Source organism: Pseudomonas sp. HLS-6 TE3448 (genome assembly GCF_053629555.1).
On sequence record NZ_JBRJIO010000001.1, the window covers coordinates 225436 to 567500 of the forward strand.

General features: G+C 59.6%; 312 protein-coding genes, 8 tRNA genes, 2 rRNA genes, 1 other RNA gene and 4 pseudogenes (2 of these 327 only partly in view). 145 read left to right on the top strand and 182 right to left on the bottom strand.

Going from position 1 to position 342065, the window contains the following annotated elements:
• Positions 1-14 carry the 3' portion of a PA3496 family putative envelope integrity protein gene (locus AB7M23_RS01060; protein ID WP_102053397.1) on the top strand. It extends 169 nt beyond the left edge of the window, so 14 of the gene's 183 nt are visible here — the last part of the coding sequence; its start codon lies beyond the left edge, outside the window; it ends in the stop codon at positions 12-14.
• A gap of 82 nt (positions 15-96) precedes the next feature.
• On the opposite strand, the gene AB7M23_RS01065 is transcribed toward AB7M23_RS01060, so the two are convergent.
• Positions 97-723, bottom strand: a complete 627-nt coding sequence (locus AB7M23_RS01065) for a response regulator transcription factor (RefSeq protein WP_065760458.1) — start codon at positions 721-723, stop codon at positions 97-99.
• Positions 724-1174: 451 nt separating this feature from the next.
• Here AB7M23_RS01065 and AB7M23_RS01070 point away from each other — a divergent pair.
• Positions 1175-1477: pseudogene (locus AB7M23_RS01070) on the top strand (hypothetical protein); the annotation flags it as partial.
• Between the two features lie 444 nt (positions 1478-1921).
• Here AB7M23_RS01070 and AB7M23_RS01075 read toward each other — a convergent pair.
• Together AB7M23_RS01075 and AB7M23_RS01080 are read right to left on the bottom strand one after the other, a co-directional pair.
• The gene (locus AB7M23_RS01075) at positions 1922-3139 is read right to left on the bottom strand and encodes an argininosuccinate synthase (RefSeq protein WP_065761933.1); all 1218 of its coding nucleotides are present in this window, start codon (positions 3137-3139) and stop codon (positions 1922-1924) included.
• Between the two features lie 135 nt (positions 3140-3274).
• The gene (locus AB7M23_RS01080) at positions 3275-4255 is read right to left on the bottom strand and encodes a flagellar protein MotY (RefSeq protein WP_102053777.1); all 981 of its coding nucleotides are present in this window, start codon (positions 4253-4255) and stop codon (positions 3275-3277) included.
• 131 nt (positions 4256-4386) lie between these two features.
• On the opposite strand from AB7M23_RS01080, the gene pyrC reads away from it, so the two are divergent.
• Positions 4387-5433 (top strand): dihydroorotase, encoded by a 1047-nt coding sequence (gene pyrC, locus AB7M23_RS01085; RefSeq protein ID WP_454240057.1) that lies wholly within the window; start codon positions 4387-4389, stop codon positions 5431-5433.
• Entirely contained in the window at positions 5430-6101 is a 672-nt protein-coding gene (rnt, locus tag AB7M23_RS01090; protein ID WP_099775617.1) for a ribonuclease T, read from the top strand. Before pyrC ends, rnt begins: the two co-directional genes overlap by 4 nt.
• 59 nt (positions 6102-6160) lie before the next feature.
• On the opposite strand, the gene AB7M23_RS01095 is transcribed toward rnt, so the two are convergent.
• Positions 6161-6763 (bottom strand): peroxiredoxin, encoded by a 603-nt coding sequence (locus AB7M23_RS01095; RefSeq protein WP_065759316.1) that lies wholly within the window; start codon positions 6761-6763, stop codon positions 6161-6163.
• A gap of 235 nt (positions 6764-6998) precedes the next feature.
• Between AB7M23_RS01095 and AB7M23_RS01100 the strand changes: the two genes are divergently transcribed.
• Together AB7M23_RS01100 and bfr are read left to right on the top strand one after the other, a co-directional pair.
• Complete coding sequence (locus AB7M23_RS01100; protein WP_065759317.1) at positions 6999-7217, top strand: bacterioferritin-associated ferredoxin; 219 nt, start codon at positions 6999-7001, stop codon at positions 7215-7217.
• A 198-nt stretch (positions 7218-7415) separates the two neighbouring features.
• Positions 7416-7886, top strand: coding sequence for a bacterioferritin (gene bfr, locus AB7M23_RS01105; protein WP_065759318.1), 471 nt, complete (start codon positions 7416-7418; stop codon positions 7884-7886).
• A gap of 64 nt (positions 7887-7950) precedes the next feature.
• Here the strand turns inward: bfr and grxD are convergent, their stop codons facing one another.
• Positions 7951-8286: a Grx4 family monothiol glutaredoxin gene (gene grxD / locus AB7M23_RS01110; RefSeq protein ID WP_065759319.1), complete on the bottom strand. Its 336-nt coding sequence runs from the start codon at positions 8284-8286 to the stop codon at positions 7951-7953.
• A gap of 481 nt (positions 8287-8767) precedes the next feature.
• Here grxD and argF point away from each other — a divergent pair, with 481 nt between their 5' ends.
• Together argF and AB7M23_RS01120 are read left to right on the top strand one after the other, a co-directional pair.
• Positions 8768-9688 (top strand): ornithine carbamoyltransferase, encoded by a 921-nt coding sequence (gene argF, locus AB7M23_RS01115; protein WP_065759320.1) that lies wholly within the window; start codon positions 8768-8770, stop codon positions 9686-9688.
• Positions 9685-10794 (top strand): ABC transporter ATP-binding protein, encoded by a 1110-nt coding sequence (locus AB7M23_RS01120; protein WP_099775618.1) that lies wholly within the window; start codon positions 9685-9687, stop codon positions 10792-10794. The genes argF and AB7M23_RS01120 overlap by 4 nt, the downstream gene beginning before the upstream one ends.
• Positions 10795-10849: 55 nt before the next feature.
• Here AB7M23_RS01120 and ybaK read toward each other — a convergent pair whose 3' ends face one another.
• Entirely contained in the window at positions 10850-11320 is a 471-nt protein-coding gene (ybaK, locus tag AB7M23_RS01125) for a Cys-tRNA(Pro) deacylase (RefSeq protein WP_065759322.1), read from the bottom strand.
• 314 nt (positions 11321-11634) lie between these two features.
• Here ybaK and AB7M23_RS01130 point away from each other — a divergent pair, with 314 nt between their 5' ends.
• From AB7M23_RS01130 to AB7M23_RS01180, 11 genes are all read left to right on the top strand, one after another.
• Positions 11635-12486 (top strand): MIP/aquaporin family protein, encoded by an 852-nt coding sequence (locus tag AB7M23_RS01130; RefSeq protein WP_102053775.1) that lies wholly within the window; start codon positions 11635-11637, stop codon positions 12484-12486.
• A 66-nt stretch (positions 12487-12552) separates the two neighbouring features.
• Positions 12553-14055: a glycerol kinase GlpK gene (glpK, locus tag AB7M23_RS01135; protein ID WP_065759324.1), complete on the top strand. Its 1503-nt coding sequence runs from the start codon at positions 12553-12555 to the stop codon at positions 14053-14055.
• Positions 14056-14221: 166 nt separating this feature from the next.
• On the top strand, positions 14222-14977 hold the full coding sequence (gene glpR / locus AB7M23_RS01140; protein ID WP_099775620.1) for a DNA-binding transcriptional repressor GlpR: 756 nt from the start codon (positions 14222-14224) through the stop codon (positions 14975-14977).
• A gap of 132 nt (positions 14978-15109) precedes the next feature.
• Positions 15110-16687, top strand: a complete 1578-nt coding sequence (gene glpD / locus AB7M23_RS01145; protein ID WP_102053774.1) for a glycerol-3-phosphate dehydrogenase — start codon at positions 15110-15112, stop codon at positions 16685-16687.
• 693 nt (positions 16688-17380) lie between these two features.
• On the top strand, positions 17381-18295 hold the full coding sequence (locus tag AB7M23_RS01150) for a glutamate/aspartate ABC transporter substrate-binding protein (protein WP_065759327.1): 915 nt from the start codon (positions 17381-17383) through the stop codon (positions 18293-18295).
• 96 nt (positions 18296-18391) lie between these two features.
• Complete coding sequence (locus AB7M23_RS01155) at positions 18392-19138, top strand: amino acid ABC transporter permease (RefSeq protein WP_102053773.1); 747 nt, start codon at positions 18392-18394, stop codon at positions 19136-19138.
• Positions 19135-19803, top strand: a complete 669-nt coding sequence (locus AB7M23_RS01160) for an amino acid ABC transporter permease (protein ID WP_102053772.1) — start codon at positions 19135-19137, stop codon at positions 19801-19803. The genes AB7M23_RS01155 and AB7M23_RS01160 overlap by 4 nt, the downstream gene beginning before the upstream one ends.
• A complete protein-coding gene (locus AB7M23_RS01165) occupies positions 19800-20534 on the top strand; it encodes an amino acid ABC transporter ATP-binding protein (RefSeq protein ID WP_102053771.1) in 735 nt (244 codons plus the stop codon). The genes AB7M23_RS01160 and AB7M23_RS01165 overlap by 4 nt, the downstream gene beginning before the upstream one ends.
• 65 nt (positions 20535-20599) lie before the next feature.
• Complete coding sequence (gene aauS / locus AB7M23_RS01170; protein WP_454240058.1) at positions 20600-22507, top strand: two-component sensor histidine kinase AauS; 1908 nt, start codon at positions 20600-20602, stop codon at positions 22505-22507.
• Positions 22504-23829: a two-component response regulator AauR gene (locus AB7M23_RS01175; RefSeq protein WP_102053770.1), complete on the top strand. Its 1326-nt coding sequence runs from the start codon at positions 22504-22506 to the stop codon at positions 23827-23829. Before aauS ends, AB7M23_RS01175 begins: the two co-directional genes overlap by 4 nt.
• 35 nt (positions 23830-23864) lie before the next feature.
• Positions 23865-24200 carry a GlpM family protein gene (locus AB7M23_RS01180; RefSeq protein WP_454240059.1) on the top strand — a complete coding sequence of 112 codons (336 nt, stop codon included), beginning with the start codon at positions 23865-23867 and terminating at the stop codon, positions 24198-24200.
• Here AB7M23_RS01180 and AB7M23_RS01185 read toward each other — a convergent pair.
• Both AB7M23_RS01185 and metE read right to left on the bottom strand, forming a co-directional pair.
• Entirely contained in the window at positions 24197-25189 is a 993-nt protein-coding gene (locus AB7M23_RS01185) for an alpha/beta fold hydrolase (protein ID WP_454240060.1), read from the bottom strand. The two genes, AB7M23_RS01180 and AB7M23_RS01185, sit on opposite strands and share 4 nt — an antisense overlap.
• A gap of 140 nt (positions 25190-25329) precedes the next feature.
• Positions 25330-27639 carry a 5-methyltetrahydropteroyltriglutamate--homocysteine S-methyltransferase gene (gene metE / locus AB7M23_RS01190; protein WP_102053767.1) on the bottom strand — a complete coding sequence of 770 codons (2310 nt, stop codon included), beginning with the start codon at positions 27637-27639 and terminating at the stop codon, positions 25330-25332.
• A 110-nt stretch (positions 27640-27749) separates the two neighbouring features.
• Between metE and metR the strand changes: the two genes are divergently transcribed.
• Positions 27750-28667, top strand: a complete 918-nt coding sequence (metR, locus tag AB7M23_RS01195) for a transcriptional regulator MetR (RefSeq protein WP_065759335.1) — start codon at positions 27750-27752, stop codon at positions 28665-28667.
• Between the two features lie 4 nt (positions 28668-28671).
• Here the strand turns inward: metR and AB7M23_RS01200 are convergent, their stop codons facing one another.
• Entirely contained in the window at positions 28672-29085 is a 414-nt protein-coding gene (locus AB7M23_RS01200) for an NUDIX hydrolase (protein ID WP_454240061.1), read from the bottom strand.
• Between the two features lie 156 nt (positions 29086-29241).
• Between AB7M23_RS01200 and AB7M23_RS01205 the strand changes: the two genes are divergently transcribed.
• Positions 29242-30858, top strand: a complete 1617-nt coding sequence (locus tag AB7M23_RS01205; RefSeq protein ID WP_102053765.1) for an FMN-binding glutamate synthase family protein — start codon at positions 29242-29244, stop codon at positions 30856-30858.
• Between the two features lie 226 nt (positions 30859-31084).
• On the opposite strand, the gene AB7M23_RS01210 is transcribed toward AB7M23_RS01205, so the two are convergent.
• Entirely contained in the window at positions 31085-32506 is a 1422-nt protein-coding gene (locus AB7M23_RS01210) for an amino acid permease (RefSeq protein ID WP_102052665.1), read from the bottom strand.
• Positions 32507-32945: 439 nt separating this feature from the next.
• Here AB7M23_RS01210 and AB7M23_RS01215 point away from each other — a divergent pair, with 439 nt between their 5' ends.
• Complete coding sequence (locus AB7M23_RS01215; protein ID WP_454240062.1) at positions 32946-36098, top strand: transglycosylase domain-containing protein; 3153 nt, start codon at positions 32946-32948, stop codon at positions 36096-36098.
• Here the strand turns inward: AB7M23_RS01215 and AB7M23_RS01220 are convergent.
• Positions 36092-36529: a C40 family peptidase gene (locus tag AB7M23_RS01220; protein WP_454240063.1), complete on the bottom strand. Its 438-nt coding sequence runs from the start codon at positions 36527-36529 to the stop codon at positions 36092-36094. The genes AB7M23_RS01215 and AB7M23_RS01220 overlap by 7 nt on opposite strands.
• Before the next feature lie 297 nt (positions 36530-36826).
• Here AB7M23_RS01220 and AB7M23_RS01225 point away from each other — a divergent pair, with 297 nt between their 5' ends.
• A complete protein-coding gene (locus AB7M23_RS01225) occupies positions 36827-37396 on the top strand; it encodes a PadR family transcriptional regulator (protein WP_454240064.1) in 570 nt (189 codons plus the stop codon).
• A complete protein-coding gene (locus tag AB7M23_RS01230; protein WP_102052662.1) occupies positions 37393-38169 on the top strand; it encodes a siderophore-interacting protein in 777 nt (258 codons plus the stop codon). Before AB7M23_RS01225 ends, AB7M23_RS01230 begins: the two co-directional genes overlap by 4 nt.
• A 9-nt stretch (positions 38170-38178) precedes the next feature.
• On the opposite strand, the gene AB7M23_RS01235 is transcribed toward AB7M23_RS01230, so the two are convergent.
• Together AB7M23_RS01235 and AB7M23_RS01240 are read right to left on the bottom strand one after the other, a co-directional pair.
• A complete protein-coding gene (locus tag AB7M23_RS01235) occupies positions 38179-38838 on the bottom strand; it encodes a Pr6Pr family membrane protein (protein ID WP_102052661.1) in 660 nt (219 codons plus the stop codon).
• 3 nt (positions 38839-38841) lie between these two features.
• Positions 38842-39063, bottom strand: a complete 222-nt coding sequence (locus tag AB7M23_RS01240; RefSeq protein WP_065759344.1) for a VF530 family protein — start codon at positions 39061-39063, stop codon at positions 38842-38844.
• Positions 39064-39453: 390 nt separating this feature from the next.
• Here AB7M23_RS01240 and AB7M23_RS01245 point away from each other — a divergent pair, with 390 nt between their 5' ends.
• From AB7M23_RS01245 to cmoB, 6 genes are all read left to right on the top strand, one after another.
• Positions 39454-40803, top strand: coding sequence for a carbohydrate porin (locus tag AB7M23_RS01245; RefSeq protein WP_454240065.1), 1350 nt, complete (start codon positions 39454-39456; stop codon positions 40801-40803).
• 67 nt (positions 40804-40870) lie between these two features.
• Positions 40871-43279 carry a glucose/quinate/shikimate family membrane-bound PQQ-dependent dehydrogenase gene (locus AB7M23_RS01250; protein ID WP_454240066.1) on the top strand — a complete coding sequence of 803 codons (2409 nt, stop codon included), beginning with the start codon at positions 40871-40873 and terminating at the stop codon, positions 43277-43279.
• Positions 43280-43441: 162 nt separating this feature from the next.
• A complete protein-coding gene (gene lon / locus AB7M23_RS01255) occupies positions 43442-45862 on the top strand; it encodes an endopeptidase La (RefSeq protein WP_454240067.1) in 2421 nt (806 codons plus the stop codon).
• A 151-nt stretch (positions 45863-46013) separates the two neighbouring features.
• Positions 46014-46406 carry a protease inhibitor I42 family protein gene (locus AB7M23_RS01260; protein WP_330523172.1) on the top strand — a complete coding sequence of 131 codons (393 nt, stop codon included), beginning with the start codon at positions 46014-46016 and terminating at the stop codon, positions 46404-46406.
• An 83-nt stretch (positions 46407-46489) separates the two neighbouring features.
• A complete protein-coding gene (gene cmoA / locus AB7M23_RS01265; RefSeq protein ID WP_065759349.1) occupies positions 46490-47233 on the top strand; it encodes a carboxy-S-adenosyl-L-methionine synthase CmoA in 744 nt (247 codons plus the stop codon).
• Positions 47230-48186, top strand: a complete 957-nt coding sequence (gene cmoB, locus AB7M23_RS01270; RefSeq protein ID WP_454240068.1) for a tRNA 5-methoxyuridine(34)/uridine 5-oxyacetic acid(34) synthase CmoB — start codon at positions 47230-47232, stop codon at positions 48184-48186. The genes cmoA and cmoB overlap by 4 nt, the downstream gene beginning before the upstream one ends.
• A gap of 65 nt (positions 48187-48251) precedes the next feature.
• On the opposite strand, the gene pdxJ is transcribed toward cmoB, so the two are convergent.
• From pdxJ to rpoE, 10 genes are all read right to left on the bottom strand, one after another.
• Positions 48252-48995 carry a pyridoxine 5'-phosphate synthase gene (gene pdxJ, locus AB7M23_RS01275; protein ID WP_065759351.1) on the bottom strand — a complete coding sequence of 248 codons (744 nt, stop codon included), beginning with the start codon at positions 48993-48995 and terminating at the stop codon, positions 48252-48254.
• Positions 48996-49039: 44 nt separating this feature from the next.
• Positions 49040-49723: a DNA repair protein RecO gene (gene recO / locus AB7M23_RS01280; RefSeq protein WP_454240069.1), complete on the bottom strand. Its 684-nt coding sequence runs from the start codon at positions 49721-49723 to the stop codon at positions 49040-49042.
• 56 nt (positions 49724-49779) lie between these two features.
• Entirely contained in the window at positions 49780-50682 is a 903-nt protein-coding gene (gene era, locus AB7M23_RS01285) for a GTPase Era (RefSeq protein WP_065759353.1), read from the bottom strand.
• Positions 50675-51364, bottom strand: coding sequence for a ribonuclease III (rnc, locus tag AB7M23_RS01290; RefSeq protein WP_065759354.1), 690 nt, complete (start codon positions 51362-51364; stop codon positions 50675-50677). Before rnc ends, era begins: the two co-directional genes overlap by 8 nt.
• 239 nt (positions 51365-51603) lie before the next feature.
• Positions 51604-52458: a signal peptidase I gene (gene lepB, locus AB7M23_RS01295; protein WP_102052657.1), complete on the bottom strand. Its 855-nt coding sequence runs from the start codon at positions 52456-52458 to the stop codon at positions 51604-51606.
• A gap of 5 nt (positions 52459-52463) precedes the next feature.
• Positions 52464-54263 carry a translation elongation factor 4 gene (gene lepA, locus AB7M23_RS01300; RefSeq protein ID WP_065759356.1) on the bottom strand — a complete coding sequence of 600 codons (1800 nt, stop codon included), beginning with the start codon at positions 54261-54263 and terminating at the stop codon, positions 52464-52466.
• A 222-nt stretch (positions 54264-54485) separates the two neighbouring features.
• The gene (locus AB7M23_RS01305) at positions 54486-55865 is read right to left on the bottom strand and encodes a DegQ family serine endoprotease (protein ID WP_454242138.1); all 1380 of its coding nucleotides are present in this window, start codon (positions 55863-55865) and stop codon (positions 54486-54488) included.
• Positions 55866-56165: 300 nt separating this feature from the next.
• Positions 56166-57131: a MucB/RseB C-terminal domain-containing protein gene (locus AB7M23_RS01310; protein WP_330523174.1), complete on the bottom strand. Its 966-nt coding sequence runs from the start codon at positions 57129-57131 to the stop codon at positions 56166-56168.
• A 12-nt stretch (positions 57132-57143) separates the two neighbouring features.
• Positions 57144-57731 carry an RseA family anti-sigma factor gene (locus AB7M23_RS01315; protein ID WP_065759359.1) on the bottom strand — a complete coding sequence of 196 codons (588 nt, stop codon included), beginning with the start codon at positions 57729-57731 and terminating at the stop codon, positions 57144-57146.
• Between the two features lie 31 nt (positions 57732-57762).
• Positions 57763-58344 carry an RNA polymerase sigma factor RpoE gene (gene rpoE / locus AB7M23_RS01320; protein WP_099775635.1) on the bottom strand — a complete coding sequence of 194 codons (582 nt, stop codon included), beginning with the start codon at positions 58342-58344 and terminating at the stop codon, positions 57763-57765.
• A 483-nt stretch (positions 58345-58827) separates the two neighbouring features.
• Between rpoE and nadB the strand changes: the two genes are divergently transcribed.
• Positions 58828-60444 (top strand): L-aspartate oxidase, encoded by a 1617-nt coding sequence (gene nadB, locus AB7M23_RS01325; protein ID WP_099775636.1) that lies wholly within the window; start codon positions 58828-58830, stop codon positions 60442-60444.
• Here the strand turns inward: nadB and AB7M23_RS01330 are convergent.
• Positions 60413-60865 carry a protein YgfX gene (locus AB7M23_RS01330; RefSeq protein ID WP_102052654.1) on the bottom strand — a complete coding sequence of 151 codons (453 nt, stop codon included), beginning with the start codon at positions 60863-60865 and terminating at the stop codon, positions 60413-60415. The genes nadB and AB7M23_RS01330 overlap by 32 nt on opposite strands.
• On the bottom strand, positions 60849-61103 hold the full coding sequence (locus AB7M23_RS01335; RefSeq protein ID WP_065761106.1) for an FAD assembly factor SdhE: 255 nt from the start codon (positions 61101-61103) through the stop codon (positions 60849-60851). Before AB7M23_RS01335 ends, AB7M23_RS01330 begins: the two co-directional genes overlap by 17 nt.
• A 134-nt stretch (positions 61104-61237) precedes the next feature.
• Between AB7M23_RS01335 and ygfZ the strand changes: the two genes are divergently transcribed.
• Complete coding sequence (gene ygfZ, locus AB7M23_RS01340) at positions 61238-62179, top strand: CAF17-like 4Fe-4S cluster assembly/insertion protein YgfZ (RefSeq protein ID WP_454240070.1); 942 nt, start codon at positions 61238-61240, stop codon at positions 62177-62179.
• Between the two features lie 61 nt (positions 62180-62240).
• Positions 62241-63050 carry an HDOD domain-containing protein gene (locus tag AB7M23_RS01345; RefSeq protein WP_454240071.1) on the top strand — a complete coding sequence of 270 codons (810 nt, stop codon included), beginning with the start codon at positions 62241-62243 and terminating at the stop codon, positions 63048-63050.
• Here AB7M23_RS01345 and AB7M23_RS01350 read toward each other — a convergent pair.
• Both AB7M23_RS01350 and AB7M23_RS01355 read right to left on the bottom strand, forming a co-directional pair.
• Positions 63047-64426, bottom strand: a complete 1380-nt coding sequence (locus AB7M23_RS01350) for a sensor histidine kinase (protein WP_454240072.1) — start codon at positions 64424-64426, stop codon at positions 63047-63049. The genes AB7M23_RS01345 and AB7M23_RS01350 overlap by 4 nt on opposite strands.
• The gene (locus AB7M23_RS01355; RefSeq protein WP_102052650.1) at positions 64419-65090 is read right to left on the bottom strand and encodes a response regulator; all 672 of its coding nucleotides are present in this window, start codon (positions 65088-65090) and stop codon (positions 64419-64421) included. Before AB7M23_RS01355 ends, AB7M23_RS01350 begins: the two co-directional genes overlap by 8 nt.
• A 201-nt stretch (positions 65091-65291) precedes the next feature.
• Here AB7M23_RS01355 and AB7M23_RS01360 point away from each other — a divergent pair, with 201 nt between their 5' ends.
• From AB7M23_RS01360 to AB7M23_RS01380, 5 genes are all read left to right on the top strand, one after another.
• On the top strand, positions 65292-66581 hold the full coding sequence (locus tag AB7M23_RS01360; RefSeq protein WP_065761111.1) for an OprD family porin: 1290 nt from the start codon (positions 65292-65294) through the stop codon (positions 66579-66581).
• Between the two features lie 33 nt (positions 66582-66614).
• Positions 66615-67595, top strand: a complete 981-nt coding sequence (locus AB7M23_RS01365; RefSeq protein ID WP_065761112.1) for a Bug family tripartite tricarboxylate transporter substrate binding protein — start codon at positions 66615-66617, stop codon at positions 67593-67595.
• 97 nt (positions 67596-67692) lie between these two features.
• Positions 67693-68151: a tripartite tricarboxylate transporter TctB family protein gene (locus AB7M23_RS01370; protein ID WP_102052649.1), complete on the top strand. Its 459-nt coding sequence runs from the start codon at positions 67693-67695 to the stop codon at positions 68149-68151.
• Between the two features lies 1 nt (position 68152).
• Positions 68153-69667 carry a tripartite tricarboxylate transporter permease gene (locus AB7M23_RS01375; protein ID WP_065761114.1) on the top strand — a complete coding sequence of 505 codons (1515 nt, stop codon included), beginning with the start codon at positions 68153-68155 and terminating at the stop codon, positions 69665-69667.
• Complete coding sequence (locus AB7M23_RS01380) at positions 69660-70691, top strand: AbrB family transcriptional regulator (protein ID WP_102052648.1); 1032 nt, start codon at positions 69660-69662, stop codon at positions 70689-70691. The genes AB7M23_RS01375 and AB7M23_RS01380 overlap by 8 nt, the downstream gene beginning before the upstream one ends.
• A 61-nt stretch (positions 70692-70752) precedes the next feature.
• On the opposite strand, the gene ung is transcribed toward AB7M23_RS01380, so the two are convergent.
• A complete protein-coding gene (gene ung, locus AB7M23_RS01385) occupies positions 70753-71445 on the bottom strand; it encodes a uracil-DNA glycosylase (protein ID WP_065761116.1) in 693 nt (230 codons plus the stop codon).
• A gap of 129 nt (positions 71446-71574) precedes the next feature.
• Here ung and AB7M23_RS01390 point away from each other — a divergent pair, with 129 nt between their 5' ends.
• The gene (locus tag AB7M23_RS01390; RefSeq protein WP_102052647.1) at positions 71575-72693 is read left to right on the top strand and encodes an enoyl-CoA hydratase/isomerase family protein; all 1119 of its coding nucleotides are present in this window, start codon (positions 71575-71577) and stop codon (positions 72691-72693) included.
• 55 nt (positions 72694-72748) lie between these two features.
• Here AB7M23_RS01390 and AB7M23_RS01395 read toward each other — a convergent pair whose 3' ends face one another.
• Positions 72749-73216, bottom strand: coding sequence for a hypothetical protein (locus AB7M23_RS01395; RefSeq protein ID WP_102052646.1), 468 nt, complete (start codon positions 73214-73216; stop codon positions 72749-72751).
• A 211-nt stretch (positions 73217-73427) separates the two neighbouring features.
• Between AB7M23_RS01395 and AB7M23_RS01400 the strand changes: the two genes are divergently transcribed.
• The 9 genes from AB7M23_RS01400 (at position 73428) to AB7M23_RS01440 (ending at position 80777) form a co-directional block, all read left to right on the top strand.
• The gene (locus tag AB7M23_RS01400; RefSeq protein ID WP_102052645.1) at positions 73428-74903 is read left to right on the top strand and encodes a sensor domain-containing diguanylate cyclase; all 1476 of its coding nucleotides are present in this window, start codon (positions 73428-73430) and stop codon (positions 74901-74903) included.
• Positions 74900-75121, top strand: a complete 222-nt coding sequence (locus AB7M23_RS01405; RefSeq protein ID WP_065761120.1) for a cysteine-rich CWC family protein — start codon at positions 74900-74902, stop codon at positions 75119-75121. The genes AB7M23_RS01400 and AB7M23_RS01405 overlap by 4 nt, the downstream gene beginning before the upstream one ends.
• A gap of 33 nt (positions 75122-75154) precedes the next feature.
• Positions 75155-75847 carry a pseudouridine synthase gene (locus tag AB7M23_RS01410; RefSeq protein WP_102052644.1) on the top strand — a complete coding sequence of 231 codons (693 nt, stop codon included), beginning with the start codon at positions 75155-75157 and terminating at the stop codon, positions 75845-75847.
• A gap of 321 nt (positions 75848-76168) precedes the next feature.
• On the top strand, positions 76169-77053 hold the full coding sequence (locus tag AB7M23_RS01415) for an alpha/beta fold hydrolase (RefSeq protein ID WP_102052643.1): 885 nt from the start codon (positions 76169-76171) through the stop codon (positions 77051-77053).
• Between the two features lie 150 nt (positions 77054-77203).
• Positions 77204-77277, top strand: a tRNA-Gly gene (locus AB7M23_RS01420).
• A 212-nt stretch (positions 77278-77489) separates the two neighbouring features.
• Positions 77490-77804, top strand: a complete 315-nt coding sequence (locus tag AB7M23_RS01425; protein ID WP_102052642.1) for a type II toxin-antitoxin system RelE/ParE family toxin — start codon at positions 77490-77492, stop codon at positions 77802-77804.
• Positions 77804-78097: a NadS family protein gene (gene nadS, locus AB7M23_RS01430; protein ID WP_102052641.1), complete on the top strand. Its 294-nt coding sequence runs from the start codon at positions 77804-77806 to the stop codon at positions 78095-78097. The genes AB7M23_RS01425 and nadS overlap by 1 nt, the downstream gene beginning before the upstream one ends.
• A gap of 365 nt (positions 78098-78462) precedes the next feature.
• Positions 78463-80163 (top strand): SulP family inorganic anion transporter, encoded by a 1701-nt coding sequence (locus AB7M23_RS01435; RefSeq protein ID WP_099775651.1) that lies wholly within the window; start codon positions 78463-78465, stop codon positions 80161-80163.
• A 308-nt stretch (positions 80164-80471) separates the two neighbouring features.
• Entirely contained in the window at positions 80472-80777 is a 306-nt protein-coding gene (locus AB7M23_RS01440; RefSeq protein WP_065758674.1) for a DUF3077 domain-containing protein, read from the top strand.
• Between the two features lie 174 nt (positions 80778-80951).
• Here the strand turns inward: AB7M23_RS01440 and AB7M23_RS01445 are convergent, their stop codons facing one another.
• The 4 genes from AB7M23_RS01445 to AB7M23_RS01460 form a co-directional block, all read right to left on the bottom strand.
• A complete protein-coding gene (locus AB7M23_RS01445) occupies positions 80952-81395 on the bottom strand; it encodes a hypothetical protein (RefSeq protein ID WP_454240073.1) in 444 nt (147 codons plus the stop codon).
• A gap of 332 nt (positions 81396-81727) precedes the next feature.
• Positions 81728-81949, bottom strand: coding sequence for a hypothetical protein (locus AB7M23_RS01450; RefSeq protein ID WP_454240074.1), 222 nt, complete (start codon positions 81947-81949; stop codon positions 81728-81730).
• Between the two features lie 234 nt (positions 81950-82183).
• Positions 82184-82816 carry a LysE family translocator gene (locus AB7M23_RS01455; RefSeq protein ID WP_099775654.1) on the bottom strand — a complete coding sequence of 211 codons (633 nt, stop codon included), beginning with the start codon at positions 82814-82816 and terminating at the stop codon, positions 82184-82186.
• Positions 82817-82884: 68 nt separating this feature from the next.
• Positions 82885-83955: a glycerophosphodiester phosphodiesterase family protein gene (locus AB7M23_RS01460; RefSeq protein WP_454240075.1), complete on the bottom strand. Its 1071-nt coding sequence runs from the start codon at positions 83953-83955 to the stop codon at positions 82885-82887.
• A 114-nt stretch (positions 83956-84069) separates the two neighbouring features.
• Here AB7M23_RS01460 and AB7M23_RS01465 point away from each other — a divergent pair, with 114 nt between their 5' ends.
• Together AB7M23_RS01465 and AB7M23_RS01470 are read left to right on the top strand one after the other, a co-directional pair.
• Positions 84070-85092: a DUF4917 family protein gene (locus AB7M23_RS01465; protein WP_454240076.1), complete on the top strand. Its 1023-nt coding sequence runs from the start codon at positions 84070-84072 to the stop codon at positions 85090-85092.
• A gap of 105 nt (positions 85093-85197) precedes the next feature.
• Positions 85198-86091, top strand: a complete 894-nt coding sequence (locus AB7M23_RS01470) for a DMT family transporter (protein WP_102052636.1) — start codon at positions 85198-85200, stop codon at positions 86089-86091.
• On the opposite strand, the gene AB7M23_RS01475 is transcribed toward AB7M23_RS01470, so the two are convergent.
• The 4 genes from AB7M23_RS01475 to AB7M23_RS01490 all read right to left on the bottom strand — a co-directional run bounded on the left by AB7M23_RS01475 (position 86088) and on the right by AB7M23_RS01490 (position 89395).
• Positions 86088-87305, bottom strand: coding sequence for a class I SAM-dependent methyltransferase (locus AB7M23_RS01475; protein ID WP_065758678.1), 1218 nt, complete (start codon positions 87303-87305; stop codon positions 86088-86090). The two genes, AB7M23_RS01470 and AB7M23_RS01475, sit on opposite strands and share 4 nt — an antisense overlap.
• Positions 87306-87413: 108 nt before the next feature.
• Entirely contained in the window at positions 87414-88031 is a 618-nt protein-coding gene (locus AB7M23_RS01480; RefSeq protein ID WP_330523185.1) for a TPM domain-containing protein, read from the bottom strand.
• Between the two features lie 27 nt (positions 88032-88058).
• Positions 88059-88793: a TPM domain-containing protein gene (locus AB7M23_RS01485; RefSeq protein ID WP_102052633.1), complete on the bottom strand. Its 735-nt coding sequence runs from the start codon at positions 88791-88793 to the stop codon at positions 88059-88061.
• On the bottom strand, positions 88793-89395 hold the full coding sequence (locus tag AB7M23_RS01490) for a LemA family protein (protein WP_099775660.1): 603 nt from the start codon (positions 89393-89395) through the stop codon (positions 88793-88795). The genes AB7M23_RS01485 and AB7M23_RS01490 overlap by 1 nt, the downstream gene beginning before the upstream one ends.
• Before the next feature lie 184 nt (positions 89396-89579).
• Between AB7M23_RS01490 and bglX the strand changes: the two genes are divergently transcribed.
• The 4 genes from bglX (at position 89580) to AB7M23_RS01510 (ending at position 96516) form a co-directional block, all read left to right on the top strand.
• Positions 89580-91874 carry a beta-glucosidase BglX gene (bglX, locus tag AB7M23_RS01495; RefSeq protein WP_454240077.1) on the top strand — a complete coding sequence of 765 codons (2295 nt, stop codon included), beginning with the start codon at positions 89580-89582 and terminating at the stop codon, positions 91872-91874.
• 66 nt (positions 91875-91940) lie between these two features.
• Positions 91941-93698, top strand: a complete 1758-nt coding sequence (locus AB7M23_RS01500; RefSeq protein WP_099775662.1) for a sensor histidine kinase — start codon at positions 91941-91943, stop codon at positions 93696-93698.
• On the top strand, positions 93692-95026 hold the full coding sequence (locus tag AB7M23_RS01505) for a sigma-54-dependent transcriptional regulator (protein WP_454240078.1): 1335 nt from the start codon (positions 93692-93694) through the stop codon (positions 95024-95026). The genes AB7M23_RS01500 and AB7M23_RS01505 overlap by 7 nt, the downstream gene beginning before the upstream one ends.
• Before the next feature lie 170 nt (positions 95027-95196).
• Positions 95197-96516 (top strand): MFS transporter, encoded by a 1320-nt coding sequence (locus AB7M23_RS01510; protein ID WP_065758685.1) that lies wholly within the window; start codon positions 95197-95199, stop codon positions 96514-96516.
• 111 nt (positions 96517-96627) lie between these two features.
• On the opposite strand, the gene AB7M23_RS01515 is transcribed toward AB7M23_RS01510, so the two are convergent.
• On the bottom strand, positions 96628-97383 hold the full coding sequence (locus AB7M23_RS01515) for a COG4705 family protein (RefSeq protein WP_102052630.1): 756 nt from the start codon (positions 97381-97383) through the stop codon (positions 96628-96630).
• Between the two features lie 218 nt (positions 97384-97601).
• On the opposite strand from AB7M23_RS01515, the gene AB7M23_RS01520 reads away from it, so the two are divergent.
• Positions 97602-97928, top strand: coding sequence for a hypothetical protein (locus AB7M23_RS01520; protein ID WP_454240079.1), 327 nt, complete (start codon positions 97602-97604; stop codon positions 97926-97928).
• Positions 97929-98037: 109 nt separating this feature from the next.
• On the top strand, positions 98038-98643 hold the full coding sequence (locus AB7M23_RS01525; RefSeq protein WP_099775666.1) for a flavin reductase family protein: 606 nt from the start codon (positions 98038-98040) through the stop codon (positions 98641-98643).
• Position 98644: 1 nt separating this feature from the next.
• On the opposite strand, the gene AB7M23_RS01530 is transcribed toward AB7M23_RS01525, so the two are convergent.
• Both AB7M23_RS01530 and AB7M23_RS01535 read right to left on the bottom strand, forming a co-directional pair.
• The gene (locus AB7M23_RS01530) at positions 98645-98875 is read right to left on the bottom strand and encodes a hypothetical protein (RefSeq protein WP_099775667.1); all 231 of its coding nucleotides are present in this window, start codon (positions 98873-98875) and stop codon (positions 98645-98647) included.
• 39 nt (positions 98876-98914) lie between these two features.
• On the bottom strand, positions 98915-99223 hold the full coding sequence (locus AB7M23_RS01535) for an antibiotic biosynthesis monooxygenase family protein (RefSeq protein ID WP_454240080.1): 309 nt from the start codon (positions 99221-99223) through the stop codon (positions 98915-98917).
• A gap of 307 nt (positions 99224-99530) precedes the next feature.
• On the opposite strand from AB7M23_RS01535, the gene AB7M23_RS01540 reads away from it, so the two are divergent.
• Complete coding sequence (locus AB7M23_RS01540; protein ID WP_454240081.1) at positions 99531-100460, top strand: AraC family transcriptional regulator N-terminal domain-containing protein; 930 nt, start codon at positions 99531-99533, stop codon at positions 100458-100460.
• On the opposite strand, the gene AB7M23_RS01545 is transcribed toward AB7M23_RS01540, so the two are convergent.
• On the bottom strand, positions 100455-101084 hold the full coding sequence (locus AB7M23_RS01545) for an NAD(P)-dependent oxidoreductase (RefSeq protein ID WP_454240082.1): 630 nt from the start codon (positions 101082-101084) through the stop codon (positions 100455-100457). The two genes, AB7M23_RS01540 and AB7M23_RS01545, sit on opposite strands and share 6 nt — an antisense overlap.
• A gap of 115 nt (positions 101085-101199) precedes the next feature.
• Here AB7M23_RS01545 and AB7M23_RS01550 point away from each other — a divergent pair, with 115 nt between their 5' ends.
• Positions 101200-102105 (top strand): LysR family transcriptional regulator, encoded by a 906-nt coding sequence (locus tag AB7M23_RS01550; protein WP_102052626.1) that lies wholly within the window; start codon positions 101200-101202, stop codon positions 102103-102105.
• A 129-nt stretch (positions 102106-102234) separates the two neighbouring features.
• Positions 102235-103668: an MDR family MFS transporter gene (locus AB7M23_RS01555; RefSeq protein ID WP_102052668.1), complete on the top strand. Its 1434-nt coding sequence runs from the start codon at positions 102235-102237 to the stop codon at positions 103666-103668.
• Here AB7M23_RS01555 and AB7M23_RS01560 read toward each other — a convergent pair.
• The gene (locus AB7M23_RS01560) at positions 103665-104552 is read right to left on the bottom strand and encodes a DMT family transporter (RefSeq protein ID WP_102052625.1); all 888 of its coding nucleotides are present in this window, start codon (positions 104550-104552) and stop codon (positions 103665-103667) included. The genes AB7M23_RS01555 and AB7M23_RS01560 overlap by 4 nt on opposite strands.
• Positions 104553-104708: 156 nt before the next feature.
• A complete protein-coding gene (locus tag AB7M23_RS01565) occupies positions 104709-105341 on the bottom strand; it encodes a TetR family transcriptional regulator (RefSeq protein WP_454240083.1) in 633 nt (210 codons plus the stop codon).
• Positions 105342-105600: 259 nt separating this feature from the next.
• Between AB7M23_RS01565 and AB7M23_RS01570 the strand changes: the two genes are divergently transcribed.
• From AB7M23_RS01570 to AB7M23_RS01590, 5 genes are all read left to right on the top strand, one after another.
• Entirely contained in the window at positions 105601-106761 is a 1161-nt protein-coding gene (locus tag AB7M23_RS01570; protein WP_065758696.1) for an efflux RND transporter periplasmic adaptor subunit, read from the top strand.
• 3 nt (positions 106762-106764) lie between these two features.
• Positions 106765-109917, top strand: coding sequence for an efflux RND transporter permease subunit (locus tag AB7M23_RS01575; RefSeq protein ID WP_454240084.1), 3153 nt, complete (start codon positions 106765-106767; stop codon positions 109915-109917).
• The gene (locus tag AB7M23_RS01580; RefSeq protein WP_454240085.1) at positions 109914-111365 is read left to right on the top strand and encodes an AdeC/AdeK/OprM family multidrug efflux complex outer membrane factor; all 1452 of its coding nucleotides are present in this window, start codon (positions 109914-109916) and stop codon (positions 111363-111365) included. The genes AB7M23_RS01575 and AB7M23_RS01580 overlap by 4 nt, the downstream gene beginning before the upstream one ends.
• 365 nt (positions 111366-111730) lie before the next feature.
• Positions 111731-112984, top strand: a complete 1254-nt coding sequence (locus tag AB7M23_RS01585) for an OprD family porin (RefSeq protein WP_454240086.1) — start codon at positions 111731-111733, stop codon at positions 112982-112984.
• Positions 112985-113210: 226 nt separating this feature from the next.
• Positions 113211-113717, top strand: a complete 507-nt coding sequence (locus AB7M23_RS01590; RefSeq protein ID WP_454240087.1) for an Mpo1 family 2-hydroxy fatty acid dioxygenase — start codon at positions 113211-113213, stop codon at positions 113715-113717.
• 83 nt (positions 113718-113800) lie between these two features.
• Here the strand turns inward: AB7M23_RS01590 and pcaC are convergent, their stop codons facing one another.
• From pcaC to pcaR, 8 genes are all read right to left on the bottom strand, one after another.
• Positions 113801-114193, bottom strand: coding sequence for a 4-carboxymuconolactone decarboxylase (gene pcaC / locus AB7M23_RS01595; protein WP_065758701.1), 393 nt, complete (start codon positions 114191-114193; stop codon positions 113801-113803).
• Positions 114194-114203: 10 nt separating this feature from the next.
• Positions 114204-114995 carry a 3-oxoadipate enol-lactonase gene (gene pcaD / locus AB7M23_RS01600; protein ID WP_454240088.1) on the bottom strand — a complete coding sequence of 264 codons (792 nt, stop codon included), beginning with the start codon at positions 114993-114995 and terminating at the stop codon, positions 114204-114206.
• An 11-nt stretch (positions 114996-115006) separates the two neighbouring features.
• Complete coding sequence (locus AB7M23_RS01605; RefSeq protein WP_454240089.1) at positions 115007-116371, bottom strand: 3-carboxy-cis,cis-muconate cycloisomerase; 1365 nt, start codon at positions 116369-116371, stop codon at positions 115007-115009.
• A gap of 252 nt (positions 116372-116623) precedes the next feature.
• Positions 116624-117829 carry a 3-oxoadipyl-CoA thiolase gene (gene pcaF / locus AB7M23_RS01610; protein WP_178081709.1) on the bottom strand — a complete coding sequence of 402 codons (1206 nt, stop codon included), beginning with the start codon at positions 117827-117829 and terminating at the stop codon, positions 116624-116626.
• Positions 117826-118608: a CoA-transferase subunit beta gene (locus tag AB7M23_RS01615; RefSeq protein WP_176717404.1), complete on the bottom strand. Its 783-nt coding sequence runs from the start codon at positions 118606-118608 to the stop codon at positions 117826-117828. Before AB7M23_RS01615 ends, pcaF begins: the two co-directional genes overlap by 4 nt.
• Positions 118605-119462 (bottom strand): CoA transferase subunit A, encoded by an 858-nt coding sequence (locus AB7M23_RS01620; protein WP_454240090.1) that lies wholly within the window; start codon positions 119460-119462, stop codon positions 118605-118607. Before AB7M23_RS01620 ends, AB7M23_RS01615 begins: the two co-directional genes overlap by 4 nt.
• Positions 119463-119686: 224 nt before the next feature.
• On the bottom strand, positions 119687-121033 hold the full coding sequence (locus AB7M23_RS01625) for an aromatic acid/H+ symport family MFS transporter (RefSeq protein ID WP_454240091.1): 1347 nt from the start codon (positions 121031-121033) through the stop codon (positions 119687-119689).
• 282 nt (positions 121034-121315) lie between these two features.
• Positions 121316-122191 (bottom strand): pca regulon transcriptional regulator PcaR, encoded by an 876-nt coding sequence (gene pcaR, locus AB7M23_RS01630; protein ID WP_454240092.1) that lies wholly within the window; start codon positions 122189-122191, stop codon positions 121316-121318.
• 561 nt (positions 122192-122752) lie between these two features.
• Here pcaR and AB7M23_RS01635 point away from each other — a divergent pair.
• Both AB7M23_RS01635 and AB7M23_RS01640 read left to right on the top strand, forming a co-directional pair.
• Positions 122753-122953 carry a hypothetical protein gene (locus tag AB7M23_RS01635; protein WP_065758709.1) on the top strand — a complete coding sequence of 67 codons (201 nt, stop codon included), beginning with the start codon at positions 122753-122755 and terminating at the stop codon, positions 122951-122953.
• A 340-nt stretch (positions 122954-123293) separates the two neighbouring features.
• Complete coding sequence (locus AB7M23_RS01640) at positions 123294-124766, top strand: inorganic phosphate transporter (RefSeq protein ID WP_454240093.1); 1473 nt, start codon at positions 123294-123296, stop codon at positions 124764-124766.
• 66 nt (positions 124767-124832) lie between these two features.
• Here AB7M23_RS01640 and AB7M23_RS01645 read toward each other — a convergent pair whose 3' ends face one another.
• Positions 124833-126308: a helicase HerA-like domain-containing protein gene (locus tag AB7M23_RS01645; RefSeq protein WP_454240094.1), complete on the bottom strand. Its 1476-nt coding sequence runs from the start codon at positions 126306-126308 to the stop codon at positions 124833-124835.
• A 229-nt stretch (positions 126309-126537) separates the two neighbouring features.
• On the opposite strand from AB7M23_RS01645, the pseudogene AB7M23_RS01650 reads away from it, so the two are divergent.
• Positions 126538-127503, top strand: a pseudogene (locus tag AB7M23_RS01650) (HAMP domain-containing protein); the annotation flags it as partial.
• Between the two features lie 93 nt (positions 127504-127596).
• The gene (locus AB7M23_RS01655; protein ID WP_371917216.1) at positions 127597-128361 is read left to right on the top strand and encodes a methyl-accepting chemotaxis protein; all 765 of its coding nucleotides are present in this window, start codon (positions 127597-127599) and stop codon (positions 128359-128361) included.
• 128 nt (positions 128362-128489) lie between these two features.
• Here the strand turns inward: AB7M23_RS01655 and purU are convergent, their stop codons facing one another.
• Positions 128490-129341, bottom strand: a complete 852-nt coding sequence (gene purU, locus AB7M23_RS01660) for a formyltetrahydrofolate deformylase (protein WP_065761852.1) — start codon at positions 129339-129341, stop codon at positions 128490-128492.
• Positions 129342-129642: 301 nt separating this feature from the next.
• Here purU and mvaT point away from each other — a divergent pair, with 301 nt between their 5' ends.
• Entirely contained in the window at positions 129643-130020 is a 378-nt protein-coding gene (gene mvaT / locus AB7M23_RS01665) for a histone-like nucleoid-structuring protein MvaT (RefSeq protein WP_065761853.1), read from the top strand.
• A 71-nt stretch (positions 130021-130091) separates the two neighbouring features.
• Here mvaT and sbcB read toward each other — a convergent pair whose 3' ends face one another.
• From sbcB to AB7M23_RS01680, 3 genes are all read right to left on the bottom strand, one after another.
• Positions 130092-131522, bottom strand: a complete 1431-nt coding sequence (gene sbcB / locus AB7M23_RS01670) for an exodeoxyribonuclease I (RefSeq protein ID WP_454240095.1) — start codon at positions 131520-131522, stop codon at positions 130092-130094.
• Positions 131523-131558: 36 nt separating this feature from the next.
• Positions 131559-131918: a PilZ domain-containing protein gene (locus tag AB7M23_RS01675; protein ID WP_065761855.1), complete on the bottom strand. Its 360-nt coding sequence runs from the start codon at positions 131916-131918 to the stop codon at positions 131559-131561.
• 127 nt (positions 131919-132045) lie between these two features.
• On the bottom strand, positions 132046-132432 hold the full coding sequence (locus AB7M23_RS01680; RefSeq protein WP_065761856.1) for a tetratricopeptide repeat protein: 387 nt from the start codon (positions 132430-132432) through the stop codon (positions 132046-132048).
• A 183-nt stretch (positions 132433-132615) separates the two neighbouring features.
• Here AB7M23_RS01680 and pyk point away from each other — a divergent pair, with 183 nt between their 5' ends.
• The 3 genes from pyk to AB7M23_RS01695 all read left to right on the top strand — a co-directional run bounded on the left by pyk (position 132616) and on the right by AB7M23_RS01695 (position 138588).
• The gene (pyk, locus tag AB7M23_RS01685) at positions 132616-134067 is read left to right on the top strand and encodes a pyruvate kinase (protein WP_454240096.1); all 1452 of its coding nucleotides are present in this window, start codon (positions 132616-132618) and stop codon (positions 134065-134067) included.
• A gap of 214 nt (positions 134068-134281) precedes the next feature.
• Positions 134282-137626 (top strand): toxin VasX, encoded by a 3345-nt coding sequence (locus tag AB7M23_RS01690; protein ID WP_454240097.1) that lies wholly within the window; start codon positions 134282-134284, stop codon positions 137624-137626.
• Positions 137623-138588 (top strand): DUF6708 domain-containing protein, encoded by a 966-nt coding sequence (locus tag AB7M23_RS01695; RefSeq protein WP_454240098.1) that lies wholly within the window; start codon positions 137623-137625, stop codon positions 138586-138588. Before AB7M23_RS01690 ends, AB7M23_RS01695 begins: the two co-directional genes overlap by 4 nt.
• A 27-nt stretch (positions 138589-138615) precedes the next feature.
• Here AB7M23_RS01695 and AB7M23_RS01700 read toward each other — a convergent pair whose 3' ends face one another.
• The gene (locus AB7M23_RS01700; RefSeq protein WP_454240099.1) at positions 138616-139554 is read right to left on the bottom strand and encodes an iron-sulfur-binding ferredoxin reductase; all 939 of its coding nucleotides are present in this window, start codon (positions 139552-139554) and stop codon (positions 138616-138618) included.
• Positions 139547-140659 (bottom strand): diguanylate cyclase domain-containing protein, encoded by a 1113-nt coding sequence (locus AB7M23_RS01705; RefSeq protein ID WP_454240100.1) that lies wholly within the window; start codon positions 140657-140659, stop codon positions 139547-139549. Before AB7M23_RS01705 ends, AB7M23_RS01700 begins: the two co-directional genes overlap by 8 nt.
• A gap of 297 nt (positions 140660-140956) precedes the next feature.
• Here AB7M23_RS01705 and AB7M23_RS01710 point away from each other — a divergent pair, with 297 nt between their 5' ends.
• Positions 140957-142480 (top strand): fumarate hydratase, encoded by a 1524-nt coding sequence (locus AB7M23_RS01710; protein ID WP_099775683.1) that lies wholly within the window; start codon positions 140957-140959, stop codon positions 142478-142480.
• Between the two features lie 45 nt (positions 142481-142525).
• Here the strand turns inward: AB7M23_RS01710 and AB7M23_RS01715 are convergent, their stop codons facing one another.
• From AB7M23_RS01715 to AB7M23_RS01745, 7 genes are all read right to left on the bottom strand, one after another.
• Positions 142526-142822, bottom strand: a complete 297-nt coding sequence (locus AB7M23_RS01715; protein ID WP_099775684.1) for a ribbon-helix-helix domain-containing protein — start codon at positions 142820-142822, stop codon at positions 142526-142528.
• A 10-nt stretch (positions 142823-142832) separates the two neighbouring features.
• The gene (locus AB7M23_RS01720; RefSeq protein WP_099775685.1) at positions 142833-143414 is read right to left on the bottom strand and encodes a DJ-1/PfpI family protein; all 582 of its coding nucleotides are present in this window, start codon (positions 143412-143414) and stop codon (positions 142833-142835) included.
• Between the two features lie 97 nt (positions 143415-143511).
• Positions 143512-144669 (bottom strand): phospholipase D-like domain-containing protein, encoded by a 1158-nt coding sequence (locus AB7M23_RS01725; protein ID WP_454240101.1) that lies wholly within the window; start codon positions 144667-144669, stop codon positions 143512-143514.
• Position 144670: 1 nt separating this feature from the next.
• Positions 144671-145252, bottom strand: coding sequence for a YceI family protein (locus AB7M23_RS01730; protein WP_454240102.1), 582 nt, complete (start codon positions 145250-145252; stop codon positions 144671-144673).
• A 45-nt stretch (positions 145253-145297) separates the two neighbouring features.
• Entirely contained in the window at positions 145298-145594 is a 297-nt protein-coding gene (locus tag AB7M23_RS01735) for an amidase (RefSeq protein WP_330523041.1), read from the bottom strand.
• Positions 145591-146679, bottom strand: a complete 1089-nt coding sequence (locus tag AB7M23_RS01740) for a serine hydrolase domain-containing protein (protein ID WP_454240103.1) — start codon at positions 146677-146679, stop codon at positions 145591-145593. Before AB7M23_RS01740 ends, AB7M23_RS01735 begins: the two co-directional genes overlap by 4 nt.
• Before the next feature lie 44 nt (positions 146680-146723).
• Complete coding sequence (locus tag AB7M23_RS01745) at positions 146724-147611, bottom strand: acyl-CoA dehydrogenase middle domain-containing protein (RefSeq protein WP_102052616.1); 888 nt, start codon at positions 147609-147611, stop codon at positions 146724-146726.
• A 134-nt stretch (positions 147612-147745) separates the two neighbouring features.
• Between AB7M23_RS01745 and olsB the strand changes: the two genes are divergently transcribed.
• On the top strand, positions 147746-148501 hold the full coding sequence (gene olsB / locus AB7M23_RS01750; RefSeq protein ID WP_065761059.1) for an L-ornithine N(alpha)-acyltransferase: 756 nt from the start codon (positions 147746-147748) through the stop codon (positions 148499-148501).
• On the top strand, positions 148501-149286 hold the full coding sequence (locus tag AB7M23_RS01755) for a lysophospholipid acyltransferase family protein (RefSeq protein ID WP_065761060.1): 786 nt from the start codon (positions 148501-148503) through the stop codon (positions 149284-149286). The genes olsB and AB7M23_RS01755 overlap by 1 nt, the downstream gene beginning before the upstream one ends.
• On the opposite strand, the gene AB7M23_RS01760 is transcribed toward AB7M23_RS01755, so the two are convergent.
• Entirely contained in the window at positions 149283-149858 is a 576-nt protein-coding gene (locus AB7M23_RS01760) for an acyl carrier protein phosphodiesterase (RefSeq protein ID WP_454240104.1), read from the bottom strand. The genes AB7M23_RS01755 and AB7M23_RS01760 overlap by 4 nt on opposite strands.
• Positions 149859-150011: 153 nt before the next feature.
• On the opposite strand from AB7M23_RS01760, the gene AB7M23_RS01765 reads away from it, so the two are divergent.
• The 3 genes from AB7M23_RS01765 to AB7M23_RS01775 are packed head-to-tail and all read left to right on the top strand — an operon-like array spanning position 150012 to position 152567.
• Positions 150012-150314, top strand: coding sequence for an ArsR/SmtB family transcription factor (locus AB7M23_RS01765; protein ID WP_065761062.1), 303 nt, complete (start codon positions 150012-150014; stop codon positions 150312-150314).
• A gap of 13 nt (positions 150315-150327) precedes the next feature.
• Positions 150328-151497, top strand: a complete 1170-nt coding sequence (locus tag AB7M23_RS01770) for an MFS transporter (protein ID WP_099775693.1) — start codon at positions 150328-150330, stop codon at positions 151495-151497.
• Between the two features lie 20 nt (positions 151498-151517).
• Positions 151518-152567 carry an alkene reductase gene (locus AB7M23_RS01775; protein ID WP_099775694.1) on the top strand — a complete coding sequence of 350 codons (1050 nt, stop codon included), beginning with the start codon at positions 151518-151520 and terminating at the stop codon, positions 152565-152567.
• Between the two features lie 107 nt (positions 152568-152674).
• On the opposite strand, the gene AB7M23_RS01780 is transcribed toward AB7M23_RS01775, so the two are convergent.
• The 3 genes from AB7M23_RS01780 to AB7M23_RS01790 form a co-directional block, all read right to left on the bottom strand.
• A complete protein-coding gene (locus tag AB7M23_RS01780) occupies positions 152675-153496 on the bottom strand; it encodes an ATPase (RefSeq protein WP_102052615.1) in 822 nt (273 codons plus the stop codon).
• An 88-nt stretch (positions 153497-153584) separates the two neighbouring features.
• Positions 153585-154580, bottom strand: coding sequence for an NAD-dependent epimerase/dehydratase family protein (locus tag AB7M23_RS01785; RefSeq protein ID WP_454240105.1), 996 nt, complete (start codon positions 154578-154580; stop codon positions 153585-153587).
• A gap of 49 nt (positions 154581-154629) precedes the next feature.
• Positions 154630-155520, bottom strand: coding sequence for a LysR family transcriptional regulator ArgP (locus AB7M23_RS01790; protein WP_454240106.1), 891 nt, complete (start codon positions 155518-155520; stop codon positions 154630-154632).
• Positions 155521-155654: 134 nt separating this feature from the next.
• Between AB7M23_RS01790 and AB7M23_RS01795 the strand changes: the two genes are divergently transcribed.
• The 11 genes from AB7M23_RS01795 (at position 155655) to AB7M23_RS01845 (ending at position 170186) form a co-directional block, all read left to right on the top strand.
• On the top strand, positions 155655-156254 hold the full coding sequence (locus AB7M23_RS01795; RefSeq protein ID WP_454240107.1) for a LysE/ArgO family amino acid transporter: 600 nt from the start codon (positions 155655-155657) through the stop codon (positions 156252-156254).
• A 190-nt stretch (positions 156255-156444) separates the two neighbouring features.
• Complete coding sequence (locus tag AB7M23_RS01800; RefSeq protein WP_065761069.1) at positions 156445-157041, top strand: superoxide dismutase; 597 nt, start codon at positions 156445-156447, stop codon at positions 157039-157041.
• A gap of 252 nt (positions 157042-157293) precedes the next feature.
• On the top strand, positions 157294-159375 hold the full coding sequence (locus AB7M23_RS01805) for a putative bifunctional diguanylate cyclase/phosphodiesterase (protein WP_454242139.1): 2082 nt from the start codon (positions 157294-157296) through the stop codon (positions 159373-159375).
• Positions 159376-159513: 138 nt separating this feature from the next.
• On the top strand, positions 159514-160845 hold the full coding sequence (locus tag AB7M23_RS01810) for an imelysin family protein (RefSeq protein WP_454240108.1): 1332 nt from the start codon (positions 159514-159516) through the stop codon (positions 160843-160845).
• Between the two features lie 303 nt (positions 160846-161148).
• The gene (locus AB7M23_RS01815; protein WP_454240109.1) at positions 161149-161631 is read left to right on the top strand and encodes a hypothetical protein; all 483 of its coding nucleotides are present in this window, start codon (positions 161149-161151) and stop codon (positions 161629-161631) included.
• 25 nt (positions 161632-161656) lie between these two features.
• On the top strand, positions 161657-162040 hold the full coding sequence (locus AB7M23_RS01820) for a hypothetical protein (RefSeq protein ID WP_330523037.1): 384 nt from the start codon (positions 161657-161659) through the stop codon (positions 162038-162040).
• Positions 162041-162233: 193 nt separating this feature from the next.
• The gene (locus AB7M23_RS01825; RefSeq protein WP_454240110.1) at positions 162234-163652 is read left to right on the top strand and encodes a di-heme oxidoreductase family protein; all 1419 of its coding nucleotides are present in this window, start codon (positions 162234-162236) and stop codon (positions 163650-163652) included.
• A gap of 15 nt (positions 163653-163667) precedes the next feature.
• A complete protein-coding gene (locus AB7M23_RS01830) occupies positions 163668-164732 on the top strand; it encodes an imelysin family protein (protein WP_065758946.1) in 1065 nt (354 codons plus the stop codon).
• A gap of 2 nt (positions 164733-164734) precedes the next feature.
• On the top strand, positions 164735-165832 hold the full coding sequence (locus AB7M23_RS01835; RefSeq protein ID WP_454240111.1) for a DUF1513 domain-containing protein: 1098 nt from the start codon (positions 164735-164737) through the stop codon (positions 165830-165832).
• A gap of 135 nt (positions 165833-165967) precedes the next feature.
• Positions 165968-167119 (top strand): efflux RND transporter periplasmic adaptor subunit, encoded by a 1152-nt coding sequence (locus AB7M23_RS01840; RefSeq protein WP_454240112.1) that lies wholly within the window; start codon positions 165968-165970, stop codon positions 167117-167119.
• A 13-nt stretch (positions 167120-167132) separates the two neighbouring features.
• Positions 167133-170186, top strand: a complete 3054-nt coding sequence (locus AB7M23_RS01845) for a multidrug efflux RND transporter permease subunit (protein ID WP_454240113.1) — start codon at positions 167133-167135, stop codon at positions 170184-170186.
• Positions 170187-170245: 59 nt separating this feature from the next.
• Here AB7M23_RS01845 and AB7M23_RS01850 read toward each other — a convergent pair whose 3' ends face one another.
• The 5 genes and pseudogenes from AB7M23_RS01850 to colR form a co-directional block, all read right to left on the bottom strand.
• Positions 170246-170464: a hypothetical protein gene (locus tag AB7M23_RS01850; protein WP_065758942.1), complete on the bottom strand. Its 219-nt coding sequence runs from the start codon at positions 170462-170464 to the stop codon at positions 170246-170248.
• Positions 170464-170559: pseudogene (locus AB7M23_RS01855) on the bottom strand (lipopolysaccharide kinase InaA family protein); the annotation flags it as partial. The pseudogene AB7M23_RS01855 and the gene AB7M23_RS01850, both read right to left, overlap by 1 nt.
• A gap of 58 nt (positions 170560-170617) precedes the next feature.
• A complete protein-coding gene (locus tag AB7M23_RS01860; protein ID WP_454240114.1) occupies positions 170618-171301 on the bottom strand; it encodes a class I SAM-dependent methyltransferase in 684 nt (227 codons plus the stop codon).
• 121 nt (positions 171302-171422) lie between these two features.
• Positions 171423-172733 carry a sensor histidine kinase gene (locus AB7M23_RS01865; RefSeq protein WP_065758940.1) on the bottom strand — a complete coding sequence of 437 codons (1311 nt, stop codon included), beginning with the start codon at positions 172731-172733 and terminating at the stop codon, positions 171423-171425.
• Entirely contained in the window at positions 172723-173406 is a 684-nt protein-coding gene (gene colR / locus AB7M23_RS01870; RefSeq protein ID WP_065758939.1) for a two-component system response regulator ColR, read from the bottom strand. The genes AB7M23_RS01865 and colR overlap by 11 nt, the downstream gene beginning before the upstream one ends.
• Positions 173407-173632: 226 nt before the next feature.
• On the opposite strand from colR, the gene AB7M23_RS01875 reads away from it, so the two are divergent.
• A complete protein-coding gene (locus tag AB7M23_RS01875; protein WP_454240115.1) occupies positions 173633-174376 on the top strand; it encodes a phosphatase PAP2 family protein in 744 nt (247 codons plus the stop codon).
• Positions 174377-174544: 168 nt separating this feature from the next.
• Here AB7M23_RS01875 and groL read toward each other — a convergent pair whose 3' ends face one another.
• The 4 genes from groL to AB7M23_RS01895 all read right to left on the bottom strand — a co-directional run bounded on the left by groL (position 174545) and on the right by AB7M23_RS01895 (position 178067).
• Positions 174545-176194 (bottom strand): chaperonin GroEL, encoded by a 1650-nt coding sequence (gene groL / locus AB7M23_RS01880; protein ID WP_065758937.1) that lies wholly within the window; start codon positions 176192-176194, stop codon positions 174545-174547.
• A gap of 49 nt (positions 176195-176243) precedes the next feature.
• Positions 176244-176537 carry a co-chaperone GroES gene (locus AB7M23_RS01885; protein ID WP_065758936.1) on the bottom strand — a complete coding sequence of 98 codons (294 nt, stop codon included), beginning with the start codon at positions 176535-176537 and terminating at the stop codon, positions 176244-176246.
• 263 nt (positions 176538-176800) lie between these two features.
• The gene (locus tag AB7M23_RS01890; protein ID WP_454240116.1) at positions 176801-177271 is read right to left on the bottom strand and encodes an FxsA family protein; all 471 of its coding nucleotides are present in this window, start codon (positions 177269-177271) and stop codon (positions 176801-176803) included.
• 64 nt (positions 177272-177335) lie between these two features.
• Positions 177336-178067 carry a HugZ family pyridoxamine 5'-phosphate oxidase gene (locus tag AB7M23_RS01895; RefSeq protein WP_065758934.1) on the bottom strand — a complete coding sequence of 244 codons (732 nt, stop codon included), beginning with the start codon at positions 178065-178067 and terminating at the stop codon, positions 177336-177338.
• A 76-nt stretch (positions 178068-178143) separates the two neighbouring features.
• Here AB7M23_RS01895 and AB7M23_RS01900 point away from each other — a divergent pair, with 76 nt between their 5' ends.
• From AB7M23_RS01900 to AB7M23_RS01910, 3 genes are all read left to right on the top strand, one after another.
• Entirely contained in the window at positions 178144-178902 is a 759-nt protein-coding gene (locus AB7M23_RS01900; RefSeq protein WP_454240117.1) for an SDR family oxidoreductase, read from the top strand.
• A 114-nt stretch (positions 178903-179016) separates the two neighbouring features.
• Positions 179017-179370, top strand: coding sequence for an MGMT family protein (locus tag AB7M23_RS01905; RefSeq protein WP_099775709.1), 354 nt, complete (start codon positions 179017-179019; stop codon positions 179368-179370).
• A 43-nt stretch (positions 179371-179413) separates the two neighbouring features.
• The gene (locus tag AB7M23_RS01910; protein ID WP_454240118.1) at positions 179414-180970 is read left to right on the top strand and encodes an AmpG family muropeptide MFS transporter; all 1557 of its coding nucleotides are present in this window, start codon (positions 179414-179416) and stop codon (positions 180968-180970) included.
• Here the strand turns inward: AB7M23_RS01910 and AB7M23_RS01915 are convergent.
• The 3 genes from AB7M23_RS01915 to AB7M23_RS01925 form a co-directional block, all read right to left on the bottom strand.
• Positions 180967-182205 carry an MFS transporter gene (locus tag AB7M23_RS01915; protein WP_454242140.1) on the bottom strand — a complete coding sequence of 413 codons (1239 nt, stop codon included), beginning with the start codon at positions 182203-182205 and terminating at the stop codon, positions 180967-180969. The genes AB7M23_RS01910 and AB7M23_RS01915 overlap by 4 nt on opposite strands.
• 132 nt (positions 182206-182337) lie before the next feature.
• Entirely contained in the window at positions 182338-183177 is an 840-nt protein-coding gene (locus AB7M23_RS01920; protein WP_099775710.1) for a mechanosensitive ion channel family protein, read from the bottom strand.
• Between the two features lie 113 nt (positions 183178-183290).
• On the bottom strand, positions 183291-183776 hold the full coding sequence (locus AB7M23_RS01925) for a YajQ family cyclic di-GMP-binding protein (protein ID WP_065758929.1): 486 nt from the start codon (positions 183774-183776) through the stop codon (positions 183291-183293).
• A gap of 114 nt (positions 183777-183890) precedes the next feature.
• On the opposite strand from AB7M23_RS01925, the gene AB7M23_RS01930 reads away from it, so the two are divergent.
• From AB7M23_RS01930 to AB7M23_RS01940, 3 genes are read left to right on the top strand one after another with little or no spacing between them, the layout of a single operon-like run.
• Positions 183891-184808, top strand: coding sequence for a putative 2-dehydropantoate 2-reductase (locus AB7M23_RS01930; protein ID WP_454240119.1), 918 nt, complete (start codon positions 183891-183893; stop codon positions 184806-184808).
• A gap of 51 nt (positions 184809-184859) precedes the next feature.
• Positions 184860-186884: an ATP-binding protein gene (locus AB7M23_RS01935; RefSeq protein WP_454240120.1), complete on the top strand. Its 2025-nt coding sequence runs from the start codon at positions 184860-184862 to the stop codon at positions 186882-186884.
• A 2-nt stretch (positions 186885-186886) separates the two neighbouring features.
• Positions 186887-187450, top strand: a complete 564-nt coding sequence (locus tag AB7M23_RS01940) for a cob(I)yrinic acid a,c-diamide adenosyltransferase (protein ID WP_454240121.1) — start codon at positions 186887-186889, stop codon at positions 187448-187450.
• A gap of 38 nt (positions 187451-187488) precedes the next feature.
• Here the strand turns inward: AB7M23_RS01940 and AB7M23_RS01945 are convergent, their stop codons facing one another.
• The 4 genes from AB7M23_RS01945 to secA form a co-directional block, all read right to left on the bottom strand.
• On the bottom strand, positions 187489-188433 hold the full coding sequence (locus tag AB7M23_RS01945) for a Nudix family hydrolase (RefSeq protein ID WP_099775713.1): 945 nt from the start codon (positions 188431-188433) through the stop codon (positions 187489-187491).
• Positions 188430-189062, bottom strand: coding sequence for a glutathione S-transferase family protein (locus AB7M23_RS01950; protein WP_330523024.1), 633 nt, complete (start codon positions 189060-189062; stop codon positions 188430-188432). The genes AB7M23_RS01945 and AB7M23_RS01950 overlap by 4 nt, the downstream gene beginning before the upstream one ends.
• An 88-nt stretch (positions 189063-189150) precedes the next feature.
• Complete coding sequence (gene argJ / locus AB7M23_RS01955; RefSeq protein ID WP_099775715.1) at positions 189151-190368, bottom strand: bifunctional glutamate N-acetyltransferase/amino-acid acetyltransferase ArgJ; 1218 nt, start codon at positions 190366-190368, stop codon at positions 189151-189153.
• Positions 190369-190495: 127 nt separating this feature from the next.
• Positions 190496-193231: a preprotein translocase subunit SecA gene (secA, locus tag AB7M23_RS01960; protein ID WP_454240122.1), complete on the bottom strand. Its 2736-nt coding sequence runs from the start codon at positions 193229-193231 to the stop codon at positions 190496-190498.
• A gap of 287 nt (positions 193232-193518) precedes the next feature.
• Between secA and AB7M23_RS01965 the strand changes: the two genes are divergently transcribed.
• Complete coding sequence (locus AB7M23_RS01965) at positions 193519-193986, top strand: DUF721 domain-containing protein (RefSeq protein ID WP_099775717.1); 468 nt, start codon at positions 193519-193521, stop codon at positions 193984-193986.
• Positions 193987-194050: 64 nt separating this feature from the next.
• Here AB7M23_RS01965 and lpxC read toward each other — a convergent pair whose 3' ends face one another.
• From lpxC to rsmI, 18 genes are all read right to left on the bottom strand, one after another.
• Complete coding sequence (gene lpxC, locus AB7M23_RS01970; protein WP_065758921.1) at positions 194051-194962, bottom strand: UDP-3-O-acyl-N-acetylglucosamine deacetylase; 912 nt, start codon at positions 194960-194962, stop codon at positions 194051-194053.
• A 112-nt stretch (positions 194963-195074) separates the two neighbouring features.
• Complete coding sequence (ftsZ, locus tag AB7M23_RS01975; protein WP_065758920.1) at positions 195075-196265, bottom strand: cell division protein FtsZ; 1191 nt, start codon at positions 196263-196265, stop codon at positions 195075-195077.
• A 57-nt stretch (positions 196266-196322) separates the two neighbouring features.
• Positions 196323-197576, bottom strand: a complete 1254-nt coding sequence (ftsA, locus tag AB7M23_RS01980) for a cell division protein FtsA (protein ID WP_065758919.1) — start codon at positions 197574-197576, stop codon at positions 196323-196325.
• A 14-nt stretch (positions 197577-197590) separates the two neighbouring features.
• Complete coding sequence (locus tag AB7M23_RS01985) at positions 197591-198457, bottom strand: cell division protein FtsQ/DivIB (protein WP_065758918.1); 867 nt, start codon at positions 198455-198457, stop codon at positions 197591-197593.
• Between the two features lie 4 nt (positions 198458-198461).
• A complete protein-coding gene (locus AB7M23_RS01990; RefSeq protein WP_099775718.1) occupies positions 198462-199421 on the bottom strand; it encodes a D-alanine--D-alanine ligase in 960 nt (319 codons plus the stop codon).
• Positions 199418-200872, bottom strand: a complete 1455-nt coding sequence (gene murC, locus AB7M23_RS01995) for a UDP-N-acetylmuramate--L-alanine ligase (RefSeq protein WP_099775719.1) — start codon at positions 200870-200872, stop codon at positions 199418-199420. The genes AB7M23_RS01990 and murC overlap by 4 nt, the downstream gene beginning before the upstream one ends.
• Positions 200865-201944 (bottom strand): undecaprenyldiphospho-muramoylpentapeptide beta-N-acetylglucosaminyltransferase, encoded by a 1080-nt coding sequence (murG, locus tag AB7M23_RS02000; RefSeq protein WP_454240123.1) that lies wholly within the window; start codon positions 201942-201944, stop codon positions 200865-200867. The genes murC and murG overlap by 8 nt, the downstream gene beginning before the upstream one ends.
• The gene (gene ftsW / locus AB7M23_RS02005) at positions 201934-203148 is read right to left on the bottom strand and encodes a putative lipid II flippase FtsW (protein ID WP_065758914.1); all 1215 of its coding nucleotides are present in this window, start codon (positions 203146-203148) and stop codon (positions 201934-201936) included. Before ftsW ends, murG begins: the two co-directional genes overlap by 11 nt.
• Positions 203145-204491, bottom strand: a complete 1347-nt coding sequence (gene murD, locus AB7M23_RS02010; protein WP_454240124.1) for a UDP-N-acetylmuramoyl-L-alanine--D-glutamate ligase — start codon at positions 204489-204491, stop codon at positions 203145-203147. Before murD ends, ftsW begins: the two co-directional genes overlap by 4 nt.
• Before the next feature lie 6 nt (positions 204492-204497).
• The gene (mraY, locus tag AB7M23_RS02015) at positions 204498-205580 is read right to left on the bottom strand and encodes a phospho-N-acetylmuramoyl-pentapeptide-transferase (RefSeq protein ID WP_065758912.1); all 1083 of its coding nucleotides are present in this window, start codon (positions 205578-205580) and stop codon (positions 204498-204500) included.
• Positions 205580-206947 carry a UDP-N-acetylmuramoyl-tripeptide--D-alanyl-D-alanine ligase gene (locus tag AB7M23_RS02020; protein WP_454240125.1) on the bottom strand — a complete coding sequence of 456 codons (1368 nt, stop codon included), beginning with the start codon at positions 206945-206947 and terminating at the stop codon, positions 205580-205582. The genes mraY and AB7M23_RS02020 overlap by 1 nt, the downstream gene beginning before the upstream one ends.
• Positions 206940-208403: a UDP-N-acetylmuramoyl-L-alanyl-D-glutamate--2,6-diaminopimelate ligase gene (locus AB7M23_RS02025; RefSeq protein ID WP_454240126.1), complete on the bottom strand. Its 1464-nt coding sequence runs from the start codon at positions 208401-208403 to the stop codon at positions 206940-206942. Before AB7M23_RS02025 ends, AB7M23_RS02020 begins: the two co-directional genes overlap by 8 nt.
• The gene (locus tag AB7M23_RS02030; protein WP_177442449.1) at positions 208403-210136 is read right to left on the bottom strand and encodes a peptidoglycan D,D-transpeptidase FtsI family protein; all 1734 of its coding nucleotides are present in this window, start codon (positions 210134-210136) and stop codon (positions 208403-208405) included. Before AB7M23_RS02030 ends, AB7M23_RS02025 begins: the two co-directional genes overlap by 1 nt.
• Positions 210136-210429 carry a cell division protein FtsL gene (gene ftsL / locus AB7M23_RS02035; RefSeq protein WP_099775725.1) on the bottom strand — a complete coding sequence of 98 codons (294 nt, stop codon included), beginning with the start codon at positions 210427-210429 and terminating at the stop codon, positions 210136-210138. The genes AB7M23_RS02030 and ftsL overlap by 1 nt, the downstream gene beginning before the upstream one ends.
• Positions 210426-211373, bottom strand: a complete 948-nt coding sequence (gene rsmH, locus AB7M23_RS02040) for a 16S rRNA (cytosine(1402)-N(4))-methyltransferase RsmH (protein WP_065758907.1) — start codon at positions 211371-211373, stop codon at positions 210426-210428. The genes ftsL and rsmH overlap by 4 nt, the downstream gene beginning before the upstream one ends.
• Positions 211370-211825, bottom strand: a complete 456-nt coding sequence (gene mraZ / locus AB7M23_RS02045) for a division/cell wall cluster transcriptional repressor MraZ (RefSeq protein ID WP_065758906.1) — start codon at positions 211823-211825, stop codon at positions 211370-211372. The genes rsmH and mraZ overlap by 4 nt, the downstream gene beginning before the upstream one ends.
• Positions 211826-212135: 310 nt before the next feature.
• Positions 212136-212495: RNase P RNA component class A (gene rnpB / locus AB7M23_RS02050), an RNA gene on the bottom strand.
• Between the two features lie 67 nt (positions 212496-212562).
• Positions 212563-213438, bottom strand: coding sequence for a 16S rRNA (cytidine(1402)-2'-O)-methyltransferase (gene rsmI / locus AB7M23_RS02055; protein WP_454240127.1), 876 nt, complete (start codon positions 213436-213438; stop codon positions 212563-212565).
• A gap of 187 nt (positions 213439-213625) precedes the next feature.
• Between rsmI and AB7M23_RS02060 the strand changes: the two genes are divergently transcribed.
• From AB7M23_RS02060 to AB7M23_RS02075, 4 genes are all read left to right on the top strand, one after another.
• Entirely contained in the window at positions 213626-215446 is a 1821-nt protein-coding gene (locus AB7M23_RS02060; RefSeq protein ID WP_454240128.1) for a penicillin-binding protein activator, read from the top strand.
• Positions 215446-215817, top strand: a complete 372-nt coding sequence (locus AB7M23_RS02065) for a YraN family protein (protein WP_065758903.1) — start codon at positions 215446-215448, stop codon at positions 215815-215817. The genes AB7M23_RS02060 and AB7M23_RS02065 overlap by 1 nt, the downstream gene beginning before the upstream one ends.
• A 132-nt stretch (positions 215818-215949) precedes the next feature.
• Complete coding sequence (locus tag AB7M23_RS02070; protein ID WP_065758902.1) at positions 215950-216543, top strand: phosphoheptose isomerase; 594 nt, start codon at positions 215950-215952, stop codon at positions 216541-216543.
• On the top strand, positions 216540-217121 hold the full coding sequence (locus AB7M23_RS02075) for a BON domain-containing protein (protein WP_065758901.1): 582 nt from the start codon (positions 216540-216542) through the stop codon (positions 217119-217121). The genes AB7M23_RS02070 and AB7M23_RS02075 overlap by 4 nt, the downstream gene beginning before the upstream one ends.
• A gap of 82 nt (positions 217122-217203) precedes the next feature.
• Here AB7M23_RS02075 and AB7M23_RS02080 read toward each other — a convergent pair whose 3' ends face one another.
• From AB7M23_RS02080 to rplM, 7 genes are all read right to left on the bottom strand, one after another.
• Positions 217204-217620 (bottom strand): ClpXP protease specificity-enhancing factor, encoded by a 417-nt coding sequence (locus AB7M23_RS02080; protein ID WP_454240129.1) that lies wholly within the window; start codon positions 217618-217620, stop codon positions 217204-217206.
• 17 nt (positions 217621-217637) lie between these two features.
• Positions 217638-218255, bottom strand: a complete 618-nt coding sequence (locus AB7M23_RS02085) for a glutathione S-transferase N-terminal domain-containing protein (protein ID WP_065761948.1) — start codon at positions 218253-218255, stop codon at positions 217638-217640.
• A gap of 117 nt (positions 218256-218372) precedes the next feature.
• Positions 218373-219155: a cytochrome c1 gene (locus AB7M23_RS02090; RefSeq protein ID WP_065761949.1), complete on the bottom strand. Its 783-nt coding sequence runs from the start codon at positions 219153-219155 to the stop codon at positions 218373-218375.
• Positions 219155-220366 (bottom strand): cytochrome b, encoded by a 1212-nt coding sequence (locus AB7M23_RS02095; RefSeq protein WP_065761950.1) that lies wholly within the window; start codon positions 220364-220366, stop codon positions 219155-219157. Before AB7M23_RS02095 ends, AB7M23_RS02090 begins: the two co-directional genes overlap by 1 nt.
• Positions 220366-220959, bottom strand: coding sequence for a ubiquinol-cytochrome c reductase iron-sulfur subunit (petA, locus tag AB7M23_RS02100; protein WP_065761951.1), 594 nt, complete (start codon positions 220957-220959; stop codon positions 220366-220368). The genes AB7M23_RS02095 and petA overlap by 1 nt, the downstream gene beginning before the upstream one ends.
• 263 nt (positions 220960-221222) lie before the next feature.
• Entirely contained in the window at positions 221223-221615 is a 393-nt protein-coding gene (gene rpsI, locus AB7M23_RS02105) for a 30S ribosomal protein S9 (RefSeq protein ID WP_065761287.1), read from the bottom strand.
• Between the two features lie 14 nt (positions 221616-221629).
• Positions 221630-222058 (bottom strand): 50S ribosomal protein L13, encoded by a 429-nt coding sequence (gene rplM, locus AB7M23_RS02110; protein ID WP_009404632.1) that lies wholly within the window; start codon positions 222056-222058, stop codon positions 221630-221632.
• A 250-nt stretch (positions 222059-222308) separates the two neighbouring features.
• Between rplM and AB7M23_RS02115 the strand changes: the two genes are divergently transcribed.
• Together AB7M23_RS02115 and AB7M23_RS02120 are read left to right on the top strand one after the other, a co-directional pair.
• A complete protein-coding gene (locus tag AB7M23_RS02115; RefSeq protein ID WP_099775728.1) occupies positions 222309-223349 on the top strand; it encodes an NADP(H)-dependent aldo-keto reductase in 1041 nt (346 codons plus the stop codon).
• A 212-nt stretch (positions 223350-223561) separates the two neighbouring features.
• Positions 223562-224458 (top strand): GlxA family transcriptional regulator, encoded by an 897-nt coding sequence (locus AB7M23_RS02120; protein WP_454242141.1) that lies wholly within the window; start codon positions 223562-223564, stop codon positions 224456-224458.
• Positions 224459-224545: 87 nt separating this feature from the next.
• On the opposite strand, the gene zapE is transcribed toward AB7M23_RS02120, so the two are convergent.
• The 3 genes from zapE to AB7M23_RS02135 form a co-directional block, all read right to left on the bottom strand.
• Positions 224546-225640, bottom strand: coding sequence for a cell division protein ZapE (zapE, locus tag AB7M23_RS02125; RefSeq protein WP_099775729.1), 1095 nt, complete (start codon positions 225638-225640; stop codon positions 224546-224548).
• Positions 225641-225722: 82 nt separating this feature from the next.
• Positions 225723-227072 carry a tryptophan--tRNA ligase gene (locus AB7M23_RS02130; RefSeq protein WP_454240130.1) on the bottom strand — a complete coding sequence of 450 codons (1350 nt, stop codon included), beginning with the start codon at positions 227070-227072 and terminating at the stop codon, positions 225723-225725.
• A gap of 24 nt (positions 227073-227096) precedes the next feature.
• Positions 227097-227732, bottom strand: coding sequence for an alpha/beta hydrolase (locus AB7M23_RS02135; RefSeq protein WP_409278690.1), 636 nt, complete (start codon positions 227730-227732; stop codon positions 227097-227099).
• 138 nt (positions 227733-227870) lie between these two features.
• Here AB7M23_RS02135 and AB7M23_RS02140 point away from each other — a divergent pair, with 138 nt between their 5' ends.
• Complete coding sequence (locus tag AB7M23_RS02140; protein WP_330523015.1) at positions 227871-228308, top strand: YhcB family protein; 438 nt, start codon at positions 227871-227873, stop codon at positions 228306-228308.
• A gap of 134 nt (positions 228309-228442) precedes the next feature.
• On the opposite strand, the gene mdeB is transcribed toward AB7M23_RS02140, so the two are convergent.
• Positions 228443-231109, bottom strand: coding sequence for an alpha-ketoglutarate dehydrogenase (gene mdeB, locus AB7M23_RS02145; protein WP_454242142.1), 2667 nt, complete (start codon positions 231107-231109; stop codon positions 228443-228445).
• 60 nt (positions 231110-231169) lie between these two features.
• Positions 231170-232366: a methionine gamma-lyase gene (locus AB7M23_RS02150; RefSeq protein WP_454240131.1), complete on the bottom strand. Its 1197-nt coding sequence runs from the start codon at positions 232364-232366 to the stop codon at positions 231170-231172.
• Between the two features lie 128 nt (positions 232367-232494).
• Here AB7M23_RS02150 and AB7M23_RS02155 point away from each other — a divergent pair, with 128 nt between their 5' ends.
• Positions 232495-232974, top strand: a complete 480-nt coding sequence (locus tag AB7M23_RS02155; RefSeq protein ID WP_454240132.1) for an Lrp/AsnC family transcriptional regulator — start codon at positions 232495-232497, stop codon at positions 232972-232974.
• 87 nt (positions 232975-233061) lie between these two features.
• On the opposite strand, the gene cysN is transcribed toward AB7M23_RS02155, so the two are convergent.
• The 3 genes from cysN to AB7M23_RS02170 form a co-directional block, all read right to left on the bottom strand.
• Positions 233062-234963: a sulfate adenylyltransferase subunit CysN gene (gene cysN, locus AB7M23_RS02160; protein ID WP_454240133.1), complete on the bottom strand. Its 1902-nt coding sequence runs from the start codon at positions 234961-234963 to the stop codon at positions 233062-233064.
• Positions 234964-234977: 14 nt separating this feature from the next.
• A complete protein-coding gene (gene cysD / locus AB7M23_RS02165) occupies positions 234978-235895 on the bottom strand; it encodes a sulfate adenylyltransferase subunit CysD (protein ID WP_099775736.1) in 918 nt (305 codons plus the stop codon).
• Between the two features lie 137 nt (positions 235896-236032).
• On the bottom strand, positions 236033-236791 hold the full coding sequence (locus tag AB7M23_RS02170) for a Nif3-like dinuclear metal center hexameric protein (protein ID WP_454240134.1): 759 nt from the start codon (positions 236789-236791) through the stop codon (positions 236033-236035).
• Positions 236792-237017: 226 nt separating this feature from the next.
• Between AB7M23_RS02170 and algW the strand changes: the two genes are divergently transcribed.
• On the top strand, positions 237018-238175 hold the full coding sequence (algW, locus tag AB7M23_RS02175; protein ID WP_099775737.1) for a Do family serine endopeptidase AlgW: 1158 nt from the start codon (positions 237018-237020) through the stop codon (positions 238173-238175).
• A 48-nt stretch (positions 238176-238223) separates the two neighbouring features.
• Here the strand turns inward: algW and AB7M23_RS02180 are convergent, their stop codons facing one another.
• The 4 genes from AB7M23_RS02180 to AB7M23_RS02195 form a co-directional block, all read right to left on the bottom strand.
• The gene (locus AB7M23_RS02180) at positions 238224-238988 is read right to left on the bottom strand and encodes an amino acid ABC transporter ATP-binding protein (protein ID WP_065761990.1); all 765 of its coding nucleotides are present in this window, start codon (positions 238986-238988) and stop codon (positions 238224-238226) included.
• 10 nt (positions 238989-238998) lie between these two features.
• Positions 238999-240096 (bottom strand): amino acid ABC transporter permease, encoded by a 1098-nt coding sequence (locus AB7M23_RS02185; RefSeq protein WP_454240135.1) that lies wholly within the window; start codon positions 240094-240096, stop codon positions 238999-239001.
• 10 nt (positions 240097-240106) lie between these two features.
• Positions 240107-241285 carry an amino acid ABC transporter permease gene (locus tag AB7M23_RS02190; RefSeq protein WP_099775739.1) on the bottom strand — a complete coding sequence of 393 codons (1179 nt, stop codon included), beginning with the start codon at positions 241283-241285 and terminating at the stop codon, positions 240107-240109.
• Positions 241286-241348: 63 nt separating this feature from the next.
• On the bottom strand, positions 241349-242377 hold the full coding sequence (locus AB7M23_RS02195) for an amino acid ABC transporter substrate-binding protein (RefSeq protein WP_454240136.1): 1029 nt from the start codon (positions 242375-242377) through the stop codon (positions 241349-241351).
• Positions 242378-242707: 330 nt separating this feature from the next.
• Between AB7M23_RS02195 and AB7M23_RS02200 the strand changes: the two genes are divergently transcribed.
• The 5 genes from AB7M23_RS02200 (at position 242708) to AB7M23_RS02220 (ending at position 247825) form a co-directional block, all read left to right on the top strand.
• Positions 242708-243382: an alpha/beta hydrolase gene (locus tag AB7M23_RS02200; RefSeq protein WP_330523010.1), complete on the top strand. Its 675-nt coding sequence runs from the start codon at positions 242708-242710 to the stop codon at positions 243380-243382.
• An 84-nt stretch (positions 243383-243466) separates the two neighbouring features.
• A complete protein-coding gene (gene rhlB, locus AB7M23_RS02205) occupies positions 243467-244894 on the top strand; it encodes an ATP-dependent RNA helicase RhlB (protein ID WP_102052807.1) in 1428 nt (475 codons plus the stop codon).
• Between the two features lie 121 nt (positions 244895-245015).
• Positions 245016-245966 (top strand): ornithine cyclodeaminase family protein, encoded by a 951-nt coding sequence (locus AB7M23_RS02210; protein WP_454240137.1) that lies wholly within the window; start codon positions 245016-245018, stop codon positions 245964-245966.
• 18 nt (positions 245967-245984) lie between these two features.
• Positions 245985-247124 (top strand): NAD(P)/FAD-dependent oxidoreductase, encoded by a 1140-nt coding sequence (locus tag AB7M23_RS02215; RefSeq protein WP_330523008.1) that lies wholly within the window; start codon positions 245985-245987, stop codon positions 247122-247124.
• Between the two features lie 74 nt (positions 247125-247198).
• Positions 247199-247825, top strand: a complete 627-nt coding sequence (locus tag AB7M23_RS02220) for a helix-turn-helix transcriptional regulator (RefSeq protein WP_065758769.1) — start codon at positions 247199-247201, stop codon at positions 247823-247825.
• A gap of 29 nt (positions 247826-247854) precedes the next feature.
• On the opposite strand, the gene AB7M23_RS02225 is transcribed toward AB7M23_RS02220, so the two are convergent.
• The 6 genes from AB7M23_RS02225 to AB7M23_RS02250 form a co-directional block, all read right to left on the bottom strand.
• Positions 247855-248634 (bottom strand): ABC transporter substrate-binding protein, encoded by a 780-nt coding sequence (locus AB7M23_RS02225; protein WP_099775743.1) that lies wholly within the window; start codon positions 248632-248634, stop codon positions 247855-247857.
• A 184-nt stretch (positions 248635-248818) separates the two neighbouring features.
• Positions 248819-249277 carry a molybdopterin synthase catalytic subunit MoaE gene (gene moaE / locus AB7M23_RS02230; RefSeq protein WP_065758771.1) on the bottom strand — a complete coding sequence of 153 codons (459 nt, stop codon included), beginning with the start codon at positions 249275-249277 and terminating at the stop codon, positions 248819-248821.
• A 2-nt stretch (positions 249278-249279) separates the two neighbouring features.
• Positions 249280-249525 carry a MoaD/ThiS family protein gene (locus tag AB7M23_RS02235; RefSeq protein WP_454240138.1) on the bottom strand — a complete coding sequence of 82 codons (246 nt, stop codon included), beginning with the start codon at positions 249523-249525 and terminating at the stop codon, positions 249280-249282.
• On the bottom strand, positions 249522-249995 hold the full coding sequence (gene moaC / locus AB7M23_RS02240) for a cyclic pyranopterin monophosphate synthase MoaC (protein WP_099776780.1): 474 nt from the start codon (positions 249993-249995) through the stop codon (positions 249522-249524). The genes AB7M23_RS02235 and moaC overlap by 4 nt, the downstream gene beginning before the upstream one ends.
• 105 nt (positions 249996-250100) lie before the next feature.
• Positions 250101-251495, bottom strand: coding sequence for a PhoH family protein (locus tag AB7M23_RS02245; protein ID WP_065758773.1), 1395 nt, complete (start codon positions 251493-251495; stop codon positions 250101-250103).
• A 328-nt stretch (positions 251496-251823) separates the two neighbouring features.
• Complete coding sequence (locus AB7M23_RS02250; protein WP_330523007.1) at positions 251824-252954, bottom strand: polysaccharide deacetylase family protein; 1131 nt, start codon at positions 252952-252954, stop codon at positions 251824-251826.
• 116 nt (positions 252955-253070) lie between these two features.
• Here AB7M23_RS02250 and yaaA point away from each other — a divergent pair, with 116 nt between their 5' ends.
• The 3 genes from yaaA (at position 253071) to AB7M23_RS02265 (ending at position 255298) form a co-directional block, all read left to right on the top strand.
• Positions 253071-253850, top strand: a complete 780-nt coding sequence (gene yaaA, locus AB7M23_RS02255; protein WP_065758775.1) for a peroxide stress protein YaaA — start codon at positions 253071-253073, stop codon at positions 253848-253850.
• A gap of 87 nt (positions 253851-253937) precedes the next feature.
• The gene (locus AB7M23_RS02260; protein ID WP_065758776.1) at positions 253938-254402 is read left to right on the top strand and encodes a multidrug transporter; all 465 of its coding nucleotides are present in this window, start codon (positions 253938-253940) and stop codon (positions 254400-254402) included.
• Between the two features lie 71 nt (positions 254403-254473).
• Positions 254474-255298, top strand: a complete 825-nt coding sequence (locus tag AB7M23_RS02265; RefSeq protein ID WP_454240139.1) for an SDR family oxidoreductase — start codon at positions 254474-254476, stop codon at positions 255296-255298.
• 35 nt (positions 255299-255333) lie between these two features.
• Here AB7M23_RS02265 and AB7M23_RS02270 read toward each other — a convergent pair whose 3' ends face one another.
• Genes AB7M23_RS02270 through AB7M23_RS02285 form a run of 4 tightly spaced genes read right to left on the bottom strand, consistent with a single transcriptional unit; the run spans position 255334 to position 260113 of the window.
• A complete protein-coding gene (locus tag AB7M23_RS02270) occupies positions 255334-256203 on the bottom strand; it encodes an efflux RND transporter periplasmic adaptor subunit (protein ID WP_102052787.1) in 870 nt (289 codons plus the stop codon).
• A gap of 10 nt (positions 256204-256213) precedes the next feature.
• Positions 256214-256414, bottom strand: coding sequence for a DUF1656 domain-containing protein (locus tag AB7M23_RS02275; protein ID WP_065758779.1), 201 nt, complete (start codon positions 256412-256414; stop codon positions 256214-256216).
• Positions 256404-258590 carry an FUSC family protein gene (locus tag AB7M23_RS02280; protein WP_409278705.1) on the bottom strand — a complete coding sequence of 729 codons (2187 nt, stop codon included), beginning with the start codon at positions 258588-258590 and terminating at the stop codon, positions 256404-256406. The genes AB7M23_RS02275 and AB7M23_RS02280 overlap by 11 nt, the downstream gene beginning before the upstream one ends.
• Entirely contained in the window at positions 258587-260113 is a 1527-nt protein-coding gene (locus AB7M23_RS02285) for an efflux transporter outer membrane subunit (RefSeq protein WP_099775748.1), read from the bottom strand. Before AB7M23_RS02285 ends, AB7M23_RS02280 begins: the two co-directional genes overlap by 4 nt.
• Positions 260114-260300: 187 nt before the next feature.
• On the opposite strand from AB7M23_RS02285, the gene AB7M23_RS02290 reads away from it, so the two are divergent.
• Together AB7M23_RS02290 and AB7M23_RS02295 are read left to right on the top strand one after the other, a co-directional pair.
• Positions 260301-261248 (top strand): LysR family transcriptional regulator, encoded by a 948-nt coding sequence (locus tag AB7M23_RS02290; RefSeq protein ID WP_099775749.1) that lies wholly within the window; start codon positions 260301-260303, stop codon positions 261246-261248.
• Between the two features lie 84 nt (positions 261249-261332).
• Positions 261333-262304, top strand: a complete 972-nt coding sequence (locus tag AB7M23_RS02295; protein WP_065758783.1) for a 2-hydroxyacid dehydrogenase — start codon at positions 261333-261335, stop codon at positions 262302-262304.
• 4 nt (positions 262305-262308) lie between these two features.
• Here the strand turns inward: AB7M23_RS02295 and AB7M23_RS02300 are convergent, their stop codons facing one another.
• Entirely contained in the window at positions 262309-263214 is a 906-nt protein-coding gene (locus AB7M23_RS02300) for a DMT family transporter (RefSeq protein ID WP_330523003.1), read from the bottom strand.
• Between the two features lie 135 nt (positions 263215-263349).
• Here AB7M23_RS02300 and AB7M23_RS02305 point away from each other — a divergent pair, with 135 nt between their 5' ends.
• The gene (locus AB7M23_RS02305; protein WP_065758834.1) at positions 263350-264225 is read left to right on the top strand and encodes a helix-turn-helix domain-containing protein; all 876 of its coding nucleotides are present in this window, start codon (positions 263350-263352) and stop codon (positions 264223-264225) included.
• A gap of 21 nt (positions 264226-264246) precedes the next feature.
• On the opposite strand, the gene AB7M23_RS02310 is transcribed toward AB7M23_RS02305, so the two are convergent.
• Entirely contained in the window at positions 264247-266214 is a 1968-nt protein-coding gene (locus tag AB7M23_RS02310) for a ligand-gated channel protein (RefSeq protein WP_454240140.1), read from the bottom strand.
• A gap of 325 nt (positions 266215-266539) precedes the next feature.
• Between AB7M23_RS02310 and AB7M23_RS02315 the strand changes: the two genes are divergently transcribed.
• Entirely contained in the window at positions 266540-266944 is a 405-nt protein-coding gene (locus tag AB7M23_RS02315) for an HPF/RaiA family ribosome-associated protein (protein ID WP_099775753.1), read from the top strand.
• A gap of 184 nt (positions 266945-267128) precedes the next feature.
• On the opposite strand, the gene AB7M23_RS02320 is transcribed toward AB7M23_RS02315, so the two are convergent.
• Complete coding sequence (locus tag AB7M23_RS02320; protein WP_330523001.1) at positions 267129-267599, bottom strand: phosphate-starvation-inducible protein PsiE; 471 nt, start codon at positions 267597-267599, stop codon at positions 267129-267131.
• A 276-nt stretch (positions 267600-267875) separates the two neighbouring features.
• On the opposite strand from AB7M23_RS02320, the gene AB7M23_RS02325 reads away from it, so the two are divergent.
• Positions 267876-268142, top strand: a complete 267-nt coding sequence (locus tag AB7M23_RS02325) for a YebG family protein (protein WP_065758788.1) — start codon at positions 267876-267878, stop codon at positions 268140-268142.
• 5 nt (positions 268143-268147) lie between these two features.
• Here AB7M23_RS02325 and AB7M23_RS02330 read toward each other — a convergent pair whose 3' ends face one another.
• A complete protein-coding gene (locus AB7M23_RS02330) occupies positions 268148-269167 on the bottom strand; it encodes a Leu/Phe/Val dehydrogenase (RefSeq protein ID WP_099775754.1) in 1020 nt (339 codons plus the stop codon).
• Positions 269168-269286: 119 nt separating this feature from the next.
• Here AB7M23_RS02330 and AB7M23_RS02335 point away from each other — a divergent pair, with 119 nt between their 5' ends.
• On the top strand, positions 269287-270093 hold the full coding sequence (locus tag AB7M23_RS02335) for a SirB1 family protein (protein ID WP_454240141.1): 807 nt from the start codon (positions 269287-269289) through the stop codon (positions 270091-270093).
• A gap of 18 nt (positions 270094-270111) precedes the next feature.
• Here the strand turns inward: AB7M23_RS02335 and maiA are convergent, their stop codons facing one another.
• Genes maiA through hmgA form a run of 3 tightly spaced genes read right to left on the bottom strand, consistent with a single transcriptional unit; the run spans position 270112 to position 273351 of the window.
• Positions 270112-270738: a maleylacetoacetate isomerase gene (gene maiA, locus AB7M23_RS02340; protein WP_102052777.1), complete on the bottom strand. Its 627-nt coding sequence runs from the start codon at positions 270736-270738 to the stop codon at positions 270112-270114.
• Positions 270739-270753: 15 nt separating this feature from the next.
• Positions 270754-272046, bottom strand: a complete 1293-nt coding sequence (fahA, locus tag AB7M23_RS02345) for a fumarylacetoacetase (RefSeq protein WP_102052776.1) — start codon at positions 272044-272046, stop codon at positions 270754-270756.
• 3 nt (positions 272047-272049) lie between these two features.
• Positions 272050-273351 carry a homogentisate 1,2-dioxygenase gene (hmgA, locus tag AB7M23_RS02350; RefSeq protein WP_065758793.1) on the bottom strand — a complete coding sequence of 434 codons (1302 nt, stop codon included), beginning with the start codon at positions 273349-273351 and terminating at the stop codon, positions 272050-272052.
• A gap of 172 nt (positions 273352-273523) precedes the next feature.
• Here hmgA and AB7M23_RS02355 point away from each other — a divergent pair, with 172 nt between their 5' ends.
• Entirely contained in the window at positions 273524-274303 is a 780-nt protein-coding gene (locus AB7M23_RS02355; RefSeq protein ID WP_065758794.1) for an IclR family transcriptional regulator, read from the top strand.
• Here the strand turns inward: AB7M23_RS02355 and AB7M23_RS02360 are convergent.
• Complete coding sequence (locus tag AB7M23_RS02360) at positions 274275-277046, bottom strand: hypothetical protein (RefSeq protein ID WP_454240142.1); 2772 nt, start codon at positions 277044-277046, stop codon at positions 274275-274277. The genes AB7M23_RS02355 and AB7M23_RS02360 overlap by 29 nt on opposite strands.
• Positions 277047-277379: 333 nt before the next feature.
• Between AB7M23_RS02360 and AB7M23_RS02365 the strand changes: the two genes are divergently transcribed.
• A complete protein-coding gene (locus AB7M23_RS02365) occupies positions 277380-277598 on the top strand; it encodes a hypothetical protein (RefSeq protein ID WP_125862918.1) in 219 nt (72 codons plus the stop codon).
• A 755-nt stretch (positions 277599-278353) separates the two neighbouring features.
• On the opposite strand, the gene AB7M23_RS02370 is transcribed toward AB7M23_RS02365, so the two are convergent.
• Positions 278354-279253, bottom strand: a complete 900-nt coding sequence (locus AB7M23_RS02370; protein WP_454240143.1) for an alpha/beta fold hydrolase — start codon at positions 279251-279253, stop codon at positions 278354-278356.
• Between the two features lie 204 nt (positions 279254-279457).
• The gene (locus AB7M23_RS02375) at positions 279458-279913 is read right to left on the bottom strand and encodes a flavodoxin (RefSeq protein WP_454240144.1); all 456 of its coding nucleotides are present in this window, start codon (positions 279911-279913) and stop codon (positions 279458-279460) included.
• Positions 279914-280059: 146 nt separating this feature from the next.
• On the opposite strand from AB7M23_RS02375, the gene AB7M23_RS02380 reads away from it, so the two are divergent.
• Together AB7M23_RS02380 and AB7M23_RS02385 are read left to right on the top strand one after the other, a co-directional pair.
• Entirely contained in the window at positions 280060-280518 is a 459-nt protein-coding gene (locus AB7M23_RS02380; RefSeq protein WP_065758799.1) for a PAS domain S-box protein, read from the top strand.
• A gap of 69 nt (positions 280519-280587) precedes the next feature.
• Positions 280588-281196: a hypothetical protein gene (locus AB7M23_RS02385; RefSeq protein WP_454240145.1), complete on the top strand. Its 609-nt coding sequence runs from the start codon at positions 280588-280590 to the stop codon at positions 281194-281196.
• A gap of 11 nt (positions 281197-281207) precedes the next feature.
• Here the strand turns inward: AB7M23_RS02385 and AB7M23_RS02390 are convergent, their stop codons facing one another.
• Positions 281208-282158 carry a MerR family transcriptional regulator gene (locus AB7M23_RS02390; protein WP_454240146.1) on the bottom strand — a complete coding sequence of 317 codons (951 nt, stop codon included), beginning with the start codon at positions 282156-282158 and terminating at the stop codon, positions 281208-281210.
• A 218-nt stretch (positions 282159-282376) separates the two neighbouring features.
• Here AB7M23_RS02390 and AB7M23_RS02395 point away from each other — a divergent pair, with 218 nt between their 5' ends.
• From AB7M23_RS02395 to AB7M23_RS02410, 4 genes are all read left to right on the top strand, one after another.
• Entirely contained in the window at positions 282377-282952 is a 576-nt protein-coding gene (locus tag AB7M23_RS02395) for an antibiotic biosynthesis monooxygenase (protein ID WP_454240147.1), read from the top strand.
• Between the two features lie 87 nt (positions 282953-283039).
• Positions 283040-283735, top strand: coding sequence for a dihydromonapterin reductase (gene folM / locus AB7M23_RS02400; protein ID WP_099775765.1), 696 nt, complete (start codon positions 283040-283042; stop codon positions 283733-283735).
• 36 nt (positions 283736-283771) lie between these two features.
• Positions 283772-284068, top strand: a complete 297-nt coding sequence (locus AB7M23_RS02405) for a DUF1244 domain-containing protein (RefSeq protein ID WP_065758804.1) — start codon at positions 283772-283774, stop codon at positions 284066-284068.
• A complete protein-coding gene (locus AB7M23_RS02410) occupies positions 284061-284402 on the top strand; it encodes a HopJ type III effector protein (RefSeq protein WP_102052769.1) in 342 nt (113 codons plus the stop codon). Before AB7M23_RS02405 ends, AB7M23_RS02410 begins: the two co-directional genes overlap by 8 nt.
• 597 nt (positions 284403-284999) lie before the next feature.
• On the opposite strand, the gene AB7M23_RS02415 is transcribed toward AB7M23_RS02410, so the two are convergent.
• From AB7M23_RS02415 to AB7M23_RS02425, 3 genes are all read right to left on the bottom strand, one after another.
• The gene (locus AB7M23_RS02415) at positions 285000-285944 is read right to left on the bottom strand and encodes an alpha/beta hydrolase family protein (RefSeq protein ID WP_454240148.1); all 945 of its coding nucleotides are present in this window, start codon (positions 285942-285944) and stop codon (positions 285000-285002) included.
• Positions 285945-285982: 38 nt separating this feature from the next.
• Positions 285983-286270, bottom strand: a complete 288-nt coding sequence (locus AB7M23_RS02420; RefSeq protein WP_409278726.1) for a DUF3077 domain-containing protein — start codon at positions 286268-286270, stop codon at positions 285983-285985.
• 318 nt (positions 286271-286588) lie between these two features.
• Positions 286589-286927, bottom strand: coding sequence for a hypothetical protein (locus AB7M23_RS02425; protein WP_065758808.1), 339 nt, complete (start codon positions 286925-286927; stop codon positions 286589-286591).
• Positions 286928-287137: 210 nt separating this feature from the next.
• Between AB7M23_RS02425 and AB7M23_RS02430 the strand changes: the two genes are divergently transcribed.
• A complete protein-coding gene (locus AB7M23_RS02430) occupies positions 287138-288733 on the top strand; it encodes a sensor domain-containing diguanylate cyclase (RefSeq protein ID WP_454240149.1) in 1596 nt (531 codons plus the stop codon).
• Here the strand turns inward: AB7M23_RS02430 and chrA are convergent.
• Positions 288716-290080, bottom strand: coding sequence for a chromate efflux transporter (gene chrA / locus AB7M23_RS02435; RefSeq protein ID WP_454240150.1), 1365 nt, complete (start codon positions 290078-290080; stop codon positions 288716-288718). The two genes, AB7M23_RS02430 and chrA, sit on opposite strands and share 18 nt — an antisense overlap.
• 104 nt (positions 290081-290184) lie before the next feature.
• Here chrA and AB7M23_RS02440 point away from each other — a divergent pair, with 104 nt between their 5' ends.
• The 4 genes from AB7M23_RS02440 (at position 290185) to AB7M23_RS02455 (ending at position 293502) form a co-directional block, all read left to right on the top strand.
• Positions 290185-291225, top strand: a complete 1041-nt coding sequence (locus tag AB7M23_RS02440) for a DMT family transporter (RefSeq protein ID WP_454240151.1) — start codon at positions 290185-290187, stop codon at positions 291223-291225.
• A gap of 126 nt (positions 291226-291351) precedes the next feature.
• A complete protein-coding gene (locus tag AB7M23_RS02445; RefSeq protein WP_256587522.1) occupies positions 291352-292056 on the top strand; it encodes a helix-turn-helix transcriptional regulator in 705 nt (234 codons plus the stop codon).
• Between the two features lie 65 nt (positions 292057-292121).
• Complete coding sequence (locus AB7M23_RS02450) at positions 292122-292424, top strand: hypothetical protein (RefSeq protein ID WP_102052767.1); 303 nt, start codon at positions 292122-292124, stop codon at positions 292422-292424.
• Positions 292425-292635: 211 nt separating this feature from the next.
• Complete coding sequence (locus tag AB7M23_RS02455) at positions 292636-293502, top strand: isocitrate lyase/PEP mutase family protein (protein ID WP_065758814.1); 867 nt, start codon at positions 292636-292638, stop codon at positions 293500-293502.
• A 106-nt stretch (positions 293503-293608) separates the two neighbouring features.
• Here AB7M23_RS02455 and AB7M23_RS02460 read toward each other — a convergent pair whose 3' ends face one another.
• The 3 genes from AB7M23_RS02460 to AB7M23_RS02470 form a co-directional block, all read right to left on the bottom strand.
• Positions 293609-294223 carry a hypothetical protein gene (locus tag AB7M23_RS02460; RefSeq protein WP_454242143.1) on the bottom strand — a complete coding sequence of 205 codons (615 nt, stop codon included), beginning with the start codon at positions 294221-294223 and terminating at the stop codon, positions 293609-293611.
• A gap of 495 nt (positions 294224-294718) precedes the next feature.
• Complete coding sequence (locus AB7M23_RS02465; RefSeq protein ID WP_454240152.1) at positions 294719-298534, bottom strand: hypothetical protein; 3816 nt, start codon at positions 298532-298534, stop codon at positions 294719-294721.
• A gap of 238 nt (positions 298535-298772) precedes the next feature.
• Positions 298773-302732, bottom strand: a complete 3960-nt coding sequence (locus AB7M23_RS02470; protein ID WP_454240153.1) for an NACHT domain-containing protein — start codon at positions 302730-302732, stop codon at positions 298773-298775.
• Positions 302733-303081: 349 nt separating this feature from the next.
• Between AB7M23_RS02470 and AB7M23_RS02475 the strand changes: the two genes are divergently transcribed.
• Positions 303082-303708: a hypothetical protein gene (locus tag AB7M23_RS02475; RefSeq protein ID WP_454240154.1), complete on the top strand. Its 627-nt coding sequence runs from the start codon at positions 303082-303084 to the stop codon at positions 303706-303708.
• Positions 303709-303877: 169 nt separating this feature from the next.
• Here AB7M23_RS02475 and AB7M23_RS02480 read toward each other — a convergent pair whose 3' ends face one another.
• From AB7M23_RS02480 to AB7M23_RS02505, 6 genes and pseudogenes are all read right to left on the bottom strand, one after another.
• Positions 303878-305500 carry a hypothetical protein gene (locus AB7M23_RS02480; RefSeq protein WP_454240155.1) on the bottom strand — a complete coding sequence of 541 codons (1623 nt, stop codon included), beginning with the start codon at positions 305498-305500 and terminating at the stop codon, positions 303878-303880.
• Positions 305501-305751: 251 nt separating this feature from the next.
• A complete protein-coding gene (locus tag AB7M23_RS02485) occupies positions 305752-306042 on the bottom strand; it encodes a hypothetical protein (protein WP_454240156.1) in 291 nt (96 codons plus the stop codon).
• Positions 306039-307019 carry an integrase domain-containing protein gene (locus AB7M23_RS02490; RefSeq protein ID WP_454240157.1) on the bottom strand — a complete coding sequence of 327 codons (981 nt, stop codon included), beginning with the start codon at positions 307017-307019 and terminating at the stop codon, positions 306039-306041. The genes AB7M23_RS02485 and AB7M23_RS02490 overlap by 4 nt, the downstream gene beginning before the upstream one ends.
• 895 nt (positions 307020-307914) lie before the next feature.
• Positions 307915-309237: pseudogene (locus AB7M23_RS02495) on the bottom strand (tyrosine-type recombinase/integrase).
• A gap of 161 nt (positions 309238-309398) precedes the next feature.
• Positions 309399-309474 (bottom strand) — tRNA-Thr (locus AB7M23_RS02500).
• A gap of 82 nt (positions 309475-309556) precedes the next feature.
• Positions 309557-309967 carry a pilin gene (locus AB7M23_RS02505; protein WP_065758820.1) on the bottom strand — a complete coding sequence of 137 codons (411 nt, stop codon included), beginning with the start codon at positions 309965-309967 and terminating at the stop codon, positions 309557-309559.
• Positions 309968-310179: 212 nt separating this feature from the next.
• Here AB7M23_RS02505 and AB7M23_RS02510 point away from each other — a divergent pair, with 212 nt between their 5' ends.
• Genes AB7M23_RS02510 through yacG form a run of 4 tightly spaced genes read left to right on the top strand, consistent with a single transcriptional unit; the run spans position 310180 to position 313035 of the window.
• Complete coding sequence (locus AB7M23_RS02510; protein ID WP_454240158.1) at positions 310180-311343, top strand: type II secretion system F family protein; 1164 nt, start codon at positions 310180-310182, stop codon at positions 311341-311343.
• Between the two features lie 2 nt (positions 311344-311345).
• Positions 311346-312215, top strand: coding sequence for a prepilin peptidase (locus AB7M23_RS02515; protein ID WP_454240159.1), 870 nt, complete (start codon positions 311346-311348; stop codon positions 312213-312215).
• A complete protein-coding gene (coaE, locus tag AB7M23_RS02520; protein ID WP_065758823.1) occupies positions 312212-312835 on the top strand; it encodes a dephospho-CoA kinase in 624 nt (207 codons plus the stop codon). Before AB7M23_RS02515 ends, coaE begins: the two co-directional genes overlap by 4 nt.
• Positions 312832-313035 (top strand): DNA gyrase inhibitor YacG, encoded by a 204-nt coding sequence (gene yacG / locus AB7M23_RS02525; protein ID WP_065758824.1) that lies wholly within the window; start codon positions 312832-312834, stop codon positions 313033-313035. The genes coaE and yacG overlap by 4 nt, the downstream gene beginning before the upstream one ends.
• Here yacG and AB7M23_RS02530 read toward each other — a convergent pair.
• Complete coding sequence (locus AB7M23_RS02530; protein WP_065758825.1) at positions 313032-313721, bottom strand: energy-coupling factor ABC transporter permease; 690 nt, start codon at positions 313719-313721, stop codon at positions 313032-313034. The genes yacG and AB7M23_RS02530 overlap by 4 nt on opposite strands.
• A 189-nt stretch (positions 313722-313910) precedes the next feature.
• On the opposite strand from AB7M23_RS02530, the gene AB7M23_RS02535 reads away from it, so the two are divergent.
• The 3 genes from AB7M23_RS02535 to AB7M23_RS02545 all read left to right on the top strand — a co-directional run bounded on the left by AB7M23_RS02535 (position 313911) and on the right by AB7M23_RS02545 (position 316262).
• Complete coding sequence (locus AB7M23_RS02535) at positions 313911-314540, top strand: DUF1780 domain-containing protein (RefSeq protein WP_065758826.1); 630 nt, start codon at positions 313911-313913, stop codon at positions 314538-314540.
• A gap of 168 nt (positions 314541-314708) precedes the next feature.
• Positions 314709-314882, top strand: coding sequence for a DUF3094 family protein (locus AB7M23_RS02540; protein WP_065758827.1), 174 nt, complete (start codon positions 314709-314711; stop codon positions 314880-314882).
• 84 nt (positions 314883-314966) lie between these two features.
• A complete protein-coding gene (locus AB7M23_RS02545; RefSeq protein WP_102052761.1) occupies positions 314967-316262 on the top strand; it encodes an NAD(P)/FAD-dependent oxidoreductase in 1296 nt (431 codons plus the stop codon).
• A 206-nt stretch (positions 316263-316468) separates the two neighbouring features.
• Here the strand turns inward: AB7M23_RS02545 and AB7M23_RS02550 are convergent.
• From AB7M23_RS02550 to rluD, 7 genes are all read right to left on the bottom strand, one after another.
• Positions 316469-316545, bottom strand: a tRNA-Pro gene (locus AB7M23_RS02550).
• 97 nt (positions 316546-316642) lie between these two features.
• Positions 316643-316718, bottom strand: a tRNA-Lys gene (locus AB7M23_RS02555).
• 6 nt (positions 316719-316724) lie between these two features.
• Positions 316725-316801 (bottom strand) — tRNA-Pro (locus AB7M23_RS02560).
• Positions 316802-316805: 4 nt separating this feature from the next.
• Positions 316806-316881: transfer RNA gene (locus tag AB7M23_RS02565), tRNA-Asn, on the bottom strand.
• A 295-nt stretch (positions 316882-317176) separates the two neighbouring features.
• Complete coding sequence (gene clpB, locus AB7M23_RS02570; protein WP_065758829.1) at positions 317177-319741, bottom strand: ATP-dependent chaperone ClpB; 2565 nt, start codon at positions 319739-319741, stop codon at positions 317177-317179.
• 125 nt (positions 319742-319866) lie between these two features.
• Positions 319867-320607, bottom strand: coding sequence for a peptidoglycan editing factor PgeF (gene pgeF / locus AB7M23_RS02575; protein WP_102053808.1), 741 nt, complete (start codon positions 320605-320607; stop codon positions 319867-319869).
• Positions 320604-321566 carry a 23S rRNA pseudouridine(1911/1915/1917) synthase RluD gene (gene rluD, locus AB7M23_RS02580; RefSeq protein ID WP_099776783.1) on the bottom strand — a complete coding sequence of 321 codons (963 nt, stop codon included), beginning with the start codon at positions 321564-321566 and terminating at the stop codon, positions 320604-320606. The genes pgeF and rluD overlap by 4 nt, the downstream gene beginning before the upstream one ends.
• Before the next feature lie 150 nt (positions 321567-321716).
• On the opposite strand from rluD, the gene AB7M23_RS02585 reads away from it, so the two are divergent.
• Together AB7M23_RS02585 and AB7M23_RS02590 are read left to right on the top strand one after the other, a co-directional pair.
• The gene (locus tag AB7M23_RS02585; protein WP_065758831.1) at positions 321717-322733 is read left to right on the top strand and encodes an outer membrane protein assembly factor BamD; all 1017 of its coding nucleotides are present in this window, start codon (positions 321717-321719) and stop codon (positions 322731-322733) included.
• Between the two features lie 91 nt (positions 322734-322824).
• Positions 322825-323055 (top strand): PP0621 family protein, encoded by a 231-nt coding sequence (locus AB7M23_RS02590; RefSeq protein ID WP_065758832.1) that lies wholly within the window; start codon positions 322825-322827, stop codon positions 323053-323055.
• Between the two features lie 54 nt (positions 323056-323109).
• Here AB7M23_RS02590 and thiO read toward each other — a convergent pair whose 3' ends face one another.
• The 5 genes from thiO to pilV all read right to left on the bottom strand — a co-directional run bounded on the left by thiO (position 323110) and on the right by pilV (position 326404).
• Complete coding sequence (thiO, locus tag AB7M23_RS02595) at positions 323110-324204, bottom strand: glycine oxidase ThiO (protein ID WP_102053809.1); 1095 nt, start codon at positions 324202-324204, stop codon at positions 323110-323112.
• 63 nt (positions 324205-324267) lie between these two features.
• Complete coding sequence (locus AB7M23_RS02600; protein WP_454240160.1) at positions 324268-324681, bottom strand: type IV pilin protein; 414 nt, start codon at positions 324679-324681, stop codon at positions 324268-324270.
• Positions 324682-324693: 12 nt separating this feature from the next.
• Positions 324694-325185 (bottom strand): pilus assembly PilX family protein, encoded by a 492-nt coding sequence (locus AB7M23_RS02605; protein WP_454240161.1) that lies wholly within the window; start codon positions 325183-325185, stop codon positions 324694-324696.
• A gap of 20 nt (positions 325186-325205) precedes the next feature.
• Positions 325206-325862, bottom strand: a complete 657-nt coding sequence (locus AB7M23_RS02610; RefSeq protein WP_454240162.1) for a PilW family protein — start codon at positions 325860-325862, stop codon at positions 325206-325208.
• Complete coding sequence (gene pilV, locus AB7M23_RS02615) at positions 325859-326404, bottom strand: type IV pilus modification protein PilV (RefSeq protein WP_102053816.1); 546 nt, start codon at positions 326402-326404, stop codon at positions 325859-325861. Before pilV ends, AB7M23_RS02610 begins: the two co-directional genes overlap by 4 nt.
• Here pilV and AB7M23_RS02620 point away from each other — a divergent pair.
• Positions 326336-326860, top strand: a complete 525-nt coding sequence (locus AB7M23_RS02620) for a GspH/FimT family pseudopilin (protein WP_454240163.1) — start codon at positions 326336-326338, stop codon at positions 326858-326860. The genes pilV and AB7M23_RS02620 overlap by 69 nt on opposite strands.
• On the opposite strand, the gene ispH is transcribed toward AB7M23_RS02620, so the two are convergent.
• The 6 genes from ispH to murJ all read right to left on the bottom strand — a co-directional run bounded on the left by ispH (position 326837) and on the right by murJ (position 334172).
• Entirely contained in the window at positions 326837-327784 is a 948-nt protein-coding gene (ispH, locus tag AB7M23_RS02625) for a 4-hydroxy-3-methylbut-2-enyl diphosphate reductase (RefSeq protein ID WP_454240164.1), read from the bottom strand. The two genes, AB7M23_RS02620 and ispH, sit on opposite strands and share 24 nt — an antisense overlap.
• Before the next feature lie 14 nt (positions 327785-327798).
• Positions 327799-328236, bottom strand: a complete 438-nt coding sequence (gene fkpB, locus AB7M23_RS02630) for an FKBP-type peptidyl-prolyl cis-trans isomerase (protein WP_065761571.1) — start codon at positions 328234-328236, stop codon at positions 327799-327801.
• Positions 328229-328744 carry a signal peptidase II gene (gene lspA, locus AB7M23_RS02635; protein ID WP_409279450.1) on the bottom strand — a complete coding sequence of 172 codons (516 nt, stop codon included), beginning with the start codon at positions 328742-328744 and terminating at the stop codon, positions 328229-328231. Before lspA ends, fkpB begins: the two co-directional genes overlap by 8 nt.
• Positions 328737-331568: an isoleucine--tRNA ligase gene (gene ileS, locus AB7M23_RS02640; protein WP_099775788.1), complete on the bottom strand. Its 2832-nt coding sequence runs from the start codon at positions 331566-331568 to the stop codon at positions 328737-328739. The genes lspA and ileS overlap by 8 nt, the downstream gene beginning before the upstream one ends.
• Positions 331565-332515, bottom strand: a complete 951-nt coding sequence (gene ribF / locus AB7M23_RS02645; RefSeq protein WP_099775789.1) for a bifunctional riboflavin kinase/FAD synthetase — start codon at positions 332513-332515, stop codon at positions 331565-331567. The genes ileS and ribF overlap by 4 nt, the downstream gene beginning before the upstream one ends.
• 118 nt (positions 332516-332633) lie before the next feature.
• Positions 332634-334172, bottom strand: a complete 1539-nt coding sequence (gene murJ, locus AB7M23_RS02650; protein ID WP_454240165.1) for a murein biosynthesis integral membrane protein MurJ — start codon at positions 334170-334172, stop codon at positions 332634-332636.
• 251 nt (positions 334173-334423) lie between these two features.
• On the opposite strand from murJ, the gene rpsT reads away from it, so the two are divergent.
• The gene (gene rpsT / locus AB7M23_RS02655; protein ID WP_065761566.1) at positions 334424-334696 is read left to right on the top strand and encodes a 30S ribosomal protein S20; all 273 of its coding nucleotides are present in this window, start codon (positions 334424-334426) and stop codon (positions 334694-334696) included.
• Between the two features lie 133 nt (positions 334697-334829).
• Here rpsT and AB7M23_RS02660 read toward each other — a convergent pair whose 3' ends face one another.
• The 7 genes from AB7M23_RS02660 to AB7M23_RS02690 form a co-directional block, all read right to left on the bottom strand.
• Positions 334830-337130: an MlaD family protein gene (locus AB7M23_RS02660; RefSeq protein ID WP_454240166.1), complete on the bottom strand. Its 2301-nt coding sequence runs from the start codon at positions 337128-337130 to the stop codon at positions 334830-334832.
• Positions 337123-337746, bottom strand: a complete 624-nt coding sequence (locus AB7M23_RS02665; RefSeq protein WP_454240167.1) for a paraquat-inducible protein A — start codon at positions 337744-337746, stop codon at positions 337123-337125. The genes AB7M23_RS02660 and AB7M23_RS02665 overlap by 8 nt, the downstream gene beginning before the upstream one ends.
• On the bottom strand, positions 337733-338392 hold the full coding sequence (locus AB7M23_RS02670; RefSeq protein ID WP_454240168.1) for a paraquat-inducible protein A: 660 nt from the start codon (positions 338390-338392) through the stop codon (positions 337733-337735). Before AB7M23_RS02670 ends, AB7M23_RS02665 begins: the two co-directional genes overlap by 14 nt.
• A gap of 178 nt (positions 338393-338570) precedes the next feature.
• Positions 338571-338686, bottom strand: a 5S ribosomal RNA gene (rrf, locus tag AB7M23_RS02675).
• A 136-nt stretch (positions 338687-338822) separates the two neighbouring features.
• Positions 338823-341712, bottom strand: a 23S ribosomal RNA gene (locus AB7M23_RS02680).
• 244 nt (positions 341713-341956) lie between these two features.
• Positions 341957-342032 (bottom strand) — tRNA-Ala (locus AB7M23_RS02685).
• A gap of 30 nt (positions 342033-342062) precedes the next feature.
• Positions 342063-342065, bottom strand: a tRNA-Ile gene (locus AB7M23_RS02690); it runs 74 nt beyond the window's last position.

Below are 342065 nucleotides of genomic sequence, written 5' to 3' on the forward strand. Positions count from 1 at the left end.
ACTTCGATCTTTAACGAACAGCCGCCCAATCAACAGGGCGGCGAGTAGTGGGTTATCAAAAAGCCTCCTGGTCGGGAAGCTATTTTGAACGTCATTTCATACCAGATCGTTACGTTGAGCGAGCTCAATCAGATCGACCAGGGAGCGGGCATTGAGTTTCAGCAGCAAACGCGTCTTGTAGGTACTGACCGTCTTGTTGCTGAGGAACATGCTATCGGCGATTTCCTTGTTGCTTTTGCCGCGCGCCAATTGTTGCAGCACCATCATTTCCCGACCTGAGAGGCGTTCGACCATCTCCGCTTCACTGGCCCCTCCCAGATTGGAACGAACCGAATGCAACGCCTGATTGGGAAAGTAGCTGTAGCCCGACAGCACAGCCTTGATTGCGCTGAGGAGCTCGGTCAAATCCTGTTGCTTGCAAACATAACCGGCAGCCCCCGCCTGCATGCAACGCATTGAAAAATGCCCCGGCGCCTGGGATGTCAGCACCAGCACCTTCAACGCCTCCCCTGTAGAGGCCAAGCGGGTAATGACCTCAAGCCCGTCGAGTTTAGGGATTCCAATATCCAGAATAACAATGTCGGGAAGATATTCCCGGGCAAGTTGCAGTGCATCTACACCATTATCCGTCTCCGCAATGACTTCGTAACCATGCCGTTCCATCAGCATGCGTACAGCCAAACGAATGACTGGATGATCATCCACGATCAGCACTTTATTCATGGGCAAATCCAAATTTTTGCTGTTCGGCTTTTAAGCTCGCACAATATCCCATTCATTCGAAATATTGCATTCTGCTCCCGCCAAGCACTTACACTCAAAGACACGGCCTACAAAATCATAGGACAATTCCTACAAATTTTATTAATGCCAAACTCAGAAAACAGCAGCACCCGCCAAAGAAAACGCAAGTAAAATCCGCTGTAAAACAACACTATCATCATTCAAAGTCACAACCTATGAAGCGACGCCACAATCGTTGAAGGAAATTTCCCATAGTGCCATTAGATTAATAGAAGTTCGTAGTCCTCTTTAAAAATCACCCCATACAGCCGCCTTACGTGCTGCCTGAAACAACACATAATTACCCACCTGTACGGACTATTCGAGCGATCCTTCTGAGCATGGCGGCCCGTCATGCATCTCCGCCAAAATGAGCAGAAGGTACTGAATCATGAGCAACGCCGAACCCAAAAGTCCGTTGACCATCATCGCCATCTTCGCCGGAATCATTGAGGCCTCTGCGCTGGCCTCCCTGCCATTTCTCGGTGAAGACAGCCAAGAAATTTACACGTGGTTTCTTGTAGGGTTTCCGCCCTTCTTGACACTGCTTTTCTTTCTTACATTAAATTTCAACACACGATCACTGTATGTCCCTGACAATGCTGAAATACCCACAGAGCACGCACAGGAGATAGCGGCATCGAACTATTTGACCCAAGAAAAAACCAGCGATGAAGCGCCCATAGCCGAGCCTCCTTCAAGTGCAGTTGAATATTCAACAACGAGCACGGTAAAACGTGAACAGTGTCGAGATGATCCCAATGACGCACTTCATGAGAAACTCAATGAACTGTGCGAAAAGCTCGCACAATTAGAACTCATGATAAACACGCCGAACAGCCCGGTGCTACCCGACAACACACCCCCATCCAGCATTTTTCTATCAGGCAGCGGCGCGAATCAATTTATTGAACATCATGTACTAAGCGCGTTGAAGCAATCACGACTTTCACCCAGTAACGGAAGTGGAGAGTCGTTGGTTTTTTACAATATGGATGCTGGTATTCAAACGACGATTACCAATAAACCCATGTCCTCCACACCCCATAAGGCATGGCCATGCACAGACCCACAGTAATAAAAACGATGAATAAAAAAACCCGGCCAAGGCCGGGTTTTTTTCAAACGAGGAGAATGCTTAAATCAGCGAACGCCCCTTGTTTGCGGCAATGCGCATGCGCAAGGCGTTCAGCTTGATGAAGCCCGCTGCATCGGCCTGGTTGTAAGCACCGCCATCTTCCTCGAAGGTAGCAATGTTGGCGTCGAACAGCGAGTCATCAGACTTGCGACCTGTCACGATCACGTTGCCCTTGTACAGCTTCAGACGTACAACACCGTTCACGTTCACCTGCGAAGCGTCGATCATTTGCTGCAGCATCAGACGCTCTGGGCTCCACCAGTAACCGGTGTAGATCAGGCTGGCGTACTTCGGCATCAGCTCATCTTTCAAGTGAGCGACTTCACGGTCGAGGGTGATCGACTCGATGGCGCGGTGTGCACGCAGCATGATGGTGCCGCCCGGGGTTTCGTAGCACCCACGAGACTTCATGCCGACATAGCGGTTTTCGACGATATCCAGACGCCCGATGCCGTTCTCGCCGCCGATGCGGTTGAGGGTTGCCAGCACGGTAGCGGGGGTCATTTCCACGCCGTCGATAGCAACGATGTCACCGTTGCGGTAGGTCAGTTCGATGTAGGTCGGTACGTCCGGCGCGTTTTCCGGCGACTTGGTCCAACGCCACATGTCTTCTTCGTGCTCGGTCCAGGTATCCTCAAGCACACCGCCCTCATAGGAGATATGCAGCAGGTTGGCGTCCATCGAGTACGGCGACTTCTTCTTGCCGTGACGCTCGATTGGAATCGCGTGCTTCTCGGCATAGTCCATCAGCTTTTCACGCGAGAGCAGGTCCCACTCGCGCCATGGCGCAATAACCTTCACGCCTGGCTTGAGCGCGTAGGCACCCAGCTCGAAACGTACCTGGTCGTTGCCCTTGCCGGTCGCGCCATGAGAAATGGCATCGGCGCCGGTTTCGTTGGCGATTTCGATCAGACGCTTGGCAATCAGCGGACGAGCGATGGAGGTACCCAGCAGGTACTCACCTTCGTAAACGGTGTTGGCGCGGAACATCGGGAACACGAAGTCACGCACAAACTCTTCGCGCAGGTCGTCGATGTAGATCTCTTTGACACCCATGGCCTGAGCCTTGGCGCGGGCCGGTTCGACCTCCTCGCCCTGCCCCAGGTCGGCGGTGAAGGTCACCACTTCGCAGTTATAGGTATCTTGCAGCCACTTGAGAATTACCGAAGTATCAAGGCCGCCGGAATACGCCAGTACGACCTTTTTTACGTCCGCCATGCCATCACTCCACGGGGTTGTACGGAAAACCGATGATTCTACCGGTCTTACCGCAACATTTACAGTGGGGCGACAGCTTGTGACGACAAAGCGACAGGAACGGTCGAGGGCGCGACGGACGGTCGCCCCTCAACCTCAGGACTTAACGGCCGGCTTGGCAACAGAGGTGTTGGCTGCAGGCACTTGGCCCGGTGCTGTCGACGCCGCATCAGGTGCCTTGCCAAGCGGCTTTTCGCTGGCGGCTTCTACCGGCTTTTCAACGGGCGCCACACGGTCCAACTGAATGTTCACGCGGCGATTGCGCGAGCGGTTGGCCGGGCTGTTGTTCGGTGCAAGTGGATACCGCTCACCATGGAAACGCAGCGTGATCTGCTCTTCTGCAATACCGTGGCTTTTAAGATAATCCATGACGGCCAGCGCACGCCGACGTGACAGGTCACGGTTGGTCAGGCGATTGCCACTGTTGTCCGAGTGGCCATCAAGCTCAATATGATTGACCGTAGGATCAGCCTTGAGGAAGTCGAGGATGATGTCCAGTCGCGCTTGGGCATTGGCATCCAGGTCGATACCGCCACCCGGGAAGTCGACCCGGGTCTGACGCACCTGGTCGTAGTTCATCGGCAACAACTTGGCCGCACAGACCTGGTAGTCACCGTAGGCCTGGCCAAACTTGACCGGCAACACGCGCACTTCCATCGCCCGCCCCGCCTCACCCGCATAATTGCGGACCACGGTACTGCGGCCGTCCAGCAAGCCATTGATCAAACGGCTGGCCTGGCCTTGCGTGCTGTTGAACAGCACACCGTTACGGGCCATGCGCACAGTGCCCAGGTTGATATCGCCACGCCCGGGCTGCCACGGCGCGGCGGCGGCCAGCAAGGTTGCCGAACCTGTCCCCAGTACATTGCTGTTCGAACGCAACTGGAAGGTCGGCTGTTCGCCCGCGCGACGCACGAACTCACCGGAGCCGAAATTGGCAATCGGCTGGATCAATCGGCACTCGAACTGATCACCCTCGACCTTCCACTCGACGCTTTCCAGACGCGTCTGGAAAGTAAGTGCCATGGCAGGCAGGCTGGCAAACATGCTGAGCAGGGCTAGATAATGCTGGCGCACGGGCGGCTCCACAAATTTTTCACGGCATACCTGCAAGGTATCGGTAGGCCCTGGCAAAACTTGATAGCGAGTGCTCGGCCCCGGCTTTTCCGGTAGCATTCACCTTGAGTTCGACCCGCCTGGAATCCCCAATGTCCGACCGCCTGACCCTCCTGCGTCCTGACGACTGGCATATCCATCTTCGTGATGGTGCCGTCCTGCCCCACACCGTTGGCGATGTGGCGCGCACCTTTGCCCGCGCGATCATCATGCCAAACCTGGTACCACCAGTGCGCAACGCCGCCGAAGCCGGCGCCTATCGCGAGCGTATCCTCGCGGCCCGTCCGGCTGGTAGCCGCTTCGAGCCGTTGATGGTCCTGTACCTCACCGACCGTACCCAACCCGAGGAAATCCGCGCGGCCAAAGCCAGCGGTTTCGTCCACGCCGCCAAGCTTTATCCAGCGGGTGCGACCACCAACTCGGACTCGGGTGTCACCAGCATCGACAACATCTTCCCGGTGCTCGAGGCCATGGCTGAAGTCGGCATGCCGCTACTGGTACACGGTGAAGTAACGCGTAGCGAGGTCGACGTCTTCGACCGCGAGAAGCAGTTCATCGACGAACACATGCGCCGCGTAGTCGAGCGTTTCCCGACGCTTAAAGTGGTCTTCGAACACATTACAACGGCCGATGCCGTGCAGTTCGTGACAGAAGCACCGGCCAACGTCGGGGCAACCATTACTGCTCAGCACCTGCTGTACAACCGCAACCACATGCTGGTCGGTGGCATTCGCCCGCACTACTACTGCCTGCCTATCCTCAAGCGCAATACGCACCAGGTCGCCCTGCTCGATGCCGCTACCAGCGGCAACAGCAAGTTCTTCCTGGGCACCGACTCGGCGCCGCATGCCCGTCACGCCAAGGAAGCCGCCTGCGGTTGTGCCGGCTGCTACACCGCCTACGCCGCTATCGAGCTGTATGCCGAAGCATTCGAGCAGCGCAATGCGCTGGACAAACTCGAAGGTTTCGCCAGCCTGCATGGCCCTGCGTTCTACGGCCTGCCGGCCAATACCGACACTATTACCCTGGTCCGCGAAAGCTGGACCGCCCCGGATAGCCTGCCATTCGGCGAGCACACCGTGGTACCGCTGCGCGCCGGTGAACAACTGCGCTGGCGCCTGCTGGAGACAAATGCGTGAGTGATGATCACTTCGACCTCGACCAGGAAGGTCATAGCGGCGGCCCGCGTCACCCGATGGCCGAACGCTTTCGTGGTTACCTGCCAGTAGTAGTGGATGTCGAGACGGGCGGTTTCAACTGCGCAACCGACGCCTTGCTGGAAATTGCCGCCGTGACCATCGGCATGGATGAGAAAGGTTTCCTGTTCCCCGAGCACACCTATTTCTTCCGTGTCGAACCGTTTGAAGGCGCCAATATTGAACAGGCCGCACTGGAGTTCACCGGCATCAAGCTGGACCATCCGCTACGCATGGCTGTTAGCGAGGAGGCCGCGCTAACCGACATTTTCCGTGGTGTGCGCAAGGCCTTGAAGGCCAATGGCTGCAAGCGGGCAATTCTGGTCGGCCACAACAGCAGTTTCGACCTGGGCTTCCTCAATGCCGCGGTAGCCCGGAACGATATGAAGCGCAACCCGTTTCATCCGTTCTCCAGCTTCGACACGGCTACCCTGGCGGGCCTGGCCTATGGCCAGACCGTACTGGCCAGGGCCTGTCAAAGTGCCGACATCGACTTTGACGGACGTGAAGCACATTCGGCTCGCTATGACACCGAAAAAACCGCCGAGCTGTTCTGCGGTATCGTCAACCGCTGGAAACAAATGGGCGGCTGGCAAGACTTCGACGACTGAAGTCGACAGCCACGCATAAAAAAACCGGCCACTGGGGCCGGTTTTTTTATGCGTGGTGCTTACAGCTTGCCAGCATTCTCGCTCAGGTAAGCAGCAACGCCTTCTGGCGAAGCGGTCATGCCCTTGTCGCCTTTTTTCCAGTTGGCAGGGCAGACTTCGCCGTGCTCTTCGTGGAATTGCAGGGCGTCGACCAGACGCAGCAGCTCGTCCATGTTACGGCCCAGCGGCAGGTCGTTGACGATTTGCGAACGGACCACACCGTTGGTGTCGATCAGGAACGCGCCACGGAAGGCTACGCCACCTTCGGACTCAACGTCATAGGCCTTGCAGATCTCGTGGGAGATGTCAGCGGCCAGGGTGTATTTGACCGGGCCGATACCGCCGTTGTTGACGGGGGTATTACGCCAGGCATTGTGGGTGAAATGCGAGTCGATCGAAACACCGATGACTTCGACGTTACGCGCCTGGAAGTCAGGAATACGGTGGTCCAGGGCGATCAGCTCGGACGGGCAGACGAAAGTGAAGTCCAGTGGGTAGAAGAACACCAGGCCGTACTTGCCCTTGATGGCCGAAGCCAGGTTGAAGCTGTCGACGATCTCGCCATTGCCGAGTACGGCTGGAACCGTGAAATCCGGGGCTTTTTTGCCTACGAGCACGCTCATTCGATATCTCCTGATGTAGTGGAATGGTATGCACAGCAGGGCACATGGCCCACCTGGCATCGCATGGACTGACCATCATACACCGCCCAACGTGTACCGCCGAATTTAAGGGCGGTCACTGACCAGGCTGCCGTCCGTCGCGGCGAACGGGATCACTCAACAAAGTGCTTTGACAAGCATTCTCATTAACATTAAGATCCTCCGCATTGAGCCTTTAGCCACGATGGTCTCCTCTATGTATGTGTGTCTTTGTGTTGGTGTTACCGACGGACAGATCCGCGATGCAATCTACGACGGCTGCTGTAGCTACCGTGACGTACGCGAAGCGACCAATGTGGGCACTCAGTGCGGCAAATGCGCCTGCCTGGCTAAACAAGTCGTACGCGAAACCCTGACCGAGCTGCAAGTGAGCCAGGCTGCACTGCCTTATCCGGTAGAATTTACTGCAGCATAATTCAGACTTTCCAAGAACCGGACCCAGCGTCCGGTTTTTTTATGCCTGCAATTCAAGTGCTTAGGACTAAGACGCGGAACAAAAACATTCTTATTCCTATTAGTTTCTATTTATTATTCAAGAACTTAGGTTTGACAGCAAAAGTTGCCCGGCTCACACTCAGGGCTATTGAGCTCACCTACAGGGCAGGACCCCATCATGAAAGGCGACGTTAGCGTCATCCAGCATCTCAACAAGATCCTCGGAAACGAGCTGGTCGCAATCAACCAATACTTCCTGCATGCCCGTATGTATGAAGACTGGGGCCTGGATAAGCTCGGCAAGCACGAGTACAAAGAATCCATCGATGAAATGAAACACGCTGACAAACTGATCAAGCGGATTCTGTTCCTCGAAGGCATCCCGAACGTGCAGGACCTTGGCAAACTGTTCATTGGTGAGCACACCAAGGAAATGCTCCAGTGCGACCTGAAAATCGAGCAGACAGGTCTAGCCGATCTCAAGGCCGCGATTGCCCACTGCGAAACGGTTGGCGACTTCGGTAGCCGCGAGCTGCTGGAAGACATCCTCGAAGCCGAGGAAGAGCACATCGACTGGCTGGAAACCCAACTGAGCCTGATCGACAAGGTCGGCCTGGAAAACTACCTGCAGTCGCAGATGGGCGAGTAAGCCCGTCTTTCTCGCAGCTAACAAAAAGCCCCGCAATGCGGGGCTTTTTGTTAGCTGACAAGAATCAGGCTTCGGCAGCCTTGGCCTTGGCAGCCGCTTCCTTGATCAGCGTCTGCAGTTCGCCGTTGGCAAACATCTCGGTCATGATGTCACTGCCGCCGACCAGCTCACCGGCCACCCACAATTGTGGGAAGGTTGGCCAGTTGGCGTACTTCGGCAGGTTGGCGCGAATTTCCGGGTTTTGCAGGATGTCCACGTAAGCGAACTTCTCGCCGCAACCCATTACAGCTTGCGCCGCTTTGGCGGAGAAGCCGCACTGCGGGGCATTGGGCGAGCCTTTCATGTAAAGCAGAATGGTGTTGTTGGCAATCTGCTCTTTGATTGTTTCGATGATATCCATGGAGCACCTCGGCTGAACTTTCCGACGCGGTTGTCGGCACGGTGACGCATTGTATCGGAAAGCCGAGCGTGGCGCTCGGCCTTGCCAACATCCCCCTTAGCCCACCGTCCAGGGGCAAATTTAGCGCAACTGGAGCCGTCCGGAGGGCCACGCTTGAGTGAGCAGATACCTTGCGCCGGATATGCGAATGAGCACGTAGCCGGTGCGGTGATGCACTCAACAGCGTGAGCAGCGTTTGCCAAGCCGCTGGCAGGCAGTGTAAAACCTTGTGGCGTACACAAAAAAGCTGTTCCCCATTGGGTTATCGCAGATTCGGCAGTGCCGATGTTGCAGCCCCTCTTGGTAAGACGCGACATTTAATTATAGTATTGCGTCTCCCCCTAATTTCGTCGCCACGTGCGGCTTTCGCCGCAGGTCTCACCCGTTTTTCCAAAAACCGGCTTTAGATGATCTGCGGTCTGTTGCAAAAAGGTAGTCAATGATGAACGCAAGGCACTTTCTCTCCCTGATGGACTGCACCCCCGACGAACTGCTCGGTGTGCTCCGTCGTGGCATCGAGCTGAAGGACCTGCGTAACCGAGGCGTGTTGTTCGAACCCCTGAAGAACCGCGTACTGGGGATGATCTTCGAGAAGTCTTCGACCCGCACCCGCCTGTCATTCGAGGCTGGCATGATCCAGCTCGGCGGCCAAGCCATCTTCCTCTCGCCGCGCGACACCCAGCTGGGTCGCGGTGAGCCGATCAGCGACTGCGCCATCGTCATGTCGCGCATGCTGGATGCGGTGATGATCCGTACCTTCGCCCACAGCACGCTGACCGAGTTCGCCGCCAACTCGCGGGTACCGGTGATCAACGGCCTGTCCGATGACCTGCACCCTTGCCAACTGCTGGCCGACATGCAGACATTCCTCGAACACCGCGGCTCGATCCAGGGCAAAACCGTGGCCTGGATCGGCGACGGCAACAACATGTGCAACAGCTATATAGAAGCCGCCATCCAGTTCGACTTCCAATTGCGCATCGCCTGCCCGGAAGACTACGAGCCGAATCCTCAATTCGTCGCCCAGGCCGGCGACCGCGTCACGATCGTCCGCGATCCGAAAGAGGCTGTGCGGGGCGCCCATCTGGTGAGCACCGATGTCTGGACTTCCATGGGGCAGGAGGAGGAAACTGCACGGCGTCTGAAGACGTTCGCACCTTACCAGGTAACGCGCGAGCTGCTCGACCTCGCTGCCCCCGATGTGTTGTTCATGCATTGCCTGCCTGCTCACCGCGGCGAGGAAATCAGCATGGACCTTCTCGACGACCCACGCTCGGTCGCTTGGGACCAGGCGGAAAACCGTCTGCACGCACAGAAGGCGCTTCTTGAATTCCTTGTTGAACCGGCTTACCACCACGCATGAGTCAACCTTTACTGCTCAACCTTCGCAACCTGGCCTGTGGGTACCAAGGCCAGCGCGTTGTCCAGAACCTCAACCTGCACCTGAACGCCGGCGATATCGGTTGTTTGCTCGGCTCTTCCGGGTGCGGAAAAACCACCACGCTACGCGCCATCGCCGGCTTTGAGCCCGTGCATGAGGGCGAGATACAGCTGGCAGGCGAAGTCATCTCCAAAGCAGGGTTCACCCTCGCACCAGAAAAGCGCCGAATCGGCATGGTGTTCCAGGACTATGCACTGTTCCCTCACCTCACCGTGGCGCAGAACATTGCATTCGGCATTGGCAAACACCCACAACAGCAACACGTGGTCGAGGAAATGCTCGAGCTGGTCAAGCTCGGTGGCCTTGGCCAACGCTACCCTCATGAGCTTTCTGGTGGCCAACAGCAACGGGTTGCACTGGCCCGCGCCTTGGCGCCCGAGCCACAACTGCTGCTGCTTGACGAGCCGTTTTCGAACCTTGATGTCGAACTGCGTCGACGCCTCAGCCATGAAGTGCGTGACATTCTAAAGAGCCGTGGTACCAGCGCGATCCTGGTTACCCACGATCAGGAAGAAGCCTTTGCGGTCAGCGACCATGTCGGTGTGTTCAAGGAAGGTCGACTGGAACAGTGGGATACGCCCTACAACCTGTACCATGAGCCCCTGACCCCCTTCGTGGCCAGCTTCATTGGCCAGGGCTACTTCATTCGCGGTCAACTGACCAGCCCGGAGTCCGTACAGACCGAACTCGGCGAGCTCTGCGGAAATCGCGCCTACACCATGGCCATTGGCAGCGCAGTGGATGTACTGCTGCGGCCAGACGATATCGTCTATGCACCTGACAGCGAGCTCAAGGCTCGCATTGTCGGCAAGAGCTTCCTCGGCGCGTCCACGCTGTATCGCCTGCAACTGGCAACCGGCAGCCAGCTCGAAGCGATATTCCCCAGCCACATCGACCATTTGCCTGGCAGCGAAGTCGGTATCGTGGTTGCGGCAGACCACTTGGTGCTGTTTCCGGCACCCGGCAGCGTTGCCGCACAACTCCAGCCAGGCGACAACGGCGTGCGTCGTTACAGCCCGGCCGCTTGATAGCCAGGGGCGGGCTTGCCCGCCCCACACGCCTTATCGATCCACACAGCAGCTATCAGTCGCGGGCGATCTCGGCAAAGCTTGCCTGCGTGTGGGTCGCCAATACGTCAGCCGCCAACTCAACCTCAAGGCCACGCCGCCCGGCACTGACAAAAATCGTCGGCAGCGGCTGTGCAGACTGATCAATGAACGTGCGCAAGCGCTTCTTCTGCCCCAGCGGGCTGATGCCCCCCAACAGATAACCCGTGGCACGCTGAGCGGCCGCGGGGTCGGCCATCTCGCACTTCTTCACCCCGGCAGCATGGGCCAGGGCCTTGAGGTCCAGGGAACCTGCCACCGGCACCACCGCCACCAGCAACTCGCCCTTTTCACTGCAGGCCAATAGCGTCTTGAACACCCGCGCGGGCTCCAGCCCCAACTTCTCCGCAGCCTCCAGCCCATAAGAAGCCGCTTTGGGGTCATGTTCGTAACTGTGTACGCGATGTTCGGCACGAACCTTTTTCAATAGATCGAGAGCGGGGGTCATGCGGACTCCTGGCAGGCCGTAAAGACAAATTTCGTCGGCTACTTTAGGACAAAACCCACAGAGCAGCTACACAGGGGGCTACATCACGTCCAAGCACAGCCCTTGCAGCGTCCAGCACCATCCTGCAAACCAATAGTCAGATTGTGAATTGCCGTTCACTTTCGACCTTTGACATAAGCGTTTCTTGTCTATATTTTTTCGATTTTGAATATAAGCCAACACCCCCAAAGCCCCTTCCAGCAGAAATTGGGGAATTTCTGCCGGAGCATGTCGAGCGCCAAAGCGCCTCACAACAACAAGAACCGAGGTAACGAATGACCATTGCCCAGCAACAACCGACACTTTCCAGCCAGTGCATGGCCGAGTTCCTGGGAACAGCCTTGTTCATATTTTTTGGCACGGGATGCGTTGCAGCGCTCAAGGTCGCCGGCGCCAGCTTCGGATTGTGGGAGATCAGCATCATCTGGGGCATTGGCGTGAGCATGGCGATCTACCTGACCGCCGGCATCTCCGGCGCTCACCTCAACCCTGCGGTCAGCATTGCCCTGTGCCTGTTCGCAGGTTTTGAAAAACACAAACTGGCGTTCTACATCGTCGCCCAGATCGCCGGTGCTTTCTGCGGCGCTGCGCTGGTGTACACGCTCTACAGCACGCTGTTCTTCGATTACGAACAAACCCATCAGATGCTGCGCGGCACCCAAGGCAGCCTTGAGCTGGCCGCCGTGTTCTCGACCTATCCGCACCCGGCGCTCTCTACCGGCCAGGCTTTCCTGGTTGAGGTGATCATTACCGCCATCCTGATGGCGGTGATCATGGCCCTTACTGACGACAACAACGGCTTGCCACGCGGCGCGCTGGCACCCGTACTGATCGGCCTGCTGATCGCAGTGATCGGCAGCGCGATGGGCCCGCTGACCGGTTTTGCGATGAACCCCGCACGCGATTTCGGGCCTAAACTGATGACCTACCTTACGGGCTGGGGACCAATCGCCTTCACCGGTGGCCGTGAGGTGCCCTATTTTCTGATCCCGGTAATTGCGCCGATCATAGGGGCAAGCCTTGGTGCCGCCCTGTACCGCGGCGTGTTCGCCCGCAACCTGCCCTCTGCAGCGAACATGACCGTCCAGACCGACGACAACCCTCAGGGCAAGACCCAGGCATCCTGATGCCGGGCCAGCGGGCCAACGCCCGCCCTACCCTGACTCCACCTTATTTAGTGCAAGGCCAACGACATGACAGACACCCATAACAAGAACTACATCATTGCCCTGGACCAGGGCACGACCAGTTCGCGGGCCATCATTTTCGACCGGGACGCCAACGTGGTCGGCACCTCGCAGCGCGAGTTCGCACAGCACTACCCTCAGGCTGGCTGGGTCGAGCACGACCCCATGGAGATCTTCGCCACCCAGAGCGCAACCATGGTCGAGGCGCTGGCCCAGGCAGGCCTGAGCCATGATCAAGTGGCGGCCATCGGCATCACCAACCAGCGCGAAACCACCGTGGTCTGGGACAAGGAAACCGGTCGGCCGATCTACAACGCCATCGTCTGGCAGTGCCGACGCAGCACCGAAATTTGCGAACAGCTCAAGCGCGATGGCCTGCAGGACTACATTCGCGAAACCACAGGCCTGGTGACCGACCCCTACTTTTCCGGCACCAAGCTCAAATGGATCCTCGACAACGTCGAGGGTGCCCGCGAGCGCGCTGAAAAAGGCGACCTGTTGTTCGGCACAATCGATACCTGGCTGATCTGGAAATTCTCTGGCGGCAAGGTTCACGTCACCGACTACACCAACGCCTCGCGTACCCTGCTCTTCAACATCCACACCCTGGCGTGGGACGAGAAGATGCTGCAAGTCCTGGGCATTCCTCGCCAAATGCTGCCTGAGGTTCGCGCCTCCTCCGAGGTGTACGGGCACACCAAAAGCGGCATCGCCATTGCAGGCATCGCCGGCGACCAGCAGGCCGCACTGTTCGGCCAGATGTGCGTGGACGCCGGGCAGGCAAAAAACACCTATGGCACCGGCTGCTTTCTGCTGATGAACACCGGAACAAAGGCCGTCACGTCGTCTCACGGCCTGCTCACCACCATCGCCTGCGGCCCTCGCGGCGAAGTGGCTTACGCCCTGGAAGGCGCCGTATTCAACGGTGGCTCCACCGTACAGTGGCTGCGTGACGAACTGAAAATCATCAATGACGCCCACGACACCGAGTACTTCGCCAGCAAGGTCAAGGACAGCAACGGGGTCTACCTGGTGCCAGCGTTCACCGGCCTTGGCGCCCCTTACTGGGACCCCTATGCCCGCGGTGCGCTGTTCGGCCTGACCCGAGGGGTCAAGGTTGACCACATTATCCGAGCGGCCCTGGAGTCGATTGCCTACCAGACCCGGGACGTACTCGACGCCATGCAACAGGATTGCGGCGAACGCCTGAGCGCCCTTCGCGTCGATGGCGGTGCAGTCGCCAACAACTTCCTGATGCAATTCCAGGCCGATATTCTCGGCACCTGCGTTGAGCGCCCACAGATGCGCGAAACCACCGCCCTCGGTGCTGCTTACCTCGCCGGCCTGGCATGCGGCTTCTGGAGTAGCCTGGACGAACTGCGCGGCAAAGCGATCATCGAACGCACGTTCACCCCGCAACTGGATGAAGTGCAGAAAGAAAAACTGTATGCCGGCTGGCTCAAAGCCGTAGACCGCACCCGTGACTGGGAACCGCACGACGAGAACTGAAACCACCGCAGTGCCCCTTGAAGGCAGCGCGAAAACGCTGGGCGTCGGCTTTGCCGGCGCCAAGGCCGCAGGTCAATGCAAGGCGTTGTGCCATCCTCCGGGCTGGTCGTAGGAGATTTCCTCCGGCATCATGGAGAAATTTGCCCGGCCGCCCAAAGGACAGCCCATGAACCTGCCTCCTCGTCAGCAGCAAATCCTCGAACTGGTCCGCGAACGCGGCTATGTCAGCATCGAGGAAATGGCCCAACTGTTCGTCGTGACGCCGCAAACCATTCGGCGGGACATCAATCAACTGGCCGAAGTCAACCTGCTGCGCCGTTACCATGGCGGCGCCGCCTACGACTCCAGCATCGAAAACACCGCCTACGCGATGCGCGCCGATCAGATGCGCGACGAAAAACAACGCATCGCCGAAGCTGTCGCAGCGCAAATTCCCGACCATGCGTCGCTGTTCATCAACATTGGTACCACCACCGAGTCCATTGCGCGCGCGCTGCTCAATCACAACCACCTGAAAATCATCACCAACAACCTTCACGTAGCCTCGATCCTGAGTGCAAAAGACGATTTCGAAGTACTGCTGGCCGGTGGCAACGTACGCCGCGATGGCGGTGTGGTCGGCCAAGCCAGTGTCGACTTCATCAACCAGTTCAAGGTCGACTTCGCCCTGGTCGGCATCAGCGGCATCGATGAAGATGGCAGCCTGTTGGACTTCGACTACCAGGAAGTGCGTGTATCCCAGGCCATCATTGCCAATGCACGGCAGGTCATCCTGGCCGCCGACTCCAGCAAGTTCGGGCGCAACGCGATGGTACGCCTGGGATCAATCAGCCTGGTGGACTGCCTGGTCACCGATCAGCAGCCCGTCGCCGCACTGACTCAGTTGCTCAACCAGCAGAAGATCCGCCTGGAAGTCGTCTAGCCCCTCCCCTCACGGCTGCCGCCAACGACAGCCGCCCATCATGTTCGTTATTTTTCATTTAGACCTGTAGATCAGCATTTTCTATCAAGTCCGGCTAGCGGCGGCTATGCCATTGCGCTAATATTTTCGAAAATGAACATCAATGTTCACATTCAAATTCAGGAGCCGCCCGTGTCCCTCTCCCGCCAAGCGCCCACTACCCTCGATGAAACCTATGACATCGCCGTGATCGGCGGCGGTATCAATGGCGCAGGGATTGCCGCAGATGCAGCAGGGCGCGGGCTGTCAGTGTTGCTTTGCGAAAAAGACGACTTGGCCAGCCATACCTCGTCTGCCAGCAGCAAGTTGATCCATGGTGGCCTGCGCTATCTGGAGCACTATGAGTTTCGCTTGGTACGCGAAGCATTGGCAGAACGCGAAGTACTGCTGGCCAAGGCCCCGCACATCGTCAAGCCGATGCGCTTCGTACTGCCTCACCGCCCTCACCTGCGCCCAGCCTGGATGATTCGCGCGGGCCTGTTCCTCTACGACCACCTGGGTAAACGCAAACGCCTCGGTGCATCGCGTAGCCTGCGCTTCGGTCCGAGCAGCCCGCTGAAGCCGGTGATCACCCGTGGTTTCGAGTATGCCGACTGTGCAGTAGATGACGCCCGCCTGGTGGTACTCAACGCCATGGCGGCCCGGGAAAACGGCGCGCACATCCTGACCCATACCCGCTGCCTCGGCGCTCATCGCGTCAACGGCCTGTGGCGTGTACAAATCGAGCGCGCCGACGGCACCCAACAGACGATCCAGGCCAAGGCACTGGTCAATGCCGCAGGCCCTTGGGTTGCAACGTTCATCAAGGATGACCTGAAGCTCGATACCTCCTACGGGATTCGCCTGATCCAGGGCAGCCACCTGATTGTGCCGAAGCTGTACGAAGGCGAGCACGCCTACATCCTGCAGAATGAAGACCAGCGCATTGTGTTTGCCATTCCGTATCTGGAGCGCTTCACCCTGATTGGCACGACAGACCGCGAGTACAATGGCGACCCCAACAAGGTGGTCATCACCGAGGCGGAAACCGACTACATGCTCAAGGTGGTCAATGACCACTTCAAACACCCGTTAAGCCGTGCCGATATCGTCAACAGTTACTCTGGTGTTCGTCCGCTGTGCAACGACGAGTCGGACAATCCATCGGCCATCACGCGCGATTACACCCTGTCCCTTTCAGCCGAGGCTGAACAAGCGCCTTTGTTGTCGGTGTTTGGCGGCAAACTGACCACTTACCGCAAGCTCGCCGAGTCGGCCATGCGTGAGCTGGCGCCATTCTTCACGCAAATGAAAGGCAGTTGGACTGCCACCGCCCCACTGCCGGGCGGCGAAGACATGAGCACACCCAAGGCGCTGAGCGAGAGCATCCAGGCCCGATACGGCTGGCTGCCAAGTGCCATCGCTCAACGCTGGGCATTGACCTACGGCAGCCGCGTCTGGCGCCTGCTCGAAGGCGTCCAGGGCCCCGAAGACCTCGGTGAAGCCATGGGTGGGGGATTGTTCGCCCGCGAGGTGGATTACCTGTGCAGCGAAGAGTGGGCTACCAGCGCCGAGGATATTCTCTGGCGGCGAACCAAGCTTGGGCTGTTCACCAGCCCAGCCGAGCAAGAGAAACTAAAGCAGTACCTGCTCCGCGTCGCACTGAACCGCAGCAAGTCCGAAGCGGCCTGAGCCGTTTGACTCACAGGTGACAGCGCATAAAAAATCCGACACCAGAATCTGGTATCGGATTTCCGAGAGGTCCGCTCACGCTCATGTGCCGAACCAAACGGCACTGAGCCTGAGCGGAACGTTTTGCCCGGGTTAGGCGAACCTAAACTGTTACGTTCGCCCGACTCAGGTCAAGCCTTGCGCCAGCCGTGTCCATGCTCGGCATCTTCGTCGTCATCATCACCGCCGTTGCTGGATTCAACGAAATACTGCTTCATTGCTGTACTCATGATGCTCTCCTTGTAAGTTCTCTGGCTCCGTTGCCAGCAAGGTCATACTGCTTTCTAGGCCGTACCTGGAGCAGCAGGCAATGTTTCCGGGCGCCCGCCGTTTGCGGGATCAACCGCTCTCAACAACCCCCGCCTCCCCTGGAAATCAACACCTGCACACGCACGTATGCCACCCTAAAAGCGTTCGGCCTTCCGAACGCGTCACATGACGATGTTCGGCAAGCCGTACGAATAAGCGCCATCAAAAACTGAAAAATCAAATTAATATTCAATAAAATCATAGCGTTACAATAGATTCCGGGGCTTGGCACGACTCATGCTCTACACTCAGTACCCGAATGCGCAAACCGCTTGATTGCAGTGTTCGCTGAACGAATGAGCCCAGCAAAGGCTCCATAAAAAAAACAACGTCGAGGAAATTTTGATGCGTATCGTTCCCCACCTGTTGGGCGCCGCTATCGCGGCCGCTTTGATCAGCACGCCAGTATTTGCCGCCGATCTGACCGGCACGCTGAAGAAAATCAAGGAATCGGGCACCATTACCCTGGGGCACCGCGACGCTTCCATTCCGTTCTCCTACATCGCTGACGCATCGGGCAAACCGGTCGGTTATGCACACGACATCCAGCTGGCAATCGTCGAGGCCCTCAAGAAGGACCTGGACGCACCAAACCTTCAGGTCAAATACAACCTGGTGACCTCGCAAACCCGTATTCCGCTGGTGCAGAACGGCACAGTGGACGTCGAGTGCGGTTCGACCACCAACAACGTCGAACGCCAGCAACAGGTCGACTTCTCGGTCGGCATCTTCGAGATCGGCACCCGCCTGCTGACGAAAAAGGATTCCAAGTACAAGGACTTCCCGGACCTGGCCGGCAAGAACGTGGTCACCACCGCCGGCACCACCTCCGAGCGCATCCTCAAGGCGATGAACGCCGACAAGCAGATGAAGATGAACGTCATCTCGGCCAAGGACCACGGTGAGTCCTTCCAGATGCTCGAGTCCGGTCGTGCCGTTGCCTTCATGATGGATGACGCCCTGCTCGCTGGCGAAATGGCCAAGGCCAAGAAGCCAACCGACTGGGAAGTGACCGGCACCCCGCAGTCCTATGAGATCTACGGTTGCATGGTGCGCAAAGGCGATGCGCCCTTCAAGAAAGCCGTCGATGACGCGATCGTTGCACTCTACAAATCAGGCGAGATCAACAAGATCTACGATAAATGGTTCCAGCAGCCAATTCCGCCAAAAGGCCTGAACCTGATGTTCCCGATGAGCGACGAGCTCAAGGCGCTCATCGCCAACCCCACTGACAAAGCTGCAGACGAAAAGAAGTCCTGATCCCAGGCAGTGACTAACCTTTCATCCGAGGGCGCCCTGTGCGCACTCGGATGCTCGAAGGTGCCCGTGAAACAACTGATCTGAGGGGAGACCCCGATGAATTACAACTGGGACTGGGGCGTTTTTTTCAAGTCCACCGGCGTGGGCAGCGAGATCTATCTCGACTGGTTCATCTCCGGGCTAGGCTGGACCGTCGGCATTGCCGCCGCCGCCTGGGTCATTGCGCTGTTGCTGGGTTCGGTACTCGGCGTCATGCGCACCGTCCCGAACCGTCTGGTATCGGGTATTGCCACGGCCTACGTGGAACTTTTTCGTAACGTACCGCTGCTGGTGCAGCTGTTCATCTGGTACTTCCTGATACCGGACATGCTGCCCGAAGGGCTGCAGGAGTGGTACAAGCAAGACCTCAATCCGACCACCTCGGCCTTCATCAGCGTGGTGATCTGCCTGGGTCTGTTTACGGCTGCACGAGTCTGCGAGCAAGTCCGTACCGGTATCCAGGCGCTGCCACGAGGCCAGGAGTCCGCCGCGCGCGCCATGGGCTTCAGCCTGCCGCAGATCTACTGGAACGTACTGCTGCCGCAAGCGTATCGGATCATCATTCCGCCGCTCACCTCGGAATTCCTGAACGTGTTCAAGAACTCCTCGGTGGCCTCGCTGATCGGCCTGATGGAATTGCTGGCACAGACCAAGCAGACCGCCGAGTTCTCCGCAAACCTGTTTGAAGCCTTCACCCTGGCCACCCTGATCTACTTCACCCTGAACATGAGCCTGATGCTGCTCATGCGTCTGATCGAGAAGAAAGTCGCCGTGCCTGGCCTGATCTCCGTGGGAGGTAAATGATGGACTTCAGTGGAATCATTCCCGCCCTGCCGGCCCTCTGGAACGGCATGCTGATGACCCTGCAACTCATGGTCCTGGGGGTCATTGGCGGTATTGCCCTGGGTACCGTGCTGGCGCTGATGCGCTTGTCCTCCAACAAGCTGCTGGCCAATCTCGCGGGTGCCTACGTCAACTATTTCCGCTCCATTCCGCTGCTGCTGGTCATCACCTGGTTCTACCTGGCGGTACCGTTCGTGCTGCGCTGGATTACCGGCGAAGACACCCCCGTCGGGGCGTTCACCTCGTGCCTGATCGCGTTCATGATGTTCGAGGCGGCGTACTTCTGTGAGATCGTTCGTGCCGGCGTGCAGTCGATCGCCAAAGGCCAGATGGGCGCGGCTCAGGCACTGGGCATGACCTACGGTCAAACCATGCGCTTGATCATCCTGCCCCAGGCCTTTCGCAAGATGACCCCACTGCTGCTGCAGCAGAGCATTATCCTGTTTCAAGACACCTCGCTGGTCTACACCGTCGGCCTGGTAGATTTCCTCAACTCCGCACGTGCCAGCGGCGACATCATCGGGCAATCCAACGAGTTTCTGTTGTTCGCCGGTGCCGTGTACTTCGTTATCAGCTTCTCCGCCTCCTTCCTGGTCAAGCGTCTGCAGAAAAGGTTAACCGTATGATCTCTATCAAGAACGTCAACAAGTGGTACGGCGACTTCCAGGTACTGACCGACTGCAGCACCGAAGTCAAAAAAGGCGAAGTGGTCGTGGTCTGCGGCCCGTCGGGCTCGGGTAAATCGACCCTGATCAAATGCGTCAACGCACTGGAGCCGTTCCAGAAAGGCGACATCATTGTCGACGGCACCTCGATTGCCGATCCGAAGACCAACCTGCCGAAACTGCGTTCGCGAGTGGGCATGGTGTTCCAGCATTTCGAGCTGTTCCCCCACTTGACCATCACCGAGAACCTGACTATTGCCCAGCGCAAGGTGCTGGGCCGCAGTGAAGCCGAAGCGACCAAGAAAGGCCTGGCCTTGCTGGACCGCGTTGGCCTCAGTGCCCATGCGAAAAAGCACCCGGGGCAACTCTCAGGTGGTCAACAGCAGCGTGTGGCAATTGCCCGCGCGCTGTCGATGGACCCGATCGTCATGCTGTTCGACGAACCGACTTCGGCACTGGACCCTGAGATGGTCAACGAAGTACTGGACGTCATGGTTGAGCTGGCACACGAAGGCATGACCATGATGTGCGTGACCCACGAAATGGGGTTCGCTCGCAAGGTCGCCAACCGGGTGATTTTCATGGACCAGGGCCGGATCATCGAGGACTGCCAGAAAGAGGAGTTCTTCGGTAATACCGATGCGCGCCATGAGCGCACACAGCACTTCCTCAGCAAGATCCTGCAACACTAATGCACCACTGCCGCCTGTCCGGTGTTCGCCGGGCAGGCGGCGCTGGTCGTACCAAGGCCACTGTGATGAAATGCGACCCTACGCTCTTTCGCCCAGCCAAGCCTGCACTTGCCGTGAAACCCCGTCTGATCCGTCACCTGTTTCTGCCACCACTGATCCTCCTACTGATGATCGGCCTGGGCGTGGCCGGCTTTCTGATCAGCGAACACAACGGCATACGCACCTTGAGCGAAACAGGCGAACGCCAGCTTGAGCTGCATGCGCGAGCGGTCGAGAGCGAAATCAGCAAGTACACCTACCTGCCAAGCTTGCTGGAGTTGGAGCAGAGTGTCTCAAGCCTGCTGAACGAAACGGATGGCGAACATCGCCAGGCCGTCAATGAATACCTCGAGGGCCTGAACCGACGCAGCCGCAGCCGGGCGATCTATGTCCTGGACACCAGCGGCCGGGTACAGGCCACGAGCAACTGGCGCGATGTCGACAGCTACCTGGGCGAAGACCTGTCCTTCCGTGCCTACTTCCAGGATGCCGTGCGCGGCCAGCCTGGGCGTTTCTATGGCATTGGCAGCACCACGGGCGAACCCGGCTATTACCTGGCACACGGCCTGGAAGAGCATGGCAAGATCATTGGCGTTGCGGTCATCAAGGTGCGCCTTGAAGCCCTCGAAGAACGCTGGCAACGGGCACGTCTGGAAGCCTTCGTCAGCGACGAGAACGGCATCATCATCCTCTCCAGCGACCCTGCGCGGCGTCTGAAGTCAGTACGACCACTGACACCGGAAACCAAGGAGCGCCTGGCACGCAGCCTGCAATACTACTGGTGGCCACTCAACGAACTGCAGCCGCTGTCGCGCGAGAAACTGGGCGACGGCGTGGAGAAGCTGAGTTTCCCGGCCAATGCCGAGCTCGGTGACAGCCACCATGAAGTCGCCTACCTGGCCCAGACTCGCCGCCTGAGTGATACCCCCTGGCACTTTACCCTGCTGACACCACTGCAGGACCTGCGCCGCGAGTCGATCGTTCAGGGGGTACTGGCGGCCGTGGCCTTCGCACTGCTGGCCATCCTCCTGATTGCCTGGAACGAGCGGCGTAAAGTGATCGCCACGCGCCTGGCCGCCCGGGAAGCCCTGGAAGAAGCCAATAGCCAACTGGAGCGCAAGATCGCCGAACGAACAGCCGATCTGCGCGCCAGTAATGAACGCCTAAAGGGCCAGATCCGTGAGCGGCGCCATGCCGAGCAGACACTGCGCCATGCTCAGGACGAACTGGTTCAGGCTGGCAAGCTGGCGGCCATCGGCCAGATGTCTACCAGCATCGCTCATGAACTCAACCAGCCGCTGGCGGCATTACGCACACTGTCCGGCAACACCGTTCGCTTCCTCGAACGCGGTGCGCTGGAAACGGCCAGCACCAACCTGCTGACCATGAACGACCTGATCGATCGCATGGGCCGCATCACCGCCAGCCTGCGCTCATTTGCACGACGTGGTGATGACGGCGGCCAAGCCTCCTTGAGCAAAGCGGTGGAGGCCAGCCTGCAGGTACTCGGCAACCGTATCGCGAGCAGCCAGTTGCAGGTGCACAACGCGTTCGACGACCAGCAACTGGCCATCGACCAGACGCGGCTGGAGCAAATTCTGGTCAACCTGATCGGCAACGCCCTCGATGCCATGGCCGCGCAGCCCCAACCACAGCTATGGCTGGAAGGCGAACTGCTGAACGACAAGTACCGTCTGCGTGTACGCGATAATGGTCATGGCATTGACGATGAAACACGTAAGCACCTGTTTGAACCTTTTTTCACCACCAAACCCGGAGAGCACGGCCTGGGCCTGGGCCTGACCTTGTCCGCCAGCCTTGCCGCCGCTGCCGGCGGCAGCCTGAGTGTCGAACATCCCGCCAGTGGCGGTACCGCGTTCATCCTCAGCCTGCCCCTGGTGTCCGCCGCCTCAGAACCTGCCGAGTCCTTATGAACCAAGCGCCACTTACCGTCCTGATCGTCGAAGATGACCCGCATGTGTTACTCGGCTGCCAGCAGGCATTGGCACTGGAGGACATCGCCAGTGAGGGTGTCGGCAGCGCTGAAGACGCGCTGCAGCGGATCGGCGATGACTTCGCTGGAATCGTCGTCAGTGACATTCGCCTGCCTGGCATCGACGGCCTGGAGTTGCTCAGTAGACTCAAAGCCCGCGACCCTAGCCTGCCGGTGGTACTGATCACAGGTCACGGCGACATCAATATGGCAGTGGGCGCCATGCGCAATGGCGCCTATGACTTCATGGAAAAGCCCTTCTCGCCAGAACGTTTGGTCGACGTGGTACGTCGCGCCCTCGAACAGCGGGGCCTGGCCCGCGAAGTGTTTGCCCTGCGTCGTCAGCTGGCCGAGCAAAGCACCCTGGAAGGCCGGATCATCGGCCGCTCGCCGGCCATGCAGGAGCTGCGTGAGCTGATTGCCAACGTGGCCGACACCTCGGCCAACGTGCTGATCGAAGGTGAAACAGGTACCGGCAAGGAATTGGTGGCGCGCTGCCTGCACGACTTCAGCCGACGCCAGGGTCAACCGTTCGTTGCACTCAATTGCGGTGGCCTGCCAGAGAACCTGTTTGAAAGCGAAATCTTCGGCCATGAGGCCAATGCCTTCACCGGGGCCGGCAAACGCAGGATCGGCAAGATCGAACACGCCAATGGCGGAACGCTATTCCTCGATGAAGTCGAAAGCATGCCGATCAACCTGCAGATCAAACTGCTGCGAGTCCTTCAGGAACGCACTCTGGAGCGCTTGGGCTCGAACCAGAGCATCGCGGTCGACTGCCGGGTAATTGCCGCCACCAAAGCCGACCTCGACGCCCTCGGCCAATCCGGCCAGTTCCGCAGCGACCTGTACTACCGCTTGAACGTGGTGACGCTGGAGCTCCCACCGCTGCGCGAGCGCCGTGAAGACATCCTGCAGTTGTTCGAACACTTCCTGCTGCAGGCATCATTGCGCTTTGATCGCGAAGTACCAGCGCTCGACAGTCAGACCCTGTCACGCCTGATGGCACACGATTGGCCGGGCAATGTCCGCGAACTGCGCAACGTTGCAGAGCGCTATGCCTTGGGCCTGCCGGCCTTCAAGAAAGCCGGTTCCAGCCCTGCACAGGGCCTGGGTTTTTCCGAAGCTGTCGAAGCCTTTGAACGCAACCTGCTCAGCGACGCCCTGCAACGCACCGGTGGCAACCTCAGCCAGGCCAGCCAGGAGTTGGGCATGGCCAAAACCACGCTGTTCGACAAGGTCAAGAAATACGGCCTGGGCTGATGCCCGGGCGCGATGCCACTGGATAGAGAGTCAACGTGGACCTGCTACTCAAAGCCTGCCTCGGCGCTGCTGTCGTGGTGATACTCGCGGCCCTGGCCAAAACCCGCAACTACTACATCGCCGGGCTCGTCCCGCTGTTCCCCACCTTCGCCCTGATCGCCCACTACATTGTCGGCAAGGGCCGCTCCGTGGACGACCTGAAGACCACCATCCTGTTTGGCATGTGGTCGATCATCCCCTACTTCGTCTACCTCGCCGCACTCTACCTGCTGGTAGACCGCCTGCGCCTTGAAGCCTCACTGGCCCTGGCCACTGTCGCCTGGCTGATCGCGGCAACGGTACTGGTAAGCGTCTGGGTACGCTTTCACTAAAGCTGAGCCCAGTGGCTGAGGTCTTCGCGATGCTGGCGCAGGTAAGGCAATACGGCCTCAAGCAAAGGCGCCTTGAACGGCTCCTGAAAGCGGTGCGCCAAGCCGGGAATCAAGCGTAACTGGCTGCCCTGAATATGCGCGGCCAGGTGCACACCATGCATCACCGGCAACAGCGGATCAGCCGTGCCATGCACCACCAGTGCCGGCAGCCGCAAACGGTTGAGCAGTTCGACACGGCTGGGTTCGGCGAGGATTGCCATGATCTGCCGCTTGACCCCATCAGGGTTGAACGCACGGTCGTAGGATGCCGCGGCCTGTTGCAACAACACCTGCCGGTCGTCCATCACCTGCGGGCTGCCCAAGGCGGCAAGCAGGTCGGCTTGCTGCTCAATGGCTGCCTCCCGGCTCGGTGCTCCACGCCGGGCCAGTTGCTCCACCAGTGCCGGGTTCGGCGCAGGCAACCCGGAAGCGCCGGAACTGGACATGATCAGCGTCAGGCTTTCTACCCGCTGCGGCGCGAGGTCAGCCAGGTGTTGAGCGATCATCCCGCCCATGCTCACACCCAGAACATGAAAGCGCCTGACCTGCAACGCGTCCATCAACCCCAGGCCATCCTCGGCCATGTCCGTCAGGGTATAAGGCGCCGACACCGGCAGCCCGAGTTTGTAGCGCAGTACTTCGTAGGTCAGGTTGGCGCCGACCGGTGGTTGACTCCAGGCCGACAACCCAACGTCGCGGTTGTCGTAGCGAATGACCCGAAAGCCTTGCTCGCACAGCGCAGCCACCACCTCATCCGGCCAATGGATAAGTTGCCCGCCCAGGCCCATGACCAACAACAGCGCAGGGTCGGAGCGACGCCCAATACTTTGATAAGCCAGGCTGACCTGCGCCAGTTCGACCCGCTCAGTTGGCACGTTGACGTCACAGCGTGACGCGGCGAACGCAGGTGCACCGCACAGCAGTGCGACAAAAAAGAAAAATGCCCGCATGACAGAAACACCAGAATGCAAATCCCCAGTAGAGCGCGAGTCTGATGACTTTCATTCGGGCGCGCTGCCACAAAACAGTGACCGTTTCATGACAATCGCCAAATGGTCAGACCTGCGGCTAACGCCGCAGGCCCATTGCCTTATGCAAGCTGGCTGCGTAACTGCCGTGCCGCCGCCACCATGTTAACCAAGGCTGCTTCGGTCTCCGGCCAGGCACGCGTCTTCAGGCCGCAATCCGGGTTCACCCAGAGGCGCTCGGCCGGAATACGCGTGGCGGCCTTGCTGATGAGCTTGACCATCTCGGCGGTGTCCGGCACCCGTGGTGAGTGAATGTCATAGACACCGGGGCCAATGTCATTGGGGTAGTCGAACGCTTCAAAGGCCTCCAACAGCTCCATGTCCGAGCGCGATGTCTCAATGGTGATGACATCGGCGTCCATTGCCGCAATCGCCTCAATCACATCATTGAACTCGCTGTAGCACATGTGGGTATGAATCTGGGTATCGTCACGCACCCCGCTGGAACACAGCCGGAAGGCCTCCACCGCCCAGTCCAGATAGCCCTGCCATTGAGCTTGGCGCAATGGCAAACCTTCACGGAAAGCCGCCTCGTCGATCTGAACGATCTTGATGCCGGCCTTTTCCAGATCCTGAACTTCATCACGAATCGCCAACGCCAGTTGCTGCGCCTGAACCTTGCGCGAGACATCTTCACGCGGGAAGGACCACATCAACATCGTGACCGGGCCTGTCAGCATGCCTTTCATGACCTTGTCGGTCTGACGCTGAGCGTACGCGATCCAGGCCACCGTCATGGCTTGCGGTCGGCTCAGGTCGCCATAAATGATCGCTGGTTTGACGCAACGCGAACCATAACTCTGCACCCAGCCGAAACGGGTGAATACATAGCCATCCAGTTGCTCGGCAAAATACTCGACCATGTCGTTACGTTCGGCTTCACCATGCACCAGCACATCCAGCCCCAGGCGCTCTTGCACCTTTACCGCATGACGAATTTCGCTGTGCATGGCATCGGTGTAGTCGCTGGCCGACAGCTTGCCTTGCTTATAGGCCTGACGTGCCAGACGAATCGCCGACGTCTGCGGGAACGAGCCAATGGTGGTGGTCGGGAAGGCTGGCAGCTTCAATCGCTGCCGCTGCGCTTCGATACGCTGGGCGAAAGGTGACTGACGCTGACTGTCGCGAGCACTCACCGCAGCAACCCGCGCCTGAACCTGCGGTTTGTGAATACGTGACGATTGCGCCCGGCTGTGTTTTACCGCGCGGCTGCTGCTCAAGGCGGCCTGCACGTCAGCGTCCTGCAGGTTGTTCAGCGCCTTTGCCAATACAGAAATCTCACTGCATTTCTGGACGGCAAACGCCAGCCAGCCTTTCAGTTCGGCATCGAGCTTATCCTCACGCGCCAGGTCCACCGGGCTGTGCAACAGTGAGCAGGAGCCGGCGACCCAGAGGTTGCTGCCAAAGCGCTGACGCGCCTGCTGCAGTTGCTCCAGCGCCTGGTCCAGGTCGCAACGCCAGACGTTACGGCCATTGACCACGCCCAACGACAGCACCTTGTAGCTCGGCAGACGATCAAGCACTGCCGGGAGTTGCTCCGGCGCACGTACCAGGTCGACATGCAGGCCATCCACCGGCAGGCTGACGGCCAGCCCCAGGTTGTCCTCCAGGGCCCCAAAGTACGTCGCAACCAGCTTTTTCAGAGGGGAATACTGAAGAATGTGATAAGCCCGCTCAAAGGCACTCTTCCACGCCTGCGGCAGATCCAGGCACAGGATTGGCTCATCGATCTGCACCCACTCCACGCCTTGCCGAGCCAGGCGGCTGAGAATCTCACCGTACACGGGCAGCAGTCGCTCAAGCAGGTCGAGCTTGTCGAAGCCCTCGCCCTTGGCCTTGCCAAGCCACAAGTAGGTCAGTGGGCCGATCAGCACCGGCTTGACCGCATGGCCCAGCGCTTGCGCTTCAGCGACCTCATCGAACAATTGTTCCCAACTGAGCAGGAAACGCTGATCGGCACTGAACTCTGGCACCAGGTAGTGATAATTGGTATCGAACCACTTGGTCAGTTCCTGAGCGTACTGGGCTTGCCCCTGCGAACTACCGCAGCAGGTCGTTGCACCACGCGCCATCGCAAACACGGTATCGAGGGTTGGCAGACCGTCATCGCCCCTGGTCGCGGCAAAGCGCTCAGGAATGGCGCCGAAGGCTACCGAGTGCGCCAGTACCTGGTCGTACCAGGCGAAGTCCCCGACCGGCAGCAGTTCGATACCCGCCTCTTTCTGAACCTGCCAATGGCGCGCGCGCAACTCACGGCCAACCGCCAACAGCCCTGCCTGATCCAGGTCGCCTTTCCAATAGGCCTCCAGGGCTTTTTTCAATTCACGGTCAGCGCCGATGCGCGGAAAACCAAGGTTGTGGGCCAGTGCCATGACAAAACGTGCTCCCTGTAAAAGATGACGCTATTGTCGACAGCCGAGGCAACTTGAGACAAACTCAATAAATTCGTGTTCATCTCAAAGTTTACTCATGGAGCCTTCCGGTGCTTGAAATTCGTCACCTGAAAACCCTGCACGCCTTGCGCGAGGCCGACAGCCTGGTAGAGGCAGCAGAACGCCTGCACCTGACCCAATCGGCGCTGTCGCATCAATTCAAGGAGCTGGAAGAGCGCCTGGGTATGCAACTGTTCATGCGCAAGACCAAACCCCTGCGCTTCACCAGTGCCGGCCTGCGCCTGCTGCAGTTGGCCGACGCCACCCTGCCCTTGCTGCGCAGCGCCGAACGCGATATTGCGCGTTTGGCCGGCGGTACTGCAGGGCGCCTGCATATGGCCATCGAATGCCATAGCTGCTTTCAGTGGCTGATGCCGACCATCGACCAGTTCCGCGATGCCTGGCCGGAGGTCGAACTTGACCTGGCCTCGGGTTTCGCCTTTGCACCGCTGCCCGCACTGGCACGTGGTGACCTGGACCTGGTGGTGACCTCCGACCCACTGGAGTTGGCCGGGATCACCTATGTTCCGCTGTTCACTTACGAGGCCATGCTGGCCGTCGCCAATCAGCACCCTCTGGCGGGCAAGAGCTATGTCGTACCCGAAGACCTGTCCAGCGAAACCCTGATTACCTACCCGGTGGAGCGCGACCGCCTGGATATCTTCACCCGTTTCCTGGAGCCGGCCGACATCGAGCCCGCACAGGTGCGTACCGCGGAGCTGACGGTGATGATGATGCAGTTGGTCGCGAGCGGCCGCGGCGTCTGCGGCATGCCACATTGGGCGCTGCACGAGTACAGCTCACGTGGTTATGTGAAGGGCAAGCGTCTGGGCGAGAAAGGCCTGTTCGCCACGCTGTACGCGGCGGTACGTACCGATATGCTCGACGCCCCGTACATGCGCGACTTCCTGCTGACCGCCAAGGACACCTCCTTCTCCACGCTCGACGGCGTCAGCGCGGTGCGTTGAAGGATCAGGCTGGAGCGTGCGTCAACGTTCTGTAGAGCGGCAGAATCCAGTCTCGGGTCAAGGGGGCCAGTTCAAGGTTCAGGGTCGCGTTTGCATCGACCCAGACGGCCTCCTCGATTTCTGCTGCGGGCTCGACACTGGCGTCGGTATGAACCTGGAACAGCTCCGCCTGCACCTCAAACCCAGGCTCGTTGACCGCTGGCGCGCTGAATACGCCAAGGTAGCCTGCTTTCAAGGGGTCGATCTGCAAGCCCAGTTCCTCGTGCAGCTCACGGGCCAGGGCATCGACAGGTTGCTCATGGGCTTCAATCTTGCCGCCTGGCTGCATGAACGCCTGCGTACCACGCTTGCGCACAAGAAGGGTTTGACCCTGCGGGTCGATCAACAGGGCAGCGGCAATGCGAATGATCTTGGTCATGGTCGGCTCTTCACGGAGAACGGGCAATGATACACGCAAGATTTCTGAACACAGACCTCACCGGGAGACCCTGGGCTGGCGTTTGAATCCTGAACCGGGCTATGGTCCAGCCTTGCCCAGGCCCTGAGCCTGACCGAGCCATCGCAAGGACCCTGTATGAGCCTGTCACTTCTCAGTCGCTACGCCTTTTTTGTCTGTTGTGTTCTGTTCACCCTCGCCAGCCTGCCGTTTCTTGAAAACGACTGGCTTTGGCCCTTCACCCTGACCACAGGCGTACTTAGCCTGATTGGCCTGGTTGATTTACTGCAGAGTCGCCACGCCGTCAGGCGCAATTACCCGATTTTGGGCAACATCCGCTATCTGGTCGAAGGTATTCGACCGGAAATCCGCCAGTACCTGCTGGAAGCTGACAGTGATGCCCTGCCCTTCTCGCGCGCGCAGCGCTCACTGGTTTATGCCCGAGCCAAGAACGAAGCCTCGGACAAGCCCTTTGGCACGCTGATCGATGTCTACCAATCGGGCTTTGAGTTCATTGGCCACTCCATGCGCCCGGCGCCACTGAGCGACCCGAACAGCTTTCGAGTCATGGTCGGCGGCCCGCAATGCACACAGCCGTATTCAGCCTCGGTCTTCAACATCTCGGCCATGAGCTTTGGCGCACTCAGCGCCAATGCCATTCGTGCGCTGAACCAGGGCGCCAAACTCGGCAACTTCGCCCACGATACTGGCGAGGGCAGCATCAGCCCTTACCACCGCGAGCATGGCGGCGACCTGACCTGGGAACTGGGCAGCGGCTACTTCGGTTGCCGAACGGCGGAGGGTCGCTTCGACCCTGAGCGCTTCGCCGAACAGGCGCGCAACCCGCAAATACGGATGATCGAAATCAAGATGAGCCAAGGGGCCAAGCCCGGTCACGGTGGCATCCTGCCCAAGCACAAGGTCACCCGTGAAATCGCCGAAACCCGTGGCGTAGCCATGGGCGAAGACTGCATCTCACCGTCACGACACAGCGCCTTCTCGACCCCAATCGAGCTGATGCAGTTCATTGCCCAATTGCGCGAACTCTCCGGCGGCAAGCCGGTAGGCTTCAAATTCTGCCTGGGCCACCCGTGGGAATTCATGAGTATTGCCAAGGCCATGCTCGAAACCGGCATTCTGCCGGACTTTATCGTCATCGACGGCAAAGAAGGCGGCACGGGTGCGGCGCCCGTGGAGTTCACCGACCATATCGGCGTGCCGATGCGTGAAGGCCTGCTGTTCGTACACAACACACTGGTCGGCCTGAACCTGCGCGACAAAATAAAACTGGGGGCCAGCGGCAAAATCGTCAGTGCCTTCGATATTGCCAGTGTCCTGGCCATTGGTGCCGACTGGGCCAACTCGGCGCGCGGCTTCATGTTCGCCATCGGCTGCATCCAGTCGCAAAGCTGCCACACCAACAAGTGTCCAACCGGTGTCGCAACCCAGGACCCACTGCGCCAGCGCGCCTTGGTGGTACCCGACAAAGCCCAGCGGGTGTTCCACTTCCACCGCAACACCCTCAAGGCCCTGGCCGAAATGCTCGCGGCGGCTGGCCTGGATCACCCTTCACAGCTGCAAGCCAAACACCTGGTACGACGCATGTCCGCGACCGAAATCAAACTGTTCTCGCAACTGCACGTGTTCCTCAAGCCTGGTGAACTGCTGACAGGCGCAGTCAGCGGCGAGTTCTACCAGCGTATGTGGCGCATGGCCCGGGCTGACAGTTTTGAGGCGCACACAGACGTAGCCTGATTCAACGGAAAACCGGCCGAGCTTGCTGTGGGATGCCGGGGCTTCGGCGCGGTGTCAGCGCCTTCGCGGCGCCTGCATCGCGGGCAAGACCCGCTCCCACAGGCTGCTCGGCCATTGTTGGAGCTGGCTTGCCTGCGATGGCGTCGTTGGCTTGGAAAAACAAACCCCCGCTAAAAAGCGGGGGTTCGTCAGCAGCCTGATCCATTCACTGGACCGGGTTTTCGTATCAGGACACAGAGCGCGCCACGGCCACACTGTCCTCTTTCGGGGACAGCTTGAACACGTAGTACAGTACCGTCAGCAGCACCAGGAAGGCTGGGCCGACGTACAGTGCGATACGGGTTTCCTCAAAGTACGCCATCAGGCCTACCACCAGGATCAGGAACGCCAGCGCCAGGTAGGAGCTCAACGGCCACAGCCACATGCGGAACTGCAGACGGTCACGTTCGGCCTTGGACAGGCCAGCACGGAACTTCAGTTGCGCCAGCAGGATCATGACCCAGGTCCAGATCGCACCGAAGGTAGCGATAGCGGTGACCCAGACGAACACTTTTTCCGGTACCAGGTAGTTGAGCAGTACACCCAGCAGCAATGCCGCGATCGACAGCAGCAGTGCGTTGCGCGGCACGCCATTGCTTGAGGTGCGGGCAAAGGAGGCAGGCGCCTGGCCATTCTGCGCAAGGCTGTAGAGCATACGACCGGTACTGAAGATACCGCCGTTGCAGGACGACAGTGCCGCAGTGATCACCACGAAGTTGATGATGCCGGCAGCGGTCTTGATGCCCAGACGTTCAAAGGTCATCACGAACGGGCTGCCCTGGCTGCCAATTTCGTTCCATGGGTAGATCGACAGGATCACGAACAGTGCGCCGACATAGAACAGCAGGATGCGCCAGAATACCGAGCCAATGGCATGCGGAATGGTCTTTTGCGGGTTACGCGCTTCGCCGGCAGTCAGGCCGATCATTTCTACGCCAAGGTAGGCGAACATCACCATTTGCAGCGACATCAGCACGCCGGTCACGCCGTTAGGCATGAAGCCGCCATTGCTCCAGAGGTTGGAGATGCCCAGCGCGACGCCATCGTTACCGAAGCCAAACGCGATCACGCCGATACCGCCCAGCACCATCGCGATGATGGTGACGATCTTGATCAGGGCGAACCAGAACTCGAACTCACCAAACGCCTTGACTGCGATCAGGTTGACCCCGCCCATGCTTGCCAGGGCCGCCAGGGCCCAGATCCAGCGAGGTACATCAGGGAACCAGATGCCCATGTAGATGGCCACCGCCGTGATTTCAGCAACACAGGTCACCAACCACAGGAACCAGTAGTTCCAGCCGGTCAGGAAGCCTGCCAATGGGCCGAGGTAGTCTTGCGCGTAACGGCTGAAGGAGCCGGCGACCGGGTTGTGAACGGCCATTTCACCAAGGGCACGCATGATCACCAGGATCGCCAGACCGCCAATGATGTACGACAGCATGATCGCAGGCCCGGCCATTTCAATGGCCTTGGCCGACCCCAGGAACAGGCCGACACCGATACAGGCACCCAGTGCCATCAGGCGGATGTGACGCTCTCCGAGTTCTCGCTTGAGCGGACCGCCTTGGGCGGTATCACCGTGAGAAGGGTGGTTGCCGACTGACATAGAAATACAACCTCATTTTGTTATTGGATATAAACCGATCGTGCAGACCTGGCACCGCCGATAGGCAGGTACGAAGCCTTGCCGGACCAACCTTTTGGGTGAGCCCGTCAGCCCGCAAAACACCACGCAGGCTGAGCAAAAGGGGCGAGCAGTATAAAAAGGCCATCGCAGGTCTTTTCACTATAAAAACCAGGATCTTTGGCGAGAAGTCTCGGCAAAATCCGCTTATACGGAGTGGCATTCCCCGCGCTTACACCGCCCTCAAAAACAGGGCGGGTAAAATAGCACCAAACCAGGGCATTACAACCACAACCAAAGGCGCATGCTCCGATTACGCTCCGAGAAATGCCTTACAAGCTTCTACAAATTTTTCACCTAAGCTGCTCAGCGTCTAAGCTTCAGGCAAGCAAGACGAATACACGTAGCCGGGCTAAAGACTATGGGCGCACTGTGGCAATCGGAACCAACAACGGCTGAAGCCCCTTCTGAACGTCTGGAAGACGTGCCTCCACCCAAAAGCCCTCGCAAGCGTCGCGTCTGGTGGCGGCTGCTGTGGCCCTTGTGGTTATTGCTACTGATCGCCCTCATCGCTGTGGGCTTCGCCATCGCCGAAGAAATGCAGACTTCACGTGTGCAGTCACGTGAATTCAGCCACTTTGCAGCAACCCTCAGTTACTCGATGCACAAAGGCCCGAGCGACGCGATCATGTATCCGGGCGATGGCCCGTTCGATAAGCGCCTGGGCTACAGCGCACTCGGTGACTTCCTGCCTCGCCTGCTCAAGCGCGACTATCTGGTCAGCGAGCAGACACGCTTTTCCCCCGAGCTGATGAACTATGCCAAGCATGGTTTCTTCGTGCCTTACACCGAAAAAATCCAGGCGGGTTTGTCGATTACTGACTGTAAAGGCGAGGCCCTGTATCAGTATCACTATCCGCAGCACCTCTACTCCGACTTTGCTTCGATCCCGCCGGTGATCGTTCACAGTTTGCTGTTCATCGAAAACCGCGACCTGCTTGACCCCAATGATCCCAATGCAAACCCGGCAGTCGACTGGCCACGCTTCGCCAAGGCAGCCTATACCCAGGTCGCCAAGTACCTGGCCCTTCCGGGCCAATCGGCAGGTGGCAGTACCCTGGCCACTCAACTGGAAAAATACCGGCACTCCCCTGACGGGCTGACCGTGTCTGGCAGCGAAAAAATCCGGCAGATGATTTCGGCCAGTGTCCGCGCCTATCAGAACGGCCCACAAACCCTGGAAGCCCGGCAACGTATCGTGCGCGACTACCTCAACAGTGTGCCGCTGTCGGCCGTCCCCGGTCACGGCGAAGTGCATGGTATGGCCGAAGGCTTGAGGGTCTGGTACGGCGCGGACTTCGCCCAGGTCAATCAGTCGTTGTTGTCCACCGACAACGACCCGGCCAGCCTTGCCGCACGAGGGTTGGCACTGCGTCAGGTGCTCTCGCTGATGATCGCACAGCGTCGGCCATCGTATTTCCTGTCCAAAGGCCGCAATGATCTGGCCGAACTGGCCGACAGTCACGTGCGCCTGCTCGCGGCCAACAACATCATCGATCGATCGCTGGCTGACGCCGCGCTGGCCAGCAAAGCGACCTACCGTGACTGGGTTGCCCAGCCGACCATTGTCCCCATCGTCACCAACAAGGGCATCAGCCTGGCACGTGCGCGGCTCTCGGCGATGCTCAACCGCCCCCTGTATGACCTGGATCGCCTTGATCTTTCAGTCACCAGTACGCTGCAGTCCAGCCTGCAAGACCAGATCAGCGAATACCTCAAAAATCTCGCGGACCCAGCCTTTGCAGAAAAAACCGGGCTGTTCGGCGAGCGCCTGCTGACCCCGACCACCACAACCCAGGTACGTTACAGCTTCACCCTCTTTGAACGCACCCCGGACGGTGCACGGGTACGGGTGCAAACCGACAGCACCGATCAACCCTTCGACATCAACGAAGGCAGCAAGCTGGAACTGGGTTCAACCGCCAAACTGCGGGTACTGACCACCTACCTGGAGATCATCGCCGAACTGCATGATCGCTATGCCGACAAAAGCCCGGCCGAGCTGAAAAAAGTCGAGGTGCCCGAGCTGGACCGCATTACCGGCTGGGCGGTGGATTACCTGATTCAGAACAAGGACCGCAACCTCAGCGCGATGCTGGATGCGGCACTGGAGCGCAAGTACTCGGCCAACCCCGGCGAAGCCTTCTTCACGGGTGGAGGCTTGCACGTCTTCAACAACTTCCGCCGCGAAGACAATGGGCGCCTGCCGACCCTGAAGGATGCCCTGCGCGAATCGATCAACCTCCCCTTCATTCGCCTGATGCGTGATCTGGTGCGCTACAGCACGTACCAATCACCGAACAACAGCGGCCAACTGCTCAAAGATGATGCAGACCCACGTCGCCAGGAGTATCTGGCACGTTTCGCCGACCGCGAAGGCACCGACTATCTCAAGCGATTCTGGAAAAAGTACCAACGCAAGACATCCCAAGAGCGCCTCGACACCTTTCTCGACAGCCTGAATGTCACACCGATCCGTTTGGCTGCCGTACACCGGTACCTGTTTCCCGAAGCCGACCAGGCAACCTTCAACGCCTTTGTGCAGGCCCACTTGAAAAAGGACACTTCAGCCGACAAGCGCAAGAAAGACGCGTTGACCGAAAAACGGCTCGAGGAGATGTACATAAACTACGGCCCGGGCCGCTACGACCTGCCCGACCAAGGCTATATCGCCCGGGTTCACCCACTGGACTTGTGGCTGCTGGGCTACTTGCTGAAAAACCCCGGAGCACAATTCAAGGATGCGGTTACAGCCAGCCATTTCGAACGCCAGGAAGTCTATAGCTGGCTGTTCAAGAGCCGGCACAAAGGCGCCCGCGACAGCCGTATTCGGACACTGGTGGAAATTGAGGCGTTTCTCGACATCCATCAACGCTGGAAGCGTGTCGGTTATCCCTTCGACCACCTGGTGCCATCGCTGGCCACTGCTATCGGCAGTTCTGGTGACCGCCCCGCCGCCCTGGCCGAACTCATGGGTATCATCTTGAACGACGGCGTACGCATGCCCACCCTGCGCATCGATACCCTGCACTTCGCGGCCGACACCCCTTATGAAACGCGCCTGATCAGTGACCCAGACCGCGGCGAACGGGTATTGCCGGCGGAGGTCGCCAAGGCCCTGCGCGGTGCGCTGTCACAAGTGGTAGATGCCGGTACGGCACGTCGGGTGTCGGGTAGCTTCAAACTGCCTGACGGTACAGCACTGGTCATGGGCGGCAAGACCGGCACCGGCGACAACCGCATCGAAAGCTTCGGGGCAGGCGGACGCATCCTCGGATCACGCTCACTGAACCGTACTGCGACATTCGTGTTCTACATCGGCGACAGCCATTTCGGCACCCTGACCGCCTTCGTTCCAGGGCGAGCCGCCGAATCGTTCAAGTTCACCTCAGCGTTGCCGGTACAAGTGCTCAAGGGCATGGCGCCACTTCTGATGCCCTACCTTGTGCCAGGCACCCATACGTTGTGCAACATACCCACGCTCACCGCTCAGCGAGGCGCAACGGTTCAATGACCGTGAAAGCGCTTGGCCGTGGTGAAGCTATTGCGCCAGTAACGATTGCTTAACGAATCGATACGAATCGCCTTGCCGCTACGCGGTGCATGAATGAATTGCCCCTCGCCGATGTACAACCCGACATGGCCAATACGACCTTGGCCGTTGCGGTTAAAGAACACCGCATCACCGCGCTTGAGTTGCGGCGGGCTTATGGTCTTGCCCTGCCCCTTGAGCATGGATGATGTGGTGCGAGGCAAGCTGATACCCACCTCACTACGGTACAGATAGACCAACAAGCCACTGCAATCAAAACCGCTCTTTTCCGACATTCCGCCCCAACGGTAAGGCACGCCGATGAGCTCATGGGCACGGTCGACCAGCCGGTCGAGGTTTGCCTCGAGTTCCTGGCGGGCCACGTAGTCGTGCCCACCCTTAGGGGTAACCAAATGAACATTCGCCTGGGCAAAAAATGAAAGGCCCCAGAGCAAGCCTACACGCAAGAAAAAACCAACCACGTCATATACCCCCTGAAGGGTGAAGGAAACGCGGCAGATCTTAGAGTTGACGGGGGCAAGCAGGAATAAAGGGAATCCGAGGGTTATGTAAGAAAAAACCTAGGGCAACGCCCACGACGCCTCTTGCCGTGAACCACACCCGCACACCGAGCGCTTGCTTTAAGATATATCTTGAGTAATATCTAAATAAGTATCTCAAGATATATCTCAGACCCAAAGGCAGCCCTAATGCGCGATCATCCTTCACACCACGAGCACAGCGACCGTCATGACGGCTTTGAACGTCGCAGTGGCCGCGAACGAGGCGAACGAGGCCCGCGAATCTTTGCCCCGGGCGACCTGAAGCTGCTGCTGCTGTCGATGCTCGCCGAACAGCCCTGTCACGGCTATGACCTGATTCGACGCATCGAAGCCCTGTTCGACGGGCGCTACAGCCCAAGCCCAGGCGTCATCTACCCCACCCTGACCTTTCTTGAAGAAAGCGAGTGGATCATCGGCCAGGCCGAAGGCAGCAAGAAGCGTTACAGCGCCACAGCAGCGGGCCTCAAGGCCTTGGCCGAACAGGCCATCGCCCTGGACGGCGTGCGCATGCGCCTTGAGGTCAGCAAACGCTCTATCGGCGTGCATGACCGCCCGCAGGAAATCCACGAAGCCGTACACAACCTGCGCCATGCGCTGCAAATGCACAGCGGGCGCTGGAACCCCGAAGAAATCGTACGGGTGCGCAACCTGCTCAATGACACCGCCAGAGCCATTGTTGCCGGCCCGGCAACGGCCCTTCAGGAGAAAACCGAATGACGGTTAACGACACCACCACGATTCACCGCGTCAACCATGAGATCAAACGCCGTTGCCTGCAGGTACTGCGCGTCACCGATCTGACCCCGCGTATGCGCCGGATCACCTTGGGCGGCCCTGAACTGCAGGGCTTTCTGAGCCTGGGCAGTGATGACCACATCAAACTGCTGTTTGCCTGCTCGCCGCAAGAACAGGCCGCACTGGACAACCCGGGACAGGATCAGGACGGCGTCAAACCGACCCTGCGCGAATACACGCCGCGCCGTATCGACGAAGTGGCAGGCGAGCTGGATATCGACTTCGTACTGCATGGCGACGGCCCGGCCTCTACCTGGGCGGCTCAGGCAACAGTGGGCCAGACGCTGAACATCGCGGGGCCACGCAGCTCAATGGTGGTGCCGGACATGTTCGACAGCTACCTGTTGATCGGTGACGAAACCGCCATTCCGGCGATTGCCCGACGCCTTGAAGAACTGCCGGCCACGCGTAACGCACTGGTGGTCATTGAAGTGGAAAATGCGCTGGAACAACAACCACTGGCAAGCCTGGCAAACGTGCAGATCATCTGGGTTCAGCGTCACCAGCAAGACCTGCTTGAGGTGCTGAAACACCTGCCCCTGCCCGCCGGTGAGCTGTACACCTGGGTTGCCCTGGAAAAGACACTGACCCGCCAGGCCAAACGCCTGCTGCTGGAAGACAAGGGCGTGCAGGAGGACCGGCTCAAAGCGGTCGCCTATTGGCGCCTGGGCGAAGACGACAACCACAACGCGTAAACCGTGGCATCAGGGCTGCGCTCTGGCGGCTGCCAGACGCCTGCCCTGCCATTGATCGAGGCTAATCAACAACAGCCCTAGTGCAACAAAACCCACCAGGATAGCCAGCGCATTGAGCATCACCTGCGCATACCCCAGAGTGGCGACATCAATGAACGGGTAGGGATAAACGCCAATTTCGTGCCCACGCAGCAGCACATAGCCAAAGTAACCCAGCGGGTAAAGCAACCACGGTAAAATCTGTATTGCCCGCAAACTGCCCTTGGGTACACACCACCACCAATACCCCAGGTACAACAGCGGCATGACATCATGCAGCAGTTCATCGACCAGCCATTGCCAGCCTTGCGGCTGCCACAGGTGGCGTAACAACAGGCTGTATGCCACCCCCACCAGCGAAATGCTGACTGCAACCGCAGAACTCACCGAGGGCCGCAGAAAAAACTGCCGCGCCGGGCCTTCTCGGCCAAACGCCGCCTGACTGAGCACTACGGCAACCAGGGTGTTACTGAGTACGGTGAAGTAGCTGAAGACATTCACCAGCCCGCCTATCAGGCTGGCCTGCGCCTGCCAGCGCGCCCACAACACCAGGTACATCTGAATGGCCAGTGCAGCCCACCCCAGGCAGGCCAGCAGCCCTACCCAAGGCACCCGCTGCTCCAGACGCATCAGTTAACGACCCCGTTGCATCTTGACGTACAACTGCTCGACCCTTTCCCGCGCCCACGGCGTACGTCGCAGGAATGTCAGGCTCGATTTGATACTCGGATCGCTCTTGAAACAGCGCAAATCAATACGCTGCGCCAGCCCTTCCCATTGGTAACGCGCAACAAGGGCATTGAGGATCTGTTCCAGGGTCACGCCATGCAGAGGATTTTGATTACCGGCAGTCATGCCTGTGCTCCAGCCAACGAAAGGTGCGCACCTTAGCCGAGCCTTGGCTCCACGTCTGCTTTTTCAGCAACGCCATGCACTCGGATCTCGACCTGTTTCCGACAGTCTAGTGTGCCCGAGCGTTCTGGCGCACGTCGCAACAGGCTCAGCCAGCGAGATGCAGCATCGAAGTCGGCCTGAACACCACCTTTGCCCCCTGCTGAAGGACTGTTACAGAAGCGGCAACAGTGCCTCACGTTGATTGGACTTTTTTTCTTACACATTCATCTATATCCTGCCCGCCGCACGCTGAAACGCTTCACTCTCCCTAATTAGCAGTTTTGTCTCCGGTGATAGAGCACATTCGGAGGCGTTGCCGTTTTTCCAACAATCAAAAGATAGCGCTATCTCATGCCTCAGTTTTCACCCTCCCGTCGTTCTTCCTCCGTACTGCTGACAGGTTTGACACTTGCCGCAATTGCCCCGCACACCTGCGCCGCGATGCTGGACAGTGACTCCCCCTGGATGCTTGGCGACTGGGGCGGCACCCGCGCAGAACTGGCCGAGCGCGGCTACGACTTCACCCTGGGTTACGTCGGCGAGATGGGCAGTAACTTGCACGGCGGCTACGACCACGACAAGACCGCACGCTACAGCGACCAGTTCACGCTCGGTACGCACCTGGATCTGCAGAAGATCCTCGGCTGGCATGCCACCGAGTTTCAACTGACCGTCACCGAACGCCACGGTGACAACATCAGCAACGACCGCATCAATGATCCTCGCGTAGGTGGTTTCACCTCTGCGCAGGAGGTCTGGGGTCGCGGCGAAACCTGGCGACTGACCCAGCTATGGATCAAGCAGCAGTATTTCGATGGCGCACTGGATGTGAAGATCGGCCGTTTCGGTGAAGGCGAAGACTTCAACAGCTTCCCCTGCGACTTCCAGAACCTGGCCTTCTGTGGCTCACAGGTCGGCAACTGGGTGGGCGGCATCTGGTACAACTGGCCCGTCAGCCAGTGGGCGATGCGGGTCAAGTACCGTCTCAGCCCTGAGCTCTATGCGCAGGTCGGCGCTTACGAGCAGAACCCCTCCAACCTTGAAAGTGGCAATGGTTTCAAGCTCAGCGGCAGCGGCACCCAAGGTGCAGTGCTGCCGATAGAACTGGTCTGGACCCCCACTTTCAGCGGCCTGAAAGGGGAATATCGCGCCGGTTACTACTACAGTAGTGCCAAGGCAACCGATGTTTATAAAGACAGCAACGATCAACCGGCAGCACTCAGCGGCCAGGCCTATCGCAGCAGTTCGAGCAAGCATGGCTTCTGGCTGGGTGCGCAGCAACAGGTGACGTCGCTGGCCAGCGACCACTCCCGCGGCCTGAGCGTTTTCGCCAACGCCACGCTGCATGACAAGAAGACCAATGCCATCGACAACTATGTTCAGGCAAGTGTGGTGTACAAGGGCCCGTTTGATGCCCGTGCCAAGGACGATATCGGTTTCGCCCTGGCACGCGTGCATGCCAACCCCGCCTACCGCAAGAACGCCCAGGCCAGCAACGCGGCCCAGGGCCTGGATGACTACGACAACCCCGCCTTCCTGCCGGTCCAGGACACCGAGTACAGCGCCGAACTGTACTACGGCATTCACTTGGCCAACTGGCTCACCGTGCGCCCGAACCTGCAGTACATCCGCCACCCAGGCGGTGTCGGGCAGGTCGACGATGCACTGATCGGCGGCCTGAAAATCCAGAGCAGCTTCTAAACATGAATCACCCCGAATTTTATCCGAGCTGCGGCTCGAACTGTTTCAACTGTACGGAGAACACACGATGAGCACTGACGGTGCCTTGAGTAGAACCCGCTGGCTGCCGAGACTGCTCGGCATTCTGCTGTTGCTGATGGGCCTGGCACTGCTGGCCGGTGGCATAAAGCTAAGCCAGCTTGGCGGCTCGCTGTATTACCTGATTGCCGGTATCGGTTTTGCCCTGTCTGGCATCCTGCTGCTGGCATTACGCCGCAATGCCCTCGGCCTGTACGGTCTGGTTCTTCTGGGCAGCACCCTCTGGGCACTGTGGGAAGTGGGCCTGGACTGGTGGCAACTGGTGCCCCGTCTGGCCCTGTGGTTCGCCCTTGGCGTTGTCCTGCTGCTGCCATGGGCACGCCGCCCACTGCGCGGCCAACCGAGCAAAGTGAACACCGGCCTGCTGAGCCTGGCCGTCGTGTTGTCGGGTGCTACAGCCATCGCCAGCCAGTTCACTCACCCTGGTGAAATCAATGGCAAGCTGGGCCGCGACAGCAGTGACATGGCCAGCACCGCGCCGCAAATGCCGGACGGTGAATGGCAGGCCTATGGCCGCACTGAGTATGGTGACCGTTACTCGCCCCTACGCCAGATCACGCCCTACAACATTCACAAGTTGCAAGAAGCCTGGCGCATCCGTACAGGCGATCTGCCAACTGACAACGATCCGGTGGAACTGACCAACCAGAACACCCCGCTGAAGGCCAACGGCATGCTCTATGCCTGCACCGCGCACAGCAAAGTACTGGCATTGGACCCGGACACCGGCGCGGAAATCTGGCGTTTCGATCCGCAGATCAAAAGCCCGGTCGGCTTCAAGGGCTTCGCCCACATGACCTGCCGGGGGGTGTCGTATTACGACGAGAACAACTACGTCAACATGGACGGCAGCCCGGCCCCCAAAATCTCCGAAGCCGGCATGGCGGTGGTCCGCGCCTGCCCTCGCCGCCTCTACCTGCCCACCGCTGATGCGCGCCTGATCGCACTGAACGCTGATAACGGCAAAATCTGTGAAGGCTTCGGCAAGCAGGGTGTCATCGACCTGACCACCGGTATCGGCCCATTCACCGCTGGCGGCTACTACTCGACCTCGCCTGCGGCCATTACCCGCCAACTGGTAATCATTGGTGGCCACGTCACCGACAACGAGTCGACCAACGAACCGTCCGGTGTCATCCGCGCTTACGACGTACACGATGGGCACCTGGTCTGGAACTGGGACGCCGGCAACCCTGAGGCCACGGCACCGCTGGCAGCGGGCAAGTTCTACACCCGCAACTCACCCAACATGTGGTCGTTGGCCAGCGTCGATGAAAAGCTCAACATGGTCTACCTGCCACTGGGCAACCAGACCCCAGACCAATGGGGCGCCGACCGTACCCCAGGCGCAGAGAAATTCAGCGCCGGCATCGTGGCGCTGGACCTGACCACCGGCAAGGTGCGCTGGAATTATCAGTTCACCCACCATGACCTGTGGGACATGGACGTCGGCAGCCAGCCGACCCTGCTCGACATGGCCACCGCCGATGGCGTGAAACCGGCCCTGATTGCACCGACCAAACAGGGCAGCCTGTATGTCCTCGATCGTCGTGACGGCACGCCGATCATTCCGATCCAGGAAGTCCCGGTACCTCAGGGCGCGGTCGAAGGCGATCACACTTCGCCGACCCAGGCACGCTCGGACCTCAACCTGCTGGGCCCGGACCTGACCGAACAAGCCATGTGGGGCGCCAGCCCGTTTGACCAGATGCTCTGCCGCATCCAGTTCCGCGAACTGCGCTACGAAGGCCAGTACACCCCGCCATCGCTGCAAGGCAGCCTGGTTTACCCAGGCAACGTCGGCGTATTCAACTGGGGCAGCGTCTCGGTTGATCCGGTTCGCCAACTGCTGTTCACCAGCCCGAACTACATGGCCTTCGTCTCCAAGCTGGTGCCGCGCGCCGATGTTGCCGCAGGCAGCAAGCGTGAAAGCGAAACCAGCGGCGTACAACCCAACAGCGGTGCGCCCTATGCCGTGACCATGCATCCGTTCATGTCGCCGCTCGGCATACCGTGCCAGGCCCCCGCCTGGGGTTACGTTGCCGGTATTGACCTGAACAAAGGCAAAGTGGTGTGGAAACACAAGAACGGCACCAGCCGCGACAGCTCACCGCTGCCGATTGGCCTGCCGATCGGTGTACCGAGCATGGGCGGTTCAATTGTGACGGCCTCCGGCCTGGGCTTCCTCAGCGGCACACTCGACCAGTACCTGCGCGCCTACGACGTAAACACCGGCAAAGAGTTGTGGAAGTCGCGCCTGCCGGCAGGTGGCCAAGCAACCCCGATGACCTACACCGGCAAGGACGGCAAACAGTACGTGCTGGTGACGGCTGGCGGCCATGGCTCGCTGGGCACCAAAATGGGTGACTACGTAATTGCTTACAAATTGGCTGACTGATGCCAACTGAGAGCGCCCCGCGCAAACCGGGCGCTTTCATGTGATTGAACGGCTACCCTTTAGGTGGCCGTTTTTTTTGCATGGCGTGGGCACAACCTTTGCCATTGAAACAGCCTTTCACCCGCCCCATCTAAGCACCATAGTCATTTACGCAGGTGCCCCATGAGCGACCAGCAGGATCTCCCGGAAACGCCAAAGGAACAGGCCGAAGTCGAACATATCGAAGCCAGCCACAGTGGCCGTACCCACCTGGCATTGCCCGGCCAGCAACTGCCGGACAAGGTCTATATCATCCCGATTCACAACCGGCCGTTCTTCCCGGCGCAAGTGTTGCCGGTCATCGTCAATGAAGAACCCTGGGCAGAAACCCTCGATCTGGTGGCCAAGACACCGCACCATGCCTTGGCGCTGTTCTTCATGGACACTCCGCCTGACGACCCTCGGCACTTTGATACATCGACGCTGCCAACCTACGGCACCCTGGTCAAGGTCCACCACGCCAGCCGCGAAAACGGCAAACTGCAATTCGTTGCCCAAGGCCTGAGCCGTGTGCGTATCCGCGGCTGGCTCAAGCACCATCGACCGCCCTATCTGGTCGAGGTTGATTATCCGCATCAGCCCAGCGAGCCCACCGACGAGGTGAAGGCCTACGGCATGGCGCTGATCAACGCGATCAAGGAGCTGCTGCCGCTCAACCCGCTGTACAGCGAAGAACTGAAAAACTACTTAAACCGGTTCAGCCCCAACGACCCGTCCCCCCTCACCGACTTCGCCGCCGCACTGACCTCTGCCACCGGTAGCCAACTGCAGGAAGTGCTCGACTGTGTGCCCATGCTCAAGCGCATGGAGAAGGTCCTGCCGATGTTGCGCAAGGAGGTCGAGGTCGCACGCCTGCAGAACGAGATTTCTGCCGAAGTGAACCGGCAGATCGGTGAGCATCAGCGTGAGTTTTTCCTCAAGGAACAACTCAAGGTCATCCAACAGGAACTGGGGCTGACCAAGGACGACCGCAGTGCCGACCTGGAACAGTTCAAGCAGCGCCTGGAAGGCAAAACCCTGCCAAGCGCCACGCAGAAACGTATCGATGAAGAGCTGGGCAAGCTGTCGATTCTTGAGACCGGCTCACCGGAGTATGCCGTCACCCGCAACTACCTGGACTGGGCAACCGCCCTGCCCTGGGGCGTTTACGGCAAAGACAAGCTTGACCTCAAGCATGCGCGCAAGGTGCTGGACCTTCACCATGCCGGCCTCGACGACATCAAGGAGCGAATCCTTGAGTTTCTTGCGGTGGGTGCCTACAAGGGCGAAATAAGCGGTTCGATTGTCCTGCTCGTAGGCCCGCCAGGCGTCGGCAAGACCAGCATCGGCAAATCCATTGCCGAATCCCTGGGACGGCCGTTCTACCGCTTCAGTGTTGGCGGCATGCGCGACGAAGCCGAGATCAAGGGGCACCGGCGCACCTACATCGGCGCCCAACCGGGCAAACTGGTGCAGGCCTTGAAGGACGTCGGCGTAATGAACCCGGTCATCATGCTCGACGAGATCGACAAGATGGGTCAGAGCTACCAGGGCGACCCCGCCTCGGCGCTGCTGGAGACCCTCGACCCGGAACAGAACGTCGACTTCCTCGACCATTACCTGGACCTGCGCCTGGACTTGTCCAAAGTGTTGTTCGTCTGCACCGCCAACACCCTCGACTCGATTCCCGGGCCATTGCTCGACCGCATGGAAGTGATCCGCCTTTCCGGCTACATCACCGAAGAGAAACTGGCTATCGCCAAGCGCCATTTGTGGCCCAAGCAACTGCAGAAAGCCGGGGTGGCCAAAACCAGCCTGAGTATCACCGACAGCGCCCTGCGCGCGGTCATCGAAGGCTATGCGCGCGAAGCTGGCGTACGTCAGCTTGAGAAGCAGTTGGGCAAGCTGGTGCGCAAAGCCGTGGTGCAGTTACTGGAGCACCCCGACACGACCATCAAGATTGGCACGAAGGACCTTGAAGCCTCCCTGGGCATGCCGGTGTTTCGCAGTGAACAGGTACTGGCAGGAAAAGGCGTCATCACCGGCCTGGCCTGGACCAGCATGGGGGGCGCGACCTTGCCAATCGAGGCGACCCTGATCCACACCCTGAACCGCGGCTTCAAACTGACCGGTCAGTTGGGCGATATCATGAAGGAATCTGCCGAGATCGCCTACAGCTATGTCAGCTCGCACCTGAAGCAGTTCGGTGGCGACCCGAGCTTCTTCAACGAGGCCTTTATCCACCTGCATGTGCCGGAAGGCGCAACGCCCAAGGACGGCCCGAGTGCCGGCGTGACCATGGCCAGTGCCTTGCTATCGCTGGCCCGCGACCAGGCGCCGAAGAAAGGCGTGGCCATGACTGGCGAGCTGACACTGACCGGGCATGTGCTGCCGATTGGCGGCGTACGCGAGAAAGTGATTGCCGCACGCCGACAGAAAATCTTCGAGCTGATCCTGCCTGAGGCCAACCGCGGCGATTTTGAAGAGCTGCCGGACTACCTCAAACAAGGCTTGAACGTGCACTTTGCCAAGCGTTTCAGCGACGTTGCCAACGTGTTGTTCTGACTACTGCGGCGTCTGTGAGAGCCAGCCTTGCGGGCGATGCGCGTGATGCCATGGCGCATCGCACGCAGTGCCTGCATCGCGGGTGAGGCCGACGCCTACATGTGCGGGCGCTTCGGTTATGCTGCGTCTTCGTTGTTCATTCGGAGCCATCATGACCCTTGCCCGCCTGCTCGTTCCCGTGAGCCTCGCCCTGCTCAGCGCCTGTGCCCAACAACCACGGCAGAACATCAATCTGGAAAAAACGGCAGACTGCCCCGTCCAGTTGCGAAATGATCAAACCCTCACCCTGACGCTGCCCAGCAACCCCACCACGGGCTACCGCTGGTTATTGCAAAACCCTGCCGCCAGTATCCTGCGCAGCCTTGGCCCGGAGGTCTACAGCAACCCCGAAGGTACAGGGCTGGTCGGTAGCGCCGGGCAATCGGTATGGCGCTTCCAGGCGAAGACCGCTGGCGAGGGTCACTTGATACTGGTCTATCAACAACCCTGGGCACCGGAAGTCCCCCCGGCACAGACCTTTGATTGTGCAATTACGGTGAAGTAAGACGCACTTGTCAGCCGGCCATGCATCCCGCTGCCAGTTTGGCTAAAATGCCGACCCTTTACCGCTGAACGCCTGGACTGCCCGTGAGCAAAGAACCCGACCGCCTATTCGCCCAGCCGCTTGGCCAGGTGCCCGACTTCGCCTTCAACGAAGACGTGGTCCGAGTGTTCCCGGACATGATCAAGCGTTCAGTACCCGGTTACCCGACCATTGTCGAGAACCTCGGCGTACTGGCTGCGCAGTTTGCTCAGCCGCACACCGCCCTGTACGACCTGGGCAGCTCGTTGGGTGCTGTCACCCAGGCACTGCGCCGGCATGTACGTCAGGACGGCTGCCGCGTTATCGCTGTGGACAACTCCGCCGCCATGGTCGAGCGTTGCCGCCAGTACCTCACGGCCCAAGACTCAATGTTCCAGGAGCTGCTGCCGGTCGAAGTGATCGAAGGCGACATCCTCGCCCTTGAGTTCCAGCCCGCCTCGGTGGTGGCGATGAACTTCACCCTGCAGTTCATTGCCCCAGAGCAGCGCCTGGCACTGCTGTCGCGTATTCGCCAGGCCCTGCTGCCCGGCGGCGCCCTGATCCTCTCGGAAAAACTGCGCTTCAACGACCCACAGGAACATGCCCTGCTCACCGACCTGCATGTCGCGTTCAAGCGCGCCAATGGCTACAGCGAACTGGAAATTGCCCAGAAACGCAGTGCCATCGAGAACGTGATGAAACCCGACAGCCTGGAAGAACACCGTGAGCGTCTACTCGCAGCGGGCTTCTCCAAGGTCGTGCCGTGGTTCCAGTGCCTTAATTTCGCCTCACTGATTGCCCTGCCATGATTGATCTTTCCCCTCTTGTTCGCCGCCTGGCGGGCACACCTCTGGCTGAATGGTCCCAGGGCCTGCAGGCACAACTCGATGCCAAGCTGGAAAAAGGCCATGGCGACCTGGAACGTTGGCAAGCGGCGCTCGATGCCCTGCCCGCGCTCACGCCCGAGCACGTCGACCTGCTCAACGGCCTGCGCCTGGACTGCGACTGCGCGCCTGCCACGCGTGAACAGATGCGCACGGCACTGATGGGCTTGTCGCCCTGGCGCAAGGGGCCTTTCGACCTGTTCGGTGTTCACGTCGACACCGAATGGCGTTCGGACTGGAAATGGGAGCGGGTCGCGCCGCACCTGGACTTGCGCGGCAAGCGTGTACTGGACGTCGGCTGCGGCAATGGCTACTACCAGTGGCGCATGCTCGGCGCCGGTGCCGACAGCGTCATTGGCGTAGACCCCAACTGGCTGTTCTTCTGCCAGTTCCAGGCCGTGCAACGTTACCTGCCAGAGCTGCCGGCCTGGCACTTGCCGTTCGCCCTGGAAGACCTGCCAGCGAACCTGGAAGGCTTCGACACCGTATTCTCCATGGGTGTGTTCTACCATCGGCGCTCGCCAATCGAGCACCTGCTGGCGCTCAAGGACTGCCTGGTCAAGGGTGGCGAGTTGGTGCTGGAAACCTTGGTCATCGAAGGCGATGAACAGCAGGTATTGGTACCTGAAGACCGCTACGCACAAATGCGCAACGTCTGGTTCCTGCCCTCGGTACCCGCGCTGGAGCGCTGGCTGCGTCGCGCCGGTTTCAGCGACGTGCGCTGCGTCGATGTCAGCGTCACCAGCATCGAGGAACAACGCAGCACCGAGTGGATGCGTTATCAGTCGCTCAGCGACTTCCTCGACCCCAACGATCACAGCCGCACCATCGAAGGTTTGCCAGCACCACGCCGTGCGGTGCTGGTCGCGCGCAAGTAACGCTCAATGCTAAGCCGCCGACCAGGTATCACCTCGTCTGGCGGCGTACATGAGTGACCTATTGCTCAGCCGCGGCTGGCCGCCAGAATCAGCGACTTCATCTCGGCCACTGCCGACTTGAAGCCGACGAACAGGGCATGGGCAACCAGTGCATGCCCGATGTTCAGCTCGTTGATGCCCTTGATTGCCGCGACCGCTTCCACGTTGTGATAGTGCAAGCCGTGCCCGGCATTTACGATCAGGCCCTGAGCGACGCCAAAGGCCACGCCGTCGGCGACGCGCTTGAGCTCTTCAGCCACGTCAGCGGGTGTTTCGGCATCGGCGTAACGACCGGTATGCAGCTCGATAGCCGGAGCCCCAACACGGCGAGAGGCTTCGATCTGGCGCTCGTCAGCATCGATGAACAAGGACACTTCCGAGCCGAGGCGCGACAGGCGCTCGACTGCCGCCTTGATCCGCGCTTCCTGGCCGGCCACATCCAGGCCGCCCTCGGTGGTCAGTTCCTGACGGGTTTCCGGTACCAGGCAGATATGTGCCGGGCGAATACGCTCGGCAAACGCCATCATTTCCTCGGTGACGCCCATCTCGAAGTTCATCCGCGTTTGCAGCACATCCTTGAGCAGCAGCACGTCGCGCTCCTGAATATGCCTGCGATCTTCACGCAGGTGGACGGTGATGCCATCGGCACCGGCTTCCTCGGCATCCAGCGCGGCCTTGACCGGGTCCGGGTAACGCGTGCCACGGGCCTGGCGCAGGGTCGCCACGTGGTCGATGTTCACGCCGAGAAGAATGCGGTTGCTGTGGGTCACGAAGAAGCTCTCCTGAAAATTGAGCCTCACAGCATACGACGAGCTTACGGCTTGCGAAACAGTTCGCGACTGACCAATGGCCTTCCGCCCAAATGAACAGCCAGCGCCTGACGCATCAAACGCTTGGCCGCGCTCAAGGCACCGGGCACACTCCAGTCGGCTTCGGCCATGGCTGTCAGCTCAACGCCATTGAACACACCTGGCTGAAGCAGGTAAACCCGCTCCAGGCCTGCATCCACCTGCAACCGATACAGGCCATCGGCGGCCAGCGGTTCCCCCGCAAGATCCCGATCCAACTCGAAGGCATACCCCAGCTCATCCAGCAGACGCCACTCGAACGAGCGCAGCAACGGCTCCAGTGCGCGCCCGGCGGCCAATGCCTGCAGGGTTGCGGTGTAATGCTCAAACAACCGGGGGTGCGGGTCCTCGATGGGCAGCAGTCGGGTCATCAACTCATTGAGGTAGAGGCCACTGAACAGTGCATCACCGTTCAGCCAGATACCGACGCCATTGCTTTCCATGCGCCCGACGTTTTTCAGTTCACCACGGCCACGGAACTCGACTTCCAGCGCAACGAAGGGACGCGCCAGCGTTCCGGCCTTACCGCGTGCACGACGTAACACCGCGCGCAGCCGGCCCTGAGGCGTGAGGAAGTCCACCAGTGCACTGGTTTCGCGGTAGGCCCGACTGTGCAGGACGTAAGCCGGTTGGCCGACGGGTAGTTCCATGAGTTGAACTTCAGAAAGGAGTCGGCCCGACACCGGACGGTATCGGGCCTGGAGGCTTACAGGTCGCCGTAACCCAAGGAGCGCAGGGCACGCTCATCATCAGACCAGCCGCCTTTGACCTTGACCCAGAGGTTGAGCATGATCTTGGCGTCGAACAGCAACTCCATGTCCTTGCGCGCCTCGGAACCAATGCGTTTGATCCGCTCGCCCTTGTCGCCAATGATGATCTTCTTCTGACCATCACGCTCGACCAGGATCAAGGCATGGATATGCAGGATCTTGCCCTGCTGCTTGAACTCTTCGATCTCCACGGTGATCTGGTACGGCAGCTCGGCACCGAGTTGACGCATGATCTTCTCGCGCACCAGTTCAGCGGCCAGGAAACGGCTGCTGCGGTCGGTGATCTGATCTTCCGGGAAAAAGTGTTCGTTTTCCGGCAGGTGCTTGGCGATCAGTGCTTCCAGTGCATCGAGGTTATGCCCCTGCTGCGCGGAAATCGGTACGATCTCGGCATTCGGCAGTTGCTCCTGCAACCATTGCAGGTGCGGGATCAACTCGGCCTTCTCTTCGATACGGTCGGTCTTGTTGATGGCCAGGATCACCGGGCCTTGCACGTACTGCACGCGCTCCAGCACCAGTTGGTCTTCATCGGTCCAGCGGGTGCGATCGACCACGAAGATGACCACGTCGACGTCTTTCAAGGCCGCCGAAGCGGTCTTGTTCATGTAGCGGTTGAGCGCCTTCTCGTTGCTCTTGTGCATACCGGGGGTATCGACGTAGATCGCCTGGATATCGCCCTCGGTCTTGATCCCGAGCATGTTGTGACGTGTGGTCTGCGGCTTGCGCGAGGTGATCGCCAGCTTCTGCCCGAGGATGTGGTTAAGCAACGTCGATTTGCCCACGTTGGGGCGGCCGACGATGGCGACATAGCCGCAACGGGTAGTATTCGTATCAGTCATTGCCATTCTCCACGCCCAGGGCGATCAGGGCTGCCGCCGCGGCGACCTGCTCGGCAATACGCCGGCTAACACCCTGCCCTCGGCTTTTTTCAGTCAACAGGGCCACTTCGCATTCGACGAAAAACGTCCGGCAATGCGGTTCACCCTGGATATCCACCACTTCATAGCGGGGCAGTTCGCAGGCCCGTGACTGCAGGAATTCCTGCAAACGGGTTTTCGGGTCCTTGTTGGTATCGACCAGCGTCAGGCTCTCGAACTCACCGGTCAGCCAGTCCAGCACGCGATCACGCGCGGTGTGCATGTCCGAGTCGAGGTAAATCGCACCGATAAGCGCTTCAAGGGCGTCGGCCAGAATCGACTCGCGACGGAAACCACCGCTTTTCAATTCGCCAGAGCCCAGACGCAGGTACTCGCCGAGGTCGAACCCACGCGCCAGTACGGCCAGGGTCTCGCCCTTGACCAGCCGCGCACGCAGGCGTGACAACTGACCCTCACGGGCTTGCGGAAAACGCTCGAACAGCGCCTCACCGGCAACAAAGTTGAGAATCGCATCGCCCAGAAACTCCAGGCGCTCGTTGTTACGCCCGGCGTAACTGCGATGCGTGAGGGCCAGCAGCATCAGCTCCTGGTTCTTGAAGGTGTAGCCGAGCTTGCGCTCGAGGCGGCTCAAGGAAACGCTCACAGTGTACCCACGCTCGGTTTATGGCCGATTTTTTGCGCCTGGGACTCAGCCCGGCGCCCACACTTATCGGATTGGCTCGTGGCCGTCAGGTTTAACGCGTTGTTCAAATCCGGATCCTGAAAGACTATTTGGCTTCATGCCCTTCCGACCCAGTGATTCGGGGACATCCACAGATACCCTGAACACAGCCTATGCCAGAAAAGCATTCGGCGCTGTCCCAAGACAGCGCCGTTTAGGTGTTACTTGATCAGCCCAACCCGCGAAAGGCTCGGCAGGTGACTCAATTTCGGCTCTGGCCAACTCATCCAGACAGCGAAGGCCTTACCGACGATGTTCTTGTCCGGAACCATGCCGTGCAGCTCTTTTGGAATGTTGGGGTCATCCCAGTATCGACTGTCGTTGGAGTTGTCGCGGTTGTCGCCCATCATGAAATAGTGCCCAGCCGGGACTACCCACTGTTGGTCCGGCGGCATCCGGTAGCGGCCCATTTCCTTGCGGATCAGGTGCTCCACCTCGCCCAGTTTTTCCTTGTACAGCTCGGCGCTACCCAGGGTGCCTGGCTCGGTACCCACCAGTTGCTCGGCAATCAGCTGACCGTTGACGAACAACTTCTTGTCGCTGGTGTAACGGATCTGGTCACCTGGCAGGCCAACCACCCGCTTGATGTAGTTCACGTTCGGATCGCTGGGGTAGCGGAACACCATTACATCACCCCGCTGAGGGTCACCAACCTCAATGACCTTCTTGTCGATCACCGGCAAACGAATGCCATAGGAGAACTTGTTCACCAGGATGAAATCGCCCACTTCAAGGGTCGGCTTCATCGACCCCGAAGGGATCTGGAACGGCTCTACCAGGAACGAGCGCAGCACCAGCACGATGAACAGCACCGGAAAGAACGACTTGCCGTATTCAACCAGCAGCGGTTCCTTGTTGAGCTGCTCAAGTACCGACATATCGGGCTGGCTGACGCTGCCCTGATAGTTGCTGATCGCTGCCCGCCGGCGTGGCGCCAGAAACAGCAGATCAAGCAAGGCCAGCAGACCGCAAACGGCAACGGCGATGACTAACAACAGCGGGAAATTTAGCGACATAGGACCTAGCTATCCAACCTGAGCACGGCCAGGAAGGCTTCTTGTGGAATTTCCACGTTGCCGACCTGCTTCATGCGTTTCTTACCGGCCTTCTGTTTTTCCAACAGCTTGCGCTTACGGCTCACGTCGCCACCGTAACATTTAGCCAGTACGTTCTTTCTGAGCGCCTTGACAGTGGTTCGCGCGACGATCTGCCCGCCAATGGCGGCCTGGATGGCCACATCGAACATCTGCCGAGGAATCAGTTCCTTCATCTTCTCGGTCAATGCGCGACCTTTATAGTGCGCATTGTCACGGTGCACGATCAGGGCCAGGGCATCGACCTTGTCGCCGTTGATCAGCACGTCGAGTTTTACCAGATTCGCCGACTGATAACGGTCGAAATGGTAGTCCAGCGACGCATAACCGCGGCTGGTGGACTTCAAGCGGTCGAAGAAGTCCAGAACCACTTCGTTCATCGGCAGATCGTAGCGCACTTGTACTTGCGAACCGAGGAACTGCATGTCGCGCTGTACGCCGCGCTTCTCGATGCACAGGGTGATGACGTTACCCAGGTGCTCTTGAGGCACGAGGATGGTCGCCTGCACGATCGGCTCACGGAAATCCTCGACTGCAGAGATATCCGGCAGCTTCGACGGGTTATCGACGTAGATCGTTTCGCCCGTCTTGAGTTTGACCTCGAAGATTACGCTTGGCGCGGTGGTGATCAGGTCCAGGTCGTATTCGCGCTCCAGGCGCTCCTGGATGATCTCCATGTGCAGCATGCCAAGGAAGCCGCAACGGAAGCCGAAGCCCAGTGCGTCGGAGCTTTCCGGCGAGTACTGCAACGACGAGTCGTTCAGGGTCAGCTTCTGCAATGCATCACGAAAATCTTCGAAATCATCGGAGCTGACCGGGAAAAGACCGGCATAAACCTGCGGCTGAACCCGTTTGAAACCTGGCAGCACCTCAACCTCAGGGGTTGAGCTCAGGGTCAGGGTGTCGCCCACTGGCGCACCATGAATGTCCTTGATGCTGGCAATGATGAAGCCCACTTCACCGGCCTTGAGGTCGACGGTCTGGGTATGTTTCGGGGTAAATACACCGACGCTGTCCACCAGGTGGACCTTGCCGGTGGACTTGACCAGAATCTTGTCGCCTTTCTTCACGCGACCGTGGCGTACACGCACCAGGGACACAACGCCCAGGTAGTTGTCGAACCAGGAGTCGATGATCAGGGCTTGCAGCGGCGCTTCGATATCACCGGTAGGTGCAGGAATGGTGTGCACCAGGCGCTCAAGCACCTCTTCCACACCCAAGCCGCTCTTGGCACTGCAGGCAACGGCATCGGTAGCGTCGATACCGATGATCTTCTCGATTTCTTCCTTGACCCGCTCCGGGTCGGCCTGGGGCAGGTCCATCTTGTTCAGGACCGGCATGACCTCAAGGCCTTGCTCGATGGCGGTGTAGCAGTTGGCAACCGACTGCGCCTCGACGCCCTGGCCAGCATCGACCACCAGCAAGGCACCTTCACAGGCGGCCAGCGAGCGGCTGACTTCATAGGTGAAGTCAACGTGACCTGGGGTATCAATGAAGTTCAACTGGTAGGTGACACCGTCCTTTGCCTTGTAGTGCAAGGTGACGCTGTGAGCCTTGATGGTGATCCCGCGCTCGCGCTCCAGGTCCATGGAATCGAGTACCTGGGCTTCCATCTCACGCGCGGACAGGCCGCCGCACATTTGAATGAAGCGGTCGGCCAGCGTCGACTTGCCATGGTCAATGTGGGCGATGATGGAGAAATTGCGGATATGACTCAAATCACTCACGGGTCAACACTCAAAAAGGCTGCGGAACGAGGCCCGCCGAAAAATAGCCGGGAATTGTACCTGATGCTCAGCGTGGGCGTCACGTGAACAACGATTTGGCGCCGTAGGAACATCCCCTGCCAACTGTACGATTCCCCCACAGCAGGCGCTTACAGAGCGCTCTGCGCTCATCAGAAGACACAAAAAAGGGCGGCCGTGGCCGCCCTCTTCAATCAACCCGGCTTATTCAGCCAGCTTGAAGGTGATGAAACTGGCACGGCCCTGACGCAGCACACGCATCGACACCGAACGGTTCTTCGGCAGGTCCTTGGCAATTTCAGTGAAGCTCTTGGCCGAAATGATCGCCTGGTTGTTCAAATGAGTAATCACATCACCTGGACGCAGGCCAATCATTGCAGCAGGGCCGTCCTGAACTTCCTTGATGACCACACCGCCCTTCAGCTCAAGCGCCTTCTTCTGCTCGGCATTCAAGTCCGCCACGGAAACGCCCAGGCGGTTGCTGCTACGCTCGATGCCACCGTTGGCACTGGCTACGATTTCCTGATCGTCATCCGGCAGTGCGCCGATGGTGACATCCAGCGTACGGCGCTTACCTTCCCGGACCACGTCCAGACTGGCTTTGGCGCCTTCTTTCAGGCCACCCACCAAATGAGGCAGATCAGCGGACATGATGATCGGCTGACCATTCATGCTCAGGATAACGTCTCCCACCTGCAGGCCACCCTTGGCCGCCGGGCCATCCTCAAGCACCTGGGCCACCAGCGCACCGGCCGGCTTGTCCAGGCCGAACGACTCTGCGAGGTCCTTGTTGACCTCCTGAATGACCACACCCAGCCAGCCACGGCTGACTTTGCCGTCTTTCTTCAGTTGGTTGGAGACATCCAGCGCCACATCGATCGGGATAGCGAACGACAGGCCCATGAAGCCACCGGAACGGGTGAAGATCTGCGAGTTGATCCCGACCACCTCACCGTTCATGTTGAACAGCGGGCCACCGGAGTTACCCGGATTGATGGCCACGTCCGTCTGAATGAACGGCACATAGGTGTCGTTAGGCAGTGTACGGCCCTTGGCACTGACGATACCTTTGGTCACCGAATGATCGAAGCCGAACGGCGAGCCGATAGCCAGCACCCATTCACCGACCTTGAGTTTCTCCGAATCGCCCAGCTTGACGGTTGGCAGGTTCTTGCCATCGATTTTCAAGAGCGCAACATCGGTGCGCGGGTCAGTGCCCACCACTTTGGCCTGGAACTCACTGCGATCCGACAGACGGACCATGATCTCGTCGGCATCGGCCACTACGTGATTGTTGGTCAGCACGTAGCCATCACTGGAGATGATAAACCCCGAGCCCAGCGACTGCGCCTCGCGCTGGCGATCGCCACGCGGCGAGCGGGGCGCTGGAGGCATGTTGCGCTCAAAAAATTCACGGAACATCGGCGGCAAGCCTTCCAGGTCTGGCATCTGCCCACCGGCAAGCTGACGATCCGGCATTTTTTGCCGGGTACTGATGTTCACCACTGCCGGCGAAGCTTGCTCGACCAGCGTAGTGAAGTCCGGCAAAGCTTCGGCCTGCGCGGTGACCACCTGACCGAGCATCAGCACGGCGGCGAACAACGTTAGATACGATTTCAAGCGTGGTATTGACATACGGCTCCCGTCACAACAAGCGTGGTTAAGCAGTAGGGACCTGCGAACGCAAGAAGCCCGGCGGCACCCGTGAAGGCGACAAACAGGCTGGATGCATAGGCATTCTTGATGCTGCAACAGCAGAAAAGGCCAGACCCCGAAAGGCCTGACCTATAGAAAATTCCATCAGATTTTGCAAACCGCAAAGCTTACCAATCATGTCAGTCCCTGGTCGGTGTACCAGTCATCCGTGCACCTCTAAAACGACAATCACTGCTTGGCCTGAGCATCTTGCGCACGCATCGACAGTGCAACACGCTCAGCAGTGCCGATAGGAATTTCACCGACAACGGTCACCGCCATATCCCCTTTGGGCGTCGTCAAGCGTCGCGAAACCGCAACGGTCGGCCCAAGCTGGGTACGCGTATCGACAGCGCCACCTTCGCCAGAAGGCTCGACAAACACAGAGAAGCGCGCCAACCCGTCGTCATACATGAGGCTACTGACAGTTCTTTTTCCGTCCTGGCTTTGGCGTATCGAGCTGTTGACCAGCTCAAACCCTGGCGGCAACCAGTCTGAACGCCAGCCCGTCACGCGCTGTGCAGCCTCTTCAGAAGCCTGGGCAACCGCCTTGCAGTTATCGCCAGGCTGCAACTGAGCGTCGCTCGGAACATTGGTCGTGTCCAGGCGCGTGAACTGGAAACGCTCCAGTAACTGCCCCTTGTCATTGATCATCAATGACTTGAGCGGCAAGCCGGTTTCGCGATCCAGGTGAAGTTCAAACGCATAACGATGCTGGTCACGCGGGCTGAGGGTAACGATAGTGACGTCGCGACCAGCGACACGCGAACGGCCGGCAATACCCAGGTCATACCAGTTCATCAGTTTCAGCGGATCAAGTACCCGACCGGGAACGGCCGGTACACTGCTCACCTCCGCCAACAAGGCTCCGCTCACGCAGCGGGTAATACCGTCAACCCGCACGACCTCCTGAGCCGCCCCATCGAGCTGCACCAAACGTTCGCTGATCTTGCCATCCTGAACGCGATGCCAAACTTCGTGAGTAGAGAAACTGCCGTTACGCTCGTAAACGAAAGTACCCTGATAGCTTTGCTGTTGCTCGGCTTTTGCCAGGCGACTGAGCCAGTCAGTAGCTTCAGTGGAGGAATTGGCGGCGAAGACCGGGCCCGTCAACCATACACCGAGCAGAAGCGGTATGAGAGGTAGCGTGCGCATGATCCTCCTTACTTAGCGATTTTCCAGGCTGGCCGCACGGGCATAAGGCAAAGCGCTTTCAGTGCCTTTCAGGGCTGCTTCCTGAGCATGCTGACGCAAGTATCCTGGCAAACGTTGATCCTGCCAGCCTGCTTGCCCCTGCAGTACACCATTGGCCATCGGCCCTGGCTGGTCGGCACTTTCACTATAGCCTGCCAAAACAGCAGGGCCCTGCACTTGTGGCACAGAAAGACCTTGCTGAGGCTGCTGGGCTGCCAGCTGAGCGCCAGTGATCTCATTTTGATTGTACAGCCGAACGCCTGCCAATACCGCAACCGTTACCGAGGCAGCAACCGCCAGACGCCCCAGGCTACGCCATGACCGAGGGGCAGCCTTCACCGGAGTCGCTTCATCGGCCAGCGCTGCCGACACGGCAGCAGCGATGTCCAGCTGCGGCACCAACAGCTCTTTGTGCATGGCTGCACGCGCAATCTGATAACGCGACCAGGTTGCACGGGCTTCAGAATCGTCGACGGCATTCAATACCCGACGCAATTCCAATTCGTCCGCTTCGTTATCCATTACCGCGGACAGCGATTCCTGCAAAGCTTCACGACTCATGGCGGTTCCTCTCTTGGCTGTCGCCGCTGTCTCAGGTTTCCTGCAACAAGGGCTGCAGGGCTTTATCTATGGCCTCCCGAGCGCGGAAGATTCGAGAGCGCACGGTACCCACCGGACACTGCATGACGCTTGCAATGTCCTCGTAACTCAGACCTTCGAATTCGCGCAAAGTTAACGCTGTACGCAAATCTTCTGGCAGTTGCTGAATGGTTCGATGAACAGTGTCTTCGATCTCATCACGCAACAACGAGCGTTCTGGGGACTCGAGATCCTTGAGACCATGATCGCCGTCGTAAAATTCCGCATCCTCGGAACTTACATCGCTGTCTGGTGGCCGCCGACCGCGCGACACCAGGTAATTCTTTGCCGTGTTGATGGCAATGCGGTAAAGCCAGGTGTAAAACGCACTGTCACCACGAAAATTGCCCAGAGCCCGGTAGGCCTTGATGAACGCTTCCTGGGCCACATCCTGGGCTTCATGGGTGTCGTGCACAAAACGCACGATCAACCCGAGAATCTTGTGCTGATACTTCAGCACCAACAGATCGAAGGCTCGCCTGTCGCCGCGCTGCACGCGCTCGACAAGTTGCTGATCCTCTTCCTGGGTTAGCATGAATACTCCTCGGTGAACCTGGAGGAGTGCTGCAACAGCCATCGCTCAGGCTTGCAAACATAGACTCGGGCTTTTCGCAAAAGTTCTCCCCCTCCAAGCAAGTTTCCTGCAGCCTGTCGTCAGCCCGCACGAAAAAACGCAGCACGGTCGTCGCCGGCTGCGTCGATAGTCTGGTCATCGAAGGCATGGGCAGAGCGGCTAACACAAGCCCTGCCTGCCATCGACGCGGCGTCCTGTGATGCAGGCAGCCTTCTATGGATATCCGAAATTCAAGGAAAGTTCCCGCTGCCGACAGGGATACCTCATACGCAAAATCGGCAGATAGCATGGAAAAACCGGGTATTGGGCTGTTATAAAGACTGCCCATTTCGATTCACGATAGTTTCACAATGCCATAAAAGCCTGACTATTGTGCCGATCCCCCCCTTTATATACTAGGGGGCACCTACGCCCTCTTGGTCGCCCCGCGCGGAAGTTCCAGACATGAGCCAACAGTTTCAACATGACGTCCTAGTGATTGGCAGCGGCGCTGCCGGCCTGAGCCTGGCCCTCACCTTGCCAGAGCACTTGCGCATTGCCGTTCTCAGTAAAGGCGAGCTCGCCAACGGTTCAACGTTCTGGGCTCAAGGTGGTGTAGCAGCCGTACTCGATGACACCGACACCGTGCAGTCTCATGTCGAGGACACGCTCAACGCAGGCGGCGGGCTGTGCCATGAAGATGCCGTGCGCTTCACGGTCGAACACAGCCGCGAAGCCATCCAGTGGTTGATCGACCAGGGCGTACCTTTTACGCGCGATGAACATGCCAGCGTCGACGACGGCAGTTTTGAGTTCCATTTGACCCGTGAGGGTGGCCACAGTCATCGACGCATCATTCATGCCGCCGACGCCACCGGCGCGGCGATCTTTACCACCCTGCTCGCCCAGGCTCGACAGCGCCCCAACATCGAACTGCTTGAGCAGCGGGTTGCGGTCGACCTGATCACCGAACGGCGCCTGGGCCAGGAGGGTGAGCGCTGCCTGGGCGCCTACGTTCTGAACCGCTCGACAGGCGAAGTCGACACCTACGGCGCACGCTTCACCGTACTGGCTACCGGAGGGGCCGCCAAGGTCTACCTCTACACCAGCAACCCCGATGGGGCCTGCGGCGACGGTATCGCCATGGCCTGGCGGGCAGGCTGCCGGGTCGCCAACCTGGAGTTCAACCAGTTTCACCCGACCTGCCTGTATCACCCGCAGGCCAAGAGCTTCCTGATTACCGAAGCACTGCGCGGCGAAGGCGCACTGCTCAAACTGCCGAACGGCGAGCGTTTCATGCCACGCTTCGATCCGCGCGCCGAACTGGCGCCACGGGACATCGTCGCCCGCGCCATCGACCACGAGATGAAGCGCCTCGGGGCAGACTGTGTCTACCTGGACATCAGCCACAAGCCCGCCGAGTTCGTCAAAAGCCACTTCCCGACCGTTTACGAACGCTGCCTGACCTTTGGCATCGACATCACCACCCAGGCAATCCCGGTAGTGCCGGCCGCCCACTACACCTGTGGCGGCGTAGTGGTCGACGAACAGGGCCATACCGATGTGCCCGGCCTCTATGCCATTGGCGAGACCAGCTTCACAGGCCTGCACGGCGCCAACCGCATGGCCAGCAACTCGCTGCTTGAGTGCTTCGTGTATGGGCGCTCCGCTGCTGCCGACATCATCAGCAAGCTGGACCAGGTAAGCATGCCCGCAACATTGCCATGCTGGGATGCCAGCCAGGTCACCGACTCGGACGAAGACGTGATCATTGCGCACAACTGGGACGAACTGCGGCGATTCATGTGGGACTATGTCGGCATCGTGCGCACCAACAAGCGCCTGCAGCGTGCTGAACACCGGGTACGCCTGCTGCTCGACGAAATCGACGAGTTCTACAGCAACTACAAGGTCAGCCGCGACCTGATCGAGCTGCGCAACCTGGCCCAGGTCGCGGAGCTGATGATACGTTCAGCCATGCAACGCAAGGAAAGTCGCGGGCTGCATTACACGCTGGACTACCCACAGATGCTGAAAGAAGCACGCGACACTATTCTGCTGCCGCCCACCTACGCCGACTGAACTTCAACCGCACGCGCAGGCGCCGGTGCTGCACCGGCTCCAGCGCGTCGAAGGGAATGCACAGGCTTTCCGTCCACCGTCGCCCAGCGCGCCTGAAGCGCAGCAATACCAGGCCAGGCAACGCCAGGCTGTCACGGCACAACTGCACCGACTGCCAGCCCTGTGCAGGGTTCCACAGATGCCAGCCCTGGGCGTCTCTACGCAAACGGCTGAACGCATGGGGATGAGTCAATACGACATGCCGCGGCAACACCCAGGCGCCATGCAACAGGCACAGGGCAGCCCCGAGTAAGCGCACGACAACGGGAAGGTCCAGCAGGGTCAGGGCAAGCAGCGCCGACAGCTGGCCGAACAGGTAGGCCGCCAGCAACCCCCGAGAGGCTTGCCAGCGACATTCGAAGCGGTCACTTGGGCTGGACACGGTCCAGGATCATGCGAACCATGCGCTGCAATTCAGGGTCTTCGGACTCGGTACGTTCCATGAACCAGCCGAACATGTCCTGATCTTCGCAAGCCAGCAGGTTGCGGTAGCACTCACGGTCCGCTTCGCTCAGGGTCGCATAGACTTCCTGGGTAAAAGGTACCAGCAGCACATCCAGCTCGAGCATGCCACGGCGGCTGTGCCAAAAGAGCCGGTTGAGTTCAGATTGTTCGACCATGGAGCCCTCCTCAAATAGGCCGCCAGTATACAAGGGTAGGCAAGGCCAGGCACAAGGCATTGGTCTAGTTCACCTACCTATTTTTCCGACGGCGCTCTATGATGAGCCCCAGTCTTATCACCCTGCGATGACCCATGGCCGATTCTGCTTTTTTCTGCACCTTGTCTCATGAGGGCGTCCTCGCCGTCCGCGGCTCGGACGCCGGCAAGTTCCTGCAAGGTCAACTGACCTGTAACATCAATTACCTCAATGAACACACGTCAAGCCTTGGAGCCCGCTGCATGCAGAAGGGCCGCATGCAGTCGAGCTTCCGCATCCTGCCGCAGGCTGACGGCTATGTGCTGGCCATGGCCAGCGAGCTGATCGAGCCACAACTGGCGGACCTCAAGAAGTACGCCGTGTTCTCCAAAGCCAAGCTCACCGACGAAAGCGCCGCCTGGGTTCGCTTCGGCCTGAGCCATGCTGAACAGGCGCTGCAAGAGCTTGGCATCACGGCGCCAGCCAAGCCCGACGAATTCGTTGTGCATGATGGGCTGATGGCAATTGCCGTCTCGGAAGGCCGCATTGAGCTCTGGTGCCCGGCGGCGAATGCCGACCAGGTGCGCAGCCACCTGGCCGCCCACTTGGCAGCAGGCGAGCTGAACGACTGGCTGCTCGGCCAGGTGCGCGCCGGTATTGGCCAGGTCATGGCGCAGACCCGCGAGTTGTTCATCCCGCAGATGATCAACCTGCAAGCGGTGGGCGGTGTCAGTTTCAAGAAGGGCTGCTACACCGGCCAGGAAATCGTCGCGCGCATGCAGTACCTGGGCAAGCTCAAGCGCCGACTGTACCGTCTGGCCCTGATCGACGGCCCACTTCCAGAGCCGGGCAGCGCACTGTTTTCTCCGGTACACGCCTCGTCCGTTGGCGAGGTGGTGCTGGCGGCCCGCAGCGAACACGGTTGCGAACTGCTGGCTGTGCTCCAGGCCGACGCAGCGGAAGACGGCAACCTGCACCTGGGTAGCCTGGAAGGCCCGAGCCTGCAATTGCTGTCGTTACCTTATGAGCTGGATCGCGACCGCGAAATCCAGCGTTGAGCCAGCCCCGCCCTGCCGTACAGAACGTCAGGGCCCTCATTGAATGCGGTAGAGAATCACAATGAACACGCTGGCAAAGATGGTCGAAGCACAATTGCTGACCGCCATCGACAACGACGACCTGGTGCTGCCGACCCTGCCGGAGGTGGCCCTGAGCATTCGCGAAGCAGCCGAAGACAGCGAGATCAGCGTCAGCACCCTGAGCAAAGTGATCCGCCGCGACGCCGCCCTTTCGGCGCGCCTGATCAAGGTGGTCAACAGCCCACTGCTGCGCGCAGCCTGCGAAGTCACCGACTTGCAAGCAGCCATCACGCGCCTGGGCATCAACTACAGCTGCAACCTTGCTATCGGCCTGGTGATCGAGCAGATCTTCCATGCGCGCTCAGAAGTCGTCGAGCAGAAAATGCGCGAAATCTGGGCAAAAAGCCTGGAGGTTGCAGGCATCAGCTATGAAATCTGCCTACGCTTCACCAACCTCAAGCCTGATCAGGGCGCCCTCGCCGGCCTGGTTCACCAAATCGGCGTGCTGCCCATCCTCACCTACGCCGAAGAACACAACGAACTGCTGTCCGATCCGGTATGCCTGAACCACATCATCGAGCAGATTCATCCCGCGCTGGGCGACAAGATCCTCAGTGTCTGGGAGTTCCCTGAGCAACTGGCAAAACTGCCAAGCCTGACCCAGGACCTCGACCGCCGGACCCAGCAGATCGATTACGTCGATATCGTCCAGATCGCTCGCGCCATCAGCGATACCAGCGGACGCGAGCGTTCCCTCGCCTCGCTGCCGGCCTACGCGCACCTGAAGTTACCGGCAAACACCCCCCTGCTGAGCAGCGACCTGCTCAGCGCTCGGCACATGTTCCACTAGCCCGGGGGGAAGCTGACGCGCACCCTCAGGCCGCCGCCTTCACCATCGTGCAGGCTGATCTGGGCAAGGTGCGCACGGCAAATTTCACCCACGATGGCCAGCCCCAGGCCGGTGCCCTGCGCGCCACGCCGGTAGAACCGCTCGAAGACCCGCTCGCGCTCGGCCGCCGGGATTCCCGGCCCATCATCCTCCACCTCAAGTACACCCGGGGCCATGACCCGCAGGATCACGTTGCCACCGGGCGGGGTATGGGCCAAGGCGTTGTCCAACAGGTTGCTCAGCAACTCGCTGAGCAAGGTTGGTTCGCCACGCAACTGCACCGGTTCCGGCGCCTCAAGCGCCAGCGCCACACCACGGGCATGAGCCAATGGCGCCATGGCCATCCCCAGCTCACGCGCCAACTGACTGAGATCAAGTAACTGCGCCCCGCCTTCGGCAATTGCCCGGGCACCGTTCTCCACCCGCGCCAGCGACAGCAACTGATTGGCCAGATGGGTCAGTTTGTCAGTGCTTTGCGCGGTGGCCTCCAGGGTGTCCCGCCACACCTTTGGCTCCTGCGTGCGCAACCCCAACTCGACCCTCGCTTTCAACGCTGCCAGCGGTGTGCGCAGTTCATGGGCCGCCTCGGCAATGAACTGCGCCTGACGCTCAAACTGCCCGCGCAGGCGCTCGGTGAAGTGGTTCAAGGCGCGCACCAGCGGCCCGAGCTCTCGTTGCACCTGCACCTGCGGCAGCGGTCGCAGGTCATCCGGCTGACGCTCTTCTACCGCTCGGCGCAAACGCTCCAGCGGACGCAGCGCGGCACTCACCGCAAACCACACCAGAAACAACGCACCAATCGCCAGCATCCCTAGCCGCAGCAAGGTGTCGGCCATCAGGCTGCGGGCCATGCGTACCCGCGCCTCTTCGGTTTCGGCAACACGAATTTCGGCCATGCCGTTCATGTTCGGCTCGCTCACTGCCTTGAGCAGGCTGACCACGCGTACGTCCTGCCCCAGGTACTGGGCATCGTAGAAACGCGCCAGCGCCGGGTAGTCGTCAGTGCGCGGCGTACCCGGTGGTGGCGGCGGCAGGTTTTCGTAGCCGGAGATCAAACGCTGATTAATATCGTTGACCTGGTAGTAAATACGTCCGGCGCTGTCATAAGCAAAGGTGTCCAACGCCACATAAGGCACATCGGCGCTCAAGGTACCGTCGCGCTGGGACAGCCCGGCCGCAATGGTTCGCGCCGAGGCAAGCAGCGTGCGGTCGTAGGCGGTGTCGGCAGCCTCTCGACCGTTCCAATAGGCGCTCAGGCCGCTGGCCACCATCAACACCACCAGCAGCAGCGCCAGGTTCCATAACAGCCGCCCGCGCAGGCTTCCTGAGTCACGCATCGCGGTGCTCAAGCAGGTAGCCGAGCCCCCGGAAAGTCACGATCGCCACCGGCTGACCATCGAGCTTCTTGCGCAGGCGATGCACGTAGATTTCGATGGCATCAGCGCTGGCTTCCTCATCCAGACCGAACACCTGCGCCGCCAACTGCTCCTTGCTCATCACCCGCCCAGGGCGGGCGATCAACGCTTCAAGCACTGCCTGCTCGCGGGAGGTCAGCGTCAGCAACTCATCACCCAATGTGAAGCGCCGGGTATCCAGGTCATAGACCAATGGCCCGCAGCGCTGCTGGCGCTCCCCCCCCAACACCGTACGGCGCAGCAACGCCTTCACCCGCGCCTCAAGCTCACTCAGCTCAAACGGCTTGGCCAGGTAATCGTCGGCGCCCAGGTTCAGGCCGTGCACCCGATCCTTGACGTCACTTCGCGCGGTCAGCATCAGCACGGGCACGTTCTTGCCGCGTGCGCGCAGACGCGCCAGTACTTCAAAGCCATCCATGCGCGGCAAGCCAACATCAAGCACGGCCACCGCATATTCCTCACTGGCCAGGGCCAGGTCGGCGGCAACGCCATCGTGCAGCATATCGACGGTCAAGCCGATGCCCTTGAGTGCCTGAGCCACGCTTTCGGCCAGTTGCAGATGGTCTTCGACGAGCAGAACACGCATCGATTTTTCCCCGGTTACGTCGCGGTCAATGCCGCGGAGTGTACAGCCGAGACAACCACTGTGAAGCCATCGTCGCAATGAAAGTGCATTGAAAGGTTAGTGAAAGCTTCACCTCATAGCATCCTTTCACGGCCCTCTCTAGAAGCCGATAAGCGAACCTCAAGGCTCGCGCTAATAAGAACAATAACGGAGTGATCCACCATGCTGTCGATGCAGCTGCAGGCGTTCGCGCCTACCCGTCATTTGCGTACCCGCCCTACCGCTATTGCCAGCGCACTCGCCCTTGCTGGCGTTGCACCGCTGAGCCAGGCCGCTTTCATCGAAGACAGCAGTGCCAGCTTTGAAACCCGCAACATGTACTTCAACCGTGACTTTCGCGACGGCACCAGCGCCCAGCAATCCAAACGCGACGAATGGGCCCAGGGCTTCATGCTCAACCTGGAGTCCGGTTACACCGAAGGGACCGTTGGCTTCGGCATCGACGCCCTGGGCATGCTGGGCATCAAGCTCGACTCAAGCCCTGACCGCACCGGCACCGGCCTGCTGCCGACCCACGACAATGGCTATGCCGCCGACGAGTACTCCAAGCTGGGCCTGACCGGCAAGGTGAAGATCTCCGCCACCGAACTGAAGCTCGGCACGCTGATCCCCGAGCTGCCGACCCTGCAGCCCAATGACGGGCGCATCCTGCCGCAAACATTCGAGGGCGGCCTGCTGACCTCCAAGGAAATCAAGAACCTGACCTTTACGGGCGGTCGCCTGGAAAAGGCCAAGGACCGCGACGACACCAACAAGGAAGACATCGCCCTCAACAACAAGAACGGTCGCTTTCTCGGCACCGTCGCCGGCAACCACTTCGACATGGCCGGCCTGGACTACCGGTTCACCGACCGGATCACCGGCAGCTACCACTACGCCCAACTCGACGATGTGTACCGCCAGCACTTCGTCGGCATGCTCGCCAGCCAGCCGATGGGCCCAGGCACCTTCGGCGCTGACCTGCGCATGGCCTTCAGCGATGACCAGGGCCAGGCCCGTGGCGGCAAGATCGACAACACCGCGCTCAATGGCCTGCTCAGCTACGCCCTGAACGGGCACAAACTCAGCGCCGCCTACCAGCATATGTCCGGTGACAGCGCCTTCCCGTATGTCGACGGCTCCGACCCGTACCTGGTGAACTTCGTCCAGATCAACGACTTCGCCGGTGCCGATGAGCGCTCATGGCAGGTGCGCTACGACTACGACTTCGCCAAGCTGGGGATACCTGGCCTGACCTTCATGAGTCGCTACATAAACGGCGACAATGTCAGCCTGGCCAACGGCGGCGAGGGCAAGGAGTGGGAACGCAACAGCGAGTTCAAGTACGTCGTCCAGAGCGGCACGTTCAAGAACGTCGCCGTACGCTTGCGCAACGCGACCTACCGCTCGTCGTTCGCCCGTGACGCCGACGAAGTGCGGCTGCTGGTGAGCTACAACGTGGCGCTGTGGTAAGCCCAATAACAATAATATCCGAGGAGAATGACCATGACCTTTTCCCTGCGCCGTATTGCCCTTGCCACTAGCTGCCTGTTACTGGCCGGCCATGTCCTGGCTGGCGAACCGAAACGCCCCGAATGCATCGCCCCGGCTTCGCCCGGTGGCGGTTTCGACCTGACCTGCAAGCTGGTACAGAGCGCACTGGTCAACGAAAAAATCCTCACCAAACCGATGCGCGTGACCTACATGCCCGGCGGTGTCGGCGCCGTGGCGTACAACGCCGTGGTTGCCCAGCGCCCCGCCGATGCGGGCACCCTGGTTGCCTGGTCGAGCGGCTCGCTGCTGAACCTGGCCCAGGGCAAGTTCGGTCGCTTCGATGAAAACGCGGTGCGCTGGCTGGCGGCGGTCGGCACCAGCTATGGCGCCATCGCAGTGAAGAGCGACTCCCCCTACAAGACCCTCGACGACCTGGTCGCGGCACTGAAGAAAGACCCGAGCAAAGTGGTTATCGGCTCGGGCGGTACCGTCGGCAGCCAGGACTGGATGCAGACCGCACTGATCGCCAAGGCTGCCGGGATCAACCCGCGGGACCTGCGTTATGTGGCGCTGGAAGGCGGCGGTGAAATCGCCACGGCACTGCTGGGTGGGCACATTCAAGTGGGCAGTACCGACATCTCCGACTCCATGCCGCATATCCAGAGCGGCAACATGCGCCTGCTGGCGGTGTTTGCCGAAAAGCGCCTGGATGAGCCGGAAATGAAAGACATCCCCACCGCCAGGGAACAGGGGTACGACATTGTCTGGCCAGTAGTGCGCGGCTTCTACTTGGGGCCGAAGGTCACAGACGAAGAATATGCCTGGTGGAAAGACGCCTTCGACAAACTGCTGGCCTCTGAAGATTTCGCCACATTGCGTGATCAGCGCGAACTCTTCCCCTTCGCCCTGACGGGCAATGAGCTGGACACCTACGTGAAGAAACAGGTGGCGGACTACAAGGCCCTGGCCAAGGAATTCGGCCTGGTTCAGTAACCCGCTTATCCAGAAAGCCTATCGCTGGCAAGGCACCTACACCGCCCCGGTAGGCGTCAACCTTGCCGGCGATCCCCTGCCCCAAAGAGGATTCACCATGATCCTGCAACGACTCTTCGCCTTCGTTTTGTTGGCGGCATGCGCCATCCTGGCCGTCATGGCCTGGCCCTACCAGGCCGCCTTTTCCTACGAACCGGTCGGCCCCCGCGCCTATCCCCTGCTGATGCTTGGCCTGATGAGCGCAGCACTGCTGTACCTGCTGTTTCGCCCCACCCCCATCGTGCACAGCGACGATGAACCGGCGCTGGACCGCGCCACGCTGAACAAGATCGGCGTCTGTGTACTGCTGTTACTGGTCTTCGCAGCCACCTTCGAGCCGCTGGGCTTCATCCTCAGCAGCATCCTGATCGGTGTACCGATGGCACGTCTGTACGGCGGTCGCTGGCTGCCCAGCGCCGCCATCATCGGCGTGATGAGCATTGCCCTGTACCTGTTGTTCGACCGGGTGATGGATGTGCCGCTGCCCCTTGGCCTGCTCGACATTCTGGAGAATTGACATGGATACCCTCAGCTATCTGGGCCAAGGCTTCGGCGTCGCCCTGAGCCCCTACAACCTGGTCACCGCCCTGGCGGGTACCCTGATCGGCACCGTGGTCGGCTTGCTACCGGGCCTGGGCCCGATCAACGGCGTCGCCCTGTTGATCCCCATTGCCTTTGCCCTGGGCCTGCCGCCAGAGTCGGCGCTGATCCTGCTGGCAGCGGTGTACCTGGGCTGCGAGTACGGTGGGCGGATCAGTTCGATCCTGCTCAACATCCCGGGCGAAGCCTCCACGGTCATGACCACCCTCGACGGTTACCCGATGGCGCGTCAGGGCTTGGCCGGCGTGGCCTTGTCGCTGTCGGCCTGGAGCTCGTTCATCGGCGCCCTGATCGCCACCTGCGGCATGGTGCTGTTCGCGCCGTTACTGGCCAAATGGGCGATAGCCTTCGGCCCTGCCGAGTACTTCGTGCTCATGGTCTTTGCCATCGTCTGCCTCGGTGGCATGGCCGGGGACAGGCCGCTGAAAACCTTTATCGCCGCCTTGATCGGCCTGTTCCTGTCCAGTGTCGGGATTGACGCCAACAGTGGTGTGTACCGTTTCACTGGCGACAGCGTGCACATGGCCGACGGTATCCAGTTCGTCGTCCTGGTATTGGGCCTGTTCTCCATCAGCGAGATTCTCCTGCTGCTGGAAAAAACCCACCACGGCCACGAAGCCGTAAAAGCCACCGGACGCATGCTGTTCAACCTCAAGGAAGCGGCATCAGTGTTCGTGGTGAACATTCGCTGCGGCCTGCTTGGTTTCATCATGGGCGTGCTGCCGGGTGCCGGCGCAACGCTGGCCAGCGCCGTGGCCTACATGACCGAAAAACGTATCGCGGGCGCCAGCGGCACGTTCGGCAAAGGCGACAAACGCGGCCTGGCTGCGCCAGAAACAGCGATTGGCGCATCCTGCTGCGGCGCTCTGGTACCGATGCTGACCCTCGGCGTGCCGGGCTCGGGCACTACCGCCGTGATGATCGGCGCCCTGACCCTGTACAACATCACCCCGGGGCCACTGCTGTTCGAACAACAACCCGATATCGTCTGGGGCCTGATCGCGTCGCTGTTCGTCGCCAACATCATGTTGGTGATTCTGAACATCCCGATGATTCGCCTGTTCACCCGTATTCTCGCAGTGCCGAACTGGGCGCTGGTGCCGGTGATCGCGATCATTACCGCCATTGGTGTCTATGCCGTCCACGCCACCACCTTCGACCTGTTCCTGATGATCGGCATCGGCATCTTCGGCTACATCCTGCGCAAGCTCGACTTCCCGCTGTCGCCAATCCTGCTCGGTTTCATCCTTGGTGGCTTGATGGAACAGAACCTGCGCCGGGCCCTGTCGATTTCCAACGGTGCGCTGGACATCCTCTGGGCCAGCCCGATCAGCCTGTCGGTATGGGTATTGACTGCGTTCATGCTGGTACTGCCACTGCTGCGTATCTGGCGTAAACGCAGCGTGCAGCGACGTGCCCTGGCAGATGCCTGATTCAGCACCACAAGGCTGGTGGGCAACCGCACTGGTCGGCCTGGCAGGCGGCTTTCTCGCCAGCCAGGTCGGCTGGCCATTGCCCTGGATGGTCGGCTCGCTGCTCGCCGTCATCCTGGTGCGCTGCCTGACACCCTGGCAACTGAAGGAAATACCCGGCGGCCGTAAAGGCGGACAATGGATCATCGGTGTCGGCATCGGCCTGCACTTCACCCCTGCGGTGGTCGAGCAGGTGGCGAGCCACTTTGGCCTGATCTTCTTCGGTGCATTGCTTACCAGCCTGTCCAGCGTGGTCGGGGTCTGGCTGTTGCGTAGAACCGGTGAGGATCGAGCCACGGCATTTTTCTCAAGCATGCCGGGTGGCTCAGGGGAGATGGTCAACCTGGGGGCGCGTAATGGCGCGTTCCTCGGCCACGTCGCAGCGGCGCAAAGCCTGCGGGTGCTGGTGGTCGTGCTGTGCGTACCTGCCGCCTTCAAGTTCCTGCTCGGCGACGGTGTATCGCTGCTGCATGCCGGCAACGTCGATTGGCGCTGGCTGGTCGTGGTGCTCCCGTTGGGCGGGCTAACGGCCTGGGCATGGCAACGGCTGCGCCAGCCCAACCCCTGGTTGTTCGGCCCATTGCTGGTCGCCGCCAGTGTCAGCATTGGCTGGAACCTGCAGATCGGCTTGCCAGACGGCGCCAGCCAGATCGGCCAATGGCTGATTGGCAGCGGCCTGGGCTGTCACTTCAACCGAGCGTTCTTCCGCCGCGCGCCGTCCTTTCTTGGGCGAACACTGATTGCCACCTCGTTGAGCATGCTGATCGCGGGGCTAGCCGCCTGGGCCTTGAGCCTCGCCACCCACCTCGATCTGCGCTCACTAACCTTGGGCATGATGCCGGGCGGCATCGCGGAAATGAGCCTGACCGCCGAAACCCTGCAACTGTCAGTACCGCTGGTAACAGCGTTGCAGGTCATGCGCCTGCTGTTTGTATTGTTTCTGGCCGAGCCCTTGTTCCACCACTGGACCCGGCACAGCGAATAACCTGCCGCTTGCACAAGCCGAAGAACCAAGCGGTTTGCGCAGCCCACAGAAGGTGCTTCATTTACGCAGGCGGCAGGCGCCAATCGATAGGCGCCAGGCCACGCTGCTCGAGGAAGCGATTGGTCTGGCTGAAATGGCCACATCCGAGAAAACCACGGTAAGCCGACAACGGCGATGGATGCACCGACGTCAGGACCAGATGCTTGGTGGCATCAATCAATTTGCGCTTGCTTTGCGCATGCGCGCCCCACAACAGGAAAACCAGGTTTGGCTGCTGCTCACTCACCACTTCAATAATCCGGTCGGTGAAGTGCTGCCAGCCCTTGTTGGCATGGGACGCCGCATTGCCTCGCTCGACAGTCATGGTGGTATTGAGCAGCAACACGCCTTGTTCAGCCCAGTGCTGCAGACAGCCATGGTTGGCAATGTCGATGTTCAGGTCGCGCTGCAGTTCTTTGTAAATGTTCAGCAACGACGGCGGTGTAGGCGTACCTGGCTGCACCGAAAAACACAGACCATGGGCCTGACCGGGGCCGTGGTATGGGTCTTGGCCAAGAATCACCACTTTGACCTTATCCAGCGGCGTGGAATTCAGCGCATTGAAAATCATCGGCCCTGGCGGGTAGATCTCTTTGCCTGCAGCATGTTCCTGGCGCAGAAAGTCTTTCAGCTCCTGCATGTAGGGCTGGTCGAACTCGCTGCGCAAGGCCTGCTTCCAGCTGGGTTCGAGTTTGATACGGTCGTCGTCGGTCATGGTGTCATCCAGAAAACAATGGGGCGGACACTAGGAAACCCGCTCGTGCTTGTCAATCGATCCGACCGACGACCGGCACGATCACCATCAGCGACCATACTTTCGGGATAAACCTGTCGAGGCCTCCCCATGAGCGTGGCGTTTGAAGTATTGACCGGTGTTGACGGTGCTGGCATTGGTATCGCCAGCCTGAACGCACCACAGTCACTCAATGCGTTGTCACTTCCGATGGTCCAGGCGCTGTACACGCACCTGCAGGCCTGGGCTGAAGACCCGCGCATTGCCTGCGTACTGCTGCGTGGTAACGGCGACAAGGCGTTCTGTGCTGGCGGCGAGGTACGCAGCCTGGCCCAGGCCTGCCTTGATCGGCCCGGTGAAGTACCGCCGACGGCCGCTCATTTCTTTGCCGCCGAATATCGCCTGGACTACTGCCTGCACACCTACCCCAAACCGCTATTGTGCTGGGGCCACGGCCATGTGTTGGGTGGAGGCATGGGCCTGCTGCAAGCGGCCGGCGTGCGCATCGTCACCCCAAACAGCCGCCTGGCCATGCCGGAAATCAGTATTGGCTTGTACCCGGACGTCGGCGGCAGTTGGTTCCTCTCGCGCCTGCCCGGCAAGTTGGGCCTTTTTCTGGGCCTGACCGGCGCACCGATCAACGCCCACGATGCACTTGACCTGGGCTTGGCCGACCGCTTCATGACCCCGGATCAGCAGGAAAGCCTGATAGAAGGCCTGCTGCAACTGAACTGGCAGGAACAGACGGCCCTGCAACTGAATAGCCTGTTAAAAGCCCTGCAACAGGAAGCCCTGCCTGCCCTGCCAGCCGCGCAGTGGTTGCCCCGCCGCCAGCATCTGGACAACCTGCTTGATGTCGGTGATCCGGTCTGCGCCTGGCGCGCCATCGCCCAGCTACGGCATCAACCCGACACCCTGCTCGACCGTGCCGCACAGACGATGCTTGAGGGCTGCCCACTCACCGCGCTGCTGGTCTGGCAGCAGATTGCTCGTGCACGGCACCTGTCATTGGCTCAAGTGTTCCAGATGGAATACGCCATCAGCCTGAACTGCTGTCGCCACCCGGAATTCGCCGAAGGGGTGCGCGCGCGCCTGATCGACAAAGACCAGAAGCCCCACTGGCATTGGCCAGACATCAGCCATGTACCCGCAGCAGTGGTCGAGGCGCATTTCAACAAGGCATGGGAAGGTCGCCATCCGCTGGCAGACCTCACACAGCCACTCACGTAGGTGCTGTAGCAGGCCAGCCCGCGCAAGGCGATGCCTTCCGGGGTGCTAGCAGGTGTCAGCGGTTCCAGTTGCGATCCGATCTGCCATCGCGGTCGTGTCCACGACCGTAATCCTGGCCACGACCGTGCTCCTGACCGCGACCATAAGCCCGACCACGGTCATGCTCATGACCACGGCCATAATTGCGGTCATAACCACGGCCGCCATCACGGTCCCGGCGAGGCGCATCCCGGTAGCCATGGTTGTCATGACGGTAACGGGCGTCATAACCACGCCCCTGATAACGGTTGTTGTAGTAAGGCTCGGGGGCGGCTCGGTAGTAACGTGGCGCAGGCGCGTAATAACGCTGCTGAGGCACCACATAGTAGCCTCGCCCATACGAGTAGGAAGGCCGGTCGTAGTCCCGATAGGAGTAACGATCTACGGTGTAAACGTCATTGCGGTAGTAGCCATGGTCTCCATAAGGTACGCACGCAGCCATTAATGAACCCAACACTACAATCAGCAAAAGTCGGCGATACATGGCGGCCTCCTGGACCGCTAAGCTGCCATCCAGCGGCGCTGGTCGGCGCCAATCGATGGTCATCGACCGGCACAACATCAGACACGCAAAAGCGCGCCCGGTGCCGCAGATGAAATAATTTGATACAAGGCTTATAACCTTAAAAATCATCCAGTTATTTTTCTTCAAGACCACTAGAATACAGGCCACTGGTACCAGCAACGGAAATGCCATGCCGTCTCGTTCTGCCTTGTTTTCACAACGTTCGCTGATCCTGGCGTTACTGCTCCTGCTGGGCTGCGGCTTTCTCGCGACGTCTCTGCTCAGCTACTTCGCCTCACGCAGTTCGATCCGTGACAACATCATCAACACCGAGCTGCCACTGACTGCCGACACCCTCTACTCGGAAATTCAGAAAGACCTGGTACGCCCCATCCTCATTTCATCGATGATGGCCAACGACACGTTCCTGCGCGACTGGGTGCTGGCCGGGGAACACGAGCCTGAGCGCATGACCCGCTACCTGAACGAGGTGATGGCTCGCAATCGCGCGTATACCGCCTTCTTCGTCTCCGACCTCACCCACACCTACTTCCAGGCCCAGGGTGTACTCAAGCAGATCGACCTGCAGGAAGCCCGTGATGCCTGGTACTTCCGCCTTCGCAACCTCGATGCGCCTTACGAAATCAACGTCGACCTGGACATGGCCAACCAGGACAACATGGCCATCTTCATCAACTACAAGGTCCTTGATTACCAGAACAACTTCATCGGTGCCGCCGGTGTCGGGCTAAGCCTCGAATCGGTCATCAAGTGCATCGACGACTACCAAAAACGCTACATGCGCAGTGTCTACTTCGCTGATCGCCAGGGCCGCATCGTGCTGACCGGCTCTGATGGAGGCCCTCAGGGCATGCGGGCCGGGCAACACTTGAGCGACATCAAAGGGCTGGGTGACCTGGCTCAGCAGATGCCCATCCCCGTCAGTGGTAGCCGCGAATACCGCAGTGCCGACGGCCACAACCAGTTCCTCAACGTGCGCTTCATCCCGGAACTGAACTGGTACCTGTTCGTCGAAAAACATGAAGACGGCCGGTTGGACAGCATCCTCCAATCGCTGTACATCAACCTGGCGATCTGCGCGATGATCACCCTGGTCGTACTCTCGCTGCTCAATGCCATGATCAACCGCCACCATGAGCGCATCCAGGCCCTGGCCACCCTCGACAGCCTGACCGGCTTACCGAACCGCCGGGCCTTCGACCTGCTTGCCGCACAAGCCTTGCTCGAAGCCCAGCGCGAGCCCAAGCCACTGGTGGCGCTGCTACTCGACCTGGACCACTTCAAAGCCCTCAACGACACCTACGGCCACCTGGGTGGCGACGAAGTGTTACGCCAGTTTGCCCGCGTACTGGAGAGCTGCCTGCGCGTCTCCGACATCATCTGCCGTTGGGGCGGCGAAGAGTTCGTCGTGCTACTCCAGGGCAGCGAGCATCAACAGGCACTCGGTGTTGCAGAAAAGATCCGCCAGAAAACCGAGCAACTGGCGTTCAGTTATGCCGACGCCGACATCAAGCTGACCGTCAGCATCGGCTTGAGCAGCCTGCGCCCGGACGATACGCTACACACCCTGATCGGTCGCGCCGACCACGCGCTTTACCGCGCCAAGCAAAGCGGGCGCAACCGCGTCTGCACGGATCACGCATGAACGAGCCCAACCTCTGCCCGGCCTGCGGTGCCAGCAACCACTGCAGCCTCGCCAACCCTCGCAGCGCTACGCACGATTGCTGGTGCTACGGCGTCAGCATCGACCCGCAGGTGCTTGAAGCACTGCCGGCCGAGCTGCGTGACAAAGCCTGCCTGTGCCCGCGCTGCGCCCAGGTAGAAGCCCAACTGCAGGCAGCCAAGGACGCCGCAAAGCGCTAAACTGCGCCCCCGATACTGGCCCCTTCTCGCCCCATGCGCCTCGACCGTTTTCTCAGCAACCTGCCCTGCTACAACCGCCAGCAAGTTCGCCTGCTGCTGGCAGAGCGCCGCGTACGCGTCGATGGCACACAGGTCGGCGACCCACGGCATGAGGTGCGCGAGTTCAGCCGAATCGAAGTCGATGATCAGCTTGTGCAAGCCGGTAGAGCACCGCGCTACTTCATGCTGCACAAACCAGCGGGGTGCGTCAGTGCCACGGTCGACCCACAGCACCGCACCGTCCTTGATCTGCTCGACGAGCCGGACAAACACGACCTGCACATCGCCGGTCGCCTGGACTACAACACCACCGGCCTGCTGCTGATCACCAACGACGGCCAATGGTCCAGGCGCCTGACCCAGCCACAGACCAAACTCCCCAAGGTCTACTACGTCGAAACCGAGCACGTCATCGACGAGCACTACATCGAAAAGTTTCGTGAAGGCTTCTACTTCGCCTTTGAAGACCTCACCACGCAACCGGCAGACCTGACGATACTCAGCCCACACAGCGCTCGCCTGAGCATCGTCGAAGGCCGCTATCACCAGGTCAAACGGATGTTCGGCTTCTTTGACAACAAGGTAATACGCCTGCACCGCGAACACATGGGCCCCCTGCAACTGGACCCGTCGCTGCTGCCCGGCGAGTACCGCGCCTTGCGCCCAGACGAAATCAGCGCGTTCTGACGTCACGACCGCCTGGCAGAAAAATATCGCCAATTACACCAACGGCACTTGCGGGTTCAGCACATGGCTGCTTGAATCCAAACGTCGGTCTGCATGTGACTCACCAGTCACAACCGCAGTCAAAGACACCTTTTTGCCGGCTACCAGCACCTCGAAGTGATGGGGTCCGGCAGATTGCCCGCCTAGAACAATACCCGTCGACCAGCCTGTAGCGGATCGACAAGGGCCCTCAGTTTCACTTCAAGGCGTATGCCTACCTGTCATAAAGAACGTGCAATCTTGCTTGCGCGATTACCCTTTCTTGCGCCAGGAGTCGATGACATGAGGCCAGAAATTGCTGTGCTGGATATACAAGGTCAGTACCGGGTTTACACGGAGTTCTATCGCGCAGACGCCGCCGAAAAGACGATCATCCTGATCAATGGATCGCTGGCAACCACTGCCTCGTTCGCCCAGACGGTGCGTAACCTGCACCCACAATTCAACGTTGTGCTGTACGACCAACCCTATTCGGGCAAGTCCAAGCCGCACAACCGCAACGACCATCTGCTGACCAAAGAGATCGAAGGCCAGATCCTTCTGGAACTGATCGACCATTTTGCTGCCGATCACATCATGTCCTTCTCCTGGGGCGGCGCCTGCACCCTGCTCGCCTTGGCCCACAAGCCACGGCGCATCGAAAAGGCGGTGATCAGCTCGTTCTCGCCGGTGATCAACGAACCGATGCGCGACTACCTCGAGCGCGGTTCACACTACCTGAACAAGTGCGACCGCTACGAAGTCGGCGCCTTGGTCAACGACACCATCGGCAAGCACCTGCCGTCGCTGTTCAAGCGCTTCAACTACCGGCATGTCAGCAGCCTGGACAACCACGAATACAAGCAGATGCACTTCCACATCAACCAAGTGCTCAAGCACGACCTGGACAACGCCCTGCGCTCGGCCCGCGTCATCGACATCCCGGTACTGTTCATGAACGGGGAATGGGACGAATACACCACCACCGAAGACGCACAGAAGTTCAGCAAACACGTGCGCAACAGCCACTTCAGCCGTATCCAGAGCGCCGGCCACTTCCTCGACATGGAACACAAGGCCGCTTGCCGCGACTCGCGCGATGCACTGCTGAGTTTCCTCACCCCCTCGCCTCGGGAACACCGCGTACGCACGCCGTTTACCCTGGGAGAACATGCCTTTGCCCTCTGAGCATCGGGGTCGCCGGTAACGCAGCAACCTGCATCACACGCCTTCGGGCACCCGCAAGATGCAGACCTTGCGTTACCGGCCGACCGCACAACACGCGTGAAGAAAGGCTTCAATTCCCGCCTCACTTCTGGTACAAAGTCGTCCTGCAGAGCGGGTGTCGTATAATGGCATTACTCCAGCTTCCCAAGCTGATAACGAGGGTTCGATTCCCTTCACCCGCTCCACTTTCCCCTCGCTGAAAATTCGTCTGATTCCATACGCTGCTGAAAATAAGGCATTTTTCCTTACCATCAGTCCAGCCTGATCTGCCCCCTCCCCGCCACTACGACGTTTTCAATCTTTCACTGCATCAATGCGATTGCGCCGGCTCCTGTTGCACCGCGCGAAGGTACGACATAGACTTCAACTACGCCAATGACGCATACCCAAGGACGGCATGATTTTCATCGAAACAACAATTTTCACAGAGGATGTGAAGACTCACCTCGAAGATGAAGAGTACCGGAAGCTCCAGCACTATCTTGCAGAGCATCCAGAAGCAGGTGATCTCATTGAGGAAACCGGGGGATTGAGAAAGGTCCGCTGGGCTGCAAAAGGAAAGGGAAAGAGTGGGGGTGTGCGTGTTATTTACTACCACGTTACCCACAAAGAACAGATACGAATGCTGCTGATTTACCGTAAAGGTATCCAGGATACGTTGACGAAAAAAGAAAAGGCAGTACTAAAAAGCATCAACCAAGGGTGGAAATGATGGACAAAAATCTCTTCGATCGTCTTGTTAACAGCATGACTGAGATGGATGAGATCGCCCGTGGTGAGCGCAAGCCATCCCGGGAATTCCGGGTCGACGCTGTACACGTGAAAGCAATCCGCGAAGCTACAGGTCTTACTCAAGAAAAATTTGCAAAACGAATCGATGTACCTGTTGGGACCCTCAGGAACTGGGAGCAGGGACGTCGTGTTCCAGAAGGGCCAGCACGTGCATTGCTGCGTGCGATTCATAATGACCCTACTCATGTGCTGGCCGCGTTGGCAGAAGCATGAAAGCCCCAGCCACATGGCGGGTTCAGGTTACAGACGCCCCCCGCTTTTAGCGGGGGGTTGTTTTTCCAAGCCAAATTCAAGCCTACACCCCATAGAAACCCTATAAGCCCGTGACATTGGCATTGCTCTTAAACAAAGAACCAAGGCCTTTCGCTTAGGGACGCTGTCTAGGCCTGCGCATTTGCCTCTCGCCTGACTCAAAACAACGCCAGTCGCTTTACTGTCGAAATTTCTTGCAACGTTTCTGCAATCGGGTACAAACAGTTCATCTCGCTGCACCCTGACCAGGCGCCCTGCCCGCCGCAGTGTTTCGGCGCTCGGGAATGAACGCGGCGTTGTTCTGAAACAGTCGAAAGGACCCGTTCATGTTTCTCTCCCGCTGGCTTCCGGGCCTGGCCAATTTGCTGCATTACCGCGCCGAGTGGTTTCGCCACGATCTTCAGGCCGGGCTGTCTGTGGCCGCGATTCAGATCCCTATCGCCATTGCCTATGCGCAAATTGTCGGCCTGCCGCCCCATGTGGGCTTGTATGCCTGCATCTTGCCAATGATTGTCTATGCCTTGGTCGGCAGTTCGCGGCAGTTGATGGTCGGGCCGGATGCCGCCACCTGTGCGATGGTTGCCGGAGCAATTGCGCCACTGGCGATGGGCGATCCGCAGCGGCTGGCGCAGTTGTCGGTGATTGTCACGGTACTGGTGGGGCTGATGCTGATCGCCGCCGGGGCGGCACGGGCCGGGTTTATCGCCAGCTTTTTCTCGCGACCTATTCTGATCGGCTACCTGAACGGGATCGGCCTGAGCCTGCTGGCCGGGCAGTTAGGCAAAGTGCTCGGCTTTCAGATCGAGGGCGATGGCTTCATTCTCAGCCTGATCAACATGCTGCAGCGCCTGAACGAAATCCATTGGCCGACGTTGGCCATTGGGGTTGCCGGGCTGATTGCACTGATCTGGTTGCCCCGGCACTTCCAACGCTTGCCGGCGGCACTGGTGACCGTGGCCATCGCCACGCTGGCGGTTGGCGTGCTGCGGCTGGACCGCTTCGGCGTTGCCATTCTGGGCGCGGTGCCCGCCGGGATGCCGGAACTGGCCTGGCCGCAAACCAACCTGGCAGAAATGAAAAGCCTGATGCGTGACGCCTTGGGTATCGCGACCGTGAGCTTCTGTAGTGCGATGCTCACCGCCCGCAGTTTCGCCGCGCGCCACGGTTACGCGATCAATGCCAACCACGAGTTTCTTGCACTGGGTGTGTCGAACCTCGCTGCCGGGGTTTCCCAGGGCTTTGCCATCAGCGGTGCCGACTCGCGTACGGCGGTCAACGATATGGTCGGCGGCAAGAGCCAACTGGTGGGCATTATTGCCGCGCTGGTGATCGCGGCGATCCTGATGTTCTTCACCGCACCACTGGCCTGGATTCCACAAGCCGCCTTGGGCGCGGTGTTGCTGATGGCCGGCTGGGGGCTGATTGATGTGCAGTCACTGCGCAAGATCCGTACACTCAGTCGCTTCGAGTTCTGGCTTTGCGTGTTCACCACCGTCGGCGTGCTCGGGGCGGGCGTGCTGCCGGGCATTATCATTGCCGTAACCCTGGCCATCCTGCGCCTGTTGTACAGCATCTACCAGCCAACCGATGCCGTACTCGGTTGGCTACCCGGCGTCGAAGGCCAGGTGGACATTCGTCACCACGAAGATGCCCGCACCGTACCGGGTTTAGTGGTGTACCGCTTCGATGATGCGATTCTGTTCTTCAACGCCGACTACTTCAAAATGCGCCTGCTCGATGCCGTACAACGTGAACACCAACCCCGTGCGGTGCTGTTCGACGCTGAAGCGGTGAGCACCATCGACGTCAGCGGTATCGCGGCTTTGCGTGAAGTGCGGGACACCCTCAAAGCGCAAGGCATTCTGTTCGGCATTGCCCGTGCCCGCGGCAAGTTCTTGCGCATGCTGGTGCGCTCGGGGATCGCGCGGGAACTGGAGGATCGCTTGCTGTTCGGCTCGGTACGGGCCGGCATTCGCGCCTACCGCGTATGGCGCAATCGGAACAAAGAGCTGTTTGCATCGGAGTAAGCGAAACTTCCTACATAACCTTGGGAAGTGCTGACCTTGTTGCACAACGGCATGCCCACTAGCCTTCGGGGGTCGCTGCATATTCAGCGACCAGATGTGGAAGTCTGGACCCTCTATAGGCGTGTATTCCCTGACAGGTGAATGCTGGCGTACTTTTATGCCTGTATGATTTGTTATGGCGGCTACGCGCAGGGCACCCTTTGGGGTGCGCCGGATTCCTATAGACCGGTCTTCCACCCTGCGTGTGGCTGCCACCCTCATGTGGAAGTGAGTCAGGGCAGCTCCTCTATGTCTATAGGAGCTTTACCATGATGAAAATTGTTCCCGACCCACCACGTTGTGCGCCGTATAAAACGGCATCGCTACCTTTTGGCTCCTGCGACGCAGGGCACCCGCCATTGTTTTCCGTTAACGAAGGCATTAGTGCCGAAGACGCGCTGGTGCATGCCTCCTTGCAACTGAAAGCGGGCATTGATGCCGTAAACCAGACCTGCTTCTGCCATGAGCGCACCCCGGAAGGCTTGCGCTGGGCCTCGCTGCACGCGATGGAGGCGGCCAAAGCGTTGATTGACGCCCTGCTCGACGGGTTCGAGGCGCAGGCCATGAAGCGCTAATACCTTCACTGACGCCATCGCAGGCAAGCCTGCTCCCACACGGTGGACTGCCCCCAAGGGTTGGATTTTTGTCCAACTTCCTGGGGGCAGTCTACGGTTTGATCGGGGCCCGGTGGGAGCAGGTCTTGCCTGCGATACAAGCGCCGCGAACTCGCGGATACCCCACCGAAGTCATCAATCAGCCACATGACGCGCGCCAAACTTCCGAAGGCTCCAGAACTTTATAACCTCAGACACAATAACCAAAACAACCATCAACAGCGGGCTATAATCTGGAAAAAACTGAACACCCACCAATAAAACTGAAACCGAAGGCACAATAAAAAACAGCCTCAAAGGCAACTGTGAGTACCCGACCCACCTCGCGGCATCTCGCCGGGCCAAAAATAAAAAACAGCTAACACATATCGACAACTGCAACACCCAACTCAGCACAACCATTACCACCTGAGCGGGACCTAGCTCACCCAGCAATACCACTGTACTTTCCAGATCCGTTAGGTAGGGTATTTTCTCATGACGGAGGCTACCCATTACATACCAGGCAAGATAAAGCGCATCTAGCCCGCCCCATATAAACCACACCACTGACTTGTAGTCACTGCTTTCTACTTTCATTTTTCGTCGCTTCTCCGCTCATACACGGTGTCTGCGGTAGCAGGAACCCAGTGCCAGGACTTACCGGTTTCTCGCCACTCATCCTCGGATTCCTGAAAGCGCTGCTTTATGCGGCGCAAGGCCCCGTAGGCATGCATTGCCGAGCCCGATTCATAGGAAAGCTCGTCATTGGCGAGCGGAACCCACTCTTGAACCAGAGTACGAGTGGTATTTGTAAAGTCCTTCCCATCAGAGAAAATTAATCGTCCCTCATCAGTTAACTAACCAGATCGATTGACCAGTACAGCGAGCGTGTTACTGATACCATCGTAGTCAATTTATTTTTTAACTCATTACCCGTTAGTTTGGCTGACGGCCTCAAGAATGCGAGCTTTATCCTGTTCATACAAACACTGTTCAATGGAAGACCCGGACTCACTAATAAGATCAACCAGCCCGTCCATTTCCATTGGATATAAAAGTGAACGTTCTACATCAGATAAAGCGAAAAAAGGACTTTCAATTCGAGCAAGGCTAAACGCGCTCATGTCGCGCCGGCGAATCAGTCGTTTCATTTCATCACCAAGAGTGAGGAGGTCGTCTTGTTTTGCAGTCGCAACGAGCTTGATACCACTGAAACCCGCACTCCAAACGCCAACCCTTTCCCAATGACGTGTATGAAATTTCCGAAAATTCACTCGTTGAGCCAAAAAGGAGCTCTCGCTTCACTAATGACGCGATGCAGGCACCGCATACTCGCGGATACCCCACCGAAGCCACCGCAGGCAAGCCTGCGTGGGGCCACGCGATTAACCCGCCAGCAACCCCGGCAAGGCATGCACCAGCGCATTGATTGCGAAACCAATGAACATCAACCCGCAGGCCCGGGTGATCCACAGTTCATAGCGCACATATAACGTACGGACCTGGCGCGCGCCCACCAGTGCCACCAGAATCGCATAGGCCAGCAAGCCACCCACAAAGCTGAGCACGATCAACAAGGGCAGCATCGACCAGGTCAGTGCCTCGGCGCGGCTGGATAACAATGCCGTAAAGGTGGCAACGGCCACCGGGTAGGCCTTGGGATTGGTCAGGCCGAACACTACGCCATGCCAGAACGGCTGACGCACCGGCCCCTGCTGCCCGTCTTCAGCAGACGGGCGACTGCGCAAGGCGCGCAGGCCCAGCCAGAACAGGTACACGCCGCTGATTACGCCCAGGCCATCAAACAACAGGCTGCCAACCTGGCGCGCGCCGACGATGGCCACCAACGCAGTGCCACACCAGAGCACATCACCCAGCAGGTGCCCACAAAGAAACCCCGCCCCCGCCTTACGCCCACGTGCCGCGCCAATACCGAGCACCGCCAGGACACCGGGGCCTGGGGTAATGCCATAGATAAAGCCGGAGGCGAGCACAGCAAACACAAGCGAAAACGTCATCGGAACACGGGGCCTGAACAGAGCAAGGCACGAGAGTCTACGCGCGCGTCCACGCGGCAGCCAGCCACTCAATAGCCCAGGGATTCAAGAATCGGCGCTTCATCTTGCGGCAGTGAGCGCCCGAGAAAACGCTGCAGCTCGCCGCTGCGGTTGGTGAAAATGCCATCAGCCCCCGCGGTCAGCACCTTTTGAAAATCCACCGGCAGGTCAACCGTATAGGCATGCACCAGCAGCCCTTTGTCATGGGCATTCCGGATCATCGAGGGCTGTACAAGGTTGGCGTAACTCTGATCGCCGCCCCCGGTCAGCGCCACCGAGGCGCCAACACCTATGGCGCCGCCTGCCTTGGCATAGTCGAGCCAGCGCTCGAACTCGGCGTTGTCTTTCGGGTGTTGTCGCGCGAGGAAGGCGGCTCGATCGGTTTCCCCTGACTCAGCGAATGTTTGCGCCTCGGCGGGTTCAACGTAACCTTTGCCCAGCCACAACAACAGCGTCTTGGGTACCTGCGGCATGATCGAATGGAGCAACGCCAGGCTGTCGCGGTCGAAGGTTTGCAGCACCACCCGGCCAGGCATGTCGAGCCAGCCGCGAGCCTTCAGCCGATCATGCAGGTCCTGCTCGATACCGGGGAACAGCTTGGGCGCTTTGGTTTCGATATAGAGGCCCGGCACCCGCTGCGGGTTGGCCTCGGCGATGTCCAGCACCTCGTCCAGGGTCAGTATTTGCAACCCGGCATATGCGAGGCGTGCACGAGCAGGGTAGGCCTGGTTGAACCAGGTGCCCATATCCAGTGTTTTCAGCTCCGCCAGGGTAAAGGCACTCACGGGACGGTCTTTGCGCTCGGGGAAACGCTGGGCCACATCGCTGGTGCGTAGCAGGTTGCTGTCATGCAGCGCGACCAGCGCACCGTCGCTACTGCGTTGAAGATCCAGCTCAAGGTAATCGGCCCCCAACTCACGCGCCAGCGCATAGGCCGCCGCAGTCGACTCCGGGGCATCGAAAGAGGAGCCGCGATGGGCGATCACCGCCGGGTAGGCAATATGCTGAGCGGCTGCCAAGCCTGGGCCGTCGATGGCCTGAGCTGTTGCCCAGGGCAGCAGCACGGCACTCATGATGGCAGCAATGCGGTGTATCGACATGGGCTTCTCTCAACCAGTGGACGCCTCCAGCATAGTCGCCCACGCTGATGACAAGCGGGACGTGCGTGATACAGTCGCGCCCATTCCTTTGCATTACCTGTCTGTGAGCCCTGCATGCCCTCTGCCAACTTCGACGCCACCCTCGCCGCTTGGCCTGAACTGGTCTCCCGCCGTCCTTGCAGCGGGTTGCTGCTGGGCAACGGCGCCAGCCGTATGGTGTGGCGCCCGTTCGCCTATTTCTCATTGTTCGAGCTGGCCCAGCGGGTACGCCACAAACCCTTGGGGCTTACCGATCAGGCCTTGTTCAAGTCCATGGGCACGGAGGTGTTCGAGCCGGTGCTCACGGCACTGAACACCACGGTACGGGTCAATGCCGCCCTGGCCATCAGTTCGTCGGCACCGCTGAACCGCTATTACGCAATCAAGGAAGCGCTGATTCATGCCGTGCGCAGCGTGCATATCCCGTGGAAGCTGCTGCCTGCCTCGACCCTGCACACCCTCAACCAGGAGCTGCGCAATTACCGCAGCATCTATTCGAGCAACTACGACCTGCTCACCCATTGGGCGGTGAGCTACGCGCCTGAAGGGTTTCAGGTGCTGTTCGATGAGGAGGGCGTGTTTGACGTACGCCGCAGCCGCGGTGAAGGCCATCGCCTGCTTTACCTGCACGGTGGCTTGCACCTGCTCAAGCAACAGGACGGCAGCACCCGCCAACGCAGTGCCCGCGAAAGCGCACTGCTCGACGGCTTTGCGGTGAACACCCCCGGCGATGTGCCGCTGTTCATCAATGAAAGCAGCAGCGACGACAAACTGCGCGCTATCCGTACCTCGGACTATCTGAGCTGGTGCCACGGCGAACTGGCCAGCCATGAGGGTGGCCTGTGTATTTTCGGGCACCGCCTGGACAGCTCCGACCGGCATCTGGTGGAGGCCATCAAACAGGCCAACCCCGGCCACCTCGCGATTGCGGTACACCCACTGAGCGAAGCAGCGATCATCGGCCAGAAGCAGCACTATGCGGCGTTGTTTGCCGAGCGCCCGGACATCGAACTGTGTTTCTTCGATGCCAGCAGCCACCCGTTGGGGCAGGCTGAATTGGCGGTGGCCGTTCCCCCTGCCAGCAAACGTCGCCGCTAAACGCTGTGCAGGGACTGTATCCGTTGTTTTGTATGCAACTGTTACAAGACCGCACCCAACGCCTGTGGCTCAATGGACGGACTTATCTGCCCAAGGCGTTCCCGCATGTCTACCCGCGAAAACACCGGCATGGCCCTCGGCCTGCTCGGCGTGGTCATTTTCAGCCTGACCCTGCCCATGACCCGTATCGTCGTGCAGGAACTGCACCCACTGCTCAATGGGCTGGGCCGGGCGCTGGTCGCCGCCATTCCCGCTGCCGCGCTGTTGCTCTGGCGTCGCGAAAAATGGCCGACCTGGCAGCAAATAAAAGGGCTGAGCCTGGTAGCGCTGGGGGTCATTCTGGGGTTCCCGGTGTTTTCCGCGTGGGCCATGCAAACCGTACCGGCATCCCACGGAGCACTGGTCAACGGCCTGCAGCCGCTGTGCGTAGCGGTGTACGCGGCCTGGTTGTCCCACGAGCGCCCGTCAAAAGCCTTCTGGGCCTGCGCCGCGCTGGGCAGCGTTTTGGTGCTGGCCTACGCCATGATCATGGGTGCCGGGCAGATCCAGGCCGGTGACCTGCTGATGCTCGCCGCCATTGCGGTGGGTGGCCTGGGGTATGCCGAAGGCGGGCGACTGGCGCGTGAAATGGGCGGCTGGCAGGTGATCTGCTGGGCGCTGGTTTTGGCCAGCCCGTTGCTGCTCGGGCCGGTGGTGTACCTGGCGCTGCAGCACCAGGGCGAGGTCAGCAGCAAAACCTGGTGGGCCTTCGGTTATGTTTCGCTGTTCTCGCAGTTCATCGGTTTCTTTGCCTGGTACGCTGGCCTGGCGCTGGGTGGCATCGCCCGGGTGAGTCAGGTGCAGTTGCTGCAGATCTTCTTCACTATCGCCTTTTCCGCCCTGTTCTTTGGCGAACAGGTCGAGCCGATTACCTGGGTGTTTGCCACCGGGGTGATTCTGACTGTGGTACTGGGCCGGCGCACACGGGTGCATCCGGCCCAGCGCCCAGCCAAGGTTTAGGCCGCGAGCAAACCGTCAGCCCGCAGCAGGGTTTCCAGGCAGTGCTCCTGAACCCCATAGAACGCTTTGAGCTCCTGGATTCTGGCCATCAACACGCTCGCATCGACCGGATCGCGACGCTTGATCGCCAGGATCATCTTGTTCTTGTTGGTGTGTTCAAGGGAAATGAACTCGAATACCTTGGTCTCATAGCCGCAGGCTTCCAGGTACAGCGCGCGCAGGCTGTCGGTCAGCATTTCAGCCTGCTGGCCCAAATGCAGGCCGTATTGCAGCATCGGCTTGAGCAGGCCCGGGGTGTGCATTTGCGGGCGAATCTGTTTGTGGCAGCACGGCGAGCACATGATGATGGCTGCACCACAGCGGATACCGGTGTGGATGGCATAGTCGGTGGCGATGTCGCAGGCATGCAGGGCAATCATCACGTCGATGGCGCTGGGCACGACGGTACGCACGTCGCCATGCTCGAAATGCAGGCCCGGGTGCTCCAACTGAGCCGCAGCCTTGTTGCACAGCTCGACCATGTCCTGGCGCAGCTCGACGCCGGTGACCTGGGCCTCACGCTGCAGGGTGTTGCGCAGGTAATCATGGATGGCGAAGGTCAGGTAACCCTTGCCCGAGCCGAAATCCGCGACACGCAGTGGCTGCTCTGCGCCCAGGGTCGAGCTGCCGAGGGCATGGGAAAACACCTCGATGAACTTGTTGATCTGTTTCCACTTGCGCGACATGGCCGGAATCAGCGCATGCTGCTTGTCGGTGACACCCAGGTCGACCAGGAACGGTCGGCTCAGTTCCAGGTAGCGTTTCTTCTCCCGGTCATGCTCGCCCGCCGGCGCCTGACGTGCCTGCTGTGCTGCGCTGTGGTGCAGCATCGGCTTGCCTTTCTTGCTGAACTCCAACTGGGCTTCATCGCTGAGGCTCTGCAGGTGGGCGTTGCGAAAACTGCCTGGCAGCAGTTCAGCCACCAGTGCCAGGGCTTCGTCGACCGGCAAATTGCGGGTGATGTCACGGGTTTGGTAGCGGTAGACAAACGACAGGCAAGCCTGGCCCTTGACGGTCAGCGGCTTGGCGATCACCCGTTGCAGGGCTTCTTCGGTGCCGACATGGCGCGCCAGCACCAGCTTGATCAGGGCATTCTGCTGCAGGCAGGTGGCGAGCAGGGCCAGAAACTGCGCACGCGCATCCGGCGCGGCCTGGGCGGTAGGGGTATCGGACATCAGGAGTGGGTGCCTCGGAGTGCGGGGACGCGCCAGTCGGCGCCAGTGCCGGGCATTTTACGTGGATGACCGGCGCAGGCACAGCTTTTGTCGATGATTGCCCTGCCCTTACGGCAATATCACCAGGCGATTGGGCAATTCATTACGGGCCTGCGTCAGTGGCACATGGGCACTCAACAGTTCGCCACACGCCTGAATACAGTCGAGAAAACCCTGCAAGGTCTGGCCTTGCCCGACCTGCCCGGTGAAGCGCTGCACAATGCGGTCCCAGACCTGATTGTCCAAATGCCGGGAAATGCCTTCGTCGACCAGAATTTCCACATAGCGCTCGGCTTCGCTGACAAAGATCAGCATGCCGGTGCTGCCCACCGTACGGTGCAGGTTTTGTTCAAGGAACTGCCGCCGGGCCAGGTTCGAGGCCCGCCAATGGCGCACAGCGCGCGGAATCAAGCGGGTGGTCAGGCGCGGTACACGAAACACCAGACTGAACACAATGAAGGTCAGCCATTGCGCGATCAACAGCCCATGCCCACCCGGCCAGCCGCTGAGGTAATAGATGATGCCCGGCAGCACCAGTGCCAGCAGGCTGGCCCAGAGCAGCGGGATATAGGTGTAGTCGTCAGCCCGGGCGGCCAACACCGTGACCAGTTCCGCGTCGGTGTTGCGCTCGACCTGGGCAATCGCCTCGGCGACCTGCCGTTGTTCAAATTCACTGAGCAATGCCATGCACTGTGGCTCTTGTTGATGAGTTATCTACCAGCCGCCCGATGAGCCGCCACCGCCAAAACTGCCGCCACCGCCACTGAAGCCGCCCCCACCCGAACCGCCGCCGAAGCCACCAAGGCCGCCACCAAAACCGCCGCCGCGCCCGCCTCGCCCACCGCTCAAGCCCAAGCCTTGCAAGGTGAAGGCGAGTACCACCAGCAAGATGAACAAGCCGATGGTCCAGCCGCGCGAGCCGCCTTCGGCCTCTGCGCCCGTCGCCTGGGCCGGTTCGGCCAAGGGGTTGCCCCCCAATACCTGAATAATCGCCGCCGTGCCCTGAACGATACCTTGGCTGAACTCGCCGCGCCGAAACGCCGGGGTAATGATGCTGTTGATGATGACGGAGGACTGGGCATCGGTCAGGCGCTCTTCCAGCCCGTAGCCGACCTCTATACGCAGCTTGCGCGCCTGTGGCGCGACGATCAGCAATGCGCCATTGTCCTTGCCGCGCTGGCCGATCCCCCAGTGCCGTCCTAGCTGGTAGCCGTAGTCTTCAATGCTCATGCCTTGCAGGTCAGGCAAGGTGACCACCACCACCTGCTCACCGCCGCTGGCCTGCTCATGGGCCGCCAACATCTGGCTGAGCTGGGCAATACTGGCCGCATCGAGCAAATGAGCCTCGTCCACCACGCGCCCGGTCAGGGCCGGGAAGCTGGGTTCAGCGCGCAGCGTCAAGGCTGCACAGAGCAGTGCCAGCAGCACAGCAGCCTTGAGCAGGCGCATCAGAATTTCACTTCAGGGGCTTTGTCGGCATCGGCACTGGTCGCCTCGAAGGTCTCACGCAGCGGCATGTCGCTGTACATCAAGCTGTGCCAGATACGCCCGGGAAAGGTGCGGATCTCGGTGTTGTAGCGTTGTACGGCGGCGATGAAATCCTTGCGCGCCACGGCAATCCGGTTTTCCGTGCCTTCGAGTTGCGACTGCAGGGCCAGAAAATTCTGGTTCGACTTCAGCTCCGGGTAACGCTCGGAAACCGCCATCAGCCGGCTCAAGGCCCCGCTGAGTTGAGCTTGTGCCGCCTGGAACTGGCGCAATTTTTCCGGGTCGTCCAAGGTACTGGCGTCGACCTGAATCGAGGTGGCCTTGGCCCGGGCCTCGACAACGGCGGTCAGGGTGGTCTGCTCTTGCTTGGCATAGCCTTTTACCGTCTCCACCAGGTTGGGAATCAGGTCGGCGCGCCGCTGGTACTGGTTCTGCACTTGCGCCCAGGCCGCCTTGACCTGTTCGTCATACTGAGGAATGTTGTTGATCCCACAACCGGCCAGCAGGCTGGACAGCATCAACACGACCCAGAGCCGTATCGCTTTGGCATGAAGTACCTGCATCGTCATCGTGCTCCTTGATTACCCGTAAAAGTCCGGACTTCAGGCATAATCCCCGGCCATCGCTGGAATGCAATGGCACAATCGGCTAAAAGATCCCAGCCCATTACAACAATAGCTGCTCCCCCAATTTCGGCTGTGCAGTCTCCCTGATGAATACTGCTCTGAGCCTTGAGAACGAATAGTCATGAACAAACTCTGTTTGCTGGGCCTGCTTGTCAGCCTGGCCAGCCATACCGCCTTTGCCGATACCACTACCGAGCCGCAGAAGAACAAGCAGGCGTTTATTGCCGACCTGATGCAGCAAATGACGCTCGAGGAAAAAATCGGCCAGTTGCGCCTGATCAGCATCGGCCCGGAAATGCCCCAGCCGCAGATCCTCAAGGAAATCGCCGCGGGCAACATCGGCGGTACGTTCAACTCCATCACCCGTAGCGAGAACCGCCCTCTGCAGGATGCGGCGGTGAAGAACAGCCGGCTGAAGATCCCGATGTTCTTCGCCTATGACGTGATCCACGGCCACCGCACCATTTTCCCGATCAGCCTGGCGCTGGCCTCCAGTTGGGACATGAAAGCCATCCACACGGTCGCCCGTACCTCGGCAATAGAGGCCAGTGCCGACGGTATCGACATGACCTTCGCGCCCATGGTCGATATCGCCCGTGACCCGCGCTGGGGCCGCAGCAGTGAAGGCTTCGGTGAAGACACCTACCTGGTTTCGCGGATCTCCAAAGTGATGGTCGAGGGCTTTCAGGACAACAACCCGGCATCGGCGACCAGCCTGATGGCGAGCGTGAAGCACTTCGCCTTGTATGGTGCAGTGGAAGGCGGGCGCGACTACAACACCGTCGATATGAGCCCGATCAAGATGTACAACGACTACCTCCCGCCTTACCGCGCCGCTGTCGATGCGGGTGCAGGCGGGGTGATGGTGGCGCTCAACTCGATCAACGGTGTACCGGCCACGGCCAACACCTGGTTGATGAATGACCTGCTGCGCAAGGAGTGGGGTTTCAAGGGCGTCACGGTCAGCGACCACGGTGCGATCTTTGAACTGATCAAGCACGGCATCGCCCGTGATGGTCGCGAAGCGGCGAAGCTGTCGATCAAGGCCGGCATCGACCTGAGCATGAACGACTCGCTGTACGGCCAGGAACTGCCGGGCCTGCTCAAGTCCGGCGAGATCAATCAGGCGGATATCGACAATGCCGTGCGTGAAGTGCTGGGCGCCAAGTACGACATGGGCCTTTTCGACAACCCGTACCGACGCATCGGTATCGCCAGCGAAGACCCGGCCGACACCTACGCCGAAGGACGCCTGCACCGCGATGCCGCCCGTGATGTAGCGCGCCGCAGCATGGTCTTGCTGGAAAACCGCAACCAGACCCTGCCCCTGAAGAAACAGGGCACCATTGCCCTGGTCGGGCCACTGGCCGATGCCCCTATCGACATGATGGGCAGTTGGGCCGCAGCAGGCCGCCCGCGTCACTCCGTGACCGTGCATGACGGTATGCGCCGTGTGCTGGGCGAACGCGCCCGCGTGATCTACGCCAAGGGTGCAAACATTACCCACGACAAGGCGATCCTCGATTACCTGAACTTCCTCAACTTCGCTGCGCCGGAAATCATCGACGACCCACGCCCTGCGGCAGTGATGATCGATGAAGCGGTCAAGGCCGCGCAGCAAGCAGATGTCGTGGTTGCCGTGGTAGGCGAGTCGCGGGGCATGTCCCATGAGTCGTCCAGCCGCACCACACTGGAAGTCCCCGCCAGCCAACGCGCCCTGATCACGGCCTTGAAAGCCACCGGCAAACCGCTGGTGCTGGTGCTGATGAACGGCCGACCATTGTCGCTGACCTGGGAACGCGAACAAGCCGATGCCATGCTCGAAACCTGGTTCAGCGGCACCGAAGGCGGCAACGCCATCGCGGACGTACTGTTCGGCGACTACAACCCGTCCGGCAAACTGCCTATGACCTTCCCGCGTTCGGTGGGGCAGGTGCCGATGTACTACAACCACCTGAGCATTGGTCGCCCATATACACCGGGCAAGCCGGGCAACTACACCTCGCAGTACTTCGAGGAACCCAACGGCCCGCTCTACCCGTTCGGCTATGGCCTGAGCTACAGCGAGTTCAGCCTGTCGGAGCTGACGCTGTCCAGCAAGACCCTGAAGCCTGGGCAAACCCTCGATGCCAGCATCCGCGTGAAAAACACCAGCAAGCGTGACGGTGAAACTGTGGTTCAGTTGTACGTTCGCGACGTCGCAGCGTCGATTAGCCGGCCCATCAAGGAGCTGAAGAACTTCCAGAAAATCAGCCTCAAGGCGGGCGAAGAACGCATCGTTCATTTCACCCTCAGCGAAGACGACCTGAAGTTCTACAACGCTCAATTGAAGTACGCTGCAGAACCTGGCGAGTTCAACGTGCAGGTCGGGCTGGACTCAGAGGCCGTGAAACAGCAGAGTTTCGAGCTGCTGTAAGCGGTCGCCGCGATGTCCAAGGGGAAGTGCCGGAATGCCTTCCCCGTTGCCGGGATTCTGTTTGCCATGCCTATTTCCTTTCGCGCCATGCGCTTGGGCCTGATGCTGTTCCTGATGCTCACAGGCATGCTCTTGAGCACGGCGTGGGCCTGGCAGCATGCCCAGCGCCAGGCCTTGCTGGAGGATGCCTCCAGGGCGAGCCAGCAACTGGGCCTGTACGCCAACTCGCTACACACCCTGATCGAACGCTACCGCGCCTTGCCCGCGGTGCTGGCCCTCGACCCGGAACTGATCGCAGCCCTCAGTGGCCCGGTCACAGCCCAGGTTCAGGAGGCGCTCAACCACAAGCTGGAGCGTATCAACGGCGCGGCCAATTCCTCGACCCTGGAACTGCTGGACCACACGGGCCTGGCCGTCGCCGCCAGCAACTGGCGTTTGCCCAGCACTTACGTTGGGCAGAACTATGCGTTCCGCCCCTACTTCAAACAGACCATGAACCAGGGCAGTGGGCGTTTCTATGCCGTAGGGGTCACCAGCGGCATCCCTGGCTACTTCCTCTCCAGTGCGGTCAAGGACAGTAACGGGCGCTTTCTCGGTGCAATGGTGGTCAAACTGGAGTTTCCGGAGCTGGAGCGGGAGTGGCGCCAGGGCAACGATATCCTGCTGGTCAGTGATGCCCGCGGCATTATTTTCATCGCTAACCAGGACGGCTGGCGCTACCGCGAACTGCAACCGCTTGGCGCCGAAGACCGCAAGGAGCTGGAGCAAACCCGGCAATACGACAAGCAGCCGCTGGTACCTCTGAAACATCATCCACTGAACCGCTTTGATGACAACAGCCAACTGGTCAGTGTCCAGGGGCCAGCAGGCACCAGGGACTACCTGTGGGAAAGCCTGCCGCTGGGCACTGAAGGCTGGACACTGCACCTGTTGCGCTCGCCCCAGGTGACTGAAGACGGGCGCAACGCAGCCCTGGCGGCTGCCGCGTTATGGCTAAGCCTGTTCTTTGCGCTGCTGTTCATCAGCCAGCGCCTGCGCATGGCACGCCTGCGCCAACGTAGCCGCCAGGAGCTGGAGCGTTTGGTCGAAGCCCGCACCCGCGACCTGCGTACCGCTCAGGAAGGCTTGGTGCAGTCCGCCAAACTGGCCGCCCTGGGGCAGATGTCAGCCGCCCTGGCCCATGAGATCAACCAGCCGCTGACCACCCAGCGCATGCAACTGGCCACCCTGCGCCTGCTCCTCGACAATGAACGCCTCGACGAAGCGCGTAAGGCACTGGAGCCACTGGAACAGATGCTGACCCGCATGGCGGCCCTGACCGGGCACTTGAAAACGTTCGCCCGCAACAGCCCCAGCGGCCTGCGCGAACGCCTGGACCTGGCCACGGTGGTGGATCAGGCCATGCAGTTGCTCGATCCGCGTATCCGCGCCGAGGGCGTCAGTACGGCGCTGTACCTGGCCCGACCAGCCTGGGTGCGTGGCGATGCGATCCGCCTTGAACAGGTGCTGATCAACCTGCTGCGCAATGCCCTCGACGCCATGCTCGACAAGCCCTACAAACGCCTGGAAGTGCGCATTGAGGTCGACCAGCACGATTGGAAGCTGAGCGTACTGGACAGCGGTGGCGGCATTGCCGACGAACACTTGGCCAACGTTTTCGACCCGTTCTTCACCACCAAACCTGTGGGTGAAGGGCTTGGCCTGGGTCTTGCTATCTCCTACGGTATCGTCCATGAAATCGGTGGTCGCCTGCAGGTTGAAAACCTGCCGGGTGGCGCCCGCTTCACCCTGACCTTGCCCAGCGATACGGAGCCAGCATGTTGAATTCGGTGATCGTCGTTGATGACGAAGCCAGCATCCTAACTGCGGTGGAGCAGTGGCTGACCCTGTCGGGCTTCAGCGTTCAGTTGCACAACCGTGCCGAGGCGTGCCTGGCACAATTGCCCGAGCACTTCCCCGGTGTGGTGGTGAGCGATGTGCGCATGCCCGGCATGGATGGCCTGCAACTGCTGGAACAGTTGCAAGCACGCGATGCCGACCTGCCGGTGATCCTGCTGACCGGCCATGGCGATGTGCCGATGGCCGTACAGGCCATGCGCAAGGGGGCCTACGACTTTCTGGAAAAGCCGTTCAGCCCCGAAGACCTGCTCAGCAGCCTGCGCCGCGCCCTGGAAAAACGCCAATTGGTGCTGGAAAACCGCTCGCTACATGAACAGGCCGACCTCAAGGCGCGGCTGGAATCCACGTTGCTTGGCATGTCCCAAGGCATGCAGCAGTTACGCCGTCAGGTACTGGAGCTCGCCGCGCTACCGGTCAATGTCCTGATACGTGGCGAAACCGGTAGCGGCAAGGAGCAGGTTGCCCGTTGCCTGCACGATTTCGGCCCGCGTGCGAACAAACCTTTTGTCGCGCTTAACTGCGCGGCGATCCCCGAGCAGTTGTTTGAAGCTGAGCTGTTCGGCCACGAAAGCGGTGCCTTCACCGGCGCTCAGGGCAAACGTATTGGCAAGCTGGAATACGCCAACGGCGGCACGGTGTTCCTCGACGAAATCGAGAGCATGCCCTTGGCTCAACAGGCCAAACTGCTGCGCGTCTTGCAGGAACAGAAGCTGGAACGCCTGGGGGCCAACCAGAGCATCGCCATCGACCTGCGGATCATTGCCGCGACCAAACCCGATCTGCTTGAAGAGGCCCGCGCCGGGCGCTTTCGTGAAGACCTTGCCTACCGTTTGAACGTCGCCGAACTGCACTTGGCGCCGTTACGCGAGCGCCGCGAAGACATCCCATTGCTGTTCCAGCATTTCGCCCGCACCGCCGCCGCACGACTGGCCCGTACCCCACCCGTTTTAAGCGGCGCACAACTGGGCAACCTGCTCAGCCACGATTGGCCAGGCAACGTACGCGAACTGGCTAACGCTGCTGAGCGCCACGTTCTGGGCCTGACACCCCCTCAAACGCTGGCGGTAGAAAGCGGGCAGTCGCTGACCGCCCAGACAGAGGCCTTTGAGGCCCAATGCCTGCGTGCGGCACTCACCCGCAACAAGGGCGATATCAAGGCAGTGCTCGAGGAGCTGCAACTGCCCCGGCGCACCCTCAACGAAAAGATGCAGCGCCACGGCCTGCAGCGTGAAGACTTTCTCGACCGGCCCTGAGCCAGTAAGCGGATTCTTGCCGACCTCCCCCTGAGCGATAAGCGAATTTCCGCTTACCAAAGAGGCTAAACCCTTCTAGAACGGGCCTCTGGCATCTGGCACAGCTCCTGCTATGGCACAGGCAAGCTGCGTTTCGGCGCGCTCCACAAAAACAACGAGAAGGATCCATCATGGATAATTCAAGCACCCTGTCTGTCGGGGCGGCCATAGCGCCTGCCGCAGAAAAAAACACTGCCAGCCGGCTCAAGTCGATCTTCAGTGGCTCCATCGGCAACATGGTCGAATGGTACGACTGGTACGTCTACGCCGCATTCTCGCTGTATTTCGCCAAGGCCTTCTTCCCTGCTGGTGACTCCACCGCACAACTGCTCAACACCGCCGCGATCTTCGCCGTGGGCTTCCTGATGCGCCCTATCGGCGGCTGGCTGATGGGCCTGTACGCCGACCGCAAGGGACGCAAGGCTGCGCTGATGGCCTCGGTGCTGTTGATGTGTGCCGGCTCGCTGCTCATCGCCCTGACTCCCGGTTATGAAACCATCGGCGTTGCGGCCCCCGTTTTGCTGGTGATCGCCCGCTTGATGCAAGGCCTGTCCGTGGGCGGGGAATACGGTACTTCGGCTACCTACCTCAGCGAGATGGCCAGCAAGGAGCGCCGTGGTTTCTTCTCCAGTTTCCAGTACGTGACGCTGATCTCCGGCCAGCTGATCGCCCTGGCTGTGTTGATCGTCCTGCAACAGACACTGACTACCGAAGAGCTCTACGCCTGGGGCTGGCGCGTACCGTTCGTGATCGGCGCGCTGTGTGCAGTGGTTGCGCTGTACCTGCGTCGTGGCATGGAAGAAACCAGCTCGTTCACCAAGAAGGAGAAGTCCAAGGAAAGCCTGATGCGCACACTGATACGTCATCCCAAGGAGCTGATGACGGTAGTTGGCCTGACCATGGGCGGTACCCTGGCCTTCTACACCTACACCACCTACATGCAGAAGTACCTGGTAAACACGGTGGGCATGACCATCAGCGACTCGACCACCATTTCAGCGGCCACAATGTTCCTGTTCATGTGCCTGCAGCCAGTGATCGGCGGCCTGTCCGACAAGATTGGCCGTCGTCCGATCCTGATTGCCTTCGGTGTATTGGGAACACTGTTCACCGTACCGATCCTCAGCACCCTGCACACCATCCAGACCTGGTGGGGCGCGTTCTTCCTGATCATGGCTGCACTGATCATCGTCAGTGGCTACACCTCGATCAACGCCGTGGTCAAAGCCGAGCTGTTCCCTACCGAGATCCGCGCCCTGGGCGTTGGCCTGCCCTATGCACTGACGGTATCGATTTTCGGCGGTACCGCCGAATACGTAGCACTGTGGTTCAAGAGCAATGGCATGGAAGCCGGCTTCTACTGGTACGTCACCGCCTGCATCGCCTGTTCGCTGCTGGTGTATGTATTCATGAAGGACACCCGCCAGCATTCACGAATCGTCACCGACTGATACAGCGGTCTTTGTGGGATGCAGGCTTGCCTGCGATGGCGTCGGCGCAGGGATCAGCGCCAGAACACAAAAAAGGGGCCGTTACTGGCCCCCTTTTTTGTGTTCAGTGCCTCACGAAAGTTCGGCGGAGACTTGGCGTTGCTCACGTCCTTGGTAGTACGAGGCTGCGACAATCAGCACCAACAGCACACCGCCCAGCACCAGCGATGAACCGACGGTGCCAAAATCCAGCCCGCCCTTTTCGTGCGGCTTGGTCAGGAAGTCGCCCAAGGTGGCGCCGAATGGCCGAGTCAGCACAAACGCTACCCAGAACAGCAACACACCCGACAACCGCGTCCAGTACCTCGCCAACACCACCACGCCAATGGCCGAACCGATCAGCAACGCACCACCGGCAAAGCCCAGGCCGGAGTCGTCGGCCAGGTAGTCGCCCAACGCGGTACCCAAGGTGTTGGAGAACAGAATCGCGGCCCAGTAGAACAGCTCGCCACGCCGCGTTTGAACATGGCTCACATCGAGCGAGTCACCGCTGAAGCGCCAGGCGACAAAAATCGCCGCCAGAATGCCGATCAGGATCATCGAACCACTGGCATAGCCCAAGCCCAGTGTGCGGTCCATGAAGTCGGACATCGTCGTACCGGCGGTACTGGTCGACAGAATCACCAACCAGTACAGCACCGGGCTGTAGGTACGGGAAAACAGCTGGGTAACCAGGGTCGCCAGGAAAATGCCGATCAGAATGACCGAACTGAGGGCATAGCCAACGTTCAGGGTCATCGAAAGCAAGTCACCGGCGGTTTCGCCCAAGGTGGTTGCACAGATCTTCATGACCCAGAACGCCAGGGTTATCTGAGGAAGTTTATTCACGCGTTCACCGCTCCAGGAAAAAGTGCGGCAAGGCTGCGTAAAGACGGATGAAAAACCAGTCGAGCAGAGATGAAAAATTCGTTGGTTTTTTTGTTTCGCCATATGTATCGAATTAACTGATTTATACGCGTTATTTTTTGCGCTTTTTAATCAATTTAACGAGCGTAACATTGAACCCATAGCAACACACAACCCCTCACTACCCCGGAGCAACCACCATGAAAAGCAAACTGATCCTGACCCTCGCCTTCTCGGTTCTGGCTGCAAACGCATTCGCTGAAGATGGCTTTGAACGCACCCATGCTCACAGCTTTACCAGCGAGCACAGCCAATCAGCCGGCTATGTCGAAGACGGTTTTGATCGGACGGGGGCTGGCAAATTTGCTGAAGACGGCTTTGACCGCACCGGCGCTGGCAAATTTGCCGAAGACGGTTTCGACCGCACCGGCGCTGCCAAGTTTGCCGAAGACGGTTTCGACCGCACCGGCGCTGCCAGGTTTGCCGCAGATGGTTTCGACCGCACCCAGGCCCACCGCTTCAGCTAATACAACGGCAACGACATGCTCAACGCCCGGCTTCGGCCGGGCTTGGTCGTTTTCAACGACGATGGACCTTGGCACACTAGCAGGCCGTAAAATTGCTAGCAGACCCTCGATGTACTACTACGAACCCGCAAAAGGCCATGGCCTGCCCCACGATCCTTTCAACGCCATCGTCGGCCCACGACCGATTGGCTGGATCTCTAGCCAGGACGCAGAAGGTCGCCTGAACCTCGCGCCGTACAGCTTTTTCAACGCGTTCAATTACATCCCACCGATCATCGGCTTCTGCAGCGTCGGGCGCAAAGACAGCCTGAACAACATCGAGCAGACCGGCGAGTTCGCCTGGAACCTGGCTACCCGTCCCTTGGCCGAAGCCATGAACCAGAGCTGCGCAGCAGTCGCGTCGCACGTCGATGAGTTCGCCTTGAGCGGGCTGACACCCGCCGCCTCGAAGGTGATCGCCGTACCGCGCGTGCAGGAAAGCCCGGTGTCGTTCGAATGCAAGGTGACGCAGATCGTCCAGCTGCAACGTGCCGACCAGGCACTGGTACCGAGCTGGCTGATTCTGGGTGAAGTGGTGGCCGTGCATATCGCCGAGCATCTGCTCAAAGAGGGTATCTACGACACGGCGGCCGCCGAGCCGATCCTTCGTGGTGGCGGCCCGGCGGACTACTTTGAACTGGGCAACCTGTTCAAGATGACCCGTCCGCAGGTGTGAGTTACCAGCGCAGTTCGGCGTCCTCGCTGACCCCGACCAAGCGCTCTAGTTCACCACACGCGGCGACGTCAGCTTCGTGAGCGGTCTTGAAGGTCTGGCCCGGCAGCACTTTGTGGAAGCGTGGTGCACCACCGGCGCCCAGACCTTTTACCGCGATGGCGGCACTGTAACCGCCCTCTCCCGGAACCACGGCCGAAACGGCCTCGTACTGTGCAAACTCTCTGCGTGCCATGGAGTTGAAACCTGCCTCGGTGACTGGAAAGCCAGCATTCTAACCTGTGTGCGCCTCGCCGAATGTCTGTACGTCGAGGCTGTCGAGTAACTGCGCCTGAAGCAAGTCGCCGAACAGCATCAAGGTTGGCGAGGCGAAATAGTCCGCCATCGCAGCCGAATTGCACCAGGAGCCACTGAGCAGCCAAAGCTGCGTATCGCTGGTAGAGCGTTGCAGGCTGAAGCTCAGGCAACCGGGCGCCTGTCGCGAAGGCTCAAGCAACTGCTGCAGGCGTTCGCCCAGCTCTGCCGAGCGCCCGGAACTGGCACGAACGAACGCAAGATGGCTGACCGGTTGAGGTGAAGTCATGGGCGGTTCTCCTGAAAGCGGCCAGAGGGGGAAATTGCCAGGTTGCACAGCGTAGAACCACGAACACGCGTGGCGATAGGCAATTCCTGCCGATGACTTGCCTGATTCTGCACAGGCTCATCGCCAGCGAAAGCCCAACCTGACGCGAGGCCTCGCCCATGCCGATGGGTTTCAGGCAAGCATCCGGCACAATCATGCCCCTAGAGAGACAGCTCACGCAGGATCAGGCAAGAACCCGGCAGCATCCGACTAGCGTCACCACTTGCACAAACCTATGCTTTGTCCGGTCACCTCAGGAAGCTGTCGCATGTCATCCGAAGCCCCCGCCGCGCCACAACTGGAACCTGCTTTCGAGCAGCAACGACTGGAACTGGCCGACCTGATCAAGCGACACACGGCCAGCCAGATTGGCGTTGCATCGGCCATCGACGACCTGTACCTGGTGCGCTATGAAGAGCGTGTGCGCTCGATGCCTACACTGGCGCAACCGGCACTGTGCATCATGGCCCATGGCAGCAAGGAAGTCCGATTGGGCGATGAGTGCTACACCTACGATCCACTGCACTACATGGTCGTGTCGGTAGCCCTGCCGATCAGTGGTGTACTGCTGGATGCGAGCCCTGAGAACCCTACACTTGGCGTGCGCCTGGATATCGACCCGGCTGAAATCCATAGCCTGATTGCCGAAGCCGGCCCGATGAGCGTGCCATCTCCACGCTCAGGGCGCGGTCTGTTTATAGAACGCATCGACAGCGAGCTACTCGATGCCTTGCTGCGCCTGGTCCGCCTGCTCGACACCCCCAGAGACATTGCCGTACTGGCACCGCTGGTACGCCGCGAGATTCTGTACCGGCTACTGCGCGGGCAGCAGGGTTACCGGCTTTACGAGATCGCCATGGCCAACAGCCAGACACACCGTGTCTGTCAGGCCGTTCAATGGCTGAACGAGCATTTCCACCACCCGTTGCGCATTGACGAACTGGCCCGGGAGGTGAACCTCAGCACGTCGACGCTGCACCACCGCTTCAAGGCCGTGACCTCGATGAGCCCCCTGCAGTACCAAAAACAACTGCGTCTGCAGGAGGCCAGGCGGTTGATGCTCAACGATGGGCTGGAGGCTTCGGTGGCGGCCTATCGCGTCGGCTATGAGAGCCCGTCACAGTTCAGCCGCGAGTACAGCCGCCTGTACGGGGCACCGCCGCTACGAGACCTGGCCCGGCTACGCAGCGCCTTATAGGTCGCCCTTGCCGGCGCCCACGGTGAAACGCTGGCGAGAATGGGCTGGTTTCTCTACCTCGTCGAGCATGGCAATGGCGTAGTCGGCAAAGGTGATCCAGCTCCTGCCGTCAGCACCAATCAGCAAGTGATCCTTGCCCAGCGTGTACACCCCGGTACGCGCGCCTTCAACAAACTCGGCCGAGGGTGAAAGGAAGGTCCAGTCCAGTTCGTGCTCCTGGCGCAAGGTGTCCAGGTAATGGCCGCCTGCTGTAGCCTCAGCCTTATAGGCTTCCGGGAAGTCCGGGCTGTCGATCACTTTGTGCCCGGATGGCAGCAGCAGGCTACCGGCGCCTCCGACGACCAGCAGACGCTTGACCCCGGCCCGCTTCACCGGCTCGATGATCGCCTGCGGCTTGATCCCGGAGAAATGTGCCGCACTGAGCACCACGTCATGGCCGATCAGGGCCTGCTCTAGCGCGGCAGCATCAGTGACATCCAGCTGACGTGTGGTCACGCCCGAGCGTCCGGACAGGGAGGCCGTATTGCGGGCAATGGCCGTGACGCTGTGACCACGGCGCAAGGCTTCTTCCAACAACTGGCTACCAGCACGGCCAGTAGCACCGATAATTGCGATCTTGCTCATGGAAACCTCCGATCTGAGTTGCGCTGAAGTCATCAATGAGGAACAGCTTAGTTGCATGATCCATCGCAAAAAATGCGATCCTTGGACATAGTTTGTTTCTGAAATCGGGCAAATCATGGACCGTCTGACTGCAATGCGGGTGTTTGTGACCGTGGTTGACCTCGGCAGCCAATCGGCTGCCGCCGACCACCTGGAGCTTTCACGCCCGGTCGTTTCGCGCTACCTGGCAGAGCTCGAGGACTGGGTCGGTGCCCGGCTGATGCAACGCACTACGCGCAAACTGAGCCTGACCGCAGCCGGCAACGAAACGCTGCCGCGCTGCCGACAAATGCTGGAAATGGCCGGCGACCTGCAAGCGGCGGTCAGGCGGCCGGATGATGCGCCACACGGCGAACTGCGCATCAGTGTCAGCACCTCGTTCGCTCATGCGCAGTTGGTCGAAGCTGTCGCCGACTATGTGAAGCGCTATCCAGACGTGAAGGTCGACCTGCAGATGCTCGACCGCACCGTCAACCTGGTGGACGAACGCATTGATCTGGCCATCCGGACCAGCAACGACCTTGATCCCAACCTGATTGCACGGCGCCTGACGGTCTGTCGTTCAGTGATCTGCGCATCACCCGCGTACCTGCGCGAGCACCCGGCACCACAACGGGTCGAGGACCTGGCCCGGCATAACTGCCTGACCCACTCCTACTTCGGCCACAGCCTCTGGCATTTCGAGGTTCACGGCGAGGCCGTCTCGGTTCCGGTGCAAGGCTCTATCAGCGCCAATGAGGCCCTGACGCTGCAACGGGCTACTTTGGCCGGGGCCGGTATTGCAATGCTGCCAACCTACCTGGTGGCCGAGTCGCTGCGCAGCAAAGCGCTGATCCGGTTGCTGCCGGATGCCAAGCCACGCGAGTTGAACCTGAATGCGGTGTACACATCACGCAAGCATATGCCCGCGACCTTGCGCAGCATGCTCGACTTTCTTGCGGAGCGCTTCAGCGCCGAACCGGCATGGGACATCGGCCTTTAGCACGTTACACCTCTGGCGGATTAGAAAAGTCGACGCACGCAGGTAAACTGGCCACTCACTTCTCTCCAAGGTTTGTCCGTGAACGCTCCTTTGCCCCCAACCGTCCTGCGTAGCGTGCTGATCGCCCTGATGCTGGCGATTTTCCTCGGCGCACTGGACCAGACCATCGTCGCCGTGTCGATGCCAGCCATCTCGACCCAGTTCAACAATGTCAGCCTGTTGGCCTGGGTGATATCCGGTTACATGGTGGCGATGACGGTGGCCGTGCCGATCTACGGCAAACTGGGCGATCTGTATGGGCGGCGGCGGATGATTCTGTTCGGAATCGGCCTGTTTACCCTGGCCTCGGTATTCTGTGCCCTGTCGCAAAGTATGGAGCAACTGGTAGTCGCCAGGGTGCTGCAGGGTATCGGTGCTGGCGGGATGATCTCGGTCAGTCAGGCAATCATTGGCGACATCATTGCACCGCGCGACCGTGGTCGCTATCAGGGCTACTTCAGCAGTATGTATGCCTTGGCCAGCGTCACTGGGCCCGTGTTTGGTGGTTACCTCACCGAATACCTGTCCTGGCATTGGGTGTTCTGGTTGAACCTGCCTCTGGGGCTGCTCGCCTGGTGGATCGCTCGACGCACCTTGCGCGTGCTGGTCATCCCTCAGCGGGCGGCGGTGATCGATTACCTGGGTAGCGTGCTGCTGGTGGCCGGGCTCGGCACCCTGCTGATGGCCATTACCCTGATCGGCCAAGGCTACGCCTGGAACAGCCAGGAAATGCTCGGTTTGCTGAGTACTGCCGTGGTCGGGCTGGTGCTGTTCGTGGCCCACCAGCGGCGAACACCCGAGCCCTTGTTGCCATTGAAGCTGTTCAGCAATCGCACAGCAGTACTGTGCTGGTGCACTATTTTCATGACCAGTTTCCAGGCCATTTCGCTGTCTATGCTGATGCCCCTGCGCTTTCAAAGCATCACGGGTGCGGGTGCCGATAGCGCAGCGCTTTACCTGATGCCGCTGGCCATCGGCCTGCCCATCGGGGCCTACACGGGCGGGCGGCTGACGGCCCGCAGCGGTCGCTTCAAGCCGCAGATCCTGACCGGTGCGCTGTGCATGCCGCTGGCAATCATCGGTATGGCGTTGACCCCGCCAGACGCATGGCTGACCAGTGCGACCTTCATGCTGCTGACCGGCATTGCCTCAGGCCTTCAGTTTCCAACCTCGCTGGTCGCCGCGCAGAGTTCTGTTGAACCACGTGATATTGGCGTCGCCACCAGCACCACCAACCTGTTCCGCGCACTCGGCGGCGCAATTGGTGTGGCCAGCATGTCAGCGCTACTGCTGGCAATGCTGGGGCATACAGGCCCGATTCAGCCTGGCATGAGTGAACACGGCCTTACCAGCAACATCCTGCTCGACAGCCTGAGCACCGTGGATGGCCCAGCATTGCAGGCCCTGCGCAGTGCATTGAGCCTGACCTTCCGCGACGTCCTGCTGGGCAGCGCCTTGATCTCGCTGCTCGGCCTGGGTGCCGCCCTCAGGCTGCCCAATCAACAACTGCGTGGGCGCACTTAGGCGCCCCGGCGTTGAGCCCAGGCTACCGCCAGCCCGCTGAGGCAGATGATGGTAATGCCAACCACACCGAACAGGTCCGGCGTGTGGTTGAAGACCAGGTAGCCAAACATCCCGGCAAACAGGATCTGCCCATAACTGAACGGCGCCAGCATCGCTGGAGCGGCATGCCGAAATGCCTGGGTCAGCAACATGTGGCCCAGCATGCCGCAGGTCCCAAGGCCAATCATGAACAGGCCGTGGGTCAGGGTAGGCACCGTCCAGAAAAACGGCACCAACGCGGTCATGATCAGGCTGTTGAGAATACCGGTGAGGAAGTTACTGGTGGTTGGGCTATCGAAGCCGCTGAGCTTGCGCGTCAGCAACTGGTAGCCACCGAAACAGAGCGCGGAACACAACGGCAGGATAATCGCCGGGGTGAACAGCGCGCCCCCCGGGCGTACCACAATCAACACCCCGACAAAACCACCGAGCACCGCCAGCCACTGGCTGCGACTGACCTTCTCGCCCAGCAGCGGCACCGACAGTGCCGTCACCAGCAAGGGGGCCAGGAAGTTGACCGCCGTGGCTTCGGCCAGTGGGATGTAACGCAGGCCAGTGGTGAAGAACAGGCTGGTACCAATCAGACACAAGGCCCGTGCCAGTTGCAACCCCGGGCGCCGAGTACGCACCACCGCCGAAAACCCCGCACGCGGCACAAAAACCGCAAGCATCAGCAGTGTGTGCACCACATAACGCGCCCAAACCACCATCACAATGGCATAGAAGCCGGACAGGTATTTGGACAAGGCGTCATGGCTGGCAAACAACAGCACCGCCAGGCAGATCAAGGCAATACCTTTGAGCGGCCGTTCGGCACCACCAAGCTTCGGGTTCAGGGCTCTCATGGTAGGACTCGATGAAATAATTAATTAGCCTGCTAACTACCAGAGCGCAGACACTCCGTGAGAACGGAACCTGTCGACTTCACCTGAACGAGGCCTTGGACACAACTGGACCTTGGAAACAAATAGACGCAGTTACTCACAATCCTTCACAAACTCTTATTTGCGCAAGGCTGGGCTCAAGCGCAGCATATCAAGGCCGGTGTCCACCCACAGTTCGGCATCCTTGTACAAATCGAAGCTCTCGGGTAACAGCAGCCAGCGTTTGATGATGCCGTCTATATAAGCATGTATCGCAATGGCGGCTCGCTCTGGGTCTACATCGGCGGGGAGTTGGCCTCGCCTTATGGCATTGGCCAACGACAACGTGATGTGTGCATGGCAGTCAATGGTTGAGTTCTGGCGCTGCTGGCGAATGTCACACATGTCATCGGTGAACTCACACTTGTGATGCAGGATTTCATTGATGCGCCGCGTCTTAGGGTCGAGTACCAAGTGCTGCATGAGTTGAATGAGCAGTTTGCGCATGCACCCCAACGGGTCGGCTTCCTCCTCGCTCTCACTCGCCCTTGCCAGCTCATCAAGCGGTTCGCGCAAAGTATCGAGCATGGCCTGAACCAGCTCGGCCTTGTTGTTGAAATGCCAGTAAATGGCCCCCCGGGTCACCCCTGCCAGCTCTGCAATATCGGCCAGGGTGGTGCGCGCCACCCCGCGTTTGTAGAAGGCTTTCTCCGCAGCCTCGAGAATCTGGCTACGGGTTTCCTGGGCTTCCTCTTTGGTTCGACGGACCATGGCAGTACAACCTCATCAAGGGGCCGGGCGCGCCGTGGGCGCTCGGGTTCGGTGCCGGGCAAGTGTCTACTGAGCCAGTTCCCGGGGGTTAATTCAGGTCTCGCTGCAGTCGGGTAGACCGAACGAGAGGTGTTTACAAACAGCCGTGAATGTAAGTATATTCGTTAGTAAGCTACTTATCCACTCGACGCCATTTTTTCTCTCATTCAATTTCCACTACTCTTGAGCGTCTTCAGCTCTCAGCGACCCGAGGATCTCCATGCACTTCAAACCAGCTGTTACTGCTCTGGTTTCCGCCGTCGCCCTGGCAACACTGCTCAGCGGCTGTAAGAAGGAAGCGGCGGCGCCTGTCGCGCAGGCCCCCCAGGTGGGTGTGGTCACCCTTCAACCTCAAGCCTATACCCTGACCACGGAACTGCCGGGACGTACCACCGCGTACCGGGTCGCAGAAGTTCGCCCCCAGGTTAACGGCATCATTCTCAAGCGTCTTTTCACTGAAGGCAGCGAGGTCAAGCTCGGCCAGCAGCTGTACCAGATTGACCCATCGGTGTATGAGTCGACCCTGGCCAGTGCCCAGGCCAACCTGCAATCAACCCGTGCGCTGGCTGAGCGCTACAAGCAGTTGGTTGCCGAACAGGCTGTGAGCCGTCAGGAATACGACGACGCGCAAGCCAAACGTTTGCAGGCTGAGGCCACCCTAAAAAGCGCCCAGATCGACCTGCGCTACACCAAGGTACTGGCACCGATCTCCGGCCGCATTGGCCGCTCGTCAGTCACCGAAGGTGCGCTGGTGAACAATGGCCAGGCCGATGCCATGGCCGTCATCCAGCAGCTCGATCCGATCTATGTTGACGTCACCCAGTCCTCGGTCGAGCTGCTCACGCTGCGCCGCGAACTGGAAAGCGGTCAGTTGGAAAAGGTCGGCAGCAATGCCGCCAAGGTTCAACTGACCCTTGAAGATGGCAGCAGCTATGCCCATGCCGGGCGCCTGGAGTTCTCCGAAGTCTCGGTCGACCCCACCACCGGCTCGGTGACCCTGCGCGCGGTGTTCCCTAACCCTGACCACAACCTGCTGCCAGGCATGTTCGTGCATGCCCAGCTCAAGGCGGGCGTCAAGAACGCAGCGATCCTGGCCCCGCAACAGGGCGTGACCCGCGACCTGAAAGGTGCTCCAACCGCATTGGTCGTCAATCAGGACAACAAGGTCGAACTTCGCCAGCTCAAGGCGAACCGTACCGTCGGCAACCAGTGGCTGATCGAGGAAGGCCTGAACCCGGGCGACCGCCTGATCACCGAAGGCCTGCAGTTCGTCAAACCGGGCATCGAGGTCAAGGCACGCGAAGCCACCAACGTCCAGTCGGCCCAGCCAGCCAAGCCAGCCCAGGCCAATGCCGCGACTGCAGAGGCCAAAGGGGAGTAAACCATGTCGAGATTCTTTATCGATCGCCCGATCTTCGCTTGGGTGATCGCCTTGGTGATCATGCTGGTCGGCGCACTGTCGATCCTCAAGTTGCCGATCAACCAGTACCCAAGCATCGCTCCACCCGCCATTGCCATCGCCGTGACCTACCCAGGTGCTTCGGCGCAGACGGTGCAGGACACCGTGGTCCAGGTGATCGAGCAGCAGCTCAACGGGATCGACAACCTGCGTTATGTGTCCTCGGAAAGTAACTCCGATGGCAGCATGACCATCACGGCGACCTTCGAGCAGGGTACCAACCCCGATACCGCGCAGGTCCAGGTGCAGAACAAACTGAACCTGGCCACCCCGCTGCTGCCGCAAGAAGTGCAGCAACAGGGTATCCGCGTTACCAAGGCAGTGAAAAACTTCCTCATGGTAATCGGCCTGGTGTCCGAAGACGGCAGCATGAGCAAGGACGACCTGGCCAACTACATCGTATCGAACATGCAGGACCCGATCTCGCGTACCGCCGGTGTCGGTGACTTCCAGGTGTTCGGTGCCCAGTACGCGATGCGTATCTGGCTCGACCCGGCCAAGCTGAACAATTTCCAGCTGACCCCGGTGGATGTGAAGACGGCCGTTGCCGCGCAGAACGTCCAGATATCCTCCGGCCAGCTCGGCGGCCTGCCCGCCCTGCCCGGCCAGCAACTGAACGCAACCATCATCGGCAAGACCCGCCTGCAAACCGCCGAGCAGTTCGAGAAGATCCTGTTGAAGGTCAACCGCGACGGCTCGCAGGTACGCCTGGGTGATGTCGCCAAGATCGGTCTGGGCGGCGAAAACTACGCAGTCAGTGCCCAGTTCAACGGCAAACCGGCCTCGGGCCTGGCGATCAAGCTGGCAACCGGCGCCAACGCGCTGGATACCGCCAAGGCACTGCGCAAGACCATCAGCGAGCTGGAACCGTTCTTCCCGCAAGGCATGAAGGCGGTCTTCCCGTATGACACCACGCCAGTGGTCACCGAATCGATCAGCGGGGTTATCCACACCCTGATCGAGGCCATCGTGCTGGTGTTCCTGGTGATGTACCTGTTCCTGCAAAACTTCCGCGCCACGGTCATCACCACCATGACCGTACCCGTGGTGTTGCTGGGTACCTTCGGCATCCTCGCGGCCGCCGGTTTCAGCATCAACACGCTGACCATGTTCGGCATGGTGCTGGCCATCGGCTTGCTGGTGGACGATGCCATCGTTGTGGTGGAAAACGTCGAGCGGGTGATGTCCGAAGAGGGCCTGTCACCCAAAGAAGCAACCAAGAAATCCATGGGCCAGATCCAGGGCGCCCTGGTCGGTATCGCCCTGGTGCTGTCGGCAGTACTGTTGCCCATGGCGTTCTTTGGCGGCTCCACCGGGGTGATCTACAAACAGTTCTCCATCACCATCGTCTCGGCCATGGCCTTGTCGGTACTGGTAGCGCTGATCTTCACCCCGGCACTGTGTGCCACCATGCTCAAGGCAGTGCCAAAAGGTGAGCATCACGTTGCCAAACGTGGCTTCTTTGGCTGGTTCAACCGCAACTTCGACCGCAGCGTACGCAGCTACGAGCGCGGCGTGGGCAGCATGCTGCGGCACAAGGCCCCCTACCTGTTGGCCTACCTGATCATCGTCGTCGGTATGGTCTGGCTGTTCACCCGCATTCCAACGGCGTTCCTGCCAGAAGAAGACCAGGGTGTACTCTTCGCCCAGGTGCAGACACCTGCAGGCTCCAGCGCCGAGCGTACACAGGTGGTCATCGACCAGATGCGCAGCTATTTGCTGGAGCAGGAGTCGGATACCGTCAGTTCGGTGTTTACCGTCAACGGCTTCAACTTTGCCGGTCGTGGTCAGAGCTCGGGCCTGGCCTTCATCATGCTCAAGCCATGGGACCAGCGCTCTGCTGAAAACAGCGTATTCAACCTGGCCAAACGTGCTCAACAGCATTTCTTCACCTTCCGTGATGCCATGGTGTTCGCGTTCGCCCCTCCCGCTGTACTGGAACTGGGCAACGCCACCGGCTTCGATGTGTTCCTCCAGGACCGCGCCGGTGTCGGCCACGCCAAGCTGATGGAAGCCCGTAACCAGTTCCTCGGTATGGCCGCGCAAAGCAAGGTACTGACTGCAGTACGGCCGAACGGCCTGAACGATGAACCGCAGTACCAACTGACCATCGACGACGAGCGCGCCAGTGCCCTGGGTGTGACCATCGCCGAGATCAACAGCACACTGTCGATTGCCTTGGGTGCCAGCTACGTCAACGACTTCATCGACCGCGGTCGGGTCAAGAAGGTCTATATCCAGGGTGAGCCCGGCTCACGGATGAACCCGGAAGACCTGCAGAAGTGGTATGTGCGCAACTCGATCGGTGAAATGGTGCCGTTCTCCTCCTTCGCCAAAGGCCAGTGGATCTATGGCGCACCGAAGCTGTCGCGCTACAACGGTGTTGAAGCCATGGAGATCCTGGGTGCGCCGGCCCCGGGCTACAGTACCGGTGAAGCAATGGCTGAAGTCGAGCGCCTGGCAGCGCAACTGCCCGCCGGTATCGGCTATTCGTGGACAGGTCTATCCTACGAGGAGCGGTTGTCCGGCTCGCAAGCCCCAGCCCTGTACGCGCTGTCGCTGCTGATGGTGTTCCTCTGCCTGGCAGCACTGTATGAAAGCTGGTCGATCCCGATTGCCGTCATGCTGGTCGTGCCGCTGGGGATCATCGGTGCGCTGGCTGCCACCAGCCTGCGCGGTCTGTCCAACGACGTGTACTTCCAGGTCGGTCTGCTGACCACCATCGGGCTTGCTGCAAAGAACGCGATCCTGATTGTCGAGTTCGCCAAAGAGCTGCATGAGCAGGGTCGCAGCCTGATCGACGCCGCAGTGGAAGCCTGCCGGATGCGTCTGCGCCCGATCATCATGACGTCGCTGGCGTTCATTCTCGGCGTGGTACCTCTGGCTATCTCCAGCGGTGCGGGCTCGGGCAGCCAGCATGCTATCGGTACCGGCGTTATCGGCGGGATGCTGACCGCCACGGTACTGGCCATTTTCTGGGTACCACTGTTCTTCGTCAGTGTGTCGTCGCTGTTCGCCAGCAAGAAGCCTAAAGCCGACGCCACCCCCGAAACTCCACGCTATGAGGCTGGGCAATGAGTAAGTCCCTGTTGTCCCTGGCGGTCACCGCTTTCATTCTTGGCGGCTGCTCGCTGATTCCCGATTACCAGACACCCGAGTCGCCAGCGTCGGCTCAGTGGCCGCAAGGCCCGGCCTACTCGCCAACCGAGTCGGCCGAGGTCGCGGCAGCCGAGCAAGGCTGGCGTCAGTTCTTCCATGACCCGGCACTGCAACAGCTGATTCAGACGGCGCTGGTCAACAACCGCGACCTGCGCGTCGCGGCATTGAACATCGACGCCTACCGGGCGCAGTACCGCATTCAGCGCGCCGACCTGTTCCCGGCCGTTTCGGCCAATGGCAGTGGTAGCCGCCAGCGTGTACCCGGCGATGTCTCCAGTACCGGCGAAGCAACGATCAACAGCCAGTACTCGGCCACGCTCGGCGTCAGCGCCTATGAGCTGGACCTGTTTGGCCGCGTCCGCAGCCTCAGCGAACAGGCACTGGAAACCTACCTGTCCAGCGAGCAAGCACGCCGTTCGACACAGATCAGCCTGGTGGCCAGCGTGGCCAACGCCTACCTGACCTGGCAAGCAGACCAGGCCCTGCTCAAGCTGACCGAGGAAACCCTCAAGACCTACGAGGAAAGCTACCAGCTGACCAAACGTAGCAATGAAGTCGGCGTGTCGTCGGCACTCGACCTGAGCCAGGCGCGCACGTCGGTGGAGGGTGCCAGAGTCAAGCTGGCCCAGTACCAACGCCTGGTTGCACAAGACCTGAACAGCCTGACCGTGCTGCTTGGCACCAGCGTGCCGGCCAACCTCCCGGCCAGCCAGGAGCTCAATGCCGACCTGCTTAGCGAAGTACCGGCAGGCCTGCCCTCCGAGCTGCTGCAACGCCGTCCGGACATCCAGGAAGCCGAGCACCTGCTCAAGGCCGCCAACGCCAACATCGGCGCGGCACGGGCTGCGTTCTTCCCAAGCATCAGCCTGACGGCCAACGCCGGTACCCTCAGCCCAGACATGGGCGGCCTGTTCAAGGGGGGCTCTGGCACCTGGCTGTTCCAACCCCAGATCAACCTGCCGATCTTCAACGCGGGTAGCCTGCGTGCCAGCCTGGATTACTCGAAAATCCAGAAAGACATCAACGTCGCCAAGTACGAGAAAACAATCCAGACCGCGTTCCAGGAAGTCTCCGATGGCCTGGCAGCACGCCAGACCTTCAAAGAGCAGCTGCAAGCCCAGCGTGACCTGGTCGCTGCCAACCAGGACTACTACCGTCTGGCCGAGCGTCGCTACCGTATCGGGATCGACAGCAACCTGACCTTCCTCGATGCCCAGCGCTCGCTGTTCAGCAGCCAGCAGGCGCTGATCGCCGACCGCCTGTTGCAACTGGTCAGCGAGGTCAACCTGTACAAGGCACTCGGTGGCGGCTGGCATGAACAGACTACTCAGAGTCAGCAGGCGTCAGCGCAGGCTTCGAAGAACTGATTGCGTCGGCAGCAATCTGCTGCCTTGCCTGGGCTCATGCCCCAGGCAAGCCACTCGTTGAAAACCACCCTCGCGGTGGTTTTTTTTTGCCCCCACGAAAGAACGCTACCTGGCCTGCTCACCCTGGCAGCACCGATGCCTGCACGGCCATCGCAGCCATGTGAATGCCACGAAAATTATGTACCACCTAGTTAGTGTTCGTTTATCGCACAGTACCGTTTGCAGCGAATTGATTCACCCCCACCGCTCGCAGCACCATCCTCTCGCCGCTTTGAAACACTGATCATTCAGCTCAGCACCTCGATCCGTGACGGCTGAACGTTACGGTTGAAGGCCTCGGCCCAATAAAAACAAGAGACACCACAATGAATACCTTCCAACCCGCACGACACGTGTTTTCCGGCTTGTTGATGACCACCTGCGCGCTACCTGCACTGGCCAGCGAAGGCGGTTTTGTCGAAGATGCCAAAGCCACGCTCAACCTGCGCAACTTCTACATCAATCGCAACTTCGTCGACCCGGCAAACAAACAAGGCAAGGCTGAGGAATGGACCCAAAGTTTCATCCTTGATGCCAAGTCCGGCTTCACCCAAGGGACCGTCGGCTTCGGCGTCGATGTACTGGGTTTGTACTCGGTCAAACTGGACGGCGGTAAAGGCACCGCAGGCACTCAATTGCTACCGGTTCATGATGACGGCCGCCCAGCCGACAACTTCGGTCGCCTGGGCGTGGCATTGAAAGCGAAGGTGTCCAAGACCGAGCTGAAAGTCGGCGAATGGATGCCGGTGCTGCCGATTCTACGTTCGGACGATGGCCGCTCGTTGCCGCAAACCTTCCGCGGTGGCCAGATCACCTCTCAGGAGATTACCGGCCTTACGCTCTATGGTGGCCAGTTCCGTGGCAACAGCCCACGCAATGATGCCAGCATGGAAGACATGTACATGAACGGCAAGCCAGCCTTCACTTCCGACCGCTTCAACTTTGCCGGCGGCGAATACAGCTTCAACGAAAAGCGGACATTGATCGGCCTGTGGAATGCCGAACTCAAGGACATCTACAACCAGCAGTACATCAACCTTGTTCACAGCCAGCCACTGGGCAACTGGACCCTGGGTGCCAACCTTGGTTACTTCATCGGCAAGGAAGACGGCGCTGAACGGGCCGGCAAGCTGGATAACAAGACCGCGTCAGCCCTGTTGTCGGCGCGCTACGGCAGCAACACCTTCTATGTCGGTCTACAGGACGTCAGTGGTGACAGCGCCTGGATGCGGGTCAACGGCACCAGCGGCGGCACCCTGGCCAACGACAGCTACAACTCCAGCTTCGACAACGCCAAGGAACGCTCCTGGCAGTTGCGCCATGATTTCAACTTCGCCAGCCTCGGTGTACCAGGATTGACCTTGATGAACCGCTACATCAGCGGCGACAACGTGCAGACCAGCAGTGTCGATAATGGCAAGGAATGGGCACGGGAATCGGAGCTGGCCTATGTCATCCAATCCGGCACCTTCAAAGACCTCTCGTTCAAATGGCGCAACTCGACCATGCGCCGGGACTTCAACACCAACTCCTTCGACGAGAACCGCCTGATCGTCAGCTACCCGATCGGTATTCTGTAAGCACCGCAACGTCTAGCCTGTCGAGATTCCGCCCCGGTTCGCCAGCTGTTTGAGGCGAACCGGGGCGAGAACCTTGATCCCGTTAAATCCCCGCACGCCGCTCCCCCTCCCCCTGTAGCAGGCTATCCTGCACAGAAATGCGCAACCGCTACACCTGTGGCCTTGAAGCGGCTGCATACGCCAGGTATGACGGTTATTCATTTAACGCTCGACGGGAGGAACAACAATGAAAAACCTCGCCACATACCTCAGTCAATACGCCGCGTATCACCGTGATCCACGCAACATCGCCACGCATTTCATTGGTATCCCGCTGATCGTTGTTGCAGTGACAGTACTGCTGTCGCGCCCAGGTCTGTCACTGATGGGGATGTGGCTGTCACCTGCACTGCTCGTGGCCTCTGCTTCGGCCTGGTTTTACCTGCGACTGGACACACACTTTGGCCTGGTGATGGGCGCACTGCTCGGTCTGTGCCTATGGGCTGGTGAGCGGCTGGCAGCACAAAGCACTGCCGTCTGGTTGAGCGCAGGATTGGGGCTGTTCGTGGCAGGCTGGGCCATCCAGTTCGTCGGGCATTATTACGAAAGGCGCAAACCGGCGTTTGTCGATGACATCAGCGGGCTGATCATCGGACCGCTGTTCATCGTCGCAGAAGCGGCTTTCATGCTTGGGCTGCGGCCCGACCTGAAAGCGGCTGTGGAAGGCAGCGCCGGGCCGGTGACCTGGCGTTAGGAGGACATGGTGCTGTACAGGCCAGCGCCTGCAACAGACGCGGGAACGTCTATGTGCAGGCGCCGTTTTTCAGGTCGTCGAGGTCACTCGCGCGACTCAACCCCCAGCTCATCCCACACTGACTCCGCCAGGTGGAAGGTGGCATTGGCCGCTGGAATCCCGCAATAGATAGCGCTCTGCATCAGCACTTCCTTGATTTCGTCGCGGGTGACGCCATTATTGGCCGCCGCCCGCAAATGCAGCTTCAGCTCGTCATTGCGGTTCATGCCGATCAACATCGCAATGGTGATCAGGCTACGGGTATGCCGCGGCAAACCCGGACGGGTCCAGATATCGCCCCAGGCGTGACGGGTGATCATTTCCTGGAACTCGCTATTGAAGGCCGTCAGGTTGTTCAGGCTGCGATCGACGTGTGCGTCGCCCAGCACGGCACGACGGACCTTCATACCTTCTTCGTAACGCTGTTTCTCGTCCACACCTGATTCCTCAACGGGCCAACAGAAAGTCAATGACGCAACGACTGAACGGTTCGCCCACTTCAACGTTGGACAGGTGCGCAGCATGGAACTCAGCGTATTCGGCACCCTTCACCTTGTCCCGGATAAACAGGCCACCAGACGGTGGAGTCACCGCGTCGGCGCTGCCGGAAATCACCAGCATAGGGACCTTGATCTCGCCCAATTGGTCGCGGAAATCGGCATCGCGCACCGCAGCGCAGTTGGCCGCGTAGCCCTGCGGCGAGGTGGCCGCGAGCATGTCGGTGATGCGTTTGGCCTGATCAGGGTGGGACGCCGCGTAGGCCGGGGTGAACCAACGCTCAATGGACGCGTCACGCAGGCCAACCATGGCGGCCTGACCATCACGCAGCACGGTTTCGATCCGTGGGTTCCAAACCTCTGGCGTAGCAATCTTGGCCGCCGTGTTGCAGACGATCAGTCGGTTCAGACGGTGGCCGGCATTTATACCCAGCCATTGGCCGATCAGGCCGCCCATGGACAGGCCACAGAAATGTGCACGCTCGATCTGCAGGGCATCGAGCAAGGCCAACACGTCCCGACCCAGTTGTTCAATGCTGTAGGGGCCCTCGGTCACCAACGACTGGCCATGACCACGGGTGTCGTAACGCAGTACGCGAAAGTGCGCGGTAAGCGCTGGCAGTTGGGTGTCCCACATGTGCAGGTTGGTGCCCAGCGAGTTGGACAACACCAGTACCGGCGCCCCTTCCGGGCCATCGAGTTGATAGTTCAGTACGCCATCGGCAAGTTGTACGCTAGCCACAAAAGTCTCCTTCAGGCACTCAGTCGGGTATGTTCAGCCACTGCACGCTCAACCCAGGCACGCGCCTGGCCGAGGTAGTGTGCAGGGTCCAGCAGACGATCGAGCTCGTCTGCCGACAGTTCGGCGCTCACCTGCGGATCGTCGCCGAGCACCGCGCGCAGGTGGCGTTGTTCAGCCACTGCACGCTTGCAGCAGCTCTCCAGCAGGTGGTGGGCATGGTCACGCCCCAAGCGTTGCGCCAGCACGATACTCACCGCCTCAGCCAAGACCAGGCCTTGGGTAAGCTCCAGATTGCGACGCATCCGTTCGGCATCGACCTCCAGGCCATCGGCCAGAATCTGCGCCTGACGCAAGGCACCGGACACCAGGCAGCAGATCTCCGGCAGTGTTTCCCATTCGGCATGCCACAGGCCAAGGCTGCGTTCATGCTCCTGAGGCATTGCGCTGAACAAGGTCGACAACAAGCCTGGCACGCGCGTCGCGGCACCGATCAAAACTGCGGCCCCCACCGGGTTGCGCTTGTGCGGCATGGTCGAGGAGCCGCCCTTGCCCGGAGCAGAAGGCTCAAACACTTCGGCCGCTTCGGTTTGCATCAACAGGCTGACATCCCGGCCCAACTTGCCCAGGGTGCCGGCGATCAGCGCAAGCACGGAAGCAAACTCCACCAGGCGATCTCGTTGAGTGTGCCAGGGCTGCTCGGGCAGGCTCAGGTGCAACTGCTCAGCCAATGCGTCGGCAACCCGTAAACCCTGTTCCCCCAAGGCAGCCAAGGTGCCAGAAGCCCCGCCGAACTGCAGGCAGAAGACCCGAGGCTTGAGTTCCTGCAAGCGTTGACGATGCCGCGTCAGGGCACCCAAGGTACCGGCGATTTTCATTCCCAGCGTCACCGGGGTGGCATGTTGCAGCCAGGTGCGTCCGGCCAGCGGCGTATCGGCATGGGCCAGGGCTTGGCCTGCCAGGGCCTCGCACAGGCGTGCGAGGTCTGCTTCGATCAGGCTCAGCGCATCACGCAGTTGCAACACCAGGCCGGTGTCCATCGCGTCCTGGCTGGTAGCGCCGAGGTGAACGAAACGCTCGGCTTGCGGCACGTCACTGGCGATCACCTTGCCCAATGCCTTTACCAATGGAATTGCCGAGTTACCGGCCACGGCGATGGCTTCAGCCAACGCACCGAAATCGTAGTGATCGGCCTGGCAGGCAGCTTCTATGGGCGCTACCGCCTCCTGCGGGATAACCCCGACAGCGGCTTCGGCACGGGCCAGCGCAGCTTCAAAATCAAGCATGCCCTGCACTCGACCACGGTCGGAAAATACCTCACGCATGGCAGGTGCTGTGAAATAGGCATCGAACAATTGGTTGCCCGGTCGTTGAGTCATGGCAGGTCCTTCAACAAAACGCACCACCAAGGGTACGCGAGTAGATCAATGATCGTTATGCAAACAGGCCGCCTGATTCGTCAGACGCGGGCTGAGTAGTGAGCAACGGCACAATGTAGCGGACAGAAGTCATGGCTACTTACTCTTGGAGGGTTCTGAAAGTCTAGACAGGCTTGGCAACACCCTTGCTCCACATAACAATCACCCCATCACCCAGACCTTGCGTGGAGGCCGGGTGATGAGGTCACTGGTTTACACGCGCTCGATCGCCAGCGCCAAGCCTTGGCCAACCCCCACACACATGGTTGCCAGGCCTTTACGGCCACCGGTTTTTTCAAGTTGGTGCAGCGCGGTCAGAATCAAGCGCGCGCCACTCATGCCCAATGGATGCCCCAAGGCGATGGCGCCGCCGTTAGGGTTGACCTGCGGTGCATCGTCCGCCAGCCCCAACTCACGCAGTACAGCCAAGCCTTGGCTGGCGAATGCCTCATTGAGCTCGATGACGTCGAAGTCGGTCACGGCCAGGCCAAGACGCTCGACCAGCTTGCGCACAGCAGGCACCGGGCCAATACCCATGACACGTGGCGCAACACCGGCACTGGCCATGCCCAGCACGCGCGCACGCGGCGTCAGGCCATGTTTTTTCACTGCTTCGGCTGATGCAAGGATCATCGCCGCAGCACCATCGTTGACGCCCGAAGCGTTGCCTGCGGTAACCGTCTTGTCCGGACCATTGACCGGCTTGAGCCTGGTCAGTGCTTCCAGCGTGGTATCGGCACGCGGGTGTTCGTCCTGCTCGACAACCGTCTCGCCCTTCTTGTGCGCAATACGCACCGGCACGATTTCCTCGGCGAAGAAGCCGGCGGCCTGGGCCTGGGCGGTACGCTGCTGACTGCGCAGGGCAAAGGCGTCCTGATCGGCACGCGACACCTGATAGTCATCCGCTACGTTGTCGGCAGTCTGCGGCATGGCATCGACACCGTACTGGGCTTTCATCAGCGGGTTGATGAAGCGCCAGCCAATGGTGGTGTCTTCCAGCTTCATGTTGCGCGAGTAGGCGCTATCGGCCTTGCCCATGACGAACGGGGCACGCGACATCGACTCGACGCCACCGGCAATTGCCAGTTCCATCTCGCCGCTGGCAATGGCGCGGAAGGCCGTACCGACCGCATCCATGCCCGAGGCACAGAGGCGGTTGAGGGTTACACCCGGCACGCTGTCCGGCAGGCCAGCCAGCAACAGCGCCATACGGGCAACGTTGCGGTTGTCTTCACCGGCCTGGTTGGCGCAGCCCAGGAACACTTCATCGATCTGGTCCCACTGTACCGACGGGTTGCGTTCGATCAGCGCCTTGAGCGGCACGGCTGCCAGGTCATCGGCACGCACACTGGCCAAGCCGCCACCGAAACGACCGATGGGGGTACGAATTGCATCGCAAATAAAGACGTCACGCATCAGGCTTCTCCTGGCGCTTGGCCATGAGCGGCCGCCGTACGCGCTTCCAGATCACGCAGGGCAGTCAGTTCGACTTCGCTCGGCTCGGCAGTCTGCGCTACATTTTCGGCGAAACGGATCGGCCAGCCGGTCGCGGCGATGATCTGTTCACGGGTAACACCTGGGTGGATCGAGGTCACCACAAACTCGTTGGTACCCGCTTCCGGTTCCATGATGCACAGGTCGGTGATGATGCCTACCGGCCCTTCACCTGGCAGCCCCAGGCGTTTGCGCGAGTCGCCGCCTTCGCCATGACCGACCGATGTGATGAAGTCGAGCTTGTCGACGAAGGCACGCGACGACTGCTTGAGGATGATCAGCACTTGTTTGGCGGAGCCGGCGATTTCTGGTGCGCCACCTGCACCTGGCAGGCGAACCTTGGGTTGATGGTAATCACCCACCACCGTGGTGTTGATGTTGCCGAAGCGGTCGACCTGGGCAGCACCGAGGAAGCCCACGTCAATACGCCCGCCCTGCAGCCAGTAACGGAAAATTTCGCCGGTCGGCACAACGGTATCAGCGGTCTCGGCCAGCTCACCGTCACCGATGGACAGCGGCAGAACCGTCGGCTTCGCACCAATCGGGCCCGACTCATAAATCAGTACCACGTCCGGGGACGAGGTCAGCCGCGCCAGGTTGGCGGCCTTGGATGGCAGGCCAATGCCAACGAAGCATACGGCACCATTGCGCAGACGACGGGCTGCGGCGACGGTCATCATTTCATTGGTGGAGTAGCTCATTATTCAGCCTCCGAAGCGCTGGCCAGTTTTGCCTTGAATGCGTTGAAATCAGCAGTACCGCGGATGTATTCATCGATCCAGGCGGTGAAAGTCTCACGGCTGCGGGCGATAGGGTCCCAGGCCTGGTAGAAACGGTTGTCGCGCTCGTAGTAACCATGGGCATAGGACGGGTGTGCCCCCCCAGGAACCAGGCAGACAGCAGACAGTGCCCAGGTCGGCAGAACGCAAGCGTTCATCGGCGCATTCAGGTCGTCGACAATCTCTTCGACGGTGACGATGCAGCGCTTGGCAGCCAGGGCGGCCTCTTTCTGCACACCGAGGATGCCCCACAGCAGCACGTTGCCCTTGCGGTCGGCTTTCTGCGCGTGGATCACCGTGACATCGGGGCGTACCGACGGCACCGCAGCCAGCACTTCGCCGGTGAACGGGCAGGTGACGCTCTTGATCAGCGGGTTGACCTTCGGCAGGTCAGAGCCAGCGTAAGCACGCAACACCGCAAATGGCAGACCGGAAGCACCTGCAACATAGGCGTTGGCCAGGTCGGCGTGGCTGTGCTCTTCGATTTCCATGGCGTGCGGCCATTGTTTTTCCACCGCATCGCGCAGGCGGTGCAAGGAACCTACACCTGGGTTACCGCCCCAGGAGAAGATCAGTTTCCTGGCACAACCGGCACCGATCAGTTGATCGTAGATCAAGTCAGGCGTCATACGAACCAGGGTCAGATTCTTCTTGCCCTGACGAATGATTTCATGACCGGCCGCGGTCGGGATCAAATGTGTGAAGCCTTCGAGAGCGACGCTGTCGCCATCGTTGACGAACTGCTTCACGGCGTCGTGGAGCGAGAGGATTTCAGCCATTGCAGACTCCTGGTATTCGCTGAAGTCGAGGGAGGATTGACCTCAGATTAAGGCCGTCCAGAACGCGGTTCAATCCGATAATCGACTAAGTGTTCGATAATCGAACCAATTGTTCCTACTCCGATCGCTGCTTGCGCGCTCTCCCGCAGGCAACGCCTGCAGGAAGGGAAATGGAGGGGGTCAATCAGCGGCCGACCCTGTCGAGGATCGGCCGCACTGCGCTATCAGGTCGCGTCAGCGTGGCTAACCATGCCCTTCATGATCACCGCCACCGTGGCCAGGCCAGCAGGGATCACCAGTGCGGTCAGTACCTGCTCGAAGTTCCAGCCAAGACCCAGCAGCGTTGCGCCCATCCAGGCCCCGAGGATCGCGCCGAACCGACCGATACCGAGCATCCACGACACGCCTGTGGCACGCCCCTGAGTTGGGTAGAAACGCGCTGCCAACGACGGCATGGCCGATTGCGCACCGTTGACGCACATGCCCGCAATCAATACCAGCGTCGCCAACAGGGTGATATTGCCAAGGCTCTGCCCTACTGCGTAGGCAAAGACGCCTGCCAGCAGGTAGAACACGCCGATGACCTTGTGCGGGTTGAAACGGTCCATCGCCCAACCCACCGCGACGGCGCTCAGCACACCGCCAAACTGGAACAGCGCACCAATGAACGCTGCCTGCTCCATGCTGGCGCCACTTTCGCGCATCAGGGTCGGCAACCAACTGGTCAGCAGGTACACGATCACCAGGCCCATGAAGTAGGTAAGCCACAACAGCAGGGTGCCAACGCTGTAGGTTCCGGAGAAAATCACCGCGAACACATTGCGCGCCTTGACCGTTTTCTGCTCAGGAACACTGAAGCTTGCGGCCTGGGCGACCGTAACCGGGTCAATGGGGGCAAGGGTCTTGCGTACTTTGTCGTTACCACGGTTGCGAACCACCAGGTAACGCGCTGACTCCGGCAACCAGGCCAACAGCACCAACGCCAACAGCAAGGGCAGAACACCCCCAATCAGCAGCAGGCTATGCCAGCCAAACAGAGGAATCAGCTTGGCAGAAATAAAACCACCACCGGCCATGCCCAGGTTGAAACCACAGAACATGCTGGTGACCAGCAGCGACTTGTGCCGCTCAGGGGTGTACTCAGACAGCAGCGTTGTGGCATTGGGCATACCGGCACCAAGCCCCAGGCCGGTCAGGAAGCGCAGCACCAGCAACTGATCGACATTGCTGCTGTACGCCGAAGCCAGGCTGAAGGCACCAAACAGAATCACTGCCCCCACCAGCACTACCTTGCGCCCAAAACGGTCAGCCAGCGGGCCAGAACCCAAGGCGCCGAAAACCATGCCGATCAACGCGGCACTCATGACCGGCCCCAGACTGGCACGATCGATACCCCAATCCTGGGATAACGCGGGCGCGATAAAGCCCATGGCGGCGGTATCCAAACCATCCAGGAAAACGATCAGAAAACACAGAACAACCACACGCCATTGGTAGCGCGAGAGGGGTTGTGCATTGATGAAGGACTGCACATCAAGGCAGTTTCCAACTGAAGCTTGAGGACTGTTCATTATTGTTATCCAGAAAAAATGCGTGAAAGTACGCATGCGCGCGTAAACGGCACAGACGATTGGAGGACGCAGTCTTTTTGGGGTCTCAGCTTCCGCGCAGGACGCGGTAGGACAGGTGTGCGGGAACAGGAAGGATACTATTCATGGGGCTTGGCCTCTCGCTCATTATTATGTTCGAGCAGTCGGGCTACTCGATGCGAGGGACATTAATCAGGCACCCAATAGCGCGCAATTCGACAAACGCAACTCTGTGCGTTTATCGAACAACATTGAACAGCCCACTCAAGCGAACAGTTGCGCACTCAGATCACGACTGGCCGCCAACATGATGGGCAGGAACCGCTGTTCCAGTTCGCTGCGACTGACCCGCCCGGCATGTGTACTGACATTCAAGGCTGCCAGCACCTGGCCCGACGAATCGTAGACCGGTACAGCGATCGAGCGCAGGCCCTGCTCCAACTCCTGATCAACAACACACCACCCTTGCTGGCGAACCTGCTGCAAGCATTCAAGCAACGCTTCTGGATCACGAATGGTTCGACTGGTCTTGGCCTGCAGATCGGCGTGCTCCAGATACTCATGCAAGGTGGCATCGTCAAGTGCCGCCAGCAGGATCCTGCCCATCGAGGTGCAATAAGCCGGTAGCCGCCCGCCCACCGACAGGTCCACTGAAATCAGCCGCTGTACCGTGGCCGAACGCGCGATGTACAGGATATCGTCGCCTTCCAGCGTGGCCATGTTGCAGGCTTCATGCAACTGGTCACTCATACGGTCCAGATAGGGCTGGGCCGACACCGCCAACGGCGTGGACGACAGGTAGGCATGCCCCAGGGTCAGCACTTTGGGAAGCAGCGAATAGGTACGGCCGTCCGTGGTCGCATACCCCAGCTTGATCAAGGTATGCAGGCAGCGGCGCACCGCAGCACGGGGGATCTCGGTACGGTGACTGATCTGGGCAATGGTCAGATGGCGCTTGCGCTCCTGAAAAGCCTGCACGACCGCCAGCCCCCTGGCCAACGAGGTCATAAAGTCCGGGTCGCCGGTGAATGCCTGAATGCGCTTGGCCGGCGAAGCCACGATCGGGGGTGCCAACGAAGCAAAGGAGCTTCGCAGCTGGTCGTTGAGTCCTGGCCCTTTAGGCTGTAGTTCGTCGTTCATGGCTTACCTCGGCAAAACGCTCACGAGTGCGATTATCGAACCATCGACCGATAATCGCAATTGACCGCACCCCACAATTGCTTATACCTTTCTCCAGCCACCATGTGGCTTCTTGGAGAGACTGGTCAGGTACCCACCGTAGAAGTCCCAGGCACGGCCTTGCTCTCGAAGCGAGGCCGTTTTTTATTTTTTGCAGCGACTCAACAACCCGTTCAGCGCATGTATGGGCGATCGTCATTTACGTTCATGAATGCGCAACAGAACTTTGTTGTTGCGGCCGAGGCAGTACCGAACGATAGAGTTATTCAACTCACTTGCTATAATCCAACTTACGTTTGGATGACACGGTAGTGCACGCCGTCACTCGAGCCTCATGCAAGTGCGCTCAACGGCTCGACGACAGCGCCTTGAAAGCTTCAAAATACACGTGGTCATCCGTTTACCCGGAAATACCCCGGACTGCCCACGGTGTTTCATACACAATTGTCGCGTATGAAGCCTGCCTGCGGGACAGCATCCGCCTTAACACCAGAGTGTCATTTCAACTATCAGGTAACAACTGTGACGAAAGATGAACTGCGCGCGGAACTTGAGCGCCAGGAACAACGTTACAAGGAAGTTTACGGTGGTGAAGTAACCACCTACGCTGCCCAGCCCGACCCGGAACGCAAACCGTGGCGCAAACGCGCCAGCGTTCTTGACCAGGCGTTTGCCCAGGAACTGCAGAAAATGGAAAAGGAGCTCAAGGCCGAGGAGCCTTAGCATCGTTTTCAAACCGCCTGCCCGCCTTGCCCTGAGGGGTCTTATCGGGTGCGCGTGCAGCGCCATAGCTGGAGGAGTCTTGCGCTGGATCAGTTAACGGTTACGTAATCTCACAAATTTCATACAAACGTATGATTTTTTTGAGCTCGTTTAAAATCCTTGATTTCGCGGAATTTAACCGCAATTTCACCGAATTTTATCCGCCTGAACCCGCCAACCCTCTTTTTTCACTGTCGCGACCCATAGCTGGACAGGTACTTACCGACCAGCAGCTAGTGCATCGATTACCGATGATTTCTGGCATAATCGCGCCCCCTTATGACCGGGTCAGAAAACCTTCATGATCGAATTATTCAGCGGACTTGATGCCTGGGTCCTGGTAAGCCTGCTGCTTGCCTTGACCTTCGTGCTCGCATTCGAGTTCATCAATGGCTTTCATGACACCGCCAACGCGGTTGCCACAGTCATCTACACCAAAGCCATGCCGCCTCACCTGGCCGTGTTCTTTTCCGGCGTGTTCAACTTTCTTGGTGTTCTGCTCGGCGGCGTCGGGGTGGCCTACGCCATCGTCCACCTGCTGCCGGTAGAACTGCTGATCAATGTGAACACCGGTCACGGCCTGGCCATGGTCTTTTCGCTGCTGGCGGCGGCGATCACCTGGAACCTGGGCACCTGGTATTTCGGGATTCCGGCATCCAGCTCCCATACCTTGATCGGCTCGATCCTGGGCGTGGGCCTGGCCAACGCGATGCTCAACGACATTCCGCTGGGTGATGGCGTCAACTGGCAGAAAGCCATCGATATCGCCATGTCGCTGGTATTGTCGCCAATGGCCGGCTTCCTGGTCGCCGCACTGGTGCTGCTTGCCCTGAAATGGTGGCGCCCGCTGTCGAAGATGCACAAGACCCCGGAAACACGCCGTCAGGTCGACGACAAGAAACACCCACCGTTCTGGAACCGCCTGGTATTGGTCATTTCAGCCATGGGCGTCAGCTTTGTACACGGCTCCAACGACGGCCAGAAAGGTATTGGCCTGATCATGCTGGTACTGATCGGCATCGTCCCGGCGCAGTTCGTCCTCGACCTGAACAGCACCACCTACCAGATCGAGCGCACCCGCGACGCAACCCTGCACCTGAGCCAGTTCTATCAGCGTAACAACGCTACCCTTGGCGAGTTCCTCGCACTGGGCAAGGCAAAGAATGGCGACCTGCCGGAGCAGTTCAGTTGCAACCCGCAGCAGACCGAACCGACCATCAATGCCCTGACGCAATCGCTCGTGGGCGTCTCCGACTACCACTCGCTGTCGCCTGAAAAGCGCGTCGAAGTGCGACGCTACCTGCTTTGCCTGGACGACACCGCGAAGAAGGTCGGCAAGCTGCCTAACCTGCAAGCGCGTGAAAAAGCCGACCTGGAAAAGCTGCGTAAAGACCTCACCGCCACCACCGAGTACGCGCCGTTCTGGGTAATCCTGGCTGTCGCCCTGGCACTGGGCGTCGGTACCATGGTTGGCTGGAAACGGGTTGTACTGACCATTGGCGAAAAAATCGGCAAGCAAGGCATGACCTACGCCCAGGGCATGTCGGCACAGATCACCGCAGCCTGCGCCATCGGCATGGCCAACGTGTTCAGCCTGCCCGTGTCGACCACCCACGTACTGTCCTCTGGCGTTGCCGGCACCATGGTCGCGAACAAGAGCGGCCTGCAAGGCGGCACTGTTCGCACCATCCTTCTGGCCTGGGTATTGACCTTGCCAGCATCGATGTCGCTGGCAGCCGGGCTGTTCTGGCTGGCCTCCAAAGCCATCGCCTGACCCGCAGCCGTACAGTAAAGAAAGGCGCCTCACGGCGCCTTTCTTATGCTTGAAATCTCGCCACCACTAGCGGCGTTTACTCCCCAGCAGCGACCCCATCAGCCCCCTTACCAACTGCCGCCCCAACTGACCGGCCGCTTGGCGTACTGCCGACTTGATTGCCTGCCCTGCAGCACTCTGTAAAAACTCACCGGCTTTATCGGCAAAACTGTCCTCACTGGCTGCTGAAACCTGCTCCGGCGCGGGCGCGGTACCTTTACGTGCCGACAACATTTCATACGCCGATTCGCGGTCGATCGGCTTATCGTAACGACCAGCCAGCGGCGAAGTTGCAATCAGATGTGCCCGCTGTGCGTCACTCAATGGCCCGATACGTGACTGCGGCGGTGCAATCCGCACGCGCTGAACCATCCCGGGTGTTCCCTTCTCCTGCAGGGTTCCCACCAATGCTTCCCCGATCTCAAGCTCCGTGAGCACTGAAAGCGTGTCAAACGCCGGATTAGGCCGAAAGCCATCCGCTACGGCCTTGAGCGATTTCTGCTCTTTGGTGGTAAATGCACGCAAGCCATGCTGGATACGCAACCCCAACTGAGCCAGAACATCGTCGGGCAGATCTCCCGGCGACTGGGTAACAAAGTAGACCCCAACGCCTTTGGAGCGGATCAACCGAACCACCTGCTCCAAGCGTTCTTGCAATGCCTTTGGCGTTCCGCTGAACAACAGGTGCGCCTCATCAAAGAACAATGCCAACAGGGGTTTGTCTGCGTCGCCACGTTCAGGCAACTGCTCAAACAGTTCGGCCAGGAGCCAGAGCAGGAAGGTTGCGTACACCTTTGGCGCCTCATGCACCAGACGACTGGCATCCAGCAGGTGGATACGCCCGCGCCCATCGGCAGCCGGCTGCAAAAGGTCTTCCAGTTGCAGCGCAGGCTCACCAAACAGCGCCTCGGCGCCCTGCTGCTCAAGACTCGCCAGACGACGCAAGAGCGCCTGGCTGGAGCCGCTGGTCATCAATGCCGCATCGTCGCCCAATACCTGCGGATTGTCCTTCAAGTGCGCAAGCAGTGCCTTGAGGTCCTTGAGGTCAAGAAGCAACAACCCTTCTCGATCCGCCACCTTGAACGCGGCATACAGCGCGGCTTGCTGGCTGTCTGTCAGCTCCAGCAAGTTACCCAACAGTAGCGGCCCCATCTCGCTGAGCGTCGTGCGCAAGGGGTGGCCCGACTGGCCGTGAACATCCCACAAGGTGACCGGGTAGGCCTGCGGGCGATGCTCAAGCCACGGCATCGAGGCGATGCGCTCGGCGACTTTCCCCTGCGGATCGCCCTCTGCGCCGAGGCCGCACAAGTCACCTTTGACATCGGCGGCAAACACCGCCACACCCGCGTCGCTAAAAGCCTCGGCCAAGTGCTGTAACGTCACGGTCTTTCCGGTGCCCGTGGCACCCGCCACCAGCCCGTGACGGTTGGTCAGACGCAGTGCCTGAACGACGGGCTGACCATCAACATCTGCGCCCAGTACGACGTGTGCGGAGTCAGTCATTATTTTTTCTTCCTCTATTCAAGCTTTGCATGAAAGCGGTCGATAGCTAGGTGTGATGCACCGCACCAAAAGCCAGAAAAAGACCCGACAAGGACATCGGCCCCTGCACTGCTTTGAAGCTGTTCTTTGTGCGACAGACCCGGATTAGAAGACCTTAGCGGACATATACGTTATGAACAAAAGCCTCCGTTTCAGCCATAAGATCCTAATGGCCGCTTCATTGATCGTCATGATCGCCTTCGCCCTCTTTACCTTGTACAACGATTACCTGCAGCGTAATGCGATTCGCGATGATCTGAAAAACTATCTTGAGGAAATGGGCGAATCCACATCGACCAACATCAAGAACCTGTTTGACGGTCGTATTCTGCTGGTACAAAACGCGGCCCAGAACATCGCCGCCTTCCCCAATCAAGAAGCCATCGGCACGATACTCGGCCAACAGTCGCTTGTTTCAAGCTTCCTGACGGTTTACCTGGGCGACATCAATGGTGGCTTCACCATTCGTCCGCTGACCAAGATGCCTGACGGTTACGACCCACGTGTTCGCCCTTGGTACAAGGATGGCCTGGCAGCCAATGGCCCGATCCTGACCGAACCTTACATCGACGCCAGCACCGGCAAGATGGTGATTTCCGTGGTGGTTACGGCAGCCCGTAACATCGGCGTGGTCGGCGGTGACCTGGCCCTCGATGGCCTGACCGAAATCATCAATTCGCTGAACTTTGGCGGCATGGGCTATGCCTTCCTGGTGAACGATCAGGGCAAAATCCTGGTGCACCCCGACAAAAACCTGGTGATGAAGTCACTGTCGGACCTGTTCCCGCAAAACACCCCGAGCCTCACCAAGGAAATGAGCGAAGTCGAGCTCAACGGCCGCACCCGCGTACTGAGCTTTGCGCCAGTCAAAGGCCTGCCGTCAGCCAACTGGTACATCGGCCTGTCCATCGACAAGGAGAAAGCCTATGCGATGCTCAGCAAATTCCGTACCTCGGCGATCATCGCCACCCTGGTCGCCATCGTTATCATCATCGCCCTGCTGGGCCTGCTGATTCGCATGCTGTTGCAACCCTTGAACATCATGACCAAGGCAATGGAAGACATTGCTGAAGGTGAAGGTGACCTGACAAAACGCCTGAACATTCACAACCACGATGAGTTCGGCACCCTGGGCAAGGCATTCAACCGTTTCGTCGAGCGCATCCACGGCTCTATTCGCGAAGTGTCTTCGGCGACCCAACAGGTCAATGAAGTGGCATTGCGTGTAATCAGCGCCTCAAACTCGTCGATGGTCAACTCTGACGAACAGTCCAACCGCACCAACAGCGTTGCCGCAGCAATCAATCAGTTGGGTGCCGCCGCCCAGGAAATCGCCCATAACGCTGCGCAGGCCTCACAACAGGCCAGTTCTGCACGGCACCTGGCCGAAGAAGGTCAGCAGGTGGTCGACCGCAATATCCAGGCCATGAATCGCCTGTCTGACCTGATCTGCACGTCCAGCGCCCACATCGAGACGCTCAACAACAAGACGGTCAACATTGGCCAAATCCTTGAAGTCATCACCAGCATCTCGCAGCAAACCAACCTGCTGGCACTCAACGCAGCGATCGAAGCTGCGCGAGCTGGCGAGGCCGGTCGTGGTTTTGCGGTGGTTGCCGATGAAGTTCGCAACCTGGCACACCGCACGCAAGAGTCGGCACAACAGGTGCAGAACATGATTGAGGAGTTGCAGGTTGGCGCCCGTGAGTCGGTTGACACCATGAGTCAGAGCCAGCGCCACAGCCAGGACAGCGTGTCGATCGCCAACCAGGCAGGCGAGCGCCTGAGCAGCGTGACACAGCGCATCGGCGAGATTGACGGCATGAACCAATCGGTCGCTACCGCCACTGAAGAGCAGACGGCGGTTGTCGACTCGATCAACATGGACATCAATGAAATCAACATGCTCAACCAGGAAGGTGTCGAGAACCTGCAATCGACCCTGCGCGCCTGCTCAGACCTGGAACAACAGGCTACCCGCTTGAAACACCTGGTCGGCAGCTTCCGCATTTAACGCCACCTGCAGGCAGCGACGCCCGTCGCTGCCTGCCCTCCCCCCGCACACCCAACCGACCACACCTGCAGTCGCTGGCGCGAAGCGCGGACGGATGGCTCATACCGAAATCGCGCTAAACCACCGAATCAGTTGAACACCACGGTTTTGTTGCCGTGCACCAGTACGCGGTCTTCCAGGTGATAACGCAGGCCACGGGCCAGCACCATCTTCTCGACATCCCGACCAAAGCGAACCATGTCTTCAATGGTGTCGCTATGGCTGACGCGCACCACATCCTGCTCAATGATCGGACCGGCATCCAGCTCTTCAGTGACATAGTGGCAGGTTGCACCGATCAGCTTCACGCCGCGCACTGCCGCCTGGTGGTAGGGCTTGGCGCCAACGAACGACGGCAGGAAACTGTGGTGAATATTGATCACCTTCTGCGCATATTCCTGGCACAGCTGTGGCGGCAGGATTTGCATGTAGCGCGCCAGCACGACCACATCGGCGGCATGCTCTTTGACCAGGCGCGAAACCTCGGCAAATGCAGGCTGCTTGTCTTGAGGGTCGACAGGGACATGGAAGAACGGGATGCCGTGCCACTCAACCATGCTGCGCAGGTCGTTGTGGTTGGAAATCACGCACGGAATCTCGCAATCCAGTTCATTGCTGTGAAAACGGTGAAGCAGGTCGGCCAGGCAATGGGACTCGCGACTGGCCATCAACACCACACGCTTCTTCTGGTCGGTATCGGTGATCCGCCAAACCATGGAGAACTCTTCTGCGATAGGCGCGAAGGCCTCGCGGAAAGCCTCGATACCAAACGGCAGGGTTTCAGCGCGAATTTCGTGACGCATGAAGAACCAGCCGCTCAATTCATCGGAATGGTGGCTCGCTTCGTTGATCCAGCCGTTGTAGGACGCCAGGAAATTACTGACTTTGGCGACGATGCCGACGCGGTCGGGGCACGCAATCACCAGCCGATAGGTGCGCATGAAAATGGACTCCAGAACTTCGCAAAGGTGCTCATTCTAACGATTGCCCAGCAAAACTGCAGTAATGATTGCAACTGCCAGGTCGACTGATGGACGGTGGCCGCAAGGTCTTCGACCACTGGCGCTACGCCAGCTGCGACAAAAAGTTACTTGTTCCAAGACACTTTAAGTTTGTAAATTTCTACCTGACAGATTCCAGACATTAAAATGCGTTCATGTGATTTTCGAGTTTAATGTTTACTTGACGAAAACCTCTGACTATTATTGCGGCACTGTTTCCCTTTCCACCAAGGATTGCCCCATGTCCCTGATCAACGAATACCGCGCCACAGAAGAAGCCATCAAAGAACTGCAGGCCCGTCTGAAAAACCTGTCGGAAGACGACAAACTACAGAAAGAGCTGGAGTTCGAAGGCAAATTGCGCGAGCTGATGGGCGAGTATCAAAAGTCGCTGCGCGACATCATTGCCCTGCTGGACCCAGAAGCCAAACTGAACAAAGCACCACGTGGCGCGGTGAAAACCACCGGTACCAAGCGCGCGCGTAAGGTCAAACAATACAAGAACCCACATAACGGCGAAGTCATCGAAACCAAAGGTGGCAACCACAAGACACTGAAAGAGTGGAAAGCCAAGTGGGGCGGCGACGTGGTTGAAGGCTGGGCAACGCTGCTCGGTTAATCACGACCGGCATATACTGATGCCTGTAATAAAAACGCCAGCATGCTGGCGTTTTTTATGTTCGCAATATTTTACATGTGTAAACGCACCTTCAGCGCCTGAACATATTCACGCCACGTACCGAGCAATCCACGCTGCTGCTCCGTTGCCTGAGCCCAACAGCCCTCCAGCGCCTGTTCGAAGGCGGGCAGCGTGTTGGGCGCGCCCATGGCCTCGTCCGTCAAACGCTGTCGACAGAACTCGACCCAACGTTGATGCTCTTCAGCACTCAAGGTCTCAGGAAAGTTTCGGGCACGATAACGGAACAACAGCTCCGGTAAGCGTTCGTCATCAAACATCCATTGCCCGCTCACCAATTGTTGTGGATCAACACTGCGCACCTGCTCGCACAAGCGACGATCACGCTCGCCTAAAAAACCCTCGTACAGTTGCTGTTCGGGGTCTTCACAGGACGAAAATTCCTCGGAGGCATAAACCGTTTTCAACTTATCTTGAACAATCGCCTGATGACCTTGCAGCTCAGCAGCCCTGTCGTGATACAGCTGCATATCCAGCGCCAAGCGCTGCTGATCTTCATTGCGCAATACCGACAACGGTGCAATCACCGGGCAACGATTTATGTGAATCAACTTCAAGGGTACCGGTAGCTGCCCCTCGGCTAACGCCTCACGGCGCGTGTATAAATGCTGGCGTATTACCTCGGCCTCTTCCTCCAGCAAAGGCCGGGGATCCAGGTGCAGGTCACAGACAATCAGTGCATTGCGATTACGTGGGTGCCACGCTAAAGGCAACACCACACCCAGATAATTACGCGCGGCGGAAAAGCGACCGGAGATATGTACAACGGGCTGCATCAATCGAATATGGTCGAGTACTTTCTGCTTGCTACGCAGTTGAAACAGCCAGTCGTATAGCTTCGGTTGTTTTTGTCTGATCAACCTTGCCATCGCAATAGTGGCACGCACGTCGGACAACGCCTCATGCGCCTGGCCGTGATCGATACCATTGGCGGCAGTCAGCAGTTCGAGCTTCAGGCTGATGCGTCCGTCCTGTTCAGGCCAATTGATGCCATCCGGGCGTAAAGCGCAGGCGGCCCGTACCGTGTCGATCAGGTCCCAACGGCTATTGCCACCTTGCCACTCTCGGGCATAGGGGTCGAAAAAGTTGCGGTAAAGACTGTAACGCGTGACCTCGTCGTCAAAACGCAAGGTGTTGTAACCCGCACCACAGGTACCCGGGCGCGCCAGCTCGGCATGAATGCGCGTCATGAATTCAGCTTCGCCAAGGCCATGATCGGCCAAGTGCTGCGGCGTAATGCCAGTGATCAGGCACGCCGCTGGGTGCGGCAAAATATCGTCACTGGGTCGACAGTAGAGGTTGACCGGCGCCTCGATCTCGTTGAGCTCAAGGTCAGTGCGCACACCGGCAACCTGCAACGGGCGATCGCTACGGGGGTTGATGCCGGTGGTTTCGTAGTCGTGCCAGAAGATGCTGGAGCTCACGGGAATTCCCTGATCAGAAAATCCCCCGAGTCTACCTCAAGCCGAAGCGCTCAATGGGTAGAAGCTGAAGTAGTTGCGCAGGGCAAGCACCAGGTGATCATACTCACGAGGAGGGTGCAGCAGCATGAAGCCAGAGTCGTAGTGGCCTGGCGTCTGGTCCTCATGGCACCAGAGGCAACTGGCCGTCAGATTGATCAGGTGCTGGGCACCGTCAATGCCGGGCAAACGGATCTGCAACTCGAAATCCGGTCCCACCAGCAGAGGCAGCTGGCTGATCAGCATCAGGCCGTCTTCCGACACATTACCCAGGTAACCAATAGGCTGATCGGTAAGGCGGTTGAAGACTTTGAGGAAATAAGGGAGCTGGTGTCGCTCGATATGGCGCTCGGTAAACATGGTTCGAACCACTGTCGGAAACCCTTGAGCAGGGTCGCGCTAGTACTGCCGATGGGGAGGCGCTTGCCTATGACAAGACTAGCGCAACATACCCCATACGTCACAATCGAACCCTAGTACTTTCGCACTAGCGCCAGGAGGTAACCGCTGCCGGGCGGGTAATCGCCTCCTCACCTGCGCGGTAGTGGCCAAGGCGTTCCAGCGTCTGCAAACGCGCCCGGGCACGGAACGCATACTCGTTCTGCGGGTAACGCTGAATGATGTACTGGTAAGTCTGCACCGCGTCCGGGTAGAGCTTCTGGCGCTCCAGGCATTGCCCCCGCAGCATCGCGACTTCCGGCTGTACGAACGGCCGGGCTCGGCTGGTACGGTCGACCTGGGACAGCTCGAGCATCACCCGCTCGCAATTACCCCGATCATAGGCACGGTAGGCATTATTCAAATGGTGGTCCATCGACCAGCGGGTACAGCCGACGACACTGGTCGCCAAGGCTAAGACTATCAAGGCTCGCATGGGGGATTCTCCTGTGATGTGCAGTGTATCGGCTTTTGGCCGCAAATCTGAAGACGAGCCACCCGACACACGTCCTACGGTTCAAACGACCTGCACTCCGCCTGCAAGGTAGTACACAGGAACAATGACTACAGGCTTTTTCAGGAGTAGCCTTTCGCAGCGCTTCACTAAAGGAGTCTGTGCATGACCATCCGCCGTACCAAAATTGTCGCCACCCTCGGCCCCGCCAGTAATTCACCGGAAGTTATCGAGCAACTGATCCTCGCCGGTCTGGATGTCGCGCGCCTGAACTTCTCTCATGGCACCCCCGCAGAGCACAAGGCTCGCGCCCAGCTGATCCGTGAAATCGCCGCCCGCCTCGGCCGCCATGTGGCCCTGCTCGGCGACCTGCAAGGCCCTAAAATTCGTATCGCCAAGTTCGCCAACAAGCGGATCGAACTCAAGGTCGGCGATCGTTTCACCTTCTCCACGGCTCACCCACTGACCGAGGGCAACCAGGACATCGTCGGTATCGACTACCCGGACCTGGTCAAGGACTGTGGCGTCGGCGATGAACTGCTGCTCGACGACGGCCGCGTGGTCATGCGTGTCGAAACCGCTACCGAGGATGCGCTGCACTGTTCCGTGCTGATCGGTGGCCCACTGTCTGACCACAAGGGCATCAACCGCAGAGGCGGTGGCCTGACCGCCCCGGCCCTGACCGAGAAAGACAAAGCTGACATCAAGTTGGCTGCAGAGATGGACCTGGACTACCTGGCCGTGTCCTTCCCGCGTGACGCCAGCGATATGCAGTATGCCCGTCGCCTGCGTGACGAAGCCGGCGGCAAGGCCTGGCTGGTGGCAAAAATCGAACGTGCCGAAGCCGTTGCCGACGATGAAACCCTCGACGGCCTGATCGCCGCCAGCGACGCGGTCATGGTGGCACGGGGTGACCTGGGCGTGGAAATCGGCGACGCCGAACTGATCGCGATCCAGAAGAAGATCATTCAGCACGCCCGCCGCAACAACAAGGCCGTGATCGTCGCCACCCAGATGATGGAGTCGATGATCCAGAACCCGATGCCGACCCGTGCCGAAGTGTCCGACGTCGCCAACGCCGTACTGGACAACACTGACGCGGTGATGCTCTCGGCAGAAAGTGCTGCCGGTGCCTATCCGGTCGAAGCCGTCCAGGCCATGGCGCGCATCTGCCTGGGCGCGGAAAAACACCCGACCAGCCAGAAGTCCAGCCACCGCCTGCACACCCGCTTTGAGCGCTGCGACGAAAGCATCGCCCTGGCGGCCATGTACACGGCCAACCACTTCCCGGGTGTCAAGGCGATCATCGCCCTCACCGAAAGTGGCTACACCCCACTGATCATGTCGCGCCTGCGCTCCTCGGTGCCGATCTTTGCCTTCTCGCCACACCGTGCCACCCAGGCTCGTGCCTCGATGTTCCGTGGCGTGTACCCAGTAGCGTTCGACCCAGCAGCCCTGCCAGCGGACAAAGTCAGCCAGGCCGCGGTTGACGAGTTGATCCAGCGTGGCGTGGTTGAGCAAGGCGACTGGGTCATCCTGACCAAGGGTGACAGCTACCACACCATCGGTGGCACCAATGGCATGAAGATCCTGCACGTCGGCGACCCGATCGTCTAAGGTCAAGCCAGCCCATCAAAAGCCCTGCAGTAGACACTGCGGGGCTTTTTTGTTTTTGCGCTCCACACGCCCTTCTGCACCTGCGCCACGCTGCCTGCACCAACGCTTTCGGAATCGCCCTACATCAATCCCAAAGCATCTTTGCTAGCGTTCGGCGCTTTGCGGTCAGTGCCTCACTGACAAGCACTGCCCCCAACAACAAGGAGCGCATGGAATGAGCGCCGAAAAGAAAGCCTATGTCTGCCAGTTGGCCGAAGCCGACCGTGCCGCCAGGGCTCACCCTCATGTCGACATCAATAGCCCGGTCGAGCTTTGCCAAGCCTCGCAGCCCGAGATCTTCGTCGTCCCGGTGCGCTACGCCCTGGCCGAAGAGTGGGCCAGCCACCCGTGCTGCGACCCTGGGGTTGTGCCGCAAAGCCATGCCATGGCGGCGCGCCGGCTGCGTTGCGGTTACCTCTACCTGTGGCACCACGAAGGCCCGCTCAAGCGCTATGCGGTGGCCGACAACGGCCTGCTGCTGGAACAGGCACTTCACGACGCGCCTGGCCGTGTGGCCAATGGCACCCTTGTCGGCCTGGCGCTGGATAAACACCACGACGCCTGGATGAGCTTTACCGAACACCCCATCGGGCCTGAACAGTGTGCCCGGCTGAGTGAACGCAAGATACGCGACCGGCACATGCGCCACGTGGACTTGCGCCAGGTGGCCGACACCCTGCAGGCGCCGCATTGCCCGCCCTGGGAACACGCCGACCAGGTGCTCGCCGAGCTACTGCCTGAGAGTTACCTGCGGGCACTGGCCATTGAATATCAGCGCACGGAGTACGCGCAGCACGCCGAAATCCTCGGCGATCAGATGATCGCGGACCCCACACCGGCCAGCATCAAGGCCTACACCGATGCCATGTACCACAACCAGGAGCGGGCCAAGGCGGCGGAACAGTACGCCGAAGTGAGCGCCGACACCCCGCCCACCGGTGAATGGAGCGCCGAGCGCTGGGACGCCCTGCAGGTCAAGGACTGGCTGGCGACCATCCACGCCCAGGCCAAGGCCCTGTACCGCGTGTTCGCCTGCCTGGACGATGAGCTGGGCGTGCTGCGCGACATCAACCATGAGCAGGAGCAGGTGCAAACCCGCCATGAGCAGTGGACCCAGGACAACACCCTGCGCCTGAGCGTGGGGGGCTTTGTTCGCAGCCTGATCACCGAGGATGCCGCGGAAGTGGCGGGCCGGCTGCGTTACGTTTACCACAAGAGCAACGACAGCGGCCCGGGCCGGGAAATCGAGTTCAGCACCGAGCAGGGCGACATTCTGCTCAAGGCTCACCGGCGCCTCGACGAGTTGCTCAAGGAAGAACAACTGATCGAACAACAACGCGGGCACACCTACAGCTCCCGGCAGGCGGATGAAAAACTCTGGGCGCTGCGCGAGCAAATCGCCGAGGCCACCGCCCCGGTTCGTGCTTTCATTCCGATTGACCTGTACAACGAAGTCGAAACCCTGGTTAGCCAGTACCGCGCTGAAAAAGTCACCCACCTCACGGAGCGGGCGGGCGCCAGGGTCGAGGAATACATCGACCTGCCGGCCCTGAACACCTGGCTCGACCACACCGCACCGGCCCACTACGCGCAGGTCAACGAGCGCCATGCGCTGCTGTATGCCGACCGTGACCTGTATTTAAAGCGTCACCACCGTGCGACCTGGTGGGTCGATTATGACGACAGCGGCACTCGCGCCTGGCTCGACCACCTGGCCACCGCCTGCCTCAGTGCCCAGTGCCTGCACGATAAAGGCGCCGAACAATATGCCTACTATGTCCGCAGCCCCGACCCCGGTGTGCTGCGCCAGCTGTTCTTCGCCTGGAGCCCAACCCTGGAAGCGGCGCTGAACAGTGCCACGCGCCACAGCGAGATCCTCGGCGCCCTGGCCCAGGAAAACCGCGGCAACGCCTATGAAGCCCTGGCCAAGGCCCTGGCGCCGCTGAGCCGGGCGGTCCTGGATGATATCGGTGCGCGGGCCAGTACCCCCCATGGCGAATGGAACACCCTGGTCAAACGCCTCGGCGCGGCCTTGCTGCGGCTCAGGGGCGAGGAAGCCATGGCCCTGAGCCCGACCTGGAACAGCCTACTGGTGGCGATCAAACTGGGCACGGGGGCCGAGGCGCGCTGGGGCATCGAAGCTGGCAAACCGGTACTGCGCCTGTTTGGTGACTCGGCCGAGGAACTGTGGCGCTGGGCCCAGTCGACCGGGCGGGCCATTAGCCTGGGGCAACCGGCGGGCATCTTCAACAGCAAGGTGGTGCAAAACAGCGGCGGCTTGATCGCCCTGATGGTGCTCCTGCTCAACAGCTGGAATGCCAATAGCTACCTGAGCCAGGCCAGTGCGCTGGAGGGGATGGACAATCAGCGGATCAACGACACGATTTCCGCGACGCTGTACGCCGGGGCGGCGTTGACGGCGGTGGTGGATATGCAGATTCGGAAGGGGTTGGGGGTAAAAGAAGTTTCAGCAAAGCTTCCTAATAATATCTGGGCAAGCGCACCTGTATTGACGTTGTTTGGTGGTGTTATTGGTGGGTTGTCATTTTATGCAGCATTTAAAGAATTCAGCTCACTACAAACGCAACTGGAAAACTCCCACAACTCTATAGATCCATGGCTGGACATGCGCCACTCCGTCGTTGGCGCTCAAGTGGCGGTTTTCGGCACCCAAGCATTACTCGGTGTAGCCTATACCGCCAGGGCTATCGCTGGTGTCATGACCGTCGATGCCGCAATTGCAGGTTTTTCACTCTGGATGGGGCCGGTCACGATCCTGATCGCCGGGCTGGGCATGCTGTACCTGATCGCCTGGTTTTTCCAGCAAAAGCCCTTGCAGGCTTTTCTCGCCTACTGCTGCTGGTCCAAACGGCGGGCGCGCGACCTGGGGCCCGTTTCGCCCGAGGCGCAGCAGCAGGAGTTCGCCCAGCTGTACCGCATCCTGTATGCGCCGAAGGTCAGTGTTGAGGTGCTCAACACGCTGACCTATTCAGCTCATCCCTACATTAAACGCAGCCTCTCGGTCATCAGAAGCCTGACCCTCGACCTGCCGGGTGCGGAACCCCACAGTACCTACCTGGCGCTGGCCATGATCGGTGACCCGATCGATCGTGATACCTGGGATATGCAACTGGAGATGAACCCACTCAGCACCGTGGCACCGCCGCGCTTATGGTGCGATGTCGGTAAATACTGGCTGGCGGAAAGCCGCTGCAGTTGGATACCCCACCAAGAGGGGCAAGGCCTGCGTTTGCACGGTGAGTTTCGCCTGTCGAACAACCTCAGTTCAAACCCCGCCAATGTTTCGCTGCGCGTGTACTACCGGACACCACTGATCTCGCTGCTCGGCGAGGACGCCTTTGTCGGCGGCGAACGGGGCGTGGCCTTTACCATCACCCATAAAGATGGCGTCGTCGCCCTGCGTGACGATCCTACTCCCGGTTTGGACAGTGCCCGGCATTACCTGTTGAGTGACCAGCAGCAATGCTCGCGCTACCTGCAGCCGACGTGGCGAAAATGAGTAGACCGGCAGCCGGTACAACCCAAAAACGCTTGTTCTCACAACGTGATTACCTGGCACCCCTGCCGATCCCGACCGGTGAACCGCCGGCGGATGTACTCAACACCATCTGGCGCAAGAATGAGGTGTTTCTCGATATTGGGAGCTACAGCATTGGATCAGGGGTGATGGTCATATGGCCCCTTGCGATGATGTTTCTGATTATGGGGTATTACTCTTGGGATGATGACCTCTGGTACATCTTCGCTATCGGAGCAGGACTCATCGTTGGTGTTCCATCATTTATTTTGATCCAAAGCCTGTTCCGTCCTGTCCCCTTGCCGTTGCGCTTCAATCGCCAACGCCGCGAGGTCTGCGTTCCCCGCGAAGACGGCGAATACTGGATTGTGCCGTGGGAGTCGGTGACCGCAGCAGCCGTCCAGCATTCGACCGTCAGCCAAGGGGGGCGAATGGAAATGGGGCTGTTATTCATCGGCTTTGATAACCCCGATCCTGATGCACAGGAAGGTAACCAGCATTTCAGCTTGGGTTTCAACTGTGGCGGCGGTACCACGGCAATGGCCTTGTGGGAGTGCATGCGCAGTTACATGGAAGTCGGGCCGCAGGCGCTACCTGAAGCCAACGACTTTGAAGGTGCCCGCGCAAGGCTTAAAGGGCGAAACGTCTTCTGGGGCGAATGTTGCAATTACATGGATGGCATTCGCGAGTATGCCGTCACTGGGCGCATGCACAAGGCACTATGGCTGGTATTTGCCCTGTTCGTGTTCGGCGCGCCTTTGGCCTTCATGCTGCAAACCTGGAAGCTCTCACCCCCACCGGACCTGCCGTACCCCGAGATCAGCGAATGGTCAAAACCCCTGCCACCCGAACAGTGGGCCAAGCGCTCACCTGAACTCGAAGCAGCCATTGCTGAGCGTGAGGCGGAGCTGGCGGCATTGGCACACGCCGGTCAGGCGCGCTAGCGGCCAGGTTCGGACGCACCGGAGGCTTCAGGCGTGGTCGGTAAAGGTATCCGCCAATACCTGATTGCGCGGCACGCCGGCCAGGAACAGTCGACGGGCGAACTGCTCCACACTGGTCGGCGCGCCGCAAACCAACGCCAGGGTTTGCCGTGACGGTGGGCGCAATGCCGCCAGCGCAGCGGGTAACTGCTCTGGGGTGATCAATTCCACCTGCAGTAATGGGTGTTCCCGCGCCAGCGCCTGCAACGGCGCCGCCAGGTAATGCGCGTGCGGGTCGGGCGCCAGGTGCAAGAGCCGAATCGTCCCGCGGTGGCCCTGACGCAAGGCCTCGCGCAAGATGCCCCAGAGCGGCGCCAGGCCCGTGCCGGCGGCCAGCAGCCATAGCGGGCGCTCTTGCCAGTCGGCGTCATAGTGCAGCGCCCCGCCACGCAATTCCCCCAGGCGCAGCATTTCACCCACGTGCAGTTGTCGAGCCGCATCGCAAAACAGCCCAGGCCGACGGCAGTCGATATGAAACTCCAGAAAGCCCTCTTCGCCCGGCAGGCTCGCCAACGAGTAGGGCCGGGCAACACCTGCGGCCGTCCACAACACCAAGTGCTGGCCGGCTTGGTAACGCAACGGTTTAAGCGGCACAACACGCAGGCGCAACACCTCAGGGGCGAGCCAGTCGAGTGCCACGATTTCAGCGGGCACACCATCCTCAAGAGGATCAAAGCGCGCAATGCGCAGGTCCTGGTCCACCCGACACTGGCAGGCCAACCGCCAGCCGTCCTGACGCTTTTCCTCGGCCAGCGCAGCGGGATTGGTATCGGTCGGCACACCTTCCAGGCAGCGCACCAGGCAGGCATGGCAACTGCCGGCCCGGCAGCTGTAGGGGATGGCCATACCGGCGTCATTCAAGGCATCAAGCAAGTTGCTACCGGCCGCCACAGTCCAGCAGTGCTCCCCTACATGCAGTTCAGGCATCGGCATACTCCCAAGCCGGCAGGCAACGATTGCGACCGCCATGCTTGGCACGATAGAGGGCTTGGTCGGCGCGGTGCAAGGCCGCGTCCAGATCATCACCTTTGGTGAGCAAGGTCATGCCCGCCGACAAGCTCAAATGCGAGCCTGGCAAGACGACTGCTGCCAGCTCAGCCTCGGCAAAGGCTCGGCGCAGACGCTCGCAACACACCGACAGTTGCTGGGCACTGCAGTGGGGCAGGAGCAACACAAACTCTTCGCCGCCATAACGCGCCACGATGTCGGTTTCACGCAAACACGCCCGGGCAATACGGGCAAATGCCTGAAGGACCTGGTCGCCGACCGCATGCCCGTACACATCGTTGATACGCTTGAAATGATCAAGGTCGATCAGCGCCAGACCATGTTGGCCACCCGCCTCCATGCGACCCAGCTCCTGCTCGGCCAGACGCAGAAAATGTCGGCGATTGAACAGACCGGTCAGCTCGTCAGTGGCCACCAACTCCTCCAGTTGACGCATCATGCCGCGCAAGGTGTCCTGATGGGCTTGAAGGGCGAAGCGATGCTTGCGTATGCGTTGCCGCGAGGCTTGTACATAGCGGGCATACAGGCACAACCAGACCAGCACCACGAGCAACGCACTGCCTTGCAGCAACGCAAGCGATGGGTTGGCCATCCGGCCGGTGAAGCCCTCCCAGCCATTAAGGACAAGGAAGCAGCCAAACACCAGCGCGGCGCAGCGGACAAATGCACAACCACGCAAATGGAACAGGCCAAACATCAGGATCAATGGATAGACCACCATAAAGGTTCCGCGCGCTTGCCCCAGGTGGGCCAACAACCAGGTCAGCCCGATCAAGGCCAGGACGATCTGCAGCTCGGTAAGGCTAGGGTCCTTGAAGCGCAAGTTGATCCCGCTGAGAAAAACCAGGCCCAGCAGCACTTGGGTCAACAGCATCAAGCCACTGCCTGCCACCAACAACCCCGGCGGCGCAAGGAAATGGCCGCACAGAAATGCCACCCAGGCCAGCACCACAACCAGCGAGTAGGTGCTGACAGCCAGGAGGAAACGCTTGATGAGAAGCTTTTGCAGCGCTGTTTCGGTCACAAATGACTCACCGTGCTGCCATTGATGGCGACAAGTTGAAAGATGGCTAGGTGCCACTTTAGGCGCTGAACACAACAATTGCCATGTTTGCACTGACGTACCACGCAAAATCGATGCCTGTCTGCTGCCGACCTTTGTTGCACGACACAAACGTGTATCGACTGCCGATGCACGCTATACTGCGGCGCCTTTTTTGCGTCGCCAGCTCCAGTCGGCGCGCCTTGAAAGTCGTTTCGACAGCCCGTTTGCGTCGAAACTCCTTATTGAATGTTCCCGTCTTTAAGAGGAGCGCGCTGCATGACCGTGATCAAGCAAGACGACCTGATTCAGAGCGTTGCCGACGCCCTGCAGTTCATTTCCTATTACCACCCCGTGGACTTCATCCAGGCGATGCACGAGGCCTACCTGCGCGAAGAGTCGCCGGCAGCCCGTGACTCCATCGCCCAGATCCTGATCAACTCGCGCATGTGCGCCACAGGCCACCGGCCAATTTGCCAGGACACCGGCATCGTCACCGTATTTGTGCGCGTCGGTATGGACGTGCGCTGGGATGGCGCCACCATGAGCCTGGACGACATGATCAACGAAGGCGTCCGTCGCGCCTACAACCTGCCGGAGAACGTCCTGCGTGCTTCGATCCTGGCCGACCCGGCTGGCGCTCGCAAGAACACCAAGGACAACACCCCGGCGGTGATTCACTACTCCATCGTTCCCGGCAACACCGTGGAAGTGGATGTGGCAGCCAAGGGCGGCGGTTCCGAGAACAAATCGAAGATGGCGATGCTCAACCCGTCCGACTCGATCGTTGACTGGGTGCTGAAGACCGTTCCGACAATGGGTGCTGGCTGGTGCCCACCAGGCATGCTCGGCATTGGCATCGGCGGTACCGCCGAGAAAGCTGCGGTCATGGCCAAGGAAGTACTGATGGAGTCCATCGACATCCATGAGCTCAAAGCCCGCGGCCCGCAGAACCGTATCGAGGAACTGCGCCTGGAACTGTTCGAGAAGGTCAACCAACTGGGCATCGGTGCCCAGGGCCTTGGCGGCCTAACCACTGTACTCGACGTCAAGATCATGGATTACCCGACCCACGCTGCGTCGCTGCCGGTGTGCATGATCCCGAACTGCGCCGCAACCCGTCACGCGCACTTCGTGCTCGACGGCTCGGGCCCGGCAGAGCTGGAAGCGCCGTCGCTGGACGCCTACCCGGAAATCGTCTGGGAAGCCGGCCCATCGGCTCGCCGTGTCGACCTCGACACCCTGACCCCGGAAGACGTTCAAAGCTGGAAGCCGGGCGAAACCATCCTGCTCAACGGCAAGATGCTCACCGGTCGCGACGCTGCGCACAAGCGCATGGTCGAGATGCTGAACAAGGGTGAGGCGCTGCCAGTAGACCTCAAGGGCCGTTTCATCTACTACGTAGGCCCAGTCGACCCGGTTGGTGACGAAGTCGTTGGCCCAGCCGGCCCGACCACCGCGACGCGGATGGACAAGTTCACCCGTCAGATCCTTGAGCAAACCGGCCTGTTGGGCATGATCGGCAAGTCCGAGCGCGGCCCGACTGCAATCGAGGCGATCAAGGACAACAAGGCTGTCTACCTGATGGCGGTCGGTGGCGCGGCTTACCTGGTCGCCCAGGCGATCAAGAAATCCAAGGTGCTGGCCTTCGCCGAACTGGGCATGGAAGCGATCTACGAGTTCGAGGTCAAGGACATGCCTGTTACCGTTGCGGTCGACAGCAAAGGTGAGTCGGTTCACATCACCGGTCCAGCGATCTGGCAACACAAGATCGCCGAGAGCCTGGCAGTAGAAGTGAAGTAAGCTGCACGGCGATGAGGCCCAGCCGGGTCTCATCGCCGCAGCGTTTCATCCCACGACGCGCAACGACACCGGCTGCGCTACCTGACGCTGGCTCAGGTAACGAATGCAGCTCACCCGCAGGAACGAGGCGAAATTCACGACCTCGCCGCGGTAGGCCATCACCTCTTCATACAACTTCGTGATCAACTGGTTGACGGTCATTCCATCGACCTCGGCGATCTCCTGCAACACATCCCAACACTGGTTCTCAAGCCGCACCGTGGTCACGACCCCGCGAATGCGCAAAGAGCGGCTGCGCGACTCATACAGAATGGGATCGGCCTTCACGTAGAGCTCGCACATACCGCCTCCTTCAGAGTGTGATCCGGGTGCCGAGCAAGCCCAGGAAACCGGCCAGCCACGCCGGGTGTGCCGGCCACGCAGGCGCCGTGGCCAGGTTGCCCTGAACATGGGCCTGAGTCACTTCGATGTCGACATACTGACCACCCGCCAAGCGCACTTCCGGTGCACACGCCGGGTAGGCGCTGCACTCGCGGCCTGCCAGTACGCCCGCAGCGGCGAGCAGTTGGGCGCCGTGGCAGACGGCCGCAATCGGCTTGCCCGCCTGATCGATGGCCTTGACCAGTTGCAACACCTGCTCATTCAGGCGCAGGTACTCCGGTGCCCGCCCACCCGGAATCACCAGTGCGTCGTAGTCTTCGGCACGTACCTTGGCGAAGTCGAAATTCAGGGCAAAATTGTGCCCCGGCTTCTCGCTGTAGGTCTGGTCACCCTCGAAATCATGGATTGCCGTGCGTACCGTCTGCCCCGCGGCCTTGCCCGGGCACACGGCGTGCACGGTATGGCCGACCATCGATAATGCCTGGAACGGCACCATCACTTCATAATCTTCGACGTAATCGCCGACCAGCATCAGGATTTTCTTCGCGGCCATTTCGCTGACTCCTTGGGCACAGGGGGGAAAGTTCTCCATCACAATAGCCCTCCCCAGCCAACGGCGGGTAATAGTCTGGTACTACAGCGAGAGTCGTTCAGTCGCGCAGATTCAACAGGTTGACCACCAGACGATCCAGCCAGCTCCACATCCGCTGCTGAACCCGCTTCCACCAGGGCCGGGCGTGCCAACGCTCGAGGTCAATGACCGTGCTCTGGGCGAAGTCTCGCTCGAAGCTGGCGGCCACTGCTGCGGTCAACGGCGGGTCAAGTGCCTCAAGGTTGGCTTCAAGGTTGAAATGCAGGTTCCAATGGTCAAAATTGCACGAGCCGATGCTCACCCAATCGTCAATCAGCACCATTTTCAAATGCAGGAAGCAGGGCTGGTACTCAAAGATCTTCACCCCGGCACGCAACAGCCGGGGGTAATAGCGATGGCCGGCATAGCGCACCGACGGATGATCGGTACGCGGCCCCGTCAATAGCAGGCGCACATCGACGTCCCGTGAAGCCGCCCGACGCAATGAACGACGCACTTTCCAGGTCGGCAGAAAGTAAGGTGTCGCCAACCAGACCCGACGCTGCCCACTGTTCAGCGCGCGCACCAGCGATTGCAGAATATCGCGGTGCTGCCGGGCATCGGCATAGGCCACACGCCCCTGCCCTTTGCCCTCTGGCGGTACCCGAGGCACCCGTGGCAAACCAAAATGAGTCGGCGGGCGCCAGGCTGTGCGGCGCAAGTTGGCTCGCCACTGCCGGTCGAACAGCATCTGCCAGTCCGCCAGCAGCGGCCCGCGCATCTCGACCATGACCTCATGCCACTCGCTGACCTCTTCACCTGGGGTCCAGAATTGATCCGTGACACCCGTACCGCCGACGACCGCCCAAGATTGATCCACCAGCAGCAACTTGCGGTGATCGCGGTACAGGTTGCGCACACCACGGCGCCAGCTCAGCCGGTTGTAAAAGCGTAACTCGACACCGGCCGCCAGCAGTCGCTGGCGCAAGCTCAGCGTAAACGCCAACGATCCGTAAGCATCGAACAGGCAGCGTACGTGCACACCGCGCTCTGCTGCCTGAACCAGCGCCGACACCATCGCCTCGGCGCAGGCACCGGCTTCCACCAGGTAGAGCTCCAGGTCTACCTGATACTGGGCACGAACGATGGCGGTGAGCATCCGGGGGAAAAATTCGGGGCCGTCGATCAGTAACTCGAACTGGTTACCCCCGCGCCAGGGAAAGACCGCCCCGGCCATCTCAGCGCGCCGTGAAAATCAGCACCGCACCCACCGGAACCGACAGGCTGATGGACTGCAGCCCGGCGACCTTGCGCAAGGCATCCAGGCCCGGTGCCAGGTCGAACTCTTCAGCCCGCAGCATCAGCGGCTCAAGCGTTACCACCTGAAAGCGCCGCTCATCAAGCCGAGTCGCCAGCAGTTGAGCACTGTAACTATGCTCCTTGCCATGCAGGCTGACCGTCACCGGCAAACGCAACTCCAACTGAGCACCATTGGCCAGGTCATTGATCGGACGCAGGTCAAGCTGGGCCCGAATCAGTGCATAGGGGAAACGGGCGACCTCGAACAGGTCTTTGCGCATGCGCTCATCACGCAATGGTATACCGCTATTGACCGAGTCCATTTCGATCTGCAACTCAGCCGCGCCTTTGCTATCGACCTTGCCATGCAACACCAGAAAACGATGGACTTCGGTGACATCACCATTCTTGTTGGTAATAAACGACAGCCGCGACGACTCGTTGTCCAGGTACCAATTAGCCTGGGCCGGCAAGGCCAACGCTGCGAGCAGAGCGAAGAAAAGGCGGGACGATTTGAACATGTGAAATCCATAGGCACAGTAGCCGCCAACCTTACCTGCACACCCTCATGGCAGCAAGCGACAGCCCTGCCTCGGCCCTTCCCACACGGCACGATTGCTACGCCCCAACCCTGTAGCGCTGACCAAGTGCAAAGACGGCTCATCGCGCAGCGTACTCAATGGCAGGTACTGCTGAACATATCCACGGCAATACTCGGCAGAAAATGCCATCACGTAACGGCAGGAGCAGTACTCCTTGGCAGAGTAGGCACTCAGCACACCAGGAAACGCCAGCAAGGCCTCCCGCTCCCACCCGGCCCAGGCGCACGCGCTAATCAGCAGCACCAGCAACACACGTTTCACGGTTGTTCTCCCGCGAAAGCCGCGAGGGCCCGCTTGAGGAGTTCGTTATGTTGATAGCGCCCATCGCGATCATCCGCGTAGCGCACGATCACCAGTTTCTGAGCGGGCAAGACGTAGAGTGCCTGGCCCCAATGCCCCAAGGCGGCAAACGTCTCGGCGGGCGCATCCGGCCAGGGCCTGGTGCTGCCTGCAACAGGCGTATTCAACCACCAGTGGCCACCGGGTGTTGCTTCGCCCGGCGCTGCGCTCGCCGCTGTAAACGGCTGGCGGTTGAACGCCACCCATTCAGGCGGCAGCAACGGCTGCCCCTGCCAGCGCCCATCACGCAACATCAGCAAACCAATGCGGGCCAGGTCGCGGGCATTCAGGTACAGGTAAGAGGAGCCGACCAACGTACCGCTGGCATCCCGTTCCCAGGTTGCCTGAGTGATCCCCAACGGCTGGAACAGGGCTTGCCAGGCATAATCCTCACTATCGACCATGCCACGCAGCGCCGCCGCCAACAGGTTACTGTCGCCACTGGAGTAGAGAAAACGCTCACCGGGGCCGGCAGCACGGGCACGGCTGGCGGCGTAGGCGGCCATATCCGCGCGCCCTCGGGTATAGAGCATGGCCACGACCGAAGAGTTGAGCGGCGCGTACTCATAGTCCTCTTGCCACGCAAGGCCGCTGGCCCAGTGCAGCAGGTCTTCAATGCGCACCTCAGGGTGAGCCTGCATCGGCGCGTAATAGCGCGCCACCGGATCTTGCAGGCTGAAACGCCCTTGGCCGTAGGCAACGCCGAGCACCGTCGCCAGCACGCTCTTGCTGATCGACCAGGTCAAATGGCGTGTCTGCGCCGACGTCGGTGCCACGTAGCGCTCATACACGATGCGCCCATCCTGGACGACCAGCAAAGCATCCGTGCGTACGCCCTCACGGCCTTGACTGCCACGCGGCGCAAACGCGTACGCCTCCAGTGCCTGCAACGCGGGGCCTGCCAGCGGGCTTGTCGAAGCCCAGTCCGAATCGGGCCAGATCTCTGCTGCACGGCCCTCCAGCGCAAACACGCTCAATGCAATGATCAGCAGTACAGCCTTGCCCATGGCCGAACCTCAAGACAGTCGATCCGCCCCAGACTACTCCGGTTCTATGACAATCCCGCAGCGGCGCAGGCCTTGGCCAGGCGCTTGGCCCGTGCAGCACTGGCGATATCAAGAACGCCCTGATCGCGCTGCCAGAGGCTGGCCCACTGCCCATTGCTGGCCAGCAACGCACGGTTGATCTCCTCCCGCAAGCCCGCGAACTGGGCAAACAGCCCGCCCAGCAGCAGGTGACAAGCCACCGTATCCGCACACAGCCGACTACCCTCGGCACAGCCGGCAAGCAGACTGATCAGGCGTAGTTGCAGGCTCTGCGGCCATCCGCTGACCTGGCCAACGCCATACAGCCAGGCACACAGAGCGCTGAGCACATAGAGGTCTTCGAGGGTGCGAAAGGGTTTGACATAGGCATCCCAGCCATCACCGGCCAGACGCTCGCACAGCGCCTGCTCAAGGTGCAGCCGGGCATGCCCGACCTCTGGCATCAACGGTAGCGCTGGCAAAGGCTCCAAACGAACCCCTGGCTCGCCGGGGTAAACCACGGCCAGGCTCAAGCGCGGTGATTGCCCCTCTGCCTCGCTGCGGGCGGCCACCAACAGCCAGTCGGCATCCAGCCCGGCGGTGACAAAATCCTTGCTGCCACTCAGGCGCAGTTCATCAAGCCGGGTTTGCATGTCGGCCGGGCGCACACTGCGTCGCTCGCTGGCACACAGGGCACCAAGGCTCTGCGGTGCACTGGGCCAAAGCACCCGCAACGCAGCCTGATAACCAAGCAAGAAGGCCAAGCCCGGGGTCGGCATCGACCGTCCACCCAGGATTGCCAACTCGAACGGGCTGCAGGTGCCAAGCCGCTCGAGCAACACACTGTAGGTCTCCCCCAACGTCGCCAACAGCGGTTGAGACGGCATGTGGTTGAGTCGTTCCAGCCAGACCATTGAGGGACTCCTTAGAAGGCTGTCATAGAAGCATCACCAATCATTCACCGGGGTGACACCACGTCTACCTAGGCTGACTTTGCACAACAAAGTCGACCGGCCGCAACCCCATGGCTGGCTTATGGAGACTCGCAATGACTCAGATCGCTCGCTCTGGCGACAACAGCACTGAACGCCGTCTGCAAGCCGAACGTCTGGTCGGCCCAGAGGCCCTGCAAGAAGCACAGGCCTTGCGCTTCAACGTGTTCAGCAGTGAATTCAAGGCCAAGCTAAACGGAGCAGAACACGGCCTGGACATGGATGACTACGACCCTCACTGTCAGCATATCGGTGTACGTGACCTGACCAGCGGGCGCCTGGTGGCCACCACCCGACTTCTTGACCACCAGGCGGCCAGTACGCTGGGCCGCTTTTACAGTGAAGAAGAATTCAGCCTGCACGGCCTCGGCCATCTGCATGGCCCGATCCTGGAACTGGGTCGAACCTGCGTCGACCCGGCCTACCGCAATGGCGGCACCATCGCCGTACTGTGGAGCGAGTTGGCTGAAGTGCTCAACGAAGGCAACTATAGCTACCTGATGGGTTGCGCCAGTATTCCCATGCAGGATGGTGGCGTTCAGGCCCATGCCATCATGCAGCGCCTGCGCGAGCGCTACCTGTGTAACGAGCACCTGCGCGCAGAGCCGAAAACGCCACTGCCGAACCTGGCCCTGCCAGGCAATGTCATCGCCGAAATGCCGCCGCTACTCAAGGCCTATATGCGCCTGGGGGCTAAGATCTGTGGCGAACCCTGCTGGGACGAGGCGTTTCAGGTCGCCGACGTGTTCATCCTGCTCAAGCGCGACAACCTCTGCCCGCGCTACGCTCGCCACTTCAAGGCGGCCGTCTGATGCGGCGCCTGCGCGTCCAGGGACGCGTTCTGCGCCTGTTGCTGGTGGTTCTTCTCGGGCTGAGCATGGCAAGCCTGTTCAGCCTTTACGAACGCCTTCGCCTGAACCCCTCGCTACAGCGCCGGCAACGCTGGTCGCAGCTGTTCATGCGCCAGTTGAGCAATGCCCTGCCCTTCAAGGTCACGGTGGTGGGCAACCTGCCGCAACAACCCATGCTTTGGGTGAGTAATCATGTGTCTTGGACGGACATCCCGTTGCTCGGCATGATCACGCCACTGGCGTTCCTGTCCAAGGCCGAAGTACGCACCTGGCCTGTAGCCGGTTGGCTGGCGCACAAGGCAGGCACACTGTTCATCCGTCGCGGAGGCGGCGACAGCCAACTGCTGCGCAAGCAGATCAGCCAGCACCTGCAACAACAGTGCGACCTGCTGATATTCCCGGAAGGCACCACCACCGATGGGCGCAGCCTGCGCACGTTTCACGGCCGTTTGTTGGCCAGCGCCATCGATACCGGCGTGCCAGTGCAACCGGTCGCCTTGCGCTACCTGCGCAATGGCGAAACAGACGCCATCGCACCCTTTATCGGCGATGATGACCTGCTCTCGCACCTGCTGCGCCTGTTCAGCCATGAACGCGCCGAGGTCGAGATTCACCTGCTTGAGCCCATCGCCAGCCATGATCAGGAGCGCGCCGTACTGGCCCTGAACGCTCAGCAGGCCGTGCATCGCGCGCTGTACGGTCAGCCCCCAGAGGCCATGCCGCAACGGCGGGCCAAAGCGGCTTAACGCAGGGCTTTCTGTGCGAAGACCTGCAACTGCGGGTAGAACAGCCGAAAGTCTTCCTGCAAAGGCTCGTACAACGCTTGCACCTCCTCCCAGGCACCGTCGAGCCCCTCGGGGCGCGACAGCCGTCGGGAAATGCCCTTGAGCACGCGCTCCAGCACCGCAAACTCACGGTATGAACCCAGCCAGTCGTCAGCCGCCATATAAGGGGCTATCTGCGCCAGGCGACCCGGTAGCACCGGCTGCTCGGCCAGCACCCGATAGACCCGGTGAGTAAACTGCGTCAACGGCTGATCGGCATAATCAAGCCAGTCCCGGGCCAGGCAATGGTCGAAGAACACATCAAGAATGATCCCCGCATAGCGCCGACGCTCGCGTGGAAACCGTCCCAGCGCCTCATGCACCACGGGGTGACTGTCGGTGAATACATCGATCTGTCGATGCAGACGGATAGCCGCTTCCAACGACAGCGAAAAGCGACCGTCCAGCGGCCCTTTGACGAAGTCGCCATACAGGCTGCCGAGCAATTGCTCGGGCTGCTGGCCGCCAAGATGGAGATGTGCAAGGTAGTTCATCCGCGCAGTTTAGCACCTGGCCCGCACATATCGTTATAACCCGATATACCGATTTACGCAGTGCTAAGAACCTCTTCATATTTGTATATCGCAAAATACCGATTTATATTTCGCTGCATCGCGATATACCGTTACCCCTCATGAGCCACCACCATGACCCTTGATCTCGACGAAATAATAAAAGCCCTGGCCCATCCAGTACGGCGAGAAATCCTCAACTGGCTGAAAGACCCACACGTACAGTTTCCCGATCAGCAGCACAGCACCGAATACGGTGTCTGCGCAGGGCAGATCGATCAACGCTGCGGGTTGTCGCAGTCAACCGTGTCGGCGCACCTGGCAACCCTGCAACGCGCCGGGCTGATCAGCAGCCAGAAGATCGGGCAGTGGCATTTCTTCAAACGCAATGAGGACACCATTCAGGCGTTCCTCAAGCAAATGAGCCAAGAGCTCTGACAAGGACCTTCGCATGCCCCTTCCCTTACTGATACTGGCGCTGAGCGCGTTTGCTATCGGCACCACCGAATTCGTCATCATGGGCCTGCTGCCCGATGTCGCTGCCGACCTGGGCGTCTCGATTCCCGGCGCTGGCTGGCTGGTCACCGGCTACGCCCTGGGCGTGGCAATCGGCGCACCGTTCATGGCTCTGGCCACCGCCAGGTTGCCGCGCAAGGCAGCCCTGGTTGCCCTGATGGGTATTTTCATCATCGGTAACCTGCTGTGCGCACTGGCCAGTGATTACAACGTGCTGATGTTCGCCCGTGTGGTCACCGCCCTTTGCCATGGCGCGTTCTTTGGTATCGGCTCGGTAGTGGCGGCGAACCTTGTGCCAGCCAATCGTCGTGCGTCGGCTGTGGCCTTGATGTTTACCGGCCTGACACTGGCCAACGTCCTCGGCGTGCCCCTGGGCACAGCGTTGGGCCAGGTAGCGGGCTGGCGCTCGACCTTCTGGGCCGTGACCCTGATCGGTGTCGTCGCCTTGTTTGGTCTGATCCGTTTCTTGCCCAACAAGCATGATGAAGAAAAACTCGACATGCGCTCGGAAATGGCAGCGCTCAAAGGTGCGGGTATCTGGCTGTCGCTGTCGATGACCGTACTGTTCTCCGCGTCGATGTTTGCCCTCTTCACCTACGTCGCACCGCTGCTCGGTGATGTCACTGGCGTCAGCCCGCGAGGCGTGACCTGGACCCTGCTGCTGATCGGCCTAGGCCTGACCGTAGGCAATGTTCTGGGCGGCAAACTGGCTGATCGCCGTTTGGCGGCCACCCTCGTGGGCGTGTTTGCAGCCATGGCGCTGATCAGCACGGCGCTGTCCTGGACCAGCACCGCCTTGATCCCTGCCGAAATCACCCTGTTTCTCTGGGCCACCGCCGCTTTCGCCGCCGTACCGGCCTTGCAGGTCAACGTAGTGAGCTTCGGCAAGGCCGCGCCAAACCTGGTATCGACCCTGAATATCGGCGCCTTCAACCTGGGCAATGCGCTCGGCGCCTGGGTCGGTGGCACGGTCATCGACCAAGGCCTGGGGCTGACCCGTGTGCCGCTGGCTGCTGCCGCACTGGCGGTTATGGCCCTGATCGTCACCCTGATTACTTTCCGCCAGAACGGCGACAACGCCGAACTGGCACCTGCCACCCACTGATTGCAACGAGGTCTACGTAAATGACGACGCTTTTCGACCCCATTACCCTCGGCGATCTGCAATTGCCGAACCGTATCATCATGGCTCCGCTGACCCGCTGCCGGGCGGACGAAGGCCGCGTACCCAATGCGCTGATGGCCGAGTACTACGTGCAGCGGGCCAGCGCCGGGCTGATCCTCAGTGAAGCCACCTCAGTGACGCCCATGGGCGTCGGCTACCCGGACACACCCGGTATCTGGTCCAATGATCAGGTCCGTGGCTGGACCCAAATCACCAAGGCCGTACATGCGGCCGGCGGTCGGATCTTCCTGCAGCTGTGGCATGTAGGACGCATTTCCCACCCCAGCTACCTGAATGGTGAAGCACCGGTGGCACCGAGCGCCATTCAACCCAAAGGCCATGTCAGCCTGGTACGGCCAATCAGCGAGTTCCCGACCCCTCGAGCGCTGGAGACCGCAGAGATTGCCGACATCATCGAGGCCTATCGTACCGGTGCCGAGAATGCCAAGGCGGCGGGCTTCGACGGCGTCGAGATCCATGGTGCGAATGGCTACCTGCTCGACCAGTTCCTGCAGAGCAGCACCAACCAACGTACCGACCAGTACGGCGGCTCACTGGAAAACCGCGCACGGTTGATGCTGGAAGTGACCGATGCAGTGATCGAGGTCTGGGGGGCAGAACGTGTCGGCATGCACCTGGCGCCACGCGCCGATGCCCATGACATGGGCGACGCGAACCGTGCCGAAACCTTCACCTATGTCGCCCGCGAGCTGGGCAAACGGGGTATCGCCTTCATTTGCTCACGGGAAAAAGAGGCTGATGACAGCATAGGCCCGTTGATCAAAGCCGCGTTTGGTGGTCCTTACATCGTCAATGAGCGCTTTGACAAAGCCTCTGCCAGCGCAGCCTTGGCCAGCGGCAAGGCAGATGCAGTGGCCTTTGGCATTCCATTCATTGCCAACCCGGACCTGCCCGCGCGCCTGAAAGCCGATGCACCGTGGAATGAACCGCACCCGGAAACCTTCTATGGCAAGGGCCCGGTCGGGTACATCGACTACCCACGGATGTAGTCAACAACACGGAAGCTGCCTGCGATCAAGGCACCCCGCGCCCCAGCAGCGGCAACCGCACACACAAGGGCAAGGGGCGCAGGCAGATGATCCGTTCAACCGCGGCCTCAAGGCCGCGCGTTGATCTGCTGCTGCAGGTTCTGTATCTGGCTTTGCAGCGTATTGATGTTCCGTGTCACCTGGCCACGGAAGGCATCGAATTCAGCCGTAGACGCCCCCGCGCCTGCACTCGCTGCCGGGCGGTGTTCCTGCTCGCTCTTGAGCACAATCAAGTCTTGCTCCAGACGCTCGATCGCCGCGTTCGGATTACCTTGCTTCTTCAGCGCCGCGACTTCAGCCGACAAACCCTTGAGCTGAGCATCGAGCTTGTCAGACTCGGCCTGAGCAGCCTTCAAGGCAGCCAATTCGGCGGTAACCGCCTTGAGCTGGGCTTGCACCTGGGCATTGGCTGCCTGCTGCTCACTGGCCTGTGCCAGTGCCTGCTCCAGACGCTTGCCCAAATCGCCCTGCTGACCGGCGACACCCTGCTGCTGCTTGTGCTGCTCAGCCAGACTGGCCTGCAGTTGCTTGATCTGCAACTTCAGCGCTTCGCTGCCAGTGGTCACGCTGGACTCACTGGCAGCGACCTTGCCACTGATCGCCTGCAGGCGCCCCGCTGCATCTTCGCTGATACGCGCAAAACTTTCCTGGGTGGCAACCAGTTGCTGCTCCATCAATGAGATTTGCTGGAAACTCCACCAGCCGAGCCCGGCAAGCGTAATGAAGGACGCCCCCAGCAATGCCCAGAGCGGGCCTGTTGCACCGCCCTTGCGGGCAGGTTGACGCACACCGGCGTGAGGCTGAGCAGCCGGCGTGAAGTCGTCGTGATCACGCGCCTCGGCCCTCAGGCTTGGGACATCATCGAAATCGTCATGGGCATCGTTACGCATGGGTACCTTCAACCGCCGTGATAGCAAATGAGCATTAGTATAAACCGCCCGAGGGCCGCACTGATCGACCACCCGCGAACCGATCGGTTCAGTGGCCGATGTGCTGTGCTTTCCACCAACCACAAAATTCATCAAGCGCCGTCCAAAGGCTGACCGTCGGACGGTAGTCAAGCAAATGCCTGGCTCGGCTGATGTCCAGCGTGAAGTCCTTGTTCATGACCTGCATACCCAGGCGCGACAGGGTCGGCTGTGGGCGACCTGGCCACAGCAGGCAAGCCCCTTCATTCAACGCCGCCAAGCTGTATGCCAGGCCGAACGAGCGGTAGCGTGTCACCTGCGGCACGTGCATCTGCCGCATGACATAATTGATCACGTCCCAGATGGGCAGCGGCTGCCCGTTGCTGATGTTGTACGCCTTGCCCAGCGCCTCATCACCAACATGCAAGGCGCTGAACAACGCCTCGTTGAGGTTCTGCACACTGGTGAAATCGACCTTGTTCAGGCCATTGCCCACAATGGCCAGGCGCCCCTTGCGCTGCATCTGCAGCAGCCGTGGGAAAATGCTGACGTCCCCGGCACCGGTGACAAAGCGCGGACGCAGGGCCAGTACCTCGAGGCCAAACTCTTGCGCCCCGAAGACCTTTTGCTCAGCAAGAAACTTGGTACTCGCATAATGATCATGGAAACGTCGAGGCACCTGATCTTCGGTGATCCCCATGTGCGACCGACCATCGAAGTAAATCGACGGGGATGACAGGTGCACCAGGCGTCGGACATGCTCCTTCAGACAGGCTTCAACGACGTTCTCGGTGACCACCACATTGCCCTGATGGAAGTCTTGATAGCGCCCCCAGTGCCCCACAGCACCCGCACAATGCACAACGGCATCGACACCTTGGCACAAGCGCCGGGCCAGTTCAGGATCACCCAGATCGCCAGCAATGAACTGCGCACCACGACGTACCAAGTGCTCAACACCCTCAGCGCGTCGGCCGTTGACCCTGACATCCAGGCCTTGCTCAAGCGCATGGCGTGCAAAGCGCCCGCCAATAAAGCCGCTTGCGCCGGTGACCAGAATTCGCATGAACCACTCCGCTTAGAAATATCTCAGATGCTGCAGACGCGAGTCGCGCCTACAACGGCACCAGCCATTGCCGGCTTGTCGTCGCAAGATGCTCCGTCAGTTGCCCGAGCAATTGCCCGCCGTTGCGCCAATGATGCCAGTACAACGGCACATCGATAGGGGTATCAGGAAGTATTTCTACCAGACGCCCCGATGAAAGCTGTTCGCGCACCTGCAACTCGGGCACCAGCCCCCACCCAAGACCAGCCTCGGTCATACGTAGAAACCCCTCCGAGGACGGGCACAAGTGATGCATAAACCCCTCCTGGACCCCCAGCGACGCCAGGTAGCGGTGCTGCAGGAAATCGTCCGGGCCGAACACCAATGCAGGCGTGCGTGATAACCGCGTGACCTCAAAGCCATTGGCAAAATGACGCGCCATGAACGCCGGGCTCGCCACCGCCCGGTAACGCATGGCACCCAACAACAAGCTGCGTGCACCGGCCACCGGCCGCTCGCTGCCACATAGGCAGGCGGCCACTTCACCCGCCCGCATGCGCTTGAGCCCGACATCCTGATCTTCCACCACCATGTCCAGCAACAAGCGCTGCTCAGCACAGAACTCACCCACTGCTGCCGCCCACCAGGTCGCCAGGCTGTCGGCGTTCAAAGCAATGCGCAGACGCTCGGGCATGCCCTCCTCGTCCAATGCTGGTACCTGCCGTTGCAGATCGCGCTCCAACAGCCGCACCTGCTGTACGTGGTTGAGTAGACGCCGACCGATCTCGGTCGGGCCCGGCGGTGTGGCCCTGATCAGCACCGGCTGGCCCACCCGGGCCTCAAGCAACTTGATCCGCTGCGAGATGGCCGACTGCGATAAACCCAGCACCTGGGCGGCACGTTCAAAGCCCGCCTGTTCGACCACCGCAGCAAGGGCCGAGAGCAATTTGTAATCGAACATTATTTTTCCTAATGCCAGATCAGCTTTATTTGTTTTTCTTATACAGCTGTTTTGCCCAGAATCACCAGCATCTTCTTTATATCTGCTGCGTGGCCTGACGAGGGGCAACGGCAGTCGTCTGTGGAGTTCTTCCTATGTGGCAAAGTTATCTAAACGGCTTGTTGGTCGCCTTTGGCCTGATCATGGCGATCGGCGCCCAGAACGCCTTCGTTCTCGCCCAAAGCCTGCGCCGTGAACATCATCTGCCGGTGGCCATGCTGTGCGTCGTGTGTGACGCAATCCTGGTGGCCGCAGGCGTCTTCGGCCTGGCGACGGTGCTGGCCCAGAATCCCACGCTGCTGGCAATCGCCCGTTGGGGCGGCGCGGTCTTCCTGATCTGGTACGCCAGCAAAGCGCTGATACGTGCCTGTTCGCAGCAAAGCCTGCAACACGCCGAAGGCCAAGGACAACGCTCGCGCCAGGCAGTACTGCTCAGCGCCCTGGCGGTCACCCTGCTCAACCCGCATGTGTACCTGGACACCGTGCTGTTGATTGGCTCGCTCGGTGCTCAGCAAACCATGCCCGGCGCCTACGTGGCCGGTGCGGCCAGTGCCTCGGCACTGTGGTTTTTTACCCTCGCACTGGGCGCCGCCTGGCTCGCGCCCTGGTTGGCCCGGCCGAATACCTGGCGGATGCTCGACCTCATGGTGGCGGTCATGATGTTTGCGGTGGCCGCTCAACTGATCCTGGGCTGAGACAACATCGCTTAAAACCGGAAGAAGGCTCTGGAACCTCTTTCCCACACACTTGTTGCGTGGTTAAGCCTGGGGTCCGGTGCTATGATCCGGACCCTGCGTCGCAAAGAGTACAGACTCGCCGATGCACTTCCGGCCGCCCGTGATCGGCCTTGCGCTCACCGCAACAGACCTGATTAGGAGAATCACCATGGCTTTTGAACTGCCGCCGCTGCCTTACGCCCACGACGCCCTGCAGCCGCACATCTCCAAGGAAACCCTGGAGTTCCACCACGACAAGCACCACAACACCTACGTCGTGAACCTGAACAACCTGGTGCCTGGCACCGAGTTCGAAGGCAAGACCCTGGAAGAGATCGTCAAGACCTCTTCGGGCGGTATCTTCAACAACGCCGCTCAGGTCTGGAACCACACCTTCTACTGGAACTGCCTGGCACCAAACGCCGGCGGCCAGCCAACGGGCGCCCTGGCTGACGCCATCAACGCTGCGTTTGGCTCTTTCGACAAGTTCAAGGAAGAGTTCACCAAGACCTCCGTCGGCACCTTCGGTTCGGGCTGGGGCTGGCTGGTGAAGAAGGCTGACGGTTCCCTGGCTCTGGCCAGCACCATCGGCGCCGGCAACCCGCTGACCAACGGCGACACCCCGCTGCTGACCTGCGACGTCTGGGAGCACGCCTACTACATCGACTACCGTAACCTGCGTCCAAAGTACGTCGAGGCGTTCTGGAACCTGGTTAACTGGAAGTTCGTTGCCGAGCAGTTCGAAGGCAAAACCTTCACTGCCTGAATGCAACTGCTTTGAAAAAAACCCGGCCTGGCCGGGTTTTTTTTCGCACACTCTACCGCTCTGCGCGCTTGCCGTAGACCGATACCGCGCTAACATCAAGGCGTGGGAAAGTTGTCACCCCACACTAAAGTCGCAAGGCCTTACAACCGATACAGTGACACAAGGATCGCAAACCTCTGACGAAGTAACTCAGAAGATCGAGTAATACGTGTTGAAGGCCGATAGTGGATTGCCAAGATTGATGGCAAAATGATGCCATGCGCATGGATTAAGGAAACCCCATTGAAGCTGGAACTCAAGAACAGCTTATCGGTCAAGTTGCTCAGGGTGGTATTGCTCTCGGCGCTGGTCGTCGGTGTAGTACTTAGCTGCGCGCAGATCGTGTTCGACGCCTACAAGACGCGCCAGGCTGTCGCAACCGATGCCCAGCGTATCCTAGACATGTTCCGAGACCCCTCTACGCAGGCGGTCTATAGCCTCGATCGGGAAATGGGCATGCAGGTCATCGAAGGCCTGTTCCAGGACCAATCGGTGCGCATGGCGTCCATTGGCCATCCCAACGAAACCATGCTTGCAGAAAAGAATCGGCCATTGCAGGAACTGCAAACGCGCTGGTTGACCGACCTGATTCTGGGCCAGCAAAAGACCTTCAAGACACAGCTGATCGGTCGAGGCCCTTACAGTGAGTATTACGGCGACCTGAGCATTACCCTCGATACCGCTACCTACGGCCAGGACTTCATCGTCAGCTCGGTGATCATCTTCATTTCTGGCGTGCTACGCGCTCTGGCAATGGGCCTGGTGCTGTATTTGGTCTACCACTGGTTACTGACCAAACCGCTCTCAAAGATCATCAACCATCTCACTCAGATCAATCCGGACCGCCCAAGCCAACACAAATTGCCGCTGCTCAAGGGGCACGAAAAGAACGAACTGGGTGTATGGGTCAATACTGCCAACCAGTTGCTGGCCTCCATCGAACGCAATACCCACCTGCGTCACGAAGCCGAAAACAGTCTGCAGCGCATGGCTCAGTATGATTTTCTGACCGGGCTGCCAAACCGCCAGCAGTTGCAGCAGCAACTGGACAAGATCCTGGTCGACGCTGGACGCCTGCAGCGTCGCGTAGCCGTACTGTGCGTTGGCCTGGATGACTTCAAGAGCATCAACGAACAGTTCAGCTACCAGGCCGGAGACCAACTGCTACTGGCCCTGGCCGACCGCCTGCGTGCGCACAGTGGCCGTCTGGGAGCCCTTGCCCGACTCGGTGGTGACCAATTCGCACTGGTTCAGGCCGATATCGAGCAGCCGTACGAAGCCGCCGAGCTGGCGCAAAGCATCCTCGATGATCTGGAAGCTCCTTTTGCACTGGACCACCAGGAAATTCGCCTGCGTGCGACCATCGGCATCACCTTGTTCCCGGAAGATGGCGACAGCACCGAGAAACTGCTGCAAAAGGCCGAGCAGACCATGACCCTGGCCAAAACCCGCTCACGCAACCGCTACCAGTTCTACATTGCCAGCGTCGACAGCGAGATGCGTCGCCGCCGCGAGCTGGAGAAAGACCTGCGCGAGGCCCTGCCACGCAACCAGTTGTTTCTGGTCTACCAACCACAGATCAGCTATCGCGACCACCGAGTCGTCGGGGTTGAAGCGCTACTCCGCTGGCAACATCCCGAACTGGGCATGGTACCGCCCGACCAGTTCATCCCGCTGGCCGAACAGAACGGCAATATCATCACCATCGGTGAATGGGTGCTCGACCAGGCCTGCCGTCAGCTGCGCGAGTGGCATGACCAGGGTTTCAGCGAACTGCGCATGGCAGTCAACCTGTCCACCGTGCAACTGCACCACAATGAACTGCCGCGGGTGGTCAACAACCTGTTGCAGATCTACCGCCTGCCGCCACGCAGCCTGGAGCTGGAAGTTACCGAAACCGGCCTGATGGAAGACATCAGCACCGCAGCGCAGCACCTGCTGAGCTTGCGCCGTTCGGGCGCGATGATCGCCATTGACGACTTCGGCACCGGCTACTCGTCGCTCAGTTACTTGAAGTCGCTGCCACTGGACAAGATCAAGATCGACAAGAGCTTCGTGCAAGACCTGTTCGAGGATGATGATGACGCCACCATCGTTCGGGCCATCATCCAGCTTGGCAAGAGCCTGGGCATGCAGGTCATCGCCGAAGGCGTTGAGACGGCCGAACAGGAGGCCTACATCGTTGCCCAAGGCTGCCACGAAGGCCAGGGCTACCACTACAGCAAGCCGCTACCCGCTCGAGAGCTGACCACGTTCCTCAAACAGGCAAGCCGAAGTCAGGTTTCAATCCTCTGACGCGCCCGCAAAACGCCAGCGACAAGCATTTGAATATTTATGTATTGCCCCTTTACATCAAATGCAAATCTTTCGCATTATGTTGCAGTTTTGCGTGCACCCGCACACCTGTTCAACTTCTCGACGCAGGAAATCGCCATGATTCGTATGCCTCTGGCCACCGCCAGTCTGTTGGCCATTGCCATCTCTCTCGCCGGTTGCGGCGATAGCAAGGACAAGGCCAACGCGCCGCAAGCACAGACACCCGCCGCCAGTGCTGCCGCCCCTGCCGCAGGTGCACTTGACGAAGCCGCCAGCAAGGCCGTGATCAAGCACTACACCGAGATGGTCTACGCCGTCTTCAGCGATTCCCTGAGCACCGCAAAAACCCTGCAAGGCGCCATCGACGCCTTCCTCGCCACCCCCAACGACGAAACCCTGAAAGCCGCCAAGGCCGCCTGGGTCGCTGCACGTGTTCCGTACCTGCAGAGCGAAACCTTCCGCTTCGGCAACACCATCATCGACGACTGGGAAGGGCAAGTGAACGCCTGGCCGCTGGACGAAGGCCTGATCGATTATGTCGATGCCAACTATGAGCACGCCCTGGGCAACCCGGGCGGCACCGCCAACATCATTGCCAACACTGAAATCCAGGTGGGTGAAGACAAGGTCGACGTCAAGGACATCACTGCCGAGAAACTGGCCAGCCTGAACGAGCTGGGCGGCTCCGAAGCCAACGTCGCCACCGGCTACCATGCCATCGAGTTCTTGCTCTGGGGCCAGGACCTGAACGGCACCGGCCCAGGTGCGGGTGCACGTCCTGCATCGGACTACCTGGAAGGTAAAGGCGCCACCGGTGGCCACAACGAGCGTCGCCGCGCTTACCTCAAGGCCGTCACCCAACTGCTGGTCGATGACCTGGAAACCATGGTCGGCAACTGGAAGCCAGGTGTTGCTGACAACTACCGTGCCACCCTCGAAGCCGAGCCGGTTACCGATGGTTTGCGCAAGATGCTGTTCGGCATGGGTAGCCTGTCGCTGGGCGAGCTGGCCGGAGAGCGCATGAAGGTGTCCCTGGAAGCCAACTCCCCTGAAGACGAGCAGGACTGCTTCAGCGACAACACCCACTTCTCGCACTTCTACGATGCCAAAGGTATCCGTAACGTCTACCTGGGCGAGTACACCCGAGCTGACGGTACCAAGCTGACTGGCCCGAGCCTGTCATCGCTGGTAGCCAAGGCCGATCCAGCAGCCGACGCTACTCTCAAGGCCGATCTGGAAGCCACCGAGGCAAAACTGCAGGTCATCGTTGACCATGCCGCCAAAGGCGAACACTACGACCAGCTCATCGCCGCAGACAACGCTGCCGGTAACCAGATCATCCGTGATGCCATTGCCGCCCTGGTCAAACAGACCGGCGCCATTGAGCAGGCAGCCGCCAAGCTGGGGATCAATGACCTGAAACCAGACACCGCCGATCACGAATTCTGATCAGCCGTTCAGCGCTCCGTTGTAAACCACATGCCCGATGCCCTGCATCGGGCATGTTGCGTTATACGACTTGAACTTCACACAGCGTCACCAGGCCCCGTACGTTTGCCTCGCCAATAGCCCTCCTGTCAAACCGCCCTCCTCCTACACGTTACTGTCCAGCGTTCGCATTGTTATCACCGTTTCAGAGTGTTCAACTCTACGGATCAGCTGTGCACAGAAATGACAGTTTATAAAACATGAACACCGGAAGTTCTTCCATCTCCATATATCAATATAGAGACACTCAAGGAGCGTGCCCTGATGAAAATACTCGACATCTGGGGAGAAGGCCGAATCATTGACAAAATATCTGACACCGTTTTTATCACCGGTTTTACGGATGCAGACAACATCAATAAAGATGGCCAAAAGATATCCAACGGCCCGAATACAGGAAAGGAAATACCCCGCCTTATTCCCGTGAATGATTATGACTACCCCATTTTTCCACTCGCAGAAGACCAGTACCCCTGCGAAACACTGATGGGGGCTCCTATAACCGTGGGCGCCGCCCAGGAAATGTGCAGGGTACTGAGCGCGCCGGGTGGCAAAGTATACCTCTATGACCCTGCCGAGCCCTTCAGAAAGGCCTTTGAAACAACGGCACGCGGTCACGGACTCTCCCTTGAAGGACGTTATTCACCTGAAGAACTTCCTTCCCCGCTAAACGAAATAACCATGCACGCCGTCTATGTGTATGGCCAAGCAACAGAGCCCCGCCCGAACCCCAACATTGAACTTTGAACCTACCCGGAAACTGGAGCAATTTATGGCGAGCGTCAGCATTCTGCGATCCATCGCAAATAACACCCCGTACACCTTGTCCATTCGCAATGGCGAAAGCAAAAGCGATCTGTTTTCCATCGGCGCACAATCTGCATGGAACGGCTGCATGAACGTACCGTGGATCGGAAAGGTCTCAGAAAACTATAAAGCCATTGAACTGGTCATGGGTGCTAAAGCCGAGACAACGCTGTGGCTGTTTCAAGATTACTGGGAACCGGCCCATGAAAATGCGGTTAAATATTTATTCGGCCCTGAAATGGACTATACGGGCGGCACCCTGGAAGTGCCGGGAAACAACCGGGGTGGCGGCAACCATAACTTGATCATCAGTCTGGAGGGCAATCGTTTTACCTTGAAGATGATGTAAAACCGCAGCGTATCCCGCGCTTCGGCATTACAGCCCGCCAAGCACCGCTACCGGCCTTCAGGCCGGCAGCGCCCTCCCCCGCATTAGCCGCCACGCGCAAATTTCATCAAGCAAACGCAAATCCCTCTTATTCAACAAGCGGATAGCCTGCTAAGCTTGCGAGCCGGTTTTTGCTCGCGCCTCAGGATTTCAGATGTCCTCGTTGCTTCGCTGCCTTTCTCTCCTGCTCTTGGTACTGCCGCTGGCAGCCTGTGACGACGCCCCGCGCTTCACTCAGGCTGAGCCAGGGGAAGCCAGGGCTGGCGGCACGTCGACGGTCAACAAGCACGACAAAAATGCCTTTTCGATGGCCTCAGCCAATATGACGCCGAGCCGCCGGCTCGACTTCAGTGTCGGCAACAGCTTCTTCCGCAACCCGTGGGTAACTGCACCGTCCACAACCACCGCTCGTGACGGCCTGGGCCCCCTCTTCAACACCAATGCCTGCCAGAACTGTCACATCAGGGACGGTCGCGGCCACCCTCCTGGGCCAGAGGCCAAAAGCGCAACCTCGATGCTGGTGCGCCTGTCGATCCCGAATGCAACAGAATATCTGCCGGTCATCGAACGCCTGGGTGTCGTACCCGAACCGGTCTATGGCGGACAGTTGCAGGATATGGCTGTGCCTGGAGTTGCACCCGAAGGCAAAGTACGGGTGGAGTACACACCACACAGCGTCACCTTCACAGACGGCACCACGGTCGAGCTGCGCAAGCCAAAGCTGGTTATCAGCCAACTTGGCTACGGGCCAATGCATCCCGACACACGTTTCTCCGCACGTGTCGCACCGCCGATGATTGGCCTCGGTCTGCTGGAAGCCATTCCGGAAGAGGCCATCCTGGCTAACGCCGACCCCTACGACAGCAACGGTGACGGCATCCGAGGCTATGCCAATCAGGTGTGGGACGATGCCCAGGGTAAAACCGTCATGGGCCGCTTTGGCTGGAAAGCCGGGCAACCAAACCTCAACCAGCAAAACGTGCACGCCTTCTCCGGCGACATGGGGCTGACCACCCGCCTGCGCCCGATAGACGACTGTACACCGACACAAACCGACTGCCTGAATGCCCGCCAAGACCGTGGTGAACCGGAGGTCAGCGATAACATTCTGCGTTTGATGTTGTTCTATACCCGCAATCTGGCAGTGCCCGCACGCAAGGATGTCGACTCACCACAGGTGTTGGCCGGCAAGAACCTGTTCTTCGAAGCCGGTTGCCAACGCTGCCATATCCCGACGTTCACCACCTCGGCAAACGCCGCGGAGCCGGAACAGGCCAACCAGGTGATCCGCCCGTATACCGACCTGCTGCTGCACGACATGGGGCCGGATCTGGCGGACGATCGCAGCGAGTTTGCTGCCGGTGGCCTTTACTGGCGTACCGCACCGCTGTGGGGCATCGGCATGACCGAAACAGTCAGTGGCCACACCCAATTCCTGCACGACGGCCGTGCACGCAACCTGCTCGAAGCGGTGCTTTGGCACGGCGGCGAGGCCAAGGCCGCCCAACAACACGTCTTGACTTTCAATGCAGAGCAACGCGCCGCGCTGCTGGCATTCCTGAACTCACTCTAGCCATAGGAGCCGGGCATGTTCCGTCCCAAACTGTTATTTACCAGCCTCGCCGCCCTAGCGCTGGGCGCCTGCTCGCCGCAGGATCCGCAAGCGGTCACTTCCGCCGCGATTGCCAAGCAAGTGATCCTGCCCACCTACAGCCGCTGGGTCGAAGCCGACCGTCAGCTGGCCGTCAGCGCGCTGGCCTTCTGCGAAGGCAAGAACAGCCTGGAAACCGCACGGGCTGACTTCCTTCACGCCCAAAAGGCCTGGGCAGAGTTGCAACCACTGCTGATCGGGCCGCTGGCCGAGGGCAACCGCGCCTGGCAGGTGCAGTTCTGGCCAGACAAGAAAAACCTGGTAGGACGCCAGGTAGAACAACTGATCAACAGTGACAAGCCGATCGATGCCAGCACCCTCGCCAACTCCAGCGTCGTGGTCCAGGGGCTCTCGGCTTACGAGTACATCCTGTTTGACAGCAAGCCGGACACCGCCAATGCCGAGCAGAAAGCCCGCTACTGCCCGCTGCTGGTTGCCATCGGCGAGCGTCAGAAAGCCCTGGCCGAAGAAATCCTGAAGGGCTGGAACAAGAACGACGGCGTGCTCGCACAGATGACCAAGTTCCCGAACCAGCGCTATGCCGACTCTCACGAAGCGATTGCCGACGTGCTCCGCGCCCAGGTCACTGCGCTGGACACCCTGAAGAAAAAACTCGGCACGCCGATGGGTCGCATGAGCAAGGGCATCCCGCAGCCACTGCAGGCAGAAGCCTGGCGTAGCCAGTCGTCTCTGAAGAGCCTGCATGCCAGCCTCAGTGCGGCACAGACAGTCTGGGCCGGGGTCGACAATCAAGGGCTGCGCAGCCTGCTCGGCAGCGACCAGAAGGCCCTTGCCGACAAGATCGACGCTGCCTATGCGGCATCGCTGAAGCTGTTGGCCGACACGCCGAAGCCCCTTGGCGAGCTGCTGGAAGATGAAGCCGGTCGTGAGCAGTTGAACGCGATCTATGACAGCCTGAACGCCGTCCACCGCCTACACGAGACTGATCTGGCCAAGGCGCTGGGCATTCAATTGGGCTTCAACGCCAACGACGGTGACTGATCATGTTGCGACGTCAGGCTCTGAAAGTCGGTAGCGCGGTGCTTGCTGCCCTCACGCTAGGCGGATGGACCCTGTTCCAGAACAAGCGTCAGCAGCCCCTGCTGCTCTCGGCCCGCGACGATAGCGACGGCAACCACTACGCCGTCGGCTACCGCCTGGACGGTAGCCAGGTATTCGCGACCCAGGTCGGACAGCGTTGCCACGACATCATCAATCACCCTGAACTGCCCATCGCCCTGTTCGTGGCGCGTCGACCCGGTACCGAGAGCTATCTGGTCGACTTGCGCGACGGCCGCCTGCTGCAAACCGTCACCTCACAGCCGAACCGTCATTTCTATGGCCACGCGGTGATTCACAAGGGCGGTGAATGGCTGTATGCCACCGAGAACGACACCACTGATCCGGGGCGTGGTGTACTTGGGGTCTACCGATTCGAGGGCGAACGGCTGCAGCACAGTGGCGAGCTGCCCACCCACGGTCTTGGCCCGCATCAGGTGTCCTGGCTACCCGATGGTGAAACCCTGGTGGTCGCCAACGGCGGTATTCGCACCGAAGCCGAAAGCCGCGTCGAGATGAACCTCGATGCCATGGAACCCAGCCTGGTGTTGATGCACCGCGACGGCACCTTGCTGAGCAAGGAAACCCTGAGCCAGCAAATGAACAGCGTTCGTCACCTGGCCGTTGCCAGCGACGGCACGCTGGTCGCCTGTCAGCAGTTCATGGGCGACGCTCACGAGACTGCTGAACTGCTGGCGATCAAACGCCCAGGGCAACCCTTCCAGCCATTCCCCGTGGCGCAGGCACAGTTGCAGTCGATGGCGAACTACACCGCCAGTGTCGCGGTACACAGTGAGTTGCGACTGGTTGCACTGACCGCCCCTCGGGCCAACCGCCTGTTCATCTGGGATCTGGACACGGGTGCGACGCGCCTGGATGCCCCGATGCCCGACTGCGCGGGTGTTGGCGCAGTCGCAGACGGTTTCGTCGTCACCTCTGGCCAAGGCCGCTGCCGGCTCTATGATTGCCGCAAGGCAGAACCGGTCGGCCAACCGTTGCAGTTGCCGCCCGGGCTTTGGGACAACCATCTGCACCTGGCTTGAGCCACATCCAGGGGAAACAGGGGAAATGGACTTCCCTGCATTAGGCAAAGGCGTAATATTCGACAACACTGCACAACAGTGAGCAGGTGTTCGTCAGTGCTGTGCCTGCCTGTCTAGCCTCCAAGGAAATGGAATATGCTGCGCCGCCGCATGCTGATCATGTTGGGTGTCGTGTTGCTGATTGTGCTGATTCTGGGAGGCTACAAAGCCTTCAGTATCTATCAGCAAATTCAGCAATTCAGCGCGCCAAGACCTCCCGTGAGCGTGGCGGCGACTGCCGCGCGCGAACAGCTCTGGCAGAGTCGGCTGCCCGCAGTTGGCAGCCTCAAGGCGTTTCAGGGGGTCAATCTGAGCCTGGAGACCGCCGGTACGGTCAAGACCCTGCTGTTCGAGTCAGGCCAGCGGATCAGAGTAGGCCAGCCCCTCTTGCAGCTCGACAGCGACGTGGAAAGCGCCTTGCTGGGTACCGCGATGGCGGACCTCGGGCTGGCGCAGGTCGAGTATGGACGCGGCAGCCAACTGATCGACAGTCAGGCAATCTCCAAAGGCGAGTTCGATCGCCTCGCAGCACAACTGCTGCGCAGCAAAGCCGTGGTCGCCCAACTCAAAGGTTCCTTGGCGAAAAAGACGATCCTTGCGCCGTTCAGCGGTACCATTGGTATCCGCCAGGTCGATATCGGCGACTACCTGCCCAGTGGCACAGTGATCGCCACCCTTCAGGACCTGAGCAGCCTGTACGCGGACTTTTACGTGGCCGAACAGGCGTTTCCCAAACTGGGCATCGGCCAGCAAGTACTGGTCAGCGTTGCAGCCTACCCCAACCAGACGTTCCCTGGCGCCATCAGCGCTATCAACCCCAAGGTTGAAGACAGCACCCGTAATGTACAGGTCCGCGCCACCCTGGCGAACCCCGATGGCAAGCTGTTACCCGGCATGTTCACCAGCCTGCAAATACTGCTGCCCAACCCGCGCACGGAAGTGGTCGTCCCTGAGACTGCGGTCACCTACACCCTGTATGGCACCTCGGTGTACGTCGCAGTGCCCAAGACCGCCGAGGACGGCCAGCCACAAAAGACTCCTGACGGCCAACCGGTGTGGGTGGCAGAGCGCCGTTTCATTGAAGCCGGCGAGCGCCGTGAAGGCCTGGTGGTCATCGCCAAAGGCGTTAAGGCAGGTGAACAGGTTGTAACGGCCGGTCAGCTGAAACTCAGCCAAGGCGCCCTGATCACCGTCAGCCCGGACAAGACCCTGACGGGCGAGCCGGACACCTCGCCACGCGTCGATTGATCAAGGAACCTTCATGGCCTTAACCGATCCGTTCATTCGCCGCCCTGTTCTGGCCAGTGTGGTCAGCCTGCTGATCGTCCTGCTCGGCTTCCAGGCCTGGAGCTCGTTGCCGATCCGTCAGTATCCGCAGATGGAAAACGCCCTGATCACGGTGACCACCGCCTACCCCGGCGCCAACGCGGAAACCATTCAAGGCTACATCACCCAGCCCATGCAGCAGAGCCTGGCAAGCGCAGAGGGCGTTGACTACATGACTTCGGTGAGCCGGCAGAATTTCTCGGTGATCTCGATCTACGCCCGAATCGGCTCGGACAGTGACCGGATGTTTACCGAACTGCTGGCCAAGGCCAATGAGGTAAAGAACAAACTGCCTCAAGATGCCGAAGACCCGGTCCTGAGCAAAGAGGCCGCTGGCGCCTCGGCGCTGATGTACATCAGCTTCTACAGCAGCGAACTGAGCAACCCGCAGATCACCGATTACCTGTCACGGGTGATCCAACCCAAGCTGGCAACATTGCCGGGCATGGCTGAAGCAGAGATCCTCGGCAACCAGTTGTTCGCGATGCGCATCTGGATCGACCCGGTCAAACTCGCCGGCTATGGCCTGAGCGCAAGCGATGTGACTGACGCGGTACGGCGCTACAACTTCCTTTCTGCGGCGGGCGAAGTCAAAGGCGAATACGTGGTCACCAGTATCAACGCCAGCACTGAGCTCAAGTCGGCCGAAGCCTTCGCCGCCATCCCGCTGAAAACCATGGGCGATAGCCGGGTGCTGCTGCGCGATGTGGCCCGGGTGCAAATGGGCGCGGAGAACTACGATACGGTCAGCTCTTTCGATGGTACCCCGTCAGTCTACATCGGCATCAAGGCGACGCCAGCGGCCAACCCGCTGGATGTCATCAAGGAAGTGCGCAAACTGATGCCGGAACTGAACAGCCAGTTACCGCCCAACCTGAAAGCCTCCATCGCTTACGACGCCACACTGTTCATCCAGGCCTCGATCAACGAAGTGATCAAAACCCTGGCGGAGGCCGTACTGATCGTGATCGTCGTGGTCTTTCTGTTCCTCGGGGCGCTGCGTTCGGTGCTGATTCCGGTCATCACCATTCCATTGTCGATGATCGGCGTACTGTTTTTCATGCAACTGATGGGCTACTCAATCAACCTGCTGACCCTGCTGGCCATGGTGCTGGCGATTGGTCTGGTGGTGGATGATGCCATTGTCGTCGTGGAAAACATCCACCGGCACATCGAAGCTGGCGAGACGCCCTTGGAGGCCTCGTTGGCAGGGGCGCGAGAAATTGCGATACCCGTGGTCTCGATGACCATCACGCTGGCAGCGGTGTACGCGCCGATTGGCTTTTTACAAGGCCTTACCGGCGCACTGTTCAAGGAGTTCGCCTTGACCCTCGCTGGCGCCGTGATCATCTCCGGGATCGTCGCCCTGACCCTGTCGCCCATGATGTGCTCAATGCTCCTGCGCCATGAAGCCAACACCCACGGCCTGGCCTATCGCCTCGACCAGCTATTTGAACGCCTCAAGCAGCGTTACCAGAAAATCCTCCACGGCACACTCAACACGCGCCCCGTAGTGTTGGTGTTTGCCGTGATCGTCCTGTGCCTGATTCCGGTGCTGCTGATGTTCACCAAGAAAGAGCTGGCACCGGACGAAGACCAAGGCATCGTGTTCATGCTGGCCACCGCACCACAGCCAGCCAACCTGAACTACCTGAATGCCTACACCGACGAATTCATAAACATTTTCAAGGCATTCCCGGAGTACTACTCATCCTTCCAGATCAATGGCTTCAACGGGGTGCAGTCAGGCATCGGAGGTTTCCTGCTAAAGCCCTGGAATGAGCGGGAGCGAACCCAAATGGCACTGTTGCCAGAGGTTCAGGCAAAGCTCAACCAGATCAGTGGCCTGCAGGTCTTCGGCTTCAACCTGCCTTCACTGCCCGGTACGACCCAAGGTTTGCCCTTCGAGTTTGTCATCAACACCCCGAACGATTACGCATCGCTGCTGCAAGTGGCGGAGCAGGTAAAAACACGCGCCCAGGCCACCGGCAAATTTGCCTTTCTCGACATCGATCTGGCCTTCGACAAGCCCGAAGTCGTCGTCGATATTGACCGGGCAAAGGCTGCACAAATGGGGGTGACCATGGGCACGCTAGGCAGCACACTCGCGACCTTGCTGGGTGAGGCGGAGATCAACCGGTTCACCCTTGAAGGACGCAGCTACAAGGTCATAGCCCAGGTCGAGCGCGCCTACCGTGACAACCCTGGCTGGCTGAACAACTACTACGTCAAGAATGAACAAGGGCAAATGCTGCCGCTGTCGACGCTGATCACCGTCAGCGACCGCGCACGACCGCGCCAACTGAATCAGTTCCAACAGCTGAACTCGGCCATTATCCAGGGCGTACCGCTGGTCAGTATGGGGGAAGCCATCGAAACCGTGCGCAACATCGCCCGCGAAGAAGCCCCCGCCGGCTATGCCTTTGACTACAGTGGCGTTGCACGGCAATTCATCCAGGAGGGCTCGGCACTGTGGGTCACCTTTGGCCTGGCGTTGGCCATCATCTTCTTGGTACTGGCAGCGCAGTTCGAGAGTTTCCGCGACCCTCTGGTCATTCTGGTGACAGTCCCGCTATCAATCTGCGGCGCACTGATTCCGCTGTTCCTTGGCCTGTCGAGCATGAACATCTATACCCAGGTCGGGCTGGTCACCTTGATCGGCCTGATCAGCAAACACGGCATCCTGATCGTCGAATTCGCCAATCAGTTACGTCGGCAAAATGGCTTGTCGGTACGAGAAGCCATCGAAGAGGCCGCCGCGATTCGCCTGCGCCCGGTACTGATGACCACTGCCGCGATGGTCTTTGGCATGGTGCCCTTGATTCTGGCCAGCGGCGCCGGGGCGGTCAGTCGCTTCGACATCGGCACCGTGATTGCCACCGGCATGTCGGTGGGAACCCTGTTCACGCTCTTTGTCCTGCCCTGCGTCTACACCCTGCTGGCCAAGGCGGACGCTCCGCCAGGGGTCGGGAACTCACAACCAACCTGAATAGCCCATAATCAAAAGCCCCGTCGTTGACGAGGCTTTTCAGGTCACCCAAAACACCATCAGCTTTGGGGGCGAAGCCCTTGCCTCAAGCCGAACAACAACAGTAGCAAGTCGTGATCGGGCGTGGCCACGACCCGATCCTTGACAACATGTGGCGTAGGGCAGTGGGCCGTGTCGCTGAGGATACCAGGGCCTGGTTCATCCCACGCGGCTGCCGCAGCGGTGGCGATTGCCAGACCACCCAGGAAGAACAGACCTCGAGCAATTTCTAGTTTCATTACTCTAAACCTTTGACAGCGCTGCCAAACACCCTGAGGTAAAAATAGAGCAGCTTTTGCCAGTCTGCGTTGCGCCACGACGAATGGTGACGCAACTATGTGATCGTTGTAGGCGGCCAAACGGCTGCCGTGGCGGTGACAGGCAGGCGCCTCTTACCCTTTACGCAGCACGTAAACGCGCCACATGGCGTAGAACGGCAAAAAATCCAACCGTTCCTGAATGCGGAATCCTGCTTCGACGAACTCCTGCTCCACCGTGGCAGCAGGCAGCACAAAGCGATTCTGGCGAGCCTCTTCTGAACCTGTTTTCGCCAAGCGACGTGCTTCCAGCTTTTTACGTCGCCAGGCTTTGAAGTTGCCATCGACCCAGAGCGAGAGGATCACGCTGTCACGGGAGACACGTTGAAACTCGGAGAGAATGACCTTGCGGTGCGCCGCTTCACCAACCTGCTGAAAGAGTCGCATACAGAAAATGCTGTCGACGGCATTGTCGGGCAAGTCGATGTTGAATGCAGAGGTCTGCAGGGTGCGCACACGCTCGACGACACCGGCCGGTTGCGACGTGCGAGCGGTTTCAAGCATCGCCTCCGAGTTGTCGGCGCCGATGATCACACGATTGTTTTTTTCCGCCAGCAACGGCCAAAAATGCCCGGCACCACACGGCAGATCAAGCACAAGACCCGGCTCCCCCGACAGCGCCAGCGCACGACGCGCCAACTGTTCATCACGCTGGTGGGACAGACGGCGCGCCAACCCATCTTGATGCTTGAGAAAGCAATCCTGAGCCTGTTGCTGATCGTGCTTCTCGGAAAACTCGAGCTTGATGGGACTACGCATTCTGCCTCTCCTGACTCCATTGGCGCCCACCTTATTCAGGTGGGCGTTGGCGTCAGGTCATGCGGATGTGAAAAAAACGTTAAACACGTTCACACCAACTTCATCCTGTTTCAGGACGGGGTTAGCCGATGATCTCATCCCGATCAGTCAATTGACTTCGGCCGTGGCTCAGATCGACATGGAAGCGACAGCCATTGGGTGTCATGGCCGTGAGGCTGACAATCCAGCACTGGTCATCACAGATCCGCTGTACCAATGACAACCCCAACCCCAGCCCCTCACCACGCTTTTCTCCACCGCGTACAAACGGCTGGAACATGGCTTCACGCTGCTCTTCAGGAATGCCCACGCCACTGTCTTCAACCATGAACCCGGAGGGTTCCAAGGTTAAGCGAATGAAACCGCGTTCAGTGTAATGCGCCGCATTACGCAGCAGATTGCCCATCACCGCCTGCAGAAAGGTTGCATTGTAGAGAACCGATCCCGCAGCGCCTGCGCTGTAGTACAACTGCAGGCCTTTCTGTTCAATGGTGTCGCGCCACACCCCCAGCAGGTCATCAGCGACTTCCTTCAGGGTCGCCTGCGAGGCAACGGCCCCCTCATCACGCTGAGCCCGGGCCAACATCAGGAAGGTTTTGACCAACTCACGCATTTCCTCGCTGGCCCTGGCGATACGCTCGACCTGTGCCCTTGCGCGGTCATCGAGCTTCGTGTTCTCCAGCAGCAATTCGCAGGACGTGGCCAGCACCATCAAGGGTGTACGCAACTCATGACTCACATCACTGGTGAACAGCCGCTCACGGGTCAATGCATCGCGTAATCGGCCCAAGGTGGCATCGAATGCCACCGCCAGTTGCCCGACCTCATCGGCGGCATAATCCGGAGCCAGAGGCGGTGCGAGGCCCAACAATTGATCGCGGTGACGAACCTGACGAGCCAAACGGATCACCGGCGCCATTACCTTGCGCGCCAACACCCAGCCCAGGAACACCGCCAGCGCCAGGCTCAACACAAAGCCGACCACCACTACGGCAAAAAGCACACGCTCGCGCTCTTCGAAATCACTTTGATCCTGCAACAGGACATAGCGACGGCCATCTACGATCTCGACCATCGCGTGATACGACAGTTGATCGCGAAAGACCTCATGAAACCCCGGGTCCAGGTGCCTGAGATCCTTGGGCAAGGCAAAGTCATCGCGCCCGCCGCTGAAGTAGAACAGTTGATCTGGCCGTGGCCTGTGGCTCCAGTCACTCACGCTGTCCATCAACAGCAACCGCTGCAGATCGCCACCCAATACGGCAGAGATCAAACGCTCTTCGACCAGATGTACCGTCGCCACAATACCGAAAGCGAACGCTCCCGCGACCAAGGCGCTCATCAAGGCAAAGGCGATGATGATCCGCTGCGCCAGGCTTTGCTTAAACTCCATCGCGGCCCTCGGCCATGCGGTACCCCACACCATGTACTGTGTGCAGCAATGGCTTGTCGAACGGCTTGTCGATCACCTGGCGTAGTTGATGAACGTGGCTACGCAGGCTATCACTGTCAGGACAGTCATCCCCCCAGAGCGCCTCTTCAAGCACTTCGCGACGCAGCACATGGGGGCTTTTTTGCATGAGTACGGCAAGCAATTTCAGGCCGACCGGGTTCAACTTGAGCAAGCGCCCTTGGCGCGTGACCTCAAGCGTGTCCAGGTCATAACTCAAATCACCGACTTGCAGGCTGCGGCGTCCGCCACCCTGAGCACGACGCAGCACCGCCTCAATACGTGCGGCCAACTCCGACAGGGCAAATGGCTTGAGCAGGTAATCGTCGGCGCCCGAGCGAAAACCCTGAAGACGGTCGTCAAGTTGGTCACGGGCGGTGAGCATGATCACCGGCGTGTCGCGCCGGGCATCCTCGCGCAAGCGCTTGCATAGCGTGTAGCCGTCAATACCGGGTAACATGATGTCGAGCACAATCAGGTCATAGTGTTCGGTCGCCGCCAGGTGCAAACCCGAAAGGCCGTCTTGGGCACAATCGACCGTGTAGCCCTTGAGGCCAAGGTAATCTGCCAGATTGGCCAGAATATCGCGGTTGTCTTCAACCAATAGAATTCGCATGGGTATCCCCCGTTCACTGCATTTGCCTGCTTGGCAGGCGCAGCTTAAGGCCATCGCTCACGTACTACCAGATCAGAACAGATTTATCACTGGTTAACGTTTTTTTCACCGAGTATTCACAGACTACGCACCCCCCTCCACAGAAAATCGCCGGTCGTTACGTCAAGCCTATACCCGGCTCGGGCTTGCCGACCGGGACTGTCCATTTTGTTTGCCAGGACCTGTCATGCCTGAAGCCCGCATCCGCCCACCATCGCGCCCCATTAACACCTGGCTGTACCTCGGCCTTCCCCTTTTAGTCGCCACCGCCCTGCTCCTTCTGGAACTGACCAGCCTGGACATGAACATTGCCAAGTGGGCCTATGACCCTGTGGCAGGCCAGTTCATCGGACGACACAGCTTCTTTCTTGAAGACATCCTGCATGATCGGGCCAAACAAGTTGTAATCGTCTTGGGATTGGCAGCGATTGTCGGGTTTATCGCCAGCCTGCTGCTGAAAAAACTCAACCCCTGGCGCCGCGAACTGGGTTGCCTGGTAATGGCAATGGCCTTGTCTACCAGCTTTGTAACCCCGCTCAAGGCAGTAACCGCTGTGCAGTGTCCTTGGAGCCTGCAGGAATTCGGCGGCAAAGAGACCTACAGCGAACTGCTCAGCCCACGCCCAGCAACGGACAAACCCGGACGCTGCTGGCCAGGCGGCCATGCGGCCACTGGTTTTACCCTGTTCGCACTGTTTTTCGTGCTCCGTGATCGACGCCCACGCATGGCACGGGCAGCACTGTGGTTTGCCTTTGGGCTGGGTACCGTGTTTTCGGTCGGACGGATGCTGCAAGGCGCGCACTTCTTCTCGCACAACGTCTGGACTGCCGTATTCTGCTGGTTGATCAGCCTGGGCTGCTACTACGCCGTGCTGTACCGCAGACCGGCCACCGCTGAAGTGCCTGCACCAGCAACAGTCCAAACCCGATAACCGAATTGCCCTACAGGGGATGTGTTCAAGCAGCGTGATCCAGATGCAGCCAACACACTGACCTACCGCTACCTTCGCAGGTAGGCCCTGTGGCAGCGATGTCCCCGTAAAACAAAAAACCCCTGGCCTTTCGGCCAGGGGTTTTATTTTGAAGCGGGTAAGGCTGGCTTACATCATGCCGCCCATACCGCCCATGCCACCCATGCCGCCCATATCAGGCATGCCACCGGCAGGCTTGTCTTCTGGAGCGTCAGCAACCATCGCTTCGGTAGTGATCATCAGACCACCGATGGACGCTGCAGCTTGCAGAGCCGAACGGGTAACCTTGGCTGGGTCCAGGATGCCCATCTCGATCATGTCGCCGTACTCACCGGTAGCAGCGTTGTAACCGAAGTTGCCCGAACCTTGCTTGACCTTGTCAACCACAACGCTTGGCTCGTCGCCGGCGTTAGCAGTGATCTGGCGCAGCGGCGCTTCAACAGCGCGACGCAGCAGAGCAATACCCACGTCCTGATCGGCGTTGTCGCCTTTCAGTTCGGAAATGGCTTGCAGAGCGCGGACCAGTGCTACACCACCGCCAGGCACCACGCCTTCTTCAACGGCTGCACGGGTAGCGTGCAGGGCGTCTTCAACGCGGGCTTTCTTCTCTTTCATTTCAACTTCGGTGCCAGCACCGACCTTGATCACGGCAACACCGCCAGCCAGTTTGGCCAGACGCTCTTGCAGTTTTTCACGATCGTAGTCCGAGGAAGTCTCTTCGATCTGGGCACGGATCTGCTTGACGCGTGCTTCGATGTCGGCTTCGGAACCTGCACCGTCGATGATGGTGGTGTTTTCTTTCGACAGGGTGACACGCTTGGCGTTACCCAGGTGCTCCAGGGTAGCGGACTCCAGGCTCAGGCCGATTTCTTCGGAGATCACGGTACCGCCGGTCAGGACAGCGATGTCCTGCAGCATGGCCTTGCGACGGTCGCCGAAACCAGGTGCCTTGACTGCAGCAACCTTGACGATACCGCGCATGTTGTTGACGACCAGGGTCGCCAGCGCTTCGCCTTCAACGTCTTCAGCTACGATCAGCAGCGGACGGCCGGACTTGGCAACGGCTTCCAGAACTGGCAGCAGTTCGCGGATGTTGGAGATCTTTTTGTCAACCAGCAGCAGCAGCGGGCCTTCCAGCTCGGCAACCATGGTGTCTGGCTTGTTGACGAAGTAAGGGGACAGGTAGCCACGGTCGAACTGCATGCCTTCAACAACCGACAGTTCGTTTTCCAGGCCCGAGCCTTCTTCGACAGTGATGACGCCTTCTTTACCGACTTTTTCCATGGCTTCGGCAATGATGTCACCGATGGAGTTGTCGGAGTTGGCCGAGATAGTACCAACCTGAGCGATGGCCTTGGAGTCGGCGCATGGCTTGGACAGACCTTTCAGCTCTTTGACGATGGCGATGGTCGCCTTGTCGATACCGCGCTTCAGGTCCATCGGGTTCATGCCGGCAGCGACGGCTTTCAGGCCTTCGTTGACGATGGCTTGAGCCAGAACGGTAGCGGTGGTGGTGCCATCACCGGCATCATCGTTAGCCTTGGAAGCGACGTCCTTGAGCAGCTGAGCGCCCATGTTCTCGAACGCGTCTTTCAGCTCGATTTCTTTGGCGACAGAAACGCCGTCCTTGGTGATGGTCGGTGCGCCGAAGCTCTTGGCCAGAACTACGTTACGGCCTTTCGGGCCCAGGGTCGCTTTTACCGCGTCAGCCAGAACGTTGACGCCAACCAGCATTTTCTTACGGGCGGAATCGCCGAATTTTACGTCTTTAGCAGCCATGATCGTTTAATCCTTGAATACTTTGAAGTAACGGGAAACCAGCGGTTGATTAACCTTCGATGACCGCGAGAATTTCGTTCTCGCTCATCACCAGCAGGTCTTCGCCGTCGACTTTCACAGTGTTGCTACCGGAGTAAGGGCCGAAAACAACCTTGTCACCCACTTTCACGGCCAGCGCACGTACTTCACCGTTATCCAGGATGCGGCCGGTACCTACAGCGACAATTTCGCCACGGTTAGGTTTTTCAGCAGCCGAACCTGGCAGAACGATACCGCCAGCGGTTTTCGATTCTTCTTCGCTGCGACGGATGACGACGCGGTCATGCAGAGGACGAAGCTTCATTGTCGATCTCTCCTAATTGTGGTTTTCATCGGCCGGTTTAAACCGGCTGGTTGAGGCTATCGGCGTGGCCCAAGTTGGCCCGACCGTTGGTGGCTCGCCAAGCGAACCACGCATGTCTTGTCTGGTGTTTGTAACCAGAAACCTTTCGGTGACCCATACATGAGGTCGCTCAAGGCGATTACAAGGCTGTACATGAAAATTTTTTTGTCGAGCGGGCGAATGAAAAACGGCCCCGTATGGGGCCGTCAGGTTATCGCCAGGGTTCAAGAGTCGCGATGCTCGTACTCGCCTTCAATCACATTCGGCTGCCGCGGCGTACCGCCCTGAGCACCAGGACGGCCTGCAAACGGGTCATCTGAAAACGCCCGCTGACGCATGGCCTGCGCCTCGGCACGCTCACGCAAACGTCGACCGATCAGGCGTCGGGTGAACGGCAGCAGGCAGATCAGGCCCAGCACGTCAGTAATGAAACCAGGCACCAGGAGCAGACCGCCACCGACGGCCAGCAACAACCCCTGGAACATCTCCTCAGCAGGCAGTTCGCCACGCTGCAGGCTTTCACGGGCGCGCAGCGCGGTAGCCAGACCAGCCACCCGCATGACCAGCACACCCAGTGCAGAAGAGGCAATGATCAGCAGCAACGTCGGGAAAAAACCAATGGCTGTGCTGACCTTGAAAAACACATAGAGCTCGAGCACCGGAAAAAGCAGAAACAGCAGTAGAAAAGCACGCATCAAGGGTTCCTCGACGGAAGACGACCTTCCAATACCCGGTTAATGGTTGCAGTCCATTGCAATTTCAAGCCTCAACCGGCTCGTTACTCGGCCAATCGTCGGCGTGGGCCAGAAAAACCAAGGCTTCGCGTACTTGTGTCGGCGTGTTGCAAGGCTCACCAAACGCCAGCCAGTAGAGGCCATGGCCAATTCGCAAGTGCATGCCTTCGCTGTCGATACCGGCCATCTGCGCAGGCACGGTCTGCGGCAAGCCGCTCAAGGCCACATAGTGAGCAATCGCCTTGGCATGATCGCTATTCATGTGCTCGACCATACTGGCCTCAACCTTCCCGGCAAACGGGTTGGCAAGGGCAACGTGGTCCAGCCAGTGAATTGCGCCAAAGCCGCCGATATAGCGATAACGCACGGGTTTGAGCACCCAGAAATCGAAATCATGCGCGCGGTGGTAATTACGCGACTCCGGAAAATAACGGTAATAACGTTCGGCTGCCGCTTCAATGGCGTCGGCGTCCTCAAGCTGCCGGGCCTCGGCTAGCAGCGTCAGACGGCCCACCGCCTGGACGTCTTCAGCGCCCCGCTCGCCGACCAGCAACGAACATTTCGGATCACGCTGCAGGTTATGAGTGTGCTGAGCGATACGGCTGATGAGGATCAGCGGATGACCTTCGGCATCCAGGCAATAGGGCACCACCGAACCAAACGGAAAGCCCGGCATCGACTTGGAGTGGGTCGACAGGACGCCACGGTATTCCTTGAGCAGCAGTTCTCGTGCATGCTTCGTCGCTTTAGCGCTCACGTTGTGACCCCCAGACTAGAATTCGTCATAAATAAAATGTGTTCGCCCGCCCCAAACCTGCCCGTGGAGCATCCTTATGCAGTTGACTGACAAAGTAATCATTATCACCGGCGGCTGCCAGGGTTTGGGCCGTTCAATGGCCGAGTACCTGGCAGATAAAGGGGCACGCCTGGCGCTCGTCGACCTCAACGAAGAAAAACTCCAGCACACCGTCGCGGCGTGCAAGGCGTTGGGTGTCGAAGCACGCTACTACCTGTGCAATGTCGCTGACGAAGACCAGGTCGTCCAGATGGTTGAGCAGGTGGCGGCGGATTTCGGTGCCATTCACGGCCTGATCAACAACGCGGGCATCCTGCGTGACGGTCTGCTGGTGAAGGTCAAGGATGGCCAACTGAGCAAAATGAGCCTGGCCCAATGGCAGTCCGTGATCGACGTCAACCTCACGGGGGTGTTTCTCTGCACCCGTGAAGTGGCGGCAAAAATGATCGAACTGAAAAACCAGGGCGCAATCATCAACATTTCCTCGATTTCCCGCGCGGGGAACCTGGGCCAGACCAACTACTCGGCCGCCAAGGCAGGCGTCGCGGCCGCCACGGTTACCTGGGCAAAAGAGTTGGCCCGCTATGGTATCCGCGTGGCCGGCATTGCCCCCGGGTTCATCGAAACCGAGATGACCGCAAGCATGAAGCCCGAGGCGCTGGAGAAAATGACGGCTGGCATTCCGCTCAAGCGCATGGGCACACCAGCGGAAATTGCCCATTCGGCCGCTTACATTCTTGAAAACGATTACTTCAGCGGGCGCATTCTGGAACTGGACGGCGGTTTGCGCCTGTAAAAGCGTTATCCAGATACGCCCCGAGCGAGGACAAAGCCAAACCATGCCGATGTGTTCAATTGCTGTTTCCCGGCTCACGGCGACCCGACAGGCTGTCGCGCAGAGTGCACAACAGTGAACGCCGTGCCCGGTGATCCAAGGCAAACGCCTGAAGCCAGACGAACGGCACTCTATGTGGTACTGAACCAGGTACCTGCAGGCAAAGTCGTCAGCTATGGTCAATTGGCCGAAATGGCCGGGCTGGGGCGTGCTGCGCGCTGGGTCGGGCGTACCCTCGGGCAACTGCCCGATTCGACACAGCTTCCCTGGCACCGCGTGATTGCTGCCGGTGGCCGCCTGAGCCTTGCGCAGGGCACACCTTCAGGTGATGAACAACGTGCCAGGCTGCGTGCAGAAGGGGTCACCGTCCAGAATAATCGTGTGGATATGTCGTGCCATGGCTGGCGTCCAATGGAGCACAGCGGTTAGAGTGCGCGCTTTGTTTTCGTAAACTTGAGGCAGATGTTGGCCCATGCCCCGTAAAACCTGGCGCGATGCGCTCGCTGCCTATGCCAGCCCGTCAACGCTGGTGCTGTTGCTGCTCGGCTTTGCCGCCGGCCTGCCGTACATGTTGGTGTTCTCAACCCTGTCCGTGTGGCTGCGCGAGGCCGGTGTGGCCCGCGAGACGATTGGCTATGCCAGCCTGATAGGCTTGGCGTACGCCTTTAAATGGGTGTGGTCGCCACTGCTCGACCAGTGGCGCCTGCCACTGCTGGGCAAGCTCGGTCGACGCCGCTCCTGGCTCGTGTTATCGCAGGTGCTGGTCGTCGTGGGCCTGGTCGGGATGGGGTTCTGCGACCCCCAAAAACACTTGTCCTGGCTGATTGCACTGGCCGTACTTGTCGCGTTTTCCTCGGCAACACAGGATATTGCCGTTGATGCCTATCGCCTGGAGATCGCCGACGATCAGCGCCAGGCAGCCCTGGCAGCCAGCTATATGGCTGGCTACCGCGTCGCGGCCCTGCTGGCTACCGCGGGCGCCCTGTTTTTCGCTGAAGGTTTCGGCTCCACCGGTTTCAACTACCTCCACAAAGCCTGGACCGGTACCTATGTGCTGTTCGGTGTGATGATGGTGCCGGCACTGATTACCAGCCTGTTGATGCGCGAACCGCCTGTACCACTGCGCACTCAGTTGTCGGCGGCGCGCTATGGCTTTGCCCACCAACTGGTATCCGTGTTCGTGCTGATCGTACTGCTCGTGTCGGTACCGGCAACGTTTACCCAGTTGTACTACACCGACTTTGCCAGTGTGCTGTTCGAGGGCGTGAGCCTGCTTGACTTGCTGCTGGAAGACCGCGCGTTCCTTCGCGCGATTCTGTACATCACGCTCACAGCGTTGTGCCTGTCCTCAATGGGCCGGCGTGGCCTGGCCCCGGTGCTGACCCCGGTCAACGACTTCATTACGCGCTACCGCTGGCAGGCCTTGCTATTGCTTGGGCTGATCGCAACCTACCGGATGTCCGATACAGTGATGGGCGTGATGGCCAACGTGTTCTACATCGATCAAGGCTTCACCAAGGATCAGATCGCCAGCATCAGCAAGATCTTCGGGTTGATCATGACCTTGGTGGGCGCCGGCCTAGGCGGGCTGCTGATCGTCCGTTTCGGCATCCTGCCGATCCTGTTCATCGGTGGCGCAGCCTCGGCCAGCACCAACATCCTGTTCCTGATGCTGGCAGACATGGGCCCCAACCTGAACATGCTGATCGTCACCATCTCGCTGGATAACTTCAGCTCTGGCATGGCGACTTCGGCGTTTGTCGCCTACCTGTCGAGCCTGACCAACCTCAAGTTCTCGGCCACCCAGTATGCCCTGCTCAGTTCCATCATGCTGTTGCTGCCAAGGCTGATCGGTGGATACTCAGGCGTCATGGTGGAAAAGTTCGGCTACCACGACTTCTTCCTGATTACGGCACTGCTGGGTGTACCCACGCTTATCCTGATTGCCCTGCACTGGCATCAAGAAGCCCGCCGTGGAAAGCCTGAACCTCAGGATCAGCCACAGAACTCGGTGGGCGAACGCCCTTAATCCGAGACAACCGGCTCGCCAGCGCTCAGCACCGTACGCAACGGCCAGAGCGCCAGCAGGCCGGCGACACCCGCGACCAGAGCAAACGTCAGCAAGCCCTCACCCGCGCCCAGTATTGCCAGCAAGGAGCCTCCCAGGCCGAGCAAAGCAATGGTGATCATGCCCAGCATCGCCGACACCAGGCCTTTGCTTTGCTCGCTGGCAAACAGCGTGATGCGGTACAACACGGCATTACAGACTCCAAGGCCAAGCGCGTATACCGATAGCCCTGCAACCACACCGATCACCGACGGGTACAACCAGGCGACAACCATCATTGCCAGCAAACCACTCACCAGCGGCCACAGCCCACGGCGCACGAGGGCCAGCAGTGTATAGCGCTCGGCAATCCGGTTAATGATCAGGTTTCCGGCAATCAGGCCGCCAAACACCGGCAGTTGCCACAGCGCGTAGTCCAGCGTACTCAAGCCCTGGTCGTGAATGAGCAGTACCGGTGACAGCCCGATCCAGGCGATCAACGGCAACCCGATCAAACCAAGCGCCATGCTGCCCGCGACGAAGTAACGGTTGAGCAACAACTGCCGATAGCCGGCCAACAAGGGCAGCAGATGAATCGGCTGAAACGCCAGCCTGCTGCCGTCACGCCGCTCAACACCGAGTGTTTCAGGCATGAAGCGATACAGCGCCAACCAGGCAAGCACGCCACCAGCGCCTATCAGTACAAAAACCCAACGCCAGGACATCCACTCCAGCAACAGCGTGCCGAGCAAAGGCCCCAGCAAGGGGGATAGCAAGGCGATATTCGCGAGCAGGGCCATCATCCGTACCGCATCCGCCTCGCTGAAGGCTTCGTTCAGAGCGGGATAACTCACCGTCACCACAAAGCCCAGACCAATCCCCTGCAACAATCGCAGCAGGTTGAACAGCTCAATCCCATCCACCCAATGGGTGAGCAGGCACATCAAGCTGAAAAACACGCAGCCACCGAGCAGCAGCGGGCGCCGACCATAACGGTCCGCCAACGGCCCGATCAGCCATTGCAGCAGTACGCCGCCAAGCAGATAGAGGTTCAGGGCATGGGGGATGAAATCTGCGCTCGCCTGCAGGTCATTCACCACCGTAGGCATGGCAGGCATGACCACATCACTGGCGACATAGGTCAGCAGCTCGAAGAACGCCAAGGTCAGTGCGAAGCAGAATGCACGCAGCGGGGTGATTTGCAGCAGCGGGGTCAACATGGGAACGCCAGGCCAAACGACATTTGGCCAGCCTGTATGCCAGAAAAGTCACGCTCGCGATAGGACATTCCAGGCACCCGCCTTGCCGACGATGCTATCGGCAAGGCGGGTGCCTAGGGAGGCAACGTTTTAGGCAGTCGCTTCCTGGACCACGCGAATCACGCGCTGCGGAAAGGGAATGTCGATCCCCTCGGCACGCAGGCGATCACGGGCATGCTCGTTGAGCATGAACAACACATCCCAGTAGTCACCGGTATTGACCCAGGCACGCAGGGAAATGGTGATCGAACTGTCACCCAGGGTCGACACGACGGCTTGTGGCGCCGGATCCTTGTGAACCCGTGGATCATTGGCCAGCTCGAGCAACACGCGGCGCGCAGCCTGCAAGTCGGCATCGTAGTCGACACCAACATCAAACACGACCTTACGGGTCGGCTGACGGTTGTGGTTGGTGATAATGCCGTTGGACAGGCTGCCGTTGGGCATGATCACGGTCTTGTTGTCACCCGTACGCAGCACCGTGTGGAAGATCTGGATGCTATCCACCGTTCCGCTGACCCCTTGCGCTTCGATCACATCACCAATGCGAAACGGACGGAACAGCAAAATCAGCACGCCACCGGCAAAGTTCGCCAGGCTGCCCTGTAATGCCAAGCCGATGGCAAGGCCTGCGGCACCAATGGCGGCAACGAAGGACGTGGTTTCTACGCCGATCATCGAAGCGACGCTGACCATCAACAACACTTTGAGGGCGATGTTGGCCAGGCTACTGATGAACCCCTGCAGTGCAAGGTCGGCATTACGCAAAGCCAGCAACTTGCCCAGACGGAATGTCACCTTGTTGATCAGCCACCAACCGATGGACAACGTCAGCAGCGCCAACAGAAAACGGCTGCCGTACTCCATGATCAATGGAATCCAGCTTTGTGAGGTCTTGACCAGTTGATCGACTTCAGCGTTCAAATCCATAGTGCTCTCCTGATGCCAAATGGCAAAAAGCGTAAATATCCCACCGCAATCGTATCAACGGCCTAGAGAAGCTCGGACGCCAAAACGGCGCCGAGGTTCCTGACGCAGGGTGCTCAGTCGCGGAAATTGTTGAACTGCAATGGCATGCCGAATTCCTTGGCACGCAAGGCGGCGATGGCCTCTTGCAAGTCGTCGCGCTTCTTGCCGGTTACCCGTACCTGCTCGCCCTGGATGGCGGCCTGAACCTTGAGCTTGGCCTCCTTGATGTGGGCAACGATCTTCTTCGCCAGCTCTTTGTCGATACCTTCCTTGAGGACGGCTTCCTGTTTCATGACCTTACCGGACGGGTAAGCATCCTTGATCTCCAGGCATTGGGCGTCGATCTTGCGTTTGATCAGCGACAACCTGAGGATTTCAATCATCTGCTCAAGCTGGAATTCGGCTTCGGCTGTCAGGTTGACAGTCAGCTCCTTTTCCTTGAACTCGAAGCTGCCTTTGCCTTTCAGGTCGTAGCGCCGGTCCAGTTCCTTGATCGCGTTGTCTACCGCGTTGGTGACTTCGTGTTTGTCCAGTTCCGATACCACGTCGAACGACGGCATATCCTTTTCTCCAAAAATAAAAGACACGCTACCTGCCCTGATGAAAGAGCACGATGGAGCGCGCCGGGTTTGACGGTTAAAATGCTCGCTCATTATAACGGTTGCGAAACGCGGATGAGCAGCACCTGGCATATTCTCGGCGCCGGCAGTCTGGGCAGCCTTTGGGCCTGTCGTCTGGCTCGTGCAGGCAAAGCAGTACGCCTGATCTTGCGGGACGATGAGCGTGTGGCTGCCTATGAGGCCGCAGGCGGCCTGACGCTGATCGAACAGGATCAGGCGTACACCCATGCGATTCCCGCACAGACAGCGACGGGCGCAGGGCCTATCCACCGTCTGCTGGTGGCCTGCAAAGCCTACGACGCACACAAGGCGGTTGCCCCCCTGCTGCCCCGCTTGGCCCCCAATGCCGAGCTGATCCTGCTGCAAAACGGCCTGGGCAGCCAGGACGAGGTTGCCGCCCTGGTGCCCCACGCACGTTGTATATTCGCCTCCAGCACGGAAGGCGCCTTCCGTCAGGCGGACTGGCAGGTGGTGTTTGCCGGCCACGGCTTCAACTGGCTGGGCGATCCCGCCAGGCCCAGCACGCCCGACTGGCTCGATGAACTGGAAGATGCCGGGATACCACACCAGTGGACACCCGACATCCTTACCCGCCTCTGGCGCAAACTGGCCTTGAACTGCGCCATCAACCCACTGACGGTGTTGCATGAGTGCCGCAATGGCGGCCTGAGCGAACACCACTGCGAAGTGGCGACCCTGTGCTTGGAGCTCGCCGAGCTGTTGCGCCGCTGTGGTCAACCACAAGCCGCCGAGGGCCTTGCCGAGGAGGTGGAGCGAGTGATTCAGGCTACCGCCGCCAACTACTCATCGATGTACCAGGACGTCCGTCAGGAACGCCGCACAGAGATCCACTACCTGCTCGGCCATGCCTGCCGCATTGCCGCCCGTCATGGCTGCGAATTGCCGCATCTGGAACGGCTCCACCGGCGCCTGGTCGAGTACCTGAATGCGCATGGATTGCCCAGCGACTGACTCGGGCGGTACTCTGGCCGCCTAAACCCCCACCAGGATCACGCCTCAACCATGCCATTGCGCGAACGCCTGGAAAACCTGCCCGTTGGGCAAAAGCTACTAGCTGCCCTGCTGGTGCTGCTGATTACCGTAATGTTGGTCGCCAACCTGACCTTCATCAGTGCTGCCTATTGGATCTCTCAAGAGAGCATGGCGCCCCAGGCGTTGCAGACCATCGGTCGACTGGTATCCAACCCTCAACTGGCGCAACAGGCTAGCGACTCACCGGAAGCCGCCGACCGGCTGCTCAGGGAGCTGGATAGCTATTCACCACTGCGCGCTGCCGCCCTGTATGGCAGCGATGGCAAACGTCTCGCGCAATTGCAGCACGGCGAATTACTCGACCTGCCCAAACGCTATCGCAACATCGAAACCTGGCGGCTCACCGAATTTCGCAACACCCAACTGATCCCGCTGCCACGCCCTGGTTCACCGCCCAGCCACTTGCTGCTGGTGGCCAGTAGCGAACTGCCCATGGCCTTCTACACCGGCACGCTGACCGCCAGCCTGGGGATTCTGGTGTTCAGTGTGCTGCTATGGATGATCATCGCCCGGCAGATCAAGCGCCTGATTACCGAGCCGATCGACCGGCTTGAACAGCTCACGCGCCAGGTGACCCGTGAAGAGAACTATGCCCTGCGCGCCCAGCCGGGTAACCGCGACGAAATCGGCAGCCTCGCAGAAGCCTTCAACACGATGCTTTCGCGCATCGAAGCACGCGAACAGCAGCTCAAGCGCGCTCGCGACGAATTCCAGGATGCCTTCGACCAGGCTCAGGGCCTGGCCGAGGAGACACGCCATACCAACCGCAAGCTTGAACTGGAAGTCCAGGTACGCAGCAAGATCGAGAAAAAACTCACCGGTTTTCAGAACTACCTCAACAGCATTATCGACTCGATGCCCTCGGCCCTGATCGCACTCGACGAACAGCTCTACGTCACCCAGTGGAACCAGGAAGCCACCGCCCTCTCCGGCACACCGCTGGACGAGGCGCTGAACCAGCCGATTTTCCTCGCCTTCGAGCCATTACGCCCCTTCCTGCCGCAACTCAAGGAAAGCGTCGAGAAGCACCGAGTAGCGAAAATCGAACGCGTCACCTGGACCAAGGACGACGAACCTCGCCACTATGCCCTGACCTTTTACCCACTCATGGGCGGTGGCGGACGTGGCGTGGTGATCCGTATCGACGACATCACCCAGCGCCTGTCGCTGGAGGAAATGATGGTGCAATCGGAAAAAATGCTCTCGGTCGGCGGACTGGCAGCGGGCATGGCGCATGAAATCAACAACCCACTCGGGGCGATTCTGCACAACGTCCAGAACATCCGGCGGCGGCTGTCGCCTGACTTGCCGAAGAACATCGAGCAAGCCAGTGAAGCAGGCATCGACCTGAGCGTCGTCAACCATTACCTGCAACTGCGCGAAGTGCCGCAACTGCTCGATGGCATCCAGCAGGCCGGCACCCGAGCGGCCAAGATCGTCACCCATATGCTCAGCTTCAGCCGCCGCAGCAATCGCCAGCTGGTGCCTTGCGACCTGCCAGCCTTGATCGACCAGGCGGTAGAAATCGCCAGCAACGACTTCGACCTGACCATCGGTTTCGACTTCAAAGGCCAAGCCATTGTCCGCCAGTTCGACCCTGAGCTGGGGCCGGTACCCTGCACGGCGAACGAGCTTGAACAGGTGCTGCTGAACCTGCTTAAAAACGCGGCTCAGGCCATTCACCAGCGCCAGGATGATCGCGAGCCCGGTCGCATCATCCTGCGCACGCGACTGAATCCACCATGGGCCGAGATCCAGGTCGAAGACAACGGTGTCGGCATGACGGAAGCCGTACGCAAGCGGACCTTCGAGCCGTTCTTCACCACCAAGGAAATTGGCCAGGGCACCGGGCTGGGGCTGTCCGTCTCCTACTTCATCATCACCAATAACCACAAAGGCCAGATGGAGGTGCAGTCAGCACCCGGTCAAGGCACCTGCTTCACTTTGCGCCTGCCCCTGGCAACCCCCACACCGAACCAAAAGATGGAGTCTTGAACATGGGTTTTCGTTTGTCGAAGATCTACACCCGCACTGGCGACAAGGGTGAAACGGGCTTGGGCGATGGCCGCCGAGTACCGAAGGATCACCCACGCATTGAAGCCATTGGCGAAGTGGATACGCTCAACAGCCAGCTTGGCGTGCTGCTGGCAGGCCTTGCGACGGACCCTGCCCTGGCAGAACTGATCGAAGTGCTTTCACCTTGTCAGCATCGACTGTTCGATCTGGGAGGCGAGCTGGCGATGCCCAGTTATCAAGCCTTGAATGACGCGCAAGTGGAATCACTGGAGCAGGTGATCGATCGCTGGAACGATGAACTGGGACCGCTGGAGAATTTCATTCTGCCCGGAGGCTCAGCCTTGGTCGCCCAGGCCCATGTCTGCCGCAGCCTGGCCCGCAGTGCCGAACGACGCTGCCAAGCGCTGAACGCCATTGAGCCATTGACTGGGGTTGGTTTGGCCTACATCAACCGGTTGTCCGACCTGCTGTTTGTAGCAGCACGACTGATTGGGCGGCGCCAGGGCGTGGCCGAGGTGCTGTGGCAGCCTGCAGCCAAACCCTGAGGCGCCAGTCAGCGCCCATCAAGCACGATTCGCAGTGGTTACATCTCGGGCCAGAAGGCCCGAATCCCGGCAACACCCTGCGCACCGCTCTGCCAGGCCCGCTCACGCTCTGCATCGCCAACGCCACCGAGCAGGAACACCGGACGATTGAAGCCCTCGATCAACTGCGAGGCCTGCTCCCAGCCTAATGGCGCGGTATCCGGATGGCTCTGCGTCGCCTGCACCGGCGAGAGGGTGACAAAATCAACCCCCATCTGCTCAGCCAACGCCAACTCTTCGGCGTTATGGCAGGACGCTGCCAGCCAACGGTTCTGGGGGAACGGACGCCCCTTACTGGCGTACTTGCGCAATTGTGTCGCAGTCAGGTGCCAACCGGCCGCCGGGAAGTCGCCCAACCACTCCAACGGCCCCTTGAGCATCAACTGTGCCTTGCCAGCGCAGAGGCCGACAGCATCCACGGCGAGGTCGCGATACTGCGGGTCATACATGTTCGGCGCACGCAATTGCAGCAGCTTTACGCCGCCGGCGATGGCCTTCTGCATACCGCGCAGCAACTGGGACGTTTCCAGGCCGTCTGGGGTAATCAGGTACTCACCAGGCAAACGCGCAGCCGCCACAATCGGCCGGTTGGCTTCAGGGAAGTCGTACTGCGCCAACTCGCGTGGCGCCACCCAGGCCAACGGCTGGCCCTCTGCACCGTGGGGCTCACCGGTAAACGCGGACACCTCCCACACATCCAGCAGCACCTGTTTGTCCGGGTAGTCGTGCTTGACCTTGATCAATGGCCGCGCCGCACTGACGGCAATACCCAGCTCTTCCTGAAGCTCACGGGCCAACGCAGCCTGTACGGCTTCGCCCTCCTCGACCTTGCCGCCCGGAAACTCCCAAAGGCCGCCCTGATGCTGACTATCGGCACGCCGAGCAATCAGCACCCGGCCATCGGTACCGCGAATCACGGCGGCAGCTACATGAATACGTTTCACCGTCCACACTCCGCCAATCCCGCTTTCTGCCAGGCCTGGAAAGCGGGCCACTGGTAAATCGCTTCGATGTAGTTGAGCGCTTCAACCGGCAGTTCAACCCGGTAAGTACGCAGGCGAACCGCCACTGGCGCAAAAAACGCGTCGGCCAGGCTAGGCGTGCCAAACAGGAACGGGCCGCTGGCGGTTGCGGCAGCACGGCACTCGGCCCACAAGGCAACGATACGGTCGATATCCGCCTGGACGTCCGCCGGGGTCGCGTCCAACGCCTGGTCACGGCTCAGGTCGAATGGCATGGTGCCACGCAGGGCAAAGAAACCGCTGTGCATCTGCGCACAGGCAGAGCGGGCCTGAGCACGGGCAGCAACGTCGGTCGGCCACAGATGGGCGTCCGGATGACGCTCGGCCAGGTACTCGGCAATCGCCAGGGAATCGGCGATGGTGCCATGCTCGGACTTGAGCAACGGCACCTTGCCGGTCGGCGAATGCTCGAGCAGGCGGGCGCGGGTATCAGGTTGATTGAGTTTGACGAGTTGCTCGGTGTAGGACGCTCCGGTCAGTTCCAGCGCCAGGGCGGCGCGCAGTGACCAGGAGGAGTAAAGCTTGTCGCCGATGATCAGGTGGTAGCTCATGGTTCGGCTCCAGAAGGTTTGGAGAATGTACCGCCGCTGTCGCCGACCAGGTCGGCTCGCGCTGGAGCCGGCCTGGTCAACGAGTCGATCAGCTCCGGTATTCGGCGTTGATCTTCACATACTCATGGGACAGGTCAGTGGTCCAGATGACCTCGCTGCACTGGCCACGGCCCAACTCGATGCGAATGGTGATTTCTTCCTGCGCCATGACAGCGGCGCCCTGCTCTTCGGTATAGCTGGCACTGCGACCGCCTTTGCTGGCGATGCAGACGCTACCCAGGTAGACGTCGATCAGGCTCACATCCAGGTTCGGCACACCCGCACGGCCTACTGCCGCCAGAATACGGCCCCAGTTCGGGTCGGAGGCGAACAGCGCGGTCTTGATCAGCGGCGAGTGGGCCACTGCGTAAGCAACGTCCAGGCATTCCTGATGATTGCCACCGCCGTTGACTTCAACGGTCACGAACTTGGTCGCACCTTCACCATCGCGAACGATAGCCTGTGCCACCTCCATGCATACCTCGAACACTGCCTGCTTCAACGCCGCGAACAGCGGGCCGCTGGCTTCGGTGACTTCAGGTACTGCGGCCTTGCCGGTCGCAATGAGCATGCAGCAATCGTTGGTCGAGGTATCGCCATCGATAGTAATGCGGTTGAACGACTTGTTCGCGCCGTCCAGCAGCAGGTCCTTGAGCACGTGCGGTGCAACCTTGGCATCGGTGGCGATGTAGCCCAGCATGGTCGCCATGTTCGGGCGAATCATGCCCGCGCCCTTGCTGATGCCGGTCACGGTGACCGTGACGCCATCGTGCTGGAACTGACGGCTCGCGCCCTTGGGCAGGGTGTCGGTGGTCATGATGCCGGTCGCAGCGTTTGCCCAGTTGTTTTCCGACAGATCGTCCAGCGCGGCTTGCAGAGCGCCTTCAATCTTTTCGACCGGCAGCGGCTCGCCGATGACGCCGGTGGAGAACGGCAACACCGCACTGGCATCAACGCCAGCCAACTCGGCCAGCTTGGCGCAAGCGCGCTCAGCAGCCGCCAGGCCCTGTGCACCGGTACCAGCGTTGGCATTGCCAGTGTTCGTCAGCAGGTAACGTACGGTGCCCTGTACACGCTGCTTGGCGAGGATTACAGGTGCCGCACAGAAGGCGTTCAGGGTGAACACACCTGCCACGCTGGAGCCTTCGGCACAGCGCATGACCACGACATCCTTGCGCCCTGGGCGCTTGATGCCCGCCGAGGCGATGCCGAGTTCAAAACCTGGGACCGGGTGCAACGTTGGCAAAGGACCAAGACCAACAGCCATGAAAGCGCTCCTAAAAAAAATACGCCGAGCTCGTTGCCGCGGCGCTTGAGATGGAACAACGCCGCGAAGGCAGGAAGCCTGTCGCGGCGCGGTGTTCAAATGTCAGCGTGTTACCTGGGCGGGATCGTCAGTTGATCTGGCCGTGGCAATGCTTGAACTTCTTGCCCGAACCACACCAGCACAGTTCGTTACGCCCCAGCTTCTGTTCGTTGCGCACCGGCGCAGCGGCAACAGCAACTTCAGCGCCTTCTTCCTGCTCGTCATTCTGCTCCAGACCGGGTGCAGCATCATGCTGGAATTGCATGCGCTGGGCCAATTCCTCGGCTTCGCGGCGCAGACGCGCCTCTTCTTCGATCGGGTCTTCGCGGCGAACCTGAACGTGCGAGAGCACGCGGATGGTATCGCGCTTGATCGAGTCCAGCAGCTCCTGGAACAGGTTGAACGACTCGCGCTTGTACTCCTGCTTCGGGTTCTTCTGGGCATAACCACGCAGGTGGATGCCATGACGCAAGTGGTCCATGGTCGACAGGTGGTCTTTCCACAAGTCATCCAGAACGCGCAGCAGAATCTGCTTCTCGAAGGTGCGCAGGGCATCGGCGCTGGCCTGCTCTTCCTTCTCGTTATACGCCGCCAGCAGCTCGCTCAGCAGGCGCTCGCGCAGGGTTTCTTCGTACAGGTGATCGTCTTCGTCGAGCCACTTCTGGATCGGCAGCTTGACCCCGAAATCGCTGGCCAGAGCTGCTTCCAGACCGGCCACGTCCCACTGCTCGGGCAGCGACTGCGGCGGAATGTGCTGGCTGACGGTGGCATCCAGTACTTCCTGACGGAAGTCAGCGATGGTGTCACCAATGTTGTCAGCAGCCAGCAGGCTGTTGCGCATGTGGTAGATCACCTTACGCTGCTCGTTGGCCACGTCGTCGAATTCGAGCAATTGCTTACGAATATCGAAGTTGCGCCCTTCAACCTTGCGTTGTGCTTTTTCGATGGCGTTGGTCACCATGCGGTGCTCGATCGCCTCACCGGACTGCATACCCAGCGCTTTCATGAAATTCTTCACCCGGTCAGAGGCGAAGATGCGCATCAGGCTGTCTTCCAGCGACAGGTAGAAACGGCTGGAACCCGGGTCACCCTGACGACCGGAACGGCCGCGCAACTGGTTGTCGATACGACGCGATTCGTGGCGCTCGGACGCAATCACGTGCAGACCACCAGACTCGATCACCTGCTGGTGACGCTTCTGCCAGTCGGCCTTGATCTGGGCAACCTGCTCAGGGCTCGGGTTCTCCATGGCCGCCACTTCAACTTCCCAGTTACCGCCCAGGAGAATGTCGGTACCACGACCCGCCATGTTGGTAGCGATGGTCAGCGCGCCCGGACGACCGGCCTGCGCAATGATCTCGGCTTCCTTCTCGTGGTACTTGGCGTTGAGGACCTTGTGGTCGATGCCTTCCTTCTTGAGCAGGTTGGACATGTGCTCAGAGGTTTCAATCGTCGCGGTACCTACCAGTACAGGACGGCCCTGGGCCATGCTTTCCTTGATGTCCGCGATGATGGCAGCGTACTTCTCTTCTGCCGTCAGGTAGACCAGGTCGTTGAAATCCTTACGGGCCAGCGGCTTGTTCGGCGGAATGACCATAACGTTCAGGTTATAGATCTGCGCGAACTCGAACGCCTCGGTATCAGCAGTACCGGTCATGCCGGACAGCTTGGTGTACAGACGGAAGTAGTTCTGGAAGGTGGTCGACGCCAGGGTCTGGCTCTCGGCCTGAATATTCAGGTTTTCCTTCGCTTCGATCGCCTGGTGCAGGCCTTCGGACAGGCGTCGGCCCGGCATGGTACGACCGGTGTGCTCGTCAATCAGCAGGACCTGGCCGTCCTGGACGATGTACTCGACGTTGCGATGGAACAGCTTGTGCGCGCGCAGGCCGGCATAAACGTGGGTCAGCAGGCCCAGGTTGTGGGCCGAGTAAAGGCTTTCGCCCTCGGCCAGCAAGCCAACCTGAGAAAGCATCTCTTCGATGTACTGGTGACCGGCTTCGTTGAGCTCGACCTGACGGCTCTTCTCGTCGATGCTGAAGTGACCGGCCTGGGTGACCTGGCCTTCGACTTCCTCGATGTGCTGCTTGAGGCGCGGGATCAGCTTGTTGATCTCGATGTACAGCTTGGAGCTGTCTTCCGCCTGACCGGAGATGATCAGAGGGGTACGCGCTTCGTCGATCAGGATGGAGTCGACTTCGTCGATCACGGCGAAATTCAGCTCACGCTGGAATTTCTCTTCCATGCTGAACGCCATGTTGTCGCGCAGGTAGTCGAAACCGAATTCGTTGTTGGTGCCGTAGGTGATATCGGCAGCATAGGCCGCACGCTTCTCTTCCGGCGGCTGAAACGGTGTAACCACACCGACGGTCAGGCCGAGGAACTCATACAGCGGGCGCATCCAGTTGGCATCGCGACGGGCCAGGTAGTCGTTGACCGTGACCACGTGCACGCCCTTGCCAGACAATGCGTTGAGGTAGACGCCCAGGGTTGCGACCAAGGTCTTGCCTTCACCGGTACGCATTTCTGCGATCATGCCTTCGTGCAAGGTCATGCCACCGATCAACTGCACGTCGAAGTGACGCATCCCCATGACCCGCTTACCGGCCTCGCGAGCAACCGCGAAGGCTTCAGGCAGCAGATTGTCCAGGGTCTCGCCTTTGGCCAGGCGCTCTTTGAACTCGGCGGTCTTGCCGCGTAGTTGCTCATCCGAAAGGGCCACCATCTGCTCTTCGAAGGCATTGACGATCTGTACCGTCTTGAGCATGCGTTTGACTTCACGCTCATTCTTGCTTCCAAAAAGTTTCTTTAACAAAGGCGCAAACATATCGGCAGGATCTTCCACACGTAGGGATGGAGGGCGGCCCCGTGAGTCGCCCGTGCAGCCCTTATGGCCGCATGCGAACGAGCATTCTACCCGGAAACGATGGAGAGGAAAGTGGCGTTGTTTTCCACAGTGCTGGCACAGCGCTTTGACGGGGCTTTCCTAAAATAAGGGCTTTTTCGTCAGTTTCAACCCATAACTGCGACAAGACTGCATTTACAGCGCCTCTAACGCGGTCAGCGCAGGGCGATCTGGTAAGCTATGGGCTCTGTAACCTCAGGTAACCAACCATGGCTTTTCGCCCCCTGACTGCACGCGCGCCAGCCATTTTGCTGCGCGAGGCGCGGCCTCTGAAGGCTCTGCTCAACCAGGCACAACGCCTGGCACACTTGCAGCGCCTGGTGGAAAGCCAGTTGCAACCCGCAGCACGCGAGCATTGCCACGTCGCCTCCTGGCGCGAAGGGACACTGCTGCTGATCGTCACTGACGGTCATTGGGCGACCCGCCTGCGGTATCAACAAAAACGCTTGCAACGCCAGCTACAGAGCCTGGAAGCGTTCTACAACCTGAACCGAATCCTGTTCAAGGTGCAGCCCCCCACCACCGCACCCAAAGCCCACGGGCACCCGCTCGATATCTCCAACCGGGCCGCCGAAAACATTCAGGCGACAGCCGAGGGCATCAGTGATCCAAAACTGCGCGCTGCGCTGGAGCGCCTGGCCAGTCACGCCAAGGACAAAAATCCCGCGCACGACTGAACGGCACGCATAAAAAAGGCCACCCGAAGGTGGCCCCAAAAACTAAAGAAGAGAGTGTTCGTACTTACACTGCCGCAACCGGACGCATGTAAGAGATCGGCGCCGTACTGGCATCTTCGAAAGTCACCACTTCCCAAGCGTCTTTTTCCTCAATCAGCTTGCGCAGCAGCTGGTTGTTCAGCGCGTGCCCGGACTTAAAGCCACGGAACTCGCCAATCAGGCTGTTGCCCAGCAGGTAGAGATCACCGATGGCGTCTAGGATCTTGTGTTTGACGAACTCGTCTTCGTAGCGAAGACCGTCTTCGTTCAACACGCCTTCCTTGTCGACGACGATGGCGTTTTCCACGCTGCCGCCGAGTGCGAGGTTATGCTTGCGCAGGTACTCGATGTCGCTCATGAACCCGAAGGTACGGGCGCGGCTGACTTCCTTCACGAACGAGGTGCTGGAAAAGTCCACGCTGGCGCTTTGGGTACGGTTGCGGAATACCGGGTGATCGAAATCGATCTCGAAACTCACCTTGAACCCGTCGAATGGCAGGAAAGTAGCGCGCTTGTCGCCGTCTTCCACTGTCACTTCGCGCAGGATGCGGATGAACTTCTTGGCTGCGTCCTGTTCTTCCAGGCCGGCAGATTGAATCAGGAATACAAAGGGCCCAGCGCTACCGTCCATGATCGGCACTTCGGACGCGGAGAGCTCGACGTAGGCGTTATCGATGCCCAGGCCAGCCATGGCCGAGAGCAGATGCTCTACCGTATCTACCTTGGTATCGCCGTTGACCAGCGTCGTCGACATAGTGGTCTCGCCAACATTTTCCGCGCGGGCAGGAATCTGCACCACGGGGTCGAGGTCGGCGCGGCAAAATACGATGCCGGTATCCACAGGGGCGGGTTTGAGGGTCAGGTAAACCTTTTCCCCGGAGTGCAGGCCGACACCTGTGGCACGGATAATATTCTTCAGGGTGCGTTGTCTAATCATGGCATTGGCCGCTTCAGCGCAAATTGCGAACTGGTATCAACAAAGGCTGGGGATAATAGCAGACCCGGCCTTTGCTGAACACCAATCACCCTTATACCCCTGATAAATTTCATTAATCAGCCTGACGACGCAGGAATGCCGGGATGTCCAGGTAATCCAGATCGTCTTGTGGGTTGAGTTTAGCAGCCGCTGCAGCACCGGCATGAGCCTGATTGCGCATTACAGTCGGGCGCTCCAGATCACGGTAGTTAACCGATGGTTGCTCGGCACGCACTGGCGCAGGTGCAGGGGTCTGCACGGACGCGGTCTGCATGGTGTTGTCGATAACCTTGACCGGCTTCTCGATTTTCGCACCCAGGCCGGTAGCCACTACGGTAACGTGCAGCTCGTCACGCATGTCCGGATCGATAACGGTACCGACCTTGACCATGGCGTGATCGGACGCGAACGCCTCGATGATGCTACCCACATCGGAGTATTCACCCAGCGACAGGTCAGGACCTGCGGTGATGTTCACCAGGATGCCACGGGCGCCCTGCAGGTTGACGTCTTCGAGCAGCGGGTTGCGGATGGCCGCTTCCGTGGCTTCGCGAGCACGGTTCGGGCCGCTGGCGCAGCCAGTACCCATCATCGCCATACCCATTTCGCTCATCACGGTGCGCACGTCGGCGAAGTCGACGTTGATCATGCCTGGGCGCTTGATGATGTCGGAGATACCGCGAACAGCCCCTGCCAGCACGTCATCGGCCTTGGCGAACGCCGACAGCAGGCTGGCGTCTTTACCCAGGATGGTCAGCAGTTTCTCGTTGGGGATGGTGATCAACGAGTCGACGCTGTCAGCCAGCGCGCGAATGCCTTCGTCGGCAATCTGCATGCGCTTGCGGCCTTCGAACGGGAACGGCCGGGTGACCACGGCAACGGTGAGGATGCCCAGCTCCTTGGCCACTTCGGCGATGATCGGCGCCGCACCGGTACCGGTACCACCACCCATGCCCGTGGTAATGAACACCATGTTGGTGCCCTGCAGTACTTCAGCGATGCGCTCACGGTCTTCCAGTGCCGCCTGACGACCGACTTCAGGATTGGCACCAGCACCCAGGCCCTTGGTCACGCCAGTACCCAGTTGCAGGATGGTGCGCGCGCCGATGTTTTTCAGCGCCTGAGCATCGGTGTTGGCGCAGATGAACTCGACGCCTTCGATGTTGCTCTTGACCATATGATTGACGGCGTTGCCACCGCCGCCACCGACGCCGATCACTTTAATGACCGGACTTTGCGGGACGTTGTCTACGAGCTCGAACATTTTCCCTCTCCTTACAGTTCTCTAGTTTTTTGCGCCTACTACTACTGCTTTGAAACTTTAAAAGTTGCCCTGCACCCAACGCTTCAAGCGTTCCAGCACGGGTGCCTTCGGTTCATCGCCATAGCTGTTGCTGTTAATACCGGTCAGGGTCACGCCGTCGGACTGCTTTTGCAGCCCGTAGGTCAGCAGGCCCACACCGGTGGAATAAATCGGGTTGCGGACCACATCACTGAGGCCGCGAACGCTGTGCGGTACACCCAGGCGTACCGGCATGTGGAAAATCTCTTCCGCCAGCTCTACAGCGCCTTCCATCTTCGAGGTACCGCCGGTCAGGACGATGCCCGCGGGCACCAGGTCTTCGTAACCGCTACGACGCAGCTCGGCCTGGATCAGGGTGAACAGTTCGTCGTAACGTGGCTCGACCACTTCAGCCAGCGCCTGACGCGACAGTTCACGCGGAGGACGATCACCCACGCTCGGCACCTTGATGGTTTCACCTGCACCGGCGAGCTTGGCCAGGGCGCAGGCATAGCGAATCTTGATTTCTTCGGCGTACTGGGTCGGGGTACGCAGGGCCATCGCGATGTCGTTGGTCACCTGGTCGCCCGCAATCGGGATCACTGCGGTATGACGGATAGCGCCTTCGGTGAAGATGGCGATATCGGTAGTGCCACCACCGATGTCCACCAGGCACACGCCCAGCTCTTTCTCGTCATCGGTCAGTACCGAATAGGCCGAGGCCAGTTGTTCGAGAATGATGTCGTCGATTTCCAGGCCACAGCGACGTACACATTTCTCGATGTTCTGGGCGGCATTGACCGCGCAGGTCACCACGTGAACCTTGGCTTCCAGACGCACCCCGGACATACCCAGCGGCTCGCGTACGCCTTCCTGGTTATCGATCACGTAGTCTTGCGGCAGGGTGTGCAGGACGCGCTGATCGGCAGGGATGGCCACGGCCTGGGCAGCGTCCAGGACGCGTTCAAGGTCGGCGGCACTGACTTCACGGTCGCGAATGGCAACGATACCGTGGGAGTTCAGGCTGCGGATGTGATTGCCGGCAACGCCAACGAATGCCGAGTGAATGCGGCAACCGGCCATCAGTTGGGCCTCTTCAACCGCGCGCTGAATCGACTGTACGGTCGACTCGATGTTCACGACTACGCCCTTCTTGAGGCCGCGCGATGGATGCGTACCGATCCCGACGATCTCCAGGGTACCGTCAGCCGCGACCTCGCCCACCAGCGCCACCACCTTGGAGGTGCCAATGTCCAGCCCGACGATCATTTTGCCGCTATGCGCATTTGCCATGGTCCTGCCTCTCTCTAATTCTTCGCAACGGCGGGTTGGGCCGTCGTCGGTGCATTCGGTTCCCGCCAGCCGACGGCCAGGCCGTTGGCATATCGCAGATCAATGCGGGCGATGTTGGTGATCTGCTCTTTGAGTGTCTTGTCGTAAATGGCAATGAAACGGCGCATTTTTTCCACCAAGTGGTCGCGTCCCAGCAGCAGCTCGATACCCGGACCGGCACTGCCAGCGCCCGTGGTCAGGAACCAGCTGCCACGTTCACGCAATTCCAGTCGAGCGATCGAGAAACCCATGGGCCGCAACATCTGGTTCAAAATCTGATACTGCTGCATCACTTGTAACTGCGCCCGCTGCGGCCCGATCAGCTGCGGCAGGTGCTCATAGTTGGCCAGCTCGCGCGGGGCAAAGGCCTGGCCCTTGTTGTTGAGCAGGGCATCATCCCCCCAACGCGCAATCGGCAACTGCTCTTCCAGGTGGATCACAACCTCATCCGGCCAGACGCGGCGGACTTCGGCGCGAGCGATCCAGGGCATTTGCTCCAGCTCGGCGCGCATGCTCGCCAGGTCTACGGTAAAGAAGCTCGCCGCGACATAAGGCGCGATTCGCTGCTGCACCGCCTGCTGGCTGATGTAACTCAGGTCACCCTGTACGGCGATCTTGGTAATCGGCCGATCGGCGTACGGCATCAGGCGTTGCGCGCCCTCGTAGGCACCGAAACCGGCGACCACCAGCAATACCGGCCACAGCAGACGCTTGAAAACACTGAACCTTGCCTTGGGCAGGCGCGCCGACAGTGGCTCCTTGGCCACCATCCGGCTGGCACCACGCGGCACCGGCTTGCGGCCGGTGGCGGGTTGCTGATGACGTAACATCGCGCCTTGCATGGGCTTAACCTCGCGCCTCAACGCTAGCGGCCAGGATTGCCAGCACCAACTGCTGGAAGTCCAGGCCGGCTGCGCGAGCCGCCATCGGGACCAGGCTGTGATCAGTCATGCCTGGTGCGGTATTGACTTCGAGCAGCCAGAACCGGCCCTGCTCGTCCTGCATCACATCAACCCGGCCCCACCCTGCGATGCCGATGGCTTCGCAAGCACGGGCGGTAAGGTCGATCAGTTCCTGTTCCTTGGCGCTGTCCAGGCCGCAGGGAATGCGGTACTGGGTATCGTTGGCCAGGTACTTGGCGTCGTAGTCGTAGAACGAGTGCGGCGTACCCAGGGCGATCGGTGGCAGCACCTTGTCGCGCAACACGGCCACGGTGAATTCCGGCCCCTGAATCCACTGCTCGACCAGCACTTGAGCGTCATAACGGGCAGCGTCCTTCCACGCCACGATGAGCTCGTCACGGCTGTGCACCTTGGCCATGCCGATGCTCGAACCCTCATGGGCAGGCTTGACGATCAGCGGGAAGCCCAGGGCCGACGCCGCGGCCACACAGTCGGCTTCGCTGGCCAGCACGGCATGGCGCGGGGTTGGAATACCCAGGCTCTGCCAGACCTGCTTGGTCCGCAATTTGTCCATGGCCAGGGCCGACGCGAGAATGCCGCTGCCGGTGTAAGGAATGCCCAGGCACTCCAACAGGCCTTGCATGCTGCCATCTTCACCGCCGCGGCCATGGAGAATGATGAACGCGCGGTCGATCTTCTCGTTCTGCAGACGGCTGAGCAGATCGTCACCAACGTCAATGGCAACCACGTCGACGCCGGCAGACTGCAGCGCGTCAATGACCGCGGCACCCGACTTGAGCGAGACCTCACGCTCAGCGCTCTTGCCGCCATAGAGCACGGCAACCCGACCGAAATCCTTCGGTGCGATGTGTGAATGCAGTTTCGAATAGTCGTTAACAGTCATTTCGATTTCCCTTCGCTGGCTGCAGCACTCGCGAACAACGGGCTCTTCAGCAATTGTGGGGCCAGGCCACCGATATCACCTGCCCCTTGGCACAGCAGGATGTCGCCGGCACGCAGCAGAGGTTTGACCAGCGGCGCCAGTTCGATGCCGCGCTCGATGTAGATCGGGTCGAGTTGGCCGCGCTGGCGAATGCTGTGGCAAAGCTGACGGCTGTCGGCGCCGGGGATCGGCTCCTCTCCAGCGGGATAAACCTCCATCAACAGCAGCACGTTGGCATCGGCCAGTACCTGCACGAAATCGTCGTAGAGGTCGCGGGTGCGGCTATAACGGTGCGGCTGGTACACCATCACCAGACGGCGCTCCGGCCAACCACCGCGCACGGCCTTGATCACGGCAGCCACTTCAGTCGGGTGATGGCCGTAGTCGTCCACCAGCATCACGCTGCCGCCGTCCACTGGCAGCTCGCCATAGACCTGGAAGCGTCGACCAACACCCTGGAAGCCCGAAAGCCCCTGGACGATGGCCTCGTCGGTGATGCCTTCATCGGTCGCGATGGCGATGGTTGCCAAGGCGTTGAGCACGTTATGGTTACCCGGCATGTTCACCGAGACATCCAGCGGCTCGCGGTCACGACGCAGCACGGTGAAGTGCGTCTGCATGCCCGACTGGCGAATATTGATTGCCCGTACGTCAGCTTCTTCGCTGACGCCGTAAGTGAGGGTCGGGCGTTTGATCAGCGGCAGAATCTCACGTACCACCGGGTCGTCCAGGCATACCACTGCCAAGCCATAGAACGGCAGGTTGTGCAGGAACTCGACAAAGGTTTTCTTCAGTTTGTTGAAGTCACCCTCATAGGTCGCCATATGGTCGGCATCAATGTTGGTGACCACAGCCACCAGCGGCTGCAAGTGCAGGAAGCTGGCGTCGCTCTCATCGGCTTCGGCGATCAGGTAGCGGCTGGTGCCCAACTGGGCGTTGGTACCGGCTGCATTCAGACGACCACCGATGACAAACGTCGGGTCCAGGCCACCTGCGGCGAACACCGAGGCCAACAGGCTGGTCGTGGTGGTCTTGCCGTGGGTGCCGGCAACGGCAATACCGTGACGGTAGCGCATCAACTCGGCGAGCATCTCGGCACGCGGCACCACGGGAATACGACGCTCCAGGGCCGTAGCGACTTCAGGGTTGGCTGTATTGACCGCGCTGGAGACCACCAGCACATCGGCGCTGGCAGCGTTCTCGGCGCGGTGGCCGATGAAGATCTCGGCGCCGAACGACAGCAGGCGCTCGGTGACCGGCGAAGCCTTGAGATCAGAACCCGAGACCTGATAACCCAGGTTCAACAGCACTTCGGCAATGCCGCACATCCCCACACCGCCAATACCGACGAAATGGATACGACGGATACGGCGCATTTCAGGTTGAGGCATGGCTTTGCGATTCTCAACCATGGGCCACCTCCAGGCAGATATCGACCACGGTGCGGGTGGCAGCGGGCTTGGCCAAGCGCCGTGCGGTGCTGGCCATCGTGTTGAGTTTTTCCGGTTGCATCAGCACCTCGTTCAGGCGTTCAGCGAGCTGCGCTGCGCCAGTTGTCGCTTGTGGCATCAGGAAGGCGGCGCCTTCACGAGCCAGATAATGGGCGTTATGGGTCTGGTGGTCGTCGATTGCGTGGGGCAATGGCACCAGCAACGACGGCAGTCCTGCTGCCGCCAGCTCACTGACCGTCAACGCACCTGCACGGCACACCACCAGATCAGCCCAGCCATAGGCCTGGGCCATGTCCTTGATAAAGGGCTCTACCTGAGCCTCGACCCCCGCTTCGCGATAGCGCTCGGCAGTGATCTGATCATGCTGTTTCCCGGCCTGATGGAACACTTTCGGGCGGATTGGTTCCGCAACCAGCGCCAATGCCTGGGGCAACAATTTGTTCAAAGGCTCGGCACCCAGGCTGCCGCCGAGGATCAAGAGGCGCGGACGGCGACCGGCCAGCGGTTCGCGCACCGGTTCCAGGAACAACTCACTGCGCACCGGATTGCCGGTGGTACGACGTTTTTCCGAAGCGGCGAAGGTGTCCGGGAACGCTTCGCAGACACGCGCAGACAGCGGCACCAGCAAACGATTGGCCGTCCCCGCACGAGCGTTCTGCTCGTGAATCACCAGTGGCACGCCACAGAGCTTCGCCGCAACGCCGCCCGGGCCGGTGACATAGCCGCCGAAACCCAGTACGCATACCGGCTTGAGCCGACGAATCACCTGGCGCGCCTGCAACACGGCCTTGAGCACCGTGAACGGCGCCTTGAGCAGCGACAGCTTGCTCTTGCCACGCAGGCCACTGACATTGATCAGGTGCAGCTGCAGCCCAGCCTGAGGAACCAGTTCGTTTTCAATGCCTCGCGGCGTTCCCAGCCAATGCACGGTGTAACCGCGTGCCTGGAACTCCCGGGCACAGGCCAGCGCAGGGAACACGTGGCCCCCAGTGCCGCCCGCCATGATCAAGACGTTCTTGCCATTAGCGGCCATGATTCGGCTCCTCGGCAAAATCGCTTTCATCGAATTCGTGCTCTTCACTGCCCAGGTGGGTTCGACTCTCCCACTCGATTCGCAGCAGCAACCCCACACAGGCACAGCAGATCACCAGGGAACTGCCACCGTAACTGAGGAACGGCAACGTCAGGCCCTTGGTCGGCAGCAGGCCGACGTTCACCCCGATATTGATCAAGAATTGACCGATCCACAGGAAGGCCAGGCCGAACGCCATGTACGCGGCAAAGAACTGCTTGGCCTTCTCGGCCCACAGACCGATGTACAGCGACCGCACCGTAACAAACAGGAACAAGGCAACGGTCGCCAGCGAGCCAACGACGCCCAGTTCTTCAGCCAGCACCGAAAACACGAAGTCGGTGTGCGCTTCAGGCAGGTAGAACTGCTTCTGTACGCTGTTGCCCAAGCCGACACCAAACCACTCGCCACGACCAAACGCAATCAGCGCCTGCGTCAGCTGGTATCCCGAACCGAACTGATCGGACCACGGGTCGGTAAAAGTAATCAAACGCGCCATCCGGTAGGGCTGAGCCTGTACCAGAACAAACACGGCTCCGACCGCCAGCACCACCATCAGACTGAAGCGGAACAACCCAACACCGCCAAGGAACAGCATCGCTGCAGCCGCCCCCATCATCACGACGGTGGCACCGAAGTCAGGCTCCATCAGCAACAGGCCGGCCATCGGCAGCAAAACAATGAATGGCTTGAAAAAGCCCATCCAGCTTTCGCGTACCTCTGTCTGACGTCGTACCAGATAGCCGGCGAGGTAGATCACCACGAAAACCTTGGCAATTTCCGACGGCTGCACGTTGAAGAAGCTGAAGCCGATCCAGCGCATCGAACCGTTCACTTCTCGGCCAATGCCTGGCACCAGCACCAACACCAACAGGCCAAAGGCACCCACCAGCATCAGGAAGCCCATGCGTTGCCAGGTGGCAATCGGCACCATTATGGTCACTACGCCAGCGCCCAAGCCCAGCAGCACGTAAACCAGGTGACGGAACATGTGGTACAGCGGTGTGCCCGATTGCGCCGCCGCCACTTCCGAGGAAGCCGAGGTGATCATCACCAGACCCAGGCCCAACAAGGCCAGGCAACCGGCAAGCAACGGGAAGTCGAGGTCGATACCTCGCCCGGTGATCAACGGTGATGGGTAGGGCTTGATGATGCCAAAGATCATGAAAGCCCCTCCACCGCGTGGGCGAACAGACGCCCACGCTCTTCAAAGTTCTTGAACATGTCGAGGCTGGCGCAGGCGGGTGACAGCAACACGGCATCACCCGGACGGGCCAGCGCTGCGCATTGCTGGACGGCTTCGTCCAGGGTCTTCACACGAATCAGCGGCACGCTGTCGCCCAAGGCCTGGGCCAGCAATTCGGCATCGCGACCCAGCAGCACCACAGCGCGACAATGGGCTGCTACCGGAGCACGCAGGGCGCTGAAGTCTGCACCCTTGCCATCACCGCCAGCCACCAGCACCAGCTTGCCGTCGATATCGGCGCCCAGGCCTTCGATAGCGGCCAGGGCTGCACCGACGTTGGTCGCCTTGGAGTCGTCGTACCAGTTCACCCCGTCACGCTCACGCAGCCACTGGCAACGGTGTGCAAGGCCGGTAAAACTGCGCAGGCTGCTCAGCATGGCATCGAACGGCAGGCCAACAGCATGGCCCAGCGCCAGCGCGGCCAGGGCATTGGACTGATTGTGAGCGCCGCGAACCTTCAGCTCACGTACCGGCATCAGGTTCTGGAATTCAAAGGCCAAGTACTTCTCGCCATTCTCCTCACGCAAACCGAACGCCCTGAAATCCGGGGCATTCAAACCGAAGGTCCAGCAGGTCTGGCCCTCGGTCAGCAGGGGACGGCTCAGGGCATCCTGGCGGTTGACCACAACCTGACGCGCGCCGCGGAAAATCCGGTGCTTGGCCAGGTGATACGCCGGCAGGCCGCTGTATCGGTCCATGTGGTCTTCACTGATGTTCAGCACGGTCGCCACTTCGGCGTTGAGCTGATCCGTGGTTTCCAGCTGAAAGCTGGAAAGCTCCAGGACATACAGTTCAACGTCGTCGCTCAACAGGTCCAGGGCGGGGGTACCCAGGTTGCCACCCACCGCGACACGCTTGCCGGCTGACGCAGCCATCTCCCCGACCAGGGTGGTCACCGTGCTTTTGGCATTGGAGCCGCTGATCGCGACAATGGGTGCCTTGGCATTGCGGGCAAACAGTTCGATATCACCCGACAGTTTCACGCCACGGGCAGCCGCCTGTTGCAATGCAGGTGTCGCCAGGGCAAGGCCCGGGCTGACATACAGTTCGTCAGCGCGGCAAAGAAAGTCCACATCCAGTTCGCCGCAACGTACTTCCACCTGTGGGTAGTCGCGCCGCAGCGTTGCCAGCTCCGGCGGGTTCTCGCGCGTATCGGCGACCGCAAACGCAACGCCCCGGCTCGCCAGGAAGCGAACCAGGGACATGCCGCTCTTGCCGAGGCCGACAACAATGCGGAAGTGGTCAGAAGCGATCAGTGACACGCGTGTCTACCTCAGTTTCAGGGTGGCAAGGCCAATCAGCACCAGAATCACGGTGATAATCCAGAAACGGACGATCACACGCGGCTCGGGCCAACCCTTGAGTTCAAAGTGGTGGTGGATAGGCGCCATGCGGAACACACGACGACCGGTCAATTTAAAGGACGCCACCTGGATGACCACCGACAGGGTCTCCATGACGAAAATGCCGCCCATGATGAACAGCACGATCTCCTGGCGGACGATCACGGCAATGGTGCCCAGTGCAGCACCCAGTGCCAGCGCGCCGACATCACCCATGAAGACCTGAGCCGGATAGGTGTTGAACCAGAGGAAACCCAGGCCCGCACCGATCAAGGCGCCACAGAACACGATCAGCTCGCCAGAGCCCGGTACATAAGGAATCAGCAGGTATTCAGCAAACTTCACGTTACCCGACAGGTAGCAGAAGATACCCAAGGCGCCGCCAACCATCACCGTGGGCAGAATGGCCAGGCCATCGAGGCCATCGGTCAGGTTGACCGCGTTACTCGAACCGACGATCACGAAATAGGTCAGCACCACGAAGCCAATGCCCAACGGAATGGTGACATCCTTGAGCATCGGTACGATCAGCGTGGTCTCGACGCTGGTCGGTGCCGTCATGTACAGGAAGATCGCAGCGCCCAGGCCGAACACCGATTGCCAGAAATACTTCCAGCGGCTTGGCAGGCCACGCGAATTCTTTTCAATCACCTTGCGGTAGTCGTCAACCCAACCAATGGCGCCAAACAGCAGCGTGACGATCAGCACGACCCACACATAACGGTTGCTCAGGTCGGCCCAAAGCAGCGTACTGATGGCAATGGCCGACAGGATCAAGGCACCACCCATGGTCGGGGTACCGGACTTGGACAAGTGCGATTGCGGGCCATCATTACGCACCGCCTGACCGATCTGGCGAATCTGCAGCGTGCGGATCATCCAGGGCCCCAAGCACAGGGCCAGCGACAACGCCGTCAGCACACCCAGAATCCCGCGCAGGGTCAGGTACTGAAAGACCGCGAAGCCTTTGTAGAACTGTTGCAGATACTCGGCCAACAGCAGCAGCATTAATGTTTCTCCCCGCTGGAACCGCACAAGGCCGCCACGACGTTTTCCATCGCAGCGCTGCGCGAACCCTTGATCAAAATGGTGGTATTGCCAGCCTGCTCGCCACGAACGGCTTCGATCAGGTCGGCTTGAGTAGCGAAGTGGCGGGCATTGATGCCAAACGCCTTAACAGCGTGAGCCATCATTGGCCCTACGGCATAGAGTGCCGAAACCTTGTCTTTGGCGTAGTCGCCCACCTGCCGATGCCCTTCCTCGGCCCACTGGCCCAGTTCGCCAATATCCCCGAGCACCAGAACAGTGCGCCCGGAAAAGCCGGCGAGTATATCAACGGCAGCACACATGGAGGTGGGGTTTGCGTTGTAAGTGTCATCGATCACCCGAACGCCATTTGCAGCCATCTGTACCACGGTGCGGCCCTTGACGGGCTGCACGGCATTCAGGCCGGCAACAATACCTTCAAGTGTCAGACCAAAGGCATAGGCGGCAGCGGCGGCAGCCAAGGCATTGCTGACGTTGTGCGTGCCGAGCAGGTTCAACTGCACCCGCGCCGAACCCAGAGGGCTACGCAAGTCGAATGCGGGGCAACCGCGCACATCGCGATCAAGCGCAGTGGCATGGAAATCAGCGGCAGCATTGTTCAGCGCAAAACTGATCACACGGCGATCGCCTGCGCGTTGCTTCCAGGTAGCGAACGCCTTGTCATCAAGGTTGAGGATCGCCACGCCATCCTGATCCAGGCCCTCAAGGATTTCACCTTTGGCTTCAACAATCTTTTCCGGACCGCCAAATTCGCCGACATGAGCCGTACCGGCATTGTTGATCAAGGCGACATGCGGCCGGGTCAGGCCAACGGTGTAGGCGATTTCGCCGACGCGCGAAGCACCCAGCTCAATAACCGCCGCAGTGTGCTCCGAGGCCAACTCCAGCAGCGTCAATGGCGCGCCAAGGTCGTTGTTCAGATTGCCACGGGTGGCCAACACCGGCCCACGGGTGCGCAGGATACTGGCGAGCATCTCTTTAACCGTGGTTTTACCGCTAGAGCCGGTAATCGCCGCGACAGGCTTGTCGAACCGGGCACGGTTCAGCGCACCCAGTTGGCCCAGTGCCAGACGACTGTCGGCCACGATCAGCTGTGGCAAATCAGTACCTGGCACTTCACGCTCGACCAACGCCGCCACAGCACCCTTGGCTGCAACATCGTTCAGGTAGTCGTGCCCATCGAAACGCGGCCCGGTCAGCGCCACGAACAACTGCCCCGGGGTAATTGCACGGCTGTCGATACTGACGCCATTGAACGTGGCATCACTGCCATGCACACGTGCCTGCAATGCTACGGTCAACTCGCTGAGCGACAGTGGCTTAAGCATGAGTAACCTCCCAGGCGCTCAACGCGCGCTCGGCTTCAACCAGATCGGAGAACGCATGCCGCTGGCCATTGATCTCTTGATAATCTTCGTGCCCTTTGCCGGCCAGGACGACGACATCATCGGCCGCCACACTGGCGATCAGTTGGGCGATGGCTTCACCGCGCCCGGCAACGAATTCGACGGCTGTCACGTCATCGAAGCCTGCACGAATGTCCGCAAAAATCTGCTGCGGATCTTCACTGCGCGGGTTGTCGTCAGTGACCAGCACACGATCAGCCAGACGCTCGGCAACCTGCGCCATCAGCGGTCGTTTGCCGCGATCACGGTCACCACCGCACCCGAACAGGCACAACAACTGCCCCTTGGCGTGCGGGCGCAGAGCTTCAAGTACCTTTTCCAAGGCGTCCGGGGTATGTGCGTAATCGACCACCACCAAAGGCCGCTTGCCGCCACCCAGGCGCTGCATGCGCCCAACCGGCCCATCCAGCTCGGGGGTGACCTTGAGAATTTCATCCAGCGGGTAATCCAGCGCCAGCAATGTGCCGACCGCAGCCAGCATATTGCTCAGATTGAAGCGCCCAAGCAGGCGGCTACGCAGGGTACGTTCGCCCTGAGCCGTCACGATCACGGCGCGCACGCCATCATCATCGAAGTGAGCTTCGCGGCAATAAAGCGAGGCCTGGGCATCGATCAAGCTGTAGCTGATAAGACGCGCATCACTGGATTCGGCAGCGAGGCGGCGACCAAAGTCGTCGTCCAGGTTGACCACCCGGCACCGCAGGTTCGGCCAGGCAAACAGGCGTGCCTTGGCAGCCTCGTAGTCCTGCATGCTGCCGTGGTAATCCAGATGATCACGCGACAAATTGGTCATCACAGCAATATCGAACGCAAGGGCTGCGACCCGGCCTTGATCCAACGCGTGAGAGGACACTTCCATGGCCACCGCACGGGCGCCCTGGTTTTTCAGATCGTTGAGCGTGGCCTGTACCGCAATAGGGTCAGGCGTCGTCAGGCGGCCACTTTGCAAAGCACCATAAAACCCGGTGCCCAAGGTGCCGATCAGACCGCAGTGCTGGCCAAGACGGTCCAACGCCTGAGCCACCAACTGAGTCACGCTGGTCTTGCCGTTGGTTCCAGTGACACCCACCAGGTCCAGCAGACGGCTGGGCTCGCCATAGAAACGCCCGGCGATGTCCGACAACTGGGCAGCCAGGCCCTTGACCGGAATCAACGGCACATCCGTGAGCGGCAACACGCTGGCGCCGTCAGCCTCATAGGCAACAGCCGCGGCACCGCGCGCCAGCGCATCGGCAATGTGCTCGCGCCCGTCCACACGCGTACCCGGCACCGCCAGGAACAGATCGCCAGGACGCACGTTACGACTGTCGAGCGTCAGCTCGCGAATCAATGGATCGCGCGAGGCTTGGGCGAACAGCTTACTCAATGGCATTGTCATTATCCGCGCCCTCCTTTGGCGGGCGCAGCATTGACCTGCTGCGGTGGAATAGGTGCCGGCAGGTTGTCCGGCGGAACGTTCATCAAACGCAGGGTGCCCGACATGACCTTGCTGAACACCGGCGCAGAAACCAGGCCACCGAAGTAGCCACCTTTGCTCGGCTCGTCGATGACCACCACGATGGCGTAACGCGGATCACTCATGGGCCCGAAGCCGGCGAACAGGGATCGGTAGGCGTTCTCGGTATAACCTTTGGAACCAATGGTGGCCTTACGGGCCGTACCGCTCTTGCCGCCGACGTGATAGAACGGCACCTGCGCACGGAACACCCCACGCGGCGCTTCGATCACTTGCTGCAGCATGCCTTGAATGGTTTCTGCGGTTTCCTTCGGCACGACCTGGGTTTCTTCAGGTGCCTTGTCGGTCTTGAGAATGCTCAACGGCACCATCTTGCCGTCGTTGGCCAATGCCGCATACGCGTGCACCAACTGCAGCGCGGTAACCGACAAACCATAGCCATAAGACAGCGTGGCGGTCTCGGCCTTGCGCCACTCACGGTGGTTCGGCAAGTTACCGACGCGCTCGCCCGGGAACCCCAGGCCGGTGTACTGGCCCAGGCCCAATTGAGCCATGACGCGATAGATCGCCTCGCCCCCAATATCGAAGGCGATCTTGCTCATGCCGACGTTACTGGAGTTGATCAGGATGCCCGTCAGATCGAGGATCGGGCCTTCGGTCTTGGAAACGTCACGAATGGTGTAACGGCCCAGCTGCAAGGTACCGGGATACACCTCGACCTTGTCGGTCGGCTTCCAGCGTCCGCTTTGCAGCGCCGCACTCATCGACAATGGCTTGACGGTGGAGCCTGGCTCGAACACATCGATGATGGCCCGGTTACGCATCGCAGCGGGGAACATGCTGCGACGGTTGTTCGGGTTGTAGGTTGGCTGGTTGACCATTGCCAGGACTTCGCCAGTCTTCACGTCCATGATCACCAGGCTACCGGCCTTGGCTTCCTGCTCGGCAATCGCATTGCGCAGCTCGCGGGTAGCCAGGTACTGCAGACGCAGGTCAATGGACAACGCCAAGGTCTTCCCTGCCTTGGCGTTCTTGGTTACCTGGATGTCCTTGATAAGTCGGCCACGCCGATCCTTGATCACCTGACGTTTTCCCGGGACCCCGGCCAGCCAGTCATCGTAGGCCAGTTCCACACCTTCCCGACCGTGATCATCAAGGTCGGTGAAACCAACCATGTGCGCAGTTACGTCACCGGCCGGATAGAACCGCCTGAACTCCTCGATGCCGTAGACGCCCGGTATTTTCAGGTCGAGCACAACCTGTCCTTGCTCTGGGGTCAGGCCGCGCACCAGATAAATGAACTCTTTGTTGGCCTGCGCCTCAAGACGCTGGCTCAACTGATTGGGGTCCTGCTTGAGGGCAGCCGCCAACACCGGCCAACGGTCCTTGCCCGCTTGCATCTCCTTCGGGTTGGCCCACAGCGTGGTAACCGGCGTACTGACCGCCAGCGGTTCGCCGTTGCGGTCGGTAATCAACCCACGGTGTGCAGGAATGGGAATATGGCGCAGGCTGCGCGCATCGCCCTGCCCCTTGAGGAAGTCACGGTCGACCACCTGCAAATCGACAATTCGCCAGGCAATGGCACCGACCATCACGGCCAGCAGCGCAAGCACCACGCGAAACCGCCACGGATAAAGCGCACCCTCAAGCTTCATCATGGCACCACCATCCTTACTTCATCGGCGCCAGGAATACGCATTTTCAACTGCTCGCTAGCCAGGCTCTCGATCCGGCTGTGGGCGGTCCAGGTACTTTGTTCAAGGATCAAACGACCCCACTCGGCCTGCGCCTTGTCGCGCTCGTTCAATTCGCCATAGAGGGTGTTAAGCAGTTGACGATTCCAGTGCGCGCTGTAGGACACGGCGATCGCCGAAATGAGCACGCCAATGAACAGCAGCAGCATCAGGAAGCTTCCGCCTGGTAGAGGCTTGGCAAAAAGCTTGCTCACCGCAGCTTCTCCGCAACCCGCATGACCGCGCTACGCGAACGCGGGTTAGCCTTGAGCTCAGCGTCGGAGGCGAACTGCGCCTTGCCGTGCACCTTGATCTTCGGCTCGAAAGGCTTGTGCTGTACAGGCAGGTTGCGCGGCAGGTTATCGGCCTCACCCTTGACCAGTTTGCGCATGAACAGTTTGACGATCCGGTCTTCCAGGGAGTGGAAGCTGATCACCACCAGACGACCGCCGATCTCCAGCATCTCGAGCGCAGCCTCCAGGCCAGCCTCAAGATCACCCAGCTCGTTATTGACGTGAATGCGCAGCCCCTGGAATGCACGGGTTGCCGGGTTCTTGCCCTTCTCCCATGCTGGATTGGCTACCTTGAGCACTTCGGCGAGGTCTGCGGTACGGGTAAACGGCTGCACCTGACGACGCTCGACCACGGCACGGGCCATCCGCTTGGCGAAACGCTCCTCGCCGTACTCCTTGAATACCCGGGCAATTTCCTCTTCGGGCGCAGTAGCAATGAATTCTGCAGCACTGATACCCCGCGAAGGGTCCATGCGCATATCCAGAGGGCCATCGTTCAAAAAGCTGAAACCGCGCTCGGGGTCATCCAGCTGAGGCGAGGAAACGCCCAGATCAAGCAGCACGCCACTGACCTTGCCGGCCAGGCCGCGCGCGGAAACCTCTGCACCCAGCTCGGCAAAACTGCGCTGCACAATAACAAAGCGGCCGTCTTCGGCCGCCAGCGCTTGCCCGGTTGCAATCGCTTGAGGATCTTTATCGAAGCCGAGCAGTCGCCCTTGCGGCCCCAAATGCCGAAGGATCAAACGGCTGTGACCGCCACGACCGAACGTGCCGTCCAGGTAGCAGCCATCGGCGCGTATGGCGAGAGCCTCGACGGCTTCGTCAAGCAGCACGGTGATGTGGTTAAAGCCGCTATCTATAGTCACAGGATCAAATCACGTAGTTCATCAGGCATGGCGCCCGGTTGTTGAATGGCCGCCAGGTCTGCTGCAGCAACAGCATTCCAGGCATCCTCGTCCCACAATTGGAATTTGTTCAGTTGCCCCACAAGCATTGCGCGCTTGTCGAGCTTGGCGTACTCACGCAAACGCGGAGGCACCAGGAAGCGCCCACTGCCATCGAGCTCCAGATCCACCGCATTGCCGATCAGCAAACGCTGCAGGCGACGGTTCTCTTCACGCAATGACGGCAAGGCACGCAACTTGGCTTCAATAATTTCCCATTCATCAAGCGGGTAGACACACAAACAGGGGTCAACGGCATCAATTGTCACGATCAATTGCCCGGAACTGCGCGAATCAAGCTCGTCACGGTACCGGCTCGGCATTGCGAGACGGCCCTTGGCGTCGAGGTTGATAGCGTTTGCTCCGCGGAACACGGCTGCGCTTCCCTAATTGTTTGTTTTTTTGTGCCTGAAAACCCACTTCATGCCACTTTCTGCCACTTGCGCACACTATAGGAATCCGCCCACCACACCGTCAAGGCACCCTTATAGGGAAAACCCTTACAGATCGGAGATTTAGCGCAACATTGGATAATGAAGAGACTTATCGGAGGGATTTTTGACGATAAATTGCGAGCCCACTCAAACGGATGGAGTGCGAACTTAAAGTAGTTTCTCAAGAGTAAGATTTTTTCGGTATTACCAAAGCGAATCTGCTATCGATTCAAGCAGAGGAGGGAAAAAGGTGGAGAGTCGATCTGTAAGCCGGGTTCTGTCGAGGACAGTCATTCCTCTACGACGGCCATCACTGGACGCCTTTAGCAACCTACCCGGTTCCAACGCGGGCCGCGCCATATGGAACCCTATTTGGTCTTGCTCCGAGTGGGGTTTACCTAGCCACGAACTGTTACCAGACGTGCGGTGCGCTCTTACCGCACCTTTTCACCCTTACCGGTACCGAAGTACTTAGGCGGTTATTTTCTGTGGCACTTTCCGTAGGCTCGCGCCCCCCAGGCATTACCTGGCACTCTGCCCTATGGAGCCCGGACTTTCCTCCCCCCTCTTTTGCAGAACAAAAGAAGGCAGCGACTGTCCAATCGACTCTCCGCCGCGAAGGTTAACGGTTGAAAGGCTCAAGAACAAGCTTAAATAGAAAGAATGGCCAGGTGATATCACTCGCCTTTCTGTTTTTCCAAGGCAACTTGATACAAAACATTCTTGCGTACACCGGTAATTTCCGCAGCCAATGCAGCTGCACGCTTGAGCGGCATTTCTGCAAGCAGCAGATCGAGCACACGCATCGCCTCGGCACTGACGGCTTGCTCATCCTCCGGTGCCACCCAACCGGCAACCAGCACCACGCACTCTCCGCGCTGCTGATTACTGTCGGACTCAACGAAGGCGCGCAACTCAGCCAGCGGCAACCCCTTGAGCGTCTCGAACGTTTTGGTCAACTCACGCGCCAGAAGTGCCGGGCGCTCAGCACCAAACACCGACTCCATATCCTGCAAACACTCGAGGATTCGATGCGGCGCTTCGTAGAAGATCAATGTACGCGGCTCCTCCTTGAGCTGGCTCAGGCGCGCCTTGCGCCCGACAGCCTTGGCCGGCAGAAACCCTTCGAAAATGAAACGATCGGACGGCAAGCCCGCGGCGGACAGCGCCGCAATCAAGGCACACGCGCCTGGGACAGGCACCACCGCAATACCCGCTGCGCGCGCCTGCCGGACCAGGTGATAGCCCGGGTCGGAAATCAACGGCGTACCCGCATCGGAAATCAGCGCAACACTGTCGCCAGCCTGCAAACGGGTAATGAAGCGATTACCCTCGTCACGCTCATTGTGCTCATGACACGCCGCCAAGGGCGTGTTGATCCCGAAGTGCTGCAGCAACCGCACCGAGTGCCGCGTGTCCTCGGCCGCGATCAGCGCCACACTGCTCAGAATCTTCAGGGCGCGCGCACTGATGTCATCCAGATTGCCAATCGGCGTGGCCACTACATACAACGTACCGGCAGTGGAATTGGAAGCACCTGAAACATCGGTCACAGCACACACCCATCATCGAGATCAAAGGCGCCATTGTAGCCCGATCGCCAGCAACAATGCGTAATCAAGACCTGCCTGGCACGAAGCTGAGCGACCTATAGTGAAGGTTTAGCGCCAGCGAGATCGCACCCAAGCAAGCGCTTGGGTACAATTGCAGGTTAATTTGATCGAGTAACAGGACATTTACATGATCGCTAGCCTGCGGCTGCTCTCAGCCCTCTGTCTCGCTGCCCTGCTCGCAGCCTGCGCCAGTTCGCCCTCATCAAGCCTGGGCGAGCTGCCACGCACTCCAGATGCCAGCATCGAGCAACTGCTCGATCAGGCCGCCACCAGCAAGACACCGGAAAAAGCCGCACTGTTGCGCCTGAGCGCGGCAGACCTGGCTCACACGCAAAAAGACAACGCACGCGCCTCGCAGATTCTTGAGCAGGTGCCGCTGGAATCACTCAAGCCTGCCCAACAAGTCTTTGCCAGCACCTTGAGCGCCGAACTGGCGATGGGCCGTAATCAGCCCAAAGCTGCACTAAGCGCCTTGAGCCACCCTAGCCTGGCCCGCCTGAGCGAACTGCCGAAGGAGCAACAGGCACGCACCTACAGCGTGCGCGCGGCTGCCCTTGAGGCCGACGGCCAAACCCTGGCAGCCGCCCAGGAGCGTGTTCAACTGGCACCATTGCTCACAGGCAACGCAGCCAACGCCAACCACGAAGCCATCTGGAGCCTGGTTTCCGCCCTGCCGAGCGAGCAACTGCAGAGCGTCAGCATGGGTAGCGACCCCTTGGCCGGTTGGGCCAGCCTGGCGCTGGCCGTGAAAAACGCAGGCACGCTGGAACAGCAACAGGTCGCCATCGAAACCTGGCGCGGCCAACACAGCGAACACCCTGCTGCCCTGCAACTGCCGTTGCCATTGGTAAAACTCAAGCAACTGGCCAGTCAGCCATTGACCAAAATTGCCCTGCTGCTGCCGCAGGAAGGTCAGTTGGCATCGGTAGCCCGTGCCCTGCGTGACGGCTTCATGGCTGCACACCTGCAAGCCCAGCAAGCCGGCCAGCAACCACCTGCAATCCAGGTGTTCGACAGCTCGCGCCTGACATCCCTGGATGACTTCTATCGCCAGGCACAGGCTGCCGGCGTACAACTGGTGATCGGCCCGCTGGAAAAGCCACTGGTCAAACAACTGAGCACCCGCACCCAACTGCCTATCACCACCCTCGCCCTGAACTACAGCGACGTCGGCCAAAGCAACCCACCACAACTGTTCCAGTTCGGCCTGGCCGCCGAAGACGAGGCACGTGAAGTGTCCCGCCGCGCCCATGCCGATGGCATGCGCCGCGCTGCAGCCCTGGTGCCACGTGGCGAATGGGGCGACCGCGTACTCAAGGCCTTCCGTCAGGACTGGGAAGCCAAAGGCGGCACCCTGATCGCGGCCGAGCATATCGACCAGCCTGTGGCCCTCGCCCAGCAAATCGCCGAACTGTTCCAACTGCGCCAAAGCGAAGGCCGCGCGAAGAGCCTGCAGAGCACGGTAGGCGGTAACGTTTCGGCACAACCGTCACGCCGCCAGGACATCGACTTCATTTTCCTCGCTGCCACCCCGCAGCAGGCCCAGCAAATCAAGCCGACCCTGAACTTCCAGTACGCCGGCGACGTACCCGTGTACGCAACCTCGCACCTGTACAGCGCCTCAGGCGACGTCAACCAGTACAACGACATGAACGGCATTCGCTTCTGCGAAACCCCATGGCTGCTCGATACCGGCAATTCGCTGCGTCAACAGGTCGTTCGCCAATGGCCACAAGCCGGCGGCAGCCTGGGTCGCCTTTATGCCATGGGTATTGATGCGTACAGCCTCGCGCCGCGCCTGAGCCAGCTCAAGGCACTGCCAGACACCCGTATCGAAGGCTTCTCCGGCAGCCTGAGCATGGGCCAGAGCCAGCGCATCGAACGCCAACTGCCCTGGGCGGAGTTCTCCGCCGGCCAGGTCAAACGCTTGCCCGATACACCACGCTAATGCCCGACAGTTCGCGCCAGAAGGCCGGCCAAGCCGCCGAACAGCAGGCCTTGCAGTACCTTCAGGGACAAGGTCTGCACCTGCTGGCGCAGAACTGGCGATGCAAACGCGGCGAGCTTGATCTGGTCATGCTCGACAGCGATACAGTAGTATTCGTCGAAGTTCGTTACCGGCTGCACGCAAGCTTCGGCGGCGCACTCGGCAGTATCGATGCCCGCAAGCAGGAAAAACTGGCGCTGGCCGCCGAACATTTTCTGCAACAGGAAGCACGATGGGCCAGGCACCCTTGCCGATTCGATGTCATTGCCCTGCAAGGTCGCGGCCATGCAGGGCAAGCACTCGAATGGCTGAAAAATGCCTTCGAATGCTAAGCCAGCGCCTGGCAAGGCATCGTTGACCCACCGAACTCAATTTGCTCTTTGCTTCACGGGCTGCACAGTCATGTGCCGGGGTATCCGGCTTCCCGACGCGCCCGGCCAGCCGCCCCACTTAAGGTCACACTGATGGACATGCAATCCCGAATTCGCCAGCTTTTCCAGGCCAGCATCAACACCAAGCAACAGGCGATGGACGTCCTTGCACCTCACATCGAGCAAGCCAGCCAGGTGATGGTCAATGCCCTGCTCAATGAGGGCAAGATGCTCGCATGCGGCAACGGTGGGTCGGCCGGCGACGCCCAGCACTTTTCCTCGGAACTGCTGAACCGCTTCGAACGTGAACGCCCAAGCCTGCCAGCGATCGCCCTGACGACCGACAGCTCGACCATCACCTCGATCGCAAACGATTACAGCTACAACGAGGTGTTCTCCAAGCAGATCCGTGCCCTTGGCCAACCCGGCGATGTGCTGCTGGCAATTTCGACCAGCGGCAACTCGGCAAACATTATTCAAGCGATCCAGGCCGCACATGATCGCGAAATGATTGTCGTAGCTCTGACTGGGCGCGACGGGGGCGGTATGGCTTCGTTGTTGCTGCCAGAGGACGTCGAGATTCGTGTCCCGGCAGACGTCACCGCACGCATCCAGGAAGTCCACCTGCTGGCGATCCACTGTCTCTGCGATCTGATCGACAGCCAATTGTTTGGGAGTGAAGAATGACCGCAAAACGCCTGGGCCTGATGGCCCTGACCTTGTGCCTCGGCCTGAATGCCGGTTGCAGCTCGGTAATTAGCGCCAGCCGCGAAGCCCCGATCGAGGATGATCGCGGCACGCGCACACTCGGCAGCAAGATTGACGACTCACTGATCGAAACCAAGGTGGCGGTGAACGTCGCCAAGGCCAGTCCCGACCTGGACAAGAATTCGCACATTGTCGTAAGCAGCTACAACGGTATCGTGCTGCTGGCGGGCCAGACCCCCCGCGCCGACCTCAAGAGCCTCGCCGAACAGGCCGCAAGCCAGGTTCAACGCGTCAAGAAGGTGCATAACGAACTGCAGGTCATCCAGCCCTCTTCGCTGCTCGCCCGCAACAATGACACCTGGCTGACCACCAAGATCAAAACCCAGATGCTGGCCGATGCCAACATACCCGGTTCGCGCATCAAGGTGATCACCGAGAACGGTATCGTCTACCTCCTCGGCCTCATGACCCAGCAAGAGGCCGCACGCGCAACCAGTCTGGTTCAGGGTGTATCCGGGGTACAGAAGATCGTCAAGCTGTTCGAGTACATCGACTGATCCACAGCCTGACGCACCATCGACTGCCCGGACTCCGGGCATCGCGCACAAAAAAGGCGATCCACCTGGATCGCCTTTTTTGTTACTTGACCACTTTCAAGCTAGGCCGGCCACTTGGGCGCGGCGGTGGATTGTCGGTGTCATCGCCCGATTCATCCTCCCCCTCAAGCTCGTCGTCGTCCACCAGAGGCGGCTCAAGCTCGAACACCATACCCTGACCATTCTCTCGAGCGTAAATGCCCAGAATCGCACCTGTGGGCACGTAGAGGGCATGCGCAACGCCACCAAAGCGACCCTCGAAGCTCACGGCCTCGTTATCCATGTGCAAATGACGCACGGCACTGGGCGAAATGTTCAAGACGATCTGACCATCACTGGCAAAGCCTTGCGGCACCTGTACCGCCGGGTACTCGGCATTGACCAGCATATGCGGCGTGCAATCGTTGTCCACGATCCACTCATACAACGCACGCACCAAATAAGGGCGACTGGAGTTCATAAACGGCTCCTTAAAACCTAACGCATTTCACGTTCAGCAGCGGACAGGCTCGCCTGGAAAGCTTCACGAGCGAACTGGCGCTCCATGTAGTCCAGCAACGGTTTTGCCGGCCGCGGCAATTCAATACCCAACACCGGCAAACGCCAGAGTATGGGCAGTAGACAACAGTCGACCAGACTTTGCTCCTCGCTCAAGAAACAAGGTTTTTCAGCAAACAGCGGAGAAACGCCGGTAAGGCTCTCTCGCAGCTCTTTGCGCGCCTGAGCGCGCGCGCTGTCCTTGCTGCGCGGATCAAGAATCAGATCAACCAACCCACACCAGTCGCGCTGGATGCGGTGTATCAGCAACCGGCTGTTGGCTCGGGCTACCGGATACACCGGCAGCAAGGGCGGGTGCGGATAACGCTCGTCGAGGTACTCCATCACCACGGTCGACTCAAACAACGCCAGATCGCGATCAACCAGTGTCGGCAGACTGCCGTAAGGGTTCACTTCAATCAGCTTTGCCGGCTGCTGACCAGCAGGCACATCAATGATCTGGACACTGACCCCCTTCTCGGCGAGAACAAGGCGTACCCGATGAGAATAGTGGTCAGCGGGGTCGGAGTAGCAGGCTAACCGGTTGGTCACGCCCATGGTGATCCTCCTCGCGAATGTAATTATGAATGGTACAAATGCAAACGCGCCCTGCGGACACCCCTGCGTTGCAGAGGCGCCCCAGGGCGCGTTCAACTACCAGAAACTACTGCGTGATCAGTGCACGTCCTTCCAGTATTCGCGCTTGAGCAGGTAAGCGAATACGAAGAAGAAGGCCAGGTACAGCAGCACGTAAGTACCGATGCGCTGGCTTTCCAGTTTGACCGGGTTGGCCGAGTACGCCAGGAAGGTCACCAGGTTCTTGACCTTCTCGTCGAACTGCTCTTCGTTCAGGGTACCGGATTTCGGCACGATGGTCAGCTGGTCACACGCCTCATGGGTCAACGGCGTACCGGTCAGCGGGTCGAATTGCTTCTTGCCGTCAGTGACGATCTGGACCTGCTTGCAACCGATGACCTGCCGACCCTGCAACCCTACCAGCACGTTAGGCATGCCCACGTTAGGGAACACGGTGTTGTTCACACCCCAAGGACGCGCCTTGTCCTCATAGAAGCCATGCAGGTAGCTGTAGAGCCAGTCAGTACCACGCACCCGGGCAACCAGGGTCAGGTCAGGCGGCGCGGCGCCGAACCAGGCCTTGGCATCGTTGGGCTGCATGCCGACTTTCATGTGATCACCGATCTTGGCACCGGTGAACACCAGCTTCTCGAGCATCAGCTCGTGCGGGATACCGAGGTCATCGGCAACGCGCTCGTAACGCTGGAACTTGGCGCCGTGGCAACCCATGCAATAGTTTGCAAAAGTGCGTGCACCGTCCTGCAGAGCGGCCTTGTCAGTCAGATCGATATCAACCTTCTGCAGCTCGACGGTTTCACCACCGGCAGCAAAGGTCAACGAAGGCATCACTGCCAGAATCAATACTGCAAATAGCTTTTTCATCAGCCAGTCACCCTTTCCGGAACCGGTTTGGTCTTCTCGAGCCTGGTATAGAACGGCATCAGAATGAAGTAGGCGAAGTACAGGAAGGTACATACCTGCGACAGTAAGGTACGACCCGGAGTCGGCGCCAGAACACCCAGCACGCCCAGGATCACGAACGAAATGCAGAACACCACCAGCCAGATCTTGCTCAGCCAGCCTTTGTAGCGCATCGATTTGACCGGGCTACGGTCAAGCCAAGGCAGCACGAACAGCACGGCAATGGCGGCACCCATGGCTACGACACCAAGCAGCTTGTCAGGGACGGCACGCAGAATCGCGTAGAACGGCGTGAAGTACCATACAGGCGCAATGTGCGCAGGTGTCTTGAAGGCGTTCGCCTGCTCGAAGTTCGGCTTCTCGAGGAAGTAACCGCCCATTTCCGGGAAGAAGAACACGATCAGACAGAAGACGAACAGGAAGACCACGACACCGACGATATCCTTGACGGTGTAGTACGGATGGAAAGGAATGCCGTCGAGCGGAACACCGTTCTCATCTTTCAGCTTCTTGATGTCGACACCATCCGGGTTGTTCGAACCTACTTCGTGCAGCGCCAGAATGTGCAGCACTACCAGACCCAGAATCACGATTGGCAGGGCAATCACGTGCAAGGCGAAGAAGCGGTTCAGGGTAATACCGGAGATCAGGTAGTCACCACGAATCCATTGGGTGAGGTCATCACCGATGACCGGGATCGCACCGAACAGCGAGATGATCACCTGAGCACCCCAGTAGGACATCTGGCCCCACGGCAGCAGGTAACCCATGAAGGCCTCGGCCATCAGCGCCAGGTAGATCAGCATACCGAAGATCCACACCAGCTCACGCGGCTTCTGGTAAGAGCCGTAGAGCAAACCGCGGAACATGTGCAGATAGACAACGACGAAAAACGCCGATGCACCGGTAGAGTGCAGGTAACGCAGCACCCAGCCGTATTCAACGTCACGCATGATGTATTCGACGGAGGCGAAGGCCTCTTCCGCCGACGGCGTGAAGCTCATGGTCAGCCAGACGCCCGTGACGATCTGGTTAACCAGCACCAGCAGCGCCAGGGAGCCAAAGAAATAGAAGAAGTTGAAGTTCTTCGGTGCGTAGTACTTGCTGAGATGGTCTTCCCACATCTTGGTCGCGGGGAAGCGCGCATCAACCCAATCCATGAACTTACTCATCACGCTTTCTCCTGATCGACACCGACGACAATGATGTCGTCCGACTCATAAGAGTACGGCGGCACCGGCAGATTGAGCGGCGCTGGCTGAGACTTGTAGACCCGACCCGCCAAATCGTAGTGGGAGCCGTGGCAAGGGCAGAAATAGCCACCCACCCACTTCGGCCCCAGATCGACCGGCGCCACTTCTGGGCGGAACGTCGGGGAGCAACCCAAATGCGTGCAAAGGCCAACCAGCACAAGAATTTCAGGCTTGATCGAACGATTCGACGGATCGACGTAAGCCGGCTGAACCGATGCCTTGGATTCAGGGTCAGAGAGGTCGCCGGCAATCTTTTTCAGGTTGCCCAGAATTTCTTCTGTACGGCGAACGACGAACACGGGCTGGCCGCGCCACTCAGCGATTAGCTGCTGACCTGGCTCGATCTTGGCGATATTGACTTTCACCGGTGCACCTGCGGCTTTCGCCTTGGCACTGGGGAACCATGACCCCACGAACGGGACCGCAGCCCCCACCGCTCCAGCAGCACCTACCACAGACGTGGCTGCTACTAGGAAGCGACGCCGGCCTGCATTGACGCCGTCATTGCTCATTCAGTCCTCTCCCATCAGCTTTGTGGCCTGTTGCAACAGGCATCTACTAAATAATTTCTGAACTGCGTAAAAATTTGCCGAATGGTAATTAAAAGACCCTGCTCTGACAAGGTGATTAGCCCGGCCAAAACCTTGGACCCCTTGCAGTGCTTGACTTGCATCTATGCGGCAAGTTGTCACACCAAAGTCCGACTCATGTATTCAAGACATAAAAAAAGCCCAGTTCCACCTGGAACTGGGCTTTTTTTGAATACTGTAGCGAATTAACGCTTCGAGTATTGCGGACGCTTACGTGCTTTACGCAGACCCACTTTCTTACGCTCGACTTCACGAGCATCGCGGGTGACGTAGCCAGCGCGACGCAGAGCGCTACGCAGGGTTTCGTCGTAGTCCATCAGAGCGCGAGTGATACCGTGACGGATAGCACCGGCTTGACCGCTGACACCACCACCGATAACGGTGACGTAGATGTCGAACTTCTCGGTAGTTTCAGTCAGTTCCAGCGGCTGGCGAACGACCATGCGCGCGGTTTCACGACCGAAGAACGTCTCGAGAGAACGGTTGTTGATGGAGATGTTGCCAGTGCCCGGACGCAGGAAAACGCGAGCGGTTGCGGTCTTGCGACGGCCAGTGCCGTAATTTTGAGTCGCCGACATAATGAACTATTCCGTTAAATCTTCAGTTCTTGGGGCTGCTGAGCAGTATGAGGGTGAGTAGCGCCCGCATAGACTTTCAGCTTACGGTACATGTCGCGACCCAGTGGGTTCTTAGGCAGCATGCCTTTAACCGCGGTCTCGATCACGCGCTCTGGGGCCTTGGCGATCAACTTCTCGAAGTTGATTTCCTTGATACCGCCCGGGAAGCCGGAGTGGGAGTAGTACATTTTGTCCGAAGTTTTGGCGCCAGTCACACGCACCTGCTCGGCATTGATAACGACGATGTAGTCGCCGGTGTCAACGTGAGGGGTGTATTCTGGTTTGTGCTTGCCACGCAGACGGCTAGCGATTTCGGTAGCCAGACGACCCAGGGTCTGACCAGCGGCGTCAACTACGAACCAGTCGCGCTTTACTGTTTCCGGTTTAGCAGTAAAAGTTTTCATTCTTTATAGCCTCAGAGGCCGCCCAGCGAAAATAAGACGGCAGATCTTACTGGATAGTGCGCACCTTGACAAGTCAAGGACACAGCCGCACACGGACGCTATCGGGGGCTCGGGTCAGCGCGTCCAATATTCGGCAGGGTTCTTCGGTACGCGGGGCATCACTTCCGCAGCACAGAGAGGGGCTGAATTATCCAGATTGCGAAAAAAAATTCAACCTGCTTTTATGCTTCTTTTGCCTTGGGAGATGCAAATGGACTACCGTCAACTGGGCCGCAGTGACCTGAACGTAAGCGCCCTGTGCCTGGGCACCATGACCTGGGGCGAGCAGAACAGCCAGGCCGAAGCCTTCGCCCAGATCGAGCGAGCCAAGGCAGCCGGCATCAACTTCATCGACACGGCAGAAATGTACCCCGTGCCCCCACGCCCGGAAACCTATGCCGCCACCGAGCAAATCATCGGCAATTGGTTCAAGCAGCACGGTGACCGCGCCGACTGGGTTCTCGCCAGCAAGGTGGCCGGCCCAGGCAATGGCATCAGCCACATTCGCGACGGCCAGCTGAAACACAACCGCCAACACATCGTTGCTGCACTCGACGACAGCCTCAAGCGCCTGCAGACCGACTGGATCGACCTTTACCAACTGCACTGGCCAGAGCGCAGCACCAACTTTTTCGGCAAGCTGGGCTACCAGCACCTGCCTCATGATCACTTCACCCCGCTGGAAGAAACCCTGGAAGTCCTCGACGAGCAGGTCAAGGCCGGCAAGATCCGCCACATCGGCCTGTCCAACGAAACCCCGTGGGGCACCATGAAGTTCCTGCAACTGGCAGAAAGCCGCGGCTGGTCGAGGGCTGTATCGATACAGAACCCCTACAACCTGCTCAACCGCAGCTTTGAAGTCGGCCTGGCGGAAATTGCCATCCGCGAACAGTGCGGCTTGCTGGCCTATTCGCCACTGGCCTTTGGCATGCTCTCGGGCAAATACGAGAACGGTGCGCGCCCCGCCAAGGGCCGCCTGACGCTGTTCAGCCGCTTCTCTCGCTACTCCAACCCACAGACCGTAGCGGCCTGCAGCCGTTATGTGACGCTGGCCCGCGAGCATGGCCTGGACCCGGCACAAATGGCCTTGGCGTTCGTCACCCAGCAGCCCTTTGTCACCAGCAACATCATTGGCGCCACGTCACTGGAACAACTGGAGAGCAACCTCGGCAGCCTTGAACTCAAGCTGAGTGATGAGCTGCTGGCCAGCATCGAAGCCATCCATCAGGACCAACCCAACCCTGCACCTTGAAGGGCAGTAGCGTACCCGCGGCAAACGCGGGTACGCAGGGTAGACATCACCGGCAAAAAATAAGACGATCCAGCCGGTGATTGACCACTTTCCCCTATAAGAATAACGAAATGATCTTTACCCAACCCTCCGCGTCGCTGCGGCGCGTCAGCATTCTGGCCATCGACAAGGTGTTCGCTTCAACCCTGATGCAGGCCAAGGACTTCTTCCATCTGGCCAGCCTGCGGTATAGCAAGCAACTGGGACTGGGCCTCAAACCCATGTTTGAAACACGCCTGGTCAGCCCCGACGGCAACCCCGTGAACAGCTTTAGCGATGTGCTGATACCGGTAGACGGTGGCCTGGAACAGGCCGATATCATCATCCTGCCGGCGTTCTGGGATGACTTCGATGCCCTGTGTCAGCGCTACCCGCAGATCCTGCCCTGGCTACGTGAGCAACATGCTGCTGGCGCTGTCCTCTGCGGTGAAGCCAGCGGCGTGTTCTGGCTGGCCGAGGCCGGGCTGCTCGACGGCAAGGAGGCCACCACCTACTGGCGTTTTTTCAACACCTTCGCCGAACGCTTCCCCAAGGTCAGCCTCAACCAGGACAAGCACCTGACCGATGCCGACAACCTGTACTGCGCAGGCGGCCCTACCTCAGCCTGCGATCTCTACATCTACCTGATCGAACGCTTCTGCGGCGCCAGCGTGGCCCAGGCAGTGTCCCGCGACATCCTTTATGAAGTACAGCGCAGCTACACGCCGGGACGCATGGGTTTTGGCGGGCAGAAACTGCATCAGGACCTGATCATCCTGCAAATCCAGCAATGGCTCGAAGAACACTTCGCTGACAAGTTTCGCTTTGAGGACGTGGCCCGCAACCACGGCATGAGCATTCGCAATTTCATGCGTCGCTTCCAGGGCGCCACGGGTGACAAGCCGCTGCACTATCTGCAGCGTTTGCGGATCGAAACAGCCAAGGGCTTGCTGTCCGGTACGCGCAAGAGCATCAAGACGATCAGCTATGAGGTGGGGTATGACGATGCGAGCTTCTTCGCACGACTGTTCCGCCAGCACACGGCACTGTCACCAAACCAGTACCGCCAGCAGTTCATGCAAGAAGCTTGAGCGACCGCATCACAGGCAGGCCTGCCTCGCGCAGCACAGGGTGCTCAGCGCGAGGGCAGGCTTTGCCAGCCATGGGCATGACGCTGCTTAAGGACGATGCGCCCGCGCCAGGAACTCGTGGGACTGCATCTCAAGCAAGCGGCTCAGGGTACGCTGGAACTCGAAACTCAAGCGCCCGCCGGTATACAGGTCCTTCAGTTCGACCTCGGCAGAGATGATCAGCTTCACGTTCCGGTCATAGAACTCATCGACCATGTTGATGAAGCGACGAGCGATATCGTCGGTCGCCACGCCCATCTGCTCGACACCACTGAGCAGCACGGCATGGAAGATCTTGCCCAACTCGATGTAATCGTTCTGGCTACGCGGCCCATCACACAGTTCGCGGAAGTCGAACCAGGCCACGTCGTCACAGGTACGCAACGCACGAATTTCGCGGTTCTCGATGACCAGCACGTCATTCTCAACAGCCTGGGTGCATTCCGGCGTCAGGGCGCGGAAACTCTTGCGCAGGCTCTCGTGAGCGGCCTCATCGAGTGGGTAATGGAACAGCTCGGCCTGCTCCAGGTGACGCAGACGGTAGTCGACGCCACTGTCGACGTTGACGATCTCGGTGTTCTGCTTGATCAGGGCAATGGCCGGGAGGAAGCGCGCACGCTGCAGACCGTCCTTGTACAGACCATCAGGGACGATGTTGGACGTTGCTACCAGCGTAACGCCGTTCTTGAACAGTTCTTCCATCAGGGTACCGAGGATCATCGCGTCGGTAATGTCGGAAACGAAGAACTCGTCGAAGCAGATCACCCGCGCCTCTTCAGAGAAACGCTTGGCAATGATCGTCAGCGGGTTTTTCTCGCCCTTGAGGGTTTTCATTTCCTCGTGGACACGCTTCATGAAGCGGTGGAAGTGCGTACGCACCTTCTGCTTGAACGGTAGCGCCTCGAAGAAGGTATCGACCAGGTAGGTCTTGCCCCGCCCTACCCCACCCCAGAAATACAGGCCTTTGACAGGTACCTGCTCTTTCTTGCCAAACAGTTTGCCAAACACGCCTGGCTTGCTGTTCTGCGCCGCGATCAAATCGTCGTACAGGCGCTGGAGGTGACGCACCGCTGTTTCCTGCGCCGCGTCATGGAAGAATTCGGGACGTTTCAGATCTGCTTGATATCGTTCTAGGGGCGTCATAATTCGTTAGCAAGGCAACAAAAGCGGGCCGTCACTGTAGCGACGGCCCCGGTTATTGGCAATCAGACTTCCGATAGCCTGTTTAGTCCTGTTGTGGCTGCAAGGCCACGCGCAAGCTCTCAATGGCCGCATCGCGAGCCGCCCCGTCGCTGAACTGCGGGCCATCGGCGACACATTCGCCTTCCAGCCAGAGGCTGAAGCCCAGGCCTTCACTGCGTACATCCAGTGCTTGCCCCTGCTGCAGTTGCTTGGTCACGGCACCGGCAGTCTTGCCGTCGGCAAAGTTACGCGACAGCAGCAGTTGCTCACCATCAGCGGCCAGCAGACGGAAACGGAAGCTGCCGTCATCTTCACGGAAACTGACGAAGCGCGCTGCCTTGGCAGCCTTTTTCTTGACCTCGACAGGCCCCTGCACGATGTTGCGGAACGAGCGCAAGCCAACCGCTTCACGCAGTTGCTCAAGGAACGGCGTAGCAACCTTACGTGCCTTCTGTGCACCAGCCAGGAGGATGTCTTCCAGGTCAGCAGGTCGCGCGATCAACTGATGGTAGCGTTCACGCGCCTCGCTCAACTGGCCATCGAGCAACTGGAACAGGCGCTGCTTGGCCTCGCCCCAGCCCAAGCCCTGCAGCAACTCAGTGCGGAACTCTGCCGCCTGGTCCGGCGTAGCGAATGCCTGGAACAGGGTGAACAGGTGGGCGTTGTCCGGATCCTTCGCTTCCCCTGGTGCACGCGAGTCGGTGACGATGCGCGAGATCGCGTCCTTCATTTCCTTGGCACTGCTGAAAAGCGGGATGGTGTTGTCGTAGCTCTTGGACATCTTGCGCCCGTCGAGGCCTGGCAGGGTCGCCACGCTCTCCTCGATCAGGGCTTCGGGCATGACAAAGAACTCCTTGCCCTGACCGAACAGGTGGTTGAAACGCTGACCGATATCACGCGCCATTTCCACGTGTTGAATCTGGTCACGACCCACCGGCACCTTGTGCGCGTTGAACATCAGGATGTCGGCAGCCATCAGCACCGGGTAGCTGTACAGGCCCATGCTGATGCCCGCATCCGGGTCTTCACCGTTTTCCAGGTTCTTGTCCACGGACGCTTTGTAGGCATGGGCGCGGTTGAGCAGGCCCTTGGCTGCGACACAGGTCAGCAGCCAGGTCAGCTCTGGAATTTCAGGAATATCGGACTGACGGTAGAACGTGACCCGCTCAGGATCCAGACCACCGGCCAGCCAGGTCGCCGCGATTTCGAGGCGCGAGCGCTGGATGCGCTGCGGGTCATCGCACTTGATCAGGGCGTGGTAGTCGGCCAGAAAGTAGAACGAGTCGACATTGTCCTGGCGGCTGGCCAGGATCGCCGGGCGGATGGCACCGGCGTAGTTGCCCAGGTGGGGCGTGCCCGTGGTGGTGATACCGGTAAGGATACGAGTGGTCATGGGTAATCGCTTATCAGGCTTGTATCAGTTCGAAAGGCGCGGCAGCACCAGATCCTTGAGGTCGGTCAGCTTGCCATGAAAAAAGTGTCCGCATTCTGCCACTTTCAGCAGCTCATGGGGGCGCGACAGTGCAGCAGACCAGTCATAGACCAATTGCGGCGCAACCACTTCATCGGTATCCGGCTGAATCACGATCAGCGGGCAGCCCTGCGGCAACACGTCATTGGCGCTCAGGCGCATGACCGCCGGTGCCACCATGAACAGCCGGGCCAGCGGCACACCAGCAGCCTCCAGACGACCGCCAAGGCTGGCCGCAACAAAGCCACCGAACGAGAAGCCAAACAGCGTCAATGGCAGTTCGGGATGTTTCTCACGCACCCAGGCGGCCACCGCCTGAGCGTCATCGACTTCACCACTGCCCATATCATGGCTGCCAGCGCTGGCACCGACGCCGCGATAATTGAAGCGCACAGTGATGTAGCCCGCATCACGCGCCGTACGCTGCAAGGTGGAAACCACCTTGTTGAGCATGGTACCGCCCTGAACGGGGTTAGGGTGGCAGAGCAAGGCCACGCCACGGGCGTCGGCCACATCGAGGTACAAGGCTTCGAGCTGGCCAACCGGGCCATCGATGAATACGGGGGTTTCGCGGATAAGCAAGGAAGAACTCCGTGACCTCGGAAAGGGTCGACTCGTCTAGCTGAATGATTCTGTCTGAGATATTTGCGATAGTTCGCGGTATACAGCGCAGGTCCGAGCCGTTAACGTAAAGCAAAGCCGTTTATAGAGGAAGGACTCGTGGAACTCTCGCTCTTAGTTTGGTTGTTGCCGACCCTGGCCCTGGCAGTAGGTGTCGTCGTTGGTTTCCTGGTCGCCCGCCTGCTGCCCAATGCCGCGCCGAGCAGCACCCAGCGGCAACTGGACGACATCCAGGAACGCTTCGACAGTTATCAGAACGAAGTGGTCACCCACTTCAACAGCACTGCGGCGCTGGTTAAAAAGCTCACGCAAAGCTATCAGGATGTTCAGGACCACCTGGCCGAAGGCGCCAACCGCCTGGCCCTGGACGAACTCACCCGTCAACGCCTGCTGGCCTCGCTGCACGCCGAGACACCACAGGCACCTCGCGAGCGCCTGACGCCTCCTCGCGATCAGGAAGCACCGAAAGACTACGCACCGAAGACGCCAAACGCCCCAGGCATGCTCGACGAGCATTACGGGCTCAAGCGCAACTGACCGAGGCCATCGCAGGCAAGCCTGCTCCAACAGAGCCCGTGCCAGCCTGTGGGAGCCGGGCTTGCCCGCGATACAAACGCCGCGAACTCACGGGCACCCCGCCGGCGCCATCGCAGGCAGGCCCGCATCCCACATCAGCTATACCATGGCGCCGTCTCGCTGCAGACGGGATACCGCGCTACGGCCTGCTCCAGCACACTCGGTGCCAACGACCCGTTCTGCACCAGGCTATGCAGGCTAGCCAGGACAATGCTGAAGCGGTCGACCTCAAAGAACCGACGTAACTGCTGCCGCGTATCACTGCGACCGAAACCGTCAGTGCCCAAGGTGACATAAGGCGCCGACAGGTACTCGGCAATCAACTGCGGCCAGGCCCGCACATAATCACTGGCAGCGACGATCGGCGCGCTCCCCCCCAAACACTGCTGGACGTAACTGGCCGCTACCCCTGCCTTCGCGCAACGGCCAGCACGTTGTGCATCGCGCGCATCGCGAGCCAGCTCACTGAAGCTGGTGACACTGAACACTTCACTTTCAACCTGCCACTCGTTCGCCAGCAGTTCACTGGCGGCAATCACCTCTCGCAGAATCGCCCCGGAGCCCAGCAGACGTACGCGCCCCGCGGCGCGCTCCAGCGAGTGCTCAGTGAACCGGTACATACCTCGCAGCACCCCTGCATGAGCGGCCTCGGGCAGCGAGGGCTGTGGATAGTTTTCGTTCATCACGGCGATGTAGTGGAACTCGTCGCACTGTTCGCCGAGCATCCGCCGCGCAGCATGCTCCAGAATGACCGCCAACTCACCCGCGAAGCATGGCTCCCAGGCCCGGCAATTGGGCACCATGGACGCCATCACCAAGCTGGAACCATCCTGATGCTGCAGGCCTTCACCGCCGAGCGTGGTACGCCCGGCGGTAGCCCCCAGCAGGATGCCCCGGGCACGCTGGTCGGCGGCGGCCCAGATCAGGTCGCCCACCCGCTGGAAGCCGAACATCGAGTAGTAGATATACACAGGCAGCATCGGTTCGCCGTGCACCGCATACGACGTGGCAGCCGCAACCCAGGAGGACAGCGCCCCAGCTTCGGTAATGCCCTCTTCCAACAACTGACCGTCTTGCGCTTCCTTGTAGAACAACAGTGAACCGGCATCTTCCGGCTCGTAGCGCTGCCCCTGCGGCGAGTAGATACCGATCTGCCGGAACAGGCTGGCCATGCCGAATGTGCGCGCCTCATCCGCCACGATCGGCACAATGCGCGGCCCCAGCTCCGGCGCTTTCAACCAGGCGCTGAGTACGCGAACCGCCGCCATGGTGGTAGACATTTCCTTGCCATCCGCCTGCAGCGCAAACCCTGCACTGGCATCCAGCGATGGCACCGGTATCGACCGAACCTCACTGCGACGCGCTGGCAAAAAGCCCCCCAGTGCCGCACGACGCGCTTGCAGATAGCGTATTTCCGGGCTGTCTTCCGGTGGACGGTAGAAACGCAGCTGTTCGACATCGGCATCCGAGAGCGGCAGATGGAAACGGTCGCGATAGTCCAAGAGGGCCTGCACATCGAGTTTTTTCGCCTGGTGCGCCGTCATCCGCGACTCACCGGCAGCACTCATGCCATAGCCCTTCTTGGTCTTGGCCAGGATCACGGTTGGCCGCCCCTTACAGGCCTTGGCTGCAGCGAAGGCGGCATACAGCTTGCGAAAATCGTGGCCACCGCGCTTCAGGGCATTGATCTCCGCCGAGCTCATGTGCGCGACCAACTGCTGCAACGCCGGGCTCTGATTGAAGAAATGCTCAAGATTATAGGCGCCGTCATTGGCCCCCAAGGTCTGGAATTGCCCGTCGGGGGTCGCCGCAAGCTGACGCAACAACACATGCTCGCTGTCGCGGGCAAACAGGGCGTCCCACTCCGAGCCCCACAGCACCTTGATCACCTGCCAGCCAGCACCGCTGAACAGGGCTTCCAGCTCCTGGACAATCTGTCCATTGCCCCGTACCGGCCCGTCCAGGCGCTGCAAGTTGCAGTTGACCACGAACGTCAGGTTATCCAGTTGCTCACGGGCCGCCAGGGTCAGCCCGGCAATCGACTCCGGCTCGTCCATTTCACCGTCCCCGAACACGCCCCATACATGCCGAGCACGCGTATCCGCCAAGCCTCGGTGCTGCAGATAACGCATGAAGCGCGCCTGGTAAATCGCACTGATTGGGCCGATTCCCATCGAACCGGTGGGGAACTGCCAGAAGTCCGGCATCAACCAGGGATGCGGATAAGAACACAGGCCGCCCCCCTCGACCTCCTGCCGATAGCGCGACAGTTGCGCCTCACTCAGTCGCCCTTCAAGGAACGCCCGGGCGTAAACACCAGGGGCTGAATGCGGCTGAAAAAACACCAGATCGGCGTGCTGAGGCTCACCGCCCTTGAAGAAATGCTGAAAACCCACCTCGAAAATTTCGGCGGCCGAAGCGTAGCTGGCGATATGCCCACCCAGATCACCGTAGGCATGGTTGGCCCGAACCACCATTGCCAACGCGTTCCAGCGCAGCAAACGGGTAATCCGCTCTTCAATTTCCAGGTCACCGGGATAGGCGCCCTGCTGCTCTACCGACAACGTATTGCGGTACGCCGAATACGCCTGAGCACCGCGCTCTAGGCCCAACTCACGGGCGTGCGCCTCCAGTTGCTCCAGCAAAAAACGCGCACGCGCCGGGCCACAATGCCGCAAGGTCGAGTCCAGCGCATCCAGCCACTCGGCCGTTTCGCCGGGATCGGGATCGACCTGCGGGTCATGTCCAGGCTGCCCTGCCATACCGTCGCCAGGCACACGGTTCATCATTGCCACCATCGCATTGACCTCATCCATGTCAGCTCAGGCACAGGCCTTCAATGCCTGCGCGATGTCTGCCAGCAGGTCATCGATGTCTTCCAGCCCCACCGACAACCGCACCAACCCCTCGGAGATGCCGTACTGAGCCCTCTCCTGCGGGGTATAGCTGGAATGGGTCATGCTCGCCGGGTGTTGGGCCAGCGATTCGGCATCGCCCAGACTGACGGCACGGCTGAACAACTGCAGGGCATTCATGAAACGCCGACCGGCGGCAATGCCACCCTTGAGTTCAAAGGCAATCATCCCGCCCGGCAAGCGCATTTGCCGCTGTGCCAGTTCGTATTGGGAAAAACCTGGCAAGCCGGGGTAGTTGATCAACTCCACCTGCGCTTGTTCGGCGAGGAATTCGGCGATGGCCTGCGCATTGCTGCAGTGGCGCTCCATACGCAGCGTGAGCGTCTTCAGGCCGCGCATCAGCAGCGAGGCATCATGCGGCGAGAGGACAGCGCCGGTCATGTCCTTGAGGCCTTCCAGGCGAATACGGTCAACCAGCGCCTTGCTGCCGATGACCAGGCCAGCGGTGATATCACCGTGACCACTGAGGTATTTGGTTGCCGAATGCACCACCAGATCCGCGCCCAGCTCCAGTGGACGCTGCAGATACGGCGTGCAGTAGGTGTTGTCGACCACGACGATGATGCCGTGCTGATGGGCGATTTTCGCCACGGCGGCGATGTCTGTCAGTTGCATGTTCGGGTTGGCCGGTGACTCGAAGTAGATCACCCGCGTGGCCGGAGTGATCGCGTTTTCGAGCGCTTGCAGGTCACTCATATCGACATGCCGCGAGGTGACACCGAACTCGCCAATGCCGTGGTGCAAGAACGCGAAAGTGCAGCCGTAGAGGGTACGCCCCAACAGGATTTCGTCGCCAGGACGCAGCAAGGTCCATAACGTGGAGGTAATCGCACCCATGCCCGACGCCAGCGCCAGCCCGGCCTCGCCACCTTCCAGCGAAGCCATGCGCGCCTCTAGCAAGGCCAGGGTAGGGTTGGAAATACGGCTGTAGAAGTACCCAGCCTCTTCCCCCGCAAAGCACGCTGCACCGTACTCAACCGTCGGAAATGCGAACGTGGCGGTCTGGTAGATCGGCGGCACCAGTGCGCCGTTGTGCGCCAACGGATCGTAACCATGATGAATGGCACGCGTAGAAAAACCGGATTTATTGTTGGAGTCGCGCATGGCAACATGCCTCTTATGGTTTGCTATAAGCTTATGCCACTCAAGTGCTGATATTTTTCCAAATAAGCCCAGCTTTCTCGGCAATTATTGGCATAAAAACAACAATAAAAGACCTTGGAGGGCACATCATGCCTAACGCCATCGACCGTACCGACCGTGCCCTGCTGGGGGCCTTGCAAGACAATGCCCGGCTCACTGTCGCCGAGCTGGCCGACAGCGTCTCACTGACCACCTCCCCCTGCTGGCGGCGGGTCAAACTGCTGGAAGAGAGCGGCTACATCACCGGCTACCAGGCCATCCTCTCGCCCAAGGCCCTGGGGTTTGGCGTGACCGCGTTCGTGAGCATCATGATGGACTCGCACACCAAGGACATGGCTCGCGCCTTTGAGCAACGGCTCATGGAAATTCCAGAGATCGTCGCCTGCCACAACATCTCCGGGCGCTATGACTTTCTGCTGGAAATCCTCGCACGCGATCTGGAATCGTTCGGCGAATTCACCCGCGAGGTGTTGCAGTCACTACCGGGTGTAAAGGAGATCTACTCGAGCTTTTCCTTCAAGGCGGTGAAGGAGCGACGGGTGATACCGGTGTCGGAAAAACATATCTGACCCCGGCTCTTACACAGAGTACAAGGTCGTTGCGCCAACAATAAAAAACCCCGCGACAAGCGCGGGGTTTTCGGTCAAGCCGGACGCTTAGATCGCGCCGCGCTTACGCAGCACGTCCAGCACTTGCTTCACGCCGTCTTCCAGGCTGACGCTCTGGGTGTCGATCACCAGATCGGCATCCAGTGGTACATCGTACGGGAAGGACTCACCCGGGATGTTGTCGCCACCGGCAGCGTAGAGCCCTTGCGGGTCACGCTCGCGGCAAACCATTGGCGACGCCTGGACGTAGACCGTGACCAGACGCTCCTTGCCGATCAGCGCCTTGGCCTGTTCACGGCCTTCGGCATCCGGCGCGACGAAGGCCGCCAGGGTCAGCAGGCCGGCTTCGTTGAACTGACGCGCAACGTGCGCGGCACGGCGCCAGTTCTCGGTACGCCCGGCGCGGTCCTGTGGCAGGCCCTTGTTCAGGTCATGACGCAGGTTCTGGCCATCAAGCACGTAGACCGCACGGCCCATGTCGAACAGCTTGCGCTCAACGGCATACGCCAGGGTGCTCTTGCCCGCGCCCGACAGGCCGCTGAACAGCACGGTGGCCGGTTGCTGACCGAAACGCAGTGCACGCTCTTCTGTGTCCACGTGAGCCAGCTTGCCGTGATGCCCCACAGAACCATGCGGTACAACCGGTGGCGCGATGATCATGCCGGCACCCACGGTGCCGTTGGTCAGACGGTCGATGACAATGAAAGCACCAGTGGTGCGGTTGCTGTCATAGCCGTCGAGGGCAATCGGCGCGTCCAGGCTGACCTTGACCCGACCGATTTCGTTGAGCTGCAACGCACTGGCGGCGCCCTGCTCCAAGGTGTTCACATCAACCTTGTGGGTGATGCTGGCAATCGAGCCCGGCACGTAGCTGGTAGCACGCTTGATGTCGTACTTCTTGCCCGGCAGCATGGGCTCTTCAGCCATCCACACGAGCATGGCATCAAACTGGTCGGTCACCGGTGGAACGTTGTCGGCATGCACCAGCAAGTCACCACGGGAGATGTCGATCTCGTCTTCCATGGTCAGGGTTACGGCCTGGCCTGGGCCTGCCTGTTCCAGCTCACCTTCAAAGGTGACGATGGATTTGACCCGGCTGCTCTTGCCCGACGGCAGAACGACGATCTCGTCGCCCTTGTGTACGACACCGCTGGCCAACGTACCGGCAAAGCCGCGGAAGTTCAGGTTCGGCCGGTTCACGTACTGCACCGGGAAGCGCAGGTCGGTGAAGTTGCGGTCGGCGGAAACTTCCACGGTTTCCAGAATTTCCATCAGCGCAGGGCCGGTGTACCACGGCGAACGCTCGCTGCGGTTGACCACGTTGTCGCCCTTGAGGGCCGACATCGGTACAAAGTGCAGGCTGCTCGGGTTCAGCTTGATGGCATCGGCAAACTTCAGGTAGTCGGCCTTGATCGACTCGAAGACCTGCTCGTCGAAGCCCTTGAGGTCCATCTTGTTGATGGCGACAACGATGTGCTTGATACCCAACAGCGACGCAATGTAGCTGTGACGGCGGGTCTGGGTCTGCACGCCATAGCGGGCATCGACCAGAATGATCGCCAGGTCGCAGGTAGATGCACCGGTCGCCATGTTGCGGGTGTACTGCTCGTGGCCCGGGGTGTCGGCAATGATGAACTTGCGCTTGGCGGTGGAGAAATAGCGGTAGGCCACATCAATGGTGATGCCTTGCTCACGCTCGGCCTGCAGGCCGTCGACCAGCAGCGCCAGATCGATGTCTTCGCCAGTGGTACCGACTTTCTTCGAGTCGCGGGTGATCGCTTCCAGATGGTCTTCGTAGATCATCTTGGAGTCGTGCAGCAGGCGCCCGATCAGGGTGCTCTTGCCGTCATCGACGTTACCGCAGGTCAAAAAGCGCAGCAGTTCTTTACGCTCGTGCTGGGCCAGGTAAGCGAGGATGTCCTCGCTGATCAATTCGGATTGGTGCGACATGCTCTGACCCTAACTTAGAAGTAGCCTTGACGTTTCTTGTCTTCCATCGAACCTGCGCCATCGTGGTCGATGACACGGCCCTGGCGTTCGGACGTTCGCGTCAGGAGCATTTCCTGAATGATGTCCGTAAGGGTTTCGGCTTCGGACTCCACCGCGCCCGTCAACGGGTAGCAGCCAAGGGTACGGAAACGCACTTTCTTCTTGACGATGCGAGCCTTCTCCTCGTCGGAGAGGTGCTCGAGAATGCGTTCGTCGTCGATCATGATCAGCGTGCCGTTCTTCTCGATCACTTCGCGCTCGGCGGCGAAGTACAGCGGCACGATAGGGATACCTTCCAGGTAGATGTACTGCCAGATGTCCAGCTCGGTCCAGTTCGACAGCGGGAACACACGAATCGACTCGCCCTTGTTCACCTTGCCGTTGTAGACATTCCACAGCTCAGGACGCTGGTTCTTCGGGTCCCAGCGGTGCTTACTGTCGCGGAACGAGTACACACGCTCCTTGGCGCGGGATTTCTCTTCATCGCGACGAGCACCACCGAACGCGGCATCGAAACCATACTTGTCCAGCGCCTGCTTCAGGCCCTCGGTCTTCATGATGTCGGTGTGCTTGGCACTGCCGTGGGTGAACGGGTTGATACCCTGGGCGACGCCTTCAGGGTTGACGTGGGTGATGAGCTCCAGGCCCATTTCCTCGACCATCTTGTCGCGGAAGCTGTACATCTCCTGGAATTTCCACTGTGTGTCGACATGCATCACTGGAAACGGCAGCTTGCCCGGGAAGAAAGCCTTGCGCGCCAGATGCAGCATCACTGCCGAATCCTTGCCAATCGAGTACAGCATCACCGGGTTATCGAACTCGGCGGCCACCTCACGAATGATGTGGATGCTCTCCGCCTCCAACTGTTTCAAATGCGTCAGTTTGTCGACCATGGCTACTCACGGAAAATCGATCTTATGGACGGCCAGCGGGCCGTGTTCGCGTTCGGCACTCTAGCACAGCGTCCAATTCTATTGAGGAAGCAAACTAGAACGAAACGGTATAAGAATATGCCTAGGGGTTTTGAGTTTCAGATGGGGTTCGGGCAATCGATGAACAGATGTTCCAGTGCGAATCGCCGCGCCAGGTAATCGCCCAGTGCCTGCACACCATAACGCTCGGTCGCGTGATGGCCTGCGGCAATAAAGCTGATGCCGTTTTCCCGCGCACTGTGGAAGGTCTGCTCGGACGCTTCGCCACTGAGGTACAGGTCGACACCGGCTGCAATCGCCTGATCGATATAGCCCTGGCCACCGCCCGTACACCAGCCGACCCTGCGTATAACCCCGTCGCCTTCGATCAGCAGGGGTTCACGCCCCATCACATCCTGCACCTTGCGGGCAAAATCACGCGCAGAAAGCGGTTCGGCCAGCGAGCCGACCAATCCCACTACCCGTGGGTTTTCAGGATCCAGAGGGCCTTCAACGGTGATCTCCAGTTGCCGCGCCAGTTGCACGTTGTTGCCGACTTCCGAGTGCAGGTCCAGCGGCAGGTGATAGGCCAGCAGGCTCAGGTCGTGCTTGAGCAAGGTCTTCAGGCGGCGCTGTTTCATGCCGGTGATACAAGGGTTCTCACCCTTCCAGAAATAACCATGATGAACCAGTACCAGGTCCGCGCCGGCCTCGACAGCAGCATCGAGCAACGCCTGGCTGGCAGTGACACCACTGACAATGCGCGTTACCTGTGGGTTGCCCTCGACTTGCAGGCCATTGGGGCAGTAATCCTGAATTTTTGCACTGCCAAGGTAACGGTCGGCTTCCTCGACCAGGGTGCTCAGGGCGACAGCCATGAAAAGACTCCTTAATTCAGCAGTTCAGCGCGGCACAAGGCCTCGTATAATGAACGTCATTATGGGCCGTCGACCGGTTTGGGGAAACCGACGGCATACGCCTGGGGCGCCGGATCAATTACCGCTATCCGTCATCACGTTGCGCTGTTCCGGCGCAACGCCTGACACAGTATGATCGCGCGCCTTACTACTTCGCGGCCCTCTGCCAACTCCCGAGACTCGTTCAATGCTCAAGGCTTTGCGTTACTTTGGCTGGCCACTGCTGACCGGTGTACTGGTCGCCCTGCTGGTCATCCTGCGCTTCCCACAGTGGGTGGGCTTGCCCAGCCAGGATGTCAATTTGCAGCAGGCGCCGCAAACCACACGCATCATGCAGGGGCCGGTGTCCTACGCCGATGCGGTGAACATTGCCGCTCCCGCCGTGGTCAACCTGTACACCACCAAAATGGTGAACAAGAGCGCTCACCCGCTGTTCGAGGATCCGCAGTTCCGCCGCTTCTTCGGCGATAACCTGCCCAAGCAAAAACGCTGGGAGTCCAGCCTGGGTTCAGCCGTGATCATGAGCCCGGAAGGCTACCTGCTGACCAATAACCACGTGACCGCCGGGGCGGACCAGATTGTGGTGGCGCTCAAGGACGGCCGCGAAACCCTCGCCCGCGTCATTGGCAGCGACCCTGAGACCGACCTCGCGGTCTTGAAGATCGACCTGAAAAACCTGCCCTCAATCACCATTGGTCGCTCCGACGGTATTCATATCGGCGATGTCGCCCTGGCGATTGGCAACCCATTCGGCGTCGGCCAAACTGTCACCATGGGTATCATCAGTGCCACCGGGCGCAACCAGCTCGGCTTGAACACCTATGAAGATTTCATCCAGACAGACGCCGCGATCAACCCGGGCAACTCGGGCGGCGCGCTGGTCGATGCCAACGGCAACCTGACCGGTATCAACACGGCGATTTTCTCCAAGTCCGGCGGCTCGCAAGGCATTGGCTTCGCCATCCCGACCAAGCTGGCCCTGGAAGTCATGAAGTCGATCATCGAGCATGGCCAGGTAATCCGGGGCTGGCTGGGCATCGAAGTACAACCCCTGACTCAGGAACTCGCGGATTCGTTCGGCCTGCAGGGCCGACCAGGCATCGTCGTCGCCGGGATCTTCCGCGATGGCCCAGCGCAAAAGGCCGGCCTGCAATTGGGCGATGTGATCTTGAGCATCAATGGTGAGGAAGCGGGTGATGGCCGTCGTTCGATGAATCAGGTGGCGCGGACCAAGCCCAACGATAAAGTGACGATCGAGGTGATCCGCAACGGCAAGGCGCTCAAGCTGGTCGCTGAAGTCGGCCTGCGTCCGCCACCCGCGCCGGTGCAGACAGAAAACAACTGACCTCCGTAAATGCAATCGCCGGCAAAGCCGGCGATTGCATTTCAGCCCTTAGTGCAGGATCTGACTCAAGAACAGCTTGGTTCGCTCGTTCTGAGGCCGGTCGAAGAAGTCGTTCGGCGGCGCCTGCTCAACGATCTCACCTTTGTCCATGAAGATCACCCGGTTCGCCACGGTCCGGGCAAAGCCCATTTCATGGGTCACACAGAGCATGGTCATGCCGTCTTCGGCCAGGCCGATCATGGTGTCGAGCACTTCCTTGACCATCTCCGGGTCGAGCGCCGAGGTTGGCTCATCGAACAACATGATCTTTGGCTTCATGCACAACGCCCGAGCAATCGCTACCCGCTGCTGCTGACCACCGGACAACTGCCCCGGATACTTGTTGGCTTGCTCGGGAATCCGCACCCGCTCCAGATAGTGCATGGCGATTTCCTCGGCCTTGCGCTTGGGCATCTTGCGTACCCACATCGGTGCCAGGGTGCAGTTCTGCAAAATGGTCAGGTGCGGAAACAGGTTGAAGTGCTGGAACACCATGCCCACTTCACGGCGAATCGCCTCGATCTGCTTGAGGTCGTTGGTCAACTCGACGCCATCGACCACGATGCGGCCTTGCTGGTGCTCTTCAAGACGGTTGAGGCAGCGGATGGTCGTCGACTTGCCCGAGCCCGAAGGCCCGCACAGGACGATACGCTCCCCCTGACGCACATTGAGGTTGATGTCCTTGAGCACGTGGAACTGGCCGTACCACTTGTTCACGCCCTGCATCTGAATAATGCCTTCAGGGCTCACAGGCTGTTTGATCGCTTCACTCATGGGAACACTCCTAACGCTTGTGGCCTGTGTCCAGCTTACGCTCCAGATGCATGGAGTAGCGGGACATACCGAAACAGAAAATCCAGAACACCAGGGCGGCGAAGACGTAGCCTTCAGTCGCCATACCCAGCCATTTGGGGTCGGCTGCTGCCTGCTTGACACTGTTGAGCAGGTCGAACAGGCCAATGATGATGACCAGGCTGGTGTCCTTGAACAGGGCAATGAAGGTGTTGACGATGCCGGGAATCACCAGCTTCAGGGCTTGCGGCAGAATCACCAGGCCCATCGCCCGCCAGTAACCCAGGCCCATCGCGGCAGCCGCCTCGTATTGGCCTTTGGGAATGGCCTGCAAGCCACCGCGCACTACCTCGGCGATGTAGGCCGACTGGAACAGGATCACCCCGATCATCGCCCGCAGCAGCTTGTCGAAGCTCATGCCTTCAGGCAGGAACAGCGGCAGCATTACCGACGACATGAACAGCACCGTGATCAACGGCACACCACGCCAGAACTCGATGAACGTGACGCACACCACGCGCACTGCAGGCATTTTCGAGCGCCGCCCCAGTGCCAGCAGAATGCCCAGCGGCAACGCGCCGACGATACCGACCGTGGCAATCACCAGGGTCAGCATCAAGCCACCCCATTGGCTGGTGGCCACCGCAACCAGCCCCAGGTACCCACCGTGCAGCAGGGTGTAGGCCAGGATGGGGTACAACACCAGAAACGCCAGGCCGTAGGCAACCTTGTGCGGGACGCGGGCGATGAACAGGGGCGCTGCGCCGATCACGGCCAGCCACACCGTCAGGTCGACCCGCCAGCGCAGTTCACTGGGGTAGTAGCCGTACATGAACTGCCCGAAGCGCTGCTGGATAAACACCCAACAAGCGCCCTCCTTGGTGCAGTCGGCCTGAGTGGTTCCCACCCAGTTGGCATCGATGAATGCCCACTGCAACAGGGGCGGTACGATCAGCCAGACCAAATACACCGCAAACAACGTCAACAGGGTGTTGAGCCAGTTGGAGAACAGGTTGTTGCGCATCCATGCGAGGGCACCGACGGCTTTCACCGGCGGCGGCATATCAGGTTTGAAAACATGGGTACTCATGCGCGTATCCTCACCGCTCGATCAGCGCAATGCGCTTGTTGTACCAGTTCATCAGCAGGGAAATGCTGATGCTGATGGCCAGGTAGACACTCATGGTGATGGCGATCACTTCGATAGCCTGGCCGGTCTGGTTGAGCACGGTTCCAGCGAACAGCGAAACCATTTCCGGATAGCCGATACCCGCCGCCAGCGAGGAGTTCTTCGCCAGGTTCAGGTATTGGCTGGTCAAGGGTGGAATGATCACTCGCAGCGCCTGGGGAATGATGACCTTGCGCAGGGTTGGCCCTTCACGCAGGCCCAACGAACGCGCCGCCTCGGTCTGGCCATGGCTGACCGAGCGAATCCCGGAACGAACGATCTCGGCAATGAACGCTGCCGTATAGATCGTCAATGCCAGGGTCAGCGCCAGCAGTTCGGGAATCAGTACCCAGCCGCCCACAAAGTTGAAGCCCTTGAGCTGCGGCACTTCCCAGTGCAGTGGGGTACCTATGAGCAACGCACACAGCCCCGGAATGGCCAAAAGCAGCGCCAGGCCGACCCAGAACTTATGGAACGGCTCACCGGTTTCCTCAAAGCGCTTGTTGGCCACACGGACCATGAGCACGATGGCAATCACGGCCACCACGAGACTGCCGACGAACGGCCAGAAGCCCTCCGCCAGCGAAGCACCCGGCATGTTCAAGCCACGGTTGCTGATAAAGAACGTATCGCCAAAGTTGATGCTGCCGCGCGGCCCCGGCAGGGTCAAAAAGACCGCGAAGTACCAGAACAGGATCTGCAGCAGCGGCGGAATGTTACGAAAAGTCTCGACATACACCGTGGCCAGCTTGCTGATCATCCAGTTCGGCGATAACCGGGCCACACCGACGATGAAACCCAGCACGGTCGCCAGGATGATGCCGATGAAGGTCACCAGCAGCGTGTTGAGCAAGCCGATGACAAATACCCGGGCATAACTGTCGGACTCGGTGTAAGGAATCAAGTGCTGAGCAATACCGAAACCGGCACTGCGCTCAAGAAAATCGAAACCCGAGGTAATGCCTCGGTGCTGCAGGTTGGTTTGAGTATTGTGAAACAGGTACCAGCCCAGCCCTACCACCGCGACCACGGTGATGATCTGGAACAGCCACGCACGCACACGTGGATCGCTAAGGGAAACCCCTTTGGGTGCGCCGATTTTATTTTGCATGAAATGCCCCGAAGAGAAGGAACGAAACGGCCTGCAGCAGCTCGCTGCCGCAGGCCGTACCCATCAGCGCACTGGTGGCGCGTACTGGATGCCGCCGTTGTTCCAGAGGGCATTCAGACCACGGTCGATCTTCAGATCGGTGCTTGCGCCAAGGTTCTTCTCGAACACTTCGCCGTAGTTACCGACTTGCTTGACGATCTGTACGACCCAGTCCTTGGGCAGCTTGAGGTCTTTACCATATTCGCCATCAGCACCGAGCAGGCGGGCGACGTCCGGGTTCTTGGTCGATTTCGCTTCAGCCTCGACATTCTTCGAGGTGATACCTGCCTCTTCGGCATTGATCATCGCGAACAGGGTCCACTTGACGATGCTGAACCACTCTTCATCGCCCTTACGCACGACAGGGCCCAGTGGCTCCTTGGAGATGGTTTCCGGCAACACGACGTAGTCGTTTGGCGACCCCAGCTTGGAACGTTGTGCGTAGAGTTGCGACTTGTCGGAAGTCAGCACATCGCAACGACCGGACTCCAGCGATTTGGCGCTTTCATCGGAGGTGTCGAAGGTGATCGGGGTGTACTTCAGGCCATTGGCGCGGAAGTAGTCGGAGACGTTGAGTTCAGTGGTGGTACCGGCCTGGATGCAGATGGTTGCGCCATCCAGTTCCTTGGCACTGGAAACGCCAAGCTTCTTGTTCACCAGGAAACCTACGCCGTCGTAGTACGTGACGCCCGCGAACACCAGGCCCATGCCGGCATCGCGCGAACTGGTCCAGGTAGTGTTACGCGATAGCACATCCACTTCACCGGACTGCAACGCCGTGAAACGCTCCTTGGCGTTCAGTTGGCTGAACTTGACCTTGTTTGCATCACCGAAGACGGCGGCAGCCACGGCGCGGCAGACGTCAGCATCGATACCCACGATCGTGCCCTTGGCATCCGGCACCGAGAAGCCCGGCAAGCCGTCACTCACGCCACACTGGACGAAACCCTTTTTCTGCACCGCATCGAGGGTTGCACCGGCCTGCGCGAAAGCACTGATACCCAGTGCGGCGGCAGCGGTAACGACTGCCAGAGTGGATTTCAACATCTTCATTAAAACCTCCAGATTGCTCTTGTTGTGTTCGAGCCGATTGCACCGCACCCTTATGAGGCGCATCCGACCCGCGCTGGCTTGCTTTTGGGTCAATGGCGCAATAACGCTGTTCTGTGACAGCCTTTAATCGCGAAATGGTGTTACCGTCGAAACGCCACGCGTCACGTCGCAAGGTTCGTAGCAAAGCGCGTACCACACTGAGCCGCTTAAGCGATTCAGTGTGCGCCAATAGGTAAACTTGTCGCCTTTCGACAAGTTTTTCCCGGACCGAACCGACACGCCTTCTTTTCATGCACTTAATAAGAGCGTGCGCACATTTTCGGAGCAGTCATGACCACCCCGTTGATACTTGAGCCGCAAAAGACCCCCGATGCCTGTGTGATCTGGTTGCACGGTTTGGGGGCAGATCGTTACGACTTCCTGCCGGTCGCCGAAGCCTTGCAGGAACAGTTGTTGAGTACCCGCTTCGTGATGCCACAGGCACCCACCCGCCCGGTGACCATCAACGGCGGCTATGAAATGCCCAGTTGGTACGACATCACGGCCATGAGCCCGGCCCGTTCGATTGATCGCAAGCAGTTGGAAGATTCAGCCGACCAGGTCATTGCATTGATCGAGGCCGAGCGCGCCAAAGGGATCGATCCAACGCGGATTTTTCTTGCCGGCTTTTCACAAGGTGGTGCGGTCGTGCTGCACACGGCGTATGTAAAGTGGCAAGGCACCCTGGGCGGTGTCCTGGCCCTGTCAACCTACGCACCGACCTTCAGCGCCGAACGCGAGCTAAGCGCCAGCCAGCAACGCACCCCGGCCTTGTGCCTGCATGGCCAGTACGACACTGTGGTACAGAACGCCATGGGCCGTACCGCCTACGAACACCTCAAACATTGGGGGGTTAATGCCGGCTGGCAGGAATACCCGATGGAGCACGAAGTGCTGCCCGAGGAAATCCGCGATATCGGTACCTGGCTGACCCAGCGTTTGAGCGGAAGCACGACTTCCGTGTAGCCGTCAGCGCAATCCACTACGCCGCGCCCGAATCTTGCATTACACTGGCCGGCGTACATTCCTTAACCAATTGACGAGATGACCGTGCTCAAAGCACTCAAGAAGATGTTCGGCAAAGGCGAGGCTGAGCAACTCGCTGCCGAAACCGCTGCCCCCGTGGTGCAGCCACCTGCACAACCCAAGCCCTCTGCACCAGCAGCCCAGCCACAGGCTCAAGCGCCCGTCGCGGCAAAGGCTGAGAAACCGGCAGAACCCAAGCCGCGCCGTGAGCGCAAGCCAAAACCCGCGGCATCCAGTTGGAAACTGGAAGACTTCATGGTTGAGCCACAGGAAGGCAAGACCCGTTTCCACGACTTCAAGCTGTCGCCAGAGCTGATGCACGCCATCCATGATCTGGGCTTCCCCTACTGCACGCCGATTCAGGCTCAGGTACTGGGTTACACCCTGCGTGGCCAGGACGCTATCGGCCGCGCTCAGACCGGCACAGGCAAGACCGCCGCGTTCCTGATTTCGATCATTACCCAACTGCAGCAGACCCCGGCCCCCAAAGAGCGCTACATGGGTGAGCCACGGGCACTGATCATCGCCCCGACCCGTGAACTGGTCGTCCAGATCGCCAAGGACGCCGCCGCACTCACCAAGTACACCGGCCTGAACGTAATGACCTTCGTTGGCGGCATGGACTTCGACAAACAGCTCAAACAGCTTGAAGCCCGCCACTGCGACATCCTGGTTGCCACACCGGGCCGCTTGCTGGACTTCAACCAGCGCGGCGAAGTGCACCTGGACATGGTCGAGGTGATGGTGCTGGACGAAGCCGACCGCATGCTCGACATGGGCTTTATCCCCCAGGTACGGCAGATCATTCGCCAGACGCCACCGAAAAGCGAACGCCAGACCCTGCTGTTCTCGGCCACCTTCACCGAAGACGTGATGAACCTGGCCAAGCAGTGGACCACGACCCCGGCCATCGTCGAGATCGAGCCGGAAAACGTCGCCAGCGAGACCGTCGAGCAGCACGTTTATGCCGTGGCCGGCAGCGACAAATACAAGTTGCTGTACAACCTGATCACCCGCAACAAATGGGAACGGGTCATCGTCTTCGCCAACCGCAAGGACGAAGTGCGCCGTATCGAAGAGCGCCTGGTACGCGACGGTGTCAACGCCGCCCAGCTGTCCGGCGATGTGCCGCAGCACAAGCGTATCCGCACGCTGGAAAACTTCCGTGAAGGCCGTATCACCGTACTGGTGGCCACCGACGTGGCCGGTCGCGGTATTCACATCGACGGCATCAGCCATGTGATCAACTTCACCCTGCCAGAAGACCCGGACGATTACGTTCACCGTATCGGTCGTACCGGTCGTGCCGGCACCAGCGGCGTATCGATCAGCTTCGCCGGCGAAGATGACTCTTACCAGCTACCCGCCATCGAAACACTGCTGGGTCGCAAGATCAGCTGCGAGATGCCACCGGCCGAGTTGCTCGACGCCGTGCCCCGCAAGCCTCACTGATCGGCTGTACTGCAACACCGAAAACGCTGCCTGCTGCCAGGCGGCGTTTTTTTATGCCGGCGATATTGCCCGCAAGAACAAAAAGTCCATAATAGACAAAATAGTTTATTTGGAGCACTGCATGTCCGCGCCCCTCGTCATTGATCAACAGCACGCACGCCAACTGCTCAGCCAGCTGGATGTCCCGCAGATCCTGCGCAAACTGTTTCGCGATCTGGCCGCCGGGCAAGCTGTGCAGCCGCCGCAGCAGCTCGTCGAGTTCCCAGGTGGTGCCGGCGATTTCATCAACTACGGCGGCGTACTGGCTGAAGACGGTGTCTATGGGGTCAAGACATCGCCCTACATTGTCCGTGACACGGGCCCGCTGGTTACCGCCTGGACACTGCTGATGTCCATGGAAAGCGGCCAGCCACTGCTGCTTTGCGACGCTGGTGAACTGACCACCGCGCGCACCGCCGCGACCACCGCCGTGGCCGTCGATGCACTGGCCGCAAGCGGTGCCCGCCGCCTGACCCTGATCGGCAGCGGCCCCATCGCCCGGGCGCACCTGCGCTACACCCGCAACCTGCGCGACTGGCAGGACATCCGCCTCTACTCGCCGCGCCTGCATCAGCAGAGCGCCGAACAACGCCGTGCACTGAGTGACCTCGATCCACGCCTGACCTTTGCCGATACCCTTGAACAGGCCGTACAAGACGCCGACGTCATCATGCTCTGTACGTCTTCGGCCAGCCCGGTCATCGACCCGCGTCAATTGAGCAAGCCTGCCCTGATCACCTCGATCAGCACCAACGCCGTGCGCGCTCATGAAGTGCCGCCAGAAACCCTCGCGAACATGGACGTCTACTGCGACTACCGCCTGACCACGCCAGGGTCGGCCGGGGAAATGCGCATCGCCAGCGAACAGCATGGCTGGCACGCCGACGCGATCATCGGCGACCTGGCACAACTGCTGAGCGATCAGGCGCCGCGCCCTGACTACCAGCGCCATGCGTTCTTCCGCTCCATCGGCCTGGGCCTTGAAGACATTGCCTTGGCCAATGCGCTCTATCGACTGCAGCGCGCCGACTGACGGCGACCGGAGACGTCCATGCAACCAGCAGATTTCATCATTATTGGCGCCGGCATTGCCGGCGCCTCCACCGGCTACTGGCTCGCCGGCCATGGCAAGGTCGTGCTGCTCGAACGCGAGTCGCAGCCGGGCTATCACTCCACCGGCCGCTCGGCGGCGCTCTACACGGCCGCCTATGGCACGCCACAAGTACGCGCCTTGACACTCGCCAGCCGGGCATTTTTCGATGCCCCGCCAGCGGGTTTTGCCGAACATCCGCTATTGACCCCGCGCGGGGAAATGACCGTCGACTTCACCGGTGATGCCGAAGAACTGCAACGCCAGTACGACAGCGCCAAAGCCTGCGTGCCCGAGGTGCAGTTGCTCAGTGCCGAGCAGGCCTGCGAGCGGCTCCCGGTACTGCGCCGCGACAAGGTGCACGGCGCGCTCTACGACCCAAGCGCCAGCGATATCGACACCGACGCCCTGCATCAGGGCTACCTGCGTGGCATTCGCCGCCAACAGGGCGAAGTGCATAGCGACTGTGAAGTTCAGCGCATAGAACGCAGCGCCGATGGCCTGTGGCAGGTCCACACCAGTCGTGGCAGCTTCAGCGCTCCGGTGTTGATCAACGCAGCAGGCGCCTGGGCGGACCAGATCGGCGAACTGGCAGGCGCACGGCCGCTGGGCCTGCAACCCAAACGCCGCGCCGCCTTCATCTTCGCCGCTCCAGAAGGCGTGGACAGCCATGACTGGCCAATGCTGGTCAGCCTCGACGAATCCTTCTACATGAAGCCCGACGCCGGCATGCTGCTGGGCTCGCCTGCCAATGCCGACCCGGTGGCACCACACGATGTGCAGCCGGAAGAGCTGGACATCGCCATGGGCATTTACCAGATCGAAGAAGCCACCACCCTGAGCATTCGCCGCCCCACCCGCACCTGGGCCGGGCTGCGCAGCTTCGTGGCCGACGGCGACCTGATCGCCGGCTTCGACCCTCAAGTACCCGGCCTGTTCTGGGTCGCAGCACAAGGCGGCTATGGCATACAGACCTCGCCCGCGATGGGCCAGGCCAGTGCCGCACTGGTGCGCGGCGAAGCATTGCCCGAGCCACTCAAGGGCTTTGGCCTGACAGCCGCCATGCTCTCGCCTGCGCGCTTGGTTGCAGCCCAAGGGTGACGCGCCACTGCGTTTGCGGCACACTCCCAGCGCCCTTTAGCCAAGGGCGCTGACAACCGCTGGAGCCCGCCTCAATGTCGACACCTCGCCCCGACCCGGCCCTGGACAACTTCCGGGCGATCGCTGATGCCATCGCCACGCTGTTCTTCCCACATGCCGAAGTGGTCCTACACGACCTGCGCAGCCAGAAGATCGACTACATCGCCAACAACCTCTCCAAGCGTGAGATCGGTGACGATGCGGCGCTGGAAGACATGTTCGAAGAAGGCACCGACGAAACCAATATCGGCCCTTACGAGAAACTCAACTGGGACGGGCAGAAGATTCGCTCGCTGAGCACGGTGCTGCGCGACGCCAACGGCAGCCCCTTGGCCGTGCTGTGCATCAACCTGAACATTTCCCTGTTCGAGAGCGTCAAGGCCGCCCTGGACCTGTTTCTCTCGCCCAGCAAGTTGATCCCGCAACCCGACGCACTGTTCCGCGATGACTGGCAGGAGCGCATCAATACCTTCCTGAACGGCTGGCTGCGCCAGCGCCAGCTCAGCCTGAACCTGCTGACCCGCGAGCATAAGCGTGAACTGGTGTTTGCCCTGCACGCCGAAGGCGCGTTTCGTGGCAAGAGTGCGGCCAACTATGTGGCCAATGTACTGAACATGGGGCGGGCGACGGTGTACAAACACCTGAAGGAACTCAAGGCCTGAACAGCATCAGGCCCTGAGTCAGGCGCAGATCAGTCGCCGTAGATATCCGACTTGAAGTACTTGGCCTGGATCTTCTGGTACTCGCCATTGCTGCGGATTTCATCGATGGCTTTGTTGAGCTCGCTGACCAGCTGCGTATTGCCCTTGCGCACGGCAATACCGGCACCTTCGCCAACGTACTTCGGATCTTTCAGCTCAGGCCCGACAAAGGCATAGCCCTCGCCCTTGGGCGTCAACAGAAAGCCTTGCTCCAGCGGGATGGTGTCCGCGAACACACCGTCCAGGCGCCCGGAAACCAGGTCCATGAAAATCTCTTCGTTACTGGTGTAGCGAACGATCTCAACACCTTTTGGCGCCAGCACTTCAGAGACGTAACGGTCGGTGGTGGTCGCACGCTGCACGCCGATACGTTTGCCCTTGAGGCTCTGGTACTGGTCATCGACCTGAGTACCGGCCTTCATCGCCAAGCGCGCCGAGGTGAAGTAGTACTTGTGGGTGAAGTCCACGGAGCGCTTACGCTCTTCGGTGATGGTGATAGACGACAGCGCGGCGTCGATCTTGTTGACCTTCAGCGAGGGAATCAGCCCGTCGTACTCTTGCTCGGTCCATTGGCATTTGACCTGCATCTGCGCGCACAGGGCATTACCGATGTCGTAGTCGAAACCGCTGATCTTGCCGTCCGGGGTCTTGAAGGCAAACGGCGGGTAGGCGGCTTCGATACCGATACGCAAGGTTTTCTCGGCGGCGAACAGGTTGCTGCTGGCCAACAGGCTCAGGGCCAGACCGGCAATCAGTGTAGTGGTCTTCATGAGGGCTCTCTCGCTCATTATTGGAGGTGTGTTGCAAGACAGAGGAAAGTGACAAGCCTGAAATTATTTTGTACTTATAAATCCATACTGGACTTTTACGTACACAATTTCAACACCTGGATGCGTGCGAGAGACCGAGGCGCAACCTCGCCAACCACACTGGCGACCACAGCGTTTGTGTCGTTTAGCGACCGTCCTCCCAGCGCTGCGCCGCCGACTGGTCACTGACCCGCCCTTCGACCCAACGCGGCCCTTCGGCAGTGTTTTCCTTTTTCCAGAACGGTGCCCGGGTCTTGAGGTAGTCCATCACGAAGTTGCAGGCATCGAATGCCGCCTGACGATGAGCGCTGGCCACCCCGACGAAGACAATCGGCTCACCGGGCTCCAACGCCCCTATGCGATGCAGTACTTCCAGGCGCAACAAGGGCCAGCGTGACTCCGCCTCGGCGATGATTTTGCCGAGCGCCTTTTCGGTCATGCCTGGATAGTGCTCCAGGAACATGCCCGCGACTTCACGCCCCTCGTTGAAGTCACGCACGTACCCGACGAAACCGACCACGGCGCCGATCCCAACATTGGCCGCATGCAGGGCATTGAGCTCGGCCCCCGGGTCAAAAGCGCCCGCCTGCACCCGAATCGCCATGCTCAACCTCCGGTCACGGTTGGAAAAAACGCTACCTCATCGCCATCAGCCAAGGGCTCACTGAGTGAACAGAGGTCCTGATTACGTGCGCACATGATGTTCTGCTCGGCCAGTACCTCCCAGGCTCCGCCGCGCTGCAGCAGGTGCTGGCGCAGGGCATCGACCGTGTCAAACACGCCCTCGAGCGTTTCGCTCTCCAGCCCCAAGGCTTCCCGGTAACGGGCGAAATACTGCACGTTCAAGCTCATGCGTCACCTGCCTGGTAATCACCACTCTTGCCGCCGCGCTTCTCTAACAGGCGCACGCTGTCGATGGTCATGCCACGGTCAACGGCCTTGCACATGTCATAGATCGTCAACGCGGCCACACTGGCCGCGGTCAGGGCTTCCATCTCGACGCCGGTTTGCCCGGCCAACTTGCAGCGGGCCAGGATGTGCACCGTGTCGAGGCCTTCGGCACTGAGTTCGACCTTGACGCTGGTGAGCATCAACGGGTGGCACAGCGGGATCAGGTCACTGGTTTTTTTCGCCGCCTGGATCCCGGCAATGCGGGCCACGGCAAACACATCCCCTTTGGGATGATCACCGTCGACAATCATCTGCAGGGTTTGCGGGAGCATGCGTACGCGCGCCTCAGCAACAGCTTCACGCGAGGTCACGGCCTTTTCGGTAACGTCGACCATATTGGCCCGACCTTGAGAATCGAGATGTGTCAGCACAGCCATACTCCTGATCAGCGGACCTTGATTGTAAACCTGCAGGTCAACTTTTCGCACGGGCCATGCGACAAAGTTCGGGCGGCACATGGCCGCCCGAACGAGACGTCACAGATGCGATTCGGCGTATTCGGCCAGAATCGAACGAGGCACCCCTTGCAGGGTGATATGCACACCGTTGGGGAAGTCCTTGAAGCGCTCGGTCAGGTAGGTCAGGCCCGAGCTGGTCGCGGACAGGTAAGGGGTATCGATCTGCGCCAGGTTGCCCAGGCAGATCACCTTGGAACCGGAACCGGCACGGGTGATGATGGTTTTCATCTGGTGCGGGGTCAGGTTCTGGCATTCGTCGATCAGGATCAGGCTTTGCTGGAAGCTGCGACCGCGAATGTAGTTAAGCGACTTGAACTGCAGCGGAACCCGCTCAAGGATGTATTCGACACTGCCATGGGTGCTCTCATCGTCCATGTGCAGCGCTTCGAGGTTGTCAGTGATGGCGCCCAGCCAAGGCTCCATTTTTTCCGCTTCGGTGCCTGGCAGGAAGCCGATCTCCTGGTCGAGCCCCTGCACACTGCGGGTAGCGATGATGCGACGGTAACGCTTGCTGACCATGGTCTGCTCAATGGCTGCCGCCAAGGCCAGAATGGTCTTGCCGGAACCGGCAGCGCCCGTCAGGTTGACCAGGTGGATGTCCGGGTCAAGCAAGGCGAACAGCGCCAGGCCCTGATGAATGTCACGCGGTTTCAACCCCCAGGCTTCCTGATGCAGCAGCGGCTCCTGGTGCAGGTCGAGCAGCAGCAGTTCGCTGTCCTTGATGCCTTTGATCCAGCCGACAAAGCCCTGTTCGTCAATGATGAACTCGTTGATGTGAACAGCCGGCAGGTTGTCGATCAATTGCACACGGTGCCAGGTGCGCCCGCGCTCCTGACGGGTCTCGACCTTGCTAACCCGGTCCCAGAACGACCCCGTCACCGAGTGATAGCCCTTGGACAACAGGGAAACGTCGTCGACCAACTGATCGGTACTGTAGTCCTCGGCCGCGATTCCACAGGCACGGGCCTTGAGGCGCATGTTGATGTCTTTGGTCACCAGCACCACACTCAGTTCCTTGCGCCGGCTCCGCAGCTCAAGCAATTGGTTGATGATGATGTTGTCGTTCAAATGCTCAGGCAGCAGACGGTGAGGCTCAGTGCGCGGCGTCATCAAGATGGACAGGAAGCCTTTCGGGCCACTCTTGCCCCGCTGGATGGGTACGCCCTGTTCAACATCGGCAGGCGAGGCGTCGCCCAGGGTCTGATCGATCAAGCGAATGGCCTGACGACATTCTGCGGCTACGGAGTGCTTGCCGTCCTTGAGCTTGTCGAGCTCCTCAAGCACGGTCATCGGGATGGTGACGTGGTGCTCCTCGAAGTTCAGTAACGCGTTCGGATCGTGAATCAGAACATTGGTATCGAGCACGTAAAGGATTGGCAGGTTGGAAGAAGTGGTACGTCCTTGATCATCCATACTCGGTCACCTTTGTGGGAGCCTGACGACGCAATACCCAGACGGTGCTGCGCCGCGATGTGACCGCTGATGCTCCCCGGGGCCCGCGTCGTTACGGGTGGGCAGCTACAAACAAAGGATGGCGAGTAAGACGCCACCTGTGTTGCAGGGTTCGGCGGTCTGTCTTTGTAATACCGCAAAACCCATGACGGTAAAAAGCGTTTTTACGCATTCTTGAAGTTTATTTTTCAAGAGGGCAAAAACCGCTTGGCGTAGCCCCCATGCACCGTTAAAGTCAAAAATCCAGTCGGCTCAACGGCTGCCTGCAATGTGCGCCCACGCACGCCCCTCAACGGCCTGCCGCGAAGTCCTTACACCCCTCCCAACCGATCCCGCTCTGCGCCGTGTGTTGCAGCAGCCAGGTCAGTGACGCCTGCGCCTTGGGCTGGGTGTCATGGAACCGGATCAAGCCCTTGCGCCACAGCAACATCAGGCTCAGCACCCGCTGTGCCGACTGTTCGGCATCCAGTGCGCTCTGGTCCTGAGCATCGATATCCCACAACACCACCTGCATGTGCTGGCTGCTGAAAAACGCCTGCGCGTCGGCACGACGCTGGCCATAGGGGGGGCGAAAGAGCGCAACATACTGCTCGGGCAGATCGCTACTGACCCGTGCCTGACTGCGCAGAATAGAATCCTGCCAGTCCAGCCAATGGCTGTGAGAACGGTACTGCCAGCCTTGAATGCCCACGCACTGCCCGCGGTAGAGCGCCTGCAACGCGGCGACGGAGGTCTTGTCACGGCGTTTCTGCACACTGTCGCCAAGCACAAAGAACGTCGCTGACAGCTTCTGCCGACGCAAATAATCTGTCAGCGCATCACTGGCACCACCGGCCAGCGTAGGGCCACCCTCGAAGGTCAGCAGGAACATCCGGTCGTTCAGCTCGTCACCGTTACGCTCCAGGCTGGAGAAACGCTCGATCTCGCTGCTGGTCTGCGGAAACAACGCAGCCTTGCGCAGCAGTTCATCCAGGTAGCGCTCATGGAACATCCGGCTTGGCTCAACCCACGGGGCATAGAACGAGTCGGCGGCGACCTTGATCTGCCCGGCCTGAGCACGCAAATCCGCCAGGCTCTCAAGGGCATAACAGAACGAGGCGTCCTGCTCGCAGCTCTGTTGGGCCAGGTCATAGTTGCGCCACAACCGCTGCCACAGCCGCTCACGCAGGGCATTGACTGACAACAGGTTGATCTGCCGCAGGCCAAGACGCGCCGTCAGCTCGGCCTGATCCAGCGCCTCACTGTCATGCAGGGCTTTGGCGAACCCCAGAATCTCGGCACGCGAGGCGACATCGAACAGTGCCGGAGAATTGAGCTGTTCAGGCCAACTGCTGCGATCGTAGGTAGCAACCTCGGCAGCACCGGCCATGGCCGTCGACAGGCTCAACCATCCCGCCAGCAATAAAAGGGCAATGCGCAAGACAACACTCTCCGTTTTGATCGCCGGCACTATAACGCAGGGACTATCGTGCCCATAGCTGGAGATCGACCGCCCTGCCCCGTAGAATCCGCAGCACGATTGAAGGAGCCTATGACATGCTGACGGTGATTTCCCCCGCCAAGACCCTCGACTACGAAACCCCGCCGGTGACCCAGCGTTTCACCCTGCCGCAGTACCTGGACGACTCACAGGTGCTGATTGCTCAGTTGCGGGACTTCACCCCGGCTCAGATCGCAGCGTTGATGCACCTGTCCGACAAACTGGCGGGGCTCAACGCCGCACGCTTCGGCAGCTGGACGCCCGATTTCACGCCGGCCAATGCCAAGCAGGCACTGCTGGCCTTCAAGGGCGATGTCTACACTGGCCTCGACGCCGAAAGCCTTGGTGAAGACGACTTCAGCTACGCCCAGGACCACCTGCGCATGCTCTCGGGCCTGTATGGCCTGCTGCGCCCGCTCGACCTCATGCAGCCGTACCGGCTGGAGATGGGCACCAAGCTGGCCAACGCCCGCGGCAAGGACTTGTATGCCTTCTGGGGCACGCGCATCAGCGAATGGCTGAACCAGGCGCTGGCCGATCAAGGCGATGACCTGCTGCTCAACCTGGCCAGCAACGAGTACTTCAGCGCGGTCAAGCGCAGCGCGCTGAATGCCCGTGTGATCAACACCGAATTTCGCGACCAGAAAAACGGCCAGTACAAGATCATCAGTTTCTATGCCAAGAAAGCCCGTGGCCTGATGAGCCGCTTCGTCATCCAGGAACGCATCGACAATCCTGACCGGCTGAAGCAGTTCGATGTGCAGGGCTACTACTACAGTGCCGAGCAGTCCAAGCCGGACAACCTGGTGTTCCTGCGCGATCATCCGGTCGACTGAAGGCAATCGCCGGTAAGCCGCCCGCCGCTTGGTCGAGTGCCGTTTTATCGCTACGATGGTGATATCACGCACTCAAGGCAGCCCCCTATGCTTATCGGCGTCGTCCTGATCCTGTCCTGGCTGATCCTGCTGCTACGCTACCCAGCCAAGGCCCTGCCCATCTCCATGGCCGCGGTGTTCGGCCTCGGCCTGGTCGGCCTGTGGGTGCTCTGGCAGGACAACCGTGAGGCGGCTCAACTGGCACACTTGGACATGCGCCTGAGCTACGCGCCCGAGCATTGCCCGGCCGACCGGCCGTTGCAGGTCAAACTGACCAACACCAACCCGCAACCCCTGGTGGAGCTGCGCTGGCGGATTGCCGCGTATGCCCCGGGCGATCAGGTCAATCTGGCGGAAAACACCTACTCGGCGCCGCGTTATCGCGGCCCGGGTGACCTGCAGGCCGGCGCCAGTTGGGAGGCCTGCTTGCCATTACCGCCGCTGCGCTCTGGCTATCGCCCGCAAACGCTGGAGTTTCGCGCCGAACACCTGCAGGGCCGCTTCGCGGATTGAGCCCTGGGGTACGCCTGCCCCCTGCTTGATGACGTATGATCCGAGGCTCATCTACCGCCAAGGATCGTCCTATGCCCACCGTTCTGATCACCGGATGCTCCAGCGGCATTGGTCTCGCCTTGGCCGAAGCGTTCCAGTCAGCAGGCTTCGAGGTCTGGGCCAGTGCGCGCAAACCCGAGGATGTCGCCCGCCTGCAGGCCATCGGGCTTACGGCACGGCAACTGGATGTCAATGATGAAGCCGGCCTTGCAACACTGGCGGCAGAGCTGGAGCAGCGCGGCAACGGCCTCGACGTGTTGATCAACAACGCCGGATACGGTGCCATGGGGCCGCTGCTCGACGGCGGCGTCGAGGCGATACGTCGCCAGTTTGAAACCAACGTATTCGCCGTGGTCGGCGTAACCCGCGCCTTGTTTCCGGCACTGCGACGAGCACGTGGCCTGGTGGTAAACATTGGCAGCGTCTCGGGTGTGCTGGTTACGCCGTTCGCCGGCGCCTACTGCGCCTCCAAAGCGGCCGTGCATGCCTTGAGCGACGCCCTGCGCCTGGAGCTGGCGCCCTTCGGTATACGGGTAATGGAAGTGCAGCCTGGTGCAATTGCTTCCAGCTTTGCCAGCAATGCCGAGCGCGAAGCCGAACAGTTGTTGCACGAAGAATCGCCGTGGTGGCCGCTGCGCGAAGGCATTCGCGCCCGCGCCCGTGCCTCGCAGGACAAACCGACCCCCACCAGTGAGTTTGCCCAAGGCCTGCTGAAGGCAGTGCAGCAAGCAAAGCCCGCACCCCTGGTGCGCCTGGGCAATGGCAGCCGCGCACTCCCCCTGCTACAGGCATTGCTACCCCATGGGCTGCAGCAGTGGGTGCTGAAAAAACGCTTTGGTCTCAACCGCAGCCTCTGAACCCGTCAGGGCGCTCGGCGCGCGGCCAGCGCAGGTCATTGCGCCTCGGATTTACCCTGTTTGACCACCACCGTGCAGGTGGTACCCGCCGCCAGCAGGAAACCTTCCGGTACTTCGTCGATGTGGATACGTACCGGTACCCGTTGAGCCAGGCGAACCCAGTTGAACGTCGGGTTGACGTCGGCGATCAACTCGCGGCTTTCCGGGTTGTCACGGTCGTAGATACCCCGCGAAATACTCTCCACATGCCCCTTGAGCACTTCACCACTCATCATCTGCAAGTCAGCCTGGTCACCGACACGCACATGCGGCAACTTGGTTTCCTCGAAGAAGCCGTAGACCCAGAAGGAGTTCTTGTCGACCACGGCCATTTTCGCCTCACCGGTACGCGCATAGTCGCCGCGATGAACGTTGAGGTTGGTGACGTAACCGTCGACAGTGGCCAGGATCCGCGTGCGCTTGAGGTTCAGCTCGGCAGCCGCCAGTTGCGCCTGGGCATGCTGGTAATCAGCCATGGCCGAGTTGGCGATGTTGCTGGCGTCGTCACGGTTTTCCTTGGAGATCACCAGGTTGTCCATGTCGGCCCGGCGGCTGGCATTGACCTTGCGCATCTCCCAGGTGGCCTTGCGCGAAGCGACGAGCGCTTGGGCCTGCTTGACTGCCAACTCGTAGTGCTCAGGGTCGATCTGCATCAACAGATCGCCCTTCTTCACCAGTTGGTTGTCACGCACCGGCACATCGACCACATAACCGGGGACGTCGGCGGCAACGTTGATGATGTCGGCACGCACCCGCCCATCGCGGGTCCAGGGCGTGTTCATGTACTGGACCCAGAGCTGCCGGCCGATCACCACGGCGGCGGCCAGTACAAGCAGGGTGGCGATCAGGCTGAAAAACTTTTTCATCAACAAGGTCTCAACGGTAGACAGTCAGCGCCATGGCGCCAAAAAGGCAGATGAACAGGCACAAGCGCAGCAACGCCGGGTGCCAGAAAAAGCGGTAGCCGTCGTAGCCGGCGATAAAGCGATCCAGGCCCCACGCCAGCAGGGCAGCGATCAGGAACATCAAGGTCATGGTGGGCATGTAAATGCCATGGAAGGCAATTTCACGGGGCATCGGGCAGTCCTTTCACCGGAGCCAGTTCGGCCAGCGGCGATTGCGGGTCAAGCAGGGAAGTACGGATGAAATGCAGGTAACTCTGCACCCGGCGCAAGGCCGACGTGTCGAAGTGCCGGGCAAACGGCTCATCGGTTGCCTGGACGCGGCTGATGGCATGGTCCACCGCCACCAGTGCGCGCTCATGGTTGCTCGCCGAAGGCTGCAGGAACAATCGCGCCAGCGCCCGGCCCATCACCCTGATCGCCTGGCGCCAGGGTTGCGACTCGGCATAACACGGATGCACCGGCAGAACGGCCTGCTCCTTGCGCAACTCGATGATCGAATGGCCCACCTCCAGCACCACGAACATCCAGCGCAGCAGCGAGCTCTGCACCAGTGGCTTGCCGGCCGCCAGACCGTAGGCCTGGTGCAGCAGGTCACGGGTACGGCTCTCGAACGCCGAGCCCAGGCCGCGCAAGCGCCCGGTGATCGCAAACAGCACCTGGCCACGCAAGTCCTGCTCCAGTCGGCTCCACAACCAACGGCTGTTCGGCGGCAGGATGATCGCCCCGGCCGCAGCGCAGACCAACATGCCGATCACCATGGCGATGTAGTCGTTGATGAAGTTGTAGGGGTTGTAGACCGTCATGTTGTCCGGTACTGAACCGGTGGAAAAGAAGATCAACAGGCCCACCCCGACCCCGAAATAGGCCGGGCGAGACGAGAGGAACGCGCCGAGGATGTACACCGGTGCCAGTACCATGCAGAGCAACGGGAAACCATCAATCCAGGGGTACACGAAGAACATTTCGAAGAAGCCGATCAAGGCTCCCAGCAAGGTGCCGCATGCCATCTGGAACGACATCCGCTTGGGGTTCGGCGTGGCCGCCGACAGGCCCACGGTAGCCGCCGCGATCAGGGTCATCATCGCCCCGCTGGGCCAGGCCGTGATGATCCAGTAACTGCCCAGTACCAGCAGGATGAACGAAGCCCGCACGCCTGCAGCAAGCGAGACCAGCCAGTTAGTCTGGGCCACATACGGCTCATCCCACTGCTCGCGTGCATGGCTGTGCTCAGCCAAGGACGCGTGGGTCAGGGCATAGCTGTGCATATCGTCGACGAAACGGTAGAGCAGTTCGTAGGCGGTATGGAAGTCGAGCAGGTCAGCGTCGCTTGGCGAGCTCTCGACAAAGGCCGCGCGCAAACTGCGCACCCGCTCCGGCAACCCCTCCTTGTAGATCGCCAGTTGCTGGGCCAGACGCGCCGCGTCGGCGTCGGTCAGGCCGCGCCCGGCGTAACCGTCGAGCAGTTCGGCGAGCGCGTTCAGGCCGGGTTCGATGGCCGTGACGATCTGCAATGGCCCGCGCAGACGCAAGCGCTCAAGCAACTGGTGCAGGGCGTTGAAACGCGTGGTGATGGCCATGAACTCACTGTTCAAGCGGCCCAGGCGACCACTGCGCCGGCGCATGTGCGGGTCTTCAAAGGCGGTGACGCTACGCAGGCTTTCCAGGCCCACCGCTTCGGCGATGAAACGCACGTTGCTGCTCTCGAAACGCTCGCGCTGGCTTTCGCCACGCAAACCTTCGGCAACGAACCCGGCAAACACCCCAAAACGCTGGTACAGGGCGTTGCGCATCGAGGCACTGGCCGATTGCGGCAGGATCGCCGCACTGACCAGGGTCGACACCAGAATACCCAAGGAAATTTCCAGCACCCGCCACACCGCCGCCATGAAAGCGCCGTCGGGATTGGCCAGTGCCGGCAGACCAACCATCGCAGCGGTGTAACCGGCCAGCACAAAGCCATAGGAACGGAAGGTCCGATAACGCATGGCACCCGCCGAGCAGATACCCACCCACACGGCCAGGCTCGGCAGAAACAGCTCGGTGTTCTGCGGGAAGATGGCAATCAACGCCACCATCATCGACGATCCGGCCAACGTGCCCAGGAAGCGATAAAAACTCTTGGCAAACACATGGCCGCTCTGCGGCTGCATGACGATGAACACCGTGATCATCGCCGTACGCGGCTGCGGCAGCTCCAGGCGCATGGCCAGCCACAGGGTGAGGAACGCAGCGCACAGGACCTTGAAGATGTAGACCCAGGTTACCCCGTCGCTACGCGCCCATTCAAAGAACCCACGGCGCCACTCCAGCGACGCCAGCCAGCGAAACGGAAAGGTCACGGCATTCATTCGGCGTGGCTCGGTTTGTCGAAGATCGCCAAGGTTTTAGGGGTTTTCGGTGCGGCCTGGCGGTCTTCGTCCGGTACGTCGTTACCCGCTCCCAGACCACCACCCAGTGCCGTCACCAGCTCGGCATGGGCCATCAGGCGCGCCGCCTGGACCTGCTGCTGGATCTGCTGCTGGCGAAACAGCAGGGTTTGCGCGTTCAGCACATTGAGGTAGTCGGTCAGGCCACGCTGGAACGCCACCATGGCGATGTCATAGGTCTTCTGCGCCGAGGCCACCGACTCTGCGGCAAAATGCTGCTGCTCGTTCATCGATTCGCGGCGAATCAACTGATCAGAGATCCCCTTGAGCGCTTCGACCACGGTCTGGTTGTAACGGGCCACCGCGATGTCGTAACCCGCCGAAGCCACACCCAGTTGCGAACGCAGACGGCCACCATCAAACACCGGCAGGCTGATGGCCGGCCCGATGTTGTAGTTGAATTTCTTCCCGGTGAGGAACTCCATGGCCCCGCCACCGGTAGCCATGTAACCCAGGCTGCCGACCAGGTCGACGTTAGGGAAGAAACCGGCATGGGCGACATCAATGCCACGGGCCTGTGCGGCGACCTGCCAGCGGCTGGCAACCACGTCCGGACGCTGACCAACCAGCTCCGCCGGCAAGGCCGATGGCAGCTTGAGTGCAGCATTGAGCGACAAGGTAGGACGCTGCAGTTGTGCGCCCTCGCCCGGCCCTTTGCCTGCCAGCGCGGCCAACTGGTTACGCGCCAGGGCAATTTCTTCATGCAGCGCGTCCAACTGACGGTGGGTTTCCGGCAGTGGCGTCTGCGCCTGGCTGACTTCGAAGTGAGTGCCGATGCCACCGGCCAACCGTCGTTCGGCCAGGGCCAGGATCTGCTCCTGCTGTTCCAGGGTGGCCTTGACGATGTCGTACTGGGCGAAGTACAGCGACAACTGGATGTACACCCGCACAATGTTGTTCTGCAGCTCAAGCTGGGCCTGGCGGGCCTGCGCCGCACTCATGTGGGCCATGTCCACGGCCTGCTCGCTGGCATTGCGCTCGCGGCCCCAGAGGTCCAGCGCGTAGCTGAAGCCCAACGCCGCGTTGTTGTCCCAGGTGTTGCTGCCCGACAAGGCGCCAGGGCCATAGAACTGGTCTTCCGGCCAGTTATGACGCTTGATCGTCGAGACTCCGTTGACCTGCAGTTTCTCGGCCGACTCGATAATACCCGCCATGGACTTGGCTTCACGGACACGTGCAGCCGCCATGGCCATGGTAGGGCTGTCCTTGACGGCCAGGGCGATCCAGCGGTCGAGCTGCGGGTCACCATAGGCATGCCACCATTGCTGGTCGGGCCAATGGGCATCGCGAGCGGCCTCGCGGATCGCCTCGTCGGTGGTCAGGGTATTGGCTTGCAGCGTCTTGCTTTCCGGGGCAATGCCCCAGGTTCCGATACAGCCGCTCAAGGTCAAGCTAAAGGCACAGACACTGAGCGCATTCAACGCTCTGATGATGCGACGCGGCACAGCTGCGAATTCCCGACATAGAAGGTGGATGACGCTTGGAGAACGCAATTCTAGGGGGCGACAGCACTGGCGATAAGCGTGTATTACTGCGAATCTTTGTTACGAAAACGGTGATAATCCGGCTTTAGTCTGAAGACCAACACTGTAACTTCGTGTCACAATTTGTCGTCTACTTTGAGAGCGACCCATGGACACCCTGCAAAATATGCGTGCATTCAGTTGTGTGGCCCAGGTTGGCAGTTTTACTGCCGCTGCCGTTCAACTGGATACGACCACCGCGAACGTCTCGCGGGCGGTTTCCAACCTAGAAGCGCACCTGCAAACACGTCTTCTCAACCGCACCACCCGGCGAATTGCCCTGACCGAAGCCGGCAAGCGCTACCTGATGCGCTGCGAGCAGATCCTCACTTATGTCGAGGAAGCCGAAGCCGAGGCCAGCGATGCCCACTCTCGACCGGCTGGCCAGTTGAAAGTGCACTCGATGACAGGCGTAGGGCAGCACTTCGTCATTGATGCCATCTCCCGCTACCGCGAGACCCACCCGGACGTCACCTTTGACCTGACAATGGCCAACCGCGTGCCGGACCTGCTGGATGAAGGCTATGACGTGTCCATCGTACTGGCCAGCGAGCTGCCGGACTCAGGCTTTGTCTCGCAGCGCCTGGGGATTACCTACAGCATTTGCTGTGCCTCGCCGGACTACGTGAAACGCAAAGGTGGCGCACAAAAGCCCTCCGACCTGCTCGGTCACTCTTGCCTGCGCATGGTCAGCCCGGTGATTCCACTGGAAAAGTGGCTGTTCGACGGCCCTGAAGGCCAGGAAGTGGTCAACATCACCCAGGCGCCATTCCAGGTAAACTCGGCCGACGCCATGAAGACCGCCATCCGCAGCGGCATGGGCATTGGTGTGCTGCCGATTTACTCGGCAATCGACGGCCTGCGTGATGGCTCGCTGGTACGGGTGATGCCGGACTACCGTCTGCAGGAGCTGAACCTGTACGCGATCTACCCGTCGCGCCAGTACCTGGATGCCAAGATCAAGACCTGGGTCGAGTACCTGCGCAGCTCGCTGCCGGAAATCCTCGCGGCCCACGAAGCCGACCTGAAGACCCACCAGCTGCGCATCGCGACGTAAAACCTGCTGCACGATCGGGGTCGAGAATGATAGCGTGCTACCCAATAGCCGCTTCATTCTTGACCGCCAGCAGAGATTTCACCGATGAAAAAGACTGTCCTTGCCTTCAGCCGCATCACCCCGCCGATGGTCGAGCGCCTGCAGCAGACGTTCAACGTGATTGTGCCGAACCCCAAGCTCGGCGATATCAGCGCACAGTTCAACGAAGCACTGCCCGAGGCCCACGGTCTGATCGGCGCCGGGCGCAAGCTGGGCGAGGCACAACTGGCAACCGCAGCCAAGCTTGAGGTGGTCTCCAGTGTTTCGGTAGGTTATGACAACTATGACCTGGCCTACTTCAACCAACGCGGCATCGCCCTGACCAACACCCCCGATGTGCTGACCGAGAGCACCGCTGACCTGGGCTTTGCCCTGATCATGGGGGCTGCCCGCCGGGTGGCCGAACTGGACGCCTGGACCAAGGCCGGGCAATGGCAGGCCACCGTGGGCCCGGCGCACTTTGGCAGCGATGTCTTCGGTAAAACCCTCGGTATCGTCGGCATGGGCAACATTGGTGCCGCCATCGCCCGCCGTGGCCGCCTGGGCTTCAACATGCCTGTGCTGTACAGCGGCAACAGCCGCAAACCGGCACTGGAGCAGGAGCTCGGCGCACAATACTGCAGCCTGGAACACCTGCTGGCCGAAGCCGACTTCGTCTGCCTGGTCGTACCGCTCACAGCCCAGACACAGCACCTGATCGGCCAGCGTGAGCTGCAACTGATGAAGCCCAGTGCCTTCCTGATCAACGTCTCCCGTGGCCCCGTGGTAGACGAAGCGGCACTGGTTCAAGCCCTGCAGAACGGCACCATTCGCGGCGCCGGCCTGGACGTTTATGAGAAGGAACCGCTGAGCGAGTCGCCGCTGTTCCAACTCAAGAATGCCGTTACCCTGCCCCACGTCGGCTCGGCTACTGCCGAAACCCGCGAAGCCATGGCCAACCGCGCCATCGACAACCTGTGCAGCGCCTTGAACGGCGAACGCCCACGTGACCTGGTCAATCCGCAGGTCTGGAAGTAAGCAACTACAGGCGCTGAGCCAGGGTGCCCAAGGGCACCCGAGGCTTGGGCTTGCGGAACACCAGCACGTTGCCGAGCATCACCAGCAACAGGCCGAACAACGCCGGCGGCGTCCATTGATAGCCTTCGACGAACGCCGAAACGTTCAGCGCCACCAGCGGGAACAGTACCGTGCAGTACGCAGCACGCTCCGGTCCCATGCGCCCGACCAGGGTCAGGTAAGCGGTAAAGCCAATCACCGAGCCCGGAATCACCAGGTACAGCAGCGAGCCGATGTAACGCGTGTTCCATTCCATCGCGAAGGGAATGCCGCTGATCAGGCAATACACTGCCAGCATCGTGGCACCGTAGAACATGCCCCACGCGTTGGTGGTCATCGGTTTCAGGCCGGCTTTCTGCTGCAGGCTGGAGAGCATGTTGCCCGCCGAGAAGCACAAGGTGCCGAGCAAGGCGAGCGCCAGGCCGATCAGGGTTTCACGGCTGGCGGCATGCCCCGACAGTTCTGGCCAGAACAACAGCGCCAACCCTAACAACCCCAGCGCACCACCGCCCATGACGTTGGCCGCGATCCGCTGCCCGAAGAACACCCGGGCGTTGAGCGCGTTCCACAGGGTCGCCGTGGAGAACACCACGGCAATCAGGCCGCTGGGAATCCACTGACTGGCCGTCAGGAAGCACATGAAGTTCACGCAGAACAGGCACAGCCCCTGCGCCAGACAAAGGCCATGAGCCCGCCGGTTCATCGGTTGCAAACGGCGGCTGAGCAGCAGAATGGCGAACAGCAGCAAGGCGGCCAAGGCAAAGCGGTAGACGATCGATACCGGGATCGCAACCACGCCCAGTTGCAGTTTCAGGGCAATCCAGGTGGTGCCCCAGATCACAACGGTCAACAGGTACAAGAACAGGTTCATGACAAAGCTCCTCTGAACTGAGGTGCAGTGTCTGCCCAGAGCACTGGGCCGGGCTTGCACAAACTTGCGCTTTTCCATCGCCAACTGCTGTGTGCTGCGGTGGACAGCGGTAGGATGGCCACAGAGGTAACCACCATGACACCGCTGGACACCCTGCAAGTCTTCAACGCCCTGCATGATTCACCCAACACCCGCCTGGAACACAGCGCGCAACTGGGTGACGGCATGGTAGCGGCCTTGTGGAACAATCAAGACGACGCACGCGATTATCAGGCGCCCAGCCATCACACCCTGTCGTGCTACATAGACGGCGGCACGGGCACGTTTCGCCGCGAACGGCCCTCTGCCAAGGGAGGCCCGGACAAGCTGTGCATTCTTCCAGCCGGGCATGACTCGAACTGGGTGATCAACGGCAAGATCCGCCTGGTACACCTGTACATCACCCAGGAACAATTCGCCCTGGAGTGCGTGCGCCTGTTGGACCGTGAGCCGCGAGAGCTGCAACTGCAAGAGAACACCTTTCTGGATGATCCCGAGCAGGCCCGACGCTTTCGCCAACTGATCGCCCTGGACTGGGACGAACCTGCCGAGCGCCTGCTGACCAGCAGCCTGGCCCATGAACTGGTCAGCCATGCCCTGCTCAACCAGGTCGGCTTGCGCCAGGGGGTAAGGCTCAAAGGTGGCCTGGCGCCGCACCAACGCCGGCAGTTGGCCGACTTTATCGAGCAGCACCTCGACCAGCCGATCAGCCTGGGTGAACTGGCCACCCTGTGCAACCTGTCCGAGTACCATTTCGCACGCATGTTCCGCACCAGCTTTGGGCTGCCACCGCACCAGTACCTGCTGGCCCGGCGCCTGGCCAAGGCACGCCAACTGCTACGTTTCAGTGACCTGCCCATGCTCCAGGTGGCCCTGCTCTGCGGCTTTGCCAGCGCCAGCCACTTCAGTAACCGCTTCCGTCAGGCCCTCGGCGCAACACCGGGCGAGTACCGTCAAGCACTGCGCAGCTAACCCCGTATCGTCGCCCTTCGGTCAGAACGACAGGTCCATACCGACGGTGTAGCGACGCCCGTCCAGAACCGTTTGATACTCGGCGTAATCCACTTCCTTGTTGAAAACGTTGTACACACCCGCCAGCAGCTTGAGGTTCTTGGTCACCTTGTAGGTGCCGCCAACATCGACAAAGGTGTAGGACGGCGTGCCATCAGACATCGTGGTACGCCCCAGATGGTCGGAGGTCTTGCCACGGTAGTTCAGGCGCGTCCAAGTGCCCAACTGATCGGTGTTCTGCCAGTCCAGAGTGGCGTTGAACATGTGCCGGGGCATCTGGTTCAACGCCTTGCCCTTGAGCGCCCCGCTCTTCTGCTCGGAATCGGTGAAGGTGTAGTTGGTCGCCAATGTCAGGCGCTGGGTAATGGCCCAGTCCAGGGTGGCCTCGACGCCACGCATCTGCGCCTCATCGACGTTCACCCGATCACTGATGAACTTGTACGAAGTACCCGCGATCTGGCACTGCCCAGACGCATTGCCCGTGCTGTCGGTGCAACGACGCTGCTCGGTGATCTTGTCCTTGAAGTCGGTGTTGAACACCGTCAGGCCGGTCGAGAAGCCCTCCAGGTTGTCCCAAATGAAACCGATCTCCTGGCTGACGCTTTCCTCCGGCTTCAGTGCCGAATTGCCGACGATAATCGCCGGATCGCCACCACCGCCGGTGATCTGGCCCCAATCGTCAACAGCTGCACGGATGTCCGGCGAACGGTAGCCGGTGGACACCCCCCCCTTGATCGTCCACTGCTCGGTCGGGTGATACACCCCATACAGGCGTGGCGACCAATGCGTGCCGTAGTTCTCGTCACGGTCCATGCGCAAGCCGCCGGTCAGGGCGAACTGATCGGTCAGACGCCACTCGTCTTCGGCGAACAACGCCCAGGACCAGCGGGTAAGCTGGTTGAGAGTAGCCGCCGAGGCAAGCTGGTTGCCTTGATCGCTCAGGTCTTCGTACTTGTACTGACCGCCGAAGGTCGTGGTGTGCGAGTCACTGTAGAACGACGCCTGGGAGTTGAGCACCGTGTTCTCCAGCTCCATCTTGCGGCCGGGGTTCTCGATTTTCTCCCGCTGCAGGTAGCTGTCGGTGGTGACGCTCTCCCAGCGGCCCGAGTGGCTCACAGAGAAATGCGTACGGTCGTAATCGTTCTGTGAGGAAGAAGAGCGCGCCGAGCGGCCCAGGGTGGCATTGCGTTCCTGTTCGGATTTTCCGGCTTCAACGGTGATGTCGTTGTTCGTGTCCGGGGTGAACGACAGTTTGGCCGTGGCACTGTCGGTACTCTGCTCATTGAAGCCGTTGACGATGTGGTCCTCGTCACGGCGAGAGCGCTGCCCATACAACTGCAGGCCCACCAGGTTCTCCACCAAAGGCCCGGAAATGAACGCGCTGGTGCTGGAGTAGTCCCCGGAATCGGAGCGGTCCTGGAACGTCGTCTCGGTGCGAACGCCGCCATACCACTGTGGCGTGACCTTGCGCGTGATGATGTTGATCACACCGCCCATGGCGTCGGAACCGTACAGCGACGACATTGGCCCACGCACCACCTCGATTCGCTCGATAGCTTCCAGCGGTGGCATCCAGCCCTGCTCGATCCCGGCACCATCGCTGTTGGGACGCGTAGCGCGCGAGTCCTGGCGTTTGCCATCTACCAGCATCAAGGTGTATTTCGAGGCCATGCCACGAATACTGATGTCACTGGAGCTGCCTCCACCGGTTACCACCACACCCGGCACATCACGCAGCGCATCGGTGACATCACGGTAGGACTTGTTCTCGATCTGCTCACGGGAAATGACCGAAATAGACGCCGGGGCATCCTTGATCTGCTGGGAAAAACCGGAGGCGGTCACCACCATGTTGTCCAACTCCAGAGGCTGGCTCTGGGCCGAAGCCTGGGCGGTATAAAGCGAACACAAGGCGAGTGCAAGGCAGGACTTGGTGAAGCTGGGGGACATGGTGAACCTCTCCCTGGAAATGTAAATTCTACGTAAATAGAAACTGGGGGCGAATGATATTTATTCTCACCACCGAGTAAAGCGCCTTTACGCTTTTTTACACTTTCAGTAACAATCCACCCAGCACGCCAGCGATGAGGCCTCTTGATCCAGAGCAAGCCCGCAGCCCTTCCAACGGCTGCTTTTTGCGACAAGATATTTTTCTTTCAAAAGGGCTTGAATTGTTTCGCCAACTGCCTGACCTTGTAGTCAAGAGGCGATGACTGCCACGGTCCATACCGGCATCATCGATTCTCTTGCGAGCTAGCTGAATAAGGATTGATCTATGCAAGTCCATGTCAATAGCGACAACCATATTCAAAGCAGCATCCGGCTGGAACAGTGGGTCCGCAGCACCGTCGAACAACAGCTCGACCGCTTCGAAGAGGACCTCACCCGCATCGAAGTTCATCTGGGGGACGAAAACGGTACCAAGCCCGGCCCACACGACAAACGTTGCCAGATGGAGGCTCGCCCCAAAGGCCACCAACCGATCTCCGTAACCCACAAGGCCGCTTCGCTTGAGCAGGCGGTGGACGGTGCAGCCGAGAAGCTCAACCACGCGCTGGAACACTTCTACGGCAAACTGCGCAGTAAACGTGCAGTGTCTCAGCAAAGCGCTGAAAGCGAACACACCGATCAGTTGCTACAGGAAGACTTCGAGGAAAATCAGCAAGCCCTCAATAGCTGAAGACGGCTAACCCCAGGTTGCTGACGAACCCCCGCTCTTTAGCGGGGGTTCTTTTTTTAGCCAACGAAATTCTGGCGCTGATCCCTGTGGGAGCGGGTCTTGCCCGCGATACAAACGCCGCGCACTCACGGACACCCCGCCGACGCCACCGCAGGCAGCCTGCTCCAACATAAACCGAGCAGCCCTATTTGGCCTCTTCGATGTCCTTACCGCTGGCGTTAATTGCCCTGCTCGAGGGGTAGCGGGACGAGGCGAAGCGCACCACCAGGATCGAGAACGACAGCAGCAGGATACCGCCGCACACATACAACAGGCCTACGTCGGGGGCCTTGTGGTGTGATACATCGCCGATCAGCAGACGGGTCAAGGCGGTGATCGCCACATACAACAGGAAGCGGATTGGCATGTGGTTGGTCTTGAAATAGATACCGACCATCGCCCCCAATTCCAGGTAGATGAACAACAGTAGGATGTCATCGACACTGACACCGCCCTTGCCCAGCATCTCCAGGAAGGTCACTACAGCGGCGTAAGCCGTGATCGCACCGATACCGAACAACGCCAGGTAATGGAAGGCCTCAACGCACAAGTTACCCAGTGAGTCGGCAGAGCCATGCAGGCTTTTTCGCAGTTTGTCAGCCCAATTGTTATTCACGGTACAGATTCCTTGATACGGCTTGAAGGAGAATGCGGCAAGTACATGACGCTTTATCTGCATGCAGTAAAAAGGCCAGGCACTGGGTTTGAGAAGGCGGCAGATTGCCGCAAGGCACGTGCGCGTGCACCCGTTCAATGCGACCGGGGGCTAAAGACCGAGGCAGGGGCTGCAAAAATGCCACTATTCAAAGCCGAGGGATTGCCTTATCCTCTCTACTGTACAAAAATACAGTATTCGTATTGTTCAATTATCGAAAGGCATGTGAGGTGATGAATGGCCGTCGAAGTGGTGTACCGCAGCAGCCGAGACCTGGAGCGCTTGTTCATGGATAAAGCCGAAGCAGACCGTCACGACAAGATGCTCGAGCTGGCTGAACTGCTGGCCGAAGTGCTGAAAAAAGCCGTGCCATCACTGAGTGAACAGCAGGTTGAGGACGCCGGTATCTACATGGCGAAAAACCGCGATGTCTTCGCCAAGGCCTTCAAGAGCCAGCCCGACGCACTCAGCGAACTGCTGGGTGACGAAAGCCCTGCCGAGTAACCCACTCAAGGGTATAGCAGCCGCTCGGCCAGGGTTTGCGCAACGCGCGCTGGCGAGCGCTTCTCTGCCTGGGCATGGGCAAAGACCTCTGTCAGCCGCGACGGAATGCGCGCCAGGTGCTCGGTAATGGTCGGCAGCTCTTCACCTTGGTGCTTGAGCGCCACATAAATCAGGCCGCCTGAGTTGATGATGTAATCCGGTGCGTACAGGATGCCGCGGTTTTCCAGCTGATCGGCCACCTGCAGGGTGGTCAGTTGGTTGTTCGCCGACCCTGCAACGGCAGCACAACGAAGCTGCATTACACTCTGCCCTGTAAGAATCGAACCCAAACCGCAGGGCGCAAAGATATCGCATGGGGTACTGATCAGCGCCTCAGACGCAATCGGATGGGCATTGAACTGCTCCATCGCCAATTGCACCCGCCCAGGATCATGATCGCTGACCAGCAGTTCTGCGCCCGCCGCATGCAACTGCTCCGCCAAGGCGAAGCCCACATTACCCAACCCTTGCACCGCCACGCGCAAGCCTTCCAGGTTGTCGCTGCCCAAGCGCGCCATTGAAGTCGCACGGATACCGGCAAACACGCCCATGGCCGAATACGGCGAGGGATCACCTGACGCCGTGGTGCTCGTGACATGCTGTGTTGTTTGCGCAATGCAGTCCATGTCCAGCGTCGACGTACCGCTGTCGATAGCCGTGATGTACCGCCCCTCGAGAGAATCGACAAAACGCCCGAAAGCCTCAAACAGCGCGGCTCGGTTTTCTACATGCGGGTTTCGAATGATCACCGCTTTGCCCCCACCCAGCGGCAAGCCGGCCAATGCAGCCTTGTAACTCATGCCCTGAGCCAGACGAATGGCGTCGATCATCGCACTGTCATCGTCGGGGTAGGCCAGGTAGCGACACCCGCCCATGGCGGGGCCACGCTGCTCACTGTGGATAGCAATCACGGCCTTGAGCCCGGTCGGAGGATCGATACACAGGTGCAGCGAGTGGGTGCGCGTGCTTTGCATCAGCGAAAACATCGACAAGCTCCCGAATTGCTGGGTGCTGATGCAAGTATAGGCACGCTCCGGGCAACTGATAGCGCTACTGGACGAAAGCCACGCAGGGGGCTAAAAAATAAGCGTAAGCGGAGACTTTCATGAACCCACGCAAAGCCTGTCTGGCCTGCCTCGAACGTGACCCTGTCGCGCTGTTTGAAGCGGGGTTGTGGATCGCCGCCGAGCATGACCCCGGCGTGCAACCTGCCGACTGCCTGGCGCAGGTGCAAACGCTGCAACGCGAGGTCAGTGTTGGCCTGCCCATGTTGTCTGTGAACGAACTGGCCCAGCCTCTGCTGCGGCAGCTCTGCACGTTGGGGTTTCAGCAGGATGAGTATTACCCCTTGCGCCCTCAGGCAGCCTTGCTGGACAAGGTGCTGCTGCGCCGTCGCGGCCAGCCGCTGGCCTTGGCACTGTTGAGCCTCGAACTGGCCCGCAGCTTGTCCATTCCACTGGAGGGGGTGAACTTTCCGGGATACTTCCTGCTGCGAGTACCGGGCGCCGACCACCTGCTCGACCCGTGTGGTGGACGTCGCCTGTACCCTGCCGACTGTCGCGAACTGCTCGGCCGGCAGTTCGGCCCGCAAATGACCTTGAGCGCAGAACACCTGCTGACAGCCAGCCCACGCCAGATGCTGCAACGCCTTTCACGCAACCTGCGGCAATTGCACACCACCCATGACGACGACCTGGCAGCACTGAAAGATGCTGAACGGGTCGTCGAACTAGGGGCAGCCAATGCCAGTGACTACCTGGCCAGAGCCACGCTCTACCAGCGACTGGATTGCCCACAGGCCGAACGTTTCGACCTGGAGCATGCCTTGTTGCTCAGCGAAGACCCGATCCAGCGTTTACGCCTGACCGAGCGCCTGAGCCACCTGCCCCCCAAAGCGACATCGATTCATTGAACCTAATCACCTGCCGCGTCATGGGGTATCCGGTTGGTTAGACGGGTGTGCCTGAATGAACGCCGGGTGTTGCGCGGCCAGCGCCGCTACCCGATTGATGCGAGGATAAGCGCCGAGATCGATGCTGAACCGCTGCGCGGCATACAACTGGGGAATCAAGTAGACATCCGCCAAGCCCGGTTGTGCGCCGAAGCAGTAGCCACTGTCACCGATCAACTGCTCAACCGCCGCCAGCCCTTGGCTGATCCAGTGGGCGATCCACTGGTTGACCTGCGTTTCGTCATGCCCTAGCTGACGCAGTTGGTTGAGCACACTGACATTGTGCAACGGGTGGATGTCACAACCAATCAGCGCCGCCACCCCACGCACTTGAGCGCGTTGCTCAAGTGCAGCAGGCAGCAGTGCCGGCTGTGGATAACGTTCTTCCAGATACTCGATGATCGCCGGCGACTGTAACAACAAGGCCCCCGAGTCGACCCTCAGGGCCGGTACACGGCCCTGAGGATTGAGCGCCAAAAACGCAGGCTCACGCTGCTCGCCTTTGAGCAGGTTGACCGGCAGGGACTGGAAATCCAGCCCCTTGAGCGCCAGGGCAATCCGTACCCGGTACGACGACGTCGAACGAAAGTAGGTATAGAGTTCCATGCCCTGCCCTCTTTTTTAGTGTGCTGGCAGGATCTTGCCGCGGCACTCACCAAAACCGATGCTGGCAACACCGTCGCGGATGCAACGGGCGCGCAGGATGATCTCGTCACCGTCTTCAAGGAAGCGGCGCACTTCGCCGGATGCCAGCTCGATCGGCTCCTTGCCGCCCTGAGTGATCTCCAGCAGGCTGCCGAACTGACCGGGTTTAGCGCCCGACAGGGTGCCAGAACCGAACAGGTCGCCCGATTGCAGCTGGCAACCATTGACACTGTGGTGCGCGACCATCTGCGCCACGGTCCAGTACATGCTCAAGGTATTGCTCAGGGTCAGGCGATGGGCCGGCAGGTTCTGCTCACGCATGCGCTCGGTCACCAGCAGCACTTCCAGCTCGATGTCGAAGGCGCCCAGCGCCTGATCGCGCTTGTCGAGCAGGTAAGGCAGTGGCTGTGGGTCGCCTTCCGGACGTGCCGGTTGGGCGCAACGGAACGGCTCCAGCGCTTCGGCCGTCACCACCCACGGCGAAACCGTAGAGATGAAGCTCTTGGACAGGAACGGGCCCAGTGGCTGGTATTCCCACGCCTGGATGTCACGCGCCGACCAGTCGTTGAGCAGGCAGAAGCCGGCGATATGCTCAGCCGCTTCGGCCACCGGAATGGCCTCGCCCAACGCGTTGCCCTGGCCGATCCAGATGCCCAGCTCCAGCTCGTAATCAAGCCGTGCGCAAGGGCCGAAGGTCGGCTCGCTCTGCCCGGCAGGCAGGGTTTGGCCCTTCGGCCGACGGACATCCGTACCCGACGGACGAATGGTCGAAGCACGGCCGTGATAACCAATCGGCACATACTTGTAGTTCGGCAGCAAAGGGTTGTCTGGACGGAACAGTTTGCCAACGTTCTTGGCGTGTTCGATGCCTACGTAGAAGTCGGTGTAATCGCCAATCCGGGCAGGCAGGTGCAACTGGCACTCAGCAGCCGGATACAGCAGGGGGCGCAGTGCGGCCTGGTGCTCGCTGTGTTCACCCAACAGCGCCAGCAGGCGCTCGCGCAGGGCAACCCGGGCACCACGGCCCAATGCGAAGAACGCATTCAGCGCACCGCCACGGGTAGCCTCGACAGCGGCACGGGCTTGGCCCTCGAACAGGCCCGCGGCCAAAGCGCCTTCCAGGTCGAGGATGGCATCGCCAATGGCAACACCACAGCGTGGCGCCTGGTCGTTACGGCTGAAGATACCCAGGGGCAGGTTCTGCAGCGGGAAATCGCTATGCCCGTTGGCGTGATCGACCCAACTACGGGCAATGGCGGACTGATTCATGGGTTATCTCCGATTCGGGGTGAAGGTGCTCGGCAACGATGCCCAGCAACTATCGTAGTCGGCCTGCAATTGCGGGCATTCCAGTGCATGGCGCGTCGGTCTCAGCATCTGGCTGGTCTCGAACATGAAGGCCATGGTGTTATCGATCTTGTTCGGTGCCAGGTCAGCGGCAATCGCCTTGGCACAGGTTTCAGCATCCGGGCCATGGGCGCTCATGCAGCTGTGCAGCGACGCACCGCCAGGCAGAAAACCTTCGGCCTTGGCGTCATAAGCCCCCTGGATCAGGCCCATGAACTCGTTCATCAGGTTGCGGTGGAACCATGGTGGACGGAAGGTGTTCTCGGCCACCATCCAGCGTGGCGGGAAAATCACGAAATCGATGTTGGCCATGCCCGGCACGCTGGTCGGCGAGGTCAGTACGGTGAAAATCGATGGGTCCGGGTGGTCGAAGCTGACGGTGCCAATGGTGTTGAAACGGCGCAGGTCGTACTTGTACGGCACGTTGTTGCCATGCCACGCCACCACATCCAGCGGCGAATGCTGCAACACACAGCCCCACAGCTCACCCAGGAACTTCTGCACCAACGGCACAGGGCCCTGGTGCTCTTCGTAATGGGCCACCGGCGCCAGGAAATCACGCGGGTTGGCCAGGCCGTTACTGCCAATCGGGCCAAGGTCCGGGATACGCAGCGGCGCACCGTGGTTCTCGGCGATGTAGCCGCGCGCGGTACCGTCAAGCAGTTCGACACGGAACTTCAAGCCACGCGGCAGCACGGCGATTTCCAGTGGTTCGACCTCCAGCACACCCAGCTCGGTGGCGATACGCAGGCGGCCCTGCTCCGGCACCAGCAACAGTTCGCCGTCGGCGTTGAAGAACACGCGCTCCATCGAGCGGTTGGCGCAATAGCTGTAGACGCTCACACCCGCTGGCTTGTCAGCAGCCGAGTTGGCCGCCATGGCGACCCAGCCGTCGATGAAATCGGTCGGCTCGGCGGGGATATCCAGCGGGTTCCAGCGCAGCCGGTTTGGCGTCACCGCGCCCAATGGGCCACCGGCCAGCTGACGCTCCAGGCGCTCGAACGCCGGATGCAGGGCCGACGGCCGGATACGGTACATCCAGGTGCGGCGCAGTTCACTGCGGGTCATGGTGAACGCGGTGCCGGAGAACAGTTCGGCGTACAGACCGTACGGGGCCTTTTGCGGAGAGTTTTGCCCGACAGGCAGGGCGCCCGGCAATGCTTCGCTGGCGAATTCGTTACCGAAACCGCTCTGGTAGCTGAGTGAGGACGTGGAATCGAGGTTCATCGAGACTCCTGGCCATGAGGCCGGTTACGGGCAGTTGGCTGCGAACCGACCAGGCGGTGACAGCACGTCTGCATTATTTTTATCGTAATCACATTACGCATAACGTAATTTGATTGCCAAAGTCCGTCAAGCTATAAAGACGCCCTCCTGTCTCTCCCGGATCGAATGCCCCATGGCCAAAGCCAGCTCCACCGCCGATAGCACCGGCAAACAGAAGGTTCGCTCGGCAGAGGTCGGCACCGACATCCTCAAGGCCCTGGCTGAACTGTCGCCCGCCACGTCACTGTCACGCCTGGCCGAACACGTTCAAATGCCCGCAAGCAAGGTTCACCGCTACCTGCAGGCGTTGATCGCCAGCGGTTTTGCCGAACAGAACCCGGCGACCAACCACTACGGGCTGGGCCGTGAAGCGCTGCGCATCGGCCTGGCCGCACTGGGTGGCATCGATGTATTGAAGGTCGGCGCAATGCCGCTGTCGCAATTACGTGATGAGCTTAATGAAAGCTGCTTTTTGGCCGTATGGGGCAATAAGGGCCCAACCGTGGTCAGCATTGAGCCGGCCGTGCGTGCTGTAACCGTGGTCACGCAGATCGGCTCGGTACTGCCGCTGCTCAGCTCATCCACCGGGCTGGTGTTCGGGGCCTACCTGCCGGAGCGCGAAACCCTCGAGCTACGTGATCAGGAACTGGCGGCCCTGAAGCAGACCGCCAGTGAGTACGACGCCTTGTTTGCACAAATCCGTGAACGTGGCCTGCACCATATCCACGGCCTGCTGATGCCGGGCGTCGATGCGCTGTCAGCCCCCGTGTTCAATGCGGTCGGCAAGATCGCGGCGGTTATCACCGTGGTCGGCCCGACCTCGATCTTTCATGCCGATGAACAGGGGCCAGCCGCTCAACGGCTGCTGGCCACTGCAAAAACCATTAGCTGGCGAATGGGGCATGACCTTTAGGGAGCGCCTGCGCGCTGGCTTCCAGGTCACCAAGGAACAGCGTCAGCTCTTCCTTGAACACCTTGTAGGTCGGGGTCGCGGCCTTGGGGGCGACGGGTGCTACGAGCTCCTTGCACAAGTTTTTGAGCAACTCCACCTGGGCAGAGCTCGGCCCACTCGACAACTTGGAAAGGGCAGCAAGCAAGCGCCCCCATCCCCCTACCATCGAGAACACCCCCAACCCTGACAACGCAAAGGAAACCAGCGCTGAAGCCCGGTCACCATCACGGTAGGCCAGCGCCCCCTTCGTGAATGCTCGCAACGTAGTAAAGGCCGATATCGCCATTGACGCCGGTGGAAACGGCATCGAAAGAATGGACGCGGTACTGAGCACCACCTCAAACAACAACCGCGATATCCGCTCGGCAACGCTGGTCGTGTCATGATCGACATCGTCGATGATGCGCAGCGTCATGGCATCGAACTCATCACCAAGATCACTGATCCGGGTGTACTCACCGTAGGCACTGACGATCAGATCGGTGGGGTCACCCGCGCGCGCGATATCGTTAATCAAGGTACCGATGATCCGCTGATCCTTGATCGCCACTCGGCGATAGAAGTAATCACCGAGGCCATACGCCTTCCATTGACTGATCAGGTCTTCCCGACTGCGCAACCAGCGGCCATCAGGGGCATCCGGGGTGTACAGCAGGTCGTCCGCGGCATTGCCCTGCATGTGCCGGAGAATATAGACACCTTCGATACGCTGGCCGCGCAAGGCAAGCTGGTACACACCGTCCTTTTGGTAGGTTCTGTCGCCACCCACCACGGGCGGTTCGAGTTCCAGCAGCGATTCGACCGTCGCCTTCATCCAGCGGCGCTGCGCTGACGAAAGGTTCCCCTGCAACACTTCGCAGAGCGCGGTCCGCGTGATCTGCAGGCGCAGCAAGTGGCCATGCAATGCGCGATACAGGCCGTATTTCGCATCGGTCTTCACCAGTGTCTGCTTGGCCTGCGCGATATAGCGCTCCCCCAACTTTACCGAACGTATGTAGCTCGCCACACGTCGACGATCAAGCCTCGACAGATCCTGCCCGCGGGTTGAGGCGAACCTGGCGAACTCCTCGAAATTGAAACTGCTGCCGTATCCGCTTATCACCACTTGAGTCAACGTCATCTCGGCGCCCGCCTCAAGTGTTACCAACACCGTGTCAGGGTCTACCCAGCCACCCGTTGAATTCGAACCGAGCAACGTGTTGAGCCATTGCCCGACCTCATGGTGGGCAAAGCTTCGGAAATGGGGAAGGCTGTAGTGTTTTTCATATTCCTGGCCAAGTGCCTGCAACATGAAGTCCAGGTTGCTCAGTGCCTGACGGTCGTTGGGGGTAGCATCGCGGTACCATTGCGGCGTGACGGCCTGCAGCTCATCCAGCAGACCCTCCACTTTCATTGAGGCAATCTTGGACAACGCGTCGCTCCATGTGCTTGCCTCCCAAGGCTTCAGCACCATGCTGTTACGTATCCAATGCGTGGTGGAGCGATGCTGTTGCTCAAGATGGCGCCTGAAGCCGGACCGCTCTGCAAAGGCAACCTGGCCGACCAGATAATCACAGCCTGGCGCTGTAGCTGACCAACCAGCCATGGCGTCGCTCAGATGATGCACAGCGTCAAACACCCTGACATCCCCACCTGGCGCACCCGGCGCGTAAACGATATAGCGCCAGTCATCACCCTGGGGATAACGCACATAGAACAGATCCTTCAGTACCACCCCTTGCTCATTGAGCAACACACATCCCACCTCGACACCCAGCGACGCCAACGAGCCGTTGTGCTGAGCAAGGCGTTCAAACACCTCAAATGCCGTTGGGTCCATGCCCTGATAACCCGCACTCAGAAACGACAACGACAAGCGCGCCTGCAGGGCGTCGGCCATCGCCGCTGTTCCCTCCTCTGTCAGGTAAAGGGCTCGCACGGCATCGATGTAACCCATGCGCAGATTCAGCTCGGCAATCATCGCAGCAATGAACTGCGCCGAAAGGTCTGGCCCTTGGACAACCTGCACAACGACCTGAGCCTCTTGCCCTTGATAGCCTCCCGAGAGCACCCATTGGCCAAGGCTCAATTGCCGGCTGCCGGTTTGTACATGGCCATCGAGGTCTATTGAGTACGCGACATTGAGCACAACCTGCTCAGCGTCGATGGTCAGCCCCAGATGCTTTTGCACATATGCCTGGATTTGCAGGCGGGCATAATCCTCATGGCTGGCATGCCCCTCAAGCAGCGTATCTACACGCAGTTGGGCATCTTCGAGCGTTTTTTCACGCTGCTCATAAGCGACTTTTTCGTCACCGACCAGAAACCGCAACCAGTCTGGTTGACGGGAAACACGGTACTGCCTGAGGCGATCGGCATGACGCGCCTGAAGCGTTGAAACCAGTCCGGACTGCTGCTCCATCGCAGCCAGTGCTTCCCACACCTGAGGTGCAGGCTGCGAGTGAGCACGTGCATTCTGCAGGATGTCGAGAAACCACTGTCGCTGAGTACGCTGCAGATCAGCAACGTGTTGTTTGAACACGTCTTCAGCAAAAGGCTGCTCGATAACCGTGAGCGTCTGCCCCTGAAGCAGGGCCTGTTGCGAAGGCGCCAAGTGCTGTAACAGTGGTTGACGCGTTTCAGTTTTTTGCAGGCGCCACGTCACGTCACCCAGCAGCGACTGAAGATCACCATACAGCCCCAGGCCATCCCAGGTGCTGTACAAACACACCACCGTGTCGGCGGGATGCTCGGCAAAATCACCTGATACGAAGGCCTGCGAAAGTGGAATGGCCTGCCCGCTATCGTCAAGCAGCGAAAGTGTCCTGAGCGTCGCATCAGCATTAAAGATGCTCTCCTCCAACTGCTTGCAACGGGCGGCCCTTTCAGGTCGCCCCTTGGCCCATAAATGAATATCGAGAAAGAACAGATAGGCCAGCAGTTGGTGAAGCCTGTTTGGGCCAAACGCTTCATCGGGGCTTAACGTACCCGCCCAAAAATCTTGAAGTTGCTCCAACCATGTATCAGCCCACTGGGGAAGCAGTTCGCCAAGCACCTGATGAATAAGGTTTACATCGGCATCGATGGGCTGAGTTGCACCCGCCGCGAAAAGCTGCGGGCCCATTTGCTCAAGCGACAGTGCCTGCTGATCAATCATGGCCTGCAGCGCAAGGTCGATCAGCGGTACGCCCTGTTGAACCCGCAAGGCCTGAAGATCAACATCGCAACCCAACGCAGCCATTCGCACCTGAAACTGTTGACGTATGACCTGCGCTAAAGAAGGGGCCGTGCTTAAAACCGACTGTATCTTCAATACAGTATTGGTCATTTCAAGTAGAAGTTCTTGCACACTGAAGTTCTCCAGTCGTTCAGTGGACAATGTAAACGGTGTAGAGGTATTCATTCGCGATCCTTGTGAATGTGGTTATTAGCGGCCAAGAAACTACCCACAAGAACGTGCAAATCCAAGAGGAGAAAGTGCCTGAAAAGTATCAAAATCAATCAGAACTAATGGATCCAATTAATGCGCCCAGTACTTAAAAGTGTTTTCCTTCAGCGCGCTTTTTTTACAACCCACTGACTACCTGTTTTCTGACATAAAAAAACACCCCAAACAAAACGCCAACACGCCGTCTAGTCTGAGGTGAACGCGCTGCATAACCTAAAACTATTACAGCCTGCGTAAAAGAGAATGTCAGAAACCACTATTTTTCCTGAAAGATCAGCGCCTTATTCTAAGCCCACCTGCCCAGTAGAGCCGCTCAACAAGCAACTCCTGGCAGGCTTGTAGGCTTACTCAATAACGGAGTACCTACCCAGTTCACCGACGTTGATTTTGAAGCTCCTTGATCTACGTCTTACTTGGCCGCTGCTTTGCAGCGGCCTTTTTTATTCTGTACCGCTGCGGGTTTCAGTCGGCCGCGTCATCGCAGTGAAACGATGTAATAACCGATGAGCGATCGGTGCCAGAATCAAAGCAATTGTGGCAACGTCACCGGGCCCACACCAACAGCAGGACCCTTACATTCAGGATCAGGCCTGTTTCAGTGGCCGCCCCAGCCGGGAGTAAGCGCGGAACGCCAGGTAGTGATACAGCACCTGGACCGGTGATTCAGTGTGTGGGTAATGCCCAATTCCCGGCAGCAGCACCGTATCGGGCTCCGGCACCAACTGCCGGTAACGCTCAACCACATGGCCTCCGCAAACCGGGTCTACCAGGCCATTGATAAACCGTAGCGGCACACCGCCCACCAGCAACGCCCCGACCCAGCGCTCGCGATAGGTCATGCACTCCAACGGGTAAGTACTGAGCTTGTGCAATACCCGCATGCCACGGTTGGAAACCATCAGGCTCCAGCAGTCATCCAGCGCACTTTCACTGGGACGGGTGCGAGGCCCGTAGATCTTGCTGACGCAATTGACCAGATCATCACGCCGGAACGAGCGTGCCACCAACCAGCCAAGCCGACTGAGCAGCAGCTTATGAATCAGTAGAGGCCGATGGCACTCGGGGAACAGCGCTGCATTGAGGAACACGCAACTGGCGATCTGTGCCCGCCCTTCATGGTGACGCGCCAGCAGCTCCTGAGCGACCGTAGCCCCATAATCATGCCCCAACAGATGCACGGGCTCAGTGACCTGCAGGTGCTCAAGCAACGCCTGCTGGATATCCGCCTGCTCCAGCAGGCTGTAGGTGTAGTGCAGGGGCTTTGAGGAATCGCCAAAGCCGAGCATGTCACAGGCAATCACCTGATAGCGCTGCGCCAGAGGCTGCCAGAGATAGTGCCAATCCCAACTGGCGGTTGGAAAGCCATGGAGCAACAGCAGTGGTTCGCCATGGCCGGCGGTCCAGTAACGGAGGGTTTGGCCCCGGAACGAAAAATGATGCCCCCGGGTACGCCAGACACTTAACGGTATCTCGGCAAGAGGCATCTGCGCTGTCCCCGTGGCGTGGTCGAAGTCCTGTTGAGCAAGGTATTGGCGGTATTCATTGCAATCACCTCGGCACATTCATTTGCGCTGCTGGCAAACAGTCTAGCCAGCTTTGATCAACCCGAGAGTTGCATTGCCAGCCAGCCTATTGACCGTGTGAGTCATTGCGCAAAAATGTCAGGACAAGGCGACCAACAGCACCGCTCAGCCGCGCAGGGCAGCAACAAACCCGGCCAACCAGGGTTCGGCATCGGTCTCCGGGGTAACGGTCTCACTGGCATCCAGGCGCAGCATCGGCTGCACTTCCCTCAGGCCCATCTCGGCAAACAATTCGCGCAATTGTTCACCGCCAGCACAGAAGGTATCGCCGTAGCTCGAATCGCCCAGACCGATCACTGCACCTGGCAATCCACGCCAAATTGCCGGCAAGGCATCGCGGATTTCACAGAACAGCGGCATCAGGTTGTCTGGCAATTCGCCCATGCCGGTGGTCGACGTCACGGCCAGAAAAGCCTCTGGGGCAAAACCTTGCAGGTCCTGAAGGGTCGCCCGGCCAGCATGCCAAGCCTCAAAACCAGCGGCTTTGAGCAACGACTCGGCGTGGCGAGCAACTTCGTCGGCAGTACCATAGACCGAACCGGAAAGGATGGCGACTTTCATAGTAGATTCCGAAACTGAGTAAAAACGTAGGATACTAACACCGCAGGCTGGCAAATGGCCCCACGCCAAAGGTGTAGGGCTACGCGCAATCTTCTAGAATCAGCCATCCTGTCAGGTCGTTCTTCCCATTTTGCAGGCCCTTGTCCATGATCAACGCCAAACTGCTGCAACGCATGATTGACGCCTCCACAGACGGCATTGTGGTCGCGGAACAGGAAGGCGACGACACCATCCTGATCTACGTAAACGCCGCCTTCGAGCGCATCACCGGCTATACCGCCAACGACGTGCTCTACCGCGACTGCCGTTTCCTGCAACAGAACGAGCGCGACCAACCGGCACGCGCACGTATCCGCCAAGCCATCAAGGAAGGCCGCCCCTGCCGAGAAATCCTGCACAACTTCCGCAAGGATGGCACCGCCTTCTGGAACGAACTGTCGATCACGCCCGTCTACAATGAAGCCGATCAACTGAAGTACTTCATTGGCATTCAGAACGATGTCAGCCGCCAGGTGGAAGCCGAACAGCGTGCGGCACAGCTGGAGCAGCAGTTGGCCGAGGCCTTGGCCCGCATCAAGGTACTGGAAAGCGACCAACGGTCGTAAACAAAGCGGGCAGATTGTTGTCCATCAATTTACCGCCTCGTAGACCGATCAAGATTTCCGGGTTTGACCATGCAAACAGACGCCCTACTCACCCAGGATGAGCTGGACTTCATTCAGAACATACAACATTCGCCGCAGTTCGATGTGGCGGATGCGAACGCCAGCTTGCTGCTCAACAGTGACAGCCAACTCAAGAACCTGTTGACCCGCCTGATCGCCCACGAACAGGTCACCCTGCAAGCGCAGTTCGAAAACCACCAGATGAGTTTTCCCCTGCAGTTGGTCGAAGACGAGTTCCACGCCACGCACCTGCAAGTGGGCGCGCCGAGCATCTACGAAGACGGGCCGATGGTACGCCCCTGGCGCCTGACCCTGGACACGCCGGTTGCGTTGGAAGACGACATGGGCCTGAGCACGGATCTATGGGTACGGGAGATATCGTTCAAAGGGGTACTGCTTGAAGTGCGCCAGCCAGAGCCACCTGCGCGATTCTCGCTGTGGTTCAACCCCGGGAGCGCAGAGGCACCCATTGCACTTGAGGGCACCCTGCAACGACGCGCGGCGGACGGCCTTGCCGCCTATCGCCTGAGCCAGCGCCATTCTGCCGAGACCGAGCGCCTGCGCGAGTACATTCTGCAACAACACCGCCGCGCGCATCCGGATGTGCACGCGGCCTGAAGGCCGCACCTTCAGGTATCGAGGTGCCCCGCCAGATACTGCTGCAGCCGCCTGCGCATCAACCGCCCTTCACTGCCCAGACACGCCACCTGCGAGCCGATCAACAGGTCTTGGGCGAGGTCTGCGGCTTCGCCGGCGAACAACAGCGGGCACTCCAGGCCCAATGCCAGGCGCGCCAGACGCTTGGGCAGGTCAGGGGCCGGTGGATGATTGGAAAACAACACCAGGGCATGAGGCTTGATGCGCTCGCACACCAGGCTCAACTCCTCCAGCGGTTGCCCCAGCGACAGCACGCTCACGGCGACCTCGCTGCTGCCTAGCAACAACGCGGCCACCAACAGCTCCAGCTCACGGCATTGCCCAGGGATTGCCGCCAGCACGACATGGAGCTCTTGCTGCTCACGCGCCAACTGCAAACGTTGCAAGGCGCGGGCCCGCAGGAAACCGTCGAGGAACAACCACTCGCTAAGCTGGCCAAACACCTCCTGGGCCGTGCGCAGTTCCTGCCACACGGGCATCAGAATGTCCTGGAACACCACCACCAGCGGATAACTGGCAAACACCTGCCCATACACTTGCTCAAGCTGGCGCTCATCGAACGAGCGGACCGCTTGGCGCAACTGAACCTGCCACTGCGCCCAATCGCTCTGCACGCCTTGTGGTGGTACCTGCAGCGTCTGTGCCTTGATGACCTGGCTCTTGGCAAGCAGGCTACCAACCTTGCTCACCGCCACACCGCGTTCGATCCAGCCGAGGATATTACGGACCTCGTCAATATCGGCCTGGGAATACAGCCGATGCCCACTTTCGGTGCGTGTTGGCTGGATCAACCCATAACGGCGCTCCCAGGCACGCAACGTCACCGGGTTGATACCGGTTAATCGGGACACCTCACGGATAGGAAACAGCTCCTCGTGATCGAGGGCAGTGGAGCTCAGGGAGGGATGAGCGGATTCAGTCATCGCCGGGACAGCCGCATTTTCAGAAGGTGGAGGCCATTCTACTCCGCTATTGCCGCCAAGGCACAAGACCGATCTGAACCCACCCGGCGTAGATCAGCACTGACGCGCCAGCGCATTTACGGAATAATCCTTGCTTGTGTTCAAACGCTGCCCACCACCCCGGGCAGCGTTCCATGGGCGCGGCTACCCGCCGCCTCCATAAAGCCAGGAGATACACGATGTCTACCCCACCCGTTACCTTGATGGTGGCGCGCCGCGTTGCCAATGGCCGCTACCAGGACCTGATCGCCTGGTTACGTGAAGGCGAACAACTGGCCACCGACTTTCCCGGTTATCTGGGTTCGGGCGTGCTGGCCCCGCCGCCGCAAGACGATGAATTCCAGATCATCTTTCGCTTTGCCGACGAAAAAACCCTGCATGCCTGGGAGCACTCGGCCTCACGCACGGCATGGCTCGCCCGCGGCAACGGCCTGTTTCAACAACCGTCGGAACACCGTGTCAGTGGTATCGACGGCTGGTTTGGCAGCAATGCCGCACAGCGCCCACCCCGCTGGAAACAAGCCGTGGCGATCTGGCTGGCGTTCTTCCCGGTATCGCTGGCCTTCAACCTGCTGTTCGGCCACTGGCTCACCGAGCTGAGCCTGCTGCCACGCGTGCTGCTCAGCACCCTGGCCCTGACGCCGTTGATGGTCTACGTCTTCATCCCACTGTCGACCCGTTGCCTGGCCGGTTGGCTCAACGCCAGCAGCACACACCCCGCAGCGCCCACGGCACCCACACTGGAAAGCCGCTAGCCGGCTCAGGGCGCGTGCAACACTGCGCAGTTCGGGTATGCTGGGCACTAACCCTGCGAACACGTAAGAAAAGTTGACCGCCCTTACATGAACAGCCCAATTCTAGTCACCGGAGCCAGCCAACGTGTTGGCCTGGCACTGGCTCTGAGGCTTGCGCAAGCCGGCCATACCGTCGTCAGCGCCAGCCGTAGCAAGAGCCCAGAGGCCGCGCACCCGAACATCATCCAGTTCCAGGCCGACCTGTGCGACGAGCAAGATCGCCTGGCGCTGATCCAGTTCCTGCAAGACAACTTCGACGGCTTGCGCGCTATCATCCACAACGCCTCGCTGTGGCTGGACGACAGCCTGGCCAACCTCAATACCATGTTCAAGTTGCATGTCGAGGCGCCCTACCACCTCAACCTGGCCTTGGGCGAACACCTGCTGAAGCTGGACAAGTCAGACATCATCCATATCTGCGATGAAACCTCCTCGCGCGGCAGCAAAAGCCATATTGGCTATGCCGCAACCAAGGCGGCGCTGCAGAACATGGTGCTGTCCTTTGCAGAAAAGTACGCACCGCGCGTACGCGTCAACGCGATCCTTCCGGGCTTGCTGATCCTCAAGGAAAACAGCGACGAAGAGTACCGCCAGCAAACCCTGAAAAAGGCCCTGCTGGAATTCGAGCCGGGGGCTCAACCCTTGATCGATGCGGTGCTCTTTCTGCTGGAGAGCCAGTACAGCACGGGCAGCAGCGTGGTGATCAACGGTGGTCGCCACCTGAAAAAAGCCGTATCGCGGTAAACTGACCCACTGCGCCACACCTTCACGAGACTAGCCATGACGCCTCAAGAGCAACTCGAACTCGAAGCGGCGGCCTTTCGCCGCCTGGTCGAACACCTGCGCAAGCGTACCGACGTGCAGAACATCGACCTGATGAACCTCTCCGGCTTCTGCCGTAACTGCCTGTCCAAGTGGTACAAGGCCGCTGCCGACGAGCGCCAGATCGACCTCAGCCTGGATGACGCCCGCGAAGTGGTGTACGGCATGCCTTATGCCGAGTGGAAAAGCCAATACCAGAAAGAAGCCAGCCCAGAACAACAGGCGGCGTTTGCCAAAGGAAAAACCCATGACTGACCTGACCACCCTGCGCGCCAGCCTCAACAGCGGCGAACACGTCTTTGCCGACACCCTGGCGTTCATCGCGGCGGGCTACGACTACCAGCCACAGGCGTTCAACAATGGCGGCGTCGAAAACGCAGCCGGGCAGAACGAAGGCTCGTGCAAAACCCTGGGCCTGGCCCTGCTGGAAGGCCTGAGCGACCAGGAAGCGCTGCTGGCGTTCGGCGAACACTACCGCAGCGTAGTGGCTACACCACAAGGCACCGACCACGCCAACATTCGTGCCCTGATCGAGCATGGCCTGGCGGGCGTGAAATTCAGCGCACAGCCGCTGAAGCGCAAAGCCTGACCCAAACGGCATCGCCAATAGGGATCTGTGCAGAACACTGCATTTCCTGTTGGAGCTGGCTTGCCTGCGATGGCCCCGGCGCGGTGCCAGTGGATACGAGGCGCCTGCATCGCGGGCAAGCCCGGCTCCTACAATCCCTGTTGGAGCTGGCTTGCCTGCGATGGCCCCGGCGCGGTGCCAGTGGATACGAGGCGTCTGCATCGCGGGCAAGCCCGGCTCCTACAATCCCTGTTGGAGCTGGCTTGCCTGCGATGGCGTCGGCGCGGTGCCAGTGGATACGCGGCGTCTGCATCGCGGGCAAGCCCGGCTCCTACAGTCCCTGTTGGAGCTGGCTTGCCTGCGATGGCGTCAGCGGGGTGCCAGTGGCTGAGCGGCGTCTGTATCGCGGGCAAGCCCGGCTCCTACAATCCCTGTTGGAGCTGGCTTGCCTGCGATGACGTCAGCGGGGTGCCAGTGGCTGAGCGGCGTCTGCATCGCGGGCAAGCCCGGCTCCTACAATCCCTGTTGGAGCTGGCTTGCCTGCGATGGCGTCAGCGGGGTGCCAATGGGTGCGCGGCGCCTGCATCGCGGGCAAGCCCGGCTCCTACAGACTGCACGTCAGGCGTAGGGCGGGATCACCCGCCCCGGTGCGCACGCCGTCAGTTCGCCACGCTTCAACCACCCCAACGCAATCGGCCATAAACGCCCTTCGTAGCGGCTACGAAAAAACGCAAAATGCCCCACCTGCGCCTCGTCGATATCTTCAGGGGCAATACGCAGGTGCACCCGTGGGCTGGCCTTGAAATACGCCAGCAAACGCTCAATCGCCGGTACGGTACCAAACGGATCATCGCTCAGGCTGATGGCCAGGGTTTTCGCCGTTACCCGGGCAAAGTGCAACTCGGCCAACGCCTGACCACTGGGCCGCGTTTCATAGCGCGCACTGGATCGGCTCCAGTCACGCACCACGCCAGCCGGTGTGTCTTCCAGCCAGCCCAGCCGTTTACCCGGAAAATAGCCACACAACCGTGTCAGCAACGGCATCAACACATGCCATTTGCACACCAGTTGCCAACGGCTGGCCGCCGCGTAATCACGCCAGTAGGCAAATTGCGCCCCCACCGTGACCAAATGCCGAATCACCGCCGACGAAGGCGCCAGCCCCGCGGCACACCCACCAAAACTGTGGCCGATGACATCAATGGGCTGACCGGGAAACACACGCATCGCCCGCTGCAGCATCGCCTCGAAATCCAGTACGCCCCAGTCGGACCAGGACGCCTGAAACCCGCGCATCGACGCCGGCCGCGACTCACCGATGCCCCGGTAGTCGTAGACGATCACATCGAAGCCATTGGCAAACAGGTACTCGGCGAAACGGAAGTAGAACCGGCAGCGTACCGAGGTCGCGGCGTTGATGATGACCACCGCCCGCGCGGTATCGGCCTTGCCATGACGCCAGGTAAAACCGCCGAGGCTGAAACCATCGGCGGCCTGCTCACGAAACGCCTCGCCTGAGGCACCGGCAACCGGCGCCGGGTGCTGCTGAAGGATGATCGACATGCGCCCCCCTTTTTATAGTGGGGTCAACGCTAGCACCTTTACGGCGGGTTGAGTGTGCCGATCAGGGCATCCACCACGGCTTTGGCGCTGTCGAGGCTATGGTGCACCAGCCAGGCGCTGTCTCCGGCCAGCACCTGCTCACCCATGGCAGCGGCATACACCGCCGCTCGCGCGGGGGCCAACAAATCGGAAATGCTGCTCAGCGCATCGGCTATCGGTACACCGTCAACCACGCAGAACAGCGCGCGCTGCTGGTGTGCATCGCCCGTGCAATGGAACACCACACCTTGTGCGGTCGTAATCGGAGGGGAATCGGACGTACTCATAATCACTCCTAACGTTTAGGAGCTGCCACTGTTCGCGGCCAAACGAGAGAGGGTGGCAGCTGTACGAGGGTTGGCCGACCGGGACGTTAGGAGCCCGGCACACCCGAAGGTGTCCCGCGCACAGCCGCCATAGCACGACGTGCAAGCGCAAAAAGTGCACTTGCATTCGGATGGTGGCGCTTATGCGCCTAACGTTGTCGACCGGCCAAGGTCGGTCACGGGATTGACCGTGACCGCGCAACCATACCGGCGGCCCCCGGTGCACGCAACAGCAAAGCGTGGCTCTCTGCGTGAAAGCACTTCACCTGCGCTCGGGCACTAGTTGTGGTAGGTCATCCACCAGGTTTCGCGGCACGTCGAATTGAAGGTCATGTGTGCGGGCGCAACCGTAAACTGGTCGACCGGGCACTCCAGCACTTCATAGATGATCCAGCACTCGGGGCAGGTGTCCGCACTGACCGGCAAACGGTCTTGTTCAAGGGTGCGCCGAATGACCACACCATTGGTAAAGGTCGCGGTCAGGGTGTCTTCCCTGACCTCAAGCCCTTCGTCCACGGTGCTGTTTGAGCTGACGGTATAGTCGCGAACACACACCGTACTTTCTGCGCCATGCAGCGCGCGAACATACAGTGCCAAGTGCTGCGTTGCCTCTTTCATGCGATATGCCACCTGGGTAATGCAGGGAATATTGACCCGCACCGCACCTGTTAACAGGCGCGGGCGCTGCCCAGAATGAGCGCGCACAGTGCATGGGTACAAGCACAGATTGCAAAAATGCTCAGCCAACTTAGACAAAAAGCCACGGCCAAGCGAGGGTGAAATGCCGTATGATAATGCCGCCCAAATGCAAATATCGGTTCGTTTTAGATGAGTGGCAAGTCGCTTTTCAAGATTGACCTTCGTGGTTTAATACTGCTTCTCGCGATTGCGACTGCACTTATTACGCTAGGCAACGCGCTCTATTCAAGTTATCGCGTTCAGCGCCAGCAGTTGATCGACAACACACTCGAATCAAACCGTATTTATGCGGCGAAACTGGCTGCCAGTACCGATCAGTTTCTGCATTCGGCCCAACAACAACTCGCCTACAGCGCGCGCATGATGAGCAAGCCGGACGGGCTTGGCCAAGCAGTAGATGAAGTTGAACGCCTGAAATCCCAGACCGACAGTTTCAACTCGGTAACCGTTGCCGATGCCACGGGAAAAGTTGTAGCCATATCACCTGAAACGATTCAGATCGTGGGAAGTACACTTACTTCGGTGAATGCTCAGCGCGCACTGACTGAACAGAAGCCCTTTATCAGCCAACCCTTCGTCTCGTTCGCCGGCAACTTGGTGGTGTTCATTTCCCATCCGATTTTTTCCGACCAAGGCGTCTACCTCGGGTTTATCGGCGGCACTATTTACCTCAAGCAAAAGAGCATGCTGCACAGCCTGCTGGGCAGCCACTTCTACACCGACAGCTCCTACATTTACGTCGTCGATGAAAACCGCAAGCTGCTCTACCACCCCGACCCCAATCGGATCGGCGAGGCCGTAGGCCCCAACGCGGTGATTGATGCCGTGATTCGTGGCGAAAGCGGAAAAAGCCAGGTCATCAACACCGCCGATGTCGAGATGCTGGCCGGCTACGCGCCCATTACCTCGGCGCATTGGGGCATCGTTTCTCAGCAGCCGATCGAGACATCGCTGCTGGCGTTGAACACGCTGATGATCAACATGCTCAAGGGCATTCTGCCGGTTGGCCTGCTGGGAATGCTTGCCATCTGGTGGCTGGCACGGCTGATCTCGACGCCGCTGGGGCAACTGGCCGACTGCGCCAAGAACATGGACAGCCCGGAAGCGCAGGGCAAGATCCGCGCGGTAAAGTCCTGGTACTTCGAGTCGACCCAAATCAAGCGCGCCTTGCTGTTAGGCATCTCCTTGCTGCAAAGCAAGATCGGCAAGTTGAACAAGGACGCACAAACCGACCCGCTGACGGGCCTGCTCAACCGGCGGGCCATGGCCCAAGTACTGGAAACCTATCGCAGCGAGCAGACAGCCTTCTCCGTCGTGGTGCTCGACATCGATCACTTCAAGCGGGTCAACGACACCTATGGCCATGACACTGGCGACAAGGTCCTGGTGCAACTCTCGAAAATCATGCAGAAGTATTCGCGCGAAGCGGACAGCGTATGCCGCGTGGGTGGCGAAGAGTTTTTGATCCTGCTGCCTGGCACCTCCATTGAAGCCGCCGGCAACTTTGCCGAGCGCCTGCGCGTGGCCGTTGAACAAGCACCCATGGCGCTTGTTGGGCACATCACGATTTCCCTGGGGGTCGCCCACTGGCCGGACGATGCCAAAGAGCTCTCCGAAACCCTGAAGCTGGCGGACGACCGGATGTACCAGGCCAAGCAGTTGGGCCGCAACCGCGTGGTCGCGAGTGCCGTTGAGGGCACCGTTCAGTCATGCGTGCCGCAGTAACTGCACGACCACCCCGGCCAGCCCACACGCCATCAGTACCGGTATCACGCCGCGCTTGAAGCGGAACAGTGCAATTGCGGCCGACACGGCGATCAACGCCGATACCCCATCGAACGCACCGCTGAAGCCTTTGGGCCAGAGCACGTGATAACCGAAGAACAGCGCAAGGTTGAGGATCACCCCGACGACAGCCGCGGTGATAGCGGTCAACGGTGCGGTGAACTTCAGCACGTTGTGCGTCGACTCCACCAGCGGCCCACCCGCCAGAATGAACAGAAACGACGGCAGGAAGGTGAACCAGGTGACCAGGCACGCGGCAACCGCACCGGCCAGGAACAGGTGCTCACCGCCCAACGCCTGCTGCAGGTAAGCGCCCACAAAGGCGACAAAAGCCACCACCATGATCAACGGCCCAGGGGTGGTCTCACCCAGCGCCAGGCCATCGATCATCTGCGTTGGGCTCAACCAGCCATAGTGGCCGACCGCGCCTTGATAAACGTAGGGCAGCACCGCGTAGGCACCACCAAAGGTCAACAGTGCAGCCTTGGTGAAAAACCAGCCCATCTGGGTCAAGGTACCGCCCCAGCCAAACAGCGCCGTCAACACCCCCATTGGCACTACCCAGAGCACCGCGCCAACAACCAACAGTTGCGCCAGACGCGACCAGCGGAAACGTGCATGTGCGGGTGTAGGGGTTTCATCGTCGATCAGCGCGGGGCCATAGGCGGCCCTGCTAGCAGCGTGCCCACCGCCGTTACTGAACCTGGCCGGCGCAAAACGACCGCCCAGGTAACCCAACACAGCGGCGCCCAGCACAATCAACGGGAACGGTACATTGAGGGCGAATATCGCGACAAACGACGCCGCAGCAATCGCCCACAGCCAGCTGTTTTTCAGTGCCCGCGAGCCAATACGGTGAGCCGCCTGGATCACGATGGCGGTCACGGCAGGCTTGATGCCATAGAACAACCCGGCCACCACCGGCACGTCACCAAAGGCGATGTAGACCCAGGACAGGCCAATCAAGATAAACAGCGATGGCAGCACGAACAGTACGCCGGCAATCACCCCGCCCCAGGTTCGGTGCATCAGCCAGCCGATGTAGGTGGCCAGTTGCTGAGCTTCGGGGCCGGGCAGCAACATGCAGTAGTTCAGGGCATGCAGGAACCGACGCTCGGAAATCCAGCGCCGCTGCTCGACCAACTCCTGGTGCATGATCGCGATCTGCCCGGCCGGGCCGCCGAAGCTGATAAAGCCCATCTTGAGCCAAAACACGAAGGCGTGCCAAAAACTCACCGGCGGCGGTACGGCTAGGGTGTCGGCTGCCTTCGGTGCGATGTGCGTCATACTGAGGATCCCTGATTGCCCGTATTAAGGCCCGGTAAAGGTATTCATTCGGGTGAGGCCGTATGATGAACGCTTGAACCGCTCAAGTGGAAGGCTCCCCCCGAATGAACGTGAGTGTTTTGTACGCGCTGGCCGCAGCGGCCCTGTTTGGCGCCAGCACACCACTGGCCAAGTTTCTGGGCGTGGGCCTTTCTCCTGTGCTGTTGGCCGGGCTGTTGTACCTGGGTAGCGGCCTGGGCCTGACCCTCGTGCGGTGCATTCGAGACCGAGGCTGGCGCAGCAGCGGCCTGACAGCCCCTGAATGGCCATGGCTGCTCGCCGCCATCGCATTCGGCGGCGTGCTTGGGCCGATTGCGCTGATGTTCGGCCTGACACGTACCTCAGGGGCGACCGCCTCCCTGATGCTCAATCTGGAGTCGGTGCTGACCGCCCTGCTGGCCTGGGTCGTGTTCAAGGAGAACGCTGATCGTCGAATCGTGCTCGGCATGATCGTCATCGTTCTGGGGGGCTGTGTACTCTCCTGGCCTCAGGAAAGCACATCGGCCCATGACTGGACCGGCCCGCTGGCCGTGGCGTTCGCCTGCCTGTGCTGGGCCATTGACAACAACCTGACGCGCAAAGTCTCAGCGTCCGACGCCGTGTTCATCGCGGGCCTCAAAGGCTTGAGCGCGGGTGTGGTGAACTGCGCGCTGGCATTGGCTATCGGCGCCCAACTGCCGGCAATCAGCACACTGCTGCCTACCTTGCTGGTGGGCTTTCTTGGCTATGGCGTCAGCCTGGTGTTGTTCGTACTGGCCCTGCGTGGGCTCGGCAGCGCGCGTACCGGCGCCTATTTCTCAACGGCGCCCTTTCTGGGCGCGGCCCTCTCGATCCTGATGCTTGGGGAGTCGGTGTCATGGCTGTTCTGGATCGCCGCCGCGCTGATGGCGCTGGGTGTCTGGATACACCTGACCGAGAACCACGCACACGAGCATCAACATGAACCGCTGGTGCACAGCCATCGACATACCCATGACGAGCATCACCAACATGAACACGACTTCGAATGGGATGGCACTGAACCCCACAACCACCTGCACCACCACGCACCGATCCGACACAGCCACCCGCACTTTCCCGATATCCATCACCGGCACAAGCATTGAGGGTGTGCCTGGTTGTTGATGGGGTCGTCTGGGGTGCGAGGATCGGCGTACCCCCGACACTCGATACCTGAGAGACTAAAGCGCCGGGCAAGCTCGCCCAAGATCACACCATGGACCGGATGCTACATGCGCAAGTCAGATCGACTGTTTCAGGTGGTCAACCTGATACGAGTGCATCAACCCATTACCGCAGACGCGTTGGCCGAGCGCATTGGCGTCTCAGCCCGCACGATTTATCGGTACATCGATGACCTGTCTGTCAGTGGCATTCCCCTCTATGGGGTTGCTGGCGTGGGGTACTCACTGCGTGAAGGCTTTGAACTGCCGCCTCTGACCCTCACCCGCACTGAACTCGATGCGCTGATGCTTGGCGTTGAGATGCTCTCCACTGCCGCGGGTACTGAACTCGCCACCTCTGCCAGGACGCTTCTGAGCAAAATCACCGCGGCGTTGCCATCGGCCGATGTACCGCCCTCGCTCTCCAGCATTCGGGCGCTGCGCGTCAGGCCCGCCACAGCGCACCAGCGCCACCTGGATGAACTGAACCGGGCTATTCAACAAGCGAGCGCGGTACGTTTTTCCTATGTCAGCCTGAACGAGGCAACTTCGGACCGGACGGTGTTTCCCTTGGGGCTGTTCTATTGGGGAGGCAAGTGGACGGTGGGCACCTGGTGCGTGTCCAGGCAGGCCTACCGAGACTTCCGGATCGACCGGATGCACAACCTGCAGATCATGACGGACGGTCAAAAGCTTGGGGCAGAATGGAACCTGCGCGCCTACATGCAGTTCCAGTCCGCGCAATGGGCGGCACATCCTGCGATGAAGCACTGACAGTACGCTGTCAGTAGGCCTGCGTGACACTGGTCGCTCTTCTTACTGCACCTGGAGAGCACCCTATGACACAGAACAGCCATGTACTTGAACTCGCGATCTTTACCGTCAAGGAAGGCTTTGAACAGCAGATGCCCGAGCTTCGAGTAGTGCTTCGCGAAGCCCTGAAGCACTTTGATGGTTTGATTGAATACACCGGCTACTGCCCTGCCCCTCAAGGCCGAGTTTTCGTCGACCTTGCCAAGTGGGACAGCCTTGAGAGCGCACACGCCGTTGCACAGGCCTTCGAGCGTGGAGACGCCAGATTCGCACCGTATGCCCACGCCATTGAAGCGATTACCTTCATGGGGCACTTTCATCCGGAGTGATCGCCTCTTCTCACATTGGCATCTAAGGCGCACCATTACGCAGCAATAGGCGGATTTCCGCCATCATAGTTCTGGAAAGTGGCGTGTTTCCTCCATTCAAGTGCCGGGAACACCGCCCCAACAACCGTAACATCTGCATTACAACCTTCGGGTACAGGTCTTGCAAAATGTGAACAGTAAAAGACCAGACAACGACTCACGGGATCAGACCATGCAAAAAACCTGTCACCATGAGCTGCGCAATGCCTTTCGTGCCCTGCTTGCCAGCCATGCCTGTTACCACACTGCCTCAGTGTTCGACCCGTTGTCGGCGCGTATCGCCGCCGACCTCGGTTTTGAAGTCGGCATCCTCGGCGGCTCGGTCGCGTCCCTGCAAGTGCTCGCCGCCCCGGACATCGCCCTGATCACCCTCAGCGAGTTTGCCGAACAAGCCACACGCATCGGCCGTGTGGCCCGCCTGCCCGTGATCGCCGACGCCGACCACGGCTACGGCAATGCCCTCAATGCCATGCGTACCGTCATCGAACTGGAGCGCTCTGGCGTCGCCGCACTGACCCTTGAAGACACCCTGCTGCCAGCCCAATTCGGCCGCAAGTCCTACGACCTGATCAGCGTCGAGGAAGGCGTCGGCAAGCTGCGCGCCGCCCTGGAAGTACGCGACGACAGCGCCCTGGCAATCATCGCCCGCACCCATGCCGGCGTGCAGCCGCTGACCGACGTCATCCACCGCACCCGCGCCTATCAGGACGCAGGCGCCGATGGCATCTGCCTGGTCGGGGTGAAGGACTTTGAACACCTGGAGGCAATCGCAGAAGGCCTGAGCGTGCCACTGATGCTGGTCACCTACGGCAACCCGGAACTGCGCGACGACAGCCGCCTGGCCAAACTGGGCGTGCGCATCGTGGTCGACGGCCATGCCGCCTACTTCGCGGCAATCAAAGCCACCTACGACAGCCTTCGTGAGCAGCGCGGCATCCCTGTCGAAAACGCGCTCAATGCCTCGGAACTGGTAACCAAGTACACCGCCCCGAACGACTACATCGCGTGGGCGCGGGAATACATGAATGTGAAGGAGTAACGCGCCAGCTTGGGGCGAGATTCGACCCAGGCCCGCCACGAAAAAATCGTCGCCGCGCTTATGGCAGCGCTTTAAACAAGCGCAGCCTGGGCCAGGCACTGAAACACTAAGCGGTATGAGGTCGTGGGAGCGATGCGATCATTTGATCAAAAGCCTCTAGCGCATACCTTCCATCAAGGCTTTTCAAGGCCGGCATTTCTGAAGGAAAACCGAATTGCACTCGCCCTGGAAGCACCTTTTCGATGGCTGAGTACCAGTTCAAAAGAGCGGTTTGGAGACGCACGTGTAGCTCGAAATTACGCCGTCGGCGGGTGGTGTCTGCGTTGGCTCGTTCGCGCGCGAGCTGCGGATCGATGCTGCCAACAATGTAACAGTCAGCGAAGCCAATCCGCCTTTGGGCTACCGTTTCTCGTGTAGCCGCCAACTCCAATCGCCAGTCGTGTTCGCTGGCCTCGCCGATCTGCCAGAGGCTCCAAATGTAGTGGAGCTTGAGGGGGTCGCTGTCGCACAAAGCCCACGAAGACATTTCTTCCGTAGCGAGCGCTGCCTGCCAGCGATCTACGTTTCGCTCTGCCCAGAACGCTGCGGCTCCGACTGGGTCTTGCAGTCGATTCGGCTCGTCCTTGAAACGTCCATTTTCAGGAACGACATATTGCCCTCCATGCTTTGCGCACCAGGTGGTTTTCCCGCTCGCGCTGATACCGTCGACAACTACGATCATCGTTCTGACTACTCCGCAAAATTCATCCTGCTCCTGCAAGCCTACAGGCATCCGTGTGGCTTGTGCCGGCATCCCTTCATGCAGCGTTTCGTACTCGCGGGCGTGCAAGGCTGGGCACACACCATGTATTGGCTTTGCAGGGCTGGGTAGATGACTTAGCCGTATGGACACCGATCCAGAGACCAGCAGAAACAACAAAGCCCGCACTGGGCGGGCTTTGTTGGGTGTTTCGTGCCCTGTGGGGCTGATCGAAACGGCTGGATGGTGCGGAGACAGGAGTCGTATCAACACGGAAGAGGCTGAATTCAATGGATATTGTTCTTCAGGGTATGACTCATTATCTCTAAAGTTATCCTCAGCCTATTTCCAGGTGGCGAACCATCGTGAAAAAGTCCTGCCTTGCGGCAGACCAGTCTGGAAGGAATTCAAAGTGCTCCACCGAGCCACCACCCACCTTCAGTCCGAGGGCGTTCATCATAGTTGTCATTGCCGAGCTTATGCACTGCGCTGACAGTCGAACACCGTAAGTCCTAGGACGAATGACTCGATGGCTTCGATAGTCTGGGTCCGCTCGCCGTGCAGCAGCCTTGCAGCGGCATTCGCAATCGAGAGTTCACCTTGAAGAGCGGCATCCACGAGTTGCAGGCCAGCCCCCTTGATGTCATCCGTGAGCGCCAAGTTGCTCCAGGCCTCCCTCGCTTCGTCGAGAGTCTCAAAGATCGCCCGATAGATGCGTTCCTCCTCGGGCATCCTGGTTCCCTTGCTGCTCCAATACGCATCAATGCCTTGGAGCTCTGCCAACGGGTTGGTGAGACGAGTCAATACGTTTACCGAATCCAGCGGAGCTGCCTGGAGTCCTGCGGCGGCGCACCAGGGTTGCGCCAATTCATTTGGTAGGACCGGGAACAGACTGTCGAAGCCAGATGTAGCGAGATTCGTCAATCCGAGCTTGTTCATGACCGGTAGGACGCAAATCTTGCGCCCGTCATCAACGAGAGCGCGCCAGGCTGCCCAGCCACTCTCTAAGTCCACGCCTGTTCCATCGGTGTTCACAGGCAAAGTGACCAGCACATCCGCAGGCGGCCACACCCCGGGAATGGTAGCCTCAGACAGCAGATGAACGCCGATGCCAGGGCTTATTGCGGTCAACTCGGCCCTTAGTCTAGCTTCCAAGTTATTAAACTCGGCCTCGCGATATCGGCGCGCGGCCAGTGCCGCTTTGCCAAGCGCACTTCCCTTTGGGGCCGTCTGGCAGCGGTGGGTGAGGAACGGGTGCAGCCCTCTTTTTTCAGACTCACCGGCCATCGTCTGAAACATTTCCACGAGGCGTCGTAGCTCATCCAACTCTTTCGGAGCCTCGATTGACAACACATCCCATGACTCCTCTGACGCCGCAATCGTTATGCTTTTCTGGAGGTCTGCAAGCCACGCCATGTAGGCCGGAGCACCCTGCGGCAGCGCAAGAAACCTCCGGACTAGGTCCGTGGAGCAACTGGACAGGATCGATGGCAGCCTCGACCAGCTCTGAACCTCAGCAGTTGGCTGCTCCTCCTGTGGCGCCACCAAGCTGATAGCAGCGTCGTATACGCGCCCCAAAACGTTGAGCGCCGTTGTATCGGTCTTCCCTCTGAATTGCCCGTCAAGCAGGGCTCTGAGGTTCGGGACGAGCAAATTGAGCAGATCCAGGCATTGCGCTAGATATGCGGTGTAACTCTTAGCAGCCAATTCCGCGTTGAGAATGGCCAGCCACGCACGATTGCGGGCAACCTGTTCGGGCGCAGGAACGTTCGCCCTGGGCATGCGTTTGCAAGCAAGCGGGTAGCCTCCAATTGTGGACGGGACGATGCTCCCGTCAGCTCCGAGCGCGTTGCTGGAGACAATATCTGCTGCAGGTGTCAGCGCCAGCAAGGTCTCACAAGTCTGATACACCTCGTGATTAAGGTCGGTTTGCACGGAGGTTGCTACATACCAGAAGTCTGAGCGAACCTCTTTACCTTCCTCGCATGGGCTCAGGCGCGGTGCCTCAGCCCATGCCACATGGTCGGAGAAGCGCTGGAACAACACCTCTTGCCCTACTGCATCGACCCAACTGATCGCCAGCGCCCTGTCGACCCTTGCTGTAACTCTTAGTAGCGAAACTATGGCTTGAAAGTCCGTGTCGACCAGCGGGGGGGAAAGTTTGGCCAGCGCCCTCAAGTGCGAAGCCGGGATGACTTGGCCGAGTAGCGAAGCCATGAGCCGAGTCAAGTCCCCCATGCTGCTCGCCGCCTGGAGCGTGCGGCGCAGATCGCTTGGAGCTAACCGAGCCAAAAAGCGAGCGGTCAAACCTGAAGCGATGACCTCAGTCCTGATTTCAGTAAAGCGTCGAGATACCGAGACTATCGGACCGATATCTGGTGGCTCGACGTCGCCAATCGCAAGTCCAGCAGGCGTTCCCAGCAACGACTTCGCCATTGCTAGTGCTTCGGCGGTCTGGAGCCATCGTCCGATCACCCGATGCGCGTTCGTGTGATCCAGCCCTGTCAGAATCGCGCTGAGAAGCGCCGTTGTCGGTGCTGCCTCCAATCTAAGTGCCAGGCTTTCAATTACCTCGTCATCGCATCCCTCGTGCCTAGAAAGCGTGCGCTCAAGGAACCGAGACATCTCGGATGCCGGCACCAGCCAAACTGCAGTTGCGACCGTAGTCGACAACAAGGGCAGCGCGAACTCGTGAGACAGACGAAGTAGCTCTGCAGATCTCAACTCATGCAGCCCCACGATCCTGCCGTCATGTGTGTCTTGAACCAGGTGCTCATCCTTGAGTCTGGTCAGCGCTAGCGAGACCGTAGTCGCTGATTTGGACAAGACGCGAGGCAATTCTGACACATCGGCACCGCAACCCGTGGCGTTCACACAAGCCACCATCCTCAAGACATCCAGTTCGTCGTGTCGAGTGACGTCGTTCATCCGCGCAGCAATCTGCGCGTGCAGCGTCTCGCTCAATCGATGCCCCTGGGTAAGCACGTGGGTGTACTCAAGTAGGTGGCCAGCCGCCAGCGCCCAAGGTTCTCGCCATCCTTGCCAAGCGGTTTGCCCTCTATCCCTCAACTCTCGCCACACTCGTTCAGCAAGAGTGTCGTCACCCTGAACCTTGACTTGGGCAGCGCGACGGTTATCTACCAGCGGATAGCGATCCTCCTCTCGTACAGATGCCAAAAGCAGCAGCCCGGGAGTGCGATTTACCTCCGCAGTCAACGCGGTCCAACCCTCCGAGAACCCTCGGCCCACGTCATCGATGATGAAGCCGACGGGCGCATCTGCAGTCGCTCGTCTGGAGCGCGCAAGCTGGACAAGTGACGCAACTGCTGTCGGCGGCAGACGATGAACCTGAAACCAACGCACTGCGTGGCGACTGGCATACGCGGCTTCCCAAAGGACTGCTGACTTTCCTGAGCCGGAAACACCGTGAATGAGCGCGTTTCTACGGCTTTCCAGTCCTTGGAGAACGGCTGCCCGGAGCTCAGGGCGTTCCACTACCAGTCCTGCGGCTACATGTGATGCCTGCGCATCGACACCCAGGTAGAACAGCGGATCCTCATCAGGAGTCAGGAAGTCCACAGCTGAACACAAGCCCTCGATTAGCGCTGCCTCGACTAGCGCCGAGCTCAAAAGCGGCTGTAGCGCGTCGAACCGCTGCTGAACATCAGATACGGCAAGCCCAAGATAAGCGTTCTCCGCGCGAGTGCCGTTGTCATCAGAGAGGTGTCCCACCACGCCCAGGAGGTCCGCGAAGTACATCTCGGCTTCGAAGGCGGTGCAGGCCTGTCTAGCCGAAATCTGGGCTACTGCGCTCCCGCGAGGGTCAGGCAGCACAAGCACCTTCGTTCGCGCAATGAGGCCGGCCAGCCCCTTGCGTCCCTTCAGCTCGGCTACGACGCTCGGATAGGCGGAAAGCTCTTGCAACTGGCGGAAGGCAGTGCGGCGCTCACCAACATTGCTCTCGAGCACCAGCAAAAATTGGTCGTCAGGATGAAGCCCTTTTCCGTCCCACATTTTCATGACGAAGCCCGCCACGGAGCGAGCTGAAAACGGGCCCATGTGATTGCGTCGTGACTTGACCTGCGCGAGCGTTCTAGCGCGGGCCGTCCGGAGCTCAAGATCGTCGCCCCCTTCAGGGACGACGCTGCCGTATCCAAAACGGCCGACAAAGCCTTCTACGGCAAGGCTTGCCGCAACCGCATCCTGATAGCGGAACCCACGTCCCGCATGAGAGCCAGCTCTTGTCGCCAAACCAAACCTCCCTTTTCGATGGCCAAGAAATTCGTCGCGCATTAGCTCCAAGCGGTGACTCGAGGACGATATCTCGTGAAGACATTACTCCCGGAAGTGCAAGTTATGGAACAGGGAGCGCGAGGAATATGATGTCGTATAGCCCTTCATCCAGCGGTATCCACACTGTGGGTCGGCTCCGTCTACCCATGTCTAGCGTCGAACGGGAGTTTACAGGCGTTCAACATTCGGGACGTCAGGCAACGTTTTTCCAAACTCCCGCCACCATGCTGATTTTCGGCTAGGAGCGCACCAGATCAAGCACAAAAACAATCACACGTCCCTCACGTACTGATTTGCTTCCGGTAATGAGCATCTCCCGCAACTCATTCGCTGTTTGAGGTGGCTCCGTACCTCGCCCTGGCTTTTTAAGGCATTTGTTCGGCAGATTCTGATCGCCAAACCAGAGGACGAGATAGATGCCACGACCCTCTGCTCGCCAATCTCGGGTGTAGAGTGCATCAAGCTGCATGTCAGCACCTCTCCAGAGTTCCGGGTGCCACTGCCCCTTCACTTCGATCGGCATCCTAAGTGCACCCGCAGAACAGGCAATATCGACTTCCTTGTCTGCAGCGACATGCGCCTCAGGATCAAACGTGATCTCTTTCGATCCCTGGCGAAGCAGCCCAAGAAGATGATCACGACAGCGTTCCTCTGCGAAGGGCGTACCGTTGTCATCATAGAAGCCACGCCACGATTCGGCATCGTCGCTCTTGACCTTCGCTTGGGCGATCGAAAGCTCCTCGAGCACCAACGCCTGCAGATCGGCGGCGGATACAGGAAGAAGATTACGTGTAATTGCATTGATCGTTTCAAGCGTGGGAGGAGCATAAGATGATTCGACACGGATGCGCACTTGCTCTGTGACAACAATCTTGATCGACTCGGTGTAGCCGTCGGGCGGTGCGCTCCTCAAGCGCATCAACGCAGCGATTGCATCTTCGCTGGTGTCATTGCCTAGACGACGGATTAGATGGGTCAGGTGGTCACTAGCATCCCAGGGATTAGTATTGCCCCCGGTAGTCCCGCTTGGACGATACACCATTGGCCACTGCGGGCGGAACGTAGTGATGATCCATTCAAGCTGCGCTGGCTCCAGAGCAACATAGGAACCGTCGTCAAAATGTCCACCTGTGCAATTACGCAAATGCCAGAGCAGCTCGGGTTCAATCTGGGAAGCACTCAGCCGCGCAGCCGTCTGCTCATAATCGACGACAAGGCCAATCGCATCCCAGTTGCGCCTACGCTCATCGTCAGTCAGCTTTATGCGACCAACGGCGACGCGGCGTAATACCTCGAATCGTCCCAAGCGGATAAGCCGATAGATCAACTCTGCTTCCGGTCCGACTGGAAGCTCTGGGAAGCGCTTTAGCCATTCGGCCGCAAGCTCAGCAGCAAGTTCTGCATGACGTTCATCTCGCACAAGTGCATAGAGGCCGTCTACTGATTCACAGCGCGCTTGAAGCTGAGGTTCATGGTAAAGCCGCATTGCGTCCCCCCAACCGCCGCGAGCCTGGATAGCGGCCTCGATCGCATCTCTGAGACCGACAATCCCTGCGTGGTCGTCGATGCAAGTTCGGCGCAGTACAAAAAGTCCCGCCATCAGGCGCTCATCAGAAAGATCATCGAACCCTACGCCTTTCCGAAAGCGCTCGGCGAGCGCAGCAACGATAATGTAGCCAGCGTCGTAGTACTGACCTTGTGCAAGGCTTTCCGCAATTTCGTGCGCTGTGGGCGTGGCTGGTTCAAGCACCATGAATGCTTCGAACCCCACATGCGCAACATCTCCGATATCGTCGCCAAGCCATTGAGCAACGCGCTTGTGGGCAGGCACATCGTCTCCGACATCATTAAACAGATTGAGATAGGCTTTGGCCGGATCGATGATTGTTCCGAAGTCGCCTACACCCATTTGATCGATACAAGTCGCATAGCTCTTTCGGTGCTGGGCGTGCGCAGCAGCTTGCTTTTCTTGGCGGATACGTTCGCTTTCAGCTTGCTCGATCTTCCATTCGGGTATAACCGGCTTGGCAAGCCTTTCGATCCAGTTCAATAGGTCAGGGCAGTGTGCAGCGAATGGCCTTGCGGCTGCACGAACCTCGGCACCTATTTCATCGTCATGCGGAGTGAGCTGAACCAAATCGCGCCAACGTTCATCGCTGTGATCTGAAGGATCAAGCGCCTCAAGTAACGCAACGACGTCAGCCGCGGTCGCCGCAAAACCGGAGGACCGCCGGCTCAATTCCCAGGCCAGCTGCCAAGTACTTTGATCACTAGGCCGTTCGAACAGTACGTAGCGCTGTATGGCCTGGCGAAAACGATCATCGCCCCGGATGTGGGCATCTAGTTGCTGACGAGATTCGCGCTGATACCCGACGCTGGCATCAAATGGTTCTAGCCAAGACCAAATTTTTTCGGCCGTGACGCCACCGGCTGCCACGGCACGCGCGATCAGGTGATATGCGAAATCGGTTAGGACGTAATTTCCGGGGCGTTCGTACCGCTTGCCAAGCGTCTTTGCCACTATGGCTAAGCGGTCAAGGACACCTTCAATCCTAAGATCAGGAAGACACCTCTTTAGGCCTGATAACACGCCAATCGTGCGACCGTCATTTCGTGCATGAGCAACTACAAGGTCGACTACAAGGTTATCGTGGATCAGCTCGTAACCAATGTCCTCGATCGACTCAATTGCCAGTCGAATCGAGAGCTCATCGTTATAATTGTGTAATGCGGAGAGAATATTCGGCCAATCTTCTTCACCATCTAGCTCAGAAAGCGCCTCACCTGCGGCTCTCCGGCTCGCAAAAATCGCCTGTGGGTCGAGAACGATCCTCCGGAAATCATCTGCTAACTCTGACGCGATCTTGTTTCCTTTGACAGCTTCGAGCACAAGAAGGCGTAGAGCGAACGGTGTTTCCGGTGCGGTAATCAATCGCCGTATTTCTTCGATGAGCTCGGGCTGCGTGATTCCACGCATAGAATAGGGCCCCCAATCACGAAAACGAGGACTGTCCGTTGCCAGTAGCTCTAGTGCCCCTATTAGTGAGCGAGCTTGCTCGACCGTTAAATCGTCTGCATCACCGTACTCGATCACGCCCATTGGATCAGCGGCGATCACCGCCTGAGCAAGTGCCGGATCATGAGCGAGCCACGCATGAATGCCACGTAGACTTGCCGGCACGAGACCATGACTGTGGAACATTGATAAGAGGCGCCTGCGTTTAGCCGGGGTATCAGCCTGCTTCGCAAGCCATCGAGCCCCTAAGTATTCACCGACACGGCGATGTAGATATCCAAAGCGATCAGCACCATCGGCTCTGAACAACCGTGTGCCAAGCATGCCCCCTATGGATTCTCCCCGAGGGAGGCAGGAAATATCGGCGAGCTGCAACTCGCCTTCAGCAGAGCTGGCTGAAGTGGTTCGGACGATGGCTTCACTGCCAGTGAGGATCAAGCCAGCAAATGCAGCACCTGCGGCGTCAAGCCCTATTTCTCGTGCGAGCTGACCGCAGGCCTTTGCATCCCGATGCTCGACCCGCAATACCTCAACTGCTCGGCTGAAGAGCTCGCTACGTGTCTCAGGCAGATTTCCCGAACCGGCGACCCGGGAGATGAGTTCGAGAGTCTGCGGATTGCCAAGTAGTCCGCTGAGACCCCGAATGTTGAAATGTTCGACCACCGCCTCGGCGGTCTCGGCCCCGAGCGAGGCACTTAGGAAGGTTGCTGCGTCAGCATCATCAAAGGGCTCAAGATGCAGCTCCAGCGGCTCCTCTGGATATTGCTCGCGAATAGCCTCTAGCCCAGTGGCGCTACGCCAGTCCGCGACACGGCAAGATAGAACGAAGTGAGGGCAGCCTAGTCGTCCGAGCTGGCGTAGCACTAGGTCCACCGCATCGCCCTCCTTTTGGGCGCTCACTTCATCAAGTGCATCAATCACCAGGGTTGTGGCGTCACCTAGTAGTGTTCTCGGATCATGACGATTGATCAGCTGACGAGCGGTGCAGCGTGCATGGCCTGGAGCATTTGCAAACCATTCAAGCAGACACGACTTTCCCATGCCCGCTTCACCGAGAATGAGCAATGGTTCGGTCCGTTTTCGCAGCTCGCCCTGAGGCAGTTTGGCTCGGCCATTTTCGGTTTCATACCATAGCGTCCGCTCAATCATCTCGAGCACCAAAAAATTTGCGCATTCACTCATGTCTTACCGAAGCCTCAATTGGAGCCTGCCTAGCTAGCCAGATATTATCCTGATGAAATCTAGAATTCCCCACTGAGCAGACTCATTATCGCGTACGACCGCCCTTAGCTGATAGCTGCCGGCGCAGCGTTGCGGGGACCTCCGAAGGCGCTTGCCACGTGGGTTTCGCATGGCGCGTCCTTTCGCATTGTCCGCTAGCGTCGACTGAATTAAACGTGCGTCGGCGCTAATAGACTGTTTCTTTTACCTGGAAATAGGCTGGAGTGAGATAGATATAAAAGAGTTTTGCATCGCTCATAAATTTAATATGAGCAAGTGTGAGGTCGCGTCGGGCGGTGGTAGTTTTGGAATGGCTGACTTGAAGACTTCACCGGCCGAATTTTTATCATTGGCGGAGGACGATTTTGAACGGGGCGGCTTGGCGGCTCTTGTCAACGCAACGACCAATGCGAAGCGTGCCATTGTCAGTCAGCTCGATCAGTTGTTGATCTCTTTTGGCTACCAGTCACTTAGATGGAACGTGCCGCAAAAAATCGAACGTGTCAGGACGCTCGGGCTAATGGCGCCAAGCTTGTTGCGTAAAATCGTCGATATGAGAAATATTCTTGAGCATGAGTACGCAACGCCTGAGCTTGGAAAAGTTGAGGAAGCATTAGATATCGCGAGTCTCTTTGTGATGTCCGCTTCGGCTATGTTTATTCCGTTTGACGACGTCTTGGAATTTTCACATCCTGACTCAGCAGTGATGGATGGGGCCGTCACACATATCACTGCGGGATTGAACCGTAAGTCTGGCAGGGTTTTCTACACAGTCTATGCGTACGAGCCTGGTGAGTATGCCGGGCGGTGTGTTGGTCAATGTGAGATCGAATCAGGGCATGTCTTGTTCGAAGCAATGGTGAAGCTTTCTGCATCGCTGATGCTTCGATACAAGGTAAACCAGGCGCTCAGTGATTTTGAGTCCGCCTGTGCGTAACCATGAGTGCTCGTTAGCTCAGGGGCGGAGCTGCGGCTGCGAGATACAGCTATCGGCCCTTAGCAGCCCTTCGTGTAAGGCTGCTTACGGCTATATATAGCAAATCGAGTAAGACTGCGTTCGCCTCACTTACAACATTCAGAACCGTGGGTCAGAAGCAGCAAGGCATTCAGAGCGCTGCTTCCAGAGCAGAATTGAGCTCGTTGCGAAAGCGCGGCAAGAGAGCTCGCAGCACATGATCCTGTTCATCGAAGAACTGCTGGAGGACGACCAGATAATCGTTTTTTTCTCTGAAACCATAGGGCTCGATGAGGTAACCACGCATCACGCTGGCTAACGGCGCCAATTGCGAAGTCTGCTCCAAATCCCGCAAGGTTGTGAGCGCCACACTGAGCAATTCATTCTTAAGCCGGTGAGGCACTCGCAGCGACATCAAGATCGGCTGTATAACCCGGCCGATGGCTTCCGCTGCTTCGAAGGAAATGTAAATTTTATTGCCTTCGAGCTGGTCCGGCTTCAGCACGTCGCCAGGTTTCGTCAGAGCTTTGGCATCCCTAATCCACACCGCTGTAGTGTCCACGATTTCGTACAGCAGGTAGCCCAGCGGCGTTGGGAACTCATAGTTCTCATCTTCCGGCCGAACTTCGCGAGCGCGATCGAGCAGGCGGGAAGTGAAATGAGGCATGTAGTGGAGCCACAAGTGGTCGACGACACATTGATGTAGGCCTTCCAGAACCAATATTCTGAAGAACCAGATACCCGCATAGACCGGGTCGCGGTGCTTGCCGACATCTTGAAAGGTCAGTAGCCGCCCGTTGAATTTCTTTTCGAGGGTTTCATCTGCATCGATCCGTGCGAGTACAGCCTCGCCGATAGATCGGTAAACCCCAAGGCGGGCTGCCACATCAACATCAGCACAGTAGAACCGCAAGATGCGGTTCTCATCGGGCAGCGCCAATCGGTGTCCGCTCCCGCCGAAATTATGGTTGTTCCTGAGTTCGCTATACAGCACGCTGAAGTCATGGGCCAATAATGCGTCGAAGAACTCGTCTTGGAAGTCCTCCACAAAGCGAGTTGTACGCTCCATGACCTCTAGGCAGAGGTATGGTCGGACGATGGCAAGATGTCCAGTAAGACGACGGGATGACAGTAGTCGCCTCACGACTATGGCGGCTCGCCGCTGCACTCGGTGTGAAGGACCGAGCAAGTCGGCAAGCCATTCGCGAAAACTGAACACTTTGTGGAATAGCCAGTTTGCCGGAGCATCCTGCCCTAGCGAGATAGACCCGTCATCTCGGAAAATTACTTTGAAGTTGGGAGAAGGTGGACGAATAGCGTTGGCAAAGCGGCCCCGCACGCTCTTCGACTCCGCCAGATTCAGCGCCGATGCGAGATGATGATGTAGCAAGTCTGCAAGCTCTTCTAGCTTTCCTGCGTGCAATAGCGAGGTGGTTAGATCATCGAAGAGACTGAGGTTCCAACGCGTAAGCCTCGTCTTGCGCGACCGCCAGTAGACAAACCCTGCGAGCAGCAGGAAAAGCAGATATTGGGCGGCGCTTTTGTCGAAGCCCCACAGCCAGGGGCCGAAGGTGGGAACCCCAACTGCGGTGAGCACTGGCTGGAAAAAGAAACCGTGGATGACTAGAAGGACCGACCAGATAACTAACCAGTCGAACCAGTTTAAGCTCAATCGGAAGCTGAGCCTCGCGGTGCTCGGCACGATAGACCACACCGCAGCAATCAAGCCCAGCATGGTGAGTAGTGCGCTAGTGTCGATACCGGCAGGGTTCATAGGGTGATCCAATTCTAGGAGATGCTGACAGAAGTCAGAGCTGGAAGCAGTTGTGGGCGGGCCTTAGCAACGGCCTCAGCCAGTAGTGGAGTTCGCTTTGGGGGGCCCAAAAGTTCTCGCGCAACGAGGGTTCTGATTCTGCCCCGAATTTCAAGCTTCCTGCAAAGGCAGATCCCGACGCACAACCGATCCCAGTCGTAAGCTGTCTCATGGAAGGCTGCTATGGGTCGAAAGCGGTCAGTCGTGACTATCTATCTGATCTTAGTTTGGCATTTGAGGACCCACGGCTTTTCTAAACGACGAGCTAGCAGCCGCACCGTCAGCAGGTAGTAGTATCGAGTTGCCTTGCATCGCCTCGCTAGTCGGTGGTCGAGAAACCAAGCAACATGTTTTTTCTTCCAACCCCAAGGTGTTTCTAGCTGCCAGCGTTCAGATATCTCCGCTTGGATGAGCTTTGCTTGCCGTAAATGGCGCTGCCGCGTTTCGTACGATCCCGTCAGCACCGCAGCCAAGAACAGTTCCATATCGAATGGCTTGCTCATACGCGCCCTCCAATGTAGGCCCCGACCACATCGATCCGACCGTGCCCCAACTCATAGCTGATTTGCCTTCGAGCCTCACGATCAAGGTTCCTGTCTACCTGGTAGCATTGGCCGCCGTTGATAGGTGCGCGGTGTTGGGTGATTTGCTCATAGCGCTCACATGCGTACGCCGCTCTTAGCTCATGGAAGCCTTTGAGATTGTGTGCATGCCGGATGTCCCGAGTAGGGCGAATGATTTCTTGCAGAAGATCCAGGTATCTTTCGTGTGGCGCAATCAGGTTGCTGCTACCCGCAGGCGACACCTGCCGTGCAAACCCAAGTGCACCTAGAACATGGTCGTCCACCTCAATCCAACGTGGCGCCGAGGCGCCAGCTCGGCCGCCTTTGGTGCCATCCTGGATGTTGATCCTGCCTAGGCCTTTAGCTTCACGGCTCAGCCGTGGCAAGTCGGCTAGGATGGCCTCACGCATGCGCATGCCGGTGGCTCGCGCCAATAAAACGATTGCAGCGGCCCGTAGCTGATGAGCGCGGCAAAGCACATCGACAATCTGCTTAACGTGTTTGCGGTCTTGGCCCTGCGGCACTGAGTGTCGAACTCCGCTGCGCTGCATACCCAATGCCTTGCTCGGACTTGGCAGTTTCACATGCTGATCACCGCGAAGCGCTGCCATGGTCCTGTTAACGCTGGATAGGCGGTTTTGCGCGGTGCTGACGGCGAGATCACCGCGCTTAACAATGTCGCGCAGATACGCCGCGTAGTCGGCCAATACCTTTCGATCAATCTGCCGCGCATCATTGATACCGGGCCCCTGTTCGGAGCGGCACCACTTTACGAATGCCAACCACCGGTCACAGTGCGCTTTGACCGTTCCGTAATGGCCACCGCCGAACATGTCTTTCAGTGCCTGCGGCCCTGCATAGCTCAATTGCCTGCCGTAGCCGAAATTGCGGCCGTCGCGCCTACCCACCAGTGCCATGTCGGTCACCTCTTCTGCTGTTCTCCGATCCTCGCCCCACGTCATCCCGCCAAGAATGCTGAGTGTTATCAGGGATCAAGGCCCCTGCGACCTGTGGGGAATGTCCACTACGCGGGACTGGCGGCTCCTTACGTCCGGGAGCAAGGGCATTTCATGATCTGGCCTCCTGAGCACCGTTGCCGGTGGGCGGGTGGAGGCAGTGCTGGCTGACTAAACCAGCGCCTGAAGATCCTGAGCCGGGTGAGCGCAGCAATGCGATGACCGGGGCATGTCTGACTGTCAGTCAGGTGCAGTCCATTCCCTGGTCTGCGGCACCATCATCTACATGGCTGTTGCTGGTGACATCGGTGTTTGTCACGCCGATTGTCACGAGGGGGAATGCCGCAAAGCCATGTGCGATAAGGGCTGCAGCAGTGGTAGAAGTGCCCGTCTCTTTCCACAGAAAGAGACGGGCACAGGTTGGCGCAATAGTCGGCCAAGCGGATAGGTTGCTGCAGGGCAGCGAGTTACGGTGTATCTGGCGCACGAGCGCCATAGGTATAAGAGCATCCATCACATGGGTAGTGACCGGGCGAGCTGCCAGATGCGAGTCGCCCTTGGGGAGAACCACCGCGAAAGCGGCGTGACCTTGAAGGCTCGGGTCACCTGGGGTGCTGTCAACGACAGCCTTTGCACTGTCTTTTCTAGGCCCGCAATCCGAGGGGGTCAAGCGACTCGCCCGCACGATTTTGCGGATGAAAATGGCGTTGGGCGTGTACGGAATCCCGTGGTTTCCAGTGACAGATTGGGTGCTTTTGATTTTTTAGGTGAGGTCCATCCAAACAGGGCGGCTTTGCAGCCCTGTTTGGATGGACCCGCATGGAAAGCGGATCATCGAATTTTCAAAGCCGTGCGCTCACTCGACTGCGCCACGCCTTGCTCTAAGGCTCGATACGTTTGCCCCGGTCTGATTCGCGAACTCATGCGGCGAGATATGCTCCTGCCGGTTCGCTTCGAGGTAACGGCTCCACCAACTCATGATCATTCGCCGCTCCTCCAGGACTCGGCCTTGTGGATATACGCCGCCCGAACGTTGTTGCGCTCCCTGTGGCTCATCTGCCGTTCGATAGCGGTCTCTGACCACAGCCCGGATTCAACCAAGGCACTGCACGCCATGGACCGGAAGCCATGCCCGCAGATTTCAGTCTTGGTGTCGTAGCCCATGTTCCGCAAAGCGCTGTTGACCGTGTTCTCGGACATCGGCTTCCACGAGCGAGCGTCACTGGTGAACACCAGATCGAAGTACCCCGTGATCGCATGAATCTGTTCGAGCAACGCCACCGCCTGCGGTGACAGAGGGACAAGATGGATGTCACCCGCCATCTTCGTCCCTCTGGTCGAATACGGAACACCGTCCAAAGCGGGCCGCGTATCAGGTATCTCCCAGATACCCCGCTTCAGGTCGAACTCATTCCAGCGCGCGAAGCGCAGTTCGCTGGAGCGAACAAACACATGCAGCGAGAGCATGACGGTCAGCCGAGTAAGCGTGCGTCCTTTGTAGTGCTCGATGCGGTCCATCAACTCGGGCAAACGAGAGAGCGGAAGTGCAAGGCCGGTGCGTAACCCGTGGCGCGCTGATGAAGCCCTCAAGGTCATACGCAGGGTTCACCGTGATCAGCCGCTGCCGCTTAGCCTCACGCATGATGCTCTGTAGGTAGTTTTGCACCCTCAAGGCCACATCGATCGTGCCGCGTTTTTTGATCTCTTCCAGCGGCTGCATGAGGTCGAAGGTATCCAGATCAACGATGGCGCGTGCGCCGAGCAGCGGGAATACGTGAGTCTTCAAACGACTCAGCACAGTCCTCGAATGGCCAGGCGCCCACTTCACGGACATTTCCTTATGCCAGTCCAAAGCAGTGCGTTCGAATGTGTGGCCTCTGACAACCGCCTCGGCCTTGGCCTGCTGCTTGGACGCAATCGGATCAATGCCTTCAGCCAGCATCCGCTTAGTCTCCAGACGCTTCTGCCGAGCATCTGCGAGACCAATGACGGGATAGTTGCCAAACGAGGTCAGCCCCTCACGCCCATCCGGTTTCACATACCGGAAGCGCCAGCCTTTGCGGCCATTGGGGTAAACGAGGAGGTAAAGACCGTCACCGTCGAAACGCTTGTATGGGCGGTCAGTAGGTTCGGCCGAACGGCATGCAGTGTCGGTCAGCGGAGCAGTGGTACGAGCAATAAAGGTAAACCCCTTTATCGAATCGACTTTATCCCAAACGTTACCCCTAAATCGGCTGGCAGCTGTCGGAATCCGACGGAACGCCATAACGAAAAAACCCGCCAAAAGGCGGGTTTTTCGGGGGTTCCAGAGATCTTGAAAGCCTTCTGTGGAACCTGAACTGGTGCCGGAGACAGGAATCGAACCTGCGACCTTCGCGTTACGAGTGCGCTGCTCTACCGACTGAGCTACACCGGCGTGACAGCAACGCTACCACTGCCGCGACGGTTACGCAAATCACTGTTTAATAACAGCTATTGCACCCTGTTCTGCCAGCCGCTCAAGGCGTGCTGCAACCGGCGGGGGCGTAGTCTTTGGCGACGGTGGTGGTGCAGTTCCAGCCGGTGGCCGAGCGGGTCAGGCTGATGGTTTTGTCCAGCACTGGCGCTGGTGCATCGAGCAGGCTGCAGACGATGCTGCCGGTGCCCGCCACCGCGCTGCCCACGGCGGTAATGGCGCAGTTGGCGGTACGCTCCTGGCCACCAATGGCGGCGACGTTGGCAACGTCTGCGCCTTGGTTCAAGCGCACTTCGAGGGCGGTCTTGAGGGCGGAGATTTCCGCCAGCCCGGCGGTGGCCTTGGTTCGCGCCTGATGGTTGGTGTACATGGGTAAGGCGATGGTCGCCAGGATGCCGATGATCGCCACGACGATCATCAGCTCAATTAATGTGATGCCACGCTGCCCGTTCATGGACGTTCTCCCTGTTTGGACCGAATCGGTTGCCGGGGTGCTCTGCCGGCAGCCGCGCAGTAGGCCCGAATAGACACCTTTTGTCACCCTGCCAGACGCTATCCCTGATCCGGCCTCGACTACTCTAGAGGCTGGGATGTGAACGCACACCCCCTACAGCATCTCAAGCTGTAACCAATTTTGAACCTGTTCAGCGCAACAAGGATGTCGCGATGACCAACAGAATCACACGCCCCAGGGCACAGCGCCTGCGACGAAACGCGCACAGGCGTTCAATCGATACGCAGGCCCGATACACATCGGGGCGGGTAGCCGAGTTGCTCACCTTGCACCTCGGCAACCCCATCAGTTCAGCGGAGCTGGCCCGTTTTACCCGGCAACTGGCAACCTTGCTCAAAGCCGGTGTCGCGTTGCTGCAAGCCTTCGACATGCTGACCGAAAGCTGCAGTAACGTGCATCTGCGCCGCCTGCTGCTGGCGCTTAAACAGGCGATTGCTGCCGGCAGCAGCCTGGCCGATGCGCTGCGCAAGCATCCGCGTTGTTTCGATGCGTTGTACTGCAACCTGATTGCGGTCGGTGAGCACTCGGGCAGCCTGGATACGCTGCTGGACCAGGTGGCGAACCTTCAGGAAAAGCGCCAGGCGCTGCAAGCCCGGGTGAAAAAGGCCATGACCTATCCGGTACTGGTGCTGCTGGTCGGCTTTGGGGTGTCGGCGGTGTTGCTGCTTGAGGTGGTGCCGCAGTTCCAGTCACTGTTCGCAGGCTTCGGCGCAGAGCTCCCGCTGTTTACGCGCCAGGTCATTGGTGTGTCCCAATGGTTGAGCGATCACATAGGCGGGTTACTGCTGATGGCTGGGGCTGGGCTGTTGGCCGGGCACTGGGCCTGGCGCCGCAAGCCGGCGTTCAAGCTGTGGGCATTGCGCCATGCGTTGAAGCTGCCACTGGCTGGCCCTCTGCTGCAACAGGTCGCCTTGGCACGCTTCGCGCGCACGCTGGCGACTTCCTTTTCTGCTGGCGTGCCACTCGTCGAAGCGTTGAACTCGGTGGCAGCAGCCTGCGGCAATCCGCTGTTCGAGCAGGCGGTGCATCGGCTTCGCCAAGAGGTCGCGAATGGCCTGCCACTGAGTACAGCCATGAACGCCAGCCACCTGTTTCCCAGCCTTGCGGTGCAGTTGTGCGTGGTAGGCGAGACATCCGGCAGGTTGGACGATATGCTCGATAAAACTGCCAGCCATTATGAAACGACCATCGACCAGATGCTCGATACCCTGGCCAGCCTGCTGGAGCCCTTGATTGTATTGATCCTGGGGGTACTGGTGGGGGGCTTGGTAATCGCAATGTATCTGCCAATCTTTCAGTTGGGCGACGTGATCTGAACATGAACCTCATGGATACGCTGGCCAGCCAGCCCCTGGTCTACCTCAGCACCACCCTGTTGCTGGGGCTGGTCGTAGGTAGTTTCCTCAACGTAGTGGTCCACCGCTTGCCGATCATGCTGGAACGGCAATGGCACGAGGAGGCGCGTGAAGTCCTTGAGCTGCCAACACAGCCAGTTGAGCGCTACGACCTGTTCCTGCCCGCTTCACATTGCCCCCATTGCCAGCACCGCATCCGCGCCTGGGAGAACGTGCCACTGTTGAGCTACCTGTTTTTACGGGGGCGTTGCTCGAGCTGTCGAACCCCTATCAGTTGTCGTTACCCGTTGGTTGAACTGGGGTGCGCGACCCTGACCGGGTTTGCCGCCTGGCACTTTGGTTTCACCCTGCAAGCGGCAGCCTTCATGCTGCTGAGCTGGGGGTTGCTGGCCTTGAGCCTGATCGATATCGAGCATCAGCTGTTGCCCGACGCGCTGGTACTGCCATTGCTCTGGCTGGGGTTGGTGTGCAACGCCTTTGGGTTGTTCGTACCGCTGGAAAACGCGTTCTGGGGCGCCATCGCTGGCTACCTTAGCCTGTGGACGGTGTATTGGTTGTTCCGCGTGGTGACCGGCAAGGAGGGCATGGGTTACGGCGACTTCAAGCTACTGGCCATGCTGGGTGCCTGGGGCGGCTGGCAGATCCTGCCCCTGACGCTGGTGCTGTCATCGTTGATCGGTGCAGTGCTGGGCCTGATCATGTTGCGCCTGAGCGGCAAACTCAGCAGCACGCCGATCCCCTTCGGGCCCTATCTGGCAATTGCAGGCTGGATCGCACTGCTCTGGGGTGGTCAAATAACCACTTCCTATTTGCAGCTTGCTGGATTCCGATGACAACACCTGCCTTCACCCCCTGGATTCTCGGCCTGACCGGCGGTATTGGCAGTGGCAAAAGCGCCGCTGCACAGCGCTTCGTCGAACTGGGTGTGCACCTGGTAGACGCCGATCAAGCAGCACGCTGGGTGGTCGAGCCCGGGCGCCCTGCCCTGGCCAGCATTGTCGAGCGCTTCGGCCCTGGCGTGCTGCAAGCCGATGGCCAACTGGACCGTGCAGCACTGCGCCAGTTGATCTTCGCCGACCCGGAGCAACGCCGCTGGCTGGAGGCCTTGCTGCACCCGCTGATCGGCCAGGAAATCTTCAGCTACCTGGCCAAGGCCGAATCACCTTATGCCGTGTTCGTCTCGCCCTTGATGATCGAGTCCGGCCAGTTCAAGCGCACCCAGCGCTTGCTGGTGATTGACGCGCCGCAAGCCCTGCAGGTCGAGCGCACGCTATTGCGCGACCAGACCAACCCCGAGCAGGTCCAAGCCATTCTCAAGGCCCAGACCAGCCGTGAAGAACGCCTGCGCCACGCCCACGACGTAGTGGTCAACGACCGCGATCTGAGCTGGCTGCATTCGGAGGTCGACCGCCTGCATCACTTTTACCTGACTTTGCGTGGAGGCCAACCATGAGCCAACCCCTGACCGTAGAATGCCCAACCTGTGGCGCGCCCGTCGAATGGAGCGCTGCCAGCCCTTTCCGCCCCTTCTGCAGCGACCGCTGCAAGTTGATCGACCTGGGCGCCTGGGCCGCCGAAGAGCACAAGATTCCGGTAGCACCCGACGCTGAGGATGAGCTGTTTTCAGGTGAACTCAACCACCGCGAACACTAAGGCTTGGGCTCATCATCCTTCCACGGGGCCTGCAGATAGCGGGTCCTGTTGAAGGTTTCCAGCCACTCCGGGCAAAACACGACCAATGCGCTGACCACCATGCCGTTGATGAAAGCCTCGGGGAAAATGATCAGCCACAGGTACCCGATAAAATCCTCAAGCCATTCCGGCATTACAAAGCGACCATCCAGCCATAGCAGGCCCAAGCCCGCTAACAGGCAAAGCAATGCCGCCAGTGCCGCTGCGAAAAAGCCGGAACAGAAGATATACACGAACAGGTTTTTTGGCTGTGCGCGCTCGACGGCTATCGCGCACACCTCGGTGACCAGCACTGGCAGGCCAATGAACAACAGGCCGTTGACGCCCATGGCCGCCAGGTCCTGGCGCCCCAGCATCACCAAGCCCACCTGTGCGATAAAGCCCCCTACAAGCGCCAGCGGCCAGTCCAGCAACAGGGTTACCGCGGTCATACCGATAAAGTGATAGGACACGCCGGTGTCGAAGTCCCGTCGTACCAGCCACAGCGCGAACAACGCAAAGACAGTACCGAACAACAGGTGTTGGCGACGACTGTCGGCAAACAGTTCAACCCAGCGCGTACGCGCCACCGCCCATATCAGCAGCGGGACGTAGGCTAGCCAGCCAACGCTCAGGCTTGTATCGGAAAGAACTTCAGCACTTATCACTCGTTCATTGCCCTTTTGATGTTGAGAGCACCTGTGGGGTAGTGTCACGCTGCTGCAAAGTCTACAACCGATGCTCAGAGGCTGCGATTGAGGGTCGTGCGATGACACTTTAGTAGCGCCAACGCCCCGAACCCTCTGTTTCGACAGATTTTTTCTTTAAGCATCACAATTGAGCGCTAAGCTTGTCCCATGGACGACTCAGACTATCTACGCCTGCTCACGATCCAGGCCGAGCAGGCCAATGCGTTCCTCTCCAATGCTCGTAAATGGGAACGCGAGCGTTGGGTCTGCCAGCGCCTGCTGCAAGGCCTGAACATACCCTACCGCAACGACGACTTTACACCTGCCGGCCAGGAGCCGCCGGATGTACTGTTTCGTGATGCGGCCTTCGAAGTGTTCTTCGTGCTCGACGAAGGCCGCCGCCTGAACGATGAGTGGCGCGAAGAGTTGCAACGTCGCCGCAGTGCCTTCTCACTGAGCCAGTTGGTACGTCGCGAGGCCCGCCCAAGGCGCATCAGCGCCCACGAGTTGTTGGCGCGCCTGGCGCCAACACTGAGGAAAAAAGCGCACAACTACAAGGAGCGCGGCCTCGATTTAGGTGAGCTGGACATCATTGCCTTTGCCAGCCTGAAACGAGAGGTGCTTGATCTGAACAGCCATTTCCCGCCGCCCACCGAGTACCTGCGTCAGGGCTGGCGGTCGCTGTCACTGGTCGGCCCGACCTTTGCCCGTGTGCTGTTCGCGCACCCTGATGCCCCAGACTTTTTGCGCAGTAATCTGGGCCGCAGCATTCTCTTTGATGTTGGCATCAGCCTCTGACCCGCCCTCGTGCAAAAGCGTTATGGCAAAAAATCAACGCCGGTGATAAAAAGCCTAACCATTCGCTGTGAACACCCTTTCATTACCGCCGGACGGACCTTTGGCAAGCGACTAGAGTGAACGCTATAGCGTTCCCACAGTCACAAACGTCTAGCTGGCGAGGCCCCCATGACAAGCCGTCTGACCCCTGAAGATCAACAACGTGTCGATCACTACCTGCGAGCCCCGCAGCATCAAGTCGAGCGCAAGCCTTTCCGGCCTTGGCTGCTCCTTGTGCTGGTGCTGGCCGTGACGATCGGTTTGGGCCTGGTCAGCCGCCTCCTGAGTCAACTGGTGCTATGAGCAGCCTTGCGCTCGCCCACGCCGCACGCCGCCTGCGGCTGATCACTCAGGCCCCGAATTCCGTAAACCTTATGAGATATCTCCATGACTCACCGTATCGTGATTGTCGGCGGCGGCGCTGGCGGCCTGGAACTGGCGACCCGCCTGGGTAAAACCCTGGGCAAGCGTGGCATAGCCCAAATCACCCTGGTCGACGCTAACCTGACGCACATCTGGAAACCGCTGTTGCACGAGGTGGCCGCCGGGTCGCTCAACACGTCCGAGGACGAACTGAACTACGTGGCGCAAGCCAAGTGGAATCATTTCCAGTTTCAGCTCGGGCGCATGAGTGGGCTGGACCGTACCGACAAGCAGATTCAACTGGCCGCCACCCTGGACGAGGACGGTCGTGAGCTGCTGCCGGCGCGCACCCTGGGTTACGACACCCTGGTGATTGCCGTCGGCAGCAATACCAACGACTTCGGCACCTTGGGCGCGGCGCAAAACTGCCTGTTCCTCGACACCCGCAAACAAGCCGAGCGCTTCCACCAGCAGTTGCTCAACCACTACCTGCGCGCCCACGCAGGCGACAACGCCAACCAGAAGATCAGCGTGGCGATTGTTGGCGCGGGGGCTACCGGGGTGGAATTGGCAGCCGAGCTGCACCACGCGGCGCACGAGCTGGCGGCCTATGGCCTGGACCGGATCAAGCCGCAGGACATGCACATCACCCTGATCGAGGCGGGCCCACGTGTGCTGCCGGCCCTGCCGGAGCGTATCAGCGTGCCAGTGCACAAGACGCTGGAGAAGCTTGGGGTGACGGTCATGACCAACGCGGCAGTCAGTGAGGTGACCGCCGAGTCGCTCAAGACCAGCACTGGCGAGGTCATCGAAGCCAGCCTCAAGGTCTGGGCAGCGGGTATTCGGGCACCGGCGTTCCTGAAAGATATTGACGGCCTGGAAACCAACCGCATCAACCAGTTGCTGGTACGCCCTACCCTGCAGACCACCCTGGATGACGACATCTTTGCCTTTGGTGATTGCGCCGCCTGCCCACAACCTGGCAGCGACCGCAATGTACCGCCACGGGCACAGGCAGCTCACCAGCAGGCCTCGCTGCTGGCCAAGGGGCTCAAGGCTCGCCTGGAAGGCAAGCCCTTGCCGACCTATGCCTACCGTGATTACGGCTCGCTGGTGTCGCTGTCCAGCTTCTCGGCAGTGGGTAACCTGATGGGCAACCTGACGGGCAGCGTCATGCTTGAAGGCTGGTTGGCGCGGATGTTCTACGTCTCGTTGTACCGCATGCACCAGATGGCGCTCTACGGCACCTTCCGCACCTTGATGCTGATGCTCGGCAGCCGCATCGGTCGCGGCACTGAACCGCGCTTGAAGCTGCACTGATGCCACACCTGTCGGGTGGTCGCTCAGGTGGCCACCCGACAGGTGCTCTGCGCTGCATGGCACATAGCGCCCGTAGATTGAGGCAGCTTTTCAGGCTCAACGCTTTTGATAGCGGAACAAACGGCAGGAGCTGTAGAAAGCTCACACGGGGAAAGGACACAGAAACGAAAAAAGGCGCCTTTTTAGGGGCGCCTTTTTTACATGTATGGTCGGGGTGAGGGGATTCGAACTCCTGACATCCTGCTCCCAAAGCAGGCGCGCTACCGGACTGCGCTACACCCCGGTAAAAAGATGATGCCTTTCAGCACCTTCTTTTCGTTACATGACACATACGGTGTCATGCCTTTTAAGATTCGAGCCTGACGGGTCAGACTCGAAAATGGTGGGTCGTGTAGGATTCGAACCTACGACCAATTGGTTAAAAGCCAACTGCTCTACCAACTGAGCTAACGACCCTGAAAATGGTCGGGGTGAGGGGATTCGAACTCCTGACATCCTGCTCCCAAAGCAGGCGCGCTACCGGACTGCGCTACACCCCGAAATTGGCTCCGCGACCTGGACTCGAACCAGGGACCCAATGATTAACAGTCATTTGCTCTACCGACTGAGCTATCGCGGAACTACATTTCAGCTACTGCAATTTCGAAAACTGTATCTCTACCGCTTCGAACTCTTTGACGTTTCCGTATCGCTACGTTCATGTCTCTGAGGCGCGCTATTTTACAATTTCCAAAACCTCTGTCAACCCCCAAATTACTGATTTGCAACTTTTTTTCAGTTTTCTCAGATTCTTCAAACCAACCAAGAATCTGCGGGGTGACTTACAGCGGGGCGCACTTTACAAGCACTGGAGAAAAATTGCAAAGAAAAAAAAGGCCTCGAAAATCGAGGCCTTAGCGTAACCCTCAGAAAACTCAGGCGAAGGTAATTTCCTCGCCCTCCACTTTCGCGGTAATCGCGCTGCCAGGCAGGAAGTGCCCCGACAGAATCAGCTGCGCCAGCGGGTTTTCGATCCAGCGCTGAATGGCGCGTTTCAGTGGCCGTGCGCCATACACCGGGTCGTAACCAACGGCAATCAGCTTGTCCAGCGCTTCCGGGCTGAGCTCCAGGCTCAGTTCGCGTTCGGCCAGGCGGCTGCGCAGGCGTCCAAGCTGGATCTGCGTGATGCCGGCGATCTGCTCGCGCCCCAATGGCTCAAACACCACCACTTCGTCGATACGGTTGACGAACTCTGGCCGGAAGTGTGAACCGACCGCATCCATCACCGCCGCACGTTGGGCTTCACGATCACCCACCAGCTCCTGGATCTGTGCCGAGCCCAGGTTGGAGGTCATCACGATCACGGTATTGCGAAAGTCCACGGTACGCCCATGGCTGTCAGTCAGGCGACCATCTTCCAGCACCTGCAGCAATACGTTGAACACATCCGGATGCGCCTTCTCGACCTCGTCGAGCAACACGACCGAGTAAGGCTTGCGACGTACCGCTTCGGTGAGGTAACCACCCTCTTCGTAACCGACATAGCCCGGTGGCGCACCAATCAGACGAGCGACGGAGTGCTTCTCCATGAACTCGGACATATCAATGCGCACCATCGCCTCTTCAGTATCGAAGAGGAACTCGGCCAATGCCTTGCACAGCTCGGTCTTACCGACACCGGTTGGGCCCAGGAACAGGAACGAACCACTTGGCCGGTTCGGGTCGGACAGGCCAGCACGGGAGCGACGTACGGCGTTGGACACTGCCACCACGGCCTCTTCCTGGCCGATCACGCGTTCGTGCAGCAGGCTTTCCATCTTCAGCAGTTTCTCACGCTCGCCTTCGAGCATTTTCGAAACCGGGATGCCGGTCCATTTCGAGACGACTTCGGCAATTTCCTCCTCGGTGACCTTGTTGCGCAGCAACTGGTTCTCAGCCTTGCCGTGCTGGTCGACCATCTGCAGGCTGCGCTCCAGATCCGGGATCACGCCGTACTGCAACTCAGCCATGCGGCTCAGGTCACCTTTACGCCGCGCAGCTTCCAGTTCCTGACGGGACTGCTCGATCTTCTGCTGGATCTGGGCTGAACCTTGTACTTCTGCCTTTTCCGAGGTCCAGACTTCTTCCAGGTCGGAATACTCACGCTCAAGGCGCTCGATTTCCTCTTGCAGTTTCTCCAGGCGCTTGAGGGCGGCTTCGTCCTTTTCCTTGCTCAACGCCTGGGACTCGACCTTCAGCTGGATCAAGCGACGCTCAAGGCGGTCAAGCACCTCGGGCTTGGAGTCGATCTCCATACGGATGCGGCTGGCGGCTTCATCGATCAGGTCGATGGCCTTGTCCGGCAACTGCCGGTCAGTGATATAGCGGTGGCTGAGCTTGGCCGCAGCGATGATGGCGCCGTCAGTGATCGCCACCTTGTGGTGAACCTCATAACGTTCTTTGAGGCCCCGCAGAATGGCAATGGTGTCTTCTTCGCTCGGCTCATCCACCAGTACTTTCTGGAACCGCCGCTCCAGGGCCGCGTCCTTCTCAATGTACTGACGGTACTCGTTGAGGGTGGTTGCACCTACGCAGTGCAGTTCACCACGCGCCAGCGCAGGCTTGAGCATGTTGCCGGCGTCCATGGAGCCCTCGCCCTTGCCGGCGCCAACCATGGTGTGCAGTTCGTCGATGAACAGGATGATCTGGCCTTCCTGCTTGGACAGCTCGTTGAGCAGCGACTTGAGGCGCTCTTCGAACTCGCCGCGGAACTTGGCACCCGCAATCAAGGCGCCCATGTCCAACGACAGCAGGCGCTTGCCCTTGAGGCCATCCGGCACTTCGCCATTGATGATGCGCTGCGCCAGGCCTTCGGCAATGGCCGTTTTACCCACACCGGGCTCACCAATGAGCACCGGGTTGTTCTTGGTACGCCGCTGGAGTACCTGAATGGTGCGACGGATCTCGTCATCCCGACCGATCACAGGGTCAAGCTTGCCCTCTTCGGCACGCTTGGTCAGGTCAATGGTGTACTTGTCCAAGGCCTGGCGGGACTCTTCGGCATTCGGGTCATTCACGGCTTCGCCGCCACGCAGGTTGCTGATGGCGTTTTCCAGAGCCTTCTTGGTGACGCCCTGGCCGAGCAGGAGCTTGCCCAGCTTGCTGTTCTCGTCCATGGCCGCGAGCAACACCAGCTCACTGGAGATGAACTGGTCACCCTTCTGCTGAGCCAGGCGGTCGGCCTGGTTGAGCAGACGCGCCAAGTCCTGGGACATGTTCACGTCACCCGTAGGGTTCTGGATCTTCGGCAGTTGGTCGAGCTCTTTGGCAATGGCCTTGCGCAGGCTGTTGACGTCAAAGCCGACCTGCATCAGCAACGGCTTGATAGAGCCACCCTGCTGGTCGATCAGCGCCTGAAGCAGGTGCGCAGGCTCAATGGCCGGGTGGTCCATGCCCACCGCCAGAGATTGGGAGTCGGATAACGCCAGCTGTAGCTTGCTGGTCAAACGGTCAATACGCATAAGTTACCTTCCTAGTTAGGGCAGGTCGGAGCGATGGACACACCTGATGAAGAAAAACCTGCCAGAGATACCACTGTAGTTTGGGATCATTCTGGAAGATTCAAGCGTAGCGGGCTTGATGCAGATCAGCGTGGCGTGAGCCAGACCAATGAAGCGAAGCGGCCAGTACCGGGATTACGCCGGTAGGAGAAGAAGCGAGGGTCGCTGACGGTACAAAAACCGCCACCGTATACCGCGGTGACACCTCGAGCGGCCAGGCGCAGCCGCGCCAGCGCATAGATGTCGGCCATGTATTTGCCAGGCTTGTCGCCAGGCACAAAGGCCTGAGCCGTTTCTGGATGCGTGGCCATGAACGCCTCACGCACCTCGGCCCCGACCTCGAAGGCAGCTGGGCCAATGGCCGGCCCCAGCCAGACCAGCACGTCGTGCGGATCAACCTGCAGGCTGTCCAGCGTGGCTTCGAGCACGCCGTTGGCCAAACCGCGCCAGCCCGCATGGGCGGCCGCGACCCGGGTACCGGCACGGTCGCAGAACAATGCCGGCAAACAGTCGGCCGTCATCACGGTGCAGGCCACGCCCGGGGTTTCGGTCCAGCTGGCATCGGCTTCAGCGATTACATGCGGGTCGGCGTGCGCCACTACAACGCCATGTACCTGCTTGAGCCAGGCCGGCTGGATAGCGTACTCAGCGGTAAGGCGCCGACGGTTTTCGGCGACCGCTGCGGGCTCATCACCCACATGATCGCCCAGATTGAGGCTGTCGTAAGGCGCCTGGCTGACGCCCCCGGCACGTGTGGTGACGCACGCCTTGACCGAGGCTGGCGCAGGCCAGTCCGGGGTCAGCAGGTCGCACGCCAGCCGACTCATCCGACGAACGCCTCGCGGTCTTGCTTGAGCAGCGACAGCAGCCAGACGAAATCATCCGGCAACGGCGACTCCCAGCTCATGCGCTCACCGGTCACCGGGTGGTCCAGCTCCAGGAAGCGTGCATGCAGGGCCTGACGAGGGAAGTTCTTGATCGCCTCGACCATTGTCGGGCTGGCCGCCGGCGGAATACGGAAACGTCCGCCATAGACCGGATCACCGACCAGCGGGAAGTTAACGTGCGCCATGTGAACCCGAATCTGGTGGGTACGGCCGGTTTCCAGCTTGACCCGCACATGGGTATGCGAGCGGAAACGCTCGAGCACGCGGTAGTGGCTGATAGCAGGCTTGCCACCTTCCATCACGCCCATACGCTGACGCTGGGTGCCATGGCGGCCAATCGGTGCGTTGATCTTGCCACCGGCAGTCACCACGCCCACCACGATGCATTCGTAGATACGGCTGACGGTACGGCTTTGCAGCTGGCTAACCAGTTGGGTCTGCGCCTGAATGGTCTTGGCCACCACCATCAAACCGGTGGTGTCCTTGTCCAGACGGTGGACGATACCGGCACGCGGTACGTTGACGATGTCAGGTACGTGGTGCAGCAAGGCATTGAGCAGGGTGCCATCGGCATGCCCTGCAGCCGGGTGCACAACCAGCCCGGCAGGCTTGTTGATGACCATAAGCTGGTCGTCTTCATAGACGATGTCCAGCTCGATATCCTGGGCCACCCACTCACCTTGGGCTTCCTGCTCGGCGTCCAGCGCCAGCAACGAACCGCCATGAACGATATCGCGCGGGCGCAGGACATTGCCATCGACAGTCAGGCGGCCCTCTTTGATCCAGGCGGACAGGCGCGAGCGCGAATGCTCGGCAAACAATTGGGCGGCGACTTGGTCGAGGCGTTGACCGCCCAATTCGGACGGCACCTCTGCGCGAAGTGAAATAATCTCAGACATGCTCGGATCGGCGGCGGTACAGCCTTTGGTTTCGGCTGCAGGCTTGTGGTTAAATACGGCTTCTTTTTGCCCCGGGTATTGCAACGGGGTGTTCATCATAACAGGACGGCCTCGCCCAAGACAGCAGCCGTCAAAGGGACGCAAGCCGCCATGCAAGTGAAACACCTGCTGCTGATCGCCATCCTAGGACTCACTGCTGCTTGTTCTTCGAAGGAAGTCGTAGACGAAAACCTCAGCGAAGCCGAGCTTTATCAGCAGGCGCAGAGCGACCTGGACAACCATAGCTACACCAGCGCCACCGCCAAGCTCAAGGCGTTGGAGTCGCGCTACCCGTTCGGCCGCTACGCCGACCAGGCGCAGCTCGAACTGATCTACGCGAACTACAAGAACGCCGAGCCAGAGGCAGCCAAGTCCGCTGCCGAGCGGTTCATTCGTTTGCATCCACAGCACCCGAACGTCGATTACGCCTACTACCTCAAGGGCCTGACCTCGTTCGACCAGGACCGCGGCCTGCTGGCGCGGTTCCTGCCGCTGGACATGACCAAGCGTGACCCGGGCGCTGCCCGCGACTCGTACAACGAGTTCGCCCAGCTGACCAACCGCTTCCCGAACAGCCGTTATTCGCCAGACGCCAAGCAGCGCATGATCTACCTGCGCAACCTGCTGGCGGCCTATGAAATCCACGTGGCCGACTACTACCTGACCCGTCAGGCCTACGTCGCAGCGGCCAACCGCGGCCGTTACGTCGTGGAAAACTTCCAGGAAACCCCATCGGTCGGCGATGGCCTGGCCGTCATGGTTGAGGCCTACCAGCGCTTGCACCTGGACGAACTGGCAGCCAGCAGCCTGGACACCCTCAAGCTCAACTACCCCGATCACCCAAGCCTGGTTGATGGCCAGTTCGTGCCACAGCAGGAAGAAGCCGATAACCGCTCCTGGCTGTCCAAGGCAACCCTGGGCCTGATCGAAACCGATACGCCGCTGCCGCCGGGTGAAACCCGCGCCAACCAGGACGTGATCCGCCAGTACGAAGACGCCAAGGAAGCCATCCCGGAAGAATTGCTGCCCAAAGAAGGCGCGGCTGCCGAGGAAGAGAACCACGAGGCAGAAGACAGCAGCACCGATCGCTCGTGGTTCAGCCGCATGACCTTCGGTGTTTTCGACTGATCGTCACGGAAAAGATAAAGGGAGGCCAAGGCCTCCCTTTTTTTATGCCCGCCGTTAAACTGGTGGCTTAATCACTGACACGCTGGACATCATGGTTCGCTTACTTTTCTGGATTGCCCTGATTGCTGCAGCTTTTTGGCTATGGCGCAAATTCAAGGCCGGCAACGCCGCTCCTCGCGATGCCTCACCTGAGAACACCCTGAAAATGGTTCGCTGTGCGCACTGTGGCGTCCACGTGCCGAACGATCGCGCCTTGCGCCGGGGCAACGAGTGGTACTGCAGCTCCGCGCACCTGGAAAAAGGGCCGGTAGCGGATCGCTAAGCACCGCTGACGCTGGCTTTTCCAGCGTCGCGGGCTACTCGAACAGCTGTTGTTTTATATGCGACCCGCCGGAGCATACGGGCTCGGATCAATGATTGGGGCTCGCCCCAACAACAGGTCGGCAAACAATTGGCAGGACGCTGGCGCCAGTACGAGGCCATTGCGGTAGTGCCCGCAGTTCAGCCACAGCCCTTGCCAGCCGGGCACCTCACCAATGTAGGGAACACCCTCAGGGGAGCCCGGGCGCAAACCTGCCCAGTGGGCCACTGGCGTTGCATCCGCCAACGCAGGTAGCAGCTCCACCGCCGACGCCTTGAGGCTTTCCAGCGCATCTTCGGTCGGGGTTTTATCGAAACCGGCATGTTCCAGGGTACTGCCCACCAGCACATGCCCATCACGACGCGGAATCGCATAACGCCCTTTGGCCAGCACCATGCTTGGCAGGAAGTCGGCGGCACACTTGTAGAGGATCATCTGGCCCTTGACCGGCTCTACCGGCAGGTTCAACCCCAGGGAAGCCAACAACTCGCCACTCCAGGCCCCGGCGGTGAGCACCACGCAATCAGCCGCAATGGGCCCGGTCGAGGTTTCCACCCCTGTGACTGTCTCGCCGTCACGGGAGAACCCGGTAATCTCGCAATGCTCCTTCAAGACCACATTAGGCATCGCCTGCAACGCCGCCTTGAGTGACTTGACCAGCCGTGGGTTACGCACATTGGCAACGCCCGACATGTAGATAGCCCGGCTGAAACCGCTGCCCAATACCGGCACTGCCGCATACGCCTGGGCGATATCCACGGCACTCAAGGGGCGCCCTTCACGCGCGGCCCAAGCCAACGCTTCGCTTTCATCGTCCAGGTCTAGCCAGTAAAGGCCCGTGGTGTGCACTTCAGGGTCAACCCCGGTGCTGGCGAACAGACGCTCGCCCAACTGTGGATAAAAGTCCTGCGACCAGTGCGCGAGGGCCGTCACGGCCGGGCTGTAACGCCAGGGATAGAGCGGCGATACGATGCCGCCTCCCGCCCAGGAGGACTCCTTGCCCACCTCGCCCTTGTCACAGAGCACCACCTGTTCGACCTCTGCAGCCAGGTTGAACGCAGTCAGCAGGCCAATCACCCCGCCACCGACAATCACTACGTGCTTAGTCATCTGTTGATCCAATACCCGAAATGAACCGTGACGCCGCCTCGGCGCCATGAACCTGCAAAATCCTCAGTTGCCCCAGCAGTGCTCAAGGCTGTGATCCGGTGCCGCGCCTGGGTTACGGCGAATGCCGTCATGGCCAAGCGCGAAGTCCGCACAGCGATCACTCGCCATCAACGTACCTGGCCGACGCCTGGCAGAAAGCACGAAGTCTTCGGCAGTACGGCTGGCATGCAGGCTGTAGTAGTCGGTGCCAGTGGGCAGAGGGGTTACCACCGCGTCGGTATCGGCATACTGACCCGCACGTGAGCGGTGCCGCTCAAGGCTCAATGCGCTCTCGAACAACAACCCGGCGATTTCCGTGCGTGCGGCCTTTTTGACCTTTTCGCTGTAGCTGGGGTAGGCAATGCTCGCCAGAATGCCGACGACGGCGATGACAATCAACAGTTCGATCAGGGTCAGCCCCTTGCATGAGCTATTCATCGGATACCCTCTCTAAAGAATTTGTCGCCAGAGAATGCGTTGCGCCGATGCCCCATCCGCCGCCAGCGGCAAGGCCAAGGTGCTTTCCAGTACCGTGCGGGCGGAACCTTGGCGGGCGACGGCCGTGATGCGATAGAGCGTGACCGGCTTTTCGTCAGGCATGTGGGCTGCACGGGTACTGACCCCGAGCCGTTGAATCATGAACAGCCCTGAGTCCGAAGCAGACCAAACCATCCCGGAGCGCCTGCCCACGCCGTGATAGATACCCGGCACCTGCACCCGCCCCACTTCCGGTGGTGGCTGGCAGTAACGACACGGCACCAGCTCAAGCCCGGCCCGCACCTGCGCCTCGCCGTGACGCAAGGTAGCCTCAGCCCGCTCAAGCAGCTGGAGAGACATCAGCAGATTCCCCGACATGCGCTCCTGCAACAGTGCGCTGTGCAGCGATGAAAGCCCCAGCAACCCCAGCAACATCGTTAGTAGCAGGCTTAGCAACAGCACCATTCCTCGTTGCCTGCACATCGCTAAAACAACCTGTTGCGCGGAGCTGCGGTCAGTTGGTAAGTCTGCGCGGCGCCCAGCCCATGCGGATCACTCAAGGTCAGGCTCAAGTGCAGCTCGCGGGGCGCCGCGGGATCAAACATCAACCGTAACGCGCTCACATTGTTGATCAGCACCGCACTGCTACCGCCACTGCTCAGCAGGAGTTGCCGCCCCTGCAGGCGGTAGGTCTGTCGCCGTATGGGCAGTGCTATCTGCCCTGCCCCGGCGCTGCGAGCCCCTGGGTAGACGTGTGCGCTCGTCAGGCAATCGGTGACCAGCGTCCAGTCGGGTGGGCCACCCGCCTCACCAGACTCGCCAACAATCAGGCTCAGGGCGCGCAGGCTGCCGTCATTGGCGCGGTCAACACTCAGTGGTTGCCGAAAGCTATCGGCCACCGTGGCGTCGGCAAAGGTGATTGCCTCATGCCGTAAACACCCCATCATGCCGGCCATTCGGATATCCCGCGCCATACGCAGCAGTGCAAAACGGGCATCGTCCTGCAGATGCGCCGTCAGCGCCTGCGACTGCCAAACCTGAATCGCGCCCAAGAACAAGCGGCTGCAGGCCAGCATCAGCAGCAAACCCAGGCTCAATGCGATCAGCGACTCGACCAGGCTGAAACCCTTCTGGTCGTTCATGGCAAAACCCACCCGGCGATTTGCAGCACACGGGGAGCACCGCCAGCGCGGCGATCATCCCAGGTCAGCGTCACGAGCGTCTCAGCGCCAGCCTGCGCCACTTGCCCATGAGCCGATGCGCCGGCAAACGCTTCAACCTCATGGCGCAACGCTGCGCGTGCGAGGTCACTCACCTCACCGCGAGCGCGAACCTGCTCAAGCACCCCTTGCGCAACAAAAGCGCCCTGAGTGCTCATCCGCGCGCTGTCGGTGGCCTGCAATGCCCGCAACTGCAGCATGGCTGCACCGAACAAACCCAGCCCCACGACCACCAACGCCACCATTACCTCAATCAGGGTCATACCGCCCTGCGACCTCCTGGCCATATATCGCCTCCTGCGATTTTTCCACCTGCTCCAGACAACTCGGCCGACTGGACAAACTTCCCGCCGAATCTGACCCTGAAGCGAAGCACGTCCAGGGAGGAATGCCGCATGCAGCAACAGGGAGTAACACTGATTCAACTGCTGTACGCGCTGATGCTGATAACCCTGCTGCTGCATTTGGGGATACCGGCCTACAGCGATATGAGCACCCGCCTACAGCGCCAGGCGAGCGCGCAGCAACTGACTCAGGCACTGAACCATGCCCGCAGCGAAGCGCTGCAGCGCAACCAGATCGTGGTGCTACAGGCTATTGAGGGGGATTGGCGCAACGGCTGGCGCACCGTGCTGGAACAAGAAACCCGGACGCTGTTGCACGAGTATCGCGCCAGCGGCCGGGTCTTGATTGTTGGCAACCAACCACTGGCACACCAGGTGCGTTTCAGTGGCCTGGGCACACCGCTACAGGGCAGTGGAGCCTTTCTGGCGGGCACCTTGCACGTCTGTGAAGATGCCACTGCCAGAAGCCATTATCAGGTCGTACTGTCCCGCTCGGGTCGGGTCAGCCTGAGGCAGGCTTTGCATGAGCAGCCGCTGTGTGCGGCTGCCGGGTCAGGTCAGCGAACGCACCCGTAGCTCTTTGGGCATCGAGAAGGTGATGTTCTCTTCACGCCCATCCAGCTCTTCAGCCCCCGTCGCCCCCCACGCCTGCAGTTGCTGAATCACACCACGCACCAGCACTTCAGGAGCAGAAGCACCCGCCGTGATACCGACTCGCTCAACACCGTCGAACCAGCTACGTTGCAGGTCTTCGGCGCCATCGATCAGGTAGGCCGGGGTCGACATGCGCTCAGCCAACTCACGCAGACGATTGGAGTTGGAGCTGTTAGGGCTACCGACTACCAAAACGACGTCACACTCGTCGGCAAGCTGCTTGACGGCATCCTGGCGGTTCTGGGTGGCGTAGCAGATGTCATCCTTGCGCGGGCCACCGATGCTTGGGAAACGCGTACGCAGTGCATCGATAACGCGGCTGGTGTCATCCATCGACAAGGTGGTCTGAGTGACGAATGCCAGGCGCTCCGGGTTAATAACCTGGAGGTTCGCGACATCTTCCTCATCCTCGACCAGGTAGATGGCACCGCCATTGGCCGAGTCATACTGGCCCATGGTGCCTTCGACTTCCGGATGCCCGGCGTGGCCAATCAAGATGCACTCCCTGCCGTCGCGGCTATAACGCGCCACTTCGATATGCACCTTGGTCACCAATGGACAGGTGGCATCGAAAACCTTCAGGCCGCGCCCCGCTGCTTCCTGGCGTACCGCCTGGGAAACACCGTGGGCACTGAAGATGACGATGACGTCATCGGGCACTTGCTCCAGCTCTTCGACGAAAATCGCGCCGCGTGCGCGCAGGTCTTCAACGACAAACTTGTTGTGCACCACTTCATGGCGCACATAGATCGGCGGACCGAAGACTTCCAGGGCACGGTTGACGATTTCAATCGCCCGATCCACGCCGGCACAGAAACCACGAGGGTTGGCGAGTTTGATTTGCATGGAGTGCTCCTGGCTCAAAGCGCCTTGACCCCGAGGATTTCCACCTCGAAGCTCAAGGTCTTGCCGGCCAGCGGATGGTTGAAGTCGATGGTGACCTGAGCATCGTCAAAGGCTTTTACAACGCCAGGCAACTCGGCATTGGCCGCGTCGTTGAAGATCACCAGCAGGCCTTCGGACAATTCCATGTCGTTGAACGAGGAGCGCGGCATGACCTGAACGTTCTGCGGGTTGGGTTGGCCAAACGCGCTTTCCGGCGCAACGGTCACGGTGCGCTTGTCACCGGCTTTGAAACCGAACAAGGCGGCCTCAAAACCTGGCAACAGGTTGCCGTCGCCGACCTTGAAGACCGCTGGCGCCTTGTCGAATGTGCTGTCGACAGTGTCGCCGTTTTCCAGATGCAGCGCGAAGTGCAGGGTAACTTCGGTGTTCTGGCCGATACGGATGTCAGTCATGGACGGGTTCTCCGGACTTTTTACTTTTGAACATGTCCAGCGCCAACATTACCGCGCCAACGGTAATCGCGCTGTCGGCCAGGTTGAAGGCCGGGAAATACCAACGGTTCTGCCAGTGCACCAGAATGAAATCGATCACATGGCCCAGAACGATACGGTCGTACAGGTTGCCCAGCGCGCCACCCAGCACCAGCGCCAGGGCAACGGCCAGCCAGGTGTCGTTGCGCCCAAGACGCTTGAGCCAGACGACCAGTACCGCACTGACGACCAGGGCAATCAGGGCAAACAGCCAGCGCTGCCAGCCCGAGCTGTCTGCCAGGAAGCTGAATGCGGCGCCGGTGTTGTAGGCCAGGGTCCAGCTGAAGTAGTCCGGAATGACCACAATTTGCTGGTACAGGCTCAGTGAGCCCTCAAAGTAGAACTTGCTGGCCTGGTCAAGGACCAGGACCAGCACGCTCAACCAGAGCCAGCTGAGGCGCCCGAAGCGCCCCACGGCAGGGTTAGGCATAGTGACGCACCTCACCAGTGCCGCTGATGTTGTCGACACAACGGCCGCAGATTTCCGGATGCTCAGGGTTCACACCCACGTCCTCACGGAAGTGCCAGCAACGGCCACACTTGGTGTAACCCGACTTGACCACCTTGAGTTTCAGGCCTGCCACTTCGGTAACCACGGCATCGGCCGGTGCCTGCACGAACGGTGCAACGCTGGCAGCAGAGGTGATCAGTACAAAACGCAGCTCGTTGCTGAGCTTGCCCAGATCAGCGGACAAGGCTTCATCGGCAAACAGGGTCACTTCAGCTTGCAGGTTGCCACCAATGGCCTTGGCTGCACGCTGGTTCTCCAGCTCCTTGTTGACCGCCGCTTTGACCGCCATGATCCGGTCCCAATAGGCACGGCCCAGCTCGAAGCCTTCTGGCAGCTCGCTCAGGCCCTGGTACCAGGTGTTGAGCATTACCGACTCGTTACGCTCGCCCGGCAGGTACTGCCACAGCTCGTCAGCGGTGAAGGCCAGGATCGGCGCGATCCAGCGCACCAGCGCCTCACTGATGTGGTACAGCGCGGTCTGGCAGGAGCGCCGTGCGACACTGTTGGCACCCGTGGTGTACTGACGGTCCTTGATGATGTCCAGATAGAAACCACCCAGCTCCTGCACGCAGAAGTTGTGAACCTTGGAGTAGACGTTCCAGAAACGGTACTCGCCGTAGTGCTCTTCAAGCTCGCGTTGCAGTATCAGGGTGCGGTCCACGGCCCAACGGTCCAGCGCCAGCATGTCTTCAGCAGGCAGCAGATCGGTCGCCGGGTCGAAACCGGACAGGTTCGACAGCAGGAAGCGCGCGGTGTTACGGATACGACGGTAGGCGTCAGCACTGCGCTGCAGGATCTGATCGGAAACCGCCATTTCGCCGGAGTAGTCCGTGGCCGATACCCACAGACGCATGATGTCGGCACCCAGGGTGTCATTGACCTTCTGCGGCTCGATGGTGTTACCCAGCGACTTGGACATCTTGCGACCGTTTTCGTCGACGGTGAAACCGTGCGTCAGCAGCTCGCGGTACGGTGCGTGGTTGTCGATGGCGCAACCGGTCAGCAACGAGGAGTGGAACCAGCCACGGTGCTGGTCGGAACCTTCCAGGTACAGGTCTGCACGCGGGCCGCTTTCGTGACCGACATTATGCGAGCCACGCAGTACGTGCCAGTGAGTGGTGCCTGAGTCGAACCAGACGTCGAGCGTATCGGCGATCTTGTCGTACTGGGCGGCCTCTTCACCAATCAGCTCGGCGGCATCCATCTTGAACCAGGCTTCAATACCTTCCTGCTCGACGCGCTTGGCCACTTCTTCCATCAGCTCAACGGTGCGCGGGTGCAGCTCACCGGTCTGTTTATGCAGGAAGAACGGAATCGGGACGCCCCAGTTACGCTGACGCGAGATGCACCAGTCCGGGCGGTTGGCGATCATCGAATGCAGGCGCGCCTGGCCCCAGGCCGGCACGAACTTGGTGTCTTCAATGGCCTTGATCGCGCGCTGACGCAGGGTGTCGCCCTGATCTGGCTGCTTGTCCATGCCCACGAACCACTGCGCGGTGGCGCGGTAGATCAGCGGGGTCTTGTGACGCCAGCAGTGCATGTAGCTGTGGCTGATGGTTTCGGTATGCATCAGCGCACCGACTTCAGACAGCTTTTCAACGATCGCCGGGTTGGCCTTCCAGATGAACTGGCCGCCAAAGAACGGCAGCGACTCGACATACACACCGTTGCTCTGCACCGGCGTGAGGATGTCGTCGTTGGACATGCCGTAGCGCTTGCAGGTGACGAAGTCGTCCTCGCCGTAGGCAGGCGCGGAGTGAACCACACCCGTACCGGCGCCCAGCTCAACGTACTCGGCCAGGTAAACCGGCGACAAACGGTCGTAGAACGGGTGACGGAAGTTGATCAGGTCCAGCGCAGCGCCTGGCGCGGTAGCGATGACGCTGCCTTCCAGCTTGTAGCGGCTCAGGCAGGACTCAACCAGTTCCTCGGCCAGTACCAGCAGCTTGTCACCGACATCAACCAGCGCGTAGTTGAACTCAGGGTGAACGTTCAGCGCCTGGTTGGCCGGAATGGTCCACGGCGTGGTGGTCCAGATCACGATCGAGGCAGGCTTGGCCAGTGCACCGAGACCGAAGGCCGCAGCCAGCTTGGCCTCATCGACGATCGGGAATGCCACGTCGATGGTTTGCGATTTCTTGTCGGCGTACTCGACTTCCGCCTCGGCCAGTGCCGAACCACAGTCGAAACACCAGTTCACGGGCTTCAAGCCCTTGAACACGAAGCCGTGTTTGACCATTTCCGCCAGCGCGCGGATTTCACCGGCTTCGTTGGCGAAGTTCATGGTCTTGTAGGGATTGTCCCAGTCACCCAGGACACCCAGGCGGATGAACTCGGTCTTCTGGCCTTCGATCTGCTCGGCAGCATAGGCGCGGCACAGCTCGCGGGTTTTGTCTGCGGTCAGGTGCTTGCCATGGGTCACTTCGACCTTGTGCTCAATCGGCAGGCCGTGGCAGTCCCAACCCGGTACATACGGCGCGTCATAGCCGGCCAGGGTCTTGGAGCGGACGATCATGTCCTTGAGAATCTTGTTCAGCGCATGACCGATATGAATCTTGCCGTTGGCATAGGGTGGACCGTCGTGCAGTACGAACTTCGGACGATCCTTGCCAATCTCACGCAGCTTCTGGTACAGGCCAATGCTGTCCCAGCGCTGCAGGATCTGCGGTTCGCGCTGTGGCAGGCCGGCCTTCATTGGGAAGGCGGTGTCCGGAAGGTTAAGCGTGGCTTTATAGTCGGTCATTTCAGGCTCTTCGTTAGCGGTTGAGCGTGCCAATGGGCACGTGCGGCGGCGATATCCGCATCGATCGCCGACTTAAGCGCCTCCAGGGAGGCGAAACGCTGCTCGTCGCGCAGCTTGTGGTGGAATACCACCGTCAAACGCCGGCCATACAGGTCGCCGGCAAAATCCAGAAGGTGTATTTCCAGGTGGGCACTGCCATCACCTGAAACAGTGGGCCGTACGCCAATATTGGCGACGCCCGGCCAACGCTGGCCATCAATTTCGGCGCTGGCCAGATAAACGCCCGTCAACGGCACACGACGCCGCTTGAGCTGGACATTCGCGGTAGGGGTGCCCAACTGACGCGCCAGCTTCTGGCCGTGCAGCACCCGCCCGGTAATACGGTAAGGCCGTCCCAGCAACCGCTCGGCCAAGGCAAAGTCGGCGTCGGCCAAGGCATTGCGTACCTCGGTACTGCTAACCCGGAAACCGTCGAGCTCAACCGTTTGGGCTGCTTCGACGGTAAATCCGTAAGTGGCCCCGGCTTGCTCCAGGAACGAGAAATCGCCTGCCCGGTCACAGCCAAAGCGAAAATCGTCACCGACCTCCAGATGCTGCACCCCCAGGCCATCGACCAGAATGGTCTCGACGAACTCGGCGGCGCTGAGCTTGCTCAAGCGCTGGTTGAAGGCCAGGCAAAGCACCCGGTCGATACCTTCAGCCGCCAACAGGGCAACCTTGTCACGCAGCCGCGCAAGACGAGCTGGCGCTGTGTCCGGCGCAAAGTATTCGCGCGGCTGTGGCTCGAATATCACCACACAGCTAGGAACACCCAGCGCCGCCGCCCGCTCGCGCAGACGTGCCAGGATTGCCTGGTGGCCACGGTGGACACCGTCAAAGTTGCCAATAGTGGCGACACAGCCCCGGTGCTGGGGGCGCAGGTTGTGAAGGCCTCGAACCAGCTGCATAACGCACTTCTTGATCATAAAGTGGCCGATTATAACCACACCCGCGCGCTGACGACAGGCAGCAGCGTGCTGCGTTTATCGTCAACGCCAAAAACCGACGTCTGACCGACGTCGCCCATTAATGCAATGCCTTGCGCGCAAAGTCCCGCGGGCGGAAACCAAACAGGAACAAACAACCAAAATAGGTGGCAATGCCAGCGCCAATCAACACCCCGAGGCGCAGGAAGCGGGCAAGCATCTGCCCTTGTTCCCAGGCAGGCATCAGCTTCATCCCCACGACCAGCACACCGGCCATCAGCAGGACCGCTACCAGCAATTTGAGCAGGAACACAGCCCAGCCAGGCTGTGGCTGGAAGAGGTCTTGCTGGCGCAGTTTCCAATAGAGCAGGCCGGCATTGAGACAGGCGCCGACACTGATCGCCAACGCCAGACCGGCGTGCTGCAGATGCGAAATAAACGCCAGGTTGAGCAACTGGGTCGTCACCAAGGTGAAAATTGCGATTTTCACCGGCGTACGAATGTTCTGTTGGGCATAAAAACCAGGCGCCAGCACTTTGACCAGAATGATCCCGAGCAGGCCAACCGAGTAGGCGATCAACGCGCGCTGGGTCATTGCAGCATCGAAGGCACTGAATTTGCCGTACTGGAACAACGACACGGTCAAGGGCTCAGCCAGAATCGCCAGGGCGAAGGTACACGGCAGCACCAGCAGGAAGCAAAGCCGCAGGCCCCAGTCGAGAATCCGCGAATATTCGTGACGGTCCTTGTTGGCGTAGGTCTTGGCCAGGGTCGGCAAGAGGATCGTGCCCAAAGCGACACCCAGCACCCCAGAGGGCAGTTCCATCAGGCGGTCGGCGTAGTACATCCAGGACACGGAGCCCGCCACCAGAAAAGAGGCAAAGATCGTATTGATGATCAGCGAAATCTGGCTGACCGATACCCCGAGGATCGCCGGCAGCATCTGTTTCAACACACGCCACACGCCGCTGTCCCGCAGATTCAGGCGCGGCAGAACGAGCATGCCGATCTTTTTCAGGTGAGGCAGTTGATAAAGCAACTGCAACAGCCCGCCTGCCAGCACCGCCCAGCCCAGGGCCATGACCGGCGGATTGAAGTAAGGTGTGAGGAACAACGCAAAAAAGATCATTGCCACGTTAAGCAGCGTCGGCACGAAGGCCGGCACCGAGAAACGGTTCCAGGTGTTAAGGATCGCGCCCGCCAGAGAAGACAGCGAGATCAGCAGTATATAAGGGAACGTGACACGCAACAGGTCGGTGGTGAGCTCGAACTTTTCAGGGCTGTCGACAAAACCCGGTGCCGTTATCCAGATCACCCAAGGCGCTGCGATGATCCCCAGCGCCGTGACCACGGCCAGCACCAACGTCAAAAGCCCTGCGATATACGCGACAAACGTACGTGTCGCCTCTTCGCCCTGCTGGCTTTTGTATTCGGCCAGAATAGGTACGAAAGCCTGAGAGAACGCGCCTTCGGCGAAGATCCGCCGCAGCAGGTTAGGCAGTTTGAAGGCAATGAAGAAGGCATCGGTGGCCACGCCGGCACCAAAGATGCGCGCCAGTATGGTGTCGCGGACGAAGCCCAGCACCCGTGAAACCATGGTGATGGAACTGACGGCGGCCAAGGATTTGAGCAAATTCATCGAGAGATTTTCACGCCTGTAGACGAAGGGTTGGGCATCTGAGCGCGCGGATATGCGATAATCCGCGCCGCATCCGCGATGCCGAGTGAAAACGACCGAGTTTACAGGTCATGTGCCAGAAGGGAATCATCTCCGTGGTTACATCGACCGCTTAGCAGAAGGGCATATGTACCCTTGACAACTGCTTAACTCATCGGCATGATTCGCGGCCTATTTTGTTTGCTATTTAAAGTCTTTCGAGGAGCTCGACGGTGGCCAACTCACCTTCCGCCAAAAAACGTGCAAAACAGGCTGAGAAGCGTCGCAGCCACAACGCCAGCCTGCGTTCCATGGTCCGTACCTACATCAAAAACGTAGTTAAGGCCATCGACACAAAAGACGCTGACAAAGCACAAGCCGCTTACGTTCTGGCTGTCCCTGTAATCGACCGTATGGCCGACAAGGGCATCATCCACAAGAACAAGGCAGCTCGTCATAAGAGCCGTCTGAATGGCCACATCAAGGCGCTGAAAACTGCTGCCTAAGTGACCTGCTTGTAAAAAAACCGACCTTAGGGTCGGTTTTTTGTTGCCTGCGTTTTGTCATTGCCCTGCCCTACCTCACACTGAAGGCATGGGAGCCGGAACCCAGCCCCCACTGCTCCAGCACTTAGACGGCCTATTTACCGATCTGGATCTTTGGCGCCCACTGCAGCCACTCATCCTCAGCCTTATCGAACAAGGCGAAGGTCTGCTTAGGCAGCGCCGGATTACCCATCTTTTCCCCGTCCGGGGTCGCAAACGCAATCCCACCCTCAATCAGCGTTTCCAGCGACTCAGTACGCACGGTTGCGCCCTTGAACAGCCCGAAGTCCATGCCAAAGCCGCTGCTGTTCCAGAACCGGCTACCACCACGCACCAGTGAGGCATAACGCGGCTCGATCAGGATATGGATCAACACGCGATCGGCTGTTTGACCCAGTTCGTACCCTGTGACCTTGCCTACCGTGATTTCACGATAGGTCACAGGAACGCCTGGCTTAATCGAACCTCGGCGCGCAGCACTCAATACCAACGCGAGCCCTGCTTCACGCTCGGTGCGGTCAGGCGCCTCGGCCAGCGCGACAAAGTTGCGTTGCGGCCCCTGATTCTTCACCGCGGGCAAAACTTCAAGATACTGACCAGTAACCAACGTCTCCAGATTGGCAGTCTTGACGATACCCAGTGCCGGCTTCACCACCCAGAACTGCGTTCCGACCCGCGCAATACGATCAGGCACTTCGGTAATACGCGCCTTGAGCATGACCGACTCCAGATCATCACTCAGCCTGACATCTTCAACCTTGCCAATGTCCAGGCCCTTGAAGCGAATAGGCGTACCCGCCTTGAGCCCGTCGGCGCGCTCCACCTTGATCATCACGGTGACGCCACTACGGTTCGCCGCCTCTTGATCAAGGTGCAGTTTGAACCGTGGAACCCGACGTTTTAGCGGTACATCCGGTGTCGGGGTATCAAAAGCGATACCGCCAGCCATCAGACTCTGCAAGGACTCACTCTTGATCTGGATACCAGAGAGACCTCCACTCAGGGTAATGCCGCTGGCATTCCAGAAGCGTGTCGAGCCATTAACCAGATTGGCGTACTCTTTTTCGATATGGACACCAATCAGCAGACGCTTATGCGTTTTTGAGAACTGATAGCTCTGCACGGTACCGACCTTGACCTGACGGTAGAGGATTGGGCTACCGACCTCCAGCGAACCCAGGCTGTCGCTAAACAGCACCAGGTGCAAACCAGGCGCTTTCAGATCCAACGGTGGTGCCTTGGCGCGCGCCTCAAACTCCCGCTGTGGCAAAGCGCCTTTATCGCCCGGGCGAATTGCAATGTAGTTCCCCTTGACCAGAGCCTCCAGCCCGGTGATACCGGCCAGCGAGATCGACGGCTTGACCACCCAGAACTGGGTTCCCGCAACCAGGTAGTCTTCCGCCAACGGGTCCAGGGTCAGCTCGGCCGTAGCACTGGAAAGATCAGGGTCTACCTTGAGCGTTTTGAGCGAACCGACCTGAATACCCTTGTACATCACCGGCGTTCTGCCGGCCTGCAAACCTTCAAAGTCACTCAGGGTGACCTTGACCTTGATGCCTGCCTGCGCAGCATCAAAGTCCTCGTACAAACGGAATGGCAGGTTGGTATCTGTGGGCGGGCTGTCTTTGCGGTGCTCTGGCGTGGCAAAGGCGATACCACCCGCCACGATACTGGCCAACGACTCACTGCGAACCTTCACGCCGGAAAGATTGGCATCAATACTGATGCCGCTGGCATTCCAGAAACGCGTGTGCTTGCGAACAAGGTTTGCATAGGCCGGCGCAATAAATACCTTGAGCTCAACGATGCCCTGGTCTTCGGCAAGACGGTAGCTCTTCACTCGCCCCACCTGAATCTGCTTGTAGAACACCGGGCTGTCCCGATTGAGCGAACCCAGTCGATCGGCCTTGAGCGTCAGGTGCAAACCTGGCTCGTTGTCAGAGAGCGGTGGCGCCTCGGCCAGCGCTTTGAAGCGCCGGGTTTGCTCACCGTCACCAGGGCTCACAGCGATGTAATTACCCGAGACCAAGGTTTCCAGCCCGGTAATACCCGCCAGGCTTACACTCGGCTTCACCAGCCAGAAACGCGTATTGGTGCGCAGCTGAGACTCAGCAGCCTTGTTCATCTCAATTGTGGCAATCACACCGGTGTTACTGCCCTTGGCATCAAGCACCAGGTTCTTCACCTTGCCGACTGGCATGCCCTTGTAAACCACTTCAGTCTTGTTGACGACGATGCCCTCGCCACTCTGGAAGCGAACCTCGATGTCGACTCCCGACTCACGGTAAGCCTGCCAACCAAGCCAACCACCAATGACCAAAGCGATCAGAGGCAGTATCCAGATAGCAGACCAGTTCGAGGCAGGGCGGGTTTTAGCCGTAGGCAAATCACTCATTGTCGTCATCCGACTCCGTGTTGTCCCAGATCAGTCGGGGATCGAAAGTTACTGCAGCGAGCATTGTCAGAATCACCACGCTAGCGAAAGCGACAGCACCCAGATTGGCTTCAACACTGGCGATGCGGCCGAAATTAACCACCGCCACCAGAATGGCAATGACGAAGATATCCAGCATCGACCAGCGTCCGATGAATTCGATGAAACGGTACATCACTATTCGCTGACGAGCAGAAAGCGGCTGATGACGCTGCACCGAGTACAACAACAGCGCAATCCCTACCAGCTTGAAGGTCGGCACCAGGATACTGGCGACAAATACCACTCCGGCAATCGGAAACATTCCGTGCTTCATTAGCGTGATGACGCCAGACATGATGGTATCGGGACTGCCCTGCCCCAATGTACTGACTGTCATGATCGGCAAGATGTTGGCAGGGATGTAAAGAATGGCAGCGGTGATGAGCAGCGCCCAGGTTCGTATCAGACTGTTCGGGCGTCGCGCATGCACCAGTGCACCGCAACGCGTGCAGACCTGTTCATCGGTATCAGGCTCCTGCCGATTCAGCTCGTGGCATTCGATACAAATCAGGATGCCTGCATCAATTGCCCGCATGAAGGTCCTCCCCGGATAAAGCCACCCAAATCTGGTGAGGTGACATCACCACCTCCAGCCATACCTGAACCAGCAATAAACTCACAAAACAGACAAGACCAAGCCCCAGACTCAACTCGGCAAGATCGACCAGCTTGACGATGGCGACCAGTACGCCCATGAAGTAAACCTCAAGCATGCCCCAGTCGCGCATATGGTGGTACATACGGTACAGCAGCAGCCCATAGCTGCGCCCAACATCCAACCTGATGCTGAGCAGTACAGCGAGCTGACATAACAGCTTGAGCAAAGGGATTGCCATGCTGCACAGAAACACCACGATAGCGATTTCACGCATGCCACTGTCATACAACCCGAGGACACCACTCCAGACTGTGTCGTCAGAAGTTTGCCCCAACAGGTGGAGCTGCATGATCGGAAGGAAATTCGCGGGCACATAGAGGAGAAGCGCAGCAAGCACCAAGGCCATACTGCGCTCAACTACATTATGTCGATGCGCATAGAGCTCATAGCCGCAGCGAGGACACTGCGCCTTCTCATTGTGCTTGAGCACGGGCTTGTGCATCAGCAGGTCGCACTCATGACAAGCTACCAGTTGGTCCAGCGGCAGGTCTGCGAGTGGATCGGAATGGGCAGGATCAGGCATGAATGAATTCTGAGTAAAAACGTCGACCTCTATTCTAGTGTTCCAACTCAAATTGTGGGAACACAACCAAAGATCGACCGGGAAAGGGCCACCGTCAAAACCGGCGTTACCGACAAGCTTTGGAGGCGAAAAGACAAAACCCCTACCTGCATGTGCAGATAGGGGTTTCGGAATTTAATCTTGACGATGACCTACTCTCACATGGGGAAACCCCACACTACCATCGGCGATGCATCGTTTCACTGCTGAGTTCGGGATGGGATCAGGTGGTTCCAATGCTCTATGGTCGTCAAGAAATTCTGTGTACCAGACCGTCTTTCGACGCTCCAGCAAATCGGGTATGTGATAGTTGTGAGTCGCAAACTTTCGGTTCGTTTCGTCTTCACAACACCGCAATCTGGCCTTTCGACGCAAATTGCTTGGGTGTTATATGGTCAAGCCTCACGGGCAATTAGTATTGGTTAGCTCAATGCCTCACAGCACTTACACACCCAACCTATCAACGTCGTAGTCTTCGACGGCCCTTCAGGGAGCTCAAGGCTCCAGTGAGATCTCATCTTGAGGCAAGTTTCCCGCTTAGATGCTTTCAGCGGTTATCTCTTCCGAACATAGCTACCCGGCAATGCCACTGGCGTGACAACCGGAACACCAGAGGTTCGTCCACTCCGGTCCTCTCGTACTAGGAGCAGCCCCTCTCAAATCTCAAACGTCCACGGCAGATAGGGACCGAACTGTCTCACGACGTTCTAAACCCAGCTCGCGTACCACTTTAAATGGCGAACAGCCATACCCTTGGGACCGGCTTCAGCCCCAGGATGTGATGAGCCGACATCGAGGTGCCAAACACCGCCGTCGATATGAACTCTTGGGCGGTATCAGCCTGTTATCCCCGGAGTACCTTTTATCCGTTGAGCGATGGCCCTTCCATACAGAACCACCGGATCACTAAGACCTACTTTCGTACCTGCTCGACGTGTCTGTCTCGCAGTCAAGCGCGCTTTTGCCTTTATACTCTACGACCGATTTCCGACCGGTCTGAGCGCACCTTCGTACTCCTCCGTTACTCTTTAGGAGGAGACCGCCCCAGTCAAACTACCCACCATACACTGTCCTCGATCCGGATGACGGACCTGAGTTAGAACCTCAAAGTTGCCAGGGTGGTATTTCAAGGATGGCTCCACGCGAACTGGCGTCCACGCTTCAAAGCCTCCCACCTATCCTACACAAGCAAATTCAAAGTCCAGTGCAAAGCTATAGTAAAGGTTCACGGGGTCTTTCCGTCTAGCCGCGGATACACTGCATCTTCACAGCGATTTCAATTTCACTGAGTCTCGGGTGGAGACAGCGCCGCCATCGTTACGCCATTCGTGCAGGTCGGAACTTACCCGACAAGGAATTTCGCTACCTTAGGACCGTTATAGTTACGGCCGCCGTTTACCGGGGCTTCGATCAAGAGCTTCGCGTTAGCTAACCCCATCAATTAACCTTCCGGCACCGGGCAGGCGTCACACCCTATACGTCCACTTTCGTGTTTGCAGAGTGCTGTGTTTTTAATAAACAGTCGCAGCGGCCTGGTATCTTCGACCGGCATGGGCTTACGGAGCAAGTCCTTCACCCTCACCGGCGCACCTTCTCCCGAAGTTACGGTGCCATTTTGCCTAGTTCCTTCACCCGAGTTCTCTCAAGCGCCTTGGTATTCTCTACCCAACCACCTGTGTCGGTTTGGGGTACGGTTCCTGGTTATCTGAAGCTTAGAAGCTTTTCTTGGAAGCATGGCATCAACCACTTCGCGCTCTAAAGAGCACTCGTCATCAGCTCTCGGCCTTAAGATCCCGGATTTACCTAAGATCTCAGCCTACCACCTTAAACTTGGACAACCAACGCCAAGCTGGCCTAGCCTTCTCCGTCCCTCCATCGCAATAACCAGAAGTACAGGAATATTAACCTGTTTTCCATCGACTACGCTTTTCAGCCTCGCCTTAGGGACCGACTAACCCTGCGTCGATTAACGTTGCGCAGGAAACCTTGGTCTTTCGGCGTGGGAGTTTTTCACTCCCATTGTCGTTACTCATGTCAGCATTCGCACTTCTGATACCTCCAGCAAGCTTCTCAACTCACCTTCACAGGCTTACAGAACGCTCCTCTACCGCGTCACCTAAGTGACACCCGTAGCTTCGGTGCATGGTTTGAGCCCCGTTACATCTTCCGCGCAGGCCGACTCGACTAGTGAGCTATTACGCTTTCTTTAAAGGGTGGCTGCTTCTAAGCCAACCTCCTAGCTGTCTAAGCCTTCCCACATCGTTTCCCACTTAACCATGACTTTGGGACCTTAGCTGACGGTCTGGGTTGTTTCCCTTTTCACGACGGACGTTAGCACCCGCCGTGTGTCTCCCATGCTCGGCACTTGTAGGTATTCGGAGTTTGCATCGGTTTGGTAAGTCGGGATGACCCCCTAGCCGAAACAGTGCTCTACCCCCTACAGTGATACATGAGGCGCTACCTAAATAGCTTTCGAGGAGAACCAGCTATCTCCGAGCTTGATTAGCCTTTCACTCCGATCCACAGGTCATCCGCTAACTTTTCAACGGTAGTCGGTTCGGTCCTCCAGTCAGTGTTACCTAACCTTCAACCTGCCCATGGATAGATCGCCCGGTTTCGGGTCTATACCCAGCGACTAAACGCCCTATTAAGACTCGCTTTCGCTACGCCTCCCCTATTCGGTTAAGCTCGCCACTGAATATAAGTCGCTGACCCATTATACAAAAGGTACGCAGTCACCTAACAAGTAGGCTCCCACTGCTTGTACGCATACGGTTTCAGGATCTATTTCACTCCCCTCTCCGGGGTTCTTTTCGCCTTTCCCTCACGGTACTAGTTCACTATCGGTCAGTCAGTAGTATTTAGCCTTGGAGGATGGTCCCCCCATATTCAGACAAAGTTTCTCGTGCTCCGTCCTACTCGATTTCATTGATAAGAGATTTTCGCGTACAGGGCTATCACCCACTATGGCCGCACTTTCCAGAGCGTTCCGCTAATCTCAAATCAACTTAAGGGCTAGTCCCCGTTCGCTCGCCACTACTAAGGGAATCTCGGTTGATTTCTTTTCCTCAGGGTACTTAGATGTTTCAGTTCCCCTGGTTCGCCTCTTGCACCTATGTATTCAGTACAAGATACCTAGGTTATCCTAGGTGGGTTCCCCCATTCAGAGATCTCCGGATCAAAGTCTGTTTGCCGACTCCCCGAAGCTTATCGCAGGCTACCACGTCTTTCATCGCCTCTGACTGCCAAGGCATCCACCGTATGCGCTTCTTCACTTGACCATATAACCCCAAGCAATCTGGTTATACTGTGAAGACGACATTCGCCGAAAATTCGCAATACTCTTAAAGACTTAAGAGACACTCACAAATTTTACCTTAGCCTGAATAAACACCAGTGAAAGTGCTATTCAGTCTATTTCTATCACATACCCAAATTTTTAAAGAACGATTCTGAAAAAGTTCAGAAATCAATATTCGACGCGAATATTCATTTCTAAGCTTTGACGTGGTAAGCAAGTGGAGATGGTGGAGCCAAGCGGGATCGAACCGCTGACCTCCTGCGTGCAAGGCAGGCGCTCTCCCAGCTGAGCTATGGCCCCGTATTGCTACAGGCTTTCACCACAAGTAATTGG

Excerpts from the sequence above, each read along its gene's own strand:
- AB7M23_RS01065 (WP_065760458.1), bottom strand. The coding sequence starts at position 723 with ATGAATAAAGTGCTGATCGTGGATGATCATCCAGTCATTCGTTTGGCT.
- AB7M23_RS01075 (WP_065761933.1), bottom strand. The coding sequence starts at position 3,139 with ATGGCGGACGTAAAAAAGGTCGTACTGGCGTATTCCGGCGGCCTTGAT.
- pyrC (WP_454240057.1), top strand. The coding sequence starts at position 4,387 with ATGTCCGACCGCCTGACCCTCCTGCGTCCTGACGACTGGCATATCCAT.
- AB7M23_RS01095 (WP_065759316.1), bottom strand. The coding sequence starts at position 6,763 with ATGAGCGTGCTCGTAGGCAAAAAAGCCCCGGATTTCACGGTTCCAGCC.
- AB7M23_RS01100 (WP_065759317.1), top strand. The coding sequence starts at position 6,999 with ATGTATGTGTGTCTTTGTGTTGGTGTTACCGACGGACAGATCCGCGAT.
- bfr (WP_065759318.1), top strand. The coding sequence starts at position 7,416 with ATGAAAGGCGACGTTAGCGTCATCCAGCATCTCAACAAGATCCTCGGA.
- grxD (WP_065759319.1), bottom strand. The coding sequence starts at position 8,286 with ATGGATATCATCGAAACAATCAAAGAGCAGATTGCCAACAACACCATT.
- argF (WP_065759320.1), top strand. The coding sequence starts at position 8,768 with ATGAACGCAAGGCACTTTCTCTCCCTGATGGACTGCACCCCCGACGAA.
- AB7M23_RS01120 (WP_099775618.1), top strand. The coding sequence starts at position 9,685 with ATGAGTCAACCTTTACTGCTCAACCTTCGCAACCTGGCCTGTGGGTAC.
- ybaK (WP_065759322.1), bottom strand. The coding sequence starts at position 11,320 with ATGACCCCCGCTCTCGATCTATTGAAAAAGGTTCGTGCCGAACATCGC.
- AB7M23_RS01130 (WP_102053775.1), top strand. The coding sequence starts at position 11,635 with ATGACCATTGCCCAGCAACAACCGACACTTTCCAGCCAGTGCATGGCC.
- glpK (WP_065759324.1), top strand. The coding sequence starts at position 12,553 with ATGACAGACACCCATAACAAGAACTACATCATTGCCCTGGACCAGGGC.
- glpR (WP_099775620.1), top strand. The coding sequence starts at position 14,222 with ATGAACCTGCCTCCTCGTCAGCAGCAAATCCTCGAACTGGTCCGCGAA.
- glpD (WP_102053774.1), top strand. The coding sequence starts at position 15,110 with ATGAACATCAATGTTCACATTCAAATTCAGGAGCCGCCCGTGTCCCTC.
- AB7M23_RS01150 (WP_065759327.1), top strand. The coding sequence starts at position 17,381 with ATGCGTATCGTTCCCCACCTGTTGGGCGCCGCTATCGCGGCCGCTTTG.
- AB7M23_RS01155 (WP_102053773.1), top strand. The coding sequence starts at position 18,392 with ATGAATTACAACTGGGACTGGGGCGTTTTTTTCAAGTCCACCGGCGTG.
- AB7M23_RS01160 (WP_102053772.1), top strand. The coding sequence starts at position 19,135 with ATGATGGACTTCAGTGGAATCATTCCCGCCCTGCCGGCCCTCTGGAAC.
- AB7M23_RS01165 (WP_102053771.1), top strand. The coding sequence starts at position 19,800 with ATGATCTCTATCAAGAACGTCAACAAGTGGTACGGCGACTTCCAGGTA.
- aauS (WP_454240058.1), top strand. The coding sequence starts at position 20,600 with ATGAAATGCGACCCTACGCTCTTTCGCCCAGCCAAGCCTGCACTTGCC.
- AB7M23_RS01175 (WP_102053770.1), top strand. The coding sequence starts at position 22,504 with ATGAACCAAGCGCCACTTACCGTCCTGATCGTCGAAGATGACCCGCAT.
- AB7M23_RS01185 (WP_454240060.1), bottom strand. The coding sequence starts at position 25,189 with ATGCGGGCATTTTTCTTTTTTGTCGCACTGCTGTGCGGTGCACCTGCG.
- metE (WP_102053767.1), bottom strand. The coding sequence starts at position 27,639 with ATGGCACTGGCCCACAACCTTGGTTTTCCGCGCATCGGCGCTGACCGT.
- AB7M23_RS01200 (WP_454240061.1), bottom strand. The coding sequence starts at position 29,085 with ATGACCAAGATCATTCGCATTGCCGCTGCCCTGTTGATCGACCCGCAG.
- AB7M23_RS01205 (WP_102053765.1), top strand. The coding sequence starts at position 29,242 with ATGAGCCTGTCACTTCTCAGTCGCTACGCCTTTTTTGTCTGTTGTGTT.
- AB7M23_RS01210 (WP_102052665.1), bottom strand. The coding sequence starts at position 32,506 with ATGTCAGTCGGCAACCACCCTTCTCACGGTGATACCGCCCAAGGCGGT.
- AB7M23_RS01215 (WP_454240062.1), top strand. The coding sequence starts at position 32,946 with ATGGGCGCACTGTGGCAATCGGAACCAACAACGGCTGAAGCCCCTTCT.
- AB7M23_RS01225 (WP_454240064.1), top strand. The coding sequence starts at position 36,827 with ATGCGCGATCATCCTTCACACCACGAGCACAGCGACCGTCATGACGGC.
- AB7M23_RS01230 (WP_102052662.1), top strand. The coding sequence starts at position 37,393 with ATGACGGTTAACGACACCACCACGATTCACCGCGTCAACCATGAGATC.
- AB7M23_RS01235 (WP_102052661.1), bottom strand. The coding sequence starts at position 38,838 with ATGCGTCTGGAGCAGCGGGTGCCTTGGGTAGGGCTGCTGGCCTGCCTG.
- AB7M23_RS01240 (WP_065759344.1), bottom strand. The coding sequence starts at position 39,063 with ATGACTGCCGGTAATCAAAATCCTCTGCATGGCGTGACCCTGGAACAG.
- AB7M23_RS01245 (WP_454240065.1), top strand. The coding sequence starts at position 39,454 with ATGCCTCAGTTTTCACCCTCCCGTCGTTCTTCCTCCGTACTGCTGACA.
- AB7M23_RS01250 (WP_454240066.1), top strand. The coding sequence starts at position 40,871 with ATGAGCACTGACGGTGCCTTGAGTAGAACCCGCTGGCTGCCGAGACTG.
- lon (WP_454240067.1), top strand. The coding sequence starts at position 43,442 with ATGAGCGACCAGCAGGATCTCCCGGAAACGCCAAAGGAACAGGCCGAA.
- AB7M23_RS01260 (WP_330523172.1), top strand. The coding sequence starts at position 46,014 with ATGACCCTTGCCCGCCTGCTCGTTCCCGTGAGCCTCGCCCTGCTCAGC.
- cmoB (WP_454240068.1), top strand. The coding sequence starts at position 47,230 with ATGATTGATCTTTCCCCTCTTGTTCGCCGCCTGGCGGGCACACCTCTG.
- recO (WP_454240069.1), bottom strand. The coding sequence starts at position 49,723 with ATGGAACTACCCGTCGGCCAACCGGCTTACGTCCTGCACAGTCGGGCC.
- era (WP_065759353.1), bottom strand. The coding sequence starts at position 50,682 with ATGACTGATACGAATACTACCCGTTGCGGCTATGTCGCCATCGTCGGC.
- lepB (WP_102052657.1), bottom strand. The coding sequence starts at position 52,458 with ATGTCGCTAAATTTCCCGCTGTTGTTAGTCATCGCCGTTGCCGTTTGC.
- AB7M23_RS01305 (WP_454242138.1), bottom strand. The coding sequence starts at position 55,865 with ATGCTCGGTCAGGTGGTCACCGCGCAGGCCGAAGCTTTGCCGGACTTC.
- AB7M23_RS01310 (WP_330523174.1), bottom strand. The coding sequence starts at position 57,131 with ATGCGCACGCTACCTCTCATACCGCTTCTGCTCGGTGTATGGTTGACG.
- AB7M23_RS01315 (WP_065759359.1), bottom strand. The coding sequence starts at position 57,731 with ATGAGTCGTGAAGCTTTGCAGGAATCGCTGTCCGCGGTAATGGATAAC.
- rpoE (WP_099775635.1), bottom strand. The coding sequence starts at position 58,344 with ATGCTAACCCAGGAAGAGGATCAGCAACTTGTCGAGCGCGTGCAGCGC.
- nadB (WP_099775636.1), top strand. The coding sequence starts at position 58,828 with ATGAGCCAACAGTTTCAACATGACGTCCTAGTGATTGGCAGCGGCGCT.
- AB7M23_RS01335 (WP_065761106.1), bottom strand. The coding sequence starts at position 61,103 with ATGGTCGAACAATCTGAACTCAACCGGCTCTTTTGGCACAGCCGCCGT.
- ygfZ (WP_454240070.1), top strand. The coding sequence starts at position 61,238 with ATGGCCGATTCTGCTTTTTTCTGCACCTTGTCTCATGAGGGCGTCCTC.
- AB7M23_RS01345 (WP_454240071.1), top strand. The coding sequence starts at position 62,241 with ATGAACACGCTGGCAAAGATGGTCGAAGCACAATTGCTGACCGCCATC.
- AB7M23_RS01350 (WP_454240072.1), bottom strand. The coding sequence starts at position 64,426 with ATGCGTGACTCAGGAAGCCTGCGCGGGCGGCTGTTATGGAACCTGGCG.
- AB7M23_RS01355 (WP_102052650.1), bottom strand. The coding sequence starts at position 65,090 with ATGCGTGTTCTGCTCGTCGAAGACCATCTGCAACTGGCCGAAAGCGTG.
- AB7M23_RS01360 (WP_065761111.1), top strand. The coding sequence starts at position 65,292 with ATGCTGTCGATGCAGCTGCAGGCGTTCGCGCCTACCCGTCATTTGCGT.
- AB7M23_RS01365 (WP_065761112.1), top strand. The coding sequence starts at position 66,615 with ATGACCTTTTCCCTGCGCCGTATTGCCCTTGCCACTAGCTGCCTGTTA.
- AB7M23_RS01370 (WP_102052649.1), top strand. The coding sequence starts at position 67,693 with ATGATCCTGCAACGACTCTTCGCCTTCGTTTTGTTGGCGGCATGCGCC.
- AB7M23_RS01375 (WP_065761114.1), top strand. The coding sequence starts at position 68,153 with ATGGATACCCTCAGCTATCTGGGCCAAGGCTTCGGCGTCGCCCTGAGC.
- AB7M23_RS01380 (WP_102052648.1), top strand. The coding sequence starts at position 69,660 with ATGCCTGATTCAGCACCACAAGGCTGGTGGGCAACCGCACTGGTCGGC.
- ung (WP_065761116.1), bottom strand. The coding sequence starts at position 71,445 with ATGACCGACGACGACCGTATCAAACTCGAACCCAGCTGGAAGCAGGCC.
- AB7M23_RS01390 (WP_102052647.1), top strand. The coding sequence starts at position 71,575 with ATGAGCGTGGCGTTTGAAGTATTGACCGGTGTTGACGGTGCTGGCATT.
- AB7M23_RS01395 (WP_102052646.1), bottom strand. The coding sequence starts at position 73,216 with ATGTATCGCCGACTTTTGCTGATTGTAGTGTTGGGTTCATTAATGGCT.
- AB7M23_RS01400 (WP_102052645.1), top strand. The coding sequence starts at position 73,428 with ATGCCGTCTCGTTCTGCCTTGTTTTCACAACGTTCGCTGATCCTGGCG.
- AB7M23_RS01405 (WP_065761120.1), top strand. The coding sequence starts at position 74,900 with ATGAACGAGCCCAACCTCTGCCCGGCCTGCGGTGCCAGCAACCACTGC.
- AB7M23_RS01410 (WP_102052644.1), top strand. The coding sequence starts at position 75,155 with ATGCGCCTCGACCGTTTTCTCAGCAACCTGCCCTGCTACAACCGCCAG.
- AB7M23_RS01415 (WP_102052643.1), top strand. The coding sequence starts at position 76,169 with ATGAGGCCAGAAATTGCTGTGCTGGATATACAAGGTCAGTACCGGGTT.
- AB7M23_RS01425 (WP_102052642.1), top strand. The coding sequence starts at position 77,490 with ATGATTTTCATCGAAACAACAATTTTCACAGAGGATGTGAAGACTCAC.
- nadS (WP_102052641.1), top strand. The coding sequence starts at position 77,804 with ATGGACAAAAATCTCTTCGATCGTCTTGTTAACAGCATGACTGAGATG.
- AB7M23_RS01435 (WP_099775651.1), top strand. The coding sequence starts at position 78,463 with ATGTTTCTCTCCCGCTGGCTTCCGGGCCTGGCCAATTTGCTGCATTAC.
- AB7M23_RS01440 (WP_065758674.1), top strand. The coding sequence starts at position 80,472 with ATGATGAAAATTGTTCCCGACCCACCACGTTGTGCGCCGTATAAAACG.
- AB7M23_RS01445 (WP_454240073.1), bottom strand. The coding sequence starts at position 81,395 with ATGAAAGTAGAAAGCAGTGACTACAAGTCAGTGGTGTGGTTTATATGG.
- AB7M23_RS01450 (WP_454240074.1), bottom strand. The coding sequence starts at position 81,949 with ATGAAACGACTGATTCGCCGGCGCGACATGAGCGCGTTTAGCCTTGCT.
- AB7M23_RS01455 (WP_099775654.1), bottom strand. The coding sequence starts at position 82,816 with ATGACGTTTTCGCTTGTGTTTGCTGTGCTCGCCTCCGGCTTTATCTAT.
- AB7M23_RS01460 (WP_454240075.1), bottom strand. The coding sequence starts at position 83,955 with ATGTCGATACACCGCATTGCTGCCATCATGAGTGCCGTGCTGCTGCCC.
- AB7M23_RS01465 (WP_454240076.1), top strand. The coding sequence starts at position 84,070 with ATGCCCTCTGCCAACTTCGACGCCACCCTCGCCGCTTGGCCTGAACTG.
- AB7M23_RS01470 (WP_102052636.1), top strand. The coding sequence starts at position 85,198 with ATGTCTACCCGCGAAAACACCGGCATGGCCCTCGGCCTGCTCGGCGTG.
- AB7M23_RS01475 (WP_065758678.1), bottom strand. The coding sequence starts at position 87,305 with ATGTCCGATACCCCTACCGCCCAGGCCGCGCCGGATGCGCGTGCGCAG.
- AB7M23_RS01480 (WP_330523185.1), bottom strand. The coding sequence starts at position 88,031 with ATGGCATTGCTCAGTGAATTTGAACAACGGCAGGTCGCCGAGGCGATT.
- AB7M23_RS01485 (WP_102052633.1), bottom strand. The coding sequence starts at position 88,793 with ATGCGCCTGCTCAAGGCTGCTGTGCTGCTGGCACTGCTCTGTGCAGCC.
- AB7M23_RS01490 (WP_099775660.1), bottom strand. The coding sequence starts at position 89,395 with ATGCAGGTACTTCATGCCAAAGCGATACGGCTCTGGGTCGTGTTGATG.
- bglX (WP_454240077.1), top strand. The coding sequence starts at position 89,580 with ATGAACAAACTCTGTTTGCTGGGCCTGCTTGTCAGCCTGGCCAGCCAT.
- AB7M23_RS01500 (WP_099775662.1), top strand. The coding sequence starts at position 91,941 with ATGCCTATTTCCTTTCGCGCCATGCGCTTGGGCCTGATGCTGTTCCTG.
- AB7M23_RS01505 (WP_454240078.1), top strand. The coding sequence starts at position 93,692 with ATGTTGAATTCGGTGATCGTCGTTGATGACGAAGCCAGCATCCTAACT.
- AB7M23_RS01510 (WP_065758685.1), top strand. The coding sequence starts at position 95,197 with ATGGATAATTCAAGCACCCTGTCTGTCGGGGCGGCCATAGCGCCTGCC.
- AB7M23_RS01520 (WP_454240079.1), top strand. The coding sequence starts at position 97,602 with ATGAAAAGCAAACTGATCCTGACCCTCGCCTTCTCGGTTCTGGCTGCA.
- AB7M23_RS01525 (WP_099775666.1), top strand. The coding sequence starts at position 98,038 with ATGTACTACTACGAACCCGCAAAAGGCCATGGCCTGCCCCACGATCCT.
- AB7M23_RS01530 (WP_099775667.1), bottom strand. The coding sequence starts at position 98,875 with ATGGCACGCAGAGAGTTTGCACAGTACGAGGCCGTTTCGGCCGTGGTT.
- AB7M23_RS01535 (WP_454240080.1), bottom strand. The coding sequence starts at position 99,223 with ATGACTTCACCTCAACCGGTCAGCCATCTTGCGTTCGTTCGTGCCAGT.
- AB7M23_RS01540 (WP_454240081.1), top strand. The coding sequence starts at position 99,531 with ATGTCATCCGAAGCCCCCGCCGCGCCACAACTGGAACCTGCTTTCGAG.
- AB7M23_RS01545 (WP_454240082.1), bottom strand. The coding sequence starts at position 101,084 with ATGAGCAAGATCGCAATTATCGGTGCTACTGGCCGTGCTGGTAGCCAG.
- AB7M23_RS01550 (WP_102052626.1), top strand. The coding sequence starts at position 101,200 with ATGGACCGTCTGACTGCAATGCGGGTGTTTGTGACCGTGGTTGACCTC.
- AB7M23_RS01555 (WP_102052668.1), top strand. The coding sequence starts at position 102,235 with ATGCTGGCGATTTTCCTCGGCGCACTGGACCAGACCATCGTCGCCGTG.
- AB7M23_RS01560 (WP_102052625.1), bottom strand. The coding sequence starts at position 104,552 with ATGAGAGCCCTGAACCCGAAGCTTGGTGGTGCCGAACGGCCGCTCAAA.
- AB7M23_RS01565 (WP_454240083.1), bottom strand. The coding sequence starts at position 105,341 with ATGGTCCGTCGAACCAAAGAGGAAGCCCAGGAAACCCGTAGCCAGATT.
- AB7M23_RS01570 (WP_065758696.1), top strand. The coding sequence starts at position 105,601 with ATGCACTTCAAACCAGCTGTTACTGCTCTGGTTTCCGCCGTCGCCCTG.
- AB7M23_RS01575 (WP_454240084.1), top strand. The coding sequence starts at position 106,765 with ATGTCGAGATTCTTTATCGATCGCCCGATCTTCGCTTGGGTGATCGCC.
- AB7M23_RS01580 (WP_454240085.1), top strand. The coding sequence starts at position 109,914 with ATGAGTAAGTCCCTGTTGTCCCTGGCGGTCACCGCTTTCATTCTTGGC.
- AB7M23_RS01585 (WP_454240086.1), top strand. The coding sequence starts at position 111,731 with ATGAATACCTTCCAACCCGCACGACACGTGTTTTCCGGCTTGTTGATG.
- AB7M23_RS01590 (WP_454240087.1), top strand. The coding sequence starts at position 113,211 with ATGAAAAACCTCGCCACATACCTCAGTCAATACGCCGCGTATCACCGT.
- AB7M23_RS01605 (WP_454240089.1), bottom strand. The coding sequence starts at position 116,371 with ATGACTCAACGACCGGGCAACCAATTGTTCGATGCCTATTTCACAGCA.
- AB7M23_RS01620 (WP_454240090.1), bottom strand. The coding sequence starts at position 119,462 with ATGGCTGAAATCCTCTCGCTCCACGACGCCGTGAAGCAGTTCGTCAAC.
- AB7M23_RS01625 (WP_454240091.1), bottom strand. The coding sequence starts at position 121,033 with ATGAACAGTCCTCAAGCTTCAGTTGGAAACTGCCTTGATGTGCAGTCC.
- pcaR (WP_454240092.1), bottom strand. The coding sequence starts at position 122,191 with ATGAACGACGAACTACAGCCTAAAGGGCCAGGACTCAACGACCAGCTG.
- AB7M23_RS01640 (WP_454240093.1), top strand. The coding sequence starts at position 123,294 with ATGATCGAATTATTCAGCGGACTTGATGCCTGGGTCCTGGTAAGCCTG.
- AB7M23_RS01645 (WP_454240094.1), bottom strand. The coding sequence starts at position 126,308 with ATGACTGACTCCGCACACGTCGTACTGGGCGCAGATGTTGATGGTCAG.
- AB7M23_RS01655 (WP_371917216.1), top strand. The coding sequence starts at position 127,597 with ATGGTCAACTCTGACGAACAGTCCAACCGCACCAACAGCGTTGCCGCA.
- purU (WP_065761852.1), bottom strand. The coding sequence starts at position 129,341 with ATGCGCACCTATCGGCTGGTGATTGCGTGCCCCGACCGCGTCGGCATC.
- mvaT (WP_065761853.1), top strand. The coding sequence starts at position 129,643 with ATGTCCCTGATCAACGAATACCGCGCCACAGAAGAAGCCATCAAAGAA.
- AB7M23_RS01675 (WP_065761855.1), bottom strand. The coding sequence starts at position 131,918 with ATGTTTACCGAGCGCCATATCGAGCGACACCAGCTCCCTTATTTCCTC.
- AB7M23_RS01680 (WP_065761856.1), bottom strand. The coding sequence starts at position 132,432 with ATGCGAGCCTTGATAGTCTTAGCCTTGGCGACCAGTGTCGTCGGCTGT.
- pyk (WP_454240096.1), top strand. The coding sequence starts at position 132,616 with ATGACCATCCGCCGTACCAAAATTGTCGCCACCCTCGGCCCCGCCAGT.
- AB7M23_RS01690 (WP_454240097.1), top strand. The coding sequence starts at position 134,282 with ATGAGCGCCGAAAAGAAAGCCTATGTCTGCCAGTTGGCCGAAGCCGAC.
- AB7M23_RS01695 (WP_454240098.1), top strand. The coding sequence starts at position 137,623 with ATGAGTAGACCGGCAGCCGGTACAACCCAAAAACGCTTGTTCTCACAA.
- AB7M23_RS01700 (WP_454240099.1), bottom strand. The coding sequence starts at position 139,554 with ATGCCTGAACTGCATGTAGGGGAGCACTGCTGGACTGTGGCGGCCGGT.
- AB7M23_RS01710 (WP_099775683.1), top strand. The coding sequence starts at position 140,957 with ATGACCGTGATCAAGCAAGACGACCTGATTCAGAGCGTTGCCGACGCC.
- AB7M23_RS01715 (WP_099775684.1), bottom strand. The coding sequence starts at position 142,822 with ATGTGCGAGCTCTACGTGAAGGCCGATCCCATTCTGTATGAGTCGCGC.
- AB7M23_RS01720 (WP_099775685.1), bottom strand. The coding sequence starts at position 143,414 with ATGGCCGCGAAGAAAATCCTGATGCTGGTCGGCGATTACGTCGAAGAT.
- AB7M23_RS01725 (WP_454240101.1), bottom strand. The coding sequence starts at position 144,669 with ATGGCCGGGGCGGTCTTTCCCTGGCGCGGGGGTAACCAGTTCGAGTTA.
- AB7M23_RS01730 (WP_454240102.1), bottom strand. The coding sequence starts at position 145,252 with ATGTTCAAATCGTCCCGCCTTTTCTTCGCTCTGCTCGCAGCGTTGGCC.
- AB7M23_RS01740 (WP_454240103.1), bottom strand. The coding sequence starts at position 146,679 with ATGGGCAAGGCTGTACTGCTGATCATTGCATTGAGCGTGTTTGCGCTG.
- AB7M23_RS01745 (WP_102052616.1), bottom strand. The coding sequence starts at position 147,611 with ATGGTCTGGCTGGAACGACTCAACCACATGCCGTCTCAACCGCTGTTG.
- olsB (WP_065761059.1), top strand. The coding sequence starts at position 147,746 with ATGACTCAGATCGCTCGCTCTGGCGACAACAGCACTGAACGCCGTCTG.
- AB7M23_RS01755 (WP_065761060.1), top strand. The coding sequence starts at position 148,501 with ATGCGGCGCCTGCGCGTCCAGGGACGCGTTCTGCGCCTGTTGCTGGTG.
- AB7M23_RS01760 (WP_454240104.1), bottom strand. The coding sequence starts at position 149,858 with ATGAACTACCTTGCACATCTCCATCTTGGCGGCCAGCAGCCCGAGCAA.
- AB7M23_RS01765 (WP_065761062.1), top strand. The coding sequence starts at position 150,012 with ATGACCCTTGATCTCGACGAAATAATAAAAGCCCTGGCCCATCCAGTA.
- AB7M23_RS01770 (WP_099775693.1), top strand. The coding sequence starts at position 150,328 with ATGCCCCTTCCCTTACTGATACTGGCGCTGAGCGCGTTTGCTATCGGC.
- AB7M23_RS01775 (WP_099775694.1), top strand. The coding sequence starts at position 151,518 with ATGACGACGCTTTTCGACCCCATTACCCTCGGCGATCTGCAATTGCCG.
- AB7M23_RS01780 (WP_102052615.1), bottom strand. The coding sequence starts at position 153,496 with ATGCGTAACGATGCCCATGACGATTTCGATGATGTCCCAAGCCTGAGG.
- AB7M23_RS01785 (WP_454240105.1), bottom strand. The coding sequence starts at position 154,580 with ATGCGAATTCTGGTCACCGGCGCAAGCGGCTTTATTGGCGGGCGCTTT.
- AB7M23_RS01790 (WP_454240106.1), bottom strand. The coding sequence starts at position 155,520 with ATGTTCGATTACAAATTGCTCTCGGCCCTTGCTGCGGTGGTCGAACAG.
- AB7M23_RS01795 (WP_454240107.1), top strand. The coding sequence starts at position 155,655 with ATGTGGCAAAGTTATCTAAACGGCTTGTTGGTCGCCTTTGGCCTGATC.
- AB7M23_RS01800 (WP_065761069.1), top strand. The coding sequence starts at position 156,445 with ATGGCTTTTGAACTGCCGCCGCTGCCTTACGCCCACGACGCCCTGCAG.
- AB7M23_RS01805 (WP_454242139.1), top strand. The coding sequence starts at position 157,294 with ATGCCATGCGCATGGATTAAGGAAACCCCATTGAAGCTGGAACTCAAG.
- AB7M23_RS01810 (WP_454240108.1), top strand. The coding sequence starts at position 159,514 with ATGATTCGTATGCCTCTGGCCACCGCCAGTCTGTTGGCCATTGCCATC.
- AB7M23_RS01815 (WP_454240109.1), top strand. The coding sequence starts at position 161,149 with ATGAAAATACTCGACATCTGGGGAGAAGGCCGAATCATTGACAAAATA.
- AB7M23_RS01820 (WP_330523037.1), top strand. The coding sequence starts at position 161,657 with ATGGCGAGCGTCAGCATTCTGCGATCCATCGCAAATAACACCCCGTAC.
- AB7M23_RS01825 (WP_454240110.1), top strand. The coding sequence starts at position 162,234 with ATGTCCTCGTTGCTTCGCTGCCTTTCTCTCCTGCTCTTGGTACTGCCG.
- AB7M23_RS01830 (WP_065758946.1), top strand. The coding sequence starts at position 163,668 with ATGTTCCGTCCCAAACTGTTATTTACCAGCCTCGCCGCCCTAGCGCTG.
- AB7M23_RS01835 (WP_454240111.1), top strand. The coding sequence starts at position 164,735 with ATGTTGCGACGTCAGGCTCTGAAAGTCGGTAGCGCGGTGCTTGCTGCC.
- AB7M23_RS01840 (WP_454240112.1), top strand. The coding sequence starts at position 165,968 with ATGCTGCGCCGCCGCATGCTGATCATGTTGGGTGTCGTGTTGCTGATT.
- AB7M23_RS01845 (WP_454240113.1), top strand. The coding sequence starts at position 167,133 with ATGGCCTTAACCGATCCGTTCATTCGCCGCCCTGTTCTGGCCAGTGTG.
- AB7M23_RS01850 (WP_065758942.1), bottom strand. The coding sequence starts at position 170,464 with ATGAAACTAGAAATTGCTCGAGGTCTGTTCTTCCTGGGTGGTCTGGCA.
- AB7M23_RS01860 (WP_454240114.1), bottom strand. The coding sequence starts at position 171,301 with ATGCGTAGTCCCATCAAGCTCGAGTTTTCCGAGAAGCACGATCAGCAA.
- AB7M23_RS01865 (WP_065758940.1), bottom strand. The coding sequence starts at position 172,733 with ATGGAGTTTAAGCAAAGCCTGGCGCAGCGGATCATCATCGCCTTTGCC.
- colR (WP_065758939.1), bottom strand. The coding sequence starts at position 173,406 with ATGCGAATTCTATTGGTTGAAGACAACCGCGATATTCTGGCCAATCTG.
- AB7M23_RS01875 (WP_454240115.1), top strand. The coding sequence starts at position 173,633 with ATGCCTGAAGCCCGCATCCGCCCACCATCGCGCCCCATTAACACCTGG.
- groL (WP_065758937.1), bottom strand. The coding sequence starts at position 176,194 with ATGGCTGCTAAAGACGTAAAATTCGGCGATTCCGCCCGTAAGAAAATG.
- AB7M23_RS01885 (WP_065758936.1), bottom strand. The coding sequence starts at position 176,537 with ATGAAGCTTCGTCCTCTGCATGACCGCGTCGTCATCCGTCGCAGCGAA.
- AB7M23_RS01890 (WP_454240116.1), bottom strand. The coding sequence starts at position 177,271 with ATGCGTGCTTTTCTACTGCTGTTTCTGCTTTTTCCGGTGCTCGAGCTC.
- AB7M23_RS01900 (WP_454240117.1), top strand. The coding sequence starts at position 178,144 with ATGCAGTTGACTGACAAAGTAATCATTATCACCGGCGGCTGCCAGGGT.
- AB7M23_RS01910 (WP_454240118.1), top strand. The coding sequence starts at position 179,414 with ATGCCCCGTAAAACCTGGCGCGATGCGCTCGCTGCCTATGCCAGCCCG.
- AB7M23_RS01920 (WP_099775710.1), bottom strand. The coding sequence starts at position 183,177 with ATGGATTTGAACGCTGAAGTCGATCAACTGGTCAAGACCTCACAAAGC.
- AB7M23_RS01925 (WP_065758929.1), bottom strand. The coding sequence starts at position 183,776 with ATGCCGTCGTTCGACGTGGTATCGGAACTGGACAAACACGAAGTCACC.
- AB7M23_RS01930 (WP_454240119.1), top strand. The coding sequence starts at position 183,891 with ATGAGCAGCACCTGGCATATTCTCGGCGCCGGCAGTCTGGGCAGCCTT.
- AB7M23_RS01935 (WP_454240120.1), top strand. The coding sequence starts at position 184,860 with ATGCCATTGCGCGAACGCCTGGAAAACCTGCCCGTTGGGCAAAAGCTA.
- AB7M23_RS01940 (WP_454240121.1), top strand. The coding sequence starts at position 186,887 with ATGGGTTTTCGTTTGTCGAAGATCTACACCCGCACTGGCGACAAGGGT.
- AB7M23_RS01950 (WP_330523024.1), bottom strand. The coding sequence starts at position 189,062 with ATGAGCTACCACCTGATCATCGGCGACAAGCTTTACTCCTCCTGGTCA.
- argJ (WP_099775715.1), bottom strand. The coding sequence starts at position 190,368 with ATGGCTGTTGGTCTTGGTCCTTTGCCAACGTTGCACCCGGTCCCAGGT.
- secA (WP_454240122.1), bottom strand. The coding sequence starts at position 193,231 with ATGTTTGCGCCTTTGTTAAAGAAACTTTTTGGAAGCAAGAATGAGCGT.
- AB7M23_RS01965 (WP_099775717.1), top strand. The coding sequence starts at position 193,519 with ATGGCTTTTCGCCCCCTGACTGCACGCGCGCCAGCCATTTTGCTGCGC.
- lpxC (WP_065758921.1), bottom strand. The coding sequence starts at position 194,962 with ATGATTAGACAACGCACCCTGAAGAATATTATCCGTGCCACAGGTGTC.
- ftsZ (WP_065758920.1), bottom strand. The coding sequence starts at position 196,265 with ATGTTCGAGCTCGTAGACAACGTCCCGCAAAGTCCGGTCATTAAAGTG.
- ftsA (WP_065758919.1), bottom strand. The coding sequence starts at position 197,576 with ATGGCAAATGCGCATAGCGGCAAAATGATCGTCGGGCTGGACATTGGC.
- AB7M23_RS01985 (WP_065758918.1), bottom strand. The coding sequence starts at position 198,457 with ATGCAAGGCGCGATGTTACGTCATCAGCAACCCGCCACCGGCCGCAAG.
- AB7M23_RS01990 (WP_099775718.1), bottom strand. The coding sequence starts at position 199,421 with ATGACTGTTAACGACTATTCGAAACTGCATTCACACATCGCACCGAAG.
- murC (WP_099775719.1), bottom strand. The coding sequence starts at position 200,872 with ATGGTTGAGAATCGCAAAGCCATGCCTCAACCTGAAATGCGCCGTATC.
- murG (WP_454240123.1), bottom strand. The coding sequence starts at position 201,944 with ATGGCCGCTAATGGCAAGAACGTCTTGATCATGGCGGGCGGCACTGGG.
- ftsW (WP_065758914.1), bottom strand. The coding sequence starts at position 203,148 with ATGATCTTTGGCATCATCAAGCCCTACCCATCACCGTTGATCACCGGG.
- mraY (WP_065758912.1), bottom strand. The coding sequence starts at position 205,580 with ATGCTGCTGCTGTTGGCCGAGTATCTGCAACAGTTCTACAAAGGCTTC.
- AB7M23_RS02020 (WP_454240125.1), bottom strand. The coding sequence starts at position 206,947 with ATGCTTAAGCCACTGTCGCTCAGCGAGTTGACCGTAGCATTGCAGGCA.
- AB7M23_RS02025 (WP_454240126.1), bottom strand. The coding sequence starts at position 208,403 with ATGACAATGCCATTGAGTAAGCTGTTCGCCCAAGCCTCGCGCGATCCA.
- AB7M23_RS02030 (WP_177442449.1), bottom strand. The coding sequence starts at position 210,136 with ATGAAGCTTGAGGGTGCGCTTTATCCGTGGCGGTTTCGCGTGGTGCTT.
- AB7M23_RS02060 (WP_454240128.1), top strand. The coding sequence starts at position 213,626 with ATGATCGCTAGCCTGCGGCTGCTCTCAGCCCTCTGTCTCGCTGCCCTG.
- AB7M23_RS02065 (WP_065758903.1), top strand. The coding sequence starts at position 215,446 with ATGCCCGACAGTTCGCGCCAGAAGGCCGGCCAAGCCGCCGAACAGCAG.
- AB7M23_RS02070 (WP_065758902.1), top strand. The coding sequence starts at position 215,950 with ATGGACATGCAATCCCGAATTCGCCAGCTTTTCCAGGCCAGCATCAAC.
- AB7M23_RS02075 (WP_065758901.1), top strand. The coding sequence starts at position 216,540 with ATGACCGCAAAACGCCTGGGCCTGATGGCCCTGACCTTGTGCCTCGGC.
- AB7M23_RS02080 (WP_454240129.1), bottom strand. The coding sequence starts at position 217,620 with ATGAACTCCAGTCGCCCTTATTTGGTGCGTGCGTTGTATGAGTGGATC.
- AB7M23_RS02085 (WP_065761948.1), bottom strand. The coding sequence starts at position 218,255 with ATGGGCGTGACCAACCGGTTAGCCTGCTACTCCGACCCCGCTGACCAC.
- AB7M23_RS02090 (WP_065761949.1), bottom strand. The coding sequence starts at position 219,155 with ATGAAAAAGCTATTTGCAGTATTGATTCTGGCAGTGATGCCTTCGTTG.
- AB7M23_RS02095 (WP_065761950.1), bottom strand. The coding sequence starts at position 220,366 with ATGAGTAAGTTCATGGATTGGGTTGATGCGCGCTTCCCCGCGACCAAG.
- petA (WP_065761951.1), bottom strand. The coding sequence starts at position 220,959 with ATGAGCAATGACGGCGTCAATGCAGGCCGGCGTCGCTTCCTAGTAGCA.
- rpsI (WP_065761287.1), bottom strand. The coding sequence starts at position 221,615 with ATGTCGGCGACTCAAAATTACGGCACTGGCCGTCGCAAGACCGCAACC.
- rplM (WP_009404632.1), bottom strand. The coding sequence starts at position 222,058 with ATGAAAACTTTTACTGCTAAACCGGAAACAGTAAAGCGCGACTGGTTC.
- AB7M23_RS02115 (WP_099775728.1), top strand. The coding sequence starts at position 222,309 with ATGGACTACCGTCAACTGGGCCGCAGTGACCTGAACGTAAGCGCCCTG.
- zapE (WP_099775729.1), bottom strand. The coding sequence starts at position 225,640 with ATGACGCCCCTAGAACGATATCAAGCAGATCTGAAACGTCCCGAATTC.
- AB7M23_RS02130 (WP_454240130.1), bottom strand. The coding sequence starts at position 227,072 with ATGACCACTCGTATCCTTACCGGTATCACCACCACGGGCACGCCCCAC.
- mdeB (WP_454242142.1), bottom strand. The coding sequence starts at position 231,109 with ATGGCAGGGCAGCCTGGACATGACCCGCAGGTCGATCCCGATCCCGGC.
- AB7M23_RS02150 (WP_454240131.1), bottom strand. The coding sequence starts at position 232,366 with ATGCGCGACTCCAACAATAAATCCGGTTTTTCTACGCGTGCCATTCAT.
- AB7M23_RS02155 (WP_454240132.1), top strand. The coding sequence starts at position 232,495 with ATGCCTAACGCCATCGACCGTACCGACCGTGCCCTGCTGGGGGCCTTG.
- cysN (WP_454240133.1), bottom strand. The coding sequence starts at position 234,963 with ATGTCGCACCAATCCGAATTGATCAGCGAGGACATCCTCGCTTACCTG.
- cysD (WP_099775736.1), bottom strand. The coding sequence starts at position 235,895 with ATGGTCGACAAACTGACGCATTTGAAACAGTTGGAGGCGGAGAGCATC.
- AB7M23_RS02170 (WP_454240134.1), bottom strand. The coding sequence starts at position 236,791 with ATGGCTGTCGCCCTGAGCACCCTGGTCGAGGAAGCCGACCGTTACCTT.
- algW (WP_099775737.1), top strand. The coding sequence starts at position 237,018 with ATGCTCAAGGCTTTGCGTTACTTTGGCTGGCCACTGCTGACCGGTGTA.
- AB7M23_RS02180 (WP_065761990.1), bottom strand. The coding sequence starts at position 238,988 with ATGAGTGAAGCGATCAAACAGCCTGTGAGCCCTGAAGGCATTATTCAG.
- AB7M23_RS02185 (WP_454240135.1), bottom strand. The coding sequence starts at position 240,096 with ATGAGTACCCATGTTTTCAAACCTGATATGCCGCCGCCGGTGAAAGCC.
- AB7M23_RS02190 (WP_099775739.1), bottom strand. The coding sequence starts at position 241,285 with ATGCAAAATAAAATCGGCGCACCCAAAGGGGTTTCCCTTAGCGATCCA.
- AB7M23_RS02195 (WP_454240136.1), bottom strand. The coding sequence starts at position 242,377 with ATGAAGATGTTGAAATCCACTCTGGCAGTCGTTACCGCTGCCGCCGCA.
- AB7M23_RS02200 (WP_330523010.1), top strand. The coding sequence starts at position 242,708 with ATGACCACCCCGTTGATACTTGAGCCGCAAAAGACCCCCGATGCCTGT.
- AB7M23_RS02210 (WP_454240137.1), top strand. The coding sequence starts at position 245,016 with ATGTCCGCGCCCCTCGTCATTGATCAACAGCACGCACGCCAACTGCTC.
- AB7M23_RS02215 (WP_330523008.1), top strand. The coding sequence starts at position 245,985 with ATGCAACCAGCAGATTTCATCATTATTGGCGCCGGCATTGCCGGCGCC.
- AB7M23_RS02220 (WP_065758769.1), top strand. The coding sequence starts at position 247,199 with ATGTCGACACCTCGCCCCGACCCGGCCCTGGACAACTTCCGGGCGATC.
- AB7M23_RS02225 (WP_099775743.1), bottom strand. The coding sequence starts at position 248,634 with ATGAAGACCACTACACTGATTGCCGGTCTGGCCCTGAGCCTGTTGGCC.
- moaE (WP_065758771.1), bottom strand. The coding sequence starts at position 249,277 with ATGGCGATTCGGGTGCAGGCGGGCGCTTTTGACCCGGGGGCCGAGCTC.
- AB7M23_RS02235 (WP_454240138.1), bottom strand. The coding sequence starts at position 249,525 with ATGAGCTTGAACGTGCAGTATTTCGCCCGTTACCGGGAAGCCTTGGGG.
- AB7M23_RS02245 (WP_065758773.1), bottom strand. The coding sequence starts at position 251,495 with ATGGATGATCAAGGACGTACCACTTCTTCCAACCTGCCAATCCTTTAC.
- yaaA (WP_065758775.1), top strand. The coding sequence starts at position 253,071 with ATGCTGACGGTGATTTCCCCCGCCAAGACCCTCGACTACGAAACCCCG.
- AB7M23_RS02260 (WP_065758776.1), top strand. The coding sequence starts at position 253,938 with ATGCTTATCGGCGTCGTCCTGATCCTGTCCTGGCTGATCCTGCTGCTA.
- AB7M23_RS02265 (WP_454240139.1), top strand. The coding sequence starts at position 254,474 with ATGCCCACCGTTCTGATCACCGGATGCTCCAGCGGCATTGGTCTCGCC.
- AB7M23_RS02270 (WP_102052787.1), bottom strand. The coding sequence starts at position 256,203 with ATGAAAAAGTTTTTCAGCCTGATCGCCACCCTGCTTGTACTGGCCGCC.
- AB7M23_RS02275 (WP_065758779.1), bottom strand. The coding sequence starts at position 256,414 with ATGCCCCGTGAAATTGCCTTCCATGGCATTTACATGCCCACCATGACC.
- AB7M23_RS02280 (WP_409278705.1), bottom strand. The coding sequence starts at position 258,590 with ATGAATGCCGTGACCTTTCCGTTTCGCTGGCTGGCGTCGCTGGAGTGG.
- AB7M23_RS02290 (WP_099775749.1), top strand. The coding sequence starts at position 260,301 with ATGGACACCCTGCAAAATATGCGTGCATTCAGTTGTGTGGCCCAGGTT.
- AB7M23_RS02295 (WP_065758783.1), top strand. The coding sequence starts at position 261,333 with ATGAAAAAGACTGTCCTTGCCTTCAGCCGCATCACCCCGCCGATGGTC.
- AB7M23_RS02300 (WP_330523003.1), bottom strand. The coding sequence starts at position 263,214 with ATGAACCTGTTCTTGTACCTGTTGACCGTTGTGATCTGGGGCACCACC.
- AB7M23_RS02305 (WP_065758834.1), top strand. The coding sequence starts at position 263,350 with ATGACACCGCTGGACACCCTGCAAGTCTTCAACGCCCTGCATGATTCA.
- AB7M23_RS02310 (WP_454240140.1), bottom strand. The coding sequence starts at position 266,214 with ATGTCCCCCAGCTTCACCAAGTCCTGCCTTGCACTCGCCTTGTGTTCG.
- AB7M23_RS02315 (WP_099775753.1), top strand. The coding sequence starts at position 266,540 with ATGCAAGTCCATGTCAATAGCGACAACCATATTCAAAGCAGCATCCGG.
- AB7M23_RS02325 (WP_065758788.1), top strand. The coding sequence starts at position 267,876 with ATGGCCGTCGAAGTGGTGTACCGCAGCAGCCGAGACCTGGAGCGCTTG.
- AB7M23_RS02330 (WP_099775754.1), bottom strand. The coding sequence starts at position 269,167 with ATGTTTTCGCTGATGCAAAGCACGCGCACCCACTCGCTGCACCTGTGT.
- AB7M23_RS02335 (WP_454240141.1), top strand. The coding sequence starts at position 269,287 with ATGAACCCACGCAAAGCCTGTCTGGCCTGCCTCGAACGTGACCCTGTC.
- maiA (WP_102052777.1), bottom strand. The coding sequence starts at position 270,738 with ATGGAACTCTATACCTACTTTCGTTCGACGTCGTCGTACCGGGTACGG.
- fahA (WP_102052776.1), bottom strand. The coding sequence starts at position 272,046 with ATGAATCAGTCCGCCATTGCCCGTAGTTGGGTCGATCACGCCAACGGG.
- hmgA (WP_065758793.1), bottom strand. The coding sequence starts at position 273,351 with ATGAACCTCGATTCCACGTCCTCACTCAGCTACCAGAGCGGTTTCGGT.
- AB7M23_RS02355 (WP_065758794.1), top strand. The coding sequence starts at position 273,524 with ATGGCCAAAGCCAGCTCCACCGCCGATAGCACCGGCAAACAGAAGGTT.
- AB7M23_RS02365 (WP_125862918.1), top strand. The coding sequence starts at position 277,380 with ATGAATAAGGTTTACATCGGCATCGATGGGCTGAGTTGCACCCGCCGC.
- AB7M23_RS02370 (WP_454240143.1), bottom strand. The coding sequence starts at position 279,253 with ATGCCTCTTGCCGAGATACCGTTAAGTGTCTGGCGTACCCGGGGGCAT.
- AB7M23_RS02375 (WP_454240144.1), bottom strand. The coding sequence starts at position 279,913 with ATGAAAGTCGCCATCCTTTCCGGTTCGGTCTATGGTACTGCCGACGAA.
- AB7M23_RS02380 (WP_065758799.1), top strand. The coding sequence starts at position 280,060 with ATGATCAACGCCAAACTGCTGCAACGCATGATTGACGCCTCCACAGAC.
- AB7M23_RS02385 (WP_454240145.1), top strand. The coding sequence starts at position 280,588 with ATGCAAACAGACGCCCTACTCACCCAGGATGAGCTGGACTTCATTCAG.
- AB7M23_RS02390 (WP_454240146.1), bottom strand. The coding sequence starts at position 282,158 with ATGACTGAATCCGCTCATCCCTCCCTGAGCTCCACTGCCCTCGATCAC.
- AB7M23_RS02395 (WP_454240147.1), top strand. The coding sequence starts at position 282,377 with ATGTCTACCCCACCCGTTACCTTGATGGTGGCGCGCCGCGTTGCCAAT.
- folM (WP_099775765.1), top strand. The coding sequence starts at position 283,040 with ATGAACAGCCCAATTCTAGTCACCGGAGCCAGCCAACGTGTTGGCCTG.
- AB7M23_RS02405 (WP_065758804.1), top strand. The coding sequence starts at position 283,772 with ATGACGCCTCAAGAGCAACTCGAACTCGAAGCGGCGGCCTTTCGCCGC.
- AB7M23_RS02410 (WP_102052769.1), top strand. The coding sequence starts at position 284,061 with ATGACTGACCTGACCACCCTGCGCGCCAGCCTCAACAGCGGCGAACAC.
- AB7M23_RS02415 (WP_454240148.1), bottom strand. The coding sequence starts at position 285,944 with ATGTCGATCATCCTTCAGCAGCACCCGGCGCCGGTTGCCGGTGCCTCA.
- AB7M23_RS02420 (WP_409278726.1), bottom strand. The coding sequence starts at position 286,270 with ATGAGTACGTCCGATTCCCCTCCGATTACGACCGCACAAGGTGTGGTG.
- AB7M23_RS02425 (WP_065758808.1), bottom strand. The coding sequence starts at position 286,927 with ATGAAAGAGGCAACGCAGCACTTGGCACTGTATGTTCGCGCGCTGCAT.
- AB7M23_RS02430 (WP_454240149.1), top strand. The coding sequence starts at position 287,138 with ATGAGTGGCAAGTCGCTTTTCAAGATTGACCTTCGTGGTTTAATACTG.
- chrA (WP_454240150.1), bottom strand. The coding sequence starts at position 290,080 with ATGACGCACATCGCACCGAAGGCAGCCGACACCCTAGCCGTACCGCCG.
- AB7M23_RS02440 (WP_454240151.1), top strand. The coding sequence starts at position 290,185 with ATGAACGTGAGTGTTTTGTACGCGCTGGCCGCAGCGGCCCTGTTTGGC.
- AB7M23_RS02445 (WP_256587522.1), top strand. The coding sequence starts at position 291,352 with ATGCGCAAGTCAGATCGACTGTTTCAGGTGGTCAACCTGATACGAGTG.
- AB7M23_RS02450 (WP_102052767.1), top strand. The coding sequence starts at position 292,122 with ATGACACAGAACAGCCATGTACTTGAACTCGCGATCTTTACCGTCAAG.
- AB7M23_RS02455 (WP_065758814.1), top strand. The coding sequence starts at position 292,636 with ATGCAAAAAACCTGTCACCATGAGCTGCGCAATGCCTTTCGTGCCCTG.
- AB7M23_RS02460 (WP_454242143.1), bottom strand. The coding sequence starts at position 294,223 with ATGATCGTAGTTGTCGACGGTATCAGCGCGAGCGGGAAAACCACCTGG.
- AB7M23_RS02465 (WP_454240152.1), bottom strand. The coding sequence starts at position 298,534 with ATGCGCGACGAATTTCTTGGCCATCGAAAAGGGAGGTTTGGTTTGGCG.
- AB7M23_RS02470 (WP_454240153.1), bottom strand. The coding sequence starts at position 302,732 with ATGAGTGAATGCGCAAATTTTTTGGTGCTCGAGATGATTGAGCGGACG.
- AB7M23_RS02475 (WP_454240154.1), top strand. The coding sequence starts at position 303,082 with ATGGCTGACTTGAAGACTTCACCGGCCGAATTTTTATCATTGGCGGAG.
- AB7M23_RS02480 (WP_454240155.1), bottom strand. The coding sequence starts at position 305,500 with ATGAACCCTGCCGGTATCGACACTAGCGCACTACTCACCATGCTGGGC.
- AB7M23_RS02485 (WP_454240156.1), bottom strand. The coding sequence starts at position 306,042 with ATGAGCAAGCCATTCGATATGGAACTGTTCTTGGCTGCGGTGCTGACG.
- AB7M23_RS02490 (WP_454240157.1), bottom strand. The coding sequence starts at position 307,019 with ATGGCACTGGTGGGTAGGCGCGACGGCCGCAATTTCGGCTACGGCAGG.
- AB7M23_RS02505 (WP_065758820.1), bottom strand. The coding sequence starts at position 309,967 with ATGAACGGGCAGCGTGGCATCACATTAATTGAGCTGATGATCGTCGTG.
- AB7M23_RS02510 (WP_454240158.1), top strand. The coding sequence starts at position 310,180 with ATGACCAACAGAATCACACGCCCCAGGGCACAGCGCCTGCGACGAAAC.
- AB7M23_RS02515 (WP_454240159.1), top strand. The coding sequence starts at position 311,346 with ATGAACCTCATGGATACGCTGGCCAGCCAGCCCCTGGTCTACCTCAGC.
- coaE (WP_065758823.1), top strand. The coding sequence starts at position 312,212 with ATGACAACACCTGCCTTCACCCCCTGGATTCTCGGCCTGACCGGCGGT.
- yacG (WP_065758824.1), top strand. The coding sequence starts at position 312,832 with ATGAGCCAACCCCTGACCGTAGAATGCCCAACCTGTGGCGCGCCCGTC.
- AB7M23_RS02535 (WP_065758826.1), top strand. The coding sequence starts at position 313,911 with ATGGACGACTCAGACTATCTACGCCTGCTCACGATCCAGGCCGAGCAG.
- AB7M23_RS02540 (WP_065758827.1), top strand. The coding sequence starts at position 314,709 with ATGACAAGCCGTCTGACCCCTGAAGATCAACAACGTGTCGATCACTAC.
- AB7M23_RS02545 (WP_102052761.1), top strand. The coding sequence starts at position 314,967 with ATGACTCACCGTATCGTGATTGTCGGCGGCGGCGCTGGCGGCCTGGAA.
- clpB (WP_065758829.1), bottom strand. The coding sequence starts at position 319,741 with ATGCGTATTGACCGTTTGACCAGCAAGCTACAGCTGGCGTTATCCGAC.
- pgeF (WP_102053808.1), bottom strand. The coding sequence starts at position 320,607 with ATGAGTCGGCTGGCGTGCGACCTGCTGACCCCGGACTGGCCTGCGCCA.
- rluD (WP_099776783.1), bottom strand. The coding sequence starts at position 321,566 with ATGTCTGAGATTATTTCACTTCGCGCAGAGGTGCCGTCCGAATTGGGC.
- AB7M23_RS02585 (WP_065758831.1), top strand. The coding sequence starts at position 321,717 with ATGCAAGTGAAACACCTGCTGCTGATCGCCATCCTAGGACTCACTGCT.
- AB7M23_RS02590 (WP_065758832.1), top strand. The coding sequence starts at position 322,825 with ATGGTTCGCTTACTTTTCTGGATTGCCCTGATTGCTGCAGCTTTTTGG.
- thiO (WP_102053809.1), bottom strand. The coding sequence starts at position 324,204 with ATGACTAAGCACGTAGTGATTGTCGGTGGCGGGGTGATTGGCCTGCTG.
- AB7M23_RS02600 (WP_454240160.1), bottom strand. The coding sequence starts at position 324,681 with ATGAATAGCTCATGCAAGGGGCTGACCCTGATCGAACTGTTGATTGTC.
- AB7M23_RS02605 (WP_454240161.1), bottom strand. The coding sequence starts at position 325,185 with ATGGTGCTGTTGCTAAGCCTGCTACTAACGATGTTGCTGGGGTTGCTG.
- AB7M23_RS02610 (WP_454240162.1), bottom strand. The coding sequence starts at position 325,862 with ATGAACGACCAGAAGGGTTTCAGCCTGGTCGAGTCGCTGATCGCATTG.
- AB7M23_RS02620 (WP_454240163.1), top strand. The coding sequence starts at position 326,336 with ATGCAGCAACAGGGAGTAACACTGATTCAACTGCTGTACGCGCTGATG.
- pilV (WP_102053816.1), bottom strand. The coding sequence starts at position 326,404 with ATGCAGCAGCAGGGTTATCAGCATCAGCGCGTACAGCAGTTGAATCAG.
- ispH (WP_454240164.1), bottom strand. The coding sequence starts at position 327,784 with ATGCAAATCAAACTCGCCAACCCTCGTGGTTTCTGTGCCGGCGTGGAT.
- fkpB (WP_065761571.1), bottom strand. The coding sequence starts at position 328,236 with ATGACTGACATCCGTATCGGCCAGAACACCGAAGTTACCCTGCACTTC.
- lspA (WP_409279450.1), bottom strand. The coding sequence starts at position 328,744 with ATGCCTAACCCTGCCGTGGGGCGCTTCGGGCGCCTCAGCTGGCTCTGG.
- ileS (WP_099775788.1), bottom strand. The coding sequence starts at position 331,568 with ATGACCGACTATAAAGCCACGCTTAACCTTCCGGACACCGCCTTCCCA.
- ribF (WP_099775789.1), bottom strand. The coding sequence starts at position 332,515 with ATGCAGCTGGTTCGAGGCCTTCACAACCTGCGCCCCCAGCACCGGGGC.
- murJ (WP_454240165.1), bottom strand. The coding sequence starts at position 334,172 with ATGAATTTGCTCAAATCCTTGGCCGCCGTCAGTTCCATCACCATGGTT.
- AB7M23_RS02660 (WP_454240166.1), bottom strand. The coding sequence starts at position 337,130 with ATGAGTGATTTGCCTACGGCTAAAACCCGCCCTGCCTCGAACTGGTCT.
- AB7M23_RS02665 (WP_454240167.1), bottom strand. The coding sequence starts at position 337,746 with ATGCGGGCAATTGATGCAGGCATCCTGATTTGTATCGAATGCCACGAG.
- AB7M23_RS02670 (WP_454240168.1), bottom strand. The coding sequence starts at position 338,392 with ATGCCTGATCCTGCCCATTCCGATCCACTCGCAGACCTGCCGCTGGAC.